At 45.2% G+C, this 461,373-nt stretch carries 410 protein-coding genes, 1 other RNA gene and 2 pseudogenes (1 of these 413 running past the window's edge); 227 read left to right on the plus strand and 186 right to left on the minus strand.

The genetic code is table 11. The annotated features are described in order from the left end of the window. Nucleotides 1–581, minus strand: the 5' portion of a protein-coding gene (locus tag ABWW54_RS05040; RefSeq protein WP_353410796.1) for a sulfite exporter TauE/SafE family protein. 160 nt of this gene lie to the left of the window's left edge; the window shows 581 of its 741 coding nt (coding positions 1–581); it begins with the start codon at nt 579–581; the stop codon falls past the left edge of the window. 68 nt (nt 582–649) lie between these two features. Here ABWW54_RS05040 and ABWW54_RS05045 point away from each other — a divergent pair, with 68 nt between their 5' ends. The 3 genes from ABWW54_RS05045 to ABWW54_RS05055 are packed head-to-tail and all read left to right on the plus strand — an operon-like array spanning nt 650 to nt 2,813. Continuing rightward, nucleotides 650–1,447 (plus strand): alpha/beta fold hydrolase, encoded by a 798-nt coding sequence (locus ABWW54_RS05045; protein ID WP_353410798.1) that lies wholly within the window; start codon nt 650–652, stop codon nt 1,445–1,447. Between the two features lie 4 nt (nt 1,448–1,451). Beyond that, a complete protein-coding gene (locus tag ABWW54_RS05050; protein ID WP_353410800.1) occupies nt 1,452–2,018 on the plus strand; it encodes a sigma-70 family RNA polymerase sigma factor in 567 nt (188 codons plus the stop codon). A 57-nt stretch (nt 2,019–2,075) separates the two neighbouring features. Next, complete coding sequence (locus ABWW54_RS05055) at nt 2,076–2,813, plus strand: DUF3379 family protein (protein ID WP_353410802.1); 738 nt, start codon at nt 2,076–2,078, stop codon at nt 2,811–2,813. A gap of 181 nt (nt 2,814–2,994) precedes the next feature. Here ABWW54_RS05055 and ABWW54_RS05060 read toward each other — a convergent pair whose 3' ends face one another. Beyond that, complete coding sequence (locus ABWW54_RS05060; RefSeq protein WP_353410804.1) at nt 2,995–3,210, minus strand: PA3496 family putative envelope integrity protein; 216 nt, start codon at nt 3,208–3,210, stop codon at nt 2,995–2,997. A gap of 184 nt (nt 3,211–3,394) precedes the next feature. Between ABWW54_RS05060 and ABWW54_RS05065 the strand changes: the two genes are divergently transcribed. The 4 genes from ABWW54_RS05065 (at nt 3,395) to dnaJ (ending at nt 8,597) form a co-directional block, all read left to right on the plus strand. Next, entirely contained in the window at nt 3,395–4,225 is an 831-nt protein-coding gene (locus ABWW54_RS05065) for a LysR family transcriptional regulator (RefSeq protein WP_353410806.1), read from the plus strand. A gap of 443 nt (nt 4,226–4,668) precedes the next feature. Continuing rightward, nucleotides 4,669–5,259, plus strand: coding sequence for a nucleotide exchange factor GrpE (gene grpE / locus ABWW54_RS05070; protein WP_353410808.1), 591 nt, complete (start codon nt 4,669–4,671; stop codon nt 5,257–5,259). Nucleotides 5,260–5,425: 166 nt separating this feature from the next. Further along, on the plus strand, nt 5,426–7,357 hold the full coding sequence (gene dnaK / locus ABWW54_RS05075) for a molecular chaperone DnaK (RefSeq protein WP_353410810.1): 1,932 nt from the start codon (nt 5,426–5,428) through the stop codon (nt 7,355–7,357). 79 nt (nt 7,358–7,436) lie between these two features. Next, entirely contained in the window at nt 7,437–8,597 is a 1,161-nt protein-coding gene (dnaJ, locus tag ABWW54_RS05080) for a molecular chaperone DnaJ (protein ID WP_353410812.1), read from the plus strand. A 139-nt stretch (nt 8,598–8,736) separates the two neighbouring features. Here dnaJ and ABWW54_RS05085 read toward each other — a convergent pair whose 3' ends face one another. The 4 genes from ABWW54_RS05085 to xseA form a co-directional block, all read right to left on the minus strand. Further along, the gene (locus ABWW54_RS05085) at nt 8,737–9,681 is read right to left on the minus strand and encodes a LysR family transcriptional regulator (protein WP_353410814.1); all 945 of its coding nucleotides are present in this window, start codon (nt 9,679–9,681) and stop codon (nt 8,737–8,739) included. 95 nt (nt 9,682–9,776) lie between these two features. Next, nucleotides 9,777–10,664: an alpha/beta fold hydrolase gene (locus tag ABWW54_RS05090; protein WP_353410816.1), complete on the minus strand. Its 888-nt coding sequence runs from the start codon at nt 10,662–10,664 to the stop codon at nt 9,777–9,779. Continuing rightward, entirely contained in the window at nt 10,661–11,494 is an 834-nt protein-coding gene (locus tag ABWW54_RS05095; RefSeq protein WP_353410818.1) for a peptidoglycan DD-metalloendopeptidase family protein, read from the minus strand. The genes ABWW54_RS05090 and ABWW54_RS05095 overlap by 4 nt, the downstream gene beginning before the upstream one ends. Before the next feature lie 2 nt (nt 11,495–11,496). Then, the gene (xseA, locus tag ABWW54_RS05100) at nt 11,497–12,849 is read right to left on the minus strand and encodes an exodeoxyribonuclease VII large subunit (protein WP_353410820.1); all 1,353 of its coding nucleotides are present in this window, start codon (nt 12,847–12,849) and stop codon (nt 11,497–11,499) included. Nucleotides 12,850–13,007: 158 nt separating this feature from the next. Between xseA and ffs the strand changes: the two genes are divergently transcribed. From ffs to recR, 4 genes are all read left to right on the plus strand, one after another. Then, nucleotides 13,008–13,103, plus strand: an RNA gene (gene ffs, locus ABWW54_RS05105) — signal recognition particle sRNA small type. Between the two features lie 159 nt (nt 13,104–13,262). Further along, nucleotides 13,263–15,338 carry a DNA polymerase III subunit gamma/tau gene (gene dnaX / locus ABWW54_RS05110; RefSeq protein ID WP_353410822.1) on the plus strand — a complete coding sequence of 692 codons (2,076 nt, stop codon included), beginning with the start codon at nt 13,263–13,265 and terminating at the stop codon, nt 15,336–15,338. 49 nt (nt 15,339–15,387) lie between these two features. After that, complete coding sequence (locus tag ABWW54_RS05115; protein WP_353410824.1) at nt 15,388–15,717, plus strand: YbaB/EbfC family nucleoid-associated protein; 330 nt, start codon at nt 15,388–15,390, stop codon at nt 15,715–15,717. Between the two features lie 18 nt (nt 15,718–15,735). After that, nucleotides 15,736–16,335 carry a recombination mediator RecR gene (gene recR / locus ABWW54_RS05120; protein WP_353410826.1) on the plus strand — a complete coding sequence of 200 codons (600 nt, stop codon included), beginning with the start codon at nt 15,736–15,738 and terminating at the stop codon, nt 16,333–16,335. A gap of 252 nt (nt 16,336–16,587) precedes the next feature. On the opposite strand, the gene folE is transcribed toward recR, so the two are convergent. Continuing rightward, nucleotides 16,588–17,130, minus strand: coding sequence for a GTP cyclohydrolase I FolE (folE, locus tag ABWW54_RS05125; RefSeq protein WP_353410828.1), 543 nt, complete (start codon nt 17,128–17,130; stop codon nt 16,588–16,590). Nucleotides 17,131–17,324: 194 nt separating this feature from the next. Here folE and ABWW54_RS05130 point away from each other — a divergent pair, with 194 nt between their 5' ends. The 3 genes from ABWW54_RS05130 (at nt 17,325) to ABWW54_RS05140 (ending at nt 20,908) form a co-directional block, all read left to right on the plus strand. Next, the gene (locus ABWW54_RS05130) at nt 17,325–19,655 is read left to right on the plus strand and encodes an efflux RND transporter permease subunit (protein ID WP_353410830.1); all 2,331 of its coding nucleotides are present in this window, start codon (nt 17,325–17,327) and stop codon (nt 19,653–19,655) included. A gap of 34 nt (nt 19,656–19,689) precedes the next feature. Then, nucleotides 19,690–20,514: a crotonase/enoyl-CoA hydratase family protein gene (locus tag ABWW54_RS05135; protein WP_353410832.1), complete on the plus strand. Its 825-nt coding sequence runs from the start codon at nt 19,690–19,692 to the stop codon at nt 20,512–20,514. Nucleotides 20,515–20,593: 79 nt separating this feature from the next. Further along, complete coding sequence (locus tag ABWW54_RS05140) at nt 20,594–20,908, plus strand: hypothetical protein (protein ID WP_353410834.1); 315 nt, start codon at nt 20,594–20,596, stop codon at nt 20,906–20,908. A gap of 145 nt (nt 20,909–21,053) precedes the next feature. Here the strand turns inward: ABWW54_RS05140 and ABWW54_RS05145 are convergent, their stop codons facing one another. Then, nucleotides 21,054–22,124, minus strand: coding sequence for an alpha/beta hydrolase (locus ABWW54_RS05145; protein WP_353410836.1), 1,071 nt, complete (start codon nt 22,122–22,124; stop codon nt 21,054–21,056). 81 nt (nt 22,125–22,205) lie between these two features. After that, nucleotides 22,206–23,225, minus strand: a complete 1,020-nt coding sequence (locus tag ABWW54_RS05150; protein ID WP_353410838.1) for an AraC family transcriptional regulator — start codon at nt 23,223–23,225, stop codon at nt 22,206–22,208. Between the two features lie 133 nt (nt 23,226–23,358). On the opposite strand from ABWW54_RS05150, the gene ABWW54_RS05155 reads away from it, so the two are divergent. The 3 genes from ABWW54_RS05155 (at nt 23,359) to ABWW54_RS05165 (ending at nt 27,777) form a co-directional block, all read left to right on the plus strand. Then, on the plus strand, nt 23,359–24,567 hold the full coding sequence (locus tag ABWW54_RS05155; RefSeq protein ID WP_353410840.1) for an acetyl-CoA C-acetyltransferase: 1,209 nt from the start codon (nt 23,359–23,361) through the stop codon (nt 24,565–24,567). Between the two features lie 11 nt (nt 24,568–24,578). After that, nucleotides 24,579–26,726 (plus strand): 3-hydroxyacyl-CoA dehydrogenase NAD-binding domain-containing protein, encoded by a 2,148-nt coding sequence (locus ABWW54_RS05160; protein ID WP_353410842.1) that lies wholly within the window; start codon nt 24,579–24,581, stop codon nt 26,724–26,726. Nucleotides 26,727–26,898: 172 nt separating this feature from the next. Next, nucleotides 26,899–27,777: an alpha/beta hydrolase gene (locus tag ABWW54_RS05165; RefSeq protein ID WP_353410844.1), complete on the plus strand. Its 879-nt coding sequence runs from the start codon at nt 26,899–26,901 to the stop codon at nt 27,775–27,777. On the opposite strand, the gene ABWW54_RS05170 is transcribed toward ABWW54_RS05165, so the two are convergent. Further along, entirely contained in the window at nt 27,774–28,439 is a 666-nt protein-coding gene (locus ABWW54_RS05170) for a nitroreductase (RefSeq protein ID WP_353410846.1), read from the minus strand. The genes ABWW54_RS05165 and ABWW54_RS05170 overlap by 4 nt on opposite strands. A 369-nt stretch (nt 28,440–28,808) precedes the next feature. On the opposite strand from ABWW54_RS05170, the gene ABWW54_RS05175 reads away from it, so the two are divergent. Next, entirely contained in the window at nt 28,809–29,969 is a 1,161-nt protein-coding gene (locus ABWW54_RS05175; RefSeq protein ID WP_353410848.1) for an acyl-CoA dehydrogenase family protein, read from the plus strand. Between the two features lie 107 nt (nt 29,970–30,076). Here the strand turns inward: ABWW54_RS05175 and ABWW54_RS05180 are convergent, their stop codons facing one another. Further along, nucleotides 30,077–30,289, minus strand: coding sequence for a hypothetical protein (locus tag ABWW54_RS05180; RefSeq protein WP_353410850.1), 213 nt, complete (start codon nt 30,287–30,289; stop codon nt 30,077–30,079). A 325-nt stretch (nt 30,290–30,614) separates the two neighbouring features. Here ABWW54_RS05180 and ABWW54_RS05185 point away from each other — a divergent pair, with 325 nt between their 5' ends. The 7 genes from ABWW54_RS05185 to ABWW54_RS05215 all read left to right on the plus strand — a co-directional run bounded on the left by ABWW54_RS05185 (nt 30,615) and on the right by ABWW54_RS05215 (nt 44,320). Then, on the plus strand, nt 30,615–31,601 hold the full coding sequence (locus ABWW54_RS05185) for a DMT family transporter (protein WP_353410852.1): 987 nt from the start codon (nt 30,615–30,617) through the stop codon (nt 31,599–31,601). Nucleotides 31,602–31,960: 359 nt separating this feature from the next. Further along, on the plus strand, nt 31,961–33,658 hold the full coding sequence (locus ABWW54_RS05190; RefSeq protein WP_353410854.1) for a ShlB/FhaC/HecB family hemolysin secretion/activation protein: 1,698 nt from the start codon (nt 31,961–31,963) through the stop codon (nt 33,656–33,658). After that, entirely contained in the window at nt 33,658–34,518 is an 861-nt protein-coding gene (locus ABWW54_RS05195) for a FecR family protein (RefSeq protein WP_353410856.1), read from the plus strand. Before ABWW54_RS05190 ends, ABWW54_RS05195 begins: the two co-directional genes overlap by 1 nt. Next, nucleotides 34,503–40,685: a two-partner secretion domain-containing protein gene (locus tag ABWW54_RS05200; protein WP_353410858.1), complete on the plus strand. Its 6,183-nt coding sequence runs from the start codon at nt 34,503–34,505 to the stop codon at nt 40,683–40,685. Before ABWW54_RS05195 ends, ABWW54_RS05200 begins: the two co-directional genes overlap by 16 nt. Before the next feature lie 86 nt (nt 40,686–40,771). After that, entirely contained in the window at nt 40,772–42,796 is a 2,025-nt protein-coding gene (locus ABWW54_RS05205) for a CHASE2 domain-containing protein (RefSeq protein WP_353410861.1), read from the plus strand. Nucleotides 42,797–42,842: 46 nt separating this feature from the next. After that, nucleotides 42,843–43,751, plus strand: coding sequence for an XdhC family protein (locus tag ABWW54_RS05210; protein WP_353410864.1), 909 nt, complete (start codon nt 42,843–42,845; stop codon nt 43,749–43,751). Further along, nucleotides 43,748–44,320, plus strand: coding sequence for a nucleotidyltransferase family protein (locus tag ABWW54_RS05215; protein WP_353410866.1), 573 nt, complete (start codon nt 43,748–43,750; stop codon nt 44,318–44,320). The genes ABWW54_RS05210 and ABWW54_RS05215 overlap by 4 nt, the downstream gene beginning before the upstream one ends. Nucleotides 44,321–44,326: 6 nt before the next feature. Here the strand turns inward: ABWW54_RS05215 and ABWW54_RS05220 are convergent, their stop codons facing one another. The 5 genes from ABWW54_RS05220 to leuC all read right to left on the minus strand — a co-directional run bounded on the left by ABWW54_RS05220 (nt 44,327) and on the right by leuC (nt 49,014). Continuing rightward, nucleotides 44,327–44,809, minus strand: coding sequence for a GNAT family N-acetyltransferase (locus tag ABWW54_RS05220; RefSeq protein ID WP_353410868.1), 483 nt, complete (start codon nt 44,807–44,809; stop codon nt 44,327–44,329). A 19-nt stretch (nt 44,810–44,828) separates the two neighbouring features. Then, nucleotides 44,829–45,302, minus strand: coding sequence for a Cys-tRNA(Pro) deacylase (gene ybaK / locus ABWW54_RS05225; protein ID WP_353410870.1), 474 nt, complete (start codon nt 45,300–45,302; stop codon nt 44,829–44,831). A gap of 5 nt (nt 45,303–45,307) precedes the next feature. Next, nucleotides 45,308–46,825, minus strand: a complete 1,518-nt coding sequence (locus tag ABWW54_RS05230) for a hydroxymethylglutaryl-CoA lyase-like TIM-barrel protein (RefSeq protein WP_353410872.1) — start codon at nt 46,823–46,825, stop codon at nt 45,308–45,310. Between the two features lie 150 nt (nt 46,826–46,975). Continuing rightward, complete coding sequence (leuD, locus tag ABWW54_RS05235; protein WP_353410874.1) at nt 46,976–47,590, minus strand: 3-isopropylmalate dehydratase small subunit; 615 nt, start codon at nt 47,588–47,590, stop codon at nt 46,976–46,978. 14 nt (nt 47,591–47,604) lie between these two features. Continuing rightward, complete coding sequence (leuC, locus tag ABWW54_RS05240; RefSeq protein WP_353410876.1) at nt 47,605–49,014, minus strand: 3-isopropylmalate dehydratase large subunit; 1,410 nt, start codon at nt 49,012–49,014, stop codon at nt 47,605–47,607. A 206-nt stretch (nt 49,015–49,220) separates the two neighbouring features. Between leuC and ABWW54_RS05245 the strand changes: the two genes are divergently transcribed. Together ABWW54_RS05245 and ABWW54_RS05250 are read left to right on the plus strand one after the other, a co-directional pair. Continuing rightward, the gene (locus ABWW54_RS05245) at nt 49,221–50,108 is read left to right on the plus strand and encodes a LysR family transcriptional regulator (RefSeq protein ID WP_353410878.1); all 888 of its coding nucleotides are present in this window, start codon (nt 49,221–49,223) and stop codon (nt 50,106–50,108) included. Nucleotides 50,109–50,168: 60 nt separating this feature from the next. After that, nucleotides 50,169–50,717 (plus strand): glutathione peroxidase, encoded by a 549-nt coding sequence (locus tag ABWW54_RS05250; protein WP_353410880.1) that lies wholly within the window; start codon nt 50,169–50,171, stop codon nt 50,715–50,717. Between the two features lie 18 nt (nt 50,718–50,735). Here the strand turns inward: ABWW54_RS05250 and lepB are convergent, their stop codons facing one another. Together lepB and ABWW54_RS05260 are read right to left on the minus strand one after the other, a co-directional pair. Then, the gene (lepB, locus tag ABWW54_RS05255; protein WP_353410882.1) at nt 50,736–51,395 is read right to left on the minus strand and encodes a signal peptidase I; all 660 of its coding nucleotides are present in this window, start codon (nt 51,393–51,395) and stop codon (nt 50,736–50,738) included. Nucleotides 51,396–51,525: 130 nt separating this feature from the next. Further along, on the minus strand, nt 51,526–51,834 hold the full coding sequence (locus ABWW54_RS05260) for a DUF1272 domain-containing protein (protein ID WP_353410884.1): 309 nt from the start codon (nt 51,832–51,834) through the stop codon (nt 51,526–51,528). 255 nt (nt 51,835–52,089) lie between these two features. Here ABWW54_RS05260 and ABWW54_RS05265 point away from each other — a divergent pair, with 255 nt between their 5' ends. The 7 genes from ABWW54_RS05265 (at nt 52,090) to ABWW54_RS05295 (ending at nt 56,771) form a co-directional block, all read left to right on the plus strand. Further along, complete coding sequence (locus tag ABWW54_RS05265) at nt 52,090–52,542, plus strand: GNAT family N-acetyltransferase (protein WP_353410886.1); 453 nt, start codon at nt 52,090–52,092, stop codon at nt 52,540–52,542. After that, nucleotides 52,523–53,077, plus strand: coding sequence for a protein tyrosine phosphatase family protein (locus ABWW54_RS05270; RefSeq protein ID WP_353410888.1), 555 nt, complete (start codon nt 52,523–52,525; stop codon nt 53,075–53,077). Before ABWW54_RS05265 ends, ABWW54_RS05270 begins: the two co-directional genes overlap by 20 nt. 303 nt (nt 53,078–53,380) lie before the next feature. Then, a complete protein-coding gene (locus tag ABWW54_RS05275) occupies nt 53,381–53,653 on the plus strand; it encodes a hypothetical protein (protein WP_353410890.1) in 273 nt (90 codons plus the stop codon). 118 nt (nt 53,654–53,771) lie between these two features. Further along, complete coding sequence (locus tag ABWW54_RS05280) at nt 53,772–54,818, plus strand: type IV toxin-antitoxin system AbiEi family antitoxin (RefSeq protein WP_353410892.1); 1,047 nt, start codon at nt 53,772–53,774, stop codon at nt 54,816–54,818. 195 nt (nt 54,819–55,013) lie between these two features. Next, nucleotides 55,014–55,613 carry an HNH endonuclease gene (locus tag ABWW54_RS05285; protein WP_353410894.1) on the plus strand — a complete coding sequence of 200 codons (600 nt, stop codon included), beginning with the start codon at nt 55,014–55,016 and terminating at the stop codon, nt 55,611–55,613. A gap of 124 nt (nt 55,614–55,737) precedes the next feature. Then, nucleotides 55,738–56,448: an AzlC family ABC transporter permease gene (locus ABWW54_RS05290; RefSeq protein ID WP_353410896.1), complete on the plus strand. Its 711-nt coding sequence runs from the start codon at nt 55,738–55,740 to the stop codon at nt 56,446–56,448. Then, entirely contained in the window at nt 56,445–56,771 is a 327-nt protein-coding gene (locus ABWW54_RS05295) for an AzlD domain-containing protein (protein ID WP_353410898.1), read from the plus strand. Before ABWW54_RS05290 ends, ABWW54_RS05295 begins: the two co-directional genes overlap by 4 nt. A gap of 52 nt (nt 56,772–56,823) precedes the next feature. On the opposite strand, the gene ABWW54_RS05300 is transcribed toward ABWW54_RS05295, so the two are convergent. Continuing rightward, the gene (locus ABWW54_RS05300) at nt 56,824–57,108 is read right to left on the minus strand and encodes a peptidylprolyl isomerase (RefSeq protein ID WP_353410900.1); all 285 of its coding nucleotides are present in this window, start codon (nt 57,106–57,108) and stop codon (nt 56,824–56,826) included. Between the two features lie 142 nt (nt 57,109–57,250). Between ABWW54_RS05300 and ABWW54_RS05305 the strand changes: the two genes are divergently transcribed. From ABWW54_RS05305 to ABWW54_RS05335, 7 genes are all read left to right on the plus strand, one after another. Beyond that, complete coding sequence (locus ABWW54_RS05305; RefSeq protein WP_353410902.1) at nt 57,251–58,222, plus strand: lysylphosphatidylglycerol synthase transmembrane domain-containing protein; 972 nt, start codon at nt 57,251–57,253, stop codon at nt 58,220–58,222. A 74-nt stretch (nt 58,223–58,296) separates the two neighbouring features. Then, nucleotides 58,297–59,625, plus strand: coding sequence for a UDP-glucose dehydrogenase family protein (locus tag ABWW54_RS05310; protein ID WP_353410904.1), 1,329 nt, complete (start codon nt 58,297–58,299; stop codon nt 59,623–59,625). An 18-nt stretch (nt 59,626–59,643) separates the two neighbouring features. Beyond that, nucleotides 59,644–60,588: a D-glycero-beta-D-manno-heptose-7-phosphate kinase gene (gene rfaE1, locus ABWW54_RS05315; RefSeq protein WP_353410906.1), complete on the plus strand. Its 945-nt coding sequence runs from the start codon at nt 59,644–59,646 to the stop codon at nt 60,586–60,588. A 47-nt stretch (nt 60,589–60,635) separates the two neighbouring features. Continuing rightward, the gene (rfaD, locus tag ABWW54_RS05320; RefSeq protein WP_353410908.1) at nt 60,636–61,619 is read left to right on the plus strand and encodes an ADP-glyceromanno-heptose 6-epimerase; all 984 of its coding nucleotides are present in this window, start codon (nt 60,636–60,638) and stop codon (nt 61,617–61,619) included. Nucleotides 61,620–61,645: 26 nt separating this feature from the next. Further along, nucleotides 61,646–62,434: a glutamate racemase gene (gene murI / locus ABWW54_RS05325; RefSeq protein ID WP_353410910.1), complete on the plus strand. Its 789-nt coding sequence runs from the start codon at nt 61,646–61,648 to the stop codon at nt 62,432–62,434. Between the two features lie 24 nt (nt 62,435–62,458). Then, nucleotides 62,459–62,914, plus strand: a complete 456-nt coding sequence (gene msrC / locus ABWW54_RS05330; RefSeq protein ID WP_353410912.1) for a free L-methionine (R)-S-oxide reductase MsrC — start codon at nt 62,459–62,461, stop codon at nt 62,912–62,914. 174 nt (nt 62,915–63,088) lie between these two features. After that, nucleotides 63,089–63,379: a DUF6916 family protein gene (locus ABWW54_RS05335; protein WP_353410914.1), complete on the plus strand. Its 291-nt coding sequence runs from the start codon at nt 63,089–63,091 to the stop codon at nt 63,377–63,379. A gap of 151 nt (nt 63,380–63,530) precedes the next feature. On the opposite strand, the gene ABWW54_RS05340 is transcribed toward ABWW54_RS05335, so the two are convergent. The 22 genes from ABWW54_RS05340 to ABWW54_RS05445 all read right to left on the minus strand — a co-directional run bounded on the left by ABWW54_RS05340 (nt 63,531) and on the right by ABWW54_RS05445 (nt 80,728). Beyond that, nucleotides 63,531–64,064, minus strand: coding sequence for a phage tail protein (locus ABWW54_RS05340; RefSeq protein WP_353410916.1), 534 nt, complete (start codon nt 64,062–64,064; stop codon nt 63,531–63,533). A gap of 10 nt (nt 64,065–64,074) precedes the next feature. Further along, nucleotides 64,075–64,593, minus strand: a complete 519-nt coding sequence (locus ABWW54_RS05345; RefSeq protein WP_353410918.1) for a phage tail protein — start codon at nt 64,591–64,593, stop codon at nt 64,075–64,077. 18 nt (nt 64,594–64,611) lie between these two features. Beyond that, on the minus strand, nt 64,612–65,112 hold the full coding sequence (locus tag ABWW54_RS05350) for a phage tail protein (protein ID WP_353410920.1): 501 nt from the start codon (nt 65,110–65,112) through the stop codon (nt 64,612–64,614). 201 nt (nt 65,113–65,313) lie between these two features. Then, nucleotides 65,314–65,832, minus strand: coding sequence for a GNAT family N-acetyltransferase (locus tag ABWW54_RS05355; protein ID WP_353410922.1), 519 nt, complete (start codon nt 65,830–65,832; stop codon nt 65,314–65,316). A 5-nt stretch (nt 65,833–65,837) separates the two neighbouring features. Next, nucleotides 65,838–66,170 carry a hypothetical protein gene (locus tag ABWW54_RS05360; protein WP_353410924.1) on the minus strand — a complete coding sequence of 111 codons (333 nt, stop codon included), beginning with the start codon at nt 66,168–66,170 and terminating at the stop codon, nt 65,838–65,840. A gap of 238 nt (nt 66,171–66,408) precedes the next feature. After that, a complete protein-coding gene (locus ABWW54_RS05365) occupies nt 66,409–67,113 on the minus strand; it encodes a 2OG-Fe(II) oxygenase family protein (protein ID WP_353410926.1) in 705 nt (234 codons plus the stop codon). A 9-nt stretch (nt 67,114–67,122) separates the two neighbouring features. Next, nucleotides 67,123–68,496 carry a sulfatase gene (locus tag ABWW54_RS05370; protein ID WP_353410928.1) on the minus strand — a complete coding sequence of 458 codons (1,374 nt, stop codon included), beginning with the start codon at nt 68,494–68,496 and terminating at the stop codon, nt 67,123–67,125. Between the two features lie 9 nt (nt 68,497–68,505). Then, nucleotides 68,506–69,486 carry a hypothetical protein gene (locus ABWW54_RS05375; RefSeq protein WP_353410930.1) on the minus strand — a complete coding sequence of 327 codons (981 nt, stop codon included), beginning with the start codon at nt 69,484–69,486 and terminating at the stop codon, nt 68,506–68,508. 16 nt (nt 69,487–69,502) lie between these two features. Next, nucleotides 69,503–69,664 carry a hypothetical protein gene (locus ABWW54_RS05380; protein ID WP_353410932.1) on the minus strand — a complete coding sequence of 54 codons (162 nt, stop codon included), beginning with the start codon at nt 69,662–69,664 and terminating at the stop codon, nt 69,503–69,505. Further along, the gene (locus ABWW54_RS05385) at nt 69,645–71,519 is read right to left on the minus strand and encodes an asparagine synthetase B family protein (protein ID WP_353410934.1); all 1,875 of its coding nucleotides are present in this window, start codon (nt 71,517–71,519) and stop codon (nt 69,645–69,647) included. Before ABWW54_RS05385 ends, ABWW54_RS05380 begins: the two co-directional genes overlap by 20 nt. After that, nucleotides 71,516–71,956, minus strand: a complete 441-nt coding sequence (locus ABWW54_RS05390; RefSeq protein WP_353410936.1) for a lasso peptide biosynthesis B2 protein — start codon at nt 71,954–71,956, stop codon at nt 71,516–71,518. Before ABWW54_RS05390 ends, ABWW54_RS05385 begins: the two co-directional genes overlap by 4 nt. A gap of 16 nt (nt 71,957–71,972) precedes the next feature. Further along, on the minus strand, nt 71,973–72,563 hold the full coding sequence (locus ABWW54_RS05395; protein WP_353410938.1) for a 2OG-Fe(II) oxygenase: 591 nt from the start codon (nt 72,561–72,563) through the stop codon (nt 71,973–71,975). After that, nucleotides 72,563–72,847, minus strand: a complete 285-nt coding sequence (locus tag ABWW54_RS05400) for a PqqD family protein (RefSeq protein ID WP_353410940.1) — start codon at nt 72,845–72,847, stop codon at nt 72,563–72,565. Before ABWW54_RS05400 ends, ABWW54_RS05395 begins: the two co-directional genes overlap by 1 nt. A gap of 37 nt (nt 72,848–72,884) precedes the next feature. Next, complete coding sequence (locus ABWW54_RS05405) at nt 72,885–73,499, minus strand: sulfotransferase domain-containing protein (protein WP_353410942.1); 615 nt, start codon at nt 73,497–73,499, stop codon at nt 72,885–72,887. Between the two features lie 46 nt (nt 73,500–73,545). After that, nucleotides 73,546–74,949 (minus strand): undecaprenyl-phosphate glucose phosphotransferase, encoded by a 1,404-nt coding sequence (locus ABWW54_RS05410; RefSeq protein WP_353410944.1) that lies wholly within the window; start codon nt 74,947–74,949, stop codon nt 73,546–73,548. Nucleotides 74,950–75,102: 153 nt separating this feature from the next. Then, nucleotides 75,103–75,555: a UDP-N-acetylglucosamine--LPS N-acetylglucosamine transferase gene (locus ABWW54_RS05415; RefSeq protein ID WP_353410946.1), complete on the minus strand. Its 453-nt coding sequence runs from the start codon at nt 75,553–75,555 to the stop codon at nt 75,103–75,105. Beyond that, entirely contained in the window at nt 75,552–76,460 is a 909-nt protein-coding gene (locus ABWW54_RS05420; RefSeq protein WP_353410948.1) for an endonuclease/exonuclease/phosphatase family protein, read from the minus strand. Before ABWW54_RS05420 ends, ABWW54_RS05415 begins: the two co-directional genes overlap by 4 nt. Continuing rightward, the gene (locus tag ABWW54_RS05425) at nt 76,460–77,302 is read right to left on the minus strand and encodes a glycosyltransferase family 2 protein (protein WP_353410950.1); all 843 of its coding nucleotides are present in this window, start codon (nt 77,300–77,302) and stop codon (nt 76,460–76,462) included. Before ABWW54_RS05425 ends, ABWW54_RS05420 begins: the two co-directional genes overlap by 1 nt. Nucleotide 77,303: 1 nt before the next feature. Beyond that, nucleotides 77,304–78,230 carry a glycosyltransferase gene (locus ABWW54_RS05430; protein ID WP_353410952.1) on the minus strand — a complete coding sequence of 309 codons (927 nt, stop codon included), beginning with the start codon at nt 78,228–78,230 and terminating at the stop codon, nt 77,304–77,306. Nucleotides 78,231–78,233: 3 nt separating this feature from the next. Next, on the minus strand, nt 78,234–78,701 hold the full coding sequence (locus ABWW54_RS05435; protein ID WP_353410954.1) for a glycosyltransferase: 468 nt from the start codon (nt 78,699–78,701) through the stop codon (nt 78,234–78,236). A 38-nt stretch (nt 78,702–78,739) separates the two neighbouring features. Next, nucleotides 78,740–80,092: an O-antigen ligase family protein gene (locus ABWW54_RS05440; protein WP_353410956.1), complete on the minus strand. Its 1,353-nt coding sequence runs from the start codon at nt 80,090–80,092 to the stop codon at nt 78,740–78,742. A gap of 207 nt (nt 80,093–80,299) precedes the next feature. Further along, nucleotides 80,300–80,728 (minus strand): FecR family protein, encoded by a 429-nt coding sequence (locus ABWW54_RS05445; protein WP_353410958.1) that lies wholly within the window; start codon nt 80,726–80,728, stop codon nt 80,300–80,302. Nucleotides 80,729–81,092: 364 nt separating this feature from the next. Between ABWW54_RS05445 and ABWW54_RS05450 the strand changes: the two genes are divergently transcribed. The 4 genes from ABWW54_RS05450 to ABWW54_RS05465 all read left to right on the plus strand — a co-directional run bounded on the left by ABWW54_RS05450 (nt 81,093) and on the right by ABWW54_RS05465 (nt 85,903). Next, nucleotides 81,093–82,313: an outer membrane beta-barrel protein gene (locus tag ABWW54_RS05450; RefSeq protein ID WP_353410960.1), complete on the plus strand. Its 1,221-nt coding sequence runs from the start codon at nt 81,093–81,095 to the stop codon at nt 82,311–82,313. Nucleotides 82,314–82,323: 10 nt separating this feature from the next. Then, nucleotides 82,324–82,869, plus strand: coding sequence for a polysaccharide biosynthesis/export family protein (locus ABWW54_RS05455; RefSeq protein WP_353410962.1), 546 nt, complete (start codon nt 82,324–82,326; stop codon nt 82,867–82,869). A gap of 124 nt (nt 82,870–82,993) precedes the next feature. Then, a complete protein-coding gene (locus ABWW54_RS05460) occupies nt 82,994–85,204 on the plus strand; it encodes a GumC family protein (protein WP_353410964.1) in 2,211 nt (736 codons plus the stop codon). A gap of 21 nt (nt 85,205–85,225) precedes the next feature. Beyond that, nucleotides 85,226–85,903, plus strand: a complete 678-nt coding sequence (locus ABWW54_RS05465; protein ID WP_353410966.1) for a hypothetical protein — start codon at nt 85,226–85,228, stop codon at nt 85,901–85,903. Between the two features lies 1 nt (nt 85,904). Here the strand turns inward: ABWW54_RS05465 and ABWW54_RS05470 are convergent, their stop codons facing one another. The 12 genes from ABWW54_RS05470 to ABWW54_RS05525 form a co-directional block, all read right to left on the minus strand. Beyond that, a complete protein-coding gene (locus tag ABWW54_RS05470; protein ID WP_353410968.1) occupies nt 85,905–87,347 on the minus strand; it encodes an oligosaccharide flippase family protein in 1,443 nt (480 codons plus the stop codon). Nucleotides 87,348–87,357: 10 nt separating this feature from the next. After that, nucleotides 87,358–88,647, minus strand: a complete 1,290-nt coding sequence (locus ABWW54_RS05475) for an O-antigen ligase family protein (protein WP_353410970.1) — start codon at nt 88,645–88,647, stop codon at nt 87,358–87,360. Nucleotides 88,648–88,661: 14 nt separating this feature from the next. After that, a complete protein-coding gene (locus tag ABWW54_RS05480; RefSeq protein WP_353410972.1) occupies nt 88,662–89,441 on the minus strand; it encodes a glycosyltransferase in 780 nt (259 codons plus the stop codon). Next, nucleotides 89,434–90,093: a class I SAM-dependent methyltransferase gene (locus ABWW54_RS05485; RefSeq protein ID WP_353410974.1), complete on the minus strand. Its 660-nt coding sequence runs from the start codon at nt 90,091–90,093 to the stop codon at nt 89,434–89,436. Before ABWW54_RS05485 ends, ABWW54_RS05480 begins: the two co-directional genes overlap by 8 nt. 87 nt (nt 90,094–90,180) lie before the next feature. Continuing rightward, nucleotides 90,181–91,023 carry a glycosyltransferase gene (locus ABWW54_RS05490; protein WP_353410976.1) on the minus strand — a complete coding sequence of 281 codons (843 nt, stop codon included), beginning with the start codon at nt 91,021–91,023 and terminating at the stop codon, nt 90,181–90,183. 16 nt (nt 91,024–91,039) lie between these two features. After that, complete coding sequence (locus tag ABWW54_RS05495; protein ID WP_353410978.1) at nt 91,040–91,753, minus strand: class I SAM-dependent methyltransferase; 714 nt, start codon at nt 91,751–91,753, stop codon at nt 91,040–91,042. Nucleotides 91,754–91,984: 231 nt separating this feature from the next. Beyond that, nucleotides 91,985–93,682, minus strand: coding sequence for a BatD family protein (locus ABWW54_RS05500; protein WP_353410980.1), 1,698 nt, complete (start codon nt 93,680–93,682; stop codon nt 91,985–91,987). Continuing rightward, entirely contained in the window at nt 93,682–95,613 is a 1,932-nt protein-coding gene (locus ABWW54_RS05505) for a VWA domain-containing protein (RefSeq protein ID WP_353410982.1), read from the minus strand. The genes ABWW54_RS05500 and ABWW54_RS05505 overlap by 1 nt, the downstream gene beginning before the upstream one ends. A 6-nt stretch (nt 95,614–95,619) precedes the next feature. Beyond that, nucleotides 95,620–96,606 carry a VWA domain-containing protein gene (locus ABWW54_RS05510; RefSeq protein ID WP_353410984.1) on the minus strand — a complete coding sequence of 329 codons (987 nt, stop codon included), beginning with the start codon at nt 96,604–96,606 and terminating at the stop codon, nt 95,620–95,622. Beyond that, nucleotides 96,599–97,144 carry a DUF4381 domain-containing protein gene (locus ABWW54_RS05515; protein WP_353410986.1) on the minus strand — a complete coding sequence of 182 codons (546 nt, stop codon included), beginning with the start codon at nt 97,142–97,144 and terminating at the stop codon, nt 96,599–96,601. Before ABWW54_RS05515 ends, ABWW54_RS05510 begins: the two co-directional genes overlap by 8 nt. Nucleotides 97,145–97,151: 7 nt before the next feature. Beyond that, nucleotides 97,152–98,093, minus strand: a complete 942-nt coding sequence (locus ABWW54_RS05520) for a DUF58 domain-containing protein (RefSeq protein WP_353410988.1) — start codon at nt 98,091–98,093, stop codon at nt 97,152–97,154. A 33-nt stretch (nt 98,094–98,126) separates the two neighbouring features. Further along, complete coding sequence (locus ABWW54_RS05525; RefSeq protein ID WP_353410990.1) at nt 98,127–99,083, minus strand: AAA family ATPase; 957 nt, start codon at nt 99,081–99,083, stop codon at nt 98,127–98,129. 287 nt (nt 99,084–99,370) lie between these two features. Here ABWW54_RS05525 and ABWW54_RS05530 point away from each other — a divergent pair, with 287 nt between their 5' ends. Both ABWW54_RS05530 and ABWW54_RS05535 read left to right on the plus strand, forming a co-directional pair. Beyond that, nucleotides 99,371–100,795, plus strand: a complete 1,425-nt coding sequence (locus ABWW54_RS05530; RefSeq protein ID WP_353410992.1) for a linalool dehydratase/isomerase domain-containing protein — start codon at nt 99,371–99,373, stop codon at nt 100,793–100,795. 411 nt (nt 100,796–101,206) lie between these two features. Beyond that, complete coding sequence (locus ABWW54_RS05535) at nt 101,207–102,121, plus strand: LysR family transcriptional regulator (RefSeq protein ID WP_353410994.1); 915 nt, start codon at nt 101,207–101,209, stop codon at nt 102,119–102,121. An 89-nt stretch (nt 102,122–102,210) separates the two neighbouring features. On the opposite strand, the gene ABWW54_RS05540 is transcribed toward ABWW54_RS05535, so the two are convergent. From ABWW54_RS05540 to nhaA (ABWW54_RS05550), 3 genes are all read right to left on the minus strand, one after another. Continuing rightward, on the minus strand, nt 102,211–103,053 hold the full coding sequence (locus ABWW54_RS05540; protein ID WP_353410996.1) for a delta-class carbonic anhydrase: 843 nt from the start codon (nt 103,051–103,053) through the stop codon (nt 102,211–102,213). Between the two features lie 112 nt (nt 103,054–103,165). Next, a complete protein-coding gene (locus ABWW54_RS05545; protein ID WP_353410998.1) occupies nt 103,166–103,636 on the minus strand; it encodes a Rap1a/Tai family immunity protein in 471 nt (156 codons plus the stop codon). Further along, entirely contained in the window at nt 103,626–104,843 is a 1,218-nt protein-coding gene (gene nhaA, locus ABWW54_RS05550) for a Na+/H+ antiporter NhaA (protein ID WP_353411000.1), read from the minus strand. The genes ABWW54_RS05545 and nhaA (ABWW54_RS05550) overlap by 11 nt, the downstream gene beginning before the upstream one ends. Nucleotides 104,844–104,954: 111 nt before the next feature. Here nhaA (ABWW54_RS05550) and nhaR point away from each other — a divergent pair, with 111 nt between their 5' ends. After that, nucleotides 104,955–105,857, plus strand: coding sequence for a transcriptional activator NhaR (nhaR, locus tag ABWW54_RS05555; protein ID WP_353411002.1), 903 nt, complete (start codon nt 104,955–104,957; stop codon nt 105,855–105,857). Between the two features lie 535 nt (nt 105,858–106,392). On the opposite strand, the gene ABWW54_RS05560 is transcribed toward nhaR, so the two are convergent. Next, nucleotides 106,393–108,948 carry a glycoside hydrolase family 3 protein gene (locus ABWW54_RS05560; protein WP_502907775.1) on the minus strand — a complete coding sequence of 852 codons (2,556 nt, stop codon included), beginning with the start codon at nt 108,946–108,948 and terminating at the stop codon, nt 106,393–106,395. 199 nt (nt 108,949–109,147) lie between these two features. Beyond that, nucleotides 109,148–110,320 (minus strand): helix-turn-helix transcriptional regulator, encoded by a 1,173-nt coding sequence (locus tag ABWW54_RS05565; protein ID WP_353411004.1) that lies wholly within the window; start codon nt 110,318–110,320, stop codon nt 109,148–109,150. Between the two features lie 311 nt (nt 110,321–110,631). On the opposite strand from ABWW54_RS05565, the gene ABWW54_RS05570 reads away from it, so the two are divergent. The 7 genes from ABWW54_RS05570 (at nt 110,632) to ABWW54_RS05600 (ending at nt 123,012) form a co-directional block, all read left to right on the plus strand. Further along, nucleotides 110,632–113,517, plus strand: a complete 2,886-nt coding sequence (locus tag ABWW54_RS05570) for a TonB-dependent receptor (RefSeq protein WP_353411006.1) — start codon at nt 110,632–110,634, stop codon at nt 113,515–113,517. A 172-nt stretch (nt 113,518–113,689) separates the two neighbouring features. Continuing rightward, nucleotides 113,690–114,415: a SapC family protein gene (locus ABWW54_RS05575; RefSeq protein WP_353411007.1), complete on the plus strand. Its 726-nt coding sequence runs from the start codon at nt 113,690–113,692 to the stop codon at nt 114,413–114,415. A 35-nt stretch (nt 114,416–114,450) separates the two neighbouring features. Next, nucleotides 114,451–115,452 carry a cupin-like domain-containing protein gene (locus tag ABWW54_RS05580; RefSeq protein ID WP_353411009.1) on the plus strand — a complete coding sequence of 334 codons (1,002 nt, stop codon included), beginning with the start codon at nt 114,451–114,453 and terminating at the stop codon, nt 115,450–115,452. A gap of 52 nt (nt 115,453–115,504) precedes the next feature. Then, nucleotides 115,505–116,989 (plus strand): tryptophan halogenase family protein, encoded by a 1,485-nt coding sequence (locus tag ABWW54_RS05585; protein WP_353411011.1) that lies wholly within the window; start codon nt 115,505–115,507, stop codon nt 116,987–116,989. Between the two features lie 229 nt (nt 116,990–117,218). Then, nucleotides 117,219–118,637, plus strand: a complete 1,419-nt coding sequence (locus ABWW54_RS05590; RefSeq protein WP_353411013.1) for a family 16 glycosylhydrolase — start codon at nt 117,219–117,221, stop codon at nt 118,635–118,637. Nucleotides 118,638–118,700: 63 nt separating this feature from the next. Further along, entirely contained in the window at nt 118,701–120,110 is a 1,410-nt protein-coding gene (locus ABWW54_RS05595; protein ID WP_353411015.1) for a sugar porter family MFS transporter, read from the plus strand. A 226-nt stretch (nt 120,111–120,336) separates the two neighbouring features. Continuing rightward, nucleotides 120,337–123,012 carry a glycoside hydrolase family 16 protein gene (locus ABWW54_RS05600; RefSeq protein ID WP_353411017.1) on the plus strand — a complete coding sequence of 892 codons (2,676 nt, stop codon included), beginning with the start codon at nt 120,337–120,339 and terminating at the stop codon, nt 123,010–123,012. 88 nt (nt 123,013–123,100) lie between these two features. On the opposite strand, the gene ABWW54_RS05605 is transcribed toward ABWW54_RS05600, so the two are convergent. Further along, entirely contained in the window at nt 123,101–124,000 is a 900-nt protein-coding gene (locus ABWW54_RS05605) for a LysR family transcriptional regulator (protein WP_353411019.1), read from the minus strand. 106 nt (nt 124,001–124,106) lie between these two features. Here ABWW54_RS05605 and ABWW54_RS05610 point away from each other — a divergent pair, with 106 nt between their 5' ends. After that, nucleotides 124,107–124,724 carry a LysE family translocator gene (locus ABWW54_RS05610; protein WP_353411021.1) on the plus strand — a complete coding sequence of 206 codons (618 nt, stop codon included), beginning with the start codon at nt 124,107–124,109 and terminating at the stop codon, nt 124,722–124,724. A 49-nt stretch (nt 124,725–124,773) separates the two neighbouring features. Here ABWW54_RS05610 and ABWW54_RS05615 read toward each other — a convergent pair whose 3' ends face one another. Continuing rightward, nucleotides 124,774–126,591: a hypothetical protein gene (locus tag ABWW54_RS05615; protein WP_353411023.1), complete on the minus strand. Its 1,818-nt coding sequence runs from the start codon at nt 126,589–126,591 to the stop codon at nt 124,774–124,776. Nucleotides 126,592–126,742: 151 nt separating this feature from the next. Between ABWW54_RS05615 and ABWW54_RS05620 the strand changes: the two genes are divergently transcribed. Together ABWW54_RS05620 and ABWW54_RS05625 are read left to right on the plus strand one after the other, a co-directional pair. Then, entirely contained in the window at nt 126,743–127,297 is a 555-nt protein-coding gene (locus ABWW54_RS05620) for an ECF-type sigma factor (RefSeq protein ID WP_353411025.1), read from the plus strand. A 2-nt stretch (nt 127,298–127,299) separates the two neighbouring features. Next, nucleotides 127,300–130,041 carry a tetratricopeptide repeat protein gene (locus ABWW54_RS05625; protein WP_353411027.1) on the plus strand — a complete coding sequence of 914 codons (2,742 nt, stop codon included), beginning with the start codon at nt 127,300–127,302 and terminating at the stop codon, nt 130,039–130,041. Nucleotides 130,042–130,052: 11 nt separating this feature from the next. On the opposite strand, the gene ABWW54_RS05630 is transcribed toward ABWW54_RS05625, so the two are convergent. Next, on the minus strand, nt 130,053–130,907 hold the full coding sequence (locus ABWW54_RS05630; RefSeq protein WP_353411029.1) for a hypothetical protein: 855 nt from the start codon (nt 130,905–130,907) through the stop codon (nt 130,053–130,055). A 29-nt stretch (nt 130,908–130,936) separates the two neighbouring features. Then, nucleotides 130,937–131,278 carry a hypothetical protein gene (locus tag ABWW54_RS05635; RefSeq protein ID WP_353411031.1) on the minus strand — a complete coding sequence of 114 codons (342 nt, stop codon included), beginning with the start codon at nt 131,276–131,278 and terminating at the stop codon, nt 130,937–130,939. Between the two features lie 967 nt (nt 131,279–132,245). On the opposite strand from ABWW54_RS05635, the gene ABWW54_RS05640 reads away from it, so the two are divergent. The 7 genes from ABWW54_RS05640 (at nt 132,246) to ABWW54_RS05670 (ending at nt 139,312) form a co-directional block, all read left to right on the plus strand. Continuing rightward, on the plus strand, nt 132,246–133,325 hold the full coding sequence (locus ABWW54_RS05640; RefSeq protein WP_502907764.1) for an ABC transporter ATP-binding protein: 1,080 nt from the start codon (nt 132,246–132,248) through the stop codon (nt 133,323–133,325). Continuing rightward, the gene (locus tag ABWW54_RS05645) at nt 133,318–134,418 is read left to right on the plus strand and encodes an ABC transporter ATP-binding protein (RefSeq protein WP_353411033.1); all 1,101 of its coding nucleotides are present in this window, start codon (nt 133,318–133,320) and stop codon (nt 134,416–134,418) included. The genes ABWW54_RS05640 and ABWW54_RS05645 overlap by 8 nt, the downstream gene beginning before the upstream one ends. After that, nucleotides 134,415–135,290 carry a carbohydrate ABC transporter permease gene (locus tag ABWW54_RS05650; RefSeq protein ID WP_353411035.1) on the plus strand — a complete coding sequence of 292 codons (876 nt, stop codon included), beginning with the start codon at nt 134,415–134,417 and terminating at the stop codon, nt 135,288–135,290. Before ABWW54_RS05645 ends, ABWW54_RS05650 begins: the two co-directional genes overlap by 4 nt. Continuing rightward, nucleotides 135,290–136,090 carry a carbohydrate ABC transporter permease gene (locus ABWW54_RS05655; RefSeq protein ID WP_353411600.1) on the plus strand — a complete coding sequence of 267 codons (801 nt, stop codon included), beginning with the start codon at nt 135,290–135,292 and terminating at the stop codon, nt 136,088–136,090. The genes ABWW54_RS05650 and ABWW54_RS05655 overlap by 1 nt, the downstream gene beginning before the upstream one ends. A gap of 2 nt (nt 136,091–136,092) precedes the next feature. Next, a complete protein-coding gene (locus ABWW54_RS05660; RefSeq protein ID WP_353411037.1) occupies nt 136,093–136,365 on the plus strand; it encodes a DUF2160 domain-containing protein in 273 nt (90 codons plus the stop codon). A 66-nt stretch (nt 136,366–136,431) separates the two neighbouring features. Then, on the plus strand, nt 136,432–138,162 hold the full coding sequence (locus tag ABWW54_RS05665; RefSeq protein WP_502907765.1) for an ABC transporter substrate-binding protein: 1,731 nt from the start codon (nt 136,432–136,434) through the stop codon (nt 138,160–138,162). A gap of 136 nt (nt 138,163–138,298) precedes the next feature. Next, entirely contained in the window at nt 138,299–139,312 is a 1,014-nt protein-coding gene (locus ABWW54_RS05670) for a GlxA family transcriptional regulator (RefSeq protein WP_353411039.1), read from the plus strand. Nucleotides 139,313–139,334: 22 nt separating this feature from the next. Here ABWW54_RS05670 and ABWW54_RS05675 read toward each other — a convergent pair whose 3' ends face one another. The 4 genes from ABWW54_RS05675 to ABWW54_RS05690 all read right to left on the minus strand — a co-directional run bounded on the left by ABWW54_RS05675 (nt 139,335) and on the right by ABWW54_RS05690 (nt 143,358). Next, nucleotides 139,335–139,721, minus strand: coding sequence for a hypothetical protein (locus ABWW54_RS05675; protein WP_353411041.1), 387 nt, complete (start codon nt 139,719–139,721; stop codon nt 139,335–139,337). Nucleotides 139,722–140,012: 291 nt separating this feature from the next. Then, nucleotides 140,013–141,605: an ABC-F family ATPase gene (locus ABWW54_RS05680; protein ID WP_353411043.1), complete on the minus strand. Its 1,593-nt coding sequence runs from the start codon at nt 141,603–141,605 to the stop codon at nt 140,013–140,015. A 497-nt stretch (nt 141,606–142,102) separates the two neighbouring features. Further along, nucleotides 142,103–142,492 (minus strand): VOC family protein, encoded by a 390-nt coding sequence (locus ABWW54_RS05685; protein ID WP_353411045.1) that lies wholly within the window; start codon nt 142,490–142,492, stop codon nt 142,103–142,105. Between the two features lie 179 nt (nt 142,493–142,671). Next, on the minus strand, nt 142,672–143,358 hold the full coding sequence (locus tag ABWW54_RS05690) for a DJ-1/PfpI family protein (protein WP_353411047.1): 687 nt from the start codon (nt 143,356–143,358) through the stop codon (nt 142,672–142,674). 67 nt (nt 143,359–143,425) lie between these two features. Between ABWW54_RS05690 and ABWW54_RS05695 the strand changes: the two genes are divergently transcribed. Next, nucleotides 143,426–144,394 carry a GlxA family transcriptional regulator gene (locus ABWW54_RS05695; protein ID WP_353411049.1) on the plus strand — a complete coding sequence of 323 codons (969 nt, stop codon included), beginning with the start codon at nt 143,426–143,428 and terminating at the stop codon, nt 144,392–144,394. Nucleotides 144,395–144,494: 100 nt separating this feature from the next. Here the strand turns inward: ABWW54_RS05695 and ABWW54_RS05700 are convergent, their stop codons facing one another. Continuing rightward, nucleotides 144,495–145,391, minus strand: a complete 897-nt coding sequence (locus tag ABWW54_RS05700; RefSeq protein WP_353411051.1) for a LysR family transcriptional regulator — start codon at nt 145,389–145,391, stop codon at nt 144,495–144,497. Nucleotides 145,392–145,518: 127 nt separating this feature from the next. Here ABWW54_RS05700 and ABWW54_RS05705 point away from each other — a divergent pair, with 127 nt between their 5' ends. After that, a complete protein-coding gene (locus ABWW54_RS05705) occupies nt 145,519–146,439 on the plus strand; it encodes a nuclear transport factor 2 family protein (RefSeq protein WP_353411053.1) in 921 nt (306 codons plus the stop codon). 87 nt (nt 146,440–146,526) lie between these two features. After that, nucleotides 146,527–147,321: a siderophore-interacting protein gene (locus ABWW54_RS05710; RefSeq protein WP_353411055.1), complete on the plus strand. Its 795-nt coding sequence runs from the start codon at nt 146,527–146,529 to the stop codon at nt 147,319–147,321. Between the two features lie 35 nt (nt 147,322–147,356). Here ABWW54_RS05710 and ABWW54_RS05715 read toward each other — a convergent pair whose 3' ends face one another. After that, nucleotides 147,357–147,815: a hypothetical protein gene (locus ABWW54_RS05715; protein ID WP_353411057.1), complete on the minus strand. Its 459-nt coding sequence runs from the start codon at nt 147,813–147,815 to the stop codon at nt 147,357–147,359. 156 nt (nt 147,816–147,971) lie between these two features. Here ABWW54_RS05715 and ABWW54_RS05720 point away from each other — a divergent pair, with 156 nt between their 5' ends. The 6 genes from ABWW54_RS05720 (at nt 147,972) to ABWW54_RS05745 (ending at nt 154,280) form a co-directional block, all read left to right on the plus strand. Then, a complete protein-coding gene (locus tag ABWW54_RS05720) occupies nt 147,972–148,469 on the plus strand; it encodes a SixA phosphatase family protein (protein WP_353411059.1) in 498 nt (165 codons plus the stop codon). 21 nt (nt 148,470–148,490) lie between these two features. Next, the gene (locus ABWW54_RS05725) at nt 148,491–149,177 is read left to right on the plus strand and encodes a response regulator transcription factor (protein ID WP_353411061.1); all 687 of its coding nucleotides are present in this window, start codon (nt 148,491–148,493) and stop codon (nt 149,175–149,177) included. Continuing rightward, nucleotides 149,174–150,538, plus strand: coding sequence for a HAMP domain-containing sensor histidine kinase (locus tag ABWW54_RS05730; RefSeq protein ID WP_353411063.1), 1,365 nt, complete (start codon nt 149,174–149,176; stop codon nt 150,536–150,538). Before ABWW54_RS05725 ends, ABWW54_RS05730 begins: the two co-directional genes overlap by 4 nt. A gap of 121 nt (nt 150,539–150,659) precedes the next feature. Beyond that, nucleotides 150,660–152,756, plus strand: a complete 2,097-nt coding sequence (locus ABWW54_RS05735; protein WP_353411065.1) for a TonB-dependent receptor domain-containing protein — start codon at nt 150,660–150,662, stop codon at nt 152,754–152,756. A 71-nt stretch (nt 152,757–152,827) separates the two neighbouring features. Then, complete coding sequence (locus tag ABWW54_RS05740) at nt 152,828–153,385, plus strand: hypothetical protein (protein ID WP_353411067.1); 558 nt, start codon at nt 152,828–152,830, stop codon at nt 153,383–153,385. 46 nt (nt 153,386–153,431) lie between these two features. Next, entirely contained in the window at nt 153,432–154,280 is an 849-nt protein-coding gene (locus ABWW54_RS05745) for a class I SAM-dependent methyltransferase (protein WP_353411069.1), read from the plus strand. Between the two features lie 170 nt (nt 154,281–154,450). Here ABWW54_RS05745 and ABWW54_RS05750 read toward each other — a convergent pair whose 3' ends face one another. Beyond that, nucleotides 154,451–154,885: a DUF1772 domain-containing protein gene (locus ABWW54_RS05750; RefSeq protein ID WP_353411071.1), complete on the minus strand. Its 435-nt coding sequence runs from the start codon at nt 154,883–154,885 to the stop codon at nt 154,451–154,453. Between the two features lie 133 nt (nt 154,886–155,018). Here ABWW54_RS05750 and ABWW54_RS05755 point away from each other — a divergent pair, with 133 nt between their 5' ends. The 4 genes from ABWW54_RS05755 to ABWW54_RS05770 all read left to right on the plus strand — a co-directional run bounded on the left by ABWW54_RS05755 (nt 155,019) and on the right by ABWW54_RS05770 (nt 159,244). Further along, the gene (locus ABWW54_RS05755) at nt 155,019–155,672 is read left to right on the plus strand and encodes a TetR/AcrR family transcriptional regulator (protein ID WP_353411073.1); all 654 of its coding nucleotides are present in this window, start codon (nt 155,019–155,021) and stop codon (nt 155,670–155,672) included. 158 nt (nt 155,673–155,830) lie between these two features. Continuing rightward, nucleotides 155,831–156,307, plus strand: a complete 477-nt coding sequence (locus ABWW54_RS05760; protein WP_353411075.1) for a hypothetical protein — start codon at nt 155,831–155,833, stop codon at nt 156,305–156,307. 253 nt (nt 156,308–156,560) lie between these two features. Then, nucleotides 156,561–157,259, plus strand: coding sequence for a 2OG-Fe(II) oxygenase (locus ABWW54_RS05765; RefSeq protein WP_353411077.1), 699 nt, complete (start codon nt 156,561–156,563; stop codon nt 157,257–157,259). A gap of 218 nt (nt 157,260–157,477) precedes the next feature. Then, nucleotides 157,478–159,244, plus strand: coding sequence for a S8 family serine peptidase (locus ABWW54_RS05770; protein ID WP_353411079.1), 1,767 nt, complete (start codon nt 157,478–157,480; stop codon nt 159,242–159,244). 238 nt (nt 159,245–159,482) lie between these two features. Here ABWW54_RS05770 and ABWW54_RS05775 read toward each other — a convergent pair whose 3' ends face one another. After that, nucleotides 159,483–159,674, minus strand: coding sequence for a hypothetical protein (locus ABWW54_RS05775; RefSeq protein ID WP_353411081.1), 192 nt, complete (start codon nt 159,672–159,674; stop codon nt 159,483–159,485). Nucleotides 159,675–159,724: 50 nt separating this feature from the next. Here ABWW54_RS05775 and ABWW54_RS05780 point away from each other — a divergent pair, with 50 nt between their 5' ends. After that, nucleotides 159,725–160,438, plus strand: coding sequence for a helix-turn-helix domain-containing protein (locus ABWW54_RS05780; protein ID WP_353411082.1), 714 nt, complete (start codon nt 159,725–159,727; stop codon nt 160,436–160,438). Nucleotides 160,439–160,504: 66 nt separating this feature from the next. Here the strand turns inward: ABWW54_RS05780 and hemN are convergent, their stop codons facing one another. Next, entirely contained in the window at nt 160,505–161,917 is a 1,413-nt protein-coding gene (gene hemN / locus ABWW54_RS05785; protein ID WP_353411084.1) for an oxygen-independent coproporphyrinogen III oxidase, read from the minus strand. A 128-nt stretch (nt 161,918–162,045) separates the two neighbouring features. Here hemN and ccoN point away from each other — a divergent pair, with 128 nt between their 5' ends. From ccoN to ABWW54_RS05835, 10 genes are read left to right on the plus strand one after another with little or no spacing between them, the layout of a single operon-like run. After that, nucleotides 162,046–163,479 carry a cytochrome-c oxidase, cbb3-type subunit I gene (gene ccoN / locus ABWW54_RS05790; protein WP_353411086.1) on the plus strand — a complete coding sequence of 478 codons (1,434 nt, stop codon included), beginning with the start codon at nt 162,046–162,048 and terminating at the stop codon, nt 163,477–163,479. Beyond that, nucleotides 163,476–164,090, plus strand: a complete 615-nt coding sequence (gene ccoO, locus ABWW54_RS05795; protein ID WP_353411088.1) for a cytochrome-c oxidase, cbb3-type subunit II — start codon at nt 163,476–163,478, stop codon at nt 164,088–164,090. The genes ccoN and ccoO overlap by 4 nt, the downstream gene beginning before the upstream one ends. After that, nucleotides 164,087–164,251: a cbb3-type cytochrome oxidase subunit 3 gene (locus ABWW54_RS05800; protein ID WP_353411090.1), complete on the plus strand. Its 165-nt coding sequence runs from the start codon at nt 164,087–164,089 to the stop codon at nt 164,249–164,251. The genes ccoO and ABWW54_RS05800 overlap by 4 nt, the downstream gene beginning before the upstream one ends. Continuing rightward, nucleotides 164,244–165,137, plus strand: coding sequence for a cytochrome-c oxidase, cbb3-type subunit III (gene ccoP, locus ABWW54_RS05805; RefSeq protein WP_353411092.1), 894 nt, complete (start codon nt 164,244–164,246; stop codon nt 165,135–165,137). The genes ABWW54_RS05800 and ccoP overlap by 8 nt, the downstream gene beginning before the upstream one ends. Continuing rightward, nucleotides 165,130–165,429 carry a hypothetical protein gene (locus ABWW54_RS05810; RefSeq protein ID WP_353411094.1) on the plus strand — a complete coding sequence of 100 codons (300 nt, stop codon included), beginning with the start codon at nt 165,130–165,132 and terminating at the stop codon, nt 165,427–165,429. The genes ccoP and ABWW54_RS05810 overlap by 8 nt, the downstream gene beginning before the upstream one ends. Nucleotides 165,430–165,441: 12 nt before the next feature. After that, entirely contained in the window at nt 165,442–166,866 is a 1,425-nt protein-coding gene (ccoG, locus tag ABWW54_RS05815; RefSeq protein WP_353411096.1) for a cytochrome c oxidase accessory protein CcoG, read from the plus strand. 33 nt (nt 166,867–166,899) lie between these two features. After that, complete coding sequence (locus tag ABWW54_RS05820) at nt 166,900–167,067, plus strand: hypothetical protein (protein ID WP_353411098.1); 168 nt, start codon at nt 166,900–166,902, stop codon at nt 167,065–167,067. Nucleotides 167,068–167,071: 4 nt separating this feature from the next. Then, nucleotides 167,072–169,660 carry a heavy metal translocating P-type ATPase gene (locus ABWW54_RS05825; protein WP_353411100.1) on the plus strand — a complete coding sequence of 863 codons (2,589 nt, stop codon included), beginning with the start codon at nt 167,072–167,074 and terminating at the stop codon, nt 169,658–169,660. A 13-nt stretch (nt 169,661–169,673) separates the two neighbouring features. Continuing rightward, a complete protein-coding gene (ccoS, locus tag ABWW54_RS05830) occupies nt 169,674–169,826 on the plus strand; it encodes a cbb3-type cytochrome oxidase assembly protein CcoS (RefSeq protein ID WP_353411102.1) in 153 nt (50 codons plus the stop codon). Nucleotides 169,827–169,829: 3 nt separating this feature from the next. Continuing rightward, entirely contained in the window at nt 169,830–170,561 is a 732-nt protein-coding gene (locus ABWW54_RS05835; protein WP_353411104.1) for a sulfite exporter TauE/SafE family protein, read from the plus strand. A 186-nt stretch (nt 170,562–170,747) separates the two neighbouring features. Here the strand turns inward: ABWW54_RS05835 and ABWW54_RS05840 are convergent, their stop codons facing one another. Further along, a complete protein-coding gene (locus ABWW54_RS05840; protein ID WP_353411106.1) occupies nt 170,748–171,623 on the minus strand; it encodes an alpha/beta hydrolase in 876 nt (291 codons plus the stop codon). Nucleotides 171,624–171,901: 278 nt separating this feature from the next. Here ABWW54_RS05840 and ABWW54_RS05845 point away from each other — a divergent pair, with 278 nt between their 5' ends. From ABWW54_RS05845 to ABWW54_RS05875, 7 genes are all read left to right on the plus strand, one after another. Then, nucleotides 171,902–174,097, plus strand: a complete 2,196-nt coding sequence (locus ABWW54_RS05845) for a winged helix-turn-helix domain-containing protein (protein ID WP_353411108.1) — start codon at nt 171,902–171,904, stop codon at nt 174,095–174,097. A 129-nt stretch (nt 174,098–174,226) separates the two neighbouring features. Next, nucleotides 174,227–176,680 (plus strand): ATP-dependent helicase HrpB, encoded by a 2,454-nt coding sequence (hrpB, locus tag ABWW54_RS05850; RefSeq protein WP_353411110.1) that lies wholly within the window; start codon nt 174,227–174,229, stop codon nt 176,678–176,680. Nucleotides 176,681–176,697: 17 nt separating this feature from the next. After that, nucleotides 176,698–178,731 carry a sialidase family protein gene (locus ABWW54_RS05855; protein WP_353411112.1) on the plus strand — a complete coding sequence of 678 codons (2,034 nt, stop codon included), beginning with the start codon at nt 176,698–176,700 and terminating at the stop codon, nt 178,729–178,731. A 128-nt stretch (nt 178,732–178,859) separates the two neighbouring features. Then, nucleotides 178,860–179,951, plus strand: a complete 1,092-nt coding sequence (locus ABWW54_RS05860) for an RHS repeat-associated core domain-containing protein (RefSeq protein WP_353411114.1) — start codon at nt 178,860–178,862, stop codon at nt 179,949–179,951. A gap of 1,001 nt (nt 179,952–180,952) precedes the next feature. Beyond that, entirely contained in the window at nt 180,953–181,177 is a 225-nt protein-coding gene (locus ABWW54_RS05865) for a hypothetical protein (RefSeq protein ID WP_353411116.1), read from the plus strand. A 281-nt stretch (nt 181,178–181,458) separates the two neighbouring features. Then, nucleotides 181,459–182,493 carry an oxidoreductase family protein gene (locus ABWW54_RS05870; protein ID WP_353411118.1) on the plus strand — a complete coding sequence of 345 codons (1,035 nt, stop codon included), beginning with the start codon at nt 181,459–181,461 and terminating at the stop codon, nt 182,491–182,493. Beyond that, nucleotides 182,490–183,386: a 3'(2'),5'-bisphosphate nucleotidase CysQ family protein gene (locus ABWW54_RS05875; RefSeq protein WP_353411120.1), complete on the plus strand. Its 897-nt coding sequence runs from the start codon at nt 182,490–182,492 to the stop codon at nt 183,384–183,386. The genes ABWW54_RS05870 and ABWW54_RS05875 overlap by 4 nt, the downstream gene beginning before the upstream one ends. A 150-nt stretch (nt 183,387–183,536) precedes the next feature. Here the strand turns inward: ABWW54_RS05875 and ABWW54_RS05880 are convergent. The 10 genes and pseudogenes from ABWW54_RS05880 to ABWW54_RS05925 all read right to left on the minus strand — a co-directional run bounded on the left by ABWW54_RS05880 (nt 183,537) and on the right by ABWW54_RS05925 (nt 191,930). Continuing rightward, nucleotides 183,537–184,277, minus strand: a pseudogene (locus tag ABWW54_RS05880) (copper resistance protein B). Beyond that, nucleotides 184,274–184,384, minus strand: coding sequence for a multicopper oxidase domain-containing protein (locus ABWW54_RS05885; protein ID WP_353411602.1), 111 nt, complete (start codon nt 184,382–184,384; stop codon nt 184,274–184,276). Before ABWW54_RS05885 ends, ABWW54_RS05880 begins: the two are co-directional and overlap by 4 nt. Before the next feature lie 223 nt (nt 184,385–184,607). Next, on the minus strand, nt 184,608–185,702 hold the full coding sequence (locus ABWW54_RS05890) for an alpha/beta hydrolase family protein (RefSeq protein WP_353411122.1): 1,095 nt from the start codon (nt 185,700–185,702) through the stop codon (nt 184,608–184,610). 34 nt (nt 185,703–185,736) lie between these two features. After that, a complete protein-coding gene (locus ABWW54_RS05895) occupies nt 185,737–186,987 on the minus strand; it encodes a DUF3526 domain-containing protein (protein ID WP_353411124.1) in 1,251 nt (416 codons plus the stop codon). Beyond that, entirely contained in the window at nt 186,980–188,419 is a 1,440-nt protein-coding gene (locus ABWW54_RS05900; protein ID WP_353411126.1) for an ABC transporter permease, read from the minus strand. Before ABWW54_RS05900 ends, ABWW54_RS05895 begins: the two co-directional genes overlap by 8 nt. A 2-nt stretch (nt 188,420–188,421) precedes the next feature. Then, on the minus strand, nt 188,422–189,132 hold the full coding sequence (locus ABWW54_RS05905) for an ABC transporter ATP-binding protein (RefSeq protein ID WP_353411128.1): 711 nt from the start codon (nt 189,130–189,132) through the stop codon (nt 188,422–188,424). A gap of 18 nt (nt 189,133–189,150) precedes the next feature. Beyond that, the gene (locus ABWW54_RS05910; RefSeq protein ID WP_353411130.1) at nt 189,151–189,573 is read right to left on the minus strand and encodes a MerC domain-containing protein; all 423 of its coding nucleotides are present in this window, start codon (nt 189,571–189,573) and stop codon (nt 189,151–189,153) included. 13 nt (nt 189,574–189,586) lie between these two features. Next, nucleotides 189,587–189,751, minus strand: coding sequence for a hypothetical protein (locus ABWW54_RS05915; RefSeq protein WP_353411132.1), 165 nt, complete (start codon nt 189,749–189,751; stop codon nt 189,587–189,589). Between the two features lie 281 nt (nt 189,752–190,032). Then, on the minus strand, nt 190,033–191,232 hold the full coding sequence (locus tag ABWW54_RS05920) for an ABC transporter permease (protein WP_353411134.1): 1,200 nt from the start codon (nt 191,230–191,232) through the stop codon (nt 190,033–190,035). A 2-nt stretch (nt 191,233–191,234) separates the two neighbouring features. Next, the gene (locus tag ABWW54_RS05925; protein WP_353411136.1) at nt 191,235–191,930 is read right to left on the minus strand and encodes an ABC transporter ATP-binding protein; all 696 of its coding nucleotides are present in this window, start codon (nt 191,928–191,930) and stop codon (nt 191,235–191,237) included. Nucleotides 191,931–192,035: 105 nt separating this feature from the next. Here ABWW54_RS05925 and ABWW54_RS05930 point away from each other — a divergent pair, with 105 nt between their 5' ends. The 6 genes from ABWW54_RS05930 to ABWW54_RS05955 all read left to right on the plus strand — a co-directional run bounded on the left by ABWW54_RS05930 (nt 192,036) and on the right by ABWW54_RS05955 (nt 196,079). Then, nucleotides 192,036–192,623, plus strand: coding sequence for a DUF3299 domain-containing protein (locus tag ABWW54_RS05930; protein WP_353411138.1), 588 nt, complete (start codon nt 192,036–192,038; stop codon nt 192,621–192,623). 9 nt (nt 192,624–192,632) lie between these two features. After that, a complete protein-coding gene (locus ABWW54_RS05935) occupies nt 192,633–193,232 on the plus strand; it encodes a ZrgA family zinc uptake protein (protein WP_353411140.1) in 600 nt (199 codons plus the stop codon). A 4-nt stretch (nt 193,233–193,236) separates the two neighbouring features. After that, nucleotides 193,237–193,698 carry a transcriptional repressor gene (locus ABWW54_RS05940; RefSeq protein ID WP_353411142.1) on the plus strand — a complete coding sequence of 154 codons (462 nt, stop codon included), beginning with the start codon at nt 193,237–193,239 and terminating at the stop codon, nt 193,696–193,698. A 190-nt stretch (nt 193,699–193,888) separates the two neighbouring features. Then, a complete protein-coding gene (hisI, locus tag ABWW54_RS05945) occupies nt 193,889–194,314 on the plus strand; it encodes a phosphoribosyl-AMP cyclohydrolase (RefSeq protein WP_353411144.1) in 426 nt (141 codons plus the stop codon). A gap of 12 nt (nt 194,315–194,326) precedes the next feature. Further along, complete coding sequence (locus ABWW54_RS05950) at nt 194,327–195,406, plus strand: CobW family GTP-binding protein (protein ID WP_353411146.1); 1,080 nt, start codon at nt 194,327–194,329, stop codon at nt 195,404–195,406. A gap of 1 nt (nt 195,407) precedes the next feature. After that, nucleotides 195,408–196,079, plus strand: a complete 672-nt coding sequence (locus ABWW54_RS05955) for a DUF1826 domain-containing protein (RefSeq protein ID WP_353411148.1) — start codon at nt 195,408–195,410, stop codon at nt 196,077–196,079. A gap of 85 nt (nt 196,080–196,164) precedes the next feature. Here ABWW54_RS05955 and ABWW54_RS05960 read toward each other — a convergent pair whose 3' ends face one another. Next, the gene (locus ABWW54_RS05960) at nt 196,165–197,358 is read right to left on the minus strand and encodes an endonuclease/exonuclease/phosphatase family protein (protein WP_353411149.1); all 1,194 of its coding nucleotides are present in this window, start codon (nt 197,356–197,358) and stop codon (nt 196,165–196,167) included. A gap of 322 nt (nt 197,359–197,680) precedes the next feature. Here ABWW54_RS05960 and ABWW54_RS05965 point away from each other — a divergent pair, with 322 nt between their 5' ends. From ABWW54_RS05965 to ABWW54_RS05975, 3 genes are all read left to right on the plus strand, one after another. Next, nucleotides 197,681–197,983 carry a hypothetical protein gene (locus tag ABWW54_RS05965; protein ID WP_353411151.1) on the plus strand — a complete coding sequence of 101 codons (303 nt, stop codon included), beginning with the start codon at nt 197,681–197,683 and terminating at the stop codon, nt 197,981–197,983. A gap of 131 nt (nt 197,984–198,114) precedes the next feature. Further along, nucleotides 198,115–200,265 carry a TonB-dependent receptor gene (locus tag ABWW54_RS05970; RefSeq protein WP_353411153.1) on the plus strand — a complete coding sequence of 717 codons (2,151 nt, stop codon included), beginning with the start codon at nt 198,115–198,117 and terminating at the stop codon, nt 200,263–200,265. 1,041 nt (nt 200,266–201,306) lie between these two features. Then, nucleotides 201,307–205,662 (plus strand): polysaccharide lyase family 7 protein, encoded by a 4,356-nt coding sequence (locus ABWW54_RS05975; protein WP_353411155.1) that lies wholly within the window; start codon nt 201,307–201,309, stop codon nt 205,660–205,662. 86 nt (nt 205,663–205,748) lie between these two features. Here the strand turns inward: ABWW54_RS05975 and ABWW54_RS05980 are convergent, their stop codons facing one another. After that, nucleotides 205,749–207,056 carry a sigma-54 interaction domain-containing protein gene (locus tag ABWW54_RS05980; protein ID WP_353411157.1) on the minus strand — a complete coding sequence of 436 codons (1,308 nt, stop codon included), beginning with the start codon at nt 207,054–207,056 and terminating at the stop codon, nt 205,749–205,751. A gap of 156 nt (nt 207,057–207,212) precedes the next feature. Here ABWW54_RS05980 and ABWW54_RS05985 point away from each other — a divergent pair, with 156 nt between their 5' ends. From ABWW54_RS05985 to ABWW54_RS05995, 3 genes are all read left to right on the plus strand, one after another. After that, nucleotides 207,213–208,109 carry an MBL fold metallo-hydrolase gene (locus ABWW54_RS05985; RefSeq protein ID WP_353411603.1) on the plus strand — a complete coding sequence of 299 codons (897 nt, stop codon included), beginning with the start codon at nt 207,213–207,215 and terminating at the stop codon, nt 208,107–208,109. Nucleotides 208,110–208,275: 166 nt separating this feature from the next. Then, nucleotides 208,276–208,680 (plus strand): YeeE/YedE family protein, encoded by a 405-nt coding sequence (locus ABWW54_RS05990; RefSeq protein WP_353411159.1) that lies wholly within the window; start codon nt 208,276–208,278, stop codon nt 208,678–208,680. Between the two features lie 27 nt (nt 208,681–208,707). Further along, nucleotides 208,708–209,130, plus strand: a complete 423-nt coding sequence (locus ABWW54_RS05995) for a DUF6691 family protein (protein ID WP_353411161.1) — start codon at nt 208,708–208,710, stop codon at nt 209,128–209,130. A gap of 133 nt (nt 209,131–209,263) precedes the next feature. On the opposite strand, the gene ABWW54_RS06000 is transcribed toward ABWW54_RS05995, so the two are convergent. Then, on the minus strand, nt 209,264–210,130 hold the full coding sequence (locus ABWW54_RS06000) for a LysR family transcriptional regulator (protein ID WP_353411163.1): 867 nt from the start codon (nt 210,128–210,130) through the stop codon (nt 209,264–209,266). 69 nt (nt 210,131–210,199) lie between these two features. On the opposite strand from ABWW54_RS06000, the gene ABWW54_RS06005 reads away from it, so the two are divergent. The 3 genes from ABWW54_RS06005 (at nt 210,200) to ABWW54_RS06015 (ending at nt 212,567) form a co-directional block, all read left to right on the plus strand. Beyond that, nucleotides 210,200–210,850 carry a glutathione S-transferase family protein gene (locus ABWW54_RS06005; RefSeq protein WP_353411165.1) on the plus strand — a complete coding sequence of 217 codons (651 nt, stop codon included), beginning with the start codon at nt 210,200–210,202 and terminating at the stop codon, nt 210,848–210,850. Between the two features lie 11 nt (nt 210,851–210,861). Next, nucleotides 210,862–211,149, plus strand: coding sequence for a DUF1330 domain-containing protein (locus ABWW54_RS06010; protein WP_353411167.1), 288 nt, complete (start codon nt 210,862–210,864; stop codon nt 211,147–211,149). Between the two features lie 209 nt (nt 211,150–211,358). Continuing rightward, nucleotides 211,359–212,567, plus strand: a complete 1,209-nt coding sequence (locus tag ABWW54_RS06015; RefSeq protein ID WP_353411169.1) for a serine hydrolase domain-containing protein — start codon at nt 211,359–211,361, stop codon at nt 212,565–212,567. A gap of 103 nt (nt 212,568–212,670) precedes the next feature. Here ABWW54_RS06015 and ABWW54_RS06020 read toward each other — a convergent pair whose 3' ends face one another. Both ABWW54_RS06020 and ABWW54_RS06025 read right to left on the minus strand, forming a co-directional pair. Further along, nucleotides 212,671–213,621 carry a DegV family protein gene (locus tag ABWW54_RS06020; RefSeq protein ID WP_353411170.1) on the minus strand — a complete coding sequence of 317 codons (951 nt, stop codon included), beginning with the start codon at nt 213,619–213,621 and terminating at the stop codon, nt 212,671–212,673. A 227-nt stretch (nt 213,622–213,848) separates the two neighbouring features. Beyond that, the gene (locus ABWW54_RS06025; protein ID WP_353411172.1) at nt 213,849–214,913 is read right to left on the minus strand and encodes an AraC family transcriptional regulator; all 1,065 of its coding nucleotides are present in this window, start codon (nt 214,911–214,913) and stop codon (nt 213,849–213,851) included. Between the two features lie 187 nt (nt 214,914–215,100). On the opposite strand from ABWW54_RS06025, the gene ABWW54_RS06030 reads away from it, so the two are divergent. Next, nucleotides 215,101–216,600: an amidohydrolase family protein gene (locus ABWW54_RS06030; RefSeq protein ID WP_353411174.1), complete on the plus strand. Its 1,500-nt coding sequence runs from the start codon at nt 215,101–215,103 to the stop codon at nt 216,598–216,600. An 83-nt stretch (nt 216,601–216,683) separates the two neighbouring features. Here the strand turns inward: ABWW54_RS06030 and ABWW54_RS06035 are convergent, their stop codons facing one another. Beyond that, nucleotides 216,684–217,427 carry a helix-turn-helix domain-containing protein gene (locus ABWW54_RS06035; RefSeq protein ID WP_353411176.1) on the minus strand — a complete coding sequence of 248 codons (744 nt, stop codon included), beginning with the start codon at nt 217,425–217,427 and terminating at the stop codon, nt 216,684–216,686. 248 nt (nt 217,428–217,675) lie between these two features. Between ABWW54_RS06035 and ABWW54_RS06040 the strand changes: the two genes are divergently transcribed. Next, entirely contained in the window at nt 217,676–219,535 is a 1,860-nt protein-coding gene (locus tag ABWW54_RS06040; protein WP_353411178.1) for a TolB family protein, read from the plus strand. Nucleotides 219,536–219,786: 251 nt separating this feature from the next. Here ABWW54_RS06040 and ABWW54_RS06045 read toward each other — a convergent pair whose 3' ends face one another. Beyond that, nucleotides 219,787–221,313: an amidohydrolase family protein gene (locus ABWW54_RS06045; protein WP_353411180.1), complete on the minus strand. Its 1,527-nt coding sequence runs from the start codon at nt 221,311–221,313 to the stop codon at nt 219,787–219,789. Nucleotides 221,314–221,439: 126 nt separating this feature from the next. After that, on the minus strand, nt 221,440–222,546 hold the full coding sequence (locus ABWW54_RS06050; RefSeq protein WP_353411182.1) for a helix-turn-helix domain-containing protein: 1,107 nt from the start codon (nt 222,544–222,546) through the stop codon (nt 221,440–221,442). A gap of 531 nt (nt 222,547–223,077) precedes the next feature. On the opposite strand from ABWW54_RS06050, the gene ABWW54_RS06055 reads away from it, so the two are divergent. The 9 genes from ABWW54_RS06055 (at nt 223,078) to ABWW54_RS06095 (ending at nt 230,943) form a co-directional block, all read left to right on the plus strand. Then, a complete protein-coding gene (locus tag ABWW54_RS06055; RefSeq protein ID WP_353411184.1) occupies nt 223,078–223,878 on the plus strand; it encodes a MipA/OmpV family protein in 801 nt (266 codons plus the stop codon). A 31-nt stretch (nt 223,879–223,909) separates the two neighbouring features. Then, nucleotides 223,910–224,260, plus strand: a complete 351-nt coding sequence (locus tag ABWW54_RS06060) for a DUF4156 domain-containing protein (RefSeq protein WP_353411186.1) — start codon at nt 223,910–223,912, stop codon at nt 224,258–224,260. Between the two features lie 185 nt (nt 224,261–224,445). Beyond that, nucleotides 224,446–225,021 (plus strand): PepSY domain-containing protein, encoded by a 576-nt coding sequence (locus tag ABWW54_RS06065; protein WP_353411188.1) that lies wholly within the window; start codon nt 224,446–224,448, stop codon nt 225,019–225,021. Beyond that, nucleotides 225,021–225,698 carry a response regulator gene (locus ABWW54_RS06070; protein ID WP_353411190.1) on the plus strand — a complete coding sequence of 226 codons (678 nt, stop codon included), beginning with the start codon at nt 225,021–225,023 and terminating at the stop codon, nt 225,696–225,698. Before ABWW54_RS06065 ends, ABWW54_RS06070 begins: the two co-directional genes overlap by 1 nt. Nucleotides 225,699–225,711: 13 nt before the next feature. After that, nucleotides 225,712–227,187, plus strand: coding sequence for an ATP-binding protein (locus ABWW54_RS06075; protein ID WP_353411192.1), 1,476 nt, complete (start codon nt 225,712–225,714; stop codon nt 227,185–227,187). Nucleotides 227,188–227,203: 16 nt separating this feature from the next. Further along, nucleotides 227,204–227,527 (plus strand): Bor family protein, encoded by a 324-nt coding sequence (locus ABWW54_RS06080; RefSeq protein WP_353411194.1) that lies wholly within the window; start codon nt 227,204–227,206, stop codon nt 227,525–227,527. Further along, a complete protein-coding gene (locus tag ABWW54_RS06085; RefSeq protein ID WP_353411195.1) occupies nt 227,524–227,919 on the plus strand; it encodes a Bor/Iss family lipoprotein in 396 nt (131 codons plus the stop codon). Before ABWW54_RS06080 ends, ABWW54_RS06085 begins: the two co-directional genes overlap by 4 nt. A gap of 281 nt (nt 227,920–228,200) precedes the next feature. Further along, nucleotides 228,201–229,319, plus strand: coding sequence for an FIST signal transduction protein (locus tag ABWW54_RS06090; RefSeq protein WP_353411197.1), 1,119 nt, complete (start codon nt 228,201–228,203; stop codon nt 229,317–229,319). A gap of 55 nt (nt 229,320–229,374) precedes the next feature. Further along, the gene (locus ABWW54_RS06095) at nt 229,375–230,943 is read left to right on the plus strand and encodes an ATP-binding protein (RefSeq protein ID WP_353411199.1); all 1,569 of its coding nucleotides are present in this window, start codon (nt 229,375–229,377) and stop codon (nt 230,941–230,943) included. A gap of 182 nt (nt 230,944–231,125) precedes the next feature. Here the strand turns inward: ABWW54_RS06095 and ABWW54_RS06100 are convergent, their stop codons facing one another. The 4 genes from ABWW54_RS06100 to ABWW54_RS06115 form a co-directional block, all read right to left on the minus strand. Then, entirely contained in the window at nt 231,126–231,557 is a 432-nt protein-coding gene (locus ABWW54_RS06100) for a nuclear transport factor 2 family protein (RefSeq protein ID WP_353411201.1), read from the minus strand. Beyond that, a complete protein-coding gene (locus ABWW54_RS06105; protein ID WP_353411203.1) occupies nt 231,557–232,720 on the minus strand; it encodes a PQQ-dependent sugar dehydrogenase in 1,164 nt (387 codons plus the stop codon). The genes ABWW54_RS06100 and ABWW54_RS06105 overlap by 1 nt, the downstream gene beginning before the upstream one ends. A gap of 98 nt (nt 232,721–232,818) precedes the next feature. Next, the gene (locus tag ABWW54_RS06110) at nt 232,819–233,817 is read right to left on the minus strand and encodes a helix-turn-helix domain-containing protein (RefSeq protein WP_353411205.1); all 999 of its coding nucleotides are present in this window, start codon (nt 233,815–233,817) and stop codon (nt 232,819–232,821) included. A gap of 218 nt (nt 233,818–234,035) precedes the next feature. Continuing rightward, nucleotides 234,036–234,920: a pirin family protein gene (locus ABWW54_RS06115; protein ID WP_353411207.1), complete on the minus strand. Its 885-nt coding sequence runs from the start codon at nt 234,918–234,920 to the stop codon at nt 234,036–234,038. A gap of 130 nt (nt 234,921–235,050) precedes the next feature. On the opposite strand from ABWW54_RS06115, the gene ABWW54_RS06120 reads away from it, so the two are divergent. Both ABWW54_RS06120 and ABWW54_RS06125 read left to right on the plus strand, forming a co-directional pair. After that, nucleotides 235,051–235,944 carry a LysR substrate-binding domain-containing protein gene (locus ABWW54_RS06120; RefSeq protein ID WP_353411209.1) on the plus strand — a complete coding sequence of 298 codons (894 nt, stop codon included), beginning with the start codon at nt 235,051–235,053 and terminating at the stop codon, nt 235,942–235,944. A gap of 55 nt (nt 235,945–235,999) precedes the next feature. Beyond that, nucleotides 236,000–236,212 carry a hypothetical protein gene (locus tag ABWW54_RS06125; RefSeq protein ID WP_353411211.1) on the plus strand — a complete coding sequence of 71 codons (213 nt, stop codon included), beginning with the start codon at nt 236,000–236,002 and terminating at the stop codon, nt 236,210–236,212. Nucleotides 236,213–236,314: 102 nt separating this feature from the next. Here ABWW54_RS06125 and ABWW54_RS06130 read toward each other — a convergent pair whose 3' ends face one another. Continuing rightward, nucleotides 236,315–236,830, minus strand: coding sequence for a helix-turn-helix transcriptional regulator (locus ABWW54_RS06130; RefSeq protein WP_353411213.1), 516 nt, complete (start codon nt 236,828–236,830; stop codon nt 236,315–236,317). Nucleotides 236,831–237,048: 218 nt separating this feature from the next. Here ABWW54_RS06130 and ABWW54_RS06135 point away from each other — a divergent pair, with 218 nt between their 5' ends. From ABWW54_RS06135 to ABWW54_RS06145, 3 genes are all read left to right on the plus strand, one after another. After that, nucleotides 237,049–237,876, plus strand: coding sequence for a MipA/OmpV family protein (locus ABWW54_RS06135; RefSeq protein WP_353411215.1), 828 nt, complete (start codon nt 237,049–237,051; stop codon nt 237,874–237,876). A gap of 217 nt (nt 237,877–238,093) precedes the next feature. Next, on the plus strand, nt 238,094–239,158 hold the full coding sequence (locus ABWW54_RS06140; RefSeq protein ID WP_353411217.1) for a glycosyltransferase family 9 protein: 1,065 nt from the start codon (nt 238,094–238,096) through the stop codon (nt 239,156–239,158). Between the two features lie 172 nt (nt 239,159–239,330). Then, nucleotides 239,331–240,686, plus strand: coding sequence for a hypothetical protein (locus ABWW54_RS06145; protein ID WP_353411219.1), 1,356 nt, complete (start codon nt 239,331–239,333; stop codon nt 240,684–240,686). A 103-nt stretch (nt 240,687–240,789) separates the two neighbouring features. Here ABWW54_RS06145 and ABWW54_RS06150 read toward each other — a convergent pair whose 3' ends face one another. Together ABWW54_RS06150 and ABWW54_RS06155 are read right to left on the minus strand one after the other, a co-directional pair. Further along, on the minus strand, nt 240,790–242,985 hold the full coding sequence (locus tag ABWW54_RS06150; protein ID WP_353411221.1) for a TonB-dependent siderophore receptor: 2,196 nt from the start codon (nt 242,983–242,985) through the stop codon (nt 240,790–240,792). A gap of 838 nt (nt 242,986–243,823) precedes the next feature. After that, nucleotides 243,824–244,315 (minus strand): MarR family transcriptional regulator, encoded by a 492-nt coding sequence (locus ABWW54_RS06155; RefSeq protein WP_353411223.1) that lies wholly within the window; start codon nt 244,313–244,315, stop codon nt 243,824–243,826. Between the two features lie 187 nt (nt 244,316–244,502). Here ABWW54_RS06155 and ABWW54_RS06160 point away from each other — a divergent pair, with 187 nt between their 5' ends. The 4 genes from ABWW54_RS06160 to ABWW54_RS06175 all read left to right on the plus strand — a co-directional run bounded on the left by ABWW54_RS06160 (nt 244,503) and on the right by ABWW54_RS06175 (nt 248,860). Next, nucleotides 244,503–245,504, plus strand: a complete 1,002-nt coding sequence (locus ABWW54_RS06160; protein ID WP_353411225.1) for a dipeptidase — start codon at nt 244,503–244,505, stop codon at nt 245,502–245,504. Nucleotides 245,505–246,318: 814 nt separating this feature from the next. Further along, complete coding sequence (gene speD / locus ABWW54_RS06165) at nt 246,319–246,852, plus strand: adenosylmethionine decarboxylase (protein WP_353411227.1); 534 nt, start codon at nt 246,319–246,321, stop codon at nt 246,850–246,852. After that, nucleotides 246,839–247,693, plus strand: coding sequence for a polyamine aminopropyltransferase (gene speE / locus ABWW54_RS06170; RefSeq protein ID WP_353411229.1), 855 nt, complete (start codon nt 246,839–246,841; stop codon nt 247,691–247,693). Before speD ends, speE begins: the two co-directional genes overlap by 14 nt. Before the next feature lie 9 nt (nt 247,694–247,702). Next, entirely contained in the window at nt 247,703–248,860 is a 1,158-nt protein-coding gene (locus ABWW54_RS06175) for a type III PLP-dependent enzyme (RefSeq protein WP_353411231.1), read from the plus strand. A gap of 264 nt (nt 248,861–249,124) precedes the next feature. Here ABWW54_RS06175 and ABWW54_RS06180 read toward each other — a convergent pair whose 3' ends face one another. From ABWW54_RS06180 to rimK, 3 genes are read right to left on the minus strand one after another with little or no spacing between them, the layout of a single operon-like run. Then, the gene (locus tag ABWW54_RS06180; RefSeq protein WP_353411233.1) at nt 249,125–249,562 is read right to left on the minus strand and encodes an ATP-dependent zinc protease family protein; all 438 of its coding nucleotides are present in this window, start codon (nt 249,560–249,562) and stop codon (nt 249,125–249,127) included. Next, complete coding sequence (locus ABWW54_RS06185; protein WP_353411234.1) at nt 249,559–250,608, minus strand: succinylglutamate desuccinylase/aspartoacylase family protein; 1,050 nt, start codon at nt 250,606–250,608, stop codon at nt 249,559–249,561. Before ABWW54_RS06185 ends, ABWW54_RS06180 begins: the two co-directional genes overlap by 4 nt. 3 nt (nt 250,609–250,611) lie before the next feature. Continuing rightward, on the minus strand, nt 250,612–251,517 hold the full coding sequence (gene rimK, locus ABWW54_RS06190; protein WP_353411236.1) for a 30S ribosomal protein S6--L-glutamate ligase: 906 nt from the start codon (nt 251,515–251,517) through the stop codon (nt 250,612–250,614). Nucleotides 251,518–251,775: 258 nt separating this feature from the next. Between rimK and ABWW54_RS06195 the strand changes: the two genes are divergently transcribed. The 4 genes from ABWW54_RS06195 to ABWW54_RS06210 all read left to right on the plus strand — a co-directional run bounded on the left by ABWW54_RS06195 (nt 251,776) and on the right by ABWW54_RS06210 (nt 255,650). After that, nucleotides 251,776–252,495 (plus strand): sulfotransferase-like domain-containing protein, encoded by a 720-nt coding sequence (locus tag ABWW54_RS06195; RefSeq protein ID WP_353411238.1) that lies wholly within the window; start codon nt 251,776–251,778, stop codon nt 252,493–252,495. 201 nt (nt 252,496–252,696) lie between these two features. After that, complete coding sequence (locus ABWW54_RS06200; RefSeq protein ID WP_353411240.1) at nt 252,697–253,407, plus strand: FHA domain-containing protein; 711 nt, start codon at nt 252,697–252,699, stop codon at nt 253,405–253,407. Between the two features lie 5 nt (nt 253,408–253,412). Then, nucleotides 253,413–254,189 carry a PP2C family protein-serine/threonine phosphatase gene (locus ABWW54_RS06205; protein WP_353411242.1) on the plus strand — a complete coding sequence of 259 codons (777 nt, stop codon included), beginning with the start codon at nt 253,413–253,415 and terminating at the stop codon, nt 254,187–254,189. A gap of 102 nt (nt 254,190–254,291) precedes the next feature. Continuing rightward, the gene (locus tag ABWW54_RS06210; RefSeq protein ID WP_353411244.1) at nt 254,292–255,650 is read left to right on the plus strand and encodes a hypothetical protein; all 1,359 of its coding nucleotides are present in this window, start codon (nt 254,292–254,294) and stop codon (nt 255,648–255,650) included. 97 nt (nt 255,651–255,747) lie between these two features. Here ABWW54_RS06210 and ABWW54_RS06215 read toward each other — a convergent pair whose 3' ends face one another. The 4 genes from ABWW54_RS06215 to ABWW54_RS06230 form a co-directional block, all read right to left on the minus strand. After that, entirely contained in the window at nt 255,748–257,877 is a 2,130-nt protein-coding gene (locus ABWW54_RS06215; protein WP_353411246.1) for a protein kinase domain-containing protein, read from the minus strand. 10 nt (nt 257,878–257,887) lie between these two features. Further along, entirely contained in the window at nt 257,888–258,955 is a 1,068-nt protein-coding gene (locus tag ABWW54_RS06220) for a plastocyanin/azurin family copper-binding protein (protein WP_353411248.1), read from the minus strand. A gap of 310 nt (nt 258,956–259,265) precedes the next feature. Beyond that, a complete protein-coding gene (locus ABWW54_RS06225) occupies nt 259,266–260,018 on the minus strand; it encodes a hypothetical protein (protein WP_353411250.1) in 753 nt (250 codons plus the stop codon). 350 nt (nt 260,019–260,368) lie between these two features. Continuing rightward, nucleotides 260,369–261,187 (minus strand): hypothetical protein, encoded by an 819-nt coding sequence (locus ABWW54_RS06230; protein WP_353411252.1) that lies wholly within the window; start codon nt 261,185–261,187, stop codon nt 260,369–260,371. Between the two features lie 617 nt (nt 261,188–261,804). Between ABWW54_RS06230 and phnF the strand changes: the two genes are divergently transcribed. From phnF to ABWW54_RS06300, 14 genes are all read left to right on the plus strand, one after another. Further along, nucleotides 261,805–262,533: a phosphonate metabolism transcriptional regulator PhnF gene (gene phnF / locus ABWW54_RS06235; RefSeq protein ID WP_353411254.1), complete on the plus strand. Its 729-nt coding sequence runs from the start codon at nt 261,805–261,807 to the stop codon at nt 262,531–262,533. Between the two features lie 29 nt (nt 262,534–262,562). Further along, nucleotides 262,563–263,504, plus strand: a complete 942-nt coding sequence (locus ABWW54_RS06240) for a phosphate/phosphite/phosphonate ABC transporter substrate-binding protein (RefSeq protein ID WP_353411256.1) — start codon at nt 262,563–262,565, stop codon at nt 263,502–263,504. Nucleotides 263,505–263,588: 84 nt separating this feature from the next. Further along, entirely contained in the window at nt 263,589–264,383 is a 795-nt protein-coding gene (phnC, locus tag ABWW54_RS06245; RefSeq protein ID WP_353411258.1) for a phosphonate ABC transporter ATP-binding protein, read from the plus strand. After that, entirely contained in the window at nt 264,380–265,405 is a 1,026-nt protein-coding gene (gene phnE / locus ABWW54_RS06250; protein WP_353411260.1) for a phosphonate ABC transporter, permease protein PhnE, read from the plus strand. Before phnC ends, phnE begins: the two co-directional genes overlap by 4 nt. 43 nt (nt 265,406–265,448) lie before the next feature. Continuing rightward, nucleotides 265,449–265,955: a phosphonate C-P lyase system protein PhnG gene (phnG, locus tag ABWW54_RS06255; RefSeq protein ID WP_353411262.1), complete on the plus strand. Its 507-nt coding sequence runs from the start codon at nt 265,449–265,451 to the stop codon at nt 265,953–265,955. Beyond that, the gene (phnH, locus tag ABWW54_RS06260) at nt 265,942–266,565 is read left to right on the plus strand and encodes a phosphonate C-P lyase system protein PhnH (RefSeq protein WP_353411264.1); all 624 of its coding nucleotides are present in this window, start codon (nt 265,942–265,944) and stop codon (nt 266,563–266,565) included. Before phnG ends, phnH begins: the two co-directional genes overlap by 14 nt. Then, the gene (locus ABWW54_RS06265; protein WP_353411266.1) at nt 266,562–267,686 is read left to right on the plus strand and encodes a carbon-phosphorus lyase complex subunit PhnI; all 1,125 of its coding nucleotides are present in this window, start codon (nt 266,562–266,564) and stop codon (nt 267,684–267,686) included. The genes phnH and ABWW54_RS06265 overlap by 4 nt, the downstream gene beginning before the upstream one ends. Next, entirely contained in the window at nt 267,683–268,612 is a 930-nt protein-coding gene (locus tag ABWW54_RS06270; RefSeq protein ID WP_353411268.1) for an alpha-D-ribose 1-methylphosphonate 5-phosphate C-P-lyase PhnJ, read from the plus strand. Before ABWW54_RS06265 ends, ABWW54_RS06270 begins: the two co-directional genes overlap by 4 nt. Next, nucleotides 268,605–269,435 (plus strand): ATP-binding cassette domain-containing protein, encoded by an 831-nt coding sequence (locus ABWW54_RS06275; RefSeq protein ID WP_353411270.1) that lies wholly within the window; start codon nt 268,605–268,607, stop codon nt 269,433–269,435. Before ABWW54_RS06270 ends, ABWW54_RS06275 begins: the two co-directional genes overlap by 8 nt. A gap of 13 nt (nt 269,436–269,448) precedes the next feature. Next, on the plus strand, nt 269,449–270,171 hold the full coding sequence (gene phnL, locus ABWW54_RS06280) for a phosphonate C-P lyase system protein PhnL (protein WP_353411272.1): 723 nt from the start codon (nt 269,449–269,451) through the stop codon (nt 270,169–270,171). Between the two features lies 1 nt (nt 270,172). Beyond that, nucleotides 270,173–271,330 carry an alpha-D-ribose 1-methylphosphonate 5-triphosphate diphosphatase gene (locus ABWW54_RS06285; RefSeq protein WP_353411274.1) on the plus strand — a complete coding sequence of 386 codons (1,158 nt, stop codon included), beginning with the start codon at nt 270,173–270,175 and terminating at the stop codon, nt 271,328–271,330. Continuing rightward, nucleotides 271,323–271,889, plus strand: a complete 567-nt coding sequence (gene phnN / locus ABWW54_RS06290) for a phosphonate metabolism protein/1,5-bisphosphokinase (PRPP-forming) PhnN (RefSeq protein ID WP_353411276.1) — start codon at nt 271,323–271,325, stop codon at nt 271,887–271,889. The genes ABWW54_RS06285 and phnN overlap by 8 nt, the downstream gene beginning before the upstream one ends. A gap of 7 nt (nt 271,890–271,896) precedes the next feature. Continuing rightward, nucleotides 271,897–272,694, plus strand: coding sequence for a phosphonate metabolism protein PhnP (phnP, locus tag ABWW54_RS06295; RefSeq protein ID WP_353411278.1), 798 nt, complete (start codon nt 271,897–271,899; stop codon nt 272,692–272,694). Nucleotides 272,695–272,799: 105 nt separating this feature from the next. Then, nucleotides 272,800–273,828, plus strand: a complete 1,029-nt coding sequence (locus tag ABWW54_RS06300) for an OprO/OprP family phosphate-selective porin (RefSeq protein WP_353411280.1) — start codon at nt 272,800–272,802, stop codon at nt 273,826–273,828. Between the two features lie 482 nt (nt 273,829–274,310). Here ABWW54_RS06300 and ABWW54_RS06305 read toward each other — a convergent pair whose 3' ends face one another. Further along, a complete protein-coding gene (locus ABWW54_RS06305) occupies nt 274,311–278,813 on the minus strand; it encodes a beta strand repeat-containing protein (protein WP_353411282.1) in 4,503 nt (1,500 codons plus the stop codon). An 848-nt stretch (nt 278,814–279,661) separates the two neighbouring features. Between ABWW54_RS06305 and ABWW54_RS06310 the strand changes: the two genes are divergently transcribed. Then, on the plus strand, nt 279,662–280,912 hold the full coding sequence (locus tag ABWW54_RS06310; RefSeq protein WP_353411284.1) for an alpha/beta hydrolase: 1,251 nt from the start codon (nt 279,662–279,664) through the stop codon (nt 280,910–280,912). An 8-nt stretch (nt 280,913–280,920) separates the two neighbouring features. Continuing rightward, entirely contained in the window at nt 280,921–281,496 is a 576-nt protein-coding gene (locus ABWW54_RS06315) for a DUF4136 domain-containing protein (protein ID WP_353411286.1), read from the plus strand. Here ABWW54_RS06315 and ABWW54_RS06320 read toward each other — a convergent pair. Next, nucleotides 281,486–281,929 (minus strand): ion channel, encoded by a 444-nt coding sequence (locus ABWW54_RS06320; protein WP_353411288.1) that lies wholly within the window; start codon nt 281,927–281,929, stop codon nt 281,486–281,488. The genes ABWW54_RS06315 and ABWW54_RS06320 overlap by 11 nt on opposite strands. 101 nt (nt 281,930–282,030) lie before the next feature. Here ABWW54_RS06320 and ABWW54_RS06325 point away from each other — a divergent pair, with 101 nt between their 5' ends. From ABWW54_RS06325 to ABWW54_RS06390, 14 genes are all read left to right on the plus strand, one after another. Next, nucleotides 282,031–283,107 (plus strand): efflux RND transporter periplasmic adaptor subunit, encoded by a 1,077-nt coding sequence (locus tag ABWW54_RS06325; RefSeq protein WP_353411289.1) that lies wholly within the window; start codon nt 282,031–282,033, stop codon nt 283,105–283,107. A gap of 31 nt (nt 283,108–283,138) precedes the next feature. Then, nucleotides 283,139–286,195, plus strand: a complete 3,057-nt coding sequence (locus ABWW54_RS06330; protein WP_353411604.1) for an efflux RND transporter permease subunit — start codon at nt 283,139–283,141, stop codon at nt 286,193–286,195. Beyond that, nucleotides 286,196–287,611 carry an efflux transporter outer membrane subunit gene (locus ABWW54_RS06335; RefSeq protein WP_353411291.1) on the plus strand — a complete coding sequence of 472 codons (1,416 nt, stop codon included), beginning with the start codon at nt 286,196–286,198 and terminating at the stop codon, nt 287,609–287,611. Beyond that, entirely contained in the window at nt 287,611–288,819 is a 1,209-nt protein-coding gene (gltS, locus tag ABWW54_RS06340; protein ID WP_353411605.1) for a sodium/glutamate symporter, read from the plus strand. Before ABWW54_RS06335 ends, gltS begins: the two co-directional genes overlap by 1 nt. 116 nt (nt 288,820–288,935) lie before the next feature. Then, nucleotides 288,936–289,541, plus strand: coding sequence for a DUF4136 domain-containing protein (locus tag ABWW54_RS06345; RefSeq protein WP_353411293.1), 606 nt, complete (start codon nt 288,936–288,938; stop codon nt 289,539–289,541). A 77-nt stretch (nt 289,542–289,618) separates the two neighbouring features. Continuing rightward, on the plus strand, nt 289,619–290,299 hold the full coding sequence (locus ABWW54_RS06350) for a DUF3313 family protein (protein ID WP_353411295.1): 681 nt from the start codon (nt 289,619–289,621) through the stop codon (nt 290,297–290,299). A gap of 7 nt (nt 290,300–290,306) precedes the next feature. Beyond that, nucleotides 290,307–290,858 (plus strand): Pycsar system effector family protein, encoded by a 552-nt coding sequence (locus tag ABWW54_RS06355; RefSeq protein WP_353411297.1) that lies wholly within the window; start codon nt 290,307–290,309, stop codon nt 290,856–290,858. A gap of 255 nt (nt 290,859–291,113) precedes the next feature. Then, the gene (locus ABWW54_RS06360) at nt 291,114–291,680 is read left to right on the plus strand and encodes a hypothetical protein (protein ID WP_353411299.1); all 567 of its coding nucleotides are present in this window, start codon (nt 291,114–291,116) and stop codon (nt 291,678–291,680) included. Nucleotides 291,681–291,751: 71 nt separating this feature from the next. After that, entirely contained in the window at nt 291,752–292,105 is a 354-nt protein-coding gene (locus ABWW54_RS06365) for an HdeA/HdeB family chaperone (protein ID WP_353411301.1), read from the plus strand. A gap of 224 nt (nt 292,106–292,329) precedes the next feature. Continuing rightward, entirely contained in the window at nt 292,330–293,001 is a 672-nt protein-coding gene (locus ABWW54_RS06370) for a DUF3313 domain-containing protein (protein ID WP_353411303.1), read from the plus strand. 153 nt (nt 293,002–293,154) lie between these two features. After that, nucleotides 293,155–295,515 carry a fatty acid cis/trans isomerase gene (locus ABWW54_RS06375; RefSeq protein ID WP_353411305.1) on the plus strand — a complete coding sequence of 787 codons (2,361 nt, stop codon included), beginning with the start codon at nt 293,155–293,157 and terminating at the stop codon, nt 295,513–295,515. 10 nt (nt 295,516–295,525) lie between these two features. Then, complete coding sequence (locus tag ABWW54_RS06380; protein WP_353411307.1) at nt 295,526–295,816, plus strand: hypothetical protein; 291 nt, start codon at nt 295,526–295,528, stop codon at nt 295,814–295,816. Nucleotides 295,817–295,855: 39 nt separating this feature from the next. Then, nucleotides 295,856–296,920 (plus strand): alpha/beta hydrolase, encoded by a 1,065-nt coding sequence (locus ABWW54_RS06385; protein WP_353411309.1) that lies wholly within the window; start codon nt 295,856–295,858, stop codon nt 296,918–296,920. Nucleotides 296,921–297,429: 509 nt separating this feature from the next. Further along, nucleotides 297,430–301,041 carry a YobI family P-loop NTPase gene (locus ABWW54_RS06390; protein WP_353411311.1) on the plus strand — a complete coding sequence of 1,204 codons (3,612 nt, stop codon included), beginning with the start codon at nt 297,430–297,432 and terminating at the stop codon, nt 301,039–301,041. 170 nt (nt 301,042–301,211) lie between these two features. On the opposite strand, the gene ABWW54_RS06395 is transcribed toward ABWW54_RS06390, so the two are convergent. Continuing rightward, nucleotides 301,212–302,234, minus strand: coding sequence for an AraC family transcriptional regulator (locus tag ABWW54_RS06395; protein WP_353411313.1), 1,023 nt, complete (start codon nt 302,232–302,234; stop codon nt 301,212–301,214). Between the two features lie 354 nt (nt 302,235–302,588). Further along, complete coding sequence (locus ABWW54_RS06400) at nt 302,589–303,617, minus strand: AraC family transcriptional regulator (RefSeq protein ID WP_353411315.1); 1,029 nt, start codon at nt 303,615–303,617, stop codon at nt 302,589–302,591. Between the two features lie 197 nt (nt 303,618–303,814). On the opposite strand from ABWW54_RS06400, the gene napE reads away from it, so the two are divergent. The 11 genes and pseudogenes from napE (at nt 303,815) to ABWW54_RS06455 (ending at nt 311,212) form a co-directional block, all read left to right on the plus strand. Continuing rightward, nucleotides 303,815–303,961 (plus strand): periplasmic nitrate reductase, NapE protein, encoded by a 147-nt coding sequence (gene napE, locus ABWW54_RS06405; protein ID WP_353411317.1) that lies wholly within the window; start codon nt 303,815–303,817, stop codon nt 303,959–303,961. A 6-nt stretch (nt 303,962–303,967) separates the two neighbouring features. Continuing rightward, nucleotides 303,968–304,528 (plus strand): ferredoxin-type protein NapF, encoded by a 561-nt coding sequence (gene napF, locus ABWW54_RS06410; protein WP_353411319.1) that lies wholly within the window; start codon nt 303,968–303,970, stop codon nt 304,526–304,528. 5 nt (nt 304,529–304,533) lie between these two features. Continuing rightward, on the plus strand, nt 304,534–304,791 hold the full coding sequence (locus ABWW54_RS06415; RefSeq protein WP_353411606.1) for a chaperone NapD: 258 nt from the start codon (nt 304,534–304,536) through the stop codon (nt 304,789–304,791). Nucleotides 304,792–304,884: 93 nt separating this feature from the next. Then, the gene (gene napA, locus ABWW54_RS06420) at nt 304,885–307,380 is read left to right on the plus strand and encodes a nitrate reductase catalytic subunit NapA (protein WP_353411321.1); all 2,496 of its coding nucleotides are present in this window, start codon (nt 304,885–304,887) and stop codon (nt 307,378–307,380) included. 11 nt (nt 307,381–307,391) lie between these two features. Further along, nucleotides 307,392–307,856 (plus strand): nitrate reductase cytochrome c-type subunit, encoded by a 465-nt coding sequence (locus ABWW54_RS06425; RefSeq protein WP_353411323.1) that lies wholly within the window; start codon nt 307,392–307,394, stop codon nt 307,854–307,856. A 9-nt stretch (nt 307,857–307,865) separates the two neighbouring features. Beyond that, nucleotides 307,866–308,468 (plus strand): cytochrome c3 family protein, encoded by a 603-nt coding sequence (locus tag ABWW54_RS06430; protein ID WP_353411325.1) that lies wholly within the window; start codon nt 307,866–307,868, stop codon nt 308,466–308,468. A 132-nt stretch (nt 308,469–308,600) separates the two neighbouring features. Continuing rightward, entirely contained in the window at nt 308,601–309,350 is a 750-nt protein-coding gene (locus ABWW54_RS06435; protein WP_353411327.1) for a hypothetical protein, read from the plus strand. A gap of 148 nt (nt 309,351–309,498) precedes the next feature. Continuing rightward, on the plus strand, nt 309,499–309,726 hold the full coding sequence (locus ABWW54_RS06440; protein ID WP_353411329.1) for an AAA family ATPase: 228 nt from the start codon (nt 309,499–309,501) through the stop codon (nt 309,724–309,726). After that, on the plus strand, nt 309,675–310,022 hold the full coding sequence (locus ABWW54_RS06445; protein ID WP_353411607.1) for a tyrosine-type recombinase/integrase: 348 nt from the start codon (nt 309,675–309,677) through the stop codon (nt 310,020–310,022). Before ABWW54_RS06440 ends, ABWW54_RS06445 begins: the two co-directional genes overlap by 52 nt. Before the next feature lie 11 nt (nt 310,023–310,033). Beyond that, nucleotides 310,034–310,270: pseudogene (locus tag ABWW54_RS06450) on the plus strand (site-specific integrase); the annotation flags it as partial. Between the two features lie 522 nt (nt 310,271–310,792). Further along, complete coding sequence (locus ABWW54_RS06455) at nt 310,793–311,212, plus strand: hypothetical protein (protein ID WP_353411331.1); 420 nt, start codon at nt 310,793–310,795, stop codon at nt 311,210–311,212. 280 nt (nt 311,213–311,492) lie between these two features. Here the strand turns inward: ABWW54_RS06455 and ABWW54_RS06460 are convergent, their stop codons facing one another. The 6 genes from ABWW54_RS06460 to ABWW54_RS06485 form a co-directional block, all read right to left on the minus strand. Beyond that, the gene (locus ABWW54_RS06460) at nt 311,493–312,524 is read right to left on the minus strand and encodes a tyrosine-type recombinase/integrase (protein WP_353411333.1); all 1,032 of its coding nucleotides are present in this window, start codon (nt 312,522–312,524) and stop codon (nt 311,493–311,495) included. Nucleotides 312,525–312,970: 446 nt separating this feature from the next. After that, nucleotides 312,971–314,332, minus strand: a complete 1,362-nt coding sequence (locus ABWW54_RS06465; RefSeq protein ID WP_353411335.1) for a hypothetical protein — start codon at nt 314,330–314,332, stop codon at nt 312,971–312,973. A 30-nt stretch (nt 314,333–314,362) separates the two neighbouring features. Next, the gene (locus ABWW54_RS06470) at nt 314,363–315,703 is read right to left on the minus strand and encodes a hypothetical protein (protein WP_353411337.1); all 1,341 of its coding nucleotides are present in this window, start codon (nt 315,701–315,703) and stop codon (nt 314,363–314,365) included. After that, nucleotides 315,700–316,650, minus strand: a complete 951-nt coding sequence (locus ABWW54_RS06475) for an ATP-binding protein (protein ID WP_353411339.1) — start codon at nt 316,648–316,650, stop codon at nt 315,700–315,702. The genes ABWW54_RS06470 and ABWW54_RS06475 overlap by 4 nt, the downstream gene beginning before the upstream one ends. Next, the gene (locus tag ABWW54_RS06480; RefSeq protein WP_353411341.1) at nt 316,640–318,619 is read right to left on the minus strand and encodes a hypothetical protein; all 1,980 of its coding nucleotides are present in this window, start codon (nt 318,617–318,619) and stop codon (nt 316,640–316,642) included. Before ABWW54_RS06480 ends, ABWW54_RS06475 begins: the two co-directional genes overlap by 11 nt. Nucleotides 318,620–318,963: 344 nt before the next feature. Then, nucleotides 318,964–319,623, minus strand: coding sequence for a hypothetical protein (locus ABWW54_RS06485; RefSeq protein ID WP_353411343.1), 660 nt, complete (start codon nt 319,621–319,623; stop codon nt 318,964–318,966). Between the two features lie 429 nt (nt 319,624–320,052). Between ABWW54_RS06485 and ABWW54_RS06490 the strand changes: the two genes are divergently transcribed. From ABWW54_RS06490 to ABWW54_RS06510, 5 genes are all read left to right on the plus strand, one after another. Next, nucleotides 320,053–320,676, plus strand: coding sequence for a hypothetical protein (locus ABWW54_RS06490; RefSeq protein ID WP_353411345.1), 624 nt, complete (start codon nt 320,053–320,055; stop codon nt 320,674–320,676). A 504-nt stretch (nt 320,677–321,180) separates the two neighbouring features. Further along, on the plus strand, nt 321,181–321,579 hold the full coding sequence (locus ABWW54_RS06495) for a hypothetical protein (RefSeq protein ID WP_353411347.1): 399 nt from the start codon (nt 321,181–321,183) through the stop codon (nt 321,577–321,579). A gap of 48 nt (nt 321,580–321,627) precedes the next feature. After that, the gene (locus ABWW54_RS06500) at nt 321,628–322,965 is read left to right on the plus strand and encodes a TolC family protein (protein WP_353411349.1); all 1,338 of its coding nucleotides are present in this window, start codon (nt 321,628–321,630) and stop codon (nt 322,963–322,965) included. Further along, nucleotides 322,962–324,764, plus strand: a complete 1,803-nt coding sequence (locus ABWW54_RS06505) for an efflux RND transporter periplasmic adaptor subunit (protein WP_353411351.1) — start codon at nt 322,962–322,964, stop codon at nt 324,762–324,764. The genes ABWW54_RS06500 and ABWW54_RS06505 overlap by 4 nt, the downstream gene beginning before the upstream one ends. Nucleotides 324,765–324,773: 9 nt before the next feature. After that, entirely contained in the window at nt 324,774–327,932 is a 3,159-nt protein-coding gene (locus ABWW54_RS06510; protein WP_353411353.1) for an efflux RND transporter permease subunit, read from the plus strand. Nucleotides 327,933–328,026: 94 nt separating this feature from the next. On the opposite strand, the gene ABWW54_RS06515 is transcribed toward ABWW54_RS06510, so the two are convergent. The 3 genes from ABWW54_RS06515 to ABWW54_RS06525 form a co-directional block, all read right to left on the minus strand. After that, nucleotides 328,027–328,434, minus strand: a complete 408-nt coding sequence (locus ABWW54_RS06515; RefSeq protein WP_353411355.1) for a methyltransferase family protein — start codon at nt 328,432–328,434, stop codon at nt 328,027–328,029. Nucleotides 328,435–328,618: 184 nt separating this feature from the next. Further along, a complete protein-coding gene (locus ABWW54_RS06520; RefSeq protein WP_353411357.1) occupies nt 328,619–328,957 on the minus strand; it encodes a DUF3703 domain-containing protein in 339 nt (112 codons plus the stop codon). A gap of 116 nt (nt 328,958–329,073) precedes the next feature. After that, the gene (locus tag ABWW54_RS06525) at nt 329,074–329,652 is read right to left on the minus strand and encodes a methyltransferase family protein (protein ID WP_353411359.1); all 579 of its coding nucleotides are present in this window, start codon (nt 329,650–329,652) and stop codon (nt 329,074–329,076) included. A gap of 83 nt (nt 329,653–329,735) precedes the next feature. Between ABWW54_RS06525 and ABWW54_RS06530 the strand changes: the two genes are divergently transcribed. The 3 genes from ABWW54_RS06530 to ABWW54_RS06540 are packed head-to-tail and all read left to right on the plus strand — an operon-like array spanning nt 329,736 to nt 331,088. Next, nucleotides 329,736–330,074 carry an ArsR/SmtB family transcription factor gene (locus ABWW54_RS06530; protein ID WP_353411361.1) on the plus strand — a complete coding sequence of 113 codons (339 nt, stop codon included), beginning with the start codon at nt 329,736–329,738 and terminating at the stop codon, nt 330,072–330,074. After that, entirely contained in the window at nt 330,074–330,742 is a 669-nt protein-coding gene (locus ABWW54_RS06535) for a cation efflux transmembrane domain-containing protein (RefSeq protein ID WP_353411363.1), read from the plus strand. The genes ABWW54_RS06530 and ABWW54_RS06535 overlap by 1 nt, the downstream gene beginning before the upstream one ends. Before the next feature lie 28 nt (nt 330,743–330,770). Further along, complete coding sequence (locus tag ABWW54_RS06540) at nt 330,771–331,088, plus strand: hypothetical protein (protein WP_353411365.1); 318 nt, start codon at nt 330,771–330,773, stop codon at nt 331,086–331,088. 174 nt (nt 331,089–331,262) lie between these two features. On the opposite strand, the gene ABWW54_RS06545 is transcribed toward ABWW54_RS06540, so the two are convergent. Continuing rightward, nucleotides 331,263–331,409: a hypothetical protein gene (locus ABWW54_RS06545; RefSeq protein WP_353411367.1), complete on the minus strand. Its 147-nt coding sequence runs from the start codon at nt 331,407–331,409 to the stop codon at nt 331,263–331,265. Here ABWW54_RS06545 and ABWW54_RS06550 point away from each other — a divergent pair. The 7 genes from ABWW54_RS06550 (at nt 331,408) to ABWW54_RS06580 (ending at nt 340,934) form a co-directional block, all read left to right on the plus strand. Then, nucleotides 331,408–332,679 carry a TolC family protein gene (locus tag ABWW54_RS06550; RefSeq protein ID WP_353411369.1) on the plus strand — a complete coding sequence of 424 codons (1,272 nt, stop codon included), beginning with the start codon at nt 331,408–331,410 and terminating at the stop codon, nt 332,677–332,679. The two genes, ABWW54_RS06545 and ABWW54_RS06550, sit on opposite strands and share 2 nt — an antisense overlap. 48 nt (nt 332,680–332,727) lie before the next feature. Beyond that, complete coding sequence (locus ABWW54_RS06555; RefSeq protein ID WP_353411371.1) at nt 332,728–333,633, plus strand: efflux RND transporter periplasmic adaptor subunit; 906 nt, start codon at nt 332,728–332,730, stop codon at nt 333,631–333,633. 9 nt (nt 333,634–333,642) lie between these two features. Next, a complete protein-coding gene (locus ABWW54_RS06560; RefSeq protein WP_353411373.1) occupies nt 333,643–336,756 on the plus strand; it encodes an efflux RND transporter permease subunit in 3,114 nt (1,037 codons plus the stop codon). A 316-nt stretch (nt 336,757–337,072) separates the two neighbouring features. Continuing rightward, nucleotides 337,073–339,409 carry an ATPase gene (locus ABWW54_RS06565; RefSeq protein WP_353411375.1) on the plus strand — a complete coding sequence of 779 codons (2,337 nt, stop codon included), beginning with the start codon at nt 337,073–337,075 and terminating at the stop codon, nt 339,407–339,409. Then, nucleotides 339,399–339,641 carry a hypothetical protein gene (locus ABWW54_RS06570; RefSeq protein ID WP_353411377.1) on the plus strand — a complete coding sequence of 81 codons (243 nt, stop codon included), beginning with the start codon at nt 339,399–339,401 and terminating at the stop codon, nt 339,639–339,641. The genes ABWW54_RS06565 and ABWW54_RS06570 overlap by 11 nt, the downstream gene beginning before the upstream one ends. Before the next feature lie 135 nt (nt 339,642–339,776). Beyond that, the gene (locus ABWW54_RS06575; protein ID WP_353411378.1) at nt 339,777–340,754 is read left to right on the plus strand and encodes a tyrosine-type recombinase/integrase; all 978 of its coding nucleotides are present in this window, start codon (nt 339,777–339,779) and stop codon (nt 340,752–340,754) included. A gap of 9 nt (nt 340,755–340,763) precedes the next feature. Next, nucleotides 340,764–340,934, plus strand: coding sequence for a histone H3 family protein (locus ABWW54_RS06580; protein ID WP_353411380.1), 171 nt, complete (start codon nt 340,764–340,766; stop codon nt 340,932–340,934). A 171-nt stretch (nt 340,935–341,105) separates the two neighbouring features. On the opposite strand, the gene ABWW54_RS06585 is transcribed toward ABWW54_RS06580, so the two are convergent. The 17 genes from ABWW54_RS06585 to ABWW54_RS06665 all read right to left on the minus strand — a co-directional run bounded on the left by ABWW54_RS06585 (nt 341,106) and on the right by ABWW54_RS06665 (nt 357,070). Beyond that, nucleotides 341,106–341,516: a hypothetical protein gene (locus ABWW54_RS06585; protein ID WP_353411382.1), complete on the minus strand. Its 411-nt coding sequence runs from the start codon at nt 341,514–341,516 to the stop codon at nt 341,106–341,108. 481 nt (nt 341,517–341,997) lie between these two features. After that, nucleotides 341,998–343,020: a HupE/UreJ family protein gene (locus ABWW54_RS06590; protein WP_353411384.1), complete on the minus strand. Its 1,023-nt coding sequence runs from the start codon at nt 343,018–343,020 to the stop codon at nt 341,998–342,000. Next, on the minus strand, nt 343,017–343,910 hold the full coding sequence (locus tag ABWW54_RS06595; RefSeq protein WP_353411386.1) for a peptidylprolyl isomerase: 894 nt from the start codon (nt 343,908–343,910) through the stop codon (nt 343,017–343,019). Before ABWW54_RS06595 ends, ABWW54_RS06590 begins: the two co-directional genes overlap by 4 nt. 12 nt (nt 343,911–343,922) lie before the next feature. Next, the gene (locus ABWW54_RS06600; protein WP_353411389.1) at nt 343,923–345,842 is read right to left on the minus strand and encodes a DUF3604 domain-containing protein; all 1,920 of its coding nucleotides are present in this window, start codon (nt 345,840–345,842) and stop codon (nt 343,923–343,925) included. A gap of 257 nt (nt 345,843–346,099) precedes the next feature. Continuing rightward, nucleotides 346,100–346,879 (minus strand): TatD family hydrolase, encoded by a 780-nt coding sequence (locus ABWW54_RS06605; protein WP_353411391.1) that lies wholly within the window; start codon nt 346,877–346,879, stop codon nt 346,100–346,102. A gap of 88 nt (nt 346,880–346,967) precedes the next feature. Further along, entirely contained in the window at nt 346,968–347,336 is a 369-nt protein-coding gene (locus ABWW54_RS06610) for a PilZ domain-containing protein (protein ID WP_353411393.1), read from the minus strand. A gap of 57 nt (nt 347,337–347,393) precedes the next feature. Then, nucleotides 347,394–348,440, minus strand: coding sequence for a DNA polymerase III delta subunit-related protein (locus ABWW54_RS06615; protein WP_353411395.1), 1,047 nt, complete (start codon nt 348,438–348,440; stop codon nt 347,394–347,396). A gap of 4 nt (nt 348,441–348,444) precedes the next feature. Further along, nucleotides 348,445–349,071: a dTMP kinase gene (gene tmk / locus ABWW54_RS06620; RefSeq protein WP_353411397.1), complete on the minus strand. Its 627-nt coding sequence runs from the start codon at nt 349,069–349,071 to the stop codon at nt 348,445–348,447. Nucleotides 349,072–349,089: 18 nt separating this feature from the next. Then, entirely contained in the window at nt 349,090–350,121 is a 1,032-nt protein-coding gene (gene mltG / locus ABWW54_RS06625) for an endolytic transglycosylase MltG (RefSeq protein WP_353411398.1), read from the minus strand. Beyond that, the gene (gene pabC, locus ABWW54_RS06630; protein ID WP_353411400.1) at nt 350,099–350,929 is read right to left on the minus strand and encodes an aminodeoxychorismate lyase; all 831 of its coding nucleotides are present in this window, start codon (nt 350,927–350,929) and stop codon (nt 350,099–350,101) included. Before pabC ends, mltG begins: the two co-directional genes overlap by 23 nt. A gap of 13 nt (nt 350,930–350,942) precedes the next feature. Next, nucleotides 350,943–352,184 (minus strand): beta-ketoacyl-ACP synthase II, encoded by a 1,242-nt coding sequence (gene fabF, locus ABWW54_RS06635; RefSeq protein WP_353411402.1) that lies wholly within the window; start codon nt 352,182–352,184, stop codon nt 350,943–350,945. 197 nt (nt 352,185–352,381) lie between these two features. Then, nucleotides 352,382–352,615 (minus strand): acyl carrier protein, encoded by a 234-nt coding sequence (gene acpP, locus ABWW54_RS06640; RefSeq protein ID WP_353411404.1) that lies wholly within the window; start codon nt 352,613–352,615, stop codon nt 352,382–352,384. Between the two features lie 326 nt (nt 352,616–352,941). Then, nucleotides 352,942–353,688 (minus strand): 3-oxoacyl-ACP reductase FabG, encoded by a 747-nt coding sequence (fabG, locus tag ABWW54_RS06645; protein ID WP_353411406.1) that lies wholly within the window; start codon nt 353,686–353,688, stop codon nt 352,942–352,944. 20 nt (nt 353,689–353,708) lie between these two features. Beyond that, nucleotides 353,709–354,638 carry an ACP S-malonyltransferase gene (gene fabD / locus ABWW54_RS06650; protein WP_353411408.1) on the minus strand — a complete coding sequence of 310 codons (930 nt, stop codon included), beginning with the start codon at nt 354,636–354,638 and terminating at the stop codon, nt 353,709–353,711. Nucleotides 354,639–354,672: 34 nt separating this feature from the next. Then, nucleotides 354,673–355,728 carry a phosphate acyltransferase PlsX gene (plsX, locus tag ABWW54_RS06655; RefSeq protein ID WP_353411410.1) on the minus strand — a complete coding sequence of 352 codons (1,056 nt, stop codon included), beginning with the start codon at nt 355,726–355,728 and terminating at the stop codon, nt 354,673–354,675. A 266-nt stretch (nt 355,729–355,994) separates the two neighbouring features. Then, on the minus strand, nt 355,995–356,177 hold the full coding sequence (gene rpmF, locus ABWW54_RS06660; protein WP_353411412.1) for a 50S ribosomal protein L32: 183 nt from the start codon (nt 356,175–356,177) through the stop codon (nt 355,995–355,997). A 293-nt stretch (nt 356,178–356,470) separates the two neighbouring features. Beyond that, complete coding sequence (locus ABWW54_RS06665; RefSeq protein ID WP_502907770.1) at nt 356,471–357,070, minus strand: acyl carrier protein phosphodiesterase; 600 nt, start codon at nt 357,068–357,070, stop codon at nt 356,471–356,473. 42 nt (nt 357,071–357,112) lie between these two features. Here ABWW54_RS06665 and ABWW54_RS06670 point away from each other — a divergent pair, with 42 nt between their 5' ends. The 3 genes from ABWW54_RS06670 (at nt 357,113) to ABWW54_RS06680 (ending at nt 358,687) form a co-directional block, all read left to right on the plus strand. After that, nucleotides 357,113–357,577, plus strand: a complete 465-nt coding sequence (locus tag ABWW54_RS06670) for a hypothetical protein (RefSeq protein WP_353411416.1) — start codon at nt 357,113–357,115, stop codon at nt 357,575–357,577. Between the two features lie 127 nt (nt 357,578–357,704). Beyond that, on the plus strand, nt 357,705–358,160 hold the full coding sequence (locus ABWW54_RS06675) for an Xre family toxin-antitoxin system antitoxin (RefSeq protein WP_353411418.1): 456 nt from the start codon (nt 357,705–357,707) through the stop codon (nt 358,158–358,160). Continuing rightward, the gene (locus ABWW54_RS06680) at nt 358,157–358,687 is read left to right on the plus strand and encodes an RES family NAD+ phosphorylase (RefSeq protein WP_353411420.1); all 531 of its coding nucleotides are present in this window, start codon (nt 358,157–358,159) and stop codon (nt 358,685–358,687) included. The genes ABWW54_RS06675 and ABWW54_RS06680 overlap by 4 nt, the downstream gene beginning before the upstream one ends. 141 nt (nt 358,688–358,828) lie before the next feature. On the opposite strand, the gene ABWW54_RS06685 is transcribed toward ABWW54_RS06680, so the two are convergent. Next, the gene (locus tag ABWW54_RS06685) at nt 358,829–360,493 is read right to left on the minus strand and encodes an AMP-binding protein (protein WP_353411422.1); all 1,665 of its coding nucleotides are present in this window, start codon (nt 360,491–360,493) and stop codon (nt 358,829–358,831) included. A 179-nt stretch (nt 360,494–360,672) separates the two neighbouring features. On the opposite strand from ABWW54_RS06685, the gene trhO reads away from it, so the two are divergent. The 3 genes from trhO to ABWW54_RS06700 are packed head-to-tail and all read left to right on the plus strand — an operon-like array spanning nt 360,673 to nt 362,906. Further along, nucleotides 360,673–361,773: an oxygen-dependent tRNA uridine(34) hydroxylase TrhO gene (trhO, locus tag ABWW54_RS06690; RefSeq protein WP_502907771.1), complete on the plus strand. Its 1,101-nt coding sequence runs from the start codon at nt 360,673–360,675 to the stop codon at nt 361,771–361,773. After that, complete coding sequence (locus ABWW54_RS06695; protein ID WP_353411424.1) at nt 361,770–362,339, plus strand: hypothetical protein; 570 nt, start codon at nt 361,770–361,772, stop codon at nt 362,337–362,339. Before trhO ends, ABWW54_RS06695 begins: the two co-directional genes overlap by 4 nt. A gap of 21 nt (nt 362,340–362,360) precedes the next feature. Beyond that, nucleotides 362,361–362,906 (plus strand): hypothetical protein, encoded by a 546-nt coding sequence (locus ABWW54_RS06700; protein WP_353411426.1) that lies wholly within the window; start codon nt 362,361–362,363, stop codon nt 362,904–362,906. A 91-nt stretch (nt 362,907–362,997) separates the two neighbouring features. Here ABWW54_RS06700 and ABWW54_RS06705 read toward each other — a convergent pair whose 3' ends face one another. Continuing rightward, nucleotides 362,998–363,633 (minus strand): GNAT family N-acetyltransferase, encoded by a 636-nt coding sequence (locus tag ABWW54_RS06705; protein WP_353411428.1) that lies wholly within the window; start codon nt 363,631–363,633, stop codon nt 362,998–363,000. Between the two features lie 6 nt (nt 363,634–363,639). After that, nucleotides 363,640–365,529, minus strand: coding sequence for a beta-ketoacyl synthase (locus tag ABWW54_RS06710; RefSeq protein WP_353411430.1), 1,890 nt, complete (start codon nt 365,527–365,529; stop codon nt 363,640–363,642). A 107-nt stretch (nt 365,530–365,636) separates the two neighbouring features. On the opposite strand from ABWW54_RS06710, the gene ABWW54_RS06715 reads away from it, so the two are divergent. The 3 genes from ABWW54_RS06715 (at nt 365,637) to ABWW54_RS06725 (ending at nt 368,759) form a co-directional block, all read left to right on the plus strand. After that, entirely contained in the window at nt 365,637–366,617 is a 981-nt protein-coding gene (locus tag ABWW54_RS06715) for a GlxA family transcriptional regulator (RefSeq protein ID WP_353411432.1), read from the plus strand. A gap of 97 nt (nt 366,618–366,714) precedes the next feature. Next, a complete protein-coding gene (locus ABWW54_RS06720; protein WP_353411434.1) occupies nt 366,715–367,524 on the plus strand; it encodes an outer membrane lipoprotein-sorting protein in 810 nt (269 codons plus the stop codon). Nucleotides 367,525–367,550: 26 nt separating this feature from the next. Next, nucleotides 367,551–368,759 carry a hypothetical protein gene (locus tag ABWW54_RS06725; protein ID WP_353411436.1) on the plus strand — a complete coding sequence of 403 codons (1,209 nt, stop codon included), beginning with the start codon at nt 367,551–367,553 and terminating at the stop codon, nt 368,757–368,759. A gap of 81 nt (nt 368,760–368,840) precedes the next feature. On the opposite strand, the gene nhaA (ABWW54_RS06730) is transcribed toward ABWW54_RS06725, so the two are convergent. Beyond that, nucleotides 368,841–370,034, minus strand: coding sequence for a Na+/H+ antiporter NhaA (gene nhaA / locus ABWW54_RS06730; protein ID WP_353411438.1), 1,194 nt, complete (start codon nt 370,032–370,034; stop codon nt 368,841–368,843). A gap of 168 nt (nt 370,035–370,202) precedes the next feature. Here nhaA (ABWW54_RS06730) and yaaA point away from each other — a divergent pair, with 168 nt between their 5' ends. Beyond that, complete coding sequence (gene yaaA / locus ABWW54_RS06735; protein ID WP_353411440.1) at nt 370,203–370,976, plus strand: peroxide stress protein YaaA; 774 nt, start codon at nt 370,203–370,205, stop codon at nt 370,974–370,976. 15 nt (nt 370,977–370,991) lie between these two features. Here yaaA and ABWW54_RS06740 read toward each other — a convergent pair whose 3' ends face one another. After that, nucleotides 370,992–371,402 carry a group III truncated hemoglobin gene (locus tag ABWW54_RS06740; RefSeq protein WP_353411442.1) on the minus strand — a complete coding sequence of 137 codons (411 nt, stop codon included), beginning with the start codon at nt 371,400–371,402 and terminating at the stop codon, nt 370,992–370,994. Nucleotides 371,403–371,461: 59 nt separating this feature from the next. On the opposite strand from ABWW54_RS06740, the gene lipA reads away from it, so the two are divergent. The 6 genes from lipA (at nt 371,462) to ABWW54_RS06770 (ending at nt 382,315) form a co-directional block, all read left to right on the plus strand. Further along, a complete protein-coding gene (gene lipA / locus ABWW54_RS06745; protein WP_353411444.1) occupies nt 371,462–372,454 on the plus strand; it encodes a lipoyl synthase in 993 nt (330 codons plus the stop codon). A 70-nt stretch (nt 372,455–372,524) separates the two neighbouring features. Continuing rightward, nucleotides 372,525–374,699, plus strand: a complete 2,175-nt coding sequence (locus tag ABWW54_RS06750) for an NADP-dependent malic enzyme (protein ID WP_353411446.1) — start codon at nt 372,525–372,527, stop codon at nt 374,697–374,699. A 196-nt stretch (nt 374,700–374,895) separates the two neighbouring features. Further along, nucleotides 374,896–377,571: a pyruvate dehydrogenase (acetyl-transferring), homodimeric type gene (aceE, locus tag ABWW54_RS06755; protein WP_353411447.1), complete on the plus strand. Its 2,676-nt coding sequence runs from the start codon at nt 374,896–374,898 to the stop codon at nt 377,569–377,571. Nucleotides 377,572–377,614: 43 nt separating this feature from the next. Next, nucleotides 377,615–379,873 (plus strand): dihydrolipoyllysine-residue acetyltransferase, encoded by a 2,259-nt coding sequence (gene aceF, locus ABWW54_RS06760; RefSeq protein ID WP_353411448.1) that lies wholly within the window; start codon nt 377,615–377,617, stop codon nt 379,871–379,873. A 20-nt stretch (nt 379,874–379,893) separates the two neighbouring features. Next, on the plus strand, nt 379,894–381,645 hold the full coding sequence (gene lpdA, locus ABWW54_RS06765) for a dihydrolipoyl dehydrogenase (RefSeq protein WP_353411449.1): 1,752 nt from the start codon (nt 379,894–379,896) through the stop codon (nt 381,643–381,645). A gap of 310 nt (nt 381,646–381,955) precedes the next feature. Next, nucleotides 381,956–382,315: a hypothetical protein gene (locus tag ABWW54_RS06770; RefSeq protein WP_353411450.1), complete on the plus strand. Its 360-nt coding sequence runs from the start codon at nt 381,956–381,958 to the stop codon at nt 382,313–382,315. A gap of 88 nt (nt 382,316–382,403) precedes the next feature. On the opposite strand, the gene ABWW54_RS06775 is transcribed toward ABWW54_RS06770, so the two are convergent. The 3 genes from ABWW54_RS06775 to ABWW54_RS06785 all read right to left on the minus strand — a co-directional run bounded on the left by ABWW54_RS06775 (nt 382,404) and on the right by ABWW54_RS06785 (nt 384,908). Then, nucleotides 382,404–382,727 carry a hypothetical protein gene (locus ABWW54_RS06775; protein WP_353411451.1) on the minus strand — a complete coding sequence of 108 codons (324 nt, stop codon included), beginning with the start codon at nt 382,725–382,727 and terminating at the stop codon, nt 382,404–382,406. Between the two features lie 672 nt (nt 382,728–383,399). After that, on the minus strand, nt 383,400–383,729 hold the full coding sequence (locus ABWW54_RS06780) for a hypothetical protein (RefSeq protein ID WP_353411452.1): 330 nt from the start codon (nt 383,727–383,729) through the stop codon (nt 383,400–383,402). 219 nt (nt 383,730–383,948) lie between these two features. Next, the gene (locus ABWW54_RS06785) at nt 383,949–384,908 is read right to left on the minus strand and encodes an alpha/beta fold hydrolase (RefSeq protein WP_353411453.1); all 960 of its coding nucleotides are present in this window, start codon (nt 384,906–384,908) and stop codon (nt 383,949–383,951) included. A gap of 284 nt (nt 384,909–385,192) precedes the next feature. On the opposite strand from ABWW54_RS06785, the gene ABWW54_RS06790 reads away from it, so the two are divergent. From ABWW54_RS06790 to ABWW54_RS06805, 4 genes are read left to right on the plus strand one after another with little or no spacing between them, the layout of a single operon-like run. Next, nucleotides 385,193–389,350 carry a glycosyltransferase gene (locus tag ABWW54_RS06790; protein ID WP_353411454.1) on the plus strand — a complete coding sequence of 1,386 codons (4,158 nt, stop codon included), beginning with the start codon at nt 385,193–385,195 and terminating at the stop codon, nt 389,348–389,350. A 33-nt stretch (nt 389,351–389,383) separates the two neighbouring features. Continuing rightward, a complete protein-coding gene (locus ABWW54_RS06795; protein ID WP_353411455.1) occupies nt 389,384–390,235 on the plus strand; it encodes a phytanoyl-CoA dioxygenase family protein in 852 nt (283 codons plus the stop codon). A 42-nt stretch (nt 390,236–390,277) separates the two neighbouring features. Further along, nucleotides 390,278–391,534 (plus strand): hypothetical protein, encoded by a 1,257-nt coding sequence (locus ABWW54_RS06800; protein ID WP_353411456.1) that lies wholly within the window; start codon nt 390,278–390,280, stop codon nt 391,532–391,534. Continuing rightward, entirely contained in the window at nt 391,527–392,723 is a 1,197-nt protein-coding gene (locus tag ABWW54_RS06805) for a hypothetical protein (RefSeq protein WP_353411457.1), read from the plus strand. Before ABWW54_RS06800 ends, ABWW54_RS06805 begins: the two co-directional genes overlap by 8 nt. A gap of 93 nt (nt 392,724–392,816) precedes the next feature. Here the strand turns inward: ABWW54_RS06805 and ABWW54_RS06810 are convergent, their stop codons facing one another. From ABWW54_RS06810 to ABWW54_RS06820, 3 genes are all read right to left on the minus strand, one after another. Continuing rightward, the gene (locus ABWW54_RS06810; protein ID WP_353411458.1) at nt 392,817–393,077 is read right to left on the minus strand and encodes a hypothetical protein; all 261 of its coding nucleotides are present in this window, start codon (nt 393,075–393,077) and stop codon (nt 392,817–392,819) included. A gap of 105 nt (nt 393,078–393,182) precedes the next feature. Then, nucleotides 393,183–394,229: a tRNA preQ1(34) S-adenosylmethionine ribosyltransferase-isomerase QueA gene (gene queA, locus ABWW54_RS06815; protein ID WP_353411459.1), complete on the minus strand. Its 1,047-nt coding sequence runs from the start codon at nt 394,227–394,229 to the stop codon at nt 393,183–393,185. Nucleotides 394,230–394,254: 25 nt separating this feature from the next. Then, nucleotides 394,255–395,484 (minus strand): sterol desaturase family protein, encoded by a 1,230-nt coding sequence (locus ABWW54_RS06820; RefSeq protein ID WP_353411460.1) that lies wholly within the window; start codon nt 395,482–395,484, stop codon nt 394,255–394,257. Nucleotides 395,485–395,765: 281 nt separating this feature from the next. Here ABWW54_RS06820 and ABWW54_RS06825 point away from each other — a divergent pair, with 281 nt between their 5' ends. Then, a complete protein-coding gene (locus ABWW54_RS06825) occupies nt 395,766–396,464 on the plus strand; it encodes a hypothetical protein (RefSeq protein WP_353411461.1) in 699 nt (232 codons plus the stop codon). 107 nt (nt 396,465–396,571) lie between these two features. On the opposite strand, the gene fadJ is transcribed toward ABWW54_RS06825, so the two are convergent. The 21 genes from fadJ to ABWW54_RS06930 form a co-directional block, all read right to left on the minus strand. Further along, entirely contained in the window at nt 396,572–398,686 is a 2,115-nt protein-coding gene (gene fadJ / locus ABWW54_RS06830; RefSeq protein WP_353411462.1) for a fatty acid oxidation complex subunit alpha FadJ, read from the minus strand. A 22-nt stretch (nt 398,687–398,708) separates the two neighbouring features. Next, nucleotides 398,709–399,992 (minus strand): acetyl-CoA C-acyltransferase FadI, encoded by a 1,284-nt coding sequence (gene fadI / locus ABWW54_RS06835; RefSeq protein ID WP_353411463.1) that lies wholly within the window; start codon nt 399,990–399,992, stop codon nt 398,709–398,711. A 93-nt stretch (nt 399,993–400,085) separates the two neighbouring features. Next, entirely contained in the window at nt 400,086–400,652 is a 567-nt protein-coding gene (ampD, locus tag ABWW54_RS06840; protein WP_353411464.1) for a 1,6-anhydro-N-acetylmuramyl-L-alanine amidase AmpD, read from the minus strand. Beyond that, nucleotides 400,652–401,140, minus strand: coding sequence for a phosphatidylglycerophosphatase A family protein (locus ABWW54_RS06845; protein ID WP_353411465.1), 489 nt, complete (start codon nt 401,138–401,140; stop codon nt 400,652–400,654). The genes ampD and ABWW54_RS06845 overlap by 1 nt, the downstream gene beginning before the upstream one ends. A gap of 21 nt (nt 401,141–401,161) precedes the next feature. Next, nucleotides 401,162–402,127, minus strand: coding sequence for a thiamine-phosphate kinase (gene thiL / locus ABWW54_RS06850; RefSeq protein WP_353411466.1), 966 nt, complete (start codon nt 402,125–402,127; stop codon nt 401,162–401,164). A gap of 22 nt (nt 402,128–402,149) precedes the next feature. Further along, nucleotides 402,150–402,557, minus strand: a complete 408-nt coding sequence (gene nusB, locus ABWW54_RS06855; protein WP_353411467.1) for a transcription antitermination factor NusB — start codon at nt 402,555–402,557, stop codon at nt 402,150–402,152. Nucleotides 402,558–402,561: 4 nt separating this feature from the next. After that, a complete protein-coding gene (gene ribH / locus ABWW54_RS06860) occupies nt 402,562–403,029 on the minus strand; it encodes a 6,7-dimethyl-8-ribityllumazine synthase (RefSeq protein ID WP_353411468.1) in 468 nt (155 codons plus the stop codon). Between the two features lie 40 nt (nt 403,030–403,069). Beyond that, the gene (gene ribB, locus ABWW54_RS06865; RefSeq protein ID WP_353411469.1) at nt 403,070–404,164 is read right to left on the minus strand and encodes a 3,4-dihydroxy-2-butanone-4-phosphate synthase; all 1,095 of its coding nucleotides are present in this window, start codon (nt 404,162–404,164) and stop codon (nt 403,070–403,072) included. A 99-nt stretch (nt 404,165–404,263) separates the two neighbouring features. Beyond that, nucleotides 404,264–404,656: an MAPEG family protein gene (locus ABWW54_RS06870; RefSeq protein ID WP_353411470.1), complete on the minus strand. Its 393-nt coding sequence runs from the start codon at nt 404,654–404,656 to the stop codon at nt 404,264–404,266. 30 nt (nt 404,657–404,686) lie between these two features. Further along, nucleotides 404,687–405,334, minus strand: coding sequence for a riboflavin synthase (locus tag ABWW54_RS06875; protein ID WP_353411471.1), 648 nt, complete (start codon nt 405,332–405,334; stop codon nt 404,687–404,689). Nucleotides 405,335–405,346: 12 nt separating this feature from the next. Further along, nucleotides 405,347–406,471, minus strand: a complete 1,125-nt coding sequence (gene ribD / locus ABWW54_RS06880; protein ID WP_353411472.1) for a bifunctional diaminohydroxyphosphoribosylaminopyrimidine deaminase/5-amino-6-(5-phosphoribosylamino)uracil reductase RibD — start codon at nt 406,469–406,471, stop codon at nt 405,347–405,349. Nucleotides 406,472–406,605: 134 nt separating this feature from the next. Continuing rightward, on the minus strand, nt 406,606–407,127 hold the full coding sequence (gene nrdR / locus ABWW54_RS06885) for a transcriptional regulator NrdR (protein WP_353411473.1): 522 nt from the start codon (nt 407,125–407,127) through the stop codon (nt 406,606–406,608). A 21-nt stretch (nt 407,128–407,148) separates the two neighbouring features. Then, nucleotides 407,149–408,426, minus strand: a complete 1,278-nt coding sequence (gene glyA, locus ABWW54_RS06890; RefSeq protein WP_353411474.1) for a serine hydroxymethyltransferase — start codon at nt 408,424–408,426, stop codon at nt 407,149–407,151. A gap of 50 nt (nt 408,427–408,476) precedes the next feature. Next, nucleotides 408,477–409,427, minus strand: coding sequence for a protein translocase subunit SecF (gene secF, locus ABWW54_RS06895; RefSeq protein ID WP_353411475.1), 951 nt, complete (start codon nt 409,425–409,427; stop codon nt 408,477–408,479). 23 nt (nt 409,428–409,450) lie between these two features. After that, a complete protein-coding gene (gene secD, locus ABWW54_RS06900; protein WP_353411476.1) occupies nt 409,451–411,340 on the minus strand; it encodes a protein translocase subunit SecD in 1,890 nt (629 codons plus the stop codon). A gap of 44 nt (nt 411,341–411,384) precedes the next feature. After that, the gene (yajC, locus tag ABWW54_RS06905) at nt 411,385–411,729 is read right to left on the minus strand and encodes a preprotein translocase subunit YajC (RefSeq protein WP_353411477.1); all 345 of its coding nucleotides are present in this window, start codon (nt 411,727–411,729) and stop codon (nt 411,385–411,387) included. Between the two features lie 161 nt (nt 411,730–411,890). Further along, on the minus strand, nt 411,891–413,006 hold the full coding sequence (gene tgt, locus ABWW54_RS06910) for a tRNA guanosine(34) transglycosylase Tgt (protein ID WP_353411478.1): 1,116 nt from the start codon (nt 413,004–413,006) through the stop codon (nt 411,891–411,893). 52 nt (nt 413,007–413,058) lie between these two features. Next, nucleotides 413,059–413,487, minus strand: a complete 429-nt coding sequence (gene aroQ / locus ABWW54_RS06915) for a type II 3-dehydroquinate dehydratase (protein ID WP_353411479.1) — start codon at nt 413,485–413,487, stop codon at nt 413,059–413,061. Between the two features lie 11 nt (nt 413,488–413,498). Next, nucleotides 413,499–414,629: a 3-dehydroquinate synthase gene (gene aroB, locus ABWW54_RS06920; RefSeq protein ID WP_353411480.1), complete on the minus strand. Its 1,131-nt coding sequence runs from the start codon at nt 414,627–414,629 to the stop codon at nt 413,499–413,501. A gap of 44 nt (nt 414,630–414,673) precedes the next feature. Next, the gene (gene aroE, locus ABWW54_RS06925; RefSeq protein WP_353411481.1) at nt 414,674–415,519 is read right to left on the minus strand and encodes a shikimate dehydrogenase; all 846 of its coding nucleotides are present in this window, start codon (nt 415,517–415,519) and stop codon (nt 414,674–414,676) included. 181 nt (nt 415,520–415,700) lie between these two features. Beyond that, nucleotides 415,701–416,759 carry a 3-deoxy-7-phosphoheptulonate synthase gene (locus ABWW54_RS06930; protein WP_353411609.1) on the minus strand — a complete coding sequence of 353 codons (1,059 nt, stop codon included), beginning with the start codon at nt 416,757–416,759 and terminating at the stop codon, nt 415,701–415,703. A 338-nt stretch (nt 416,760–417,097) separates the two neighbouring features. Here ABWW54_RS06930 and ppk1 point away from each other — a divergent pair, with 338 nt between their 5' ends. After that, nucleotides 417,098–419,149, plus strand: a complete 2,052-nt coding sequence (gene ppk1, locus ABWW54_RS06935; protein ID WP_353411482.1) for a polyphosphate kinase 1 — start codon at nt 417,098–417,100, stop codon at nt 419,147–419,149. Between the two features lie 53 nt (nt 419,150–419,202). Here ppk1 and ABWW54_RS06940 read toward each other — a convergent pair whose 3' ends face one another. Continuing rightward, entirely contained in the window at nt 419,203–420,738 is a 1,536-nt protein-coding gene (locus tag ABWW54_RS06940) for a Ppx/GppA phosphatase family protein (protein WP_353411483.1), read from the minus strand. Nucleotides 420,739–421,256: 518 nt separating this feature from the next. Between ABWW54_RS06940 and ABWW54_RS06945 the strand changes: the two genes are divergently transcribed. Both ABWW54_RS06945 and ABWW54_RS06950 read left to right on the plus strand, forming a co-directional pair. After that, the gene (locus ABWW54_RS06945) at nt 421,257–421,925 is read left to right on the plus strand and encodes a c-type cytochrome (RefSeq protein ID WP_353411484.1); all 669 of its coding nucleotides are present in this window, start codon (nt 421,257–421,259) and stop codon (nt 421,923–421,925) included. A gap of 199 nt (nt 421,926–422,124) precedes the next feature. Further along, complete coding sequence (locus ABWW54_RS06950) at nt 422,125–422,529, plus strand: hypothetical protein (RefSeq protein ID WP_353411485.1); 405 nt, start codon at nt 422,125–422,127, stop codon at nt 422,527–422,529. A gap of 106 nt (nt 422,530–422,635) precedes the next feature. Here the strand turns inward: ABWW54_RS06950 and ABWW54_RS06955 are convergent, their stop codons facing one another. Then, nucleotides 422,636–424,378 (minus strand): phosphoenolpyruvate carboxykinase (GTP), encoded by a 1,743-nt coding sequence (locus ABWW54_RS06955; RefSeq protein ID WP_353411486.1) that lies wholly within the window; start codon nt 424,376–424,378, stop codon nt 422,636–422,638. A gap of 280 nt (nt 424,379–424,658) precedes the next feature. Further along, the gene (locus ABWW54_RS06960; RefSeq protein WP_353411488.1) at nt 424,659–426,455 is read right to left on the minus strand and encodes a LysM peptidoglycan-binding domain-containing protein; all 1,797 of its coding nucleotides are present in this window, start codon (nt 426,453–426,455) and stop codon (nt 424,659–424,661) included. 400 nt (nt 426,456–426,855) lie between these two features. Here ABWW54_RS06960 and ABWW54_RS06965 point away from each other — a divergent pair, with 400 nt between their 5' ends. The 5 genes from ABWW54_RS06965 to ABWW54_RS06985 all read left to right on the plus strand — a co-directional run bounded on the left by ABWW54_RS06965 (nt 426,856) and on the right by ABWW54_RS06985 (nt 432,127). Next, on the plus strand, nt 426,856–428,196 hold the full coding sequence (locus ABWW54_RS06965) for an NAD(P)/FAD-dependent oxidoreductase (protein WP_353411489.1): 1,341 nt from the start codon (nt 426,856–426,858) through the stop codon (nt 428,194–428,196). Beyond that, nucleotides 428,186–428,980: a DUF1365 domain-containing protein gene (locus ABWW54_RS06970; RefSeq protein ID WP_353411490.1), complete on the plus strand. Its 795-nt coding sequence runs from the start codon at nt 428,186–428,188 to the stop codon at nt 428,978–428,980. Before ABWW54_RS06965 ends, ABWW54_RS06970 begins: the two co-directional genes overlap by 11 nt. A gap of 18 nt (nt 428,981–428,998) precedes the next feature. Continuing rightward, a complete protein-coding gene (locus ABWW54_RS06975) occupies nt 428,999–430,366 on the plus strand; it encodes a class I SAM-dependent methyltransferase (RefSeq protein WP_353411491.1) in 1,368 nt (455 codons plus the stop codon). A gap of 3 nt (nt 430,367–430,369) precedes the next feature. Beyond that, a complete protein-coding gene (locus ABWW54_RS06980) occupies nt 430,370–430,912 on the plus strand; it encodes a DUF2878 domain-containing protein (protein ID WP_353411492.1) in 543 nt (180 codons plus the stop codon). Between the two features lie 141 nt (nt 430,913–431,053). Then, nucleotides 431,054–432,127 carry a 3-deoxy-7-phosphoheptulonate synthase gene (locus tag ABWW54_RS06985; RefSeq protein ID WP_353411493.1) on the plus strand — a complete coding sequence of 358 codons (1,074 nt, stop codon included), beginning with the start codon at nt 431,054–431,056 and terminating at the stop codon, nt 432,125–432,127. Here the strand turns inward: ABWW54_RS06985 and ABWW54_RS06990 are convergent. The 5 genes from ABWW54_RS06990 to ABWW54_RS07010 form a co-directional block, all read right to left on the minus strand. Then, nucleotides 432,096–433,451 (minus strand): sodium-dependent transporter, encoded by a 1,356-nt coding sequence (locus tag ABWW54_RS06990; RefSeq protein WP_353411494.1) that lies wholly within the window; start codon nt 433,449–433,451, stop codon nt 432,096–432,098. The two genes, ABWW54_RS06985 and ABWW54_RS06990, sit on opposite strands and share 32 nt — an antisense overlap. A 53-nt stretch (nt 433,452–433,504) precedes the next feature. Further along, on the minus strand, nt 433,505–434,701 hold the full coding sequence (locus tag ABWW54_RS06995; protein ID WP_353411495.1) for an amino acid aminotransferase: 1,197 nt from the start codon (nt 434,699–434,701) through the stop codon (nt 433,505–433,507). An 88-nt stretch (nt 434,702–434,789) separates the two neighbouring features. Then, nucleotides 434,790–435,311, minus strand: a complete 522-nt coding sequence (yjgA, locus tag ABWW54_RS07000; RefSeq protein ID WP_353411496.1) for a ribosome biogenesis factor YjgA — start codon at nt 435,309–435,311, stop codon at nt 434,790–434,792. 111 nt (nt 435,312–435,422) lie between these two features. Then, nucleotides 435,423–436,745, minus strand: coding sequence for a sensor histidine kinase (locus tag ABWW54_RS07005; protein ID WP_353411497.1), 1,323 nt, complete (start codon nt 436,743–436,745; stop codon nt 435,423–435,425). Between the two features lie 84 nt (nt 436,746–436,829). Continuing rightward, nucleotides 436,830–437,519: a response regulator transcription factor gene (locus ABWW54_RS07010; RefSeq protein ID WP_353411498.1), complete on the minus strand. Its 690-nt coding sequence runs from the start codon at nt 437,517–437,519 to the stop codon at nt 436,830–436,832. Between the two features lie 58 nt (nt 437,520–437,577). Between ABWW54_RS07010 and ABWW54_RS07015 the strand changes: the two genes are divergently transcribed. Further along, the gene (locus ABWW54_RS07015; protein ID WP_353411499.1) at nt 437,578–438,072 is read left to right on the plus strand and encodes a BPSL0067 family protein; all 495 of its coding nucleotides are present in this window, start codon (nt 437,578–437,580) and stop codon (nt 438,070–438,072) included. Between the two features lie 91 nt (nt 438,073–438,163). Here ABWW54_RS07015 and ABWW54_RS07020 read toward each other — a convergent pair whose 3' ends face one another. The 5 genes from ABWW54_RS07020 to hrcA form a co-directional block, all read right to left on the minus strand. Further along, the gene (locus ABWW54_RS07020; protein WP_353411500.1) at nt 438,164–439,573 is read right to left on the minus strand and encodes a sensor histidine kinase; all 1,410 of its coding nucleotides are present in this window, start codon (nt 439,571–439,573) and stop codon (nt 438,164–438,166) included. Further along, nucleotides 439,560–440,237 carry a winged helix-turn-helix domain-containing protein gene (locus ABWW54_RS07025; RefSeq protein ID WP_353411610.1) on the minus strand — a complete coding sequence of 226 codons (678 nt, stop codon included), beginning with the start codon at nt 440,235–440,237 and terminating at the stop codon, nt 439,560–439,562. The genes ABWW54_RS07020 and ABWW54_RS07025 overlap by 14 nt, the downstream gene beginning before the upstream one ends. Nucleotides 440,238–440,336: 99 nt before the next feature. Then, nucleotides 440,337–441,935, minus strand: a complete 1,599-nt coding sequence (locus ABWW54_RS07030) for a DegQ family serine endoprotease (protein ID WP_353411501.1) — start codon at nt 441,933–441,935, stop codon at nt 440,337–440,339. A 318-nt stretch (nt 441,936–442,253) separates the two neighbouring features. After that, nucleotides 442,254–443,429, minus strand: a complete 1,176-nt coding sequence (locus ABWW54_RS07035; protein WP_353411502.1) for a saccharopine dehydrogenase family protein — start codon at nt 443,427–443,429, stop codon at nt 442,254–442,256. Nucleotides 443,430–443,598: 169 nt separating this feature from the next. After that, entirely contained in the window at nt 443,599–444,642 is a 1,044-nt protein-coding gene (hrcA, locus tag ABWW54_RS07040; protein ID WP_353411503.1) for a heat-inducible transcriptional repressor HrcA, read from the minus strand. Nucleotides 444,643–444,793: 151 nt separating this feature from the next. Here hrcA and ABWW54_RS07045 point away from each other — a divergent pair, with 151 nt between their 5' ends. The 5 genes from ABWW54_RS07045 to ABWW54_RS07065 all read left to right on the plus strand — a co-directional run bounded on the left by ABWW54_RS07045 (nt 444,794) and on the right by ABWW54_RS07065 (nt 450,016). Next, complete coding sequence (locus ABWW54_RS07045; RefSeq protein WP_353411504.1) at nt 444,794–445,663, plus strand: NAD(+) kinase; 870 nt, start codon at nt 444,794–444,796, stop codon at nt 445,661–445,663. A 43-nt stretch (nt 445,664–445,706) separates the two neighbouring features. Further along, nucleotides 445,707–447,398 carry a DNA repair protein RecN gene (gene recN / locus ABWW54_RS07050; protein ID WP_353411505.1) on the plus strand — a complete coding sequence of 564 codons (1,692 nt, stop codon included), beginning with the start codon at nt 445,707–445,709 and terminating at the stop codon, nt 447,396–447,398. A gap of 21 nt (nt 447,399–447,419) precedes the next feature. Further along, nucleotides 447,420–447,914 (plus strand): N-acetyltransferase, encoded by a 495-nt coding sequence (locus tag ABWW54_RS07055; protein ID WP_353411506.1) that lies wholly within the window; start codon nt 447,420–447,422, stop codon nt 447,912–447,914. Nucleotides 447,915–447,972: 58 nt separating this feature from the next. Further along, on the plus strand, nt 447,973–448,410 hold the full coding sequence (locus tag ABWW54_RS07060; RefSeq protein ID WP_353411611.1) for an outer membrane protein assembly factor BamE: 438 nt from the start codon (nt 447,973–447,975) through the stop codon (nt 448,408–448,410). A gap of 100 nt (nt 448,411–448,510) precedes the next feature. Continuing rightward, nucleotides 448,511–450,016 (plus strand): Y-family DNA polymerase, encoded by a 1,506-nt coding sequence (locus ABWW54_RS07065; protein ID WP_353411507.1) that lies wholly within the window; start codon nt 448,511–448,513, stop codon nt 450,014–450,016. An 80-nt stretch (nt 450,017–450,096) separates the two neighbouring features. On the opposite strand, the gene ABWW54_RS07070 is transcribed toward ABWW54_RS07065, so the two are convergent. From ABWW54_RS07070 to ABWW54_RS07080, 3 genes are all read right to left on the minus strand, one after another. Next, entirely contained in the window at nt 450,097–450,882 is a 786-nt protein-coding gene (locus ABWW54_RS07070) for an enoyl-CoA hydratase/isomerase family protein (RefSeq protein WP_353411508.1), read from the minus strand. A gap of 81 nt (nt 450,883–450,963) precedes the next feature. Further along, nucleotides 450,964–451,479 (minus strand): single-stranded DNA-binding protein, encoded by a 516-nt coding sequence (ssb, locus tag ABWW54_RS07075; RefSeq protein WP_353411509.1) that lies wholly within the window; start codon nt 451,477–451,479, stop codon nt 450,964–450,966. 165 nt (nt 451,480–451,644) lie between these two features. Continuing rightward, nucleotides 451,645–453,003 carry an MFS transporter gene (locus ABWW54_RS07080; protein ID WP_353411510.1) on the minus strand — a complete coding sequence of 453 codons (1,359 nt, stop codon included), beginning with the start codon at nt 453,001–453,003 and terminating at the stop codon, nt 451,645–451,647. A gap of 246 nt (nt 453,004–453,249) precedes the next feature. On the opposite strand from ABWW54_RS07080, the gene uvrA reads away from it, so the two are divergent. Continuing rightward, the gene (gene uvrA / locus ABWW54_RS07085; RefSeq protein WP_353411511.1) at nt 453,250–456,093 is read left to right on the plus strand and encodes an excinuclease ABC subunit UvrA; all 2,844 of its coding nucleotides are present in this window, start codon (nt 453,250–453,252) and stop codon (nt 456,091–456,093) included. Nucleotides 456,094–456,155: 62 nt separating this feature from the next. On the opposite strand, the gene aroC is transcribed toward uvrA, so the two are convergent. From aroC to ABWW54_RS07100, 3 genes are all read right to left on the minus strand, one after another. Further along, nucleotides 456,156–457,265, minus strand: coding sequence for a chorismate synthase (aroC, locus tag ABWW54_RS07090; RefSeq protein ID WP_353411512.1), 1,110 nt, complete (start codon nt 457,263–457,265; stop codon nt 456,156–456,158). Between the two features lie 25 nt (nt 457,266–457,290). Then, nucleotides 457,291–458,397 (minus strand): iron-sulfur cluster carrier protein ApbC, encoded by a 1,107-nt coding sequence (gene apbC, locus ABWW54_RS07095; protein ID WP_502907778.1) that lies wholly within the window; start codon nt 458,395–458,397, stop codon nt 457,291–457,293. Between the two features lie 360 nt (nt 458,398–458,757). After that, nucleotides 458,758–460,929 (minus strand): malate synthase G, encoded by a 2,172-nt coding sequence (locus ABWW54_RS07100; RefSeq protein ID WP_353411514.1) that lies wholly within the window; start codon nt 460,927–460,929, stop codon nt 458,758–458,760. Between the last annotated feature and the right edge of the window lie 444 nt (nt 460,930–461,373).

The following is a 461,373-nucleotide window of genomic DNA, read 5'->3' on the forward strand; positions in this document are numbered from 1 at the left end:
TCGGATGCAAAAACGCACAGTGCTACAACTGTGTAGCACATGACGATGAAAACCTTGTGCGCGTTAGTAGTGATTAGGTCAAACTGCATTACCCGATTCAACGCAGGCATTAGTAAAAAGCCGACTCCTATGTGAATGAAGCCTCCCCAAAAACCGATTAGTAGCATTAACGCATGGCCAGCGATCAAGCGGTTCTTACTTGGTGGCTGATTTTGCTCAATTGCCTTGGGCTGAGGAAGCGCCATAATGATCAAAACAATGACCATTATGATGGCAAGTAATGAGTTGAATTGATCGCTTGGAACATGGGATGCAAGAGAGGCGCCAATTAATGTTCCGGGAATAGTGCAGGCACCCAGTGAGAGACTTAATTTAAAGTTCGATATTCCTTTTCGGTAAAACGCCCAAACAGCCGATATATTTTGTGGAAGGATGGCTATTCTGTTAGTTCCATTTGCAACTGTGCCGGGAACACCTAAAAATATCATGATGGGGACCGACAGCATAGACCCGCCACCCGCCATGACATTTAGGAACCCGGTCGCAATGCCGGTCACTGTTAATAGTATCAATTCAAGCATCGCGGCATTGTAACGAATCGGTTAGATTGCTGCGCGTCTTTGTTTTCAAAATTCGTTATAATTTGGGAATGAAACTTAACTATCAAACCTATTTCGATAATGTGTCAGAGTCGGATGCTGCTTTATCGCCCGTCATTATTATCCCGGGCCTGTTTGGTTCAATTGCTAATTGGCGCGGTTTCGCTGACAAGTTATCAAAACACGTAAAAGTGGTTGTGGTCGATCAGAGAAATCACGGCAAGTCACCTCATGCTCCTGAAAACTCCTATTTTGATCTGGCGAGTGATATTGTGGAGTTACTTGATGATCTGAATATTGAAAAAGCAAGCATTTGTGGTCACAGCATGGGTGGTAAGACTGCCATGGTGTTGGCGCTTGTTGCCCCACAGAGAGTGGACCGCTTATTGGTATTAGATATAGCTCCGGTTTCCTATACTCACAGTCATGCTCCGATTTTAGAAGGCCTGTCCAATGTGGATCTAAAAAATAGCAAGTCTCGCTCTGACGTTGAACGACAACTCAGTTCTGCAGTGCCAGATAAAAGTACCCGGATGTTTATCATGCTGAGTCTAGGGGGCAAAATTGGAAGTTATTTTTGGCGACTTAATGTTCCTGCACTGCAAAAAAACTTGCCATTGATAGGTGGTTTCCCAATTAATTTGCTCGCTGATCGAAAGTACCTATCAAAGTGTGTTTTTATTAAAGGTGACCTCTCAAACTACGTAGATTCAGAGTATTATGATGCTATTAGAGGGTTCTTTCCTAGTGCCGAAATCCAGAAAGTGTCTGGTGCAGGCCATTGGTTGCACGTGGACGAACCTGCCGCGGTTCTTGACCTATGTTTGGGTTTTTTACAAAAAGAGTAAATAGATGACAGATTCCAGCAATGAGATTGATCAAGATCAGGTCAACTACACCATGATGGATAAAAAAAGAAAATACGCGTTGTTGATCGAAGCGCATTCGCAAGACCTATACAAGTACGCGTTATGGCTTTGTAAAGATAAAGTGATGGCAGAAGACGTCATGCAAGAAGCATTTTTGCGCGCATGGAAATCGTTAGACAGTCTGCGCGAGGCCAAAGCGGCTAAAGGGTGGCTATTTACAATTTTTCGGCGGGAACACGCTCGCCAGTTTGAGCGTAAGCAATTTGACTATAAAGACGTAGAACAAATGGACACCATTGCCGATGCGCATATGGGGTACGACGATCGGCCTGAGGCGTTTGCATTGCGTAACGCGTTGGTCAAGTTGCCACAGGAATATCGAGAGCCTTTGGAAATGCAAGTATTAGGTGGATTTTCATGCAACGAAATAGCCTCCATCCTCGATATCAGCTCAAGCGCGGTTATGACGAGATTATTTAGAGCACGCAAGAAAATGCGTCAAATTTTAGGGCACGAATCGATGCCTCAACTGGGAGTGGTTGGCGACTAAATTTTATGGTTTGGCCGCTAGATTTTGAATTGATTAACATTAGAAGATGTACGTAAAATGAATTGCCTAGATTTTAAAAGATTGGCGTTGTCTGACCCTGACAGTGTTGAGCCGAGCTTTGTATTGCACAGCAAGGACTGTCCAGATTGCCTCAAATACGTAAGTGGGGTCCGTAAAATGGACTCCGACTTGTCTAGCAGTGTCGATGTGAAGATGCCAGAAAGCCTCATGGCTCGTCTTGAGCTAAACCAAATATTACAAGAAGAGGCTGATCAGAACAGCTCAGATAGTTCCCTTCGTCGCTATGCTATTGCAGCGAGTTTCGCAGCAGTGTTGTTTATTTCGGGTTTCATGGTTAGCAATTATTATGGTCCTAGCAACACAATAGGGCAGGACTATGAAGCCCTATTGTCTGGCGTTTTGGAGCATATGAACGAACAGCCGCTCACACCTGTATGGGACTCAGCGCGAGCGAATGAATCGGTAAACGCTCATCTTGCTAATTACGATGGTGAGATGAAGATGAAATTTTTAGAGAATTTGCAATTCGCCAGAATTTGCCCCATGGGTAAATATCGTGGTTTGCATGCCAGCTTAGAAACCCCTAATGGGCAAGTCACTTTTGCCTACATTAAAGGTGATAATGTCGACGATTTAGTTGATGCATCCTACGAAGGTTATGTAACTCGAATCAAGCCATTGCGAGGGGGTAATTTGGTGATTGTTAGTCGCACTAATAGTGCTCTACAGGTAGCAGACAGCCAGCTAGAGAAGGCAATCTATTGGGATATTTAGTAGCAGATCATCAATAGCTACTAATAACGCTTTTGTCGGCCGCTGAATTAGTGTCGACAGCCACAAAAAGCATTTTTTGTTTTTATGCGTAAAACCCTCGTGTAAGTAGTATCGCGTTACACGAGGGCCATTTATGACGCGCATCACAGTCAGTTGCGTCATGCCATGATAGTTAACTAAATTATGACTCTAAATGTGAGTCATCTAGCCAACCAGCTAACTCTTTGTCTTCCTTATAACGCTCAAGCTTTCGCCGTGCTAAAAGTCTGCGTTTATCGCTTTTTTTGCTCGAACTCCGTTTATACGACGCAAAAAAGTCGTCATCGGACATCTCTTTAATATTCCCGCTTATGTCATGTTTGTTAGGGTGAGAGGATTTAGAGCTGTTCTTACGCATTTGTTTCACGACTCCATTAATATGTTGGTCACAGTAGGTTAATAATTTAGTAGACAAGTGTTAACTTGGTCTTCATTATTGTCCTGTAGCCTTGTTCTGTAAAAAGAAATATTTTGATCGTGACGATTAATATCTTTGCTGGAACCAGTTAGCCGTCGTCATTCCCAGTAGAAATCTGAGTTAAATGGATATCACTACTTTAAAGACATTTTTAGAAGTAGCCAGAATGAAGCACTTTGGTCGTGCTGCCGATAACTTGTGTGTTACACAATCTGCGGTGAGTGCGCGAGTTAAAGCACTCGAAGAAAGCTTGGGAACCACGCTTTTAGTTCGTGAACGAAGTAATATTCATCTCAGTGCAGATGGGCAGGCACTTTTGTCTTACGCTGAGACTATCGTGACCAGCTGGGAAGCTGCAAATCAACATTTAAAAATGTCTCAGGGAATAGAAACTCAGATATCCGTAGCAGGGCTGCCTGGAATCTGGGACATGGTTTTACAGCGATGGCTATCGTCTATTATGCGGAAATTCCCGGAAGTAGCGATTTCTGCTGAGGTGATGTCCGAATCCACGTCTTTAGACCGGCTTACAAATCGGAGTTTGGATTTGGCTTTTGTCTACGATGCACCTAGAGGAAAATACTTAAGCAGCGTTGAATTTGCTGAGTTGCCCTTGGTGTTGGTCAGCTCAAGACATGATCAAAGCGTTGAGCAAGCGATGAGTGAGCGTTATGTGTTTGTAGATTGGGGTTCTAATTTTGCCGTGCAGCATGCTAAATTTTTTCCCGAAGTTCCATTTGCCAGATTGCAGACAACCCAAGGTCGCGTTGCGTATGAGCAAATAAAATCTGATGGCGGGGCGGCCTATTTAGCCAAGCCTATGGTTAATAAGTCAATCAAGAACAAAGAGTTGTATCTCGTTAAGAATGCACCGACTTTTATCCGAGCAGCGTATGCGGTGTATCATCAACGGACAGATAAAACAAAGCTAATACAAGAGCTTGTAGGGTTATAATTAACCTTGTTTGTAATTCTCGCCTTTCACTTGAAAGTCACTATTGGCGGTTTTTCTATCTCATTGCTTTGGCGTTAATCCTCACCGAGGATACGATCAATAGTTTGGGTTTCATAAGAGTGGTAAATCCCTTCTATTAAATGACGCTTCTGACGTGCCATCAAGCCCCTATCTCTCAGTCATGATTACCTGTAGATGTAATATTGCGTGTGTGCGTTGCGTCAGACTCTAAATCCTTGAGTCTTGTTTTATCAGCATCCTCTTGATCGAAAAGTCGAGATATATTGCGATAGAACCGCAAAAATAATAAATGATGTAGTTTGCAGATGAAATTTCTTGGTAATTCTTATCCTAATCCCTTGAACTCATTGATTGTATCCCCATAATCCACGCATCCACATTTGCCACTATTTAACGACATTTAGATTCGAATAAACACAGTGATGAACGACGCAGAAAATAAAGATGAAATAATCGATTCAGCTCAAGCAGAAGCTGAAACTTCCACAGAGTCGAACTCTGAGAGCTCAATCGATGTTGAGAACGAAAATATCGACGTAGAGGTCGATGAGCTAACTGAGCTTGAATTGGCTCAACATGAGATAGCCAAACTAAAAGACGCATTTCTTCGAGCGAAGGCTGAAGAGGATAATGTTCGACGTCGTGCAGAAAAGGAAGTTGCAAACTCTAGAAAGTTTGCAGTTGAGGGTTTTGCCAAAGAGATGCTAAACGTCTATGACAGTCTTAAGCTGGCAACTAACAATGAACCAGCTGAAGACGCTGATGAAACGGTTAAAAGTATTTATGAGGGCTCTAAGATTACGCTGAGTCAACTAAATTCTGCGTTCGCTAAATACTCACTTAAAGAAATTGCTCCTGAAGTTGGCTCTAAATTAGATCCAAACATACACCAAGCGATGAGCATGGTTGAGTCTGAAGACATAGATCCAGGTTGCATTATCACGGCTATTCAGTCTGGGTTTGAGCTGCACGATCGTCTTTTGCGTCCCGCGATGGTGATTGTTGCAAAGTAGTTAAGTGGTCGTACTAAAAATGCAGAAGCGAGCGTTTTTCGCTCACTTCTATCGAATTGAGTCACAAATGTAAATTTATACGAAAATGTGGCTTTGAAAAGTTGAAATACAAACATATAGCCCTAGTTAAAGGGCAGTTAAGTTTTTTATTTGAGGTAAAACAACAATGAGCAAAATTATTGGAATTGACTTGGGTACAACCAACTCCTGTGTCGCTGTAATGGACGGCGACAAACCTCGCGTCATTGAAAACAGTGAAGGCGATCGCACAACACCGTCTTACGTTGCTTTTGTAGAAGATGGCGAAGTTTTGGTTGGTCAACCTGCTAAGCGTCAATCTGTTACTAATCCAACAAACACGCTTTACGCAGTTAAACGTTTGATAGGACGTAAGTTTGATGAAGAGGTGGTGCAACGTGACGTTGATTTAATGCCATATCAAATCGTCAAAGCCAAAAACGGAGACGCATGGGTCGAAGTTAACGGCAAGCAAATGGCGGCGCCGGAAGTGTCTGCCCGCGTTTTGCAAAAAATGAAAACCACCGCTGAAGAATTTCTTGGAGAAGAGGTGACGGAAGCGGTTGTTACTGTTCCAGCCTATTTTAACGATGCTCAACGTCAAGCGACTAAAGACGCAGGTAAGATTGCTGGTCTTGAAGTGAAGCGTATTATCAACGAGCCAACTGCCGCTGCTCTCGCTTATGGCATGGATCAGAAGTTGGGCGATCGTAAAATTGCGGTATACGACTTAGGTGGTGGAACATTCGATGTTTCCATTATTGAAATCGCTGAAATAGAAGGTGATCACACATTTGAGGTTCTATCCACTAATGGCGATACATTCCTAGGCGGGGAAGATTTTGATAACCGAATCATTGACTATTTGGCGGACCAGTTTCAACAAGATCAGAATATAGACCTTAAGGGCGACCCGCTGGCTATGCAGCGTCTAAAAGAAGCTGCTGAGAAGGCAAAAATCGAGTTGTCTTCCAGTTCACAAACTGAAATTAACTTGCCTTATATTACGGCGGACGCAACTGGACCGAAACACTTAGTGTTGAAGCTCTCTAGGGCGAAGTTGGAATCACTGGTGGAAGACTTGGTTAAGCGTACGATTGAGCCTTGCCGAGTAGCTCTTAAAGACGCTGGCTTGTCAGGCAGTGAAATCGATGACGTGATTTTAGTGGGCGGCCAAACTCGGATGCCGAAGGTTCAAGAAGAAGTTGAAAGCTTTTTTGGAAAAGAGGCACGTCGTGATGTAAATCCTGATGAAGCTGTGGCGATGGGTGCTGCAATTCAAGGTGGTGTTTTAGGCGGCGATGTCAAAGATGTATTGTTATTAGACGTTACACCATTAACGTTGGGCATCGAGACAATGGGGGGCGTACGCACTCCATTGATTGATAAAAATACGACCATCCCAACTAAGGAAAGCCAAACTTTCTCAACGGCAGAAGACAACCAAAACGCAGTAACCATTCATGTTCTACAAGGTGAGCGTGAAATGGCGGCTGGTAATAAATCGTTAGGTCGATTTGATTTGACGGATATTCCGCCGGCAGCTCGAGGTGTTCCTCAAATTGAGGTTACCTTTGACATCGATGCCAACGGAATCATGCACGTCTCTGCTAAAGATAAAGCTACCGGAAAGGAAAATAAAATTGTTATTAAGTCCAGTTCTGGCTTAAGTGATGAAGAGATCGAAGCGATGGTCGCTGATGCGGAAGCTCATGCAGAAGAAGATGCTAAGGCTAAGGCTTTAGTAGAAGCTAAGAATCAAGCTGAAGCAATGGTTATTGGTGTGAAAAAGAGTATGGAAGAGGCCGGAGACAACCTCGATGCTACTGAGAAAACCAACATTGAAGCCGCTATCGCCGAAGTTGAGGAAGTTGCCAAGGGTGATGATGCCGAAGCAATTTCAGCTAAAGTTGAGACGTTAATGCAAGCTAGTCATAAACTCGCAGAGCAAATGTACGGACAGGCAGGTGGTGCTGAAGGCGCAGCCGATATGGGTGGTGCTGAGCAAGCTGCTCAAGACGATAACGTAGTCGATGCTGAATTCGAAGAAGTTAAAGACGACGACAACGCAAAATCGTAAACGTTTCATTTAACTAGCAAGCCACATAAAAAGCCTGCGCTTGTAAGAGTGCAGGCTTTTTAGCGAAAGAGGTACTAAAATGGCAAAACGTGATTATTATGAAGTCCTGGGCGTTGATAGGTCTGTAAGTGAAGCGGATTTAAAGAAATCATATCGACGGTTGGCGATGAAATACCATCCAGATAGAAATCCAGACAGCGCCGACGCCGAAGTAAAGTTTAAAGAGGCTAAAGAAGCCTACGAAGTTCTTGCTGACGCTGAAAAGCGAGCTACGTATGATCAGTTTGGACACGCGGCCTTTGAAGGCGGTAGTGCCGGTCGTGGTGGAGCAGGAGGATTTGGTGGTGGAGCCGGAGCTGGAGGCTTTGGCGATATTTTTGGAGATATGTTTGGCGACATTTTTGGTGGTGGTGCTGCCTCCGGCGGTGGCCGTCAACGTCAACGTAGAGGCGCTGACCTTAGGTATAATCTTGAACTGACTCTCGAGGAAGCGGTGCAAGGCACAGAAGTAAACATTACTGTGCCGAGAATGTCGACCTGTTCGACCTGTTCTGGTTCTGGGTCTAAGCCTGGTAGTTCTCCTTCACAATGTGGGACGTGTCATGGGCAGGGCCAAGTTCGTATTCAGCAAGGTTTCTTTTCCGTTCAGCAAGCGTGCCCACAGTGTCATGGCAGCGGCACAATTGTTACAGACCCTTGTGGTGATTGTAATGGCCAAGGTCGTATAAAGGAAAACAAAAAGTTATCCGTTAAGATTCCGGCGGGAGTTGACGAAGGTGATCAGATTCGTCTATCTGGCGAAGGCGAGAGCGCGGGTAGCGGCGGAGTGAATGGCGATCTGTATGTTTCTGTTTCTCTTCGCGAGCACCCTATCTTTACACGTGAGGGGGTCGATTTGCATTGCAATGTACCTATCAGTTATTCGACCCTCGCGTTGGGTGGAGAGTTGGAAGTACCAACTCTAGAAGGGCGAGCAAAATTGAAGATCCCGGCCGGCACACAATCAGGCAAAATGTTTCGTTTGCGTGGAAAGGGGGTTAAGAATGTCCGCAATGCAGGCTTTGTTGGCGACTTGTACTGCGAAGTGAACGTTGAGACGCCAATAAACTTAACTAAACGACAGAAAGAATTGCTTCAGGAACTCGATGAGACCATCAAAGAGGGTGGCAGTAAGCACAACCCTGAAAACAGTTCTTGGTCTGATAAAATCAAGTCATTTTTTGATGACTTGGTGACCTGATGTAACGTCTTAGTCCAATATTGGAAAGTTCAAGGTTAGAAAACGCATTGACGAGTTCAATGCGTTTTTTTTATGTGGTGTGCTAGCCGAATACAGAAAGTTCGGCTGGCATGCAAGAAACGGCTGACGGTGGTAACAATTAGGTGACGGTGCTGATTGAATCAGCCTCATTGAAACTTTCAACTATTAATGACGTAAGGTATTTGTGTAAAGGCGAGTTTTTGGTTCTCACATGCTGTACCAGCGACAGAGCGTCGATTTTTAAATTAATAATGTCTTCCAATGGCTTATAAGTGAAATTTTCAGCCACGATCGAAGAGTCCATGAGCCTATCTGAAGCAATCATGAGCATGTCGGTCTTGCGTAATGTTTCCAAACACACCATCAAATTCGTAGTGAGAAAGGGGACATTAGACAGGATTCCAAATGACGCAAATAGCTTTTGCACTTCTTCGCGCGTGGTTTCGAAATTTGGAAAGTAAACGGCCATATGCTGATACTTGCGTCGCTGTTCAAGTGTTATGTGTTCCACGCTGGCTAACGGGTGGTCTTTACGCATGTACAGAACGGGCTTGATGTTCATTAACTTGTGAGTAACAAAGTCTGGGCTGAATTTGTTTTTGGCGACGATAGCAAAGTCTAGATTTCCACTTCTGAGTCTGTCTTCCCATTTATCATCAATATTTTGGCTTATTAGCATGACTTTAGGTGCCTGCTGTCGCACTTTATCAATAAATATTGGCATGCCTACGCTCGCCGAGGTTCCTAACGTAGCAAGTGAAATCGTTGCGGCAGTGTTCGCTGGGTCAAACTCTTGACTGGTGACCATTAACTCAGTCAATTGGTTCAAAATATGATTGACGGGTTTCTCTAACTCGAGGGTTTTTGGCGTGGGGGTTAGGCCATGAGAGGATCGCACGAATAGCTCATCTTCAAGTAATATTCTGAGTCGATTCAGTGTTTTACTCATTGCTGGTTGAGTCACAAATAATCGTTCAGCGGCTCTTGTTACATTTTTTTCTTGCATCAAAACTTGATACGCGACAAGTAAATTAAGGTCTACACGAGATAAGGGGTCCTGCATGGCGGTTCAAATCCTACGAAATTAAACATCTCATAATTGTAAGTTATGGCGAAGCTAAAATAAATTAAATTTGATTATAAGGGCCGCAGATCCGTCTATTTATTCGAATCCCTTAGGCGAGAAAGAGCGTAAATTGATTGAATAACCAATGAAGATTGGCGCCATGGTAGGAAGTGTCCCTCATTCTCAAGTTCGATCAGTTTTATGCTGGCGAAGTGAGGGGACCATTCAGCTAACGCGTAGGCCGGGTTTTTAGGAGACACTAACCTGTCCTTTTGGCCCTGCATAATGATTACATTGGACGTGCTTTTGCTCTTTTTAATACGTGTGTCCAATTGTTTCAATTGCTTTTTTAGGGCCATTATTTCTCTATTGGAATATTTCATGCTTTTGCCAATTAAGTTGGCTATGACCCAAGTACTAGCGGCGTAGTTGTACCACCGAGGAGAGCCTAGAGACGGTTTTAATGACCCAGCCAACAGCAACATTGATTGCACTCTGGATGAATAATCTAGCGCCACCTGTGGGGCCAGGGAGGCACCTAGTGAGTGCCCCACCAAGGTCCATTTTTTAGTGGGGTATTGTTCTAATACTGCGCCAATCGCGCGTGATTGTTTCGAGAAATCTCCGTTAATCTCCTTGCCGGCTAATGTTGATTTTCCCCAACCCAAACGATCAACAGACACCAAAAAAAAGTCCTGTTGCAGTTGGGTGCTTTCCAGATAAGACCTAAAGGCTCCCCAACCACCTGGCGTTCCGTGAATAAAAAGTATTCCAGGTTTTGCACTATCTCCGGATTTCGCATAGTGGATTGTATGTTCGCCTGAGCGCACGGAGCTAAAGCTCAGTGAGGTGTTATTGTCATGGTTGCGCTGGGGTGTTTGTGATAAACCATTTCCGAAGGTGGCTAGCGAGCCCATTGAAGCCATGAACAGTATCAGCTTCACATAAATAGGACGGCAGGTAAAAACGGAGATTGTCATCTTGATATCTCAGTCATTAATAGAGGATTGATAAACACATCATTAAGTTTGACCTGCCAATAGACTCTCGACTTGTCTGAAGACGCGCTCTGGGATTGTCTTCCTTTGATGGTTATTTTTTCGGGAACCTTTCCTATGACCGCGCCAGCAGTCACTCCATTGCCTAACTCTACCGCCAAATCCGATAATCCATGCACTAGGCTGTAGATTCCTCTGCCGTGATCGATTACGACTACGGCGATGCCGTTTTCTGATACATGGAGTTTGCATACAATGCCTGATTGAGGTGCCTTTATCAGTGATCTCGGTGCGCTATCAATGTAAGTGTGGTTTTGGGTGGCGGTTTCAGCATTGCCTGCGTTCGGGTACAGGCTACCAAACTCATCGCTCCAATCCCCTTCAATAGGCAGTGTCAGCGGCAGTATTGGAGGTTGAGAGTTTGAAAAACCTAAATCTGATAATTCATCGAACTCTTTAAGCTGCATCGGTTTATCAGAGCTCGTGCTTTTGAATAAGTAACTTTTGTGGTTAACCTGAAACTTTTCGAATCGAGCTGTTTTATCTTCACCATTGGGTCGTATGTAAACCAAGTAATCACCAGGCAGTCTTTGAAGATCAATTCCAATTAATATTTTCCACTTCGTGCCTGAATCGAGGATGGCGGGTTCTATCAAGCCATATCTGACGGTTGGAAGATCACTAGACTCTTTAAGAATGGATATTTCGGCGATCCCTCCAGGGTGATTGTATCTATCTTCTTTAGCGTGAACATTGATGTGGACTAATTGAACAATTAGCCAAACAGAAGCAACAACGGCCTTTGGGTTCACGCTTAACGGACCTTTTGGACGGTTGAGTCATCAATGTTCGTCACGCTGCAACTTAAGGTGGCATCTACTGTCTGCACAGTAACCTGATCTCCAGCTTTGACCTGATCTTGTGATCTAATAATGTTGTGTTGTTTGTCTCGCGTAATGCTAAAGCCCCGCTCTAAGGTGGCAAGAGGGCTGACTAAATTAAGTTGTCCGCCAATCGCATTTAGCTTGTCAGCGGTCGATATTCGTAGGTGTTGGTTTGCGCGAAGTAGCCTACTGCTGCTTTGGTTAAGCTCACGTTGTTTTTGTTCAATTAAACGTTGTGGTTGGTTTGCCGCCAGTGTTCTAGCCATGGTTTCAATTGACGTGTGCTGCCACTTTAACCCTTGTTGGGCTGCTCGGTGTAGGCGTTTCCCTGTCACCTCAAGCGCGTCCATTTTTTGTCTGAGCGTCGTTTTGGGATGCTTTAGCTGTTTGCTTAGCATGTCCACGTTCTGCGCTAGTTGCTCAAGTCCGCGTTTTTGAGCGTTTGGTAGACGAAACTGTAAACTCTTGAGTTGGGAGAAAAGCTGATCGGTGTCGGGACTGATTAGCTCGGCGGCCGCGGTCGGCGTAGGAGCGCGCATATCCGCAACTAAATCGGCAATTGTTACGTCAACCTCATGGCCGACACCACTCACTAGCGGAATTGAGCAATCAAAGATCATTCTGGCTAGCCCTTCGTGATTAAAGCACCATAGATCTTCTAGTGATCCTCCTCCACGAGTTAGAATCAGAACGTCACATTGTTTATGTTGGCTCGCGTCTCTTAACGCACTCATTATGGATTCAGCGGCTGTCTCACCTTGTACTACCGCAGGGTAGACGGTCACAGGAATGCCTGGGCAACGTCTAGCCAGTGCGCTCAACACGTCTCTGACTGCAGCCCCTGAGGGGGAGGTAATAACGCCGATGTGTTTTGGAAACTTAGGGATCGGCCTTTTGTATTTTTGTTCGAATAAGCCTTGTCGATGTAATTCGGCCTTGAGCTCTTCGAACCTCTTTTGAAGAAGCCCGACTCCAGCTTCTTCAATGTGTTGCACAATACATTGAAGGTCACCTCGCGCGGTGTAAACAGATATCTTTGCTCTTACGCGAACTAGGTCTCCAGCTTTGGGCTTGTAGCGGTTGATCGACGCGCGGCCTTTGAACATAGCGCACCTCAACTGAGATCGCGCATCCTTTAGGCTGAAGTATAAGTGTCCAGATGCTGGTGTGCTCAGAGACGAGAGTTCACCTTCGATCCATATTTCTGGGTAGCTTGTTTCCATCAGTCGGCGCATTTCATCCGTCAGTTCGCTTACTTGATAGACCGTGCTGTTTTGACTCATTGAGACTTAAGACTTGATGGCTGAATTTGTTTCTTAATTTTATAGTAACTTAACGGATAACTGTGAAGAGGATCCAAAAAAAACACTCTTTTTTGACGAAAGCTGAAATCAATTGTGGGCATCTAACTACAGGTTCGTTATAATCGCCCGCGGTGACGGCTAGTCTCCACAGTGGCGATAGGTTATGAACTCGGTCAGGCCCGGAAGGGAGCAGCCGTAGTAGCTGATTCGGGTGCTGTGATCAGGTTAGCCGTCATCATCTATATATTGTTAAGTGCTCACATTGTGCTTACACTTTTTTCGCAGTCTTCCAGCCTATTATTTGTCAAATATAGCTATATAGAACATGCTCATATCTTTTAAAGATCGTTTATACTCCTTTTCCTAAGCGATCGAAAACACACTAAAGTTACATGGCATATCTTGCACTGGCCCGAAAGTGGCGACCTAAAGCGTTCTCCGAAGTTGTCGGACAACAGCATGTGGTGCAAGCCTTATCGAATGCTCTCGACTCTGGTCGAGTTCATCATGCTTTTTTGTTTACAGGGACTCGTGGTGTCGGAAAAACCACGCTGGCTAGAATTTTTGCTAAGTCATTAAATTGTGAACAAGGAACCAGCGCAGAACCATGTCAGCAGTGTGGAACTTGTCAATCGATTGATGAGGGACGTTTTGTTGACCTTATCGAAGTAGACGCCGCATCTCGAACAAAGGTCGACGACACTCGGGAACTGCTAGAAAATGTACAGTACGCACCAACGTCGGGGAAATTTAAGGTCTATTTGATCGATGAAGTTCATATGTTGTCAGGACACAGTTTTAACGCATTGTTAAAAACTCTCGAAGAGCCTCCTGAGCACGTGAAATTCTTGTTTGCAACAACCGATCCTCAAAAGTTGCCTGTTACCGTGTTATCACGCTGTTTACAGTTTAATCTGCGCGCAATGCGGCCAGAGCAAGTTGAAAACCAGATGGTTAAGATTTTGGGGTATGAAAAGGTAGAATTTGATTCCTCTGCAATTCAGGCGCTAGCCAAAGCCTCAGATGGCAGTATGAGAGATGGGTTGAGTCTTCTCGATCAAGCGATAGCGCAAGGTGGTGGTGAGGTAAGAGCGAATGATGTGCACGGAATGCTGGGTACCATCAAAGCTGAGCATACTCAGGATATTATTGCCGCGTTGTTGTCCAATGACGTGGATAAAGCGCTAAATGTCGTCGGTGATATGGCAGACAGCGCGGTTGATTTTACCGTGGCGCTCGATGAAGTAATGATGCAGTTGTACTATCTGTCATTGGCTCAAGTGTCGCCCAGCTCCTTGTCAGCGAACGAGTTAGACAGTAATAAGATTCTTGAGTTGGCGAAGGGTGTCAATCCAGAAACACTGCAGTTATTCTATCAAATAGGGTTGATTAGCAAACGGGACATAGCGCTAGCACCAAGTTTGAGAGTCGGGTTCGAAATGGCATTGTTAAGAATGTTTGCCTTTGAGCCGGCCGATAGCCAGCCTTCAAATGTGCCCTTGCCAGAAACTCTTTCGAGTTTGAATGAAGGAAATCATGGCAACGTTAACAGCGATGTGGCTGAAAAAAAAACAGTAGAGAACACTGAAAAGGCGAAAAGTAGCCGAGATGACGCGGATATGAACTCAGGCCGCATGGCTGATTATAGCGAGTTATCCCAACCGAAAAATAACACAGAATCCGTGTTGTTAAGCTCTTCAAATGTGGCCCAAGAGACACACGCGGCATCGCAAGCAGAGCAAAAAGCGGTTCAAGTGGAAAGTCTAAGAGACCCCGCCCCTGGTTTCGTTGCGCCGCAGCAGAAACCACGCAACGACGAACAGCCAGCGGTTTCAGCTGAGAGTCGACGTCCTCCGCCATGGCAAGAACAAAATAGTGATTTAAGTACGTCGGGAATACAGCCACCTGAACAATCGCATTCTCTTTCTATAACAGAGAATATGAACGAGACCGAATCCAGCGCCGTGGTGCCAACTCCAACGCCCGACGTAGAGGTTGGCGATAGAGTGAGTGATACTGTCGATCGGTTTTCGAATGCAGGCGCCTCGGATCATGCACACAGTTTGATTGCGGTGACGTTGGCCGGCAACAACGAATGGGGAGAGTTGGTAGAGCAAACCTCGTTAGTTGGCATGGCCAAAGAGCTTGCAATGAACTGTGCGGCAGATCGAATGAGTGACGAGCGAATTGACTTGTGTTTAGATCCTAAGCTTCAGCATTTGTATTCAGATACTCGATTTCAAGAAATTCAAAATGCCATAAAAAGCGCAGTTAACGAGCAAATTTCGGTTCAGCTCGATGTGGACAACAGTAATCGAGAAACTCCCGCTGAGTGTCTTACTCGTTTAGGGTATGAACACGAAGAGCAGGTGCGCGATGCAATGCATAATGATCCCGGTGTTCAAAGCATTATGACTGAGTTCAAAGCCACGATAAAAGAAAATTCAATAAAGCCTTTGAGTTCATAATGGTGAACTTTAGGGTAAATGTTAAGAACGTTTTAATAGGTATAGAATCATGATGAAAGGCGGTTTAGGCAATTTAATGAAGCAGGCTCAGGCCATGCAAGAGAATATGCAACAAGCTCAAGAGGAGCTTGCCAATATAGAGGTCACGGGAGAAGCTGGTGGTGGAATGGTGTCCTTAGTAATGACCTGCCGGCACGATGTCAAAAGCGTTAAAATTGATCCAGAACTGCTTGGAGACGTTGACGATAAGGAAATATTGGAAGATTTGGTTGCTGCTGCGATGAACGATGCGGTTAGAAAAGTTGAGAAAACATCTCAGGAAAAAATGTCAGGCCTGACAGGCGGCTTGAACATTCCTGGCATGAAGATGCCATTTTAGTTGTTTTAGCCTTATTGCATGTCAACTTCCGCCGCGATAGAGAGTTTAAAGCAAGCGCTTAGGGCGCTTCCTGGTGTGGGCCCCAAAAATGCACAGCGCATGGCCTTTCACTTGATGGAACGAAATCGAGAAGCGGCTAGAGACATTGCCGATGCGCTTAATCATGCCCTCGTGACTGTTCGAAGTTGCAATCGTTGCAATACTTTTTGTGAGGGTGAATTGTGCGACATTTGCGCATCGCCCAAACGGAATCAGTCACTATTGTGCGTGGTAGAAACTCCGGCAGACTTAGAGGCTATTGAGCAGGTTGGTGCCTATCAAGGGCTCTATTTCGTGTTAATGGGCAGGCTCTCGCCGTTGGAGGGAGTTGGGCCGGAAAAATTGGGGTTTAAGAAGTTAAATAAACTCGTTGCAGACAATGACATAGTCGAAGTGGTTATTGCGACCAATATAACAGCAGAGGGTGATGCTACCGCCGACTACGCGCAACAGATGCTGTCGCCTTATAATATTACCGTGACGCGTTTGGCTAGAGGCGTTCCGGTTGGTGGCGAACTCGAATACATGGACCAACGAACCTTGGCTGCTGCATTTAAAGATCGACGGAGTGCAGAATAATAGTGATGGAATAAAAAGCCGCTACTCGTAGGTCTGACGAATAGCGGCAGGGTCCGGATAAGCTTCCATGCAAATCCTAACAAAGCCGACTCCTTGTTATCTGGCCTAACGAGGTGGTAGCTCGTTAGGTGTACGGGTATTTTCACATCCAGGTGAGGCCTTGTTATGAGTATCTTATGAAACTCTTCGTCGTCGCGCTTCACCCGTTCGGGTGAATTGGTGGATTATTACGGCAATTACCCACCTAGATTCTTAATTACTTACCAAGGATAAGAACTCGGTTCTGGTTGATTGATTGCTTCTGAATATTCCCAACATTGACGAAGTCTTCATCACTGAGTTTTGTTTTTGAACGCCTCTCATCATCATGCACATGTGTTTTGCTTCAATAATGACGCCAACACCCTCTGCACCGGTGACTTCGCGCACAGTTTCGGCAATTTCGGTGGTTAACTGCTCTTGAATTTGCATGCGTCTGGCGTACATATCCACGATACGTGCAATCTTTGAAAGTCCCAGAACTTTACCATTAGGGATATAGGCAACATGCGCCTTTCCAATAAACGGCAGTAAATGATGTTCGCACATGGAATAGAGTTCAATGTCTTTGACAATGACCATTTCCCTAGAGTCAGAGGGGAACAGTGCGTTATTAATCACGTCATCTAAACTTTGGCCGTAGCCTTGAGTTAAAAAAGACATCGCTTTAGCAGCACGTTTTGGTGTGTCAACTAAGCCTGGGCGTTCTAAATCTTCCCCACAGGCTTGGATAATTTTTTTGTATGCTTCTTCCATTTTAAAACTCGTATTCATAAAAAGTGGATATCCGGATTATGCAGGAAAATGTTTGTGAGTTGTGCGATTTGTCTTTCCCTTAAGGTAAATTTATTGATGCTTCGTGTTATTGTTGGTATCCAGATTTACGAAGTCTGCAGAGCACGAAAACATGTGTGATCTCGGCCGGAACAAGATGTAGTACTGATATGGAAATGAAATTAATAAGCATCCTAATACGATTTAGGTATGCCTTGGCTTTAACCAGCCTGGTGTTGACCGCTCTTATCGCATTCGGCATTAAAAACCTCTATTTAGAAACCGACTACAAAATTTATTTTGAAGAGGGCGAACCTCAACTGGTCGCCCACGAGTTCATGGAGGATACCTACACAAAGACGGATAATTTGGCCATCATGATCCGAGCTCAGGATGGTGAATTATTTACTGAAAGAATGATGGGTTTGGTGTTTGATATCACCGATAAAGGTTGGCAAACACCCTACGTTATTCGAGTGGATTCCGTCACTAATTTCCAACACACATCGGCTGATAACGATGACTTATTGGTACGTGATTTAGTGCTCGAATTAGACGAATTGACTCCCTCAAGACTCAGTGAACTTAAGAGCATTGCTCTTTCTGAGCGACAAATCCATAAGCGCCTGGTTTCATCTGACGGTTCGACGGCCTTGGTTAACATTGCGCTGGAGTTACCACCCGAAGTCGACCCTAATGCATCCGCCGAAGAGCAGTCCATTCAGCGCGCGGCTAGAGATAAATCTCATTCGGAAGTTGTGGCCTATGGAAACCAGGTGATAGACGAGATCCGGGCAGTCAATCCCGATGTTGAAATGCATCTAACTGGAGTGTCCGTAATCACAAACAGTTTTGCATCGTCGTCAGAAAAGGATGGAACTGAATTGGTTCCTTTGATGTATTTGATAATTTTAATCGCGCTCGCTGTGTTTTTGAGATCAGCTGGAGCGGTGGTTGGAAGTCTTCTGGTCATTGCTTGTGCCAGTGCCGCGTCCTTGGGGCTAGGGGGATGGGTGGGTTATGCGTTGAACGCTGTCAATGTGACCACGCCGACCATTGTATTGACCATCGCTGTGTGTGACGCTGTTCACCTATTGGCAGTCTATCTACGAAACCTTGGTATGCAGATGGAGCCTGAGGAGGCGATGAGCGAAAGTCTGCGTTTGAATATTCAACCAATTACACTGACCAGCGTCACCACTGCCATTGGTTTTTTAACGCTTAATTTTTCCACGTCACCGCCTTTTGTTGAAATGGGTAATATGACGGCCATGGGAGTTATTTGGGCATTAGTCCTTACGTTCACACTTTTGCCCGCAGTGACTCTATTGTTGGTAAGAAAGCGTAAGCCTTCTGAAACAAACGACCGTTTCCTCACAGGGTTTGCGGAGTTTGTGATAATCCATCGACATAAAGTGCTCACTTTAACGTTGATAGCGGCTGTTTCACTGATAGCGCTAATACCTCTTAATGTTATCGATGACGATCCCATTACGTATTTTAAACCCGGGGTCCCTTACCGAGACGCTTCTGAGTTTTCCTTGAAATATATGCCCACTGTTAAGGACATGAATTTTAATATCGATTGTGGCGCTCCAGCTTGTGTAAATTCACCCAAATTTCTAGAAAATTTGGATAGATTTCGACTCTATCTAGAAAGCCAAACTGGTGTGGAGCATGTCGGGACATACGTTGATGTCATCAAGCGTTTGAACAAGAGCATGAATGGGGATCAAGACTCGTTCTACGTTATTCCTGAACGTGCCGATATGGCAGCTCAATATAGCTTGATGTATGAAATGTCACTGCCGTATGGGCTCGACTTAAATAATATGCTCAATTTGGATAAATCATCCACTAAGGTGATGGTGTTTACCGATAACATCACGAATGGAGAGCTTATCGCGCTTTCAAACCGAGCGAAGACCTGGCTTGAATCGAATTTCGAAAGTGAGGTTTCTCCTCCAGGGAGTATCAGTCTGATGTTTGCTCACGTCGGGGAAAACAACATCCGATCGATGCTCTGGGGAGGCGTGCTGGCGGTTATTGCAATCACGATTACCATCCTGATTGCTCTACGATCTTTGGGGTACGCTTTAATAAGTATGATACCGAATAGCTTGCCAGCATTCATGGCATTCGGCATTTGGGGGGTATTGGTAGGGCAAGTAAATATGGCCGTTGCGGCGGTGTTCAGTATTGCCTTGGGGATTCTTGTCGATGACACGGTTCACTTTATCAGCAAATATCGGCGCGGTCGTCTTGTAAAAGGGTTTAGCCCGGAAGAGTCGATCCATTATGCATTCAACAACGTAGGTTCTGCACTTATTATCACCACGTTTGTTCTTTCAATTGGATTTGGGTTACTTGCTACCTCGGATTTTAACTTGAATGCGATGGCGGGCATGCTAACGACCATTACGATTGTCATCGCCCTGGTATTTGACTTTTTGATCCTGCCGCCAATCTTGATGCTGTTCGATCGAGATACTAAACTTAATGCCTAATAAAAAATCAACCAAGAAACAGTACTAGATAGCTATGCCATTAGTTCACGAAAGAATAGACGTTACGATCGAAGATCATATTGCTCAGATTAAGTTTGCTCGACCAGAGAAAATGAACGCACTTGATGCCAAGATGTTTGAGGCCATTGCCATGGTTGGCGAATTGCTAGAAGCAGATTCGTCCATCAGAGCCGTTGTTGTGTCAGGCTCGGGCGGAAATTTTTGCTCTGGTTTGGATAAATCAAACTTCGAAGGGTTGTTGCAACAAAAAGGTGTGTCCGTTGATGGAGGTGAAAAGCCAACCCGCTTAGCGGAGAGAACTCATGGTATAGCAAATCTGGTTCAACACGTCGTTTGGATGTGGAGAGAGTTACCTGTTCCGGTAATTGCAGCGATCGACGGTGTGGCTCTCGGAGGTGGTCTGCAAATTTGCCTAGGTGCGGACATTCGGGTAGCCGCGCCAGACAGCCGTTTTTCCATACTGGAAATGAAGTGGGGGATTATCCCTGACATGAGTAGCTCCCAGATCATGCGCCACCTAATCAGAGATGATGTAATTCGTGAGTTAACCTACACGGCTAGGCTTTTTTCCGCAGAGGAAGCTAAACAGTGGGGGTTTATCACACATATCAGTGATGACCCGCTGAAACACGCTTTGACGCTGGCCGAAAATATTGTTGATAAGAACCCAGACGCCATTCGTGCGGCCAAACGTGTCATTGAGCAGAGTTACCATCAGACTCCCGCTCAAGGGCTGCTGGCGGAGTCGGTTGAACAAGATAAAATCATGGGAACCGCAAACCAAATTGAAGCCGTGATGGCCGCGTTACAAAAACGGAAACCGCAATTTAGCAATTAGCGATATAAGTAGTTAGAATAGATCGAATGGGAACCGTTACCTGAGATGGTAGGCGGTGGCTTTTAATAATGAGGAAAGAATGAAAAAATTAATAACCGCTGCAACCATGGCAGCAATATCACTGGTAAGTATTAGCACGAGTCCGATTGTATATGCTGGGCCTACTATGACAACGACCGTTGATAAAGTGCGTGTTAGACCGTTTTTAGCATACGTTAAACTGGCCAATTGCCCTAAGTATAGCCAGATTGCATTGGACACTGAATACGATTTGGCAATGTTCACCGTGGCCTTGACCGCGGCGGCTTCCGGGCAGACTGTGAACGTAGAGTTCGTTGACCCTCTGGGTTGTCAGGCAGAGTCAAAGTTTGTCTATTTTGAAGTGGATTTTTAGGCTAATTGCGTTTCTTGGATAGGCGAATTTGTTATCAAATCGTCATTATGCCGGTATGACTTAGTACAAGTCAGGAAGGCGAGCATTTGAGGGTAGGTAGGTTGGTGAGAGTAAACGCTTGTCTACTCTCACACAGTAGTGTTTTCTAGGTGGTAGCTTGGAGGGTATCTTTTAGAAATATATTAACTTCAGACCAAGCTTCCTCAGCAGAACCCTGCCCCATATTGAACAAGTGCCAGTCATGAATTTGATTTTTCCAAATCTGAAATTTGATGTTCGATCCAGAAACGCGCGCTTTATTCACATAACGGTTTGCTTCTCCTAGCAACATTTCATTTGTGCTCGCGTGAATGAGTGTGGGGGCTAGATTAGAAAGGTCTTGAAACAAAGGAGAAGCCAATGGGTTAGCTGGGTTGATGCGCATACTGGCCAGTCCAATCCAGGCTCGTATTGGTGATGGTATTTTGCTAAGTAATCCTAACCCTTCGCCCAAAATTTTGTCTGAGCGGCGATGTTTTACTATTGTTGGAGACGACAAAGTCATGTCGGTAGAGGGGGAGAACGCGACTACGGCATCAGGCTTTTTGTCCGCTCCTTGTTTGCTCCAAGCGGAGAGCATAAGAGCCAGATTGCCTCCAGCAGAATCGCCAGCCACGACGAGTTTTTCCACTTCAGATGGTCCTTCAGGTCCATTCTTTAGAATCCATCTATAGGCTTGTTGTGAGTCTTCTATACTAGCGCCGCGTTTATGTTCAGGCAGCATTCTATAATCCACGGAAAGAACCACTCCGTTGGTTAGTTTTGCGAGCTTGTCACAAAACTTTCTGTGCCCCTTAGGGCTTCCGAAAAGGAAAGCGCCGCCATGCAAAAAAAGAATACGTTTTTGGTGATTGCTTCCTTCTCGAACGGCCCATTCACAGCGGACGCCGTTGGCGTTAACCTCATGAAACAAAGTGTCGGTTTCTAGGTCATCAGAGAGCTCATCGGCGAACTTTCGAATTGTTCGCATGCCCTTTTTTAAGGATTTCCCATCTTTTACAGATTGGCGTACCTCACGAATGGTGCTTAAAAAGCCCTTGGTTGCCTCTTCATCAGCGTCATGAGACTCAAACACCTCCGCGGCAGGGGTGTCGTACATGCTTAGATCTGGTCCGCTTAAGTACAACGTTGCAATAAAATACAGAACAGCAAGGACTACAATAATAGTTAACAGCATGAATTTTGTTCTAAGTTAGTGTCAGATAAGGTGAATTGTAATGATTAATACCGCCAAATAGTGGATTTTCAAGTAGCGGGCTCAAACGCTTTTGTGGGTTTGGCGGTAATTGCGAGGTGTTTTTCCAGTCCAGGCCTTAAATGCTCTGATAAATGCACTGGGTTCGGAAAACCCCACCATGATTGCTATATCTTCCACCTTGTGTTCACCATCAAACAGTAATTTTATGGCAATGTCTCTTCGGGTTTGCATTTTAATTTCTTTGAAGGACAAGTTTTCTGCCATTAGTCGTCGGTGCATGACCTGTTGACTGAGCTTAAAGTGTTCGGATGCTTCGCGAAGTGTTGCTCTGTAATTACCCTGTTTTATATTTCGTTCTAGCCACTGTCTAACCTGATCGCTAATAACACGATAGTTTTTGGGTTGATATAGCAGTGAAAGGTTTGTGCCTCTTAGGTATTCATCGAGTGTTTCAGGCGTCTGGGTTATTGCTGTTTCAAGGTGTCGGGCTTTAAATTGTATGGCAGCCGTGTCTTGATCGAACAGAATGGGGGCTCCATAGTAAAGCTGTTCATATTCCTTATGAATGGTGGGTTGTTCATGATCTAGCAGCACCCGTTCAAGACTTAGAAACTGGCCGCCTACCCAACAATGAAAGCGATGTATCGAGGATAGTATGGCCGAGACAAGGTAGTTATTGACTGGTTTGAACGAGGGATTGCGGGTCAGCGTGTATTCACATATCTCGCCGCTGACGACAACCGAATGTTGATAGCCATTGTTGAATAGGTTCCAAAAATTCGCACTGCGTTTAAGTGATCTCCCGATAGTCCGAGCGCTGATTGAAGCGCGGCTCATCATTGCAAAGCTGCCTAGGGCTTGTTGTCTCTCTCCCAGGCCTAGATATTCGTCATCCAGCGTCATCATGGATTCTCTAGCAAATGCCGCAAATGCATCCAGTGGAACTCGACTGTTCTGTTGCTTAACAGACAGTCCTGAGATTCCTTGCTCCAAGAGCATGGACGTGCATTCCAAGCCGCGAGTTTCGGCTCCTTCCAGAACCATAGCAAGCCATTTGATGTCGATTGAAAATTCTCTCATCCGACAATTAAAGCACATTTGGGCTCTTCATTTAATAATATTTGAACATTTTGACAATACATTTTGCCATTGAGTGGTAACGCCTTCCAAGTAGAATGGAGCCAGTTATTAAACAGCAACCTGTGAGACTTTTATGACCAATAGCGCTTATATATATGACGCCGTACGTACCCCGCGCAGTAAGGGCAAATCTGATGGTACTTTACATGAAGTAAAACCGATTGATTTAGGCGCAGGCTTATTGAACGCATTAAAAGAGCGTAACGACTTAGATACATCGTATGTGGATGATGTTGTTATGGGGTGCGTTTCTCCCGTTGCAGAGCAGGGCAGCGATATTGCTAAAATGATTGTCCAGAATGCTGGGTGGGATGAATCTGTCGCGGGAGTTCAGCTTAACCGCTTCTGTGCGTCAGGTCTTGAAGCAATTAATACGGCTGCCGCTAAGGTTGTGGCCGGCTGGGATCAGCTCGTGGTCGCCGGCGGTATTGAATGCATGTCTCGCGTACCCATGGGCTCCGATGGTGGCGCGATGGCGGCCGATGCGGCCTTTGCTATTAAAGAAAATTTTGTGCCTCAAGGGATTGGAGCAGATGCCATTGCTACTATTGATGGTTACTCAAGAGAAGACGTTGATGCCTATGCGCTGGAGTCTCAAAAAAGAGCGGCTAGCGCGCGCGATAACGGATGGTTTGATGGATCAGTGGTGCCTGTCAAAGATTTGAATGGCGTGACCATTCTTGAGCGTGATGACTTTATAAAGCCAAACTCAACAATGGATGGACTTGGGGCGTTGAGAGCGTCTTTTGCGGAAATGGGTAAGTACGGTTTCGATGACATACTATTAAAGAAATACAATACGCTAGATCGCATTAATCACGTCCATACGCCAGGCAACTCATCCGGCATCGTAGATGGTGCTAGCGCAGTATTGATAGGCACCGCGTCAGCCGGTAAAGATCTTGGTCTCAAACCACGAGCTCGAGTGGTCTCTACAGCGATAACGTCCACTGATCCGATCATTATGCTGACAGGCCCAGGCCCGGCGGCCAAGAAGGCTTTGAGGTCCGCTGGTATGTCAACGTCTGATATTGACCTTTGGGAGATTAATGAAGCCTTTGCATCAGTTGCTTTAAGGTATATGAGCGATCTTGATATCAGTCATGACGTAACCAACGTAGTTGGGGGTTCCATTGCGATGGGGCACCCATTAGGTGCGACTGGTGGCTGCATATTGAGTTCAATGCTTGACGAGCTAGAACGACGTAATTTACGCACCGGCATGTTGTCGCTTTGCGTTGGCGGTGGCATGGGTATTTCAACGATTATCGAGCGTGTGTAGAGGCAATAAAAATGAGTGTATTTAATTACGAAAAAGACCAAAACGGCATTGTGCTGGTTACCATGGATATGACTGGCCCAGTGAATGCAATGAACGCCGAATACCACGAGGCAATGACTGAGACCTTAGCCAAATTGGAGTCTGAGAGTAACCTGTCTGGTGTGGTAATTGCATCAGCGAAGAAAGTGTTCTTTGCTGGCGGCGACTTGAATGACTTAGTGGCTGCAAACCCTGATACAGTCGAAGATTTCTTTAATGCAACTGAGGCCATGAAAGCGGGATTGCGGAAACTGGAGCGTTTGCCAGTTCCTGTCGTAGCAGCCATTAACGGTGCCGCTCTAGGGGGTGGGTATGAGATATGTTTGTCCTGTAACTATCGACTTGCCTTTAATCATAAATCTGTTCAAATAGGGCTCCCAGAATGTTCATTGGGGCTCTATCCAGGCGGCGGCGGTGTGGTGCGGTTGACTAAGTTGTTGGGTGTTGAGAAGGCACTGCCATACATACTTGAAAGTAAGCGCATTAACCCAGAAAAAGCTCTGTCTGCTGGGATGATTGATCAGACTGTTGATAGCCTAGATGAGTTGGTGCCAGCGGCAAAGCAGTGGATACTAGATAATGTTGAAGACTCAAATGCCGCTGTACAACCATGGGACAGAAAGGGATACAGAATTCCTGGCGGAGCGGTAAATAGCCCTCGTAACGCTCAGCTCGCGGTGATGGGGCCAACAATGTTGCACCAAAAGACCCGAGGGCTTATGCCTCAGATGACGGCTGCTATGGATGTCGCATTTCAAGCATCGATGTTGGACATAGATACGGCTTTGAGAATCGAAGGAAGAAATTTCGCGAAAGTTGCTACGGGCCCAGTGGCTAAAAATATGATTTCTGCCTTTTTCTTTCAGCTCAACAAGATTAATGGGGGTGCCAGTCGCCCGAAGGGGGTAGAACAACGTTTGACTAAAAAGGTTGGGATTCTTGGTGCGGGGATGATGGGTCAAGGAATCGCCTATGTTTCGGCCATGGCGGGCATTGAAGTTGTTCTTAAAGATATATCATTGGAAAGTGCTCAAAAAGGTAAAGCGTATACAGAGAAGTTGCTGGCTAAGCGAATTACGCGCAGTAAGATGAATGAGGCCAAAGCAAAGTCAGTATTGGATTTGATTCATCCAACCGATCGAGATCAGGATTTACAAGGTTGTGATTTAATCATTGAGGCTGTTTTTGAAAATATCGGTTTGAAGCATACGATTACCAAGGCTAGTGAAAAGTTCCTGTCTGAAGACGGTGTTTGGGGTTCAAATACTTCGACATTGCCAATAACTGAATTGGCTGAAGCGAGCCAAAAGCCTGAGAATTTCATTGGTATACACTTCTTTTCTCCGGTTGATAAAATGCCACTAGTGGAAATAATCTGCGGCGAAAAAACCAGTGATGAAGCTCTTGCTAAAGCGTTTGATTACACGATGCAAATTCGAAAGACGCCCATCGTTGTAAATGATTCTCTAGGATTCTTTACCTCCAGAACATTTGGAACCTACCTCGATGAAGCGGCCCATATTCTTACTGAAGGGGCTGATCCAGTTCGTATCGATAACTTAGGTCGCGCGATTGGTATGCCTGTCGGCCCCCTTCAAATTCAAGATGAGACAAGCTTGGAGCTAAGTCGCAAAGCTCAGGAAACCTGGGCCGAGATGGGAGTAACGGATAAATGGGGCAACGGTGATGTCATTCGCCGAGTTATAAAAGACATGATTACTGATAATGGTCGAGGAGGAAGGTATCATGGAGGAGGCTATTACGAATATCATGATGACGGAAGTAAAAATATATGGCCTGGACTCTATGATCTGTATTTCGATGATTCTTACGATATCTCGGATCAAGACATCAAAGACAGGCTCATGTTTAGGCAGGTAATTGAGGCTCTAAAATGCTTGGAAAGTGGTGTTTTACGTTCAGTGGCTGATGGAAACATTGGATCGATATTTGGAATTGGTGCTCCGGCCCATACGGGTGGGTTTATCCAATTCGTCAACACCTACGGGCTAGAGTCATTCATCGCTCGATGTGATGAGCTAGCGCTAAAGTATGGAGATCGTTTCACGTGCCCAGAGGTCGTAAAAATGAAAGCCGAAAGTGGAGAAAGTTTCTCTTAGGTTGGCCAGAGTAATGCCCGGAAATAGGCGTGGAGAGTCCTCGACAATTCACGCCTAAACTTGAATCTCATTGTAATGGAAACTGTTTATGATTCTTAGACTGCCCCAAGCTGTTTTATCCACACTATCCTCCAAGAAAAGGTTGCCAGATAGGACGTTTTTGGAGGAGGTTATGTGTCGAGTTTTACGGGATATGGTGACGTCAAGCGAGGGTAAAGGGGTAGCGTATCTTCGTCAGCAAATGGACAGTCTTCGGACGTTTAGCCCCAATATAAGTAAGGTGGTGTGTTCGGAAACTTTAGTAGAAGGAACGCGGTGTCTCGTGGTGACACCTAAGAACGGCCATGACAACACAACGGCTGTTATTTACCTTCACGGCGGCGGGTACGTAATGGGCTCGCCCGAAACCTATAAAGCGCTTGTTGCCGATATCTGCTTGGCGGCTAATTGTGAGGTTTTGGTTCCAGACTACCGATTGGCCCCCGAGGTCACATTTCCAATCCCTCAAGACGATTGTCTGCAGGTTGCGGAAAGCTACTTTTCAACACGCGGCGATAAGAAAAGGGTATTAGTGGGCGATTCAGCAGGAGGGGCTTTGGTGATATCAACGGCCTTAGCGCTAGCCGAAGTCGGTCAAAAGCTCGATGGAGCTGTGTTGATTTCGCCCTGGGTGGACCCAACTGCCGAGGGTGGCTCGATCGACGGTAATGCGGAACACGACTATCTCGCTGGACCGTTTTTACATGCGAGCATTGGCGCGCTTATGCGGAATCAAAATTTAAAGGATCCGCGCATCAACTTTAAAGATGCGGACCTCTCTGGTTTGCCCAGAACCTTAGTGCAGTTTGGGTCTGGGGAATTGTTTAATGATCAAATAAGCTGTTTTGTAGATCGAGCTAAATTGCAGGGAGTCGATATCGAAAGCCAGGTGTATTCAGATCAATGCCATGTGTTTCAATTTTTTACTGCAGTATCGAAAACGTCTAGGCAGGCCGTGGAGCAAATTGGACATTTCATTCGCTCCACCGCGCAGGCGGCTGGCTCCAGCTAGCCGTAAAATTCGACCGCATTGGGCAAGTCTTCGCGACCTACTTCAAATTGGTTTATTGATTCATTAGATTCGGCATAACCGAAAGATAAACCGAACATAATTGCGTTTTCTTCTGGAATGTTCGCCAGTTCGTGAACCGAAGCGGGGTACATTGCCAAGGCACCTTGAGGGCAGCTAGATAAGCCATTTTCGGTCATGAGTAGCATGATAGTTTGCAGGTAAATACCCATGTCTACCGCGTTAATTTCTTTCATCGTTTTTGGCATGGAGAAGAACGCGGCGTGGGGTGCACCGAAAAACTGCCAGTTGCGAAGCATTAATTCTTGGCGCTTCTGTTTTTCCTCGTATTTAATGTCCATAGAATCGTACAGAGAAATCGCGCATGCAATTTGGCGCTTTCGATACTGATCCTTCAGATCCTGGTCGCCTGGTTTGAAGTGAGGTGTTGGCGGTTTGCCCGCCATAATTTCACTTACCATGGCTTTTTCAATCCCATTTCGAGCCTCTCCCGAAACAACAACCACATGCCAAGGTTGAGTATTGCAATTTGATGGCGAGTCTTGGGCTTGCAAAAATATTTTTTCGATTAAGGCGCTATCGACAGCTTTGTCTTTGTAGGCTCTTACCGAACGGCGCTGTTTGATGGCGTCGCTTACATTCATTTGGTTTCTCCTTTAATGAGTTTCCCACTTAGTGGGTTTCGCGATCGATTGTACTAAGCTTAAAAAAAAGGGCAATGACAATACACTGTGATTTATTGATGAAAAATGCCTATAGATGGTAATTTGTTGCCTCGTCATGATATGTTTTGTCAATTAATGGCCCCCTCTAGTCATTTCATAATTATTGAGGGATTTGTAAAATGTTTACCAGATAATTACTGTCATAGAGTCACATAGTTCGACGTCATACGTTGGGCCTCTAAATCGCCAAGTCTTTCAGAGTAACTGTTGGCGACTCTATAAGCTTGACTTCACTCAAAAAGAGGCACTGGAAGTCATTTTAATAACTAATTAAGCGGAATTTTAGTCATGCGAAGTTTTACCGAAGAACAAAACATGTTTCGTGAAGCGTACAGAAAGTTTCTCGAAACAGAAATAACTCCTAATATGCCTAAATGGCGCGAGGCTGGCATTGTTGATCGTGTTGCATTTAGCAAGGCGGGGTCACAAGGGTTCTTAATGGTATGGCCCGAGGAAAAATATGGAGGGATGGGTGACGACGATTTTCGTTACGAGCAAATAGTCATCGAAGAAACGGTTCGTCAGCAGTGCGGAGAGTGGTTTAATACACTGCATAGTCGATTAGTAGGGCCTTACTTATACAAGTACGCAAACGAAGAGCAACGCGAACGTTTTTTACCACCCTGTGTCAGTGGCGAGAAAATTTTAGCCGTCGCCATGACGGAACCAGATGCCGGTAGTGACCTATCTGGAATGAGAAGTACGGCGCGAGACGCTGGAGATCATTTTGTATTGAATGGTTCTAAGACCTACATATCAAACGGGATTTTGGCCGATTTAGTCGTTGTCGCTGCAAAACTTGAGGGAGCAGAAAGTTCTCATGCCATGATTCTTATGGTGGTTGAGCGTGGAATGGAAGGTTTCGAACGTGGCCGCAATTTGGATAAGATGGGCCTAAAAGCACAGGATACGGCTGAGCTTTTCTTTAACAATGTAAAGGTACCCAAAGAAAATATTCTTGGAGAGCCAGGCAAAGGATTTTTCTATTTGATGGAAGGGCTTGCTGAAGAACGCTTGATCAATGCTGTTGGAACAATTGCTAATGCTAGAAAAGCGTTTGATGTAACGCGAGAATTTGTCATGCAGCGTAAAGCGTTTGGCAAAAAAGTGTCTGATTTCCAGAATACGCAATTTAAAATGGCGGAAATGGACACTGAGATTGAGGTGGCCCAGGTCTACCTTGATTATTGCGTTGAGATGCATAATGCCGGCAAGCTCACCGCCAACATGGGTGCGAAACTCAAGCTCTTAGGTGCTGAAATTGAGTGGAAAATGATGGACTTAGGTGTGCAACTTCATGGAGGTGCTGGTTACATGCAGGAATACGAAATTTGTCGTATGTTTACCGATGCTCGGATAAGTCGAATTTACGCAGGGACTTCTGAAATAATGAAGTTAATTTTGGGTAGAGAGATATTTTCAGAGGACTATAAAAGCATCCTCTCTTGATGCGGATTGGATAACACAGCGAGAGTTAAAATCCACCTTTTTTGGAATTTTAACTCTCACTTTTATTTGGCTGTTTTATAAGCGTTTTCTTGGTCGTTTTCTCTGTATTACAGAATATGCGGATATATTAAAGTTGACCTAGAATCTTCGCTGCTGTGCAGTTCAGAAGCGTTTCGTCCTAACGGAGTGGACTGACTGCTTTCATTTCGAACTTCACTGGCCCGTTGTAGTGCGGCCATCTGATGTTGCCACATCTGTAAGGTGCTCATTGTTTTTTTAGACCTCACTGCACTGTTAATAACTTCTCTACGATTCGGCATGATTATCGTTTCCCTCTTTAAACCTCATTTCGATCCGAATACAAGTGTCATCTGTTTTTGTTTGTGCATCAATTACACCCAATTACACTAAAAAGACAGAAAGTTGCCCCTAACACTTGCTTCCCAATGATTACAGTATGGGCAGATAAAAAAAGAAATTCTTCACCCATTTGGATGAAATTTTTGCTTTTCTATTTTCTCCATCTTAAGAATTACTCTAAAAACCCTGTTTAAATTGATGTTTTATTTGTATATTCAGTGATGTTGGAATATTGGTTATAGTGTGTTGAATGCTTAAATTCATCGAATTGGTTAGGTATCACGGATGTTAGAGAAAATAATAAAAGAAAAATCATCTGCTCAAATAGGATTCATCATCGCTTTGCTGGCGACGTTTTGCTATTCCTTGAAGCCTATTATCATAAAACTAATTTACCAGTACGAAGAGGTGACCAGCGAAGATGTTCTGGCATGGAGGGTTATAATATCTCTTCCGATTTACATCGTTGTTGGTGTTTGGGTGCTCAAAAGAAAGTTTGGTGGCGAGGAATCTGCTGATTCTGAGCAGGGCGGCTCAATTGCTTCTAAACCTTGGTTTTGGAAAACCGTCTTGCTCGGTGCGCTAGGGTTCTATGTGGCGGCGCTGCTTGATCTTATAGGATTGCATTACATATCGTCTCAATTGGCAAGACTAATATTGTTTACTTATCCTACTCTTGTCGCGATTCTAGGGTGGCTTATCTATCGTCAGAGTATCAGTCGGACGGTCATGATCGCTTTAGTATTATCTTACATTGGAGTAGGGCTTATTTTTGCTTATGACTTCAATAGTTTGGGCGACAAGGTGATCTTCGGGTCTGTCATGATGTTTTTATCGGTATTAGCATTTTCTCTATATGTGCTTCTCAGTAAAAAAATTATTGATCAGGTTGGTGGCGCAGCATTTACGGTTGTTGCGATGCTTTCAAGCGGGGTCTGTATCCTTATTCATTTTCTCATCAGTGCACAGACGTTTAACTGGTTGTCCATGAGCTCTCCTGCGTTTTGGCTAATCACACTAATGACCATTGTCACGACGGTAATTCCTAGTTTTTTGATCGCAGAAGCTATTTCATTGGTAGGACCTCAAAAAACCTCGATTGCGGGCACGGTGGGTCCCGCTATAACATCAGTTTTTGCCGTACTGCTACTCGGTGAAGCTTTTGGGGTTATGCAATTCGCAGGAATTGTGCTGGTGGTTGTGGCAATTACCTACATGCAACGTGAGTCCGCTAAGCCTGTGGAACCCAAAGAGATAACGTCCACCTCATAAATTTACCTCAAATGGGTGATTGTCGAAGTCGTGAACTGGATTTATAGTCTATCTATGCTATGTTAAAATCTGTGAATTAACGACACCATCAGCGGTCTGGTGGGATAGCGAATACAGTTTGTTGCTATTTAGCCGTTATTAAATGAAATTTCACTGACATTTGGCTAGATTCTTGTTTGTTAAGTGGTTTTATCATCACGATTGTTATTGGGTTCAATCGTCTTAGGTCGATTGCGTGTACTTAAAGTTGGGTCAAATACGAGGGGTTTATCGTGCATGTCATGATAAAAACATTGATATCCGTGTGTGTCGAATTCGCACACAGGATCTTAAAATATTCTTGCTTAGAAGGATGGATTATGAAACACGGAGTAAATGGCTTTTATGGTGTTACTAATGTGCAACGAAAATTGCATAAGCATTGTAAAGTTTTGGTTGTCGTTTTCTCCTTTACGACGTTGGCGGTGATTAATTCACACGAAGTTTATGCAGAAGATGACGCAGCGCCGACATTTGCGGTAACGGACTTCTTAATTGAAGGTGACAATCCTTTATCAACGTCGCGATCTAACAGAATTCTCCAGCCGTTCCTAAATCGAAACATTGATATTGCCGAGCTGCGCCTTGCCGCAAACGAATTAGAAAAAGAGATGGCTCGCAAGGGTTATAACTTTTACCGCACCACGCTTCCTCCACAGGTTTTAGATTCTGGAACCGTAAAGTTGGGCGTCAAGAAAGTGGATATAGGCAACGTTTCTGTATTGGGAAATCAATTTTTCTCTAATTCAAATATAAAGCGCAGTTTACCGTTGATTTCAGAAGGTGCTAGTCCCAATACTCAAAACATTGCGACCGCATTATTATTAGCAGAAGAAAATCCTGCAAAAGACATCAGGGTTGTTTTCGTGAAAGGTAAACAACCACAAACAGTTGATGCGAATATCACCGTTAAGGATAAAAATCCAAATGAATTTTTCGTCTGGGCGAATAATGCCGGGAGTCAAAATACATCGCGGTCTAGGTTAGGTCTTCAATATCATAATCGAAATTTGTTTGGCATAGACCACCAGCTGTCCTTGAGTTACTCGTTATCGCCAGAAGAGCCGAGTGAGCTAAGGCAATATGGTATCAATTATCGAGTCCCCTTTTACGGAACCCGCGGCTCTGGTAACTTTTTCTATTCTAAGTCTAACGCAGACACTGGCCGTGTGGCTGATGTGTTTGACGTCAGTGGTGCTGGTGAAACAATTGGGGCCAGTTACACGCAGTTTTTGAATAAAGTAGGCCGTTATCAACACAGGTTAGCGGCGAACATAACTGATAAGTTATTTGATAGCGATATTCTCTTCAATACACAAAATATTGGCAACGATGTTCGAGCTCGCCCGTTGAGCATTGAGTACACCAGCCGCTATGACCAGTCTAATTGGGCTTTCAATTCTGTTTTAACAGCAACAACAAATATGTCCGGTGGGAAGTTTAACGACGATGCCAGCTATGCGGCATCTAGAGCCGGTGCAAGCCAGGATTGGGATAAGTTAAATGTGACATTAAATTATGATCATCGATGGAATCGTGAGTGGAGAGGGCGAGTTGTGTTTTTCGCTCAAACGTCATCTGACCCTCTAATATCCGGAGAGAAATTCGGCTTAGGCGGCAGCTTAGGGAGTGTTGGTCCTCGAGGATTTTTAGAACGCGAAGTCACGGTAGATAAAGGATATAAGTTTTCGTTAGAAGCGAATCGGAGTTTTAAAAATGGCAAGTTTCAGCTTGGCGCGTTTTTTGATTACGGTACAGGAAAACTAAATAACGTACAGGTTGGTGAACGTGAAGAGGAAACCTTATCTAGCGTTGGGCTTTCGTTTGGCTGGAATTTACGTAGAGATGTAGCATTGAGTTTAGATTACGGGTACGTCCTTGATGGCGTCGAGATAGACAGTGGCGCATCGGCATCGGCATCGGCATCGGCTTCAGTGGATGGTGATGATCGAGTGCATCTCTCGATTCGTTATTACCCTAAATGGCCGTTTAGCGGAGCTTCCAGTGGAGGCCTATAATGTTAGAAATAAAGGTGAATGCTGTGCTTAAAAGAAGAGCTGTTATAGCGTCTGTGTTCTGTATTTTGATTAGCACTGTTTCCTTCGCTTGGGCTGACTTAGGCGCACCTATTGGCGAAATTGCTCTTGCTAAAGGTGTTGCTACGGCCCGGTCTGATTTGCGTGACCTCACCTCGTTAGCAAAAGGTTCCCCAGTCTATTCGGGAGACATTCTAGAAACCGCATCAAGAAGCTTCTTAGTAATCAAGTTTTCAGATGGCGGCAAGATCACTCTGCGGCCTGAATCACGGTTTGATATTGAAGAATACGACGCCACCCCTGGCCAGGAGAAGGAGTCTTTTAAACTGCTCAAAGGAGGCTTAAGAGCTGTGACTGGGGCCATTGGAAAAAACAAGCCACAGCAAGTAAGTTTTAAGGCAAAGAACACCACAATCGGCATTCGAGGTACTACTTTTGTAATCAAAATATGTGAGCCTGGAACCGACGGTTGCAGAGCCTCAGATGGAGGCCCGTTGAGCGATGATGAAGCCAAGGAGAAAGTCGATATTTTTGTTGTCGATAAAAACGGGGGAAGTAAGCAAAAAATCACGCGCCAACAATTACAGCAAATATTGGAAGGCGTCTACATCGCCGTTTTCGATGGTGGTGTGAGGGTGGGTTTTGGACAAAAATTTGTTGATATGAACACTGGAGATAAGTGCATGATGGGTGGTGGTGGCGCCGTCGAGTGTTTTACCAATGGCATAGATCTGAACACCGCTGATGTGTATTTGACTGAGTTAATAGAAGACATTACCGAGTTTAATTTGTTTGATGATGCAGAGATAAGTGTGGGGAATACAATATGCGAAATCAACTAATTCGGGATGTAAGAGGTGGAGGGGTAAACAAGATGGGTAGCACAATGAACAAGCAACTTAGAAAGAGCAAGGTTGCGCTTTGCGTAGCGTCACTTTGTTTTGGTACTGCGGTTACTGCAGGTCCAACCGGAGAAGAAGTCGTTCATGGCACGGCGGAAATTTCACGCCAAGGAAATCAAACAAGTATACGAAATAGTGATGGCGCAATAATAAATTGGCAAGACTTTTCTATTTCTCAAAACGAATTGGTTCAGTTCCTTCAAAGCGGTGCTGATTCTTCGGTGTTAAATAGAGTCATTAGTGGCATCCCATCTGAGATATTGGGCGGTTTAAATTCTAATGGCAGAGTCTTTTTGATAAACCCGAATGGGCTTGTCATTGGCGATGGCGCTAGGATAGACACCGCCGCATTCATTGGGTCAACATTGAATATCACTGATGACAACTTCAAGGCTGGTAATTTGAGGTTTGAAGGTGATTCTGGAAAGATCGAGAATCACGGATACATCGCTTCAGGCCCTGGCGGTGAAGTTGTATTAATCGCACCATCGATTGAAAACCATGGGCTTATTCAAGCTGATGATGGCAGAATTTTACTTGCGGCTGGGCGTGAGGTCACGCTTCATTCATTGAATGAGGGGGGAGTTTCCTATCGTGTTTCTGCGCCAGAGGACTCGGTTTTGAATGTCGGAGAACTTGTGGCGTCTAATGGCTCTGTCAAAGTGTTTGCCGACCAAATTTTTCAGACAGGGACTATTTCGGCGAATAGAGCCTACCGTAATGCGGAAGGCCAGATTGTTCTTGAAGCAGATGATAGCTTACACGTTAGCGGCAATATTACCGTCACGGGTGAAGGAGTAAGTGGAGGAAGTTTGCATTTGCTTGGTGATCAAGTCGATCTTGAAGGAGCAAATATTAGTGCCAATGGAACCAGTGGTGGCGAAATTTTAATTGGTGGCGACTATCAAGGTAATGGCGACGTTAAGAATGCTCAAAATACAAACGTAGACGAAGAAACTGTAATCTCCGCTGATGCTGCTCAGGTAGGCGACGGCGGTACAGTGATTATATGGTCTGATGACACGACTAATTCATTTGGTCAGATCACGGCTAGAGGTGGATCGGAGCGGGGCGATGGCGGCTTCGTTGAGACGTCGGGCAAGAAAGTACTTAATTTTGGTCAACCGGTGGATGTCAGTGCCACAGAGGGTATTGCCGGAACATGGTTGTTGGACCCTGAAGACATCACGATTGGAGACAGCGAGGCGGAATCGATTTCAACGTCGCTTAATGGTGGCTCCAACGTTGAAGTTCGTACCAGTGATGAAGGTGAGGGCGAAGGTAATATTTATGTAAATTCGGCTATTACCAAAACTGAAGGCGACGAGGGAGTCACATTAACGCTGGATGCACATAATAGAGTTGAGGTTAACGCTCCAATTACCACAACCGCTGGCCCGTTAAATGTGACGATAAAAACTGGTCGTCAGGTTGCAGCCGTTGATACTCAAACGGACCAAGAAGAGCCTAGCTCTCAAGAGGAGCCGGATGATGAATCGGATGTAAATTCTGGCAATGAAGAGGCGGTTGAGCAAGAGAGCGCCACTGAGGTAGAGACAGGAGAGACAACAGGTTCAGATTCATCGGATGAGCAAGATGAACCATCTAATCCTGACGATGCCAAAGAGAATGATGAGGCGGTTGTAAACGAAGAAGAGGACGAAACTCAACCATCTTCAAGTTCTGATGAAACAGAGGGTAACGAGACTTCTGAAGCAGAAACACCTGACGCAGAAACGCCTGACGCAGAAACACCTGACGCAGAAGCACCTGACGCAGAAACACCTGACGCAGAAGCACCTGACGCAGAAGCACCTGACGCAGAAACACCTGACGCAGAAGCACCTGACGCAGAAACACCTGACGCAGAAACACCTGACGCAGAAGCACCTGACGCAGAAGCACCTGACGCAGAAGCACCTGACGCAGAAGCACCTGAAGCAGAAGTACCTGACGCAGAAGTACCTGACGCAGAAGTACCTGACGCAGAAGTGCCTGAATCAGAAGTGCCTGAAGCAGAAGTACCTGAAGCAGAAATGCCTGAAGCAGAAGCACCTGACGCAGAAGTACCTGAAGCAGAAGCACCTGACGCAGAAGCACCTGACGCAGAAGCACCTGAAGCAGAAGCACCTGAAGCAGAAGTACCTGATCAAAACTCTGGTGAATTTAATTCCTTCAATGAGGAAGGCGGCCAGCAAGTCGTTATTTCGGCTGAAATTTCCACCGGCGGCGGCGTTCTTACAATTGACGCAGGCGAAGAAGGTGACGTGATAGTGGCGTCCGACATCAGAACCTCAGACGAAGGGGAGCAAGAGGCCGGCGACGTTACGATTCAAGGTGAACGCATTGCGTTGATTGATGACGCAGAAATAGATGCGTCTGCTGAAAGCGCTGGAGATATAAAAATTGGTGGTGGGCTTCAAGGGCAAGATGAATCCGTTAGAAATGCCCATACTTCGATTGTTACCGAAGGTAGTTCCATTACCGCTGATGGCGGCGAAAACGGGAATGGCGGATCGATCATAGTTTTTTCCGAAAACACGTCAGTCATTAGTGGTAATTTGAGCGCAAGAGGTGGTACTGAGTCTGGTGATGGTGGGTTTATTGAAACATCAGGGTTGGAAAATTTGACCATTAGCGGAACGCCTAATGTCGGCGCGAATAATGGTGATGGCGGAGAATGGTTGATTGACCCTCATAATATTTTAATCAGCGACGTTCCGGATGATAGTACACTCGACGTAGACGCATCGATGGGAACCGGTTATACGGGCTTTACACCCTCGATTGCAGCCACAAGTCCCACCATAAATTTATCTGACATTCTTGCGGGCTTAAACAATGGTGACGTAACAATATCCACTACTAATTCTGGCAACACTGGTTCAGATGCTGGGAATATCACGATCACGTCCTCGATGAATGGCTGGTTATTGAATGGGCCTAATCCTGATGGTTTCGGAACTGGGGCTGATCTTAATGGGACGCTCACGTTAAACGCAGACAATGACATAAACTTCCAAGCAACGGTGAACATTGCGAGCTATTCCGGTCTGTATGCGGCAAGTCGAAACGTAAATTTCGACTTTAACGCCAACCGCGACATTAATATCGATAATTCAATTAATCTGGAAGGTAATATAGATTTTGACGCAGGACGTTCGATTAATGTTAATGCAGATCTGAATGCCTCGAACGCATTGTTCAATACAGGTACCGGTGACATCACGTTTAATGGTGAACTAAGTAGCGCCGGTGATTTGACGATCACGAGTTCAGGCGGTGGACTTAATGCCAATCTGATTGGAATGAGTGGCCCACAAAATGACGTTAACGTTGGCGGAGACATCAATATAAACGTCGCTGATGATGTGAATTTAAGTCGAAATTTATATGCAAATAGTGGTTCGATTAGCATTGCAACCAATAGTGGAGATATCACTACTGGGCTTGACGGTAACGGAGCTTCCTTTGAACTCTATAGTCAAGGTACGATGAACATCTCGACAGCGACGGGCGATATTAATTTAACCTCCTCACAGAACGTGTTCGACGGAGACATTAATATAGAGGCCACCGCTGGCAGCATTACCGGAACTGGCAGTGTTCAAGCTAGCGGCGATGTCAATCTCACAGCGGGGCAAAATATCGTTGTAGACTCCTATGTTGCATCCAATGGATTTCCATCTGGAGACATTACTGTGTCTGCTGGTAACGATCTCACCGTACTAGATTCGGTCTCAACGTATGGTGACATATTGTTGCGTGCAGATGCTAACAACTCGGGTAGCGGGGATGTGACCATTACCAACGCTCAAGGTGCGGAACAAGTTGATATTGCGATCGGTCGATACGGTTCTTCCTACTCTGCAGAACAGGTTGTCGTTCAAGGAAATAATATCAAGATTGAGAGCGTAGGGTGTTCGAATTATGAGTGCTCAGGTGGTATTCGATTCGACGCGAATAACCTAACGTTAGATACGGCATCCAGTGTTGCCGGTGGCGATATAACCATTATTGCTAATTCAGACGTTAGAGCCGTAGGTGATTCATCGGCTAGCGTTACAGTAAATACAACGCAAACTTTGAATGTTCTAGCTGGTCGAAACTTTGATCTGACGTCTGGCGACACTGTGTACGCTGATGCGGCAATGGATGTGGTTAATTTTCATGACGGTGGCGGCGGCATGATTAATCCAAACTTCAGCAATCAAGTAATTGTGTCTGGATTAGGCACTCAGAATTTCGAGGCGCAAAGCCTGAACATTAAGACCGGTGTCGGTGCGAATTCGAATGTGTTGTTATTGTTGAATGACCCCAATGCCAGTTTTAACCCCATTCCTGCGGGCTCGTCGGTACAGACATTTGATGTTGATAATTTGAGCATTGATTCAAGAGGCACACTCACGTTTGCCAGTGGAGCTACTCAGGATTTAGGTGGCAGTGCTAATATTCACAGTTGGGAAACACAATCGATCGACGTTTCCAATGACCTTACGATGAACGGAATTAACTTCCCTGCCATCGGTGGCCCACGAACTAGAGTAAACTTCTTTGACGTGCAAGGTGAATCGGCAAACGCGGCTATCACGTCATTTGGCAGTCAAAATATTAATGTCGGAGGGACGTTGACGCTGGACTCAGCAGAGATAGCATCGACCACTCGCATCACTGAGTTCAGCCCAGGGCTGTTTGATGTCGCGCCACCAGTTAATTCAGCCAGTTCCATTACCACTGCAAACTTGGTCGTAAATAATGGCCGCATAGCTTTGGAGAGAGACCCAAGTGTCGATAGCAGTACATTTACTCTCACTACAACCGGTCTTAATAGCAGCATTAATGGCAGAGTGAATTCTGTTGCAAATCCGCAGGATGTTGCTTTTCATTTAGATGGCGTTACATGGAGCAATTCTGGAAACGTGCGTTGGGAGTCGGGGTCAGTCGTCGTTACGGACCAGACTTTTGTTAATCCAGATTCAAATAGCCAAATACCTCCAGACTTGATGATTAAAGTCCCGACTTCTGGCGTCGCAAATGCTGTTTCTACCAGTGGCGTTGTTTCGATACAAAACTCAGGTAGATTCGAAATGAATTCTGAGGAAGGCGTTTTTGAAATAACGCATTTGGATGCATCAGGAAACCCGGTGGCTGGAGTGTTTGAAAACACAGGTGAATTCGTTCGAACTCAAGGAGCAGGAACTTCAGTGCTCGGGTTTAATCTCAATAATAATGATGGCTTGGTTGCGGTCGATACGGGCACACTGGAGTTTGGTCCTCACACCGTCACGCAAACGGGCAGTAACGCTCAAATTCTAGTTGCAGGTGGCAACATTAGTGCCACTGGTGGGCTGTTTGACTTGAAGGGAGGCTTCTTGAGCGGTGGCACATCGACAGTTGCAGGTATTGCTTCTGGAGGAGCCGTGAATGGTGATGTAAATATTCAAGACACCACCATCGATCCAGGGTTTTCACCTGGAACGCTAACCATTAACGGGGACTTAGATGCATCCGCCGGAGGAAACACGTTTGTCATTCAAATTGACAACGAAACCGGCGAATTCGACCAAGTAATTGTCAATGGCAATGTCAATATTCCTGCGACAGCCGGAAACACTATTGACGTCAGTCAATTGGGTGAATTCGACCCGGATTTAGCCAATTCAGTAAGTGAGGATTTCACGATTATCACGGGCAATACCGGGAACATTGATGGTTCCATTGTTGGCTTTGCAAATGACGATGGCACGGTCACTAATGGTGTGTTGACATCCACTGGTCCCAGTGTGACTACCACATTTACGCGGGCCGCTGTGGTACCACCACCTGAGCCGGAACCGGTCCCTGAACCAGAACCTACGCCTGACCCGGAGCCTACGCCTGATCCTGAGCCTACGCCTGACCCAATTCCGGAACCAGAGCCTACACCTGATCCTGAGCCTACGCCTGAGCCAGAAGTAGTTATCATTGATGACGAGCCGATGGTCTTACCCACGGATGTAATAGCGATTATCGTGAATTTGAGTGAGGATGAACAGGAGGCCTACCTAGAATCAGAACGAGTCAAACGCTTTATTAAAACGGTTAACATGTGTTTGGCGACAAGTTAGTTTTTTAGGATTGCCAGAGAGGAAAGGCCTTGCAGAGTTAATTTTGTAAGGCCTTTTGCGTTTAATTATTTACAGGGTGTAGTTCAATGCAGCGTGGTTTATTAATACTATTTGGCTTGCTTTCGACAATGTTGCTGGTTTTTGACCAAATAGATCAAGAGTTTGATGTGTTTGGTTCGAAGTTTTCTTTGGATTTGGGATTCGTTGATGCGCTAGAGCGTAAGGCCTATGATTTACGCATAAATCTGTCAGCGAGAGAGGCTTCTCATAATACCGTTATCATCATCGACATAGATGAAGAGAGTTTGTTAGCTGAAGGACAATGGCCTTGGCGCAGAGCAAAGGTTGCTGATCTGGTTGATAAACTGTTCGACGATTATGAAATTGAGACCTTGGGTTTTGATGCGGTTTTCGCCGAGCCAGAGAATAGTTTTTCCCGTGATCAAATAGTACGTGCTTTGGAAAGCGATACCTTAACTCTGGAAGACATGGAGGCGGAGTCGGGAGATGCGAAATTCGCAAAGGCGCTGGAAGATCGATCTATTGTGATGGGTATTGTCTTCGAGCCCGGAGCTGAGGATAACGACCAGCCTGAGAGCATCGGTCAGCTACCACCGCCCATGTTTTCTGACGATGATGTTGAGAATGAAAATTTGTTGCAGGAGACGGGCGCACTCACGGCGGCAAGGTATACTGCAAACTTGCCCATGTTTCAAGAAGCCGCGGGCGAGGCCGGCTTTTTTTCGATCTTGTTGCAGGATCCTGATGGAATTATCAGACGAGTAGGCCTGTTAAATAAGTACGAAGGCCGTCTTTACGCCAGTTTGTCCTTGAAATTGGTTCAGGCCTATTTTCTAGATGAACCGCAACCTGTGTTCGCCGATAAAAATTACACCACGGATGATTATAATTCATTCGAGGCTATTGAATTTTTGATGCTTGAAGAGCCTTTGAGATTAGATGAAAATGCCGGCGTTTTCGTGCCCTATGCGAAGCCCGGAGAAGGCTTTGAGTACGTGTCTGCTACCGAGATTTTACGTGGAACTTATCAAGGTGATATCAAGGGAGCGATAGCCATATTAGGAACGTCGGCTGCGGGTCTGGTCGATAGAAGGTCGACCCCCGTTGCTCCAGCGCTATCCGGTGTTGAAGTTCACGCCAACGTTGTAGCGGGTATTTTGGATGGTGAATTTAGAGTTCGACCTGCTTGGGCAATAGCCGCTAATGTGGTGGGGATTATTATCCTCGGTATCGTATTAAGCGTACTGTTTCCTTATCTATCAGCATTTTGGAGCGCGAGTGTCTTTGCAATCAGTAGTGCCGCCGCCATTTGGTTAAATTGGTATATGTGGACTGATAAAAATCTAATCTTAGCGATCGCTCCCGCGCTATTTTTGATCAGCTTTTTGTACGTCATGACGACGGTGGTCGGTTTTTTTATGGAGTCGGCAGCCAGAAGAGTTACTCAAAAAATGTTTGGCATGTATGTGCCTCCAGAAGTTGTTGCCGAAATGCACGACACGGAAGACATATTTTCTCAGAAACCTGAGCGTAAATTGATGACGGTGTTGTTTACCGATATTCGAAATTTCACTACTCATTCTGAGAGCATGAGCCCAGAAGATTTGGCTGAGTGGTTAAATGACTTTTTAACGCCCATGACAACAATTATTCATAAACACAAAGGCGCCATCGATAAATACATGGGTGACGCTATCATGGCGTTTTGGGGCGCACCTCTTGACGATGATGATCATGCGGAGCATGCAGTTGATGCAGCAAAGGAAATGATCGACTATCTGGATACTTTGAATGCGCATTATCGCCGAAAAGGGTGGCCGGAAATTGCGATTGGAATAGGGCTAAATACCGGAGATATGAGCGTTGGAAACATGGGGTCTGAGTTTAGAATGGCCTACACCGTTGTTGGAGATGCGGTTAATCTAGGTTCACGACTTGAAGGCTTAACTAAACAATATGGCGTTCCTATTATTGTGAGTGAATACACGATGAATGCAGTCTCCAATTATGAGTTTGAACGGTTAGATCATGTTAAAGTCAAAGGAAAGACCGAAGGCGTGACCATTTTTAGCATTGGAGAAAAGCAGTGATAATTATTTGTCGTGTTCTTAGAATGTAAACACTTAAATATCTTGCATGTCGTTGAATTTTATTCGTACTGATGTACGTCAAGAGCTTCATTCGAAGGCTCTTTATTACCTTGATCAAGGCTTTTCCGTTGCTCTTGTCACATTAGTTAATGTTGAGGGCAGCGCTCCTTATCCCCTTGGATCTCAAATGCTCGTATCCTCTGAGGGCGAATACGTCGGCCAAATTACCGGTGGTTGCGCAGAACAGGCCATAGCTGACCAAGCCTGTATGGCCATCAAAGACAGGGAAAACAGGACGCAACGCTATGGAATGGGGTCTACATTCTTTGATATTCAGTTGCCGTGTGGATCGGGTATCGATGTGCATATTGATGTAACCAAGCGGTACTTGGACTTTAAAAATGTTGCGTCGGCGTTAGAAAACCGGCGTCCTGTCACTGAGAAAATTGTCTCCTCCATCGGGTCTTTTGATAAGACCTATCATCCAAATCAACGGTTAGTTTTGCTAGGGCAAGGGCCGATTTTGATTGCGTGTGCAAAGATTGGGTTGCAAGCTGGGTTTGATTTATTGTGCATAGCGCAAAATGAACTCACGAGTGCACTATTGGCACAACACGGTCTAGTGTCGACATCGCTAAGTAATTGTCCAGACCTCTCAAATATATGCGATGAATATACTGGCGTGGTGTCACTCTTTCATGAGCACGAGCATGAAACAACCCTGCTCGCGCAGGCCCTTGAAAGCAATGCTTATTACATTGGAGCGCTAGGTAGTCGGCGAACTCATTGTCAACGCCTTGACGCCTTGTTGAATCACGGAATTGATCGGGGCGGCCTGGAAAGAATTTACGGTCCTGTGGGCGTAAACATTTCGGCTAAGACTCCAAGCCAGATAGCGGTGGCGGTGGTTGCTCAGGCAATTGACGAGTTGAATATTAAGCATTTTTCGTCATGAGCGAGCACACCAGATGTTTAATTCTGGCGGCGGGGTTCAGTCGTAGATTTGGCAGCGATAAGCTCCTACATCGGTTGCCGAACGGTCAAAGGGTGATTGAATCTACGATTCACCGTTATAAAACGGTGTGCGAACACGTTTCAGTCGTGGTGCGCGATGGAAATGTTGATTTGCGTTTGTTGTTGAATGATTTAGGTGTGGCGTGCGTGATCAATAACGAGGCCGAGCAGGGCATGAGCCGGAGTATAGTGTCTGGCGTAAAATCTACTCATCCTGAGCTGGGGTGGCTTATAGGGCTAGCAGACATGCCTTACGTGAAGAGCGAGACACTGCGCGCAATCTTGAGTTGTGCGCAAAAGAAAACGATTGTTCAACCCTCCTTTAATGGCCAGCGTGGTAACCCTGTATTCTTCGGGGAGCGCTTTAGGTCTAAATTAACGCAATTATCCGGTGACGTAGGCGCAAGGCATTTGATTCAACGTGTCAAACCCTCGGTTGTCGAACTTCCTTGCGATGATGCTGGAATCCTGCAGGACATCGATACTAAGCAGGATTTGATAGACGACTAATTCTTGCTAAGCGTTTGCGAAATCGATTAGCGCTTGATCATCCAGTCGATAGACGGTCCAGCCATCCTTAGGCTTTGCTCCCATGGCTTCGTAAAACTTTATCGAAGGTTCGTTCCAATCAAGTACGCTCCATTCAACGCGGCCGCAATCATTTCGTACGGCAATCTTAGACAGTTCTTTGAGTAGCGCTTTGCCTGCCCCTGAGCCTCGAGATTCTGGAGCAACGAACAAATCTTCTAAATAGATACCGTGTTTACCTAGCCAAGTGGAATAACTGAAGAAATAGACCGCGAACCCTACAGCCCGACCGTCTAGTTCAGCTATAAGGCCGTGCACGTTAGGTTTTTTGCAAAATAGGGTTTTGTCTATATGGTTCCGCGTCGTTACGACTTCTTCTTCGGCCTCTTCATAGATTGCCAACTCGACGATGAATTTTAGGATGAGCTCAGTATCACCGTGTTGGGCCTTTCGAATGGTTAGGTTGGTCATGGTGCCTTTTTTGATTAGATTAGTTAGATGCTGCAATAAGAGCTGTTTTTGCGGAACAAACAATTTGAAGGTCAGATGGTCGTAATTCTAAGTCTAAGCCTCTCTTGCCTGCGCTGATGAATATGGTGTCGTGTTTAAAGGCTGACTCATCTAATATTGTTTTTAGCAGTCTTTTTTGCCCCACAGGGCTGACTCCACCAATGACGTAACCGGTTGCACTTTGTACCTTTAGTTTATCTGCCATGGCTATTTTCTTGGTCCCCACAGCGGCTGAGAGTTTTTTTAGACTCAAACTGCCAGAAACCGGCACTATGGCAACCACAAGATGGCCTTCAACTGATTGGGTGACTAGGGTCTTAAACACCCTGTCTGCAGACGTATTGAGCTCTTGCACCGCTTCCAAGCCGTAAGACGGCGCAGACTCGTCGTGATGATAACTATGCAAAACAAACTGAATGTTTTGCTTCTCTAGAACTTTTATTGCTGGTGTCACTTGGGTTATTTCTTAGCTAATGAGTTAATAACCCGAAGGGTGGCTTGAATTGCGGCAAACACTTGATTGGAATTCACCCCTCGTGTTGTCATCTTACGACCATTATTTAATTCCCAGGTGATGGCGGCTTCCGTTAATGCGTTTGTATGGCCACCCTTCGGTATGTGAACTTGGTAGTCCACGAGGTGAGGGCGACTAATATCATTAAAGGGTTCCAAGGTTAGGTCTAAGGCGTTCGTGAAAGCGTCATAGCCGCCGTTGCCCTCAGCCACCGCAGTGCATTGTTCTCCATCAATACTCACGGTTAATTCAACCGAAGAGCTGCCCTTAAAATTACTCGTCATCTTACAATCCATTAACGATACTCTTTCTTCACCGGTCGACTCCAATACATCTGAGATGATAAAAGGAAGGTCGTCAGTCGTGATGATTTGCTTTTTGTCGCCAAGCTCAATGACCTTGTCTAATACTTTCCTTTGGTCTTCAGCAGACAATTTGATTCCAAGAGCGTCAAGGTTTTGTTCTAATGATGCCTTGCCCGCGAGCTTTCCCAGTGCATAAGTACGTTTTCTAGCGAATCGTTCAGGGGAAAGCTTGGTGACGTACAAGCCTCCTTTTTTATCGCCATCAGCATGAATGCCCGCTGTTTGAGTAAAAACGTCAGTGCCTAGGATCGGCGCGTTGCATGCAACAAATTTTCCTGAGAAGCTTTCAACCATTTGGCTTATGTCAACTATGTGCTTCTCATCAATGCTTAAGTCAATGCCGAGTTTATCGCGTAGCACAACGCTAACCTCCGCAAGCGAGGCGTTGCCTGCTCGTTCACCTAGGCAATTGACCGTGCAATGTATAGAGCTAATTCCTGCTTCAACGGCTGCAATCACGTTGGCTGTTGCAAGGCCGTAGTCATTGTGGGGATGAAAGTCAAACTGTAACTCAGGAAACCGAGACACCATGTCGCTAATAGCGACACTGACTTCATTCGGGGACATGACTCCCAATGTGTCGGGCAGCATAAAATGATTGATTCCCAAGCCTTGTAACGCCTCAGTCAAATGGTAGACGTATTCAGGGCTGTCTTGATAGCCGTTAGACCAGTCTTCAAAATAGACGTTTACATCCACTCCATTTGCGTGAGCATACTCAATTGTTTGTTCTATTCGCTCAATATGTTGTTCTGGGGTCTGTCTCAGCTGCGTCAGACAGTGCTTTTCGCTGCCTTTGCACAGGAGGTTGATGACTTTGCCGCCGGTTTCCAGAATCCAATCAACACTGCGATTGACGTCGACAAAGCCCAGCACTTCAACCTGTGCTAGGTACCCATTGTCCAGAGCCCAATCATTAATTTGCTTTACGGCGAGTTGCTCTCCCTGCGAGACACCAGCAGACGCAACTTCGATTCTGTCAACTTTTAGCTTTCCGAGTAAAGCTTGAGCCAAGCTAACCTTTTCGGAAGGGGCGAATGATACCCCTTGTGTCTGTTCACCGTCGCGCAGTGTGGTGTCCATTAGAGTGATTTGCATGTAAGTAAGACTGTTCTAGTTTGCGTTAATATTGGAATAATGCGCCGAGGAAGCACACTTGATAGTAACAAATTATACGTTCTATCCGGACACTAAACGCAAAAACGGTCGACATTTAGTCGACCGTTTTTGAGCATATTAAAAAACTAGTTAACTTGCCCAAAGCCACGGAAATCGTTGTTTGTGTTTGACTTCATAAGCGTCAATTTTCTCAGTTTGCTTTAGCGTGAGGCCAATATCATCTAAACCGTTAAGTAAGTTGTGCTTTCGAAAGCCATCGATGTCAAATGAAACCGAGATTCCCCCAGGACTACTGACGGTTTGATCTTCAAGGTTTACGGTGAATTCGACGCCTTCATTCGATTCAATTTCTGACATCAACTTTTTTAAAGTATCAGCATCAACAACAATTGGTAAGATCCCGTTTTTAAAGCAGTTGTTATAAAAAATATCAGCGAAACTTGTGGAGATGATTGTGTTGAACCCGTAGTCATCGATGGCCCAAGGGGCGTGTTCTCTTGATGATCCGCAGCCGAAATTATCTCCAGCCACTAAAATCTTAGCACCCTCAAAGGCCGGGTTGTTGAGTTCAAAGTCAGGGTTGGCACTGCCATCTTCTAAGAAGCGCCAATCATGAAACAAGTGAATGCCAAACCCGGTTCGTTCCACTTTTTTCAAAAACTGTTTTGCGATGATTTGGTCTGTGTCGACATTGCTGCGGTTCATTAATGCCGCAACACTGGTATGGTTCTTGTACTTTTCCATGGGTGAACTCCAGGTTAATTCTGTTCTAATTCGCGTATGTCGACGAAACGACCTGCAGCCGCGGCCGCGGCCGCCATCGCAGGAGAGACAAGGTGGGTTCGTCCTCCCTTACCTTGACGGCCCTCGAAGTTACGATTTGAGGTGGAGGCGCATCGCTCACCAGGCTTCAATTGGTCGCCATTCATTGCCAGACACATGGAGCAACCTGGCTCACGCCATTCCCAGCCGGCGTCAGTAAATACTTTATCCAAGCCTTCTTTTTCAGCCTGTTCTTTGACCATGTACGATCCAGGAACTGCGATTGCCGTGACACGACTTGGTACCTGAGTGCCCTTAGCTACTTCAGCCGCGGCTCGGAAATCTTCAATACGAGAGTTGGTACATGATCCGAGAAAGACAAAGTCAATTTCCACATCGGTCATGGGTGTGCCAGAGTCGAGCCCCATGTAATCCAGTGCGCTTTTGCATGCTATACCCTTGCCTTCATTTTCAAAATCGTTAGGAGAGGGGACACTCGAATTAACGGGTACAACTTGTTCAGGGGATGTACCCCAAGTTACTTGAGGGGCTATGTCAGCCGCATCTAATTCGATGGTTAAGTCGAATGCCGCGTCCGAGTCACTGGGTAATGTTTTCCAGTACGACAACGCTTGTTCCCAAGCATCGCCATGAGGAGAGAATTCTTTTCCTTCAAGAAAATCATAGGTTTTTTGATCAGGAGCGACAAGGCCAGCTCGAGCTCCACTTTCAATGGCCATATTACACAAAGTCATTCTGCCTTCCATCGACAGTGCTTGTATTGCGTCACCGGCGTATTCAATAACATACCCATTTCCACCGGCGGTGCCGATTTTTCCAATGATGGCGAGCGCAATGTCTTTAGCGGTGCTGAACTTAGACAGTTTGCCGTCTACCTTAACCAGCATCGTTTTGGATTTCGATTGAGGTAAGGTTTGGGTTGCCATCACGTGCTCGACCTCAGAGGTGCCAATACCAAACGCGAGCGCACCGAATGCTCCGTGAGTAGCGGTATGACTATCACCACAAACAGTGGTCATCCCTGGGTGCACAAAGCCATGTTCGGGCACTACGACATGTATAACGCCATTATTTTTGCTTTGCATGTCGTACAACGTTAAGCCATGTTCTTCACAATTGTCCATCATGGTTTGAACTTGCTTAGCGCCAATTGGATCAGGCAAATTTAGCCGGTCTGCAATCTTAGTGGGCACGCAGTGGTCCAAGGTTGCCAAGATACTGTGAGGGTTACGAATTCCTCGTTGAGCAATTTTTAGACCCTCAAACGCCTGCGGGGAGGTGACCTCGTGCATCAGATGTCGATCGACATACAGCAATGCCGCTTGGCCTGGTTCTTGATGAACAAAGTGTGCATCCCAGATTTTTTCATACATGGTTTTAGCCATGGTGATCCTCTCAGTAAAATGTGTTTGGTCTGCGAAACCACTCTCAATTTAAATATTGCTAGATGGTGTTCGCCTGATGGGCTGATCTTTTGAACTATCAACTCAGTGATTAAGATGGATATTAACAAAATTCATTGATAATATAAATTCATTGTTTTTATAATATCCATTCTAAAATGGAATACTAAAATAGGGTAGATTTTACGGTGGATATTTCTTCGTTAAATGCGTTTATTACCGTTGCGCGTTACAAATCCTTTTCAAAAGCATCCAACCACTTATTCATCACTCAGCCTGCTGTTAGTAAGCGGGTAGCAGCCTTAGAGGCCGAATTGGGGGTTGTTCTATTTAACCGTATCGCCAGAACCGTGAGTTTAACAGAGGCCGGTAAACAACTGCTTAGTAAGGCCCATGAATTGGTTGATCAGGCTGAGGAGTTGCAACGTTATGCCTCGAATCTAAATCAAGACATCAGTGGTAATCTCGCAGTATCGATATCGCACCATATTGGGCTATATCGAATGCCGCCGATATTAAAAACCTTTAACGAGCGTCATTCCGAAGTTGATTTAGATATTCGTTTTGAAGATTCTGATCAAGCATTTAGTTCGGTGGAAAAAGGCGATATAGAATTTGCCGTAATCACATTACCAAAAGTGTTGCCGGAAAAGATAAGTGCCGAGGTAGTGTGGGTTGATGATCTATTCATCGTGGCGTCGAAAGAGCACGATCTGAGCAAAATCGCCAAAGTAACACTTCCGGATTTGGCTAAACATTCGTGCGTTTTGCCCAGTAAAGAGACTGAAACTCACCAAATTATGCAAAGACTGTTTGAATCCAATGGAATAGATATGAAGCTGCAAATGCAAACTAACAGCTTGCAAACTTTGAAAATGTTGGTTCAAGCCGGCATCGGTTGGAGCTTGTTGCCAAAAAGCATGTTGGAGGATGGGGAGCTCAGAGTGCTCGACGTAGGTCTGAATTTGCGAAGAAGTTTAGGCTTAGTATTTCATACGAAAAGAAGTCTTTCTAACGCTGCGGTCGCGTTATCCACTTTGATAAAGTCCGATGGAGCGTTATCGGTGCAGGTCTGATTTACATTACTTGTGTACGAAGAGTAATATAGTTTGCAAAAGTTTGAGGATTATCAATTCATGTTAAAAAGATTCAGATCGTTACTTTGTCTATTGCTGTTATTGAGCCAGTGGTCTTTCTCGGCAAATGCCGATTGCCACGATTTCCTGGACTTTTCTGCCCAAAAGTTGAGAAGTAAGGAGGTCGTTGATTTCTGTGAAGCGTTTAAGGGGAAAGCTCTTTTGGTGGTCAATACGGCCAGCCAATGCGGGTTTACATCTCAGTTTAGCCAACTGCAAGAATTGCATGATAATTTTGCCGAAAAAGTAGCCATAATTGGCTTCCCATCAAATGATTTTAAGCAAGAATACGATGATTCAGAGCGTGTGGCTGAGATTTGCTATAAAAATTTCGGTGTCACTTTTACGATGCTGGAGCCCTCGTCAGTTAAGGGTGAGTCAGCGAACAAAATGTTTCAGCGGCTTTCGCGAGCGACTGGATATTCACCGAGTTGGAACTTTAATAAATATCTGGTTTCTGCTGATGGTAACCACGTAACTCATTTCCCCAGTAATATCATTGGCGAGCCGCTGATAGCCGCGATTGACGAGGTTTTAGGCTTGGATTGACGGGTCGTTTCGTCAAACTCACAGAGTTTTGATGAAACGCGAAGGTCTGGGTAAATAGAATCTTTCCGGGTTCAAAGAAACAAGAACGTGACGACTCCGCCCGATGATTTCATTTCTCGGGACTAAACCTATCACGCGAGAATCCGCGCTATTGTCTCTGTTATCACCCAGTGCTAAGTAATACCCATTGGGAACTTTGAGAGACTCAAACGACGACAGGTAAGATTGGTGGTTTTGAATTCTAATTTGGTGCAGTGTGCCAAGTAAATCTTCTTGTAGGTCTTTATATTGCTCTGACGTTGAGCTCAAAGAATCCTTATAACTTAGCCGTTGGTCATTAATGGTAATGTGGTTGTTTTGCATTGAAATGACATCGCCTGGAACGCCGATAACACGTTTAACTAACCGTTGTTTCGAAATGGATGATTCGAAAATCACAATATCCCCTCGTTCAGGATCTGCAAGTTTGAATAGTTTGGTATTGGTCAATGGAAATTGAAGATCGTATGCTAACTTATTGATAACAATGCGATCACCCTCAACTATGGTGGGCTTCATTGAGCCGGTTGGAACCCTGTTTATATCGGCGAAACTGCTCCGAAAAATTATCATGAGTAACAAAAAGAGAACAATGTCCTTATTTTGTTTTATCAACGTTGCGATATCAATACGTTTCATCTGTCTGACCTTTATCATGGGGTAGACAGACAGTGTAGATTAAAGTCTTACAAAGAGGCTCTAGCTAAACAAGCTTTAACTCTTTTGAAGTATCAAGAAGGCAATGGTTTTTACTTCCACGTTAGTCTGATCATCTTTGGTTGGGAGGAACCTTCTTTAAGGTGTTTATGAAGTCAGCCAATTGGTCTTTAGAATAAGGTGTGTTAACTCTTTCGGTAGCGGCTGGCTGATCGATTAAACTGAGTGCTTTCCGGTGTGGTTTTTGAGGGCGAATAGGTCTTTCACACAGTCCACCTCCGCAGTTAGGGCACACGTTGTTTAAAATTTGTTCAACACACTCTCGACAGAAAGTGCATTCGTAACTGCAAATCATCGCATCAGTAGCATTGGCGAGAAGGTCTTTATCGCACCATTCGCAATTTGGTTTCAATACAAGCATTGTTTCTTCACAATTTGAGGCAGTCGGTAGCTCGTTCTATCAATAAGTCGATACTAAGTAAAGGTACTTAGGTGGGGTCGGTACGCGGATCTGGCTGTCGTGACGAATTTGCTGGTTTAAAGAGTCTGGTTTTCGATGATTTAAGGGTTAAATAGCAAAATTAGAGTGCAGAGAGGGATTACGTGGTTATTGTTTTATATTAAAAAATAGCATTAGATAAAGAGAGTTTTAGATAAATTTAGATGGGCTTTAAAGATGGTGTTAAGGTTTAGTAGTGACGCTACTGAAATGAGTGCAGAGCTTGTACATTCGTATTTGGTTCGAAGCTATTGGTCGGAAGGCATTACGCTGGAGGTTGTGGATGCAGCAATGCGTAATTCGGTGTGTTTTGCGATGTTCGATGGTTCAGATCAAGTTGGCTTTGGCAGATTTATCACAGATAAAAGTACGTTTGCCTATTTGGCCGATGTTTTTATCTTAGAGGAGTATCAAGGTCGAGGGGTTGGCAAAGATATGATGGAGCATGCATTCCGAATGCCCGAGGTTCAGGGCTTACGTAGAATGTTGCTGGCGACAGCAGGGGCACACGGCTTGTACAAAAAGTTTGGATTTGATGAGTTAGAGAGGCCGGAGACTATGATGGAAAAGAGCGATCTGGATATCTACCTAAAGAGACAAGGAGGCGTAAATGAAAAATCTATCGATTAATCATTCTTGGAATACCGTTTTGTCGGCGCTAGGATATGTTGTCTCTCTTTTTGAAAAGTACTTGGGTTTTTCATTCAGAAACGGCGCGCCGGAACGAGCTTACAATTTTCTACAGTTGGAGCCGAAACTCTATACGTCGGGACAGCCCACGCAAAAGCAATTTCAGAATATGAAGGGTCTAGGCGTCGAGTCGGTTGTGAATCTAGCACCAAGTTCAGCTGAAAACGCGCTTATCGGGGAAGCGCAAATAGTAGAGTCGTTAGGCATGGACTACATTCACCTGCCTGTAGATTTCAAAGCGCCGACAGAACAAAATTATCAAAATTTTGTTGAAATAATGGCCAAGCTGGAGTCTCAAACGGCCTGGGTTCATTGCGCAGCTAATATGCGTGTTTCGGCATTTCTTTATCGTTTTCGGATTGAATATCAGGGGTTTACACCAAAGCAAGCGTCGATAGATCTTCACAAAATATGGGAGCCATTTGGTGTGTGGAAGACTTTTTTGGAAAACGAAGCCGATACAAACGATAGCTGACTGAGAATAATATTAATAAAAAGTAACTGGATAGATGGTCTTTGATAATACGTAAAGTTGAAGATTATCCTGTACGTGTGATTGGTGGTAGCTTTCACCGGCCAGCCTATCATTGACCGTCTTAAAAACTCGTAATACTCTGATCTTCAGTTATTAAAGCCATTTTAGAAAACGCATGTCCATCTTCTCCGATGTCTAAACTTCCTCTCGCTGCTACTAAACAGCGAACCCTACCATTCGGCTTTTCGATCGTTAGTGATTGCCGAAATCATCTTAACCAAATTAGTAAATGAGGAAGTACCTATGACTACCCAACCATTAAGAAAAATATTATTAAGTTCAAGTTTAATCATGATGATGGCCGTTTCCGGTGCCTATGCTTTGGAAGCGACAGCGGATAAAACTAAGCGTACTTACATTGATCCTGTGACTGGCGAGACGAAACAGGCAGTGAAGCTTCTGTCTGAAATGACGGATACGGAAAAAGCGCTTCTCAGTAATGAGGAATATCGTGCATTAAAGGAGCTTGAGGCAAAACTTAAGACCGCAGAAGAGCAGAAGGGGAATGGAGAATAGCGCATTTTCCTTGCGATGTTTCGTTAGCGTTTACAGTCAATAAACTCTAGAAATAGAAACTATATTGCGCCAGGGCACGGATCGTGTTCTGGCGCTTTACTGTGCTTGATAATAAAAAATGAATGAGAGATCAATAGTCAACCGTGCCCTAGAGCAATTGAAGTTTCAGACTGGGTTGGTTGGACGAGTGAGTCGGTCTGACTTATCCGATCTGGCTGAAAATGACCTAGGCAAACCCAGCAAAGCTAGGGTTAAATTCGACAGTATAAAGAAATACTTAGTTACCCACTTACAGGAGGGAGGAATTAGCGGCAAGGCTATGCAAGAACTTTTGGACGCCGCTAATGGTGCGGACAACCTTGTAATATCTGATTATGTTAATGATGAAGAGGCCGAAAAGTTCAGGGAATCCAACATCAACTATTTAGATAATGTTGGCAATGCGTACCTAAACATACCTCCGATATACGTTTTGATTCAGGGAAAGAAGCCGCGTGATAGCTATGCGCTAGATCGGGCTTCAAAGCTATTCACTGAAACGGGGTTGAGGGTAATACTTGCGCTGTTGATTAATGAGAGCTTATTAAATTCCAGTTACCGCCGCATTGCTGATCATGCCGGTGTTTCTATGGGTACCATAGGCTGGGTATTGCGAGAGCTAAAAAGTCAGGGGTTCACTACCTACAAAAAAGGGCGATATGCTTGGGCCCTCCGCGTTAAGCTCGTGAAAATGTGGGTTGATGAGTACCCGGCTCTGAGAGAGAAGTACTCGTTTGGGCGTTATTTTACTCAGGACTCAAACTGGTGGAAGACGGCTGACTTATCCCGTTACGAAGGTGTGTTAGGGGGCGATGTCACTGCCTCTAAAACAGTTAGGGAATTCACACCATCTAATGCCGAGGTATTTGTGGGTAAGCATAAGCAGACTCAATTTATACGAGACTTAGGGCTGATTCCTGCATCGGAAATCGAGCGGTTAGGCGCAAAAATTGCTGAGCAAGGGTTAATTCAAGTCGAGGTGCTGAGTAAGTTTTGGGGGCATGAGTCGAGTAAAGATTTGTTTACAAATAGGGTTCACCCAATTTTGACCTACGCTAGTTTGATGGATTCGTGGAACCCTAAGAGTCGAGAGTTGGCTGCAAAAGTTGCTCGAGAATTTTTGTGAAGGTTTCTTTTCTGATTTTCATGTTAATTTCTACCATTAGGTTTACACTTGTTCCGGAACTTTCTTTCGAAAGGCTAACGAAGGCCGTGAGACTCTTTCTGGCATAACTGTCTTGTCTTTGATGCTCTGCGACGCTGCACACATCTTAGATGGCCTGATTATATTTAGCGGTATCTAAATTCAGGGGTAGAGCACATGCCATATGACTTTAACCAGCAGGTATTACGAACGGATGCGTCTGGAATGCCGATTGACTGGATCAGTTTTAAAGATGCGGTTCATTGCTACCATCTTGGCCAAGTGCTCTATTGTTGTGGTGAGACACTATACAAGGTTCGAGGTGGCAGAAATTCCGTGACAGGCAAGCAAAGTGGTGTTGCTGTCAATTCAATTATCGCCACCCAAGGAGAGACTCAAGCCAAGTTCCGACACCATAGTAATTACACTCCTCCGCTGTCTAACAAAACGCTGTTTGCAAGAGATGGGTATTGCTGTTTGTATTGCGGGAATGAGTTTTCGCGGTATGAGTTGTCCAGAGATCACATTAGGCCCATATCTCAAAATGGCGCTGATACTTGGAGTAATGTAGTTACATCATGCAAAAGGTGCAATAACTTCAAAGCGGGGCGTACACCAGAGCAAGCAAGGATGCAGTTGCTTGCTGTGCCTTTTAAGCCGACACACGCTGAATATATTTATCTTCGCGGGCGTAGAATTTTAGCGGATCAAATGGAGTTTTTACGTGCGCATTTTCCTAGGAAAAGTCCACTTAGAGTGCGTTCTAAAGTCAATTAAGGGTTCAAAAGCCCCGTCCAATTTGATTCATCTCGGCTCTCGCTGAGGCTTTTTTGCTTAGGTCTCAAATCGCTGGATGATTTTGTTATTATAGCCACTTATAGTAACCCAACCCCTGCCACTAATGAATCACCGAAACCTACCCACGGTATGCGAAGGGGCGTTAGCAATATTGCCACTTTCTCTAGCCGTAATACCCTGGGGAATTCTAACTGGCGCATTGGCGATTCAAGCCGGATTAAGTAACGTACAAGCCCAATGTTTATCGTTATTGGTATTTGCCGGTGCGGCTCAACTATCTGGTATTGGTATGATCGCTGGCGGTATTTCAGTGCATTCAATATTCGGGTCGACCATGGTGATCAGCGCCAGGCATTTACTCTATTCCATGGTGTTTAGGAGTCACGTAGAGTCGCTTAAATTACCAATGAGAGCGGGCATCGCTTTCGTATTGACTGATGAGATGTTTGTTGTGTCAGAGGCTCATACAAAAGCTAAGGGGGCATTTTCAAGCACGTTTGCGCTGAGTTCTGGCATTACATTCTATTTGATTTGGAACATCGCTACATTCGCTGGCATTATTGCTGGCAGCTATTTTTCTGATCTCGAAAGCCTGGGATTAGATTTCGCGATTGTGGCAACGTTTATCGCAATGTCGTTTGACCAAATTAAATCCAAACCTGAAGTTGTAACGGTACTAGTTGCTGGTGTGTCATCCGTTGTATTGAAACCACTGTTTTCCGAAAGCTATATATTAATTGCGACGATTATTGGAATGGTGACCGGCTACAGTTTGTTAATGTTCATTGATTCTAAGTCAAAGGTGTCGACATGATTTGGTTTACGATCTTGGGGATGTCTATTATCACTTTTTTCAATCGCTTCATCTTCTTAGCTAAAGGAGTGAAGTACAAAGTGGGTGAGAGGCAGAAACGGTTTTTGGGGTTTTCAGGGTTGGCGGTGTTAACAGCCATTTGGACGCCTATCGTCTTCCAGGTTAGCTATGCGGAGCACGTGCAGATCTCAGCGGGCACAGATTACTTACTAGCGGCCTGTGTAGCGGGAGCATTGAGTCTGAGTAACGTTTCCAGCTTATATGTGGTTGTGTTGAGTACAAGCTTGTTTTTCGTTTTACGATCCTTCGTACTGCCTATTTGACTGGAGTAACGCCCTAGATCCGTACAAGGTCTAGGGCGAGTAGTGCCTGTTTCTAACCTTCGCGGCTTGTGATTTCCACTAAGTGATAACCAAACTGCGTTTGTACTGGGCCATGAACTTTACCAACTTCTTCATTGAACACAACGCGGTCGAACTCAGGAACCATCATGCCGGGTCCGAAACTTCCTAGATCCCCGCCTTGCTTGCTAGAAGGGCACTGAGAGTGTTCGGCTGCTGCGGCTTCAAATGTTAATTCGCCAGCGTTAATTTTGGCTTGCAAATCTATGCAAGATTGTTCAGTCGACACTAATATGTGTCGTGCAGATGCTTGTGTCATGAAACGTTACAATTGGGTGGTTTTCGAAAGAGCGCGATAATACTTACTTTGAGGGTTAAATCCCAGTTACAATCCACAAAAAAGTGGGAAATTTCTCATTTAAAATTGAATTCTTTACGTCTTTCACTAGTTAATCCAAATTTTGAATAAATCAGTTCTAAAATTTCTCCAGATTTTCATCGCCTTTGTCTTGTTAGGTGTATTGGTTAATCAAGCCGGTTTGTTCTCTCAGGAAGGGCGACAACTACTTTGGAGTACGCTTTCAGGTGCCAATCTGAACTGGCTAGTAGTGTCTGTATTGGTCGGCGTGGTGATTAATATGGTGTCGGCTTTTAAGTGGTGGGCCTTAATTAGGTCGCAAAAAATAGTCGCAGGGTATTGGCGAATATTTTCCTATTACCTTGTCGGGCAATTTTACAATCAAGTATTGCCCACTAGTGTGGGGGGCGATGTAGTTCGATCTTATGAACTGGGTAAGTACAGTGGACGGCAAGCAGATTCATTAGCATCCGTATTCGTCGAGCGGTACACCGGAGTGTTAGTGCTTCTGGTGCTTGCTGGAATGGCCGTTTTGGCTCAGTTATCTAGGTTTGATTCAGCGTACATAATAGTGAGTTTGGTCGCTTTCTCTTTTGGTCTAGGATTGATTGCTTGGTTGGTGCTAGATCTCAGAGCCTACCATAAAGTTAGATCATGGTTTGTTGTGCTTATTCCTAAACTGGAGCCAATTTTCCTGAAGATCGATAGTCTATTGGATTCTATTCTAGCCTACCGTAAGTCGCGTTCAGCCATCGTGTTTGCGTTTGCTAACTCTTTTTTATTTTATGTGGTTGCCGTCATCAATGTTTACGTAACCGCAAAAGTATTCCAAAGTGATGTTCAGTTGATTGATGTGATTTTGGCCACGCCGGTCATCATGTTGTTGATGAATTTACCAATTTCCTTCGGCAATCTATTTTTGATGGAGGCTTCCTATACAGGAATTCTTGCTTTAATGGGGTACTCACCGGCGTTGGGGCTGTCAATCGCTTTTACCATGCGTATTAAATCACTGATAGACGGCTTAATGGGGGGCGTTTTACACCCATTTTTTGTGACGCAAAAGCACGAATAGTCTATTATTGCGCTATCTTTTTTGGCGTTGCTGACGTGAGGTTGGCTGCGAACTAATTTATTAAAGAATACTCTATGAGAATTTCAATCGTTGGAACCGGTTACGTCGGTTTAGTCACGGGAACCTGCTTCGCAGACGTTGGTAATCAAGTTTTATGCGTTGATAAAGATCAAGCTAAAATTGATATGCTGTTAAGTGGCAATATTCCGATATATGAACCTGGATTGGAACGATTGGTGAAACAAAGTGTTTCTCAAGAGAGGTTAAGTTTTACAACTGATATCAAAAAGGCTGTTGATCACGCTGAAATTATTTTTATCGCCGTAGGCACACCGCCGGATGAGGATGGGTCAGCTGATTTGTCACATGTTTTAGCGGTGGCAAAGTCAATAGGGCAAAACTTGCAAGAACACAGAGTGATTGTGACTAAGTCCACTGTGCCGGTTGGGACAGCTGAAAGAGTTAGAGCTGCCATTGCTAAGGAGTTGGAAATAAGGGGGGTCGACGTTGAATTCAGTGTCGCCTCTAATCCCGAATTTCTTAAAGAAGGTGCTGCCATTGAGGATTTCATGAAGCCAGACCGTGTTGTGGTAGGCGCTGATGATGAGCGGGCTGTTGAGTTGATGCGTCAGCTTTATGCGCCGTTTAATCGAAATCACGAGAGGCTAATCGTGATGGATATCCCGTCGGCTGAGCTGACTAAGTACGCAGCAAATGCAATGCTTGCGACTAAGATTTCGTTTATGAACGAGCTTTCAAATTTGGCGGAACGCTTGGACGCTGACATTGAGCTCGTTCGGCAAGGAATAGGCTCCGACCCAAGAATTGGATATCATTTTATTTACCCTGGATGTGGGTATGGCGGATCATGCTTTCCAAAGGATGTGCAGGCTTTGCACCGCACGGCCAAGCAGCAAGGCTATGATGCCAAGATACTCGATGCGGTTGAAGCCGTTAATCAGGAGCAAAAGTACGTAATTTTGCAGAAAATCGATACTCAACTGGGCCAAGACTTGACTGGAAAGACGTTCGCGATATGGGGGTTGTCGTTTAAACCAAATACAGATGATATGAGAGAGGCTCCTAGCCTGGTTATTATTAATGGTTTGGTTGAGCGAGGTGCGAAAATTAAGGCATTTGACCCTGTTGCAATGAACGAAGCGGCTCATATGTTGGAATCAGTTAAGAGCTCCGTTGAATTCGTCGATGATATGTACGCGGCCACTGAAGATGCAGATGCTTTAGTGATTGTGACTGAGTGGAAAACGTTTCGAAGCCCGGATTTCGAGCGTCTTAAAAGGCAGTTAAAGAAGCCCTTAATTTTCGATGGTCGTAATATTTACGATCCAGCGGCATTGTCGCGTGATGGCTTCAAATATCATGGCATTGGAAGATCGAATTAGCGATCAATAATAGAACTTATGCAAATAACTAGCGATCATTTCTCTAACATCAGAGCCCTTGTTGTGGGTGATGTGATGTTAGATCGATATTGGTTTGGCAGCGTCGACCGAGTTTCACCCGAAGCGCCGGTTCCTGTATTAGCCGTACATACTGAGGAAGCGCGTGCCGGCGGCGCAGCAAACGTGGCGCATAATATACTGTCATTGGGCGCACAGTGTGAGCTGCTATCAGTGGTTGGTGATGATGAAGCAGGCAGAGAGATCGAGAAGATAATTGAGCGCTATGGGGCTCGCACATCGCTGGTTATAGATCCATCTATTAAAACTATCGTGAAGTTAAGAATGGTTGCTCAAAATCAGCAACTCCTGCGCGCCGATTTCGATGAAAAGCCAAGCGATGAAGTGTTAGCGCAATGTCTGACTGGTTTTTCAAGAGCCATAGCCGATTGCGATGTTGTGGTTCTTTCAGATTATGGAAAGGGGGGATTGACACACGTAGCCAGAATGATTGATTTGGCTAAGCAAGCCAATGTTCCTGTCATTATTGACCCAAAGGGTAGCGATTACTCTCGATATCGTGGGGCCACGTTAATCACACCCAATATGAAAGAATTTGAGGCCGTTGCTGGTGTCAGCGCTGATGAATCGGAGTTCTCCGCGAAAGCTCACAAGTTGAGAAGTGATTTAGAGTTGGAATACCTGCTGGTTACTCGAAGCGAAAAAGGCATGAGCTTGTTCTGCGCTAACGGAGATCAGGTTAACTCTCCGGCCACAGCATTGGAAGTATACGATGTCAGCGGTGCTGGGGATACGGTAATTTCCTTGATGGCGCTTGCTTCAGTCAGTGATTTTAGTGATCAAGAAAAGTTGAGCTTAGCGAATACGGTCGCCGGCATTGTTGTTGGCAAGCTGGGGACGGCAGTGGCTAGCGTGGATGAAGTTATTTCTAAGCTGGCAAAGTGAATTTAAGCCATTACTATGGAATTGGCTATTAAGATTAGGTACGAAATATGATTATTGTCACGGGTGGAGCTGGGTTCATTGGCTCGAATTTAATTAAGGGTCTAAATAGGCGTGGTCTCAATAATATTTTGGTCGTAGATGATCTAAGTGATGGCAATAAAGTCAGAAATATCGAAAGTTGTGATATTGAAGACTACATGGATAAAGATGAGTTTATAGGTAGAATTGCTCAAGGAATGGAATTCGGCGGCCCCACGGCTATTTATCACCAAGGCGCTTGCTCGGACACCATGGAGAGTGATGGCCGGTATATCATGGAGACAAACTATGTATACTCTAAGTCTTTGTTTCATTATTGCGCGGAGCACAGTATTCCGTATATCTATGCCTCCTCGGCATCGTGCTACGGTGGCGGTGAAACTTTTGTCGAAGAGCCTCAGTATGAACAAGCATTGAACGCTTATGCCTATTCAAAGCTACTGTTCGATAGATACGTGCGAAAACACGGTCATCTTTCTGATTCACAAGTCGTTGGTCTAAGATATTTTAATGTTTACGGTCAGGGTGAAGAGCATAAGGGGCGCATGGCATCGGTGGCCTACCACTTTTTCAATCAATATCATGATCAAGGTTTTGTGAACCTGTTTGGAGGTAGTGGTGGCTACGCCGATGGCGAACAATTACGAGATTTTGTGTGGGTAGAAGACGTGGTTGATGTTAACTTACATTTTTTAGAACACCCTGAAGGTAATGGCGTGTTTAATGTAGGAACTGGTCGTGCACAAAGCTTCAATGACGTAGCGACGGCCGTGCTAAACACGTTGGAAAAAGCGTCTAAATCGACCTCTGAGTGGGTGGCTGAAGGTAAGATTAAATACGTGGAGTTTCCGCAGGCGTTGGTTGGAAAATACCAGAGCTATACCAAAGCTGACCTCAATAATTTGACGATCTCTGGCGCCTACAACAAGACTTTTGCTAAAGTTGAAGAGGGCGTAGAATCCTACGTTAATCAATTGAGTGATGCTCGATAAAGGCCGTAAACGTCTCACGTTTTCTCATGTCTAAGGTGGCGGTATATGACTCTGGCGTGGGTGGCTTAACGGTATTTTCAAAAATACGTGCGGCATCGCCAAATGCTGAGCTAATTTTCATTAGCGATAACGAAGCCTATCCTTATGGCACAAAGTCCGAACAGGCGTTGTTAGAGAGAGTTTCCGAAGTAGGATCAGCGATCCTTCGGCAGTGTCAGCCTGACGTGCTTGTTTTGGCGTGTAATACCGCTAGTACTGTTTGTTTGCCGCATTTAAGACGACAATTAGATATACCTATTGTTGGCGTTGTGCCTGCGATTAAGCCGGCTGCTAAAGAGACGCAAAGCAAGGTTGTCGGACTGCTGGCCACCCCGGCGACCGTAAATCGAAGTTACACAGATCAACTTATTAAAGACTTTGCATCCGATTGCGCAATCACGAAGTTGGGCAGTAAAGCTTTGGTGGACATGGCTGAACGGAAACTGGCTGGAGTAAGTGTTGACCTGGATTTGTTGAGTTCGATTTTGATGCCGCTGATTGAGATAACGGAACTTGATACATTGATATTGGCTTGTACGCACTTTCCATTGTTGGCGGACGAAATTGGCGCTGTTTTTACACAATATAATCGATCTGTTCGCCTGATCGACTCTGGCGACGCGGTAGCCAGAAGAGTGAAACACTTATTGAGTTCAAGTGTTAACACCGACAATATCGATCATACGGCATTATTTACTCGTCACCCTGAGCTCCCTAGTTTAATGCATCACTTGAAATCGCTGGGTATTACCCGTATTGATCATCTGCAACTATAAGACCTTAAAACATACTCAAAATCCATGTTAAATTCTGCCTATAGCCTACTCCTGAAACAAGCTGAAGCTTTAATCAGTTCTGAGTCGGATCCAATTGCCAATGCGGCTAATCTGTCATCGCTTATTTACCACCATGTCGATGACGTCAATTGGGTTGGCTTTTACTTTTATCGTGAAGGAGAGCTTGTGTTAGGGCCATTTTCAGGTCAGCCAGCGTGTACTCGAATACCTGTGGGCAAGGGGGTGTGCGGCACGGCTTATGAGAAAAATGAGACGCAGCTGATTGCTGATGTACATTCGTTTGCAGGCCACATTGCCTGCGATGCGGCAAGTGAATCGGAGGTGGTTGTACCGTTTAAAACCGATACTTTAAGCGGCGTGTTTGATATAGACAGCCCTCGATTGGCTCGTTTTACCGCTGCAGAAAAAGCGCTCTTTGAAGGCGTGCGTGATCTATTTGTCAAGTCCATGGCGCGCTAGTGGTTTTGTCAGTTTAATTCCCATTTCGAAGGCTCCTGGTTTTATTACTCGCTATTACAGTCTTTCGCCTCGGTTCAATTAATTCAGTAAACTGCAGTCTCGAGGCTTTCTTTTGTAGTTATTTGTATGTTGAGAAAGTGCAGAGAAGTTTATTAATATTTGAAGGAGTGAAAAATGGATGTATGGCGATTAGATAAATTTAAGACTCTGGTTGGCGAAAAAGTGAAAATTTCGGACTTGGAGGAAAAGAACGCTTGTGAAGTAATTGTAAGTGACGTTGTTCAATCCCATAATTTAGGCACTGAATGGGAGTCTTTTTCGGTAATCATGAATACTGAGGCAGAGGTGGAGCAAGGTTCCTTTATTCTTAGTCATGAGGACGCAGGCACAACCACGTTGTTTATCACTGCCAATTCGAGCATGGAGCTTGAGTCCGTGTTTAACCTGCATGTGGGCGCACATTGAGTTTTATTAGCCTGTAGCTTAGACGGATAAGGTTTTCAAATTTGTGGGTTTAGCTGTCTGATCTGTTCAACATTTTTGATTATATAAAAAAGGCCACCTATGATAATAGGTGGCCTTTTTATTCTATTGATAGAAAAGTTATTACGTTATTCTAACTACGTGAAGGGTAAAGCCCTTGTAGTGCGATGATAAAGTTCATCGTTAAATACGGTTGAATATTGTAATGTGCCTGGCTGCCACCCGCTGTGGAAATACTTTGGCTGGCGGTGTCGACTAAGTTCGCGGAAGTGTTGTCTTGATAGGCAACAAGCCCATTTCGCGATGTGTCAATTGATGTTGAAACGCTCGGCGGAACTTCTGCAGTTACACCTCCGGTGCCTCCTCGTAGTGTGTGGCTGTGAGACGGCAGCTGAGTCTCGTTAAGTGTGACGCTCTCTACACCCACTTTTTGACCTAATCGCCTGCTAGTCAGCCCTGGCCCTCGGCCTGGATGCATCGGGGAGCGACCTTGTAAGTTCGGCAATGCCGTTGTGGTTCTCCCATCTCCTCCGTAGGTTGTGCCGATTAGTGAAAAAAGCGCTGTGTTGTTGGAAATAGGCAACAATTGCCCATCACAAAAAGCCCAGCTTCTTGGTGCGAAATTGCCAGCGAAAATTCTAATTTCTGCAATAAATGGTTCTGACATGGTGCCTCCTTTAGTTCCTTGATGGATAAATTCCAAACAACGCAATGATGAAATTTATGCAGAGTGTGGGCATTAAGTTTGTGTGCGATCTGGTCCCGCCGGTATTGGTAATACTGGTTGACGCGGCGGAAGCAGCCTGATTTTCGGGATCGAACAGGGTGCCAGGTAATGGGTTAGCAAGAACTTTACCTGAAGGGGCGCTTCCAGTAAATTCGGCGGTATTCGCATTCAGATTATGAGAGTGACTCGGCATTTGGTTAGTTGTGATTGTTTCATTTTCAGCTCCCCCTTTGCCTCCAAGTCTACGATTTGATAGACCAGGCCCACTCCCTTGATGAAGCGGAATTCGACCTCTCATGTCCGGAAGTCCAAAAGTGGTTCGGCCATCTCCTCCGTAAATTGTTCCCAGAAGACTAAACAAGGCATCGTTTTGAGATACAGCCAATAACTGGCCATCGCAAAACGCCCAACCTCTAGGGGCAAAGTTACCCGAAAACATGCGGATCTCTCCTACGTATGGTTCAGACATTTGTATTTCTCCTTTTAATTAGTTTCTACTTGGGAATAGGCCTTGTAACGCGATTACAAAACTCAGGGTTTGATACGGTTGCATATTGTTGTGCGCTTGTCCGCCTCCAGCGTTTGTAATTGACCCAGATCTGAGCGCCGTATTCGTGGCTGCTTCATAATTCCTGTACATTTCGGCACTGGCGAGTACTCGTCCCATTACACCACGTTTATCGCCCGGAGAGTTCGACGCTCTAAGCGTATGGCTGTGATTGGGCATTTCAGCGGCTGTAAGAGTCACGGTTTCGGCGCCGCTTTTTTGGCCTAATTGATAGCCATCGCCTTTATGCAGCGGAGTACGGCCTCTTAGGTCAGGTAACCCAAAACTTGTCCGCCCGTCGCCACCATAGGTCGTGCCCAGCAATGAATAGAGCGACTGGTTCTGGTTAATTGGAAGAATTTGGCCATCGCAAAATGCCCATCCTCTTGGATTGAAATTGAAGCCGACCATGCGTACTTCGGCTAAAAATGGTTCAGACATTAGTTGTTCCTCATCAATAAAGTTGTTTTTAGTTGGTCAGCATTTCTGCACCGTACTCATAACGAGCACTTTTCGGCAATTGGTGCTTTATGAGATGCGTTTATCTCTAGTGTGTGCTGACTCACTCTCAAAATACTGTAGACAAATACCTCCTTGTGCATTGGCTAGTTGTTGTGGTTAAGTCAGAAGGCTTATTGAACATTAAGCACTGACTCTCGTTATTGTGCTGCGAGGGTAGTAAGCCAAGTAGTCTCGAAGGCCAATTTTTTGTTCAAACTCAAATCCCAGACGTTCGTACAAGGCTCTGGCATTAAAATTTTGTTGTAGAACACTTAATCTCATTGGGATTGAGGCTTGTTCCGAGCAATGCATAAATGAACGAATTACAGCTGACCCCAAGCCTTTGCCTTGCGCCTCCGGAACCAAAGATAGATCGACCAGTAGAACTTCGTTGTGCCCAAAATCGACAACAGCTCTCCCAATTGCCTGACCGTAGTATTCGATGGTAAAAAACATCGCGTTTGGAAATTGCTCTTGATAGCTGTTGGTTTGGGCTTTGTATTGAGAGGTCTTAAGCTCTAATATGAAGTCCTGACTTGTTTCAAGTAGATCTAGGTCGGTTCTTGTGGACTGATAGAGCTCTAGAAGAAACGTTTGATCGGACTCAGCGGAGGGCCTAACATGAAGTCCTGCTGGTAGTTCTAGTCCTTTAGTAATCATGGCTATTACTCTCCTTCGGTTTCTGCTTCAGATAATTCCTGCTGAATCAATTTTAGAGATTCACTTTTTTGAGCTTCGAGTTCTTCCGCTGAGGGTTGTGAGATGGAGCTCGCTATTGTTGGGTCTTCTTCGAGCAGAGGTACACAAGATTTATCGTCGATGGCTGGATCTTCTTTCATGAGTTGCGCCGCTTCGACTCTCGCTTGTTCTGGTGACAGAATTGGTTGAGGTGCGGCCGACTCGATGCTTTTCTTAAGGTCTTGGTGAAACTCTTCTGGCAGGTTCTCTAAAATGACATCTAGGTTTTCTTCTAAGCTTTGTTTAACTTCGTTACTCATGTTGTTCCCTCATTTGAATTGATAACTTGTTTAGTCATCATACAAATGGGGATGGTAGGAACCATTACAGCGTATTACAGAAGCGGTTTTGGTAACAAAGTTAGGCAACAGCCGGCGCCAAAAAAAGTGGGGCTAGAGTTGAAGAGCTCTTGTTTATTGAGCTCTAACCTAGTTTAAGAGTGATTGGATGAGGTGGGTTTTAAGTTGTTTTTAATGAAACGAGTCATTATTGCAAGGCTTATAAAAACCAGCCATTGATGCTAATGCGGCTCGGGTTTACGTCGCTTGGACTTTGATGGGGTAAGTTTATAGGTGCGACATAATGATATTCATGTTTTCTGACATCAAATAACACGAGCGAGTTGTAGGTAGGTTCTAGAACGAGTTTATTTTTTTCTAGCCCGTGAACATGGAGCTGTCCGCCTAAGCTGGTGGACCAATGTTGCGAAAGATAAAGTATGAATGCAATTTTACGACCCTTGGATCGATCATTGTGCTTCTTTAAATAGTCGCCGCCCCGCATTCTGTGTACGAGCAGTGAGCTGGATGACGCTAATTCTTTATTAGTGATCTTTTCAATGTATTCTCTAAACACTAAGGACTTGAGAGTTCGACGAAGTTTCAGATACGAAAGGGCGCTGGGGCTCATACAGCTTGAGCCGCTGATCATTTGGTATCGAAAGAATTTCGACCTTTCAGATGCATTTGACCACTCGCGTTGTTCTACGATGTGGTTTTTTTTACCAAATAAACCATAGACGTTTTCGTATTGAGCGTCTTTGTGTAGGAAATGACTGATGCTGTTTGCGACATCTTTAGAGAGGAAATTCTGCACTTGAATAACATTCAGGCTATTTTCTAAGTATCTTTGTTGTAGATTGGCGATAGAGGAGGGCGCTAGGTATTCTTTACTTAGAAAATCATTCAGTTGATCATTGCTCATAAAATACCACTATTCAATGTACCCCAAAGCTCTTAGGCGATCTGCGACTAAAGGGTCGTTTTCAAGGTTATGAGAAAATTCATCTTCGCCAATAATGATGCTTCGTTTTAGCATTTCTATTGCGCCTTTAGAAACGTGCGCCAAGCGTAATTTATCGAATTTTATGGATGTTTCGCAATCATGTTGATACAAATTATTTTCAGAATTGCCGGAAGGTGTTGTTGAAAATAGGTAGCAACTATCATTATCTGCGTCGTAGATATAGTGATAGTCACTGTCTCGTATCGCTAACCGATAGGCGTATGAATTGCTGTGGCCTAACATTTCTATATAAATGGGTGTTGACGGCGTGTCAAAGAGGTTGTTACCCAACATTTTTTCTGGTACGTCGATACTGGCTAAGCTCAATAATGTCGGGCTGAGATCGAGGTGAGATACTAAATAGTCGTGAGTTTTTGCATCCACTGAATGAGGTAACTTGAAAATTATAGGCGTTCGTGTACCTTCATCAAAAAGCTGATTCCAAGAGTGAGCCCAAGTGCCATGTTCGTATAACTCCTCACCGTGATCATTTGTAATGCACAGGGCAGTATTGTCCCAAAGCGGCAATGTTTCCAGGTAGTGAAAGAGTTCGCCTAAGCTGCTATCTAACGCTTCCACCTCTTCAGCGTAAAGCTGTTTCCATCTGGTTGCGGTTTTCGTTCCTGGATCGTGCGTTCCTCGGCTTTGCTTAACGAGTTGCCATTTTCGTCGATCGCTCCTCATTTTGTTGAGTTCTAAAAAGCTTAATTCTCTTAGTGAGGATGCGTATGGCCAATGCAAGTCCATGAAATGTAGCCATAGAAAGAAGGGGCGTTTATGCTCTTGAGCGATCCACTCTTTTCCTTTGCTGATGAGTTCGTCGGCCGACGTTGATGGGTAGTATGGCTTACTGGGGAAGAGCCAACTGGTTAGACGGTGGTTTTCTAACTTTTGCGCGATTTTACTGAACAGATTATCGCTGCGACCACTGCTTGCAGGCGGATCGGGTTTTAGGTCTTCAAATACATCGAAACCTCTATCGAATCCACCAGATCGGCCACAAACCAAATTCGTTGTGTAACCCGCAGTAGCGTACCCATTTTCAGAGAATAGCTCGGCTAAGTTTGGTCTGTCAGTACTCATTTTCCCGTATGTGAACCCATACATAGACGCATGTGTTGAGCTGAACAGTGAAGTCATTGCTACTTTTGTCCAGCCTCCACAGCTGTAAGCATTGCTAAAGTAGTGACCCTGCGCCGCAATAGAGTCAAGGTTTGGGGTTTTAACCGGTGAGCCCTTTGACAAGCCTAAATGATCACCTCGCCAGCAATCAATAGTGATAAGAATAATGTTAGGCTTCAAGTTTACTCTCTAAATTTCTGTATGAGTGAAGTCAGCAATTATGCTCGACGCAATGTTTGGCAGCATTTTAAGATCATCATCACAGCTTATGCTTTTGACGGAAACACACCTGATAGTCTTTGCGAGACCTTTGAACTCCGCAATCTTTTGAGCTTCGTTGAGCATATAGGGAGTGTAGCTATGAGGGGTCAGAGACATCATAGCTTTAGCGTTAGACAGTGGTTCGAAAGAGACGCCGTTGGAGTTTTTTGTTCTAGAACTCAAAATGTAGATGGCTTCCAGGGGAAGACGATTTTCGTTGAACTGCCAATTCAGTTCAGGTGAAGACACTGGCACATACTTTTTATCACTAAATGACAGTACCGATTTGAATTTAGAGGGGGTATCAGAGTATTCAGCCAATGAGCTAGGTAACAGCCTTATGGCGGGATACCCAGGTTCTACGATTACTTCATTTTTTTCGAAATTTAAGACGGCAATGTCATCCGAAATTAGTTTCGCTCCTGAGTTTAACAAAGCTGCTGAGGTCGTTGATTTGCCAGCGCCCTTGTATCCAACTAGAGCAAAGGCTCGGTCATTAATTGATAAGACGCTCGCATGTAAGCAAATTTGATTTCGCTGCCGCAATAAGCACCCAAAGGTGCTGCCTAGTACAAATGATCGCATGTCATCGATGAGCATCGACTTTGGTTTATCGGCTACTAATTTCGTTCCGTCGTTAGATAGATAAAACCGTAGCGTGCTGTCTGGAGTGATAGGGTAATGTAACCTATTCCAATCTCCGTTTACCCAAACCTCAATACCGTTTGATGCCGAAGACTGAAGCGGGTGCCTTCTCGCCCACTTCGATGATTTAAATTGACTAAAATCCTCGGGTTTGAGGGTGAAAGACGTTTGCACTTCCGGTCTTTCTTCAGGCGTGGATAGAAAAAAGGGAAGCTCTATATCACTGTCAAATACTAGGCCATACGCCTTATAGATAAAACGCATTGGCTCAAAAAAACGCTCAACTTATGTAGCTACTCGGTGTGTCTCCGCCGTCGAAGCCAGTGCCTGATGGGTCCGTTTTGGTTAGCTCACTCATCTTTCCATAATCAGTAAGTTGCGGTTGAGCGTAAGGCTTTTTGGAAACGTTAGTATCGCCATTCTCAATAGATTCGTGTGACATTGTTAAATCCCTCAGTTGATTGGATGTTTTTGGGCGTATTTTCATACTCTAATAGCCAGTGAGCGAGCCCCAATGAATTCATTATACCTCTAAGATCATAATGATTGCATTCTTGTATATCGATTAGTTTTCTTTCCAACAGCGACACATCTACAAAATTTGACAGTTGAGGCGTTTTTAGAAGATCGTAGAAATGATTTGGAACGCCATTTTTCTTTATTGTTTCAAGAGCTCTGAAACTTGGTACCGCCGTTTTGGGTCTCTTAATAATTGACTTAGGCAGCTTCCCGTCTAATGAACTTCTAAGAATGTGTTTCCTGTGTAGCCAAGGGAAACGAGGTAAATTTTGTGTGTACTGAAAAAGGCGTAGATCGAAAAACGGGTGACAAACCTTGACTGGAATATTGGTAAACCCTGGGTCATTCCAACAGAAAATTCGTCTCCATGTACCTTCCTGGTACATGCCTTTCTGCGAGTTTAGAGACGTGGTTCTATACATGGCTCGAGAATAGAGTCGTTCAGATAATTCTAATTCTTTAGAGAGGTCTTTATTGATCCAGCTAGGTGCTTGAGTATTGCTGCGGCTAATTGCTTTGACACGTTTGCGATTTGAGCCAATCAATGGCCTTTCAGAGAAAAGATTAAAATGTATCCAGGCTTGCTTTGCAATAAAACAGAGTTTATGCGGTGAATTCACATCGTTGATAGCTAGTGGGCCTCCCCTGAGTAAGGGATCGCCGCCAAAGCCGGTGAGCAACACACTGCCAAAGCCTTGAATATCGTTAAGGATTTTGTGTGGTTTCGGAGCAAAAGCAAGGTTGTAGGGCTCCGGAAAAATATTGCGTGAATTAGGTGGTTCGTACTCGAATGATTCTTCCGTTTTTTTGAATATTTTGTGGTCTATATTTAGTGCATTTGCTACTTCGATCGCCAAGGGAGTTTCTAAGTCTAGATGGCTACCGGACGCGGCCGAAGTATAGGCTCTGAGGTTTCCGTTTTCTGAAGATCCTCGCATTACTTCCTTTGCGATTGCTGTCACGCTCGTCGAATCCATTCCTCCGCTCAGGTGAGTGCCTATACCTAGGGCGCCTTTAACTCTGTCGTTGACCGCGTTATTAAGTAATTCACCAAATTCCTCTATGTATTGTGTTGCACTAGTGCGATGGTAGCTTTTCCGTTGCTTTGGTGACCAGTATCCTTGATAAGAGACATTTTGGGCATCGATAAGCAGAAAGTGACCAGCCGCTAGTTTATTTATATCAGTAAAAATTGTACCGTGAGGGTCTTCGTTTGTTCGTGCAATTAGGTAGTCTGCGACGGCGAGAGTATTTAGCTCGTTTGAGACATCAGGGTGAGTACGGAGGGTGTTTAATGTATTACTAATGCAGTAACCATTTTTCGTTTTACTGTAGTAAAGAGGCGTTACCCCAAAATGGTCAGTGGCGCAAAACAAACTCTTTTTGTTTGAATCCCACAGGATGAACGCAAAGTCCCCAATTAGATGATCTAAACAATCCACTCCCCATTTAATATATGAATGCAGAATAAGTTGATCATCCGTACAGTCATTCTCTAAATTAAGATTTTCCGCATTCAATTTGCTTATTAATTCTTGTCTGGCGTCTAGACGAGCGTCAGCCGTAATCCAGTGCTTACCGCCAACTGTGGATGGTTGAACCTCTGACATTGAATTGGCTTTGGTGCATAGCAAGCAGTGCGCAAATGCGACATTATCATCGTACCAATAATGTTGCTTATGCGGCCCTCGCTCTTGCATCACATTGGTCATTTTCACGATTAGTCTCTCATTGACACTTTCGTGGGTTTGATTATAAATTGCAGCGATTCCACTCATGCGAATTCTAAAGACTCAGTCATTTCGTATGCTTCGATCGTTTTATATCGTTGCCGCACCTTGGCTCCTGAATTTAGCGGTATTCCTTTGTGTTCCACCCAAGCGTGCGCTTTTAGTATCGGGCCTTTTTTTGCAACACCAACCTTGATTTCAGAACTGATCCCATAGCCTTGCAGCACTCTTTTAAAGACTATTGAACGTGATAGGCAATTTCCGTTGAATTTTGTGCTCGAAACCGCGCTTTTTAAAGAGTTGAGAACCCGTCGAGCATTTCTAATATTGTCATTCTTGTTGTTGCTGCTAAACCTTGAGTCCGGGCAAAATAGGTTGCATGTAAATCTCACCCCTTTGTATTTTAGGGAAACCATTGCTAAAGGAATTAGAATTCGAAACTTGTGTCTATCGAGTCGACGTTGTGCGGTGCTTTTTTTAAACATTGCCTAAACGTCAATTCTACGCGTCTATTGATAGGTATCGGCTTACGACAGCATATCGATATCCAGAAAAAATCGGAGTGACTTCGTGTTCAATCTCGGTAGGGTAGGCTATTAACATCCCGGTTTTGCTTGGGATAGAGAGGCCGCGGCCCTCCCAACCTTTGGATTTGATTAAATCGTACAACGTTAGCGAGCCGCCAGAATAACCGTTCGCTGATTGACTAGCATTCAAATAGATTGTCATATTTATTTCTCTATTTAGTTGATCGTCGGTATGAGGTGCGAAAAAATCCCCAGTAGAGTAACGGACAAACTTAGGGCGCTCTAATTTTCTAGAATACGTGTTACCAAAAAATGATTCGATGGCTTTCTTTGATCTAATGAGTTTTGCTTCTATGGGGCCTCGCGTCAAATCTGAAACATGGCATGTATTTGATTTTCGCGTGTTGGCGTCGTAGTATTTATTTTCGTTTTGATTGGACCAAATGCCATCTTTGGATTGTTGAGCTTGCTCCATTTCTTGGCAAATTCTAAAGCATTCTTTATCGCTTAAGAAATTCTCATCTATGTAGAGACCCAGTTTTTTTAAAAAGCTGATTGAAGCCACTAGGTATTATCAGTGGTTACTAAATTTGCCTGCTCGAGTTGTTGAATAAAATCAACAAGGTCTTGAGATGCGGAATTATGATCTACATCGTACTCAGCAACAATGGCCTTTAAAACAAGCGCTGACTCCTTGTGCTCATTAAGAAGTTTCCAGAACGTTAACCCCATTTCGTCCAGTCCGAAATAGTGCTCGCTTTTCGTACTCAGCAAGACAGCTTCATTATCAAGCTCTTCAAGTAGTACATCAGGATTGATTGTCACTTTGATCGTCGACGATTCTTTCATAGTCTTTATGCGTGGATATCTCGGCTGTTTAAAAGTCTTATACTTTTTGATGGTGATTTAATCTTTTGTCAATCGACATAAGCATTGCTTCTCTGTTTATTTCTATCGGAGCTAGAAATTTTTCTAGAGCAAAAAAACAAGACTCAGGTGCGTTAATTGCATCGTCGTAGTCAATTTCGACTACTTCTATATTTTTTTGAACCCTAAACCAAGATTGAATATCGTCTAAATGCTTCTTAAAAAGTAATTTTAGTTCCGAGTCTTGATGAGCGTCATACTTTTGACCCGAATTTACAAGCATTTTTCCTTGTGAGGAAAGTATAGACTCGAGATCTCTTCGCATAAACACGATCTTGTAGTTTTGGTCCGGTGGAAGGTACTGAAGTAGACTTGATACGACCTTGATGACCTTTCCACGTGAATTTTCTATACAACTATGGTTTCCGGCGGCTAATTTTTTCACGCTTTCAAGTTCATAGTATCCCTTTTTATTGTTTTCATCAGCTACTCGAACCTCATCAGTTAGGACAGGAATTCCCGCGGCATCTAGCAGTTGCATCATCATTGATGTTCCTGATCTAGGTATTCCAGAAACTATAATGGTACTGTCCAATTGATTTGACAAGGTATTTTTAAACCATGGAAAGTTCATTGTCTTTGTAAAACCTTTTTGTATTAATGTCGAGGTGCTTTGCAAGCTAATAGGCATTTTCATCACGTAGAATTGTAAAAAATGTCTTTATCAGTATTCGAATATCTAAGGCAATAGACCAATTCTGAATATATTCAAGATCATAACGCAGTCTGCGTTGCATCTTCTCTATCACTTCTGTTTCGCCGCGACATCCGTTTACCTGGGCCCAGCCGGTGATGCCCGGGAGCATTTTGTGTCTCGCCATGTAGCCATGAACTTTATCTCGATAATATTCATTATGCGCAACCGCGTGAGGCCGAGGGCCAACCAATGACATCGAACCGTTAAATACATTGAGCAGTTGAGGTAACTCGTCGATCGAGTATCTGCGGATAAATCTTCCGACCGACGTGACACGTGCGTCTTTTGCGACGGCTTGGGGGACATTGTCATCGTCTTGGGTAACGTGCATTGACCGGAACTTCCAAACCAGAATTTCCTTTCCATCGAGACCGTATCGACGTTGCTTAAAAAAGATTGGTCCAGGAGAATCCAGTTTGATAAAAAGAGCAGTTAGTAATAGTAATGGGCTTAACACTAACCCCATTGTTAGAGTAATGATGATATCTTCAATTCGCTTGAGTTTTTCGAGGCCGTTCACCTGGCTTCCGGACAAGTTGATCATCATCATTCCGGCTGACTCCACTAGAGAGTACCGAGAAAGACTGGCCCCAAAAAGGTCGGGAACCAGGTAGACATTAGTCGCGGTATTTTCGAGTGAGCTTTGCAGTTGTTGAATCTTTTCCGCCGCTTTTAAGGGTAGAGCGATCCACACTTCTTTAACTGGCACTAGATTCGCTTTGCGGCGTTGCTCTATGAAATCAATTGCGTCGTTGATGGATCCCTTTACTTCGACCCCGCGATAGTTTGTGCCGAGTTTGTTGGGGGTATCGTCAAAAATCGCGGTTACCTTCAAACCTGCCCAACGCTCTTCAATAATAGCGTCAATGGCTCGTTGTCCAAGCTGTCCCGCACCGATAACTACGATGTTACGAAGATTATCCTCATTACTTCTTCGATCACGGAAAAAGTTCCAAAGTGCGACCCTGGTAACCAACATGATGGCATAGGAGCTTGTGAATGTTGCAGCGAACCAGAATCTGGAAAAGTTTTCTCCGGATTTCGTAAAGAAAGTGATTAACCCTAAGCAAAGAGCAACAACGAACCAAGCGATGGTCAGGTTTGTGAGAGTTTTATATAGCCAGCGCCCTTCCTGTTGCCGATAAACATCCCACCAAGAAAACATATTCATGGTTAAAAAAAGGATGACGAGCGTGAGTAAAAGGTAATTTCCTTGAGGAACCCAAAAATCATTTCGAATTCGATGCATCACAATTGAACACACCACTATTGTGACAATATCAACGAGTTGATACGCCTTGATGGACGTCGCTTGGTTTCTAGGCATACTTTACAAGATCAGTCTTGGTCTCTATCTATTCAATTTTCTTTCACGCTGCACATTTTCCGGAAATAGGTTATACAGTTCAATACTATTTTTGTGCTATGTCATGATCATATCAGGGCTAAGCTTAGGTACTTTGTAGCACACGCAGATGACTTATAACAAGCTGCCTTTGTATTGGATACTATTGCCATCGGAGAGATCTTCCCATTGAGTTAGAAAAACATCGCAAAATCGCTTTGCTTGTTGCCCTGAAAGTGACAGTTTCGAGGCGTTGGCCAAACTGTCTATCCAAATGGTCCTTGAGCGTATTAGTTTGCCAAATAGAATCGCGAAGAAACCCGGTGCCGCTCCAGTGGAGATAACCACATCCGGTCGGTACTTAAGGACTAAGAACGCAGATTGTGTGGCTAGCACTATTAATCTAAGCTTTTGAGATATGTCCGCGTCTAAAACAATACTGATGTTTTGCTGAGAATCTTTAGCGTGATTTAGATTTGTGGTCACAAATTGGATGTCGTGATGCTCAAATGATTGTTTCAGCAAAGTTAGCTGCGTCCAGTGCCCTCCAGCCGAGGCGACGGCGAGTATTTTTTTCCTACTCCTCATTGGCTATTTGTTTCCTCGATATGAAAGTAGCTAAGCACAGCGCGATGATCGCTCTTTTCTGAAATATTCATCGTTATCGTTTCAAGAGCCTGGAGATCGCGAGAAAAAATAAAATCAATACGAAACCAGGCTCCCAAAAGTGCGATTTTGCGTTGAGAGTTCGGGAATGTAAAGCCGTAACCTTGAGTCAACGAATCATCGAAATTAAATTGATAAGTGAGTACTTCATAGAGGCTGTTGTTTGGTGTGATGTTGAAGTCACCGCACATGATTGCCATGCTGCCATCATCTAATTTTGAGAGTAGGCTTTGCCACACAACGGGAACGCCTGATTCATTGTATGGGCGGGGTAGGTGTACGTTTACCAGTTTTACTTTGCCAAGGTTAGGGTGTGTTAGTAGGTTTATTTGATACGCTCCCGCATCTTCAATCTCGGTGAGAGGGTATTTACTTAGTGTTATTTGATTGTTCTCATTTTGATTAAAAAAAGGGTATTCAGAGCCTGAAGAATCGATAAGGCTTATTCTGTCTGATTTGGTTAGCTCTTGCAGACAGACGATATCAGGTTGGTGTTTTTCTAAAAAAGCGAGAATATCGGATGTATTGCGAGTTCGAGTCATTGCGCTGAACGTTGCCACACTCAGTGTGTTTTTTCGCTCATATTGTTGAGATTTGTTAGCTAACGGGAGTATAAATGGCACGTTGGCTATGATTAGCAATGAGACAGCTACGGTTGTAATCCATTGTTTCTTCCGTATTGCGTAGATACCACATAACAGTATGGTGATTAGCGTAATGGGAATCAGTGAGGCTTTGATTAAAAAGAGAGATGGGGAATGCAAGTCTGAAACAAAGTGGGCGCTACTCAATAGTAAACCAATAGTCAGTATTAAAACGAAACTCATCAGCGGTTGCTTTCGTCTCGAAGCCATTTTTCATTGCCAATTGTTGATTTAAACTTCGCTAGAGTATAAGCAATTGAATTGACGGTGAAGTAGATAAATTTATCTGACATGTTCAGCCGCTTTTTATCGGGCGTGACTGTTGATTTAATTTTGGGTGAATTGAACCCATGCTTTTGGTTAAATTTACGAAGTTGGAAATTCCCCAGTTTAGATCGTGTTTTTACTTTAATCAGTGACCACAATGTTTTTGGAGCCTTCACCTGAACCTGGTGGAGATGATCAATTTGGGTATAACTAACATCAATTCGGCTCCTGACAAAGGCATCATCGGCTATCAGATCAGGCCATTGCTCAAAATGTGATCTTGCGCTTTGGTTCAATATGTATGCTCCAGCACCGTACCCTTGTCCTTTGACATAAGGACTGTGATACCAAGCGCGGTAGAACTTTTTGACCCACATTGAACAATTTTCAAAGTTCACTTGGGAGCTAGGTATGAGTAGTGACGGGGAGTGGCAGCGCTTGGAAACACCTAATAGATACGTGGCGTCTTTACCGCGTAACAGAATGTCTGCGTCCAAGTAAAGCCTAGGAAAGCCTGGTTGCAACGATTCCGCATGCCTGATTGCCAGCGCTTTGGAAGCGGTGTCAATGGAGTAGCAAAGCACGGATTTAAAATTCTCCTTTATCTTTGATTCGGTGTTATCGGTACACCCGTTGCAGACCACCAGAATTTGAAACCCATTGGACTCATTTACCAGCGTTCTTAGGGTTTCATCGATTACGCTAGCTTCGTTGTAGGCTGCGATTATTACCGTGGGCAGATCCGCTTTAACTGTCATTCTAATTCTTTGATTTAAGAACCGCGAAGCAGGTACTCAACCAAGCCTTTGAGCTTACGGTGTCTGTGCGAATCAAATAAAGTATGCTCCTCAAAAGAGAGCCGCTTGCCAATAGTGCTCTGTAGGCCCAAGTGTAGAGAGCGCGGTGGTGCTTTTTTATCATTAATACTTTTGCTCTAAAAACGAGATTACGCCGTTCTCGGCTTATTTCCTCTGAATGCACGTGGTGTTTAAGTTTGGCCGTCGGAACAACATGAGGTTGAAAGCCTAGATCTCGTGCTCTGGTGCATAAATCTACCTCTTCAGAATATAGAAAAAAATCCTCGTCAAAGCCTTTTAGTTGGTGCCAAGCTTCTTGGCTTATGAGCATGCAACTTCCTGAGACCACGTCAACCGGGTAGGGGGACTTAGGGTTGCTAAGCTGAATCTTATAGTTGTCTTGAAAGCCAGAGGCATTAACGGCTCGCGTGACTGCAAAAGCCCAGCTAAAGGTATTCAATAAGGATGGTTGCCGCCAAGCATGCCGTAAGTCTGGCCTATTGTTTTCGTTAAGTGTTACGGCTCCCCAAATTCCTTGAGGTGGATTGGCGTTAGCAACATCAATAAGGCGTTTAAGGGTGTCGCGATAAAGAGAAACGTCTGGGTTAACTAGCCAAAGATAGTCGAACTCTGCTTCAAATGTGGCGATGTTAATAGCGGCCCCAAATCCTATATTAGTTGGACTAAAAATAAGGCGAATCGACACATTAGCTATTTTCACCAAACTCGTAAGTTTGTTTCTCTCAGATGCATCGACGCTGTTGTCAATACAGGTTATGGTCATTGACAGTGATTCCGAGTTACCTTGTAGCGATAACTGGGGTATCAATTTAATTAAGTCATCGCTTGAGAAGTACCCGACGATAACCACTGCTACCTTTGTACTCATGGCTTAACCAATCTTCCCTTCATCGATGAACAGTCTTACTGCCGAGATTAATTGTTGACGATGAGGAGTCATGTCTGCATTGTTTGCGTTTTCTTGAATTGTTTCACTGGTTATTGAAAGGATCGCTGTTTCCAATTCTTCAAAATCGCTAACAACGTAGCTAAATGGACCTTGTTTAATTTGATTGGCTGTGTCAATTTGGTGATCGTTGATGTGTTCTTCCAACGCCGATTGTCGAGGCATGAGAATGATTGGTTTCTCCTTGGTGGCTGCGAGTAAAATATTCCCCATTCCCGCATGGCTGATAAAGATGTCGCTCTCGCTGAGTTTGTCCTGAAATACCGACTCATCAAGCCACGCTTGCGTCGTGAGGTGTTGTGTAGAGGCTTGGCTGAGACCAACTTGTGCGAAAGCAGTAAAGTTAGGGTGTTTGGCTAGAAAGAGGTCGACAGCATTGATGAGTCTATCCATGGGGAATCGAGATCCGACAGAAATAAATAGATGCTTACTCATCGCCTCGTATCAGGCTGTGCTTTAGTCGCTATTGGGTGTAACGAGTTTAGTATCGGATTGGCCGAAATGATTACTAGATACAACACCGCAAACCCAGGAAGGTGTAGTGGGAAGTCTACCGTCGAATGAATGATCACTGCCACCGTTCCGTAAATACTGACATAGGAGAATGTTATCCGCATTTTAGACTGTTTTGCAGTCAATGTTTTTACGTTCTCCCTCACACTAAAAAAGACGAAAAGGAAAAGAAGGGTTGCCCCGATGATGCCGTACTCGATGAAAAATTGCAGTAAGTCATTATGAGCATAGTTGTAATAAGAGTTGCCGATTTCTAAGCTTCGATAAGACGAAAAATGTGAGTAAAATGACCCACCTCCGACCCCCAGAAGCCAATGCTCAGAGAGCATTTCCCATGCGGCCTTCGTCAATTCGAAGCGACGACTAATCGTGTGGGACAATTCAGCTATTTGGTTAGTCAAGGTGTCATAGTCTGTGCCTAATAGTATCAAAAATAATACAAGAGCACCGATAGAGTAAGCTATGAACAACCGCGTTAGTCGTTTCCTCGCCAATGCGAAATGAAATGACATCAAACAAAGGACAACAATCAATGATGCTATCGCGCCTGCCGAGCGAGTGAGAGCGAGTGTGAAAATCAGTAAGCCCAGTGCAAGGTATTGTGGCGAGTAAAATTGGTCAAAAAGCTTAAAGATTGGGTTGATTTTAGCTGGTTGAGTATTTGTTTTGATTAGATTGGCTAACACATTGGAAAGAATCAGACAGATGGACAGAACCAAGTAAGCTGCGAAATGGTTGGCGTTAACGAAAAATCCGGTTGGGCGATCGAGGTAGTGCTGTTTTTGCATCCACAGCAGCAGGTTGATGTCGCCGAGATAAATCCATAAACCGTATAAAGATTGGATAGTCGCGAACGCAATAATTGATATGAATAGTTGACTTAAACGTTCCGAGTCTACCAGTGCGAAAAACCATAAAGCCAACAAGCCCATCATGCCCAATCCTATGAGTAGGTGGTCGAAGCTTGAGGCTAGATCAAAGCTAATCCCGCTCAGGTATTGAAATAAACACCAAATATTAAATGCCGCGAGAATTTGTACCGATCTTGAATGAAAATAGTGATTGATTAGGTTGCGTAAGCGAGCTGGCGTTTCAAAGAAAAAGGACGAAAGGAGGATCGAGATCCCGGTTAAGCCAACCCATAAAAGCGAGGCCCATTGCGTGGCACCGCCTTTTATAAGCGCAATTGAGAAAGTTAATGTTATTGCTAATACAAACGGATTGATGAATATTTGAAATCGGGAGGGGGACTTGGTTTTATTAACAAGCACGGATTTTCCTTTGTCTACTCTTGCAACCCTTGTAAAGATTAGCGTTTGATTTTACAAGCTGGGCTTAATTTTGGTTTTGTCGGGGGTGGGTAAGATAAGGAAAGACCTCCAACGAAGGAGGCCTAAAACACTAATTTTTAGCAATGGTTAGAATCAAGCTTGTGACTAAGTCGTCACAAGCTTGATTCTAATATTCTCGATAAAGATTTAATTACTGGGAGAGCCGCCATCTGACGGCGTCGTGCCTACTGTTCCGCCAGCACTCGTGGCCGTGGATAAACTGGATTTCTTTGAGTTCAAGGAGCCCGAAGTTACCATGCTGCCATCATCCGTGCTGTTATCACCAGCTTGATAACTATAGCTTTCCAATGATCGCAAACTTACCAACGTTCCATCAGCAAGAGTAAATGAAACGGATGATTCATTGCCCGTGTTAATCACGTCTCCATCATTTAGCTTATCTCCCTCATTTAGCCTTTTTACTTCACCTTCAGAGGTGGTGACGGTAACGTAGCCTGCAACTGAGTCAATGGTAACGGCGATGGCATTAGCCGAAAGGCCAATCAGAAATATTAAAATCACGCTAAAAAGCGTTCCTTTGCCTCTGTGGAAGGCGTTTGATGTTTTCAGTTTCACGTTTTTGCCTCTTGCTGGTCTAGTTAAAGTGCAACTTTGTCAATATTCAAAAGAATGACGACAACGGTATCTGATAGAATATTGCAAACACTATACCACTACACTACATTACATTACATTACAACAAAAGAGCTAAAGAGGGGCAGGGCAGCTATGCTTGCCGTGATTCCAATATTAAAAGATTCTTCTTGGTGTCGTAATGAGCGAAAAAAATGTATTCTTGGGTGGTCGGGTCAATGGATGGTAATGATTGTTTATTTCGGTAGGTGCATGCTAATGCAGTTGGCTGTGATGGATATTATAGAATTAAGAAAAAAGGGAGAATATGGGTTTCTCCTAAGCCTTAAAACTAACAGAGTGGATTATGAATAGTATTAATTTCGATAACAAACTAGCTCGCAAAGGGTTATTACGTTCGGCCGTGTTAACGGCGATATTGATGACTCCGTTAAGTTCTTATGCGGTCGATTTAAAACCCCATAAGGCAGGTAATTTCGACGTAACAGCTTTGGTGACCTCGACATTGGGATACGGCGATAATGTGTTTCGCGGGTCGATAAACGAACAAAGCAGCTCTTTTTTTACTTTTTCTCCAGTTGTTAGAGCAACGAAAGATGACTCTAAACAATCGCTCACCTTTGAGTATGAAGGTGAAGGCGCTGCCTTTTTTGATAGCAGTGGGGATAATTTTTTGTCTACTCGTTTAGGGAGCGAATATCTAAGAAAGCTTACTCCAACCAGCGATTTTGGCGTCGGATTGGCTTACGAGGATGGAAATAATATTCGCGGAACGGACATAACCGAAGGGTCTGAGTCAGAATTTGAAGGCGCGACAGAATTTACGCGAACTGATTTTAATCTGGATTATCGGATTGGAAGTCAGAAAATTGGACCAAGTTTAACACTGGGTTATTTGGCTACGGACTTAGAGTTTGATAATTTCGAGCAGATTAATCGAGGCCGCGACTATTCTCTTGATAAGCTGTCAGCTCGGCTTGCTTATCAGTATTCAGTGGCAACGAGTTTTTTTATTGATCTCAGTACATCCGATTTTGACTACGATACAAGTGTGACTTCATTAAATGGCGATTTGGATGGGTCTGAGAAAACGGTGATGGTGGGTGTTAAGTGGCGCGTAAGCCGCCGGACTTCAGGAGAAGTCAGTGTTGGATCAACCGACAAAGAGTTCGACAATTTTAATGATCCTAGCTCCTTAACTACTTGGAATGCGGAAATAGAGTGGACTCCATCTGCAAGAGATACTATTTTGCTGACTAGCTTTTCAAGGCCTTATGAGCAGGCTGGAACTGGTTTATTTCAAGATGTAGAGCAAACGTCTTTGTCATGGGAACGTGATCTAAATCGATCATTGAGTTTCCGAAGTGGCTTTAAAGTGGGATCGGTGAGCTTTGACACAACGGCACGCGAAGATGACATCGAGTCGCTAGAGCTTGGTCTTATTTACAAACCATCTAAATATTCTGAAGTCTCTCTTAATTACGAGTACGAAGATAAGGAATCTAACTTCACGCGTTTCGACTACAATAGTAGTACGGTTTTTGTCTCTTATTCAATCAGCCTTTAGTGTTCGCAGAATGATTTTCTTTCTCTCTTCAGGGCGGATCTGTGCGTCTTTAGCCGTCATATTCTTTGGTTTTTTAAGCACGACTTTGATGGCTCAAACTGACTCAAATTATGAGTTAGGCGTGGGTGACACAATTAAGATCAATGTTTTTGAAGAGCCCGATATGTCGTTTGAGGTCTCTGTTGATAATGAAGGGGTGCTCACGTTTCCCTACTTAGATGAAATAGTGATTAAAGGCAAAACGACTGCTGAACTTGAGCAGATTTTGGTTGATGGACTAAAGGGTAGAGTGTTGGTAAACCCAAGCATCACCGTTTCGGTTGTGCAATATCGACCATTTTCGATCGGCGGAGAAGTAAGAAATCCTGGGAACTACCCCTATGAGCCAAATCTAACCATTCAAAAAGCGATAAACCTCGCTGGCGGCGTGACTGAATGGGCAAACGGAAAACGATTTAGCATCGAACGAAGCGAGTCAGTTAACACCAAAGAGTCTGGTTTGGATACCGCCGTCAACCCAGGTGACGTGGTTACAATTCTCCCGCGTCGATTTTAATTTCCACCTTAACTCGTAAGCAATTTAATTTTGAGGCTTCTTTATGGCTTCAGGGTTTGTCTCCTTGGCAGTGATTTGGATTCAACCAGCATTATTGCGCTCTTAGACTCTATACTTTAACGTTATGCAAAACTATTACTATAATGCTGCTATTGACCTTTCTTACTACTGGCAGACACTGATCTCGGTATTTAGAAAAAGCATAAAACAGTCACTGGTAATGGCAATACTGGTGGGTGCTATGACTTTCTTGTTTAATTCTGTGCAAGAAGCCCAGTATAAGGCAACGACTGTTATGCACGTTGCGCCAAAAAGCACGGCGGTCTTTAACTTACGCGAACTATTTGTAAACCGAAGGGATCCCGCGTTCCGCGAAACTCAGGCTGGGATAATACGATCCCGAGTATTGGCGGAAAAAGTTGTGGCTAAGCTTGGTTTGGCTAAGCGGCCCGAATTCATGACTGGCAGCGTTACCGTGTTGGACAAGGTGAAGCAAAAGCTTGGGATTAATAGCAATGCAGAGAAAGTACAGGGAAATACGGATCGTTTGATTGCCTCTTGGTTGGTTGACGAAATGGAGGTGTCGTCGAAACGAGATTCCTACCTTATGGATATCTCTTTGGTGTTGCCGAATGCTCAGCTGGCGGCTGACATAACCAACGCGGTCGCTGAAGAATATATTTCTTCAATAGAGGTTAATTTGCGAAGCTCTACCGAGGCGTCTGAACAATGGTTGCTCGACCGTTTAGATGTTGTTAATAAGGATCTAAAGATAGCTGAACTGGCACTTCAGGAGTTTAAAGAAAAAGAGGAAATCATTGGAAGTAGTCAGCAAAACGGTGGAATAGCGTCTCAGGAAGTCGATATGATTTCTAGCCGTTTACTGGAAGCTCGACAGAAGAGGCTGGGTTCAGAGGCGCTATATCAGCAAGTATTAGCCACTGAGAGAGGCAACGGCGATATGCAAGGCATCGCAGTTATCAGAAGTGATGTCATTGTGCAAAATATTCGTAATGAGCTCGTGGAGCTAGAAAGTCGTAAGAGTGAGCTTTCTCAACGCTACGGCCCAGAGCATCGTCGCATGGTGGAGCTTGAGTCTCAACTTTCGGTTACTGAACAAAACCTTAAACAACAGATTCAGCGCGTTGTAGCGGCGATTAAGTCAGAGTATGAGTTGGCAAAAGAAAGTGAATCTTTTTTAAAAACGTCGTTAGGAAATTCCACAAATAAAGTACAGTCTTTGGGGCGAAAGCAATTTGAACTGTTAGCCTTAGAGCAGAATGTTCGGACTCAGAGGGATGTGTATCAGGCATTTTTGAAAAGACTAAACCAAAATCGCGCAACGGGCGTCAGTGTTAATGAGAATGTGAGAATCACTGATCCCGCCATTGCACCGCTTCGGCCATTACCCAGTAAGGGGCCTTTATTGGTCATCATGTTCTCATTATTGGCGCTCATCGTTGGGCTTGGGATTGGGTTGTTACGTGAACTTTTTGACAACACGCTAAGTGGTGATCGTGATGTTGATAAAAAGTTAATGACCGTTAGCCTAGGATCCGTTCCAATGATTGAAGGCGACGAAGGTGCTGACCCAATTCAAAACGTCGCTTACAGTTATTTTAGTAATCACAAACTCTCTCAGTTTTCGGAGTCAGTTCGTACCGTACGCTCTAGTTTAATGCTCTCATCCATAGATGAAAAGAAACGCCGTATTCTAGTGACTTCGACTGTTCCAGGTGAAGGGAAGACGTCCATGGCTATCAGCTTGGCATTGGCTTTTGGTCATGTCCAAAAGACGCTGTTAATCGATTGTGATTTGAGGCGTCCTTCTTTAGATGAGCTTATGGATGCGTCGTCGTTTAATCGTCGTGGCTTGGGAATAAATGATTTGTGCTTAGGCTCAGCGTCTCCCTCTGAATGTATACAGTCATTACCAGTGAATGGTGTGGACTTAATTACAGCCGGAACGATCAACCCAAACCCTCAAGAACTTTTTTGTTCGACAAAATTTAGTGAAGTATTGAACAAGCTTGGCGAAGTCTATGACGTGATAATTATCGACTCGCCTCCGAGTGGCGGGCTAAGTGACTCAATGCTTTTAGCGACGCAGGTGGATCAAGTAGCGTACGTTGTCAAAGCAAATAGCACGCCGGTGGCAAAGGTGAGAGCATCCATTCAATCGTTAATCAAATCTGATGCGCCTCTGTCTGGTGTGATTATTAATCAGGTGCCGTTAACTGATTCATCGTTCTCCTACTATTATGGGCGAGGTTATTATTCAGATTCAGTTCAAGACCAAACGCAAGAAGGCCTGAATGAGGACCATCGCAGTTAGTTGTCATTCAGTATTTTTATAATGGTGCGCTTACTTTCATTGAGTTTTTTGGCGTTGCTAATCTTTATCTTGAGTGGTGTTGCTATTCGCTTCGCAGCGGCTGATTTCTACTATGAACGCGCTAAAACGGCGTATTCCGCGACTCAATTGAACGAACTTCAACGGTCAGAGATGTTTTTGCCGTTTCTTAGAGATTTGGAAAGCGCGTTGACTTGGCGAAGCTCACACGTTGATGCAATAGATTTAAAAGCAGACATTTTTTATCAAATTTGGTGGTTGTTTCCCGATGCTCAATATTATGAGGAGTCTTCACTACTTCAATCCTCGATAAAGCTTCACGAAAGCGGATTATTAATCCGCAAAAATTGGTCTTATTCGCAGGCAAGAATGGCGCTTATTTTTTCTCACGGTCGAGAACTAGGACCTGAATTTGACCTTTGGTTTAAATCGACGCATAAAATTGCTCTTTATGAGGCTGGACTGGCTCGTTCAATGATGACCGTTGGCTTGGCAAACTGGCCGCGGCTCAGCCGCTTACAACAGCAGATAACAGTGGAGTTTATTGTTGCTTCGATCGAGCAAAAGTCCAACAGCCTATCTGATCTTAAAGCCGAGCTGACTGTTCACAAGAAGTTGGGGCTGGTCTGTGAAAACACTGGGCATACGGAGCGTTCGAGTCAACTTTGCGCGCCAGACTAATCTAAAATTTTCGATTAATATGTTGTCCTTTTCGCGTAACCCAATTAATGAAGTTATGGGTTTGCTCCCGACAAGTTATCGACTTTAGATAAAAAAGTAGCAATGAGATAGACACAGTAGGCACATAGAGTAACGCTTTCGATAGCAATGTCATTTCAGTGGTGAATTCGTACAGTGCCCAGAATGAAGCTAAGTAGCAAAAGACGATTGCCGATAGTTTAGCCGTGAGGTGTTTGATTCCTTTAATGTGTTTAGCTAGTTTGATGCTCATGAAGAGTACGAAAGACCATTCGCAAGCAACGAAACCAAGAACGAAAAGTATGATGTGCTCTTGCATGACAATCCATGGGAGTAAAGCCAGTAACAAAGCAATTCTGGCCATTTCCGCATAAAGCACCAGTTTGGTCTCGAATCGACCAACAACCAGTTGATTTAGCCATAGGCTGAGTTGACGAACCGCGACTAGGCAGACAACAACTGGAATCAATCGTTGAATTGGAGTGTATTGGCTGCCAAAGACGAGGTGGATTATTGATTCTCCAAAGAAAATTATGGATAGCAGTAATGGTAGCGATAGGTACAAAATAATAACGCCATTGCTCGCGGCGACATAACTTAGCTCCGACTGTTTTGCTTCGCTAATCCGACGTACAAATATTTTGTTTAAACCCAGTGTGATTATGTTGGCGGCGTTTGCGGTTATCATTAAACTCATGAAATAGAGGGTAAACGCTGCTAAGCCTGAAAATCTAGCTATTAAGACTTTGTCTAATTCGGTACCCAGATACTTCATGGCAGCAAAGATCATTAATGGCAATGAATAGGCCAAAAGACGAAATGCTAATGGTTTGTCGAATCCTAACTGAAAGGGACGGGTAGCCCACCAATGAGAAAGGGTCGTGCTCATCGTATGTCGAAATAGAAATGAAACGAAAAATGCCCAATGAGATTGCCATATCAGCGCACAAAGCAGCGCCACTAATATTGAGCTTAAGTCCGCGGTTATTCCTATTCTTGCACTTTTGCTAAAGTCGTTTTGGCGATGTAATCGTTGTGGGTCTAGGTGGCGTAGACCGTTAATAAGTGGAATGACTGCTAAAAAACGGTAGTCAAACAGATCACTTGGAATTCTGAAAAAATCATTTAGAAGTGGTGCAAAGGTAAGCAAGGTAAGCGACAGAATCAGCCCTCGAACGAGGTTGATGGTTTGTAACGTTGCCTGAAAGCTCAGCTCATCGCCATCCTTTGCTCGCTGCATATAGAGCTCATGACTTATTACTCCGAATTGTTCGGTTAGAGTAATCACTAATCCGAACGTCAATGCCACTGAAAAACTGTCGGGGCTTAGAATGCGCGCAAAAATCACGTTTCTAAGTAGCATTGAAACAACCGAGCTTAAATAGGTACTGGTTGCTAGTAGTGCCGCTGACGAATAATTTAGCACCGGTATTGTCCTACAAGGCTCTGGTTGCGCTTCGGCGTTCTAGCTTTTCGTATTGCTTAACCTTTTTTGAAGATTGTCTTTTTGTGGATGCGCCTACGCAGGTGGCTAACACAATGAAGTAGACACAGACCATTTGTCCCCAAAAATGCACTGTTGATGCCACCAAGGTCATTCCGAGAGCGCAGATGAACCAAGCTTGTATCAATCTTCTGTCTCGCCGGCTTTCTGAAATTCGACTGCTTCGCACTGCTTTTCTAAGAACCAATATCACGAAGACAGCGAATAGTATGAGCATTGTGATGCCGTGTCGAAGCATTACCACCAACCAGAAGCTGTCTACGGTATTTTGCATGAGAATGCGCCAATAATCATTTTCGAGTACGTTGAAGATTTCGATGTCGTATCCGTAGCCAAATACCATTCCCCAGGTTGACTGAGCAACCACATCGAAACTGAGTATCCACATATAATACCTAGCGTATCCAGTGGTAGGGTTCAGCAATAAATAGCTGAACATGACTCTGATAGGATCTCTGTTTGAAAGAACATCGATAAATAGGTAAGCAAGGGCGAGAATTGCAACGAGAATCAGCCATTTGTTTCGGTAACGCTGCATCGTGGTGGCCCAAGCATACAGACTGAGTTGGACCATCGCCGAAAGAATTGGAGCCGATGAAGCTGATAATATCGCACCACCTATCGAAAAAGCCAAAATCCATAGGTATCTGCGTTTTAGACTCATCATATTGAGACTGAGTGCTACTGAGGTGGTGCAAAGGGTGCCGAACAAAATAGCATGATCCAATGGGCCTAACGCGCGCCAGATACCAAACCTTTGCTCGGCCATTCCTGTATAGCTTTCACCAACCAGAGCATGAGCCAGTTGATGGGTGAAGTGTTGCCCGAGTAAAGCTTCAGGAAGTCCCAAAAAAAATAGGACCGCAGTCATCTGAAATACATATTTCGCAAGCTCAACGCGGCGGCTCCTGCTATTTACCAAAAGCCTGACTAGGAAATAGGGCACCGCCATTTCAAGCGCAAAGATCCCCCCGGATTCAATCGATGCGGCGAACCCCGTGTTCATCCCGAATGAGATAAATGGCCAGATGATCAGTAAGACAGCGAGCAAATCACAGGAATTCCAGTTGACTCTGTGAGCTTTTGAGATCATCTGCTTCAAGATATATGGCGTAAGTGCAATCAATACAATACGGTAAACACTAAGCGCGAGATCCCCTACCTGAACACCGATTTCATCGGGAATTAAAAATGATAGGATAAGGATGCGTAATGCTAACAAGGTAATCGTCCTAACTATTCGTAGCCCATAGATTTAGCTATGGTTTTAGGGTTTTTGGAACTGTTTTTTCGGATTGGTAATAGCCCTAAAACTCGTCGATAGGCTAAGCCAAAACGGATTCGATGATACTCGACACTTAGAAAGGTGATTTTGCTGCAAACTGCGTATAGAGGAAGTTGGGATCGCCACTTCTTTCTCATATAGCCATATGCTTTTGCGTAACTGCCTCCTAGAGAGTTGACTCGTTTGCTGTTGTGGACAACCGGGGCATAAATCGCATAATTCTCCAGGCCAGAACTACGGGAAATCGCGCAAATGTCAGTTCCGTATAAGTGAAATCCGGGTAATTCTGGGTCAAATTTTAGTTCCTTTTCATTGTTTACAACAAGTAGCAATTCATCGAGTGTTTCGACGGGGGTCGGAGTACTGAATTTTTTTCCTAGTTCTCGGTTTAAGCCAGAGTCCCACACTTGGCCTATTTCCATTCCTTGTTTATTTTTACCGAACACCCCTAAAACGCCCCAAGCACTGGGTTTCAGAGTTTGTATTTGTAGAAGTAGATTGTTAATCCAAGCCTCGGGTAAGTAGACATCTTGATGTACAAAGATGATGGCTTTTTTATTTGCAAAAAACGTCAAGCCTTCATTGTACGCGAGACTCGCCGATAGAGCGCCTCGCACTTCGAATATAGGCACTAATGAGCGTTGGTGTGTTTTAGAGCGTAGGAGGTTGTTGTTTAGCACCGAGTCGTCTGAAACGGCCACAACGATTCCCAAGTCTGAAAGTTCAATCATCAGCGGAGAGAGTTTGGTTTACGGTGATTTGTGCAGCAAATTGCCAATAGGCTGAGTCCGGGCCATAGACCAATTGGGCGAGGTACGATAATAATAAACGAGGACCTCCGTCGCGCGCTCCGTAGCGATTAATTCCTTTCAACTTGTTGATCTTCCAATTGCAATCATTAAGTACGTTTTCTAGACTTTTCTTGGTAAAAAAGCGCAGGTGCGTATGATCTAATATACCCGACTCTCGATATTGCCAGTCGCGACCAAACAGGAAGTGGTTTATGTTACTCAAAAGGCGAGCATTAGGAATTGATAGAATCAAATGTCCCTTCTTTGCGAGTTTGGTTTTTATGTGCTCTAAAAACCAAACGTGATCTACCATGTGTTCGATCACGTCATTGCAAATAATCAGATCGAAGTAGTGATTGGGAATTTCTTCGCTCACAGTGTCATACGGCCCCACGACAACCGTGTCTAAGATGGACTTAGCTTTGTCGGCGATTGAGGGTTCAGCCTCTACTCCCCAATACTCATGTTTTTGCATCAGATTGCGCCTAAAATAGCCTTCGCCACACCCTATCTCAAGTACCTTAGAGTACTGTTGGGGAATAAATTCCGTTAGTTCTGGTCTTTGAGCTTGATAGTAGACTGGGTTTGGCATGTTGCAAAAGGGAGTGTGTTGGATGAAAAAATCTAAGCCATCTCAGACTCGAGTGCGTCACGCAACACGAAATAAGACTGGTAAGACTTAATAACTTCTGAATAACTGATAGGCTAGTTTTAGTTTGCCACGACCCCACTCCTTGAAACATCTGAGTGGGTATAATATGACGTTTTCTATTTTTATGGGCAAATTTTTCTCTTCAGGTAGCGGCGTCAAGTCGGTCGAGAAATTTTGCGCGACCACTTGATTATTAACACGGTAGCCTCGGACTCGGTTAGATATGTTTCGATTGTGTATGACTTGAAGCCACATGGCTGGTTGCTCAATATTGATTATATCGGCCAATTCGCTCAGGCGAGTATGTTGCTTTTTCCAAATTGTATTGTTATTGCTTGAAAAAGGCTCGACCAACGTCGTAAAGGCATTGCTTGTGTCTCTATGCTCGTATGCTCTTCCATTGGAAAATACGATGCCATTGTCGAAGTTTACGATGCGACTTTCGTTTATTGGAATTGTGCTTTGAATTCGGTGGATGTGATGGATGAAATTCTTGTTTAGGGCATCGTCATTATCTAATCTCGTCGTGATCAATGTCTTAGTCTGCTTTTCAGCAACTTCGTCTATGATTGAGTTGATTGCTGAATGCAAAGAACCTCGTAGCCATATTAGCCTGATGTTCTTGTGAGCTTTGACCATGTTCTTGGCCCGCGCTTGATGTGCGTCTGAAGTTTGGCTGTCAAAGAATACTAGCCATAGGAAGTCCTGAGATGTTTGCGCCGCCATGGAAGGTAGGCATACCGATTCAAATAGTGTAAATCGTTCATCCAACCAAGCGCTGCTTTGGCGTAACTTGCGCTCTCTACCCTTACTTGGCAGATTAAACCGAGTAAGAACAATATGGAGAATGTCAGCGGTAGCCTTAGTCATAAGGTTAACGAGGCCCTTAGGGTGAAACTATGCCAATGCCCATATTGCCTTGGTTTCGATCAAATACGATCTCCGTGGTGTCATAACTCCGCTTCAACTCATTCCAAAATCTGTCGACTTGTATTGATGGGTCGAACCGGTTTTTAATCACGTCATGAAACACGATGATGCCATTTTCAGACAGCAATGAGCGATAAAGAGCAAAGTCTTTTTTGACGCCTTCATAGCTGTGGTCTCCGTCGATCATAATCACGTCAAACTTGCCATTCGGAGACAACGAACTAGCCTGATCTCGGCTCGATTCATGGTGAGAATCGCACCTGAGAAAGTGGAGTGATTGGCTTTCTCTTTTGAATTCTTGGTAGAGAGCGGATTTCCACGTTGGGTAACCTCCGCCATTAATACCGCCCGGCAAATCAATGCTAACGACGGTGGCACTGGGGGCGGCGGCTTGGCAAAATAAAAATAGTGTGCCACCTTTTGCCGTACCGATTTCCAGAATGCTCTGGGGTTTAAGAGTATTAATCCTTTCAATAAGGCTCAGCATTTCTTGGCGTTGCTGAATTGGGCGAAAGTAACCGTCGGCTGCGTTCCAGATAAACTGAACCCAAGCTTCAGGGGTGTCCTCTATGTTACGCTCCACCAGAGCATTAAGCGCAGCCTGTTTGTGAAACCTTTCTCTGATGGACTTAATCGCATGATGAAGTTTGATCAGCAGATTAATTCCCAATGTGAATTTTCCTCGTGAGCGAAGAAGTCGTAGCCTATGTTTTAAGTTACTTAACATGTGGAGATTGTGTAAGAAGAAGCCTCTGTCCTGTGCAACGCATCGGTGTTAGTAACCTATGAATGTCAATGGTCCAAACACCAGCTGCGCTTTACACAAGCATAGCGCAGCAAGTGGTTGGTTGCGATTGTTTTTCAATTCCTTTTTAATGAACGCATCTCCCAATGTTAGGTGTTAAGGGTATAAAGGCGCCAAAGCGGTTTTTCTTGCATTGGTCTTATTATTTTTAATCCAATCTCTTCCTTCGTCGAGAGCGGATTCTAGATCGCCAATATCTGGTGCTTTCCCATTATTAAACAAATGGCTGTCAAGGTGCTCTAAGGCCTGTTTGAACGAAGAAGAGTCGACATACCTGGATAGGTCGGACAGTGAACATGGTTGGTTCGTTTCCAGAGCAAGTTGTCCCCAAAGTCTGATTGATTCGCGAATTTTATGCGAATCACCTGTTTTTAAATCGGACAATAGAGTTTTCCACGCTTGTTTTTCAGAGGTGTTGGGCTCGTGAAAATCGGCTTTGGCGCGTCGATTTCTGAGTATGAAAAACTGAGCCGCGCACAACATCGCCAGAAGCAACGAAACTGATTGCCATAATATTAGGTTTAGATTGCCGCTCTGGTTTGATTGGTTTGAGCCACCGGAAGTCTTTGCAGAATCGGCATCTTGTTTGTTATTCGATGGGGGTAGTGTGGTTTGATTTGCTGAAGCGTTTCCGGCCGCAACTTTAATTGTTTCAGCTGGCAGGGTGGCTTCCTGCCACTTATTAGCACCAACATCCCACCAATTTAGTGTGATCTCAGGTAATTCTAGGACACCCGCTTGGGACGGAACTATTGCGCTGGATTCGACTCGAGTTGCGACTAAGCCTGTCGCCGTATTCTGAGTGTGCAATCGTGGTTTTTCATCGTAACTTTTGTAGGGCTGATCTGTCTGATTGGGCGATTTTAGCGGAGCAATGGCCGTAGCCCGTTGAGAGTTTGCGGTTACCACAATGGTTCTTGTTATCGGATCCCCAACCGTGGCGCTGCTCTTGTTTTCGGACCATTCTGAGCGAATTGAGACTGAGCTCGCTGGGAACCATTCGTGTAAATCGCTAGGTATTGTCTTTACGTCAATAGTCACTTCGTCTGTTCTGGCCAAGACTTGATTGCCGCTCGAACCAAAAAAACTGCGACGTCCCCCTTCGACTCCAGTGTAAGTGAGGGAAGGGATTCTCAATACGCCAGGTGTTTTAGCAAAAACCGAAAACTTCAATTCAACGATTTGCCTGGCAATACCATTGTCTACGCGCCTAAAGCTGTTTTGAGAGAGTGTCTCAACTTCGGCGTTATCCAGCTCGAAGGGTGCCCCGTTTAGGTCTCCAACGCCGTTTTTTGCCGATAGTTCAATACTCACTATCATCTCTTGACCTGGATAGACTGAATCAAGGTTTGTCGAAATCGTCGCAATTAATGGTGACGTCGATCGTGAGTTCAAGTCCGGGTTATCACTTACTTGAATTTGAATTGGTCTACTCTTATCCCCGTTTAGGTTCAGCACTGGAATTTCTAAAACGCCAGCGCGCTTCGGGGTTAGAGCTAGGACCCATTTAGTTTGTGCCACTTGTTTTGTTTCGCCATTAACAATCGTGATTGAACTGTTGCTTTGAGGGCGCAGGCTTAGAATTTCGAAATCGCTTTGCAATGAAGAAACGTCTAACTCTGAGGCATCGCTTTTTTGATCATATTCAACCACCAAAGAAATGATGTCGTTGAGGCCCACCACGTTCTTATCTACGGTGCTTAATAGAGTTGCCGCTATCGACACATTAACTAATGTCGACAAAGTCAACATACTAATCCACAGTAAAACTTTTTGTTTGCTGTCTTTTTTCATCAATATCGTTCCTCATTACTGCCACTTTTGGTATCAGTAGAGCTGCGCCTTTCCCGTTCGATTTGTTGGGCTTGAAATTGGAACTTTCGCCTGAGTAAACCGGCCGGGTCATCCTCAATGGATCTGAGCCATTGTTCACTGTTTGTGGATAAAGTTGCAGTTTTTGGTTCAGTATCGGTATCTTCATTACTCTCAGCTTTTGACTCAGAATTTGGAGACTCATTTAGCTCCTTCTGATCTGCCGAGGCGCGTTCGTTATCTGGCTTGTTTTGAGACACATCCTGTTCTTGTGTCTCGGTTTCGCTCGACTGCTGAGATGCGTCATCTGAGCTTGTCGGATCATTCATTTTGTCGTTCTGCGAAGGTTTTTCGTTTGACTGTGTGGATGAATTAGAACCGTTTTGTTGGCCTGATGAGTCGTCTTTAGACTTCTGCTCTTCGGCTTCTTGTTGCTGGTTGGAGTCAGAGCTTTGAGACTTCTTGTCTTGAGTGTTTTCTGTCTGGTTATTGTCGTCACTCGATTCAGACTGTTGATCGTCGTTAGGCGCGGATTCTGGCTCAGACTCACGCTGCTTGAGCAACTCTTCTACCACGCGTCTATTGTGAATGGCATCTTCGTTGTCAGGGGAGAGGTTGATCACTCTATTGTAGGTTTGTAAGGCGTCTTCAAGGTCACCGTTAAGTGCTTGAGCGTTTGCTTTATTGTATAAGGATTGAACATCCTCGTAGGGAGCCAACGTGGAAACCACCTGTTGGTAGTCGCCATTTCGAAAGTGCGCAATCGCTGCCCACTTATCATCTGAAAATAGCGCTGCGGCGGAAGCGCTATCACCATTATCTAGTAATTTAGTCGCGCGTTGATCTTTGTTATAGAGGTAATTTGACCATTTTTGGGCGTCGTCGCTTGCCTCAGTCGGTAACGGTATGATGGTGAAAAAAAGAATGCCGTATATGATTCCTTTTCGAAACAAAAGCAACATTAATGGCAAAGACAGCAGCACTAGCAAATAGGCCATGTCTTGCCATGCATCGTATTCAACGCTATTTTGTTTATCATTTTTACGGCCTTGATTAAGGTTGGTAAGCCTGAGAATTCGCTGAGAGTCTACATTGTCGGGTCGTTGTACGACAAAGTTTCCTCGAGTTTTAGACGAAAACGCTTGCAAGGATTGCGTATCCAAAGACGTGGTAATGATGTTGCCGCGTTGATCACGTAAAAAGCCACCATTTTTGGTTGGTATAGGTGCTTGATCATTAGCACCGATACCAAGAATAGATAATGAGCGAGATGATGTTAGTCTCTGAGCCACCGTATTGGCCGCCGCATCTGACACCCCATCAGTGATCAGAATGATTTGCCCCGCAGGAAAACCAGCATCATCAAAAAGTTTTTCAGCCTGTTGTATAGCATCCTCTAGGTTGCTTCCGGCTTCAGGCATATATTCTGGCGAAAGAGCTGGCACCAGAGCAGCGATCGTTCTAGGGTCATCTGTGAGAGGGCTTACTGTATGGGCTGTACCTGCGTAAACAATCAAGCCAACTTGTCCATCTTTTACCGTGTCTAGGAGATCGAGGAGCTCGAACCTAGCGATGGTAATTCTATTGGGTTTTATGTCCTCTGAGAGCATCGAGGGAGAAAGATCCAAAACTAAAACGGTTGCGTTTTCGTTGCTTAAACTTGGGATCGTTTCCTTTATCCAAGAGGGGCCGGCAGCGCCGACAATAAGCAACAACCAAATTAGTAGAAGCCACCAACGAAGCTGACTACGCCTTGAGTCATGATTTACCCTAAGTGCCTTTAAGGCGGCTTGGGGAAGGTGGTCGGCCCAAAGAGTATGGCTGATTCTATGAATGCCAAAAAACCAGACTAGAAGCACGACCGGTAGTAACAAGAACCACTCAGGGCGAAGGAAGTGAAAGTTTGCGAGCATTTTCGATTACCTCCCTAGCGCCTGACGTCGAATTAGAGCGACCAGAATTAATAGTAAGATTGCGATAGCGATGGGCCAATGAATTAGGCTTTTCTGTTGGCGAAACGTTTGCTCTTGAGGCTTAGGTTCAAGCTCATCAAGTTTTTTATAAATCTCTATGAGAGATCTAGGGTCGACCGCTCTGAAGAACTGACCGCCGGTGGTGGACGCTATATTTTGAAGGCTGGTCTCATCAATTTGGTTACGCACATTAACGTCTCTGATTCGGCCAAAACGATCGCGGACCTTTTTACTTTTAGCGCCAACGCCGACCGTGTGGATTCGAATGCCAGCTTCCGCCGCAATGGTAGCTGCTTGATTGGGGTCACTGCCCGCGGAGTTAGCCCCATCGGTTAGCAATATCAGGACCCGACTTTCCGTTGGGCGGTCGCGTAAACGCTTTATTGCTAAGCCTATCGCATCGCCAATGGCCGTTGCGCGCCCCGCGAACCCTGGTTGAGCCTCTTGAAGCTGTTGTTTCACCGTCTCTCGATCATGCGTGAGTGGTGTTTGCAGATAGGCTTGCTCCCCGAACAAAATCAGCCCTAGTCGATCTCCGGTTCGATTTTGAACAAAGTCTCCAACCACGGCTTTAACCGCGGTAACTCGTTCCACGTATTGATTATTTATCAACATGTCTGCTTCTCGCATCGAATTGGAGATATCGACGGCTAACAGTAAATCACGCCGATCCTGCGGCAACGTGATGGGATCGCCAATCCAGCTTGGTCTAGCGGATGCAATAACAAGACATGTCCAAGCCAGCCAAAGCAACGAAATACTGACAATTTTAAACGAAACGTGAGAGTTAACATTGCTATCAAGCGCTGTCAAAATTTGATAAAACGGAACTTTAATAGCACCGGAGGTAGAATTCTTTTCCTGTAACATCATCCTCACTAAAAACGGCAGAGGAATGAGCACAAGAAGCGCTGGCCAGTGCAAATTAATCATGCTTATGCTCCTTGCTAAAAAGTCGGAGTATGTTTGAAAATTTACGTCTACTTTGTTCAGGTTTGGCTTTTTTAATCCAACTTGACACTTCCTGATGGAGTTCCTCAACATTGATGTTCGGTTCAGGCTTGTGACGTTCTTTTAGCAACGCTGCTATCGCATTGTCGCTTAGTGTGAACGTCGACCCTGAATCAAGCGCGTTGAGAAAAGGCGTCTCAAGCTGGCTCATTTGGGTGTTTTCAGAATGAACCTGTGCGCAACATCTACGAAGAATTTGATTTGCGTTTGTTGCGTAAGTCTCTGAATTTTCTGTTTTCTTCCAGGTCGAGAAATGGTTTTTTAATTGAGTTAACGCGCTCTTCTTGTAACGGTGTCGCCGGCGATATTCTAATGTAAAAAGTAGAATGTAAAAGAGTGATGCTGTCAGTACGGCCAATAAAACCCACCAAATTGGAGCCCATGGCCACCAACTAATTTCAGGCGGTAAATGCACGTCTCGTAGATTGGCTTTCAGCGCTTCCAGTGTCTCTTGATTCATTAGCTGATTAACCGCGATAGGCCTGAATAAGACTGTCTTTGGCACTGACTGTGGTACTGGCCTTCATCAAGTGGGCTTTAGCAAGTGCGGCCGCGCGGCTGATTAACTCCGCGTGAGTATTGAAAGAATCTTTATACGTTTGATGGACCTTACCGCTGATGGAGACGTTTTTGGACTCCAGCCCGTTACTAACGGGCAGGGTGCTGCGTTGCGGCAGAGCTTGTTCAATGGGGTCAAAAACATGAACTAGCGTCAAATCGTTGTGTTGTGAAATGGTAGTCAGAATCTTCAATGAATCCGAATTGAGGTCATTAAAATCGCTGATCACGAAAACCGCTGAACCCGGGCGTACAACGCGAGAGCATTCGTTTAGGCAGTGAGTCAAAGACAGTTTTGAGTTGGCAACAGAAGTAGGTTGTTCAAGCAGTTGGGTATTAAGCGTATGGATGTTGTGAATTAACTTCATGACAGCATGTCGATTATTCTTTGCTCGAACATCCAATTCAACGGTGTCACCAATCACTTGGCCGCCAATTCGGTCTCCTGAGGCTAAGCTCGCCCATGCCAAGGCCGTTGCTAATTCGGCCGCCAAAACCGATTTGAATTGCTGAGTTGAACCAAAAAACATGGCACTGCGTTGATCGACGATGATGTGGCATGGTCGCTCGCGTTCTTCTCGGAACAGTTTTGTGTACGTTCCACTGGCTCGAGCCGTGACTTTCCAGTCAATAGTGCGGATGTCGTCGCCAGGCTGATAGCGCCTGACTTCTTCAAACTCCATACCCCGACCTCGAAAACGAGAACGAGTGTTACCCAGCAAAGCACTGGTAGCAGCCTTACTTGAAAAAAGCGCTAATTTGCGTGCCCAATGCCTTGAGACTAGCAATTTTTGTTGGTCCGTAATTATCCCGTGGACCGAAGCGTCTTTATGCGAGAGTGGTGTGTTCACATTGCTATTCCAGAAAATCCGCAGTGCTTGCGATTACGCGATGGGCACGCGTGAGAGCAATGTGTCAATCAAATCGTCACTGGTGATGCCTTCTGCTTCCGCTTCGTAACTTAGAATGAGTCTGTGGCGTAAACAATCATGAGCAATAGCTTGGACGTCATCAGGTGAGACATAGTCTCGTTCATTAAGCCATGCGTGTGCTCTAGAGCACCGATCTAACGCAAGGGTTGCTCGGGGACTGGCTCCAAACTCCAGCCACTTACCCAATTCGCTGCCATACTTCTCTGGTTTACGAGTTGCAAGAATAAGCTGCACGATATATTCCTCGACGGCCTCCGACATATGAAGTTTTAGTACTTGTTTGCGAGCCTCCAAAATAGAGCTTTGTTTTATTTCTTCCGCTAAATTGGGCAACGCGGATTCTAATGCTTCTCCGCGAGCGAGCGCTAAAATGTCACGTTCCGCGCTCTCGTCAGGGTAGCCAACTTGTACATGCATAAGAAATCTGTCTAACTGAGCTTCAGGGAGAGGGTATGTTCCTTCTTGCTCAATCGGGTTTTGTGTGGCCATGACCAAAAACAGGTTTGGCAAGTCCATGGTTTCGCGGCCAACCGTGATTTGTCTCTCGGCCATGGCTTCAAGCAATGCAGATTGAACTTTTGCGGGGGCACGGTTGATTTCATCTGCTAGGACCAAATTATGAAATATCGGCCCGGCTTGAAATTTGAATGAGCCCGTTTCAGGTCGATATATCTCCGTTCCGGTAATATCGGATGGGAGTAGGTCTGGAGTGAACTGGATGCGTTGAAAGCTTCCTTCAATCCCTTCAGAAAGTGTTTTTATGGCTTTTGTTTTCGCTAAACCTGGGGCGCCCTCAACCAGTAGGTGTCCGTCTGCCAGAAGTGTTATTAGTAAGCGTTCAACTAACAAAGGTTGGCCGACGATTAAGCTAGATAGCCATTCGCGCAGTGAGTTAAAAGAGGAATACATTCAGTGAACCGTGTGTTTGTAAAATCATCAGTAACGTTGGAGCGTGCTTGCAGAGCTCTCGATTGATAAGTAATAAATCCTAAATTTTATTTTTCAACAAAATCCATAGAAAAATATCTAAAAGCATTGAGCTTTCAATCACGGCATTCTATTCAATTTTTATGGCTTGGAAAGCTAATTTGGATACACGTCCGCAAATAACATAGATAAGACCGTAAATAACATTGAGTTGCCTCACCCATTAGGCGTAGCCTGATCGGTGTATAAGCCAAAATAGGTGCGCAACAATGACAGTGACTCGATCATCAAAATTTCTTGTCTTTCTAATGATTTTATTGGCGCTCGGTTTTGCTACGATTTACCTATTGCCGCTTGGAATGCCAGATTCTTCATCGTATTTCGAACCGGTTGGTAGTCGACAGTTGCAGGACGATGAACTTGGACAATTAATATCCGTTGAAGAAACTTTTTTTAGTCTGTCACTTCATGGCGATGAGTTTAACGGCTGGAACACCGACCACCAGGATTTCTGGAAGTACTCAATTGCGTTTGCTGCTTACGGAATACCATCCCTGATCATGATCGATCCCGATAATAGAACGCGTTATCAAGCATTGATGGATACGATGATTTGGAAGATGAAGTCAAAGCGTGTTTGGTCGGATTTTACCGAACGGGGGTTTGGCTCAGACCCTATCACGGTACAAAATATAATGTACAAAGGGCATCTCAATCTAATGTACGGGCTTTATCAGCTGGCCACCAATGATACTCGTTATGAATTGGAGTATACCTGGCTAACAAAGCAGCTCGTGGAGGAAATGAGAATTCATCATCGTGGTGAGTATGAAGGCGTGACCTGTGAACCGGGCGCTTGGTTTGTGGAGTGTAATGCGATAGGGATGATGAGCCTGCTTGTGTACGATCATTTGTATGGGACGCGCTATACGGAAAATGAAGTTCAGTGGTCGATTGAATTTATAGAACGGCGAATGAGCGATCCGGAAACAGGGTTGTTTTACAGAGCCTATCTACCGAACCATGATTTAGTGAAGAAGCAACTGAGTGGTTATGCCAACGCTTGGATACTTTCGTTTCTCAACCCCTTTTTAGGAGACGAATTTAAGAGTGTCTATCCTTCATTCAAAGATACGTTTGTTGAGCAATTTGGTCCCTACGCGGCTGTTAAGGAGAGAGAGTCCGGGGACCCAGACCAAGTTGCGCAAATTTTTGCAATGTGGGCAGCGAAGGAACATAAGGATGTTGAGCTTTTTAATAAATTGCGAAACTCAATTGATAAATTTGGAGGCTTGGGAGCGGACCCCCAAAATGACGGATTGGCGTACGACGACCCTAATAGTGTGTTGATTAATGGTGTAATCTTAGCCAGTAAGGTTCACTTGGGCTGGGAGGCAATATTTGAATATGCTTGGCCTTCATTGGATAAAACACGCGATATTCCAAATGTAGATGGGATCACTTGGTCACAGATTTTGCCACAGCATGTCTTTAGCAGTAAAGACGGCGCTTTGGACGTGGTGCCAAGTGCTCCTTTGTCCAGGGCATGCCCCGCGTGTTATTGGGGCCGTTATCAATCCATCAGAATGGAGCACGATCAGAATACGAACCGTTGTAGTACTTCTGATCTAGGTCGATCAAATAGTCGTTGCGATGTCGGTTTGGTTCGGCCGAAAGACGTTGAGAACGAGTAGGGGATTAGGCCAATGCTTCTAATTGGGTTGAATCTAGGTGAAAAGTATTGAGTTGCAAGAAGCTCGTAGGATTGATTGAGAAATGGTCGCATAGGAAAAAATCAGTAGCGCGACTTCGAATTTTATTTGAAAAATACAGTAAGCCGCACTACTCAATTGCAGTTGAATTCGGGGTTATTATCGCCAGGGTTGGAAAAGCGATAAGTAATAAATTCAACTCTAATATAGGAATAAACGGGGGTTGCCGTTCTGACCACTGACTACAAAACAGTTTGTCTGCCTTCAAAACATACCTAAACCTGCTTTTAGCATTTTGTGGCTGTTTCTTTCCTATACAGACAGAATACGATTGACTTGGCATTCAGACAAGATAGATTATAGTGAAATCATTATTCAGAAATTCTAAATAGTATGGATAAATTAGGGGATATCGAACTATTTGTAACGGTGGTGAAGCTTAAGGGAATGGCGATTGCCGGCCGTAAGCTTGGAATGTCGCCTGCCAGCGTGACCGCCAGATTAAACCGCTTAGAATCCGCTTACGGCGTTCGGTTGTTAACTCGCACGACCAGGCAAATATCCTTAACTGACGAAGGGGCCCTATATTACAAGCATTGCTTGAAAATAATAGAAGAAGTACATCTGGCAGACGAGAGTCTAACCAGTATCGACGGTGAACTAAAAGGTCATCTAAAGATAACGGCAACGGTTGATATTGGGAAACAGTACGTGTCCCCGGTATTGAGTGAGTTTGTTCGAAGACACCCTAAAGTCAGCGCTCACTTACAACTCATGGATCACGTTGCAAATTTGGTTGAGGGAGACTATGACCTTGCTATCAGGTTTGGTGGGTTGGCCGACAACAGGATGGTGGCTCGCCGACTCTGTGCCAATCGAAGGGTGTTGTTTGCATCGCCAGATTATTTAGCAAAGAACGGAACTCCTCTTTCACCTGAAGATTTGGTGAACCATCAATGTTTAGGGCTTGCAAGGGAGGACCAAAGCTTGAACACATGGCATTTCGTTAAAAATGGGAATAATACTTCAATGATTATCCATCCTACCTTGACGTCAAATGATGGGGCTATGATTCGGCAGTGGGCATTGGATGGTAATGGTATTGCTCTTAAATCTTACCTTGATATCAAGTCAGACGTGGACAATGGGCTGTTGGAAATTTTCATGGAGGAGCATCGGCCAGACTACTTTTCCGATCGAGATCAAAATAGTGCGGACCTATTTGCGGTTTATCCGAGTAAAAGCTATCTTCCTAACCGCGTGAGTCATTTCATAGCGTTGCTTCTTGATACTTTTGATGATCAATGACGCTGCCTGACTAAGGTTGCTCTAAGCTTCTAATGTAAACATCTGTATAGAGCGCTAGTTTTAGCACCCTATACAGACTGTCGTTGAGCCTATTTTATCGGGGCTAGAAGCCGTGCATCGGTGACAAGTTTGCGCACTCCATGCGCTTTGTTTTCTTTGAATACATTGCTTTCGCACCACTTTCCAATCGTGTTTATGTTTAGTTTTGCGCATTGTGGGCGCACACTCCACGTCACTTGAAGTGGCGAGCAGGCCTGTTCACTGTATTTCGGGCCGGTCGTTGAGCCCATGAACTCAACGGGTATTCCTGTGGTGTCGGGTAGCCCCTTTGCTTGATGAAATCCATTTTGCTGATTTCCTTGATATGAGAGATCATTAAAATTTAAAGCGCCGTCGTCGTTAACCAACGTAAATACCTGAGTCTCTACACGTAGGTCTGGATTTGCGCAGGCTTCGGACAAGCAAGATCCGAGTCCCGGTCCTGGTGACACATCGCAACTAGTATGTACCCAATGTACTTCTATTGTGTCACCCGGTTTTAAACCCTTGCAGACTTCATTAGAGGGCGCCTTTAATTCAGCTTCAGTTAAACTCTTTGAAATACCACATTGATACCCACTTCCGTATCCATCTTGGCCGTCGCCCGCGTAAATAGCGAAGTCTTTGGCTTTATGTTCGGCGTTGGCATGAAAATGAATGTTACACAAATTCATTTCACTCGACGGTGGCGCCAAATCGAAAACAACGGAGTTGCTGCCTGCCTTAGAATCAATGTCTCTGGGCGTTTGGCCAGCGTAGCCCTGACAAACTGAGCCTGGGTTAGATTCACTGTGTTTACCATGCCCATCAGCGATCGCTTGGCTGGTCATACTAAGTAGGGAAAGAATGGCCGTGGCGACCATGGCGTTTCTAAAAAGACGGTTTGGTTTCATAGTACCCTCTGATTGGACGTTTGGATTAGTCTCGATTTATGTAGGGGGAGAGTTTACCTCTACGATGGTGAAAATCCAGTTATTGCAGTGTATTTAGTTCGGTGGGGCAGAATCACCTGTCACACGGGTAGTCTATTTTCAGGGATTGATAAACTTTTTTTGCCAATTGTTCTGAGTTTCGTTCGGCATTTTTGACGTGCTCGAGCGTTTCTTCGGCGAGTTCAAGGATTGTTTGATGTGCAGGTAAGCAAAAGCCAGCTAACTCGGTTGCTGAACGACCGCCACGATTGCCTAGACGAGTTCGTAGTGCGCGTTCAGCGTAGGTGGTTTCGGCCAGTGTAATTGACTCAATGATCGCCGTATCGGTCAAAAGCGCTCCTTGTATGAAGCCTTTGATAAAGGATCGGCATGCGGACATTGATTGTGAGTCATCTTTACACTTCAGTACTTGTGTCGTCGAAGGATCATCTGTGTCTAATCCAGTGATTTTAGATGTTAGTGGTCGACCCTCGTTGGCTTCAACGGCACCAAGGATCGCCAGCGCGAATACTACGAATGCAAGAGCAGCTAGTCTATGTTTCATTGTGATTCTCCAATAGTTTGTGATGGTGAGTGGTGTTGTTCTCTAGGTGTTGTTCTTTAGATGAATTTAGTACAAAAATTGCTAGGGCCGCCGAGGCAAGTGAGCCAATGATGACACCAAGTTTCACCGTGGTTTGGTACGCCATTGCTTGATCTTCAAACGCCAAAGTTCCAATAAAAAGGCTCATAGTGAAGCCAATACCACAAAGCAGGGTGACTCCGTAAAACTGAGACCATGTGGCGTCTTTAGGCAACGACGTCAGTTTTAGCTTTATCACGGCCCAACACACGCCAAATATTCCTATTTGCTTGCCGACGAATAATCCCAGCGCTATACCAAGGGTGATCGGATTGAGTAATGTGGTTAGATCAATGTCGCCCAAATGAACTCCCGCGTTGGCGAAGGCAAAGAGTGGCAGTACAAAAAATGCTATCCAAGGGTGTAACCCGTGTTCCAGATGAGGCAGCATTTCGTGTCCGTCGTCGTTCTTTAGCTTTAACGGGATAAACCACGCTATGGCAAATCCAGCCAGTGTGGCGTGAACTCCTGATTTAAGTACAGCTGCCCAGACAACTAATCCAATCAGGGTATAGGGCACGAGATTGTTCACCCTAAAGCGATTGAGTAAAAACAGCATTGTTAAGCCAACCAAACTAATTCCTAGAGACAAGGTAGAGAGGTCTGCAGAATAGAATAGGGCGATAATAACAATGGCGCCGATATCGTCGAAAATTGCAACACTAAGCAAAAACAGTTTCAGGGAAACGGGCAGTCGAGTTCCAAAAAGGCTGAACACGCCTAGCGCAAAGGCAATGTCGGTTGCTGACGGGATTGCCCATCCGCGAATTCCAATTGGGTCTTCCGAGTTGAAAAACAAGTAAATCAGTGCGGGGAATGCGATACCGGCGATTGCAGCCACGGCCGGTAATAATACTTGCTGTGGCGTTGATAGGTCTCCAATCAAAACCTCGCGTTTCACCTCAAGACCGATCAATAGGAAAAAAAGTGCCATCAGTCCGTCATTCACCCAAAGTAGGAGCGGTTTGGAGATTTCAAAGTTCCCAAAGACAACTTCCACGGGAATGGAAAGAAAGCCTCGGTATGCGTCATAAGCCGGAGAGTTCGCTAACATCATTGCGACGAGCGCGGCGAAAACGAGTAGTGCGCCGCCGAATGAAGGGTGCTGAATAATCTTTTTTGCGTTCATTGTTTCCTCAAAATATTGAGGCATAAGTATGAAGGCAAAATAACTTCTTTATATTCGAACTAAATTTAAATATTATCAGGTTCTGTCGAATATTGGGCGAGGCTAGTGTCGGTGAAACAACTTAATTTTAATCATTTGCAATATTTCTACGCCGTTGCGCGCGAAGGAAGCGTGACTCGGGCTGCGCAGGTATTGAATGTTACACCTCAAACCGTGAGTGGTCAGCTTGCGACGTTTGAGGAATACATTGGAGCCCCATTGTTTACGAGGCAAGGCAAGAGGCTTGAACCCAATAGTCTAGGGCAAATTACGTTGAGGTATGCGGATGATATATTTAATTTAGGAAGTGAGCTATCTCGAACTTTGGCTTCACACGATACCGCTCAAGTAGCAAATTTTAATGTGGGAGTGGTTGATGCTATTCCAAAAGTAATGGCTTTTGAGATGCTCAATGATTGCTTTGATCTAGAAAATAGTTTTGTTATTGAGTGCCATGAAGGAGATTTATCGAGCCTGTTAGCGGATTTATCTGTAAACAAATTGGATCTCATTATTTCTGATCAACCTTTGCCTGTCGGGGTTAGTGTTCGAGCGATAAACAATTATTTGGGCCAGACAGGCGTTACTTTTTTTGCACGTAAAGAGGAATGCTCGAAATATCTACCTGATTTTCCTGAATCTTTGAATCGAGCGCCTTTTTTGATGCCGGGAAAGAACTCAGCCTTGCATCAAAACCTCGAATCTTGGTTTGTGCAGTCTAAAATTTCACCCAAGATTGTGGCTGAATTTGAAGACAGCGCATTGTTGAAGTTTTTTGGACAAACAGGGAGAGGGATATTTTGCGTTGCAACGGCCGTTGAACGAGATGTGTTAGACCAGTTTGATGTTGGTATTATAGGCCGAATCACCGAGGTTTCGGATCGTATTTACGGCATCTCACCCGAACGCAAGATTAAACACCCAGCGGTCGATATTGTGTTAAAGGCAGCGCAAAGGATACTTGCCAATGACTAGAAGAGTAAGTCCCTCGCGAAGAGGCGAGGGATACGGTAAGTCTAGTCGACCCAAGATCATTGTCTATCACTTAGTGACTTCTATATAAGCATTTAGTCCAAGAAGAATCAGCGTTACGTAAATCATGATTGCCATAGTGGTTACCTGGTTAGAGTTGGTTTGTGTATCACTTAATCTGTGTATAGGTATGTATATGGCGATGATTGTAGGTATATAAAACAGATATAAACGTAATTATTGTTCGATAAAACCTTATGATCTTTGTTGCTGAAACATAAGAAAAGACTAAGAACGGTCGAAAAGTAGGATGTTTCGGGGTCTCCAGTCGCAGGCATAAGCGTTGGGTTGTCCTTAGGGCGTTGTTTAATAGAAGGGCTCTTAAAAGCAACGAAAACTGATTGATGGAGTGTAAGACACTGTAATCAAGCCTTAAAGACTGTGGCCAATGAGTTAGATGCTGCAGGGTTCCACGACGAAATGCAGAGCAAAAAAAAGGCCACCGTATATCGGCAGCCCCAAGAAGGAATCTCTCTTGCTAAGGCGAAATAGACGAATGGCATTCGTCTACGTTGGGCGTGTTTCTGAAGGATATTTCTGAGATCGATAGTTGCATGGCGTTGTTTGATCGAAGTACAAACGGCGACGTCACACGATCCAGTTGAACGCCATGTTTTTCGAAGCATGCTAGGCTAATATTGAGTTCTTGCCATTCATGCTTAGCCAGCTTTTGTAGATCATTGGATAGGTCTATTGCTCCGGAGCAGTCAACGCCACACTCCATGCCGACTGTGACAGGTGCCACAATATCGCTGTCTAAACGAATGTTTAAAAATAGCGATTGCTTAGCTTTCCGTTGGTTTGTCAGATCTAATATTGAGCCGCTGTTAAATGCAAAGGCCGCATCTTGTTTGGATTCGAAGGTTATCTGTCGTGCATCTTCTTGCACTGTTTTATCGATGGTTCTGACAGTCATTCCATCGATTGCCAATACATTACTGGTCATCTCAGTAGAATTATTTTTGTCTTTTGCGATTGCCGAAAAGTTTGGCCCAACGAGTTTCTTAAATATCACGATATTGGACTCTTCACTCTCTTTTAATTGTTCGACATTCAGAGGCTGATTTAGCGTTGGCCAGTCTTCATGGGGCTTAGATGAATAGCTAAGTCCATAACCGTAAGGCAATAGTGGGGCGTAGTCTTCGTCGTATCTGTTTACCTGCGATTGAGTCGCAGATGCTGGCCAAGAGTAAGATAGTCGGCCGGTGAAATCGTGCTTTATCGCGCTTGCCGGATTGCTTAAAATCACATCACTTACTCCTATGCCTTCACTCCCCGGAAGCCATGCCGCGACAAATGCGTCTGAGGCGTTGATCTCGGCATTTACATAAAGCGGACGACCTGATATGAATACGGAAACCACGGGAATTCCAGCTGATTTAAGTTTCTTGAGAATTGCTAAGTCTGTCTTATTGCTGTGTTGATACGCTAAGTTATTAACGTCGCCCACTCCCTCAGCGTAAGGTTCTTCTCCAAAGACAACGATTGCCACGTCAGGTCTCGTTTTGTAACTTCCATCTTCAGACAGTTCAATTTTTCCGCCAGCGGAGTTTATCGCCTGTTTCAGTCCATCGAAAATAGATGTGCCACCGGGAAAATCATCATTCGTGTTATTGGTTCCTTGCCAAGTTATAGTCCAGCCACCGGACTGTTTGCCAATGTTATCAGCGGCATCTCCAGCGACCAAAATACGTTTGCTAGGATCAATTGGGAGCACGTCCCCCTTATTTTTTAACAAGACTAATGACTCACGCACGGCTTGACGGGCTATATCTCTATGTTCCTTAGAGCCAATTATGTCGAGTTTGCCTGATAAGGGTCTGTTGGCGGGGCTCGGTTTTTCAAACACGCCTGCTCGAAGTTTGACTCTTAATATTCGGCTGACGGCGTCATTGATTCTGCTTTCTGGTATTTCACCATTTTTAACCTGAGCAATGGTGTTCTTCATGAGAGGTTTCCAGGAATCACCCGAGGCCATAAATACGTCCAACCCAGCATTGATGGTTTTGCTGCAGTTTTCGTTTGTACAGCCTGGAATTTGACCATGGCCAAGCCAGTCCCCAACGACGAAGCCGTCAAACCCCATTTTTCCTTTTAAGATTTCAGTTAGAAGGTAGTGGTGCCCATGCATTTTTTGACCATTCCAGCTATTGAATGATGCCATCACCGTTTGTGCGCCTGCCGACAATCCCCCGACGTATCCTTGAGCATGAACGTTAAATAAGGCTTGCTCATCGTCAATATTATTGCCTTGATCAACGCCGTTTTGCGTACCTCCATCTCCTAGAAAATGTTTTACCGTTGAAATAACGCGTCGATCGCTTAGAAAGTCGCCATCAACTGGCCCTTGTAGACCTTTGACGATCGCTTCTGAATAGCTTTTAACGATGTCTGGGTCTTCTGAATAACCTTCATAGGTTCTTCCCCAGCGATCGTTTCGCACCACGGCTACCGTTGGCGCAAATACCCAGTCGATGCCTGTGGCCATAACTTCACGTGCCGTGGCTTCGGCAATTTTTTCGATTAGTGACGGGTTATTGGCAGCGCCAAGTCCGATGTTATGAGGAAACAATGTGGCTCCGATAACGTTATTGTGCCCGTGCACAGCATCTGTACCCCAGATTGCAGGTATCGTCGAACCGTCCAGAGAATCATCTACAGAGGCTTGATACATGTTTTCCGCTAAGGTGATCCAGTCTTGAGGGGTTGCGTGTTTATTGTTGTTAGGAAATGCGCCACCTCCGTTGAGAAATGATCCAAATCCATATTTGCGCATGTCTTCTACGGTGAAATCACGGATTTCCGGTTGTATCATTTGAGCAATCTTTTGCTCAAGAGTCATGGAGGACAGAATTTCAGTTATTTTGTGCTCGATCTTAGTATCTTGAATGCGTGAATAGTCCAATGCGGGCCAGATATCAGAGTTCGTCGACCTCTGTGAGGTGGCTACTTTCTTACTGGCATCGATGCCATCATCAGAATTCGAGGTCGGTAAGGAGTTTGGATGTGAACAGGCACTAAGGAGAAGGCCCATGCCCGCCCAAATAGCCATTGTAGCGGCAAGCTGTTTAACTGGTTTGCCTTTGTGTCGTTTGTATCTGTTTGAATATCCCATGAAATAGCACGATCTTTTTAAAAACTAATGAAGACCTAGATGTTCGCATAACTGATGATCGGGTCGACCAAATTACCGAATATTCAGTAATTTGGTCGATCAAATAGCGGTGAGATAATTAACTCTTAGAGGTCTCAGTCAGATTTTCAGCACGGAACTGCGTGGGAGTGGATCCCACCAATTTTTTGAAGAACGAATTGTAGGTAGCCTTGCTGTTGAATCCACACTCACCTGAAATTTCTATCATGGTTTTATGTTTGAGCGCTGGATTGGAAAGTATGACCTTTGCTTCGTTAATTCGATATGAATTAACAAATTCATAAAAATTAGTCTTAAAGTGCCTCTTGATTGCGACAGAGAGGGCTCTGGGGTGCATTGATAGTTGCGATGCAAGTTGTTCAAGGTTGAGCAATGGTAATAGGTAGGGCTTTTCGATTCGCATATGCTCTTCGATCTTTCTAGCCAGCTCAGGATCTATATCTTCATCTTCATTTTCAGAGCTTTTATCTTGCTCAGTCATGTGACCGTCGAAAATTGTTGAACGTTGAAGGCTCAAGAACATCAATGTGGTGATGAGGGCAAAGGTAAGGTAATTACCACCTAACCCCAAATAATTGAAAATTGATTCTCCTAAGTTAGGAACAAAGAATGCGGCGACCACGACGAACAGGAACCAAGCTCGCACGGCCGTAAACGCGATGACCAAAATACTCAACCAACCAATATCAATCTTTTCAATGTTTGAGAAACGGTCTCTGAGCTCATTGCGGGCCCGGCGTATGTCAATCAGACAGAGCACCCCAAAAAAGACTCGAAGCCCTTCGCGTATTGCCTCGATTGAATGGATAAGAGAGGGCGCGGTTACGTCTTGTTCCAGTGCTACGTAGCTTAACTTCGTCGTTGTGTCTGCTGCGTAAAAACTGATCGAAATATACAGAAAGTAAACGACAGTAGGGACCAGATAAAGAAGGTCTCGCCTTGAGAGGGAGAAATTCTTATACAAAATCGATCGGGTATACCAAAGTAAGAGCGGGCCCTCAATCCAATAGGCAATATCAAAAATATGCAGGAGATTTGGTGAAATCTGCAGTCCAATTGCACGTATTTCAGCGCTGTAGTTGACTAAAACGTGTACAGGTATTGCGATCTGCGCAAGAAAGAAACCAATTAAAAAGTAGTCACTAATATGTCTCTCGTGCTTTACCAGTAAAATTAAAAAGATAAAAAGCAGGCTTTGAAACCCGGTGGCGAGTAGCACTGTGTCGTGAAAATTGAAGATATAGTCCGACATTTTTGGTGTGAAGTTGACTCATTATTTTTATTTTTGATTCTAGAGCTTATCTTATTTCGAAAGCGAGTATAAGTAATGAATTTCGATAATTTGGGCGACCAAATTACGTAATTTGCACTCAGTTGGTCGAGCTTGCTCAATGAATTTCTTAAATTAGCGTCACACAAAGAGTTTTGTAGAAAGACGATTTTCTATGTGTTGCGTATCTGACGAGTCGATGGTGGGGGTAAGTCACAGGTCGTTTTTTCAGGTGCGGGAGGAGCTCTAGAATGAGGAGCAAAAAAATATAATCACACTTAAGAGAGGAATTCATGAGGTCAACTATTAGCTTTGGCGAGCGGACCAGGCTGTCACGAGCAGTTACGTCAGCCATTTACAAGCCATCAACAACGCGTTCAACCATGTTGGGGTTCGCGCTAAGCGCGAGTTTGATTGCGCCAACAAGTCTACTGGCACAACAGCAGGATGGGGATGATCAGTCAGCCATTACGCTAGAGGAAGTAGTAGTAACTGGGTATCGAAGCAGTCTTAAGCGAGCCAGAGATATTAAACAAGACTCAGATGGGATTGTGGATGCAATCTCGGCAGAAGACATCGGTGTTTTCCCCGACACAAACCTAGCCGAATCTTTACAGCGGATCACGGGTGTATCTATTGATCGTTCCAGAGGCGAGGGTAGCAAGGTTACCGTTCGCGGTTTTGGCCCTGAATTCAATCTGGTGACATTGAATGGCCGGCAAATGCCAACTCATGATGGAGATAGCCGTTCGTTCGATTTTGCTGACTTGGCGTCTGAAGGAATAGCTGGAGTACAGGTCTATAAAACGGGTAATGCCGACGTTCCTACTGGTGGTATTGGGTCAACTATAAATATACAAACGGCTAAACCGCTGGACGCACCTGGTCGAAAATCAGTGTTATCACTTAAGGCCGTTCATGACACTTCAACGAACGAAGGCGATGATATTACTCCTGAATTGTCAGGAATCTACACCAACACCTTTGCCGATGACACGTTTGGTATTGCTATTAGCGGTAGCTATCAACAGAGAGACAGCGGGGTTAACACTGGTACGGTCGGTGACTACAATAATTTTGCCGGTACGGTAGACCAAGACTGGGCGTCGGGCACGGCGCAATGGGGTGGCTTACCACGTGATGCGAATCAGATTAATCGCCCTGGAGATTCTGATATTTACGCGGTACCCCAAAGTCTAGGCTATGAAATCGCAGAATTCAGCCGCGAACGCATTAATGGTCAATTGACGATGCAGTGGCAACCTACGGATAATCTCCGAGCCACGGTTGATTACACTTATTCAGAAGTTGACTATGAACGAACGTTTAATAACTACTCTGGCTGGTTTAACTATGGCGGGCAACAGACTGAGTATTCGTCGGGACCAATCGCTTCTCCGGTTGTATACACGGAAGTCGGTTCGGCGCCTGATTTTGCAATGGCTGCAGGTCGTGACGGAGTCAGAACAGAAAATAACTCAATTGGTGTTAATGTGCAGTGGCAGGTTAACGACCGACTTAGTTTGGCGCTAGATCATCATAACTCAGATGCTAAAAGCGGAGCTAGCGGAAACAATGGCACGGCTTCGCAGTTAGCGATCGCGAGCTTTACGCGAGATCGCACGACGGCCATATTCGATGGTGATCTACCAATCTTAAATCTTGGACTTAGTCGATCCCTTGATCCTAACGATCTTATTGTGACGGGCAGTGTTTTTGACAATAAAGCAACGGAAATGGAGATTGAGCAATCTAAAGTAAGTGGACGCTTTGATTTTACTGACACGAGCAGTATTGATTTTGGAATTCAATTAACAGATGTTGAAAACACCTCTCAATTCTCTAACGTGCAACGAAACACTTGGGGTGGGACGACCCAACCTGGTGATATAGCCGATTTGCTTACCCCAGCGTCGTCAGCCGGAGCCTTTGATCAAATTTCAAACGGCGATGACCCACGTCTGCAAACAGACTTTTTTGTCTTTGACATAGATGCAGTAGCCGCAAGAACCGTAGCATTAGGCTCTACAGAATCTACGGGCGGTGATTGTGGAAATGGACTGTGTCCTAGTTCTAACTTTACAACTGATCGCCGAACCAAAGAAGAGTCGACATCGGCGTACGTGCAGGTTAACCATGAATTCGCTTTAGGCGACTATCCTGTTAGCGTCAAAGCGGGTCTTCGCTATGAAGAAACTGATGTGGAATCGAGAGCCTTGGTGCCAGCGTACAGTTCGATCGTTCAAACGGGCGACAATGAGTTTGATGCAATTCAGGCGGTGGATGCCAGCGGTCAACCAATTCAAGCGTTTACAAGGTTGACAGGTAACTATGATTTTGTACTCCCTAATTTGGATTTGAAAATCTCGTTTACCGATAATTTCGTCGCCAGAGCATCGTACAGTGAGACGATTACTCGTCCTTCGTATACCGATATCCAAGGCGGAGTCACCATTGACTCTTTGCTTAGAGTAAGTGGTGGTAACGGTAACCGAGGAAATCCGGAACTATTGCCTTTCGAGTCTAAAAACATAGATTTGTCCGTGGAATACTATTTTGGGGAAGCGGACTACGCCTCCGTTGGATATTTCACCAAGGACGTCAAGAACTTCATTGGCATCAGTACATTGCAGGACGAAGTATTGTTTCCTGGCTTGATTCACCCGTTGACAGGTCAAGCGGCGACGTTTGATGTCACAGCACCGGTAAATCAAGAAGAAGGGACCATTGATGGCTTTGAAGTTGCTGTGCAAAAAACATTTGGTGACAGCGGCTTCGGTGTTATCGCTAATGCGACGATTGTAGAGGGCGATGTTGAATTTGATAGTTTCAGCCTTGATACTCAATTTGTTTTAACGGGGCTAAGTGATTCTGCCAACCTGATTGGTTTTTATGAAAACGATAAGCTTCAGGTGAGAGTTGCCTATAATTGGCGAGATGATTTCTTCAATGGGACCGCGGGTGCTTCTTCAGGAACTCCAGGCCCAGTGAACGTTGAATCCTTTGGTCAATGGGATCTTAGTGCGAGCTACAACATCAGTGACAGTTTGACCGTATTTATCGAAGGGCTAAACATTACCGAAGAAACCACTCGATCGTACGGAAGAAGTACGTTGCAAGTTATTCAAGCGGCTCAGACCGGTGCTCGGTTTAATTTTGGACTCCGCTATGGGTTCTAAATCAAGAGGTTGAACCGCCTATCAGTGAGCAATTGATTTTGTGTGGTAGTTTTAGGGCCAGGTGGAGTATCCATCTGGCCCTTTAAGTTCTCTAATTAATTACGTGAACTGAGGTTGATTGAGAAACGTTGAGTCGTCTCATGACTGACGAATAAATTGAAATGGGATAATTATGACCGATTATGTAATGCTCAATCCTGAAGAGCACAAAGATTTGCGAATAGATGTTTCTCACTCAGCAGACATGGGTGATGGCGTGAACTTTGCGATGACATTTCCATTCGAGTTTCGAAACGTACAGGGCCATTACCCTATCTTTTTCCAGAAAAGTGGAGATTCTGGAGAGTTTTACCCTGTGGCTCTGTTTGGGTTTGAACCAGGCGAAAACCTGTTCTTAGATGAGGATGGTTGGACCGCTCCGTTCCAGCCTGCGATGATTCGTAGACAGCCTTTTTTAATTGGTTTTCAAGACCAAGGCCCTGATATTAAAGAAAAGAAAGCGGTGGTCACGATCGATATGGCTAGCCCTAGGGTAGGGACTGTAGATGGAGAACCATTGTTTCTAGAACATGGCGGAACCAGTAATTACCTTCAACAGGTTACCCAAACTTTAGAGCTCATCCATCAAGCTCATGAACACAGCGAAAAATTTGTAAAGGCTTTGTTGGATCATGACTTGTTGGAGCCGTTTAGTTTAAATGTGGACTTGGAAGATGGCTCATCTCACCAACTTCTTGGGTTTTACACAATAAACGAACAAAAGTTGCAAGCCCTGTCCGGCTCCACGATGCAGTCGTTTAATGAACACGGCTTTTTGGTACCTGCGTACATGATTCTTGCTTCTCATTCGTGCATTCGTCAGTTGATTAGTTTAAAAAACAAGACTCGGTCGGTGTAACATACAGACAAATTGTTGTTGCTTAGGGCGTTAAATTGCAAGAGTTACGAGAAATAGAGTGTGAGCACCTGTCTACTGTGCCTGAAATGGTTTTGGAGTCCAGTGTGCCTCTGGTTTTACGGGGGCTGGTTGCAGACTGGCCTGCAACTCAAGTTGCGTCGAAGGGCGCTAACAACTTGTGTGATTACATTACCTCGTTTGACCGCAATTTACCGTTAACGGTATATCGAGGTGACCCTAAAATCGAAGGTCGAATTTTCTATAATGACGACTTTACCGGGTTTAATTTTGATCGCCTTAAAATGCCATTGTGCGATGTGTTAGAGGCACTCGCTGTGGCAAACAGCTCACCTGAACCATCTCCTTCATTCTATGTTGGGTCAACCATGATTGATCATTGGTTGCCAGGGTTTCGAGAAGATAATGATTTGGCACTAGACAGTCTAGAGCCTCTCGTTAGCTTGTGGTTTGGCAATCAAAGTAAAGTCGCGGCGCACTATGATTTTCCGAACAATGTTGCGTGCAACGTGGCGGGTCGGAGACGTTTCACTTTGTTTCCACCAGAGCAAGCGGATAACTTGTATGTGGGGCCAATAGATCTGACCCCATCGGGTCAGGCCATCAGTTTGGTTGACACCACCAACCCTGATCTATCTAAATACCCGAACTATGAGCTGGCATTGGAATCGGGCTTCCACGCCGAATTGACCGCCGGTGACGCAATCTACATTCCAAGTATGTGGTGGCACCATGTTCAGGCATTGGACGATTTCAATGTTTTGGTGAACTATTGGTGGCGGTCTACACCCGCGTACTTAGGAGCACCTGCGAATGCATTAATGCATTCAGTTATGACGATGAGTGGCTTACCCTCAGAGCAGAAGAAGGTTTGGAAAGAGATATTCGCGAGATACGTCTTTAACGACGATCTTGACAATTTTGACCACATCCCTGAGCACGCTCGAGGTGCTTTGGGTGGTGTTGATGAAAAAGCCGCAAAGGCAATCAAAGCTCGATTAGTTCATTTTTTAAAGTAGTAACCTGCCATAGAGCAATACATGAGCGTTGCGGCGTTCACGGGAGAGGAAAATGGAACACAATAAAATAAATAAAGTCGTTGTTGCCGGTGGTGGAACAGCGGGTTGGATGGCTGCGGCATCATTGGCGAAGCTTCTTGGAAGAACCATTGAGGTGGTTTTGGTAGAGTCCGATGACATCCCTACCGTCGGAGTGGGAGAAGCCACCATTCCAACTTTAATCCAACTTCATGAACTTTTGGGAATCAATGAACAAGAGTTTGTTTCGAAGGTTAATGGAACCTTTAAATTGGGAATTTCATTTGAAAATTGGCGTGATGTAAATGAAGATTACATACACTCGTTTGGGTTTACTGGAAAAGATTGTTGGGCTGCTGGCTTTCAGCACTTTTGGTTAAAAGGTCAAAAGTTGGGCTTGGCCAAGGAATTTGGCCAATATTGTGGAGAATTGGTCGCGGCGCAACAGAATAAGTTTGCTGTCACGCCGAAACAAGGCCTAAATTACGCCTATCACATTGATGCCGGCTTGTACGCTCAATTTCTTAGAGAGTTGGCAGAAGAGCATGGTGCGAAACGAGTAGAAGGGAAGATTGTTGACGTAAACCTGAATCCAGACACTGGCTTCATTGAGTCAGTTGGCTTGGAATCGGCGCAAATTGTCGATGGCGACTTTTTTATTGATTGCAGTGGGTTTCGAGCCTTGTTGATCGAACAGGCATTACACACCGGTTATGAAGATTGGTCGCACTGGTTACCGATGGACAGTGCCGTTGCAGTGCAGACCGAATCTCTCACGGAGCCAATACCTTACACCAGATCAATAGCGCGTGATTCAGGATGGCAATGGCGTATACCGCTGCAGAGCCGAGTTGGTAATGGACTGGTTTTTTGTAGCCGTTATTTGTCTGATGAAGATGGCAAAAAGTTGTTGATGGATAATATTGAAGGGGCCCCGATTAATGAACCTAGAGTGCTTAAATTTCAAACTGGAACTCGCCGTAAGCATTGGAATAAAAACTGTGTTGCGATGGGCTTATCAAGTGGCTTCATTGAACCGTTGGAATCCACCAGTATTCATTTGATTCAACGTAGCATAACTCGGTTAATGCAAATGTTTCCCTACGATGGTATTAGGGAGCCAGATGTACATGAATTTAACTCGCAAATGGCGTCCGAAATTGAGAACATTCGAGACTTTATCATTTTGCATTACAACGTAACGAACCGATCAGACACCCCGTTTTGGCGTTTCTGTAAGTCTATGGATATCCCAGAATCGCTAAAGCATCGTATCGAACTATTCAAGCAAACGGGGCGTGTATTCAAGGTGCCAACCGAACTGTTTGGCGAAAACTCTTGGACTCAAGTGATGTTAGGGCAGGGGCTTATGCCCGAACAATACCACCCGATTGTAAATATGATGGACGAACAGGAGTTGACGTCTTTTCTGGCGGGCATTGATCAGTACGTGACGCATTTAGTCGCCCAATTACCAAGCCATCAAGATTTTATTAACCACTACTGTAAGGCGCCGTAGTTTCTATGCGGCGTGTTTTCGTTTGATGTTCCATTGATTGATGAGTCGTTTTTTACTCAACGAATTTGCTCGTGGATAACTAACGGAAAATTCCATTACTTAGTCGATAGGCAATCTTGCTGGCTCTACAGTGCGCTATTCATTGAGGTCAATATAGGTGGGATTTGTCTCGCTTGGGTTTGCCTCTCAAATTTTGGCTACTGAGTAAGATGCTGCTGGGTTTTTTGCTATGTTATTAAGAATATTGATAATCGTACTGTTATTGCTTGGGCATACGTCGGCCGTATCGGTAGAGAAAGTGGCGCCAAACAAACAGGTGTTTGACAGCAAGCGAGATTTGAGAAACGCAGAAAGACATCAACAACCCATTCACGAAGCAGGGGGGATGGATGATAAATCATTCAATTCTGTCGTGTGGGCTCTTAACGTAGGCGGACACGCCTATCTGGGTGCCGATGGAATTGAGTATCAGGCAGACAATTCAGTAGGTCACACGTTATTGGGTTTCGCAATTAAGGGATCGCAAGATGATTCCGTGTTAAAAACCTATCGGGCTGGGCCTTTAGAGATTGGAAAATCGATTGAAAATGGCCGATATGATTTGATGTTCAAGTTTGTGGAACCCGAGGATAGTAAACCTGGTGGTCGCGTCTTTAATGTTCTGGTTGAAGGTGAGAGAGTGATCGCTAACCTCGATATTTTACTCGCACGAGATGGTAACCCACGTTCATCTCTCACTCGTATGATACCGAACGTGGATGTAAATGATGGCAGATTAGACATCCTGCTTGAGCCCGTGGTTGGTGAACCGATTCTCAGTGCGATCATTGTGCAAACGAAGACCAAGCGCGGTGAGGTTTGGCGTCAGGTTTGGGGTGATGAATTTGATTACACGGGACCACCTGATCCTAAAAAGTGGAGTTTTAATGTCTGGCCAGCCGGGAAAGTGAACGGTGAGGAGCAGGCCTACACTGCACGGCAAAAGAACGTGCGAGTCGAGCAAGGAAGGTTGGTTATCGAGGCTCATAAAGAAGAATACGCTAAAGCATCCTATACTTCCGGAAGAATTCACTCAGCTAGAAAGGGCGATCTTTTGTATGGCAGAATTGAAGTGCGTGCGAAATTACCGGCTGGCCAAGGCACGTGGCCGGCCCTGTGGATGCTCCCAACCGCACCATTCACTTATGCAACAACATGTACCGAGGGAGCCGATTGGCAAGGCAGCAGTGTCTGTGACGCGTGGCCTAACTCCGGCGAAATCGACATAATGGAACACGTCGGTTACGACATGAACCGAGTCCACGGAACAGTCCACACTAAGTCATATTACTGGGTTAATGGCGAACAACGTAAAGCAAGCGTTGAGGCAGAAATGGTGGATCAGAGATTTCACGTATACGCGATGGAATGGAGTCCAGACAGGATCGATGTCTTCTACGATGATGCTATTTACTTTACTTACATAAATGATGGTGGAGATTGGCGCTCATGGCCTTTTGATCATCCATTTCATCTTGTTATGAATGTCGCTGTGGGTGGCGGATGGGGCGGTGCAGGCGGCCCTACGGATGCCAGCGCATTTCCAACGGCAATGCTCGTCGATTATGTTCGGTTGTACCAAAAAACAGAGAACAAAGCGGCGAATTGAGCCACACATGCATAGGCTGCCATCCAGCTTTTTCTTCATCAATATTCATTCAGAGACTAAAACATGAACACTCCCGTTAACTTCGCTGTGGTGCGAATTGCACTTATCGCCGCACTGGGCGGTTTTCTTTTCGGTTTTGATACCGGTGTGATAGGGGGGACTCAGCTATTTTTTACTGACTATTTTGAGCTTTCGCCTGCCGAACAAGGGTGGGCGGTTGGCAGCGCACTCTATGGTTGTTTCGTCGGCGCTTTAATTGCTGGTTACTTAACCAATGCAATCAGTAGAAAATACACACTGATTCTATCGGCCATACTCTTTTGCGTTTCCGCTTGGGGGTCTGGTGCTGCGAGTTCGCTGACTTCACTGGTAATTTACCGAATTGTAGGTGGCCTTGGTATCGGTTTTGCATCCATGGCCGCACCAATGTACATCGCCGAGATTTCACCAGCTCATCAAAGAGGGAGAATGGTGTCACTTTATCAATTAGCCATCGTTGTCGGTTTCTTCGCCGTATTTTTAGCGACCTATTACATTGGTGGCGGTGACAGTGCCTCATTGACTGATCTCGAAACTCAGACGGCTTATCAACACAATCTAGAGCGTGGCTGGCGGGTTATGTTTTGGTCTGAGTTGCCGGTGGCTTTGGTGTTTCTTGCGGCACTGTTATTTGTTCCACATAGCCCACGATGGTTAGCCCTAAAAGGGAGGAAGCAAGAGGCTATAAACGTTCTATGCAGGTTGTCAGAGTCTAAACAACAGGCCGAAGAGGACTATACTTCTATACAGCGGTCCTTAAGAGCGTCGCAGATATCCAGTATTAAAAGCCTTATGGCCGGTGGTTTGGCTTTGGCCACGTTCATTGGTGTAATGCTTTCCATACTTCAACAAACCTCCGGCATTAACGCCATTTTGTATTATGGCGCTGAAATATTCAGCAATGCGTTAGGCTATGGGCCTCAAGATGCGCTTAAGCAGCAACTATGGTTGGGGGCGGTAAACCTTCTATTCACATTTGTTGCCATTTTTACCGTGGACCGATGGGGAAGAAAACCTCTGTATCTGTGTGGAACCGTCGGAATGATTATCAGTCTATCAATCCTCGGGTATTCCATTCAAAACGAGGTGCTGGGTATAACTGCGTTAGTGGCGATTCTCATTTTTGTCGGCTCTTTCGCGCTTTCGATGGGGCCAATTGTGTGGGTCGTATTGTCTGAGATGTTTCCTAACAATGCTCGAAGCTTGGCAATGTCCGTTGCCGTAGGTGCTCAATGGCTCTTTAATGGTGTCGTCGCAAGCAGCTTTCCGATTATCAATCGCAGTGAATTCAATCAAGATGGGTTTAACGGTGCGTTGCCATACTACATTTTTGCTGGATTTTGTGTAATCGCCTTTATTTTTGTGTGGCGCTTAATGCCGGAAACCAAAGGGCGAACGCTTGAAGAAATTGAAGACATGTGGGTAAAAAGGTAAAAGCCCCGGTAACTCATATGAAGTATGTCACTGACGTATTCCGTTAGTTGTACGACCAAGTTATAGGGAATTCATTCATTTAGTCGACGACTTGATGCCGTTGGCCATATCGTTCTCCAGACCCAAAAACGAACCGCGTTAGGCAAGGGGGGTCCATCTTGCTTTCGTTATATAGAGTTCGTGCGTGATTGCGTGGGTCATTTGTTCAAAACCACAGGAGAATACTATGAGGAAATCCAACGTAATTTGGTTGGTGAGTGGAGTGATACCGCTATTATTTGCAACCAGTCTTGCGAGCGCTGGATCGAAGAATGTCAGTGATCATAAAGCGGATCGAAAGCATCAACAAACGCTTTTTAAAAATGGCTGGAGACCGGTATGGCGCGATGAGTTTAACGGCGATCAGATCCGAGACAAAAAGTGGTCCCATGAGGTAAATTGTGCTGGAGGCGGTAATAATGAACAGCAATGTTATACAAACCGACCTGAAAATTCGTACGTTGAAGGCGGACATCTGCATATAGTGGCCAAAGAAGAGAGCTTCAGTGGACCTGGGGTGTTTGATGATGATCCTAACTACGACCCGAGCGACGTATCAAGGACGCTACCATTTACATCTGCGCGTTTACGAACCAAAAATAAGTTCGATTTCAAGTACGGTAGGGTAGAGGTAAAAGCGAAGGTGGCGGGAGGTCAAGGCATGTGGCCCGCAATTTGGATGTTGCCCACCGACAACGTCTACGGTGGTTGGCCTCAAAGTGGCGAAATTGACATCATGGAAGCCGTTAATTTAGGCGTATGGCCCAACGCAGTTCACGGTACCTTGCATTATGGATTGAAATGGCCTCAGTGGGAGAATCATGGCCAGACGTTCGAAACTGATTTCAACCCTGCGGACGATTTTCACGTTTATGCCATTGAATGGGAGGAAGACGAAATTCGTTGGTATGTGGACGGTGAGCACTACCAAACTCAAACTTCCGATGGCTGGTACAACTACATTTGGAAAGGTCAAAAGAAGGGATTCAAAGTCGCAAATAAAAGAGCGCCATTTGATCAGAAGTTTCATCTTATTTTAAACCTAGCGGCCGGAGGTGATTGGCCAGGAATGCCCGACAGTGGCTGGTCAGATGATCGAGAGATGTTGGTGGACTATGTGCGTGTTTATCAATGTAAAAAATCTAAACGAGATCGTCATTACGGGTCACGCAAGCATTCTAGTGATCGCGAAGCTGAGCGCTGTAAAACCGAGGATCAATCAGTTGAAGTAAATGATGATCTTGGGAAACCAGGAGTTAACACATTTGCTTTGTTTTCAGACGTCGTAGAACCGTTGCTATTGACCTCAAATGGGAGCGACCTAACCCAGACTCCGGCGCCCGGATTTTGGGAGGATAAGACAGGTTCACTCATTCAAAGTTTCGTTGAATTAGGCGGGCGCAGAGGAGCTGTGTGGGACATTACGTTTAATGGACTTTCAAACGTTTTTCTCAGTTCAGAAAATATGTCCGAAACTCCCGGCTTCTCAACAGGCGTAGAGCTTCAAGGCGGCTCTGGCTGGGCAAATTATGGTGAAATTGAATTTAGAATGCGCGTCTTGGAAGCGTCTGATGACAGTGTGTTTAAGGTCAAACTTGACAGTGGTTGGCCAAACCTGGGCGAAGTGGTGATCAACGCGCCTGCCCTAGGTAAATGGAAACGAGTAAAGGTCAGTGTGGCCGATTTGCTAGCGAACCCAAACCCCGCTGGTGGCGGTGTTGATCTCTCTAACATACAAAATTTATTTGTATTAGAGTATTCAGGAACTCATGCCAACGTTCAAATCGATGACATACGCCTGCAGTGTGCTGTCAATACTGAGCCTGAGGAATGGCAGCAAGATCAGCTTTGCTTCCTAGCTCCTAAACAAGAGCCTATTGCACCGATTGGGGATCAGCTGGACGTGTATGTGGACTCGATTACAAACTGGAATATTATGGACTGCTGTTCTGGTGTGAGTATCTCCGAAGTTGTTCAAGGTGATAACAGAGTATTACGACTCGCTTACGACTCAGATCCAAATACCAACACAGTTACTTTCTTTCAGTCGGCGTCCCCAATGGATCTCTCTGCGTTCGCTGGTGGAACTCTTGAATTTGATATGTACGTGGTGTCGCCGCCATCACCCGTGAGCGAAAACCCTTGGATGATCAAAGTTGACTGCGGCTACCCTTGCGGAACAGGCGATATACCGATCACGCAGAGTATTGAGGGTAACTTGCCCACCACCGGCGTGTGGCAACATTTTTCCTTTAAGATCAGTGATTTGGTCCAACGTGGGCTCGATCTAACGACCGTCGATACGCCCTTGGTAATATTTCCTTCATGGGGTAATCAAGATGGTGCTGAATTCCTAATTGATAATGTGCAATGGTTTACCGGGACAAATGATACTACGGGTGACGCATTGCCCGTGGACTTCGAAAATAGTGCCAGTACCTACTTGTTTACAGACTTCGAAGGAGGGGTTGCGCGCGCGGTAGGTAATCCAGCAGCTGACAGTGTAAACAACAGCACCAATGCGGGGTTGATGTTGAAGTACTCAGGCGCAGTTTACGGGGGTAGCACCCTCGCGCTGAATAATGAGATCGATTTTTCAGATGGTAGTGTTATCAGCATGAAGGTATGGTCAGCGCGCGCGGTGCCGGTATTGCTAAAACTTGAAGGGATTAATGAAGAAGTAACAGCAACGCATTTGGGCGGAGGGTTTTGGCAGGAGCTCGAATTCGATTTTACCGGTGTTGAAGGTCCCGGCGCGCGTGCGATTACGTTGATCTTTGATCTGGGAGTCATGGGTGATGCGCAAGCTAATCCAGAGGATTGGACCTTTTACTTTGACGATATTTCCATCAAGTCCCAATAGGGTTGTAACGCAGGCTCTTTTCTCAGAGCCTAAGGCAACCAGATAGACGAAGCAGCCTGTTCACACAGTTGTGTAAACAGGCTGCAACCTATTGATTCATTGCATGATCGAGTTCAAGAAAAGCGATGAACCTTAAGGTAAGTCTATTGGGTGTAGGTGTGTTGGGCCAAATTGCGTAATAAGGTATCGGATCAACTACCCAATCCTTTAGAGGTTCAACCAGCACTCCTTGAGCTATCGCTGACCTAACCATTGATTCAGGAGGGGTGGCCAGACCTGCTCCGGCTTTGCACAACTGTGTCATCCCAACCACACTATTTACCGTGATTTTTCCATGAATGATCACTTGTTGCGTGTCCCCTGATGCCTGTGAGAAGCGTCTCTCTTTATTCATCATCGTTAGCGGTATCCAATCCCAGTTTTGGAGTTGCTTTGGATTCTGCGGTGCTGTATTGGTGCGCTTTAATGCTAAGTAACTGGGGGAACAAACCAACACTCTCTCGATGTCACCTAATCTCTTGCAAACAAGAGTGCTGTCTTCGAGCTTGCCAGCTCTAATCGCTAGGTCAACCTGACGGTCGACGAGGTTCTCTTGTTCGTCAGTGTAATTAATATCCAGAGCAACGTCGGGATGACGCCTTTGAAAATCGCACAGTTTGTTGTTGAAATCGGATTCGATCAGTGCGGATGTGATCGATAAGGTCAGCTTGCCCTTTAGCTTCCCTTCTGCGGGTAGAATTTTATTCAGGCCCTTCTCACAAGACGCCAACATTTCAGAACCATGAATGTATAGACTTTCTCCGGCGTCGGTTAATGACAAGCTTCGCGTTGTTCTATAGATCAGTGGGGTCTCAAGTTTTTTTTCGAGTTGAGCTATGTTGTAACTTATGGACGGCGGAGATAAGCCGAGTGTTCTTGAAGCACCGCGGAAAGAGCCTTGGCGAATTGCCTCAACAAAGATGGCGATGCTCTTGAGATCATCAATCATTATGTGGACCTATATTGTTCAATTTAATTAAACAGTGAAGTTAAATTATAGCCTCTAATTAAACTATTTGCTTCTTCCTATAATGGAGAAAAACGTCGGAGGACCTATGATTATCGCCTTTATCAACATGTTTGTTTTTTCATTAGTAATGTCTGCGTCACCAGGCCCGGTCAATATGATTTCGCTTTCAATAGGGGTGAATTGTGGTTTAAAGAGAGCCGTTCCTTTTGTTTTGGGTGCAACATTGGGTTTTACACTTCTTTTGCTCATCATTGGTTTGACCATGGAATTTGGGGCAGGGGAGCTTGGTCACCAATCGTCGCGTTTTCGATCGGTCTTGAGTGTCGGTGGTGCTGTGTTTATGATCTACCTAGGTTGTCGGATGTTTACTTCAGGTTCGGTAACCAGAGCTTCCCTAAAGGACGTCCCCAGTTTTTATGACGGTATGGTTGTTCAGTGGTTAAACCCTAAAGCTTGGGCTGCGTCTATGGCGGGAGTAGGGGCGTTTAATGTAGGGCATTCAACGGCAAAATTGTTACAGTTCGTCTCAATTTATTTTGTGGTTTGTTTTGTGGCGATAGGCTGTTGGGCCGCCTGTGGTGAAAAATTGCAAAGCATGCTGCGGCGGAATTCTAGGCTTGAAGTGTTCAACAGGGTTATGGGAAGTGGCTTGATTGTACTAAGTTTGATACTTCTCGCTCAGTACAATCAAGGCGTTTCTTAGGTCAACGCGCTCAATGTCTTGGTGACAAATGGTTTGACGCTCATTCGAATCACCGCTTGTTATTCTTCTTATTGTTGATTTTGCGTTTCTTTTGTTTTTTACCGTTTTCTTTCAAACAATCAATGTATTTGAAAGTCCGGCAGCTGTTTTTCGAAAAACTATTTTTGTCGTTTGAACAACGTTTTCCTTTACCATACTCGGTGAAGAAGGGAGACTGATGGATTGAGTTTTTTGGGTTCCAGTCCCAAATTTTGAATCGCTCTACGTCGTTGAATCCCTTGCGTTTACAGAGTTGTCTGGCTTTCACTTGTCCGCATCCAGCCCCTTTACTCTTGCACCAGTCGGGGTAGCTCAGTTTTTGAGAAAATACGCCTGCCTCACCCTTCGTCTTATCTTTTTTCAGAATTAGGTCGTGCGCCCATAACCGTTTTCCATTGCCTCGCGCTTTGACATCCACGATGTACCCACACTGGCCATTACGTTGGTTGAGAAATATGGGTTCTTTTGCGACAGTACATTTACGACAAATTCGTTTTCCGGATGGTGTGGTGATGCTGTGACCTGTTTTACACACTCCTTTACTCAGATAGGCGGTTTTCATGAATTGCTTAAACCTGTTGGGGGCAATGGGTTTGAATGCACTAAAACGCTCATAAAGGTTTTGACATTCTTGTGGCCATTTTTTTGCTTTTGTAACTCGACGAAGGCATCCCTTATTGGCTCGTAGAATTGCCTTGACGTAGGTAAGTTCACGCCGAAAATGATCCAAGGTCGCCGTTGATGTTTTGGCCCCGCCAATCTTGATGCTGCTTGATCCGATGCCATACTTTACGCTAATAACCTTAGACGCATTTTTCTGTCTAAGAATTCGAGTATCAATTTTAGCGGTGTTTACCGCGCGCTCCAACGTAGATAGACCATTAAGGATTGTTTTAACTTTTCTAAGTTGGGACCCTTTGAGTCCAAAATCGAACTCAGATTCGGCAATCAAATCTTTATAATCAATCACGAAAACATTAATCAAGTCACGAGTGTCTTTCTTTGCTTGTTTAGGGAAGTCTCGAAAAGCGTTTCTAAAGCTTTTGAGGTTCACGCCGTTGGCCACTTTCGAATCACCGGATGTGCGCATTTCGATGCGCAGATTACTCATTTCCTTGCGTGAGAACTTTCGACCATTAACATTTACTTTAGCGCTACCGCTGCTCCCCATGTAGCTTGCGGCCGCTTCGACTCTGACTTGCTTTTCACTTTCCGACATCGACTTCATCGAGCTGCTGGACAGAAAGCCTTCAATATAACGGCCATTTTTGAAGCCAATCACCGCTTCATCACCACAATAGTCTGCAAACAGGCTGGGTCTGCCTCGCTTTATCGCCTTTTTATATAGAGCTTTAGCGTCTTCCGTGAGTTCATACTTAGCGGAAGGGTTAGAAAATTCAGGCGCTTCGTTATCGCTATAGTAGGCCCACATGGCGCCAGAAGATGCCTCTGAGTTTCTTTTTTCGTAGAATGACAGATCGGTGCTGGCTTGAGCCTTTCCAAGTCCAAACCGGACTTTTACATCCACGCTAACATCCACTTTTTTCTCTTTCATCACCTCTTCAAACGACGTTATGTATTCCAGCCTGGAGTTACCAGCCTCGTTATCCACCGATGACTTTACTCGACTTTTTTTGACCGGTTTTAAGCATACGTTGGCGAGCGCTCCATCTGTTGAGTTGTAGCCTCTTAACATCATCACTTTTCCAGCTGGCGGAGCGATTTCACGCACGTCGTTTTGCTTATACGCGTGAGCGGTTGTTAAATAGGCGCTGGATATTAATAAAAGTGCGGCATGAGATAGCCTCGAAATCCTTGGTGTTTTCATTGTTAGTTCCTATGATGGTTAGCTGCATTAGAGTTAACCGAAAAGGGAATTGAATCCGGACATGCCAATTGACTAAACTCTCACGCATGGCTAGTCTGTTGATTGATTCCATCACGTTACTTCTTGGTCTATTTAACCTTTATAGGATGTTATGAACGACGATATTACTCAGCTTCTAGTCGCTTACCAAGAGGGCGAGAAAGACGTTCTTGATGAGCTTTACCCTATTATTTACAATGACTTGAGATTGATAGCTAAGAAGCAACTTCATCGAAGTTGGGGCGTCGGAACCCTGTCCTCAACGGCGTTGGTTAATGAATCGTACCTAAAGCTGCTTGGTGCAACTTCCATCTCCTTTACTGATAGAGCGCATTTTTTTTCATTGGCGTCAAAAGCCATTAGACAAATAGTTTTAAACTACGCAGAGTCGAAAAACGCACTCAAACGCGGGTCGGATTGGCAGCGTGTGACACTCGATCAGACATTGGCAGATGACCAAAAAAGAGTGGATCAGGTTATTGAAGTAGGCTATGCGCTTGAAGAGATCGAGAGGTTAGACCCGAAGCTGGCTCAATTGGTTGAAATGAAGTTTTTTGCAGGCATGACCGAGTTGGAAATTGCGGAAGTCTGGGGCGTAACCGATCGGACGGTCCGACGAAGTTGGCATAAGGCCAAGGCTTTGCTTGCTCAAGCACTGGCTGTCTAGAAATGGCTCTAGACGTTACACCAGAACGTTGGGAAAAAATCCAAGCGGTGGTGGATGCTTTATTTGATCTGGCGCCGGCAGAGCAGGAGGAGTATGCACGTAAAGCCAGCGGCGATGATGTGCTTTTGTATGATGAGGTCATGCAGGTCTTGGCGTTTGAAGATCGCAGTATGACTTTTTTAGATAGTCCCGCAATGGCTTCTCTTTCTAACACATCTTCGGAGCAGGATCTTCCGGATATCGAAGGGTACCGTCTTCGCGAGCGAATTGGTGTTGGTGGCATGGGCGTTGTGTATCGCGCTGAACGAGATCAGGGTGATTTTACTCAACAGGTTGCGATTAAGCTGTTACCTCAATGGCAAGCCAGAACCAAGTCTAGACAACGCTTTCGTCAAGAACAGCAATTGCTTGCCAATCTTGAGCATCCGAATATCGCAACCCTTTATGGCGGTGGAATGAGTGCCGCCGGGCTACCTTACCTGATCATGGAATACGTTGACGGTATGCCCATAGACAACTATTGCAATGAGAATCAGCTAGGTCTTGCTATTAGACTTCGACTTGTTAGGCAGGTGGCTACGGCTCTGCAGCACGCCCACAGTCAGCTAATTGTGCATAGAGACATCAAGCCATCAAATATTTTGGTGACGCCTGAAGGCGAGGTGAAACTGTTGGATTTTGGTATTGCTAAGTTGGTCGGTGAAGTAGATTTAAATCTGACGCGCACAGAGGAACAGCTAATGACGCCGGGGTACGCTGCACCCGAACAAGTACTGAATTTACCAATTACTGTGTCTACTGACGTATACCAGTTAGGATTGGTGGCCTACCTGCTGTTTACGGGACGGCAAGTGCATTTTGATGCATCAGAATCGGTAGGGGAGTTGGTGAGTGCGATTTGTGAGAAGGAGCCTGTCAAACCCAGCCAAGCGGTTGATGCCAATGCAGGCTTATTGTCCAGCGGAGTTGGTGCCGCGTCCTGGTCAAAATCGTTGCGAGGTGAGTTAGACGCGATTTTACTTACCATGTTGCGCACCCACCAGAATGAGCGTTATGCCTCCATGGCTGAGGTCGTGGCTGACTTCGATGCTTACGTTGATCATCGTCCCATTTCCAGCTTATCTCAAAGTTCCACTTATCACGCTAAGAAGTGGTTGCGTCGTTATCGATCCGCCGTTTCCGTTACAGGCCTTTTCGTTGTAATGCTGGCGGCTTACGCGATAACAACATCGATTCAATCGAAAAAGATTGCAGCCGCGCTAACTCAAAGCGACTTCGAACGGCAGAAGGCACAATCGGTGGCTGATTTCATGGTCGATATGTTCAAAGCGGCTGATCCTAATGTCTCAGGGATCAATACAATCACCGCCAACCAATTGTTAGAGCAAGGCATGGAAAAAATGGAGGGGGATTCTGGCATCAGCCCGTCAATCCAGGCCAGAATGCTAACGTCCATAGGCGAAATCTATTATAGCCAAGGGCAGATCGAAGAGAGCAGGACTACGCTAGAACTTGCCTTGGTAAAGCAAAAGTTGGAAAGCGGGGGCAATGAATTAGACCTCGCCAAGACGCTGACTAATCTCGCGGTTATTTACAATCAAACAGCGGCTCACAGTGAGGCTGAACAGCTCTATATAGAAAGTCTTAATTTACAGAACAGTCGTTTTGCTGATAACAAAACGGAAGAACGTTTTATAGCGAATCTCGCTGAAACGTACAATGGTTATGGCGTGCTTCTACTAGATCGAGGCCAGCTTCTTGAGGCCGAGCGTAGAATTAGCCAGTCCGTTGAGTTGTTAAAAGGGGGCAAGCTTACACATCATGAACAATACGCAAATGCTCTGAGCAATTTGGCCACAATTCGAATTACTCAAGGTCGATTACAAGAGGCCAGTGATCACATGAAAGCAGTGATTGAGTTACAAGAGCGTACCACGGGTGATACCCATCCCTTCTTTTCCCTATATTTAGTCAGTTTGGCAAACGTATTAGTAAAGCTAGAACATTTTGATGAGGCGAGACCCTATATTGATAGGGCTATTTTATTGCAAGTCCAAATATTGGGCGAAAATCACCCTGACCTTGCCAACAGCAAACGTAACTTAGGTGTTTTGATCCAGCATCAGGGTGATATTGAGCAGGCTGAAAAAGAGCTCAGAGAGGCTCTCATTATTCGAGAGGCGAATTTTTTGAAACCCAGTTTAATGACAGGCAACGCATATCGACAATTAGGGAGTGTGCTGATCGATAAGGGTGAATACGATGAGGCGAAGACGGCATTAGAACAAATGAGTCACCACTATAGTTCAGTGAACGCTGGGAATATTACGCTGGGCTTGGGTAGTTGCAGTCAAGCACGTTGGGCGTATCGCCAAGGTTTTTATGAAAAAGCCCTAATTAATTATGAACGGGCGATGGAGCAACTTGCCGGAAATGATTTGCGGTTAGCCGTAGCAGAGACTGGCTATGCACAAACGCTATTGCGCCTCAATAAAACGAACCGATCAATCGAGTATGCGAGAAAAGCGTTTACTACCCGTAGTAAGAGGCTGCCGGTGGGCCACAGTTTAATCGGGCAATCTCAGGCAGTTCTTGGGCTGGCCCACGCGCAGAACGAACAGCTTAGCCAAGCGAGGTCTCATTTACGTAATTCAATTGTCGTCTTAGAGAGTAGCTCTTCCTCTCGCGCCGTTGCTGTCACTGATGTATTGACGATGGCGCGAGCTCGGTTAGCGTCTCTGTAGGAGATTGGTTGTTACTTGGGTGGACGCGGCCTTACCATACAGAACATGACCGGTTGAATGTTTGAAGTTAGGTTTAAGTCCGAAGAGGCCGGAGGTTGATTTTCGTCCTCCGTAGCTGGGCTCAATACAAGACTTGTTATCTGAATCTCAGCACCGTCTTCGCAAACGGATAAGGTATCTTCATTGGGGCGAAGTTCGAAACCTCCCGTTGAGTTTTGTTCCAGACTTAAGATCATTTTTGGTACGCAAATCCCTGAATTATCGAGCTTTTTCCAATGTTTTGGGTTTTTGCACTTTTTGTTGCTGAGGCGTTTGGTGCTGTTCAAGACTGAGTGGTAGTCGACGCATAACCCAATTTCTGGTGATCGAAAGAAGCCCGGTGCGCACTTGATTTTGCATGAGTCTGATTCTGGGTTTTTTGAATTACACTCGAGCTTGCGTGTTTGTTGAAAACTGACCTGCGAGTCAACTAAGGTTAAGCCGACTCGTTTGTGAACGCAGGCTTTGTGATTTGGTAGGCGAATGAAATTCTTACCACAAGCTTTCTTTTTAGCTTTCGTCACCATAAGGCGATCATTGTGGTATTTGATTCTTGTTAGCTTGGTATCCAGAACGCATAGTTGACTATGACCTAGCTGTAGATAGGTGTTACCGCAGTCAGTATTTGCGCGCTTTCGCTTGAAGGATGGCTTGTCAAATCCCTTGGTGCCACAGACTTTTAAGCCAGCGTCTGATTTAAATTCGCTTGGACAACCATCCGACGGTCCAGAAGTGAATGAGTCCGTTTGAGCCATCAAATTAAAAGGCAAAAATAGGAAGATAATGATAGCTGAAAGTGAGTAGGTTTTGCTTTTAGTGTTAATCATAAGGTATTGTTTTAATGAATATTAATTGCTTAGCAAGGGGCTAGTGAACCGACAATGTTGCCACGTTGAGTTAATCTGAAACAGCTCGTACCATAGCGGTCAGAGTAGCATGAGGTGTGTTCGCCTTGCGCCTGACAAGATAGAGTCACTCCGTTCGCGCATGTCGTCGATGCTTTGCAATTGGCTGTAATTTTAATCAATGCTGCAGGGAATTGGCGTTCTAGTTCTTTGCTGTACGCTATTTGAAATTTTCGATCCATGATTTCCTTAGCGTCGTTTTGGCTTTTGCTTAGATTCTGTTTTGCCATTAATGGCGTGAAAACGCTAACCAGAAGCGTTGCTAATACGGCGAATCGAAAATACGCGAACATGTCAGGACCTCCTTATGACGGATTCATCCACATGGATGGCCTGATTATCAAAAGCAACTCGTATGACGGAAGTTGAGTAGGGTGACGTAGAATGCATGTTTTCTCCAATTTGATGGCTCAGATGATGGCGCGGACTCAATTGAGACCGAGATTCACCGCTTGTAATATAAGGGTTTCTTAGTTACCTAAACCGGTTATGGCAATAAATACGGACATCAGAGGTCACGTTACTTTTTCGAGTGGATAATAAAGCCACTAACAATAAGTGTCAGTGGCTGTTATGGCTCCACATTGACCTTGTCAAATTATGACAATTGCTTTTCAAAAGAGTATGAGTGTAGGCTTAGTGGGTAGGGTCAAACAAGTTATCGCTTTCAAGTGTTGTTCTCATTGATTTCCGTTTGATGGGTAATTCTTATTTTTTGGATTTTCTGGTCACATTCTTGGCTATCTAATGCTGTCTTTTCCGACAGGTCTATGTCAGAAACAGATGGATTGTTTGAATCGTCGATCGCCATTCACCGGGTTGTCGTCGGCTAGTCTATTCACTACTTTCTTCCTCCTTGCATTAGAGATGTAACGGTAATCATCTTTATCGATATCCTGTGGAAAAAGAGAAATTTTTGACTCTGCTGTAACTTGGGTGAGTTTCATTTCACGTGAGTGTGGTTGTTGTTCGCGTAGTTGATTGAGTTAGGTTTCAAATGACGCCGGTGCTCATTATTGGTTCTCTTTATTGGTTCTCTGATTTCTCTTTCTATGGCATCCTAGCTGGACTAGGATTGTTGGACACTAATCTTCGAGAAAAGATCCATCGCAAATAAAGGGGTTGAGTAAAGATCATTGACTAATCGAAATCTTTCAGCTTTTCGCTGTTGTAGAAAACTAACGCCATGCTTGGCAAGTCTTACTAGCATGAATCAACGTGTTGCTTGGGCTCGGCCATGCTATCTGGCCGAGTAGTCCTGTGAAATTAGAACTGGTTGATGTGTGCAGGACGGTTAATGCGCAGACGCACCTTGATATGGTTAGCTTATCCATTGAATCGGGCGCGCTAAATGTCCTCTTAGGAAGAACACTCTCGGGCAAAACATCACTAATGAGGGTTTTGGCTGGGTTAGATAAGCCAAGTTCAGGCCGGCTGATATTAGATGGTGACGATATTACAGGCGTTCCGGTGCAAAAAAGGAATGTGTCAATGGTTTATCAACAGTTTATAAATTACCCTCATCTGACTGTTTTCGAAAATATCGCATCTCCACTTAAGGTGGCAGGGCAATCTGAGTCAACCATTAAAGCGAAAGTCGGCGAGGTTGCTGAGCTGCTACATATCAGTGAATTTTTGGATAAATACCCGTTGGCTTTATCTGGCGGTCAACAACAAAGAACATCAATGGCTCGGGCTTTGGTTAAAGACGCAAGTCTTATTTTGTTCGATGAGCCATTGGTGAATTTGGATTACAAGTTAAGAGAAGAGTTGCGCACTGAGTTGCGTACACTGTTTCTCGAAAGAGAGACAATTGTGGTCTACTCAACTACAGAACCATATGAAGCGTTGGCGCTTGGTGGGCATACCGTATTGTTACATGAGGGGCGGCTTATTCAAACGGGAGCTATCATGGATGTGTATAAACAACCTGTGGATTTAATTGCAGCAGACCTTTTGACTGAACCGGCTATTAATGTGCTGCAACGCAGTGAACATGATTTTGAAGGAGTCGATCAATTAGGAATACGACCGGAACACATTAGATTAGAACAGGGCGACGCGAGTGATCTTCGCTTACGCGTTATCGTTGACGTGGCTGAAATCAGTGGTTCTGAAACCTTCCTACACACAAAGAAGCAACGAGTGGATAGTAAAAAGGAACGTATTGAGCACGATGACGTTATCGTGCGATTGCCGGGAATTCACCAATATCAAACTGGTGATTCGATAGACCTGTTTATGCCCCAAGTAAAACTTTTTCAATTTGATTTGGAAGGCAGAACGATCCATCAAGACAATGATCCATCATTAACACGCACGAGGAGCATTGATGTCTGAAATAAGGTTAACTTCGTTGGCGCACAGTTATGATAGCTCTCCCGCAAGTGCTAAGGATTTTGCCTTAAAGGAAATGAATCACGTATGGGAACAAGGCGGAGCGTACGCGCTTCTTGGTCCATCTGGTTGCGGTAAAAGCACGTTACTCAACATAATTTCAGGATTGTTGCGCCCGTCGCATGGCAAGGTTTATTTCGATGGGGAAGATGTGAGTAATGTTGGCCCGGAACAGCGCAATGTTGCGCAGGTGTTTCAGTTTCCTGTGGTGTACGACACGATGACGGTTTATCAAAACCTTGCTTTTCCATTGAAAAATTTAGGGCAGACGAAAGACTCTATTGATAGGCGAGTTAGAGAGGTGTCCGGAGCTCTGGAGCTTGATGGCGTTTTATCGCAAAAAGCGACGAATCTGACGGCGGATGAAAAGCAAAAAGTGTCGATGGGGCGTGGGCTGGTTCGCGAAGATGTCTCAGCAATATTACTTGATGAGCCTCTCACGGTCATTGACCCAAACTTAAAGTGGAAATTACGTCGACAGCTCAAAATATTACATAAGCAGTTTAATATTACTATGGTGTTGGTTACGCATGATCAACTAGAAGCATCAACGTTCGCTGACAAAATTGCTTTGATGTATGACGGTAAAATTGTTCAGTTTGGGACACCTCAAGAGCTGTTTGAGGAGCCGGCGCATTCATTCGTGGGGTACTTTATAGGCAGCCCCGGGATGAACTTTGTGGACGTTAGTTTGCGCGAAGGCCACGCTGAATTTGATCAGGTCTTAGTTCCAATAGAGGCGAATCTATATCAAGCCGCTTTAAATACGCGAACGACAAATATTAAGTTGGGCATCAGGCCTGAATTCGTTAAATTGCACTCGCAAAGGTGCCAAGGGGGACTACCTGTCAGAGTAGTTGATGTGGTAGATCTGGGGGCACATAAAATCGTGGATGTGGCTTTGGGTCGGCAGCGCATTAAAGTTAAAGTCGAGGAAGAGCTCCGCGTTTCGGATGAGGAAGTCTTTATTACGTTTCCTGAGCAAAGGTTAAAGTTGTATGCCGATGATTTATTGATTAGGGTGGAGCACTCGTGATTGAAAAAACGGTAAACCAAAGGGCACTTTGGCTGATATTGCCGGTGTTCATTCTGGTGGCATTTTCATCACTGATCCCGTTGATGACGATCGTTAACTATTCGATTCAGGATATCTTTGATTCGAATAATGCTTACTATGTGGGGGCTGATTGGTACAAGGAGACCCTCAGCGATCCTAGGTTGCGAGAATCACTTGTTCGTCAGTTTGGTTTTTCAGCATCGGTTTTACTGATCGAGATTCCGTTAGGAATTTGCGTGGCATTGATGATGCCTAAGTCAGGTAAGTGGGCATCATGGAGCTTGGTTTTGTTGGCCATTCCATTGTTGATACCTTGGAATGTGGTTGGCACGATATGGCAGATATATGGCCGCGCAGACATTGGCCTGTTAGGGGCGTTTTTATCATATTTAGGATTTGATTATAATTATGCATCTGACCCTATCGATGCTTGGTTAACCGTACTTGCGATGGATGTATGGCATTGGACATCACTGGTTGCCTTGCTCTGTTACTCTGGGTTACGCGCCATCCCGGAGGCTTATTATCAAGCCGCTAAGATAGATCGTGCCACCCCATGGTCAGTATTTAGGTTTATACAATTACCTAAGCTTAAAAACGTCTTAGTAATCGCTGTTTTGTTGCGTTTCATGGACAGTTTTATGATTTACGCTGAACCCTTTGTGTTGACGGGTGGAGGGCCCGGAAATTCCACCACATTTCTCAGTCAAACATTGACTAAAATGGCTATAGGTCAGTTTGATCTTGGCCCAGCTGCCGCGTTCTCATTAATATATTTTCTGATTGTCTTGGCGGTTTCCTATGTCTTTTTTACTACCATCACTCAGATGGATAAAAGAGGAGAGCCATGATGACTAAGAGAAAGTGGCTGGGATTGTGTCTCTACTTGATATTTTTGATGTTGCCGATCTATTGGTTAGTAATCATGTCATTTAAGAGTAACGAAGAAATTTTGGGTCAGCTCACATTTTGGCCTCAGACATTGTCGTTTGATAACTACGTTAAAATTTTTTCTGATCCTACGTGGTACATGGGGTATGTAAATTCCATCCTGTATGTATTGATGAACGTTATTATTACGCTGATCACGGCGTTGCCAGCTGCTTACGCGTTCAGCCGATACCGCTTTCTTGGTGATAAGCATCTGTTTTTTTGGTTACTCACCAATAAAATGTCGCCACCTGCAATTGCACTGTTGCCGTTCTTTCAGCTGTATTCTGCGGTGGGTATATTTGATACGCATATCGCTGTTGCATTGGCGCATTGCCTATTCACAATTCCCTTGGCTGTGTGGATATTAGAAGGGTTTATGTCTGGTGTACCTCGAGAAATAGATGAGACGGCCTACATCGACGGATACAGTTTTCCTCGATTTTTCGTGACAATTTTTCTGCCCATGATCCGCTCAGGAGTAGGTGTCACGGCGTTCTTTTCATTTATGTTCTCTTGGGTCGAGTTATTAATGGCACGAACATTGACCTCTGTCGACGCTAAGCCCATTGGTGCGATCATGACCAGAACAGTAGGCGCTGCCGGTGTGGACTGGGGCTTATTGGCCGCAGCTGGAGTCCTTACTATTATACCGGGATGTTTGGTTGTTTGGTTTGTTAGAAATCACATTGCGCGTGGTTTTGCATTGGGAAGGGTATAGCGATGAAATGGATGGCGTGGACGCAAACGACGGCCATATTTTTTGGGTGTATCGCATTACTTTTGGTAGTGATGACGATTTGGGAAATTACATCTCCGTCGATTGAACGCAAAGGTTTGTTACCAATGGCCACCACACGGGGGGATCGCCTGTTTATCGGGTTGCTCAGTTCGGCGTACATTCATTTGAGTTTTTTGGCGTTAACGGAGTGGTCATTGTGGATTGCCTTAGCCGCATCTGTCGTGTGGGTAGCCGGGCTGATCCGTTGGGGATAAATAATATCGGTAGTTTAGTCTGTGACCGCTAACGTCACGAAAAAGAATATTGAAATTGAGGTAGATATGTCTGGATTTAAAATGAATGTGTTGGTTTTCGCGTTAGGCTTAGCAGCGCTGCTGGGGAGTGTCGCCATTCCTACTCATGCCGACCAGTATTCTGATGCGGCCAATAAATGGGTTGCTCAGGAGTTCACTGATTCAACCCTGAGTAAGGAACAACAGTTGCAGGAGATGGCGTGGTTTACTCAGGCGGCTGAAGCATTTCGAGGCATGTCAATAAACGTCGTCTCAGAGACCATTACAACCCACGAATATGAATCGAAGGTATTAGCAAAAGCGTTCAGTGAGATTACCGGGATAAAATTGACACACGATTTGATTCAAGAGGGTGATGTGGTTGAAAAATTGCAGACTCAAATGCAGTCTGATCGAAATATCTATGATGGCTGGATTAATGACTCGGATCTTATCGGAACCCACGTGCGCTACGGTAAAGTAGTCGCGGTGTCTGACATGATGGCAGGCGAAGCTAAGGAGCTGACCCTTCCTACCTTAGATTTGGATGATTTTATTGGGCTTAGTTTTACCACAGGGCCTGACAAAAAGTTGTATCAGCTACCTGATCAACAGTTTGCTAATCTTTATTGGTTTAGGGCTGATTGGTTTGATCGCGAAGACTTGAAGACGCAGTTTAAAGCTAAATATGGGTATGATCTCGGTGTGCCGATAAACTGGTCTGCGTATGAAGATATCGCGGCATTTTTCTCAAATGATGTTAAGGAAATAGATGGAGCCAGAATCTACGGGCACATGGATTATGGCAAAAAGGATCCGTCGCTTGGCTGGCGATTTACCGATGCTTGGTTTTCAATGGCCGGTGCTGGTGATGTTGGTATTCCGAATGGTCTTCCTGTAGACGAATGGGGTATTCGAGTGGACGGGTGCCGACCCGTTGGTTCAAGTGTGAGTCGAGGTGGAGCCACTAATGGTCCAGCCGCGGTGTACGCGACCAGTAAATACGTCGATTGGTTAAAAAAATACGCTCCACCTGAGGCTCAAGGCATGACTTTCGGCGAAGCCGGGCCGGTTCCTGGTCAGGGCAATGTTGCGCAACAGATATTTTGGTATACCGCGTTCACTGCGGCGTTGACCACGCCTGGCTTACCAGTAGTGAACGACGATGGTACGCCTAAATGGCGAATGGCCCCATCTCCCAAAGGGCCTTATTGGCAAGAAGGTATGAAATTGGGGTATCAAGATGCGGGGTCATGGACCTTCCTGAAATCGACTCCGCAAAAGCGTCGCTTAGCGGCTTGGTTGTACGCCCAATTTACGGTTTCGAAGACAGTGTCACTTAAAAAGACGTTGGTGGGTTTGACACCGATTCGCGAGTCAGACATAAATTCTGCCGCGATGACAAAGGCCGCGCCTAAGTTAGGCGGACTGGTTGAATTTTATCGAAGCCCAGCGCGGTTACAATGGTCACCTACCGGTACGAATGTTCCAGACTACCCAAAATTGGCGCAGTTATGGTGGCAATATATCGCAGAAGCGGCCAGCGGTGAATCGACGGCGCAGGAGGCTTTAGATGGGCTCGCTCGCGCGCAGGACAAAGTGATGTCTCGACTTGAAAGAGCGAAAATTCAAGGAGAGTGCGGCCCCAAATTGAATAAGCCTCAGAGTGCGGAATACTGGCTTAACGCTCCAGGTGCGCCTAAACGTAAACTGGCAAATGAGAAGCCGCAAGGTCGGACCATCGCTTATGACGAGTTGTTAAAACAATGGCAGCAGTAGTCACCCATTGAGTTGATGTTACAGCTCTTTGGCAGAGTGGTGTGCCGGTAGCGACGCTAGGCCGTGTGGTTTTTGATCAACGGCTGAACTATTAAAGGGCTTGGGTTAGTTTTGTTTCTGATCTAGAAGGGGAATTATGAAGAAAGTGGCCATACTACCAAGACCGGGAGTGTTTGATACCTCGCTTGCTGTCACTCTGGATATACTGAGCAGCGCCCAACGCATCCATGACGAATTTTGCGGAGGCATTGTCGAGGTGCAGGTCTCGCTTGTTGGGCATGGTTCTGACTATGTTGAAACGGGGGCAGGTCTTCAAACTCCCCGTCTCTCTGCTGTCGGCGATGTGGTAGCCCCCGACTTCGTTATCCTGCCTGGGCTTGGTATCAATGATTCTGAACTCCTTCTTAAGACACTCGAAGATTCTAATACTCTGAGTGTGATTGATGCACTCAAACGTTTTTATTATCTTGGAGCGACGTTAGCGACTTCTTGCTCCGGAACATTTTTATTCGCCGAAGCGGGTTTATTTGGCGATTCAGAGGCAACCACAAGTTGGTGGTTAGCTGACGCGTTTAGTAAAAGGTACCCCGATGTCACGTTGCGAGCAGATCAAATTTTACTTGTTCAAGACCGTTTGATTTGCGCCGGCGCGGCGTTTGCTCAAGCAGATCTAATGATGGTGATTATCGGTCGTCTTTATGGTGAGGAAACCGCTAGAATGACGGCTCACTATTTGCTGATTGATCGACGAGAGCTGCAATCTCGATACGTACATTCCGCCATGTTGACACGACGCCATCCGGAAATGGAAAAGGTTGAGCGATGGATCAGGCGTCATTTAGCTGAAAATTTTACCATTGTTGATTTAGCCAATGGCGTAGGACTGAGCCCTCGGACTCTAGCCAGGCGAACTAATTCCGCCGTTGGTAAGGCCCCCTTGCAGTTCGTACGACAATTGCGTTTAGAGCACACTATTCATATGTTAGAGACAACAAATCGTTCTTTTGAGGCAATAGCAGATGACGTAGGGTATCAAAATTCCTCTTCACTCAGAAGGTTGGTATTTAAGAGCACAGGAAAACGCCCGAGTGACTTTAGAAGAAGTTTCAGTCACACGGTGTATCCAGCACAAGTTTTAGGGGCTAATTAGTTTCTTACCTTCGCCGCCTGAGTTATATCATGCGCATCATAGCCAGTTGCGGGAACATCGCGCTAAACAACAACAACGCTGCGATTACTCCAAAAAATAACGTAAGTGGTAAGTTTTGTGTCCATGTCTTCGACAGTATCAGTGTGAGCGTAGATCCAAAGTTTGACATCAGCCCCATGAAGATCACCACCCATGGAAACACGCCGTTTTCTACTAAGTAGATGCCGCCTGCGTAGGCAACTAATAGAGCTAGGTTAGACACACCAAAAAGGCGGTACAGAGACGCGGATGACGAGGTCATGCTCGTCGCCAAATCGAGTTTCTGACGTTTATGAAATAGAAATGGAAACACTACGAAGAGTAATGTGACGATAATTTTGAATGATAATACTAGTGTCAATGAGGTCATGATATTCACGATATGAGTCGTTCGTTATTAGAAACTGTATTGTCGATGGTTTCGCGCAATAGGGTCAGTGTCTAATTGGACTGATATCGTGCAATTCTCGCCAAAAGTGTTCTCACATGCGTCAGCTGAGAGTTTGGGCGCGTATCGCGTTAGATCCTTATCTAGTGGTGAAGTAAAGCCTCCGATCATCAATGAGCAACCACCGACTTGTAGCGTAATTCGTGCACAGCACGGTTTTAACTGACGAACAGTATTTAGGGTTGAAAGGCGTCATTCTTCGTCAGTCTATTTCTATTTGAGCTGCTTGTTCGTTAGAAATTCATTGTAGCTGCCTTCAAAATCAGACACCTTATTGTCCTTTATTTCAAGGATGCGGTTAGCCAATGTCGAGACAAATTCACGGTCATGGCTAACAAAAATGAGTGTACCTTCGTATACTTTTAACGCGTTGTTTAATGCTTCTATTGCTTCCATATCCATATGATTGGTTGGTTCATCTAAAATCAATACGTTAGTGTCTTGCATCATTAACTTGCCAAACAGAAGTCTATTCTTCTCTCCACCGGAACAAACTCGTACCTTTTTATTAAAGTCATCTTCGGTGAAAAGCAAATTTCCCAGTAATCCTCTTACCTTCAAATCATCGTGCTTAGGCGTACGCCATTGAGACATCCAATCGAAGAGGCTCAGATTGTTATCAAAGTCTGAGGTGTTGTCCTGGGGGCAATAGCCTACAGAAGCGTTTTCGGCCCATTTGTAGGCACCGCTCGAGGGTGTTAACAGTTGCATTATGCAGCGCAATAACGTGGTTTTGCCCACGCCGTTTTCCCCCAGAATGGCCAGGCGTGAGCCAGCAGGAAGTATTACGTCGTTGGTGGTAAAGAGTGACTCTCCGTTGAATCCATGAGAAAGCCCCTCTAATACCAAGGCGTGGCGGTGCAATTTTCTATGTTGCGTAAACTTCAGCTTAGGCGTCATTCTGCTCGATGCTTTAACTTCATCAAGGCTTATTTTTTCCAGTTTTTTCGCTCTGGAACTCGCTTGTTTGGCCTTAGACGCGTTTGCGCCAAAACGGTTGACGAAGTCTTGCAGTTCGTCTATTTCAGCGCTCTTTTTGCTGTTGCCAGCAAGAAGCTGTTCGCGGATTAAGCTTGATGCCGCTTGAAAATATTCGTAGTTACCGGGATAGATTCGTAATTCACCATAGTCTATGTCGGCCATGTGCGTGCAGACTGAATTTAGAAAGTGACGATCATGAGAGATAATGATCATCGTACATGTTCGTTTGTTTAGCTCTGATGACAACCAATTGATCGTATCAATATCCAGGTTGTTCGTTGGTTCGTCTAACAACAAAATATCGGGGTTGGCGAACAAAGCTTGCGCGAGTAGAACGCGCAGCTTTTTACCTGGAGAGACATCGCTCATTAGTCCAAAATGAAGCTCCTCATCAACACCTGCGTTCAATAATATTTCGCCGGCGCGGCTCTCGGCCGTGTAACCGTCTCTGTCTGCGAATTCAGACTCTAATTCTCCTACCTTCATACCGTCGGCTTCCGACATTTCTGGTAATGAATAAATGCGTTCGCGCTCGCGTTTAATATCCCATAACTCTCTGTCACCCATGATGACAGCATCGATCACTGAGTATTGTTCAAACGCGAATTGATCTTGGCTTAATGTACCGAGTCTTTTTCCGGGTGTGATTGACACATTGCCTGAGGTGGGTTCTAGCTCTCCGCTCATTATTTTCATTAGAGTCGATTTGCCGCATCCATTTGCGCCAATAAGCCCATAACGATTTCCCTTCGTGAACTTGGCCGAAATGTTTTCGAAAAGCGGCTCTGAGCCGAACTGCATGGTGACGTTTGCGGTAGAGATCAAAATTGATTCCTGAGCGTATTAAATTTGGCCGCGCAGTCTACAACCTTATCGGTTTTGAGTATAGTTCAGGGGCGGCGAAATAGTTGTCATCGGTTGAATAGCACCAATTCCAACTCGGAGACAGGGAACTTAGTAGGCCGGTTGGTGGACGCTAATAAATAGCCGAGATAGAGAAGGTGCATCGCGTTGTCATTTGCTGATAACGAATTGTCTGTTTGCCGTGAGCGATTGGTCACTCACTTTGTAAGTCGGAAACGAATTAGATCGTTTGGAGGTAGGAAGGTAGGTTTAAAACATAACCAAAACCAAGCTGATGTAGTAACTAATGTTCCAATGACGGTCAATCACTGGAACATCAGACAAGGAAGGCACTTTCTGAAGGTGTGACCATGCATCCTTTTAACGCCGCCTATCTAGCACTCGCATTTTCGGCGCAGGCTACTCACTCATCTGAGGGTTCTGGACGGTGTTTCGCCCAGAACCCCACATAATCGTGTTTAGGCCTCGACCATACAAAACGCATTAAGTTTATTGCCGTCAAGATCTCTAAAATAGCCAGCGTAAAACCCGCTGGTTGCGTCTTCGGGTCTAAATCCTGGCTTTCCTTCACAAGTTGCGCCTAATTCCAACGCCTTCGCGTAGAAGTTGTCTACCTGTTCTGTTGACTCCATAACCAGCGCGACCATGGTTCCGTTACCAACATTGGCAGGTTCTTTATCAAAAGGCACTGAAACGGCAACCGAAGGTTGTTCTGGCGCAGTAGCCCATGCCACGAAGTAGTTTTCTTCTTCCATAAAGCGACCAGCTCCTAATGTTCCGAGTAGGGCATCATAGAATGCCGTGGCGCGAGGTAAATCGTTTGTTCCTAAGGTAATGTATCCAATCATAATAGCTCCGTAGATTGTGGTTAAATAGATGCTGTATGTTTATACAGTTATGAGTGAATGTCAACCAATTAGTGAATAATTCAACGTGAGTAATCAGACGGCGAATAGGGGAGCGAGCACATTAGAAAATTTGAATCATTCAGACCGTTTCCATGTCTAAAGCGAGACTGGCTCCTGGCTCATAATTCCGCTCGACCAAGCATTCTCTGTTTGGCTTTATCCACCACGATCTCGCTGGCCTTAGTGGGGTGACCTGAATTTAAATGAGGTTGAGGATCATACTCTACTTGCAGTTGCACTAGTTCAGCATAGTCACGCCCACAGAGGTCATCGATAACGGTAAGCGCTAAGTCAATTCCGGCAGAGACGCCGGCTGCGGTGACGGTTTTACCTGTTTTGACCACTCGATCGTTCCTTCGGGCAATTGCTCCAAATTGTTCTAGGTAGTCTTGGGCTAACCAATGTGTAGTGGCGGGTTTATCTTTCAGCAGCCCGGCTGCAGCCAGAATGACGGAGCCTGTGCACACAGATAAGGTGCGTTTTGTGGTCAAATGAACCTTGTTTAGCCACGCTCGAAGCACTTCATCTTGGGCGGCAATCAGTGTGTGTGTGCCCGAACCAGGGACTAATATTATATCAGGGGTTGGTGTTTCTTCGAGCGAATGGGTAGTCATTATCGTGAGCACGTTACTGTCGGCGGTAACCGGCCCGACGTCATGGTGAACGAAGCGCACTTCTGATTCTGGTAAGGATCGAAGTAGTTCGTAGGGGCCGATGGCATCCAGGGCCGTAAATCCAGGGCCGTAAATCCAGGGTAGAGTACGATTGCTATTTGCATTTTTTTGATTTCCTAATTGAGTAAACATTGTCTGAAGTACCAGTATGTGCAAATACAGTTGGGCATTTACGTCATAAATAGACTAAATTCTGCCAATGAATAAAAAAAGAGTGTTGTTTCTCATTTACCAAGGGTTTGAACTTTTAGATCTTTCCGGACCGACTGGAGTATTTAGTAATGCTCAGGTAAAAGCGGGAGAGACTTCCCCTTACAGTTTGCTGCTGGTCTCTGAGTTTGGAGGGCAGATAACCTCAAGTGCTGGTTTTGAGATGACCAGCGTGCCTATGCGTGAGATAGAGGTAGATGATCATGATACCGTTTTGATCGTAGGTGCTCGGGCTGACGCCTTGTCTAGGGTACTTAAGCGAAGAGCCATTGTAGATTGGTTGCGTCATATTGAAGGCCGTTGTGAGCGAATCGGGTCGGTTTGTAGTGGTGCTTTTGTTCTTGCTCAGGCGGGCTTACTGAATCATAAAGAGGCCACAACTCACTGGCTTTCAATCGAAGACCTACAACGAGAGTTTCCTCTCGTGAAAGTCGATACAAAAGCACTCTACGTTAATGATGGAAAGGTGTGGACATCCGCTGGTGTAACCTCAGGAATCGATATGGCTCTTGCCATGCTAAGAAAAGATTTTGGATCTCAATTAATGGCCAGGGTCGCTAAAGGCTTAGTGCTGTACACGCATCGGCCCGGGCACCAATCACAGTTTAGTGAGCTATTGAAAACGCAAACTGGCGTTGATAACGGTTTCTCAGATCTTGTACTTTGGGTAAGCGATAATATTGATAAAGAGTTACGAGTGGCTGATATGAGTAGCTACATGAATATGTCTGAACGGACCTTTTATCGAAAATTTTCCGATTCTATGGGCTTATCGCCAGCCAAATATCTCGAGAAAACTCGCCTTTGTCGCGCCAAAGAATTAATCGAAAATAACGTAAGTCAGAAACAAGTTATGCGGCTCACAGGATTTAAATCAGCCGCCACCTTTAGGAAGGCGTTCACATCGTATTTCGGATTGACTCCAGGTGTATACCACCGTATTCATAAGCGGCGTTAATGTTTTGCATGGTGGGTTTACCCTACAGGGTTTGATTTCTTGGGTGCTTTGCGGGAGCTAGGCAGGTCCTGAATTGATCTGCTCTTGTCGTTTAAGGGAGCTAACTCACTTCTAACTTGTAGTTGAAAGCGCTCAGTTCGTTGACCAGCAATTTTATCAAGCCGGTTCTAGGGGCATTGATTGGCCATTCTGCAAAGATCTTCAAGGTGTCTAATCGCCAGTCTGGCAAAACCGCCGTTAATGCCTTGTTTGCTATATCCTCAGCGACTAAAAACTCAGGCAGTGCGGCAACCCCTAAACCAGATAAAACCAGTCTGTGGAGAGACTGTGCGTCATTCGAAGATACTCGGGACTTGGGCTTAAATCGAAACTGCTGCGTATCATTATTCAGCGTAATGCCCTTAGTGTGCACAGGAGAAAGGCTAACCCAGTTGCATGATTGAAGCCGATGCGGGTCATCAATGGTCGGTTGTGTATTCAGGAAGCTAGGGGATGCGACCAACTGCCTCCGCAACGAGAACAACACGCGTGAGTTAGGTGACCGCTTCGCTTTTGTCCACATTCTTATTGCCAGGTCGAAACCGTCATCAATGAGGTCTTTACTGGTGTCGGAATAGTCTAGTGTTAGATTTACTCTTGGGTATTTAGTCAAAAACTGAGCGATTGCATCGGAAAAAGCGGATCGTGATAGTACTGAAGGGACCGTAATGTGCAGTTGTCCGCTGGGGCTATCGGAACTTCCTGAGATATCTCGAAGTTCTCCTTCGACTGCACCCAGCATATTGCGGGTAGCGATCAGAAGTCGTTCGCCGACTTCGGTGAGAGTCAGTTTTCTTGTGGATCGATAAATGAGCGCAACGCCCAAGTGCGCCTCTAATTCTGATACGTGATGGCTTACCACCGAAGGTGAGAGGTTTAGTTCTGCTGCGGCGCCTCGAAAAGAACCGTGGTCAATCGTTTTCGCAAATATTGCCATTTGCCGGAGGCGATCAATCATTATGTAATATTTCCAAACAGTCAGTTAGATTTATCGCATATTATCATTTAATGGGCCTTTGGATATACTTTTGCAGCCGGAACGCAGTTCGTGTTCAACAATCATTTTTCCAAAGAGGTCAGTTCATATGGCAATGTCTATCAAGTCTTTCATTTCACTGTTGGTGGTATCGATGTTGATTATCGGAAACCACGCCGTCGCGAGTTCAAGCGAACAAAAGAGCGTTCAGAAATTCTATGACTTTCTGAGTAATCCAGGGTCCGAGACTCACGCTCAAGCGTTTGCTGGGGTCACGTCTGAAAGTTGGGTAAGTATTGGTAATTACTCTGGTAAGAATAAAAGCCGAGATGCGTTTACTGCTCAGGTAAACGGATTTTCGAAGCTAATTCCGAATTTGAATTGGGCTGTGCAGTCCATGCATCAGGATGGCGATACAGTCGTGGTAAGAAGCCGAGCTTCTGGTACGCCGACAGGGCCTTTATTTGGGGTCGATGGCGCGGGTCGAAGTTTTGATATTCTGACGATCGACATTCATAAAATTGAAGAAAATAAAATAGTCAGTACTTACCATATTGAAGATTGGGCGGGTGCACTTCAACAGTTGACAACTCCAGAAGCAGCAAAGGCTAAGGCCGCTCAAGCTCAAGGGCAGGCAACACTAGAGACGGTTATGGCGTTCATGGGCGCAATGGGAAAAGGCGACATGGAGTCCATGAAGGAACTTATGGCCGATGACATGGTTTGGCAGAATGAAGGTGATAAAAGCATTCCTTGGATTGGGCCGTGGAAGGGTAAGGAACAAATCTTCGCATTTTTGGGAGAATTTTCTAAGGGTGCTAAAACAACCCTTTGGGAAAATCAAGACATAATTGCGTCGGGCGATACCGTCGCGATTTTTGGCAACATGAAGTTTATTACGACGGCTTCAGGCAGTGAGACTGACGAGTTTACATTTGCATTGAGAGCTAAAGTTAAAGATGGCAAAGTGGTTTTGTGGAACTGGTTTGAGGATTCATATGATGTGAGTCGAACCTTTCATGGTAAATAGTCATGCGACTTGGCGTTCGGTGGTCCGGACGCCAAAAGCTCTGAATTTAAAGTGGACAACTTTGCTTAAGCATAAAGAGGTGTTGATATGTCGTTCTTAAGAAGAAAAGGGCCGAGGATATTAACGGTAAAAGAGGCGTATTATCTAACACCGAGCGTGATTAGGGTTACCTTTAGTGGGCCTCAATTAGCTGGGTTACCGGCTGGGCGAGATGGCGGTAACTGTAAATTGACACTTCCATCCGCCGGCCAAACCTTGGACAGCTTTGTGCAGGAAATCAAGGATGGGGTTAAGCACCCAGTACGAACATACACCGTAAGGGCATTTAGAGAAGATGAGTTGGAAATGGACATTGACTTCGTCGCTCATGGTACGTCTGGTCCAGCCTCGAGTTGGGCCTTATCTGCGACGACTGGAAGCTTTTGTGGGTTTATGGGGCCTAGCCCATCAAAGGTGAGCGCATTTAATGCCGATTGGTATTTTGTGGCGGCGGATCTCTCTGCTTTGCCGATGGCCGCAGCGACGCTGGAATCCATGCCTCGAGATGCTAAGGGGGTGGCCGTTTTCGAAGTAACGTCACCAAAGGATCGGCAGTCCATAGATGCGCCGGTAGGAGTTGAAATTCATTGGTTGACTCATGATAACCCTATGATGCCTTCTGTTAGGCAGGAACAGTTTGTCAGGGAATTAGATTGGCCGGCTAACCGTGTTCAGGTATGTGTAGCAGGTGAAACCAGTATTGTAAAACGGCTGCGGAAGTATCTTTTGACCGAGAAAAACGTCAGCAAAGGCGACGCCTACATCTCTGGCTATTGGAAAATTGGCTTAGTTGAAGAAGAGCATCAAAGGCTCAAAAAGAAAGAAGCAATAATGCCGTTTTAGGACACTCATTAGTCTCGTTTAACCCTGAAAAATAGTCAGTCCGTCTTGGTACGCCAAGCTATTATCAGTCCCGTCAGTAGAGTGACTGTGCCGTAGCTATTAATAAGTACGGCAGCTGCCCAAGAGTAGGTTGATGAATACCCCGTAAACTCAGCGTTTTGAGCTATGACTGAAAGATGTAGCCATAGCCCTGAATACAATAGCAAAGTGATGAGAATTGGTAGTGACAGTTTATAGGCGCTTAGCTCACCCAGGTAGCCCCAAACAATGATTGAGCCGCACACAATCATAAACAGCGCGCCATGAAGTGGGGCGGTCGGTGACAGTGCTGGCTCACCAACGTTGATGAGCCAAAAGCTATAGCTGTTGTAGCCGATACCTAGGCCTACCCAGACTAATTGCAGCAACTGGATGTGTCTCAGAGTTGTGTGTCTATTCTTCACGTTGATATCATTCCAATATATATTTTTGAGTCGAAAAGCAAAACTGCTCATAGCCGAATTCCGTTGCACCACATACCCCGGTTGTTCTAATTAATGAGCGTTCACGCCAGTTTGACTGTCATAACGTTCATCTTAAGTGTTAAATCATCCAACTTGATTTCCGATTAGGCTAGTATTAGCCTCCTATTTTTTGAAACAAGATTCAATATGCGCCGACTTTTATTAATCCGCCACGCCAAGTCTGGTAACAAGCATGGCGTTTATGATGATCACGAGAGACCACTTAGTAATCGTGGTGAGAGAGATGCGATGACTATGGCTCGATATTTAGCGGATCGAGATGAACAACTTGATGTAATATATTCCAGCACCGCTGTGCGGGCCTTGGACTATGCGCAAATCATCAGCGACTTTTCTTATACTACGTTAGTTCCTGACCTTTCATTTTATACATTCAGTCCTGATGAGTTGCTTGAGATCCTTACTAATCTATCTGATGATGCCCGTCGAGTGGCCGTGGTCGCCCACAATCCGGCCATTCTCGAGTTAGCGAATCGGCTTTTACAAGAAGAGCCTGGCGCTCAATTGAGTAAAGTACCCACTTCTGGGGTCGTGGCGTTGGACTGTCCGATTGATTGCTGGACCGATCTGGGGCAAATGGCCTGTGAATTGGATTACTTTATCAGCCCTAAACTTTGTCGATAGTATGAGTGTGTTTTTCTAAACATGAAACCGGTTAAATTGTTGGTCGTTGAAGATGACCCCGCCTTGAACGAACAACTCGCGCTATTGCTCACTAATAAAGGCTATGAAGTAGATCGCAGTTATGATGGCGACGAAGGGTTAACATCCGCGTTGACGCAATCTTATCATTTGATCATTCTTGACGTTATGATGCCCAAACGAGACGGGTATGCGGTTTTAAAAAATATCAGAAAAACACGCTCTACGCCCGTATTAATGCTGACAGCAAAGGGGGCAGAAGAGGAGCGCATTAATGGATTTCATCACGGAGCTGATGACTACCTTACTAAGCCCTTTAACTCAACGGAACTCTTGCTCCGAATTGAAGCGCTGTTAAGGCGCAGCGGTGGCGATCCTGAGGTTGCCCATGTTGCTGAGTTGCACTTCCATGATATTTCTTTGAATAAGGCGCAACGGAGGGCGACGGTCTGTGGGGAAAATTTAGATCTAACTCCAATTCAGTTTCGACTTCTTTGGACTCTCATGCTCTATCGAGGTGATGTCCTTAGCAAAGCGTTTCTTTATCAAACCGTTCTTCATCGAACCTTGGGCCCTCATGATAGAAGTCTGGATATGCATTTGAGTCGCGTGCGTCGTAAAATCATTTCCGCTGGCGGGCGAGGCGAGGCCTTGCAAACCGTGCACGGCGAAGGATATTGCCTCTCATGACCCGTCGACTGTTGTGGAAACTTTGCTGGATTATTGGTCTTGGTACCATTTCGTTGTTTTACGTTATTAATATCATTACGTCGCACACCGAAGATGGCATGAGCTACATCGAAATTGCCGATCGCCAACAGATTAATGATTGGAGCACGGAGGCCGAAAAGCTATATTTGTCGGGCGACAAACAGGCGTTAAAGTCTTGGTTAGATGCACTCAAGTTTAGTGAGAAGACTTGGGCTGGGGTGCTGGAAGTGGATCTGAATCAGGTCGCCGGAAGCGACATGCCCGGCAGTATCACCGACGGCGTTCTCTTGGGCAGAGACGTCTCTTGGAAGATTCATCTCTATTTTTCAGATAACCCAATAATGGAAGTCACGTTTTCTGATGGACGGGCTCGGTTTTTAATCCAACTTCCAGATCGAATGCGGCCCGGGAGTCATTTAGGGTACGTCAGCTTAGCTCTGCAAATCATATTACCAATGATGTTGCTTATTCCACTGACCTTTGTTTTGTATAACCACATCATGTCTCCTCTACGACGGTTAGAGAGAGCGACGAGATCATTCAGCGAGGGGCAGTTTGATGTTCGAGTGAGTCGGGCTATGGGGCGCCGGAATGATGAGCTCACTCAGCTCGCTAACGCGTTTGATTCAATGGCTTCTCGTATTAGTGAATTGATCATTAGCCAACGCCAATTGATTGCGGATTTGTCACATGAGCTGCGTACACCCCTAACAAGGTTGGAAATTTCCATTAACAATTTGCTTGAAGGAGGGCAAAACAGTGAAGAAATTCAACGTGTGGATCGCGAGTCGAAGAATTTACGAAAACTAGTTGAAGATACGCTGACGTTGGCGTGGCTCGAAAATGAAGAACGTTCGCATAAAGGTCGACAATTAGAGACGGTAGATTTAGTGGATTTGATGGATGTACTACTAGAAGATGCAACGTACGAATTTTCCGATAGGCGGTTGGCCGTCGAATTACCAGAGAGCGCGCCAGTCAAGCGAAGTAACCATAGAGCGGTTGGTCAGGCCTTGGAAAATATTTTACGGAATGCGTTTCGGTTTACTCCTGCCCGAAAAACCGTTTCGGTTACACTCGCTGAGCAAAACGCGAGTTACCTGATTTTCATTTCAGATCAAGGCCCAGGGGTGCCTAAGCCCTTTTTGGAGAAAATATTCAGGCCGTTTTTTCGCGTTGAAGGTTCCAGAGAAGCAAGAGGAGGGTTTGGCTTAGGGCTTGCGCTAGCCAAACGCCAATTGGAATCCGTTAACGCTACAGTGTACGCAGAGAATGGCGAAAAAGAAGGCTTGAGAGTCGTAATCGAGTTGCCTAAAGATGATTTTAGCCAACAGCCTTAGCTAAGGCTGTTGGCCTCGAATTTGCAGAGATCTTTATGTAACAATTGTAAATGCGCTGTATTTTAGTTGAATTTAAACGATAATGATTCTCATTATTATTTAAATTAAGTTGTATATTTAGATGTCATACACAAAATGGGTTGCGGGTAGCGGCTTACTCTTACAAGGTCTACTTCCCGTCTCGATTGCGCTTGCTGAGAATCAGGAAAATGTTGAAGCCAACCTCGTCCAAGTCGACAATATTGAAATCGACGCTGTCGAAACAATTACCGTTGTCGGTAGAACGACTAACGCGCTGATCACCGAGAAAGAACTGCAACGCTATCAAGCCAATGACCTAGCAGATGTCTTTCGTGTAAATCCCTCAATCTCAGTCGGTGGCTCGGTCGGTATAGCCCAGAAGGTTTACGTGCGTGGTATCGAAGACTCGCTCATTAATGTCACTGTGGATGGGGCTCCGCAAACGTCCACGTTGTTTCATCACATCGGCCGTGTGACCATTGATCCGGATCTACTTCAGGAAGTTGATGTTCAAGCTGGAGCAGGTGAGGCCACCAGTGGAGCAGGGGCAATCGGTGGTGCCATCCGTTTTAAAACTAAAGACGCCAGCGACTTACTGGGCGCTAAAGATCGCTTCGGTGGCCAGGTGAAAGTCAGTAACTTCAGTAACAAAGGACAGCAACACAGTGCGAGCCTTGTCGGCAAGATTGGCGAAGACTGGGGCGCGTTGGCTTACTGGAATAACATTGATCGCGAGAATATGAAAAATGGAAGGGGAGATGAAATCCTAGGAACTTCCGCGGATCAGACACTCGGCTTTTTTAAAATCAGTGGAGAGTTAAGTGAACATCAGTATCTCTCATTAAGCTATGAACGTCGCGAAGAAGAAGGAGAGTTTAGTGCAAGACCAAATTGGATCGTGCTCCAAGGTGAACGGCTTTATGGCAGTGAGTCTGAACGTGATACCGCTGTTTTGAATTACACGCTTAGCAAAAGTGACGCCGTTAATTTAGAGACAACCGTGTATCAAACCGAGTCATCGTTTCGCGGCGGGCGCTTTGATTTTTTAGCGCAGATCAGCACATTTGGCTTCGACATCCGAAATACCAGCTTGATTGGAGATCATAAGTTCACCTACGGGGTTGATTATCGTGATGATGATGTTGAGAGTGGATACGCCATCCCTCAGCCAGAGGAGGATCACGCTGAAGAAGGAAGTGTTTTGGGACTTTACGCTCAGGGCTATTCTCAAGTGTCTGACGCTTTGTTGCTAAGTTACGGCCTGAGATACGATGATTACAGCTATCAACAAAAAATCTTATTGGACGATTATTATGGGACGCCAATCACCGACGTTCCTGTTGAACAAGACAGTTCAACTGTCAGTATCAATGCTGGCCTAGCGTACGACTTTACTGAGGGGTTGACGTTAGCCTTGGGTATCGCTCAGGCAGCAAGGGGTAAGGAAATTGGTGATGGTTTTACTATTGACGCGTATCTGTATGATCGGACAGATGCGCCGTTAGTTGATCCAAATTTGGAAGTTGAGCGTGTTACTAACGTCGAAGCCTCTCTCGAATATGCAAAGGACAACTTTAGTGCGAAGTTAGCGGTTTTCGATTCGAAAATAGAAGATGTGATATTTGAGCGTTTATACGGAAACTCGCTTTATCAAAACATTGGAGCCATCAAAACCAGTGGAGTGGAGCTGGATCTGAATTATCGCTGGAACGAGTTTGAGGTGTTTTTGGGGTTCTCTGCAAACGACACCGAACTTGACCCTGATGCCGATCTTTACTCAGCAAATTTCGGTTCTGTTCCGCTCGGTGGCTATGAATTCATCGGCCTTGGTAATTCTCGCGGTGATACGCTTAATTTAGGAGTTAATTACACGCCGACCAGTCACCTTTCGTTGGGCGTTAATGTGAGTCATGTATCAGGATTGACCATCGATACACTGCACCAGGATGTGGATTTGGGGTTTGTATCGGATATCTATTCATTGGATAAACCGTCTTACACCACGGTTGATGTATTTACTCAGTGGCAGATCAGAGATGGTCTAGTGGTGAACCTGGCGGCGACCAATTTGTTTGATGAGCTATATCGCGACCACTCAAGCGTGGGAGACTACAGCGCGGTTGAAGGGTACGAACTGGTTGTTGGCCCTTGGGAAGCTGGTAGAGACATTCGACTTTCTGTTGAACTTTCATTCTAGTAATCAATTGGATTAGATTTGGGTCGTGCGTCAAAGCACGGCCCTTTGTCGTAATTGGAGTTAACATGGCAATGAAACCCAAAACTCGCATTCTATGGATGCAACTACACGCTTATATCGCTTGTTTTTTTCTGCCTGCGGCCATTCTGTACGCTATCACTGGCGGTCTTTACATGTTGGGCTACGAGGGTGGGGTTAAGGCGGAACATGAATACCATCTTGAATTGAAAGGCGGTTGGCCTGAAGACAAGAGCGAGGCAAAAAAGATCGTTGTTGAGCAGATGGCTCAACGAAACCATCATGAAAGCGTACCCGATGACTATTACCTTTGGGAAGGCAAACACGATTGGTTTGGTTTTAAACGCGAAGTGCTGTTAATTCCGGAAGAAGATGGCCAGGTAGAGTTAAAGATTATTGAACATGATTTTTGGAAGCAGCTTTTACTGATACATAAAGGTTTTGCGGGTAAGGTTCTTAAAGTCTTCAGTATTTTGTGGGGTCTGAGCCTTATTTTCAGTCAGGTGAGTGGTGTCATACTTGCTCTGGCCGTGAAGAAAATCAGAGTTAATTCAGTAGTGAGTATCATGCTTGGCTTGAGCTTTCTAGTGACCAGTTACTTCGTTGGCTGACGTGTGAGTATCACCGGATCTTGATATTTAAACTTTAGAGGCAAGCATGACCGAATTCGATTGGGCTCAAGACAGAGGAAATAAATGGGTATTGCAAGCTTCACGGTTGGAGCAAATGATGCATGATATTGATCAGCCTGTTGTTTCCTTACTTTTGGACTGCACTGCTAAGGATGAAAATAGTCAATATCGAATAGCTGATCTGGCGTGTGGAAATGGAGGAACGTCATTCGAACTGGAAAAATCAGTGCCAGCGAGTTGGGTTCTTCATGGTTATGATATCTCGCAAGCGCTTGTGGATTCAGCGGTATCGAGGGCTTCGAAATTACGGAGCCGAGTTCAATTCAAAGTTGCTGATCTTCAGGAAGAGCCGGAGATAGAAGCAACCTACGATCTTTTGGTTTCTCGCTTTGGAGTTATGTTTTTCAACGATCCTTCACGCGCGTTCTCCAATATGAGAAAGTGGTTAAGCTCAGAGGGCCGTTTCGTATTTGCTGTCTGGGGCTGCCCGTCGTATAACCCTTGGATGTCAGTCGTAAAAAATGTGGTTTCGAACTCCGTTCAATTACCAATTACGCCGGAGGGCGCGCCAGGTCCATTTCGTTACGCTGACACACGGATTCTGGCAAATGAGCTTATAACGGCGGGCTTTGAGGAGATATTGGTTACAGACTGGAGAGGAAAGCTTCCCATAGGCGGTGGCATGAACCCGCGGGCCGCGGCCGAATTCGCGCTCAGCACTTTTTCAGTTGGCGATGTGTTGGCGGTAACGGAACCTGGCGTCCAACAGCAAGCCTTAGATGAATTAACGAGTGTTTACGCACGGTACGAAGAGAATGGCATCGTAATGATGAATGCCCTGGTACATTTAGTTTCCGGAACAGTCCGAGGGTAAACTACATCGAGAACTTAGCAGGCCTAACGGACGTTTTTGTTCTTCTTATAAAAGTAGAAGCAAATTTAAAGGCGGCGTAAGTCGATGTCCTTACGCAAATTGATAGACTGGCGGAATAGGGTTCTAGATAAAGAAGACTTGACCGACCATTGCTGTTTGAAATTCCGGCACTATTGAAGACCTAGGATCGACAAGCCGAACGCAAACAACATAACGCTTGTTCGTATCCAATGCCATTTTGACCATAGTGCAAGGACAGATGGGAGTGCCTGTTCATCGATAACACCATTTTTAAAACTTGCATTTGTCTTTCGAAAGTATAGGAAAAATATAAGGAGGGTGAGCACGCATAATGCGGCAGCGGCGGTTAACTCAGGCCGTTGTCCATGATCTAAAATGGCCGTTGTTACCGCCAACACAACAGCAATGGTTGTCAGAGGTGCAAAGTAGCGAAAAAGCTGTGGACCTAATGTGCCATGCAGCTTAATAAATTCTGAGGCTGGCATGCGTTTCCAGTATGGAACTAAAATCATGCCTTCGGTTAGTAGGCTGCCGGTAAACAGTCCTAGGGCCATCGTCGATAAAAGCGGGATTGTTTCAAGCATGTAAGTCTCCGAAGTAACTTTTTAAACGGTTATAATATTCGTCTAAAAGATGGGTGTTTTTATTTAAATATACGCGTATATTAATATCGAGTAAGCATTATGTCAATGGCAATGATTTTTCATGGAATTACCTATGAGTATTGATAAAGATCTGACTGGACGTGGACACGGTCGCGGACGAGCAAGGGGGCGTCCGGTAGTTTCGGATGAACAAAGAGCTCAAATGCGGTTACGCATTGAGCAGGTGGCTAGAGCATTGTTCAAAGAAGAGGGTTACGGACAAGTTTCAATAAGAAAAATAGCCAAGGGAGTAGGGTGTTCACCCATGACTCTATATAAGTACTATGATTCAAAGATAGACATCTTACGCACTCTCTGGACTGATATCTTCAATGAGGTTTTTGATCGAATGGCACAAGTTAATCGTCTGGAACGTTCAGCCACAGATGTCTTGAATGAGACAGCCTTGATCTACGTAAATTATTGGCTTGAGAACACCGATCATTATCGCCTTGTTTTTATGGCTGAGGGAGTCACTCAGACAGATGTTGGTTTGTTTGTCGATAATCCAGATCTGTCTGAAAAATATACGGTGTTTTCAGAACTCCTTTTATTGATAGGCAAAGGTAAATTGAGTCAGCAGCAACTAAAACTGAAATCGGATGTGCTGATGTGTGGGCTGCATGGGATAGCCCACAACATGATTACCATCAGTAGTTATCCTTGGGAGAACTCTCACGAGTTGATATCTGAGCTTTTAGCTTGGCTCGTTGACGATGCTCTTTAGGAAAAATCAAATCGGTGCGCTATTGCCAAAACATGCTAGACAGTTCGCTTATCTTTCTTTGAGACAGTTAGGTCGAAAACCAGACTAAAGTCCGTTGATTTTGTCCAAGAATAGAATACTGTATAGATACAGTATTTATCGGTCAACAGGGTCACAACATGAATTTTCTAAAAATCGCACGCAGCGCGTTTGCGCCGCTTGCTGTATTCGTCTTTCTATTCTCCTCCGTTTCTAATGCGCAACTGGGTAACCCGTTAGAGCCTAATTGCGCGGCATGTGATGGTAAAATAGACAATATTATTTTTAAAAAGGAAGGGTTCGGGTTTCCATCGTTTATTGAAATTCAAAGTCGTAAGGGCAAGCGTTTTGCTTCACTTTACGCAGGCTATGTTTCAAGTGGTCAGCAGTTTTCGATCAGTGGAGCCAGTAATTTTCTAGATAATAAAGGGACACTCGGAGCAACAATCTACATTAGCTTCGACGGAGGCGCTCCTATCGCCTTACACACCAGCTGTTCTGAACCATTTGGACCTGGAACACGAGTTGAAAGCTTAGTTGTTATTTCAGCAACCAGTCGCAACGGGGGACTTACCTGTCCTGTCGACGATGTGCCAACTCCTCCTGGTGATGCGTAAAGAAACAACCCCAAGTTAAACTAAACACTAGCCCTCGGTAAGCTAATTGGTCTACCGAGGGTTTTTTATGCTTACAATACCTTAAGAAAGGAACATTTATTGGAAGTAGCTAGGTTGGTGTTTTTTTACGAGTTGGGAGACCTTGGGACGCGTTACTTGGCTAGAGAGCGCCGGCTTATATATTTTTTTGGATGTTCAGCAATTTATACGTAAAGTAAGTAACTAGTACGAACAATGTAATAAAGGCCCGATAATGGATTTTATTGAAGTTTACCCCAACGCGATTCCTACTGATTTGTGTGGTCGACTGCTAACGTTGCTTGATACCCACAGTGGGGTGTATCAAGGCAAGACTGGTGGAGGAGTGGACGTATCGAAGAAAAACAGTACGGATTTAATGCTTGATGCGCACCCTGAGCTGGATGGAATTAGGAACGAACTACTGAACCATACTTTTGAGTGGGTTTCAAATTATTTCGATAAGTACAGTTTAGCCTTAATGGGGGCTGTATCAGTAAATGTTGTCAGTAATAGTGGTGAGCAAACCACCCTTAATCCCAACAATTACGACGTACTTGGTAAACCCAAGCTTGCCGACATTATCCGATATTTGTTTCGAAGTGGGTCGGTTAATTTGCAGCGATACCGAAAGGGAAGTGGTGGGTATCCGCATTGGCATTCAGAGCAGTTCCCTCAGATTGACAGCTCTGATGCACTTCATAGAGTAGTATTCTTTATGTATTATTTGAATGACGTTGAAGACGGTGGAGAGACGGAATTTTTCTATCAAGAAAGGAAAATTAGACCTAAACAGGGTACCTTGGTAGTCGCTCCTGCGAGTTTTACACATTCACACAGAGGCAATATCCCGTTAAGTGAAGACAAGAATATTGCCACTTCTTGGATTTTATTCAATCCGGCCAATAAGCTCTACAGGCAGTCAAATAAGTAAGATATATCCCATTTAATTTCTGGCCACTTGTCATTTTGTTGCAGTTGCAACGGTTGCATCCGCAATTAATTGCGTGAATTTAATGTGAAGGGCTTGATTTTTGAATTGGACCTCTGTTTTACTCAACCGAGCTTTTTCCTCTCAGTCATGGATGTTTGATTTCTGAAGGGAATTAAGGCCATTTAACTATAAATAAAACAATAAACTTGGGGAAGTAAATGTCTTTAAAACTAAAAGTAGTAAGCGCAGCAACCCTTCTGGCATTGAGTTCAGCTGCTAGCGCCGAGCGAATGATCGTGTCGTTTGATTCTAATGGACAGGGCTTGAAGAAAGGCCACCAGATAAAGGTGGAAGGAAAAAACTGGTTCGCGGTAGATCTAGACGAATCCAAGAAAAGCGCTATGCGTGGAAAGTCAGGATTTAGGTCAATGGAAGTTGACCACAAACGAGTTCAGTTTGCAGCGTTTGCCGACGATACTGGTAACCCTATGACTCAGCAGATAACGCCGTATGCAATCTATCAGTCACAAGGTGACCAGTTAACATTGCAGCCAGGCCAGAAAGTGTGTGTGATTGATTCTGGTTTGGATGTTAGTAACACTGATTTTGAGTGGGGCGTAATCACGGGAGATAATGATTCAGGTACTGGGAATTGGTTTGAAGCTGGTGGTCCACATGGAACTCATGTAGCGGGTACCGTGGGCGCTGCTGATAACGGTTTCGGTGTTGTGGGCATGGCTCCTGGTGTGCCAATGCATATCATCAAAGTATTCAACGCAGATGGCTGGGGCTACTCGTCAGATTTAGCGTTTGCCGCCGAAAAATGTTCGGATGCGGGCGCTAACATAATCACCATGAGTTTAGGTGGTGGTGGTGCGAATTCTACCGAAGAAAATGCTTTCCAAGAGTTCACTGACAATGGTGGTTTAGTATTAGCGGCTGCAGGAAACGATGGAAACAATGTCAGATCTTATCCCGCCGGTTATGAAGCTGTAATGATGATTGGGGCAAATGATGCAGACAACAATATTGCGGACTTTTCTCAATACCCCACGAACACTATTACGACAGGCAGAGGCAAAAAGGCTAAGACCGTAACGGCAGATGGTTTCGGTGTTGAGGTTACGGCGGGTGGTGTTGATACGTTATCAACTTTTCCAGCAGGTACAGGAGTATCTTCGGGCTTATCTGTTGGCGGAACCGACTTAGCATCTCTTGCCATGGAGAACACTGGAACCGCATCGGGCGACACTTATTTTATGGGAACCGCTGAATCTATTGATGCCGCCGCAAGTGGCAAGGTGTGCGTCATCGATAGAGGTAATGTGTCATTTTTTGATAAAGTACAGAACTGCGAAAACTCGGGCGGTATTGCTGTCATTATTGTAAATAATGAGTCGGGAGTTTTGGCTGGGACTTTAGGCGACACAAATACAACAACGATTCCTGCAGTGGGTGCTGCATTAGAAGATAGAGCAACTATCTTAGCTGCTACAAGTGCAACCGTGAGTGTGACTGGCAGTGATTATTCTTTGTTGAGTGGAACGTCTATGGCTACTCCGGCGGCCGCTGGCGCGGCGGCGCTGATATGGTCTAATCACCCAAGCTGTACGGGCGCTCAAATAAGAGCGGCCATGAAAGCCACGGCTGAAGACCAAGGCGCGACCGGTCGAGATGATTTCTTCGGTTACGGTATCGTTAAGGCTAAAGATGCGAGTGATTATCTAACTGTTAATGGGTGTACGGTCGTAGAGCCTCCAGTTGAGGCGTCACTAACCGGTAACCGCTCGAAAGGAAATCGTCAAGCCAATATTAACTGGTCCGGATTAGCTGGCTCAAATGTTGATGTTTATATCAATGCTGGTTTAAACGGAACTCAAGCTAATGATGGAGCGGCTTCGTTTTCTGTTAACAAGAACGGCTCCTACACATTCAAAGTGTGTGAAACTGGCTCGACAGTTTGTACCAACGAAATCACGTTATAGTTGGTAGCGATCTAAGTTAAATGTCTGACTCTCGCATACATGCTCGCGACACAATGGGCTTGTGTGCGAGAGTTTCGACTACTCGCCATCCGTGAAAACGCTAAGGATTAGGGTTTCATACAGCCAATACTCCGTATTAGAAGCGAAAACATGCGGTGCGTTTGATCAAATGGTTTCGCGCACCTTTCTTATCTTTAGCTGACGTCGCTTAGGTTTGGAAATGAGAAATCTCCATCGCTTAAGAGGCTCTCTCTAGCATCACAAACCTGAACATCAAACCGTCAGCCAATCGATAGAATTTGTTTCGAGATAGATCAGAGTCAATTTGAGGGATTAGATCATTGATGCAGTCGGCACTACTGACTCCTTGGTTCGCATCGATACTGTGGCTTTCTACAGAAAGTTCCAGTGTATACTTGTGATTATTCACCCATAAGATTCGTATAAGATATGCACGATCATTCCTGCTCAAATTGCGCAATGAGTGACATATGTTTGCCGTTAGGTCTAGATAAATCGGACATATGCCAGCTCGAAAAAATTGTCACGACGTCATCGGTAAAACATTCGGGCGACAAGGTACTGTTGCAAGGAGATTTTTTTAACAGTGTCTTTGCCGTCAAGTCGGGAATGGCTAAGTCTTATCGCGTTGATGAATCCGGTACAGAATACATTCACTCGTTTCACCTTCCTGGTGAGCTGTTCGGCTTAGACGCTATTTACGCCAAGCGTTATGGCTTTACCGTGGAAGCATTGGACACATTGGTAGTGTGTGAGATGAATTACGAAGAATTGCAAACATTGTGTACAAATGTGCCTTCTTTACAAAAGCAATTGTTTAATTTGCTAAGCAGAGACATTTACACGTCGCACGTAAACCCTATTGAACATTTTGATCAAACGGCCGAACAGAAATTGTCGGGTTTTTTGCATAATTTGCTTTCGCGTTTACAAGCGAGAGGGCATGGCAGTTTGGAATTGCATCTTCCTATGTCACGACGAGATATTGCCAATCATCTCGGCTTGGCTCCAGAGACAATCAGTCGCCTTTTGAAACGATTTCAGCAACAAGAAGTGATAACGATAAATAATCGAATGGTAACCATTGTGGACCTGAGTAAGCTAGAGAGCATGGTTCACTGCCATGCATTAGAGGCGGCGATTTCGCCTGGCGAAATTACTCGATCAGCGTAGCGCCAATTGGTAGCCAAGTCAGAACTCTCAGTTTAACTTCAGACCAAACGGCTCGTGTGTCAATCCTCATAGGTTTCTCGAAAACGGTAAAACTCCATCCTTTGACGATGCGCCTAAGTATCGGTCGAATACACTGGCTATAGGTCGCATAAAGTATCTTCCCGCTTCCGTTATGCGGAATCCTCCGGGGTGGAGTTTAATTAGACCATCGACTTCATATTTCTTTAGGTCTATTAATTCATTCGAAAAGTAGTCGGATAGACTCACACCGTGATTAGTTTGCGTAAATTGGCTGGTTGTTGCGCTAAGATCAACGGATTCCCGACACATGATTTGTTGAATAACCTCAGATCTTATTTGGTCATCAAAGTCGAGTTCCACCCCCCTGCTAACTGGAATTCGACCGGAGTCTACCATTTCGTTATACAAAGAAAGAGTAGATTCATTTTGACAAAACGCGGTATCGAGCTTACTGATCGCGCTTACGCCGACGCCAATCAAATCGGTTTCTCTGTGGGTTGTGTACCCTTGGAAGTTTCGTTGCAGCGTATTTTCTTTGCGAGCAATCGCGAGAGGATCGTTCGGTAGCGCATAATGATCCATGCCAATATGTACGTAGCCTGCCGAAATTAATCGGTTACGAACCAGTGACGACAGAGCCAGTCGCGTTTCAGTGCTTGGAAGGCTTGATGCCTTTATCATTCTTTGCGCTTTAATGCGCTCAGGTAGGTAAGCGAAGTTATAGGCCGCAACCCGAGTGACGCCGCTGTCGATGATTTTGGATAACGTGGTCTCAAAGGAATCTACATCCTGAAGAGGTAATCCGGTAATCAGGTCAACATTAACTGATTGGCCGTACTTTAAAGCCGCATCGATAATATCGAGTGTCGCCGTTTCATCTTGCTCTCTATTGATTGCCTTCTGAACGTTTTTGGAAAAATCTTGCACGCCAATGCTAAACCGATTGATCCCAATCAGCGATAAGAGGTTTAGCTCATCAGGTGAGGTACTTCTTGGGTCTAATTCAATACTGATTTCTAAATTACTTGGTAAGTCCAAGTGGAATTGCCATGCAATTTGATCTAACACTGTTCGTATCTGATCTACAGTTAAAAAATTAGGAGTGCCTCCGCCAAAGTGGATCTGTGTGACCAGTCGATCATCACTATAGAGTTGTGATCTTAATGCGATCTCGTGCAGTAGGCGTTCAAGGTAGGCGTCGACTTTTTTATTATTGGGCTGCGTAATGACCTTGTTGCATCCGCAAAAGTAGCATAACGACTCGCAGAACGGCACGTGTACGTAAATGGAAAGGTCTTTAGGCAATAAACTGGAGTTTGAGGTCAGAGAGTGGCGCTCATACTCTTGAGAATCAAATTGGTTGGTAAATTGGATTGCTGTTGGGTAAGAGGTGTAGCGCGGGACTTGAATGTCGTATTTTTCGATTAAGTTTTTCGGTAGCTCTGCAATGGTATTCATTTTCTAGTCCAAATTTGATTTAGTCCTCACAATAACGACTCAAGTGAACCCAAACTTGATCTGGATCAATTCTCGTTCGATTTGTTCAGCAATAATCCTCTGTGTCTTATATCCATAGAGGTTTTCTCATGAGTGACGTGGTTTATCACGACAAGGTTATTCGCCAGTTCTCACTAGCCACCATTCTTTGGGGTGTTGTTGGTATGGCGGTAGGTGTGTTGCTAGCGGCTCAGCTCGCGTGGCCAATACTCAACTTCGATGTGCCTTGGTTAACGTTCAGTCGATTACGGCCATTGCACACCAATGCGGTTATATTTGCCTTTGGTGGATGTGCTTTATTTGCTACGTCGTATTACATCGTTCAACGGACTTGTCATGTCGAGTTGTTTGCGCCCAAATTAGCCAGTTTTACTTTCTGGGGCTGGCAAACGGTCATTGTGTTGGCCGCGATTACGTTGCCTCTGGGATTTACCCAATCAAAGGAATACGCCGAGCTCATTTGGCCAATCGACATTCTTATCACCGTCGTTTGGGTCGCGTATGGAATCGTGTTCTTTGGAACCATTGCCAAGCGAAAGATGCCTCATATCTACGTGGCAAATTGGTTTTTCGCTGCTTACATTATTACGATTGCGGTCCTGCATATCGTCAATAATTTATCAATCCCGGTAAGTCTGACTGAGTCCTATCCGGTGTTTTCTGGGTCGGTCGACGCAATGGCGCAATGGTGGTATGGCCACAATGCCGTCGGCTTCTTCTTAACCGCTGCGTTTCTCGGAATGATGTACTACTTCATACCAAAACAGGCCGATCGCCCTGTGTATTCGTATCGACTTTCAGTGGTTCATTTTTGGGCGTTGATCTCAATCTACATGTGGGCAGGCCCTCACCATCTTCACTACACTGCGCTGCCAGATTGGGCGCAATCCTTAGGCATGGTTTTCTCGCTTATTCTCTTGGCGCCGTCTTGGGGGGGCATGATCAACGGGATGATGACCTTATCCGGAGCGTGGCATAAGTTGCGCGACGACCCAATTCTTAAGTTTATGATTGTGTCTCTGTCGTTTTATGGCATGTCTACGTTTGAAGGACCAATGATGTCGATCAAAACGGTGAACGCGTTATCACATTACACCGATTGGGGAATAGGGCATGTCCATTCAGGAGCCCTCGGTTGGGTCGCCTTCATAGTGTACGGCTCTCTTTACGCACTCATACCTAAGGTGTTTGGCCGATCGAAAATGTATTCAACAAGTTTGATAAACGTGCATTTTTGGGTGAGCACCATTGGCGTGGTTGTGTACATTTCCTCCATGTGGATAGCGGGCGTCATGCAAGGTCTTATGTGGAGAGCGGTGAACGATGATGGAACGCTTACCTACAGTTTCATCGAAAGTATTAAGGCAACCTATCCTTACTACGTAATGCGCCTTGGTGGTGGTCTCTTGTTTTTGGCTGGCATGCTGATCATGGCGTACAACGTTTATAAGACAGTATCAGGAGCATCAGAAAAAACGTCACATCACATCGATGCAAGTGGATTAGCAGGGGGTGTTAAATGAAACATGAAATCATAGAAAAAAACGTAGGGTTGATGGGCGTATTGATCGCGTTAGTCATCAGTGTGGCCGGTATGGCCGAAATTGTACCGTTAATGTTTCAGGCGCAAACCACTCAGCCATCAAAAGGGGTGGTGCCGTATCCCGCGGTTGAACTTGCGGGTCGAGATGTCTACGTCAAGGAGGGTTGTTACAACTGTCACTCGCAGATGATCAGGCCTTTCGCCGACGAAAGCCTTCGCTATGGCCCTCCGTCATTAGCCGGTGAATCCGTTTACGATCGGCCGCATCAATGGGGGTCTAAGCGCACTGGGCCTGATCTTGCCAGAGTGGGAGGTAGATACACAGATGAGTGGCATCTACTGCATTTGATTAACCCACGGGACTTGGTTCCAGAGTCAAATATGCCGGGTTTTCCTTGGTTGCAAGACAAATTGGTTGATGGAGACCTAATAACGACGAAAATGAAAACGTTACGATGGTTGGGGCATCCATATAGCGACGATCAAATTAATCAGGCGGCAAAACAGGTTTCCGGAGTGACCGAGATGGAGGCGCTGATTGCGTATCTTCAGTTTTTGGGCGTTGCAAATAATGGGAGGGCACAGAAATGATAGGTTTAATTAGTGGTGTATTGACCGCCGTTCTTATCGCGTTGTTTTTGGGAATATGGGTGTGGGCTTGGAGTTCGAAGAACGTGGAAAAGTTCAACGAAATGGCCAATTTGCCATTGGAAAAAGAAGCTGATGAATCAGGAGCGCATGATCATGAGTAATTCCTGGAGCGCGTACATTATTCTTTTAGCCGTGGGAAACATTGTTGCAATGGTCTGGCTGCTGGTGATCACCAACCGAGATAATGACCTTGATGATTCTGATACCACGGGTCATCAATGGGATGGTATTGAAGAATTAAACAATCCATTGCCGCGTTGGTGGCTTGGTTTGTTTATCTTAACGATCGCTTTTTCGGCCGTGTATTTATACCTATACCCCGGTCTAGGGTCGTATAAGGGGAGCTTGGGTTGGTCGCAAATTTCGGCTTATCAGCAAGCCAAAGAAATTAATGAACAAGACCAAGCGCGGTTCTTTGCTGAGTTTGCGGATTATGATATTAAAGCGTTGTCTCAAAGCGACAGAGCCATGGCAACAGGCGAACGCCTGTTTGCTAATAATTGCTCAACTTGCCATGGTTCCGATGGCCGAGGTGCAAAAGGATTTCCTGATCTGACCGACGACGATTGGTTATATGGCAGTAACCCTGAAGTAATATTGGACTCCATTCAAATGGGTCGCTCTGGTTTAATGCCTGATTTGAAGCTTGACAGCGCGACGGTTTCCGTCCTCGCGCTTTACGTTCAATACTTGGCTGGTCGAGAGGACGTAACGGATCACGTTAAGGAAAGTGGTCCCAAGCGGTTCGCTGTATGTGGTGCATGTCATGGCGCGGATGGAAAAGGAAATCAAGCACTCGGCGCGCCTAATTTAACGGATTCCGTGTGGCTTCACGGATCGAGTACGCTTGAGATCGAAGATGTTCTACGTCATGGCAAACAAGGAAATATGCCGAGCTTTTCAAACGCACTTAATAGCAACGAGCTGAAGATACTAGCGGCTTACGTGATCTCCATATCGAGCAGAGAGAGTGAACAAAATGACTAGTACGCAAATCGAGAAAGACAACAAAATTGGGTTGGTCAATCTCGGCGTTACTCTCTGGGTATCGTTTCTTTTTGCCGCAATAGCAACGATGCTCTTCTTTGCGACTTTTGACCCAATTGATATTGCTCAAGTCGCAACCTTTCCGTTTGAGCTTGATCGTATCAGTGGCTACAGTATCGGGTTCATTCTATTTTGGGCTCTTTTGATCATCAATAGCTGCATTATCAATTGGTTATCCGCACAAAATACCTCTTCCATGACGGGGTCTGGTTGCCCTCAGGATAAGGAGTGAGGCGAATTTTCTATGAGTAACTCAATTGATAAAGCCTCCTCAGAAAGTTCTTTATACGCCAAAAGTGAGAAGATTTACCCTCGAGAAGTCGCTGGGCAATTTCAGTCTCTGCGATGGATATCAATGTATGCATTGCTCGGGCTCTATTATATTCTGCCGTGGGTCAGTTGGAATGGTCGCCAAGCCGTCTTGTTTGACTTACCCGCGCGAAAGTTCCATATTTTTTTCTTAACGTTTTGGCCACAGGACTTTTTCTTTCTCTCGTTATTGCTCATATTGGCCGGACTGTCCTTATTTTTCTTTACCGCGATTGCCGGTCGAGTATGGTGTGGTTTTGCCTGTCCGCAAACGGTATGGACTGAAGCGTTTGTGATGATGGAGCGGTGGGTTGAAGGAAGCCGAGCGCAGCAAATCAAGCTAGCGCGGGCGCCTTGGTCGCTGCTAAAGGTGAGAAAACGAGCCTTGAAACACACGCTCTGGATCAGCTTTTCCTTGTTTACGGGCCTGACTTTTGTTGGGTACTTTCAACCTGTGAGCGAGCTTTTTGCAGAATTTTTTAAGCTTGAATTGAGCGGCTGGGCCTTATTCTGGGTGGTCTTTTATGGGTTTGCGACCTACGGGAATGCCGGTTTTATGCGAGAGCAAGTTTGCAAATACATGTGTCCATACGCTCGTTTTCAGAGTGCCATGTTCGATAAAGATACGTTAATCGTTGCCTACGACGAGCAACGAGGGGAGCCGCGCGGGAGGGGCACAAAGCGTATTGAGAGCAGGTCGTCCAAAGGGGATTGCGTTGATTGTGGTATTTGCGTTCAAGTCTGCCCAACGGGAATAGACATTCGGGAGGGCCTTCAGTACGAGTGCATCGCTTGCGCTGCTTGCATTGATGGCTGCGATGACGTTATGCAAAAAATAGGGCTGCCAACGGGGTTGATTCGATACAGCACTCAATCACAAGATCAAGGTGAATCTAAGCCCTTGGGGAAGGCTCTGTGGCGCCCTCGAATAATAATTTACGGCCTTTTATTAGTCACCGTGTTTTCTGGTTTCATCGTTGCGTTGAGTCTGAGGTCGAGCGTTCAGGTCGACATCCTCCGTGATCGAAATGCGTTGTTTCGCTGGTCGCAAAACAACGACATAGAAAACAGTTATCAGGTGCGTGTAATGAATAAAAGTCAGGCACGGCAGCATTACTCAGTGAGTGTGTCTGGATTGGATGGCGCTACCGCACGATGGAGTAAAACATCAGGAGAAAGTTTATCGAGGGTGGTGGAAGCTGGCGCCATCGGAGAGTTTAATGTTTTAGTCAATTTGCCAGCTTCAGCCGACTATCAGCGCTCTCAGAAAATCAGTTTGCATGTCACAGAGTCCGTCGGACGAACTCCGCAAACGTCCGTTGAAGAAACCCGATTTTGGGGCCCGCCGAGACGCAACTAACGCAATCACTTGAACAGCTTAAGAGGTTAAACAATGAAGAAAACAATGCCAGCGAGCATACTAGTGCCATGGTACAAAGTAGGAATGGTCTGGGTCATGATAGGACTGCCATTCGCTGTGGTAATCGCGTCAACGGTAACCTTTGTTATTGCTCACGAGAACGCGCCGCTAATCGTGACCGATTCTACGGAAACAGACTAGTTCAATGGCGATTTTGACGCGCCCAGCGGAACGTTACAGTCCATCCATAGGCGAAACAGGTTCGCACGCGGATGAAAGCAAGCTTTCTAACCGTTCGATTTGTTTTCATTGTCTTGAACCGATGCCTAAGTACGGTAACTTGACGGCAAATATTGGAGGGCACGTGCACCCGATGTGTTGCATTGGCTGCAAGTCAGCAGCGCAATACATTGATCAACAGGGGCTTACGAAGTTTTATGATCATCGAGACCGCCTAAATCACCGAGACTTCTTTTCCAGCGTCGCGAAGAGTGTGTCTGTGTCCGCAGCCGAGGCTGGCTCGGCGATCGAGGATCAATGGTTATTTTTGGATCGTAAAGATACGTCATCGGCGTACGTATCTTACGGTGATCCGCAATATCGATGCATTTCTGTGTTGGTCGAAGGCCTGTATTGCAGCAGTTGTTCTTGGTTGATACAGAGAGCATTGAACACCGTTTCTTCGAACATAGAGTGCCATATAGACGTTGACAGTAAGTGTGTGCATATCAAAGTCTCTGACCCACGTGTCGTGTTTTCTAACGTGATGATCACGATTGCGCAATTGGGATACAAACCCACTGCGCTAAAGATAGGTAGCCATTCTGATACGTTCGCGCTGGCAAAGACTCAGCGCAACGAGGCTTTAAAACGAATTTTGGTGGCCGGACTGGGCATGATGCAGGTAATGACCTACGCAACTGCAGGTTACTTCGCGGGTAACGAAAGTGATCCTAATATAGATTCACAGCAGGCGCGTTTTCTTCTGTTAGTGAGCATGCTCGTGGCGACGGTAATCGTCTTTTATTCAGGAAAGCCGTTCTTTCAAAACGCTTGGAGCGATTTAAAAAATCGACACTTGGGGATGGATGTGCCAATTTCCTTGGCTATCGCCGGCGCGTATTTCCCCAGTGTCTATCACGTTCTGTTTCGAATTGATTCTCACGTGTATTTTGATTCGGCTGTGATGTTCGTATTCTTTCTATCGGTGGGCCGTTATGTAGAAATGCGAGCAAGGCATAGGCTGTCTGGCTCCAGTGTAGGCATTGCAGGCTTGCTGCCCGAAAAAGTACGCGTGCGTAGGACTAAAGCCAGTAAATCACCCATGGTCGACATCGCACCCAATGGCGTTAAGCTTGGCGATCAATGCGAATTGAAGGCATCTGAAGTCGCTCCGTTTGACGCCAAGATCGTGGAGGGAGGAGGGCAGTTTGATGAGTCCTTATTTTGCGGTGAGTCTTTGCCGGTGGAGCGTGCTGCTGGAGATTCAGTGCTAGCGGGTAGCGCCTTGTTAAGTGGTGCCGTTACGGTTGAGGCGATCCAAACGTGGGGGAATTCATCGATTGCAAAAGTGCAAAAATGCATACAATCGGCAGAGCGAGTTAATGCAGATGAACAACAACGTAATTCGCTTTTGAGTCGTTATTTCATCTTGTTTACCTTAATACTGACAACGGTAACGGCGGGTGCTTGGTTAACGATTGACCCAGACAGAGTGTTTGAAGTGTGTTTGGCGATGTTAATCGCAACCTGCCCATGCGCATTTGCGTTAGCCGCGCCAGTGGGCCGCAGTGCCGCGATTCACGCCTTACGACGATGTGGGGTGCTATTAACGAACAATACCGCTCTGGCTTCAATGCAACGGGTATCGCACTGGTGTTTTGACAAAACGGGAACCCTCACTGAGGGTCGTCCTTCAGTGTACGACGTATTTCCCCAAGGTACATTGTCCAGAGAAAGGTGTTTGGAATTAGTTGCTTGTATCGAGCGCGAGGCGGATCACGTTTTATCAACGGCGTTTAACACAATAGAGACTAGCCTAGTCGCACACAATATTAAGGAAGTCGTGGGGTCTGGCATCAGTGCTGAGATAGGTCAGGAGACGTACCGAGTTGGCAAACGAGACTGGGTGTTGCGTAACCAAGTTAATCGGCACACGATACCCGACCCTAAGTCGGACAGAACCGAGTTGATACTGAGTAATAATAGTAACGTATTAGCGGTTATCGAACTCACCGATGAAATCAGACCTTCTGCACCAGATTTTGTGAGGAACCTTAGAAGCACTTGCACGACTGTTAAAACAACCATACTCAGTGGTGACCGCAAGGAGGTGGTGAGTAAGATTGCCGATCGACTGCAAATTGCTGACCATTTCGCAAACTTAAGTCCGTCGGAAAAACTGGCTAAGATAGATCTTTATCAAGAACAGGGCGAGGTCGTTGCCATGGTGGGTGACGGAGTGAATGACGCCCCCGTACTGGCCGGCGCGGACGTCAGTATTGCCATGGCGTCGGGAAGCCACTTAGCGATGAATAACGCTGATGTGATTTTGCTTAACGGCAATCTCAGAAACCTGTTGCATTTGCTGAAAGTGGCGACACGAACCGCTTGGATAACACGACAAAACTTAGTCTGGGCGTTACTTTACAACTTAACGGCACTTCCGTTGGCGGCGTGCGGTTTACTAACGCCCTGGATTGCCGCCCTAGGCATGTCGTTGAGCTCTTTGTTGGTTGTGTTGAATGCCTTGCGTATTCACCAATTGAGCCACTCTGAACTTGAGACAAACTAACGTTGAGGAATTTATGGAGATAATTTATCTAATGATCCCTTTGAGTTTATTGCTATTGGTCGTGGCGATTTGGGCTTTCTTTTGGGCAACCAGAAGCGGGCAGTTCGATGATCTGGACTCACCGGCGTTGTCTATTTTAGATGATCAGTCAGAGCACAAGGAGTAAGGCATGACGTTTTTATCTGCCCTCATATTAGGTTTGTTGGCAGGAGCACATTGTGCCGGGATGTGTGGTGGATTACAGATGGCCATGCAGGGCGGGGTTACTCGTGATATCGCTGTTCGATCTAAGCGCGAGGCGTTCGGGCATTTGATCTTGATGAACCTAGGTCGTATTACTACGTACGTTGCAGGCGGTGTGGTGTTTACGTTCTTAGGCTACGAGCTTTTAAACGGACTGAACATTTCCACAGTCAGTAAATGGTTTAGAGTGCTGACTGGGATTGTAATTGTGGCGATTGGCTTACAGCTGATTATTGGCAAATGGCGGCCTTTCCAGTTTATCGAGCCGCTGGGTGCTCTTCTATGGCGGCGCGTCAGTCGGCTTATAGATCATTCAACGGATAAAAGGGCTCAATCATTAATCACTGGCCTAGCGTGGGGCTTTTTGCCCTGTGGTTTAGTGTACAGCGTGTTATTTGTCTCGGTTTTATCAAACAATGTATTGAGTGCTGGTTTAATCATGTTGGGCTTTGGGCTCGGAACATTACCGGCATTGGCTTTTTCTGGGTTGCTCTATAAACAGTTTAAAGACACGGTGAGTTCCAGTCTGACTCAGTTCGCGGGGGGCGTCTTCTTCCTGATTGGCGGTTCTCTAATATTGGTAGCGCCTTATTGGGTAAAAACTGGGTTTTTGCTTGAATATCCTGAACTCTTGAACCTGGCTTTCTGTGTTGCTTGAATACGCGGTTCAGCCCAGTTGTTCTCGTTTACAATTGAGCTAAACGCTCAATTGCACCGTCGAGTGAATGGTAGATTAAAGCTAATTATGCGCCTAACGGAACAGACGTAAAAACGTGGTCTACGGTTCTACGTCCACAGTCTACCATTAGGTTGGTTTTTTAAGGATCTGCCTTGCTCGGGCAGATTAATCGAGTTTTTTGCTAAGGTCAGAGAGCCAAGTAATACTTCCAACGGCCGTCATTGGAAACGCGGTTCCGTGGTCACCCTGTATTTCCCTAAGGGTGACGGCAGCGTTTTTTGCATCATCTTCCTTTAGCAAGGCAGAGAAGGTTTCAATGAGCGTGCTTAACTCTTTTTCTTCTGTGCCGTAAGACAGAAAAACGTTAATCTTTGGGCCTTTCCGCGTTGCGTCTTTTGTTGATTCAAGCTTGGATAACACGGACAGGTTACGCTTTAACGATGGACTACCAAGGATGTAGTTTTTAAAGGTAGCAGGGTGCGTTTGCAAGACGTAGGCGCCGAAGAGCCCACCGGCTGAATATCCAAAATAGGTCCGCTCAGAGGGTGAAACAGAATAGTGATTTTCTACGTATTTAAAAACGTCCTCGCGGATAAAGCGCAGATGATCAGCGGCCTGACCTGGATTGTATTTTGCTTGAATCTTTGGGTCGTCTGACTGACGAATGGAATAATCTCTGTGCCTACTGGCCCACTCGCCCGCGTCGGCTTTGAGTTGCTCTGCAATGTCTTTTTGCCAGGAAATACCAACCAGTATGGTATCGGTCAGTAAAAATTCGGTCGCTGAAGAGAGAATTTCAACGTGCCAGACAGCGTCCGTAAAATAGATAACCGGGTGTTTTTTATCACTGTTGGCGTCGTAATTGTCGGGCAATTTGACGTAGAGTTCGTACTGGCGGTTATGCTGTGAGTCTTGGATTGAGAGAACTTCGACTTTGCGCAACTCAAAAAACTTTCTTTCTGGAAGTTCAGTGGCGGTCAAGGAAAGTGGCGACACAAATGAGAGTATTAGAAATACAATTAGAATCAGTGCGTGTTTCATTAGATTTTTCAGTCAACTTTTGATGCTTCAAGCCTTACCGTTTTGGCGTGGCAGAAACTATTAGTGGGTAATTTGAATCTATAGTCATTGCAAGCAAAACACCTGACGTAAGACTGATTTCTGTATGACGTCGAGCTGATCTAGACACCGTTTGAGACTGTTAACGATCAAAAATGTTTGTTTTTCTGAAGATAATAGGCGACGTGTTTATCGTGATAAGATCGCTTCACAGGCCAATCTTGTTTTAGACAACAACAACCCCTCTTGGTAAAAGTTTTATGGCGGTACAATATTGGGTCGGTGATCATTTTGTCGATTTATCCAGAAATCAAATTACTACTGAACAGCATTCACAGACCGTTCCGCCTAAAGCCCTCGCTGTTCTGACTTATCTGGCCGAGAATCATGGGCAAGTAGTAACGTATGATCAACTACTTAACCGTGTTTGGCCGAACACCGTAGTCACCCCGAATACCTTACAAAGAAGCATTGCCCAGTTAAGAAAAGTGTTGGGAGATAAGCATCAGTCCATCATTAAAACTCACGCCAAGCAAGGGTACAGCCTCGACAGTGGGGTAGTATGGCAAACCGAAGTTCAGCCGACGTCTAAGTCGTTTGCAGATCGGGATCTAGACCAAGTAAACGAGGGATATGATGCTGCTTCGACTTCCAATACGTCGTCCAGTACGGGCGCTCTAAAATTAGGGATTTCTGGAATACGCCCAGTATTAGTTGCATTAACCTTCATTGGTTTAGCCGTGGCATTGGCCTGGACGAAATTGACTGAAGATGATGATTTGCCTGGTTCTTCGGAACCACAATTGTCGTTTAATTCCTTACGATCGCTAACCGCCAGCGATGACAAAGAATTTTCAGCCGTGTATTCGCCAGACGGCCAACACATTGCGTTTCATCGCTACGTGAATCAGTTGTGCATGAATAACCTTTGGGCAAAGAACACAGCAACCCAGGAAGAAACTCGATTGACAGAGGATCTGGGCACCTACAGTGGTGTAAGTTTCTCACCGAGTGGAGACAAGTTGGCCTTCATTTCGACCTACGATTGCGACAAACCGAGCCCTCAAGAACGTTGTTATAATTTGATGGGACTGGACTTTCGTAAAGCACTGGAGCAGCCGGCGCCTTCTGTACTGATGGCGGAATGTAAGAATACCGCATTGCGTGACCCAATCTGGCTAGACGACGACAACATCGTCGTTATGCAACTGTTCGAGAGTCGCTGGAAGTTGATCCACTACTCAATCAGTGAGAATAAAAGCACCGTATTGCATGAAGTTGACGACGGAAACCTCCTGTCCTTTGACTTTTCTAAAAGCGAAAGCCTGTTTGCTGTGTCGACTCGGGGTAATGATGGCAAACACTATATTGATATGTTGGCGCTCAATGGTGAAGTCCTATCAAGCAATCAGATTCAATACCCTGATGAACTATCAAAATTCAGGTTGGTCTTTCCCAAATTTGATTCTGCTCGTAATCGATTGATTTTCAGCTCAGGAAAATTATTGTTTGCGTTATCCTACGACGGAGAGGTGCAACGCATCAATGTGCCATTAGACTTTAAGGTCGAAGCGCCCAGTTTTCACCCCAATGGAAAAAGTCTTCTTTTGATAAAGAAGTGGTACGACAGTGACGTTGCGATAGCGCCGATACGCGTACCGACCGCTGCTCCTGGCGCGGCCCCGAGCCTGATATCCAGTGGCGCTGAAGTGACGGATGTCGCGGTAGTCGATCGATCAACGCTGGAAGATGATAACGGCATTTTTCAACCCAACGGTGACCTTATTGCGTTCGTTTCCGATCGCTCTGGAGAGGACCAAGTGTGGTTGGCAGACGAAAGCGATTCGCGCAAAGCCAGCCATTTTCCATTGAATACGTACATAAACGGCGTTGATTGGTCTGAAGATGGGGACAGTATGTTGGTGAATGCTAACGGTTCCCTTACTCAACTATTTTTAGATGGTTCACAACGTCGTGTCGCGTTTGAGTATCCCGTCATTTTTCTGTTTCAATGGGACAGCACTAACAATTCGGCTTTACTGGTGTCCACTATAGACGGTGTCACGCAATTTATCGAACTGAACCTAGCCACGCTCGAGTACCAAACGATATCCACTCGTAAGATAATTTGGGCACAGAAGAGTCATCAAGCGGGGTTGGTATTCATGGATGCCTTAAATCGTTTCTGGCAGCCAGGTGCGTTGGAAAACCAAATGATAGATGCGTTAACAGAGCAGGGCAGCAATAAGCGTTTTGTTATCAGAGATCAGGTGATCTATGGCATTAACCAAGTAAACGAATTGTGGTCCTACGACGTCTCAACGTCCGCTTTTACTGTACTGAGAACCATCAGCGATAATGTGGATACGTTAACGGACGTTGGCGCTGACCGTATTCTGTTTGATCTGCTTGTTGCGGAAAAGAAGGAAGTTGTGGAACTTAGCCTCAGCGAGTAGGTGCTCGTTTGGCGCGTTTTGCTTCTTAGCGGTTTGATTATCCACAATTCACAAAGCGGTGTTTATCGAGAGGAATACCATGATTAAGCCTGCCGAATCGAAATCAATTTATGACTTGGGTCTACTGTAGTGTTGCCAGTAATAGAAATTTATCCAGACTTGGTTGCATCGCTTAAGGCGAACAGCATGACCTTGCTGCAAGCGCCGCCAGGCGCTGGAAAATCCACTTGGTTACCCTTGCAGTTGATCCGAGATGGCCATTTTCAACGCATCGTAATGTTAGAGCCACGTCGGCTTGCTGCGCGTAATATTGCTGGCTATTTAGCCAAATGCCAGAACGAAACATTGGGAGAGAGCATCGGTCTTAGAATTCGGCAAGAGAAACACGTGAGTGTTAAGACCAAGTTGGAAATCGTAACCGAGGGGATGCTCACGCGCATGCTTCAGAGCGACCCAGAACTGAACGGCGTAGATTGCCTTATTTTTGATGAATTTCATGAGCGCTCCATTGCCGCCGATACAGCGCTCGCCTTTGCGATCGAGACTCAACAAGCATTAAGAGACGACTTAACTCTGCTTTTGATGTCAGCCACCTTAGATACGGACCGAATTGTCTCCAAGTTCGGCTGTCCAGTCATCACGTCCGATGGGCGAAGTTTCCCAATTGATGAGTTTTATCACCCCGTAAAGAATGAAAAACGCTGGTTAGATGAAATTCCAATACTCATAAAACAAGCTCTAAGGGAGCAGAGCGGAAGTTGCCTGGTGTTTTTGCCTGGAAAACGCGAAATTAACTACGTCGCTAGGGCTTTGTCAGACGTGCAGAGTTCTTCTGTTGTGGTGTGCCCATTGTATGGTGACCAAACAAAGTCCGCGCAGCAAAGCGCCATAGCACCGGCCAAGCGAGGGCAAAGAAAAATCGTTCTAGCCACCAATGTCGCCGAAACCAGTTTAACGATTGAGGGTATTCGTATTGTGGTAGACAGCGGCAAGAGGCGGGCCGCGCAATTTAATCTTAACACCGGAGTCACTGAACTTAAAACGGTCACCATATCGAAGTCTTCATCAGTTCAACGAGCCGGCCGAGCAGGCCGAATCGAGCCTGGTGTTGTTTATCGTCTTGGTTCTAAAGAGGTGTTTAATCGAAAAGAGTCGCATGACCTTCCCGAGATACTGTGTTCAGACATCAGTGCCCTGCTCTTGGAGTCGCGGTTGTGGGGAACTGAGATAAGCGATTTAACGTTGCTGGATTCGCCCAGCTTGGCGCAACGCGAGCAGGGGTATGAATTACTTCAAATGTTGGAGGCGGTTGATCAACAAAAGCGAATAACTCGATTGGGAAAAAAATTGCTAACCTTGGGTACGGATGTGCGCTGGGCGCGAATGCTGCTTAAGGCGCAAGAGCTTGATTCGTCGATTCCGGGCTTAGAACTACTCAGTATTTACCTCGTTGCCTTACTCGACAGCCGGGTTAGTCAACAGGCTGAACTGAGGACTGAACTGCAAGCGCAATGGAATTCCCCTCATCCTGTATTCACCAAACAGCTTCGTTATTGGCTAAAACGGTTTAATCATCGGCCAAATGCATCGTTGAAAATCTCGGCGTTACCTCTCTTGGTGTCGATTGCGTACCCGGATCGAATAGCCAAACGGCGAGGCGAGGGGTATGTGCTAGCGAATGGCGCGGGAGTTGATAGCCGTTCTGGATGCTGGCTCAATGATGAATTCATCGCCATTGCCGAACTGGGTGGAGCAAAGGGCAAGCGCATTTTTTCAGCCACGTCGGTGGATATGTCTGAGTTAGAAGCAGTGTTACCGCATCTATTTCAACAACGAAGTGTGTGTGAGTTTGACGAACGAAACGGCCGCTTTGTGTATGAAGACCGCTCTATGCTGGGCGCTTTGGTGGTTAGACAAAAACCAATCAACGCACCAATAGACGTTGATGTTCGAACAACAGCGTGGACCTCGTTTATTAAAAAGAGGGGGTTCGCTGTCTTTTCCATGGTGACCAACAATGCCTCAGTTAAGTCCAAAAACGCGTTTAGCCAGTTGTTAATACGAATGACGCTAGCGCACCGGCATTACCCTAACGATTACCCTGAAATCAGTGAGCAGTCGTTGTTGGCGAGGGTGGATTCTTGGTTAGCCCCGTACTTGAGCGCGGTAAACAATTTGGAGCAACTTAAGCGCATTGATCTGATCGAGCCATTAAAAAACTGCTTTGATTGGAATTTACAGGAATCATTGAACACACTGCTTCCCAGCTCGTTGAAGGTGCCCAGTGGCTCAACCGTTGCGGTTAGCTACCAACTAGATGGTCCGGCTACGTTGTCTGTGCGCATGCAAGAAGTGTTTGGTATGTCCGCCACGCCTGAGCTTTGTAACGGCAAAATAGACTTGTTGATGGATCTGCTTTCTCCCGCCCGTCGATCATTGCAGCTAACGCAAGACCTTAATCGCTTTTGGAGCGGCAGTTACAAGGAGATCCAAAAAGAAATGAAAGGTCGTTACCCTAAGCATTATTGGCCTGACAACCCAGCACAAGCGAAGGCGACGTCTAAAACGAAAGCTAGGATGTAGCTGCGATTGACTGATTAATGATTGAACCTGCACGTCGTTCTGGCATTCTCACGTATGAATTTCAATTTAGTAAACTAATGATCCGCATTGTGGCCAAACTATTTTCTTGCGTCATCTCTATTCTGGCATTTGGGGTGTTGGTGGGCTGTGCTCAAGATGATTCAGAGCCCTCAGAGGCTTGGAATGTTAAGGTGGTCGGTCCACAATGGCCAATACTGGTCGATGAGACGGCAGGACCGGACGGACACGTTCTAGAATACCCGAAGTCGGTGACGGCATCGGCCGTTGCCGGAAAACACCTCTGGGTGCAGGGCGAGTCTCGCCTGTATCACAGCACGGATTCGGGGCATTATTGGCAAACGCTGAGAGTGCCAGACAACTCGAAAGTGATTGAAATAGAGGAGTATGAGGGCCGCTTGATGGCCATAACCAGTGATGGTTTACTCATTGAATCGGCTGACCTTGGAAAGAGCTGGCAAAAACGAGACCTCGTCAATGACTTTACGGCGTTGACACAAAGTCCCGACGAAGGGCTTGTCGACATTACGATTTCTCACGGGGTCATCAGTAACAACCATCAAACGATCACCGTGGTAAGGAATTGCCACGTCATTCAATCGACTGATCGCGGGCTGACATGGCGCAAGATAGAGTACTTGGCAAAGACTCCCGGCGCTGGCAGTCAATCTTACTGCATTGACTCAGTTCAGCTTAACCAACAGTCTGACCTCGAATTCGCAAAGATGACGCTGCACGCGAGCGTGTATCACGGTGATTACGCCATGAGGTTAATCGAAGGCAAATGGCGGTCATTGTGCACCTACGATTACTCCTTGGCCGCGATTGAAGAATCAATACGACACTGTGATAACCTTAAAATTGATGGCGCTAACCACCTCATTAAACCGAATCCAGAGCTATGGCGTTGGCTTAGGCAGGGCCAAGAAGAAGATCTGATTTTTGCGCATTCGTCGCACGTGATTCCATATTCGTCGGTCAATGCCTCCAAAGAACGTAAGGGCTTTGCAGATTTCATTGGGCTAATTCAAGGTGAGCTTGAGGGTGAATATTGGTATACAGACCATCAGGGAGTATCCCATACTAAAGACGCAGGCGAAACCTGGTCAACGCTGATCGGCGGTGCAGGTGAGCTTACGGACGTCACCCAAGTTGTCGGTGGTTTTTGGATCGCCGCATCGCGCGAAGGCTTGGCCAGGAGCCAAGACGGCGGTCGCACCTGGGTAGAATGGGAGCGCATGAACTGGGTGAGAGGTATCGTGAGAACACCAGACTCGGTATTCGTTAAATCTGACATGCTGTATCGCATCAGTTTATCAAACCTTGAAACCCCCGATTTCTGGAAACTCTCACTCGGGTCGTATTTCGAGTTTCCGGGGAACTTTTATTACACACCAAACGCGCTGTGGGTCATCGGTGATGAACTGGCAAAGGCGTCCGCCGACGGAGGCGCCACCTGGCGCACGCATTCCGTGCCGGAAGGGGCAATTGCTTGGCGTTGCATGGACACATGCCTCGCGGTGAAACGCACTGGTGAAGTGATTGAGATGACGCTAGAAAACGGTCGAGTTAGCACAAATGAGGTTTCCAAAGTAGGGCGGTCTGTCGCCGCCGAGGTTAACGCGGTTTGGAGCAGCGGTGATGGAGCCGTATGGGTGGTTGAAACCATACGAAAAAAACAAGGGAGTGATTATTGGGTGTCGATAAATCGCGCCAAGAGTTGGAGCTTACTGCCCATAAGTGATAGAAACATCAGGTCAGTTGTTTTTCACAATCAAGGCCTGGTCACCTTGGTGGCCCAAGAAGACCTATTCACCGTGACGGGGCCAACCAGTCTAACGCATCGACGATTGCCGAGCGATTCGTACGCAAATAAGGCCTGCCGTCTAAGTTCAGGCAACGTCATCGTTCCGTCAATCGAACGCACTCACCCGAGTATCCAAGATCCGCTGCAATTTGCCGCTTTAGAATTCGATGTTCCTTCAGAAGATTGGGTAGCTAAGCGCACAGAGCACATTTTTTGCCATCGCTAGTGCAACTACGAATGCGGACGTTGTTTGAACGTAAACGCACGCCCATTTCATTCTAAGGGTGAACTTTTTCTAGCGGGTGAGCGTACGTAACAATACTGTACATTACAGTTCTAAGTATTAAATCTAAGATGGGCAGCGCTTCTGGCGGAAACGATCTCTATTACAGCCCCAGCTTAGGTCAAGCGACCAGCGTTACGGTGACCAATCTGCCCGTTGATGGCCGCACCCTATACGTATTGTTGTGGTATCGAATTAACGGCGGGAGCTGGCAATCAAAACCCTACGTGTATCACGCTGATACGCAAGGCCAGGTGCCTGAAATGGTCGCGCCACTGCCAACAGACACTTTGACTAGCAGTAGCCAAACGTTCAGTTGGAGCGGTGGGCAAGACGTGACCGAATGGTCGTTGTACGTGGGCGATAAGCTGGGCACCAAGAACTATTTCTACAGCCCCAGCTTAGGCCAAGACACCAGTGTCGTGGTGACCGGGTTACCCATTGATGGGCGTGCAATCTACACCACGTTGTGGTTTCGATTGAACGGTGGTAGTTGGCAATCAAAAAGTTACCTTTACACGTCGCACTTTGATTGGCTTGAAGACGCGGTGTACTATGTACACAACGATCATCTGGGCACCCCCAAACAAGTTACCAACGGGGATCAGATCGTGGTGTGGCAAGGCCCTAACGACCCATTTGGTTACGCGGTGCCCAGTGTTGAGCTAATTGAGTTTAATGTTCGTTTTCCGGGGCAGTACTATGATAGCGAAACCGGGCTGCACGATAACTGGAATCGGTACTATGATCCGAAAACGGGACGGTATGTTACCAGTGATCCGATTGGGTTAGGTGGGGGACTTAATACTTTTGGATATGTAAATGGGAATCCGTTGAGGTATTTCGATAAAAAGGGTTTAATTCTCGAGTTTATTTATGGCTTTGGTAATCCGAGTGGGAATTTGCCAAGAGACTCTTCTGCTTCACAAAAAAGAAAGCAGCGAGGATCAAGGCTTGATGATATGACAGGTAATTTGATTCCAAAATCGCCAGGAGGAGGATGCAGAACGCGATGCAATGTTGACTATCAACTTGTATGTACTGCTTTTGGAGCAGGCGGAACCGTATTTGCACCACCATACGTTGGTTATATTGCAGGAGGCGGTTGTGTCTTTGTAAAAATGCTTGTTTGTGATTTGGTGTGTGATTATCAATGCAAGTAGTTTATTAATAAGCTAAAGGATGATTTAAATGAACTGCCCCAATTGCAATGTCAGATTAAAGGCGATGTCTGTCATGAGTGAGAAAAAGCCTAAGTGCCCTGATTGCCATCAAATTTTAAAGGTGGAGGGGTTGTATGTTTCTATATTTTTTACATCATTTTTGGCAATAGTTTTCACAGCGATGACCTCATTTTCCGAAAATATTTTTTTAGTGTATTTGAGTTTAAATCTCTTTGGTTATATCTTGAGTTCGTATCTAAGTTTTAAATTGTTTGTACGATTGAAGGCGGAAGAAAAGGAGTCAGATCCGAATTAAAAAATAAGGGGCCAGGTCTTGTGTTTTGCCTTTACAAATTTAATGGGGACTTGTCTTTTGCCCTTTAAGAAATTAGGCGGTGTCCCATCCTAAAGGTAGCAACTACGGACTGATGTTACCTTTAACGATCTTGCACAAAAGCCCGCTTAGCGTTGGGCTTGAGAATTAGACTCTCAAGCACCACTTTGGCAACTTTCCGATCTTCCTCATCAAACTCACTGAGCGCTTCAAACTGAAGTTTAAGCTCATCAATGGGGCGCGTTCGTCCTCACCAAACACCAAGTTATTTAGGCCTACGTGCAGGCTCTTAGTGATCTTTACCAATGCCTCTAAGGTAGGCTGCAATAAATAAGGGGGCAGGTTGAATTAGGCTGTTTACCTACTTAACTCCCAACGCCGAGAATGATACTTGATAAATCGCGGGCCGCGAACAACCGTTTGTTCGTCATAACAAATCTGCTTCAGCGCCTGCGTAAACATGGATAGGAAAGACGCACGATAGGTTTTGAGTACGTTGGTTTACTGAGTGAATTAGTTTTCAAATCGTCTACGGGTGATTGGCATTCAGTGCAAATTGGATTTAAACCTTGTCACTTATGTGATAAGTATTAATAAGTGTATGAGAATAATCAACAAATTCATCAACATACGCTGACGTTAATTTCAATTTACAAAGGACCCTACAATGAAAATTTTAAACTTAGCTACCGGCGCTATTGCGGCTGGTTTTAGTGTTAACGCGCTAGCATCTGAGCAAACTAACGACCCGCTTCTTGATATACATTCATTCGAGAGCGATGCGAATCACTTGTCCATACCATCGAACGGTACCGGGTTTGTATCGGAAGGGGGCTTATTGGGGACCGGTTTGTGCTGCGCTGATTGTCGAGAACAGGACCCACCTAAATAGTTTTATGCGTTATAGGGGGCACGTGCTCCCTTTAACAAGAAGATCTCCCAAATATCTTAGCCTTCAATGGCTTTCTGACTATTCTAATTGAGAGCTCAGGTTTACTTGGCAAGGACGACACAACGGTTTTGGTTCTTATGGCTTAGCAAAGATCTGTCAGTAAAGAGAATTGTAAAGTGTGTTTTGATGTGACTTTTGAACGGTGCCACCTGACTTTCACCAAGAATTCAGGAGGAAATTGTATTAACCTACTACTGTTTTTCATTACGTAAATCAATGCCATGTTGCCAGCCATTGCCAGTATTGTCCTAGAGGCAACCGGAGCCCAGTCAATTGAAAATTCGTCAGTAATCCAGTCTTTATGGAGTGGCTACGGACACATTGTTCGTCTTAGCCTGAGTGGTGGTGCGTATCCATCCGTCATCCTCAAGCATATAAAACTGCCAGAAGCAGGCAGTCACCCGCGTGGATGGAATACTGGGCTGTCTCATCAGAGAAAAATACGCTCTTATCAGGTTGAGGCGTATTGGTATCAACACTACGCGGTAGATTGCGCACAAGATTGCGTTGTTCCAGAATGCTTGAGCGTTAAGGTGTTAGAAAATGAGACTTTTCTGGTGTTGACAGACCTTAATGCAGCGGGGTATGACGCCAGAAAAAGTAGCGTTGAAGCGAGAGACATACAAGCTTGCTTAGCATGGTTGGCAAGTTTTCACGCCACTTTTATGGACACTAATATGGGCACTAATATGGGCACTAAAGCGGATGGCTTATGGGAGTGCGGAACCTATTGGCATCTGGATACTCGGCCGGATGAATTGGCGGCATTGAGTGATGTCTCTTTGCGTGAGGCGGCGCCGCTAATTGATCAGAAACTGCGACAATGTCGCTACCAAACGTTGGTGCACGGCGATGCTAAGCTGGCTAACTTTTGCTTCAATCTAAATCACCTGACATTAGAATTTTCACTCGCGGACACAACACTCGGCGTCGCTGCAGTGGACTTTCAATACATTGGGCGAGGATGTGGCATGAAAGACGTGGCTTATTTCATCGGCAGTTGCTTGAACGAACAAGATTGCGAAGCGATGGAAAGCCAACTTCTCGATTTTTACTTTTCAGTTCTACGCCATCGACTTGCGGAAAAGGGTCTCGGCGTAAACGTGCTCGAATTAGAACGGGAATGGCGCGACCTCTATCCTGTCGCCTGGGCTGATTTTCATCGGTTTATTAAAGGTTGGAGTCCTGATCATTGGAAAATCAACAGTTACAGCGAAAAACTCACCAAACGAGTTATTGAAGACTTACAGCCATGAGTACCAGATTTACTGCAGCGCAATTGCAGAACTTGTGTCGCGCAGCCATTGATGCCGGGCAAGAAGCTGCCCGATGCATTGAAAGCGTTGATCGCCATGAGCTTAAGCGATGTTTTAAAGACGCAGGGAGCACCGCGGCTTCACAGCTGGTCACCGACGTAGACATGCGCAGTGAAGACATTATTCGTCAACGACTCTTAACTATCTCAGAATCATTGGACATTGCCTTCGTTGGCGAAGAATCCTGCTTGACTGCATCTGTCGATGCACGCGCGCGCTTTGAGAAAGACTACTTTTGGTGCGTGGACCCGCTTGACGGTACGTTACCGTTCGTAGAAGGCCGGCCAGGCTACGCCGTCTCGATCGCGTTGGTTGAACAATCCGGTCAGCCTGTGATCGGCGTTGTTGTTGACCCAACTCATCAGACTGTCTATCACGCAATAGCAGGGCACGGCTGCTATCGGGATAAGCTGCCTTTAACACAACTCAAAACAGAAGAGGCTTCAAATTCGTTACTTGTTTACTCTGATGCCAGTTTTAAAACACATGCAGACTATGAATTGGCTGTGAGCGCTTTAGAGCAGTGTGCCCGCCATCTAGGACTGGATGGTGTGGTGTTCAACTATGGCAACGGAGCGGTGAAAAACGCATGTAAGGTGCTGGAGGCGCGCCATGCTTGCTACGTAAAACTGCCTAAAAAGGAAGAGGGCGGTGGCAGTACTTGGGACTTCGCTGCCACGGCTTGTCTTGCCATAGAATCTGGAGGCTGGGCCAGCAATGTGCACGGTCAACCTTTGGCGCTTAATCGTCGTGGATCGACGTTCATGAATCACGATGGCGTCGTTTTTGCGTCAAATAAGGAAATTGCGCATTTTTTGATCAATGCACTCTAAGCAGTCAATAGACTGTTAGGTTACGAGGTGGAGTTCTTGAAATGAACCTGAAATCACCAGAACGAATCAGTCGGGTGGCGATTCGGCTGATTGATTTTTGGCTGCTCCTAGTCGAGGGCAAGCCTGCGGACGCTCAGTCAACCGGCTGGCTTAAAACCAGGAATGAACGCCTAATATTGCGGTTATCTCACCGCTTGAGTCGCCTCCTGATTTTACCGGGCGCCTCGTCTCTCCTAAGGTCTGGTGAGCGGAGACGCCGATGAATGGTTGGAATTTTCGATTGCCATCTGCCTCATGGCCAAGCCGAAGGCTAAATTTAACTTCCGACAACCCAGATTCTTTGCCATACGCAGGGTTATTGTGGCTATTTGCGACGATGTCTTACTCCGGTGTTAAGACCCATTCTTGTGTGAGCATAACTTTTTTCTCTAGTTAAATCAGCAGCTTAGAGCTAGAACGTTCACCTAAAAATAGCTTAGCGCCCACGTCAACTAAATAAGGCGCGGTACCAATGTAACCGAATGACACCCAAGTTCGAGCGCTTTCTTTTGGGTTGGGCTTAAGGTCCTGCCTGACACCACACTGTTGATCTCAGGTCGTATAGACTGCGCGGCTGTAGACCAGTTCAATATTGGCTTGCTCCACGTCGATTCCGTCCCCGTTGTGCTTGTTGGCTTCGCCGGAACTCTTCACCCAAGTTTTGCTTAAATCGCAGCCAATCCAGGCGACCATATCCGATTCTAGGATGTCTTCTTCGTCGGCTGAAAGGTATTCAAATTCAGACATTACTTTGACCAACAACGGGTCATCGCCCATGCCAGCATTTGCTGAGCCGGTAAATACAGGTCCAATACTCAGTAACAACAATGCGGAGATTCTATCTATTCTCATGATATGCGTACCTCGCGAAACATGCCGAGCCAGTGAATAGAGCTGTCCACTTCCATATTGTTTTTTACATTAACAGTGATCGTGTCTCCTTCCTTCCATCTGATGATGGGGCGGGGTCAGTTCTATTTAACTGCGGTAGCTTGATGGCTCTTGCCAGTAAAGTTTACAGGCAAATAGCCAATGTTCAGGTTTAGCAAATTAGCCGTGAGGGTGTTTTGAGCTCTAGAAGCGCGCAGTGCACGTTCGGCAGCTAGGTTATGCCTACTGTGACCAAGCAAGGCTTGCGGCTGTGGTGGAGCCTGCCCGGTGACGAACTACAGCCTCTATGGTCTATCTTGGTTTAGATAAGTGTTTATTCAATGACTCGATGACCTCATTTAAATATTGATTATAGCTGCCGCTCAATACATGCCCTGATTCAGGGTAAAGATGAAATTCTACCGAGTGATTTTCATCAAGTAAGGTCCGAGCATAGTGCAAGGCGTCTTGCGCAGAGGTACGAGAATCCTTAGCTCCGTGAAGTATGAGAAAGTGTGGCCTGCCTTTAATTTTCGTTACCAATTCAATTGGGCTAATGCCCGACAACAAGGCATTTTGCTCTGAAAGTGGTAAGGATGCCCACCCATCCACTAATAATGGGTAGACGTGTTCATCAAATTCTTCGCGACGCTTATCTTCAACAAGGTTCGCCACCATGCCTTGCATTATTACAACTCGAACGGAGTCTGATCGAGTGGTCATGAGTGCCGCGAGCGTGGTTCCTCGGCTAAAGCCCCAGACAGCGATGTTGTTCGCATCGAGGTTGGCGTTGGCGCGTGTTACGGCATCGATTAGATAGAAGCTGTCGTTCACATCTCCATAGCCGAGGTCCGTTTTGTCACGTTTTCCAGCTTCTATTTCTGAGGCGTTCTTCGAGTCGTCTTTAGGGCTTCGGAAGTCGCTGGCTAACACCATAAAGCCTTGTTGCGCAACCCGGCACAATGAGAGCAGCTCAAACGGAACGATTCTGCCCCATTTAGCAAAGCCACCTCGATTAAACACCACTATTGGCAACTTATTTTTACTTCCCTTGGTCTTAATGGTCCAGCCTTTGGTGAGTCCATTCGGGCTTTGGTAAATCACTTCCGAGAACAAGGTTTGATTAGGGTCGAAACATGAGTCGTACAACTCTTTCGGAAAAGACGATCTAAGTTCGTGGTCGCTCCACGGTGGCGTCGCAAACTTGCTGCCTTTCATGAACTCAATAAACGCCTCGTGATCGTCAAAGGGTGACTTGTACGCGGTGCTCTTGACTATTTTGGATGTATTCAACGTCAGACCGTCTGGCTTTTCAGAAGCCGTTGCAGGATTGAACGTTGTTTCTCCCGAACATACAGTGAGATACAAGAGCTGTGAGATTGCCACAATTAAAGTCTTTATCTTCATTTGCTATTTCTATCTATTCGTTGTTTGGCTATTTTTAACGACTGCATTCACGAAATATTGGGAGTTCTTTCATGCGCTCATCTGAGAACACTGCATCTCCGAATAACATTGGGTAATGAAATTCACGTAAGCTTCGGTGGAACTGGCGAACACAATCGTCGTAACGCAGAAAGGCTTGAGTGTCGGTGTTTGCGGCCGATGCGAGAAGGCGTTGAGTTAATAGTGTTGGTGACGCCAATGAAATCATGCTCATGACAGCATCGCGTTTAGCAATACCCGCGCGCAAAGCCTTTGACATCGACTCCACTGATTGATCGCCTACTTGTTGAAAAGCGTAGTACCATCTCCATTCGAAAGGTTGAGTCACGTCTGGTGTGTTATTCCATTCAGGGTGCCGCTCTAAGAAAGGCGTCATGGTATTCGTTTTTGGTAGGTCCCAGGCATCATTCACTGTTTCTCGTTGAGTCAGTAAAATCTCTCCGCCATTTGGCACCAAATTATGCTTCTCGGTTAGGTGCTTTCCTCCAACGGGAATGGCTACAGCGATCGCAAACCAAAGCCCTAGTAGTACCGCCGCTGTGGTAGGTCCTGACGCAATACGGGTAAAGGTAAAGTAAGCCATGACACACCAAAATAGGCTGTTTAGCGCAATGGCAGCTATGACAAGCAGTGTGTCTTTAGCGGCGACACCGCCAATAACTACCGCAATCAGGAAAGGCAGGAGCACAGCGAGGTAAAGTAAAACCGTTCTCAGTGCGGCTCGTACCATCAATAGACGGTTACCGCTTCCTGACGTCGCTGATAGAAATGCCCAGCGATTATTGCGTAACTCGACGGCACGCAGGTCATACAAAAATAGTATTGATAACAAGGGCAACAATAACGCAGCCACAAAAGAAAAATCCAGCTTGCCTACCTTTGACAGTTCCGGGTTTGCCGTGTCAGTTTCGTATATTTGTCCTTCAAGGGCCAACATACGGATTCGGTGCTTCCAAGGCAGATCATCTCGAACGCCACGTGATATAAACGCCAACGCAGAGGGCGAGCTGTATGTGAAGTGGAAGGCATAATAGGCTGCGCCTCCTGCGTCACTTTGTTTTGCTAGGTTGTATTCTCGGTCTTGTGCTACCAATTTTTGAGTGCGCTCAATTAATGCACGCTCAGAATCAGACTCATTCAGTCCCATGATTAAACTGTAGGAGGACAAGAGTGCGATGCCGATCAGTCCAATGAAGACCACGCGGTCTCTTAAGGCAAATTTCAATTCACGAATTAAACTATCCATAATTCACCTCGGGCAGGCGTCGCGCGCCAAGTATGCCGACAACGGAAAACAGTATCAACCAAGTGAATAGCAGGATAGCGCTATAGATCATGCGACTAAGTCTTATCTCGCTGGGGTCGGCGGTAAAATTGAAGTCTTTCAAGACTCGCCAATTCTCAGCATTTACGCGGGTGCGGCGTTCTGAATCTGCGTCACGGCTACGATTGATGTCGTCTGCATAAGACATTTGTTGTTCATGCATCTTATTTAGGTCTTGAACGAACTGGAATCGAGTAGCCTCCGCTTCTCGTAAAAAACGATGGTGAGTTTTGCCGTCTGTGCCGGCGGCGATCATCGATGCTGATTGCAATGCGATAAATGGCGAGACGAACTCGAACGCGCGTACAAATTGTATTTGGGCTGATTGATTTGCCATACGTTTGGCTGCGTATTGATTGAGAATGTCTGTGAGGTCTGCTTCGGCTGCCTGAGCAACTACGCCGCGAAAATTAATGGGTAGGTCTTCCACCTTGTCAACGCCGTATTCTTCTAGCAAGTTTGCTCTGAGTCTATTAAATGCTGGATCATTAGCATTATGACCATCGCCCACAGCTCGGAGCGCTACGATTACGTCCATGTCCGTTTCGATCTGGCTATTGGTCGGAATGACGGTGTTTGCCGCACTGACCACGACTCGTGGTAGTAGGGTGCACAAGACAATCCAGATCACCAGAAGAGTTAACAAAGATAGGGAAGTGCGCGGTACCCAAGTAGAAATGGCGGTGATAATTAATACCCAGACTAACGAATATATTAGATACAGAATAAAGAAAGCACTGGCGATGCTCGAGTTTGCTCCGAACATGACTGTGCCGACCAATAGCGGGGCTAGCAACAATAAGGCGACGCCGATCAATGCCAGTGTTTTACCAGCCCAAATAGAAACAGGTGAGATACCAGAGGTCACCAACTGCCTGTCCGTGGCCGACTCTCGTTCACGAGAAACAACACCAAACCCCATCACAATCAACACCAATGGTACCAATAGTTGATAGACCAGAGCTGGGCTTAAGCGAGAGAATGGTCCAGCTTGAGCACCGTCGTAACTCGGCGAAAATGTCGCGGTGTTTTGGCGGTGACCTTCCAAGAAAATGACGGTGCCCGTATACGGGTCTACGCCAGGATCAAGGGTGGCCAGCGGCGTAGGTGCTCTAAACACATAATGCCCGTAATGAACCATTCTATGTGGATGTCTAGCGGGTTGATCGCGAAAAGTTTCCTGCGCTTTTACTTGCAGGCCTTCACGCAGCTGCTTTTCTTTCGCGACTTGGCTTGAGGTGGCAAACACCGAAATACAGATTAGAACCAGTGCTAGTAGGGCGACCACAGCCGCTAATTTGGTTCGAAACCAGTAGCGCCACTCCTGGGCTGCTATCGTAATTACAGATTTCATGGTTATGCCTCAGACGCAAATGCATGATGAACTTCATCCACCGAAATACGTTTACCCGCAGGGGCGATGAAGTTGCCGACTAAGTGACCGTCTTTGAGCAGCCCTATGCGGTCAGCTACCTGGCAAGCACCGTAAACATCATGCGTTACCATCAACACTGTTGCACCGTTTGCTGCCAAGTTTGAGATTAATTTATTAAATTCATCTATTGCTACTGGATCGAGCCCTGAAGTAGGTTCGTCAAGAAATAGAATTGGAGCTTGCCTTAAAATCGCGACCGCAATAGCCACTTTTTGGCGCATTCCCTTTGAGTAAGAAGACAAGTATTGGTCGCGAGCCTTACTAGCCAAACTAACTTGATCCAAGGCGGCATCAATATCGGCGGCTGAACGCTGAATTTTCGCTAGAGATAGGAAATAGTTGATGTTCTCTCGCGCACTTAAATGTGGGTAAAGGTTAGCGGATTCAGGCAAATAGGCGATTGCTTTGCGCGCTGAGGCGGTATCAAAATCAACTTCTATTCCATTAATCCTAGCGGCCCCTTCTGACGCCTTTAATAGACCAAGGAATGCCAGGAGGGTAGTTGATTTTCCTGCACCATTTCCACCCAACAAGCCAAACACTTCTCCCTGTTTTACTTGGAAAGATAAGTTATTGACCACGTTGTTGTTGGCGCGGCTAATGGATAAATTTTCAGCTTCAATTATAATCATTGTCATTGACCTTGTTTGTTAACAGCTGCAATCAGTTGTATCGCGGCAGAGTTTGAAATTTCGTACGTGGGCTAACCCTATGAGTATCCCTCCAGCTACGGTAAAAACCCTTTCCCAGAGGTGCTCCAGCCCCAATACTTCGGATGCTATCCCGAGCAGCAGAAAGCTCAATCCTATAAAACCTAGGAAAAGAAATTGAGTTCTCTTATGTTGCTTGCAACCCATGCCCAGAGCGAAGATGCTCGATGGTATTACGGCGAGAACCAGCCAAAAATGCAGTGTTTCTCCTCCTAGAAAAGTCGGCATCAATACGGGCAGAGCCAAGAGTAATAGCGGTGAGAATAAGCAATGTATAATACACAGCATTGATATACTGATTGCGAGTCGATCAACCCAAGGGATGGAACGGATAATTGCGCCGTTTAGTAATTCTGATGTCATTGTGAGTCCTAGACTAAAGCATGTCTTTAGCAGTCAAACGAAAGCTTTGTTCGGTTTTTGCTGAACCTAAGTCGATACAAACGAACAGAGCCAGCATTCTTCGTCTAATAGAGTGTTCTGCAGCCGCGTTGTGGACGGCTAAGTTAGTAGCGGCTAGCGCCAAATATTTAGTTTTCATTTTTTGGATTTTATTTTTTTGGGGTAATCGCTTTTGAATCAACCATCACAAACTAAAGACGTTTGGTGACCAAATAGCAGAGAACCTTAAAAGGCGTCATACACTTTGCTGCGTTGCTGCGATGGGAGTGCTCTGATCATTTATAAGCGCAAAGCGATCATGTGCAGGCTTGGTGTGATAACGTTTAATTTAATTGGGTTGGAAAGTTGTCTGTGTAAGTTCATGCAATGATTATCACATGTTATAGTATAACATTGCAATAATGGTTTTGAACCATTGACTCAATATGCGGTCTTGGCTTCTTTGTACGCCTGAAAAGCGGGCAGTGAAGCCGCTAGCGCCGTAATAAACATCATTGAAAGTAGAATCGATAGACTGTTCATTGAAAAGGGAGTGGTGCTAAGGTGCAACCCAAACTGTTTTGATATTTGGGATTGCGATATGGAGAGCGAAACACAGAGTAGTGCACTGCCAGTGAACATGCTTACTAGACTTACTAGTAGCGCTTCAAGCTGAAATAGAAGAAAAAGAAAAGAGGGTGGTGCGCCGATGGTCCGCAATAGTGAAATTTCTTTGCGACGCTCTCTAATCGACGACGCTAATACCGCGGTTAAACCCAGTACGGCCGCAACAAAAACCATGGATGAAATTAACAGTAGGGTGTTCTCTAACATTGACATCATGCGCCAGAGTTCAGATAGCGCGACGCCCGGTAAAATAGCCATCAGTGGTTCTTCTTGCATTTCGTTAATGTGGCGCTGAAGCTTGAACGTGGAAATGCGAGATTTGAGCCCAATGATAAACGCCGTGATGCTCGAGGGTTTTAATTTGGCGTGAGTTGATCCGATACCTTGATGGATTGCTTCTATGCCCTCTAGTCCAACATGCACTGTTTGATCAACCGGGGTGCCCGTCGAGGTGAGAATACCCGTGATCGTGAAAGGATTTTCGTCGTGAATGGTAAAGCTCGTGTCACCAATTCCATGTGATAAGACAACTTTGTCGCCTAACTTGTATTTTAGACTTGCGGCAACCTCGGCACCCAATACGACATCAAAATTGCTCCGAAACTGATTGCCTAGTTCGAAGGACAATGATTGTTTTCTACCGTATTTAAAGTATTCAAAATAGTCGTTGTTTGTGCCTAGGACTCGGAATCCATTATGAGAATCTCCTAAGGAGATGGGAATGGTCCAGTCGACATCCGGCGCTGCGGCGATATTTTGGTATGAGCGCCAGCTGATGTTGTTTATTGGCGATCCCATTCTGAATACCGAGTACAACAAGAGGTTGAGGCGGCCGCTCTTGGCTCCAACGATCAAGTCCGCACCAGAAATGGTGCTCGAAAAGCTTTCCTTAGATTCTTTGCGAATGTGTTCTACCCCTAACAACACGAAAATACTGATGGTCAGTGCGAAACAGGTTAACAACACTGAACTTTTTCTATCGAGTAAGCTCTTAATGGCAAGTCTTAAAAGCATGTCTAACTCTCTGTCTTGTTGATGTCTGACATGGAGTCAATGCGGTCAAAATAGCGACTGAGTGACAGGTCATGGCTAACGAAGATCAGTGTCGTATCATGAGTCTTCGTCGCTTCCATTAAAATTGACATGAAATTATCTCTATTGCTTTGATCCAGTGATGAGGTTGGCTCATCGGCAATGATGATTTTCGGTTTGTTTATAATTGCTCGGGCAATAGCAATTCGTTGTTGTTGGCCAATACTTAACTGACTGATAGGCTTATTCCAATGTGATTGACTAATATTGAGCTGTGCAAGAAGCTCGACGATTTCAACTTTGAAACGTTTATTGCTCGTATTTGAGCCAAAATGTAATGCCAGCTTTATGTTATCTACGGCAGAAAGGTAAGGTATCAAATTGAAGTTTTGCGCCACATATCCTATGTGTGTAGATCGAAATTTGTCTCGTTCTCGACCATTCATCTTTTCCAGGGTATGGCCAGCCACCGTCATCGCACCCTTGCTTGGGATAAGCAGTCCACTTAATAGGTTTAACAGTGTTGACTTCCCGCTGCCTGAGCTACCAACAAGCAATACATGTTCTTGATCAGATACACTCCAGGACGGTATGTTTAGAACACATCGACTTGAGTCGGTTGTATATGAAAAAACAACTTGGTTTAGCTCAATGAGTGGTCTTTGATCTTTAAAACTCATAAAGAGTCCTGCTAGTATTCTTCACAATAGTGTTATAGTATAACATTGCAGTTGACTTTATCACAACGCATCAACTTTAATTTGCTGGAAACTCATCTACGTGACATGAAATCTAAATGGCTGGGAATTAAGTTCTTCTGGATGGCGGCAGGTTTTTTGCTGGTCAGTGCCTGTAGTCAACAGGCTGAAGTGGGGGCCCTCGAATACAGAGAGCTTGGATGGGAAGACTTGAAACCCGTTGAAGCAAATCCTGCGAGCAGCGGGGCCGATTCAAACATTGGTTCTTTGGAAATAATCGATAATAGATACACAGACGATTACTACTCAGATGCGTCTGGTTTAGGGGGAGGGTACTATGGTGCTCCGCCGCAAGCCTATTCTTCAGAAGTCATCGCTGAAATGGACGGTCAAAGCGTCAGGTTGCCTGGTTTTATTGTGCCGGTTGAGTTTGATTCTGGAAACTCTGTGACTGAGTTTTTTCTGGTGCCGTATTTTGGTGCTTGTTACCATAAGCCACCGCCACCTCCCAACCAAACAGTATACGTAATCAGCACCGAGCCAATTAAGTTCGATAGTATTTATGACCCGGTTTGGGTTCAGGGAGTGATAGAAACTAAACAAAATGGCAACAGTATTGCAATGGCGGCCTACAGCTTGAATTTTCATAAACTTGAATCTTTCTATGGTTCTTAAGGAGAGCATGTGAAAAAAAATCTGTTAGCGTTTACCGTTTTTTCTCTGATTTACAATGGTGGTGTCTGTGCAAGGTCTACCTCGCATGAAATCCATAACCACGGTGCGGGGCGAATGACCGTGGCAATTGAGGAGGGGGCAGTCCAAGTGCATTTAACATCCCCTGCGGTAAACTTCTTAGGGTTTGAATATAGTCCAACATCTCAATCTGAAGTGGATAGCGTAGTCGCTTCCAAAGCGGTTTTGAGTTCGCCGGAGAATGTGTTGTCAATTCAAGGTTCAAATTGTTCTATAAGTCGTGTTCAAGTCTCTGTGCTGGGGCCCGCAGGGAGACCTAGGGTGACCCAAGAACATCACGACCAAGAACATCACGACCAAGAACATCACGACCAAGAACATCATGGTGATGGTCGTGAGCCAAACGAGCACAGCGAGATTGCCGCTGAATATTTGTTTTCCTGTACTGACAATCAGGTTCCTGACTCTGTAAATGTACATTTATTTGCCAGATTCCCCGGGCTTCAAAAAATTGAAGTTAATTGGGTATCGGAGTCCGGTCAAGGAGCAGGCATTTTGCTTCCAAAATCTTCATCCATTGAGTTTAGGTAAAGACATGAACGCGGCAAAGGCGATGGTGGATATAGCTGAAAAGGAATGTAAGGCGCATGGCGTGCCGATCACTGAGAAGCGAGTCAATTTATTTTCGATATTGCTGCAAACCCAAAAGGCGGTATCAGCCTATGAGCTCGCCGACGAGTATGAACGGATGTTTCATGAACCAGTCCCTGTTGTGACGGTTTATCGAGTAATGGAGTTTTTGCAGCGTGAGCATTTGGTGCATAAGTTAGAAACTGCGAATAAATTTATCGTTTGCTCGCATATAGATTGTAAGAAGAAACACAGTGCCTCTCAGTTTTTAATTTGCAGAGAGTGCTTTACAGTCAAGGAATTGAGTGTCAATTCTGGTAAGTATGAAGAACTCAAGTTAATGATCCAGCAGGCTGGGTTTCTTCTGGATAGTCCACAGTTTGAGCTAAATTGTATCTGCCAGAGCTGTCACGCAAAAGAAGATTAGATCAATCGAAAGTGCGGTTTCTATTGCCCTGTTTATTTTTGGCTTCTTGTTTGATTTCTGAAAGTCATTTGAAAGTGAGTACGAATGAGTAAGACAATTGAGACGGTGGAGATTGCAAAAGGTTCGAAGGTAGAGCTTTGCGGTAGGCTAGAAATATCAAAATCGAGAAGTATTAAAATGAGTAGTCGAAATGGAACGTAAATATTTCCAACACCTCGAAAATGCGTCAGCGTCGACTGAGATGGAACTCATGGACGTCATTAGTCAGTTAGGGTTTGACCAGAGGGGTCTGTTGCCTGTCGTGACTCAGGATGCTACTAGCAAAGAAGTGTTGATGTTGGCTTGGATGAATGAACTTGCGTTAACAGAGACGCTGGCCTCAGGGTGCGTGACGTATTGGTCACGCAGTCGAAATCAATTGTGGGTCAAAGGGAAAACCAGTGGGCATGTTCAGGAGTTGGTGTCGCTTTCGATTGACTGTGATGGTGACGCTATTTTGTGTTTGGTAAATCAAACAGGGGCTGCTTGCCATACTGGTCGTAGGCACTGTTTTTATCTCCACGCAGACTCTTTGAATCAAAAGGTCGCGGTGGTCGACGCATCGTTAACCGAGTAGTTTTACGATCTTATGAAGCAAAACACAGAAAAGATATTGGGTGTACCGACCAATATAGTCACTGGTTTTTTAGGCGCTGGGAAAACCTCTACCATACTGCATCTTCTTAAACATAAACCCAAACACGAGCGCTGGGCAGTGTTGGTAAATGAGTTTGGTGAGATTGGCGTCGATGGCGCGATAATTGAAGGTGAGTGTGCCCAAGATGGAAAGGTGTTTGTGAGGGAAGTGCCAGGTGGATGTATGTGTTGTACTGCCGGGCTGCCTATGCGTGTAGCGCTGTCTCAGCTCTTGAGGCAAGCGAAGCCCGATCGTTTACTGATCGAGCCTACTGGGTTAGGTCATCCTAAAGAGGTGCTGGACACCCTTAATGAAAAGAGTTTTCAGAGTGTGTTGACAGTTCAGAAAATCATCACGTTGCTTGATGCAAGGCAACTATCAGACCACCGTTATGCCGAACATGATACTTTTCGTCAGCAAATCGCCATTGCTGATGTCGTTGTCGGTAACAAGCAAGATTTATACAGCGAGCAGGATAGGGCTAAGATAACGGATTACTTGGGTGAGCACGGAGGCGGTGATGTCACGCTTGTGTTTTCCGAACACGGTGTGATTGATAGTTCGTTGCTTGATGGGCCTCAATCGGTTCGGCCCCCTGACTCGTTTTTAGAGTCTTTGAATGAACTCGAGTCGGCAGGTCAGTTAGAACCCTCCTTTCCTGAAAGTGGCTTCATCAGGGCTCAAAATAAGGGGGAGGGTTATTTGAGTGTGGGGTGGCGTTTTGCACCAAGGTTTGTGTTTGATCACACCAAATTGTATTTATTCTTGAGTGGTATTAATGCTGAGAGACTGAAAGCGACGTTTATTACCGATAAAGGTGAGTTCGTGTACAACTATTCGCAAGGCGCCCTGACTGAGGTGGCGTTGGAGCAGTTGGGTGAAAGCAAAATTGAGATTATTGCCCATGAACTAAGTCAGGACTGGGAGGCAAGTCTATTTCGATGTGCAAACCACGAGGGTTTGGTGTCACGCGTGCACCCTGATGAGTCGTCCGAAAAAACTAACTTCCGAGATAACTTAATTGATAAATAATATGACCATTCCTGCCAGACATGATCGACAATTGAATACTAAGTTCGAGCGTGAGCCAACAAGCTCTACACAGGCTGATGTGCTTGCCGATATATATAGAGACGACGTTAATATTGCTACTTGGCAACGTTCTGTGCCGCCTGATTTATCGGCCGCAGCTCAGCGAATCATTGACTCGAAGCCCTTTTTTAAAGTGTCGACCTCAGTCAGTCAATATGATGCCTATGATAGTCTCTACGACGTTTTAGGAGCTAATAGTGACGCGCAGCTTGTGAGCGATGACGTGGCGGAAATTGTCGTCATGTTTTGTTGTTTGTTTGATCTTGAGCAAGTCGGCTTAAGACTTGCTACATTGGATCGGGCAATGTGTCCGAAATTCCACGTGGATCGAGTGCCTTGGCGCTTGGTAACTACTTACAGTGGCGTAGCCACGGAATGGCTTAGGCACGAGGTGGTGGATCGATCTAAGCTGGGTGTTGGCAGCAAGGGTAAAAGCGACGAAGAGTCTGGCTTGTATTTAGAAAGCAGTGATATACATCAACTAGAAGAAGGTGACGTCGCACTACTAAAAGGTGAATCTTGGTTGGGTAACGAGGGGGGTGGTTTAGTGCATCGCTCGCCTCAGCTTTGCGATACACAGAAACGCTTACTATTGACATTAGATTTCGTTTAAAGTCAGTGAAAATGTCTCTAAAACCTGATCAACGAATTACTGCTCGCTGATACTCAACTGGATTCAATGTGCGTTTACCTGACCATCAATCGAGTGCTATGTCTACCCATACGAGTCGATGGTCAGACGATGCTTTTCGTGTTTCGATGAGAGTGTACTGAGGGTGATTTTTGTCAGGCCAAAAGATGCCACAATTCGTTGTTTTCAATCCCAGTCTCGAGGGCAGAACATAGTCTACCCTCAATCCCCATGCGGCAGTATGTTCTGAGGCAAACTGGTTGTCGGGGCGAGCCAGCTGGCCAGCGCTCGAGCGGGGCACGCAACTTGAATCAACCAAGGGATGGTCGGTCAGTTGGCGTATAGCGGTTTTAATTGAGTCCCCTTCATCGGGGGAAGAATTGAGGTCACCCATGACCACAAATCTGGAATCTTTGTTTAACCCTCCGACTGTCCCTTTGTCATCTTTTAGATAAGGTTTATCGGAAATATAGTCGTTGATTAATCGAATTTCATCATGGTTGCGCTTTCCATTCCTGTCTTCATCTCCGTCAAAAGTCGGTGGGGTGGGGTGCGCAGCAATAATGTGCAACTTGCCTTTTTTGAGTTCTATCGGAATATCCCAATGTGATTTTGACGACAATCTTAGTTTGTTCCATTCTTCATTTGAATACCAGGGCGAGCCGTCTCGATTATATGGTTTGAGCGCGTCAGGCATGTCTTTCCATAAAAACGATTTGAGTGTCCTAATTTCTTTATGTTTAATTGGGTGTTGCGATAACAAGGCCATAGCGTACTGCCCAGGATAATACCCAAAGCCATAAGCATCGCCGGCAACGCCGGTTTTGGTCCCGTTGTTATCCAGATCAAAAGGACTGGGCACGCCGGTATTGACTGGTGCAATGTAGTAGTACGGGTAGTCTATTTTCGGTTGCGAGTTTTGTGAGACATTCAGATAGTTCTTGATAAATAACTCAATACCTTGCTCTGGGTCTTTGATGTAATCAAACTCGTTAAGAAGAAGCACGTCAGGTCGTGTACGCTGAATGATCTCAGCTATGTTTCTGATTTGCGGATGATCCCCGTTCGTGAGTAGTCTTCCTACAATCGCCGACCGAGTTGGATCTTCAGCAATGTCATTGCGGGAAAGGTAATTAGTTGCTTCTATGCTGACATTGAACGTAGCAAGTCTCAGAGTTTCCTGGTTTTTACTGGAAGAGTAAGCAGAAAGCCAAGATATGACGCAAATTAAAATATAGATTTTTAGGGAAGAATTACTCATTTAGTTACCGTATTACGGTTATTCCACTCTCAACCGAGGATATTTTGTTGTATGAATTATAGATGCAATTTGATGGGTTGTAAGGGTTGTAAGGGTTAAAGAGGGCTTCGCTCTGAACTGGAAGTTAAGGTGAAATGCAATTTTTCTATCTATGTATGTTATGTTATGTTATAGTGTAACATAAATAGAGAGTGCTGATGTGCGTTTACACTCGGTGCGTTGTGCTTGTTGTTCGAAACTAAGTGGCGTCGAATAGGTAGGTATGCGATTTGGTGAAACAAAATTGGTCAAGCGTCATGGCAAGTAATCCGCCTTCAATTAAATGAATCCTTTGGTAAGCAAATTATTGTTGGCATTGGCATTGGCATTGGCATTGGCATTGGCATTGCTCGTGACGCAAAGCGCTGTGTCGTTGCATGACATTGAATGCATAGATGGCGAGCACGAACATTTGTGTGAAGTTTACGCCACTCAAGACCACAGTGCCAAGCATAGTGAGGCATCAGGCCAGTCGTATGCCTTGCTGAGTGATACCAAGCCGGATTGTTACTTTGCTCTTAACTCAAACCTTCTCTTTAACCAGCCTTATGATTCTCGAGCACCTCCGTTGCACTGTCAGGATTAACTCGGATACCCCAATTGAGATTGAAAAAATGATCTCAGTATTTAGAATTATGGCTCACCATATCGACGCTAATGCTGAGCCCTCCATTACGCGCGATCTGTAAATCATCAGTCCGCTTTAGGTAGAGAATCATGTTAAAAAGAACCCATATCGCTATGTTTGTCCTCGGACTGACTCAGCCGCTAGTCAGTCTGGCTCAAACTGATACTGGCTCAGAATCGCCCCTAGAAGAAATCCATGTCGTTGCACATCCCTTGGCAAACAATGGAACAGCCCAGTCTTTGAGCGTTTTAGCCGGAGATGAACTAGCGCGAGAAGTACAGTTTTCGCTAGGTGCGACATTATCTGGGGAGGCCGGCATTCAATCGGCCAGCTTTGGCTCTGCGGTCGGCAGGCCAATAATTCACGGTCTTGCCGGGCCCCGTGTCAAAACAACGGAAGATCGAATCGATACGCTTGACGTGTCGGTTACCTCTGGTGACCATGCCGTGGGCATAGAGCCCTTGATTGCCAACCAAATTACGGTACTTCGAGGGGCAAGTACGTTGCTGTTTGGTAGTGGTGCAATAGGGGGAGTCGTGGACGTGTCAACCTCTCGAATTCACGATGAAATGATAGATGAAGCGACTGGTCGTGTTCAATTTCGGGCAACTGATAATGCCAATGCCACGAATGCGGCTTTTACGATAGATGTGCCATTGAGCGACAATGTGCTAGTCCATTTAGACGCTTTTTCAAGCGATGCCGATGATTACGATATTCCGGGTTTTGCTGAATCTGCTCTTCTGATGGCCGCAGAAGAAGCCGAAGAGCATCACGAAGACGACGATCATGACGAGCACGATGGCCAGCACGATGGCGAGCACGATGGCGAGCACGAAGATGAGGAGATCTTTGGTGTGCTAGAAGGCAGTCGATCCGAACGTCGAGGAGGGGCCATTGGGTTCAGTTTGATCGGAGAGAGTGGTTTTGCCGGCATTTCAATCAGTTCGTTAAACGCGGACTATGGACTTGTGGGCGGTCATTCTCATGGCCATGAGGAAGACGGTCATGAAGATCATGATGAAGAAGAACACGGAGAGGAGGAAGGTTCTGAAGAGCCTGGAATGATTGACCTTTCGCAGACTCGTTTCGATATTCAAGGCCAAATGAACAACCCAATCAACGGAATCGAAAGTATGAACTTTCGACTCGGTATTAATGACTATGAACACAATGAGTTTGAATCTAACGGTGAAATCGGAACGCGATTTAAAAATAAAGCGTGGGAAGGTCGAGCGGAGTTACGGCATGAATCTTGGTTTGGTTTCGATGGAGCACTGGGTTTGCAGCTCGGTAAGCGCGAGTTCAGCGCGGTCGGTGAGGAAGCGTTTGTGCCTCCCGTTGATAGCGAAACTGTGGGGCTCTTTTGGGTGGGGCAACACACGTTGGATTGGGGTGAAATTGAAGCAGGAGTTCGGTTTGAGCAGGTTGAGCACTCGCCTTCCTTAGAGCAATTGCCGGACCTCAGCTTTGACTTGTTCAGTGCATCACTGGGTTTGGTCCATTCAATAAATGACAGGTTTAGTCTGTCTGGCATGGTTGATCTTTCAAGTCGCGCCCCCACAGCTGAGGAGCTCTACAGTAATGGAGCACACTTGGCGACGAATGCGTTTGAGGTTGGTGATCCTAATTTAAGGGAGGAAGATGTAGTCGGCTTCACACTATCTTCAGGTTACACCGGTGACTGGCTTAAACTCAATGCTAGCGTTTATACCATGCAATTTGATAACTACATCTATGAAATCGGTACTGGTGAAGAAATAAATGAGCTGGCCGTATTCCTATGGCGACAAGACGACGCTTCCTTTACCGGTGTAAATCTAAAAGGGCAGCTTCATCTCGCTTCGATTGGTAACGGTGATCTAGACCTTAATTTTATGTTTGATGTCGTGCGTGGTCAGTTGGATCAAGATGGCGACAACTCTAATTTGCCTCGAATACCTGCTGCGAGGAGCGCTCTCGGGCTTTCTTGGAAGAGCGATTTTTGGGAAGTCGGCTTGGACTATTTACGAGTGAGCAATCAGCGTCGTGTCGCTGGCTTCGAGCTGCCCACGGATAGTTATGAAGATGTTAGCCTCTTTATCCAGCGAACAATGGAGTTGGCGGGTAACGACCTACACCTGTTTTTGCATGGTCGCAATTTAACGGACGATGAGCAAAGACATCATGGCTCAATTGTTAAAGATTTCGCTCCGGCAGCAGGGCGTCGTTGGGAGGTAGGAGTTCGTATGGACTTTTAGATGTAAATTCGAATCGCCCGTTTATGCCGCTGGATAAATTCTTACGCCGATGCAACCAGAGAATTCTGTCTCGGCGTATTTACAGTTAGGCACGCACGTTTTGCTTCTTAGTATCAAGAAGTAAAACGTGCGTCCTTCGTTCGGCGATCATTTTTTTCTTCTCCAGATGCTGACTTGTGACAAACAATGAGAATCTGATTGGTGAAATCACAGCTGACATTGAATTTTGATGATGCTTATATTTTGCAATAATTCTAATTAGCAGATTCAATCATTTTTTTAGCAGGGAAGTGTCGTTGCATAAACCTAGATCCCTCAATAACCATCAGTAATGTCGCTACTTATTGTGACTGGGTTTCCATCGAAATGGACCTAGGGCTCAATTTACAACGCCGAGGTTCACCCTTACGACCTTAGCTTCCAACCCAAATTGCCTGAATTAACTCGCCCTCATCTAGCACTTACCGAATCCACTTTTCGTTGTTTACGCGTAATTGCTTTCTACATAGCTTATATTGGTCTTACCAATATAAATCAATTTGTTTTACCTATTTCATTGACAGATATCAGGGTTTGATATTAAATCACTGCACGTCAAAGTTTCTCATTATCTTTCACAAAGAAAGCCGAAGCAGATAACAATACCTATTTTTCAAGCTAAGTATGAAGTTTAATTGGTAAGTATCTATAATATAACAATAAATTTGTTTCCGGTTGTCTTTAGGTGATGAACGTTCTGGCTAATCACAATGTTGTACAGTTAATTCCCTACAAATATTGGTATGACCAATACATTATAATTAGTAAAATATAAGATTATTTTTTGTCTTACATTATTTATTGATAGCGTTTGATGCAGATGAATAGGGAAGTGCGTTCTTTTTGAATGTATGACGTTGTGTCAAAGGAGGAATTTGGGTAGTTGAAAATTCCTAAAGATAGTAATGCTAATACCTGGCCTTTTAAGAGTATCAGCATGATATGGATGGCTTCGCAATGTGTTCCATATGTCTATAAATTCAAAATAATGAAACATTACTAATGAATATCAAATACTTAACTAGGATTTTTGTTTTTCTTTGGGTGGTCTTCTCCGCCTCTGTTTACGCCACGAATGTGGTCGATGATGATTTTGCGATAAGCGGCACCGCCTCGACGGATGCTGCCTATTTTGGGTCAAGCACTGGTGACGCGATCGAATTTAACGCAAATTCGATTGGTTTAGTTAGCGGGTCCTCTGGGCGACAGATTCACGGCCTTTTTGAGACTCAAACGTTGGCCAACGCTGGAGACTCATTGTCGACCTCGGTCACGTTCAGTACACCTGCTACGGTTGCGATAGGCAATGAAGACATTCGTATTGGTCTGTTCGATCACTTAGAGCGTAACACGGCAGACCAACTGGGTCAGAACACCTCTTACAGCAGTTCTAGCCCAAACCCTAGTTTTTCTGGATTACCTGGGTTTTACGTAGAATTAGACATAGAAGCCGCTGATCCAGCGACTGATTTGGATATTCGTCGTTCGGATCCATCCGCCACAGGACGCCTACTGAGCACTACATCAGGATTTACGGCTTTCGGAAGCGGCCCCGATCTGGGTTACGTTATTGAGGCTAGCACCGAATATACGGTTGTGTTAACAGCCACGAGAACGGTGTCCGGAACGTTAGATATTCGCGTGGATTTCAATGGGGCATCACATACATCAACTGATTTGGCCCCAGCGTCTTACAGTTTTGGTATGTTGGCAATGGGTGTTTCCAGTGGTGCTCTGGGTTCATCAAATACGGCGGGTGTAGACCCCAATATTATTAATGATAACGGTCTTGATATTACCCGAGTTAGTGCTGAGTTTACTCCCGGAGATCCAGACGTCATCGATAACCCTGATGATGGGTCGGACGGTGGCACTGGCACCGTGGTGTTTGCAGAAGTTGTTGACGACGTTTTTCTAATTGATGGGACGGATCCAGCCAACACTGACGCATCCTATTTTGCGTCAAGCACCACAAGCGCTATCGAATTTAATGCTGATACAATCGGATTGGTAAGTGGGTCGTCGAGTCGTCAAATTCACGCTCTATTTGAAACCCAGACTTTGGCAGCAGCGGGGGACTTTTTAGAAGCCACGATCACATTTTCCACGCCTGCTACCGTTGCGGTCAGCGGCGAAGATATCAGAATTGGGCTTTTTGATCATTTGGAACGCACGTCTGCGACTGAGTTGGGGCAAAACACCAGCTACAGTAGCAGCGCGCCCAATCCGGTCTTTGAAGGCTTGCCTGGGTTCTATTTAGAACTGGATGTTGAAAGTACTGACCCAACGAGCGACTTGGATATCCGTCGGTCCGACCCCAGTGTGACAGGCCGATCCATTTCAACGTCATCAGGCTTTTCCAGCATTGGCAACGGACCTGATATCGGGTATGTGTTTGCATCAAACACCGAGTATACGGTGGTCTTGAGGGTTACTCGAACCGCCGCCAGTACATTGGATATTCAGGCCGAGTTTGCTGGCGAGACGTTTACGGCGACTGACTTGGTGCCAGCCTCCTTTAATATTGGCATGCTGGCTGTTAATGCGTCTTCAGATGCGTTCGGCACCTCTAATACGCCCAGCGACCCAGATAACGGAATTGATCTTGTCAGTGTTTACGTGGAATCCACTACCACTGAGGGTGCTGACACGGGTGGTGGTGATGGAAATGGCGACGGTGACGGCGATAGTAATGGCAGTGACGTTTCCTTGGTCGTTGTCTCAGATGATTTTGCAGCGAGCGGGACAGTTGGAGCTGATGCCAACTATTTTGCCTCAAATAATGGTGATGCGATTGAATTCAATGCGGATTCCATCGGTATTGTCAGTGGCCCATCTGGGCGACATATCCATACTTTGTTTCCAACGCAGTCCTTAGAGAGAGAAGGGGACCTACTCAGAGCGACGTTAAGCTTTACTACGCCACAGACGGTCTCGATTGGCGGTGATGACATTCGAATAGGGTTGTTCGATCATCTGGGTCGAGATTCGGCCTCGGAGCTTGGTGCAAACACGAACTTTAGCTCGGCCAGTCCCAACCCTCTGTTTGCTGGTCTGCCTGGTTATTACGTCGAAATTGATGTGGAAAGGTACAGCCCATTGACCGATTTAGAGATTGGACGTTCCACTCCGACCGTAACAGGCCGTTTATTGAATACAAACGGCGGCTTCGCGCGCGAAAACGGTGAAGATATTGGGTATACCATTGTTCCGGATACGGATTACACCGTTTACTTGACCATTGAACGTACGGCGGATGGTCTCGATGTCTCTGCGAACTTTTTAGGCAGATCATTCTCTATTAGCGACTCGGCTCCACTGTCAACTGAGTTTGGAATGATGGCAATTAATGTCTCCTCCGATGCAATGGGCACGTCCAATGTTCCGGGCGAGCCCGACAACGGCTTGGATATCACTAACCTTAATATTGAGTTCATTCGATCATCGGTTGTTGATGACAATCTAGGCGATGATGGCACCGTCGATGTTGATATGGATTACTTCGCGTCAAGCACGTCTGACGCGATCGAGTTTAATAGCAATTCTATAGGCTTGGTTAGCGGCTCATCTGGTCGCCAAATCCACGGGCTCTTTGATTCACAAATTCTGGCAAACGCGGGTGATGTGCTTGAAACATCAATTTCATTTGTTACCCCAGCAACCGTAGCAACAACAGGGGAAGATATTCGCATTGGTTTGTTTGATGCTTTAGGGCGAACTGCGGTTGATCAACTTGGCCAAAATACCAGTTTTAGTTCCTCAGCTCCGAACGCTGATTTTGCAGGGTTGCCTGGCTTTTATCTAGAATTGGATATTGAGAGCGAGGACTCAGGAACCGATTTGGATATTCGCCGATCTAACCCTTCAGCAACAGGACGCTTATTAACAACGTCAAGTGGGTTTACTTCGCTCGGAAACAGCGACGACATTGGTTACGTGATAAGTCCAAATACTCAGTACACCGTTGACTTTACGTTGCGCCGAACCGACGCTGACGAACTGGAGATTGTGGCCAGCTTCTTAGGTGACTCATTTACTGTTGTTGATGCGGCCCCAGCATCGTTTAGTTTCGGAATGTTGGCTCTGTATGCGAATTCGAATGCGGTTGGTTCCTCTAACAGTCCTGGAGGCGATCCGACGTTAGTAAATGATAATGGCATCGATATTACCGACGTTGCTGTCAAATACACTCGTTTTTTCAGCCCTGAAGTTGTAGACCTTCCGCCGGTTGAGCTGCCTATCGGTGATCATCCTGATATCGAGTTGATTCCAACTCTTCCTGAAGGCGTGTTTGTTCCACCGGTGACGACTGAGTTAGTGATTGTTTGGAAGCGCGTTACTAAGGTTATTCGGTTCTTCGGTCGCACTTATAGAATAAGGTTTTGGGTTCCAGTTCTGGTTAGACGTCCCGTTGACGTTGAATACACAGAGGCTGAGAAAAACGCATTGCATTTTGACGTTAATCCAGAGGTTCAACCATGGGAAAACTTTGACCTAACTGGCTGGGCCTTAGATGCTCCTAATGCAGATAACGGCCCCATAACAACGCCGGCGGGTAATGTGTTTGGAAACGGAGATGGGTTTTCAGCGCGTACTCAGGATTTCAATTTTGTGGCGGGTGAATTATTTCCAGGGTCAGAGCCATTCTTCTTTAGTGGCTCAGATGGGGCGATGGTATTTAAGTCGACTGTTGCTGGTTCGCGAACCTCTCAAAACACCAGTTATGTACGCTCGGAGTTGCGCGAGATGTTGAGAGCTGGTGATGTTAGTTTTAGTACACAAGGCGTTGGGCCCAACAACTGGGCTTTAGATCATCAACCCGTAAACCCAGATATTGGTGCACGGGGCGGCAGCCTTAAGGCAACGTTGAGCATAGATCAGGTTACGAGCACGGGCTCATCAGGGCAGGTGGGTCGAGTAATAATCGGTCAAATTCATGCGGAAGATGATGAGCCGCTACGACTCTATTACCGGAAATTACCTGGCAATACCAAAGGCAGTATCTACGCCGTTCACGAAGTTCGTGGTGGTGACGATATTAATATTGATATTATCGGAAGTCGCGCTAGTGATGCAGCTGATCCTGTCGATAATGGAATTGCTGCTGGCGAGTTGTTTTCATATGAAATCAACAATGTTGGAGCCATCATCGAAGTGGTGATCCGCAGGGGAGATAAAGATGGAGAAATTATCGGTCAGCTTGATATTGATATGGACAACATCGTTCCAGGCGGTACTGGATATGACGTGATTGATGAGTGGATGTACTTCAAAGCGGGTGCGTACTCTCAAAACAACACCGGAAATGCTAACGACTTTGATCAAGTGCGCTTTTATCGCCTAGAGAACACTCATTAGAGTTCAGCAATATAGGCGCTAGTCTAGCGTTAGGTTTTGGTTGGGGCGGTTTCAAGTTTGAATCCGCCCCTCAGCAAACCTACTTGTTAGCTTTTGAGCTTTCTGTAGAGAGTTCGTAAGCTGATTCCCAGTTCTTCAGCTACCGCGGGTTTGTTTCCATTATTTTCTTTGAGAAGCCATGCGATGTAAGCTGATTCATTTTCTCTTAATACGTCTGGATTTGATGTTCTTTCTTCCACCTCCTGTGTGGTTGATGTTTTCATATCAAGCGTGATGGATTCACGCACACTATCTTCACCAATTAGGTTTGACTCGCTTAGGATAGCGGCTCTTGTTAGTAGGTTTTTTAATTGACGTATATTCCCTGGAAATCTGTGCGCCATTAACAGCCTTAAGGCTGATGGTGTCAGGCGAAGTTTGTCGTTTTCTTGACGCAGTAGATGCTCAACCAGGTCTGGCAAATCCTCTCGGCGGTTAGACAGTGAGGGGATATTGATTGGAAATACATTGATTCGATAGTACAGGTCCAAGCGAAATGTGCCTCCTTTGACCATGGCTTCGAGGTTTCGATGTGTGGCGCAGATTAGCCTGAAATCAGATGTTTTGACCTCAGTGCCGCCCACTGGCCTGAATGTTTTGGTTTCGATGAGTCGCAGCAATTTTACTTGCGTCGATGGTGAAATATCGCCGATTTCGTCTAGGAATAATGTCCCACCATCGGCCATTTCAACTAGTCCTTTTCGGTCGTTGTACGCGCCTGTGAAGGCGCCTTTTCGATGTCCGAATAATTCGCTCTCTATTAGAGTTTCGCTGAGACCGGAGCACTCGAGTGTTACCATCGGGTGTTCTTTGCGTTTGCTGGCAAAATGAGTGAGTCGGCTTATTAATTCCTTGCCGGTGCCAGACTCACCCAGCAATAGAACTGAGGCGTCTGTTGTCGCCACCTTGGTGACTTTAGCCAGCATTTCATTGAATGCTTTACTGCGACCAACAATTTGTTTGTCGCTGGGCCGTCCGCTTGCCAGAGGCACTGGTTTTAAAAGCTCAATGAAAAACTTCAAGGTATTTTTTTCATCGAAGATAGGGATCATTTCTACATCAACATGCTCTTTGCCGTTTGGTGTCTGATGTATGTGAAGCACTTTTTCTTTGCGTTTTGACTCTCGGGCCGCTTTTAAAGGGCAATCTTCCCCAGCTTGATCGCAAGGACGATCATAGCCGTGCGAGACCGCAAAGCACTTAGGTGAATCTTCAAGTATTATTTTGCCGAATTTGCGTCGATAGGCGCTGTTTGTCGCTAAAATTTGGTAGTCCGCACTTACTAATATAGCGGGATCATCATACCCTTCAAGCATTTGGCTTAAGTTGTCTTGTGACATTACATAGATACTCATGACTTTGTTTGTCAAAAGAATGTCATATTTGTCAATCGATGTCACTTCTGGCTGAGCGTTGATTTACAAAGTCGTCATGAATCAATGACTTGCATCGTAATGACACATTGGCATGCTGTTTGCTACGTCATTGAAAATAAATCAGCTAAGTTGATCATGAAACAGATTGCTCATCCAGAAGTTCTGACCTTTTTTGAGGACAATTCAAGCACCTTCTCTTACATTGTCATTGATCCAAATTCTAGAGATTGTGCGGTTGTGGACTCGGTGCTAAATTTCGACTACGCGTCTGGAAACATTCATTATGAAAGTGCCGACCAAATATTGAACTGCATTCAACGGCGAAACTTGAATGTGGTGTACTTGATAGAGACCCACGTTCACGCCGACCACTTATCGGCAGCACCCTACATTCAAAGCGTGACAGGTGGAAAGATCGGCATCAGTAAGCACATTGACTCCGTGCAGCGAACGTTTGGTGAGGTATTTAACGAGCCAGCAGAATTCAAGCGCGATGGAACTCAATTCGACGTGCTCTTTGAGGACGGGCAAACCTATCATATTGGTTCTATCGAGGCTGTTGCAATTCATACGCCAGGCCATACGCCGGCTTGCATGGTCCACCTAATGGGAGACGCATGCTTCGTTGGAGATACGATTTTCATGCCGGACAGTGGGTCAGCGAGGGCTGACTTTCCTGGTGGGGATGCTCGGTCATTGTATCAATCAATCCAAAAAATTTTGAAGCTACCGGATGAGACTCGTCTATTCATGTGTCACGATTACCAGCCGAACGGTCGCGCTAGAGCCTTTCTCACCACCGTGTTAGAGCAAAAGAGAAGTAATATTCACGTTCGGCATGGAATTTCCGAAGAAGAATTCGTTGCAATGCGTGAGGCGCGTGATGGCACCCTAGGCATGCCGAGTTTGATCTACCCGTCGCTTCAAACCAATATGAGAGCTGGGCACTTTCCGAAACCAGATACCAACGATATTACTTACTTGAAGGTTCCAATATCGGGCCTGAAGCAATCCTTGATCGCGACTGATTAAGAATAGGCGACGTAAGAGAGCTGGTTGTTACCGAAGTCGACACTGATTGCGCTTTCTATCACAGTGGTGACGCGCCCTGGGAATTTTGTGCGAGATTCAAAATAAGTTCTCTTTTTCTCATGATAACAACAGTTTATAAATTAAATTTAGCGTAGGTATCTTTTTTATGGAAACGACCATTTGGCCAATATTCGGAGGGGCATTAATCGGCGCCTCAGCTGTAATTCTAATGCTGTCGATCGGCAAAATTGCCGGTATCAGTGGTATCGCTTGGGGGGCGCTCTCAAGAGGGGTGGCGCCAACCGATCGATTTTGGAGATGGTGGTTTCTGTTGGGCGTGGTTGGTGGAGCCTATCTTCTGCATTTTCTAACGGCTAAGCCAATTCCATTGGTCATCCATGCGCCTTCTGAAGCGTTGTTGGCGGGTTTGTTGGTCGGCATAGGCGTAAAATTGGGTAATGGCTGCACTAGTGGTCATGGGGTATGCGGTGTTAGCCGTTTTTCCGGTCGATCCATAGTAGCAACCATTGTTTTTATGGGTGCCGCGATACTGACCGTTGGCATAAGGTAAAGGTGAAGCGTGAAAAAATTACTTAGTGTGTTGCTGTCTGGCATTCTCTTCGGCGCAGGACTTGCTTCGTCGGGTATGACTGACACGAGCAAGGTTATTGGGTTTCTTGATGTCTTCGGTGAGTGGGACCCAGACTTGCTTTTTGTAATGGGTGCTGCGGTGCTCACGACCTATATCGGATTTAAGTTCGTTCTAACCGCAAGGGAAGAACCACTCTTCGGCGAGGTGTTCTCCGTACCGACACGATCCGATGTCGATGTGAAACTCGTTTCCGGAGCGTCTTTATTTGGAGTAGGTTGGGGGCTGTATGGATACTGTCCTGGACCAGCCTTCGCATCAATTATCTATCTTTCTCCAATGACCGTTGCGTTTCTGCTGTCCATGTTCGTCGGTATGGCCATTGGTGAGTACCTGGAAAACAGGTTGGCGAACGTGGCTACACCGGGCTGACCCGTGCTGAAAAATAGCACTTAGTGGCACGATTTTTTCTCAGGTTTCCCTATTCAACTATTTCACATTTTTGTTATAAAACAATATCTTGAAGATCATAGTTTAAGTAAATAATTGTTTAAATTTGGTTGTTTTAGGTTTTCTCAAATAATTCAATCGAGCTTTCTAGTTTTTCAAAAATGTATTCTCTGCAAGTTTGCACACGCAAAGTGTTTCGTAAGTCGACATGGCTGAGCAACCAAACTCCCCATGGGGACTTAGGCAAATTTACGGGCAGCACGTTGATGTGGTTGCTCTTATACATATTGTGCATATAGGCGGGCATACGTGCCACGCCCAGACCTTGTTCAACCGCTTTATACATCGCCAGCAGGTCATTTACTTTTAGGGCTATGAATGGCTTATGGACGTGGGCTATTGCCCAATCGGGAATACCTAGTTGGTCAGTCCACGCAATGACAGGTGTCCTCGTATGATCGGATAGAGCTAGGTCGTTTGAGTGGTAAATACCGTGCGCCAAGTTGCAGATTTTTCGCCCAACCAAATAGTCTGGTGGATTACTTGACAGTCTCACAGCGATGTCAGCTTCTCTAGCGGCTAAATCTTTCAGTCCCTTCGCGACCAACATGTTGATTGAGATGTTCGGGTAACGTTGCTGAAATTCAGCAAGATGCTGGACGAAAAAAAACTCGAAAATATCGTGTGGCATTGTAATGTTAACGGGCCCCTGTAATCGCGAGTCTAATCCCAGAAGTTTGCGCGAAAATGATTGACTAAGGGCTTCAATTTCAAGTGCGAGTTCAAAAACGTCTGCGGCTTGATCAGTGATCTTATAGCCGCTCCTAAGTTGGTCGAATAGGCGCACGCCATGACGCTTTTCGAGCGCTTTGATTCTCCTCGATACCGTTGAATGGTTGACCCCCAACTCGCGGGATGCAGCCGTAACGCTGCCTGTCTTGGCCACCGAAAGAAAATATCGAATATCGTCCCAATCGTTCATTGGTGCATTTTCGCACAATTAGAGTGCATTAATCGATAATTTATTATCAGGTATCGAGGTTGTACTCTCTTGGCAGCAATTAAAAATGAACCCGGAGAATCCGATATGTATACCTTGTACCACGCCAATGGCGCGTGTTCACTAGCCGTTAAAGCCGCACTCACTCTAGCAAACGTCGAGTTTAGAACAGTGACGCTGGACTTTAGTAAGAAAGAGCATCTGAGCCCCGACTACAGGGCAATAAACCCGTTTGGAAAAGTGCCTGCGCTCGATACAGGGGAATTTGTTTTAACCGAGGGCGTAGCCATCCATTTGTACCTGGCTGAACAGTATTCGGAAGCTCATTTACTTCCAGATCGCGTGCCTGACCGTTATCAAGCGTTGAAATGGTTGTCTGTTATTTACTGTAATCTTCATCCGCATTTCGTGAGGATGTTTTACCCCGAACGATTTGGTACCTCAACACAAGACATAAAACAAAAAGCAACAAACGATATTTTGAGTACTTTCTCCCTGATAGACAGGCAATTAGAGAGCTCGGCTTTCCTTAGTGGCGATTCTCTTGGGCCAGCAGATCTCTACCTGGCCGTACAGCTTCATTGGGCAAAGAGTCTAAAAATCGATATTGAGCCCTTTAATAGTTTTACCTCCTTTTTGGATTCTATCCACCGTCACGAAGTGATTGGCGAGATATACAAAAGCGAATATTCAGTGACATAGGAGATATCTTTATGAAGGCATTTTTTGTAGCGCAACTCAGAATAAAGTCAGATGAGAAGTTCAAAGAATATTCGATCAAAGCAGCGAAAACGATTTCGGACCATGGCGGAGAAGTTTTAATACGCGGGAGCATACTTGAGCACTTGAACGGTGAATTCCCATTCAATCTCATTGCCATCGTCACTTTTCCTGACGCAACGAAGTTACAACGTTGGTTTAAGTCTGAAGAATATCAGTCGTTGATACCTTTGCGAGACGAAGCATCCGACATGTTGTTGACTGGATTTAAGGCACTTTAGTCTTTGAATTATCTCTCAGAATGAGCTGATTGATCTTAGGTTAATGGATTGGGTGTAAGCACTCTTTATTGGCTTAAGTGGCTTTAAACGTCTTTTAGTCTTTGAATCAATCAGCAAGAAGTCAGCGAAAAATCAGGTGGACTTCACGTAATTGTTTTTAAATCCATTACTTTGGTTTTCATTATTCACAATAAAACAATAGGTTTCCGATGAAAATGAACGTTTGGATTAAAGTTTTAGCAGCAGCTGCTTTATCCTGTGGGACGACTCTCGTCATTGCCCAGGATAGAGAGGAGCGATCAGCAAAGGCAACGCTTGCAGAAGTAGGGCTAGCGTTTAAGGATATCCCTGACCTTGCCAAGGCGATTGTTATTGAAGACCCAACAGGTATAGGAGGCGGAAGTAACGTGTTCGCTGGCACACTAGATCTAGACGATCGCAGTAGAGATAGACTTGCCGACCTGGCGCGCGAAATTGGCGATGCAAAGCACGGCAAATTTGATAGTCTACTTGTAGTTCATAAGAATAAACTTGTGTTTGAATCGTATTATTTACGTGGGCGAATCGACCTTCCTCATCCACAAGCGTCAGCGACCAAAGCCTATACTGGCTTAGCGATTGGACGTGCAATTGAGCTCGGGTATTTAACGATGTCTGATCTAGATAAGCCATTGATAGGGTTCCTCAACGACCTTGATCCTTCTAAATTTGTGCCTGGTGCCGATAAAATTACGCTACACAAAGCGATGACAATGCGTTCTGGTATTCGAATAAGTAAAGACAAGAAAGAAGAGCTCAACGGAAATCATACTCTGGTCAAAGGACAGAAGCATGTTCAGGCTTATCTAGAGCACAGTGAGCCGATCACCAAGCAGTCTCAGAGCTTTTTGTATCAGGACGACCCCAGACTAGTGATGCAAGTTCTCGAGGCTGTTGTACCCGGAACGGCGAAGGAGTTTATAGAACGAGAGCTTCTCGATAAGTTAGGCATAACGAATTTCGAGTGGAAGACGGATATTAACGGCCTCCCACAATCCGGAAGTCGTACCAGCATGACATCGAGAGACATGGTTAAGTGGGGAACCTTGGTTAGAAACAAGGGGAGATGGGGCGGCAAACAGCTTGTTTCTGAAGCCTTTATTACAAAGGCAATCGATAGAATAGTCTACACGGGAGATGAGGATGTCCACTTTGGAGGCCCAGATGTCACTAAGCAAGGTTATGGATATTTTTGGTGGGGTACCGACCTAAACTTCAACAACACTGATTACAGCAGTGTTTCTGCTCAGGGTGGTTGGGGGCAGTTGATCACGTTAGTTGATGAGCTAGACTTGATGGTGGTCATTACTGGTCATGATAATGACACCCCGTATCTACAAATAGTGGCAGAGCGAGTTCTTCCTGTCTTTATCCAATAGTAAGGCTGGTCATCAGTCAAAGTTGGGTGAATGTGGTTTTTTTGGGGGGGGGCGACGCCACTCCGGAAATATCGCGTGGTAGTTATTTAGGATATAAAACAGGCTATTTAGGATCTAATGTTTGATCTTTAGGAGCGATTCCAACGGAAACCGATCCTGATGAGTAGTTGATGCACGCGCTGACGGACATCATCCCAGAAATGACCATGGCACCGTGCAGTTTGGCTTTATTCTGTAAGGACTGAAACTCTTTCATTCCATGCAAGTTGCTAATTTCTCCCGCATAGGAAACGTGAATTATGGGCAGGTGTAGTCCACTTTCAATGCATTGCTCGGCATGTTCAAATAAGCTCTTTATGGCTTGTTTGTAGCCAATTTTCAAGTGCACAATTCTGAAGACATCGTTGGATACGCTAACTAAGGGCGCATTCCTTTGAAGCTGACCAGAAACCGCCGAGGTCATTGAGATCGTTTTGTGCCCGATCATTTTCATTCTAGATCGGGCTTGCATGATGTCGCTGATGACCGAGTAAGTCCTCAAGTTTGTTTTAAAACCATCCGCTTTCTCAACGACGGTTTCTAGGGCTACGCCTTTGTTCAACAAAGCGTCGGTGTAAAGAGCCAGTAGCGTTTGGCCTGAGCTAGAGTTGCCGCTATTGCTGAATATCAACCTAAATGGTTCAGTGATGCCAGCCATTTTCCGTACTATTCGCGCGTCATTTTCTATCGTTTTAGCACACTCTTTTACGTTTTTAAAAACATCACTTAGCAGAGCAGACGTGCTTTGAAAAATCGCACAATCGTAATGAGGGGCGATTTCGTTAAGCAGAAATACCGTCATTTGTTCAGGCGTCGGGCTCGTCGCGTTTGCCTTAGCATTATCCTTAAGCAGGTTCTGCTTATAGAAATGCTTTAACTTTTCAGCGTCTAGAATATCTATTCCAACTTTACCGCCTATTTCGGTATTCAGCGGAATCGCCTTAATATGGTCCCGGGTTTTCAGGACATGGGCTGGAATGTTTGACATTGAGTCTACAATAACGACGTATTTCATATCTCTTTTTGGTTGATCAATGTCCTTTTGGTTAGGCAGATTTCATTGACGACTGCCCCGTTTACTTCTGATTTTTTCAGTAGAGTAAACCTACCATGATTTTAAAATTCACATTGTTAAGATTGTTAAAACTTATTGGCCAGCACGTTTTGCAATCTGCCTAGCAAATTGCCTAGCAAGCCCACTATAGAAATGAAGTGTTTTTATCGAGTCGCGCGAAGCGCGCACTATTGGCCATTGAATTGCAGGTGACGGTAGGCACTAGGAGACATGCCTTCGAGGCGTTTGAATTCCTTGTTAAAACTTGATTTAGTATTGAAGCCTGCCTCAAACATGACGTCAGTGATCGAAATGTCGCCTGGCTGCGAAAGCAAGCTCTTAGCTTTTTCCACTCGATAGCCGTTTAGGTATTGAGGAAAGCTGACTCCCCTTTGTAGATTTATTACTTCGGATAAGTACCTAGTTGGGATGTTTAAGAGCTTCGCGATATCCATGATTTTGACATTGCCCTGGGTGTAGGGCTGTTCGCTCTCCATCAAGCGCTCAAGCTTTTGAAAATAGCTTTCGCAAAGTTCGGGAGTCAGTTTTGAGCTACTGTATTTTTTGTGTTGTTCTCCGAATGAATACATCCATTCAAGCAATGGCGAACGACGTAGAAAAAACCACAGAGCTAATGCCGTAAATAAGAAAGAAACCCAGGAGCTAAACAGCAGCCCAATCGAATTGTTCAATTCGGAGCCTTGAGAGAGCTCTCTGTAAATATAGACATCACCAAAAAAGAAGAACGCTAACATTCCGGCAACTATCCATAACCACGATTGCGCGTTTTCTAAGTCGTTTTCTACGTGTTTGAGACCTTCGCGTTTTTTAAGCAGTAGATTAAGCACAATGACTGAGGAGTAAGCGCCCAGGCTAATAAGAATCTGGTAGTCAATTGTACGACGTAAGTACGAAATATTACCGAGAAGGGCGGTTGCTACTACCAAGGCTGGAATAAAATGGATGAGGTGAGATAACCTAAACCGGAACGCTGGGTTATGGACAACGACGTAGTAAAAATACAGAGCTGGACCCAGTAAAGTTGCGGTGGAGGGACGTACAATTTTTGCCACCGGCCAGTTCCACAACAATATTGAAACGAGCAAGAGGCTCTGAGTAGCCCAAATTAAACAATTAACCCCCAGTAGGTGTGCTGGGAAATGATTAGCCGGCTTACTGGATAGTAAATGTAGACCTATTAAGGCCCAAATAAAGCTATTCATGCTGGCGATAAAAGGAATAGTTTCAAACATCAAAGCATCTTATCAAGTTTGACCTGGATCCACAGAGTCAAGACTAACCCTGTGGCGATTTAGTAGGTGGTGGCCGGCAAGTTTACGCGAAGCCATCAAAAACAGGTACTCATTCGCGTTTTAGGTCTCTTTCAGAACGCCGAACCTTGAAAATCGAGAGCCTACTATCTTTGCAAAATGAATCTCTATGAAAAAAATCAACGTAATCGCGCTAATCTTATTGCTCTTGCTCAGTAGCGCGCACGCAAACGCGAGTCGCTTGCTTATTAAAAATGTGTCGATTATTTCTCCCGAACGAGGAGCGATACTTGAACATCAAAATGTACTTATTGAGGATGGGCGCATAACAAGTATTGGGAGTAACGCCGACGGTGCGGATGTTGCGAGCAGGGATATCGTTTTAGACGCCACTGGCAAGTATTTGATACCGGGCCTAATTGACAGCCATGTGCACTTGTCTGGCGTTCCAGGAATGCTGCCTTTCCATGAAGCAAAGTACCCAAACGTGGCTAACCAGGCAACGTTGCAGATCCCTAGATCGTACTTGTATTTTGGCTTTACCACGGTTAACGACCTGTTTTCTAGTCAGGAAACCATTGATCAGTGGAACCAACAAGAGCTGAGTCCAGATGCCTATTTTTGCAGTGGCGTACCGCTGGCGAATGGTTACCCGATGGCGTTTATCCCCAAAAAGGATCGGTTCAATTCCGGAGCCGCGGAGTACTTTCTATACGATGAACGACAAAAAGATGACATTCCTCCGACTGTTGATCCAGCAGATCACGCGCCTGAAACGATTGTCAGAAAAATTGGTGCCGCCGGCGCTTCCTGTATTAAAGCGTACTATGAGCGCGGGTTTGGGCATTTACGTAACTTGCCCAACCCAACAGTAAATATGGTTAGAGAGCTAGTCAACAGGGCTCACCAAGTCGGATTGCCTGTATTTATGCATGGAAATACGCAAGAGTCACACGCGTTCGCCGTCGATGCAGGTGTGGACGTGATTGCGCATGGGATGTGGCACTGGAATGATAAAGATGGTTCGGAAATTTCAAAAGAAATAGAGTCACTAATTGATTCCATTGTGAGTAAAGGCATCGGTTACCAGCCTACAATTCAAGTCATTTATGGTGAGCAAGAAATGTTCAATACGTCATTTTTTAATGATCCAATGTTTTTGCATTCTGCTCCGAAGGCGCTAATTGACTGGTACGGTTCAGAAGAGGGTGGCTGGATGCGGGAAAAAATAGCCGCTAATCTTATCGTTGGCAAACGGGAGTTGGGCTATGAAGAGGTCAAAGAAAGCTACGCGTTACCGATTCGTCGTGCAATGCGAGTGTTAAAGCAGCTTGCGGATAAAGACGCAACGTTGCTATTTGGTAGTGATACGCCAAGTGGCCCCATTTTTACGCAGTATCACGGCATGAATGGGCGGCTGGAGATGCAAAGGTGGGTTGAAGCCGGTGTCAGTCTTAAAAAGCTATTTCTCGCACTCACGATTGATAACGCAGACACACTTGGACTTGCAGACGAAATAGGGACAATTGAACAGGGCAAGACAGCGAATCTATTGTTGCTCAATTCGAACCCGCTGAAGTCTATCAAAGCCTACGATGATATAGATTTTGTGATCTTGAATGGAAAACTGATCAAGCGAAAGACGTTATCGGCAACCTATGCTAACTAGGTGCGTGCATTGTTATTTCATTCTTGCCTGAACGTCACATCAAGCAAAGAGCTAGAAACGTGAATACGATCGTCTAGGCCGCATTAGCCTTTTCGTATGCCGGTCCAAGGGCCAATCGTCCAGGTGCGATACGCAACAACCATTGTGGTACTTTTTCGCTCTCGATCACCGGGGCGAAAATGCCGGTCCTGATAAGTGAGTGTGTCGTAGAGATCGACCAGCTCCATGCATTTTCGATCGAGTTTCACTTTTGACTGGTCAGTCAGGTCGCCGTAGCGGATCACTCTGAGTGATCCGGGCTCCTTGAAGTCGTGATCAAAAAAAGCCGGTATAAAGTGTTCTCGGAAAAATGCCGAAAGTGGCCCATCGGGAAGCCACTGAAAATTATTGGAAATCAGTGGCCGAATTCGTTGGTTTGACCGCACCTCTAAAATACCAAAGCCTTCCAAGATTTTGAGTCGCGCTATGACGTCATTTCGCTCTAGCTTATAGCGATAAAGAATATCTTCTAATGACCAAAAATTAATCGCCGCGTAGGCAACCAGCAGTAATGTAAAGTCACTGAGTAGGGCGTTTTCTTGTTGCACTGTCAGTTTTGAAATTCGGGTAACTTCATCGTTAACGTTTTCGACCATATCGAGCAATTCGACCCCTAGTGCGTCGCAAATTTGGTCCAATCGATCGAGTGAAAAGTTGCCCTTAGCAAACATTTTTTTGACGGTAGATTCCGCGATATTAAGCTGATAAGCGAGGTCTTGGTAGTTGATCCCTTGTCGCTTTAGTTCTCGCTTAATATTAATGATCAATGTTTTGGTGTTTGTGCTCATTTGGTTTAGAAGATGGCGATCATTTGACTAATAGCATTGAATGTTTCGTATATCCTAAATATACTAAATAGAGAATATTTCTCTATGGTATCAAAAAATGATACTAATTAGTCGGTCTTAGTATAAGTTAAATCAACTAAGGGTGGTTTTCGGTCGAATGAGAAGGTCAGGGCGCGATGAAATACGGGCTCTTTAGTGTTGTTGTGTTCATTCAATTGGAAGTTGCCTGACACGTATTCAGAAAGCCCATGGAATCAAAAGCCAATTTATTTGCGGTTCTCATCATCACTGCCTTATTTTCGTTCCCTTCGCTGCCTTCGCACGCTCAAAAGGGCGCTGCAATCGTGCCGGTCCTGCAGCTATTGTTGGAGACAGACACGTTTTGCTCTGGTTCGTCGTCTTCGTCTATCTCAGAATTCGTGACGGCTCCCTATGCGTTCAGCAATGGCACTCTGACTTCGGCGAACCCCAAATCGGTGCCCAGTGGAAGCTGTGTCGTTTGGGTGGATCAACAAAATCTTGATAACAGCCCGACCGATTTCACTCCGAATGGCAACGAGAGCTTTGCGACAAGAGATATTTTTATGTTGAAGCTGGACACAGGAGAGCTCTTGAGAGTCAGCGATCCGATGGCTAACAATGTGGCAAGTGGCGGTAACAGAGAGGCGGCAAGCCCAGCCATCTCCGACGATGGTGGCAAAGTGGCTTACGTGCAAGAAGGTGTTCAAACCACATTCGTTGGCGCCGGTGACTTTACCTTAGGTGATGTCTATGTACGCAATATGGAAGACTTAGACAGCGCGCCAATACAAGTGAATATCGCTGAAAATGGAGCAGTTGGCGCGGCTGGCACGCCAATTAGCAACGATTCTCTGGGCAACAGCAGCGGTGCACGAGCCAATGAGAGCCTACAAGTTATTGATATTTCCGGTGACGGCAACAAGGTTGTTTTCATTAGCAATCAAGCACTCTCGACTGATGATAATAATGGCAGCAATGATGTATACCTGCGTGATCTAAGCAGCAATACCACAGAATTAGTCAGTGTTTTGAATGGCACCGCAGGTGGCGGGGTGGCTACTCATGTAAGAACCTCGAGCAATGGTCGTTACGTCGCTTTTTCAAGCACCACCGACTATACCGTGGGCGAGACTTCACAGTCCTCACCGGCCGATTCTCCAGACATATATCTGGTAGATACGAGTAATGGTAATATTGCACTGGTGAGCGGGCGGGCCACTGGCCAAACAGGCGGCTTTGATATGTCGGCGGATGCCAGTCGCATGGTAATCGCAAGCAACGAAGGCTTGTTACCTAGCGACACAAACGAGTCCTTTGACGTCTACTTGGTGGAAATGGATTTAACCAATTTTGTTGTGTCTTCTCGTGAACGGATTAGTCTCCCCGATGGTGGATTTGAAGTCTTTGGCGGCGACAGCTTTACGCCGAGTATAAGCCCCAACGGTAATCAGGTGGCCTTTGTTAGTACCGCCAAAGATCTAGCCGACTATCGAGAAGACTACGTTAACAGTGTCGAGCAAGCCTTTCTTATTAACCTTGATGATGGCGTGCTTTTGCAACCGGCACCAACTCGCGCCACGGCTGATGAACCTGGCTTGAGCTCACACATTGAGCTGGCGAATAACGGATTCTTTTATCGCAAGACACTGAGCGCGGGTTCCGGCTCACCGACTACCAGCGATTCAATTACCGCCGGTGTCGCTATAAGCGCATCAGGAGTGGATGATATAGGAACCATTGAAATCAAGGCCTTTGAACCGGTTCGAAGCAGAGTGGACAGTGCAAGCGATGTGGATATTTTTGAGCTTAAAGGTACCGGCCAAGCACTCACTCTGGAGGTAGCCATAGAAGCCGTAGATTCAAACGGCGGTACATTACCAGATCCCTTTATTAGGATCTTGCGTCGCTCAAGCAATGGGGCATTTAATGTAGTGGCCGTAGATAATGACAGTGCTGCAGGTCGTGATTCACTTGTTGATATAGACCTGCCAGCGTCTGGCTCATTATTCATTGAGGTTTCATCAGCTGATGGGTCGACGGGTAGTTACCGGCTTAGGGTCGCTGGGCCAGACGAGCTTTTTCTGTGATTTTTGGGGCCAGTTCTCGTAAAGGATTGTCATTAGCCTAAATCTAAGCCGTGTGGCAATTGATGTGAGCACAAGCCCAAGGAACCAATGAGCTAAACCGAATGATAAAGTGTGTTCGTAATACTTTGTACTTCTATGCATTACAAGGCCTAAAGGTTGTTCGCTTTAACGAACAACCTTCGATTTTGATGTGTAAATACGGTTAATCAAAACCACTCGCTGTGAGTTAGGCTTAACTGATCAGCAGTAGATTACCGGTACTTGTCAATATTTACCTTTCGACTGTTCTCATTGGCCTTCTTAACAGCGGACAACATGGCGTCCAGCTGATCTCGTTTGAACACACGACCGTTGAGTATTACCGTATCAATCGTACGAGTGTTACTAATATCAATAAGCGGGTTTTTATCAAGGATGAGTAAGTCTGCTCTTCGTCCGGCTTCGATAACGCCTGCGTTGCTGTCCATTAACTCAGCAGGATTCTTTGTGGCTGTAGCCAGCGTTTGGGCTGGACTCATGCCGCCAAGGTTAAGAGATTTTAGTTCTTTGTGTAAAGAGAAACCTGGAACGATGACGAACCCTCCAGAATCAGTACCCGCAACGATCTTCACACCTCGCTTTACCATCGCCTTCAATAAAATGTGGTGAGCGGCTTCTCGGGCCCTCCAATACGTATCATCTATCTTGTACCCCTCTTCAGATGGGGCGTTCACGGCTTCAAATTGATTAAAACCGGGTAACCATCCAATTTTGTAACCCGGTACCACAGTGGAACCTTCAACAAGTGCTGGGTTGGCGTATTCAATGGGAACTGTTTTCAACTTTGATTCAAGGTCACTAAACTGGTCATGTATATTTTCCATATAAAGCAATACTGAATTGATGACCATATTCTTTGCCAACAAGTCATCAATAATTTCTTCACTGCGCGCCTCAACATGAGCGTAGAACGCATCACTGCCTTGTTGATTGATCGAACCAAACTCACGAATCAATACGCTAACAATTTCCTCAAGATGAGCTACTTCGCGCTGTTGAGTCACTTTGAGCTCGGATAACTCCATGGTTAAAGGGAAATGGCCCACCGTTGGCGTCCCTAACTCGGCCGCCAACTTATTCACGGCTCGGTAGCTAGGCATATCTAGGTGGTAGGTCTTGATTGCATCGTAACCCTGTTCGACAAACTTTTTCACCATGCTTTCCGCCTGATCGATGCGGCGCACGGCTTTATGAAAGGTAAAGAACTCAAAGAGAATGCCTTCGAGCAAACCCTTGGTGTTAATCGGAGGCGAGGTAACGTACATTTTAGGCCCAACCCGACCGTTTTCGATCTCCTCGCGTAACGTCAGTCTTTCGGCGAAGCCTCCTAAATCTCTGATATGTGTTACCCCGTTTGCAACATAGAGCAGCAGGTCATTAGGGCTCCTATGCAGGTGTACGTGAGAGTCTATCAACCCAGGAATGAGGAACTTGCCATGTCCATCAAGGACCGTGGCATTAGCGGGAATGGTGGTCTCAGAGCTCACCGAGACGATTTTGCCATTATCGACAATGACCGTATGGTTAGGGAGCATGGATTGGCCATCGGCTGACAGTACATTCGTATTGGTGATCGCTGTCAGCGTCATTGGCGTTGCGAACGCCGTATGATCAACCAGTTCAGTATAAGCACCATACATTGATTTGATCTCTTTTTTGTACCAAAAAAAGGATCCTAGCGCGAAAATTAGCACGAATATTAGAAGGCCTATAAGCCATTTCGAAAGTGTTTTTGACATGGTGTGACTCCATCTGTTTATTTGATGGGTCAATTTCAGCATTCGAGCAGGGCTGATGCGCCTAAACTTATAAAATTAGACGTCCAAAGTTATAATTCTGGCTCTCTGTAGTTATAAATCAGCAACTTAAGTCTGATTTGTTAGCGACTGTCGATGTTGACTTGGCGTCTTTCCTGTTAGTTTTTTGAAGATGGCGTTGAAGCTACTCTTCGATGAAAAGCCAGCATCCAAGGCCAGGTCAATCAATTTGCTCTTGTTTTCCTGTTTAAGCTGCTCACACACTTCAGCAACCCGATATTCGTTGATAAATTGATTAAAGTTTTTGCCACTGTGTTGATTTAGAGTCTCAGACAAGTAATGTGGACTCACTCCAACTTCCTCGGCCAGTGAAGCAAGGGTAAGCTCACTATTTCGATACAAATTTTGTTCTTCCACCTTTTCTTGCACGATTTGCAAAATACTTGACCGCGTTTCTTTATCGATTAAGCCATCCGACGGTTTTCTATTTGTTGTTGCTTCTGGTTCCGCCGCGAGTTGCTCAATATGAAACAGGCTCGGGTTTCGCCACTGCGCCAAAGCAATAAAGTACACCATAAGTACTAATAACAAATACGCTAGTGTATTGACGCCGTGAACTCGGCTAACAAAGTTAAAAAATATGCTTAAAGACCAAAATGAAACGGTAAATATAATAAGCCCCCATAGCCACTTAAAAATATCGGGGTTATACGAAGATAAGGTTTGTTTGGCTTTAGTGTGGTAGTACTTAACCATTCTGATGGTGAGCGCTGTATAGACGATGATCTGGCCAAAAATCACAGTTTTGGTGATCATCTTTATCAACAGGGCTTCATCGGGCAGTCTAACAAAGTGTAAGGCGTCTGATGGCGAAAACAAGACATTGTAATTGATCAGATAACACAGCGATAGCGGGATTAAATGGAGAAAATCCAACGGCTTTAGTGGTAACCCTGTCAAAGCTGTTCGGCAATATAGGTAAGTAAGGCCACCATAACAAGCGGGCAGGAACACCAAGGGCGCAATTAACCAAGTAAAGTAACTATTTTCAGCCTCAACAATGAGTGGCAGGGAGAATGTGGTTGCTATAAACAGACATTGTACGCCTAGTATTTTGCTTGCGTAGTTAACTCGCTTGTCACTCACGAGAAGTACAAACAAGAGAAAGCCCTGTAACGCGCCAATCGCAAGAATTAAGGTCTGAGTTTGAGGCATGTTAAGGGTTGGTGCTATGACGTGAAATTGGATTGGGTAGTCTAGCAATTGTGAGTGCGAAAATCGATTATCTCTACGCCCAAGATACCGCTTCGGAGGACAACGTTTAATGCAAGCCCGTTCGCGAGCTCAATAGCATTCTCAATAAAGTGAGGTCTCGTAACGTCTAACGTTTCATCCTAGGTTTTCTTAGCAAGAACTAGTGCTAAAGCGGGACTTCTGCCTGTATTGAAGTAGCGATATTCAAGCGCTCTATTTTAGTGTCTTAGTGCTCCGTAGAAGGGGGTAGGTTTTACTCCGTCTGTAGCTCCCAGACTCTTGATCTAGTGACTCTATATCCGTTGACAGGAAATTAACTTTAATGAGCTCAGGAATCGTGGAATTACCACGATATTTTAACTGGAGCTGGCAACCAAATGGTCAGGTCTTACGTTGTTAAGGTTGAGTTAATGTACGGTTAAGCTTTCGTTAAGAGCTCTGATTTAAAGTGCTGACTATTCAATAACTCAACACCGATCAGAGAATCATATTATGAATACTTTACACAGTAATAAAGCGAATTTACTCAAGACCCTTTTGGTTTTGGGAGCCACCAGTGCTGTAACAATCTCAGCCAATGCGAGTGATGCTATAGGGCCTGGTGACAGCGACAGTAAATGGGTTTTGGGTGTCGCCGTTGGTGGCTTCAATAACCCGTTCATTGGTGAGGGCAATGACGGTTGGATTAGCCCGACGGTGCGCTACAACGGTAAACGCATTTTTATTAATGATGACAGTTTAAACATTCATATCACAAAGAGTAATAACTTCAGCGCTGGCTTGAAGGTGGCGCTAGACGGCGGTTTTTTAAGTGATAAAGACAATTATAGAGATAACGTAAAGCTTGCCGGATTAACCGAACGTAAAGGAACCGTTCTTGCTGGTATTTACGTCAATCACGACACGGACCTTGGTCGGTTAAGTTTTAGCACGCTCACCGATGCCGCCGACAAGCATGATGGGCGAATGGCCTCGCTTAAATACACGTTTGATCTGAACGCAGGGAATTGGAACATTAATCCGGAGCTTGGCGCGCAGTGGTTGAGTGCCGACTACGTTAACCACTACGTGGGAGTAAGTGATGGCGAAGCAACGATTTCACGCCCTCAGTATGACGCGGACGATACGTTTATTGCGTTTGCTGGAATTCGTGCTCGTTATGAAATGACAGAAAACTGGGACATTAATATAAAAACGGGTATCAGCAAGCTTGGTTCCGAATATAAAGATAGCCCGATAATAGACGATGATGTTGTGTATCAAGCTTCGTTTGGCGTTAACTACAATTTTTAATTTACACGATTTAGAGACTTTGGAACTTAAGATGAAAAATATAGCTACCATACTGATTTTACTGGCCTTAACCGCATGTGCATCAATAGATTTACAACCTGAAGCCGCCATGGTCAGACTGACTCATACCGAGCCCAGTGCGGACAAATGCCAGTTTCTCGGGGATATAACTGGCGCTCAAGACAATATATTTGCCTCAAGCGAGAACCTTGAAACTGGTGCTCGCCATGACCTTAAGAATAAAGCACATACGATGGGAGGAAACGTCGTTTATCTACTCACTCAACGAGCAGTGGAATCAGGAGTACTATACGATGGCAGTGGCGGTCAGGATCAATCAGCCGTTGTTCTTACCGGAAATGTCTACAAATGTTCAAAGTAATTGATGTAAACGCGCCAAAGTGCTAGGGCTTACAGTTTTAAATCAGTACTAGGGTTTGTGTGGCTGTTGATTAAACTTGAAATCCAAATTGATAGTTTAAACGGTGGCAGTATCAATGATACGATGCATCTCGATACTGCCACCAAGACAGCCACTCCAACATATTTATTAATTAGGGTTTATCGTTGAAATTCTGCCTCCTTTTCATTCTGTTTTTTTGTGGCGGAGTCGCGAACTCTCAAGATGCTGAAGAGCAGGATAGGGCGAGCGATACCCCTAAAAAAGGCGAAGAAATATGGTTGGAGGAAAAGATATCACCGACCACTACCTGGATTGAAGATCTGGTCAAGCCATTGACAACCTGGATGGAACAAAAAATAAATGCGCCTGAGCGAGAAGCCGCTAGACAAGGACCAAGCGAGCGCCGTGAAGGGACAGCCTCCGCAGCCAGCAATGAGTCCAACATAGAACCTGATGATTTAGTTGGTTCGTTTATAACCGCAGAGCAAGCGAGCAAGTTAGCTAGAGAACACATCGCCGGAAACGTTCTACATATAAAACTCATACCCAAATCCAATCGCTACCGCGTTAAACTCATCTCGGAGCTTGGTGAGATCTTTATTGTTTATGTCCATGCCGTCTCAGGTGACATCGTTTTTCGAGATAACAGATCAGAAGATCAGTCACTCAGTCAGGATAGAAAGGGTGTACAAGTACGCCCACATACTGACTCTGAGCGTGATACTAAGGAAAGACCATAATGCGAATTTTAGTAGTAGAAGACGATCTTGAGATACAGGGGCAATTGCAGCGAAAACTAGGCCAACTCGGTTACCAAGTCAGTGTGGCTGAAGATGGTGTTGAAGCTTTATTCTATATTTCCGAGTATGAAATTGCCTTGGCAATTGTGGATTTAGGGTTACCTCGCTTGGATGGAATGCAATTGATCCAACAGCTTCGATCTAATAATCATGACCTACCAATTCTTATTTTGACTGCACGAACGGGGTGGAAATCTAAGGTTCAAGGGCTCAACTCAGGTGCTGATGATTATTTAGAAAAGCCCTTTCAATTTGAGGAGTTGGTCGCTCGAGTTAATGCATTATTGCGCCGCTCATCAGGCCGCACGCAGACCAAGTTACACATTGGCCCTATTTGCTTGGACATGAGTAGCCAACTGGTTTGTGTTAATGATAAGGAAGTGAACCTCACTGCATTTGAATACACAGTATTGGAGTACTTTATGATGAACCCTCAAAAGGTCACCAGTAAGTTTACGCTCATCGATCAGCTGTACGATATGAATGAAGAAACCGAAAGTAATGTGATTGAAGTCATTATCGCTCGGCTACGCAAAAAGATAGACCCCTCGGGTGAATTGCGACCGATTGAGACACTGCGCGGCCGAGGATATCGATTTAGGAAGCTTGCGGGTTGAATTAATCGTCATAATGAATTTGAGCCATTCAGAACTTAGTCATCATGGTCAACAAGTGACTGAAAAAAATGTAAACGTGTTTGCGAGAATAAACAAAATACTCCAGCGTATGTCGCTTGCTAAGCGTATGTTTATATTATCAACATTAATACTATTTGCCTTTCTAAGTGGCGCGGCATTGATGTTGCGCACGGTATTTTCGATTAGTCTTGAGAGTATCGTGCAAGAAAAATTGTCATTACATACGTATCAAATGCTGTCCACGGCCGACAGTAATGCTGGAATGATGCGCCTACCAACTCGTCTCAACGAACCGCGTTTTAATCAACCTCAAGGTGCATTGATTGCCTTTGTGAAAGAGCTCACGCAGGATAACCAACAACGTGAAGTGTGGCGAAGTATGTCGGCGAATGATAAGCAGTTTTCATTTCCTGCACCCAGCAGCGGTCAGTGGTTTTTTGGGCGTGCGCGAGGAAGTGACGGCGCTCAATATTATGTGTCCAGTTACACTACGACTTGGACAAGTGATTCTGGGGTAAAAGCAAAGTATGTTTTTACCGTAATGGAAGATTTTAGTTATTATCAGACTGAGCTATCTAAGTATCGTACCGTCATTGCCGCCGGTTTATTTATTTTTGCTCTGGTCTTTTTGTCGCTGCAGACTCTGATATTACACGTAGGCCTTCGACCTGTACGAAAAATTACGTCTGACGTAGACGACATGAACAAAGGTGAATCTCGATCGCTTGTCGGTCAATACCCCAGAGAGTTAATGCCACTGACGACAAACTTAAATCGGCTGATTGATAATGAGAGACTCCAACGGGAACGTTATCGAGAGCGCATGGCTGACCTGTCACATGGCTTGAAGACCCCGCTTTCTGTCCTCCAGGGACTTGGTACTGATATTGATGAGCAAGGATTGCCTATATCGCGCAGTCATTTACTTCAAATACTTTCAAATCAAGTAAGCAGAATGACTAAACTTGTGGATTACCAATTACAACGTGCCATCCCTAACGGCTCGCCTACCGTATTTGCTAAAATAGAGGTTGCTAGCAAAGCGATTGAGGTTATTTCTGCCCTCGATAAAGTTTATGCCAGTAAGGCAATTACCAGTAAACTAGACATAGAGGAAGGGTTGTTTTTCTACGGTGATGAAAGTGACTTGATTGAAATGATCGGTAATGTTTTGGATAACGCTTTTAAGCATGCCCAGAGCTCCGTGAGTTTTACTGCCTGTAGAGTATTTATAGACACTGAAGACCCTAAGATATCATTCACAGTTGAAGATGATGGTAAAGGGGTCCCTGTATCGAAAAGAGAGGCCATATTGCGACGAGGGGTCCAGCTAGACACTCATGGCGAGGGGCAAGGGTTTGGGTTATCAATCGTGGCTGATATAGTCAGTAGCTATGAAGGTCAGCTTACGATAAGAGATTCCAGCTTGGGTGGTGCCTTGTTTCAAATAACAGTACCCACCCGTTGAGTAGAAGAGATTTTGTATGTTTAAATTATGTAACGTGGTGTATAGAAAGGTGGGTTTGATATTACTGTTGACTATGTTTGTTAGCGCGTGTTCGACGGTAACCATTCGGCCATACGGCGGCTCTAAGGACAATTCGAAACCGAATTACGTCGACAGTAAACCCTTTTACTTTGGTGGGCCTTTTGGTAAACATAAAGTTGATGTGAATGACGTTTGCGATGGAAATGATGTAACGCAAATGCAAACCGTCATGACCTCATCCGATTGGTTTTTTTCGATAATCACCATCGGTATTTACACACCCCGAACGGCTAAAGTTTGGTGCGAGGCTGATCAATGAAATTAGTAACACGTTGCGTTATGAATACCAACGCTATGGGCGTTATTGCGTTCGGGGTAGTGCTTTGCTTGTTAGCGGGTTGCAGTACCATCCAATTTGTTCAGCTTGAACAGAGTGTGGATGCGCCGACGGTTGATCGTTGGCACCATTCAACCCTCAACGGTATGGTGGAAATTAGTAAGCCACTGGATGTTCGATCTATCTGTGGTGATAAGGCATGGACAACCATCACCACTGAATTTACTTTTTTGAATGCGTTACCCGTCATTCTAGTGCCCAGTACTCCTTTGATCTCTTTTTACAGTGCTTGGACCAATAGAGTTAATTGTTACACCGTTATCAACACTAATGATGCGCCGTTGGGCAACCCTTCGGACGCGGGAAAACACTAACCCGTATGCTGAACACTGATTATTTACGTGTTCAGCAATAAGGATATACTCGTTAAGCGGGGTTAGGCATAGACTCCATTCGGGGTTACCAAAGCTGTCTGGATAGTAAATCAATAGACGACAAATCACTGGTATTCGGTACATTGGTTTTTACGTGCTTAGTGTTTACTGATCGAAAATCTAACCAAAGACGAAAGGGGTAGCCTCCTTAAGGCAGGTTTAATATTCAGCGTTTGGGTGTTAATCTCTGTGGACAAACTATTTTTTTGGGGTGGGAAGAGATGAAGACTAGTTTCAATGAACAAAACGACTTTCTAAGCTTTAAACAGGATTTGGCAAAGCTTGCAGATTCCTCTGAAAGTGGATGTCTAATGGTATTTATTTGTGACGATAATGATTGGGACCCTGATCAAATGTCGGCCGTGTTTACATCAATTGAAGTACCATTAATTGGTGGAATCTTTCCACAAATTGTATTTGGAGTTAAACACTCTTCTACTGGGTATCTTATTGTCCAATCGGATCTAGAGATACAGCCAGTTGTGATTAAAGGTCTTGATGATGATTCAGTCAATTTTGAGTCCTTAGTCGACGAAGCAATTGATCCGGAGTTGCAGGTAGCGTCTATGATGGTTCTTGTTGATGGTCTCTCAACTAGGATAAGTAGTTTCGTGGATTCTCTGTTCGCGCTGTTTGGGGCTGATGTGCGATACATCGGCGGTGGTGCGGGTTCCTTAAGCTTTGAACAGTCACCATGCGTTTTCTCTAATGAGGGGCTTTTTCAAGGTGCGGCGGTAATCGGGCTGACTTCAAGTTCACTCCCTGTTGAAGTGGGCCATGGATGGGAACCCATCGACAAAGGGCACTTCGTTACTCGGGTTGAAAAGAACGTTGTAAAGGAGATTGATTACAAAAATGCTTTTGAGGTCTATCAAGCCATCCTCGCACCGTATTTAAACGGTAAATCATTTGCTCCTGAAAATTTCTTTGAAATAGCTCAGTCGTTTCCCTTAGGTATCAAAAAGATCGACGGCGATTACGTTGTTCGGGACCCAATTTCAGTGAATGAAGAGGGCCACTTGATTTGCGTTGGTGAAATGCAAGAAGGTGATCATATTGATATTTTGCAGGGTAAAGCCGACAAATTAATCAGCTCGTCTAGCTCGATAGCTGAAAAGCTATTTAGGGCTCCTCAGCCCAGTGCAGGGGTATTTGTGATGGACTGCATCTCTCGTGCATTATTTTTAGAAGACCAGTTTGAAGCCGAACTCAGTGCAATAGCCGATCAAGCAAACCAAGAACACTGTATTTTTGGTGCGCTTGTATTGGGAGAAATAGCTAATTCTGGAAGTGGATATCTCGAGTTTTACAATAAAACCACGGTTATTTCGTTACTATGACCCGATGAACATGATTCGGTTGGAAAAACAAACCAGTTTGTTGTACGAGATTGCCATGAGCATTGGCAATTCAACCAATCTCGATATCTCCATGAAGGAGTCTTTAACGACATTGCTGCGCAAGCTTGATGGCATTGGAATCGGCGTGTTCGATGAAATAAATACGGATACCCCAATTGCTCAAATTCCGAAACGCGGCCAGAAAATTTCCAACGAATTCCTTCTCCAAGCCCTGCAAAATAAAGATCGTAGTCAACTACGGGAGCATCTTTTGTTGGAACAGAAGATGACGGATGAGTATCTCTATTTCTTTAACTTGCCAAAAACCGGGGTTCTTTTCTTTAGGCGACGACGCTCGTTTGACGATGTTACGTTAAAAGTGCTGGACCGCCTTTGCGATAAGTTGGATCAGAGCATTCAAGCCTGTTTTGCGACCGAAAAACTGTATAAGAAAGAGCGAGATTTGCAAAATTCGCTTTTTGAACTAAAAAAAGCGCAAGAGGTCAAAGACAAGTTTCTTGCGACCGTCGCTCACGAGTTAAGAACCCCATTGAATGGCGTTGTTGGTTTTATAGAACAATTGGCGGATACAGACCTTGATGAGACGCAAAAACACTATTTAGAGGTAATCAATCATAGCTCAGACAGCCTGATGGGGATTATCAATGACACCTTGGATTTTTCTAAAATTGACTCTGGAAAACTTGAGCTAGATCTTCATTCAATGAACTTGCGAGAGGTGTTAGAACCGGCAATCGAAATTTTCAAATGCAAGGCCAGTGAAAAGGACATTTTGTTGATTACCGAAATTGATGATCGACTTCATCAAGGTGTGTTGTGCGATTCTCTTCGGCTGAAACAAGTGGTGAGTAATTTGGTGAGTAATGCCATCAAGTTTACTGAGACCGGCAAGGTCGAGGTCGCGATCAAACTTGTCGAAGAAAGCGACAGCGAGCTTAGGGTTTCTTTTGAAGTTAGCGATACTGGAATAGGTATTCCCTCGAGCAGTATCGATAATATTTTCGATCCGTTTTCACAAGCCGAGCGCGCAACCGCCAGGCGTTTCGGTGGGACGGGCTTAGGATTGGCTATTTCATATCAATTGGTTCAAAAACTCGGTAGTGAGCTGACCGTTCAAAGTGCGTTGAATGAAGGCAGCGTTTTTCGGTTTGAAATTCAACTAGCGAAAACCAAGATTTCATCGCCAAATGGGGAAAATCATTTCGAAGTCGCCGACTTTTCAGGGAAAAGCATTTTGGTGGCGGAAGATAACTTGGTTAACCAAATGCTGGTCAAAGCAATATTAAAAAGCATACAAGTGGATTTCACCATCGCTGATAACGGCGCTGAAGCGTGTGTGGAGTTTGAGAAAAGTGAGTTCGATCTCGTGCTTATGGACATCAACATGCCGGTGATGGATGGACTTGAGGCGCTCGCGAAGATGAGAGAATTTGAGGCACACTCTACGCGTTCTAAAACCCCCATTGTCGCATTAACCGCGAACGCGCTGGTAGGTGATAGAGAGCGCTACATTGCTAATGGGATGGACGACTGTTTGTCTAAACCATTAAAGAAATTAGAGCTCTTTCGAATATTAGAACAACAGATAAAACTGGCTAAATGACCATGAGTTGAATCAAGTTTCGCATGCGTGGCCTGAGTGTAAATACTCTGGAAGTCGATCCTGTATCTCCATCGAAGAATCGACTTGGACTAAGTTGCGTTCAGCCTGCGTTAAAATGCGCCCTTAATTTATCTTGTACTCGTAACATACCGCAGAAAAAATGGCGCTAAAGATAAAATCATCTATTCGTCAGAAAGTCGAGTGGCCGTTTTGCTGATGATTTGCCATTGTTCATCTGTCTTTTTTAATAAAAACAGGTCAATGTAGACAAGGTTGCTTTCTTGAATACTAATAGACGCTTTGGCTGTTGCGATATCCTTGGTGACCTCAATCGATAGAATTTTGCCGATTCGGCCATTGAACTTTCCGGGCTCTCTATGGGCAAAAAAGTCGGCGTATTGCGTTGGATTGTAGCGATCGAAGCCTTCTTTCCCAGTTAAGTAGAGTGTAGCATCAGGGTGAAAGGCCTCAATAAGCTTTTCTCTTTGAGTGTAAGACGAACCGTCAATATATTGTTGAATCACCTCCCGCGCCGCATCGGTATTCGGGTCAGCGTTTGTCACATTTGAACAGATCAAAAGTAGCGTTAAAGTCAGAGTTTTAAAATGTGTCATCAGTGATTATCCTCGGTTGTAGGTTGTAATTTCATCAGGCGCCCGTTAGCTTCGTCCGTCAGCAGGTAGATAGCGCCTTTGGGTGATTGCTTTACATTACGCAGTCTAATAGGGGCATTAATGAACAGCTGCTCCATATTGGCTATGTCACCGTCGGCAGTTCGAATTCGCCATAAGCTGCCTCGACTGAGCCCTGCCACGAAAAGATCGCCGTGCCATTCAGGAAACTCTGAACCAGTGTAGAACGTTAATCCAGTTGGGGCGACGGTCTGCTTCCAAGACCAAGCAGGCGAGGTAAATCTGCGGTCTTTAAGCGACGGTGGCTGGTATTGAGCGTGGCGATATTTTCCCGAAGTGTGAATGGGCCAACCATAGTTGGCACCGCTAATGAGGCGATTGATTTCATCGCCCTGATGAGTGCCGTGTTCCGAGAACCAAATTTCATTCGTCATGGGGTTTACCGTCAATCCTTGGGCTGCTCGGATCCCGACTGCGTAAATGCCTGGAACAGCATTCTTGCTGATTTTAGGGTTGTCCTCAGGGATAGAACCGTCACGGTTAATTCGATATATTTTTCCGCGCCGCTCAAGATAGTCCTGCGCGATTGGCATCGCAGGTTGATCGGCTTCGGTAAACAGTCGCTCACCTACGGTAAAATAGAGTTTGTCATCGGAACCGAATACCATGCCACCGCCATAATGGTAACGGTCCTTGCTGTAGGGGAGCGCTGTGAACAGAGGTTCGATCGACTGTAATCTGTGTTGATTTAGCCTTGCACGAATCACCTTAGTGGTGGTGCCCAAGCCATTTGGATCGCGCGCTGCATAAGACAAATAGATCCAGCGATTTTGAGAAAAATCAGGATCTAACTTAACCGCGAAGAGCCCAGAATTATCACCAATGCTCGACCGATTTCGATTGTCCACGTCAGTTGGTAGGCCTTGAATCTCTATTTTCTGGCCATTGTGAAGGTTTACCAGCTGTAGTCCTCCTTCTTTTTCTGTGATCAGTGCCGAGTTTTCATCTATAAAAGCCATATCCCATGGCCGCAGGAGTCGATCAGCAATCGTGATGCGTTCGTAGTTAATCGACGGCGTTTTGGCGATCGAGGGTAGGGTGCTCAAGTAAAGGGCAGCCACAAAATACAGTGATAGTGTTTTCAATGGAGCTAAAGCGTTCGTTAATGTGCCTCTAGAATGCTGCTTTTAAACATGAATATCAGAAAAATCGTTTATGAATTCACGATTTCAGAAGGTTTTAGTCACTCTATGCTCTCAATTCTTCTCTTGCGATATTCCGAAGGAGTGATGTTTTCTTCGCTTGCAAACGCACTGTTAAATGAGGCGACGTTACCAAAACCAGAGTCCGTCGCTATGGCGGCAATTTTCGATCTTCGATAGTTTGGGTCGGAGAGTAAGCGCTTTGCGTGGTCAAGCCGATGTTGTTTTACAAATGCCGCAAATCCAAACCCGCCGTTTTCGTTAATGGCGCGCGATACTTGCCTAGCCGACACGTTGAGATGGGCCGCTACCTTAGCAACGGTTAATCCAGAATCCAGATACAGCTGGTTCTCGATCATAGCGAGCTCAATTCGAGTCATTGTATCTTTGCTTTGTTGGCTGGAAAGCTTGGTTTGCAGGTATTTATTTGTACTAAAGTGCTGACGATTTAAAAACAGAACCGTCAGTCCGCAGATCATCATCGAATAGATGACGGCCCCACCGAGGTAATAGGGCACTACACCAATGAAAACTAAGAAGTAGTATGACCAAACGACACACAGCCCGATGAAAATTTTGCGATACCAGGCGCCGGCGTCTAACGTTAACACTCGATTGATCTGAGACGTTAACTTCATTGATAGGTATAGGTAAATAGCCCACTGACTCATCACCAAAGTGTAACTGAGGTGAGCCGTAACGCCTCTGTCATTTGGAATTAACCAGCAAAACAAAGCGTAGACGACTGCGGGGGCGAAACTGAAAAGCTCTCTCTTACTTAACGTTGATAGCTTTTGGCTTATGGTTTTGCCATACAGCCAAAAGCTAGGCCCCACGAGTAGTAAGCCAGCCAGTCCTATGTTTCGCTGCCATGGTTCGATAACCAGGTAATAGTTGAAAACCGACTTACCTATTCTAATGCTCAAACCAATTAGCATTAAGGCAAACAGCTGATTAGCCAGGCGGTTGCCGCGGTCTATGCTTAATAAATGGGCAGCCAACAGCATAGCCTGGAACACTCCCAGACTTGCGGCGATCATGGCGATGGCGTGAATGATAGAAATACTAAGTTACCTAAGCAGTCAAAAAATGCAGGATAATGGGTATGAAATTGAAATACCAGAATTATAGTCTTGTCTAATTGAGGTGATTGTCTGTTGGGACTCTAAACGTCGATTTCTTCAAAACATCTAAAATTACAGTGATACTGCATGTACCAGAAGTCGGTTATTTGTGGTGATAAAATCATCTTTATTTTTTAGTTGAAATCGCTAGAAATAGATCCAAATAAGCCTGCCTCATAGGCTGCCGATACCCGCTCAAGTTCCTGTAAATCCGACATAACAAATGGCCCTTTCTGCGCAAAGGGTTCTTGGATTGGCGCCCCCTGTAGAACGACAAAGTGAGCTTCATTCGTGCTTTCAAAATGCAATTGGTGTTTATCCGATTGGGTTTGAATCGTCATAGACTGCCCATTGGCTATGTTTACGTTTTGATTGCCTGCATGGACATTGATTGACCCCGAAATTACGTAAATCAATGCCGATTGTTCGCCTTTCAGTTCATGTGTGTAGCTTGCGTCGTTTTCCAGATAAGCATCCAAGGCCGTGAAGGTCTGCGCTGGTGACGGTGCTCCAGTTATGCCATTGCTGTTGCCGAAGATCACGCGAACTCTGAAGCCGTTTCCTTTGATGATTGGCATGTTGTTAGCTGGAACATGCAGAGAGTCAGGAGTGTCGTGTTTGCAAGCTTTAGGCAAGTTGACGAAAATCTGAAGGCCATGGGTTCTTGAACCTAGAGTTGGCTTTTCATCGTGAATTGCACCTGCGCCCGCTTTAAGCCAGTAGGCGTCACCTGGTAAAAGATCTATGTTGTTTCCAAGCGAGTCTTGGTTGTTGAAAATACCTTCGCTGTCTTCAAAGAGAATGGAGACAGCAGACATTCCTGCGTGCGGGTGTTCACCAAAAGTTGGCTGTGTCATTGTGTAATGGTCAACCATGACAAGAGGGTCCATTAACCCATTGAACTGATCGTGTTTAAAACTGAGTGCTTGAAATCCCGTACCAACATTTAGAGGTTTGCCAATAACTTGAGCGCTCATGTTCAACTGCGTGGTAGTACTTTTTGTGTTCGTTTGTTTCATATTTTTATCCATTGAAATTACGTTGTGATTACAATGTAATTTGAAACGATAAAGCTTAAAAGTGGCAATATTTGAACTTATGGTTCTATAATTGAAACGATATTTTGGCAAAGGGTGATACAGAATGGATATGAACGACTACTTTTATTTCGTCCACGTTGTCGAAAAGGAAGGTTTTGCGCCGGCCGGCCGGGCTTTGGGCGTTCCCAAGTCGCGCTTAAGTCGGCACATAAGCCAGTTAGAGGCGAAGCTTGGTGTTCGCCTTATTCAGCGAACATCGCGTCAATTTTACGTTACTGATATCGGTAAAACCTTCTATCAGCACGCACGTAGGGCGGTTGATGAAATTGAGGCGGCTAATGCAGCGATTAAGCAATTGTCGAATGTACTTTCAGGGAAAGTTCGCTTGTCGTGCTCGGTTGGGATGGCTCAGTTTGCTCTAAGCGACATCGTTACAAGGTTTATTCGCAAGTATCCGCAGGTAGAAATTATCCAACAGGTTACAAATCAGTCCATCGATCTTGTTGAACAGGGTGTGGATATTGCAATTCGTGCGCACAGCAGTCCGTTACCAGACTCCACCCTGATTCAGCGACGATTGGCCATCGCTGATTGGGGTTTGTTCGCTTCTCCGAGTTACCTAGAGCGAGCTGGCAGACCCGTTATCCCAGAAGAGTTAGAACAACACGCTGGTTTAAAATTGGGTTGGAAGCCTGAAAAGGGGTGCTGGAAATTACAAAGTCAAGAAGGTCGGAGCGTATCCATTGCGTATCAACCTCGCCTATGCAGCGATGATATGGTAACGCTCAAAAAAGCAGCGTCTCTTGGCTTGGGTGTCGTTGGGCTACCTCTTTACATATGTCGAGAGGAGGAGAGAGCCGGAACCCTGGTTCGCGTGTTACGCGATTGGTCAGCGGGAACCGCAGAGATAAGTTTACTCATGCCGTCGAGACAAGGGGTTAAACCTGCAGTATCTACTTTTGCCCGATACCTTAAAGAGAACTTACCTAAAAGCGTTAATTAACAGGATACTTTGTCCCAGCGATGAAATCATCGCGAAGGCGATTCAATGCGTTTCTATGTTCGAAGCACCTGCCGGTCTAACGCTTAAGCAATACGTCGATATCTTGAAGCAGAGCAAGGCGCTAGACGGTCTATCTTGTGATGCTGCTACGAGCGCCTTAGGTAACGCGCATAGCGATGGATTATCACGTATTGCTTTTGATATTAATGACTGCATGAGTGGGCACACCTTATTGTTAGACAAATCTGAAGAGTGTCTTGATCTATGATGGGTCGGTTACTGTCTCTAAGGTTGAGCAGTATTAGATCCCATCTTTAGTGCTTCCGAGATGAGCAGGAGTTCTAACAATAAAACACCCTTTATATCAAGATTAGGGCAACAATAAGTCTTCCAGAAAAAACGCAGACAATTCTGCTCGGCTCTCTAGATTTGCTTTCGAGTATATGCTGCTGGCTTGTTGACGTACGGTTTTCTCATTTGTTGATCTAAGGTAAGCCAGTTCTTTTAAACTGATTCCCTTGATGAGCAGAAGTGCGACTTCTTTTTCGGCCTTAGTTAAAACCCAAGAATCAAACTGCTGATCGATCTCCAACCCTAAACCAAGCAGCAATTTTGACGCTCTGGACTTCCATACAATAAGGTCTTGATTGGACATCCGGATCTTACGCTCTAGATACTTATTGCGTGTCTTTGTGGCGGCGGGTTTCTTCTTCCATATATACAATAGAGTTCCGCCAACGAAGACGCTTACGATGAAGTCCAAGGACAGCTCGAAAGCAGTAGCGCCTTCCGCTCGGTCTTCAATTAGATCGAAAATGCCCGCGCACACAAGTACTAACAATGCTATTCCCACCAATATTTGTTCAATGTCTTTTTTTTGGTTCATTTTGCTATAGAAGGGCCCAAGGAAATTTGTAGTTAGTTTGGTCCGGAATATTAGAACAAACTCAGGCACCGTCTACCATAGGACATTTGCCCGATGAATGCCGAAAACACAAAACCCAAGTCTTTTTAAGACAAATGCCCGATGCCGATAACTGCTTGATCAAAATACACTTCTAGGCCAATTAACATGAACTACTTTGGAATTAGGAATACATTCACATGCGTTATCGATCAGCACTGTTCACACTTTCTATCATTACTTTGCCCATTACATCCGACGCCTCGGACCCATTACAGCTAAACCCAGAGAGCCCATGGTATGCATTGGATTCAGAGCCTGGGTGGCAGTTCGAACTAGGGCTTGGCGTAGAAATTGAGCCAACCTATGCCGGTTCAGATAGTTCCGAATCGGCGGCCGGCGTGTCGGCACGAGCACTTTTCCGAACTCAATCAGGGCACCGTATCTACTTCGGCTTAGGTGAAATCGGGACGATCTATTCGATATCAGAAAACACGCAATTTCAGGGATTTATAGAGTATGAAGAAGGTCGTGATCGTGGTGATGACCCCATTCTTGACACTCTTGATTCAGTCGAGTCTACCATTGAGGGTCAATTCACCCTCGCGCGTCGTTTTGGCGACAGCTCGATTTTCGCGACACTACAGCCTGATCTTACGGGTGATGCGAATAAGGGCCTGGTGTGGTTTGTCGGTGCAAGTCATGACTGGCTTATGGACAATGATAAGTGGCGTTTTGGAACTCGACTGGACATAAGTGGCGCTGACTCGGAGTACATGCAGACGGAATTTGGCATCACGTCGGATGAGTCATTGCGCTCTGGCTTCAGAACGTTTCAGCCGAACAGTGGCCTCAAGTCGCTCACACTAGGCTTATCGACGGAATACTATCTGAGTAATCGCATGAGCATATTGGGCTCTATGGAAGTTGAAAGTTACCTTGGTGATGCCGCTGATAGTCCACTCATTCTTGATCTAGGAAGCAAAACGGGGATTGAAGCCAACCTGCTTTTTCGATGGAGACTCTGACTCTTGGTGTTTGAGTTCTTCATCCTCACACTTTGCTTTAGGTGATTAATGGATGAAGTAACGCGATTGTTAAAAACGTAAGGTAAGTTCTCAGAGATAGGAACAGGTTTGGCGGGTAAACGCTAAGCCTGTCCTTTATACGAGGCATCAAAGCAGCCAAAAGCTTAATGCCATTCTTTCATTGATGTAAACCTAAGGACCACAGAATCACTTAAACATGAAAATTCTGGTAATTCGCTTTAATGCGATCGGCGACGTAGTGCTGAGCTCAACTATTTGCGATTCTCTCAGGAAGACCTTTCCTAATGCCCGTATCGACTATCTTGTGCATGAACCAAGTCAGGGGCTGTATAAACATCATCTTTCTATTAATCAGGTTATTGGGCTTTCTTGGGAAGAACGAAAGAACCCAATCAAGTATGTGAAGAAGATTTGGTCCATAACTCGAACTGAATACGACATCACTATTGACGCTAGCTCAACCGCCAAAAGTGAACTCATTTCTTTGCTATCCAGAAAGAGCAAGTATCGAATTGGTCGTTACAAAAAAAGACGGGGCATTGCGTATACGCATCGCATAAAGCAGGCTGCAGAGCGGCCGCACAAAGTATTACAGCGACTGGAATTGCTGCGACCTCTTACCGAGGTGGGTTATCAAATCAGTTATAACGAACCGATAAATTTAATGGTGACCGAGCCTGAGCGAGCAAAGATGCGCGGCATTATTGAGTCTCACGGTATAGACTTGAATAAATCAATATTTGTTTTTTGTGTAAGTTCAAAAGAGCCGCAAAAGAAGTGGAACCGACACTATATTGTTGAAACTATTAAACATTGCCTCGATAGGTACCAGGCGCAAATAGTATTGTTTGGTGGCCTACCTCACGAACTAAAAGAGGTGGAGTTGGTGCATCAGGATCTGGCTTGTGTCAGCGGTGTTGTTAGGAAGGTGCCGATTAACGAGTTACGCGATCTGGCTATTCTGTTTAGCCTGTGTGACGTATTTATCGGCAATGAAGGTGGGCCAAGGCATATAGCGCAAGCGGTCGGCACACCTACTGCCTCGGTGTTTTCGCCATCAGCCAAAAAAAATGAATGGTTGCCTATAACGTGCGCTAAACATCAGGCGATAGAATGGCAAGAGCTTTCTAAAAACGAAGCCTACAAGGATGTCGAGTTCGGTTATGGGGATAGTTTGTATTTTAAGTTGTATAACAGCATCCAGCCCACCGACTTTATACCGATTGTCGACTCAGTGATTCAACGGCATGTATCGGAATAAATACACCCAGTCTGGAGGCTGCTGTTGCCATCTGTTCAAGCCATCGCCTGGGTTAGATTGGAATTCGCCTCTAGCAACAATAAATTCTTTGCTTCAAATTCCGTAAACCTGAGATATTATCTAGAAATCAACGTTACGTTTACATAACCCCGATTTTTAGGAGTAGGGTGGTTTGACACAAGAAAAAAAAGCAGCAGCACAGGACCAAGATAATGCCGAAGCCATCGGTCGCTTACGTGATCGTACGGATGAGCTTGAGTTAATAATTTCAAGTTTGACCATATTCGCTTTATTGTCTATGCCCAGCTGGTTATTCGATAAAATCGCAGACGTTTACACGCACCTCTCGACCAGTATGTACATCGCCTCGCTGGTGGGTTCAAATATATTGGCTGGCGTGAGTTATGGTTTGGCCGCTTGTTTTATAGTGCATTTAATGGCGCGTGCTTACTGGGTTGGGATGATTGGTCTGCGCGCCGCTTTTCCTAATGGTATTAATTGGAGCAAGACTCCGGGTTTAGGCCCGATCAGCCGCAAACACTATCGTGAAACGTTGCCAGACCTAGGTACGGTAATTGAAAAAACGGACCGTTTAGCATCATCACTGTTCGCGGTTATCAGCATGCTGACCTTGAATGTACTGTGGTTTGGCGTTATTTTAGTAGGCACACTGGTTGTATCTGGCTCAATAGGTAGCCAATTTGGCGGCACGAACAATGCCTTGGGTATCAGTACCACCATTTTGCTCACCATATTTATTGGTGCGCCGATTCTTTCCTATTTACTGGATGCGCAGCTCGCTGCCCGAGTACCCCGTCTGCGTGGGAATCGGTTCCTCGTCTGGCTGTTGAATTTTCTGCGGCGCGTCGTAGAGCTTGCTTATCCACAACGTCTTGTTTTGCCTGTGCAGCTTACATTGCAAAGCAACACGCGCCCCCTGGTTGTGATTGTTGCATTGGCGTTCAGTATCGGAGCAATTGTGATGATCGGAAATACAAGCGGCGCTGCTTGGCGCTCGTTCACAATTTCGAATGAATTCTCTTATATGGGGCCCCCAGACATTAATGGTGGATTTCGCAGTACCTATTATGAGGATATGCCGAGCGCCTTAGACAAACTGAGGGGGTGGCCGCGAGTTGATAGCTTCAATCAAAGTGCTAGCTTTGTGCGCTTATTTTTACCCTATCAACCTCTTAGAGACAATTTATTGCTCGATCAATTTTGTAGTGACTCGACCGAAACATCAGAACGGCTTGACTGTGTACGTTCGCTTTGGTCCGTGAGCATCGAAGGTACGCCGGTTCCGATGTCTACCTTCTATGCGGCTGAGCGCGCGGACATCAAGATGAGAGGGCTTATTGGCTTGGTGCCGACGGAGGGGCTAAAACCAGGTTTAGTCAAGATAGAAGTCGTGTGGAACCCGAATGTAGAAGAGGATTCTACGCCCGTAGATGATCGGTATTCGGACGCGAACTTAACGTTTGTTATTCCAATTGCTTTCGCACCTAACTATGAATTGTCGCTTTAGATTGGTTGAGTAGTAGCTGTTAATACACAGCGGAGACAGTCTGGTCTTTGCGTATTTGCTTAAGGCACACTCAACGAGTGTGCCTCAAAATACAGATTGCCAGTTAGAAAGAATACGTCGCGGTAAACCTCCAGCGACGTGGTGTTCCTGGTCCTACCCAAACGTTAGCAAAAGAATTGGTGTAGAAGGTTTCGTCGAATAGGTTATCTACGTCCAGCCTCAAAGACAGTTTATCGATTGGCTTGATTTCGCTGAATAGCCGCACTGTTGTGTAGTCAGGTAAGATGAAATCAGAACCGACAAAGCCATTACGCTCATCCGTGTAGAAAATGCCGCCACCGATACTGGCTGGCATGCCACCTAAGCTGAGGCCTTTACTTGCTTGTATGTTGAATTGATGTTCTGGCGAGTTAATAACCGGGTCTCCCGAGTCAATGGTAAACCCGAAGCCGTCTACGTCAGCAAAGCTGTTACTAAACTCAGCATCTGTATAGGCGTAGGAAATCCAAAAGCTGAGGTTGTTTTCAAATTCTAAATTTGCATCAAACTCCAGCCCTGTACTTTCCGCTTCACCTGCTGGGATCGAGAAAAATCCAACCGCCGTTGCTGCCGGGCGGTCATCGTTGACGAGAAAATTGCTTTGTTCAACTTGAAACAGCGTCAGGCCGATTGAACCTTCTACCGTCTTGTAGATCTCACCAAGGTCCATTTTCAACCCAATTTCTTTTGATTCCGTTATGTTTGGATCAAACTGATTTTGTTGGAAGTCTTGGCCTGTTTGTTGGCGATAACCCTCGCCGTAAGAGGCATAAAGGCTGACACCATCATTAACCTGGTAGACGGCACCAAACTGGGGCGAAAATCGGTCATCTGAGGAGGTGATCGTCGTGGCTGGTGATGCCAGAAAGTTGGTAAGGTCTTGCTCAAAATCGTCAAAGCGTGCGCCAATGCGGACTTGTAGCTGATCAGTGAGATCAATTTGATCCTGGATGTATATGCCGTAGCCCTTAAGTACTTCGTTTCGGTTGGTGTTGGCTCCCGCGATCGGGTTAAGGTTCGCGCCATAAACAGGGTTGTCGATTTCAAGTATCAAATCACTGGCTAAGTCTGAGGGGGTTAGGGCATTGATATCGCCACCAAATCTCGAGCGAAAACGATCAATAACCAATGTGTTGTCAAACTTATCGTAATCCATTCCCAGAGTCACGCGGTGACGCAATTGTCCGGTTTGGAATTCTCCCGCCAATTCGCCTCGTAACACAAAATACTCAGAGTCAAAGTCACGCGAACGGAAGAAGCGTGAGACGGTTTCGCCATTGAGAAAATAGGTTTGACGCGAGCCAAATTGTGATTCAAACGCATCGCCTTCAAGGCTGGTCTCGCGAAAGCCTACGCCGCCTAAAAAACTCCAGTTGTCATCGAAGTTATTTTGAAGCTCGAGTTGATGACCGATGACTTGGGTTTCGATTGGAACGTTTTCGCCAACAAAAACGTCTCGCGGAGAAAAACCAAAATCCTCCGAGTAAACCACACCGCGGTCAAACGGTAATTCCTGAGAGGTGTATTCTAAATCGTACGATAGGCTGGTTTGATCCGAAACTTTCCAATTCAGTGATGGATAAAACCCTACTTTCTCAGACTCAGCGGGTTCGCGAAAGCTGTCGCTATCTTCATAAAAACCAACCAAACGAAGACCAACATTCTCATTCGCTCCAAGTACGGTTTGATAGTCGCCTTCCAAACGAGCTTGTTTCCACTTACCTATCGTGCCTCGAATGTATCCCCCCGTTTCAAATTTGGGGCGTTTGGTCACCAGGTTCACTGTGCCACCCGGTTCACCGCGACCAAACAGAGCTGAGCGAGGGCCTTTCAACACCTCCATCGATTCAATGCCAACCAAGTCACGAGGTCCACCAAAACCACGTCCCGCATTGAACCCGTTTACCAGAAAACCACTGGGTAAATTTATGTCGCCAGAGAATCCTCGAATGGAAAAGCTATTCCATAGCCCACCGAAATTGTTTTGCCGCGCGACCGAAGCCGATAAATCTAATGCATCATCTAAGTTTATAGCGCCCACTTGAAGAAGCAGTTCCTCGCTCATAGTTTGATCTGCCGTGGGGTTTTCCAGATCATCGAAGTTTCCTTGATAAGCGCGCCGTTCACCAAGCACGAATATCTCTTCAATTTTAGCTTCATCGGCGCTATTTTGTGTTTGTGCTGCTACCGGTACTGCAATGGTTAGTCCCAAAGCAACGCCAAGACCCAGGCCTGCTGGGGTATTTTTGAGGTTTTTCATAATTTCAATTATCTAATTTTATATTTGCCGCCGTTATTAGCACCCAATAGATTTATTGGCGGGTGTTCACGACGGTGATTCGTTGTAATAGTTATAGTTAGGATGGACCATCAGAGGCCGGTTTTGCGGTTTGGTTCGTTAAGAATGGAACCTCATTGGCACAAGGAGGTAATTTGGTTTGGAGGGTTACTCGATCCAGAGCTTTGAGCTGACGCAGAAGCGGTGGATACGCGTGTTCATCGTTCAGAATAGATGGATATATAACGGTATTGTGCCGACGATGGACTGAGCCTTGCTCAACCATACAAGGAGTAAACAACACATGCCCAAACGAAAAAGTGGGTCGAGCTAATACAGTTTTTGGGTCGCAAGACTCTAACATTCGGTTCTGCTTTAACAATTCTGCCAGTATTTCAATAAATGTTATGATATAACATAGTAGTTTGGGCTGCAAAACAAAATGAATTCAGAAATATATTGTCACAGTGCTAACATTTAATATCATCCATACGTAAAACCTAATTGATGCAGATGTATTGGAAATACGCTATCGCGTCATAGAAAAATTAGCCAAGCAAACGCCTGCGAGGAACCTATGTTCCAAAAAAAGAGTTCGTTGCATAGCTCGCTCGTCAGTTATCTAGCGGCTAATTGCAAGCAGGGAAGGTTGGTGGCTCGATATTTTCCTTTAATCCTTGAGCGAAATATGACCTATCTAAGCATCCTTAAACTTATTTGACTTTATTCAATCTACTTTGATCGAGGGAAGTAACGAGACTTGCTAGCGTCGTGGATTTTCTTATAGGCGAGGTGCAATGGTCGACTTCGATATCTTTGTTTATCGTTGTTTGTTACTAAATTGAGCTCGTTCGAAAAGTGGTGTGGAAACAAGCTCGGATCTGAATAACTCAAGTTTTTCGATCAGCCTAAACTCCAACGACGTATACAGGGCCTCATAAACAGCTTCGAACTTCGGTAAAAGTTCAAGCAGTTTCGTGTGTTGTGTTTTTCCTTTAGCGGTTTGCTTCAAAAGACGTCTGCGTTTGTCTATTGGGTCTGCATCCACGGAAATTAAATCTAGTTTCAATAGATGGGTAAGCTTTTGCTTGACTAGCTGGTGGGAGATCCCTAGTTCACGTGCTATGTCTGCGCTGGATATTTCATCATGCCGTCCAATACACATAAACGTCGAGCACGATTTAACCGGAACTTGAATGTTTTCATAGTCAAAAACATTCTTACTCTGCTGTTCAATCAGTTGACTTAGGTTCTCTAAATGCCTGCCTAAAAAGGCATCCTTGATTTCAGGCGTCTTAGTCTGTTTATTCATTTTATTAATATTTGGATAATTTATTAAACATATTGCGCAATATGTTTAATACTTTTGTGTTCTCAATACTAAATTACTAGAGAACATGAAGAAAAGCTATTCGAAACTCAGTAGAAGGAAGTTTATTCAATGCTCCGCCATGACGCCTTTTATTCCCTGTGCGAATGGGTCAACAGAAAGACCCATCATGAGAAAGTACAAGATTAATGGAAATATGGTCGTACCCTCATTCGTGGGAGACCCTTTAAGCAAAACCAGAAAACAACAGTTTAAATCCACTGGATTATCGTCGTTTAAGCTTTCTTTAGGCGGAAGTGCGGGAACATATCAACAGTGCTTGGAGATTCTTGATTCTCTGCCGCAAATCTATCTAGCAAACCCCGAAATATTCAAGCACGTTAATTCGGCGGAAGACCTGGCCGAAGCGCACGATCAAGGAAAGATTGGTATCATTTATTCGTTCGAAGCGGCCACCATGATTGATGAAAAGTTGGAACATATAAAGGAATTCGCCGATTTAGGTGTTCGAATTATGCAACCAGGCTACAACAACTCTAATGCGTTCGGGGCAGGGGTAATGTCTATGCATGAACCCTTAGGGTTAACGAATTTAGGTCGTCAAGCGATACAACAAATGCAGATGAATAAGGTGTTAGTAGATTTAAGCCACGCACACGAACGTACTGCCGATGACATTGTTAAAATAGCCGAGCGCCCAGTCGCCATGACGCATACAGGTTGCAACGCAATAAACGATCATCCGCGTAACAAATCCGACAGCATATTAAAAAAAGTGGCGGATTCTGGTGGAGTAACCGGCATCTATGAGATGAGTTACTTAACTGCCGACCTTAATCAACAATCATTAGAAGCGTTTATGGCGCATGTAATGCACGCAATCAAGGTGTGCGGCGAAGATCACGTTGGTATCGGAAGCGATACCCCAATCTTGGGCTTTGACACCAGTAAGGAAAGCCTGGCTGAATGGAATGAAATTAACCGAATCAGAAAAGAAACAGGCGTAGCCGCGCCAGGTGAGGGGCCACCGCCGTACGTGATTGGAATGAACGGCCCACATAAAATGCAAGTATTTGAACAAGAGCTTCGTAAACGTGGTGTCACTTCGGCCGGCGTAGACAAGATTCTAGGGCAAAACTTTGCACGAGTATTTGGTGAAGCTTGGGCCTAAGACAATTGTACCGTTGCGTTGTCTAATGAGTATTTTGAGATGGAGGAGAGACGTGTTTGAGAGACCAACTCATAGGCAAAAATGGGGCTCCAAAACCTCGTTAAATTCGCTAGTGTTCGAAGAGATAGGTGTAAGGACGTAAAACTAGAATACGCACGTAACATAGAGATTCAGAATTCTTCTCCGTGTGCATTGAATTGTGAGCCGCGTTCCGTCTATCAGTAAGCCCGAATTCGACGGACACTAAATGATTTGTCCTTCGCCCTATGGCACCTGGAGACCAGTGTCGAATGACGTACTCCATGCAACATTATCGTCAACATCAGATGAGCTTCAAGAGAAACCAACAACAGCAAAGCCACCAACTGCTATCGCATTTACATAAAGTTGAGTGAGCTGGTTTTTAGAAGGCAAAAATCAGTCGTTCTTATCATTGCAACCATGGTCGCTCGCGACCTTTGTCGTGATTGCCAACGTTGCTCAGCCAGTCAAAATATCGAGTGTGTGTTGGTATCGACTGGTTCATCCCCGTGCCTGCAAATACTCATGATTTTATTGACTAATTATAGGCTAGGGCAGAGTTCTGGAATTGAGAGATAAATTAATTAATATTTTTTAAAAAGAGGCTTGTTTTTATTAAAAAAAAACTTAAAATCCGCGCTTAATTTATTGCCCCTGGGGTTTTTATGCTTATTCGCTAACCGCGCGTTATTGCATACTTACGGTAACCACCAAAATTGACTTTGATTTTTGTGGTCGCTAAGTTCTCAAGAAACGTGTTAGCTCAATACAATTCGTTTTTAGAGGGTTTTCGATGAAATTCGAAATTAATTTAGCACCTGAACACGCCACTAATGCTGGCGCTGATTGGCCGACTCATGATCAATCAAGTACTGCCAACCAAGAATACGCCGACCACTTTATTGTTCGCAACGGTGAAGAGTTTGCTGGTACTCATATCATTATTGACTTTTGGGGTGCGCAAGATCTTGACGACCTTAAATTGATGGAACAAACCATGCGTGAAGCTGTGGAGGTTTCTCGCGCTACGCTGCTGCACATCCATTTGCATCATTTTACACCCAATGCGGGCATCTCAGGAGTGGCGGTGTTGGCCGAATCACACATCAGTGTGCACACTTGGCCCGAACGAAACTTTGCGGCCTTTGACGTGTTTATGTGCGGAGATGCACAGCCAGAAAAAGCCATAGCCGTGCTGCAAGCCGCGTTTAAACCTGATTTTGTCAACGTCCATGAACACTTACGTGGCGCTCAAAGTTTCAACGGACAAACCATGTCCAATGTAGGTATCCCTGTGATGGCGGAGGCTAACGATGAAGCACTTTAAGGAAACGTTGTACGATGCCGTTTGTCAAGAATATCGTATTGATAAACTGTATTTTGAACACAAAACTGATCACCAACATTTAATGATTTTTCATAACGCTATGCTCGGGCGGGTGATGACATTAGACGGTATCGTGCAAACCACTGAGGCGGATGAGTTTATTTACCATGAAATGCTAGCGCATGTGCCCATGATTGCCCACACAGAGGCTAAGCACGTTTTGATCATAGGGGGAGGCGATGGCGGTATGCTACGTGAAATCTGTAAACACCCAATCGATAGTGTGACTCAAGTTGAAATTGACCAAGCTGTTGTTGATATGTCAATTGAGTATTTGCCCAATCATTCGGCCGGTGCTTATGATGATCCGCGCTTAGAATTAGTGATAGATGATGGCATAAATTTTCTAAAGAACACAGACAAAAAGTTCGATGTGATTATTTCAGATAGTACTGACCCAATTGGTCCTGGAGAAGTGTTATTCAGCGACAGTTTCTACGCACACGCCAAGCGTTGTCTTAACCTTAATGGCATATTGGTAACCCAAAATGGAGTTCCGTTCTTTCAAAAAGACGAAGTACAAACCACGTATCAACGCATGGGCGAAAATTTTAGCGACATGACGTTCTATTGCGCGCCGGTTCCTACCTATTATGGGGGATTCATGACGTTTGCCTGGGGCACTGATAACCCTTTGGCGCGCAGTACTGACGTAAGTGTTATTGAGAGCCGCTGGAATCATTTAGACATACCCACGCGATATTACAACCCAGCTATTCACCAATCGAGTTTTGCGTTACCACAATATATTGTGAACGCGCTAAACGACGCCGAAGGTTGACGGTCTAAAATGAATACAGAGCAGCGAACTATTTTATTGAGTGGGGATGATCCGAATAAGCGCGACTATCAGTCTGTCGTTGAAAAACATGGTTCTCCTTGTTTGGTGTATCGGCCATCGGTGCTTGAAAAGCAGTTTAAGTCCTTGCAAAGTGCCTTACCAAACGTGGATTTATATTACGCGGTAAAGGCCCACCCAAACTCGAATATTGTTAAAACCATCGATGCGCTGGGTGGCGGCTTTGACGTGGCCTCAGCCGGCGAGATGGACCTGTTATTAAAACATCGGATTTCAGGCAGACGAACAATACACACGCACCCAATCAAAAAGGACAGTGAAATTCGTGACGCTCTACGATTCGGAGCCACCACATTTGTGGTGGATAACGTTTACGAATTGAAGAAACTCACGGCCTACAGAAGTCGTGTTGGTGTTCTGTTACGGGTTAGCTTTAGAAGCGAATCGGCCGTCGTTGATCTGTCGCGCAAATTCGGTTGCGAGCCCAATGAAGTCCAGCAATTGGTCAGTGAAGCAGAATCCTTAGGTATTCATGTCAAAGGTTTGTCGTTTCATGTTGGCTCACAATGCGCTAATGCGCATAAGCACGCACAAGCCATACGCGATTGCGCGGCATTAATGCACAGCATTAATGCAACGGCTAAAACGCCAATGAGTTCTTTGGATATTGGCGGCGGGTTTCCTGCAGACTATCTTTTACAAGGGCTAGATATTGATGCCTTCTGTGCGCCAATTAGACAAGAGTTAAACAAACTCCCCGCGGACTGGCATTTACTGGCAGAACCGGGTCGATACTTGATTGCACCTGCGGTCGATAGCATTACCACCATAACGGGTAAATCAAAACGCGGTGGTTTGTTCTGGTATTACCTAGACGACGGGGTTTATGGGTCGTATTCAGGGCAAATTTATGACCACACGATTTATCCCTTGCAGGTCTTTAAAACAGGTCTTACTCACGCGTGCATCTTAGCGGGTCCAACCTGCGACAGTATTGATGTTATCGCCGAAAACATTCAGCTGCCAGAATTGGAAATAGGGGACTTAGTGATCGGTTTACAAATGGGAGCGTACACCGCGGCCACCAAAACACGATTTAACTCACTACCTGACGCTAAATTTGTTGTGTTGGATGAGCACGCAGAATAATATTTGTCAGCATTCTAGTATAGTTCGTTTCATACCCGATTAATTTATAACGTTAAATAAATGGGATTTTTATCAACGGTGAACATGATCGGTGGATTATCGTCTCTTCAATTTCTCCCCAGTCGATAGTGACCCTGGGCATTTTCGTATCGTCAGCACTTTTTAGTGCCGACTTTAGAATCAAAAAGAACAATCGGATGATTGTGAGTGATGAGGCCATAAATAACAGGCGTTCGATTTAAACTTTGCTCAATCTGCATTAGATTAATTGCTTAATAGAAATGTCGTAGACGGATCAACTAATAAGCGATCTCCCATACCTTCGCGGCCTAATAACATCAAATAACTCATGTCTGAGCGGTCGGTCAGTGTAATTTGAATTGGCCATTGGTCTGACCCAAGCTTCAACGTTGTTTGTATAACATAGCGCTGTTCTGATTCACCATTGGATGATTTAACCCTACGCAAATCATGCAAAATAGTTTCACAAGTAATTACTTTTTTAGTTTGATAGGCATCTGGGTGAATATCAAACTTCAACCAAGGGCGACCATCTTTCTGAAATTTACTTAGATTATCTACGTGTAGAGAAGAGGTCTTAGCACCTGTGTCCACGCGAATCTCTAGGCCGAATATACCTAGCTCGGGGAGATCACAGGTTTCTAGACTGCCTACAATAAGCTTTTGTGTTTCGATACTCATAGTGTTTTAGCGATGTGCTCTGAAGAGTGATCTTGGATAGAATCGGGAAGTAGAGACTCTGACATCGTCTGGATGTTATCGACTATATCGGTTTCCTCTTCGCTGAAAAACGCAACATGAAACATAGCATCACCTTCTTGTACTAAGGGTATATTTTGTTTGCCGATAATTATACCTGCGCGGCTGGCAGCCAAGGTTTCGAATACTTCACCAAATGGGCTGCCGATCTTTGCCAATGCATCACCTTTCTCAACATGGTCTCCAAGATTCTTCAAATTGGTAACAATGCCACTGGTACTTGCTCTGACCCATGAACTAGCGTTAGCGATAAACGGCTGTGACTTAGGCTTAGTGCCTTTACGCTTGGCCATACCTAGGTGACACAACACTTGCAATATACCGCGCAAGCCTGCGCGAATAGAAAGCTCGTCAAAGCGAAGGGCTTGACCTGCTTCATAAAGTAAGATTTTTGTTTCAGATTCAACAGCTGACTGACGTAATGAACCATCCCTTAAGTTCGCATTCAATAACACTGGCACACCAAATACTTCGGCAAGTTCTTTAGTTTCACTACAATTAAGATCGGCTCTTATTTGCGGCAGATTAGACCGGTGAATGGCTCCTGTATGTAAGTCGATGCCATATTCACAGTGCTGGACTATTTCGCTCAAGAACTTATCGGCTACACGACCAGCAAGAGAGCCTTTTGAAGAGCCCGGAAATGATCTATTTAAATCACGCCTATCAGGCATATACCGACTTTGATTTAGTACACCGTAGATATTGACAATAGGCACTAATATCAAGGTGCCTGATGTCAAGCGAAATGATTTGAGTTGAATAAGTCTTCGAATGATTTCAATGCCATTAATTTCGTCGCCATGCACGGCTGCTGAAACAAATACGGTAGGGCCTTCTTTTTTTGCACGAATAACATGAATAGGCATACTGATATCGGTATCGGTATATAAGCGCACCATTGGCATGTCTATTTGCTGAGCGGTGCCAGGCTTTATTTCATGCCCGCCAATAACAATACTCTTCATGGCTTAACCTTTACCTCGAGTCTTTGTTCTAAAAGGTTTTGCATTTTTTTCGATGTGCGCAAATACCAACCCAGCTACGTCTTTTCCTGTGGCGTTTTCAATGCCTTCTAAGCCGGGTGTAGAATTCACTTCCATCACAACTGGGCCACTGTTTGATTGTAAAAGGTCGACTCCACACATGCCTAACCCCATAACTTTAGCCGCCGTGACAGCGGTAGCGCGTTCTTCCTTCGATAACTTGACTAACGTTGCCGAGCCACCTCGATGTAAGTTTGATCGAAATTCACCTTCGGCCCCTTGACGTTTCATTGCCGCGACAACTTTATCGCCAACGACGAAGCAACGAATGTCTGCGCCCCCAGCTTCTTCAATGAATTCCTGTACTAAAATGTTCGCTTTTAGCCCCATAAAAGCTTGGATAATACTTTCTGCCGATTTATCGTTTTCCGCAAGCACTACGCCGATTCCTTGGGTCCCTTCAAGAAGCTTGATCACGAGCGGAGCGCCACCGACTGTCTTAATTAAATCTTTCGTATTCGTTGATTTACTCGCAAAGCCAGTTCGAGGCAAGCCTACACCTTTTCTGGCTAGTAGCTGCAAGGAGCGAAGCTTGTCTCGTGAACGACTAATAGCGACAGACTCGTTAACTGAAAACGTACCCATCATCTCGAATTGACGTACTACAGACGTGCCGTAAAACGTTACAGACGCGCCAATTCTTGGAATTACGGCGTCGTAGTATGGAAGCTCTGCACCTTCATATCGAACAACCGGTCGACTCTTGGTGATATCCATGTAACACAGCATCGTGTCAATAATATCAACTTGATGTCCGCGAGCTTGGCCTGCTTCAACCAAGCGTTTAGTAGAATAGAGATTGGGGTTTCTGGATAAGACGGCTATACGCATTTCAATGTCCGAATTTGGCTGTGTCACTCGTTTTCGCAATAATACATCGAATACTGGCAAATTCGGTCATATAAATGTGTCTGATCAATACTCATACAAGGGTATTTTGGAGCAGAGCAAAGCAGAATAGACAAAGACCCTGGATCTCTTTGAATCTCGGTGAATTTAAAAGCATCAAAAGCTTCTCAAGATCTGTGTATCCAGACTCCGAATTACAAGTATTATTATAGATAATTATTCAATTCATCGATTAGCCCAATGTTGACATTTTTGTGGTGCGTGCCTAGATCCGTCTCGACAGCTTTTGAAAAAATGATGCTGCACGCGGGCGGGTTCGACGTGATTAGCGAGCCATTTTTAAACCTATACAAACAAAGCCTAATTTCACAAGAAAAGCACATTCAAGTAGGTCAAAGAGTACGAAAGTACTGTGAAAAGCTTATTCAGCGTAGATTGAGTCGCCATGTGTTCGTAAAAGAAATGGCATATCATGCTAATGACTTCATCACCGACGAGTTCATAGATCAAACTCGACATGTATTTCTAATTCGCGACCCTAAGTACTCGATTCCGTCTCTCTATAAAATGAGAGCCGAGTACACTGAAGACCAGACTGGCTTCCACGGGCAGCTTGCTCTATTAAACCGCATAAAGAAGAATACCGGCGAAACTCCATTCATCATCGATGCAGAGACTCTTTTGAGACAGCAATCAAGTGTAATTAGCACTTACTTTGACTATCTTGGACTGGAAATGCCAAACGAAGTGCTTACTTGGCCAAGAGGAAGTAGTAGCGCATGGCAAGGCAGGGAAAGTTGGCATGTTGATGCAATTGAGAGCGAAGGCTTCGAACAAAAGTCTAAAGAGATAGATTTGGATAAACAGTGTACGAAAGTGAAGAATTCAATATCATTAGCGAGCTCAATATATTTCGAGATGCATCGTCAATCTCTAGTACAGTCTAAATTGATGAAGTAAATCGATTTGCGTCATGTATATAAGAGGGTGTTATGTAGGGTAAAAGGCTAGGACAGACGTCCTTGTTATCTTTTTTGATCACTCCGATACGTTTTTCCCATCTCAGAGAGAAATTTAAAAAAAGAATAGTGAACCAATCCTGCTTTAAAGTAGACTAACTAGACGACTAACTAGTACAGAAAGCATGCGGGGCTAATTTCTATGGGTTACATCAGAGTGTACCTTGGCAGTGAATTGAAAAAACAATTTGAGCTGGGTGAGGACCGAGTCACGATTGGCAGAACAGAGGACAATGTTCTTGTACTTGCTGAAGAAGGAATTTCCAGGCAACACGCTGCAATCGAATACCAAAATGGAGAGTATTTCATTGTCGATCTGGGGAGCCAAAACGGCGTTTTCCTGAACAATGAAAAGGTGGATAAGGCGGCGCTAAAGTATTGGGATGAAATTCAGATTCATAACTTTGTAATCAAGTTTATGGCAAAGCCGGGCCTTGGGGTGACAAACGAACAAGAGGACAAAGCCGCATCAGATCTTGACGAAGATAAAACCAAGTTTTTTAATATCACGGACGAAAAACAGTTAGATGATCTGCGAAAAAAAACCAAGGAGTGTTTTCTGACTTACCATGACCAGTCGGACACCGCGCGAAAGTCGTTGATTAAAAAACCTCGAGTCATAATTGGCAAATCCAAAGACGCTGACATTAAGATCACTGGCTGGTTTGCTCCTGCAATAGCCGCCACGATTGAACAACAAAGCGGCACCTACGAATTGATGCCTGGCAAGAGAGGCAATGTCTTTTATCAGAATCAGCAAATCTCGGACCCTACGGTACTTACTGATGGGTCCGAATTCATTGTTCGTGGTATGAAATTCAAGTTCTTTAATAGACTCATCAAAACGAGTTAATCGTTGTGCCTTGGACCACCGCAGCCGATTCCGAGATCGGCGGCCGCGACGAACAACAAGATCGGTATTTGATTGTAAGCAGTGATGATGGCAACAGTCATTTATTGGCCGTTGCAGATGGCGCTGGCGGTCATAAAATGGGGGCGCTTGCAGCAACAACCGCCATCAATTGTATTTGTGAAAATTTGGCTTTATTGTGGCCCAACAAGGATCCCGCGAGCTTTCTAGACAAGCTGATCATCGAGTGTAACGAGCGCGTGTTAGCGGTTGGCGGTGATGACATGGCATGCACCACACTGGTGATGGTTTTTATAAAAGAGGATGAATTGTTTTGGGGGCATATTGGCGATAGTCGTTTTTATTTAATCAGAGATCGCCAGGTGGTCTTTCAAACAACCGACCATTCAGTCGGAGAGCTTCGAAAGCAGCAAGCGCATCAGGGGGCCGAAATCGCTTCCAATGCTTCACCGAATGAACTCTATATGTGTCTGGGCGCATTACCTGATGTTGCTCCGGAAGTATCGAGTAGCGTGGCCAGAGAGGGCGACACACTGCTATTGTGCAGTGACGGTCTTTGGGGACAAATAGATATGGATCAAGTTGTCGCCGAGCTGAATGAGACTACATTCGCCAAGGAAACGTTGAAAAAGTGGACCGAAAAAGCAAGAGATTCGAAAGCAGATAGAAGTGACAATGTCACTGCAGTTACGGCGAGTTACGTGGCCAAGCAAAGCTTTCTTTCACGTTGTTTCAAGGCATGTGTTAACCTATTTAAAAAATGATGAAAAATTGAACTTATCAGTTTTAGCTTGCTTCTAATCCATGCGACTAACTGATTTTTCAATACAGAGACTCGAAGCACTTATCTTCTGGGGCCAGCATTGATGCCAATATACACAAACACAATCGTCAGGGCGATTCAGCCTTACACACAACTCGCATTAAAAACCTCATTGTTGCTGCTTGCGGGCCCCCTTACTATGCCAGCCTTGGGTCAGGTGCTGGATATGCGCTTCGAAGTAAAAGCCAACTATCGAGACAGCGAACAAGTTAGATTTCGAGCCCAATCTCCAATTTCATTTCTGTCTTCTATTGGGGGAGATTCAAGCTCTTTCATCGAAACCGTTGAAGAAGGTGAACATGCCGAAGTGTCCCTCATCAGCGTGGCGGGTAAATGGCAATTTTCTGAGTCATTGCAGCTAAATTTCAAAGTTGATGCGATTGATTTATACGATCGCAACCCAACCTCCACCGATAACAAAATTGACATAGACGCCTTTTTCTTGCGCTATGGTGACCGCTTCAGCGCCACCAAAATTCCTTCTAAAAATAGTGTTTATGCGCAGCTTGGAAAGTTTAAGAAATTTGAACAACAACGGGAACGTCGAACAGAGAGTTACGGCGTGGTCTCAACCGTATTTAATCGCTTTGAAGACAGCGGGGTGGAAACGGGTTTTGATTTATCTTCTGGGTTTTATGGCAGGCTGAGCTATACAACGGGTAACCCTGTTTTCACACGTGATGTGAATGCCTTGGCTGGCAACAATGGTAGTCAAGACTTTCAAGCATTGACAGGTCCAAATACATATTCAACGTTAAACAGCGGCATTGCGACGTTATACGATGCCGAAATTGAGGATTTCGATCTGTCCAGTGACCCAGAGCTTGGCGTGGGCCTCGGTTATCGCTGGAACTCGATCAATCAGAACCAAAAAATTGACGTGCTCGCTTTCCACTATCAACGAGATCTTTCTAAGACACGAGAATTGAAGGGAACCTTTTTGGGCGGTGACCTTGATCTGTTTGATTTAAGCGAAGTGCCCGGCGCTGAAGGCGTTAGGCTACCCTTTTCGGGTAATGAAAAAACTGAAAGCGGCCTTAACGTTTGGTATAACTCGGGCGATTTTTCACTTTTTTCTCAGTATGTTAAACAGGACCTCGCAGGTCTAGACCGTGACGGCTTTGAAATTGAACTCAGTTATGTGCTCGATTTGCCGATTACCATTACCCCCGTAGTGCGTTATTCACGACTAAATAATGATTTTTCAAGCCCCCAAAGATTTCCAACGCCGAGTTTTCAATGGGATTGGCGTAAAGTTGACTACGCCGTTAATATTGACCTATCTGATAATTTTCGTGTGATAGTTGAATACGCAGATAATGAAGTACTGACAGCCGGTGGCTGGAAAGACCAAAGGGAGTTTTTAGTCACTCTACGTTGGCAACAAAGCTACAAACGGTAGACGCTTTACCTCTGTTTGATTTACTTGTTTTCAAAAACGCACCGGCTTATCGAGCCTGACGCTAACGTTAAAGTTCGATAAACCAGCGCTCTCCGGGTTATACCTTGCCCAATTGCTCTAGCATTTCCCTCACGCTTTGATATCGATCGGCAGGGTCTTTTTTTGTGGCTCTTCGAATGATCTGCTCCAACGGCCCGGTAACAACACCATCCACGCCAACTATTTTGGGCAGATCTTCGTGCACGTGCATCTCAGCTAGCTTCATATAATCTTTGTGGCTGAATGGCGGTGAGCCAGTCAATAGAGTGTACAAAATTATACCGATAGAATAGATGTCAGTACGGTGATCAATCTCTTCGTTAAGAAACTGTTCCGGCGCCATATAACGAGGAGTGCCCATTAATTGCGTGCTGTTTTTTGAAACACGTTGACTGTCTTGATTGGCGACACTACGCGCAAGTCCAAAATCCATTATTTTTAAAATACCTTGCTGGTTGATCATCATATTTCCAGGTTTGAGATCCAAATGAATCACACCTTCTTCATGCGCTGCGTTCATCGCTGAACAAATCTGTCTACCCATTAATAACGCGATATAGCGGTCTTGGACGCCTCTCTTTTTGAGCAGAATATCTAGGTCGTATCCGGCCACGTATTCCATGCTGATATAGGTGTAGATGTCCCAGTTACCCATGTCATAGGTTCTGAGTATATTTCGATGCGTGATGCGTCGCGCCAGACGAATCTCTTCTTTGATACTGACCGAATCGTTATTGTTAAAAAGATCACGGGGTAGCAATTTCAGTGCTGCTTTCTCATCTAGATCTCGATCCTGGACTAAAAACACCAGCCCCATAGCCCCTTGTCCAATAAGCTCGAGCACTTCATAACGGTCACCGATTAACGTGCCTGCAGCAATCGGTGACTCGGTAGCGGTCTGAACACGGCTGCTGTCTGTGTTTTTTGTTACCAGAGTTGCATCAGCATGTTGTGCGTGGCCTTGATCAGAATTATTAATCAAGCTGGGGTCTGCACTTAGAGCTCCATTTGAGAGGGCGCTATCAAGGCTCAATTCGTTAGACATTTGTGCCAAATAATTTTCCAGTTCAGCCTTTTCTTTTAAGGTATTGCCCATCTCCACGACGGCTCGATACAGCATTCCGATCTCGTCGCGAGTTGTTGGCGCTGTGCTTTTTTCAGGAAATTTTCCATCTTGAATATCACCAGTGACTGCGACTAATTCGACAATCGGACGGCTGATTCGAAACGACACAAATCCGGCGAGAATAAAGGCGACGATAAGGCAAAGCCCGCCAATGACCAACACTGTGTTCTGAATGCGCGTAAAAGGCGCCAATAGATCGGCACTTGAACGTAAGACCATCACAAAGCCTAATGGATCGCTGCCTTCATTACCAACACGCCTGGCAACGGCAAAATACTCCTGATTATTGAGTGTCGTCTGGAAGTTTTGCACCGTCGATTTAGCATCAAACATCGGCTGCCAGCTTGCCTCAGACTGTTGAAAATAATCGTTTAACGAGCCCTTAAGCTGATCATCGGTGACGTAGATGCTGTTGACGCCATTTACCTTTCGGCTCTCATCACGACTAAAACTGAAAAAACCAATGTCACTAAAGGTCAGAGATACAATTTCATTGGCCATATCGCCACTGAATTCATAGGCGAGCGCTACTGTGCCTCGGACAACATCGGTGGCCACGTTGTCGAAAATGGGCTCGGTAACGATTTGCATAAGTCTGCCTTGGCTTAAAAAATACCCCCGCCCAGACTTACCTGCGAGCGCATCATCGAAAAAGGGCGTTTTGCCAGCCATGTTTTGGCCAATGGCCTGAGGCCGGTCTGAGCGGGCTAAAACATTCCCCGCTCCGTCTGTAAAAAAGAGAATGTCAAAGTCGAGTTGGTTTTGAAACTCCTGACTTTGATCTTGCAGTGTTAATACTTCACTTTCATACACTAGCGGCAATATTCGGCTGTCTTTTGCAACACTTCTGGCAACCTCACTGATCGAATTGAATCGACTTTCGATTTTGGTATCCAAAACCGTGCTCGATTGTTGTAACGATTGGCCTATGGTTTCAGCCGACACTTGTCGCGCTTGAACACCAATCTGCCAAAAGGTAGTGAGAATCAGCGCACCAAACGCAACCAGAATAAGAAAGAACAGCTTTTCGCGAATACCGAAGCGAATTTTGGATTTCGACATTAGGGTCTCCCTAGTAAAACTCGTCCTCAAACAAGGTCGCATTCTTCGAATAGTTACCGCCAAACTTATTTTTGTGCGTCTCGATTTTGAACGCATTTGTGTCGATTTGATCGACTAACTTAAGGGTTTCATTGGCTCGCATTTCAACCGTTCGCTTGGTTTCGCCGCGAATATTCCAAATGCTCATGTCGTAGGTACCTGGTGGTATTTGGCTGATCTGATAGCGACCTTGATCATCGGTTTCAGCACTCAGCCCTTGATTACCAACCGCCACAAATGTCGCCATGTCCGCGTGGATATTGCAGTAGATTTTCACAACTCCCGATTCCTTTAAGGTAACAGCCCGCTTTAAACCAGCACCATAGGTGCCCAGATCAAAGGCGTTGTTGCCAGACGATGAAAAAACGTTGTGCCGGATATTATCCTTATTCACGAACACTATTTGATCGCCCGCGTTGATTGTCGAGTACCGTGGTTTATATTCCTTATCTTCCATGTCGATGACATGCGTCTTAGATGAGCCACTCTGGCTGTCACCGTTGGAGCTTGTCGGCGTCAGTGTGATCAGCGTCCCCCCTGCGGCAAGCGCTTTCCCACCCTCAGCAATCAGAACAACTTGACCAGATACCGCACCGCCGTAGATCTTTGTTTCCATCGGCTCTGTCTCTTTCGGCATCGCGGTTGGAGCTTGCTGTTGAGATTTGCGTTCGAGAAGCTTTTGAGGTTCTCCGTTTTCGATCGGCGCATTAATATCATCGCCATCTAACATAGGCGTGGGAGCTACTTCTGGAACGGCAACTTGAGTTACGGATTCTGGCTTTGCTTTCGAGCGTGATGCTTGCACAGAGTCATCATTCTTCAACGCCTCTGGAGAGTCACTTATTGGCTCAACGAGCAATTCATCGTCTGGGACGGGGGTGGTTGTTTCATCGCTTACGGGATATTGTTCATCAGCAGTTACTAACGGCCCGACCTTTGCTGAACTGTTGGGGAACAGAATTTGGTCAAGCCCTGGGATGTGTGTTGTAGTGCAGGAGGTTAGCAACATCAAAAGAGGCAGTGCTCTACATAAACGCATAGAAATTTTTGGCTGCGTATGCGTGTAATTTCTACTTTTTTCAAACAACATTTTTATTGTTACTCCACGGTCGATAACGAAATTCAAACTCAGCGGTTAGCAAATTGAGAAACGTAAACTGAGAATATCCACAGCCCAATACGCACAGTGTAAACTGAATTGGACGTACAGCTAAAGTACTAAAATACCCTTATCCATAAGTTTTTGATTTTACCCAGTAGTGTGATTTCCAGTTCCAACAAAAGCACTAATTCATTCCGCAACATAGAGAACACCTTGGATTGCTTACTGAATAACGACAACTTCTGTTTCAGGGTGAGTTTTTATAAGTGAGCGTTAATTCTCTAACCCTTTCAGGGTTCCCAAAAGAACCAATTAATGGATCTTTGTTCAATCTCTCAAGAGCCTCCATACTCACTTTTAGCGTTGCGTCACAATCAGGTATAACAGGCCGTTTTCTAAACTCTAGATCTGAATAAGTTTGTTCTCGTAGCTTAGCTATGGCCAGTGAAATCGAATCATTTACTTTGGCTCTAAATTCACGGTAGCTGAGTTGGTTATTTCTTAGTCCAACAGCCACATAATCAGCATTTATGCAGATTCTTACCATCTTCGTGGGGTCTGAATCTAATGCCTCCTTTAAAAAATCGAAGTAGCCCTCTTTCTTGAATTCTGCAGTTACTTTGTCCTTAATATCCCTTTTATTCCGTTCGGCACTCAGTTCAGCAGCGCTTTTAGGGGCGTACTTTGCATTGTGAACGTACTCCTCATTTTTTCGATCCATTAAGGCCCTATATTTAGACAATGATTGCGGATTAGAAAAGTCCAATTGCGCCTCAATAAGATACGGGTCTGACGTATTCAAATTTGGAAGATTGAGGTGTAGCATAACAGTATAAAAGTCGTCAAAATTTTTATATTCCGTCAACTCACTTTCTAGGTAGCTTTTCATTAACAAGTAACCATCATCTGGCTGAACATTCGTTGTTCCATCTTCGCCACCGGCATGAACTACGCAAGAAAAGAGAATGACTAGGGTGATAATAAGGTGCTTAATATTCACAGTGATTTCCATATATAAAAAGAACGGCTCGATGATACCGTTTTAGTAGGTCTTCGTCGTAACTTCAAACGTCATGGAAGGGCGCTTTCCTAAGCATGAAATCAGGTCTGCAAAAATTCCAGTTGTCACCGTTTATTGAAGTAGAAGCCTGAAAATTAAAGATTCAATGAATCTGTTTCTACACCTTTTTTCTCAGGGTAAACTAGAATTCCTCGATTAACGTGGTTTTTCTTTTACAGCATAACGCGCTCATTTAAAGAGCCACCTACTTAGTATAAAATCACCTTCAAACACAGAGTGTTCTTAGTAGGCATGGAAAGAGAACTACACGAAAAAAATGGTTTGTATCTTCAATAATCATCAACCCAACCAACAATAAATGCGTTCTCAAAACCAATGTTAATGAAGCCTTTTTTAACAACTTGCCCAGTAAAACGTAGACTAGTATTGTCTACCACTAAATCTCCAAGAGCTTGAATGCCATCCGACTGCATTTTCACGGGCACCACACCTAGCGAAGAGCCTACACTAAACTGGTTGAACGTGTCTCCAAGAGTGAACAAAACCGTGGCACCGCCAAATCCTGGCGCGGGATAGCCTTCCAGAAAGGCGTTGGTATTTATGTTAAAGGTTAGCGATGAGGGAGGACTCCAATTTTCGACTCTGCCTTCAAAAGAACAGAGTGCCTTGTCACTGGAGTTCGAATTGTTGCAACACCCAATCGGTTTCACAAAACTCACGTGCATTTTTTCAGCCAACTGAGAAATTTCGGCATTGAACATGACTAGCCCACTTGGTTTTGTGGTCAAATTGCCATTGGCGGAAACACCTTTACCCTCCAGCGACACAGTAGAGAGAGCGCCTTGTTGCAAGCTTACCTGCGTTTTTTGTACAACGTTGGTCGCTCCAACAGGTCCATTGTACAAAGCCATTTCAAAAGTTGCTTCTCCATTAACCATTGATAGCTGTGCAATCGTAAGTGCCACTTGTATCGTGGGTCCGTTGGTGGCGTAAATGGTTGAAATTGTATTGAGTAGCGGCATTTGAATGTATTTTTTGGTTTCTTGAAAATAAAGAAAACCTGATTTTGGTGGGTTGATAATGTGCTTTGGGACCGAAAAACTAGGTATCCAAAGAATCATCAGTATAGCGATGGTTAAATTTCTCATCAATTGAGCCGTTGAGTTTGCGAATTGCCAGACCTCTACACATAAGAGCAGGCTATGTAATAGCGACGGTGGTCTTTGCTAATCATTAAATCCGGTTGATCGTCATGGACGAGGCATTATTAACGTGCGCGTCCTAGCGCTAGCAAGCTATATCGACCGGCGCGGAGGTCTGTATGGTCAATCTCTAGTACAGTCTAAGTTGATGAAGTAAATCGATTTGCGTCAATGTATATAAGAGGGCGTTATGTAAAATTCGATTGGCTGTACGTACAACCAAAGTACTAAGTTTTCATCCTAGATAAGGTCAACAATCCAGTTTTGATTTTTTGCAACTAAAGTACTAATTATTTTGTCCGCAATTGAGATTAAGACCATTTGGCATTCGCGTTATTTGTAACGTCGACACTCTATACAGTATTAGCTCAAACAGTAACTATCTAATGCTGCCTTTTGTTAGCTCGCCACAGGATGTTCGAGCCCCCGAAATAACCTAGTTCACTACTACTGACTGTCATCGAACTGTCGTAATAATGTAACCAAGCCGTCACTGAGTTGTATCTAGCTTGTCATTAAGGAGGACTATATTTATTTCATTCTTAATTGGTAGAGACGTCTAGATGACTTTCCACGCAGTAAATCGAAATAGCGCTGAGGCCTTATTCCAGCAAATCGCTAATGTTCTAAAAGACGAGATTGATGCAATCTATCAGCCTGGGGACTATTTGCCCTCAGAGCAACAGCTTGCAGAGCGCTTCTCAGTCAATCGACATACGTTGCGACGCGCCATTGATGAATTAGTTCACGAAGGCTATGTAGAGAGGCGACACGGAAAGGGAACACTGATCATGGAGCGCGCATTGGATTACTCGATGCACAGCAATTCACGTTTTACCGAGTCGTTGGAAGCTAAGGGCAAACGCGCTGACAACCAAGTGGTGCGTAAATTAGTCATGCCTGCACGGGGAGGGGTCAGAAAGAAATTGACGCTCAATGAAGGCGACCCAATTATTTTTCTAGAAACTCTGCGAAAAGTTGACGATGCGCCGTTTTGCATTATTTCTCACTTCCTGCCGTTGAAAAATTTTGAGTGTGTTGAAGCGCGTTACGACCGCGGTTCATTGCATAAGTTTATTAAAGATAACTTGGAACTCGATCTACGTAGAACTGAAAGTCTCATAACTTCTATCCAACCGCGCGGTGACGACGCTGTGTTACTCAACATGCCTCAGCAGATGCCTGTCTTACGGGTTAAAAGTCTCAATATAGATACGAATTCTGGCACGCCAGTTGAATACGCAGTGACCCGATTTCGCTCAGACCGGATACAACTTTCTGTAAATTTTTAAACAACTAACTTCCTTCGTTGGAGCCCCCTATGTATCTCAATAAAGTAATCAAACGTTCGCTTGTGGCTGTGTGTGCATCTCTCGGTTCGCTGGCCATAACAAACCCCGCACTAGCTGGTGATCTGCCAATTGGCTCAAAAGACGACCCTCTACGTGTCATGATGATTCCGGCTGATACGGGTGGCGCAGATGTTACCGAAGACTATAAGCCGGTGTTCGATGCGATAGCTGACGAGTTTGGTATCCATTTCGAATTAAAAGCAGGCAGTAGTTATGCGGCCGTCGTTAAAGGGCTGTGTGCAGAGCAAACCGATCTGGCTTGGTACGGTGCCGTAACGTTTGGCCAAGCGAACGATTTGTGTGGTGCGGAATTGCTTGCAGTCGATGTTAAAAAGGGAGAATCGGTTTACTTCTCAGGTATTTACGTGGCACGTGATAGCAAGCTAAACACACTTGCTGATCTCAAAGGCAAGAGCCTCGCCGTCGGTTCGGTTTCGTCAACGTCATCGTTCAATTTTCCAATGGCAATGATCATAAATGCCAACATTGACCCAGTTAAAGATCTTTCTAAAATTGTGATTGCGGGAAGCCATACTAACTCGATCGCCGCGTTGAAAGAAGGGCGTGTTGACGCCGCTGCAGCTTCCTTTAATTCATGGGAAAAAGCGGTTAATAACGGAATTATCGACCCATCAAAATTCAAGGTCCTAGCTAAGTCAGAGCCTATTCCCAATCCTCCGATGGCGATGAATAAAAATCTATCACCTGAGCTGAAAGCGAAGCTTCGCAAGGCATTTAACAATATCCATAAACATGTCTCCGCCGAAAAAATTCGTGGCTATGGTGGCAAAAAAGTAGATAGATATGACGCAGATTATCCGCAAGAAAAGATGTTGGCTGTGTTGAAGAAGCTGTCACAAGTGACTGATGACTTGAAACGCGAAATTGTCGATAAAGCGGGCGAACGATAGCTTATTAATCGTGTAATCAGGGTAGGGCGCGAATTATAACTTTGCGCCGTACCAATTAATCAATCATCCTAAACAGGCCAAATAATGCTACAGCTTAAATCGGTTACAAAGGTATACCCAGGCAATACCAAAGCGGTTAACGATATTACCGTATCCATACCTAACGGTGAGTTTTGTGTATTGCTAGGCCCCTCAGGAGCAGGGAAGTCCACCTTGATGGGCTTAATCAACGGTTTGGTTCTACCCACGTCTGGCTCTGTCGTATTGAACGATGAGCAAGTCGATGCGCGCAACCAAAAGAAGATTCAACAGCGGATTAGCATGATCCACCAACAGCTGCATTTGATTCCTCGGTTATCGATGCTGCATAACGTATTGTCAGGGAAACTATACGCCTTGCCGCTTTGGCGAGTTTTGGCAAAACACTTTCCTGAAAACGATCAGCGAAGAGCATGTCGGCTGCTGGCTGAAGTTGACCTAACTGAGAGCCAATTGCATCGTCGTGTTTCAGCGCTTTCCGGAGGGCAACAACAACGTGTAGCGATTGCTCGCGCTTTTATGGCACGACCTGAAATTGTATTAGCCGACGAGCCAGTAGCGAGCTTAGATCCGACGGTAAGTCGAAGTGTTCTGGCGAGTCTAAGGCATACATCAAAGCAAAATAACACAACCGTGGTTTGTAGCCTTCATCAAGTCGATTACGCACTGGAATTCGCCGATCGCATCATAGCCATGCGAGAGGGAAAAATCGTGTTTGATGGTCCCCCTCAACGTGTTTCCGAATCAGAACTCACTAATATCTATGGTTCAAGTGATGACCATAAGCCAGCGGCTATAAAAGCCGTCCCACAAATCGAGCGAGAGGTTGCCTTAGCATGAGTAACCCATCGTCTATCAGTTCCAGCAAGTCGCCTAATGAGGCTAGGCATCACTCTCAATGGGCACTGCATCGGGCTATCACTCCAAAGCTCGTTGGTATTCTATTACTCGTTTTTATTGCGCTTGCTTGGTCTGCAAAGAACACCGAACTCGACAGAGCCGCCATTGAAACCGGACAAGCTATCGTTGCACTTACGGGCGCAACGGATTCAAAAGTACTCGATAGCGCGGGTCGGTTTCTTGATGACGCTTTCCCATTTACCTTTGAATCCTCCATTGAAGTTTCTCGAATCGATAATTTTGACCGCGACTCTCTGCCACTTTTTAGCCGAATCGAAAGTAGAGAAACACGTGAATACGATGCCTTTACGGAAACGTATTTAACAGAAACTAAGGAGTATTTAGTAAACCCCATTGGCTATCTACTTAAAGTGTTGGCGAAAATGTGGGAAAGCATTGAAATGGGTTTCTGGGGCACGGTTCTATCGGTCGCCATATCCATACCATTAGGCGTGCTAGGCGCAAAAAATTACACCCCTAACAAATTGGTTTATACCGGTGCACGCACAATTTTAGGGTTTCACCGAGCTATGCCTGAGTTGATCATCGCGCTTTTCTTCGTGTTGATGTACGGCTTTGGCCCGATTGCCGGAATTTTTGCATTAGCAATGCATACCAGCGGAGTACTGGGCAAGTTTTTCTCAGACGAAATCGAGAACGCGCCTGAAGGGCCACAAGCCGCGCTCAAAGCGTCCGGCGCAGGGTCGCTTAAGGTGCTTCGCTTTGCCGTATTTCCTCAAGTCTTTCCCGCCTATGTGGCTTATGTCCAATACATTTTTGAACGTAATATTCGCACCGCCACCATCTTAGGCATGGTTGGGGCCGGTGGCATCGGCATGGAGCTAAAAGGGCGTTGGGATCTATTTGATTACTCGCATGTTTCCACAATCCTGTTGGTGATTTTTATCACGGTTATGACTCTCGAAGTCGTCAGTCAAAGAATTCGGGGTCGCTCATTATGAAGTTTTTTATACACCTAACTCAAACCTTGTATGGGATCTATCTATGAGCGGCCTTGATCATAACTCAACAAGCACTAACGGAGACATAGGCGGTCGAGTAAGTTGGACTTCGGCATTGATGGCTTTGCCCCGTGAACAACTTGTTTCAACTGTTGATGAGATAGCTAAAGAATTCAATGTGCGCCCAATCGCTCTTCCAGCATCTGGCCTCGGAATGTTGAAATTAAAAGATTCAGCTCTTGAGCAGTCTTTCTTTCTTGGTGAGTTCCCATTGGCTACGGCAAGTATAGAGTTAACACTCGCAGATGGTCGTCAAATTCAAGGCGCCGCACAAATCTTGGATGACGATTCAAGCTATGCGACATCTCTAGCCATCGCTGATGCCGTCCTTGCACACAAGGTAAGCGGCTTTGAAAGCTTGATCGAGTTGGTTCTATTAGGCAAGAAAAACGTCCTTCGCGAGCAAGCCATTCGTAATTCAATGCTAATGCGTACCAAAGTTGACTTTTCACTACTGAGCATGGCGGACGGAGACGATGATGAGTTATGAATCACTAAGTAACGCTGATCAAGAGAAGCAACACTACTATCTGGATTCTATTTGGTATGCCGATACCCAGAATGAAATTTTCCAGTCGTTAATGCAAGCCATGTCACGCCCGGGCTCTATTCATAATTTAGAGTCTAGATTAGGTAAGTCGAATGCGGTTACGGCAGTGCTTGCTACATTGTTTGACGCTCAGGTAACAGCTTGTAACCATGACTCACTGATAACCGATGAGGATTGGTCCTTGTCGCAGTGTCAGACGGTAAGTTCTGATGCAGCCAACTACATCATTTGTGATGGTTCTTTGCCGTGTTCTATAAATCCGAATCTAGGGAGTTTGGTCTCGCCAGAGCTTTCTGGGACAGTCATTGTCTCCGTCAATAACTTGAGCAATGAGATAACAGACACGTCAAAAGAGGAGCGCCTCTGGCGGCTAAGTGGTCCAGGAGTTGATGGTGAAATCGACGTGGTTGTGTCAGATCTTCATAGCAGCTGGTTACAGCAACGTGAAAATTGGAACAGTGAATTTCCTCTAGGCGCTGACCTGATTGTTGTTAGTGAAACATCAGTTTTAGCATTGCCCCGCACAACCAAAGTGGAGTGTTTGACATGAGTTACGTTGCGATCAAGGGCGGTGGCATTGCCATTGGCGGTGCGGAAGCGGTATTGGAGTTTTTGCGTTGCCGAGAAGGTGACGAAGGAGAGTCTGTTTCAGTAAACGCAATAGAACATCAACTGCGTTTTTTGCAAAGTCGGGTAATTTCAGAGGGAGGCGTGTACCACCCCAAACTTGCGTCGCTCGCAATTAAACAAAGTCTTGGCGATACCTTAGAAGCGGCATTCGCTTTACGTGCCTACCGTTCTACCAAACCGAGACTACTAGAAAGCCCAACGCATAGTGGCGGAGAGCTTCGTCTAATTCGTCGGATTTCGGCGTCTTTTAAAGACATTGTAGGTGGTCAGATGTTAGGCCCGTCTACCGATTACTCATTACGTATGATGCGGATGGAACTGCTGAATGAATCGCCGGAGCAGTTTAAGCAAGTCACCAAAGATTGGTTACAGTCAATGCCTGAATCAGACCTGCCAGACACCTTTCCGAAGGTGCTGGATGCACTTCGCGCAGAAGGTTTACTGCCAGATATTGCTAGTGAACGCGATGGCGTGCCCTTTGATATCACCCGAGAGCCGTTGGTTTTTCCGGTACCTCGTTCAGCGGCGTTATCGACCATGGCACGTGCTGAAACCGGATCGATGCTTGGCATCGCTTATTCCAATATGCGTGGATACGGTGATATTCACCCGACAGTAGCCGAATTAAGAGTAGGGTACTTACCCGTTATGTTGCCGCACCCCATCACTGGTGAGTTAACGGAAGTGGGCGAAATACTCATGACGGAATGCGAAATAGTTGCGATGTTTGAAGCCAGCGAAGAAGGGCAAAAACCAACGTTTAAACTGGGCTATGGCGCTTGTTTTGGTCATAACGAAGTCAAGGCCATTTCAATGGCGATCTTGGATCGATCCTTGCAGACAGGCATGGAGCATGGGCCTAGCAACCCTTCGGAAGACCCTGAATTCGTGTTGCTTCATATTGATGGTGTTGACTCCATGGGCTTCTGCTCGCACTACAAAATGCCGCACTACGTCACATTTCAGTCCGATATGGATCGACTTCGAAGTACACGTAACCCAACTAAAATAACCACTTCGAACGCAGAGGCGAGCAAATGAACACAGCAGAGGCTACTCAATTTGGTTTTCTAGATGAGTTCGCAAAAAAAGAAATTCGTCGTACTGTGCTCAAGGCTATTGCGATACCCGGCTACCAAGTACCGTATTCAAGTCGAGAAATGCCGATGGGTCGTGGCTTTGGAACAGGTGGTTTGCAATTGACTCTGTCGATAATAGGGCGGGGGCAAACTCTCAAGGTTATTGATCAAGGCTCTGACGATTCGGTGAACGCCGTAAACTTGAGAGGGTTTATTGAATCCGTCTGCCCCAGTGTTAACACCACAACCAAAACGGCTGATGCAGACATAATACAGTCGCGACACCGAATTCCAGAGTTAGCCCTAACAGAAAAGCAAGTGTTGGTTCTTCAGGTGCCTTACCCAGATCCGTTGGTGATTGTGGAGCCCTCTGAAGAAAAGCGAAAAGTCATGCACGGGGAAGCAGATTATTCGCGACTACTCGTGAAATTGTATGAAGACATCGTACATTTTGATGAAGTGACGATTTCGCATCGCTACCCCACATGTATAAACGGTCATTACGTAATTGACCCATCGCCAATCCCTCGCTATGACGTGCCCAAATTAGACCAATCAAAAGCACTGGTTTTACTTGGCGCGGGTAGAGAGAAGAAAATCTATGCCGTACCACCGTTTACCGACGCGGCGCCCTTGGTGTTTGACGACCAACCATTTCATATTGAAAATTTTGTCAACCAAGACGGACAACGTCGAGCCTGCCAACGATGTGGGTCGACCGAAAGCTTTCTTGATGAATATCTGGACGCTGAAACTCAAACGCTCGTCTTCCAGTGTTCTGACAGTGACTATTGCTCGCGCTTTCTAAGTTTGAGAAAAAATAGCGCATCACATTCAAACACTGAAATAGACAATAGCGCTGATGCCGAGGAGCTTGCCAATGACTAAGGTATTAGAAGTCAGGAACCTAAGCAAAGTTTATGGCCCAAGTTGTATGGAATGTTACGAGAGTACTGGCCCCGAATTTAGTACGAATATTTGCCCTGCCTGCGGGTCAATTGTTGCTGCTCACAATATATCGTTCGATCTATGTAAAGGCGAAATACTTGGCATCATGGGGGAGTCCGGTTCTGGTAAGTCAACGGCCGTAAAAACACTCTTCTTCGATCAAGAACCAACTCACGGATCAGCACGTTTTTACGACTCAAACCAGCAGTACGACCTGTTTAGTCTAAACCCAGCACAAAAACGAAATTTGCGTAATCACCGCTTTGGCATGGTGTATCAAAACCCCGGCTTGGGCTTGAATTTTAACGTGTCTGCCGGAGGCAATATCGCCGAGCGCCTGTTAATGAACGACCTTCGTCATTACCAACAGATACGTGATCGAGCATGCGAACTTCTTTCGCGTACCGAAGTTGCTATAGCGCGAGTAGACGAACAGCCAGGCAATTTTTCTGGAGGCATGCAGCAGCGCGTGCAAATAGCTAAAGCACTAGCCATCAACCCTCCGCTGTTGTTTTTAGATGAGGTCACAACCGGTCTTGATCTATCAGTTCAAGCAGCGATTCTTGATCTGATTTTAGAAATCCAACAAGAGTTTGAAACGGCCATGATTGTAGTAACTCACGACCTAGGAGTAATTCGCTTACTTGCAGGTAGAACCTTGGTGATGAAGAACGGCCGTGTTGTGGAAGCTGGTTTAACCGATCAAGTTATCGAAGATCCTCAGCACGCTTACACACAACAACTCGTTGCATCAGCGTTATAGGCGGAGATGGCAAATGAAAGAAACTGTTTTGAAAATCGAGAATTTTTCTAAGTCATTTGAAATGCATGACCAAAGTAAATTGATACCGTCCTCGAGTAATGTCAATTTATCGGTTGTGGCCGGTAAGCTTACGGCATTGGTCGGCCCAACTGGTGCTGGCAAATCAACGGTGCTAAAAAGTATCTATCGCACGTATCTTCCGAGTTCTGGGCGACTTCTTTACACCACACGAACATCAAACACGATTGATCTTGCCCTAGCTGATGACCATCAAATATTGGGCTTACGTGAGAATGAAATTGGGTTTGTAACTCAGTTTCTCCGCGCCTTACCACGACAGTCTAGTGAAAACATTGTGGCCGCCCCGCTAATACGAAAAGGCGTAGACAAGTCGTTAGCGATAGAAGCTGCGCGAAAAATGCTGCAAAACTTAGATTTACCCGAAAGGCTCTGGCAACTATCGCCAGCTACGTTTTCTGGCGGCGAAAAACAGCGCGTTAACCTCGCTAGGGGCTTCGTCTGCGAACCCCGTCTTTTGCTGTTAGATGAACCAACTGCGAGTCTTGATGAAGAAACTGCAGAGCGTGTAATAACACAAATCAATGCGTTAAAGAATCGCGGTACGGCCATTCTTGCGATATTCCATTCTCCTCAACTAATTAAACGGCTTGGTGACATTACTGTCGAACTAAGATCGCCCGTCGACCCAGACACTCTTGTTCAAAGAAGGCATTAAGATGACAAACCAATATTACCTAACGGGTGCGCAAATTGTACTCAGTAATGAAGTAGTTAGCGACGCATCGCTATTAATTGATCAAGGTTTTATTCAAAGCATTAATTCTAGTCACGTTAACGGGGCAATAGAAATTGACCTGTCCGGTAAAACACTGCTGCCTGGGATGATTGATTTGCATTGCGATGCGTTAGAAAAAGAGGTGGAACCTCGCCCTAACGTACATTTTCCTCTGGATTTCGCGATCGCTCAGGCCGATAAACGTAATGCGGCCGCGGGTGTGACCACTATTTTCCATGCCTTATCGTTCGCCAACGAGGAGTTAGGCGTTCGCAATAATGAGTTTGCCGCCGAGATTGTGCGATCGGTAAACCAATGGCAACGCAATGCACTAGTGGACAATAGAGTGCATTGCCGCTACGAGGTAACCGACGAGTCTGGACTAGAGCAGCTCATGAGCTTGCTCAATGATAAGTCGATGCACCTTCTTTCCTTGATGGATCACACGCCAGGGCAGGGACAGTTTAAGGACCTCGCCGCCTATCGCGATTATCTCAGTCGCACGTATAAAACCAGCGACGAAAAACTCGATGAAATAGTTGACCGCAAACAACTGGCCGCTAGTGGCGCTATGTCGCGCGTAGAAAAGCTTATAAAGTGCGCACAAAAAAATAAAATCTCAGTGGCGAGTCATGATGATGATAATCAGCAGCGAGTAGATACGATGCATGGTTTGGGGGTCACCATTTCCGAATTCCCAATTGATCTCGATACTGCGAAATACGCTCAAGACAAGGGACTCAAGACTATCGTTGGCGCACCTAATATTTTGCGAGGTAAAAGTCAATCAGGGTCGATGCGTGCGGTCGACGCTATTAATGCAGGCGTTGCCGACTGTCTTTGTGCCGACTATTCACCGGCCGCATTATTGGCGGCCGTCTTCAAGCTGCCCAGTATTACGGACTTGTCGTTGCCCGACGCAATAAACCTAGTGTCACTTAACCCTGCAAACGCTGTTGGTCTATTAGACCGAGGCGAAATTTCGGTTGGCAAACGTGCAGATTTAGTGGCTGTTGCGCACTTTGGTGACCTTGCTCAAGCATCACACACCTGGTCGGCGGGAAAATTAGTTTATCAAACGAGTTACGGAAATGAGTAAAGCAGCTCACAATAGTAAGAACCTCATTTACATTATGGGCGCGTCAGGGGTCGGCAAAGACAGCCTATTGCATTACGCAAGAAATGAATTGGTTTCACAATCAAGGTTGGTTTTCGCACATCGATACATCACTAGACCGGTAGATCTAAATGGTGAAAACCATATCGCTCTATCAAAAGATGAATTCGAGCATCGCGATCAAGCAGGGTGTTTTGCGATGACTTGGGGTGCGCACAGCAATCAATACGGCATCGGCATCGAAATTGATCGATGGCTGACTAATGGTCTGACCGTCATTGTTAACGGCTCGCGCGACTACTTTGGGCAGGCGATAGAGAAATACCCAGAGTTAAAACCAATTTTAATTGTAGCTTCAAAAGACACAGTTAGAGAGCGACTCGTTAAGCGTGCCCGAGAGACGGATGATCAGATTGAGCAACGATTAAAGAGAGTACGTAGCGTTGACTACGGGATCAAAAATATAGTTCACACAATCGACAATAATGGTTCACTTGCCGCTGCTGGTAAGCAGTTATGCAACCATATACGGTGTAGATAGGCCCATTATGCGACTTACTGTTTTAGGAAGCGGCAGTGTTCACGGAGCGCCAGTGTTAGGCTGCGAATGTGCTGCATGTTATCGCGCTCGAAATCACATAGAGTATGCGCGTGCGGAAACATCTGCGTTACTCGAAGAAGATGGATTTCGAATTGTTATCGATGCTGGTCTACCTAACTTGCAAGATTACTTTTCTAAGTTCTCTCTCGATAACATCCTCTTAACTCATTATCATATGGACCATGTGATGGGCTTATTTAAGTTGCGTTGGGGGTGCAATAGAACAATTTCTGTCATTGGTCCAGACGACACGGAAGGTTGCGGTGACTTATTTAAACATCCTGGGATTCTTGATTTTAAGCAAAAAGCCGTTGCATTTAAACGCTTTGAATTAGGCCCATTTCAGATAACGCCACTACCATTGGAGCATTCAAAGCTCACGTATGGGTATTTCATTGAGTCAATCTATGACAACTCTCAAAATTTAGCTTATCTCACCGATACAGTTGGCCTATCAGACGAGGTCACCAGATTTCTGCAAAAAAAAGAAATAGGGCTTGCCATTATCGACGCTAGCGAGCCACCCAGAGACGAGCCACCCAGAAATCATAATGACCTGACCATGGCGCTGAATATTCACGATCAGATACAACCGGTTAACAGCGTGCTAACTCATATAGGGCACGAACTAGACGTTTGGTTCGAGGAAAACCCAATCAGCTTACCGAACAATGTCACGGTTGCTAGAGATGGTCAATCCTATCACCTTGGTATCGAAGAGAAACTTTGCCATGTTTCTAGTTGAACACATTTCCAATTTTCATCTTGTCGACAACCGTCGATAAGCCTTTTAACTATTTTTCCATTATTACGTTTTTTAATTTACACATTAGAGGTTAGAAAGAGTTCCATGAAAACTAAATTAGCATTAGCAGTATTTTCCACATTGGCCATGATGTCGAGTACGGCCAATGCCGAGGTCAAAGTCTCCACCAAGGGTGGGTTAAAGGTAAGCAGCGGCGATTTCAATTTTTCGGTCGGCGGTCGTATTATGTACGATTACAACAAGGCGGAAGAAAACGGCGTAACTGACGAAGACGGCTTTAATTTACGTCGTGGCCGTATCGCTATCAAGGGTAACATCGCTAAAGACTGGAAGTTTAAAAGTCAGTTCAATACCAACGGTAGCGGCGTTGAAGATTTATATTTAACGTATACGGGCTGGGGTAGCGGCGCAAACGTTACTGTGGGTAATTTTATTCAACCGTTTGGCCTAGAGCAGATTACAAGTTCAAAGGACATCAGTGTGCTTGAGCGCTCGGCCGCCACGGAACAATACGCACTCGGTCGGCAAGAAGGTATTAAGTTTCATGGTAAATCTGGCAATTCTACCTACGCGGCCTCTATATTTTATGATGATGTAAATGATAATGAAGAAGGCGAAGAAACAGGCTTTGCTGCTCGTTATACGATTGCGCCAATAAAGTCAGACTCGAGTGTTGTCCATCTTGGCTTAGCTTATAGGGATATCGACGATGAAAGTGCGTTGGGTTTTGAGGCAGCAGCCACTTCAGGCCCGTTTCATATTCAAGCAGAGTATATGGATGGCGAACAAGGTACTGATGATATCAGTGGCTATTATGTTCAAGCTGGTTATATTCTAACCGGCGAATCAAGACCGTACAAAGGCGGGATATTCAAGCGTGTTAAACCAAAGGGCAATTCTGGCGCCTGGGAAGTTGTTGCGCGTTATGAAGATGGAGATGCCAACTACAGCGACATTGAATTGGGTCGTACCGACGCCACTTCCTACACACTAGGCGTGAACTGGTACGCACACAAAAATATTCGGTTCGGCGTCAATTATACTGACGGTGAAGATAACTTGAGCAACGATGACGGCAGTGAGTTCCGGGTTAGATTCCAACTAACATTCTAGTTATTAGAAGCTCACACAAAAGAAGCCAAGCTACAGTGGATGTAGCTTGGCTTAGCGGTGGGTAAAAGAGGGCGTTATGTAATAGATATAGCGCGTAATCCGGCTCTCCCTAGAAAATTATTTCGATTAACGTCTAGCGCGAATATTTTCCAAAAAGGCGACTCATATAAGCTATTGCCAATTCCTGTGAATATCCTGAAGATGCTAGAGGAATAGAAAAAAACGCTTCGACGTGAAATCCATTTATGTTTTCAGCTCGGTGAAAAATAACACAACAGGTGTGAATACAACGGGGCACGACTAGGCCAAGTTCTTGCATTCTTTTCAGCGGCGCAAAGTTGAGCATTCTGGCCACTCAATAGCGCCTGCGATACGATTCAATGCGCCTACTTCGGTTTGAATGATACTGCGCTCACGAATTAGCGCAGTATCCTATTTGCTAATAGCTGCCTTACACTGACTTTCCTATGGCCAACTCACCATTACAGACAAATAACCGCGACTCCTCTATTTTTAGTTTTAATAGGAAAACACATTTCATCTTCGCATAGCGATAGGTTTTGATCTTGATTCTCAACAAGCGGGCAGTTATCAATGTTGTCAGGTATCTCGTCATTGTCATCATCTAAATCCCCAGTATCACACATGCCGTCACCGTCAGTGTCTAAGCCGTCATCGTTAGGCGCGAAGGTAGACGAGCTGCAATCGTCACAAGAATCCAAATCAGTGTCTTGGCAGACCAGTGGGTCTAAATCGTTGGTGTCGGTACCTGAGGTAACTTGATCGTTATCGGCGTCACTGTCACAGACATCGCCTGCGCCGTCGCTATCGAGATCGGCTTGATCGGCATTAGCTCGGTATGGGCAATTATCGGATGCATTTATAATCGTGTCATTGTCGAGATCTGGCCTGTCGACGATTTTAATCGTTTGGCTCAGAAAGCCGTCATAGCCAATACCTCGAGAAACGACAATGACTAACACAGTCGCTGACTCATTGCCTTCTATAACTGCGTCTGATAAAACCGTGAAGGTCTCACTGCCAGATGTGCCGCCATCTGGAATGGTGATGGTGCGGTTGCTGAGTATGTAGTCAACACCATCGATCGCGGTACCTAAGGTGATTAAAGATAAAGTTTGGTCGCCGCCCACTGGCCGTGCTGAAGTGCCAGTTAGGGTAATCACCGTGCCATCGTCCTCAGCCCCAATAAGAGCGGAAGCATTAAGACTGACTAAGTTAGGGTCATCAAAATCCACACCCAAATTACTGCTTGCTGGTCCGCTGGCATTAACTATGTTATTGGCCGAGACGGCACTAAACACATTGTCGGTAAAATCGAACGTTATATCGCTAATGTCGTTTGCATCGATGTGAACGTCGGCGTTGCCAGACAACGTTAGGGTTAAGACTGTATCGGCCGATGCCGTCATTACCCTGTTAGCACCCAAGAATGCAACAGCCACAAACTGATCATTGCCATAGACCACAGAGATCCATTCACTTATATCGGCGGCCGCTCTTGACACCCATGTAATGCCATCTTCGGAGGTCATCACCCGATTAATACCCGTTTGCGCTACAGACACAAACTGGCCATTGCCATAGCTCACCGAGTTCCAAGCGTTGCCTTCGGCGGCGGTTCGTGCAGTCCAAGTAATACCATCGGGAGACGTCATCACTCGATTCGTACCATTAGACGCGACAGCCACAAACTGCCCATTGCCATAAGTGACCGAGTTCCAAGCGTTGCCTTCGGCGGCGGCTTGTGGTGTCCAGATAATACCATTAGGCGAGGTCATCACACGATCTGCGCCACTGCTCGCCACGGCCACAAACAGCCCATTGCCGTAGGTCACCGAGCTCCAAAAATTGGCTTGTGCGCCAGTTCTTGAAGTCCACGTAATACCGTCTGGGGAGGTCATTACTCGATTGACACCGAGTTGCGCTATGGCCACAAATTGACCATTACCATAGGTCACCGCGACCCACTCACTGGCCTCGGCAGCCACTCTGGGCGTCCAGTTGATGCCGTCGGGCGACGTCATTACTCGATTGACACCGTTCTGCGCCACAGCGACAAACATGCCATTGCCAAAACTTACCGAGGTCCAAAAATTATCCTCCGCAGCGGCTCTGGGTGTCCAAGTAACGCCATCGGGCGACGTCATCACGCGATTTGCGCCACTTATCGCCACAGCCACAAACAGCCCATTACCATAGGCGACTGATTGCCATTGGTTTGCCTCGGCCGCGGATTGAGCCGACCAATTAGCGGTTTCGGGTACTACGCTCAAGGTTGGTATCAGGCCTGGGGGGATATTTCCCAGAACGATATCGGGATCCTCAAGGAGTGGAAAAAGATAACCAACATCGGCATCCATAATGAGTTGGGAGACGTAACTGTCGCCTGACAAAGTTGCGGTGATCGAACCGCTGACGGAGCCATCATCGGCCGCACTCTCATCGAACCCGCTGCCTCCAAAGGTAATGTTGGGGGGATTGTTAAAATCAATCCCTAAATTTGAACTCACTGGCCCGATTGCATTAACAATGTTAGTAGCCAATACGGACTTAAAGGCACTGTCGGTAAAACCAAAGGTAATATCAGCAACGTCGTTAGCATCAAGATGAACATCGGCATTCCCAGACAGCGTTAATACTCCGACAATATCCGCGGATGCACTCATCACGCGGTTGACACCCGATTCCGCAACGGCAACAAAAAGGTCACTACCATAGATCACAGATGTCCACTCATTAGACTCGGCGGCGGCGATTGCCGTCCAGGATATGCCATCGAGTGAGGTCATTACTCGATTCATTCCATCATTCGCCACGGCCACAAACTGGCTATTGCCATAGGTAACTGAGCTCCAAGCATTCGCCTCGGCAGCTGTTCGTGTCGTCCACGTGATGCCATCGGGCGAAGTCATCACGCGATTTGTACCAATTGTCCCCACGACCACAAACTGGCCATTGCCGTAGGTCACCGAAGTCCAAATATTCGTCTCTGCGGCAGTTTGTGCACTCCAAATGATGCCATCAGGTGACGTCATTACCCGATTAAGGCCACTGGACGCGACGGCCACAAATAGACCGTTACCATACGTCACCGCTCTCCAAGGGTTATCTTCAGCAGCGACTCTTGCGGTCCAAGTGATGCCATCAGGAGACGTCATTACCCGATTCGTGCCAGTTATTGCCACGGCGACAAACTGGCCATTGCCATAGGTCACCGAAGTCCAAAAATTTTCGGCGGCGGCGATTCTTGCGGTCCAAGTGATGCCATCAGGTGACGTCATTACTCGGTTCGAACCAAGAACCCCCACGGCCACAAACTGGCCATTACCATAGGTTACCGAGGTCCAAAAATTTTGTTCGGCGGCCGTTCTTGCGGTCCAAGTGATGCCGTCGAGCGAGGTCATCACATTATTTGTACCAAGCGCGGACACCGCCACAAACACCCCATTACCATAGGCTACCGATTTCCAAGTGTTGGTTTCCGCGGCTAGCTGAGTTTCCCAACTAGCCGTTCCTTGCACAACCCCGATGGATGGTATGAGACCGTCGGGAATATTGCCCAAGGTGAGGTCGGTGGTGATGTTCAGAGAGGGAAGGTAACTATCACCTGATAAGGTAGCCGTTAGAGAGCCCGTGACTGAACCATCATTGGCTGAGGTTTCATTAAAACCACCGCCGTATGTGATGTTTGGAGGCGCATTAAAGTCCACGCCAAAGTTTGAACTCGCTGGGCCAGTCGCATCGCTAACATTGGCAGCCAATAGGGTACTAAACGCGCTGTCGGCAAAGTCAAAAGTAATATTACTAACGTCATTTGCATCTGTGTGAGTGCTGGCATTGCCAGAAAGGGTTAAGGTTGCAACGGCATCAGCGGCGGCTCTCATCACTCTATTTGTGCCACTGCTGGCTACGGCCACAAATTGGCCTTTGCCGAGTGCTACGCCATTCCAACTATTTGCCTCAGTGGCGACTTTGGGAGTCCAAATGATGCCATCAGCGGAAGTCATTACGCGGTTTGTGCCATTTCTTGCTAACGCCACAAATTGGCCGTTGCCATACGTCACCGAACTCCAAAAGTTGGCTTCGGCAGCGGCCCTGGGTGTCCAGGTAATGCCGTCGGGCGAAGTCATCACCCGATTCGTTCCATTTCCGCCTACGGCCACAAACAGTCCATCGCCGTAGGTCACTGATTGCCAGAAATTGGCCTCGGCAGCGACTCTTGAGGTCCAAGTAATGCCATCAGGCGAGGTCATTACGCGATTCGTACCATTTATTGCTACCGCCACAAACAATCCATTGCCGTAGGTCACTGTTTGCCAGACATTAGCCTCAGAAGCAGCTCTTGAGGTCCAAGTAATGCCATCAGGCGAGGTTATAACACGATTCGTACCATTTCCTGCCACGGCCACAAACAGTCCATTACCATAGGTCACTGAGTTCCAAAAGTGACCTTCGACGGCGGCGGACCTAACAGGGGTCCATGTAATACCATCCGGCGAAGTCATTGCTAGACGAGTACCTACACTAGCCACAGCCACAAATTTACCGTTGCCATAGGTCACTGAGGTCCAAGAGTTCGCATCTGTCGCGGCTCTTGCGGTCCAATTAACGCCATCGGGGGAGGTCATTACGCGATTCGTGCCACTTCCTGCCACGGCCACAAACAGTCCATCGCCATAGGTCACCGAATTCCAGGAACTCGCCTCGGTGGCAGCTTGTGCCGCCCAATTAGTTGCGCTCGGAACAACACTGATAGACGGCATTAAACCCGCAGGGATATTGCCCAGAGTGACATCGGTATTAATGTCGAGTGGAGTGAGGTAGTTGTCACCGGATAGGGTGGCTTTTATAGAACCCGTGACTGAGCCATCATTCGCTGAGGTTTCGGTAAAATCGCCTCCAGAATAGGTGATGGACTGCGCCTGCGATTTTAGGGGTAGTATCAATATAATGATACTCAGCATAACCGCCATAAAAGACAGTTTTATGAATGTTAAACCGCCGCCGACAGGCGCTGATGCTCGAATTTCTGAGCGGAATTTGCGGCCAGTAAACACTAATCCGAAAAAAACTTCATTTGACCGCACACTAAATTTACTCGCCCCACAATGCATATTGCCCTGCCTCTTAGTCAGTCTAATTATCGTTTTGCTTGATCACACCATAGAGAGATATGAGTCAAAACCGACGGTAAGGGCGACTGGCTAATTCTGATTGCTAAATATGGGCAGTCTCAAGATAGATTCTTTTGGCAATAATAGATAGCGACTTTAGTCCAATTACTCTGGACAAACAGCTAAAGTACTTATTATCAAAGGAAAAGACACGGTGGATTCAAAATAGCGTGACCGCGTAAGAATTGTTCCACAAACGGAATTTGATAGAAAAATAAAGTGGCGCACTAGGCCGCAGACGTCCTTTATCTTTCTTCGCTCAATAATCATTGTTTTGATGATTTTTTGTGCGATTCATTATTCTAAGAATCCGTGAGTTACTATAGTAAACGGCGCTTAAATTTACTGACATTTCCGGTGCTCGCAACACTCTCTCAGTCCGGGCAAGCAAGCTATCGCTTTTATCGTGAAGGAATTAGAAAAGGGTGTTTCAAAAAACAATCTTAGTAATGACCCAAATTGATCAGCAGTTGTACCTTCTTGATCGATCGCTTTTTTATCTCCCTGATAGAATGCTTTAAAGTGTTTTATTGAAGCTAGGGCTATTAGTTTCGGGTGATTTAAAGGAGACTCGATTGACCGCGCTTTGTTTAACTTTTATCTTATAAACTTAAGTAATTAAACCTAGCAATCAATCTGTGAAGAAACGCATTCAAAGTGTATTAAAGCTGTTTACCTTACTAACAATGGCCTTGCACCTTATGGCTTGTGTTCAAACGAGTGCTCAGCGTTTGAAGCTAATGCCTACACCGCTAATCTACACCAATGCTGTTACACAAAGCCTAGCGTCTGCAGAGCTATCCGCTGATGCTCCCTATGAGGGCGTTCTTTACATTACAGATCGTGCTCCTGTTTCGATAGAAAAACGTATTGATAAACTCAAAGAATATTCCAAGGAACGAAATCCGTTTTTTAGCGCAGGCCTGAATTCTGTGGTTTTGAACCAGTATGGTAAGCATCAGCTGTCTATTTCTAAGGTCGAAACCTTTGGCGTTTTGAAATCGGCGTTACCGTTTGGTCGATTGACTGATTTGGATGAACTCGAGCAAGCTAAGGGCGGCGATAAGCGTTTAATTAGCTTAATCGATCAAAAACTTGAAGTGTCTCAGCAAAAAGATATTTTCATTTATGTTCACGGCGCACACGATAGTTTTGATAGCCCGCCGTTAGTCGCTGGAGAGCTTTGGCACTACCTTGGCTATGAAGGTGTAATGATCAATTTCCTTTGGCCTGCTACAACAGCACGATTCGGCTATTTCAAAGATACTGAAAATGCTCAAGTTAGCGGCCATAACTTGGGCAAGCTTATTGGGTATTTGGCGGATAATACAACAGCCAGAAAAATTCACCTCGTGAGCCATAGCGCTGGTGGTCGCTTAGTTGTCACGGCATTGCGAGAACTAGCAATCGCCAAAGATAATGTTGGAGGGAAAATAGGCAATGCGATGTTGATTGCCAGTGACCTGAACCCAACGGTTTTTGCAATTGCGATCTCTGATGGAATCGCTGAGCTACCAAGCCGCTTAACAGTATATGGTTCTACTAAAGACACCGCCTTGGGCGTTTCTAGTTTTCTATTTAAGGAGCTTAGGCTAGGGCAATTGAAAGAGGATGAAACATTACCTGCCCACCTCATTGAACTGTTCGATAACAGTAATATCGATGTCATAGATGTTTCGGGTGCCCCTAAGATATTAGCGTCTCATGGTCACTCGTATTTTCGATCCAGCCCGTGGGTTAGTAGTGATGTTATTTCAGTACTTAGGTTTGGTTTGGTTCCTAGCCAACGAGGTTTGAGCCGTGAACAAGGGCGTGTTGCCTGGAAGTTCCCAATGTCATATGTTGACGATATTGAGAACCTAACATTGAACGAAATCTTTAAGAATTAGAGATATACATGATGAAAAAGAGTTATTTACTAATAAGCCTATTGTTAGGTGCTTGCGTGAGTACACCGTCGGTTTATCAAGATTACAACCGGTCGCTTTCATTCAGCTCATATAAAACATTTTCTTGGGCGCATAATCCACCCTTAGTTGTCTCGGGAGATTTGCCTGTTTCTAAAGGAACAGAAGTTAAAGCCACGCAAGCGATAAAAGATGAGTTGCAAGCTAAAGGCTTTAAATTTGTCGACAGCTCTGAGGGCGCTACCTTTTTAGTTGCCTACACGCTAGGCGCTCGAAGCAATGCCAAAATTTACCAAACAGGGTCTAGTGTTTATGACAACAAAGAAAATTGGTTGTGGGGTAAGCAATACCACTCTTATTATTTTGACATGGTTGTAGATGAAGATTTTCGAGGTGCCTATACCAAAGGAGTTATCGCGATAGATATCTTTGATACCGAATTAAAGGCACCTGTTTGGCATGGCAAAGCGTCAAAGTCGCTAGATGAATCAGAAATCTCGCCGGATGGTGGTTCTGTTGTCGAAGCCGTAAAGGCCGTGTTGTCTAACTTTCCGCCTAAGCATTAGGCTTTGTTTTAGATGACATCGCTAATAGTACTTGTCGCAATGTTTCCACTAGCACGGCTGTATTCAGCCCGAAGAGTAGAAGGCCGTTTGCGGCTATCATGCCCGAAAGAAGCCGCCAATTTTCTCCTAAGATCAAATCACCAAAACCGAGAGACGTAAAAGCTACCATAGAAAAATAGAGGGCTTCCTCTAACGAACTAAATGACCCAAGGCCAAAAAGGGTGAACGCCCAAAGCCAGGTAACAATGCTAAATGCCAACAGTAACCAGAGAGTGATACCGATTAAGTAAAACATCATAGCCAGCAAGTTGGACGAAAATACTTTAGTTTCACCCAGCTTGTTCATTCTCTGCACTGCAATAAATATGAAAATAACTTCAATGATGATGCTCAACGTAACGACAATCGAACCAATGAAAAGTTGTAGTAGCATGACTGTATTCCAAAATTTAAGATAAATGGCACGCTATTAAAGGCTGCGCCACTTAATTAACTGATCTATTAAACGATCTTATTAAACCGAGAGTAACAAAAATGACCGTCCACAGCAGATTGATTCTAGATACAAGCAAGTTAATAGGTGCGTTTGCCCTAATACTCACTTTATCAGCGTGCGAGCAGGCCGCCGAACCTGAGCAAGTTGATGTAGTTCGTCCTGCGAAGTTAATCACGGTGAGCTCCTCTAGTAACGTGAAGAACTATAATTTTCCTGCGGTTATTGAAGCGGCCTCGTCACGAGATTTAGCGTTTCAGGTTTCTGGGCAGTTGATCGAGCTACGCGTTAACCCTAGTGATCAAGTTAAGAAAGGCGACGTAATCGCCAAACTCGATCAGCGCCAGTTTCGAAATGAACTTCAATCAGCACAAACTCAGCTTGATAATGCTAAGTCTGAGTTTGAGCGCGCGGAACGCCTTATAGCTCAAGACGCTATTGCTAAAAATGTCTTCGAGCAGCGTAAATCACAATTTGAGATTGCATCGGCGCAGCTGGATAATGCTAAAAAAGCGCTTGAGGACACGGTTCTTTATTCACCATTTGATGGTGGTGTGGCAGCGAAACTCGCTAGTGAACTCGAGACCGTTGGGCCGTCAACGCCGATCATAACCTTACAGACAATTGGCGCTGCAGAAGCGGTGGTTAAAATTCCTGCGAACCTCGTAGCTAAGTCAAAGCAAATTAACCCCATTGAAACAGTGGTATTACTTGATGCCGCACCAGAAACTCCAATGAAGGCTGAGATTCTTGAAGCCTCAGGTTTAGCAGATGAGAAGTCACAGACCTTTGAGGCTAAGTTTGGCTTCACGCCACCTGAGTCTCTAAGAATACTGCCTGGCATGACCGGTGTCGTTAGATCAAAACTGTCGTTCGCCAACGGTGCAGAACCACAGATAACTATCCCCCTTAATGCGGTTCTCAGCGATGGCGCAGGCCAATATGTTTGGCTTGCCAGTGGTGAGCCTATGACCGTCGCTAGACGCGATGTAACGGTCGGCGCAAGCGTTGGTGAGTCATTAGCTATCGAGAGCGGCTTGGTCGACGGAGATGTGATTGTTGGTGCGGGTGCGTCGTATTTATTTGAAGGCATGAAAATTCGCCGACTCGAAGACTAACATTAAGGTTTAAGGCTAGGGCATAGATATGATGAATCCAGGCATCTTCGCGATGAAAAATCGCCTAATTACGATGATCGTAATTTTGGCATCACTGCTAGGCGGTTGGTACGCCTATGAAAACATGGCTCGGTTTGAAGACCCCGAGTTTACAATCCGTACTGCGGTAATTATTACTCAATACCCAGGTGCTACGCCGACCGAAGTGGCGAATGAAATTACCGAGCCTCTAGAGACGGCAATTCAGCAACTACAAGAAGTCGAAGAGATTACCTCAACGTCGTCGGCAGGCTTATCTCGTATTAATGTTGACATTAAATACGAGTTTTCTCCCTCAAAAGCTGCGCTTCAAGGCATATGGACCAAGCTGCGTAACAAAGTTAACGACGCTCAATCAGCCTTGCCACCGGGCACGCCTGCGTCAATCGTCAATGATGACTTTGGTGATGTATACGGCATCTATTATTTAATCACCGGCGAGGGCTACTCATACAAAGAGATAGAAAACTACGCGAAAAAGCTACGTACCGATGTTTTGTCTGTTGAAGGCGTCGCTAAAGTGTCTCTCTCCGGTCTGCAAAGTGAAGCTATCTATGTGGAGATATCTCGTGAGCGCGCAAGCTCACTTGGCCTTTCAACCAATCAGGTTTATCAACAGCTCGAGCAGCAAAATGCCGTTAGCTCTGCAGGTAATGTAAAGGCAGGAAACCGTCGACTGATTATTCAGCCCACAGGCTCGATCGACTCAGTAGAAGAAATAGAAAGCCTTGTTATCTCAACTGACAACGCGGGCACAATTGTCTACTTAAGAGATATCGCCAATGTTAGTCGTGAATACCAAACACCATTGCAAAGCGAGCTACGTTACGACGGCAAGCCAGCCATTGGTTTTGGTATCTCAAACGTTACAGGTGCTAACGTCGTAAAGATGGGTAACGCCATTGATGCAAAGCTGGCTGAGGTAGAGTCTCAACGCCCAATCGGCATTGACCTTCATGAGTACTATCATCAAGGCAAAATCACCGATGACGCGGTTCTTAACTTCGCTGTCAACGTGCTTGCTGCGCTGGCGATTGTATTGGTAACACTATTGATCTTCATGGGCCTTAGATCCGCCGTTATTATCGGCGCGGTGTTGTTGTTAACCATCGCGGCGACACTGGCAACAATGTATTTAGCGGATATTCCAATGCATCGAATATCCTTAGGGGCATTGATCATTGCCTTAGGCATGCTAGTCGATAATGCCATTGTGGTGACCGAAGGAATATTGGTCGGCACTCAGCGGGGCAGAAGCAAAATCGACATTACCAAGGAAGTTATTGATCGTTCTATTTGGCCGCTTTTAGGTGGAACACTTGTTGGCATAATTGCTTTCGCGCCAATCGGTTTAGCGCCAGGCTCAACCGCTGAGTACACGGGGCATTTGTTTTGGGTGGTAATGATATCTTTGTTGTTCAGTTGGGTATTCGCGATCACCGCTGTACCTTTTTTGGCAGATCTACTTTTTAAAGAAGTTGATGCACCTGAAGGCGAACAAGTCGAAGGCAAATTCATGTCGGCATATAAGTCCTTCATGAGAAACGTTCTCAAAGTTAAATGGTTGGCTATTGGGGCGGCCGTTGGCTTATTTACTGTGTCGGTATGGGGTTTTCAGTTTGTTAAGTCTGGCTTCTTCCCAGCGTCTACGTCACCACAGATAGTGGTAGACTATTGGTTACCTGAGGGCACTGATATCAGTCAAACGCAGGCCGATATGTTAGCCATCGAAAGAGACTTTGCTGAGTATCCTGAATTCTCCAATGTTCAAACTCTGATTGGCGCAGGGGCATTGCGCTATATGTTGGTCTATAGCAGTGAAAGTGGCAATTCGTCTTATGGACAGTTTCTATTAAAAGTAAAAAAATATGACGATATTAAGGGCTTAGTGCCACGCATCCAATCTTACTTAGATAGTAATTATCCTGATGCACAAGCCAAGGTTTGGCAGTTCCAATTAGGCCCAGGCGGCGGTTCTAAAATTGAAGCGGAATTCAGTGGCCCAGACCCCGTTGTGCTAAGAACCCTTGCCAATGAGGCTAAAGCAATTATGGCCGCTGATGGGCGGGCTATATCCGTTAAAGATGACTGGCGTCAGCCTGTGAGCATTATCCAGCCTGAGTACTCAGCCAATAGGGGGCGCAGACTAGGCATTTCTCGCCAAGACTTATCCAGCGCCTTGTCTACTAATTTTTCTGGTTCCTCAGTGGGCGTATATCGCGAGAAAGACACACTTATTCCCATTGTTGCACGTGCGCCTAAAGACGAACGCGTTGATGCCAATAGTATTGATCAAATTCAAATAATCAGCCCGGCAACTGGCGCCAGCGTGCCACTAGGGCAAGTCGTTGATGGTATTAACACCGTTTGGCGAGACTCATTGCTTAAACGTGAGAATCGAGTTTGGAAAATTAAAGCCCAGTCAGACCCAATTTCAGGTGATCTGGCATCAGATCTTCAAGCGCGCATCAGGCCTGCGATTGATGCAATTGACCTACCACCTGGCTATAAGCTGAAATGGGGTGGGGAATTCGGTAATAGTAGTGAGGCCAACGGCGACCTTGCAAGCACGTTGCCACTTGGTTTTCTAGCCATGGTGTTGGTGGTGGTTATTTTGTTTAATGCCTTAAGGCAACCTTTAGTCATCTGGTTAACGGTTCCATTGGCATTGATCGGTGTGGTCACAGGCTTGCTTGTCACTGGCACAGCGCTCGAGTTTATGGCCATTCTTGGTTTGCTCAGTCTCTCAGGATTGATGATTAAGAACGCGATTGTGCTGGTCGATCAAATGGACATTGAAATTGGCGAAGGTAAAGCGCGCTTCGACGCAGTAGTCGATTCTGCTGCGAGTAGGGTGCGGCCAGTGATGATGGGTGCATTAACCACGGTACTAGGCGTTATACCACTATTCAGTGATGCGTTTTTCAAGTCTATGGCGGTGGTATTGGTCTTTGGCTTAAGTTTTGCAACGCTGCTCACGCTAGTCGTTGTTCCGGCGTTGTATGCCGCACTTTTTAAAATCAATTCAACTGAAAGCGAGGTTGGTTAAATGAACGCCACTCCGATGATAAATGTTCGAATGTTACTCAAATCTTCAATCGCAGTGAGCGTAGCATTCGCATTAGGTGCTTGCGTTAGTACTGAAAGTGTAGACCGAACGGATGAAGCCAGAGCGGCGGCGAAAAGTAGCTTGCCAAATACACCATCAGCTTGGGCGACGGTTCAACAGAACCCTGGCGAGGTCAAAGTTGGCTGGTTAGACGGTTTTAAAGACGATGTTCTAACGGCCTTAGTTGAAGAAGCGCAAGCAAATAATCTAAACCTCAAGTTAGCGGCGAGCAACATCGATAGCGCGAGAGCATTGTCTCGACAAGCGGCTTCAGCGCTTTCACCTCAAGTTAATTTGACCGCAGGATCAAACCGCTCAGGCACACGAGAAGCGACTGGCAGCAGTAGTCAGGATATCGGCTTACAAGCTGGTTGGGAGCTAGACCTTTGGGGGCGCATTCGTTCTGGCAACCAAGCAGCCGCTCAAAGTGTTATTGCCGCTGAGGCTGATTACAAGTTCGCTCAATACTCTATTGCAGCAAACGTAGCTCAAGCCTACTTTGCCGCGATTGAAGCTAGCCAGCAATTAGACATCGCACAGAAGTCTATCGATACCTTGCTAGAGACAAATCGTATTGTAAAAGTTCAGTACGAAAACGGAGTAGGCGATAAACAAAATCTCGCCCTAGCCGAAGCCGATTTGGCCAGTGCGCAAGATGGCTTAGCGTCTAGCAAGGGTGCTCGTCGTGACGCGATTAGGTCATTAGAATTACTTTTGGGTCGATACCCCGAAGCCGAGTTAAAGGTGAGTCAAAATTTACCCGCGTTGCCAGCAGCAGCGCCAGCTGGCTTGCCATCGGACTTACTTGAACGACGCCCAGATCTCATTGCCGCCGAGCGACGCATAGCTGCGGCCTACAATAAAGTAGACCAAGCTAAAGCCGCAAGGTTACCTAGCGTATCCTTGAGCGGTTCGATTGGAGGTGCATCAAACTCTTTAGGTTCACTACTAGACCCTGGTAACGTTGCATGGCGAGCAGCTTCAAGCTTGTTAGCACCGTTATTCGATGGCGGCCTAACCAAGGCCCAAATCGATGCGAGTACGGCTGATCAACAAGCGGCCATCACCAGCTACACACAAGCTGCCTTGTCGGCATTTGGAGAGGTCGAAACATCGCTTGATCAAAACGTTGTACTACGCCAACGAGTAAGAGCACTGACTGACACACTTAACTCAGCGGAAGAAGCCCTAAGAATTGCCAACATTCAATTTAAAGAAGGCGAGATAGCGTTAATCGATGTTCTATCAATTCAACAACGCGTATTCAGCGCACGCCGCAATTTGATTTCGATTAAACGTGCCATGTTAAGTCAACATGTGAACCTTAATTTGGCATTAGGTGGCAGTTGGAAGTGATGAATTCGTCGCCGGTAATATTAGATAATTTCACGACGTTTACGATTGGCATTCTGGTTTACTTCACCGGAACGTTGCTCAATCGTCGAGTAGCACTTTTACGCGAATTCAATATCCCAGAGCCTGTCACAGGCGGCATTATCGCCTCGCTAGTAGCGCTGGCATTCTTTAGTATTGCCAATATCGAAATCACTTACACACTTGAAATAAGAGATGTTCTATTAATTTATTTCTTCACTGCGGTGGGCCTGAATGCGAGATTAAGTGATTTGATTTCGGGTGGTAAACCGCTGATTATATTGCTGTGTGTCACCTTGCTTTACATCGTTTTCCAAGATGTGGTCGGCGTGGTTACGGCGCACTTTTTAGGTCTACCAAAAGCCATGGGTGTGCTTACGGGCTCGGCATCTTTGATTGGAGGCCACGGCACAGCTATCGCCTGGGCGCCTGAAATTGCACAAAACCATGGTGTGCCAAATGCCCTAGAAGTTGGTGTTGCCGCCGCGACGCTAGGCTTAGTAATGGCCAGTTTGTTAGGTGGGCCAATTGCCAAGCACCTTATGTCTCGCTATAAGCTGAGTGGTCAACAAGATGAAGACTTAAGTGTTGGCACGGCCTACGCCCAAGAGGGCGACGCCACCATTACCCACGTTAACCTAATGGGTGTTCTTCTGGTAATGCACCTCTGCATCATACTGGGCTTTATCTTGAATTTAGGTTTCGCTGGTGTAGGCCTTAAGCTGCCTTTGTTTGTGGCCTGTTTGCTAGTTGCCATTCTTCTATCAAACACAGTTCCTAGTCTATTGCCGAAGTTAGCGTGGCCATCTCATACTCGAGCATTATCCGTGGTATCAGATTTTTCATTGGGCTTATTCATCGCCATGTCGTTAATGTCAATGCAGTTATGGTCTATCGCTGATCTAGCGGGCCCGTTGATGGTCTTACTTGGCTTGCAGGCAATCGCGGCAGTCGTATTTATTCTCTTCGTCTTCTTCAAGTTGATGGGCGGCAATTATCAAGCCGCTGTGTTAAGCGCTGGTTTTGCAGGTTTCTCGCTGGGCGCTACGCCAACGGCAATTGCCAATATGACGGCGGTAACAAAATCACATGGCGCTGCGCCACTGGCGTTTATCATTCTTCCGTTAGTTGGCGCGTTCTTTGTTGATATAAGCAATGCATTCATCATTCAGTTTTTCTTAAACCTCTAATATGTCTTTAATTGATTGTAAGTTGTACAGCACGGATCAGACCTTTTCTCGTTGTGTTGATACTATCTTGAATGAAAATTCTTCAAACACGGGGTTCTCTAACTAGGGCTAATATTATGAAAAACACGACATTTACTAAGTTAACCTTCGTCTTACTTTTTGCATTGCTGGGCAGTGCTTGTTCTTCAACACCCAAAGTATTTTCAGACTTTGACGCAAGCAATGACTTCTCTAACTATAAAACCTTCTCTTGGGCCGACAAGAATTCACCCATGATTTCTGAAGGTTCTTATGCCGTATCAGGCTTAGTAGAGCAACGTATGACTAACTCAATTGTGGCCGAGCTAGAAAGCAAAGGTTTTGTGTTTCTAAGTGGCGGTGGCGAACCTGACTTTACCGTGATGTACACCATGGGCGCTCGAGACAAAATAAGAACACGTATTGAAACCCAAACTAGAACGTATTATTCCGACCCATTTGCATGGACATGGGGCCGGCACTATTACCCGCACTATTATCCGAGCAGAGAACTAATCACTACACGTGTACCTGTAAGCTACACAAAAGGCAGCATTGCTATTGATATTTTCGATGGCAGATCACGTCGCCCAGTTTGGCATACCAATGCGTCTAAAACCTTGAGCAATAGAGAGCTAAATTCGACCGGCTCCGATTCTGCCGAGACCGCGAGAGCGTTACTAGTGAGCTTTCCGCCGCGATAGCTACTTGCACTAGTTCCAAAGGCTGCGTTAAGTAGCGAGTAAATTTCTATCCACCATTTTTCTATGCGGAGTAACTGATGAATAAGTCATTTTTAAAAGCATCAACTTTACTGATTTCTCTGGGTTTGATTTCAGCGTGTGCATCTATTACGAGCAATGAGTTGCCGCCTAGCGAGGGTTTAGTGCAAGTGAAGGATTGGAATATCGACCGAGTTTGGGTAAAACCAGGTTTTGCCCCTGCTGATTACTCAAACATAATGATTAACGGCCGTGGCGTTGAGTTTCGCACTGTCGAAGATCGCTATACGCCATATAACCGATCAAGCACAGCTTACCCAGTAAGCGAGTCGCAGCAAGAAAAGCTTAAGCAAATTATTATTGACGAGTTTTCTAAGGAGCTACAAAGCGTCGAGGGCTATGGTTTTTCAACTACCCCAAGTGACGACACAATAGCGCTCGACATCAAGCTTGTCGATGTTGTTTCAAATGTACCATCCATTAAGGCAGGCAGAAACGAAGTGTATCTATCTGAAGTTGGCCGAGCTACGCTAGTGTTGAATTTCACCGATTCAGTTACTGGCGAAGCGCTTGTATCGGTAATTGATCGACGCTCTGCTGAAAGTTTTGATGGCCTTGGTTTCAAAGAATCGACACCCGCTAATAATTGGGCCGCGGTTAAACAGCTCGCTAAACATTGGGCCAAAAAATTACGCACAGGGCTTGATGAAATGAAGCAATCACCCTCTAATACCAAGTAATCCGCTAATGGCTTCTGGAGAAACTCAAGTAACGGAGAAGCAAGATAGGGATAAAGCCGAAGGGTTGCTGAAAATCGCGCTTAGCGAAACCCAGCAGTCCATTCGCTCATACGATACCAAAGCGCAGATATGCGCTATTGGTTATCTGTTTTCGTTAAATTTGGTTCTGGGTATTAATCAAGCAATCTTTCCAGACAAAGGCGCTGACTTATGGGTAGTGGTGTTTGGTTGGGGAGTCTTGATCTTTCCAATGTTGTTATTTGGTTTTGTATTGTACCCAACCCGGAAATCGATCAAACCAAGTAAACGCCAAGATCAAAGCTCAATCTATAAAATTCTCTATATTCGCCACGAGCGACACGCGTCGGTAGATGAGATTGCTAGAGATGCACTCAAGGCCGACACATTGGATGAAGTCGCGTTTGAGCTGTACCAATCTTCGAATTTACGAGACCGCAAGCGTGTGCGGTTTGTGCGAGCTCTCGTCGCCGCTGGCATCGCATTATTAGTAATGTTCTCAGTACATCTTACTACTGTAATTAGCCGCTTAGGCGGCTAATTTAGAGCAAGCTGGTTCTCTCGTTTCCCGCAACAGAATTGTGGATTTCTGCGTAACAGGTCAAACATATTCATAAATTAACTATGAGTAACTGTCCTGGTAGGACTGTGCTTTGTCCGCTGTCGATTAACCTAGTCGCGAGTATCTCTATATTGTGATTCTTGCAATGAGCGAGTGAAGACGGTTCGCGTTGCACAAAGACTGTATTGTTTGTGTCGGTCTTAATCTTAATTCACATCCAACGAGGTGGTCACGATGAAAAGTGTAATGGAACGGAAAACCGAGCATAACGGAAAGCGGTTTGTGGGAATGCTTGGCGTAGGCGTGCTCATGCTGTTTACGGCAACGGCTAGCGCTCAAACAGATTATGATGAATACCGAAATAGTCGCTATGAGCAAAGTCGAAGCGACGATCGCTACGACGACAGGGGGCAACGTAGTGATCGTTATGACGACCGGCGTGAAAGTGCTCGCTATGATGATAGACGCGACGACCGTAGAGATGAACGTCGTCGTCCAAGCTATCGCGACTGCAAAGATAGAGCCTACGACGTAACAGGTTATAGGGGCCCAAGCCCAAGCCGTTATCGAGAAGGTCGAGCGCTTGAAGGGGCAATTAAAGGAGGCCTTAACGCTGGAGCTGCAAGTTGGGTAACTGGGGGCGATAAGAAGGAGATACGCAAAGCTCAAAAACGCGGCGCCAAACTTGGTTTTATTATTGGCGCGATTAAGCAAGGCGCTGAGCGGGAGAAACAGAGAAAAAATGATGAGTTACGTCGAGACTTTGAATACGAAGTTAGAGCCTGCATGCGCGATTACTAATTGCCGTTGCAAACAAATAGACGTCACCGTAAGAAAATATTATCAGGCTAAGCGCCTTATGAGGAATTACCATGAAAACTAATCTTAAAAAGCTCACCATATTTAGCACACTTCTTTTTTCTGCAGCATTAATCTCAATCTTTACAGCCAGTACTGCATTGGCTGATGGTCATGGCAGTAAGGATCACGAAGGCAAAACAAGCACTGAACAGTCTTTTGATTTATCAGAGCTTACTTGTTGGGACGTTATGACTCTCGAAGAAGCCGAGCGAGGCACAGTTCTGTTTCTCTATTATGGTTATGTATCTGGAGTAAAAAATGAACTTATTCATGATGGCGGGACCATCACTAAAGTACTTACTCAGCTTGGCGAACACTGCAACGAGAATCCAGATGACAATCTTCTAAAGCTAATGACCAAGTAGCCTTGAGCTTTAGAATGTTTAAGCTACAAAGGGCAGATAAGCTAGAAGAGCCATGGTTCTTCTAGCTTTTGCTACGCACGATAGGGTGCCAAAGGCCTTATGTCTTTAAAAGAATATCGTCAGTCCGCTACTGATTAACCCAAAAAGCATTTAGACCTTATTGTTACTCACGCTAGGAAAGCGGCTTAATTCAGGACGAAATGACATTTTAATTGGAGTTGATTATGAAACGTATCACATTGAAAAACACACTTCTTACCGCTCTATTGATCGTAGCTTTTACCGGCAACGCATTTGCAGCTAAGCAAAATGTTACGGCTCCTGATGGTTTTGAAACGGTAAAAACTCGCCAATTAGATAACGCCTGGGTTAACCCAGAGTTTAATCCCAAGGACTATGAAACGGTTGTTGTGAAATGGGGCAATTTTGACTACAAACCAGCTAAGAAGTTCTACGGGCATCAACGAATATTGAATGATAATTTTGAACTGGCGGCGTGGGCTAAAGTTAAGATGCAGGATGACGCTCACACCGAGTTTGCAAAAACCCTAGCCAAGGTTGACGACTTTAAACTGATCGACATCGAGGAAGCAGATCAACGCACCATGAGTGTCAACTTAACACTGACAGACATTGTGAACCATGTGCCCAACACAATGGGAGTAGGTGGCCGATACGATGTTTATGTAAGAGACTTTGGCGCGATGACCTTAAACGTAGAATTCACTGATCTCACTACAGGCGAGCTACTTTTTAAAGGAAACGTCAGGGAAACAGTTGAAGCTCGAGGCGTGGACTTTGAACGAGCAACGCCATTTTTAGCGGCTCACCAAACCAAATGGCGGCTTAAACGTTGGGCTACTGGTTTAGAAAAAGGCCTAGATAAGATGAAGTGATCGCTTTTAATCATTAACCTAAAAGACGGCCTAGTGCTTACTAGGCCGTTACCACGTTCTAATGTAACTAAAAAAACTAACCACTCTTTCAGGCATCGATAATTCCATCGGTTATCATTAAGATTCTAGACAAATTGGTTCATTGATAAAACTATGCTTAAACTAAAACGGCTTTTCTCAATACTCTTTTTACTCGCTCTTGTTACAGGTTGTGCCACTCTGGCTGTCAATAAATACGATCAACTATATGGAAGTGCTCAAGTAATAGATCGTCAAGTTGAATCCTTGCCAGAAGGGCATGTTGATTATTGGTCTGATGTACAACCAATTTTAGAGAGCCGTTGCGCCAGTTGTCATGCTTGTTATGACGCGCCATGTCAGTTAAAGACTACCGCCATTGAAGGCCTTGATCGTGGTGCCAAGAATCTAAAAGTGTATGACGTGCGCCGCTTAGTTCAAGCCAAACCATCACGCCTTTTCGAAGACAACTTCACAACGCAAGGGTGGCGTGATGATGGATTTTTCCCTGTGTTAAACGAGTACCCGCAGCAGTCTCCAGCCGTGAACTTGCAAGCGAGTTTGTTATATCGTTTCCTGGATCTTAAAAAACAACACCCAAACCCGACCACTAAGACACTACCGAAAGACGTTACCCTAGACATACAACGCAAAGAACAATGCACTGATATCAACGGTTTTGATGACTTTGCTGAGAAGAAACCTCTATGGGGAATGCCCTACGGTTTGCCGCAGATTAGCGATGAAGAACACAACACGCTCAAACAATGGGTAGCTCAAGGCGCAACCTTTACTCCAAGACCTGAGCTAGTAGCCGAATTTGATCAACGCATTGATCAATGGGAAGCCTATCTCAATCAGGACTCGTTAAAGGGGCAATTAGTCAGCCGTTATATTTATGAGCATTTGTATTTAGCCAATCTATATTTCGATGATCTGTCGAATAGGCAGTTCTTTAATATCGTGCGTTCTGCGACCCCTCCAGGGCAGCCGGTTAAGCATATTGCAACACACCGCCCGTATAGCGACCCTAAAGTAGAGCGTGTGTACTACCGAATTGTGCGGCACCTCGAAACTATTATGGCTAAAACCCATAAACCATACGTTTTAAATCAGCAACGCAAAGCTACTTGGGACGCGCTTTTCTTTAACGACGATTATCAAGTAACCAGCTTGCCGAGTTATAAGCCTAAGGTAGCAGGCAACCCGTTTGTTAGCTTTGAACAATTACCCGTGCAATCGCGCTATCGATTCTTACTAGACGAAGCACAGTTCACTATTATGAATTTTGTTAAAGGTTCGGTTTGCCGAGGGCAAGTCGCCATTAACGTGATTCGAGATCGTTTTTGGGTATTCTTCCTTGACCCTGATGCACCCATCAGCGAAAAAATAGAAGACGCCATTATCTTAAGCCAAGATGACTTAGAACTTGCCAGCACGCAAGAAGACATCTTTTTGCCGCTGACTAACTGGGTTAAGTACGCCGACAAAGAACGCAAAGGCCGTAAAAAGCGCGACCAGTTTCTGGCTAAGAATTTCACTGGTGATAATTCGATTAACTTAGACATGATTTGGGATGGCGACGGCACTAACCCTAATGCGGCGCTTACTGTGATGCGACATTTCGACTACGGCACAGTTGAAAAAGGCTTATTAGGTGAAACCCCTCAAACAGCGTGGGTTATTAGCTACCCATTGCTAGAGCGCATTCACTACCTGCTAGTAGCCGGTTACGATGTCTACGGCAATGTAGGTCACCAGTTATTGTCGCGAGTTCACATGGACTTCTTACGCATGGACGGCGAAGCCGCATTCTTAACCATGTTACCTCAAGAGTCGCGAGTAAAAGAGCGTAACGATTGGCACCGCAACGCGCCTAAAGAAGCAAATGAATTCTTGGCTAACCCAGAGTTCGAGAAAAACGGCTCAGTATCGATTCCGTACAAAACGAAAGAACATAAAAACGAACTTCTGGGTATGTTGAAAGAGCGTTTAAAACCGGTGCTTACTACTAATTTTACTATCGACTTTCACGGTAATACCGGCCTAGAGAGAACAGTAAAACGTTTAAACGGTTATGTAGGTGAGGGCGCAAGTTTGCTACCCGACACCGCCGTCGTGCGTTTCTACGATGAGCAGGGTCAAAACCAATACGCCACCATTGTTAAAGACGTATTTCATAAGAACATGAGTTCAATGTTTGGTGAAGACAACAGAATCATTCCCGAAGAAACCAGAGTGACAGTCTTGAATGGCATTGTCGGGAGTTACCCCAAGGTTATGTACCGAGTTCCGACCGCTAAAGCGAGTGTGTTTGTAGACCAGTTAATGGCCATTCAAACTGAATCAGACTACGAAGCGTTGGTTGATAACTATGGCGTACGAAGAACCGATCAAAGCTTTTGGCAAGAGAGCGACTATATGCATGCGGCCGCCAAACGCCAAAACCCACTGTGGTACGGTGTTTACGACCTAAATCGATACGAGAATAGGTAAAGGCAAGGCTATGAAATATGGCTTAACAGACAAAGAGCTTGGTGTAATTCAAGTTGTGCTTGAACGCTTTGAGAAGCAACGATTACCAGACCTGCTTAAACTCAGAGACAAAATAGATGCCGGTGAGCGAATGAGCGAGATTGATGTCTCGATACTCGAAACCGCGTTGAATGAAGCAAAAGGTAGCATTGAATTTGCTGATAAGCACCCCGAGTACCAAACGTTAATCGCTGAGGTGAATCACCTCTATAAACACATTGCCGACAAGGCGCTTGAAAATGAATCTCAAGCTAACACGTAGCTTGATTCTAAGTTTGTTTGAGTCGACGTTGGCATCCCAATGATTGTATTGAGCAAGCAGTTGGGACTAATCAGTTTGGTTTTTCTTCTATCGGGATACACCAATCTTTCAGCTGCATCTGGACCGACGGATAAACAAAGCCAACTACAGAGTCAGCTACGCTATACAAGCAGTGCGCTGGATTTAGCCGCACCAAGTGACTCCAAGTTTAAAAACGAAGCATACTTAGACTTCTACGGTCTTTTGGCCGGCGAATTAAAACAAGAAGTCGAGTATTTCAATGGGGTAACAACGATTGACGACCACAGCATCGCTAGTCATGTATTTGTTCCTAGAAATCCAGTTGGCACAATATTCATTCTGCACGGTTACTTTGATCATGTTGGTACTCTAAGTCATATGATTAATACCGCGGTAGAGAAAAATTACGCCGTTTTTGCTTACGATTTACCAGGGCATGGCAACTCATCCGGAAATAGGGGAGACATCAAAGGGATCAATAACAACGCACTACTACTGAACAAAATAGTCGCTAAATACAACAGCTCTTTACCAAAGCCATATCAGCTCATAGGCTTTAGCACGGGTGGATCTATTGCACTTGAGAATGCGATGCTTGAAGATAATTCGTTATTTGAAAAAACGGTGCTCGTATCGCCACTAATTCATCATAAACAATGGCGATGGGGTAAATTCGGTTACACAATAACCGCCCCATTTTTAAAGACGCTGAAAAGCCGCCATAAGAAAAATTCAAACAACACTCAATATCTAGAATTCGCTAAGACCGACCCCTTACGAAACACCGTTATATCATACGAATTTTTAAAAGCCTTGTATCAATGGAATCGACGTATTGATAAATCGTCAACCATCGAGGCCGATATGCTGGTTGTACAAGGTGAGTTAGATAACGTTGTAGACTGGGAATATAATTTGCCTTTGTTAAGGCAGAAAGCGAATAACCTCAAAATCCACAAAGTGCCCCACGGTAAGCACCAATTGTTTAATGAGGTTGAAAGTGTTCGAAGCGACGTGTTTGAGAGGATATTTGAATTTCTCGATACGGAGTTATTAAGCGAAGGAGCTTTAGAGGCCGGGTAGAGTCAAATTGAATATTGATTAAGGCTGTTGCATACTCGAAGCGGCCATTTCGAGACTTTAGTCCAGTTGAACTAGTGCCAAGGCAGGAATATGTTAGGAATAGAAATTTTGCAGTTTCAAAAACTAAATTTTGTGACCAAATATTATAAATATCCCTGCACGATACCAGATAATAAATGGTTATGCGTAATAAGGTATCGATGAACTTACAGCAAGGATGTGATCGAAAAGCCTTCTGTAAAGATGTCGTCTCGATTGGTCATTGGCGGAACCTGAGCTTCTTGAATGGACAGAAGAAATGCACCACAGTATGTCCATTTTAGCCAATGGAGTTAGAAAGCAATAAATAGACGCTATTGAGGTCTTTGATTTTCTCGAGTCTGTTTTAAATTGTAGAGATGCTGTATCAGAAATTGAAAATACAATTGCCATTTCATTCATTGAATTCAACGAACTACCAGAATCCTCATTTCCATTAGTTAAAGAAGCGCTAGAAAGTTAAGTATCGTATGAAAAAGAAAATCACCGCCCTAACACGCTGGCTTGCTAAAAGCCTCAATAGCATCGCGTCTTTGCTGGAAAGCGAAGGCGGCTCCGCCGACATGCGATCGAAGTTCGTGGATCTCGCGCCAACTGACGAAGCCGACAAAGCTGGCATATATTCCGAAGCAATTCTGTTTGCAACGAATAATGCAAAGGTTTCCAACATTGCCCTAACTGGCCCCTATGGGTCGGGAAAGAGCAGCGTCATTCAATCCTTCTTGAAGAAGTATCCGCGGACTGCGCTTCAAATCTCTCTTGCTGCGTTTATTCCCGAGGCCGATTCGAGTGGCGACAAGGTGAGCCGTCAAGAGATTGAGAGAAGTATCCTGCAACAGATGTTGTATGGCCCTGACGCAAACAAGCTTCCATTATCGCGGTTCAAAAGAATTCAGTCTCCTGGCTTTTTATCAATATTCAAATCTCTTTACATACTGCTTGGAATTCTCGCGCTTTGGTACACGTTTCATCACCGAGAAGAAATCATCAGCGGTACTTTTTTCATTCCGTTCGCGATCAGCAATGGAGTTAATCTAGGGATCTTCGCGCTTGCGGCAACATTCTTCTGGAGCACACTGCATCACTTTTATGTCGCGAGCTTCGGTCTGTCACTCAAGAGCATCTCAATGAAGGACGTTGAGATAAAACCTGCCAATGATGACCAGGCTTCCATACTGAACCGTCACCTTGACGAAATAATCTACTTTTTCCAATCTACCAATTACGATCTTGTAGTCATTGAGGATCTAGATCGATTTAACAATACCGAAATTTTCGTCACACTACGCGAAATTAATAGCCTTGTGAACGAGAATGCAGGCGTGAAACGCACCATCAGATTCCTCTATGCGCTGCGTGATGACATATTTATCAACACCGATCGAACCAAGTTCTTCGAGTTCATCATTCCCATCATACCGATCATCAATACATCAAATTCGATTGATATGGTATTGGAGCAGGGAAGGAGACTTGAGCTCGATGGGCGACTTAATCGGCAATTTTTGAGAGAAGTCTCACGGTACCTAAACGACCTAAGGTTAATTCAGAACATCTTTAACGAGTACACCATTTATGTAGCTAATTTGGAAACTGATGGAGAGAACCTGCTCGACGCCAACAAACTCCTCGCAATCTTGATATATAAAAACGTCTATCCAAGGGACTTTGAGCGATTGCACCGCGGCGATGGTACTCTCGCAGGAATATTGAATCGCCAAGATGAGCTCATTGTTACTGGTGAGGCTAAGCATAGGGCCAAAATCGCGAAACTCGAAAAGCGGCTTGAAGTCGCCGAACGACAGACGCCTTCAGACCTTAGAGAGTTACGGCAAATTTATGCTATGGCTATGATTGAGATGTTGCCAACGACCACCAAAACTGTCAGCCCTGACAATCAAACATGGATAACGCTTGCACAGTTGGTCAGCCACGATGCGTTCGAGCAATTTATTGGAGCCACATATATATTTCACCGTAACGTCCATAACCATCAATCTCAGGTTGATATTTCCAAATTACAAAGCAAGGTGGATTCTCAGAAATCCTACCAGCAACGTAAGGAGGAGATCGAAAACAAGGAGGCTGATAACAAGAACAAAATCTTGCGACAAATAAATGAGCTCAAATCAAGGATTGTAACTTTGCGAACGACTAAGCTGAATGAGCTATTACGTTTGAGTGTCGACCATGAGCAGGACTTTTTCGAAAGTTTTGAAGAAAATGGTGAGCTTGCACGTTTTCTGATTCTAGAGGGCCATCTCGACGATACTTTCTACCTGTACACGTCACTCTTTCATTCAGGTCGTTTGTCGCCTAAAGATAACAAGTTTCTAATTCAGATCCGGGCATTCGTCACACCTGAGCCGAGTTTTCCGATGGATAATCCTAAAGAGATCATTGCTGCTATGAGAGATGAGGACTTTCGGCAAAGCTATGTCTTGAACGTCAGGCTTGTCGATAGTCTTCTGAGTGAACCTGGACGTTATCGCGGCCAAACTCAGAAATTTTTCAAGTTTCTCTTGTCCGAATTCGAGAACTGTGAGGATTTTTTCGATGCCTACTACACCAGCGGCCGCCATATTGTAGAACTTCTTTCGGGATTAGCCAAGGTTTGGAAAGGCATCGTCCCAGCTGCCATTGCAAGCCCCAATAATGTCTCTCACGTTACCCAACTAGTCACGAATCTACCAGATACATCGCTCAAAGCACTCGCAGGAGATTTTGAAGAGTTATCCGAATTTGTTTCGGCAAATCTTTCAGAGATACTGGTGAATTCACCTGAATTAGAACCAAAACGCCTTGTATACCTCGACTTTGAGGTCAAAGATCTCGCTTCCATCAAAGAACATTCTGAAATTGTACGCATCATGTTCGAGGAGGGGCTTTTCGAACTCACGATCGCGAACCTGGAATACGTCTACCAAGTGATTTTAGGAGAGATGGATCTCGAGCCAATGCGCGAGAGAAACTTCAGCGCCATACGTTCGACAAGTAACGCAACCTTGATGAAGCGAGTCGAACGCGATTTCGACTGCTACCTACGTAATGTCCTTTTGGAACTTAAAAGGAATTCAAAGGAGGATGCATCCGCCATTCTAGCCGTTGTTCGCCACGAAACGATTAATCAAGATGATCTTAGGGAGTTTCTTGTACGGCAGGCAACCAAGCTGCCAGCTCTAGAAGATGTGCCTGAGAGATTGCACGCTATGCTATTCAAGCTAAATGTGATCGAACCAAGTTGGATGAATTGTCTTGCTTTTATGGAAGGTGAAGGGTTCGAAGCAGATAGCTTGGTTGACTATCTTGATCGGGATGATGTCCGTACTAATGTCCTGCAATATCCCATACCAAGTGACTCAGAGTCACTGCAGCTGCGTCAATTCCTCGTCGGGGCAGACTCACTGTCTGATACCGCCTATAGCGAATATGCTCATGCCCTGCCTAAACCGTTTGGAAAACCACCCGAAGGACTTCAGCCCGCTAAGCTTCGAATTCTGATAGATGCAGGAAAAATTACATTCTCTGAGGATAGTCTCGACGCGCTCGCTGAAAATAGGGACTTGCAGGTACTATTTGTCGCGACCAATATCGACACATATTTGGCGGATTCCGACAGCTTTGCACTGGATGACGACTTCTTTGAAGGTCTTCTGCGATCTAAAATTGATCATGCAGCCAAACTTCAGATAGTTGAGTCAATGGACCTTACAGCGCTCGTCAATTCACCTAGCAGAGCAGCACTTATTGGTCCAATCATTCAAAATACCGATGTCAAAATTTTCGACTTTGATGTCGATATAATAGGATCTTTAATAGAGCATTCTAGACCTATAAAGACGCAAATCTCACTTCTAAATAAATGTCATAAGCTTTTGAATGATGATGAAGTGCGTCAAATCTTGACCAATTTACCGCGACCATTTTCCGAAATAAAAACTGGTTATGCGGCGCCGAGACTTAAGAACAATTCGGAGAATATAGAACTGGTTAAGTGGCTTGACTTAAGAAGCATTATTTCATCATGGAGCGAAGGCTATTTACTAAATAATGATATAAAAGTGAATCTCTATAGGCGCTGATAAGAGAATACTAGATAGGCAGCACGAACTCTAAACGATTGATCCTAAAGGAGTTCTCGTACTGATATGGCATCGCATAACAAGCCACACCATTATCGTGGCTGCGTTTTTAGAACTCTATGTGCTGGGTGTTAACGAAATGGCTATTAAGGGCTATTTTTCTGCCGTTATTACCAGACTAAAGCCTCACGAAAACCTAGAGGCGTCACCCCAGTCATACCTCGAAACCATCGCGTAAAATTACTAGGTTCCGAATACCCTAGCAAATAGCAAATCTCTCCAATGCTACGCCATTCTTGCGCGAGGTATTTCTTAGCAAGATCAATTCGCACATCATCAAGCAAGTTTGAAAACGTTGTGTTCTCTGCGCTTAATCGCCGTTGTAGCGTTTTGCTACTCATGTGCAATTGGTCGGCCACCATTTGCTGCGTTGGGGTGCCGGAGGGCAGGGCGTCGATCATAAGCGCGGTTACTTTACCAACGAGTTGCTGCGCTTCGTGTTTACGCAGATAGTCGATTACCACTTGATCGTTAGCGCGTGCTAGGTCTGGGTTGGCAACTGATAATTCTTCGCGCATGTCTTGGGCATAAAATACTAACTTGTCTTCTTTGGCGCCATATTGGATGGGGCATTGAAAGAAGTCATCAAACGCGTGCGACGAATTGGGAGCAGGCCTTTGAAATTCTACTTTGACGGGTTTGAATTGATCGCTGTGGACCATTCGACATAAATGCATAAACAGGGCTAACGCACTATCGATTGCGCTGTCTTGGGCTATGCCGTAAGGCACAGGCAACACCAGAGCGACTTCGACGTGGTCTTGAACGTCCTTAACCTTTACTTTTCCAACGTTCGAAATGACTGCGAAATATCGTGATAAGCGATCAAAGGCATCCATTAATGTGCTGCTGGCGGCCCAGCTAAAACCAAGCCCGTGGAGTGAGCCTAAACGAAAGTGGCTGGCAAACTTAATACCGATTGCGTCGTCGTCGGTTGCCTTTAACGCCAAGCGCCAGATGTCATCGATCTTGCTTCCATCTATACGCGAGCTCGCTTGCTTTTGCATATCCATATCAACACCGGCTTGGGCGAGCAACGCTTTAGCGTCAATGCCATAGCTCTCTATGGTTCTGACGAGTGTCTGCGCTATTGCGGGGTGTATTTTTGCTGGGTCAGATGATTGTTTTGTCATTGCATGAAGTTCGCAGTTCTAAGTTAGTAATACTGGCGAGGAACAATCTTAACAACATATTCTAAGAAGACCTAAAATGATTGGCCTTTGACTTGATTTGACTGACTGTATTTAGTCACCGCACTTACAATTTGGCGCGTTCGAGGGTGTGGATTAGATGCCTGTATCAACCCCTAAATTAAGCCAACGCGAACCTATTTCTTACCCGATTAGTTGTAAAGATGACCCAGGACGCGTCCCGCTTTTCAAAACTCTCGCCTACACGCATGAGTTGTTCAGCCTTGGCTTAGGTGCTAGATCGGCATCCTCGAACATTCTTAACCAAGCGCATCAGAATGAGGTTTTATTAGTTCTCTACTTCTTGTTTAGCTTTATATCTCGATATGCCTGTGGCGATACTCCGTTAATTTTTTTAAACCAACGTGTAAAGTTACTTGGTTCGGTAAACCCTAGTAAGTAGCAAATCTCACTAATGCTGCGCCAGTCTTGGACTAAGTATCTTGCTGAATGTTGAACGCGGATATCATCAATTATTCGAGAGAGTGTTGTGCCTTCATTTTTAAGACGGCGCTGAAGTGTTTTGCGGCTGATATGAAGCTGGTCAGCAATCTCTTGCTGTGATGGCGCGCCTGATGGTAAGGCGTTCACGACCAGCATCGATATCTCGCTAATAATATTTTGCGGCCCTTGTTTTCGTAAATAATTTAGCAATACTCGGTCGTTAGCGAAGGTTAATTCTGAGTTAGCGCCAGGTAGTAGCTCGTGCATGTCGTTGGCACTAAGCACAATTTTATTTTCAGGTGCATCGAAGTTGATAGGGCAGTTAAAGAATGATCGAAAGGTTTTTACCGATTTCGGTTTGGGGCGCTGATATTCAACAAGCTTTGGTCTAAATTGTTTGCCTCGAACAAGTCGACAAAGATGGAGCAACAACGCGAGTGACGAATCAACCGCCGAATCATTCGCAATGCCATAAGGCACAGGCAATACTAACGCTGTATGAACCTCATCATCTTTATCTCGGATGTCAATTTCTCCAGCGGTAGAAATTACAGGGAAAAATCGAGCAAACCGTGCGAATGCATCATAGAGAGAGTCGCTGGCCGCCCAACTGAAACCTAGGCCATGAAACGAGCTTAATTGAATGTATTGCGTGTAAATCAAACCAATAGCATCGTCGCCCGTTGCCTGTGTCGCGAGCCTCCAAAGCTCGTCGCTTACGGCACCGTCGAGGCGTTTGTCAGGCCCTAAATCTTTGTTTACATCTACGCCAGCTTTAGCAAACAGTGTTTTTGAACACTTTCCGTAGCTTTCAACAGTTTGAGCTAATGTTGTCGGAATAGACGTGTGAACGTTCACCATTGAGGTTGGGTTGTCGGGCATTGAGTACGGAAGTAGTGTATTGATATGTTTATCAAGTTCGATTCTAACAAAGTTTTGACTCTCTTAGATAAGTCATTGTCCCTTGATGAATAAAGGTAATTTCCTATCTTGTCTATTTTTTGATAAGTTAGATTAGACGTGTAAGTAGCATCAATCTAGTCAGTTGCAATTAGCGAACAATTAACGGCAGAGGAAAGATGGACGAAAGTACGAAGAAAGATGAGAGAAAAATGTTTCTCTTTATAACCGTAGTGTTATTCCCAATATTAACCGTGATGTTGATTGGCGGTTATGGGTTCGCAGTATGGATACTGCAAATGATCTACGGCCCACCAGGAACTTAACTTATTGTGGACCATGCTAAACGAACATTCATCGGTTTAGATAGGCAGACCGCGAAGGCCGATAGTACACCACATGCACCACCAATCAGGCCACCTTGGGCTTTATCAGAAACTCTTTTTCTTGATGCATGCACTGGTTGCGGTAATTGCATCAAAGCTTGTCCAGAGAGCATACTCCTCAAAGGCAGTGCTGATTTCCCAATAGTTGATTTTACGGATGGCGACTGTACGTTTTGCGAAGCCTGTGTAGATAGCTGCAACGACGACGCTTTGAATAAGTTACAAGAGCAACCCGCATGGAACCATAAAGCGATTGCGATTGACAGCTGCTTACCAAAAAAGGGAATTGCCTGCCAGAGTTGCCAAGACTCCTGTGAGGTTAGGGCGATTACTTTCTCGCCGAGAATTGGCGGGCCTGCATCACCAGAGATTAATCATGAAATATGCAACGGCTGTGGCGCGTGTTTTAGTGTGTGCCCAAGCGATGCTATTGCGTTTACTCAAGCAGCAACTATCGAGCCTATTGTTGATGCTGTAAATATTGAAAGAAGGGGAGGCGCATTGTGAGAACCATGCCTAATGAAGCACAAGCACCGTTTGAAGTGCATATTTCCAGCATGGTGGTTTTATGCAGACCTGATGCCTTGGAGAACGCCGTTACCCAAATCAAGGCGAACCCATTAGCTGAGGTTCACGCAGTAGATGAAAACGGCAAGATCATCGTGGTTCTAGAAACCCCAAGCGAACAAAATATATTAGACGGCATTCAAGAGCTTGAAAATATTGACGGCGTAATTAGCGCCACCTTGGTTTATCACCAAGTAGATTAACCAAAATTGATTAAGTCAGTATTAATTAAAAAAGAGTTTAGTTAACAAAAAATTTAGCCAAAACAAACCCTACCTGTGACATCGGAGAAAGGCATGACCGTATCAAGAAGAAACTTCATCAAAGCGAATGCAGCGGCAACAGCGGCGGCGGCCGCAGGCTTAAGCACTCCTTCGTTGGCAAGCAACTTAGTTACCGATGCCACCCAAACTAAGCTCCAGTGGGAGAAAGCACCGTGTCGATTTTGTGGGACGGGTTGTAGCGTTAACGTAGCAACTCGTGACGGCAAAGTTGTTGCCACGCATGGCGATATTAAGTCGCCGGTTAATCGCGGTTTGAACTGCGTAAAAGGGTATTTTCTATCGAAGATCATGTACGGTAAAGATCGCCTAACTACGCCATTGCTAAGAAAGACCAATGGCAAATACGACAAGCAAGGCGAGTTTACACCTGTGTCGTGGGACGAAGCCTTTGACGTGATGGCAGAGAAGTTCAAAGACGCGCACAAAGAGCTCGGGCCAAAGGGCGTAGGCATGTTTGGCTCTGGGCAATGGACGGTTTGGGAGGGCTATGCCGCGTCTAAGTTAATGAAAGCAGGCTTTCTCTCTAATAACATCGACCCAAATGCCAGGCATTGTATGGCGTCAGCGGTTGGTGGTTTTATGCGCACCTTCGGCATCGATGAGCCAATGGGTTGTTATGACGACTTTGAAAACGCTGATGCGTTTGTTCTTTGGGGCAGTAATATGGCCGAGATGCACCCCATTCTTTGGACTCGAGTTACTGATCGCCGTTTAAGTAACCCTCATGTAAAGGTTGCTGTTCTCTCTACATTTGAACATCGCTCATTTGAATTGGCCGATCTACCAATCATTTTTACGCCGCAAACCGACTTGGCGATTCTTAACTACATTTGTCATTACATTATTGAAAACGACAAAGTGAATAAAGACTTTGTTGCCAAGCATGTGAACTTTCGCATGGGTAACCAAGATATCGGTTATGGCCTACGACCAGAGCACCCATTAGAGCAAGCCGCTGAGAATAGTGGCAAGGCTGGAGGCTCTAGTGCAAGCTCGTTCGAAGAATTCGCTAATTTTGTAAGCGACTACGATGTTAAGTCTGTGTCTAAACTATCAGGCATTTCTGAAGAGAAATTAGAAAAGTTGGCAGATCTCTACGCTGACCCGAAAACCAAGGTGATGTCGCTTTGGACAATGGGCGTGAATCAACATACTCGCGGTGTTTGGGTTAACAACATGCTCTACAACGTGCATTTACTCACAGGCAAGATCTCCACGCCAGGCAATAGCCCATTCTCGCTCACCGGGCAGCCCTCGGCCTGTGGTACGGCGCGTGAAGTGGGCACGTTCTCTCATCGGCTGCCAGCTGATTTGGTAGTGAGTAACCCTAAACATAGAAAGACCGCTGAGAAGATTTGGAAGCTCCCAGACGGCGCTATACCGAGCTGGAACGGTTCACATGCGGTCAAACAAAACCGTGATTTAAAAGACGGCAAAATTAAAGCCTATTGGGTGCAAGTGAATAACAACGTACAAGCTGCGCCGAACCTAAACGAAGAGACATTACCAGGTTATCGCAACCCTGATGTGTTCGTTGCAGTATCCGATGCTTACCCAACCGTGACATGTGAAGCAGCAGATTTAATCCTACCAACAGCGATGTGGGTTGAGAAAGAGGGCGCTTATGGTAATGCTGAACGCCGCACCCAATTTTGGCATCAAATGGTTAAAGCGCCAGGTGAGTCTAAGTCAGACCTATGGCAGCTTGTTGAGTTCTCTAAGCGTTTCACCACCGATGAAATGTGGCCAGCAGAGTTGCTAGATAAGAACCCAGAATACAAAGGTAAAACCCTGTACGAAGTTCTCTACAAGAACGGCAATGTTGATAAGTTTCCGCTAGAGCAAGCGAGCAAAGAGCACTCAAATGATGAAGCAGAAGCTTTCGGATTCTACATTCAAAAAGGGTTATTCGAAGAGTACGCCGAGTTTGGCCGAGGCCACGGCCATGATCTTGCCCCTTTTGATCGTTATCACCAAGAACGAGGCCTGCGTTGGCCTGTGGTCGATGGCAAAGAAACGCAGTGGCGCTTTAAAGAGGGTAGTGACCCGTATGTGAAACCGGGTAAAGATTTCGAGTTCTACGGTAAGCCTGATGGAAAAGCGGTAATTTTCGCTCTGCCGTATGAGCCGCCTGCCGAGTCTCCAGATGATGAGTACGACCTATGGCTTTCTACAGGCCGAGTTCTCGAGCATTGGCATTCAGGATCAATGACTGAGCGTGTACCAGAATTACATAAGGCGTTCCCAGATGCTGTTGTATTCATGCATTATGAAGATGCTAAGGAACGTGGCTTACGTCGTGGCGATAAGGTCAAAGTTCAATCGCGTAGAGGCGAGTGCGTTACTCGAGTAGAAACTCGCGGCCGCAATAAACCACCTCGAGGCTTAGTGTTTGTACCGTGGTTTGACGCAAGTAGGTTGATCAATAAGGTTACCTTAGACGCCACAGATCCGATCTCGAAGCAGACTGACTTCAAGAAGTGTGCAATCAAAATCGTAAAAGCGTAAAGGAGGCGACCATGAATAAACTAATTACTGCCGTTTTCGTGAGCCTTAGCGTATTAATTACCAGTGTTGTGTTTGCACAGAACACAGCGACCTTACGCCATGGCTTGTCAATTGATCAAGACGCCGAGCCTGATCGTATGCCGGTTGTGCAAAACGATGACATCAAACGTAAGCGAAGCTACCCAATGCAACCGCCAACGATTCCGCATAAGATTGATGGTTATCGAGTAGATACCAACAGCAACAAATGCTTGAGCTGTCATAGCCGTAATCTAAGCTCAGACTCGCAAGCACCAATGGTTAGCGTCACGCACTATATGGACCGTGACGGCAATTTTCTTGCGAGCGTTTCCCCTCGGCGGTATTTTTGTTCGCAATGCCATGTGGTTCAAACCAATGCGAAGCCGCACGTTGAGAGCGACTTCGTTGATCTAGACGATTTGCTCAAAGCAGCTCAGTCGAAACCAAAGGAGTAGGGTAGAACTATGTTTGCAAAGTTGAAGAACACCCTCTTGCATTATTGGGGCGTACTCCGTCGTCCAGCGGTTCACTACAGTTTAGGCTTTCTGGTAATGGGCGGTTTCATCGCTGGAATCATTTTTTGGGGCGGCTTTAACACCGCAATGGAAGCAACAAATAGTGAAGCGTTCTGTACCGGCTGCCATGAGATGGAAACCAACGTGTACGCAGAGCTAAAAGGCACAATACACTTCACCAATCGTTCAGGCGTTAGAGCCATTTGCTCTGACTGCCATGTACCACACGAATGGACAGCCAAGATGGCGCGGAAAATGCAGGCTTCTAAAGAAGTGTGGGGCAAGATATTCGGTACCATTGATACCCGTGAGAAGTTCCTAGATAAGCGCTTAGAGCTTGCTCAACATGAATGGGCAAGGCTAAAAGCAAACGACTCACTTGAGTGCAGAAACTGCCACAATTTTGACTATATGGATTTCACTCGCCAGAGTAAGCGGGCAGCCGAGCAGCACTCAACATCATTAGCATCAGGCGAGAAAACCTGTATTGATTGCCATAAGGGTATCGCTCATGAGTTGCCAGATATGGAAGGTGTTGAGGGCTGGCAGTAGCCTCTGGGGGCTCGCATGCGATAACTTTGATTATCGTATGTCAGTAGAAGATAAGTTGTTGCTTTATCAAGGTATAGTTTGATACGGTAGGTTAATTGGACACTTTGCTGATTTTGGGGGATCAACAAAAACATGGAACAATCTAAAGTTTGTACTGCCACGCCTAGGAAGTTTTCTGACGACTTAACTGCTGCCTACGAGCATATTAATACGTATCGTAATGCGGTTAATGTTGACGATGAGCAAGCAGGCAAAAGCAAATCCAAAAATATCGCTCTTATTGCAATCGTCGCATTTTTGATATTTGTCGGCATTACATATGCGGCATTGCGGTTTCTTCCGCCTGAAACTTGGGGGGAGAGCACAGAGGGCGTAAGACTCTTTCTACAGTTGGTTGTGCTATTAATTTATATTCTAGGTGGTGGTGTAGTCCTACTCCAATATTTTTCCGTAAAAGATATTTATAAGGATTTCACAGGGCAAATCATTGACGGTGCCGCTGACACAGCTAACGAAGAGGCCACTCTATTTGAAGCGTTTGATGGGCTTTCAACGCAATCAATCGAATACGTTGCAAATCGCCTTGAAGATGCCTCAACCCGGCTTGGTCAAATAAGGTCGTTTCTATTGGGAGCAATCGAAAAAATAGGAATTATTCCGGGCCTACTAGCAACAGTGTTAGCTATAAACAAGGTAGCAGACAGCACAGGCGTTTCTTGGATCGAACTACTTTCAGTTCTCATGCTCGGAATATACGTGAGTATGTTTCCTATTTTCGAAGCGTCTATTAAAACCAAAGCAATATCGATTTTACTGAATCAATATTTGGAGTTATTTCGATCTAGCGATGAGTCAAGAGAACTAGAAAATGAACTACAGTAGGCTTAAAAGAATTAATACTCTGCTCATGTTGAAACGCTGTGAAAGCGCAAGACATGTCTTTGTTTTTTCGTTTTTGTAAACGAAATTGCCTCATTTTATAGTGTATTAAATTTAAGGAAATACTAACCATATATAGGAAGTAAATGTCGTGTATTTAGAAAGTCTAACTATTAATAATTACCGAAAATTTCGCTCGGCTGATAACACTGTATGTTTTGTTAGGCCTGAGATTATCGACATACGTGAAGGGACAGGGCAGATAGCTCCCTCAACGACTTTAATCATAGGTAAGAATAACGCAGGTAAAACTACCGTTGTTAAAGCATTAGAAATGCAAAGAGTAAGACCAAAAGTCTTACGCGCGCTGAAGTATTAGATGTGACTAGTTTTATGGCTGAGAAACGCGATAAATCACAAACAGCATTTAGAGATTACCTAGCTATCTGTTTTGTATCAGTGCTAGCTCTAAGGAGAAATGAATTGGTTGGCCTGAAATGGACTGATATTGATTTTCAGGCATCCAGCGCGAATATCTTTCAGAAAGGAGGAAGTTATAAGCAGCTACCAGTACCAAATAATTTAATGGCCAGGCTCTGTGAGTACCGCGATACATTCGGAGCCAGCCGCCAGTATATTTTTAGCCCAGTAAGAATAACTCCGGTAAGTCATTAGATAAGCCTCTAAACACTAGCTACATTTACAGGCTAATCAAAAAGACCGTTTTCAAAGTTGCAAACGGAAAGCAAGCAACGCCGCATTCATTTAGGAAGTCATTTATAGAGATGGCTCTCAACAACCAGGAAGATTTCATTTCTATAATTAATGCGACAGGTCATGCCACAGTCGAGATGGTTAAGTATTACGACACGAGGGATACGTTAAAAAATAATGCCGTTCATGGCATGGATATGCTGATCTAAAGAATCTAATTTTGGCCCGAAAAACCTTGGAGACAAAAATAAGGGAGTTACTTGGAACGTAAGAAGGTTAGTTGTCGAATCGTAAGTGATTTAGTTGTGTGTCCAAAAGGTTGTGATTTTACGCATAGATTTGAATTTTAGAGCACCCTTAAATGAGGGATTGTGAGCGCCTCCGAGAATTATTTTACGCATTGAATTGAATTTTCTTTCCAACCATATTTGTAAGGCCAGAATTTCACATTGTATTGAATAAATATTGGTCGAGAACCGAACTTAGTTCTTTGGCCAATATGGATTCGCTATCATCTATTTTTATGAGCCGATTAAGGTGCCTCAATCGGCTCACATATATCCTGTTCAAATATAAATCAATGCCTTGTTTTGAACTGGATATCCCGCTAAATTATTGATGCGATGCTCGCTTTATTTGTTGTGTGGGATTAATGCTTATCAGACCAACGACGTAAACGTAAGGGGGCTTCGGAGCGTTTCGTTGAATCCAAAATTTAGAGAGTGAGAGAAATGACAGACCGGAAAAAAACTAGATATACCGTGCGTCAGCTACTCGCAGGTATTAACGAGTTACCAATAATTTTCAAAGATGAAATTGGTATGAGTGCTGATGAAACTAACGCGATCGTGCTGGGTGAATTGGACACCACTCTTGAGCGATTGCGGCAAAAGCTGGAAAAAGTACCTTCAGAACAGTTGGTCGACGAAGTAGAGGATTCGATAGCATTTCGATGCGGCGTCTTAATAAAGATATTACGCACTCTAGGCGAACTTTACTCGAAAGAGATGACACCAAAAATTTTCTTAACGAAGACGTATGAGTTTCTTGATAAAAAGACCTTCAAGAGCTATTTGATGGGCTGCTCTGAAGCTCAGTTAATTGAGGCTTGGTCAAAGCTCGAAAGTATAAAACAAACGGCGTATCTATAGCCGCATTCGTGATTAATTGCTGCCAATGAACACAAGTAATATATAGAACTGATTACTAATTTTTCCTAAGTTTCAGAAGACTATACTCGTTCGAGATAAACCACGGGCATACTAAATTCGTTACCTCTTATTTAACGCACGGTTTTTTTTAACGGCTACATCATTGGCAGCAGAAGCCCAAGCTTAGAGCGGCCTGCCTGCAAGGCGCCCCAAAACCCCACTCCCGTTGCGCCGATGATCTCAGATCCAGTCACACAACAATCTTTAGTTTTATCCTTTATCAAACAGACTGATATTTAGTTGATGTTGCTCGTGTTTTTTTATCTGATTTCACATAAAGTCTTTGAATAGAATCTAAGCTGCTATGCCCGAGGTTTTCTGAGATATGTGTTAGAGAGACACCTGCATCGACGGCCATAGAGGCTCCAGTGTGTCTTAGCATATGGGTAGTAGCTCGAGTAAAAACAGCGTTGTTCTGGGCATCATCTCGCTCCAGGCAATGCATAGCAGCAGCATCAAGTGCATGCTGGACTATACGAGATAATTGCCTTGCTGTAAGGCCCACGTGTTTGCTGTCTCGCTTGCTTCTGATCGGTCCGTTCTGAATCGTCATTATGATTGGCTCCTCATCCTCACTTTGGGGTAGGTCAGAAAGAGATCTATACTTGCGATATCTCTTTAGATAAGGCAAGTAGGCATCTGGAACAGGAATCAACCGTGATTTGTTACGCTTACCTCTAACGTAGAGCCACCAAAACTCGCCGTCGAATCGAAAGTCCTTAAAAGTGGGCTCGTATACGGGCCTTGATGATAACTCAGAGATCCGAAGTTGAAGCACTTTCATGCTAGCTATTAAAAACAGCGTCCTTTCATGCTTTGACTTGCTGTTTGCAAGCTCCTCAGTGGCCTTGAGCAGAATATTCCATTGTTCATCGGACAAGCGCTTACCTTCGAAATTCTTATCGGCAGAATCAGCCGTTAGGTGATCTGATAGCTCACGCGCTCGTTTTACAGGGTTCTTATAGCAAAGGCCATTATCAATAGCGAACGTGTAAAAAGAGCTCAGTGACGCAGCGGCAACCAGCAAGGATCGTTTGTGTGGCTTATAGTGCTTTATAAGCTCCCCCTTTTTCTTAACAATTCTACCTTTACGGCTTTTCGCTACATACGGACGCCATTCTGGGTTGACTTCGTTACTATTGAAATGAGGTTTTATACTATACCCAATCCACGTGGAATAAGGTTTGGCCATAAAGTCCACATATTCCGCAATATCCATCGAGGACAATTCGAATGGGTTTTTTTCTTTCACCAAAATACACCACAGCAGAAATCGTTCTAGCTCTGTTCGGTACCGATTCAAAGTTTGAAGTGAACACTGGTGATCTTTTAAGAAATTCATTCCTTCTAACCAAACGACTTTAGGCCAACTTAAAGGTAGACTACTTAATCGTTTTTCAACATCGGGTATCGAGTGGATATCTTTGATTAACTCACCGTCAACTCTGAGGCCCGCCGGATATAACGGGAAGAGGCATGGATGGATCGTATGGGAGGTCACGGTTTTGGCCTGTGAGACTTACACATAGACTTGAATTTTCTGCGGGCCATATTAAGAACTCATTTAATTGAATAAAAGTTGGTTGAGAGCAGAAACAAGCTCTGCGGCACCTATCTGTTTGCTAATTTCAATTTGCTTGATCCCGTACTCAATTTCTTCAGGTGTCAGTAAGCGTGATTTTCCTTTTGGCCTTGGCACTATATCGGCTCCCTGAACAGCGAAAGTAACTGTTCATGATCGTTCAGGTTAGCGTCTACATAAGATTTTGGAAAGATGAGGTTGATGCGCTCAGCCTGCTTAACAAAATAGAAATATGCAAAGTGGTGGTGTTCATGCGATAAATACACTCGATCCGACGGTATATAGCTCGCGTAGCTTCGCCTTAGATCAAAAGGGCGGCTCAAATAGAACTCTACTTGAGACATCATTTTCCGAAAGCACAACCACAGCTCAATTTGATAAATCAAACGTTGGGTTCGCTCCGGCACTTGATACTCCGTAGAAGATTTATAGTCATAAAGAGAGGTCACAAGACCTGGATCGCGCACGCTCACGCGCCTTGCGAATGGCGGGTGATAGCTGAACATGGATTGACTCGTATTAGTTTCTACATGGCGCTCGAACCCTTTATTCCATTGGCGCCAAGACTCACAGTACACACAGTTGAAATGTCGATGAGTTTCATTACGTGGGCATGTCCCCAACACGTGACCTGAATAGTGTTTTAATGCTTTATTGACCAATCGAAAAATTCGGTTGCGACATCGCTGAACCATCCTAAGCTCCGTATGATTAAGACAACGCAATAAAGGAGGGTTCGTTTTGACTTGTGCGTCCACTAACTTGGTGTGGCAGGCCTGAAGATCTAAGCCGAGACTATTGAGAGATCCGAGTTCTGACTTGTTGAGATCTATATGGCAAGCCAACACAGAAGGGAAGATGAGCATTCGTGCAAACTGGTTGTATTGCTCTACCTGAACATACATATTAAAGCTACGCTTTATATGCAAGCATTCAATTTTCGAGCTAAAGAACGCGGCTAGTGGATCGATCTTTAAACTAAATTTATCGATGTCAAAGCCGCCATTCTCAATGATTTTTTCTATCGGTTTACGTATGCCGCAGCAATCACACTTGCGAGCATGTACATCAATAGCGCTAGGCCAAGTTGAGCCGCAATCTGGGCATTTTTTTACGAGAGCGTCGTTATGTATCGGGCAACGTGGTAACCAAGGGTAATCAAAATAGACACAGTGATAACCTACTTGAGCACACTCTGGACAGTTACGGTGGGAATGTGAAAGACCGCCCAGCCCTATATGAGCACAGACTTCATCACCTTGCAGATAGGCCTGAAGGTATCGAACGGCTCTTAGGCCTCTTAAGTGTTGGGGCAACGGCAGCCGGTTAAGCTCAGGGTTGCTCGCGATACCTGCGGCGATGCGCTGTTCCCACCCTGAAGGGCTCAGCGACCAAGTAGCCCGATTTGCCAACCACAGCCGCATAGCGATACCAAGATCGCTTTCGGCAGGTTTAATTAATGTGAGCCCGAGATTCATTTTTTCAAAAAACTTCAAACTCTAACTTAGCTAGAACGAACGCATGATAGATAGCCAGTTTTCAAACTCGAAAAAGTAGATATCGTCGTATTCGTTTGGGTAATAGAGATGACAGTAGTCCCCCTCAATTACAAAATAGTAGTAATTAGTATAGGGAGATTGGCTGGCGCAAAGCACATCGTCTTCAATTTGTTGATCGATACCAAGACTGGAGCGCTTTGAGGGGTTTGAGTAATAAAGCTGAAGCGCAAGCCGTCTGATGCACGATTTTATATCGAGCTCATACAGTAGCCATTGAATTGAGTCGGGAACCCTAAAAAAGCGCTCTGAGCGTGTATCTCGAATCACCTGCACTAGACCCGGATCCAAGAATCGTTCTTTTCCAATTCCCGGAAGATAGTAGCTGGCAAGTGGATTGTGACGACTCGCATACTCGTAGAAAGCCGAGCTTATTTGCCAGTGACATTCGCAATCGATACATTTGAAACGTCCAGTACCCTCATCTCGCTCACAAGACCCTAACGGATGATCAACCAACTTCTGAAAGTTCTTTAAAACGGATCGAATAGCCTTTTGACGAATTTGTCCCATTTTTTTAATTTTTTCATCGCAGATGTATTCATTCCAATTTACCGCCGGTTTGAATTTAAAGCGCTTATGCTGGCAAAGTTGGATGCTGGGGTCGATAGCCTCTGGAATCCTCGGTCTACTACCTTTCTCTGAGAGGTGTGCAACCAAAACACTGGGGTACAGTAGTGTTTTAGCGAACATATCTATGCGAGGCGTCGACAAATGTCGCATGTGTATCCACTCAGGTTTTCCAATGTTGATTTCTTGTGAAAAGAACACATCAAGCTCCCTGATCACCTCGTACTCATCGGAGCCAAATAACTCGAGCCTAGTTGGGGAGCCAGACTTTCGACGAATTCCACAAGTCTCGCAAACCCTCTTATGCACATCATCGGCACTCGGCCACTGTTTATTACAGGTTGGGCAAACTATTAACAGTGGCCCCTCGTGGATAGGGCATTCTTCGATCCATGGCATATTGAAATAGATTGAATGATAGCGCGACTGGGCACAGACAAAACAATGCCTAACAGCTTTCGTCGTCTTGAGGTATCTCGGTAAGTTTGCTCGCGGCTGGTCTGGAAAGTGATGACGCTCAAATGCTTTTAAGGCATCCAGGCCTTTGGCGTCATCACCGATCCCTTTAAACTCTTTTCGATGGTTTTGTGCAATTTCCTGATCAATACGTTGATTGATGAAGACTGAATCGAAGCGCCAAGCGCCTAAATTAGCCTGCCATAACCTCCCAGCCAGCCCGAGACTACTCTCGCCGGGCTTGGCCAATGCTAAGCCGAAATTCATGCTGATACCCTCACACGCTCCGGGATAATGCGTGATCGTTTCATGCATTCAGAAATCATGATGCGCAATGCATCTTGTTCTTCCGTCCAGTAGGAACTTAAGTAGTACGTCAGTAGTGTGCGGACCGTCGAGATGAAATATTTCATCCCCCATGACCGGTGTTTATCGGCAATTTTGGAAGCGAAGTCTTTTCTATACACATCCCACATCAAATCGGTCAGAGATGCCAGCTTCCAGTCAGAGGGGGCATCTTTACTAATGAAATATTGCGTGTAAGTTGGTCCGTCTTCAGGGTATCTAAGACGATCAAATTCAGCTAAACACTTACGCAACTCAACTTTACTTCTAATACCAAAAATCTCTTTTTGATTTTCAAAGAAGCGACCGTAAATCAGTCTGTTATTCGCATCTTCCGTAACGTCGATTAGCTTTAGGGAGGGCGCGGTGTTACCAACGAAGATGATGCATAAGTTGATTTTTAACCGTCTGAAAATATCATGCAGCGACGCTAAGGCATCCAATTGCTGGGTATTGAGCCTTTGAAGCTCGTCTATTAGCAGTACAATTTGACTGCCACCAGAGATGATCAGCTTGTCGAGAAGTCGATGAATGATCAGCTCTCTGAGATCCAGCCCTTTGGCATTCACTTTAGTTTGAATATTTTCTTGGTAGCAAAAGATTTCATACATTTGCTTAATGGTGTTTTTTTCTAGCTTATCAGCCGAAAAGTAATGACAATAGGCAAGGCGGTTCTCTCTGTTATTTAAATATTCCACGATCATCAACATCGCCGTAGTTTTACCAATCCGATGTGTACCAAGTAGGCAAGTCCCACTGTCGTGGTCAAACAGCACTTCCTCGATGTGGTCGATGATCTTGTTCATCATTGGAGTTCTAATTGCCAATTCCAACGGGTTACGCATTGGGTGGACGTCTTCAATTTTCATAGTTTGCTCCGTAGCGTTGTTGTTTCATAAGTTGTTTAATTGGTGGGACAGGAATACTGGGACTTAGTAATTCGTCGTCAAATATGGTTAGATCGGGCGGTGACTCGCTGATTAAAACAACGTTGTCTTCTTTGATTTCTTCCGCCACACGTAGAAATTCGGTTTGGGCGCGGCTGGATTTCTTATTTAGAAACATGGCTCGTGCATAGGCATAAACGGGGCTGGGTCCTAAATCACCGTGTTTTCTTTGCCATCCCTGCATGTGACGCCATGTGCGCGCGGATAAGCGGCAATGTAAGTAGGCTCGTTGGGCGTATAATTTGCCAATGCGTTCTCCTTCATAGGTAAAGAGTTCAATAGACCGTATGTCCCGTTTATCTTTGCGAGCTCTAAGTTTTTTACCTGCTAATGCGCGGTCGGTCAGGTCCTTGCCGCTGTATGTAATACCCAGATGATGGATACAAGGACGCTCGTTGGTTTTCTTGTTCACGTAGACCGTAACTGGGACATCTTCAAAGAAGAAATCACGGGGCGTATAACGCAGATTGTGTGAGATTCTCAGAGGCTGATTGGTGGCGTAGCGCTCTAGGCGCTGCAGCGGCGTCTCACCTAAGTTGTGCCACTTTGGCGTGCAGTTGTATTGAGTGATCCATACGTCAATAAGCTCTTGTGCAACTTGAATACTGACCTCAGGCGCATCTTTATAATACTTAGCAGCCTCACGCACGGGGTCTTGTGAATGAGAACCAGTGGTGCTCGGTAGAAGGTGTGTTAAGCCGTTAATGAAATGAAATATGTGCTCAATGAAGTTACGATTAAGCGGTTGGTAGCCCTCGGCATAGCGAAGTAGCGCCCCCGCACCACATATTCGATCGCCGACAGCCTTGGCCATATTTGCTTTTGCGTTATCCATGGAAATAATATTCAGACCAATCATGTTCATGAACGGAATGACCGAGCTTGGATAATCACCGCCTGGGAAGTGTGCCAAATTTTTGGTGTGTTGAATCTCTCGTTTTTGCTGACAATAGATATTGTCGATCACTTGCAGAACATCCTCATGCGAGGGATCGCGCGTCAACGCTAGGTGCCACGACAATATGCAACGTGATTTAACGTCGTAAGCCACTAACAAACAAACTCGGCTCAATCGTGTGTCTGTGACATTGCCTTCGAATTCAGTTGTTAGTCGCGTGAACAGATCGGTGACTTGCCAGTCAATCTGAATTTCAGCCAAAGGCACCTGAGCAAAGTCCGGTGGCGCGATCCCTTCGACACTCTTACGTTTGTCTGAGTTTTCCTTGTTAACTTGGTCTTTTAACTTAATGAAATACCGTCGAAATGTTTGATACCCCTTGCTTGGCGAGCTAAACGGCCAAGTGTCCTGAGGCCAATTAAGTTCCCTGAGAATAGTAAGTGCTATCTCCCTAAACGACAATGGCGTTAGGTTTAGTGCATATCTTTTGCGTTCAACAAACGCTTTAACGAGTTCATAGAGTTCTTGTTTGAATTCTGGATGTTTCTTAAAGACAACCGCGAGTGAGTATTTGTCATTACGCCGTTTTGTTTTCGTGCTGAGTGCAATGTTTCTCTTGGGCTTCATCAATCGCTTGCCAGGCACGAGCGCTCGAGCCAAAAAAAAGTTACCAAACTCGTCCATGGTGAAAGCTCGCTGCATCAGATAAGACACAAAACTAGGCGCTACGTCATACTTCGCAGCAACCACTGATCCAACACCTCCATCTAGCATCTCAGAGGTGATATCAAGATTCCGGCGTGCCGCAGGCCGCACCTTTATCGGTAGAGACTCAACAACGAGCTGCCAATACCTTTTGTCTCTGTATTGAGGGTTCTCAGCAAGTACACGTTTCCAATTTACAGCCATCTTAACGCCGAGTAGGTGGATTTTCACGATGGGGCAAGAGATGCACACTCCAGTTTGAAATTCTCTGAGAATAAGTATCGACATCAACGGTCATCGAGATTCGTGCCAGGCCTATGCATCGAGTGCTTTTCTTCGTAGAAAGCATATTTGGAATACAAACTTCACTGGTGTAGTGAGAACGTTTAATATTTCTATTCAAAACACTGTTCTTCTGATTCATATTCTCTCTCTCGGGCAATGAGATATATTCAACGTCTGATTTTTATAAGACGTTTTAAGCGTTGAATGAAAGAACCTCAGTTGTTTTTGAGCCGGATACTTGCTCTTCGATGACCTGATCGGGTAAGTGTATGCAGAATCGTATTCCGCGCCGTCAACATACAAGGAGTGGTTACTAGAAAAGTTAGGGGAGGCAAGACAGTGCCAGGCTAGTCGCATAGCCGAACCTCCGTATCCGCGCTTAAAATAGAGTGATCAAGCGATAAATGTACTTTGCCTATGTTGGCGAGGCGAAAGAGTGCGATTTCCAGCTGACAATTTTCAACGCGGCTTTGCATGTCAATGATGTCACCAACAGCTACAGAGGAGGCCGCACTTAGGCGGTCCAGAACCTCCTCAGTCGCGGTCACTGTGTTGATGTCTGTTGAGGTGATTAGTGTTCGACTGATCGTTAGCCAATTACGAGCGAAGGTCTCTCGTTCGCGAATGCTCTCGTTAGTTATGTGTTTGAATTCGTAGAGTGTTGATTTCAGAAACTCTCGGATAAGAGACGATTTTTCTTCGAAATCAATGAAGTCTTTCTCGCTTTTGAGTTCAGCAATGATTCGGCGGCCCCGTTTTTTGTAGTATATGTCTGACGTGTACCTCTCAGTCCCTAGATAAAACCGGTGAGATTGAGGTACAAATGAACGCACTTCGGGATCGCCCTCTAAAACTCCCCAAAAAAGCATTTCTACTGGACAGTGGGACACTGCAATCTCATCGGGGAACTTGGAGCAACGGCTTAAATAGCAGTCGACTTTCACCTTAAATCCAAGTCGAGTAGGGTGCTGAAATGGGGAATCAAGGTTTGAGCAGCGGACTTTCATACGACTTTTTCTTCAAATTCACATCGTGTTGAATTCTGTCTGAGTGCTTCAAGTGCAGGGCATCGAACTTTCTTCTCAGTATGACTAGTGAAAGCTTCCTTCTTTAAAAACGATTGTAGGCAATGGTTGTGGTCATTTTTATCCACATATGTTGAGCCGATATTTTTACCAACAAGATGGAGTTCTAAACACTTATTCATCTCAGGCTCCTTTGCTATTAAACGTAGAAGTGGGCCGCCAAAGTCTAATATTTTGAAGCGTTGTGAATTGAGCCTGAATCTTGTGGTGACATTTAACAATCTTAAGGAGCATGCCAATAAGATACATTAACCCGCAATCATGCGTTACAATTACGCAATATTGCGTTTATATAACGCAATTATGATTAAAGACGATATTTTAGATGTATTTTTAGTGTAAAAAATTATAGTGTATGTAATTACACACACAGCAAACAGCAACGTTCCAGTGACCGAAGAAAGCGCGAACTACGCGAAATCGGTAACTCTTAGAAATAAAGCGATCCGCAAGCCGTCGGACATTCAGCAGTACTCAAAACTGAGTAAAAACGAATACGACAACTGCGTTCGTGTCCTTAATAAGAGTATTCCGAAACGAAAGAAAAGTAAGGAGTCGGGATATAACATATATACCGAGGGAGACCTGTTGGCTTTCATATGCCTCCGTTATCTTATTTTTGTAAAGCGACTGAGCCTTAGTCTTCTTAGTCAAATAGAGTCGTCTATTTCTGAGTTATTTGAAATCTGCCAACATGACTTTGAACAGCTTCGCAGCTGGAAGCTGATCTTCCACTCGCCGAACCCTAAAAGCTTGAAGTGGATGAAGCTCAGTCGATCAAGTCTCGTCGACCCAGAAATAGAGGAAATAGACCCCGATGAATTATTCGTGGTCGAGCTTGGGAAAATGGTTGATAAGTACGAGAGAGCGGTTGACAACACGCCGAAAACACCAAAAATCCATCAAAAAGTCGAAGATATAGAGTTGTCTCGATTGGCGAAGAAATTAGATGAAAGCAGGACTAGTAATGGTTAATACTCTGAGCTAGTACTAATAAGCGGGTTATTATTGCATATAGCAAAGAGCGGGATTAATTGAAAATAGTAATGGGCATCTTCTTTGCTGCACCCAAGTAAACACTTTGATGGACGAACATTAATAGATCGCATGCTCGATGGCGGCATAGAAGACTCAGCGACAGTTCGCAGCTACCTTGATGACCACGTACTTAGACACCAAAATCCTGGATTTTTCTAGGTTCGGTCCAAAGGCATTTCCGAGGATTTGTCTTAACCCATGCTGTCTTTGTGTAACAAGGCGTCAAGTTCTTCCATCACATCAATCTGCGTTATCCGATTTTGCAGCAAAAACAAAATCCGCCTGATGGCGTTTCCAAAAATCAGTCTTATCAATAGCGACGTTACGCACCACTGCTGACGAAAGTTGTCCTATTATTGAGGGTATCAAGCAAACGTAATAATGCTGCTTTTGAAAAAATGTTTGACCTAGAGTTGGGTCTAAGTAGTATGCTACATATATATGAGCGCTCTCTCCAAAATATTCGCAGTACTTTCGATTGTTTGCTATTTAGCAACGTCGTCAATTGCGTCTGCTCATGCTTTCCCTATGAAAAGCAATATGGGTGGCTCGGATCGAATCACCTCGATGATGAAAATGGACAGCGCTGAAGACGAGGGTGATGATTTTAAAGATCAACAGCCTACGACTATGATGACTTGCCATCAGAGCGCCAACACTTCCCCGGATACCGCCAATGCATCCGGACTTTGCAAAATTTTTTGTTCCGCCATTGGCCATGCTTTTCTTTCATCAGAAACAGCAGTCGTTGTTTCGATATATCATCCCACATCTCCTAATACTGAAATTAGCAGCCTAACCACCCGACAACTCACGGTCGAACACCAGCCTCCAAAATAGCTTCCTGACACCTATTCGTTTTTCATAACAATTTGTCAGGAGGGTCCGATGACCACCCCAATTAGTTTGTCGAGTGCGCACTGGGTATTGTGTTCAATATTCGGTGTTAGCTCAAAAGTCACTTCCCATATACTTATCCAGTGCAATTTGTGCAGGTTAACTCGTGTCTGCCAATTTAGTAAATCGTTGCTAAAAGTGTCCGTTTTATTTTCAATTTTAGTATTCAGTCCGCCGTCGCAAGCGCAAAGTTTTGAGGATCTAGAAGAATTGTTATTGACTCATCCTCAATTACAATCGAAGAGCTATCAAGCTGAGAGCCACAAGGAGCGCTCAGACGCTGCCATGGGATTACCAGATCCAACTGTGTCCTTGGGCGTTAATAATTTCCCAATTTTCGATCCGTCTTTTAGCGAGTTCTTACCAACCAATAAGGCGATTGGATTCACGCAACGATTTCCAAATCGTGCCAGTAGGAAAGCTCGATCAGAGAGTGAACTGGCTAAGGCGAACCAATCCGATGAGATGCGTGAGCAACTATATGCTGCCATGCGCGCAGAATTGATCGCCTTATTGCATGAAAGTAATCGTATCGACAAACAAACGATGCTGGCAATGCAGCGCGATGCCAAATATGACCAACTTATTGAGGTTGTAGAATCCGAAGTCGGCGGTGGCCGTTCGCCCGTTTTTCGTTTGGCAGAAATTGAAGCCGAGCGGGCTGAAGTAGCGCGAGTATTGCTTGATCTGGAGGCACAGAAGATACAAGTCAATTCTCGACTGATCTATTTGGTTGGTAGCGTTCCTGAAACGAGTCCTCCTGTTCAACGTGTTGAAATTTGGTCTGGTGATGCGATGGATTTTTATGCGAGCAGGGTTGCTGATGCAACACTCAAAATCAGTGATAGCGCTATTGATGAAGCCAAATCAGCATGGAAACCAGAATGGAGTACACAACTGGTTTACCAACAACGAGAAGCAGGCAGTAACTTTGCAGGAGATGACTGGGTATCAGCAATGGTAACGGTGACTGTGCCTTTCTGGGCAAAGCGGAAACAAGCTCCCAACCTTCGAGCTGCCGAGGCAAATAAAGCCGCAGCAAAAGAGGCACTCAGTAATGCGAGGCGTCAAGCATCGGCGCAGTATGCGTACTCCAATGCAACTCTTGCGGCGGCCAATAAGGCCAGGGCAGTTCTCGAGCAAAAAATAGACGCTATCAGCAATGAAATACTCGCTCAACGGGCAAATTATGAGTCCGGAGCAGGTGACTACGCGCCGATCATTGATGGCGAAATTGCCATATTGAAACTCAGAGCTGAAATCGCGGCTGAAGAAGCCCGTGGCGCGGTAGCCGCAGCACAAATGAACGCACTGTTGGTGACACCATGAATATTAAAAACTTAGTCAGCGCACTTATCATTGCGCTATTAGTTAGCGCCTGTAGTGATTCTTCGACGCCTAGCAACGCTGATATTGATCTGGAATCAAACGATCAAGTGGCGCAATACACATGCCCGATGCACCCGCACTATATTTCGACTGACCCAGATGGTTCTTGCCCTATCTGTGGGATGGACTTGGTGCCAGTGAAGAACAATGCTAACGCCGATACAGGTATAAAAACGAACAGTGACATTACCGTATCATCACCCATGCTTCAAACCATGGGAGTACGCACGTCCAAGGCCGAAGTCATTGAGTTTGGCCGCACCCTCCGAGCGTTTGGCACAGTTGAAGCCGATGAACGTCTGGAAAACGTCAGCGTGTCTCGCCTTGAAGGGTGGATAGAAGACCTCAACGTTCGTGCAGAGGGCGACACTGTGGTTGACGGAGACCTGTTATATCGTATTTACAGTCCAGATTTAATTGCTGCGCAGCGAGATTATGTAGGCGCATTAGGTTCAGGCAATGCGAGACGGATTGAATCAGTCAAACAGCGATTGCTCTCAACTGGTATGCAGGAGCAAGCGTTACAACAACTGACGCAACGCAAAACTGTGATTGATAAAGTGCCTGTATACGCTGAAACCAACGGAGTAGTCTCCGAGCTCAATGTCAGAGATGGTGACTATGTTAAGCCAGGAACCGCTATTTTGAGATTGCAGTCTTACAGCAAGGTTTGGGTAATCGCCAGCATTCCAGAGACAGACTTATCGCTGATAGATTTTGGTATTACCGCAAAACTGCGATTTCCTAGCGCGCCAGAAGCGACATTGAATGCCAAAGTAGATTATATCTACCCAACCGTAGATCCAAAGACGCGAACGGGTAGGGTGCGCATTGAAGTTAATAATGACAGTGGTGATTTGTTACCTGGTGCCTACGCCGATATTACCTTAGGTTTTTCCAAGCAGAAGCGGCTATCAATTGTCAGTGAGGCAATACTGCGGGACAGTCGCGGAGATCATGTCATTTTAGCGCTGGGTGACGGGCGATTTGATACGCGTATCGTGACCTCAGGGATCTCTGCTGAAGGGCGGACCGAAATTTTAGCGGGTTTACAAGAGGGTGATCTCGTTGTTTCTAGCGGCCAATTTATGCTCGACAGTGAGGTTAACCTCCGTGAAGGGCTCTCGAAGTTATCCTCTGCTTCGCCAAAGCCGGTTCAAGCACCATCTGCAGTAATGGACATGATAGCTAGTGCATCTAAAACACTTCTGTCGGAAATAAACCCGGATGCTAATTCGCTTGCTCAAATAAATCATCTTGTTGATATGGCGCTGTATTTTCATGCAAGTTTGATCGGCAACAAAGCGATAGACCCGAAGCAGGTTGATCCCGCCATTAAGGCCGCCGACGTTTTAGCGGAACGCTATGCTGGTACAGAACTTGTTCCAATTTTGCGTGATAGTAAAACTGCTTTGATCGCTGCACAGTCGAGTCCTAATAATGAGACGCTCGAGAATCACTTGAATAACTTGGTAACTGCTCTGAAGCCTTGGTTGCTCAACGGTGCACCGCAGCACTATTCAGAAGCGGGGTTACTTTTTTTTCGGGAATTGAATACTGGAAGGCTATGGCTGCAAATTAAAGAGCCGGTTAAAAATCCATACGGGAATGACGAGTCAGAAATTTTGGCTTGGCCAGCGCCTATAACTGGCTCTAATGCTGAAAAGCCGCACATGCACTCGACAGTGCCAAACGAATCGGGTGAGTTAGAGTCTGACCCTCACGCGGCTCATCGCTAGGTTCATGTTATGAATGATAACAACAGAGAACTACATTCTAACGCGAGCAAAGACCCATCGCGATCATCAATAGCTAGATTGATTGCGTGGTCAATGGCGAACCAGCTTATTGTGCTGATTCTAAGTGCGGCACTCGGTATTTCAGGTTGGATGGCTCTACAAAATACGCCACTCGACGCGGTTCCAGACTTGACCGATACACAAGTAATTATCCGCACCGACTTTCCCGGTCAGAGTCCACAGATTGTGGAAGACCTGGTGACGTATCCCTTATCCACCACCTTGCTTGGCTTGCCGAAGACCAAGGATGTGCGTGGCTCATCCATGTTCGGCACCAGCTTTGTCTACGTCATATTTGAAGACGATGTGGATCTCTACTGGGCACGATCACGAGTGCTTGAAGCGCTTTCTAGCCTAGGCTCCCAACTACCCGATGGCGCGGTGCCAAAGCTTGGCCCCGATGCCACCGGAGTCGGTTGGGTCTACCAGTACGCCTTAGTCGACAAAAGTGGCTCTACCGATCTCGCTCAACTACGCTCATTGCAGGATTGGTTTTTAAAGCTGGAGCTTGCGGGAGTTGATGGTGTATCTGAAGTGGCTTCGGTTGGCGGATTCGTCCGCGAGTATCAGGTATTAATAGACCCTAATTTATTGCGTTCTTTCGACATCCCATTGCGTCGCGTCACGGAAGCTGTGACCGCGGCATCAAGTGAAGTTGGTGGTCGAGTTTTGGAGCAAGGTGAAACTGAATACGTAATCCGATCATCTGGTTATGTTGATGACAAACTCGATCTTGAACAAGTTGTTCTTACGGCCAGTGATGGAACTCCAGTGTTGCTGTCGTCGGTTGCGCGCATAGTCGAAGGCCCTGCACTTAGACGAGGTATAGTTGAACTCAATGGTGAAGGCGAGACGGTGGCGGGTATTGTCATCATGCGAGACGGCGAGAATGCCCTTTATGTTATTGGCCGAGTTAAGGCAAAGCTTGCTGAGTTGCAAAAGGGGCTGCCGACAGGTGTCGAAATTGTCACGGTCTATGATCGCGCGCCGCTAATCGAAGGAGCGGTGCGTTATCTCAAAGAAAAGCTATTTGAAGAAAGCTTAGTCGTTGCACTGATTATTCTAATTTTTCTTCTGCATGCGCGTTCGTCTCTGGTGGCGCTGATCACTTTGCCGCTTGGTGTGCTAGGAGCGTTTCTTGTGATGTCGTATCAAGGCATTACGGCAAATATTATGAGCTTAGCCGGAATCGCGATCGCCATTGGAGCGATGGTTGATGCGTCCATCGTTCTGGTTGAAAACGCCACTCGGCGACTGGCTGACCTAGCACCAAATCCGAATAAGGAGGTTAGATACCAAGCCATTTTGGCATCCGCCCAAGAAGTTGGCCCTGGCATTTTCTTTTCACTGCTAATCATTACGGTGTCCTTTTTACCTGTATTTGCTTTAACCGGTGAGAGCTACCGCTTATTCAGTCCGTTGGCGTTTACCAAGACTTATGCAATGGCGTTCGCAGCCATTCTCTCGATCACCCTTGTACCAGTGTTAATGCTGAGTCTGATGCGAGGCAAGTTTCGTCGCGAAGATGCTAACCCTCTAAACCGATTCTTTGTGCGTCTTTATCGGCCGGCGCTTTCAATTTCATTGCGCTTTAAATGGCACACTATAGCCGCGGCGTTACTGCTGACAATCAGCGTCGCCATACCCGTTAAGTATCTAGGTTCTGAATTCATGCCAGCGCTGTATGAAGGTGAGCTACTGTACATGCCAACTACCTTGCCGGGCGTCTCTTCCACCAAGATGCGAGAAGTTCTGAGTCAGACTAACAAGGTGATAATGTCAGTGCCTGAAGTAGAAAGGGCCTTTGGTAAGGCAGGCAGGGCGGACACAGCAACTGACCCAGCGCCGCTGACAATGATTGAAACCTGGATCAAGTTAAAGCCCAAAGAAACATGGAATGCGGGTGTCACGGTAGATGACATCGTTGATCGGCTGAATCAAAAACTGCAAATTCCTGGCCTCGTAAATTCATGGGGATACCCGATAAAAATTCGTATGGACATGGTGTCTACGGGTGTCAGGACACCAATAGGCATCAAAGTAACGGGAGACAGTCTTCTTGAAATAGAACGGGTTTCACGACGGGTCGAAGAAGTGGTAACGGGGGTAGCGGGAACTCGCTCTGCGTTTGCTGATCGCGTGCTGGGTGGAAAATATTTGGAGATTAAACCAGATCGAGCCGAGCTTGCGAGACGCAACATCGATATGAGCGTGTTTCAAACTGTGATTCAAACCGCGCTGGGCGGAATGAAGTTATCTCAATCGGTGGAAGGGCGAGAACGCTACAATATTATTTTGCGCTACGACCGCCAATTTCGTGAAACACCCGAAGACCTGTACCGTATTTTGGTGCCTACGCCTTCGGGGGCACATATCCCTCTTGGTGAACTCGCCAGTATTGCGTTCAGTGAAGGACCGCCAATGATTCGTTCGGAGAACGCTCGACTGACGGGTTGGGTCTTTGTCGATATTGCCGAACGCGACCTCGGTGGCTATGTCAATGAAGCGCGACAGGTGGTAGCGAACTCAGTCGATTTGCCTCCGGGCTTTGCTATTGAATTTGCTGGACAATATCAACAAATGGAGCAAGCCGGTGAGAGACTAAAGATTGCCATTCCATCCGCGATAGCGCTGATTTTTCTATTGTTGATGCTGCATTTTGGGAGATTAGATCGGACCATTATTATCATGCTGTCATTGCCGTTTGGCTTGATTGGAGGGCTTTGGCTGGTTTGGCTGGCGGGGTACAACTTATCAGTAGCGGTCGCGGTTGGGTTTATCGCATTGGGCGGCATCGCGATAGAAACTGCCATCATCATGCTGCTGTACATTGATGCTCAGGTAAGAGAGGTTACTCCGCAAACCCGTGAGCAACTGCGAGACGCAATCAGTCACGGTGCCGTAATGCGTGTTCGCCCGAAGCTTATGACAGTCTTAACTATTTTGGTCGGGCTAGCGCCGGTCTTTCTAAGTGATGGCTTGGGTGCTGACATCATGCGTCGGATCGCGTTACCGATGATCGGCGGTATGGTATCAACTTTGATGTTGACACTCTTCGTGATTCCAACCGTCTACTATCTTTGGATTGGGCGGCAGTTTGATCGATGATTCTTGCATGCAGCTGTCCTTGCGTACTACTAAGGACTCCGTGAATCGATTAGCCGCGCAATCCCTAAGCCTATGTCGAAGCAGTGTACTCGTGTTATAGCAATCGATACCGATTCGTGCTTTCCAGATAGGTATCGAACTGATCACCGTGCAGTCTTCTCAAATAAGGTTCTTCGATTTTTCGCACGATAACTTCAATGCAACACCAACAAATCACCGCGCAAAGCCAGAGTAGGGGGTGCGGAAATAGGCCACATAACCCGATCCAAAAAAGCAGTATGCCAAAGTAAATAGGGTTTCTTGATCGTGCATAAAGACCACTTGTTTTAAACGCCGTAGTCTCAGTTTGGTCAACGCCTATCCGCCATGAATCCCCCATCTGATGCTGTGACACCACGGTGATCACCACGCCAGTTACGCCCAGTGTGAAAAACAACCACTCTAGGGTGTTAGAAAATCTGGTAATCGGTGTGACATGGCTCAGCTCTCCAAGTGTTATCAAGACCAAGGCACTGGCAAACGACAATATAAAGAGGGTACCAGAAAGAATTTCGACTAACGGTGCATCTAATGACGCTGCTCTGAGGCCGAAGTCGCCAGTTCAAAATCGTTGCATCGCAGCTCGCAGAAAGGGGGCGCTTACGGTACGAGGCGAAAAGTTGCTCTAAGGTAAACCTGTAAGTAGTTTATTCATCGAAATGTAATTTTAGATCGCTTGGTACAGTCATTGATTTGAAAGGACTAACATTGGCTCCACCAGTGTTCCCAATTGGAATCCAGCCGACTAATGAACCAGCTGATCCTAAAATACGTAATAGTTGTCCTACTATCTCCCTACTATTTCTTTGCCTTAGGCCTACCCTAAGCATCCAATAGTGACTCAATACGTGCGGTAAGTAATAGCTTTGACCAAGGACATGGGCTCTTTCAAGGTGTTTAAAGCATCGTGAATAATCTCTGCTCTCAAAGAGGCGCTTCGCTAATTGCATTTCTTGTTTGAAAGCAGATTCCAATTTAGGTGTCATAATTATGTTCTCTCATTTATCTAAAACAATTTAGAGGGGTTGCCTTACTGGTTAGATAGTTGCTTTAAACCCCTTTTGCCCTCTATCTATCTTCTAAAGCTAACCGTATAAATAGCTCAAATCAGCGAATATCGTTTCGTTCTTTTCGCGTACTGTGTAAATGCATCTCCATGAATCCTCACGAGATAAGGCTCCTCGATTTTACGGACGATCAATTCAATGCAAATCCAGCAAACTGCGGCTGAAGCGAGCAGAATTGGTTGAACAAAGGTTCCACACAGCCCCATCCAAAAAAGCAGTATTCCGAAGTAAATTGGGTTTCTCGATCGTGCGTATAGTCCATTGGTTTTCAAATCCGTGGTCTCTTGTTGGTCCACACCGATCCTCCAGGAATCACCCATCTGGTTCTGCGAAATAACGGCCGTTGTGATACCGATTAGTCCCACCGCAAAAAAGAGCCATCGAATCAGATTCGGTAAGACCACAATAGGCGAAAGCATTTCAAGGAAGGCAAGCGCAGAAATCACCAGAGCAACGCAAAAGGAAAGGACAAAGATCGTCCCAGGAAAGATTTCCATAAGTGGCGCATTGAGTGACGCCGCTCTAAGACCCAAATCATTGGTTCGATACCATTGCACAGCGATGCGCAGAAACACGGCAAAAACGAGAAATAACAAGATAAGAAGTAACGCCATTGTAAAAACCTCACACAACAATATTGACTGGACGAATCCATTATGCAAACATATGAATATGTATTCAAGTGTGTATTTGTAAAATGACCAATAAAACTAAAACCTCAACTAATAGCCTTATTTCCGAAGAGCTTGTTCCTCAGCTTGCTGACTTATTTAGCATGATGGGAGACACCAGCCGTCTTAGGATCATATTGAGTTGTCTTCATGAGCCGATCAGTGTGAGTCATATCGCAGATCAGCTCGAACTCTCTCAATCATTAGTGAGTCATCACTTACGACTCCTTAAAGCTGCCCGCATGGTTCGTGCTGAGCGGCGGGGAAAGCAAGTATTTTACGTAGCAGCTGATCAACATGTTCAGTGTGTAATAGAAGATATGGCTGCACACGTATCAGAGCCACATGGTGTGGAGGACGAATAATGGTCGCATGTAATGACTGCTCTGTAGCCACAAAGGATCAGAGTCAAAATCCTGTTTTTCGAAAAGTCCTTTGGATCGCCTTATTGGTTAATTTACTCATGTTCTTTGTCGAGATCATCGCGAGTCACGTTGGTGATTCGATGTCTCTACAGGCAGACGCACTTGATTTTTTTGGTGATGCGGCAAACTATGCTATCAGCCTATTTGTGCTGGGAATGGCACTCCACTTGCGAGCGCGAGCCTCCGTGGTTAAAGGTTTGACGATGGGATTATTCGGCCTTTGGGTAATCGGGGCCGCATTGTATCGAGTATTTATCGGGAGTGAGCCCGAGCCCATGATTATGGGGTCGATCGCACTCATGGCGTTGGTTGCCAATATGTCCGTGGCCGTAATGTTGTATCGATTCCGAGATGGCGATTCGAACATGCAATCCATCTGGCTTTGCAGTCGGAATGATGCGATCGGTAACGTGGCTGTACTGATCGCAGCCGTTGGTGTAACGGCGACTGCTTCACGTTGGCCAGACTTGGTTGTGGCCATGATAATCGCCTCGTTGAGCTTAAGTGCGGCTTACACAATTTTAAAGCTCGCGTTTCAAGAAATGCGGGTTACGTCTGAAGAGCCGGCTATTTCGCAGATTGACGATTCTTGTAAAACCACACCTTAATTTCATAAACTTGCGTTATACTAAAATCATGAGTCGAACTACCGTCACTTATTTAATTACCACTTTATTGCTGCTGATGAATATTCAAGCGGCCATGAGTGACGTGGGCGAGCTATTCCACCAAGATTCGGGCTTAGAAATTACTCTAAGCGCTGACACGGCTGCGCACACGGATGATGCGCATGACGATACGCACTGCCAACACTGTTGCCACACTCATGCTAGCAACCTCTCGGCAGATAACTCTCCCAATACTCAGTTTTGTTCGATTGAAACTCATTTCTATCACCAGATCGGTAAAAGTGGCCCAGCATCGGGGCCTCCAACACCCCCTCCCAACGCCTAGCGCATTTTCCTTTATGTCACGGCGCGTGCGCTTCTAAACCTCGTTAATGGTTCTGATCGCATTTGTCGTTCGCATAATTTATGGAAGATGACCCGTCGGCGAATTAGCTTTGCATAGCCTGCGTTTAAACGCGTCAATTTCACGTAATTAGAGCGTAGACGTGCACTGACTAAATCAGTCACTCCACGTTTCGGGTTGAACTGACACGCCGAGAAACATAAACGCGCTCATCCTCCATAAATTGAAAATATCCATAGGATCATTGGCCGAATCGACCATATACGTCGATCGGACTCGTTCCAATCTGTTAGGAAAATTCATGTTAGTCACTAATTTAAACGGAGTGAGACCGATTAGTTTGAGTCTCGTATTACTAATGGCCTGTGCCTCCGTGTTTAGCGGTGCGGCGCAGGCATCTGAGAATTTAAACCTCAATCAAGCACTGCGGCTCACTCTCGAGAACAACCCCGAGCTGTATCAATTTAAATTCACTGAGGTGATCTTAAAGGCTCAAAGACAAACCAGTTCGTTACGTCCAGGCTTAGAGCTCGGTGCCGAGATTGAAAATATCGCAGGATCAGGAGTGAACGAAGGACTCGATTCAGCAGAAACGACCGTGGCGCTATCATCCGTCATTGAGTTGGGCGGTAAACGCCAAGCACGACTCGCACTCGCCGACTCGCGCTTTGATCAGTACACATGGCAGCGTCAAGCGGCAACGTTGGATGTGCTCGGCGCGTTGACGACGTCGTTTATCGAGGGGCTATTGACGCAAGCGAATGTTGAGCTTGCTGAAGAGTCTCTCGTTTTATCTCAGTCTCTGCTCAAAACCGTTAAATCCAAGGCGGCGAAGGGCGCTACTTCTGAGGCCGAGGTGATGCGAGCTAGAGCGTCTCTGGTTCGTGCGGAGATTCGACTTGATTCACAGCGGAATCAACTTGAACGCCAAAAAATGATGTTAGCCCAGTTTTGGGGAGAGGCAGAGGCTTCGTTCGAACGGTTAGATGGGGATTTATTTGACTATGAACAAGCTGGAAGTTTTGACCAGCTGTACGATCGCGTCAAAACATCTCCAGCCATGGAAGTGTTTGCCAGCGAGACCCGAATGCAAGAGGCGAAGGTCGCCTTGGCGCGTTCGAAAGGGCGCAGTGATCTGAATTGGCAAGTCGGCGTAAGGCGCTTTGAGGAATCAAATGATACAGGGTTTGTCGTTGGTTTTTCATTGCCGCTTTTTGCGGGCAAACGCAATCAAGGTGATTTGGATGCAGCACTTGCAGCGCGCGATTCAGCGCAGTCGGCTAGAAAGTTCGCATTACTTCGTTTGCGCGGCGATTTGTTCCAGGCCTATTCGCTGAGAAATCAAAACATTGAGGCAGTGCGAAAAATTAAGGACACCGCCATCCCTGCACTTACAAGTGCACTTGAGTTGACCCGTCGTGCGTATGAAAACGGCCGTTATCGATACGTTGAGCTTGTAGCGGCTCAAGAAGAGCTTTTGGCAGCCAAGCAGTCGTTGATCGACACCGCGTCGACCGCGTTAATCAGTCAGGCACTCATCGAGAAATTAACAGGCCAAGCACTGAACCAATAACCTAATTTCCGAGATTGATGAATGTTATCAACTCGAGGACCAAACATCATGAAACAGATAGTCATTCTTATTACTACCATTGTTACGCTGGGTGCTATGCCTGCGTATTCCGCAGGTGATCATTCGACCAAGGAGCACAAAGAAAGTCAGGAAAATTTTAGCCGTATCGAAGCCGACATGGCGCAACAGCTATGGATTGTAACCTCAGCAGCAGCATCGCAAACACTTGAGCAATCAATTCCACTCTACGGGTCGCTTATCTCCGGTCCAGAACAAATCAGTCATGTTCGAGCTCGATTTGAAGGCTTGATTAAATCCGTAGCCGTGACCATTGGAGATCGCGTCAAAACAGGAGATTTACTCGCCGAGGTGGAATCGAATGACAGCCTCAAGGTCTATAGGATTCGTGCCCCCATATCAGGTCGAATTATGCAAAGGCACGCGAATACGGGCGAATTTACCCAAGATCAAGTGCTCTTTTCAATCGCAAATTTAGATACGCTTTGGGCTGAACTGCGAGTCTTCCCATCGCGTCAATCCTCCGTTCGCGAAGGACAAGCAGTGCGCATTTTGGATAGAGAGAACCGCATCGATGCCAAGATTGATCATGTTGTTCCGTCGCTGGATACCCCGTATCAGCTGGCACGTATCAAACTGAAGAATACCGACCAAACACTGGTTCCAGGTTTGATGGTGCAAGCACACATTGTTACTGGTCAACTTTCCGCTGACTTAGCGGTGAGTAGAAACGCGATTCAAGAAATTGAAGGTCGGCAAGGTGTCTTTGTTAAAGATGGAGAAACATACTCGTTTACACCCCTGGTACTGGGTAGGCAAGACGATGCGTTTGTTGAGGTCCTTGCGGGTCTTGCCGAGGGAAGTGAGTATGTCAGCGATAACAGTTATTTACTTAAAGCTGATTTGGAAAAATCCGAAGCTGAACACGATCACTAGGGGCGCACAATGATTAACGCAATCTTGCGCCTCGCGATCGAGCGACGCGCGCTGTTTTTATGCAGCATATTCCTCATCGTTGGTGTCGGTATCTGGAGCTATCAAAAGCTACCGATTGACGCCGTGCCAGATATCACCAACGTTCAAGTCCAAATCAACACCTCTGCGCCCGGCTATTCACCGCTTGAGGCAGAACAGCGGATCACATACCCCGTTGAGACAGCCCTTGCGGGATTACCCAAGCTTTCGTATACAAGATCGTTGTCGCGCTATGGATTGTCTCAAGTCACAGTCGTGTTTGAAGAGGGCACCGACATCTATTTTGCGCGTAATCTCATCAACGCTAAATTAGGATCAATTAAGAGCGCATTACCGCCAGGTCTAGAGCCGGAAATGGGACCAATCTCAACGGGTTTAGGCGAGATATTCATGTATACCGTGCAGGCCGAACCTGACGCACGAATGTCTAATGGTGAACCTTACACCGCTACCGCACTTCGAGAAATACAAGACTGGATCGTCAAACCTCAGCTCGCTCAGGTCAAAGGTGTTGTCGAGGTTAATAGCATCGGCGGATACAATAAGCAGTACCACGTCACTCCAGATCTAACAAAACTCCTCTACCACCAGGTGAGTCTTGAGGATGTGGTTCAAGCACTGCAAACCAATAACGACAATCGCGGGGCAGGGTATATCGAGCGAAATGGTCAACAGCTCTTAGTCCGATCACCGGGGCAACTCGCGACGCTTGATGATATTGCTAGCGTTATCATCACTGAGAAGAATTCCGTACCAGTTATGGTCAAGGACGTGGCGGACATTGCCATAGGCAAAGAGCTTCGCACGGGTGCTGCGACGCGAGATGGTGTCGAAACAGTGCTTGGCACGGCAATGATGCTGATCGGCGAGAATTCTCGCCAGGTGGCACAAGATGTAGCGGCGAAGCTCGACGACATTCAAGCGTCGATACCAAAAGGCGTCGTCCTGGAGGCTGTTTACGATCGCACTGCGCTGGTTGATAAGGCAATTGCGACTGTAACGAAAAATCTTTTAGAGGGCGCACTTTTAGTGGTCGTGGTGTTGTTTTTACTGCTCGGGAATCTTCGTGCAGCGTTAATCACCGCCGCGGTTATTCCACTGTCGATGCTGATGACCATCACAGGGATGGTCAGAACAGGAGTTTCCGCCAACCTAATGAGCCTCGGCGCGCTCGACTTCGGCTTGATCGTTGATGGCGCAGTGATCATCGTTGAAAACGCGGTGCGGCGGCTCAGCGAGGCGCAACATCAGCAGGGCAGACAAAACTTACGCGAGCGATTAGAGACCGTTTTTGAAGCAACGTCTGAGGTCATCAAACCCAGTTTATTCGGCGTCGCGATTATCACGATTGTCTATATTCCGATCTTCAGTTTGACAGGTGTTGAGGGCAAGATGTTTCATCCGATGGCCGCTACTGTCGTTATGGCATTGCTATCTGCCATGGTTTTATCCTTGACGGTGGTGCCTGCTGCGGTAGCAGTTTTTATGAATGGCGAAATCAGCGAAAAGGAAAGCGTCATCATCGTGAAGTCTAAGCAGATTTATGAGCCGGTGCTAAGACTAGCGATGAAGTTTCGACTAGCCGTTGTCGGTGGTGCGAGTGCGCTGGTTATTTTCAGTGTCTGGTTAGCGTCAACGCTGGGCTCTGAATTCGTTCCGCAACTGAACGAGGGCGATATCGCACTGCACGCGATGCGTATTCCGGGCACAGGCCTTGAGCAGGCAGTCGAAATGCAGGCCATCTTGGAGCAGAGAATCAAATCGTTTCCGGAGGTCGATAAGGTGTTTGCTCGCATCGGCACCGCTGAGGTCGCGACCGACCCTATGCCACCAAATGTGGCAGACAATTTTGTTATTTTGAAGCCTCGTAGCGAATGGCCGAATCCATCCAAAACGAAGGCTGAACTTGTAGAAGAAATGGAGGGCTCACTAGAAGAGCTTCCTGGAAACAACTACGAGTTCACGCAGCCGATTCAAATGCGGTTTAACGAACTCATTTCAGGCGTGCGTGCTGATCTTGGAATCAAGGTTTTCGGCGATGACCTTGATCAATTAGTCGTGACAGCGAACGATGTACTTTCGATCGTCAACTCTATTAAAGGTGCAGCTGACGCGAGAGTCGAGCAGGTAACGGGGCTTCCAACCCTGTCAATCATACCTAAGCGAACGGCCTTAGGCCGTTACGGTCTGAATGTGTCTGAGTTGCAAGACTGGGTGGCGGCTGCGATTGGAGGTGAGTCTGCGGGCATTCTTTATGAGGGTGATCGGCGCTTTGAACTTGTCATCCGTTTACCTGAAACGGTAAGACGAGATGTCGAGGGTTTGAAATACTTACCGGTACCTTTACCGAATGGCGATTATGTACCGCTTGAAGAAGTAGCCACACTCGACATTGCGCCAGCACCCGCACAAATCAGTCGCGAAAATGGCAAACGTCGCGTAGTGGTGACTGCCAATGTACGCGGTCGCGATCTGGGCAGTTTCGTAGACGAAGTAAAAATAGCGGTACGAGAGCAGGGCAATATACCGCCGGGGTACTGGTTGGACTATGGCGGAACCTTCGAACAATTGGAATCGGCCAGCCAACGCCTAACAGTTGTAGTGCCTCTTACGTTGCTCGTTATTCTTGGAATCCTGGTAATCGCATTCTCTTCTGTCAAAGACGCATTGATCATTTTTAGCGGCGTGCCATTAGCACTGACCGGCGGCATTTTGTTTCTCTACCTGCGCGGGATGCCATTGTCGATCTCAGCAGGAGTCGGATTTATTGCGTTGTCCGGTGTGGCGGTGTTAAATGGACTAGTCATGCTCTCTTTTATTCGCCAGCTCTGGCAAGAAACGGGCGAGTTGACTAAATCAATCATCGATGGCGCCATGGTTCGATTGAGACCGGTTCTGATGACAGCGCTCGTGGCCAGTCTTGGTTTTATACCAATGGCGCTCAACACTGGAACTGGTGCCGAAGTTCAGCGTCCGCTCGCTACCGTGGTGATAGGCGGTATTATTTCGTCGACGATATTGACTCTATTGGTATTGCCCGTTCTCTATGAGTGGGTTCACCGTCATGAGAGCCAGGTGCAATAATACTGGTTTGTGATTCTTGTGCACTGGGAATCTGAAATTCTAGTGCGCAAAAATCGCGTGGACTTTTAGAGATTTAGTGACGTTATAGTAACTTTGACTATTGTTTGTCAGAGTAGGGTAGTGCTATTGCTTTATAAGAGGGTTGTTTGGTACTTTAGGGTAAATAAATATTTGGTGATTTTGGGGAATCAACAAAATATGATGGAAACTGAAGTACTTAAGGAAACGTCAAAAATTTTTTCTGACGACGTAACATCTGCCTACGAGCTTATTAACGAATATCTAAATCAGATAATTCGAGATAAGTAGAAACGATATGAACCCCGTTTTCATTGATTTTCACATACATACGTCAAATAACCCTAATAGTCCCAATCAAGATTATGATGTAGCCACGCTTAAAAGGAAAATAGAAGAAATCGCAGATGGAAGCGAGTTTTTGATTTCGCTCACTGACCATAATTTCGTTAACAAAACGGCCTACTTAAAAGCGATAAATATCATTGATCATCTGCTCTTAGGAGTCGAACTGCACGTCAGAAATTTTGATGAGGCCAGACCTTATCATTGCCACATTATTTTTAAACTCGAGGAAATTACTGAAGATGTAATCGACGACGTTAATGAAAAGCTCGATGATCTTTTTCCAAAGAAAATTGTTGGAAACAATGATGATATACCGAAGCTTGAAGACATCATTAATTGCTTTGACGGCTACGATTTCATTTTGATGCCTCACGGTGGTCAAAATCACTCGACTTTCAACAAATCTGTCCCAAAAGATAAGAAGGTTGATAGATCTTTAATGCGCAGTGTTTACTACAATCATTTTGATGGTTTCACTGCTCGCAGCAACGAGTTACTTGAACAAACACTGAATTACTTTAAGCGACTTGGTTTGGAAGGTGTCATCAACCTGGTAACTGCTACGGATAACTATTTCCCTGAGCACTACCCAAATGGTAAAGCAGGAAGGCAAGCAAACGCGTTTGTTCCAACATGGATGCTAGCAGAGCCAACTTATGATGGACTACGTGTTAGTTTGTCAGAATCGTCGAGGCTGGTTTACGGTGAAAAACCAAATAGGTGGGCGGAGTGCATTCATGGCGTACAGTTAAAAAATGACCACATCGATATCGACATCAAATTAACAGCAGGGCTAAATGTCGTAATCGGTGGGTCATCGAGCGGAAAATCTTTGTTAGTGGATTCAATTTGTCGCCAAATCAAAGGAGACTTTAGAGATAGCCCGTATTTATCTACCCCATTTGATGTCGAGAATATTCAGGTCGATAACCCCGCAGGTCAGCACCCTCACTATCTGGATCAAAACTATATTGTTAGAGTTTGTGACCCCAGAGATAAAGAAAGCACAATCGACAGTATTGAGATTCTAAAAAACGTTTTTCCATCGGACAAAAATGAGACTGAACTTATACAAAATGGGCTAAATAAATTACATAGACAACTTGATTTGTTGATTGAGGCCGTTGAAAAAATTGAAGGCCTTCAATCCTCATTGGCAGCGATACCGGCTCTTTCGCATTTAATAGTAGAAGAGCAAATTCGAGCCAACCCTATTAAGGAATTGCTGCCAGACCATAGGACTGTCAGCGCTATTGAATATTCGCAAGCAACTTATGAGAGGCATTGGAACACACTAGAAGAGATCGACGATTTTCTATCTAGAAACCCTATCGTCAATCATGACAGGGCTCTAATCGAAAAGTTAAAAGAAGAGTTAAATGCGGCGCTTTTTCGTTCTGAGTTGGAAGGAACCGTCAGAAGTGTTTTAGAGGAAAAAGAGAGCGAGCTAAATGAGACAATGGCTGAAAAAAATAGGGAGGTCGTTCTTAAACGTAAAAATTTTGAAAGACTAATCGAGCAGTTAAGAGAGTATGTCCGATTAAGTCGGCAGTTTTCAGACTCTCTCGAGGGAATAGCAGGATCCAAAATCGAAATAGATACTAGTAAAGTGCGCGCAAGCGGTCACACGCTTTACATAGATAACGAATTCAAATTGACAAAAGAGTCTGTGCTGGATGTAATTAATCAGACGCGTCGGCAAGCAGACTTACTAACTGATTTTGATTCGATTCAACCTGAAACATTGTTTAAAGAAAACTTCAGGCGGCAAAACCCTAAAATCACCAGTTACGATGAACTTAAGAATCACATCAAGGATGCATTCAACCGGATGAATAGCAAGTCATATCGTATTGAAACGAGTGACGGTAAACACTTTGATCAATTAAGTGCCGGCTGGAAAACATCGATTATTTTAGATCTTATACTAGGTTGGAAGAATGATTCAGCGCCTCTAATAATTGACCAACCTGAGGACAATCTAGCAACGTCTTATATTAATCACGGACTGATAAAAGCGATCATGAAAGCGAAAACTAACAAACAAATTATTTTAGTTTCGCACAATGCAACAATACCGATGCTGGGAGACGCTCAGAATGTGGTCTTTTGTAAAAATGAAGACAATGTAATTACAATTCGAGCAAACGTACTAGAGGGTTATATCGATGACAAAAGTATGATCGACTTGATAGCACGAGAGACGGATGGCGGTAAGTCTTCGATACGAAAGCGTGTAAAAAAATACAACTTAAAGGATTTCAGAGATGAGCACGATGAAGCTTAAATTTAAAAAAGATGAATTCCAGAATATTTCAGTTGTCCACCAGTTAGACAATGGCGAGTGCTCTTTCTCTTATGTCGAAATGATTAAGCATCTGATTTCTTTTGGAAATATAGTCGAACCAGAATTTGATGGGGATTTTACAGATGCTGAGAAAGAGAGCGTTGCATCAATGTCCAAATACATTAACGAGGCGATGACTGAGCTTCGAGAAGAGTGGGACGACGAGGACTAGTTTATTAAAAGGCTGGTTTGAGTGGTGATTAATATTCAAATCCTAAATAAGCTCATCGTAATTGATGTAAAACTTATGCATAAACTAATACTGATAACTTGAATTATCAGTATTAAATTATGCTATATTTTCAGCATGAAAAAAGACCTCATTTTAAGCTCTGAGACAGCTATTGTTGGAAATAGCGAAACAATTGACATAGACAATGCAATTGATGAGTTCGTTGCTACTAAACGCTCAAAAAATACGCGGCGCGCGTATTCTCGAGATATTGCTGACTTGTTTGAGTCGATTAATGTAAAAACGCTGAATGAATTAGGCCAGATACCGTTCTTTGAACTCGTCTCTCAAATTCAAGACTTCCTAGAAAACGCGACCGATTATGATGATGAAACGAGGAGGCCGATTAATCCAAAAACGGTTAACCGCAAAGCGTATTCATTATCGAGCTTTTTCAAATATCTAATGCACGCGTATAACTATCCTAAAAATCCGCTTGATCAGTACCAAGCACATAAATTTGATAGAAGAAGCACGACGCCGAGTTTGACGCGATCAGAAGTCATAGATGTCTTAAATCATATGTCTAAAGGTCGCAAAAAGTCACAAACAGCATTTCGAGATTACTTAGCGTTCTGCTGCTTATCAGTATTAGCATTGCGCAGAAATGAATTGGTGTGGCTTAAGTGGAGTGATATCGACCAAGGCGCCTCCAGCGTAAACGTTTTTCAAAAAGGCGGCTCTTACAAGCTCCTACCACTGCCTAAAAGCTTACTAGACCAATTAAATCTTTATAAAGATGAATACCACCATATTTCAGAATACGTCTTTTCACCAGTAAGAAATAATGCGACAAAACGGCTAAATAAACCTTTGAATTCTTCTTACGTTTACACCTTGGTTAAACGAGTCGTAGCTAAGGTCGCAAATGGTAAGAATGCGACACCACATTCATTTCGTAAATCATTTATTGAAATGGCGCTGAATAACCAAGAAGACTTCATTTCTATTATTAACGCCACGGGCCACTCAACGGTCGAAATGGTCAAATATTACGACACAAGAGATTCGCTAAAAAACAACGCTGTTCACGGGATGGCTAAACTAATCTAAAGGGTAAATATGAGCGACGATAAAAGCAATCCAAAGCTGAGTTTAGAGAAAATGTTGAAAGACTTAAAACCTGGCGACTATAAAACGGAAAATGAGGATCGAGAATGGCTTGACTCTAGTGTTGGCAAAGAAATACTGGGCCCAGATAAAAAAGAAAGTGTAATCAAAGGTCACGAGTAAAATAGCACGCTGAGAAAATTAAGATAAATACGAGCTAATTCGGAGTATCGTCAGCTAAATATTTTGGCTGCTTGTGACTCTACAGCAGAAAGAAGTCAAGGACTATAACACCCGAAATACGCTGAAAAACAACGTTGTGCATGGAATGGGCTAGCTAATATAGTATAAGCTTTACCAATAGGTTTCTTCGGATAACGCTTTAACCGCCGAAGCCAAATCATCCTTGAGATCAAAAGAATCTTTGGGAGCTCGCCTGTCCTCGATATAGCCGTTTTCGAACGAAAACCAATATGCTATTTGCCAATTGCTCATGTCATCAGGCATTTGAGCCAATAAATGCTCAATGATCTCTAACGGTTTTCCATCATGAAACTGAAAGCTTGGAAAAACATCAACGCCATCATTATTAACGGAGAAAATCTTGTTTTGGTTTTCCCATAATGAGACACAATCCTGGGTATCGTTCGAGTCAGCGGGCGCTAAGCCTTGTATCTCATCGGCGGAGTAACATCGAAATTCTGCTAAATATTTTTTACGTAGCTCTATGTTGTCCTGCTCAATCATCTCATCAACGGTGCTCATAAAACCAATCCAAATTAGTTGTGACTTTGTATTTACTGTATGCCCAAGATACCGGTTTGTCTAATGTGGTTTTTTGAAGCGATCAGAGCGAGAGGTTTAATTTTGTTTCTAAGGAGAGCAAATACCTAAGCGAGGGTAGTAGACCAATTACCGTTTTTCTCCATAAAGAGAGCTGTATTTATAAACTGATATTTATTCAAGGCAATGTGTAAAATTCAATGCGATGTGTCACGAATATTCAAATCTAAGCGTCATATTTCAAAGGTGTAATCAGGCTGTACCTTCATTTTGATTCTATTTAACATAATATATATTATGCGCACAATAATATTATGTAGAATTTTTGATATATCGTCAGCTGAATAAGAATTCACTTGAGCTTTTTAATTCTTTTAATTCAATGATTTAGTTTATCTTTCTAGAATCTATCTTAGATAATTTTTAGTTATAATCGCGGCTTAATTTGCGATGATTGTTCTTTCTAGAAAAAGATTCGCTCTATCAACCAAAATGTAGAAATTGAACCAACGCTGTACGCAACGAAGTTGATTAAGGCTGTCGAACCGTTGTTGTTGAACAATTTAAATATGTTGAAAGTCAGGAGCGTCGCAATAACAATCATTAGCTGACCAAGTTCAACCCCGATGTTAAAACCGATCAATGCCGTAGCTACGTCTTGATCAGGTAGTCCAATTTGTTCTAAAGCGCCAGCGAACCCTAGACCATGAACCAGTCCAAATAGAAACACGACGAGCCAAGGCTGGTTTTGAGTGATCGATGTGGCTCTTTTTCGATTAGAGCTTTGTAATTCTTTGGCTAAAAAAATGATAGAGAGTGCAATGATTGCTTCAACTGGTTTTGGGTTTAACGTCACCCAGCCTAGGGTGTTTGCAGCTAGCGTGATGCTGTGAGCGATCGTAAATGCGGTGATGGTTATCGTTAACTTTTTCCATCCTGGAATCAGTAGCGTCAGACAGATGATAAATAGTACGTGATCCGTGCCTTCGAGTATGTGGGTAAATCCGAGTGTCAAATAGCTTGAAAATGAGTTTTTAGTAGCTTGATCACTTAAACCCGGTGTAGTGAACGAAGGTTTTTTTCGGGTCAAATGGGCTGTAATTGGCGATTTATCGGTAGATTTTAGGCGCAAAAGGGCATCAATTTGGGTGTTTTGCAGCCCTTCCAGTTCAAATGTTTTGTTCCAAACACCGTCTGTACAACGTATTCTGACGGTTTTGACTCTAAGCTCGCTGTGTGTGGTTCGCTTCCAGCTGCCCTTTTCGTGGCACCCGTCGGGGTAACGTAATCTAAGCTTGCCGGCATTGGTAGACCATTTTGACTGCTTCCATATTACAATCCAGTCCGTCTGAGAGTGCTGCTCAACTTGTATCAGGATGGGTTTTATTTCATCGGCATACAGTGATTTTCCAGTAAAAATTAGGATGTAAGTAATGGCTATAAAGGCCCATTTTAGAAAGCTCTGTGGCCTGCCCTTTCTGCTCATTCGAAATCAACAATAATGATGTCGTAGTTCTTCTTGAGGGCTTGAATAGCCATTTGGTGTGCTTCTTGTTTTTTGTGACTTATCCAGTCGTTCTGTGCGGCCTTCCGTGTTTTAGGGTCAATCAGCGCCCTCTCCTGACTGCTCTTTAGGGAACTTTGAGGGTCTCTATTAGATTGGTCGATTTTGATGAGATGATAGCCAAATGCGGTTTGCAGAGGGCTTGACCAAGCCCCGCTTGAGCCATTATTTGCTTGCGCTATAAGCTCTTTTACAAAAGTGTCTCCATATATTCGTCGTATGTCGCTGGTCGATTTACTGTTTACATTTTTCGGGATGCTTAACGGTTTTTGCCAGACGGATCGAAACACATCCTCCGTTATTATTCCGGCGTTTAGCTCGATTAGGGCTGCATCCATGCTTTGTTTGCTAAATGTGGTGCCGATGTATATTTGTTCAAAACTAAAATTGGCATCTTGCTGGTACTTTGTGGGCGTATCTTCTATCCACTTCTTTAATTGCGCGTCACTTGGCTCGGTAATGCTTTGATCGGTTAGGAACTTCATTTTTTGAATCATTCGGTTACGGACAACAGAATCCTCTTGATCAAGTCCTAATTTCAGTGCTTCTCTGTAATAAATCTCATCGCTAATTTGGGTCTCAATTAAGCCTCGAAGCTGTGTTGATGTGGGATTGGAGTGTCTTTGTTTGATCCAACTCTGTTTTAGGTTTTCTATATCCGATTTCGATACTGTAATTTTTGAGTCTGACGGGTGATCAGGCGATGCCGTTGAAAAGTGGCTCAGATAACCGTAGATCAGCAACGCACCAAAGATAAAGTGCGTTAATGGTTCATTTTTTACGAATGTAACTAATAGCGAAAAGTAGTGCATCGTGGTCGATTTTTATTGGGTATTGGGTCGGTACCAAATTGGCGAGGTATAAGCTCGTTCTTGACTGACTTTTACCACGTCTTTCGGCAGTTCAAAGTTGTGTTTAATGGCGTCATAGAGTGGCCATGTAGGGGTTGGTATCTCAAGAATTCGAGCGTAGTAGAACGCGCTTTGTCTGGGGTTAAAATTGGGGTCTACCCAGAGAGTTTCGAGTTCGGGTGCGCCGATGGCGTTATCCCACTGTCCAGTTTTTAGGTCCACGGAGTTTCCAACGGGCGGCAATGCACCATCGCTCTGAGGCTTTCTTGATTGTGGATTGGACCAAGCAATATCATAAATTTTTTCTTTAGTGTTGCCATCTTCGTTGATCCAGCCTTTGATTATTTGAATTCGATCCAGTGTCGCGCCTTCTGGGTCCATGGTGGCTCTGACCAGAAACTGCGGAGCAGCATCTCCTTTGGGGTGGAGCTCTCCTCCCATCGGGACCCCATTTCTATAGCCCGACGCTACCATGTTGTCACCTAAGTCGGCAGGGGTGAATTGATGTCCTGCGAACATTCTGACGGTCACTCTTGGGCCCGTAGTGGCGTAGACTTCTCTTCGTTTAAAAGCGTCAAAGATGGCTTCTCTGGTGTTTTCTCTTGCCCACGCCGCTGCGTACCCGCTGGATAGGTAGTGCCATCCAAACCGCCCTATTCTGGAACCAAGGTTTTGCGCACTCAGGGCTCTGTTTTGGACGTTTATTTCGTTTCCGGTGTGTTTTCCGTAAAAGTTGTTTTCGTCGGCCGTTGCCAGCGATGTGTGGCTGTCTGTTGATCCTATTAGGCCAAAGGCGTACGGGTTGACGCCAGTATCTTGCTCTAACTTTAAGCCTCTTTTTAGGGCTTCTCGGACGTAGCTGCCGGCCCTACTTTCGTTGTCCGAATCCTCCGTGCAGCTTAAATTGCACTGTTCCCAGCCGTTGTTACCATAGTCTGCAAACTCGTCGTTGGGTGATAGAAAGGGGTGGGTTTCACTGTCCCCTTTTATCTGAGTTACTTCCACGACGGGCTCAAACCGTGCTCGAGTCTCCGCATAAGCTTTATCGATGGGCGACCCATCCATGCGAGTCATGGCGAACATCAAACCGTTTGACACGTTGCTGTTATGAGGCATCGCTAGAATGCTTCCGCCCGTCGTGTCCTCATAGTTTTTCATCCAGGCCCAAAGCTGTTCCGGATCGGGGTTTTGTATGCTGGACAATGGCATCACTTTATTGGCCTGCTTAGCTGAATCCCTGAACATGACCACTCGATGCAAGTTATTGCCACGCGGCATTGGGGTGTACTCGAAACCAATGAACGCGCTGAACTTTCCCGCTTCATTGTATCGGTCAACGGTTTTGTTGTGGGCACGCCATAGTTTGTTTATGCGCTTGCTCTGGCTTCCTTCATCCAACAAGGCTTCTGGGAGTGTTTTCTTCGCGGCGCCATCAATCAATTCAGCTGTGACTTTGAGGCTGCCCTCTTCGCTCTCGTGCATCATGTCCCACCAGCGCCTCAAGGTGGGGTCTCTAACAAATAGTCTTGGGGCTTCATAAAGGGCTTTGGTCGCCCCCAATCCATCGCTGTGATCTGATATAACAAGAAAATCCAGCGGGCGGCTTAGTTTCGCTTGTATGCCCTTGGTAGATGTAACCTCTTCCCCACGTGCAAATCTAAGTGCCTGTTCCGCATCGAGCCTGTTGCCAAACCCAAAGGCATCGACTGAATTGGATGTGTGTAGATGTGTGTCTCCCCAAAACACTTGCTCAGGGTAAGCGTTGCTTTGTTTTGGGTTTTCATTACTAAGCTTTTGGTCGTTCGTCTGGTTGCTTTGAGCTTGGTGCTCTCTGTCGCAAGAAGTGATCATTAATGTGATGATGAAAATCATCGCACAGTTAGCAGATTTCATTAGTGCGCCTTTTGGTTCGTTTTATATAATTTCTTTAAATACAATACCTTATGGGTTTTATTGAAAGTCAATTATAAGTGAGCTTTGGTTTTAGTTAATTGATTAAGATAGCACCGTCAGCGCGGCCTAAATGATAAGAATTTATCAATTTGCGAGTGTTTCAAAAAAACAGCTTACACTAAGATACGGGAGGAATACTTAGATTAGCCTCCCGTTTTATTACCCAATCCTTTGTGGGGGGTTGGAGTGATATTGGCTTATTGCTCGCGCTGGGCTGGAAAAAGCCGAAAGAAGTTATCAGTGGTTTGGTTTGCCAGCGCTTCGAGCGAAACCCCTTTCAGGTCAGCCACAAATTGTGCTGTGTGCCTGACGTATGCGGGTTCATTGGTTTTACCGCGAAGCGGCACAGGAGCAAGGTATGGTGCGTCAGTTTCAACCAAGACGCGATCCAGTGGACATTTTCTGGCCACTTCTTGCACATTTGTTGCGCTTTTGAAGGTCACTATTCCTGAAAAGGATATGTAGAACCCTAGGTCGAGCGCTTTTTGTGCCGTGTCCCAGTCCTCCGCAAAACAATGCATTACTCCTTTGCATTGATCAGCGCCTTGTTCTTTAAGTATCCGCATTGTGTCGTCAGCCGCGTTTCTGGTATGTATTATCAAGGGCTTATTGACTATTTTTGCCGCCTCTATGTGGCGGACAAACCGGTCACGTTGCCAATTCATGTCTTGATCTTCAACTCGAAAGTAATCCAGGCCAGTCTCTCCTATGGCGACGATATTGTTTTCTTTCCCTATTTCGACAAGCTCATCCACTGTGGGGTCTTTTACGTCTTTATAGCAAGGATGAACCCCAACGGAGGCAAAAATATGTGGGTATTGATCGGCTAAAGACTTTACTTCCGGAAAGTCTTCCAAATTGACGGATACGCACAGCATGTGCGCTACGTCATTTGCTTTGGCATTTTCTAATAGTTCAGGTAAGCGCTTATGCAACTCGTCAAAGTTGATATGGCAATGAGAGTCGACTAATTGCATTGTATGGGTACTGAATAAGGGTGTTGATGTATCAGCTTACGTTCTAAGCCAATACCTTGGAAATAAGTTGCAGTTGATTACAGTGGTCTTACATGGTGTGCGTTGAACGAGTAAGCGATATAGAGGCCCCTAGCTTGCCTTCAATAAGACGAGTGGTGTGATGTGCGTCGTCTCCCATGAACTGAATACCAACCCCCGGAGGTCTGTTTCCTAGCGCGCCTGGAGGCGAAACCCAAACAACCTTTCCTGAAATTTGAGTTGGTTCCGGCTCATCCATGATTGTTACCAGCAAAAACATCTCATCACCCAAGTTATAGTCTTTCTTGGTGGGTACAAACAGCCCTCCGCCTTTTATGAAAGGCATATAAGACATATATAGGGCTTGCTTATCTCGAATTGCTATCGAGATTACCGAATTGCGCGGCTTCGCATCAGAGTTTTCTTCTATCGCTGTCATAGTTAAGTTTTATACCGCTATTTCTAAGATTAAACAAATGGTCTTTGTATTAATTGGTTAAATCGGCAGAGAATGAGCACGTTCAGCCATGGTTTCTAACACCAGAAGCTCGTCGACGGTAGTGGCTAACAAGGATTTCGAGTGATTGAGTTCATCTATCAGTCTAATTAGGCATTCTCGTTTAACCTTTTTACTGCTGGAGCTGACCCAGGAACGCTGCACTGGGAAATAGATATCCGGGGGTGAGTCAGACAGCTGAAAGCGTAGTAGGTCGACGGCCAGCTTATATAGAATATCTAAACTGGTGGATGCTCCCAAGGTCTGCCACTTTTTCGCGGCGTTGGTGACATCAATACGACGCATCCAAAGATGATTTATGTCGGTTAAAACCGCTTTTAAGCTGACTAAATAGTCCGATTTAAAGAGTTCTATCGCTCTCAGGGGGTGATTGTTGGCAATGCTTAAATAGGTGTCTAATTCAGTGTCAGGAATGATGTTCTGCAGCGCTAACCACGCTGACGCAGAGTTTCTGTCAGGTGCCTTAAGGCCAACCAGACTGCATCGGCTGCGAATGGTTTTGGGTAGTACTGATATTTCGTCGGACACAATTAAGAATAACGTGTTGGCCGGCGGTTCCTCTAGGCTTTTAAGTAGTGCGTTGGCTGCATTGCGGTTCATGGTATTGGCTGCAAAGATTAGAATTATTCTAAACTTACTTATATGGGGGTGTGTCACCAACGCGGATGATAGTTTTCTTATTTGGTCAATGGTTATGGTTTTGCGAGGCTTCCCAGAATGAGGCTCTAAATACCTGTTCGAATAGCTGGAAATCAGGTCAAGCCTTGGATCATTCGAAGACTTGTACTCCTCGCTAAGAGCTTCGGGCATTATTACGTGCAAATCGGGATGGGACCCAGCGTTGAACAAACTGGCCGATTGTGTGTGATTGTCAGTTAAGACAAAATGAGCAAGCGATGTTGCGATATCTTGTTTGCCTAGGCCTTTGTCACCATGTATTAGTAGCGCGTGGTTAGAGCGTTCAGGTTCAAGCGTAAGCTGTTGCCAAACTTCTTGATTCCATGGATGAATTAGCGGTTCAAACATAGTGCTAGGTTGTTTTAAGGTAGGCTTTCAGAGCAATTTCAATGCTCTGTTTGACGATGTCCAGCTCTTCAGATGCATCAATGATTTTAAAGCGACTTGGTTCCGCTTTAGAGCGGTTTAAGTAACAATTTCTAACGCCGTTCTTAAACTCATTTTCTTGCATTTCGAACCTGTCTGGGTCGCTTCTCTGCCCTGCTCTTTGGTTTCCTACTTCTACAGGCACATCCAAGAGAAACGTTAGGTCTGGGTGTAACCCATTTTGAACGAAGTTCTCTAAGGTCTTGATTCTGCTCTGATCTATGCCTCTACCGCCTCCTTGATAGGCATAGGTTGCGTCGGTAAATCGATCGCATAGTACCCAAGTGCCATTTTTAAGTGCTGGCTCTATCACTGACTCTATATGCTCTGCTCTGGCGGCAAAAATCAAAAGTAACTCGGCTGTATCGCCAAATTGGCTGTCATCAGAGTTAAGCACCAGCTCACGTATCTTCTCGCCTAACTGCGTTCCACCAGGCTCTCTGGTAACCAACACCGGTTTGCCTGCTTTAAGTAATGTTTGCTCAATGACGGACAGATTGGTGCTCTTGCCTGCACCGTCTTGGCCTTCTAGGGTGATGAATTTTCCTCTCATTTTTTGAACGCGCTCACGCTAGTTATTTTTGTTTGAGGAGAACGCGCGAGGCTTTCCTCCAAGTTGATACTTGATGACCGCATTGTTGTGTTCTTTAAGGGTTTTTGAGAAGTAATGAGTTCCATCGCCTTTTCCCACAAAGTATAAGGCGTCGGTTGTTTTTGGGTTTGCCGCAGCAAAAATGGCTGCCTCGCCAGGCATGGCGATGGGGCTAGGGGGTAAGCCGTAGCGCGTGTAGGTGTTGTATTCCGTGTCCGTGGTCAAATCTCGACGGCGTATGTTGCCTTTGTATTTGTCGCCCATTCCGTAGATGACGGTGGGGTCGGTTTGTAGTTTCATTCCAATAGTGAGCCTATTATTAAAGACGCCAGAAATCTCAGGGCGTTCATGAGCGGCACCCGTTTCCTTTTCAATTATGGATGCCATAATCAACAATTCGTATGGCGTATTTAGCTTTATGGATTCATTTCGATTTGCCCAAGCATCTTCCAATACAGTTTGCATGCGATTATATGCTTGTTTAAGCACATCAAAGTCAGAATCGCCAGCTTGGTATAAATAGGTTTGAGGCGCAAATAAGCCTTCAGGATGCTGGCCAGCTGCGCCTAGCTTTCGCATTATTTGCGCCGTACTCATGCCTTCGAGCTCATCAGAAAGTTGCGTTTGGGCCTTAAGTTGGTCGAGGTAATTTTTGAATGTGTGGCCTTCGACAAGGGTGATGGCGTATTGGATCACATTCCCCCGCTCCACCTTTTCAACTAATTCAGGAATGTCTATGACATCCACAAGTGTGTATTCACCAGCTTTGATTTTGATGTCTGGTTTGTTGAGCCAAGTGTAGGCTCTAAAGATATATCGACTGTCAATCACACCTTTTTTTTGTAGGTGATTTCCCAGCCAAGAAACCCCTACCCCATTTGGTATTTCGAGTTTCATCGTGCGATTTTGCAGAGGTTTCGAAATGGATTCAGAGTATACGTAGTACGCAAAGGCGATACCGGTAATAAAGAAGGCGTAAAAAGTGAGTCTAATTATGCGGAATAATTTCATGCTCGTGTATCAACTGGATAAGCTGTCGGGCTGTTGTAGAGTCACTAAAAACGCGATTCTTAAAGTGTTTGACTGGCCAGACTCCAATCACAGAGTTGGTCATCAGCACTTCGTCAGCCTCAATTATGTCTTGCAAGGATAATCTCACAGAGTGACTGGAAACCCCAAGCTCTTTTAGTCGTAATAAAACCCAATTTTTCATCACCCCGTCTACGCCACAATGGTCTAAAATGGGCGTGTTGGCTTTGCCATTTTTAATAACAATGATGTTACTTTGCGTGCCTTCAATGACATTGCCCGACACATCACACAGAATCGCTTCTTGCCAATCTGTTTGCCAGCGTGACCTCGCTAAAACCTGTTCTAATCGATTGCCATGCTTTACGCCTGCTAACAATGGCTGTGCCCCCAGCGTCACGTCTGATACGCCTAGGTTAATGCCTTTGGACCAGTGCTCTTGAGGGTGCTGCGGCGCGCTATGGCTCGAGATAACTCGAGTTGCCGTGGCTTGGTCTGGAGATAAATAACCCCTTCCGCCTTCATCCATAAAGACGGTAATCCTAATGATGTAGTCTTTGTCTGCCTCTGACTGATCAATTAGGCACTCTACTTCTTTAGTTATTAGTTCGCTGGTAAACGGTAAGCCCAGTTTTTCACAGCCATCAGCGAGCCTTATTAGGTGGTTGTTCAATAACGCCGGTGTTCCGCTTACTACCGGGATTGTTTCGAAAACACTATGGCCATAAAGCATGCCTCGGTTTAATGCCGAGACATGGTCTTTTTTAACGCCGTTGACTAAAACAGTCAAAATCGTGGATGAATTATGAGAAACGCTTCATAGCAAGGGTGCCGTTAGTACCGCCGAAGCCAAAAGAGTTGCTCAGTGCATACTCGAAAGGCATCTCTCTGGCCGTATTCGGAACGTAATCTAAGTCACAATCTGGTGAAGGGTTGTGTAGATTGATAGTAGGTGGGACTGTTTGAGTATGCAGCGCCATCGCTGTATAGACCGCTTCGACGCCTCCCGCAGCGCCTAACAGGTGCCCTACCATGGATTTGGTAGAAGAAATGGCCACTTTTCCAGCGTGATCGCCTAACGCTAACTTGGTGGCGTTGGTTTCCGCTGCGTCGCCCAATGGCGTGGACGTACCATGGGCATTTAAGTGCCCTACTTGATCTGGGTTGATGCCAGCGTGTCTCATCGCGTTTACCATGCATCGAGCTGCACCTTCACCGCCAGGGCTTGGTGATGTCATATGGTGTGCGTCTCCGCTCATTCCGAAACCTGACAGCTCGGCATAAATGCGAGCGCCTCTGGCCTTGGCGTGTTCATATTCCTCAAGCACAAGTATTCCTGCGCCTTCTCCCATCACAAACCCGTCTCTGGCTTCGTCCCACGGACAAGAGGCCGCCGCTGGGTCAACATCGCGGCCAGATAATGCCCTTGCATTTCCAAACCCGGCGATTGATGTCGGTCTGATAGCCGCCTCGGCGCCGCCGGCGACCATAACATCTGCATCACCATATTCAATTAGCCGTCCTGCATCTCCGATGGCGTGTGTTCCAGTTGTGCACGCGGTTACCATTGATAGGTTTGGCCCTTTCAAGCCAAGGTTTATCGATAAATGACCTGAGATCATATTGATAATTGCGCTTGGCACGAAAAACGGAGATACACGCCGAACGCCTTTGTTTTCAAGCGTCATCGTAGCATTTTCGATGACTTCGATTCCGCCGATACCCGATCCAATATAAACACCTATTCTTTCGGCGTTTTCTTCGGTTACTTCAAGCCCTGCGTCTTTGAACGCGTCTAAGCTAGCGGCTAAGCCAAATTGAATGAAACGATCCATTTTTCGCGCTTCTTTCGGCTGCATGTAATTAGCGGGGTCAAAGCCTTTGACTTCACCTGCAATCTTGCATGGATACTTTTCGGGATCGAAATGAGTGATTTGGCCGATGCCGCTCACGCCATTTACAATGTTATTCCAGTTTTCTTCGAGGGTAAGGCCTACGGGTGAGACGATACCAATACCGGTTACTACAACTCGACGCTTGCTCATATTTATTCTGCTGGCGATTATTGTGGAGAAAGTATAATTTATTCCTTGGAACTTAGCTCTTTTAACAGATGAGCTAACGTGAATAGACCTGAGTTCTTAAGAGAAACTGACCACAATGACCAGTTTTAAAAACATCAAACAAAAAAGCCGCCCTGGATTTAACCAGGGCGGCTTTCCTATTATCTATACTAAAACGCTTAAGACGCTTTATTTACGTAGTCGATAGCTTGCTGAACAGTTGTGATGTTCTCTGCTTCTTCGTCAGGAATTTCAGTTTCAAATTCCTCTTCCAAAGCCATTACTAATTCAACTGTGTCTAGTGAATCAGCGCCAAGGTCGTCTACGAAAGACGCAGTGTTTACAACTTGGTCTTCGTTAACACCTAGTTGCTCAACTACGATTTTTTTTACGCGTTCTTCAATACTGCTCATGAGTGTACCTCTGTAAAGGGAGCTTATTGGCCTTTGCGACAAAGGGTTTTCTTTGTCGCCAGACCTGAAAAAAAACTGATGGAAAGTTTATATAAAAACTCTGCTTGCCATCAGCGGTTGTTCTTGCGGCGGATTATATAAAAAAGCTGGGATATTGCAAAACATTAAATTAGGAAACTTTACAATTATCCGGTATGTTTCATTAAGCTCTTTTAAGAAATGGGTGAATTGCCAAATAGTACGATAAATGCACGGGCGTTATTTTAGCAAAACCCCGTCCACCTTGGTAAGTTTATGGGTATGACGAATATTTATTGCGTCTAGTCTTAGGTCATATACATGCCGCCATTTACGTGCATTGTGGTTCCTGTAATGTAAGCGCTCTCATCTGAGGCAAGAAAAACCGCACTTGCTGCAATATCCTCTGGTTGACCGAGCTTTGCGGCTGGTATGGTCGCGGTCATTTTAGATATCTGGTCTTCATTCAGGGCGCTGGTCATGTCTGTTTGAATAAACCCTGGTGCGATGGCATTAACAGTAACGCCGCGTGAGGCTATTTCCTGTGCAAGCGACTTGGTGAACCCTATGACGCCAGCCTTAGCTGCAGCATAGTTTGCTTGGCCTGCGTTGCCTGACACGCCCACTACGGATGTAATATTGATGACTCTTCCGTTTCGAGCTTTCATCATGCCTCGCATTACGGCTTTGGATAAGCGAAAAACAGACTTGAGGTTGGTGTTCATTATGTCATCCCACTCGTCTTCTTTCATTCGCATCATTAGGTTGTCGCGAGTGATGCCAGCGTTGTTAACTAGCACGCCGATTGGTCCAAACTCTTCAGTTATCGTCTTAATGGTACTGTCAATTGAGTCAGCTTCTGACACGTTTAAAACCAACCCTTTTCCGTTGATGTTTGATTCATTGAAATGTTGTGTGATTGAATCAGCCCCATTTTCCGAAGTCGCAGTACCTATCACCGTAGCGCCTTGAGCTCCGAGTTGAGTTGCTATCGCTTTACCAATGCCACGTGTGGCGCCCGTAACCAAGCAAATTTTACCGGTCAAATTAAACATAGCTATACCTCTATCTTCATTTAAGAAGTTTTTGTAAGTTCTTGAATTGTATCTAAGTTATCCATAGTCGAAACGGTTGCCCCGCGCGCGATTCGTTTGATCATGCCGCCTAAGACCCTGCCTGGTCCACTCTCAACAAAGTGCTCCACGCCCTCGTTTTTCATCTTTTCGACTGACTCAACCCATCGAACCGGTGAGTCAAGTTGGGTCACTAAATTGGTTTTTACTTGATCTGCAGATTCCGCGAACGAAACATTGCAATTGTGCAGGACTGGAATGTTAGGGAGTGCAACTTCGATGCCATTTAATCTTTCTGCAAGCTGTTCTGACGCGGGACTCATAAGGCTGCTATGAGCGGGAATGGAGACGGGTAAAGCTAGGGCTCTTTTTGCGCCAGCCTCTTTCATGGCTGGTGCAGCGCGTTCGATTGCAGCAGCAGAGCCGGCAATGACTACTTGCCCTGGCGCGTTAAAATTAACGGCTTGGAGTACATCGTTTTCAGCTATTTCGGCGCAAACGCGTATGACTTCATCGTCTGTTAGACCAATAATAGCGGCCATTGCGCCCTCGCCTTCAGCCACGGCCCCTTGCATGTATCGCCCCCTGTCTCTGACAAGAGTGACGCCATCAGTAAAGCTTATGGCGTCGGAGCATACTAACGCGGTGTATTCGCCTAGACTGTGGCCTGCCATTAAATCTGGAAGCGCGCCGCCTTCTGACTTCCAGATATTCCAGGCAGCGACACCTGCAATAAGGAGGGCTGGCTGGGTGTTTTCAGTCTTAGAGAGCTCTTCAATTGGGCCTGCTTGCGTGAGTTGCCACATGTCGATTCCGAGCACATCTGAGGCTTCAGTGTAGAGATCTTTCACTATTGGGTAGTTCTGGGCGAGCTGACTCATCATCCCAATTGTTTGAGAGCCTTGACCGGGAAATACAATGGCTAGGGACATAACTATACTCCTATAAATCGTTGTTCAATACGCATTAAGATTCGATGGTGCTGATATTTTCAAATTGCTCGCTGAGATGTCCAATAAGATCTAGATCAGCTTGGGCAAATGCTTCGTGGATGGCATGGAGAAACCCCAGTTCATCGGTTCCTCCGTGGCTCTTAACCACTACTCCGTTGAGGCCAAGTAGGGTTGCTCCATTGTGGGTACGAGGATCAAGACGTCGTTTCATGGCCTTAAGTATTGGGAGGCTTAGCAATCCTGCGAATTTGGTTAGAGCGTTGCGCTTAAATTCTTCTTGCATGACATCAACAATCATTTTAGCCGTGCCTTCGCTGGCTTTGAGGGCGACGTTGCCCTCAAAGCCATCCGTGACTATTACATCTACTTTCGAGTCGTATATCTCGTCAGCCTCGATGTAGCCTGTGTAGTTAATCAATGGTGATGCTTCGAGCAATGAGGATGCTTTTTTTACTTTTTCACTGCCTTTAATTTCCTCGGCTCCGACATTAAGTAAGGCAACTCTAGGGTTCTCCTTTTTGTCAACAAAGCGAGTCAATACCGAGCCCATGACCGCAAACTGGAGAAGCATGTCTGGCGTGGAGTCGACATTTGCGCCCAAATCCAGCATGTGGATCGTTTTGCTGGTGTCTCTACAGGGCATGGATGAGATGATCGCAGGTCTATCTATGCCTCGAATAGTCTTTAGTACAAATCGAGCTGTGGCCATTAACGCCCCTGTATTGCCGGCGCTGACAGAAGCCTGAGCGACTCCTTCTTTGACCAAGTTGATTGCAACTCGCATCGATGAGTCTTTTTTGCGCTTCAATGCTAATGCGGGTGACTCGTCCATCTCAACAACTTCACTGGCATGGGTGATCTCGATCAACCCTTGGGTGATTAAGTCGTCGGCTTTTAAGTCTTTGAGCTTTTCTGTGATTTCTTCCTGATTGCCGACCAGTATGATTTTATGCTGATCGGTTTTATCATTGCGCAGAAACTGTACGGACGCAGGCACGGTGACATCTATGCCAAAATCGCCGCCCATCGCGTCTACCGCTAGTGTGGCCTTCGTGGGAACTGAATTCATTTGTTAGTGTGGGAGCCTTTTTGAGCGATTGTAGCAATCAAACATTAACGTCTTGCTTCAACTTAGGATGATTTTTCCAAAAGCTAAGTTTAAGACTTAAGAAGTCCAGAGTGAAAGAGTTGTTATGAGATTGCTCTTTTAACGCTGGTTCTGATTATTGTAATGCTGGCGTGGTTTATATATGGACATTTTGTGAAGCTTGTAATGCCATAAAACCAAAAAAGGCCCCGAAAGTCGAGGCCTTTATTTATGGAGTTAAGTTAGACTTAATTTGCTGACTTAACATTCACCACTTTCTTACCGCGATAGTATCCAGTGGCGGTAACTTGGTGACGACGGTGAAGTTCACCAGTCATTGAATCCGAAGATAGCGTTGGTTCACCCATCGCATCGTGAGAGCGGCGCATGCCACGTCGAGAATTTGATTTCTTACTTTTTTGTACAGCCATGATCTGCCTCGCTGAAATATGGTTTTTTGGTTAAACTCAAAAAGTTTCAGTGCTTCAATTGTGTTTGAAAAACACTTGGTTGCGCAAATTTAAACATCAGCGCCTTCTTGTTTATTTAACCGGTTAATTTTTCACAAACTAAAATTATTAACTGACGTTAGTTTGTTTCGTGCTGGCTTACTTCCAGCGCGTTGAAATTTGGGCGAATCATATAGATAGAGATCGCAACTGTCAAAGATAAATAGGTGTTTTTTGGGTTTATTTGATGCCGTATTTGTTTTGATGCTCAATAATCAGTCTTCGTCTGGAAATTCCACTCTTTGAGTGTTTACAACGTCTTGTAAATGCTTAAATAATTTTAGAAAGCATAACTCAATTTGTTCATAGTGTTTCTTTACTTCGTCTATTGATCCAGCCATTGAGTTTTCGAACCGAATACGTTTACTGACTTGGTCGATCGTGATCGAGATTCCGTCTAATGTACTGTAGGTCCGAAGCCAGTCGTGTTCGATCATGTTTGCGATGACGTACCGCATTCTTGGCGGCATCAATTCCATGCTTTGCTGCAACCCTGAATGGGCTTGATTGATAAAGAGGTCGAAATCCACAGCAGCGAACCGCCCCCAATGCTTGATTAAAAAGTAATCAAATACGATGTCTGTCACTACACCACTGTAGCGGCGGCGCTCTTGGCTAAACAGGGGTCTAAGCTGTTTAACATCTTCAAATCTATCTGTTTCTTTATCTACCAAACGATGATTTTCGATACCCAAAAGCACCGCTTTCGGTTGGATTGCTAGCAATTCTTTGGATGGCTTAAAGTCTCCCATAAGGTTGCCGGTGAAAGAGTGTGGCGTGCGCTGGGAGAAAAAAAGATGACTTAGGTAGTTCATAGCCTTTAGTATAAAGTTTATTAATTCATTGAGGGCGATTTGGTGAAAAAAAGTCTAGTCATTAAGCTGGTTATTGGGTGTGCGCTAGCATTGTGTTTGAGCGCTTGCGGCGAAGATGATGATTCTAGCCCTGAAGAACAAGTTTCGACGATTGTGACGGAGATCGAGCAAGCTATCGAACGCAGGAGCACGTCCGATATTTTTGACCACGTCAGTGATCAATATTCTGATCATCGTGGTCAAGATCAAGAAGCGTTACGGAAGTTGGCGCGAGTTTTTTTGTTGAGACATCAAAATATTAACTTGATTACCAATATTCAGAAATTGGAAGTGCTTGATGACACAACAGTGACCATCGAAGCAAGCGTCTTAATGGGCGGCACTGGACCTACTGGCAGCGTGGTGGGCGCCCGGGCGGATTCACAAAACGTGTCCGCTGTTTTTCAGTTAGAGGGGAATGATTACCGGCTGGTGAGTCTGAGTTGGGATGGTGAGCAGGCGCTTTAAGCGACAGGATGTATCGATGTTGAGGCCGGTCTGCTTGCTTTTATTTGTGTGAATTGCAGGCATTAGTCTTGAATTCTGTCTTTTCAAAAAGTATCATTTGATAAATATTATTATATCAGGTGATAAGATGACTGCTAAGGAAATATTGCATCAAATGTCGAATGCTTCCACTCAAAGTAATCCGATATGGAAGCAGGTCGGAGTACCAAGCCGAGGTGAGAGCCTATTCGAAATGTTGGCTAATGGGTTTTCTTACGACACTGTTCAGGCGCTTTTAGCTGAGGGGTTATTTCAAAAAAGTGAGTTTATCAATATCACTGGCATTGCTCCTGCAACGTTAGATCGTCGTAAACGTGACGGTCATTTGAATACGGTAGAAAGTGATAAGGTTTATCGCTTATTGAGAATTATTGATTCTGCCACAGAGCTTTTTTCTGGCGATCAGCAAAAAGCGGTGATCTGGTGTCGGAGTCAAGCTCGTGGTCTTGGTGATAGAGCCCCTATTGACATGGTTAGAACGTCGGCTGGCACTGAGGCAGTCATAGATTATATAGGGCGCATTGAGCACGGCGTAATTTCTTGAATAAGAACGCGAGGGTCGCCGCCAAAGGTGAGCGAAAAACAATTAAGAAGAAAGCGTCTACCCTTCGCGCTTATCGTATCGTCAAAGATAAGTATTGTGATAATGCGTTTGATGGTGAGGGCGCAAGATTGCATGGCGGGAGATGGAATAGCAAAGGAACGTCCGCAGTGTACTTGTCGGACTCTGTATCGCTTGCGATCTTGGAAGTATTAATCCATACAAATGACCAAAGATCGTTGGCGAACTGGTGCTTATTTGAGATGGAGCTGCCCTTAGACGAAGTTGTTGAACTACCAATAGATATGTTGCCTGAAGACTGGAACTCAAGCCCTGCACCGAGTTCTACCATGATTATGGGGGATGTGTGGCTACGAAGTGATGGCCCCATTGCATTGCGTGTTCCTAGTACGGCTGTTCCTTTTGGGGGTAACAACTTCGTTATTAATCCTCAGCATCCTCGATTTGCTAAACTGATTCAGGGAGTCGCTCCATTTGGAGTAGATATCGACCCAAGGCTTCTGTCTTAAAATAAGGACCTGGAGCGGCCCTCTTCTTGCCCCTGAGCTCACATAAAAAGTGCTGATTTACTGAGACCTGAATTTAGGTAATCAGTTTGGCGGCCAAACACAAACGTGTTGGTCGCCAAATCTTGCTCACGACCGTGGTTGTTAGCGAAGTTCCTTACGAAGAATCTTGCCTACGTTGCTTTTGGGTAGTTCGTCCATGAATTCAATGACTTTGGGCCGTTTATAGCCGGTTAGGTGTTCTTTGCAATGCTTAGCTATTTCATCTTTTGTGGTGGACTCGTCGTTCGTGACGACAAACAGTTTAACAACCTGTCCTGCGTTGCGGTCTTCTATACCAATCGCGGCGGACTCGACAATGTTGTCATGTTGATTAACAACATCTTCGATTTCATTTGGGAAGACATTGAATCCAGACACCAAGATCATGTCTTTTTTTCTGTCGAGAACTCTTATGTAGCCCTGTTCATCAACACTGACGTAATCCCCGGTTCTAAGGAAACCATCTTCGGTCATCACCTCTGCTGTGGCGTCGGGGCGATTCCAATAACCACGCATTACTTGTGGGCCTGCCACACATAACTCACCTGACTCGTTGAATCCGACTTCATTTCCATCATCATCTAATAGCTTGATCTTTGTACTTGGTAGCGGGAGTCCTATTGAACCCATAAATTTCGTGCTTGTTATGGGGACCGATGAGACGCCTGGCGAGCACTCAGATAATCCATACGCTTCAACCACCGCACACCCAGTCTTTTCATGCCACTCATTGGCGACATCTCGTGTGACGGCCATCCCGCCAGCAAACGTGAAATCTAACTCAGAAAAGTCGACGCTCTCAAATCCTGGTGTATCTAATAGCTTCCGAAGTAAAGTGTTGACGGCGGTAATGCCGGTAAAACGATTTTTTCTGAGAATCTTCACAAACCCATCGAAATCTCTTGGGTTGACGATCAAGATATTCTCAGCACCAAGGCTCATCATGACCATCAAGTTAACGGACATGCAGAAAATATGATACATGGGTAGCGGCGCGATGATCCGGTGATGCACTCCTGGTGCCAAAGAGGGTTTAATCCACTCTTTTGACATCTGAATGTTTGCCACCATATTGCCGTGTGTGATTTCAACACCCTTGGGTACGCCTGTCGTGCCGCCTGTGTATTGCAGAAACAAAAGATCTTCGTGCGTCAGTGTTGCGTCCTTGAGAGAGCCTGTGTCTCCTTGATACTTCGTTAACGCCGACTTAAAGCTGTGCGCCTGAGGAAGTGAGTAGCTTGGGACAGCTTTTTTCAAGTGCTTAGCTGCTAGATTAACAGAAAGAGCTTTTAAGCTTGGTAGGCAGTCACCAATTTTACTGACGATTACATTATCTATTTGAACATCCGCCAGTGCTTTTTCAACTTCCTTGGCAAAACTTTCAAGTACAATAACGGATTTGGCGCCAGAATCATTGAATTGAATCTTTAGCTCTCGTTGAGTGTACATTGGGTCGATATTAACGATTATCAAACCAAGCCGCATTGCACTCAATACGGCAATTGGGTATTGAATGATATTGGGCAACATTATGGCGATTCTGTCGCCTTTTTTTAGTCCGAGGTCATGCTGTAGATAACATGCAAACTGTTGAGTTAAAAGTTCGAGTTTCCCAAACGTAATTGTGTGATCAAAGCTGGTGTACGCTGGCATTGAGGCATGCTCTTTGCACGATTGAAGGAAGACGTCAGCGACCGAGCTGAACTCGCTCATATCGACATCATGTGGCACACCCTTAGGGTAAGAATTTAACCAAACTGGTTCCATTAACGGTAACTCCGTGCAAAACATTGTAAATACTGCGGGAATCGCACGATAACTGACAATGTGTCTTGTTGTCAATTGCGCCAAGGTGTTAGATAATACCCAGTACTTAGTGATTAACTTAAATCGCTTAATAAAACTAAAACTGACGCTCCAGATTTACGTTCTGGTTGGCTGGAAATATGAATAAAAACATGACACCTACAGGTGCGGTGATTGATAAAGACACTGTGTCTGGATATTCGATAGACCAAGAGTTGGTCGCAGTGTGTGCTCTTTACAAATTTGTTACCTTGGATGATTTTGAGCAACTTCGCCAAGGGTTTCAGACTAAGTTAAATACTCTTGAAATTAGAGGCACACTTTTACTGGCCCGTGAGGGGCTCAATGGAACAATATCGGGTACGGAAGAAGCGATTCGATTGTTTGTTGGTTGGTTGCAAGAGGACGATCGCTTTAAAGGGATTGACTACAAGCTTTCATACCATCAGGAACAACCATTTCATCGAACTAAGGTTAAGCTAAAAAAAGAAATTGTTACGATGGGCGTCGATGGCATCGACCCCAATAAGGTGGTCGGAACCTATGTAGACCCGAAGGATTGGAATGATATTATTTCGGATCCTGATACTATATTGATCGATACTCGAAATGAATATGAATATAATATTGGAACGTTCGAAAACGCGATCAACCCGCACACCGAGACATTTCGTGAGTTTCCCGAATACGTTGAAAGTACCTTAGATTCGACGACACAGAAAAAAGTGGCGATGTTTTGCACTGGTGGTATTCGATGTGAAAAAGCGTCAGCTTATATGAAGGAGAAGGGTTTTGAGGAAGTCTTCCACCTTAAAGGGGGTATTCTAAAGTACCTCGAAGAAGTTGATCAATCTGATTCTATGTGGAGTGGAGAGTGTTTTGTTTTTGATGACAGAGTTGCGGTCAATCACGATTTAGAAAAAGGTAAATATGATCAGTGTCACGCCTGTAGGCACCCTATCACTGAAGGTGATAAACAAGGCTCAGATTATGTCGCTGGTGTAAGCTGTCCGAGATGTATTGGTTCATTGAGTGAGCAGCAACGCATACGCTTTTTGGAGCGCGAGAAGCAAGTGCAACTGGCCAAATCGCGTGGAGAAGTGCATATAGGCTCGGATAGTCGTGCTATTGCTGAAGAGAATAAGTTACGTAAACAGCAAGAAAAAGATCAGCAACGTCTAAAAAAAACGAAAAGATCAGCAGATATATTGGAAGATAGCAACACAGGGGAACTCTTATGAATAAACTGATAATATTGTCGTTAATGGTTTTTAGTATTTACCCTTCGGTCGTTAGAGCTGAGGTAAAGTCGATGTCATTGGAAAGCTTTAAAGAAGAAGGCGGTGCTCGCTTTTGGGAAGTCGCGGTAAAATGCGACGACGACACAGAGCAAAAGATGAGACGTGTTGTTGGTCAGGGCAACTCATGGTGTTCCGTTTCTGATGGTTCAACATGCGACGAAAGTAAGTTCACACTGTCTCGTGCTCTGTGCGGAGCCGGTAGACCAGTTGAGGTTGCGATAGCACCAAGTGAGTCAAAAGCTGATCAAGCACCGACATCGCAAGCCTCTGTTGATGAAGTCGCGTCAAATATAAATAAGAGTTTAAATGCGGCGCCTGAGGTTGAGGTAAGCGCTAGAACTCCGGCTACAAACACTGATCTATTGGACCCGATTAAAGAGTCTAGGAGAACGGAGTTAATGCGTGAGCAGGTTCAGATTGAAGAGCAGCGAATTCTTATCGAGCAGAAGCGCCTAGAATTAAGAAAAGCTGAGCTTGAGTTGAATAAATTGAAAGCCAATCAATAAAGTTAAAGTTGGAAAGTTAAAATGCAAAAGTTATTTAATAAACGTTTACTGGTGATCGCAGGCATGGCATCTATGTCATTCCAGGTCAATGCAATCACTATGTCTGGGGAAGAATTTAAAGAATATGCTGCTGAAGAGGCATATTGGGTCGTTTCTGTGGATTGCGAAAATGGCAGTGACCCGAGGGTAATACAACGTAAAACAGACGGCAATCAATGGTGTGCAAAAGAGTTGGACGGCTATTGCTTTGATAGCAAAGATGATGCGTCAAAAGAAGTTTGTGGTGAAAAATACAGCTCGGCGGCTGAAGAGCTAAACGCACAAGCAAAAGATAAGGCCAAGCGAGAGCAAGAAGCTCGAGACAATGAACGTAAGCGACGTGAAGACGCTGAAAGAGCTGCTGCGGAGCGTAAGCGTGCCGCTGATGAAAAACGACAAAACCAAATAAGTATTGATGAGCAGTTGTTAAAGATAGAGCAAGAGAAGTTAAGCCTACGCAGACAAGAGTTGGAACTACAACGTAGAGCGGTAGAAATACGTGATGCTCTTAAAGGCTTAGATAATTAATTATCATCGTTCCCTCGGTAGTGCGATAAAACGCTGATAAAAAACCCGCTGAAAAGCGGGTTTTTTTTATTGCTTGCCTTTAGGCTTGCTTTTAGCTTTTTCTATAGTGACTCAACCGAGATTTAAGCGCTGTTTTAGATTCTGACCATTCTGTATCGAGCATCGAAAAACAGTGGGTATGTCTAATAGCGCCATCAGGCATAATTTTTGCATTTCTCAGCACGCCTTCAAATTTCGCGCCTAAGCGCTTAATTGCATTTTGTGAGCGAACGTTCCGATGATCTGTATGCCACTGCACGCTGATGCATTTCATTCGTTCAAATGCGTGTTCTAGCAACAGGTATTTACACTCACTGTTAACGCTAGTTCGTTGAACAGATTTTGAGTACCAGGTATAGCCGATTGAAAGGTTTCTGTTTTTATCATCAATGGCATAGTAGCGCGTGGATCCAACAATGAGCTTACTTTGCTTTAGCCTCACGACAAACGGGAATTCGCTACCAAGCTCTTTCTGAGCTAGAGCCTGCTCAATGGCGGCTGGCATACTCAGTCGATCAGGAACCCCGGTGTATTCAAGCTTCCATAACTCTCCGTCTTCAGCCGCTGCGATCAATTCTCTCGTATGCGTTAACTGCATGGGTTCAAGAATTACGTCTTGCCCTTCCAAAATTAGGTTGGAAGGGAGTAACTCAGTTAAACCCCTTCCCCCATCGGCCATATTTGTCATATAGAACTAGACCATATCCGCATACGGGTTGGTAAACTTGAGTGAAATGTTATTCTCAAATCGGTCTATCTGAACACTTTCTTTGTCAATCAAAATCTCGTGATCTTCAATAATGCCCGTTCCGAAGTTGTAGAGAATATTTAAGTCGCCTTGATTGGCTTTTCGGTCGTAGTCAGCGGCCTTAACTCTAACTTTTTCCAATTTGGCTGAGTAGTCCGCTAACTCATCTTTACTGTATCTTTTGGCCAGCATTTTGTTAACTATATCCGGCGATAGAACTGTTGCAGTAGAATTATTGCCACCAAAACCCTTGGAGTTTAAGAAAGCGACGTCCATTTTTACTTCTTTATCTTTTAGTAAAATATCCAGTCGTTCATCTAGCACATCCTCAGCTACTTTGTAGGTGGTCTTAATGCCGGGAATAATGCCGTCGGCGAAAACGCCTAATGTATTAGCAAGTTGATCTCCGCTGGCAGGTCCTAGTGGATGAGCGACAAACGCTTTCACCGCAGTCACAGGCCAATCATTAATGTCAAACGCGGTTGCCACTTTGTCAAAAATCATCGACTCTGTAATGCGGTTTTGCGGCGTACTAGAGCCATGCGCTTGGATAAATGAGTTCTTTTGAACCGTTTCCGCCCCGACAATGGAAATTGCCGAAGCAACCGCTTTGGCTACGGTGACGTAGTTTCCTGCACCAGGAGAGGAAATAGACTTTTTGTATCCATCGGCATTAACAAAAACATCAGTGACTGCGCCGTAAATATCGGCGCCTAATTCAACGGCCAGTGCGTCATCCATGAGAATAAAATACTGACTTGATTCCCCCATCGTAAACCCCGCATTCTCGCCGAAGGGACGAGAGGCGCGCCGATGATCTGTTGAACTAGTCCCATCCAGTTTAGCCAGACGATCATCGGTCCCTAGAGCACTCATCGCCGCAAAACCTTCCATAACTTCAGGCGTAACGGGTGCTTCGCTGCATCCGCAAATAGCGACTCGATGGCGGCCAGATTTTATATCGTCCACGCCGAGGCGTAGATTGTATAAGAACGACGCGCACGCGCCCGTTGTTGCACCAGTTGTTCCAACACTGCCACAGACATAGGCGTTGATGAAATCGGCTGGCATTGAATTGAGACCTAGAGCCATTTGCTTAGAGGTTGGGCGTGAAGACTTCAGTCTTGCCTGCATGTAGCCTCCAACTCCATAGTCATCAGTTTGTCCAAGACCGCTCGATGCAAAAACGGCAACTTCATCCGGGTTAACCTTGCTCATCATGTCCTCCCAGGAAATTCCCATGGAGTTTATTGCGTCAGAGGCACCGATAATTGCAAGTTGAAGCCCTTTTGGATGAAAGCGAGAATTGTATTCATCTGCGGGGTTGAAACCGGTGGGCAGTATGCCGGCAGATTGGACGTCGAATTCGCGGAACGATTCCATTTTTAGAGATACTCCGCCACCGATAACCACCTTGACTGATTTATCATCTAGGGTTTCTACTTGCCAGTTTGCCGGTATGGGGTTGGGTAATTCACGACGAGCGATGGTGAACTCAGATAAATGATCTGACTCAAGACGCATGTCCTGTGTGGAGGGAACTTTGTCAACATCAAAGTGCGCTTTATGAATCCGGCGAATGAGCGTGTTCTGTTCGATCGTGGATTGAAACTTCTCGACTACTTGATCCGCGCTTAACGTATTCTCATCTCGGTCAATGTATACGCCATTTTCGAATCGAACCAGCTTCATTAGAGAGGCAAGGCTGATGACAGTAGATTGCTGTTTATCATTATTTAAGGATTCAAGAACTGTGCGCCGGTACGCGTGATGAAAAGAGCTGCGTCCAGCGGCGTTGTACCCACCAAAGCCAACGATTACAGGTAAGTTTGTCATTTTATATAGCCTATATATTTCATTTGATTGCGCAATTATAGGGCTTGAGTTATGCATGCCATATGGCATTATGGCCAAACTGTGGTTCATTTGAGACAGAAAAACACATGCGTATTGCGTTCCTCGTTCTTCCGAACATGTTGGTTACCAGCTTTACCAATGCATTCGAACTTATGTTTGCGGCTAGGGTTAAGGCTGTGACTGAGCATCACCCTCTTGCTAAATCAATCTCTTTGGATAAAGTTGCCATTAAGACAGAGAGAATTTCGCTCAGTTCGGGGTTAAGTGTGCAACCGGAACACGTCATCGGAACATCTACTTACGATATGGTGTTTATTCCAGCGTTGTGGCGAAACCCTAGACCGTTAGTAAAAGCGAACCCTGACGTTGTTGAGTGGATAAGAACTCAATGGGAGTCTGGCGCTGTGATTAATGCGACTGGAACCGGAGTATGCCTCGTGGCCGAGGCTGGGTTGCTGGATAATCAGGCTGCGACCACTCATTGGCATCACTTTGATCAATTTGAAAAAGATTACCCGGCTGTAAATCTAAAGAGGCAACATTTTATAACAAGCGCAGGGAAACTTTTCTGTGCCGCGAGTATCAACGCTCAAACCGACTTGGTTTTGCATCATGTCCATAGATTCATAAGTAGGGATGTATCCGAGCATCTGTCGCAGCATTTTTCACACGAAGTCAGGCAGCCTTACGACAGGCTAAGCTTTGATCAAGAGAAGGATAATGCACACCCTGATGAGCTTATTTTACAGGCTCAGTTGTGGTTGCAAAATAACTTGAGCAAATCGTCAATAAAGATCTCTGACGTAGCGCTTATGTTGGGGACGAGTCATAGAAATTTCAGTCGCCGTTTTCGAATGGCCACAGGTGTTTCGCCACTCCAATATTTGCAAGAACAGCGTGTTCAGGAAGCGAAAGATCTATTGAAACAAAGCAATCTTAGTATCTCTGAGGTTGCGTTTCGAGTTGGATACTTGGACGTGAGTTACTTCACCAAACAATTTGGGTCGCGTTCAGGCATGTCACCTTCAAATTGGCGCAACACAGTTAGAGCAAAACTGTTTGATTAGGGATATGTCTAATCAAACAGTTCGTTAAGATTAGTGCCACTCATACACCGTATCTTGGGTATAATTTACATTACTCACATATGTTTTAAGGATTTTTATGAAAAAGCTCTCCCAGCGCCCAGTGGTAATTCTACAATCATTGGTGACGATCACCGCCCTTCTATTTTTCTCCTTAGCTTCCGCGCAAACAGCAGAAGAAACAGGCTTAAGCATAGCTAAAGAAATGAAAGCTCGAGACGAAGGCTGGGGTAATTCTCAGAGTAATTTAGTGATGACGCTCCGGACTCGTAAAGGAGATGAAGTGGTGCGTGAGATGCGAAGTAAGTCGTTTGAAGTTGCTGGTGATGGTGATATGGGGTTGACCATATTTGATACTCCTTTGGACGTCAAAGGGACCGCATTTCTGAACCATTCACACACGACGAAAAACGACGATCAATGGATATTTCTTCCTGCGCTCAAGCGAGTGAAACGAATCGCCTCTCGAAACAAGTCTGGCCCATTTCTTGGAAGCGAGTTTGCATTCGAAGATCTATCTTCATTTGAAATTGAAAAATTTTCTTTCAAGTATCTTCGCGATGAGTCGTTGGAAGAGCAAGAGACCTTCGTCATTGAAATGGTTCCGACGGATAAGTATTCAGGCTACACAAAGGTTCATGGCTGGGTAGATAAAGAGCATTATCGGCCACAGAAATTGGTGTTTTTTGATCGCAGAGATACCTTGCTAAAGACGCTTACTTTCACCGACTACAAACTGTACAAGGACAAGTATTGGCGAGCTGATATACAAAAAATGATAAATCATAAGTCAGGAAAATCAACCGACATTCAAGTTCGAAATCTCGAGTTTGACGTCGGCCTGGATGAGAACGACTTTAAAGAGAATAGATTGCGTCGAGCTCGGTAGCTTGAATCGATCAAACAAGAATAATTATGATTAGATTGCCAATACTTTTATCTTCTTTTTTTGGGATTGCGGTTTCTAGTTTGCCGGTCTTGGGATCGCAAAGCTTTGATGGAAGTCTGGAGTTTCAGCACCGGCAATTTTTTGAGTCAGGTGATTACGATCAAAGCAAAGGTCAATCCTCCGTCGCGTTAAGCCTTAATTACCTAAAAGATTGGAATAACGGTGACGATCGGTTGGAGGTTGAGACATTTTGGCGTGTTGATGACGTTGATAATGAGCGAACTCATGCCGATTTAAGACAATTAATCTGGACCCATTATGGCGATAATTACGAGTTTTCAGCGGGTCTTGGACGCGTTTTTTGGGGGGTTACCGAAACCCAGCATCTTGTAGATGTTGTGAATCAAACCGACCTTGTGGAGAACATTGATGGAGAGGACAAACTTGGGCAGCCTTTACTGCGATATCAGCGTTTTACTGAGGTTGGAACGTTTGAATTATTTCTTTTACCCTATTTTCGTACCCGAACATTTGAGGGATCTGAGGGTCGGCTTAATGGCGGTTTGCGGGTGTTGTCAGACGACCCCGTTTATGAGTCTAATTCGGGATCCAGTAGCTTAGATACAGCCTTTAGGTATACCAATACATTGGGCGCATTTGACTTCGGCTTGTCTTGGTTTTCTGGAACCTCACGTGAACCCGAATTGTTTTCTAATATAGACTTCTTAAATGGCTCTACACGCCCTTTTTACCCTCAAGTTGACCAATACGGTCTGGATGTGCAGTTTACCGAGGGTGGTTGGTTGTTGAAATTAGAGGCAATACAACGAAACTTCGACGTTCAGTCTATTGAGGATCACGCCGCGGCTACGTTAGGCTTTGAGTACACCTTAGTTGGAGTTTTTGGTTCGACCTATGATCTTGGGTTGCTTGGTGAGTATTCTTGGGACGATCGAGGCACGCGCGCTACCACAACGTTTCAAGATGACCTTTTTCTTGGTGCTAGGCTGGCGTTGAATGACGTGTCGAGTTCAGAGGTGTTGTTTGGTGTTTCAGAAGATTTAGAGTTCTCCGGAAGCAAAGCTGTGTTTTTAGAGGGCGCGACGCGGATTAATAATGCCGTGTCGTTAAACGTGGAGGCGCGCTATTTCGACGCGGATTCTGACCGCGATCCTCTGTTTTCATTTAAAGACAGTAGTTTTATTCAGGTTGGAATTGAGTACTTTTTCGATTGAGTTAGAGTTTTCGTTGAGCAGAGTTGCATCGTCACTCTGCTCATGATATTCGGACAGGATTTTGCAGGTTACCCAGTCATTTTAGCCGCCCTTCTCATTATTTTTCAGCGCGTAATTGAGGGTCACAAAGCCAATTACGCCAGAAATTAGAGAACCGACTATAATTCCAAGCCGCTCATCAAACAGCAGGTTTACTTCAGTTTCTTCGAAGGCCAGGCTCCCTACAAAAAGGCTCATGGTAAACCCTATTCCGCACAGTGCACTTACGCCATACAAGGTACCCCAATTTATGCCCTTCGGAAATGCAGTCAGTCCTAATTTGATCGCTAATCCGCAGAGGCCGAAAATTCCGACTTGCTTGCCAATAATCAGCCCAAGGGCTACGCCTACTGGCACATCATGAAAAAGAACGTCGCTTGACACCCCACGCAGATCAATGCCTGCGTTTGCAAACGCGAATACGGGAAGCACAATAAAAGCGACTAGAAAGTGCAAGTCATGCTCCCATGTCTTTAACAAGGATGGTTGATTTTCGCCTTTAGGGTGGATTGGAATGAATAGTGCTAAAAGAACACCGGCAAGTGTTGCGTGTACGCCAGATTTGAGCATGCTTACCCACATTAGAAGGCCGATAAACATATATGGACTGCGTGAATCGACGCCCTTTCGGTTTAGTACGTACAATATTGGAAGGCAAGCAGCTGCAAACATCAAGGAAGTCAGCGACAGTTTAGATGTGTAAAAAATAGCAATGATTACGATTGCTCCAATGTCGTCGAAGATCGCCAATGAAGTCAAAAACACCTTCAGCGATACCGGAACCCTAGACCCTAGAAGGCTCAAAACTCCTAACGCAAATGCGATGTCGGTTGCAGCTGGAATGGCCCATCCCGCAGCGCTAACTGGGTCAGAGTGATTAAAGTAAAGGTAGATCATCGCCGGAAATGCCATGCCGCCAATTGCACCAATCGCGGGAAGAACTATATTTTTAGGGTTTGACAGTTCACCCTCGACTAATTCGCGCTTTAGTTCCAAGCCAACGAGAAAGAAGAATAAGGCCATTAGACCATCATTAATCCAAAGTAACAGCGGTTTAGCGATCTCGAGGTTACCGATTTTGACTTCGACCGGAGTATCCAGCAGTAAGTTGTAGTAACTGCTTCCAGAGCTATTAGCGATGATCATGGCAAGTACAGCCATTGCCATTAAGATAATCCCGCTCGCAGACTCGAGTTTGAGAAATTTGGAGATTGCTGAATCGTTTATTGCGTTCATTTAGGTGATTTGTTTTTGGATCTAGATTCAATTATATCTAAGCTTGGATGACGAGGGTTTGAATAGTACAAAAAATACTTTGAGGTAATGTTCAAAGCATTGGTTTATCCAACGCATAGCGTTATAGTTCTCGTCTACTTATTAACGGTTTAACTTTCGACACACTCAATGCTTATTGTTATCTCACCCGCCAAAACACTAGATTTTGAAACAGAACACAGCACCGAAAAACACTCGCAGCCAGCGTTGGTAAGCCAGAGTGAGCGATTGATTGATGTGTTGACAACTTTGTCGCCTGCGGACATCGAAAAATTAATGAAAATCAGCCCAAAACTCTCTGAGTTAAATGTGGCTCGATACCATGAGTGGGAGCTTCCTTTTTCGCTAAAGAATGCAAAACAGGCTGTGCACGCTTTCAAAGGTGATGTTTATACTGGTTTGGATGCTGAAAGTCTCAATGAGAGTGATCTTCAATATTCTCAGGACCATCTTCGGATATTATCTGGGCTTTATGGCGTTTTGAGACCTTTAGACTTAATGCAACCGTATCGTTTGGAAATGGGAATTCGGCTTGAAAACCCGAATGGGAAGAATTTGTATGAATTTTGGGGTGATTTAATAACCCAAACCTTGAACGAACAACTAAATGCTATTGATTCGAATGTGCTGATCAATTTAGCGTCAAATGAGTATTTTAAATCGGTCAAGTATAAGAAGTTGGAAGCCGACGTTGTGACTCCCGTTTTCAAAGATTGGAAGAATGGGCAGTATAAAATGATTAGCTTTTTTGCAAAAAAGGCGCGCGGCCTCATGACGGCTTGGGTTATTAAAAATCGTATTGAATCAGTCGATGAGCTGGCCAACTTCAACGTTGATGGGTATCAATTTAGTGAAAATGATTCCGATCTGTTGAACCCTGTCTTTCTAAGAAAGCAGGACTGAATGTAGGGCGCAAGGTTAGTGTCCTAGGGTTAGTTTCATGTCCTTACGACGCCGATCGGAAAGTGATGCGGAGAAGCTTTTTGCAATCGCTTCTGCTTTTTGTTTCATTAACGACGCATTGTTTCCGCAGTGCATATCATCGACGGCTTGATTAAATAAAAACAACCAACGAGTGAAATGACCCGCTCTCAAGGGCATAACTTCATGGATTTGTTGGTGTTTAAGTAGAGGATTACCATGATAACTATTCTCTTTAAAAATGTTATCGGTCCAAAAATCAACGATTATCGGCAAATGGTGTTTAAGGTCTATCTTCGCAATATCGGTAAAAATAAACCCTACTATTGGGTCTTTAAGCATGGTTTCGTAAAACCTAGTTACAATATCTTCAATATCTGCCCGATTGAGCACGTCACTCTTTGACATTAGTTGTTATAATCGCCGCGGTTAGTCACTTACCTCCTGAGTTTAACTTAGTTTAACGCATGAAAGATCAAAGTCGCCCAGCAATTAAACCTGTCGTAGCCGGAGAAAAACTTCGGGGAGCCGAAAAAATGGCTCGCATACCGGTAAAAATCGAGAAAACGACAGAGCCACTTCGAAAGCCTGATTGGATTCGAATTCGATTGCCGCATGGCAATAAGGTGGCTGAGTTAAAAGAAACCTTAAGAGAAAAAAAGCTTCATACTGTCTGTGAGGAAGCGTCCTGCCCGAATCTGTCTGAGTGTTTCAGCCGAGGCACGGCCACCTTTATGATCATGGGCGACATTTGTACGCGTCGTTGTCCATTTTGTGATGTGGCTCATGGGCGACCTTTAGCTTTGGATGAGGATGAACCTAAACACCTTGCCGAAACAATTGAAGCCATGGGGCTAAGTTATGTGGTAATTACATCGGTTGATCGCGACGACCTACGTGACGGTGGTGCTGGCCACTTTGTCCGATGCATAGAAGAAACGCGTGCTTTGAACCCTGATACTCAAATTGAAATTTTAGTTCCAGATTTCCGTGGACGAATGGATATTGCCATCGAGCTTATGGGAACCAGCCCACCTGATGTGTTTAACCATAATCTTGAAACGATCCCGGACCTTTATCGAAAGGTCCGACCAGGTTCAGATTATCAATGGTCGCTTGATTTGATTAAACGCTTTAAAGCAGCTCACCCTCAAGTTAATACAAAGTCTGGCCTAATGCTTGGTATTGGTGAGACGATCGAACAAGTGAAAGATGTTTTACGCGACCTTAAGAAGCACGATTGCGACATGATCACGCTCGGCCAATATCTGCAGCCTAGTTTGAATCATTTACCGGTCGAGCGTTACGTTCACCCTGACGAGTTTGATGAACTTAGGGTCTTTGGAGAGAAGTTAGGGTTTAAGCATGTGGCTTCTGGTCCTATGGTTCGTTCCTCCTATCACGCCGACGTTCAAGCGCATTCGGCAGAACAGTCTGGCAATCAGCTGAACCCTCAATAGCAACGAAGCCGCACTCTTAACGTGCGGCTTTTTATTATATACAACACGAAATCACCACGAAGACGATTTTATGAGTAACGATCTAAGAGACGCCGCCCTTCACTATCACCGTACGCCTAAAGCCGGTAAAATACGCGTTCAAGCAACTAAACCGTTGTCGAATCAACGCGATTTAGCACTTGCCTATTCACCCGGCGTGGCCGAGCCCTGCAAAGAAATAGAAAAAGATCCCTTAACCGCCGCTTACTACACATCGAGAAGCAACTTGGTTGGCGTTGTTACAAACGGAACTGCTGTATTGGGCCTGGGCAATATCGGTGCACTGGCCTCGAAGCCAGTCATGGAAGGAAAGGCAATTCTGTTCAAAAACTTTGCTGATGTAGATGCTTACGATATTGAAGTTGATGAAACGGATGTCGACGCATTTTGCGATGTGGTGGCAAAACTTGAGCCCACCTTTGGCGGTATTAACCTTGAAGATATTAAGGCTCCGCAATGTTTTGAAATAGAAAGGAAGCTCCGCGAGCGCATGAACATACCTGTTTTTCATGATGATCAGCACGGTACCGCAATTGTGTCCGCCGCAGCCGTCATCAATGGCTTAAAGGTTGTGGGTAAAAAGATAGAGGAAGTAACATTGACCGTCTCTGGTGCTGGAGCTGCAGCAATGGCGTGTACCAACTTGCTTATCGATTTGGGGATCGATATTGAGAAAGTTACGATGTTGGACAGCAGAGGCGTAATCCATTCTGGAAGAGAAAATTTAGATCCAACAAAGCAGCGTTTTGCTCGTGCCACGGACGCCAGAACCTTGGATGATGCGATGGAGAAGTGCGACGTTTTCCTGGGTGTTTCTCAACCTAACCTTGTGAGTGTGGCCATGCTAAAGAGTATGGCTGACAAGCCAATTATTTTAGCGATGTCAAACCCAGATCCAGAGGTCAGGCCAGAGTTGGTGTTTGAGCACCGGCCGGACGCGGTCATGGCTACAGGGCGATCGGATTACCCGAATCAAGTGAATAACGTATTGTGTTTTCCATTTTTGTTTCGTGGAACGCTTGATGTTGGCGCCACGACCATTACGCGTGAAATGGAAAAAGCTTGTGTGTACGCGCTTGCTGAACTAGCTCATTCAGAAAGCAATGAAATGGTTGCCAGCTATTATCAAAATGAGTCCATGTTGTTTGGTGCTGGATATATTTTACCTAAACCGTTTGATCCTCGCCTAATTACAACCATCGCGCCTGCCGTCGCGCAAGCGGCGATTGATAGTGGGGTTGCGACTCGCCCTTTTTCCGACATCGAGGACTATCGTCAAAGCCTTGAGCCGTTAGTTTACCGAACAGGTAATGTTATGCGCCCGATCTTTGAGCGTGCTCAAAACACCACTCATAAAGTGGTCTACACCGATGGCGAAAATGAGCGAGTACTAAGAGCTATTCAGGATGTCGTTGATCAGAGCTATGCGCGCCCTGTTTTAATTGGCGATGCCAATGAAATTGCTGACACGATAGACCGACTCGGACTGAGAATGCACGAACGCACACATTACGAGGTTGTGTCCCCTTCTGGAGAAACCGTTCAGGATCGCATCGCACAGGCCACTGAACTGGTTAAAAGTGGCATTGCACATGCAGCTCTTACTGGGCCGGGAGCGAAGTTGCACGAGCAGATAAGTGCATTGGAGGAGTGTGTTGGGCTCAAGAAAAGCGCTCACCTTGCGGTTATGCAGTTGCTGCTTTTGGATACCGGCACTCTCTTTATCGCAGACACCAGTGTTCACGAAAATCCTTCGGCTGAAGAATTAGCCGATATCGCCATCATGGCGGCAAAAGAAGTAGAGAGGTTCGGAATGAAGCCCCGCGTTGCATTGATGTCTCACTCCAGCTTTGGCAGCCATGTTACAGAATCTTCAACCAAGATGGCGCGCACTAAAGAGCTGCTAAAAGACCTTGCTCCGAATCTAGAGGTAGATGGAGAAATGAAAGGGGGTGGTGCTTTAAATGCCGTTACTCGAGAAAAGTCTGGTAAAAGTATTCTTACTGGTAACGCTAATCTCTTGGTCATGCCAAATCTGGATGCGGCTAACATTACCTATACCGTGTTAAAGGCGATGGCAAACGGTATTTCAGTGGGGCCAATTGTGCTGGGCACGGAGCTGCCGATTCACGCGATTACTAAAACGACAACACCAAGGGGAATCGTCAACTTAACGAGTTTGGTGACAGCGAGTGTCGAAGATTAATAGTATTCACCCTGATTTAAAGAGCGCATTTAGCGCTCTTTTTTTTGGCCAACCATTGAGTGCACTTTATTAACTAAGTTAATTTACGCATTCCCGTTTACATTTACCAAACTTATGGATATCATTCACGCGACTAATAGAAGGCATTAGCCAATTGAATCTAAACGAATTTGACTCCCCAGTTAGGCCGCTAAATATGAGCACAGAACAAGCAAATCAACTCGTCGACATTGATGCTATTGAAACCAAGGAATGGATTGAGGCTTTAAAAAGCGTCATCGAAGCCGATGGGTCTGATCGAGCGAAGTTTCTCTTAAAGCAATTAGCGGACGAAGCCAGAGAAGCCGGTGCGCAGTTGCCGTATGGCTTAAACACAGCGTATATAAATACCATTCCAGTTGAGCATCAACCCGCCCTTCCTGCTGACCGCCAACTTGAGTTTAAAATCCGTTCGATGATTCGCTGGAATGCAGCGGCGATGGTGTTGCGTGCAAACAAAATCAGTACAGAGTACGGCGGCCATATCGCCAGCTACGCCTCTGCCGCTGTATTGTACGAAATTGGTTTTAATCATTTTTGGCGAGCGCGTTCAGAAGAGCATGGCGGAGACATGATTTACTATCAGGGGCACTCTGCTCCAGGTATGTATGCCAGAGCGTTTCTTGAGGGACGCTTGACTGAGCAGCAGTTAGATAATTTTAGGCAAGAAGTCGGAGGAAACGGACTGTCGTCCTACCCACACCCTTGGTTGATGCCAAATTTCTGGCAGTTTCCAACCGTATCCATGGGGTTGGGTCCGATTATGGCGATTTACCAAGCTCGCTTTCAAAAGTATCTAGAGAATCGTGAGCTTATTAAAGCCGAGAATCGAAAAGTTTGGGCGTTTCTAGGTGATGGTGAAATGGATGAGCCTGAGTCCCGAGGCGCACTTGGCCTTGCTGGACGAGAAAACTTAGATAACCTCGTTTTCGTTATTAACTGTAATCTTCAGAGGCTTGATGGCCCTGTTCGTGGGAACGGGAAGATTATCCAAGAACTTGAGTCAGAGTTTCGTGGCGCAGGCTGGAACGTTATTAAAGTTATTTGGGGTTCTCAATGGGATATCTTGTTGGAAAAAGACCATGACGGAATTCTTCAGAAGAGAATGCAAGAATGCGTTGATGGCGAATATCAGGCGTTTAAAGCCAAGGGAGGAGCTTATATTCGAGAGAATTTTTGGAATTCTCCAGAATTGAAGGCGATGGTTGCTCACATGAGCGATCAAGACTTAGAGCTCATGTCGCGAGGTGGTCATGATACTGATAAGGTTTACGCCGCTTATCGTGCCGCGGTAAAGCATTCTGGACAACCAACCGTGATTTTAGCTAAAACGGTTAAAGGATTAGGCATGGGCGAAGCCGGCCAGGGGCAAAACACCTCGCATCAGCAGAAGAAAATGGACTTGGAGTCACTCAATGTTTTTAGGAGTCGCTTTAAGATCCCAGTATCTGATGAGCAGCTGGAAAAGCTTGAATACATCAAGCCGGACCCGGATTCTCCAGAGATAAAGTATTTACATGCAAGACGTCAAGCTTTGGGTGGTTACCTGCCTGCTCGTCCTGTACCGAATACAGCGCTCGAAATTCCAGAGTTAGATAAATTTTCTAAGATGCTGGAAGCTTCAGGAGACCGAGAGTTCTCTACTACAATGGCTTTTGTTCGAATCCTGTCCACATTGATTCGAGACAAGAATTTGAAAGATAGAGTGGTCCCTATTGTTCCGGATGAGGCCAGAACTTTCGGAATGGAAGGTTTGTTTCGCCAGATAGGGATCTACGCCAGCGAAGGTCAAAAGTACGAACCAGAAGATTCCGATCAATTAATGTATTACCGAGAAGACAAAAAGGGACAAGTCTTAGAGGAAGGCATTAATGAAGCTGGAGCGATGTCTTCCTGGATCGCAGCGGCAACTTCGTATTCAACTAACGAGTTGCCTATGATCCCCTTTTACATCTATTACTCTATGTTTGGTTTTCAGCGTATTGGCGATTTGGCATGGGCGGCCGGAGATATGCAAGCGAGGGGTTTTATGGTTGGCGGAACGGCAGGCAGAACAACGCTTGCAGGCGAAGGTCTCCAGCATCAAGATGGGCACTCACACTTGCAGGCTAGCACGATACCCAATTGTGTTTCTTATGACCCAACGTACAGTTATGAACTTGCGGTGATAGTTCAAGACGGCTTAAGAAGAATGTACGCCGATCAGGAGAACGTATTTTATTATCTCACGGTCATGAATGAAAACTACGCGCACCCTGAAATGCCTAAAGGTGCCGAAAAAGGCATTTTGAAGGGGCTCTATCAGCTTTCTAAGAGTAAGAAAGACAATGGTAAGAACCCAACAATACAATTGATGGGTTCGGGCACCATTTTGAATGAATGCGTTGCGGCCGCTCAAGTATTAGAAAGTGAGTTTGGAGTTGCTTCTAATGTGTGGAGTGCCACTAGTTTTAATGAACTTCGCAGAGAAGGTTTGGAAGTGCAGCGTTGGAATATGCTGCACCCTTCTGAAAAACCACGTATCAGCTACGTTGAACAATGTTTACAAGATCAAAATGGTCCGGTCGTTGCAGCTACTGATTACATGAAGGTTCATGCTGATCAAATTCGAGAGTTTGTACCAACACGTTACGTTGTTTTGGGAACGGATGGTTTTGGCCGAAGTGATGATCGGCAACAGCTACGGAGTCATTTCGAAGTCAACCAAAACTACATTATTGTTGCAGCTCTTTCAGCGCTTTTTGAAGATGGCAGTATTGATGCAGAAGTAGTGAACAAAGCAATCAAACAGTTTAATATCGACCCCGACAAACCATCGCCAGATACACTTTAATCTGGCGGCTAATATAGTAGTACCAGTTAGGGGAAGCCAGACAATGATCAAGTATGTGGAACTGACAGCACCAGAAGCCAGTGCATACCGCCAAGCCAAAATAATTTCTTTTGAATGCAATGAGGGCGACTCGGTAAAAGCTGGCGATACCTTATTCATCGTGCAGAGTGGAAATACCAAGCTTGAATTGCCTTCTACAAAAGACGGGAAAATAGTCGAATTTATCGTCACCGAGCAAGAAAACATCACATTATCAACCCCGTTATTGTTGTTGGAGACTGTCGTAAGTGAAAGCACGGCGTCGCCACATATCGATGCTGGTAGTAACGAAGGTCTTTCGCAACCAACTAAGCCGAGCCGATTGATACCAGGGGCTGAGTCAGATGATACGCGGCCAAGCCCCTCTCAAGGTACATCAGTTGGTTCGAAAACCGAAGCTGACAGTGCAAAACATCAGTTACCCAAGGCGGATAGAACGAGCAACATGCCCAATCCAAAGCAGTCTAAATCTGTCAAACGCCATGAGCAACAATCGTTGGATTTACTTGCTGGCCTAGACACATCGCAGAGCAAGCCCCCTGCCCCCGCTATCAGTGAGCGGGTTAAGTCGAAATCGCCCCAAATTACCCTCGAACAAATCACCGAGAGAAAACCTATGTCAAAGAGCAATGTATTAACCGTGAGCGTCCCAGACATCGGCGCTGATTCAGCAAAAGTTATAGAAATTTTGGTCCAAGTAGGCGATCAGGTAAGTGCTGAAGACCCGTTGGTCACCCTTGAAAGCGACAAAGCCAGCATGGACGTGCCCAGTCCGAGTGCCGGTGTGGTTAACTCTATTTCAGTATTGATGGATCAAGACGTTAGTGAGGGCGTTGCTTTGATTGAGCTGGGTATTTCTAATGAAAATTCGAATGACACTACCACATCAAAGCCCGACGCTGAGCCAGTGAGTCAAGTATCCGAACAAGCAAATTCTTCCGCAGCTAATGACAACACAACCATTGTTCCGATAGCTATTCCAGATATTGGCGGTGATTCAGCCAAGGTGGTGGAAATACTGGTTTCAGTTGGAGATCACGTAGCTGTTGAGGACCCTCTAATTACGCTTGAGAGCGATAAAGCGAGCATGGAAGTTCCGAGTTCAGCTGAAGGCGTTATTCAGAGTATCGAGGTTAACGTTGATGAGGATGTGCAGGAAGGGACTGTGGTTGTAATATTAGAAGCTATCGCGGTTGGTGGTGCTGATACCACGCCAGCTGTCACTACTGCCTCTCACCCTTCTGCGAGTAATGTCACGTCGACTTCATCAGTAGCCAGTCCGGCAGTTGCGGCAATTCAGGGTGATGATACAAAAGGTAGCGTCGACGGAACATCCGATGGAAGCGCTTCTCATGCATCACCCTCTATCAGGCGATTTGCACGAGAACTGGGTGTCGATCTGTCTAGAGTGAGCGGGACTGGACGAAAGAGTCGTGTGACAAAAGATGACGTAAAAGCGTTTGTTAAAGGGGTTATTTCACAACCATCTCAACCAGAGAAGCCGACTGCTTCCGGAGGAGCTGGTATTCCACCAGTGCCGGCGCAAGATTTCAGCAAGTTTGGCGATATAGAAGTTCAGCCTTTAAACAAAATTAAGCGTCTAACCGCCGAAAACCTTCATCGTTCTTGGCTGAATGTTCCTCATGTTACCCATAATGATGAGTCAAATATTAATGACTTAGAATCATTCCGAAAGCAGCTCAATGCTGAATACAAAGCGCAAAAGAAAGATATAAAGCTCTCTCCTCTAGCGTTCATTGTGAAAGCGGTGGTTAATGCATTACAACTGTACCCTCAGTTCAACAGCTCGTTGGAGCCTGGCGGCGAAAACCTAATCCTTAAGAAGTATTTCCACATCGGAATAGCGGTAGAAACGCCGAATGGTCTTGTTGTTCCAGTGGTGCGAAATGCTGATACAAAGTCCGTTGCCCAGATTGCAAAGGAAATGGGCGAGTTGGCTAAAAAGGCTCGTGATAAAAAACTCACGATGAACGATATGAGCGGTGCCTGCTTTACCATCTCAAGCTTGGGTGGGATCGGTGGAACCGGATTTACCCCGATCGTCAATGCTCCTGAAGTTGCTATTCTCGGTGTATCAAGAAGTAAAGTTGAACCGGTTTGGGATGGCGCTGAGTTCAAGCCGGGCATGATTTTACCGCTGAGCTTGTCTTATGATCACCGAGTAATTGATGGTGCCGAAGCCGCACGATTTACGCGACATATCGCAGCTGTACTTGAAGATGTCCGAAGATTAACTGTTTAAATAACAATAAGTTGCTTAATATGTCTAATGTAAATATTGAAGTTCCAGATTTGGGTGGTGCCAGCGATGTCGAGGTCATAGAGATACTCGTTTCGGTCGGTGACAAGATTGAAAAAGAAGGTTCGCTTGTTACGGTTGAGAGTGATAAAGCATCGATGGACATACCTTCATCCGTTGACGGGACCGTTGTTGAGATTAAGATTTCAACCGGTGACCTAGTGAATGAAGGTGAGCTGATCATGGTTGTTGCTTCAGAAGAGCCAAAGCAAGCTACGAATAATGAGGCCTCACTGCCTCCCAAGTCTGAGACGCCAAAGGCTCCTCCGGTAGCGCAACCCACTAATGCTGTGGCTCAGGGTGAGCACGCGGACTTAATTGTGATTGGATCAGGACCCGGTGGTTACACAGCCGCATTTAGGGCCGCAGACCTGGGTCTTAATGTCACTTTGATTGAGCGTTATTCTTCATTGGGTGGTGTCTGTTTAAACGTGGGTTGCATTCCTTCAAAGGCCTTATTGCATTCTGCGGCGGTGATTTCCGAAGCTAGAGCTATGGAAAAGCACGGAATTTCATTTGGAGAGCCTAGTATTGATGTTGATAAACTGCGCCATTTTAAAGAATCTGTTATCAGTAAATTAACTGGCGGATTGGCTGGCATGGCAAAAGCCCGCAAAGTCAATGTGATTCAAGGGTATGCAAAATTCACTTCAGCAAACTCGGTATCCATCACCAATGAAGCCTCGACGACAAATCTGCATTTTGATCAAGCGATCGTCGCTGCGGGTTCTCGCGTCACTATTTTTCCGATGTTCGAAACCGATGACCCTCGTGTGATTGATTCTACCGGAGCACTTGAGCTCAAAGAGGTTCCCGAATCAATGCTAATCGTCGGCGGGGGGATTATTGGGTTGGAAATGGCGACAGTCTACAGCGAGCTGGGAACCGATGTGTCTATCGTGGAGTTCATGCCTCAAATAATACCTGGTGCTGATAAAGACTTGGTGGCGCCACTTAATAAGCGTATCAAGAAATTGGTTAAGAAATTGATGACCAAGACTAAAGTAGAGAGCATTGAGCCGCAAGAAAAAGGAATTAAGGTTAATTTCGCGGACGCCGACGGCGGCCCAGGCCCTGCTTCGGAGATCTATGATTATGTTTTGGTTGCTACGGGGCGCAGGCCCAATGGTGATCTTATCGATGCCTCGAATGCGGGCATTGAGGTTGATGATCGAGGGTTTATTAGTGTGGATCAGCATATGAGGACTAATGTCGACCATATTTTCGCTATTGGTGACATTGTTGGGCAGCCAATGCTGGCGCACAAAGCCACCCATGAAGCAAAGGTCGCTGCCGAGATTTGTGCTGGCTTGAAGAGCGGTTTTGAAGCAAGCGTTATCCCCTCTGTTGCTTATACTGACCCTGAAATTGCTTGGGTGGGTCTAACCGAGATTGACGCTAAAACCAATGGCGTTGACTATGAAGTAGGAAGTTTTCCATGGGCCGCTTCTGGTAGAGCTATTGGGAATGACAGAACAGAAGGGAAAACCAAGTTGCTGTTTGATCCCAAAACCCACAAAGTGCTCGGAGGTGGAATCGTAGGCCAAAATGCAGGTGACTTGATAGCCGAGGTTGCGCTGGCCATCGAAATGGGGGCCGATGCCACTGATATTGGATTGACAATTCATCCGCACCCTACTCTGTCAGAGAGCGTGGCAATGGCGGCCGAAGTGTATGAAGGAACCATTACTGACCTGTATATTCCGAAAAAATAGTCTATAACTACTATTTATTTTGAAAAATGTCACAAAAGTTAACTTTTTCCTTCTAAAAAGCTGGAACGAGCGTTCAAGTACTGATAACGTTCGGCCATGTTAAAAAATGCGAATGAGAACGGTTCTTTTTAATATTCAGGTTTTTCACTGTGTTGATTGCATGAATTCTTTCTATAGAACGTCTCTCTTAAGCAAAGGGTCAATATAAAAGTCTCAAACATATAAGATATTTATCAAGTTCGTACAAACTACCTTAACCATTAATTTGTAGTTTAAAACGGATTCAAATTTTTAAAGTTGGGAAAATGGAATGAAGAAGATTAGAAATTTGTACAGTGCGAAGGCTACGGTGCTTCCAGCGAGGGTGATGGTGTTGTTGTCTAAATACTCGCAAGCGGTCAAAGAGCACGAAGGGGTCGTAATTCAATTAAGTTCACTCAATGTTTTTAAGCACGTGCACGCGAGTTACGCTCGAAGCAGGCACCCTGCTGTTCATAAGTCGTATAAAATGTTGTTGAACGAAGTCAATCTTCATTTGTCTGAGGGTAATATGGTGTCTGAATCGCATGACAATGACGTGTCTGCTGATTCCAGACCTGCAGCAACTGAGTTTGATGATCGCTACCGAAATCCGGAGTTTTGGAAGAGTCAATCTAGAAGTAGCGTATAGACCGTATTTCGGTTAATAATTAAACAAAAGGCCCGTTTCGATTCGTCGAAACGGGCCTTTTTAATTCTGTGTATCTATTTTGAACAGTCTAGTGAAGCTGCCCATTTGCCGGTAGTAAACTCATGAAGTCGTCGTCACTCATGATCCGAGGAGTCTCTACAGTGCTTTCCATTGAGTTTTGCTTAGCTAAGTCCCGTTTGGGCTTTGCTAACTTGTTAAACCAAGGGTAGCCGGCTTCACTCATTATATCGATGATGATTTCTTGTGATTCTGGGTTGTCCGTTACTTCAAATAGTTTCAATAGGTTGTTTCGAAGTATGGAACCTTCGCCATGTAGAAAACCAGAATGTTTTTCACCTTCAAGGTTGCTTAGCTCAAACATTAGTTCAATGACTGTTTCTGATAGCTTCATTTATGGCCTCTAGGTGATCTGTGGTTGCTCTCTATATCTTATTTATACTGAATAGTTTGCTATTCGCCTATGCCGGCATAGCAATCATGTGTGAATTTGTATTAAAAAATGTCTGAGTTTTTATCGCTGAAATTATTATTCTGTTTTTTTCGTTGATTCTGAAAATTATCTTGCTAATTATCTTATAATATATAAGACCTGCATTCAATGCCTTGGCGTATTGTTCTGTTCAATTCCCATTATATTTAACATATGTTAACTTAATTGGAGCATCAGTCAGTGAAGTGGCTTAAATAGGCATGATAATGGATGTTAGCAAAGCCTTATGGCCGCTACCCTTCTATTGAAGCCACAATCAATATTAAGCTGGGTCACGCTTGCATTATCAATAAAGCTTACGTTATCGACATTCAGGCTAAGCTCTTCACTATCTTGGGGTTGGCCTTATCAACTAATCAGGATAGCCATCTTATTGGGCGATTGTAAGGTTTGTGTGTGAGGTTGGCGTCAAACGCTGTTTGACAAGTCGCTTGTTTGAAAAGCGTCCTGTGAGGAAGGAGTCTCTGCTTAAAGAGTTCATCAATAGTCATGACTCTTAAGGTTTCCTGTTAGTTATTTAGATCATTGCCCTTACTTTTAAGTGACAGACTCCTACTGGCCAGCGTAAAGCGACTAATGGAGGTGTCCGTTTGCAGGTAAAAGATCCATGAACTCATCGTCAGTCATGATTTTAGTCAGATCATCATTTTGAGCTTCCATTGCAGCGACCGCTCGAACTTCTTCCCTATTGGATCGCGCTAGTTTACCAAACCACGGGTAGCCAGCCTCGCTCATTATGTCAATGATGATGTCGTGAGACGCAGGGTTTTCGGTCACTTTGAACAACTTTAGTAAATTGTTGCGTAAGACTTTGCCCTCTCCGTATAGAAGTTGTGAATACTCTTCACCCTCAATGCTACTTAGCTCAAACATTAGTTCAATTACAGTTTCAGTAAGTTTCATTTGTAATTCCTCGTTAATATTTGGGTGCTGGACATTGTGTGCGCCATTTATACTCAAAAGTAAGGTGTTGGCCAACGCAAAAGTAACAATATTTTGTTAAATTTTGACAACAGGTATGTTTATTTATACGCAAAAATATAAAATTCGGTTCAAATTGAGTCTTAGGAAATATATTGCTTCCTCCCGCAGAGTTTATCCAGAACAATGTCAGTCCCATGGTTAACATTGGTTATGCTGGCAGAAGGTCAATATAAGTTCAGCCACGGTATCAACAGCCTCCTCCTGAGGCAAGTGGCCAATATTTGGCAAAATGTGACTTTGATTGTCAATCAACACTTTTTCGAACTGACGAATCATGTCAACGGGCAGCAGTTCATCATTTTGCCCCCAAATGATCAGTGCAGGCGTAGAGAGGGGCTCCGACAATGCAAGGTTCCCACTATCTTGTTTGCTTTTTACTAAATCGATCATCGCTTGACGGTTGCCTTTCATCTTTAGCAGCTCCCAATAACGGGTTACCATTTTGTCCGTTACTAAGTTTTTATCTTTGACCGTTTGTATTAGAGAACGCTCAATAATGAATCTTGGTGTGATCTTTTTTAGTAGTCGTTGCCCTAGCCCGTTCGCTAAAATCTTAAAGCCTATGTTTGACTTCGAAGGTTGATTGCGTTTTGCACCTGCGGGAGCCAAAAGAATAAGAGAGTCAACCCTGTCGCTGGCTTCGAGTGCAGCTTGCCAAGAAACCGCGCCTCCTAGCGAATTTCCGACCAAGGTCGCTGAGGCGATGTTCAAGTGATCGAGAACAGAGAGTATACTCTCTACAAAAGCCCTCCTTGAGTAGTCTCGGTCGGTGCTGGCGCCCGTCAGGCCGTGTCCAGGGAGATCCAGCATAACCAGTCTGAAATTTTCCTTAAGTTTATCGGCAATAGGTTCCCATGTGTGAAGAGATGAGCTTGTTCCGTGGATCAATACCAATGTTGGTGCCGATTTATTGCCTATATCTCGGTAATGTATCTGGTTATCAGCATTGAGCGCTAAAAAAAGTGAGTCTTTATAGGAATATTTCTCTGTTATCGCGCTCTTTTCGAGGTCAGGAGACCAAAAAAGAACCAGCACTAATGCTGACATCAGTAGTAGGCTGGCAAAAAAAATAGTAAAAGTTTTTATAACTTTTCTCATTATTATCAAGTCTTTATTCTTATATCTTCAGTAATACTATTAAGTTAAATCTAAATCAATAGAAAATTCAAACAGATCGCGTTTTCACTTCGTCCACGTGCTATATTTGCGGCCTTTATATGATTGGGCCGTTGGGCGCGCTGTCTTCGTGAAAATACGCATACCAACCACGTAAATTTGTATGTGCATTGAGGCCCACAATCGCGTTGGTGCAACTGATGCACTCTGTCTATTGGTCTCGATCTATTGGACTTCGCTCTACTATTTGTAAACGTATTATGTTGATGAAATCACCCCTAGTTGAAGCAAACTCGGAACTCGTATTGAAAGATGGAATATTTCAAAATGGCAGCGAACTGTTTCGCGACTCGGTACTCTCAAACTACATTCAAGTTGCTGTTGAGCACGTGTTTAGTCAGGTTTCAAATAAAGGTCTATTTTCATTGGATGTGGAAGCGGCCCTTGACACGCGTGAGTTAAAGACGGCTCTATCGACAACCCAGTTTAGATTTCTTTCTTCTTTGAGGCTCTCAGGAGTCAATCATGTTCTCGACTTATCAGAGGACTTTGGTGGAGTGGCGCATTACCTGGCGGACCAAGTAGGGTCTGTCGACGCCGTTAAAATAGATTCCGATCGGACTCGTCTTGCGAAACTAAGATGCGCCAACAAACCTAATGTCTGTCACGTTTCTGAAGATCCAGTGAAGTTAACCTACCCAGACAACCACTATGATTTAATCATTTTGGGGCAATTTGAAAGCTTAGAGTTAGATCAAGAAGCATTTGAGACCTTACTTTCAAAGCTCAACGCAGCTTTGAGTGAAAAGGGCGTTTTGTTGATTAATGCAAAAAATGCAAACAGTATTGGAAAATTGCTCAACAAAGGTAGTGGTGGAATCCCCTATTCTGATTGTTATGCCGTGGACTCCGATGAATCGGCATTAACGGAGTTTGGTCGGCGTGATTTGCGTAATCAGCTATTGAACGCACGCTTTTCATCGGTTGATTTTCATGTGTCTTTTTCGCCTGACAAAGATATTAAGCATTTGTTTTCTGAAGACTATTTAACGTCGAACGTCGATGCGTTAAATCATTTCTATCGACTAGGTTCCACCGACAACTCCATTTTAAACGAATATCTTTTATACGATAAGCTAGTCAAAGAGAAACAGGACCTTGTGGATCTGGGGTCTCGCTTTATCGTGCTCGCCGGGGCAGCGACATCCGCGAATCGGTCTCTGTACGATAATGACTTTTGTTACTTCCCTGGTCTTGGTCGCAAACCTCAATGGCGCACCTGCACTTTCAGGCCTCGTGCTGCTAACAATGTTTCTAAGGTGAGCGTTTATCCAGAAATTAGTCAGCCAAATGAGTTAATAGAGCAGGATTTATCGGACAAACCATTTCATAAAGGGCCGGTATTGGTTGGTCAATGGCTCCACGCTATTCTTGATCAAGATCACCAAGAGTTTGAGCGCCTGGTGACAAAGTATTATCAATGGTTGTGCGATTACGAACAACGCGGCTCATTTACCGACACGGCTTATGATCTATTGCCATTTAATGTGGTAATAAACTCTAGAAGTGATGCGTATGAAACAATCGACACCGAATGGAGAGTAAAATCGGCTATTACTCCGAAATTTGTGTTGTTTAGAGCCCTCCTCTGGTTTGCATTTGAAAACAAGGCGCTTTTACGGGAGTTCGCGAGTAGTAACAATATTTACTCTATCGGTACGTTTATCGTTCGATATGTCGCAGAAATCGACGATCTGAGTGATTTGAATGAACTCGTCTCTTTAGAAGAATCAATCCAATCTGAGATAGATAACGATTTCAGAGCCAATGCGGTTTCATTGGCTCTCTTACAGACCTTTGACGATGAGGTGTCCTTTGAGGAGCCTCTCGTCTTTCAAGCGGTATGGGCAAATGAGTCTGAGCATGCGCGTTTAGAGGGGGCTAAGACTAAGTTGTGGGACCGGTCTCAAGTTAAACAGAAAATTGAATTAGAATTATCGGAATATCAGTCAAGCTTTCCTATTTTGCGACTTGACCCTATGTCTGAAACCGGCGCTCTTAAGATCCATGATGTGTCTATAGTTGACTCTTCTAAGCGTGAAGTATGGAACTCAGCTGATCGTGAACCCTTTGGAAGCAGTGGCTTACTAAAAGACGGTGAGTTGTGGCTATCGCTAAATGATGATCCTCACTGGACATATGATCTTTCTCAATTTTTAGATAACTCCGCTCTATACACTCTAATGGTAAGTATCGAGTGGCTTTGGGGTGCGCAACACAGTCAAGCTCTTACGGCCTTGAACAATGCCGTTTCATCATTGAACGGTGCCGTGCAATCTCAAGCACGGCGGTTAAATGAATATCACGCTGACCTTGATTTTAAGGAGCAGAGAATTGCAGACTTATTAGGTCATCGTAAAGATCTGACGGATATGGTGAAGCAAGTAGAATTACGTGTTGTTAGAGAGCGTCAGCAACAGAGTTTACTGAATAATCAAATCACTCATTTAGAGGCGCGTTTACATGCTCAGCATGTTCGTAATGATGAACTGCATGGGTACTTACTAATGCGTCCGACGACACGTGCAAAACGCGTTGCACGCCGTTGGTTTAATAGATTGACAGGTAAAGCACCGATTGAGCTAGAGGCACCTCAAGATAATGCGGTTAAGCCCGTTGAGGAACAAAGCAATCCGCTGCCAACCGGTGAGTTAATCGGTCAGAATACAGAAGATTATGGCTTGTGGGTTTCAGAGAATTCGATGTCTGAAGTGGATGTAGAGAGGGCGAAGGCGGTAATAGATGAGATGCCATATAAGCCTGTTTTCTCTATATTGGTGCCGATCTACAACACCGATCCAGAGTACTTATTACCTATGATCGAGTCTGTCAGAGCTCAGATCTACCCCTACTGGCAACTCTGCTTAGTGGATGACTCATCTCCTAAAACCTATTTGAAACGTATATTGGAGCATGAAGCCCTGCAGGATGATCGAATTTGCATCCAGTTGAACGACGTCAACCAAGGCATTTCCGTCACCACTAATGATGCCCTTGCCATGGCGACGGGTGATTACATTGCATTACTCGATCACGACGATGAAATCAGTATTGATGCACTTTATGAGAACGCAAAAGTCATTAATGAAATCCCTGAAGCTGGGTTGATCTACAGTGATGAAGATAAAATGGATATGCAAGGCGGCCGATTGGAGCCTTACTTCAAGCCTGATTACTCCCCTGATCTTTTGGATACCAATAACTATGTGTGCCACTTTACTGTAATCAAAAAGTCCATCGCTGATGACATAGGCGGCTTTCGTGAAGGGCTCGATGGCTCTCAAGATCACGACGTTATTTTACGAGCGGCAGATAAGGCTAAGCGAGTTATTCACATACCTAAAATTCTCTATCATTGGCGGAAAATCCCAGGCTCAACGGCCGTGGTTTATGATGCCAAATCTTATGCATGGGAAGCTGGAAGAAAAGCGGTCGAGGACATGCGCCGCAAACATGAGGATAACGTTAGGGTCGATTTCGGTTCGTTGAAAGGCACTTATCGAGTCTACCGTCAGATCATTGGACAACCGCTGATTAGTATCATTATTCCGTTTAAGGACAAACCTGAGTTGCTGGATTCCTGCCTGACCTCAATTCTTAATCGTACTAGCTACAATCATTTTGAAGTGATTGGGGTAAGCAATAACAGCGATGACCCACTCACTTTCGAGCGCATGAAGCATTTTGAAAGCTTGGATGAGAGAATTCGGTTTGTCGAGCATAATGTGCCGTTTAATTTTTCGTCTATTTGCAACTTTGGTGTTAGTGAGAGCCAAGGCGAGTACGTTGTGCTTCTAAATAACGATATAGAAATTATCACGCCGGATTGGATCGAGAGAATGTTAGAGCATGCTCAACGAGATAATATCGGTGCTGTGGGTTGCAAGTTGTTGTACCCGGATGGGCGGATCCAGCATGCGGGTGTGGTTGCTGGTATGGTCGGTGCAGCTGGGCATCCTCATAAGTTCTTCCCAGATAACCATATTGGCTACCATGGTCGATTACATATGGTGTATAACGTTAGCGCCGTCACTGGCGCTATGATGATGATGTCAAAGGAGAAGTTTCTTGAGGTTGGAGGGTTGGATGAGGAAAACCTAGCGGTTGCTTACAACGATATTGATTTATGTTTAAAATTGCTGGATAAAGGGTATTTCAATTTGTTCACGCCGCACGCTAAAGCGACGCATCACGAGTCTATTAGTCGAGGTTATGAAGATACAGATGAAAAGATGCAACGACTTCTGCGAGAGCAAAAGCACTTTTTGTCCACGTGGTCTGACTTTTTGGCGAAAGGAGACCCTTTTTACAATCCAAACCTTAGCTTAAAGAATGAGAGATTCTCTCTAAAATTCAAAGACTAATAACTCGAAACGAGCATTTGTAATACTAAGAAAATGGCTTTAAATTTAGAACAAAAGAAGGCGTGGGAAGAAAACGGTTACCTGCTTCTCGAGGGCTTCTATAGCGCTGAAAAAATAGATCAAATAAATAGGTTGGTCGATGACTTATGGTGTAACCGAAAGAAGCTGGATGCACAGTATGTCATCGACATTTTTGTTGAAACGGAGGAAGAGCGTAGAGTCTACTTTTCTGATGCTCCCTTGAAAGCACGAAAACTGCCTTATAAACTCAATGACCTTTATCTAAGTCGTGAAGAGATAAGAGAGCTGGTGGTGGGAAAGGAATTGGCTCCAATTTTGGCCGAACTGTTGGACGGTTTTCCTATGGTTTGCAACAGTTTGAGCTTCGAGTTTGGATCACAGCAAGATTATCATTTCGATACATTTTATATGCCTTCCCCTACTCCTAATAAAATGGTCGCATCTTGGATCGCATTGGAAGATGCCACCGAAGACAACGGTCCGTTAAGTTACTATCCAGGAAGCCACAAAATAGCGCCATTTCATTTTTCCAGTGGTTCCACCATCATTGTCAATGATGAAATGCCAACCTTTAAGGAGTATATTTTTGAAGAAATTGAAAAGCGTGAACTTCAACCAGAGACTCTCTTCGCTAATAAAGGTGACGTGTTAATTTGGCACTCGCAACTATTTCATGGTGGCAGTCCTATTAAGGATAAATCCAAAACGCGAAAATCTTTGGTAACGCACTATTTTACTACTGAGGATTTCCCTGATGCGCATGCCCCCCTTGTTTGTGATCAGGGATGCTACATGGCTCGGCCGGCTCAACCTGTTGGTTACGAGTATCGGCCCAAGAACTGGTTTGAGAGAATCTTTAGTTGATCACTTTATTGAGAATTAGGTTTATATAAATTGCTTAATAGATTGAATAATAAAGACTATTTGATTCTTATTTTGGGTTGTGCAGTCGTCTTACGGCTACTGTTAATGCCCTTTTTTTCGCACGTTGATTTGTATTCCGAGTATCGGCGTGTATTCTACGTGCTTGAGAATGAGCTGTTTTTCGAAAATAGTTATCGATTCGTCACATTTTGGTTAGAACTAATAGGCGCTGCGTTTTCAACTCTATTCATTGACGTGAGTGATGGACTCTTTCATTTGGAAGACCACACCAAATCTACCGCCAACCTGACAGACTATGGTTTCTTTTTAAACGACCCTAATATTTTCAGGCACTTGTTTTTTTTCAAGCTGCCCTATTTAATCTTTGATATCGCCACCGCAGTTGTCATATGGAAGTTTATTGACAACCCAGTGTATAAGCGGCTTGCGATCCTGATTTGGCTATTTAACCCAGTCACTATATTTGCCACATACATTTTTGGTCGATTCGAAGTTTTCGGACTGTTTTTCCTGGCGCTCACGGCGCTTCAGCTAAAGAACCATCGCTTGCTATTGGCGTGTCTTTGTTTCGCTCTTTCTCTTCATTGTAGGGAGATCAATCTCTTGTTCTTTCCTTACTTACTGATAGCTCTCATTGATTTTAAAGATCACTGGCTGCGAACAGCCTGCGTGCTGCTGCTGAGCACCCTGATCGTCCTTGGCGTGTATTTTTTGCCGGATTGGGTTTTGAGCAAATTGAATTCTGGCCCTCCGTTACTGTTTGTAGACCCAACAGCTCAACACGATAGTGAAATAGTCAACAAATTGTTCTCTTTGGGTTACTACTGGTTTTATCCGATCATAATTTGCTTTGCCGGTTTGGCGTACTATTGTTGGGAACAAAAAGCAGTGTCTCACGCTGAACGTTTTGTTGTCACATGCGCTTGTGTTCTCTTCGTATTCTTTGCATTTAACTCACATAGCGTCCATTATTCATCTTGGCTGGTGATATTTCCAATCTTGAGTATGGCCTATGGACGTAAAGTGTTGTTCCCTTTTGTGGCCTTTTCTTTTGTCTGGGTTTGTTTATGGCTTCTAAAAACAGACGCTGGTGTATTCACACTTTTTCTTGCGGCTCCATTGAACCCCGATTTTATTGGACTGGGGCATTTCCCTACTCTATTTGCCCAATACATTGCAAGTGAACATCTTACCTTGAACCGAGCGATAGAAGTCGTTCGCTCTTTATTCTTTGTAACAATGGCCTTTTTCGCATTCAGGGTATTGAAGCGTGGTTAAACTACTCGTTAGAATTTTCTGCCTGTTTATCAGTTTTACGGCTTCAGCGGCGAGCGCTTTTCAATACAACGATGTGGCGGAAATTGAGTCGAACCGTTTCGTTTTAGGTAAGGCCGATGCCTTCTTTACCGGGAAAATGAAGACACCTGATTTAGCAAGCTCAGCCTTGTTGAAGATAGCTATCTCTAACGTCGGTGCCCCGTTATCTGATCAAACGATATCAGGCACTTCGGCGCAAGACCAATCTAAGTCCGACGCTAAGGCTATTGATGAAAACGATGAAATTTCTTTTGAGTTGTTTTTCAGATCAGCAAGCGATCACTCAGGCCAATTTGACGCTGGTTTTCGTTTAAAGTTTAGAGAAAGAGTGGCTCTGATCAACCGTCAAGAGGCCATATATATCAGGTTGCCTTCTGAATTAAGGTTTAGTGATAGCCAAAGCTTAAGATTAGACATCGATGGCTGCGCGGAGTGCCGTGTGGTCTTAGATAAGAGCGCTCTGTTCTCGTCGATACCTAACACGAGCGCAATAAACGTACAATTTACCCCTATCACCAGGCATTATTTGGGCGCTTCTCGAGTCGAGCCTCTGGGTGTAGATGTGGCTTTAGATGACTGGAATACAAATCATTTGCTCGGCAATGCGCGCCGATTTAGCCTATCCGGCAATGATGCCTTTTTTGCTTCACCAGCATTGGATATTGATTCAACAAATTTAGCTGGTTTGTATTTTAAACTCAAGACGCCATTGAAAAAGTCATCTTATCAAGTTTTCTATGCGACCGAGTCGCACCAGTTCATAGAACGATCAAGCTCGATTGTAGAAGTATCAGCAGGCCCTGAAGGAATAAGTGAGTTCTTTGTGCCATTAGGGTATCTTTCCAAGGAGCATCCAGTTCAGACAAAGCTCGCGAGAATCAGATTGGATATTGACCCTCCGGCCAATTCTCCAAACCACGGACATTGGAGTCTCGAACGAGTCTTTGTGGTCCCAGAAAGCGATAGAGGGAGCTATACGCAGTATCTGCCCGCTCGTATCTTGCAGAGAAAAGCTCAAAGACCAAATGCTTCACAGTTACTTAGCGGCACCTTGCATCGGATCTTTTCAGATCACTGGTTTGTTATTTTTTATCTGATGCTTCTCGCATTAGTCATCGGAGTGTTGGTGCGGAGACTTCGACGCCTTTAGTGGTAGGCACTTTATTTAGGAGCATCAAGAAAACGCGTTCTCTATTTTTAGGATAGCGAATTGGTCTTGAGTGTGCCCATTTCGATTGCCGAGTTAGGCTTTACCGTCTTTTCTGGCCTGAGTCACGCAGCTAACCATTTTCACTTTGAGGTCCTGATAAATACCATTTAACGTTTCATCGTCTATCCGTCTCACGTGTTTCGATAGCTGAATCAAAACATCTTTATCTTGGAGCTTAAGGCTAATCTCATGCTCTTGTTTGATATAACGCACACAGCGGTTCACCGCCAATAGGCATTCGGCGTTGAGCGATTCAAGCTTGATGGACCTAAGTTGTATTTTTTCTACTATCACTACTAATCGTAACCTACCCTTAATAACCTACACTAAGAATAGCTAACAACGTGATGATATTCTGTGTTCTAGGAGTCAGAACATTAAGAAAAATGGATTATTTTCCTATATTTTCGCTTTTTCCAACAACATTGCGTCTCCGTAGCTAAAAAAGCGATATCTATTTTCGATAGCGTGATTATAGGCGGCCATGATTCGATCATACCCAGAAAATGCGCTGACTAGCATCAACAAGGTTGATTCAGGTAGGTGGAAATTTGTTTGTAACATGTCGACGATTCTAAATTCATAACCTGGGTAGATGAATATATCCGTATCTCCGACGTAAGGTTCGATTAGTGTGGAACTCGATTTGAGTGCCGCACTCTCAAGGGAGCGAACGACCGTGGTTCCAACTGCGATGATCTTACCTCCAGACTCCTTAGTCTTAATGACGGCATCACAAACCTCTTGGCTGACTTCTATGGCTTCAGAATGCATCTGATGCTCATTGATGCTCTCAACCCGCACAGGTTGGTAAGTGCCAGCTCCTACATGAAGGGTGACGGTTTTGATGATTGCACCTTTATTCCGAATTTTGTCTAATAGGTCTTCATCATAGTGAAGGCCTGCTGTTGGGGCTGCCACTGCGCCTGGTTCTTTAGCAAATACGGTTTGGTAGCGATTCTGGTCACTTAATTCATCACCACGCTCGATATAGGGTGGTAGTGGCATGTGACCGACATGCTCTAGCCACTCAAATAGTGTGCTTGGAATTGACGCTTGAATTCGAAAGAAGCTCCCTTCTCTTCCAATTACGGTAAGCTCGGCTGAATCATCGCCATCAATGACGATAGATTGCCCTATCTTAGGTGCCCTACTTGCCCTTATTTGGCATAGAAATTCGAACGGGCCGGTTATGCGTTCGAGCAAAATTTCCAACTTGCCGCCAGTGTCTTTCTTACCGAAAAGTCGCGCTGGTAGAACTTTGGTATCGTTAAGAATTACCAAATCACCTTTTCTAATATCATCTAAAATGGACGAAAATGACGTGTCTTCGAAAGCGTTAGGTTCACGAAAAACCTTCAGTAATCGGCTGTCGGTACGATTCTCTGGAGGGAATTGAGCAATCAGTTCTTCAGGTAGATCGAAATTGAAATCAGAAACTTTCATGTAATAACAGTGGAAGAAATAGCGTTTAGTTTGTATTTAGAGATTCGGTTATAGCTTGATTACGTTCAAGCTCAAGTCGACCTAAGAATAAAAAAGGCAGGCTTACTAGAGTAATTAGCGCTAAAAATAGCCCAAGTAGAAAAGGGAGCTTGAACAAAGATACTAACAAAATTGAGTTTCGAATCCATTCAAGAATACCGGCGAATGGGCGTGTTTCTAAGGTCGCACCGATCCCGAAGAGCCCAACAATCACGTACGTAATGATTTGAAAACGATCGCTGACGTTTATACTTGATGCGGCCACTGAAAACAGTAGAGCCAAGGCGGCTAATTGCACATACTGCAATACCGCGTATAGCTTAATTTTGTTTGGAATTTGTATGTCAAATTTGTGGAACTTTGTCAGGTCAACTTTCTCTAAGGGGAATTTTTCCTCGACGTCCGCTGGTCTCCAACCGGTCCGTCGAAACCAAATTGTTAACTTATCCTGCCAGCGTTTGGTGTGCCATGCATCATGCAATAATGATGCGTACACCTGCGCATTTATCCATAATGGGTTCCAGCTTTTAACGGCGCCGGTAATCCCAAAAATCACCGGGTGTGAGTCCAATTCCTCTTGAAAACTCCCAAATAGCCGGTCCCATAAAATGAAAACGCCACCATAATTTCGGTCTATGTACACTGAATTTTGCGCGTGATGGGCTCTATGGTTTGACGGAGTTACAAAGATTTTTTCTAAAAAACCTAACTTACCGATATGTCTGGTGTGAACCCAAAACTGATAAACCAGGTTAAGCGCCCCGACGGACAGAATTATTACTGGGTCGAACCCTAATATCGCTAAAGGAAGATAGAATATGACTCCAAAAAAACCAGTGCCAGTCTGACGGAGGGCTGTTGTTAGATTGTATTCTTCACTTGAATGATGAACCACATGCGAGGCCCACAAGAAATTTATTTCATGCCCCATTCTGTGATTCCAGTAGTAACAAAAGTCATACAAGACAAAGGCGATTACCCAGATAATCCATGAATCTCCAAGTTGAAAAATCGAAAATTGTTGTTCAACAAGCACGTATAACGTGAATGGTATCAATCTCTTACTAACGTTGACTATTTGATTAATTACGCCGGTTGCCAAACTCGTCAATGAGTCGTTCACGCGGTAATAGTCAGTTCCTTTAACTCGCTCAGCGATAAGCTCCATTGCAATAAGCAGAAAGAAAAAAGGAATTGCGTAAAGAATGATATTCATGAGTACCCTATCAGCAAGCTGTATGTTTTACGTGTTTTATATCAGAGAAAGACTCTGTAAACAGGACAATTTGACTAAAATACAGTGCTGTGCCGGGTTGAGTGACTCCGGATTTTAGAGCAAATTTTCTTTGTTGTCTGGAGATTTCGATCTGAATAAGGTTTAATTTGAGGTGGAGAGACGACATTGTCTTAGTCTTGTTACTAACCCTGAGCCGGTGAACAAGATTGATATCATGGTCGTGAGGAGACAGAGTGAATCAACCTAATTAGAGAAATACTATGTCACCTAAAATATTAACTAAAGATGTGAGTTTTTTCCTTAGAGGCCGAATTGCTTCCTATTTGGCTGTATCAATTACTTTTATGCTGACTACGCATTCGGTCGTGACTGCAAAGGATTTACCAGATGAAAAGCAACAGGTAGAAATTGCTTCGCTGTATTTGGACCTCATGAAAGACATGCCGAAGGAAGCGACGCTTATCAATTCGCCCTACCCTCAGGCTATTTCTGTCTATGGCGGCGCTAAAGCAAAAATTGATAATAAGTCGATCATCAAGGGAGGTCGAGCATTGCGAGTTAAATCTGGAAAGCCTAAACGCCATGCTTACTCGAAGGGGGCAAAGTCGGCTACGATTAATACATTCTTACCCAATGACACCCTTTGCCTCGTGTATTGGGCAAGAAGCATAAATCCACCTGAGGAAAATTTAACCGCTGGTTTTGCGCGAGTTGGGGTCCAACAATCAAAGGATCCTTATGAGGAAGTATTCTCTAATTCGCATGACTTAAGCTATGAATGGGCCGCTTATACACAAAAAGGTAAGGCAAAAAAAGAGTTCGATGCAGGTGAAGCAGAAGTGTTCTTTCACTTTGGGCATCTGAAGCAGAGATTTGAGATAGGCCCTATTTACTTATTCAATCTTGGCGCGAATGTCGACGAAGGTTTTGAATCCAATGCCTGCGGTAAAACACCTTAGCAGATGGTTGAGGTTTGACCGCCTTTTTATTTTCAAATCGCGAAACACCTTTGATTGGTCTATACGGAGGCGCCGTTGTCGCCTCCGCATAACTTGAACGCCTCTAGTTAGTAGAACTTTGTTCCTTTTTTCGCCATTTCTATTAAGCTAGGTGCTGGTCGGAATCTTTCACCGTGTTCCTCTGATAACGATTGAAGCTTTGTAACCACGCTGTCAGCGCCTAATGAATCCATATATCTAAACGGTCCTCCGAGAAAAGGCGGAAATCCAAGGCCAAAGATCGCTCCAATGTCGCCATCCCGAGCGCGTCTTAAAACACCTTCTTCTAAACAATAGGCTGCCTCATTGAGCATGGTTAAGATCACTCGTTGAGCAATACCATCTTTGTGGCTGATCTCCGCTCTACCAGGGTGTTGAACACCCATAGACTGGTAGATCGAACTATCTACTTTCTTGCCTTTGGATTCATCGCTGTAATCGTAAAATCCCCGCTTGTTTTTCTTCCCCTTACGATCATCAGCTAGAACACGCTCCACGCCTTCAATTAATGGGATGCGATCACCAAACGCTGTATTCAGTGTTTCGACGATATGCGCACCGACATCGATACCCACCTCATCCATTAACTTCAGTGGGCCCACTGGCATACCAAACGCTTCAAGCGCTGAATCGACTTCCTCAATGGCCACTCCCTCAAGCACCAAGCGCACGGCTTCCATACTATAGGGCACTAGCACTCTCGTGGTATAGAATCCCGGACCATCATTAACGACGATAACGGTTTTTCCCTGCTGTTTGCCTAATTCTACCGCCGAAGCGGTGACCCAATCGGCCGTCTTCGTGCCCTTGACGACCTCCAATAAAGGCATCTTCTCTACTGGCGAAAAATAGTGCATGCCAATCACCCGTTCGGGATAGATAGCCGTTGCAGCTACTTCATCAATCGGAATGGCTGAAGTATTGGTAGCGAAAATAATGTCCTTTGAAGTCTCGAGTGATTCGATGTCGGCAACCATTTTCTGTTTTAACTCGACACTCTCAAACACGGCTTCAATAACCACATCGCAGTTATTGAAACCGTCATAGGTTGTTCCACCGGTAATTCTCGAAACGCTTGCTAAATATTCGTGTTGTTTTAATCTTCTTCTAGCAAGTTTTTTATCGATCAATTTACCTGAGTATCGTATGCCTTTGGCGACTCCTTCTATATTGACATCCTTAATTCTTACGTTTTTCTTGGCGCGATCTGCCGTCACATAGGCGATTCCGGCTCCCATAAGTCCGCCACCTAAAATTCCAACTTTATCCATCGCCTTAGTTGACACCTCTGTGTCGACACCAGAGTCCTTCTTAATATCTGTGACTGCAAAAAACAGATTAACTAACGCTTTCGATTCCGCCGTCATTAACAGGTCGGCGAATCCCTCTGCTTCAAAGTGGAGCCCTGAGTTTAAATCGGTGGCAAGGCCCTTATCAACTACCTCTAGTATCTTTAGCGGCGCGGGATACTTGCCTTTGGTTTGTTTTAGAGTTTGTTTGCGCGCTTGCGCTATCACTTTTTTCCGAATGGGACCGAATTTCAATAGTTTGGACTTTAAGGATGTTTTGCGCTTGCTCTTGCCTCTCAATATCAATTTGTTTGCAATGCTTACTAAGGCACCAGCTGGAACAACCTTATCAATAAGGCCTGCCTTTAAAGCTCGTTGTGCGTTCAATTGTTTACCCGTTAACATTAGATCGAGTGCCGTGGGTAGATCAATTAGACGTGGCAAGCGCTGAGTACCGCCTCCGCCCGGAAGCAGTCCCAGTTGAACTTCAGGGACTCCAATTTTAGTCGCTTTTGCATCGCTGGCGATACGATAATCAAATCCAAGAGAGAGCTCTAGGCCGCCGCCTAAGCAGGCTCCGTCGATGGCGGCAACCGTCGTCAATTTTAAATCAGCTATCCGTTGAATGAATGCGTGAAGTAGTTTTGAAGATTCAATTGATTGTTGTTTAGTATCAATCGTTTGCAACATCGAAATATCCGCACCGGCAACGAAACATTTGGGTTTACTCGATCTGAAGATCATGCCGATCAAATCGCTCGAGTTTTCTATCTCGCCAATCACTTGCTCAAACTCGGTTTGAATCTCTTTATTTAGGACGTTTTGTGGTTGGGCCGGGTCGTTCATCGTAATTATCGCGACCTTATTGCTTTTTTCTACTGTAAACACTGTCATGGCTTATTCCTGGTTTGTCCCGTTAAGCTGCTTCAAGAATCATGGCGGCACCAAGTCCACCAGCGGCGCAAGCAGTAATAAGCCCATGTTGCTTACCTAACCGCTTTAGATCATAGAGCATCTGGGTAAGTTGTCGGGTGCCTGTGGCTGCAAAGGGGTGCCCTAATGAAATTGAGCTTCCACTGACGTTCAGCTTGTCGAAGTCTACTTCTCCAATTGCGTCTTGTTGATTCAATCGTTCTTGCGCAAAACTTTTGGAAGCGAATGCTTGCGTATTTGACAGTACTTGTGCGGCGAATGCCTCGTGTATATCAATTAAATCGATATCACTGAGCTTCATGCCTGCTTGCGCTAACGCCTTAGGTGTTGCGAAAGACGGTCCCATAAGCATTTGCCAATTTGGGTCAATGGCAGCAAAAGCCACACTCGTAATGTACCCTAATGGTGTTAGGCCCAATGCTTTTACCTTGGATTCTTGCATAAGAAGTACTGCAGAAGCACCGTCGGTAAGTGGGGAGCTGGTCGCGGCCGTTACACTGCCGTTTTCTCTATCAAAAACTGGTTTAAGTTTTGCGTATTTTTCCAGTACGGAGTCAGATCGAAAAATATTATCTTTCGATATTGGCTGATAGTCAGGCTGCATGATCACGCTCATAATTTGATCAGCAAACCAACCTTGTTCCCATGCCAAGGAAGCGTTGGTATGAGAACGGTGAGCTAATGCATCCTGATCTTCGCGAGAGATTCCATTCTCTTTTGCCATTTTCTCAGCCGCTTGCCCCATGGTTAAATCCGATGACGGTTCTTTAATTGCGGGTTGCGCTGGCATCAAATCTTTTAACTTAATTCCTTTAAATGCGGCCAGCTTAGAGCCTTTGTGATAACTCATTTTGACCATGGCTTCAGTCATCTTTTTGTTGAAACTTATTGGTGGTTGAGACATCACGTCGCAACCACCAGCAATTCCAGTGGAGATTACTCCACCTTGAATATTCATCGCTATATCAGCCGCTGATTGATAGCTGCTAGCGCACGCCCTGGAGACGCTGTAGGCATCAGTGCTTACTGGTAAGCCGGCTCCCATTACTACCTCTCGTGCCAAGTTTGGTGCATCTGGTGACATAACAACCTGCCCAAAAACAAGTTTCTCTATATCAGTCGCGTCAACACCTGAGCGAGCAACTAATTCCGAAACAAGGTAAGAAGAAAGGGTTCGCGATGGAACCGTTCTGTACCCCGTTGCGATCTTCAAGAATGGCGTTCTGAGTCCCGCGACGACGGCAACCCTTTCTTTAGTTGTTGGCATGAGAATAGTCTCTAAGTTAACTCTGCGTTAAAGGACTCGAAAAGTATAGTTTCAAGCGTTTTTGCTATTCTAGCAATAAAGTAATCGATATAGCTAGGTGGACATGCTGTCAATTAAATTTAAGTATCGATTCCAGTCAAAATACGGGCCAGGGTCTGGCTTACGGCCGGGAGCTATGTCGCTGTGAGCAAAGATTTTATTATGGTTTAATGATGGGTAGGCTTCGATCAGGGTCTTGGTTAAGCTGGCAAGACAGGAGTATTGGGCGCAAGTAAAGCCCATTTCGTCCGTATCCAGGCCCTCTAGTTCAATTCCAAGAGAAAAGTCATTTACCTTGGGTTTATTAAATAACATTGACTCTCCAGCATGCCACGCGCGCTTGTTGGTGGAGACGAATTGTTGAAGATGGCCTGACCGTGTAATTAGAAAATGAGATGACACGGTCAGGTGTGCCATTGATAAAAAATATGGATCTTCTGTGCTTGAAAGCTGATTTTGAAAAAAACGCTGAATATGATTACCGCCATACACACCAGGAGGGAGGCTTATGCAATGTATAATGACGGCTTCTGGTGAATTAACATTTTCTCGATCGTCGAAGTTTGGTGATGCTATCCATTCAGCAATATCGACTAGTCCTGATGTCTTATCCAGCTGCACTATAAACGGGTTAAGACTTGGGTGGTTAGAAGATAAAGACCCGCCCAGGCAAATACACCAGCGAGAACATCATCGATCATGATCCCGAAACCGCCGTGAACTCGCTTATCAAGTACTTTTATTGGCCAGGGTTTAACGATATCAAAAAACCTAAAAAGACAAAAACCGAGAATAATATTTATTAGAGACGGTTCGAAAAAAGTCATTGTAATGAGGAAACCGACAATTTCATCCCACACTATAGCGCCGTGATCATGAACACCAACATCGTCTGCTGCCTTTCCACATAGATAGATTCCCATTAGAAACGTGATGATGAGAATGCCAATGTAGTAGACGCTCGAGGTATCAGTGAAGTTGATGATCAATAAAAAAAGAGGCACCGCTGACAGCGTACCCCAAGTGCCAGGAGCGGGCGTGAGTAAACCTGTACCGAAACCCAGTGCCAGAAAATGGGCAGGATTGGAGAGTTTGAATTTGGCGTTCATCTATGCGTGGCAGACAATTTATTATCTGAAATGTTGGAATGCTTTTAACTTGGTTAATGATGGCTTTCCATCATCTAATAACTGAACCAACGTATCTCCTTGTTTGGTAACCCGCCCTATTTTGGTTATTTTAACGTCTAACTCTTTTGCCATTTTTTCAAATGTGCTTTCTTTACCTTGCGGCGCTGTGAAAAGAAGCTGATAGTCATCCCCTCCAGCGATCGCGTACTTAATGAACCCACCTTCCTTTAGGTATTGGCGATAGGCATCTGAAATCGGCAATGACCTAATTTCAATCTCTAAGGACACGCCACTTTGTTGGGCGATATGTTCGCCATCGCCTATCAGTCCATCAGACAAGTCGATACAACAGCTGACTTGCCCCAAGAGACGCTGGCCAAGCGTTACCTGGGGTTGAGGCATGTGTAGAGCCGGAAGTACGTCAGAAAATACGTCGTCAGTTAGGTTTTGCTCGCCCAACAGCTTAGTTAACGCCAGAGCAGCATCACCAATGTAACCCGAACAATATATATCATCGCCAACGGCAGCTTTAGACCTTTGCATTGACATACCTTTCGGTAGCAAACCCATAATGGTTAGACTTAAAACTAACGGGCCTTCAGTTGTGTCTCCACCAATCAATTGAACGCCGTGAGCTTTTGCTACTTTATCAAACGTTTCAGAGAACCGTTTAAGCCATTGCTCATCGTGCGAACTCAAGCCCATCGCCAATGTTACCCATTTGGGCCTGGCTCCCATTGCTGCCATGTCACTTAAATTGACTGCTAGGAGCTTGTGAGCAAGCAATTCTGGAGATAGACCCTCAAAGAAGTGAATCCCTTCAGTCATGGTGTCAACACTGACAACCATCTCAAAGCCATCAGGAACTGAGATGATTGCGGCGTCGTCTCCGACACTTAGGCTGGTGTCGCTGTGCTCTCGCCCTAATGACGTAAAGTACTTTTCAATGATAGAGAATTCGGCCATAACCCACTCAAAATATAGATTGTTATTTACGTACCGAAGCCGCCATTTTGTCCATCACACCATTGATGAATTTATAACTGTGATCGGCACCGAATATTTTCGCCAACTCTATCATTTCGTTAATGACAACTTTTGTGGGAATATCAGCCTTAAATTTTAACTCATAGGCCCCTAAACGCAAAATCGCTCGCTCAACAGGGTCTAATGCGGTCAGATCCCGATCCAAAAAGGGTGAAATGGTGCCTTCGAGTTCTTCGCTGGCAGTCGGCACCTCTAACATGATTTCGCGTAAGTACTTTCTATCCACATTTTGAAGATCATGGATTTGTTCAAATTTGCCTTCAATTTCCTCTATTCGTTGCTGAGTTAAATCCCATTGATATAGAGCTTGAACGGCCGCTTTACGTGCATTATGACGAGTCGAAGCCATGTTCTTAAATCTTTTTCATCAAGTTAACCATTTCCAAAACGGTCATGGCTGCTTCAGCACCCTTGTTGCCAGCTTTGGTTCCTGCACGTTCAATTGCCTGCTCAATGGAATCAACCGTTAGCACTCCAAAGCCAATAGGAACTCCGCTTCCTAACTGAACTGAATTGAGGCCTTTTGCGCATTCTCCAGCGACAAAATCAAAATGCGGAGTGGATCCACGTATCACAGCGCCTAACGCGATGACACCGTCATAATCTCCACTGTTGGCCATTTTCTGAACGGCTAATGGGATTTCAAAAGCGCCTGGTACGTATGCAACAGAAATATCATCAGTGTTAACACCGTGTCGTTCTAATACGTCAATTGCGCCGCCCAATAGAGCGTCGCCAATAAAGCTATTAAATCGCCCAAGAACGATACCGAGTTTTTGATTGTTTCCGGTTAACTCACCGGAAATAGTTTTGTAAGTCATGTTGTTAATTCTCTGATTGTTACGCACTAAGCCGATGGACTTAGGTTTCTATATATTCAACGATTTCAATGTCAAAGCCCGACAGGCCATGAGTTTTACGAGCTCGGCCCATAACTTGAATTTTCCCGGCGCCCAAGCTAGACAAAATTTGGCTTCCAGCACCCAGTAGTCGCAAATGCCCTTGGCTACCGGGCCGTTTATTATCTTGAATCTGTTCAATATCAAATACAAGTTCTTCAGCATTTTGAGCGTACCTCAAAATAACCACAATACCGGAACCTTTCTTAAGAATATAGTCCACGGCATCTTGTACCGGGAAGACTGGTTTGTCGTTGAGGCTTTTAAGAACGTTAAGGAAATCTGACTCAACGTGGATTCTAACGGGAACCGGAGTATCTTTGTCGATGTCACCACAGACAATAGCCACGTGCGTTTCTTCCCTTTCGTTATCTTTAAATACGACCGTACGCAGGGCCCCTTGTGACGTTTCCACAACTGTGTCTTTTACTGGTACTACAGTCGGTTCTTTCTCAAGGCGATAACGGATCAGCTCAGCGATGGAGCAAATTTTTAAATCGTGCTCTTTCGCAAACTCTACCAAGTCAGGCATTCGGGCCATCGTGCCATCTTCGTTAAGTATCTCACAAATAACACTGGAGGGGTCTCTGCCCGCCAATCGTGCAAAGTCTATTCCAGCTTCAGTATGTCCAGCTCTGCTTAGCACGCCTCCTGGTTGTGCCATAATTGGAAAAATGTGGCCCGGCATAACAATGTCTGAAGGTTTAGCGTCTTTAGCAACAGCCGCTTGTACGGTTTGAGCTCTATCGGCAGCCGAAATACCCGTTGTCACCCCTTCAGCGGCCTCGATTGACATGGTAAAGTTAGTCGAAAATCGCGCGCCATTATTATCCCCTACCATGAGAGGCAACCCAATTTGGGAGCATCTTTCTTCAGTAAGAGTAAGGCAAATAAGACCTCGACCGTACCGAGCCATGAAGTTGATATCTTCGGGGCGCACTCGATCAGCAGCCATCATTAGGTCGCCTTCATTCTCACGGTCTTCGTCGTCGGTAATAATGACCATTTTACCGTTACGATAATCTTCTAAAATTTCTTCTATGCTGCTTAAAGCCATAATGTTCTAGTTAGGATTAATTGTTTGCCCAGACCAAATTAAAGTTTAAGGCAAACTATTACAATAATTTAAAAGGAGCCCAAAACTTGAGATGCCGTATTAGACACTGATTGGGATATAACGTAAAGCCAATGAGGCACTTGCGACGATAAGAACAAGCAAAGTTATCAAGACGCCTGCCTGTCGTAGAATCATGTACTGTTTTGGGTTCGCCATTCCGCAACAATGCATGACGCGAGCCACTAGTAACGCGCTGGCGAGATAAAAAACCAGCCCACCAGAAAGACTAGTAACTTCCAGAAAATAAAACAAAATAAGTGCCATCGGTACGTATTCGATAAAATTAGAATGCATACGAATTGCGTATTCAGTTGGCTTGTCGCCACCAGACCCTACGGAGATTTTTTTAGTCAATCGGTGACGAATCACGTTCAACGAAAGCATGACATAAAGTAGACAAAATATTGCTGCAAATAAGGGGGTTACTAGCATATGTACTCCTTTCTAATTAGCCGAGTGTGCTTACGCAAAACCATTTTCTGACAAAAAAGACTCGGTTATTCCGCTTGAAGCCTTAGTGTCGCCGCTTAGCAACCTTTCTAAGTAGCGAGCGATTAAGTCCACTTCTATATGAACGCGGTCTCCCTCATTAAGCGTGCCTAGTGTAGTGACATCAAAGGTATGTGGTATCACATTTACATCAAATTGATTGCCGTTAACCGAGTTTACCGTGAGGCTGGTGCCATTTATGGTTATTGAGCCTTTCTTAGCCACGTATTTGGCTAAGTCCGTAGGTAGTTCGAAAACCATGCGCCAAGATCGCGCATCCTTACTTAGTTTTATCAGCTTCGCTAACCCATCCACGTGACCAGAGACCAGATGGCCGCCCAGGCGTGTCGTTGGAAGTAAGGCCATCTCAAGGTTTACCTTTTTGCCGGTGACCCAGTCACCTATCAATGTATGGTTAATCGACTCGATGGAGACATCAAAGACGAATTCATCTCCACCATATTCAATTACCGTGAGACATACACCATTGATAGCTATGCTGTCTCCTAGGGCCACATCTCGACTGGCAAAATCTGGTGCCGATATCGTGATTCTTACATCACCACCAAGTTGTTGAGCTGAGACCACTTGACCAATCGTTTCTATAATTCCAGTAAACATTGTACGTGTACCTTAGTTGATGCTCTTTGGGTGAGTCAGTGAGTCGACGCTATCAGTGTTAACTGCCGTGACTTTAACGTCTTCGCCTACCATAGATACTGAACTGATTTTGAAATTTGCTCGTTGCTCAAACTCCAATGGTTGATCGAATTGAAACATACTCTTGCCTTGATCACCTAGCAGGCTCCCGGCGTAAAACAAAACCAGTTCGTCTACTAACCCCTGTTGTAAAAATGCGCCACTGAGTGTTTGCCCTGCTTCAATAAGCACTTCGTTACACTGCCATTTTGCTAGTTCATCTAACACACTTGACAGTTCTAGGCGGCCATCATTCGTATTCTTCAGTTGGACAACTTCGGCTCCGAGTTCAATAAGCGCAGACATTTTCTCCAAATCATCGGATAGCGTAAAAATCACTAGCTTTTGATCGACACCAATAATTTTGGCGTCAATCGGGGTTTGTAAGTTGCTGTCTAGGATCACGCGAAGAGGTTGTCTGGCAGTATCGCCCCCGATTCTCACATTCAAACTTGGATCGTCGGCGAGTACCGTGCCTATTCCGGTTAAAATGGCCGAACATCCGGCGCGAACGGTTTGTACCTCAGTTCTGGCCTGTTCGCCGGTAATCCATTTACTCTTACCATCAAATGCCGCAGTTCTTCCATCCAATGTTGCCGCCGATTTCAGGATAACCCAGGGTTTTTCATTAGCCATGCGGCTAACAAAGCCTCTATTTAGCCAGATGGCTTGTTCATTGAGTACGCCGTTGACCACTTCGATACCAGCGCCTTTCAATAGCTCAAACCCCGAACCACTGACACGTGGATTGGGGTCCCGCATTGACGCAACAACTTTAGTAACGCCAGCGTCGATAAGCCCGTCGGTACATGGAGGGGTTCGCCCTTGATGGCAACATGGCTCTAGATTGACGTAGGCGGTAGCGCCTCTGGCTCGATCGCCAGCCTCGGCTAACGCGAGGCGTTCAGCATGAAGCTCTCCCGCCTGGTGGTGATAACCTTGCCCAACTATCTCGCCGTCATTAACGATAATACACCCGACTCTCGGATTAGGTTGCGTGGTGTGGGCCCCTTGTGCCGCAAGTTCAAGGACAGTATGCATCATTGCCTTATCGTTCATGATTGATCAATATTGTTCCTATCAAGTAACTAATTATCAAAATTTTTTGACGTTATAGTGGATTCTTAGAGAGTGTAACACTTGCCTTATAACAAGGAAGCGAAGGTGAGGAAAATTATAACGAGATTTGAGCCTTAGTCTTTTTTAGTGGATTCTCGTGCTGCGAATTGAGCTTTGACTCTTCTCTCGGCACGTCCACGTACCGTCTCGGCCTGAAGGCGCTTAATTTCATTGCTGAATGCGTCAACATCTTGAAAAGAACGGTACACAGAGGCAAAGCGTACGTAGGCTACTTGGTCTATTTCGCGAAGTTCATCCATTACCATTTCGCCTAAGGTCAGGGACGGAACTTCACGCTCACCACAGGTTAGTAAGTTTCGCTTAATCCGATGAAGGATGTTTTCGATTTCTTGGGAATCGACGGGTCGCTTTTCCAGAGCGCGATCCAATCCGCGAGAAAGCTTGCTCTCATCGTAGTTCTCACGATCGCCGTTTGACTTGACTATATAAGGGAGCTTTAGGCTTGCTTCTTCGATCGTGCTAAATCGTTCACCACAAGCCTCGCAAGCGCGCCGACGTCTAACCGCGTCTCTATCCTCAGTCAGACGAGAATCGATAACGCGAGTATCTTCATTTTGACAAAATGGGCAGCGCACTCGGTACTCCAGCGTTAGGGGTTAGTCACGATAGTCGTAGACTGGGTAAGACTCACACAGAGTCAATACTTCAGATTTTACTCTGTCCGCAATCGCTTGATCGAAGCCGCCATCGCTGGTCACACTGTCCATTACATCAGCCATCCAGTTTCCTAACGTTGCCATTTCAGCAACCCCAAAACCACGAGTAGTAATTGCCGGAGTACCGATGCGTATACCGCTGGTTACAAACGGACTCTGTGGATCACCGGGAACACTGTTTTTGTTTACGGTGATATTGGCGGCGCCCAGTGCGGCTTCTGCCGCTTTACCGGTAATGCCTTTTTCGACCAAACTAATCAAACAAAGGTGATTGTCGGTTCCACCGGAGACCGTACCGTAGCCGCGACTTTCTAATGACGACTGCAATGCACGAGAATTATCCAACACCTTTTGTTGGTAATCGGTAAATTCAGGTGAGAGCGCTTCCTTAAATGCCACCGCCTTTGCGGCGATAACGTGCATTAACGGCCCGCCCTGTGAACCTGGAAATACACGCGAATTAAGCGCTTTTTCAAGATCAGGGTTACTTTTAGCCATGATTATGCCGCCCCGAGGACCGCGTAATGTCTTGTGAGTAGTCGAAGTACAAACATCGGCAATATTCACAGGGCTTGGATATAACCCAGCGGCGATAAGGCCAGCAACGTGAGCGATATCGCACATCATAGTGGCACCTACTTTATCTGAAATTTCTCTAAATCGCTGCCAATCCACCACTCTAGAGTAAGCGCTAAACCCAGCGACAATCATTTTCGGTTTATGTTCTAGTGCCAAGGCTTCGACTTGGTCGTAATCGATCTCACCGGTAGCCTCGACCAATCCGTACTGTACAGAGTTATAGATACGGCCTGAAAAATTGATTTTTGCGCCATGTGTCAGATGACCGCCGTGATCTAAGCTCATGCCTAAGACAGTGTCACCTGGATTTAGGACGGCTTGATAAACCGCAATATTTGCCGATGACCCAGAGTGCGGCTGTACATTCGCGTAGTCCGCGCCGAACAGTTCTTTCAGTCTTGCGATGGCTAAGTCTTCGGCCACATCAACGTAAGCACAGCCACCGTAATAGCGCTTACCAGGGTAACCTTCAGCGTACTTGTTAGTAAGTTTGGTGCCTTGAGCTTGCATGACGGCGGCGCTGGCATAGTTCTCCGACGCGATGAGCTCAATGTGCTCTTCTTGACGGGTGTTTTCATCTTCGATAGCAGCCCATAACTCTGGATCTGCTTTCGCAATAGTGTTGCTTTTGTTAAACATCAGATTTCTCCGCAAAAAATTTAGAACTTTTCTCGTAACACGATGGTCTGCTACGGCATATACATGTCAGGGTGTTCAGCGCCTTCTTTTTCAACTACCTCTTGAATCAGGTCGTCCGGTTTAGCGCCTAGTGCAAGAACCGTAGGGCTCGCAACAAAAATGGATGAATAAGTACCGATGAGTACGCCGATAATTAGTGTGGCAGCAAAGCCATTCAGCGCATCACCTCCATAAAAATACAAGGCTATGAGAACCAATAAGGTAGTTAGGGAGGTTAGAATTGTTCTGGGCAACGTCTGGTTGATTGAATAATTCATGATCTCTTTGGTATCCGTCTCACGAAGCTTTCTGAAATTTTCACGAATTCGGTCGAACACAACAATTGTATCGTTTAGTGAATAGCCAATGACCGCCAGTAATGCAGCCAGTACGGGGAGCGTAAACTCTAAGCCTATCAGTGAAAAAATGCCTAAGGTTATAGCCACGTCGTGTATCAGCGCAGTGACAGAGCCGAGAGAAAACTTCCATTCGAATCGAAATGCGACATAGATCATGACTCCGATTAGCGAATAAACAAGCGCAAGAATACCCTTCTCAAAAAGCTCTTTACCAAATGTTGGACCGACGAATTCGACACTCCGTAGCGTCGACGTTCCCAGTGCGGAGCCATCTAAATATTCGACGACTCTTGAGCTTGAATTAACGTCACTGTTTTTCTCCGACAACGGAACACGGATCAATATGTCTTGATTAGAACCAAAATATTGAACGACTGCATCGTCGTACCCTCCTTTAACTAGCTCATCTCTGAGGTCTTGAATAGCAATATCTTGATCGAAAACTAATTCAATTTTGGTGCCACCGGAGAAATCAATACCGTAATTTAACCCCTTGGTGGTGAGTGAATAAATTCCTGCTGCGATTAGCAAAAACGACAATATTAACGCGATGCTTCTTAAGCCAATAAAATCTATCTTGGTCTCTTTAGCGAGTATTTGCATGATTTTTTACCTTTAAATTAATGCTAAATAGCCAATGTGTCCAAACGGCGTTTACCGTAACAAAAATTGACCAAGATTCTGGAAACGAAAATTGCGGTCAGCATTGACGTTGCAATACCTATGCTTAAAGTAATAGCAAACCCCTGAATCGGGCCTGTGCCAAAGTTAAACAATACTAAGGCCGCTATTAACGTGGTTAAGTTGGCGTCAATGATGGTTGAAAAAGCATTGTCATAGCCGCGATGAATAGCAAGCTGCGGAGTGGATCCGGCTTTGAGCTCCTCTCTGATCCTCTCAAATATCAACACATTAGCGTCCACAGCCATTCCCACTGTAAGAACCATTCCAGCAACGCCTGGTAGCGTTAATGTCGCTTGTAACAATGAAAGTACCGCCACAATAATCACTAAGTTTAGGCAAAGCGCAAAACTAGCAACGGTACCAAATAAGCGGTAGTAAACCACCATAAAGAAAAGGACGGCTAAGAACCCGTATAGAACAGACTTGAAACCTTTTTCTATGTTTTCGGCTCCTAAGCTGGGACCCACAGTTCGTTCTTCCACAATGTAAACGGGAGCGGCCAGCGATCCTGCCCTCAATAACAAAGCTAAGCTCTGCGACTCTCCGGGTTCGTTGACACCGGTAATTTGAAATTTCTTACCCAGTTGGTCACGAATAACGGGGGCCGTGATGACCTCTTCAATTCTCTTTTTGACGACTATTTCATTGCCCTGTGAATCGAGTACAGGCTTACCTTGAGAATCGACTTTCGGTTCATTTTTAATTTCAACGTAAACCACGGCCATGCGTTTGCCAATGTTCTTCCCAGTGACGTCGGAGTTGATAGCAGATCCTTTGGAGTCGAGTGTAATGTGGACGACCTGCCCTCCGCCTTGTTGGTCGATGCCCGCGCTTGCGTCAATAATATTATCGCCGGAATACAATAGCCTTTTCTTAAGTAAGATGGATCGACCATCTCTAAACTTATATCGCTGTGACCCGGCCGGAACGCGCCCGCGAACGCTTGACTCGATAGCATTGTCTTCGTCGACTAATTTGACCTCTAATGTCGCTGTTTTCCCTAATATCTCTTTTGCAATTTGAGGGTCTTTCACACCAGGTAGTTGCACTACAATCCGATCAAGCCCTTGTTGTTGAATCACGGGCTCAGAAACACCCAATTGGTCAACACGATTTCTTAGCGCTTCTATGTTCTTTTTTAACGCGGCTTTGCGTATTTCTGCGGTAGACTTCTCAGTTAATGATAAGGTGAGCAAAAATTTTCCGTCGCGCTCTGAATCGGTCGCTTGCAGTTCTCTAAATTGAGTCAGGGACTCAACCAGTGCTTTGTCTCGAAGCTCGGATTCTTTGAAGCGAATGACGTAATTGGTCGGGCTCTCTTTAGCGACACCTTCGTTATAAAGCTTGTTTTTACGAAGCATCGATTTGATGTCTTGAAGGTAGTTTTCTGATGCCTTTTTCTCGGCTTCCGCCATATCCACTTGGAGTAAAAAGTGTACGCCACCTCTAAGATCTAGACCAAGGTACATTGGCGCACCACCAAGACTTTGTAGCCAGCTCGGTGTGGTTTGATGGTCTGTGATGGCAACGGGGTAAGATCTACCAAGTGCATCGCGCAACACTTCACGAGCTTTCGTTTGGTCAGATTCAGATTTTAGCCTAGCCTTAATCTTTCCATTACTCAGACTGATCGTTTCTACAGCAATATCATTGCTTGAAAGCGTGCGATTTACTCGGCCTAGTACGTCTTCATCAACGACGATGTTTCGAGTTTTATCCCCAATCACTTGAATGCCTGGTGCGGCTTGATAAAGATTAGGGATTGCGTAAATGGCTCCAAAAGCTACTATTAATAATAGCGCGAGGTATTTCCATATAGGGTTTCTGTTCATAAAGCTAGGCCTTGTAGGTGCCCTTTAGAGGCTTTTAATTGTTATTAAACTGTGCCTTTTGGCATCATCGCTTGAACCGATTGACGCTGAACACGTATTTCCACACCTTTGCTGATTTCGAGCGTGATGAAGTTATCGTCAATGGCCGAAATTTTGCCTAGAACGCCGCCCATAGTGACTACCTCATCGCCTTTTGCTAACCCAGCCACCATATTTTTGTGTTCTTTTTGTCGTTTTTGCTGTGGGCGGATCAATAGAAAATAGAAAACGACAAACAGCGCCACCATAGGAAGCAAGCTTGTCAATGTGTTTGGACTGGATGCGCCTGCAGCTTGCGCGGCTGCGTCGGAAATAAAAAAACCGATCATATCTTCGATAAGTTGAGTCATTTTGAGTACCTTGTTTTATTGACTACTGCTGTTAAATTGTCGTTATGTTTAGTCGTGCCACAATTTTGGGCTATTTACTAAGTCATTTTTAAGGCCACCTAGGCCAATTAAAAGCCTTGGGCCACTAAAATTTTTTTAAATACTGTTTTTTCGAGCGCGGATTATGCCACAGTTGGATCTTCAGCGCCGCGTGTCTCAAAGAAATGCCCCTTGAATTCATCGAAATCATTTTGTTCTATCGACATTCGCATCTGTTTCATTAGATTCAGAAAAAAGTGTAAGTTGTGAACCGTTGCAAGTCTCGCCCCTAGAATCTCATTGCTCTTTAACAAATGCTTTAAATACGAACGTGAAAACTGAGCACAAGTGCTACATTCACAAGCTTCATCGATAGGTCGAGTATCCATCTCATACTTGGCATTACGGATCTTTACCACACCGGTACTGGTGTAAAGCCAGCCGTTTCGGGCGTTCCTTGTGGGTAAAACGCAATCAAACATGTCGACTCCATAGTGGACCGCCGTGACTAAGTTTTCCGGTGTCCCTACACCCATCAAATAGCGCGGTGATTCCGCGGGCATTTTATGGGCTAAATGTTTCAGTACTCGGTACATGTCTTCCTTGGGCTCTCCGACGGAAAGGCCACCAATGGCGTATCCATCGAACCCTATGTCTGTAAGGCCGGCTAGTGATTCATCTCGAAGATGTTCAAACATTCCGCCTTGTATGATGCCGAATAAAGCAGACTCACTTGCACCATGCGCCGTTTTAGAGCGGTCCGCCCATCTTAGTGACAACTCCATAGAGTCGCGAGCCTCTCGTTCAGTTGCCGGATATGGTGTGCACTCGTCAAAGATCATGACGATATCTGACCCCAACTTTCGCTGAATATCGATTGCTTCCTCGGGACCAAGAAATTTTTTGCTGCCATCAATTGGCGACCGAAAGGTCACACCTTTTTCTGTGATCTTCCGAAGTTTAGCTAGCGACCATACCTGAAAGCCGCCAGAATCCGTTAGGATCGGTTTTTCCCATTGCATGAAGTCGTGAAGGTCTCCATGGGCTTGAATGACATCTGTGCCAGGTCGCAACATAAGGTGAAAGGTGTTTCCCAGTACAATCTGTGCGCCGACCTCTTCCAGTTCTTTTGGCGTGACAGCTTTGACTGTCGCCGCCGTACCTACGGGCATAAAGATCGGAGTTTGTATTTCGCCTCTGGCAAACGAGAGCTTGGCGCGGCGCGCTTTGCCGTCGGTATTGATTAAGTCAAATTTCATGGCGCGAATTATAGGCTGTTAATCATCAAGCACCAAGCAAAGACCATCTTGATTAGGCCATTTTTTTTAAGAATTCTATCGCTTGAATATACCCTTCTTTGCCCTGCCCACTGATTTGTTGCACGCACACATCTTGAACCATGGAAATTTGTCTGAATTTTTCTCTGGCGTGTATATCCGAAAGGTGCACCTCAACTGTTGGCAATTGGCAGCCGGCTATGGCATCTCTGAGAGCAATTGAATAGTGCGTTAGTCCGCCAGGGTTAATAACCACCCCGTCAACAGACTTTCTGTGGGACTGCAAATAGTCAATGATGGCGCCTTCATGATTAGACTGAAAAAACTTTAGATCTAACCCATTAGCTACCTTGTGAGAGGCAATAAAGGCATTGACGTCGTTCAATGTGTCGTGCCCATAAATTTCTGGTTCTCGTTCACCAAGTAGGTTTAAATTCGGGCCGTTTACGATGAGCAATTTCATAAAGCAATCTCCTATTTTACGACACTGAGGCTTTCAACAATGTCTGAAGATGTCACGTCTGTACTGATTACGCCGTTACCGATTCCATCTACAAGAATAAAACTGAGCGTACCATTAATGTTTTTCTTATCATGTGACACGATATCCAACACGCGGTCGGCGGAGACGTCGCCAAGCGGAGGAAGTGGGAATTGGTTCAACACACTCATTGCTGTCGCGTAGCTTTCGTCGTCCAGCAACCCTTTCTTATGCGAAATGTAACTCGCGCACTTCATTCCATACAGCACCGCTTCTCCGTGATACAGGCCTCCGTATTCATGAATGGTTTCGAAAGCGTGCCCGATCGTGTGTCCAAAGTTAAGCAGCTTTCTTTCACCACCTTCGAATTGATCGTTTGAAACGATTTGAGCTTTTATATTGCAGCTGCGTGCAATAATTTCCGCCAGCAACGCTTTATCTTCTAAGCTAGCGAGCTTGTCAAATTCATTAATGAAAAGGTCATAAATCACAGTATCCCGAATAAAACCGTACTTTACCGCTTCGGCTAAGGAGGAAATAACGTTTCTTCTTGGAAGGGTCTTTAAAAAACTAGGGTCTACCAATACCGCCTTAGGTTGGTAGATTGCACCAACCAAGTTTTTGCCGGCAGGTAAATTAACGGCTGTTTTGCCTCCGATCGCAGAATCGACCATGGCAAGTAACGTTGTTGGCAGTTGTATTACCGGGATTCCGCGCATATACGTAGAGGCCACGAACCCACCTAAGTCGCCGACTACTCCGCCGCCCATTGCCAGAACAATTGAGGATCGATCGCACCCTAACTCAACCATTTGAGTCCACACTTTTTCCGCGTGAGCGATGTTTTTAGCGGACTCGTCTCCTGGAACAATGATTGGGTGAATGCGATAACCAGAAACTTGGAGTTTTTCAATGACCGGCGCGTAGAGGTCAAATATGGCTTGCTGAGTGAGCACCACCCATTGCTGGCCCTTATTCCAAGGTGCAAGCACATCGGCTAGAGACTCCTTGAGATCGTAGGAAACCGTGATGTTGTAGGAATGCTCGCCAAGATCGAGCGGTATGATTTGTGTGTCCGCGTGCGTGTCCGCTGATGTGCTCACGTGCGTGGTAGGTACGTTCATGTCGTTGTGCGCAAACGCGCAAATAGAGTGTCGCTAGGTGCGGACTATTTTATCAACTTCTCTATGTCTCTTACCAGCGCATTCATGTCGACATGGGCAACTATATTGCCCCCCATCCAAATTTCCACTGAATACACGGCTTGTGCAACAAGCATTTGCATCCCGTTGAGCGTACGACATCCCGCTTTTTCGGCGTCGGCCAGAAACTTTGTTTGTTTGGGGTTGTAAATAAGGTCAAATGCGAGCGTGTTGGTTGAAAACAAATTTGATGTGACTGGCGAGTCATCGGTGTTGGGGCTCATGCCAACGGTAGTGGTATTCACCACGCAATCATAGGCGTCTGAGCTCGCAAGCGCCTCTAAACCATCTATTGAAACTTGAACCTCAGAATTGAGTTCAGCAATTGTGCTTTTTAAACTCTCAGCGTTCTCAATGGACCGATTAAAGATGGAGATTTGGTTTGCGCCTTCTTCGGCCAACACGGCTGCGACCGCTTGAGCGCTGCCACCAGCACCAATAATAGCGAATTTATTTCCTTCTATGGAAAGCTCGCTTTGGCGAAGAGAATACGCGAAACCTAGGATGTCTGTATTGAACCCCGTAAGCTTATTGTTGACTCTATTAATGCAGTTTACAGCATTTATTAACTTAGCCTTAGCATCCACTTCATCCAATAAAGGGATGACGGCTGCTTTGTGCGGCGTGGTTACATTAACGCCATCAAAACCACCAACTCGAAAACCAGAAAAGAAACTCTTCAGTCTCTCATCAGGCAATTCTACCGTTCGATAGGAAGCATCATCAATTTCCAATTGACGATAAATAGCTTTATGTAGTGCTGGACTCAATGTGTGGCCCAGCGGCTCCCCCAATAACGCAAATCGTTTCAAATCATCATCCGTCGTTGTACAAAAGCAAGAGAGACAATACTGCTCTACTCTTTTTGACCCTGCTTTCGCCTGTTTATTGTTAACTCAAATTCGAAGCTGATTTGATTGACTCAAAGCAGCTTCGTTTTGCGATATTCACCAACAGATTGAAGTGTTATTAACCCCTATTAACTCAGGCTGTTTATAGTGAACGTCTTGATCGTACCGCATTTGCTAGATTTCGGCAAAGATCTTCTGTTTGCTCCCAGCCAATACAGCCATCAGTTATGCTTTGGCCGTAGACCAAATCTTGCCCTTCAACCACCTTTTGGGTTCCCTCAATCAAGTGAGACTCTATCATCACGCCAAAAACTCGATCTTCTCCAGTTTCCAATTGAGCACAAACATCATTGCAAACTTCTTTTTGTCTGGATGGTGTCTTGTATGAGTTAGCGTGGCTAAAATCAATCATGATATTTGCGCGTAAGTTGGCTTTTTCTAGCATAGCACTCGCCTGCTGGACGTGCTCTCTAGAGTAATTGGGTTCGCCTGCACCGCCGCGCAAAATAATATGGGTATAGCGGTTTCCAGTACTCTCAACGATGGCCGTGCGCCCTTCTTTAGTGACAGAAAGAAAGTGATGTGGATTGCTGGCTGCACCAATAGCATCGACCGCTATCTTTAAATCGCCACTCGTCCCATTTTTAAAGCCAACCGGACAAGACAGACCCGAAGCTAGCTCGCGATGGCATTGACTTTCCGTAGTTCTGGCCCCAATTGCTCCCCAAGAAACTATGTCTCCTGTGTATTGAGGCGTAATTAAGTCCAAGTATTCACAGCCAGCGGGGACACCTAGGTTATTGATTGATAGCAACAAATTTCTAGCAATTCCAAGTCCTTTATTGACACTAAAACTGCTATTTAAGTCGGGATCATTGATTAATCCTTTCCAGCCAACCGTGGTTCTTGGCTTTTCAAAATACACCCTCATTACGATAACAAGATCTTGAGCCAACTCTTGCTTTAATTTAGCCAGTCGTTCGGCGTATTCCATCGCTGATTTAGGGTCATGTATAGAACATGGCCCCACGACAACCACGAGCCTATCGTCTTGCCCACTCATTACCTGCTGAATTTCATCACGAGCCTTGGCGGTGGTCTCTGAAGCTTGTTCGGTTATAGGGAATTGCTCATGAATGATTACGGGTGAAACCAATTCCTTGGTCTGTGCAATTCTGGTATCGTCGGTCTGTCTCATTATTGATTACTGAAGTTAAATCTGACTTTTCAATTGCGCACATTTAAAGCCTAACATTCACTAAGTGGACGCACTTAGCCTGTTCTGTTTATGCTAGCAAAAAAAAATGAATGTCGGGGTCAATGCCGGGGTCAAAGTGGAGGTCAACGGCGATCATCAAAAATCGAGAGCTGAACCTGCTTGGCGACCAAAGAAAAGCCAATAGGTGACTTGATCATAATATAAAGCTTGATCAAACATCAATGACCAGTTCTGTATAATCAATATCAAATTGCCATGCTGATGTAACAATTAAGCTTCAACATTATCGGTTTTTACTATCCACACCAATATATCCAACTATGCACAACACCTACCTTCATGTTGAATTAAGCCTTCTATCGTTTAATGAGCGAGTGCTTAACATGGCTATGGACCCGCTAACCCCTTTACTAGAGCGGCTAAAGTTTTTGTGTATTTTTAGCTCTAATATGGACGAGTTTTTTGAAATAAGGGTGTCTGGGTTGAAGGCGATCGCCAATAGCGCGGTCTCTGCCGAAGGAGTGGACGGCTTAACGCCTCATACGGCACTTGAGAAAATAAGCGAGCGAACGCACCGACTGGTTGATCAACAGTATCAGCTGCTTAACGATAAAATAATGCCCGAGCTAATGGAGCATGGAATTGAGTTTTTACCTCGTAGTAAATGGACGGATGAGCAACGCAAGTGGCTAAAGAGTTATTTCAAGAGAGAGGTGTTGCCGATACTTACGCCGATACGCTTAGATCCTACTCACCCCTTCCCTCTCACCATCAATAAAGGTTTGAGTATCGTCGTTGATTTGCATGATCCAGATCGCGAAGATGCCCATAACATCGCCATAGTGCCAGCTCCTAGGGCGCTTCCTAGGTTCGTGCGCTTGCCTGAAGAGCTTTGCAATAACGAGTATGAGTACGTTTACCTGTCATCGATTATCCATGCGAACATTAAAAAGTTATTTTCCAGTGTTGAGGTACTTGGTTGTTATCAATTTCGAATCACAAGAAACAGTGATCTGTATGTGGATTTAGAAGAAGTCGAGGACCTAGCTAGAACGCTTGAGGGCGAATTGCCTTCACGCCTTTATGGCGAGGCAATACGACTGGAGGTGTCGCAAAACTGTCCGAAAAGAATCGTTAGCTTTTTGCAAGAGCGCTTCCAGATATCCGACGATTATCTATACAAAGTAAACGGTCCCGTAAACCTTAATAGGCTGTTGGCTCTGCCTGATTTGGTGAATAGACCTCACATTAAGTACCGAGGCTTCACGCCGTCGGTTCCTGATTATTTGGGACCACAGAATAATGTGTTTGAAGCGATCAATAACGGCGACATTTTGCTTTATCATCCATTTGAGTCGTTCGCACCGGTGGTTGAATTGATACGGCAGGCAGCGGCGGACCCTGATGTTTTGGTAATCAAGCAAACCTTGTATCGAACGGGGGCAGACTCTGTATTGGTAGAGCTTCTTTGTGAAGCGGCCAGAGCTGGAAAGGAAGTCACTGTTATCGTTGAGCTTTTGGCGAGGTTTGATGAGCAGAATAATATAGCGACGGCCGAAAAACTCCAAGCCGCTGGGGCGCACGTTGTTTACGGGATGGTGGGTAAGAAGACACACGCAAAAATGTTAATGATCGTACGACGTGAACGACAAAAACTAAAGCGTTACGTTCACCTAGGGACGGGTAATTACCATCAAGGAAACACCCGTGTTTACACTGATTATGGGTTGCTAACGTGCAATAAAGACATTACTCAAGATGTGCATGAACTGTTCATGCAACTAACCACGCAAGGTCCAAACCCTGACCTAACCTTGTTGCACCAGTCTCCACACGGTATTTCTCAAATGTTCATTGAGCGAGTGGAGCGCGAAATATTGAATGCCGAGCAAGGCTTACCCGCCAGCATCATTGCCAAGGTTAATGGTTTGTCGAGCCAGAGTATTGTTGATGCGCTTTATAGAGCGTCGCAGGCCGGGGTCTCGGTAAAGCTTATTGTCCGTGGTATCTGTACGTTAAGACCAGGCATTGAAGGTTTTTCAGACAATATTGAAGTGCGTTCTGTTGTGGGTAGGTTTCTTGAGCATGCGAGAGTGTTTTACTTTGAGAATGGGGACAACGAGAGTGAGCTGTATTTATCAAGTGCTGACTTAATGCCCAGAAACCTTAGAAACCGAATAGAGCAATGCACACCCATCTTAGACGCCTCATTAAAGTCGGTAGTCAAGTCAGATTTAGATAATTATTTGAAAGACACTAAAAACGCGTGGTTGCTGCAGGCCGATGGCCAATATATCAAGGTGATTGCTGGCGCGGATGGTCCCTTTGAAGTACAGCAAGTGTTACTGCAAGAGCATGCTGAAATAGATTAAATTTAAGGTGTGTTTGAATGAAAAAGCTCAATAATAATCGCAGTGATAGGAGTTTAAGAGTATTGCAGTTTTACCCCTAAATTTTTCAGCCACAGTTGCTCCTGACGTAAATCCGCTTCCGTTAGCGGGTGCGTTTCGAGCCATTTGTCGGGGAAAGCAAGGTGGATTTCTTGGCTTTTTACTTTGACTTCAAGGTGATCCATTTCAGTTTTGATTCTGCCCCGGTTTAATAGCACCGACAGCCTTAAAATAATGGCGATTCGCTTTGCTGGAGTAACCAGCCTTGAAGGAAGCTCTTCAAATAGCGCGATTGGAAATTTACGCCGATGCCCTGTTATCAATGCTGATAATATTAATTGATCACGCCTCGCGAACCCGGCCATGTCCCCATTGGCAACAATATAAGCTCCGTGCTTATGGTATCCGTCGTGACTGATCCTAAGGCCAATTTCGTGCAGCTGGCTGGCCCAGCCCAGTAAGTTTTCATACCATTTACCCTGAATATCCCAAGCTGAATGGAGTTGTTTATATAAGATTGATGCGGTGGCTTTAACGGCGTCTCCATGCGACGTGTCTACGGCCCATTGAGAGCACATGGCGGATACCGTAATATCTCTAATATCTTCGGCTGAAGAACGACCCACTAAATCGAATAACACGCCTTCTCGTAGCGCGATGTCTGATACAGACATTTCTTGGATATCAAATAATTCAAATAAGGCGAGTATGATAGATAAGCCGCCTGCAAAAACCGGGCCACGATCTCGGGACAATCCTGAAAGACTTAAATTGTCTATGTGCTTTGCATCAATGGCCAATTGCAATAGTCGGTTTAAGCCTTCTTTATGCATTCCGTCTTTGGACATCCCTGTTCCGAGCATTGATGACGCGATAGACTTCATCGTGCCTGAGCAACCAATTACTTGATTCCAGCCTTGGAGCCGGAATTGCTCAACAACAGGTTGTATAGCCAGCTCAGCGGCTAAAACCGCCTTTCTAAACCGTTTGGCGCTCAGCTTACCGTCGGCAAAGTACTGTTGCGACAGAGTCACACACCCAACCTCCAAACTTTCGCGTATGGTGGCTTGATCTCCCTTTCCAGCGATTATTTCAGTGCTTCCACCGCCAATGTCAATGACCAGTCGCGACTCATCTGCGCCAGCGGACCACTTTGACACGCCCAAATAAATTAATCTTGCTTCTTCTCGACCAGCGATGATTTCAATGCTTTGACCTAGTGCAGATTCAGCCTGATCCAAAAATGAGCTGGACTTTTGGAGGCGGCGCAGAGCATTGGTCCCCACGGCTCGGATGTTTTCCGGCGGGAGAGTTCGAAGTAGTTGACCAAATTCCGTTAAGCATCTTAGCGCCCTGTTTGCGGTTTCGTCACTGAGATCATTGTTCTGATCTAATCCTGCGGCTAAACGTACTACCTCGCGTTGGCGGTCGATCACGTTGAATTGCCCGTTATTATAGTGAGAAACAACCATGTGAAAGCTATTTGAACCTAAATCCACGGCTGCGTAACACTCCTCCGGCAGGACACCGTTGGATGTAACGCCTGATGTGACGACTAAGGTATCACTCATGGCTCTAGCCTCATTGTTAATAAAACCATTATTGGAGCATTAGCAGGGGCATCTGAATTTGTGGGAAATTCATGGTTCATCGAGCCGTTTAACTTTAATTTCAAACTAGTTGTGAGCATACATCGTTATTGTTTTGCGGAGTTCCTGCTAAAACAGAATGATCGGATACGTGTTGACTATTGTAGCTAAGTTTTTAAGTGATCGCACACCTACGCAGCTATAGACTGAAAGATGAGTCAATCTAATACGCAAGAATATAGAAAATATCAGTGAAAGGTCTTGTGTTTAAGTACAACCTTCCTTAAAGTCGCGCTAGCATTTTTATTAGCTGTATTAGTCTTTTAATTTTATTGATAAGATGTTGCGTGCTGATTTCTTGTTTTGCATTGCCGAGCAACTGGAATTAAATGCAGTTTGCATAGATCAAGGACATTGCTCCTTTGGTCTTACTAGGTGCCTCAGACGGTCAGACGTCCTCAGCACTAGGGAAAAATTAACCGAATAAGAATAGACCAGATATGTTGAAGAAAAACAGTCAGACTAAGTGCCGAACGTCTAGCATTAAGAATATTGTTAACATCATTGCGTTTGCTAGCGCGTCAATGCTGGGGCTAGCCAATGTTCACGCAGCCGATGCTGAAAAAGGTAGCCAATTAGGTCAAACATGTATGGGTTGCCATGCAGCGCCTGGACTCAGAAATCCTGGTCCTGTTTACAATATTCCGATGATTGGTGGCCAGCATGCTGAGTACATTGTTTCTGCGCTAAAAGCCTATAAAAATGGTGAACGTAAGCATGGCACAATGGTTGCTCAAGCTGCCAGTCTTTCAGATTCTGATATGGCAGATATTGCCGCATTTTTTGCAGAGATGGATGGTAATTCTCGTCCAGGACTATCGAGTGATGCCTTGATTGCAAAAGGAAAAGAAAAAGCGGCATCTTGTGCTGCCTGTCATGGTGCTACTGGAGATGCTCCGACAAGCGCTTTTCCAAAGTTGGCAGGGCAATACAATAGCTATTTGGTGCAAGCACTGAAAGATTATCGGTCAGGCGATCGAAATAATTTGATCATGAGCGGCCAAGCAAAAACATTGACCATAAGAGATATCGAAGCGCTCTCAGCGTACTTTTCGTCACAGCAAGGTGGGTTATCAGCACCGCAGGCGAAAATATTCAAAAAGTTTTAGAATATCGTTTCATTTGGTTAAAAAGCCCGTCTTCAAGACGGGCTTTTTTATGCATTAAATATCTAAGAAGCAATTCTTATCAATAGTTAACTTAGCAAACGCATTGTCGGTTTGACAAGCTTGCCGTGAAAGAATAACAATAGAGTGGAATTAAGTTTCTTGATGACCATAAATCTATCTTTTCACGAAAATGAGTAATATGAACAAATCAGTGTCACTGTCGATCGCGTTTAGCTTTCTAGCTCTCGTGCAGGCTTCTTCTTTTGCCCAAACTGGCGCGGCAACAGTCCCAGTCAATGAATCAGCCTCAGGGGTTCCGGGTGCCAATTGTGTGCACACAAACCGAACGCCGATCATCCCCGATGGAAACATTGCGAGCAAAGATGAATTGGTATCGGCTAAGGCCCGAATTAAAGCCTATCAGGACAATTTACTGGATTTCAGAGAGTGTTTGTTAACGGCTGAAAAAGCACTGGATGCTGAGTCTGCAGGGTATGCCGACGCTATCAAACAACTGGGAATTCGAAGCGACGCATCTATCGACCTTGAAACCAGAGTTGCTGAAGAATTTAATGAAGCAATAAAGATATACAAATCAAGATGAAGGCACTTAGTATCACCTACCCGTCATTAGCTGGATGGTGAAGTGAAAAGCCCAAATTAACGGCCGTTAATTTGGGCTTCTTTGCTACGCTTTTTCGATAAAGGTATTAGCCCAACGCAGCGGAGACGGCTTTGTGTTGCTCCCTTAATTTTTCCGGAAGCCTGTCGCCAAAACTGTCTAGGTAGTCCCCGAAATCACTCATCTCTTGACGCCATTGATCGTCATTGATTGAGATAAGTGACTGCCATACATCGGGATCTATATTTAAGTCAGCGACATCAATACCCTGTTCTGATGGAAGATAGCCTATCGCCGTTTCAACCGCATCGGCGTCGCCTTTACAACGCTGGATCATCCATTGAAGCACACGAAGATTTTCACCGAAGCCCGGCCACAAAAAGTCACCGTCATCATTCTGACGAAACCAGTTCACATGGAATATTTTAGGTAGATTGTCTGTGCGTTCCGAGAAACTTAACCAATGTGACCAATAATCCGCAAAGTTGTATCCGCAGAATGGCTTCATGGCCATCGGATCTCGCCTCACAACGCCGACTTGGCCCGTGGCTGCAGCCGTTGTTTCTGATGCGACGCCTGCACCAATTAACACACCATGATCCCAGGACTTGGCCTCATAGACTAGTGGAGCCAATTCCTTTCTACGTCCACCGAAAACAATCGCCGAGATTGGCACGCCTTCAGGGGCTTCAGCCAAAGAAGAGTACGCCGTATTTTCAGTTGCCGAGACCGTAAAGCGAGAATTTGGATGTGCGGCTGGACCCGACTCGGATGAGTAAGGGTTACCTTTCCAATCAGAGGCTGGTTCTCCTTGTTTTTTATCTTCCCACCAAGGTTGATTGTCAGCGGTTGTTCCAACATTGGTGAATATTGTATTTTGTTGGATCATCTCATACGCATTTCGATTTGTTTTTGCGTTTGTTCCTGGCACTACACCAAAATAGCCTGCTTCAGGGTTGATTGCCCGAAGTTGACCTTGGTCGTCCATATGTAGCCATGCAATGTCATCACCTAAAGTCCAAATCTTCCAGTCTTTGTACTTTTCTGGCGGTATTAGCATCGCCAAGTTAGTCTTACCACAGGCTGATGGAAACGCCGCAGCGATGTAATGCGTCTCTCCTTCGGGGCTTTCGAGACCCAAAATTAGCATATGCTCTGCGAGCCACCCTTCCTTACGGGCTTGCCAGCTGGCGATTCTCAAAGCGTGGCATTTCTTGCCTAATAGCGCGTTGCCGCCATAACCGGAACCATAGCTCATAATGCTCAGCTCCTCAGGGAAGTGCATGATGAATCGTCGATTAGGGTCCAACTCACCGGTAGAATGAAGCCCTTTGACGAAGGATCCTTCTTGCTCAATTCGCTTAAGCGCCAGAGTGCCCATACGAGTCATGAGTTTCATATTGATCACTACGTATGGACTATCCGTGATCTCCACTCCGCAACGTGAATACGGTGATTTTACCGGCCCCATGCAGTATGGCACTACGTACATGGTTCTGCCGTCCATGCAGCCATCATAAAGGCCTTCCATTTTTGCCTTGGCTTCTTCCGGTGCAAGCCAGTTGTTATTTGCGCCAGCATCTTCTTCCTCAGAAGTGCATATATACGTGAGGTGTTCTACCCGAGCAACATCTTGAGGGTCGGACAGGTGTAGATAACAGTTTGGGTGTGTTTCGGAATTCAACGGCGAAAGTGTGCCCTGCTCTTGCATTAGGCTCACCATGCGATCGTATTCCTCATCGCTTCCGTCACACCACACAATACTTTGTGGGCGCGTTAGAGTCGCGACGTCCTGTACCCAAGCCGCTAATGCTTGATTTTTCGTGGTCATATTAGCGATTTTATTGAGTTAAAGAAGTTGTATTGACACGTGTCTTTTTTCTCTGTCGCTTGATCACTCTGGTGTTGGCAAAGTGGGCTTTGATTTTAATCTGAAAGGTTCGTGGAAACCAATCATCAAACTTTCGTTTAAAAAGCCGAAGGCGACAGTGTGTCTTTATTGTGGGCAGGAGTCTAACAATTAGATAGCTCCAAGCCTATAGGCTAAGGCAACTTATTAACATTCAGCGATGTTATTAAGTGTATTCTCCTTTAAGTAATCTACTAATTGGCTAGTATCTCTGCGTAGGAACTCTTAACCGTTGCCCAACCTGAATGGTATCCGATCGTCTGAGTCGATTTGCATCCAGTAGCAAACTGCATTTCACACGGTATGACTCTGCTATCTGGCACGCACTTTGACCTCTTCTTACGGTATGCCAACTATTACTAGCGGATACGGAAAGTCGTTGGCCTACTCTGATCACACTTTGTCGTGTTAATCCATTTATTGCGAGTAGCTCATTGCATTTCATGTCAAAATTTCTAGCGATGGAACAGGCCGAGTCGCCGGGTTTAACCCTATATCGTGTCATCGATACCGTTTTTGGGGGGGCGGATGAAGTAGACTGCAAATTTGGAATAATAGCCGGGGCACGGTCAGTCGCCTTGCTTTTTGCGACGCTTATGCCAGCGGTGCGAGTGGGGACTTTTATTCGTTTACCTACGTAAATGGTGGCTTTTCGATTTAGCCCATTCAACCTCCGCAGCGCGCGGCAAGATGCTCTGTACTTTTCTGCTATTCCGCACGCTGTTTGTCCGCGTCTTACCTTATGCCAGACAAACCCAGGCTCCTCCTTTTCGGCCGGTAGAGAATAGACACTTGCCATTTTCGTGGTCCAGCCCTCTTCGGTGAATGGCAGTTTTAGTTTGAATCCTTTGGGCACCAACGCTTTATGTTTCCAAACCACCTTGTTGAGCGCAGGGTTAAAGATTTTGAGCCGTTCAATTGAAACGTTTGTTTGCTTCGATAGACGTTTTATTGATGTTGCTCTCTTTAGTGCAATGGTGTTGTAAGAGTGCAAACTGACTGAATTATCGGGTTTTATCTCCCCAAAAAATCGATTGGAATTTTTGGCGACATGGCGAGCAGCTAAAAAACTGGCGTAGAAGTTTTTTACGGCAGTTTGAAAGCTTGGAGATCGATACTCTTTCAATAGCTTTTCATAATCCAGCCCCACTTGTTTTATGGCTCTCTCCATCCCTCTCACACCGTAGTTATAAGAGGTGATTACAAACGGATTTAGATCCTTATTGACGACAGTGAATCCATTTTCAAATGCGGTTTCAGAGAGGTTGTCTACGCTGTTTCTAAAATACTTAGCGGCAGCGTAAGTCGCCGCTCTAGGATCGTATCGCTCATCGACCCGGCTGTTTACAGTCAAGCCCAAAGTGCGACCAGTGCTTGGCATGATTTGCCAAAGTCCAGCAGCACCGACGTGTGACAGTGCCTTAGGATCAAACGCCGATTCAACAAAGGGAAGGTACTGAAGTTCTGGCGTTAAGCTTTGACCGTGTAACGCGTCAAGAATGACGGGTTGATAAGTCATAAACTGAGATAAAGCCGTCCTCATTCTATTTCTATTGCCAGACTGACAACGTATGTTTTCCGAAGCTTGAGAGATCGACGATATAGGCGCATCTTGAAACAAACTTCTCAATGATTCTTCGGTACGTGTGAGATTTCGTTTGCCTTTCAACTTAGTTGCAAGCGAAGACAAGGTTTTTTTCAATCGTTTTCGCTCACGATCTATGGAGTCTCCTTTGCGGCTGCGGCGACAGCCTTCTTTTCGCTTAACGGTTGAAAACACACGATGTGGGTTGTTCTTGTCATGGAAAATGGCTGTATTGGTGTCCCACCTACTGAACACTTCAATCCAGAATGCCACTCTTGGCATCAGAGATGCTGGGCAACTAAAGGTTTCATTGCAATCGAGCTTATAGTCACCAACGGCGTTTGGTACTTTGGCCGTCACGACGGGTACCCAACAAAGCGCTGACAGTGAGAACAATAGTGTGATGAGCTTCATAAACCTGCTTTTTCGAGATCGTGTAGTGGGGTTCAATTCGGTTTCCGTTTCTGGATAGAAGAACTAGTTAAAGTAAAAAGTATAGATAATAGATAGAAACCTATCGATTGCTTGTTGCTAGCTTTCACAAAATCAATTTTCCATTCCAAACTTCATGTCATTGTTGTATTCAACGTACCGTTGCCTAGAAGGCTTGCTGAAGCGTCTGTAGTTATGATACTGGTGAACCATGCTTAGTGAAATAAATATTGCCAACTATTTAAGTGATTGAAACCCTACTTCACAAGATTAACCATCTAAGCGAATAAACTATAAACCAGAGAAAAATTACGCAACCCCACTAAGCACTCAATTGCCCGTTCAATCCCCGCACTGAGAGATTGAATTTAACAATAATTTTATGATGAACCGAGTACACACTAATAAAGATGTATCAACCACACGCAGGGTTGCGATTATCGGAGCTGGAGTCTCTGGATTAAGCTCAGCCTATCACTTGCACGAAGACCATGACGTTACCGTCTTTGAAAAAGCCGACTACGTTGGCGGCCATACTGACACGCATCATTTTGAAATCGATGGTAACGAAGTTCGAGTAGACAGTGGGTTCATTATTTTTTGCCCGCAGTACTACCCCCATTTTTCAACCATGTTAGAAAATTTGGGCGTAGAGTCACAACCTACTGACATGAGCTTTTCAGCCAGAAATGACGACACGGGTTTATTGTATAATTCGACTAACCCCAATAAACTATTTTGCGACCGCCGAAACTTATTCCGTCCGCGATTTTGGAGAATGATCTACGATATTCTGCGCTTTTATCGTCAGTCTACTGAGGTTTTGGAAGATAACTACAGTCGCTCAGAAAGCGTTAGCGAGTACTTAAACGCCAATAACTACAGCCGTTCATTTAAGCACGATCATTTGCTCCCAATGATTAGCGCTCTATGGTCTACTAACACGACACAAGTAGAGAAATTCCCCATCCGACACCTAGTCGATTTTTTTTCGCGGCACGGACTAATGAAGATCATTGGACGTCCTCAATGGAAGGTGATTAAAAATGGCTCCTCAAGTTATGTTGAAGCATTACTTAGCCACTTAAAGTGCAATTTCCTAATTGGCGACGCTGTCACGAGAGTAGAGAGAACCGATAATGACGTGAAAATTCACACTGATTCTGGCGGAATGTATGAATTTGATGCGGTCATTTTGGCCACACACGCCGATGTCTCATTAGCACTTTTGGACAACCCAACTGAAGCCGAAGCGGATATTTTGGGTTCAATTCTCTTTGAAAGAAATCACGTGGTAGTTCACACCGATGAATCGATCATGAGCACAAATAGGCAATCATGGGCTAGTTGGAATACCGAGGTTCCCACCGTTGGCAATGAAAATTCTTTGAATTGCTGTACAGCGAATTACTGGATGAATTCATTGCAGCGGTTACCGATAAGCACTAATGTATTTACAACACTGAACGGTTATAAGAAGATTTCTCGTGCTAGTATTTTGACTGAACGGCATTACAGCCATCCAATTTTTACGGCAAAAAGCGTGAGTGCACAATCGAGACTCCCAGAAATAAATGGTGGTCAAAATACGTATTACGTTGGCGCGTATTGGGGCTGGGGCTTTCATGAAGATGGCGCCAAGAGCGCCTTTGAGAGCTGTAAGCGACTAAGAAAGGACTTTGAAAAGCGAACGTTTGAGCAGAGAGGATTAAGTGACGATTAGCGACGTTAGGTTGTACGAAGGCCATTTGAGTCACCATCGAGCGACTCCCGTACCGCATAAATTTGACTATAAGGTGTTTCAACTTTGGATGAACGTACGCAGGCCGGAACTTATTGATGACATCAGTCGCTTTTGGTCTTCTCGCAGATTTAACCTAGTTCGCTATGATCGAAACAATTACTTACCCAGTGGTGTGTCTTTGTACGACGAGGTTTGTAACGTTATTAACAAACAAACTAATAAAGAATTTTCTGGCGAAGTCTATTTGCTAGCAAACTTAGCCTACTGGGGGCATTGCTATAACCCTGTCAGCTTCTTTGCTTGTTACGAGGACGAAAAACTCGTGTTTTTTATCAGCGAAATTCATAACACACCTTGGGGAGAACGTTTTTGTTACGTTCATCAGCTTGACGAATTCAGCGAGGGTCACCCGGAGGCAAGCTATACTGCCACCTTTGATAAAGAATTTCATGTGTCTCCGTTTATGCCTATGGAAATTGAGTATCTATGGCGTTACACACTCTCTGAGAATCAAATTGTGATAAGCATGAATTTGCTTGAAAAGAACCGCAAAATATTCAATGCAACGCTCAACTTAAAGGGCAGAAATTTAGACAGGCGCGCGGCCAATCTGCTTCCATTTCGATTTCCCTTGATGTGTGTAAAAGTCGTCTTGGGCATCTATTGGCAAGCGCTTAAGCTTTGGGTAAAGCGTGTTCCATTTTATAAGCACCCTCTTTCCACTAAACAATCAACAGCATCCCACCAAAGTAAAATAAAATAAATAGACCACACTTCGATCATGACCACCACTGTTCAGACCCCAGAAAGCAGCACTAAAGATGAGTTGAAAGAGATGCTGCTTGATAACCTTCCCCCTCACTTTAACGCGAGTCAATTTGAGAAGATTGAATCCCTGCCGTCAATGTTTGCTCACAGTTTTGTTAACGCGCAATCGAGCGCGACCAACACGGCATCAGCGGCAATAGCAAGGTTCTTCAGAGCTCGGTTCACGTCACTATTAGGTTCCTTAAAAGGCGGTAAAATCACACTTGTAGATCCTCAAGGCACGCTCGTTTTGGGAGATGAAACTGCAGAACTTCAATGTCATATTCATGTTGGGGATATCAGCACGTATACTCAAATAGCACTGGGAGGCGCCAATGGTTGCGGGCAAGCCTTTATCGATGGATTGTGGACAACGAATCGCTTAACTGAGTTGATTCGCATTTTTGTTCGCAATCGATTGGTACTACAAAAAATGGATTCGGGTTTTGCTAAATTTGCTCAGTTTGCATATCGCTGCTGGCATGCCCAAAATAGAAATACACGCAGTGGCTCGAAAAGGAATATCGCGGCCCATTACGACCTTGGAAATGATTTCTTCAGGCTCTTTTTGGATGATAGAATGATGTACTCATCTGCACTTTATAGCGCAGGCGATAATTTACAGAAAGCGTCGGATAGAAAGTTACAAAGAATATGCGATGCCTTGGACCTAGATGAAGCCGATCACCTGATCGAAATTGGGTCCGGTTGGGGGGGCTTTGCCTGTTATGCAGCTAAGACAACTGGCTGCAGAATTACCACCGTTACCATATCTCAGGAGCAATATTCAGAAGCCATCAAAGCGGTTAAGAAGGAGAATTTAGAGCATCTTGTCAGCGTAAAATTGCAAGACTACCGAGACATAGAAGGCCAATTTGACAAGCTGGTTTCTATTGAAATGATTGAAGCAATAGGGCATCAATATTTGGATGTGTATTTTAGGAAGATCAATTCACTTCTTAAGAAAGATGGGAAGGCTCTTATTCAAGCGATCGTTATCGATGATTCAGAGTACGAAGCCGCTTTAACTCGCGTTGATTTTATCAAAAGGTACATATTCCCAGGTGGCTTTATGCCTTGTTATCGAGTGATCACGGAAAATGCCGCACGAAACCGTCTAATGATAGAAGATTTACACGACATGGGTTTGAGCTACGCGCAGACATTACGGGATTGGAGAAAACTATTCTATCAACATATAGAGACCATTAAGCAGCGTGGGTACGACGAACAATTTCAACGAATGTGGGAATTTTATCTGTGTTATTGCGAGGGCGCATTTGATGAGAGAGCGACCAGCGTCGGACAGATCCTATTTAGAAAGCAAGCTGGTGCGGAGTAATCGATGATTGAGGTGATAAAAAGCATGTTCCGAGTGAACGTGTTCGTCAACGCCATGCTGTTCAATGGCGTTTGGTTAGCGTGTGTGGTTGGCAGCTCCAAACAACTAGTATGGCCCGCACTACTGAGTTGTTTGGTTTTAGCTGTCTATCAACTGGCGCCCAAAAATCGACACCCTACCGATCTAAAACTCGTGTTTTTAAGTGTTTTCTTAGGCGTTCTGGTAGACACCATGTGGGTTCAATTCGGTCTAATGGATTTCACTGAAAAACGCCCTTTTTCCGCTTTGGCGCCGGGATGGATAATTGTTCTTTGGGTTGGTTTTGCGCTGACCGTGAATCATTCATTAAAGTGGCTCAAGGCCCACCCAGCTCTGCCCGCCGTTACAGGCGCTATTGCTGCTCCGTTAACTTATTTTGCAGGCATCAAGTTAGGTGCGGTGGAATATACGGCAAGCGTGCCTTTGGTATCAGGCGCTTTGGCAGTCGCTTGGGGGATTTCGTTAACCATACTCGTCAAAGTGGCCATTCACCCCTCTGACGACTAGCTTTAGTGAGTTCAAGCCCGACTTTATAAACGGGTTTATGGAAATTAAGTGCTTTCGAGCAATTTGTTCGTACTCTAAGTCATTGTTATGTGTTTAAATCGGTCTATTGATTTAACAGTAATTACTACCCAAAGCACTCGAATGTCCCTCGAAAATACCAATATAACCAGCCTCGATAGACTGGTAACCCCTAACGAGTTTAAAGCGCAGTTTCCCATAACTCCAGAAATTGAAGCGCATGTCGAGCGCTCTAGATCTATCATTCGCAACATACTTGATCGCAAAGACAAACGGCTGATGGTCGTCGTTGGTCCCTGCTCTGTGCACGATACTACTGCCGCGATTGAATACGCTAAAAGGTTGGCCAAGTTTTCCAAAACTGTAGAGGACCAGCTTTTTATTGTGATGAGAGTTTACTTTGAAAAGCCTCGTACCACTGTGGGTTGGAAAGGCTTGATTAATGATCCCTACTTAGACGGAACTTTTCAAGTAGAAAAAGGAATGGCGATAGGTCGTCAATTGATGCTAAAAATCAACCAATTGGGATTACCCATTGCTAACGAAGCATTGGACCCTATCTCGCCACAGTATATGCAAGATTTAATAGCTTGGTCTGCTATTGGTGCGCGTACTACAGAGTCTCAAACTCACAGGGAAATGGCCAGTGGATTGTCGGTTCCAATTGGATTTAAAAATGGGACAGATGGCTCTCTTGGTGTCGCCATTAATGCGCTGGAAAGCGTTAGTAGTGGTCATCGGTTTTTGGGCATTGATGGGGATGGAAAGGTGTCGATCGTGCGTTCCTCAGGCAATAAATACGCGCATATTGTACTGAGAGGTGGTGGCGGCAAGCCAAACTACGACTCGGTCAATGTTCGTCTCTCTGAGCGAGAGCTACGAACCAAAGGGCTGGCTGAAAACATTATGGTTGATTGCAGTCATGCGAATTCCAATAAAGACCCTGAATTACAACCATTAGTGCTAGACAATATTGGCCAACAAATTCTCGAAGGCAACCAAAGTATTATGGGGGTCATGCTCGAGAGCCATTTAAAAGCCGGTAGCCAAAAGCTGACCGACGATAAGTCTCTACTCGAGTACGGCAAGTCTATTACCGATGGCTGTATCGATTGGGAAACAACCGACACAGCCCTTACGCGATTAGCTGAAAAGCTAAAAGTGTTTAGAAGTTCAGTAGCCCAAAACTATGCATAAACACGGCTAGTACGATCACCGGACAAACCACTTTCACGTAGGTAGGCCAGATTTTCCAAAACAACGTGTTTTGCATATCTGGGCTACCCTGTTCAAGCTCCTTCAGCATTGAGTCGCGTTGCCATACCCAGCCAGCAAATATACAGAATAGGATTCCAATTAAAGGCTCACTGTATTTTGTTGTAAGGTCTATCACCAATCCGAACAGTGTTCCGAAGTTAAATACAATAATGATACTGGTTGCTAAAATGGCTGTTCCGACAGCCCACGATGCGGACTTTCTAGACATGCCATGAGATTCTTGCGCGTGTGACACTGGAACTTCTAGCATTGAGATCGAAGACGTTACGGCGGCGATGGTCATTAAGGTGAAAAACAACAGTGAGACAATGATGCCAGCAAACCCCATGGTTTTGAATAGCGCCGGTAATACAGTGAAGATCAAACCATCACTATCGATCAATGCACCGGCCTCGTTGTAAATAGTTACGCCATTGGCTTGTGCTACGTACATTGCAGGAATGACCAGAAGCCCTGCCATAAATGCAATGCCAATATCCATCAACGCAACGGTAGCACCAAGTTTAGGAAGGTTTTCAGACTTACTGATGTAACTTCCATAAACCATCATGGTGCCAACACCAAGCGAGAGAGAGAAAAACGCTTGACCTAAGGCACTGATCAACAAATCAGGATTTAAGATTCGACTAAAATCGGGTTGTAAATACACTCTCCAGCCTTCAGCAGCACCATTTTGAGTCGAAATATACGCGATAAGTGCCAGTATTAACACTATTAGCATTGGCATTAGGCGCGTAGACCACTTCTCAATACCCGAAGCCACGCCATTAGCTACGATGCCAATGGTTAGAATATAGAAAAGTGAAACGAAAATGAGATTTCTATAAAGAGAGAAGCTCGTTAGCCACTCCTTAAATTCATTCATCCCAAGCAATTCAGCCGCTGAACCCAGTCCAAACGCAATCATCCAACCCGCGACGATCGCGTAGAAGCTTAGAATTAAACTGGCAGTCAGTATTCCCCAATACCCAGTCAAAAACGCCAATGGTTTGGTGCTTGAACCACTAATTTTAACCAAAGAGGTCACGGTGTCTGATTTTGCATGCCTCCCGATAATGAGCTCGGCCATTAAAATAGGGTAAGCGAGTAAAAACGTAAGAACAACGTAAGTGAAGACGAAAGCGCCTCCGCCATTTGATGCAACTTTGATCGGAAATCCCCAAATATTGCCCAATCCAATTGCAGAACCTGATGCAGCTAGCACAAACGCCATGCGCGAGCTGAACTCTCCTCTTGCGGCCATAAAAGTGCCTCTTATTATTATATGTTTGGTTTCAAAATAAGAGGCACCAATTACTACCTGGTTAGTACCTCAGTTACGCGCTCGACAATAACAGGGAGGTTATCTTCAGACAAGCCCGCGACATTAATGCGCGTGCTCTCCAACAGGTATATGCCGTATTCTGAACGCAAAGTCAGCACATCTGCTTGTGGAATTCCAAGGTAGCAAAACATTCCATTACTACGAGAAACAAAATCAAAATTAATTCTTGATTGAGCGGCATTTAGTCCTTCAGCTAACCCAACTCGCAAGCGGTTCATTCTTTCTCTAACCTTATTTAGTTCGCTTTTCCATTCTGCCGTTAGCTGTGGGCTATTGAGTAGGTGGCCAACCACGCCAGCTCCATGATAAGGAGACATGCTATAACAGCGTCTTGCAGCACTCATAATATGTGACTTCGCAGCTTGAGTTTGCCTACCATTCTCCGTAACAACCATTATTACGCCGGTACGTTCACGGTACATTCCAAAATTTTTAGAACAAGAGTTCGCCACCAGCACTTCAGGTAATTTAGAGACCGCGGTGCGGACGCCGTAAGCATCTTCATCTAAGCCTTCACCAAAACCTTGATATGCAACGTCTATGAATGGCACCAAATTTCGTTCTTGCAGTACGCTGATGACTTGATCCCATTGCTCACTGCTTATGTCTGCACCGGTTGGGTTATGGCAACATCCGTGAAGCAATACTATGTCCCCTTCTGGGATGTTTGAAATATCCTCCATCATCGCCTCAAAGTTAACCCCATTGGTGGCTTCATCGTAGTAGCGATAGGTGGTTAAAGAGAGACCCGCACTTTGCAATAATGGGAAATGATTAGCCCAGGTTGGATCACTAACCCATACTTTCCCTTTAAAACCGGTGGATACCAACAGTTCTGCACCCATGCGCAGAGCGCCACAGCCACCAGGTGTCATTACGGCCTCAAGTCGGTCTCCGAGCTCATCGACCAGAGTGTCGCCAATTAAAAGTCGCGATACCTGGTTTAAAAACGTTGGATCACCTGCCTGAGGAGCGTATGTCTTTGTCAATTGAGCGTCAATCAGCTCTTGCTCGGCTTTTTTTACCGCCGTAAATATTGGCGTCTGCCCTTGCGCATTCTGATAAACCCCAACGGATAAATTAATCTTGTCCGGATTATCGTCTTTTAGAAAAGTTTGGTTTAGTCCTAAAATAGGGTCGGCTGGAAGGGTCTCTAAGTGTTGAAACATAGTGTTGAATTTTGGTTAACTAGGTTTTAATAAGGGGGATGAGTCGAGCTTATACTTAAAATGAGGTTGGAACCGATATATTCCTCAACTAGGTTGAGTCACTTTCTTCATCGGTCGTGGTCTTTTTCAGCTCAGACAGATACTTAAAAAGTGCGCGTGCCGATTTTGGCGGTTTTTCCCTTTTTCGTTCCAGCGCCGCGTTTCTAACCAATTGCCGAATTTTTTGCCGATCTGTGGATGGAAATTGATCAATTAAGTCAGTCAATAGCTTTTCATCTCCTTCTATTAGGCGATCACGCCATTGTTCAAGTTGGTGAAATTCCGCAGTTTGTTGCTTGCTGGGCTGTTTCTGGCGAGCGAGCTCTTGCTGTATGGCCTCGACATCCTCATGCTGCATTAATGACGCAATTCGGCGTAGCTGACGTTGTAGCGCGCCACGAGAAAATCTCTTACCATCCTTGATAGCGACCAACATCGTGTCACTAAGGGGCACTTTTTTCAACGAGGCTGGAGCTAACTCGATTAGCTCTTTACCAAGGTCGTTAAGGACCTTAACTTCGCGTTTTATCTGAGTCTTATTTGGACGTATTGCGTATTTGGAATCACTCATGACTAAGCCTAATAATAAAGCTAGATGCTAGGTTAACAGCGCGGATTATGCGCTTGACGCACACCCATTACCAGCCATTTCAGCGCTTTGTTATGTAATTATTACGTTAGCTTACACAGTTTCCAGAAAAATAACTTCTATCGAAGTCCCTATGTCGATTTCACTCTCGACATTGACCACCCAGTTAGATCGGTTAGACAATCTTTTGACTATGGTTAAGCCAACACCATAGCCCTTACGCTTAGTTTTACTATCGTGTTCAGCTCGATAATATGGTTGAAATATTTTTTTGATCTGCTCTTCACTCATTCCAATGCCTGTGTCGCGAATGACGACGGAGTATTCAGTGATGATGATCTCAACCTTACCTTTATTGGTGTACAAAATTGCATTTCTAATTAGATTGCCAAGCACAATCGACATGACCTTTCTGGCAGTATAAAGCTCCAAGGGAAATTGCTCGTTTACTTCTATGACGACAGGCTTATCCTCAAGGTAAATCTGTCCGCTTTTGATTTCTCGTTCAACGATCTCAGCAACCACAATGTGTTCATCAATAAACTCTTTGTCGGTTTCTCTAGCCAATATTAGAAATGCATCGATTAGCTCCTCCATATCTCGCGCGGAGCCTTTAATTCTCTTAACAAACTTTTTTGAATAAGAATCTAGATCTTGTTCGGAAAGCAACAAATCTGACGCCATCTTGATTACTGTAAGGGGCGTACGAAATTCATGACTGGCATCCCGCGTAAAGGCCCTCTCACGTTCGACAAAACGTTGAATCCTTCTTGAGTAAGACGAAAAGGAAGTGACTAACTTCTCTACTTCCCAGTCTGAATCTCCTGGTATATCAGTAAGATCGTCCAAACTAGCATCCGGATGCGCCGGATCAAAATTATCAAACTTGTTAGCCAGCCAGACAATCGGGCTTAATAAGCTACTTGATTCCCGATATACCCACCACGCGGTAATATAGATTAGTAGCAGGACCAGCGTGAGAGGAAAAACTCCAAAGAAGACAGCGAGTCGTAACACGCTCTTGCCGTCAAATAATAGAATCAGTCGCTGGCCTTCTTGCTCACTGATATACAGAAGAGAATGCGCAGTTTGGCCGTGCATTTTATGAAATCCTGGATTCAGTGACGCACTGTTTTCAGGTAAGCCTTGAAATTCTAATTTGCTGCCAACCTCTTTAAGATACCCTTTGAGGTTTGATGTGTTAGGCACTTGGAAGGTTGGGTCAACGGCGAGGTTTCCCCAGAAGTGCTTTGCTTCCGCCTTGAGAGCCTCTCGAACCAAAAATTGTTCCAAAACAACACTTGCAAAGCCGATACTTAAAATTGCGACCAACCCAATTAAGCAGACCTGTAGAGTCGTTTTTTGACCCAGTTTGGTTTTTATTGTGGATTGGTCCTTGGATCGGTTTTTATTCATCCCGAATATCCTCTATTTAGCTTGAGCCGCCGATGTAAGCATAATGCCGCTTAGGCAAAGGCGTCTTTATTATTGCCGCTTAAACTAAGGAGCGTCTCCGATTCGATAGCCTCTTGATTGGATGGTTTGGAGCAATGGCTGATCAAACGGTTTATCGATTTGCTTTCGCAAGTTATACATGTGACTTCGTAATGTGTCACTGTCGGGCAGAATATCGCCCCATATCTCGTGCTCCAGCTGGTTGCGACTCACTACTTTAGGGGATTCCTTCATTAAAATGGTGAGGATTTTCAATCCGATAGGAGAAAGATAAATTGGCATGTCGCCGCGCACAACATCCAAGGTTCCAGTATCCAATTTTAGATCGCCCACCTCTAACAACTCTTGCTTCATTACTTGACCTTTGCGCCTCATTAACGCCTTGATCCTCGCTTCTAGCTCAAGTATTTCAAACGGCTTAACTAAATAATCATCGGCTCCCATTTCCAGGCCTTTGACTTTGTCATCTAAGGTATCTCTGGCGGTAAGCATTAGAATGGGTGTGTAGTTGCTACATTCTTCACGTAGTTTACGACAAACATCTAAGCCGTCCATCTGTGGCAACATCAAATCCAACAGTATGACGTCATAGTCATTTTGGCTGGCCAAGTTAAATCCGACTCGTCCATCACTGGCGTAATCGAGTTCGTAATCTCGTCTTTCAAAATAGTCATAGAGCATCTCTGCAATGTCTTTATGGTCTTCAACTATTAAAACGCGGGTGTTATTTGTCATCGTCAGGGTTGCTTGATCTATAATAGAGATAGTTTAGGGAATAAACAGTGAGCACAACGTGAATAAATTGTTTCGTTTAAAGCGGTTATCACACACTAAGGTTAGTGTGCTTGTTCTTTATATTATGGTTGTGGGAGGCTGCGGTACTAATCCTATCTCAGGTCCACATTACCACGAAAAAACGACGTTGATTTGCGACAGGCCGAGCAAGTATAAGGGAAAAGTGATCGGGGATGGGCATTGTGTCTCGCTGATAAAGCAGTGCTCAGGCGCGCCATCAACACGTCATTGGCGCCCAGGCTCACAAGTATTGTCACTCGAAAAGTTGGCAGCAGGCACCGTGATCGCCACCTTTAAAGGAAATACCTACCCCAATGTGTCAGGTTGGCACGCGGCCATCTACATCAGCCACGATAAGGATGGTATTTTAGTCTGGGATCAATGGAAAGGAAAACGCGTACATAAGCGATTGATAAGAACTCGCAACGATAACGCATCAGCAGGAAACACCGCGCAAGCCTATCGAGTCGTTAGGTTGATAGATAGTAAATAGCTCAAACTAGTATTGGGAGAGATTTGTGCTTGCTGGACATGACTCCATCCGAGCGAGTTGTTCCTTTACAGCTCAAAATAATAGCGCGGCATCACGCGTGCGGAAGTTGAGGACCATTGGCAATCGGAGTACTCACTGAAACCAAGAGTCCTGGCTTATTGTCATCAAATTTTAGCTCCATTCCATGAACTTTCAACACAGCGAAAACGAGGGCCAAACCAAGACCACTTCCAGGAGTTGTTCGACTCTGGTCTAGCCTGTAAAAGCGCTGAACAACTTTTTCATGCTCAATTTCAGGTATGCCGGGCCCATTATCTGCAATGGTTAGATACCAAATTCCGTCTTTAGAGTGACTTCGTATTGAAATTAGACCCTTCTCAGGTGTGTATTTGATCGCATTGTCGATCAGATTTGCAAACGCTTGAAATAGCATGTCTCTGTCGGCCCAAAGCTCGATACTTGTGCCAAGCTGAACATTGAGATGCTGCCCTTTTTCCTCAATTAGAGGGTCATAAAGTTCTTCAATGTCATACAATATAGAATTTATATCTACGTTTTTGAAGCCCCTACGCTGTTCACTATATTCGATTCTCGCTATTCGTAACAATGCATTAAACGTAGCCAGTAAGCCGTCGGCCTCATGCAAAATTTGATCCACTGAGGTTTCTTGCTCAATGTTACCGGCAACCTTAAATCTGAGTTCTTCCACCCTGTTTTTTAATCTTGCGAGCGGAGTTTTTAAATCATGAGCTATGTTGTCCGAAACTCGGCGTACACCCTCCATGCCGCCTTCAATTTGATCTAACATGCTATTGAGATTACTAGCAAGCTCATCAAATTCATCGCCACTTCCTTTAGTTGCAATACGCTTTCGCAGGTCGCCCTGCATGATCTTCCTCGCAGTCTGATTTATGGCGCTTAATCGACTTCCCAATGTTTGGCGCATCATTAGTCCGCCAATCGCTCCTAGAGCCAATGTAAGCCCTAATCCCCAGAACAAGGCTCTTCCAACTAACTCTTTCAAATTAGCAAGGTCACGCATCCCTTGGCCGACTAACAAGTTGTAGCGATTTTCTATAACAAACGTACGTGCCCTTGCGGTAAATTCGTTTGTCGAACCATCCCTAGAGTCATCGAGCTTAAAATCCAACCAGCCATCGCTGCGATCTTGGGCGATCTTAGGCCAGCTGGATATGTTACCCACCAGTCGATGAAATTGCTCATCCACAAGTAGATAAACCGATGAGTCTCCGGGGCGTTGCTGCTGTATACGGACACGATCACTGAGTAATGTGACAAGACCGGGATAGCCTCTTCTTTCGTACACAGTTGATAAAACTTTGAGTTCAGCTTCTATTGCTTCTTCTGTTTGATTTGTCGTGTATACGATAGTAGACCAATAAACAAAGCCCAAAATAATCGAAACACTCAAACCAAACAAAAGCATGTAAATCAGCGTTATACGAAACGCTGAACTCTTGAAAGGACTAATCTGGTTCACTCAGCATATACCCAGCACCACGAACTGTATGCAGCAACGTGACATCGAACTCTTTGTCAATCTTGCCCCGTAAACGACTGATATGAACATCAATCACGTTCGTTTGTGGGTCAAAATGATAATCCCAAACCTTTTCGAGAAGCATCGTTCGAGTTACGACCTGTCCACTGTGGCGCATCAAGTACTCTAATAGCCTAAATTCTCGTGGTTGTAGGTCGATTTTTTGTTCGTTTCGTCTGACCTCGCGCTTCAATAGATCCATTTCAAGGTCTGCCACTGTGAGCACTGTGTCTGGCGATTCCGGTTCAGCTCGACGAACCAGCGCTTCAATTCGCGCCTGTAGCTCCGAAAATGCGAATGGTTTTACCAGATAATCATCCGCACCGGCTTTAAGCCCAACAACGCGGTCGTCAACGTCGCCTAAAGCGCTTAACATTAATATAGGGGTTCTGTTGCCGCTTCCGCGCAACGTTCGAGTCATGGTAACCCCATCGACCTTAGGCAGCATACGATCAGCAACAATCACTTGATATTCAGTTGAGTCGGCCATTAGCAAACCTTCTCGACCGTCTTCGGCTTTATCGGCTATATGTCCACATTCGGTTAACCCCTTAACAATATAGGCAGCGGTTTCTTTGTCATCCTCGACAACTAGTACACGAATCATGTTTTTTTTAGTCATTCTTTGTTTCCTACAGTTTACGCTATTTTGAGCAATCCCCCCAGTAACATTTGTCATGCACTGGGGGCTTTGCGTCTGAGCCTATTTATACTTAAAGGCAATAAATGTGACGCCTCGACTGCTCCTGATGAGCATTGGAACAAAAGGCAACTTTGAGCTTTTAGCTTCTTTCAACGCGGCGCTCACGTCCGAGGGTTTACGAACGTCAATACCGTGGAATTTCTCAATTACCACACCGCGTCGAATTCCGTTTTTGGCAGCAAGACCGTTTCGCTCCACCGACAGAACTAGCACGCCTTTCGCTTCAGCTGGTAAGCGATACTGAGCACGTAACTCATCATTGAGTGGCGTGAGTTCGGCACCCATTTGTTCGTCTGAACTAGGCGTTACCTTTTCTTGCTTTTTGGGAGTACCAGCCAACTCATCGTCACTTGGAAAAGCTTCTGTTTTGATCTTTAACTTTTTAAGTTTTCCGTTGCGCCAAACTTCCAGTGGGTACGTTTTTCCAACTTGAGACTGCGCAACTTCCTTAGGTAAGTTTCTAACTTCGGAAATTTTCTTACCATTGAAACTTAAGATAATATCGCCTTGCTCAAGGCCTGCTCGTTGCGCGGGTGAATCTTTGCGTACCAACGAAACCAGTGCTCCCTCTTGATTCTCTCTTTCGAAAGCTTTGGCCAGGTCTTCTGTAATCTCACCTATCTCGACACCAATCCAGCTACGCTGAACTTCGCCTGAATCTCTGAGTTGAGACACGACACCTTGCGCTAAGGAAGCAGGAATAGCAAAACCAATACCGACACTGCCACCGCTGGGCGAATAGATCATTGAATTAATACCGATGACTTCACCGTTCATATTAAAGAGTGGGCCGCCAGAATTACCGCGATTTATCGCAGCATCAACTTGAATGAAATCGTCGTAAGGACCTGAGCGAATGTCACGACCCAACGCCGAAATGATCCCTGTGCTTGCTGAGCCGCCTAGACCAAAGGGGTTACCAATAGCTAATACCCAATCACCAACTCGTGATGATTTATCATCTCCCCACGGCACATAGGGTAAATCATTGGCATTTGCCAGCTTCAATAAGGCCAAATCAGTCTTTGGGTCACTTCCTTTAATTTCGGCATCGTATTCTTCTCCATTGGGTAAGGTCACGACTATCTCGTCCGCCCTGTCAATCACATGATGATTCGTAACGACATACCCATCTTGACTAATAATAAATCCGGAGCCAATTCCCAGTGGGCGAGTTTCTCGTTCTCCATCATTTTCATTTGGCTCTTCGGGTTGATCTTGGTCAAACCGCTCATTGGGGTAAGGATTGCCTTCAAAAAACCTTCTGAAGAAATCCCTTGGATCGTTAAAATCAAATTGTTCACCTTGTCTTGAGCGTGCGCGAGAGCGTTGTTGAACAAAACCTGATGTTGACACGTGCACAACAGCGGGGTTAACGCTTTCGATTAAATCAGCGAACCCTGACGCTGGAGACCAAGGTTTGGACGGTGTCAACAATGCCGCCTTCTCAGGAATGGCATTGTACTGAGAGACTTTAAGCCCATTTTGATCTTGATCGTCTGCGCTGACCTGAATTGAAACCACCACAGCAGCGGTTGCTGCTGCTACCGACAACCATTTGACAGCGGGTATTAACGGTTTTGCAATTTCTTTTATCATTTACTTCTCCGTAACTTAAAAGGATACAATTTGATTTGTGATTCCTCCCCTACCTCTGTGCCTAAGCAAACATTACTTTTAAGACAACTGCTAAGGAAAAATCCTGTTACGGAGATAGTAAGGGCTCTATGATTACACTCAAGTGAACGCCGGATTACGTTTTAGTAATAGCGAAAAAAGAAAGATTTTTAACGAGCATGCGTCCAACAAACCCGTTAACAAATGTCTAACAAAGAGGTCCATCTCCTTGTTTTATAGTGGGACTCTCAATTAATTAACTTTGCGTAATTAATTAGATTAACTGTAGACGGTTCAGCGTTAAGCTTCGTGTGTGAACTCTAGCCCAGCATTTTTTTCGAGTCTGGCGATCAATTTATCACCCATAGCAGGCGCGGTTGTCCATAGGCCGCCAGGCGTATCGGTAGCATCCTTGACCAAGCAAACCGCACTTTCTGATATCATCTTTGACGTCGATCCGTAACCGGGGTCACGATCTCCTTTAACGCCTACGATCATCTTGTTGCCATCTGATAGCTCACCGATATACATGATGTCGTAGAATCCAGATTCTCGCTCCTCTTTACTCGGGCCTTCACCCGGTTTAGGGGCGTCTGGCCCAGCCATGCTTGTGTCATTCTTTACATGGTTTGCAATCGCTTCGCCTTGCTCGCCAGGTCCGGTCAACATCATTTCATCGTAGGTGAAGTCTTTACCGTATTGAAATCCCAGCAATGCATTACTTCGGTGTACATTTCTGGTGTTAATCGCCGCCATGATGAAGGGCGCAACCCAACTACCAAGTTCCTCTGAATAATGGACGGACTCCCCGTCAGGTTGCGCAACCCCGGCAAAATCTGGAACCAAAGCAAACGGGTCTATTGCCAATTTGAATACCTCTGGGTCAGTCTTAGCCGCTTTGACGGAAGCTTGTAGGCTTGCCGCCGTGCCGCCTGAAAACGTCCCTTTCATTTTACGGACTCGCCCACTAACGTGGGTTGCGGGTTTCCCTGTCTTTTCAATTGCTAACGATTGCAATTTAAAGATCCCTAGATCGCTGGGTATGGAATCAAAGCCACATGAAAACACGATTCTTGAGCCTGATTTTTTAGCGTCTTGTTCGTAGGCATCGATCATGTGCCTCATCCAAACTGACTCGCCACATAGATCCACGTAATCGGTTCCTGATTTGGCGCACAATCCGACCAACTCAGATCCATACATTTGATAAGGCCCGACCGTTGTCAGCACAACTCTTGCGCTGTCAACCATGGCTTGCATTGACTGTGTGTCGTCCGAATTTGCCACCACAAACGGGGTGTCTTTTGGCAGCCCGATTTCATCTCGAACCGCTCGAAGTTTTTCTTCGTTTCTACCGGCCATCGCCCAGACTAAATCGCCATGATTTTGATACTGAGACTGTAGGTATTGAGCGACCAATCTTCCTGTGAAACCGGTGGCCCCATAAACGACTATATCGTATTTTCTATCCGCCATATCCTAGGCTCCCTTGCGTTAATTAATGGATCTAAAGGCACCCAGTGTACGAGTTTTAAAACAATCATTCCATAGACAATAAAACACCGTTATATGACATTTATTGTTACTCTCTTTTCCCTTGAGAGTTCACAGCAGCCTGGTGCCACATGGGCAAGCTTATTTGAAATCAGCTCTGGCTAGAGCCCGATAGAGCCTGTGATAGAAGCTTTGAAGTGATATCTACAACGGAAATGACTGAATCATAAGACATTCGAGTAGGGCCCACTACGCCCAAAGTGCCTATCACCTTGCCATCGACGTGGTATGGACTCGCTATGACGCTGCACTCCCCAAGCGAGCTGAAGCCAGACTCCTCACCAATAAAAACACTCACTCCTTCCGCTTTTAAGCTGCGGTCGAGCAAATCCAGAAGATCACGTTTGGTCTTAAATGCGTCGAATAATTTTTGAAGAGTCTCAATCTGACATAAATCAGGCACTCCCAACAGTTTTTGTTCACCACTCACAACAACGTCATTTTGATTGCTCTGCTCTTCTTCAGCAATGACTTGACTGGCGGCTTGGATTGCTGACTGATTGATATTGTGCATTTCATCATTATCGGTTTGCATATCTTCAACCAGCAAACGCCGAACATCTTGTAATGTATTACCTTTGTAGCGATGGTTAAAAAAGTTGGCGGCCTGCACCAACTCGGATTCGCTAAAGCCTTCGGCGGATGACAGCACTCTATTTTGAACTCGTCCATCTTCGGTGACTAGAATGGCTAACACCCTAGATTTAGACAGGCGCATGAATTCAAGTTGATGAAAGCGCGTTAGTGATTGACTAGGCAGGACAACCATCCCTGCAAATTGAGTTAAGTCCGAGAGAACATCTGACGCATGAGCGATGAGTTTTTCCGGATCAGACTCACCCTCAAACCGGTCGGTTAGCTGTGATATGGCCTCTTGTGTGGGCAAATTAGCCCTCACCATGCTATCAACAAAGAGTCGATAACCTTGTACCGTGGGTATTCGCCCTGCCGATGTGTGAGGAGACGTTATTAATCCTAATTCTTCCAAATCGGCCATAACGTTGCGTACTGTCGCAGAGCTGACTCCAAGTTGCGGTAACTTAGACAAGGTCCGAGACCCGACAGGCTGTCCATCGTGGATGTAAGTCTCAACGAGGTTCTTCAACACATTTTCAGCGCGTAGGTCTAAGCTCATTATTCTCTATTTACGGTTTCAATATTGCAGTGACTTGGGCTACGTCTTGGTTTTGAGCGATTTATGGGCGCTAAAGAACCATAGATGTTGCTGGACAAACCAATGTGGCAAAGCCACAATGCATCTCAAACAATCATAAATGAATTCGCACATGTTTAAAACTATTGGTGTGTTTGGTAAGTACCAAGACACTAGCGTAGAGAAACCCGTTAAATTGTTGACAGCTCATCTTGAAGCAAAAGGGATAAATGTAAAACTCGGGCATACCACGGCAGAAGAGATCACTCGCGATTTACCGCAAGAAATTATGCATGAGAGCCTCACGTCTGACATCGATTTAGCGATCGTAATTGGAGGCGATGGCACATTACTCCATGTTGCACGACGTATGGCTGAGAAAAACGTTCCTGTCGCCGGTATAAACTTGGGGACATTGGGTTTTCTCACAGACATTCCTCAATCTGACATGTTGAGCGAAATTGATCAAATAATTGAAGGGAATTATCAGCTTGAAAACAGGATCATGCTGCAGGTTAAAGTGGTACGCAATGGTCAGGTAATGTACGAGGACAATGCTTTAAATGACATTGTTATCGGCCGATACGCATTAGAAAAACTCATTAAGTGGCAGGTTCAAGTCAATGGTCAATTTGTCACTTCGGCCAGATCTGATGGTGTAATATTGGCGACTCCCACGGGGTCTACAGCCTACGCGCTGTCCGCAGGCGGAGCGATTGTGCATCCAGGCACGGACGTTATCTCCATGGTGCCCGTGTCGCCTCATACCCTGTCAAACAGACCGATAACTCTGCCGGCCAACAGTAAAGTCGAGCTATCGATCCACAATAAAACCCCTAACTGTGCGCACGTATCGACTGATGGTTTGATCGGCTATAACTTAATTGGGGACGAATTAGTTGAAATTACTCGTTCGCCCTACTCTGTTAAGTTAGTTCACACTGAGAATTATAACTATTTCGCCATGCTGCGCGCCAAACTCGGCTGGGGAAGTGAGCGTTAAATAATAGTACTGCTGTGCGAATACCTATTGCTATAATGTACCTATGGCTCTAAGAGAACTGAATATAAGAAACTTCGCGATCATCAAACAACTTGAGTTGGAAGTTGATGATGGCCTTACCGTTGTGACCGGTGAAACCGGCGCGGGTAAGTCGATCGTGCTTGGTGCATTGAATTTATTACTTGGCTCTCGCGCTGAGTCCGATATGATCCGATTCGGAGAAGATCAGTGTGAAATTACCGCCTTATTCTCCATCGAAAAGCAAAAAAATGTGCGCGACTGGCTAAGTCAGAAGGATTTAGCCGACGAAAACGAGCTCGGGTATTGCCTGGTTCGTCGAATCGTTAGAAATAATAAACCCACGAAATGCTACATTAATGACCAGCCCACAACCTTAGCTAGTTTGAAGGAATTGGGGCTTATGCTGGTTGATCTGCACGGCCAACATGAGCACCAATCGTTGTTAAGGCTAACTCACCAGAGACACATTATCGATCAGTTCGCTGGCCATGAAGACGGCTTGAAAGCGATGGCAGCAATCGCTTCCCACATCGCCCGAGTGAAAAAAGAGCTCAACCAAATCTCTCAAACAAAAACCGACAACCAAGATCGTATGGAGTTAATGTCGTTCCAACTAAACGAGTTGGATGAAACGGCTGTGTACGACGGCGAATTCCAAGAGCTAGAGCAAGAACATCTGAGGCTAAGTCATTCTCAAGCTTTGGAAGATGGGATTGTATTGGCCTTGGACGACCTGTTTCATAACGACACATCAAACGTCAGTTCGAACCTAGGCAGGACGATTAATCAGATTTCAGATCTGGTTGCCGTTGATCAATCCCTTGCGCCCGCTGAGGAGTTGTTAAACAGCGCTCTCGCGCAAGTGGAGGAAGTTCAAACCATTTTAGATAGCTCTCTAAGGCAAATCGACCAAGACCCCGCAAGGCTGGCTGAGGTGGAACATCGCAGAGATACATTGATTAACTTGGCGCGCAAACATCGATGCAGCGAGGAACAGCTTCCTTCAAAGCATCAAGAGCTTCAAGCTGAATACGAGCGCCTTGAAAATCAACGAATGCAACCTGAGAAGTTGCAAAAGCAACTTGATGAACTTTTGGTTAAGTATCATAAAATCGCTAACTTAATTTCTGATCGACGACAAACTGTCGCCGCGCAACTATCCAAAGAGATCACCTTGCAAATGCAAGATCTTGGGATGCGCGGTGGTGAGCTTTCTATTTCTGTGGAACCTCAAATTAGTGATGAGTTAGTGGTTGCAGAGCACGGTATCGACCAAGTTGAATTTTTGGTGAGTACGAATCATGGGATGCCATTGAAGCCTCTTAACAAAACAGCGTCAGGCGGTGAGTTATCCCGCATTAGCTTGGCCATTCAAGTGATTACTAGCCAGAAGTCTGACACTCCCACGTTAGTGTTTGACGAAGTAGATGTTGGCGTCGGCGGGAAGATTGCTCAAATCGTCGGAATGAGGTTACGTAATTTGGGCGAAAACGCTCAAGTATTATGCATTACTCATCAGCCACAAGTGGCCGCTCAAGGCCATCAACACCTTCTCATAGACAAAGTAAGTAAAGACAGCGACACGTACTCAACGCTGATAAAACTTGATCAAGATATGCGCACATCAGAAATTGCCAGAATGCTCGGGGGCAGCGAAATAACTGATCGAACCCGTGCTCATGCTCAAGAAATGTTGCAATCCGTGGCGTTGTAAATTTGATATTAGCTTAGATTCATGAAGGTTACTCAAGAGAAAACAGTTGTCGTGCCCATAGACGATAGAGTTGAGGTCGCTCGAGAATGTGATGTGGCTGGCATTCAAGCATTACTGAATCATTACGCTGCATTAGGCAACCTGTTGCCCAGGACAAAAAAAGATATTATTCGACAGCTATCCCATTTTAGAGTCATTAAGCAGAACAATAAGGTGATAGCATGTGGCTCACTAGAGAATTTCACACCCGACTTAGCCGAAATCAGAAGCCTGATGGTGGATGAATCGATAAAGGGGCGCGGTCTGGGTCGGAAAATAGTTATTGAACTAATCAGCATGGCGAAAATTCGCAATGTTGAACGACTAATGGCATTAACTTATGTACCAGAATTCTTTCATAAATTAGGCTTTGAAACTGTAGATAAGAACATATTCCCCGAAAAAGTATGGGGTATTTGTGTAAACTGCTACAAATTCGAAAATTGCGATGAGATCGCAGTGCTTAAAAAACTATAAACACAGTATCGATCAAATGAAATTCCGCACTAAATTTTTAAGTAAATCTTTAATATTAATGACTTGCAGTCTACTTTTAGGTGCGTGTCTAAAGCCATATCAACCAGATATTCAACAAGGCAACATCATTAACAATAGCGATCTAAGAGAGATTCGCGCAGGAATGAGTAAACAAGAGGTACTCTTTATTCTTGGTACTCCTATGGTTATCGACCCATTCAATGAACAAAGGTGGGATTATTTTTATTCCCGCCGAGACCAACAACGCAGGGAAACCGACCAAAGGATCATCACGGTCATTTTTGACGGGGATTCACTCAAAGAGTTGCGTGGAGACGTGACACTGGCAAACGTGCCTACCTTAGAGCAGAGTGTCGAAGACAGGCAACACGGCGGAACTGTAATTACCGAACCGACGCAGAAAGAGAAAGGCCTGTTAAATAGACTTGGAATCATTAAGCCTAAAAACGTGATATCTAAGAAAAAGTCAAAATAGAATTGTGCTCTTCAGCCAAACCTTAAAGCCCCTACGGACAGACCGAAGGGGCTTTTTTATTGTTTACAAAAGGTAATCAAGTAATCAGCGTAACGAATTGATGAACACTGAATCTACGCTCCGTACAAGTACACCATTGAAAAATGACGAGCAATGGTTGTGCATTCATTTTGATCAATTCGCACTAGATTTAACTGGTCTGCAATCGAGTTCAACTGAACTCCCTCACTTCATTTACCATGAGAACTGCGTTTGGCAGGTTAATCAAGCCGCATCCGCACGAGGGATTGTGGCTGGCATGAGTGTTGACCAAGCTTTATCGCTAATTGATACGAGCGAGGCAGTAACAAGAGTTGAACGAAATATTCTTTTAGAACAACGCCGTCTATTGGAACTCGCATTTTGGGCGTATAAGTTTTCATCACAAGTTTGTGTGTTTAGCGAGTGCTCACTATTGCTTGAGGTTGGCAAGAGTGAGCGTCTGTTTGGCGGTGTTAGCTCCATTATAGACAAGTGTAATAAAGACCTTAAAATGTTTGGCTTTGAATGCTCTCTTAGCATCGCGTCGACTCCACTGGCCGCCTACGTATTGAGATCAAGCCCGAATCCTAGCCGCCAAGGACAAAGTGCTCTGGGCCGCGCATCTCTCGAATTATTACCGGTCTCTAGCAAAACTCTTTTTGAGCTAAAAAGCTGCGGATTCAAGGTGTTAAACGATATAGTTGACATTCCAATTACAGAGCTTGGCACACGTTTTGGGTCTCCCTTTAAAGATAGTTTAGAACGAGTCTATGGGCTAGTTTTTGATCCCCAAATTCCAGTAAGCCCACCTGAGCATTTCAATAAATCAGTCAGTTTTGCTGAGCCAATCAGCACGATTTCTTGGATTGAAGAACAGATCTACAAGATGCTCTATGAGCTCGCCCAATTTACACAACAACGCCAGCTGCTCTGCGGTTCTATTGTCTGGTCATTTAGAATGGACCAGCCACGGATGCATCATGAACTAAAGATAGACTTGGGGGTCTCGTTAGGCGCCACTCCTACGCTTGACGGTCGAGTCGATAGTTTATTTGAGCTAACGCAAATTAAGTTAGAAAGGCAGGACTTCAAATTTGAGTTCAGTCATATAGAATTGCTCTGCGATGACTTAACTCCGTTAGCACTCTTTACGGGTGATCTGTTTAATGACACACAAAACGACGCAAGTTTTGAATCGTTAAAAGAAAAACTTGCCGCTCGACTCGGTGACAAAGCCGTGTACAAGTTAATGCAAAAGTCTGAGGTCCTGCCGGAACGCCGTCATGCGAAAGTAAACACGAGTATCAGCGACGTACGAGCATTGGATAACGCTGACGAACTAACGCAAAACGAGCCGTTATGGCTCTTTCAGGCCCCTACTCCCTTATCGGCACATCACAACAAACCACTTTATGAAAGCAGTCCTTTGGACTTTGTGCATGGCCCTCAACGCCTGGTAAGTGAGTGGTGGCTAACGCTTCAAAGTCGCGACTATTATATTGCGAGAACCACCGACGGCCAGCTGCTATGGGTATTCTACGATCGAGTAGATAAGACGTGGTATTTACACGGCCTATACGGTTAGTACAAAGAAAATATGTAGTTAGCCTCATTCTCGAAGTTAAAAACACACACCTAGAATGAAGCTCTTACTAATGCAATGAGTTACTTAAATACAGGGCGTCGTTTTTCAATAAAAGAGTTAACCCCTTCTCTACCGTCAGCAGCATTGGCACACAACTCAATCGTTCGGGCCTCCAAAGCCATCTGCTCTTCTAATGAATTCTTATCGCCGCTGGTCAACAGGTGTTTAATGGCTGCATTTGAAGATCTGGATCCGTTAATAAACGTTGTGGTGAGTGACTCTATAGCACTGGCAAACTCTTCACCACTAACAACTTGGTTTACGAGCCCCCACTCTTTAGCTTGCTGAGCACTAAGCACAGTATTAGTGAACATAAGTTCCTGGGTCTTTCTTAATCCTATTAGCCTGGGTAGATAATAACTTGCACTACCATCTGGGCTGAGACCGATATTGCTGTACGCCATTGTGAATTTAGCCGACTCAGAGGCAATCACCATATCGGCGGAAACCGCCATGCTAAATCCCGCGCCGGCGGCAGTCCCGTTTACAGCGCAAATCAGGGGGATTTCCATATTAGAAAAAATTGCTAATGCTGCGTGCAGTTGATCGGCAATTAAGCGTACTGCTGCACCTGGATTTTCATGTGCATCATACATTGATTTAACATCACCTCCTGCACAGAAAAATTTTCCAGCGCCCGTTAACACCGCCACCTTCAAACTAGAATCCTTTTCAATCAATCTGGCTGCGTCAGCAAGCTCAGAAGCCATTTGCAGATTCAGTCCGTTGGCTGCGTCAGGTCGGTTTAGCGTGATTGTTGCTATATGATTGTTTAGATCTAAATCGATTGCTTCAAATTTTTTCATTGTTAATCCGATTAATAAAAACCCCGTCAAACAAATAGCTCCACGGGGTTTAAACAGTATTAGTGTTGATGGTGTTAAAGGCTAGAACGGAATGTCGTCGTCAAAGTCGTTAGCTGGTTGAGGTGCACTTGGTTGTTGTTGACTGCCACCTTGTTGCTTCTGCCCACCACCATATTGCTGCTGACTCGCACCACCACCAAATTGATTTTGTTGCGCAGGTTGTTGTTGAAAACCACCGCCACCACCTTGCCCCATGCCGCCTCCACGAGAGTCCAGCATTTGCATTTGGTCAGCCACAATTTCCGTGCTGTAGCGGTCTTGCCCTTGTTGGTCTTGCCATTTACGAGTCTGAAGCTTGCCCTCAATGTAAACCTTAGATCCTTTCTTTAGATACTCTCCAGCGATTTCGCCCAGACGATTAAACATGACTATTCTATGCCACTCCGTCCTTTCTTGGCGTTCACCGGTATTTTTATCCTTCCATGAATCAGATGTGGCCACGCTGATATTGGCAATCGCAGCACCGTTATTAGAATAACGTACTTCTGGATCGTTCCCCAGATTACCTACGATGATTACTTTATTGACACCTGCCATTATTTACTCCAAAAATTTCTTTATTAAATATTTACCCTTTCAATCGCGGTTTGTAATTGAGCGCACAATGCACTCACTCGACCCATTTCTTTAAACAGGTAAGGCTAGATTAGCCAATGAGTAGAACTGCGATGATTGAGTTGATTTATGTTCAGCAGTTTGATTTTAGCCTGCTACGATGATTTGGTCGAGAGCGACTTGATCAAGTTTCTCTTTATCGACCTTAAGGTAAGCCACGGACTCACCCTCAAGAATAATCACTTCCTCAACGCCTTCTACTGCTTCCAAGGCACTCTTACAATCTTGGTTGGATCTGGGCATTATCTTCACCACCACACTATCGAGTAACCTAAACTTAGGCGCCGTATAGAGAAGTAGCATCCAAATCAGAAGCATAAAACTACAGAGTGCAAATACAGCATCGACACCAAACTTGCCATAAAGAATACCCCCCAGAAAGCCACCGAAGAATATACCCAAAAATTGAAATGTATTGTAAACACCCATGGCGGACCCTTTGCAGGCCGCTGGTGCCACTCGGGAAACCAATGAAGGGAGCATTGCTTCAAGTAAATTAAAGCCCCAAAAAAAGATGAATAGACAAACGGTCAATGCGACAACACCATCAGGGCGTGCCATAAACATGACTTGAGCTACCACCAAGATACCCACCGCAATAAAAAATATTCGCGAGACCAAATGTTTACGAGCACTGAGTATCACCAACGGGATCATGAACACAATGGATCCAAGTAACGCTGGTAAATACACAGACCAATGTTGATTAGTGTCCAGTTTCAATTCTTGCAACAGAATGATTGGAACGGCTACGAACATCGCTGTAAGAACAAAGTGCAGGATAAAGATTCCGGCATCAAGTCGAATCAATTGCGGGTTACGCAACAGCTGCAACATTCTATAAGGTATTGGTCGTACGTCTAAATTTCGAGTCTGTACGGGTGTCGGAACCACCTTCAATACCACTACCATAGAAAGTCCAGCAAGGATGGCGGTCATGATAAAAAGACCTTCAACACCGATAAAAAATTCAAGTAACGGAGCCGCAATCAAAGCCATCATGAACGCAAAGCCGATCGTCATACCAATTAAAGCCATGGCTTTAGTGCGTTGACTTTCTCTGGTTAGATCACTTGTTAATGCCAAAACAACCGCCGCAATGGCCCCTGCCCCTTGAAGCGCACGACCGACGATGACGCCGTTGATTGTGTCTGAGAAGGCGGCAACCAGGCTACCGAAGATGAATATTGATAAGCCCATCACTATGATCGGCTTTCGGCCAAATCGGTCAGACATGATGCCAAATGGAATTTGAAACAATGCTTGTGAAATGCCATATATCCCTAGCGCAATTCCCATCAACATGGGTGAGGCGCCATCGAGTTGTTCGGCGTAGATCGCTAGTACTGGAAGGATTAGGAAAAGCCCGAACATTCTAAGGCCATATACGGAAGCGAGAGCGAAAATAGAACGCTTTTCTAGCGGATTTAACTTGTCGGAACTCACTGTCTAGTTAACTCTTTTTGATTGGTTGGCACACTGTATTTAGCTGAAATCGAGTGTCTACTAGCGATACCCAAAAAAAACTTCATTATTATTGATTAGCGAGCTAAAAATCGATACCGATTTGACGGCCGGCAACGTATATTAACAGGTTGTTCAATCTGCTCAATAAAGATTTAGCGCTAAAGTTGAATTGGCACTAAAACAGGCGATTTCCCTTAACCTAAAATACACGACTGTCCAAATACTGTGTTAGAAAAAATCACCATCCGTGGCGCGCGCACGCACAACCTCAAAAGTATCGACCTAGAGTTACCCAGAGATAAACTCATTGTGATTACTGGTCTTTCAGGGTCTGGGAAGTCCTCCTTGGCGTTCGATACAATCTACGCTGAAGGCCAACGCCGTTATGTTGAGTCGCTATCCGCCTACGCTCGTCAGTTCCTTAGCTTGATGGAAAAACCCGATGTGGACGTGATAGAAGGTTTGAGTCCAGCTATTTCAATTGAACAAAAAGCGACCTCACACAACCCACGCTCAACGGTTGGAACGATTACCGAGATCTATGATTATCTTCGATTGCTGTTTGCCCGAGTCGGAGACCCCCGCTGCCCTGACCATAATGTAACGCTGGAGGCACAAACGGTAAGTCAAATGGTCGACCAAACAATGGCCTTGCCAGATGGGACCAAGGTAATGCTGATGGCACCGGTGGTGCGCAATCGCAAGGGCGAGTTTCTAAACCTTTTAGAAGGAATGCACGCTCAGGGGTTTGTTCGCGCTAGAGTGGATGGTCAAGTCATTGATTTATCAGAACCACCGACGTTAAAGAAGAATTTTAAGCATGATATTGACATCATTATTGACCGCCTTGTAATTAAGGAAGGTAATGAACAAAGGATGGCCGAATCTTTTGAAACAGCGCTTGAGTTAGCCGAAGGCGTCGCCGAGGTTTTGGTGATGGCCGATGATGATGCAGACGAGCACACCTTAGTGTTTTCGAGCCGCTACGCTTGCCCGCATTGTGGTTATAGCTTGAGCGAACTCGAGCCCAGGTTATTCTCATTTAACAACCCAGTCGGCGCATGCACTTCATGCGATGGGCTTGGAACAAAACAATATTTCGATCCAGCGCAGATTATTTTTGATGAGGGAATTAGTCTTTCACAGGGAGCGATCAAAGGATGGGATCGGCGCAGCCTATTCTATTTTAGAATGTTACAAAATATCGCGGATCATTATGGCTTTAGTGTTGATGAGCCGCTTTCCTCTCTTACTCAAGATCAGAAGGAAAAATTACTGTTCGGAAGTGGCGACGAAACCATTGAATTCAGCTACTTACGACATAAAGGTCAAGGTGTTACTCGCCACCATTCTTGGGAAGGAATCATTCCAAATATGGAGCGGCGATACCATGAAACAGAATCCAACAGCGTAAGAGAGGAATTAGCGAAATACATTAATTCTCAAACGTGTCCGGATTGCACAGGCAGCCGCTTACGATTAGAAGCCAGAAATGTCTTTATCCAAGATACGAGTATTAACCAAATAGTGACAAGATCCATTGGTGATGCTTTGGCATTCTTTGAGGGGCTTAGCTTATCTGGCAATCGAGCCGAGATAGCTGAAAAAATTGTCAAGGAAATTCACGATCGATTAGGCTTCTTGGTCAACGTTGGTTTGAATTATTTGAGCATGGATCGTTCGGCTGAAACCCTGTCAGGCGGTGAAGCGCAACGAATACGATTAGCATCTCAAATAGGCTCCGGACTTGTTGGGGTAATGTACGTATTGGATGAGCCGTCTATAGGCTTACATCAACGAGATAATGACCGATTAATTTCAACGTTAACCCACCTAAGAGACTTGGGCAACACCGTCATTGTCGTTGAGCATGACGAAGACGCCATGCATCATGCCGACTACATCGTTGATATTGGCCCGGGTGCAGGAGTGCATGGGGGCCAAATTGTGGCTGAAGGCACATTAGAACAAATCAAATCTAACCCAAAATCTTTGACCGGAAAGTACTTATCGGGCGCAGAGAGAATTGACTTGCCGAATAAGCGTTTGCAGGGCAAGAAAGGCAATGTAATCAGCATTAAGGGCGCTTCAGGAAACAACCTACAAAACGTTTCAGTTAATATCCCTATGGGGGTCTTGACCTGTATTACCGGCGTATCAGGATCAGGAAAATCAACGTTAATCAATAACACCCTCTACCCAGCTGCAGCTCAGTTAATTAATCGCAGCAGAATTGAAAGCGCTCCGCATGACAGTATCTTAGGTTTAGAGAAAGTTGATAAAATCGTCGACATAAATCAAAGCCCAATTGGGCGCACGCCACGGTCAAACCCAGCGACCTACACGCAATTGTTTACACCTATTCGAGAGCTTTTTGCGGGCACTCCAGAAGCTCGTGCTCGAGGTTACAAACCTGGTCGTTTTTCTTTCAATGTGAAAGGTGGCCGCTGTGAGGCGTGTCAGGGTGACGGCCTCATTAAAGTTGAAATGCACTTTCTGCCGGACATTTACGTTGCATGCGATGTATGTAAAGGCCAAAGGTATAATCGAGAGACTTTGGATATTAGATACAAAGGGCAAAATATACACGACGTTCTCGATATGACAATCGAAGATGCGGTGGTATTTTTCAGCGCCGTGCCGAATATACACAAAAAGTTAGACACATTGATGTCGGTTGGATTGGGTTACATAAAGTTGGGGCAAAGCGCAATCACGCTCTCTGGCGGTGAGGCACAGAGAATCAAATTAGCACGAGAGTTGTCAAAGCGAGACACAGGCAACACATTATATATTCTAGACGAGCCAACCACGGGCCTGCACTTCCATGATATCAAACAGTTACTTTACGTACTTCATGCGCTTAGAGATCATGGAAACACCGTCGTTGTGATTGAACACAATTTAGATGTCATCAAGACAGCCGATTGGATAATTGATCTTGGCCCTGAAGGCGGCAACGGAGGGGGCACCGTCGTTGCCGAAGGCACGCCTGAAGACGTGGCTGAAGTTGCGGCGTCCTATACTGGTAAATACTTAAAGGAATTTTTAGTGGAGAAAGCAGTTTAAGGTATCGCTATGTATGAAATGCCTCAGTCGCTCTTAGGAGAGGCATTTCACACGCGAATAAGCTATTTATTTTTGCTTCGACTCGCAGCTATCGCTGGTGTATCCACCGACACATCAGAATTTTGTGCCCGATGCCGCAGATAATGATCCATGATTACGATAGCGAGCATGGCTTCAGCGATCGGAACCGCTCGAATACCAACGCAAGGGTCGTGACGACCTTTGGTGACAACTTCAGCAGGATTGCCTTGGCGATCAATACTCATCCCTGGTTTGGTGATACTGGATGTGGGCTTTAATGCTAAGCTTGCTATCACGTCCTGACCTGAAGAAATGCCACCTAAAATTCCGCCAGCGTTATTGCTGTCAAATCCATCTGGAAAAAGTTCATCACGATGTTCAGATCCACGTTGGGACACAGAATCAAAACCGGCCCCTATTTCCACGCCTTTCACTGCATTGATGCTCATCAAGGCTTTGGCAATGTCTGCATCTAATTCGTTAAAGACGGGTTCTCCGAGACCCACTGGCATATTATCGGCGACCACCGTGATTTTTGCGCCTACGGAATCGCCATCTCGTCTTAGTTGAGTAATCAACGCCTCCATTTCCGCCACTTTATCGACGTCAGGACAATTAAAGGGGTTATTAGAGACTTCATCAATGTCCACCTTAGAAACACTTATATCACCCATTTGAGCCAGATAGCCACGTATCTGTATACCTTCTTTTTCGTACAAATACTTCTTTGCTACTCCACCAGCCGCCACTATCATTGCTGTGGTTCTAGCAGAAGACCTTCCGCCACCACGATAATCTCTATTCCCATATTTATGATGATAGGTATAGTCAGCGTGACCTGGTCGAAAGGTATCCATGATATTAGAGTAATCCTTAGACTTCTGATCGGTGTTATGGATAATCATTCCGATCGAAGTCCCTGTGGTCTTCCCTTCAAATACCCCAGAGAATATCTGTACCTCGTCCGGTTCGCGGCGTTGAGTTGTAAACTTTGACTGCCCTGGCTTACGCCTATCTAAATCAGGCTGCAGATCCTCTTCACTCAATTCTAGTCCAGGTGGGCATCCATCAAGAACGCACCCGATGCCTTTGCCATGGCTTTCACCAAAGGTGGTCACTCTAAATAATTTACCAATGCTGCTGTCACTCATTTCCTAATCTCTTTAAAATGCCAAATTATGAATTTTCAACGACGATATTGGGGAATTTCCCACTAAAGTCTTTCTTTTTGGCGGACAATTTGCCACAAATTTTCATGGCAATGTTCTTATACTTTTCAGCTGTGGCGCTATCCGATTGAGCCACTACTGTCGGTGTTCCTGAATCAGCAAGTTCTCGAATCGACATCTCCAATGGAATTTCACCCAGTACTTCTAAATTATATTCAGCGGCCATTTTCGCCGCACCGTCAGCACCAAAAATAGACTCCTCGTGTCCGCACTTCGTACAGACATGAGTGCTCATATTTTCAATTATTCCGTAAACAGGAACTTCAACCTTCTCAAACATTTTGTAAGCTTTTTTCGCATCAAGCAGAGCGATGTCCTGCGGAGTCGTGACTATGACCGCTCCTGAAACCGGTATTTTTTGACTCATGGTCAATTGAATGTCACCCGTACCAGGCGGTAAATCTATAACCAAGTAGTCTATGTCTTCACCATCATGATTCCAAACGGTACCTCTGAGCATTTGTTCTAGCGCTTGCGTCACCATTGGGCCGCGCCAAATCATGGGAGTGTCTTCCTCAACTAAAAATCCGATAGACATGATCTTGATTCCATGCCCGAGCATTGGCAGCAACATCTTGTTCTCTAGAGCTTCAGGCTTGCCGGAGACTCCTAGCATTCTAGGTTGGCTTGGCCCATATATATCTGCATCCAGTACCCCCACTTTTGCCCCTGCAGACGAGAGTGCCAACGCTAGATTGGCAGAGCATGTGGACTTCCCAACACCCCCTTTACCCGATGCAACTGCAATAATATTCTTTATGCCCTTTACGGCCTGAGCTCCCTGTTGAGTGCTGTGAGAACCGATTTCTTGACTGATCTGTACTTCAAGAACACGGGATCCAACATCGAGCTTGCCAAGACTATCTCTGATCAACTGAGCTAACTGAGCTACAACCAACCCAATAGGATACCCTCTTCTCAAGCTAACGGTCAGCTTAGACTCATCTGCTTGAACTGAAACAAGCCCCTTATTAGCGGTAATTTTGTTATCAGTATATGGGTCTATGACTGTGTGAAGTTGGTTTGTGACCGCCGAAACGAGTTGATCAGACATGCGCAGGTAATATGGGTGAATGTTGGTGCGTAATGCTAACATTCTTCACAGAAAGACACTATCAGAAGCCTGATCAGAGCGCCCAATAATTCCGCTTTTCCGCTCTACTTAAGTAAATCCTCTTTCTTCAGAGCTATCTAGCGGCTTTTATCCGAATTTGGCCCAAGAACTGACCACAATACGCCTAGTAATCGAGCGCCAAGAAACTCACCACACTCGACCCAACTCGACCCAACTCGACCCAACTCGACCCAACTCGACAAGCGAATTTTAACAGAAAAGCCCCCTGCATCTTGATTACAATGGTGCTTTTCTAACGCGCCGACATTCCGTGTTTTAAACGTGCATGGGTCTTGAATATTAGCCGGTGGCCTTAAGCTTCAATCTATAAGAATGTAATAATGGCTCGGTGTACCCACTTGGCTGATCTTTGCCCTTAAGCACCAATTCAAGTGCGGCTTGATACGCCAGACTGCCGTCAAAATTATTGAACATGGGCTTATACTTCGGATCATCTAAATTTTGATTATCAACAACTTGCGCCATTCTTTGAAACGTTTCGTTTACTTGCTCTACGTTGGTTACCTTGTGTTCAAGCCAATTGGCAATATGCTGGCTAGATATTCGCAAGGTTGCTCGGTCTTCCATTAACCCGACATTATTAATATCAGGAACCTTTGAGCAACCAACGCCTTGATCAATCCAGCGTACAACATACCCTAATATACCTTGAACGTTATTATCGAGTTCAGCTTGAATCTGTTCGGCGGTCAAAGACTCAACATCATCACATAAAGGAATGGTTAGAATCGAGTCTAAGGATGCGCGCGAGCGTTTCGAAAGCGTTTTTTGTACCGCAAAAACGTCAACCTCATGATAATGCGTTGCATGCAGGGTGGCGCCAATCGGAGATGGAACCCAAGCCGTGTTTGCGCCTGATTTTGGGTGACCTATTTTTTGATCAAGCATTTTGGCCATTTCGTCTGGCATAGCCCACATACCTTTGCCTATTTGCGCTTTACCAGCGAGCCCGCATTCAAGTCCGATGTCCACATTCCAATCTTCGTAGGCCGAAATCCAAGGTTGGGCTTTAATTTCAGACTTTTGCGACATTGCGCCCAGCAACATGCTTGTGTGTATTTCATCGCCCGTGCGATCAAGAAAGCCGGTATTAATGAATACCACTCGATCTTTAACCTGACGAATACATTCCTTAAGGTTTACTGTGGTTCTTCGTTCTTCATCCATCACCCCTATTTTAACGGTGTGGCGGGTTAGTCCAAGCTCATCTTCAACTCTATTGAACAATGTATTAGCAAACGCAACCTCTTCGGGGCCATGCATTTTAGGCTTAACAATGTAAATACTGCCCTTCCGAGAGTTTTTACGATCGTTTTCGCCTTCAATGTCATGCTTAGCGATAAGTATGCTCAGCATGGCATCTAGAATGCCTTCCTGTATCTCTCTTCCACTTGAATCAATTATTGCTGGATTGCTCATCAGATGACCGACGTTTCGACAAAACAACAAGCTTCGACCATGCACCGTGAGTTTTTTACCGTCAACCGAGTTAAATACTCGGTCGTAAGCTAACTCCCGAGTCATTTGCTGGCCGCTTTTAATAAACGTGTCAGTCAAATCACCCTTCATCAATCCAAGCCAATTTCGATACACGCCAACCTTGTCCTCGGCGTCAACCGCTGCGACCGAATCTTCAAAATCTTGAATAGCCGTCAACGCAGCTTCCATTGTTATGTCTTTAATTCCAGCTTTGTCAGTTGAGCCAACAGGAGACGTGGAATCGATCTCAATAACGATATGTAAGCCATTGTTTTTAAGTAATATTGAGTTCGAATTGCTGGAGTCACCATCAAATCCAATCAACTGCGAACTCGATGCCAATTCAGTTGAAGTATCATTCACTAATAATACTTTTAATGCCCCGTTTTCTATTGCGTAATTAGTCGCATCAAAATGGCTCCCGGCTTTCAAAGGAAAGTTCTTGTCTAAGAACTGCCTGCCAAATTCAATGACCTTATCGCCGCGCACCTTGTTGTACGACGCTGTCTTTTGCGCTCCTCCCTCATCACTTATCACATCCGTTCCATAGAGCGCGTCATAAAGACTGCCCCAACGCGCATTTGTCGCATTTAAAGCGAAACGGGCATTAGAGGTAGGAACAACCAGTTGCGCTCCGGCCTGATGCGCAATTTCATCATCCACATTGGACGTGGTCACACTAAAGGGCTCTCCTTCATCGACTAAATAGCCAATATCTTGAAGAAAACTCTTATACGCCTTGGCATCGAAACGGCCTTGATGATCGCTATTCCATCGGTCAATCTTTTGCTGGATGATTTCGCGCTTTTCTAGTAAATCTATATTAATAGGTGTCAAATCTGAGACAACGTTTGCCATCGAATTCCAAAATGCATCCGCTGAAATAGCTAGGCCCGGCAAAGCTTCATTTTCAACAAACTCGACTAATTCGATGTCCACTTTTAGACCTGCGCGGTCGGTGTAGTTGCTCATGGTTGTTCTCCAAATATCTATAATTGAGTGTACAAAAGCCACTCATTAGGCATGTTGCAGCGGCTAAAAACAGGATTTATCAAAATCTTACATTTACCACGCAAGCCCCCGTAATTGCTTGACTAAGGCGATTTTACAGCCTCTACAGAACACTGACTTCAATTTGCATTATTCACAGCACTTATAATGCAGCAAAAAGGTAGAAAAATTGTGAATAATGACCCATTATTCAAATTGGGAATGGCAATCATATAATTCAGAATGTTGGTGAATGGTAAATCTGAGTCTATTGTACAGCCATCGGAAACGAGCGATGACATCTGAACTTTAGCTGGCACGCGTTCAATATCCACGAAAAGCTGTTTTACTAAATCAACACATTAGTATTTGACAGTCATGTTATCTGAGGTTGTTTAGCGTTAATTGAACAACCAGAAGTTTTAA

The organism is Arenicella sp. 4NH20-0111 (genome assembly GCF_040366405.1).
In the GTDB taxonomy this organism is placed as follows: Bacteria; Pseudomonadota; Gammaproteobacteria; order Arenicellales; family Arenicellaceae; genus Arenicella.

Coding starts and splice junctions, on each gene's coding strand:
- ABWW54_RS05045 (WP_353410798.1), top strand. CDS start 650: ATGAAACTTAACTATCAAACCTATTTCGATAATGTGTCAGAGTCGGAT.
- ABWW54_RS05050 (WP_353410800.1), top strand. CDS start 1,452: ATGACAGATTCCAGCAATGAGATTGATCAAGATCAGGTCAACTACACC.
- ABWW54_RS05055 (WP_353410802.1), top strand. CDS start 2,076: ATGAATTGCCTAGATTTTAAAAGATTGGCGTTGTCTGACCCTGACAGT.
- ABWW54_RS05060 (WP_353410804.1), bottom strand. CDS start 3,210: ATGCGTAAGAACAGCTCTAAATCCTCTCACCCTAACAAACATGACATA.
- ABWW54_RS05065 (WP_353410806.1), top strand. CDS start 3,395: ATGGATATCACTACTTTAAAGACATTTTTAGAAGTAGCCAGAATGAAG.
- grpE (WP_353410808.1), top strand. CDS start 4,669: ATGAACGACGCAGAAAATAAAGATGAAATAATCGATTCAGCTCAAGCA.
- dnaK (WP_353410810.1), top strand. CDS start 5,426: ATGAGCAAAATTATTGGAATTGACTTGGGTACAACCAACTCCTGTGTC.
- dnaJ (WP_353410812.1), top strand. CDS start 7,437: ATGGCAAAACGTGATTATTATGAAGTCCTGGGCGTTGATAGGTCTGTA.
- ABWW54_RS05085 (WP_353410814.1), bottom strand. CDS start 9,681: ATGCAGGACCCCTTATCTCGTGTAGACCTTAATTTACTTGTCGCGTAT.
- ABWW54_RS05090 (WP_353410816.1), bottom strand. CDS start 10,664: ATGACAATCTCCGTTTTTACCTGCCGTCCTATTTATGTGAAGCTGATA.
- xseA (WP_353410820.1), bottom strand. CDS start 12,849: ATGAGTCAAAACAGCACGGTCTATCAAGTAAGCGAACTGACGGATGAA.
- dnaX (WP_353410822.1), top strand. CDS start 13,263: ATGGCATATCTTGCACTGGCCCGAAAGTGGCGACCTAAAGCGTTCTCC.
- ABWW54_RS05115 (WP_353410824.1), top strand. CDS start 15,388: ATGATGAAAGGCGGTTTAGGCAATTTAATGAAGCAGGCTCAGGCCATG.
- recR (WP_353410826.1), top strand. CDS start 15,736: ATGTCAACTTCCGCCGCGATAGAGAGTTTAAAGCAAGCGCTTAGGGCG.
- folE (WP_353410828.1), bottom strand. CDS start 17,130: ATGGAAGAAGCATACAAAAAAATTATCCAAGCCTGTGGGGAAGATTTA.
- ABWW54_RS05130 (WP_353410830.1), top strand. CDS start 17,325: ATGAAATTAATAAGCATCCTAATACGATTTAGGTATGCCTTGGCTTTA.
- ABWW54_RS05135 (WP_353410832.1), top strand. CDS start 19,690: ATGCCATTAGTTCACGAAAGAATAGACGTTACGATCGAAGATCATATT.
- ABWW54_RS05140 (WP_353410834.1), top strand. CDS start 20,594: ATGAAAAAATTAATAACCGCTGCAACCATGGCAGCAATATCACTGGTA.
- ABWW54_RS05145 (WP_353410836.1), bottom strand. CDS start 22,124: ATGCTGTTAACTATTATTGTAGTCCTTGCTGTTCTGTATTTTATTGCA.
- ABWW54_RS05150 (WP_353410838.1), bottom strand. CDS start 23,225: ATGAGAGAATTTTCAATCGACATCAAATGGCTTGCTATGGTTCTGGAA.
- ABWW54_RS05155 (WP_353410840.1), top strand. CDS start 23,359: ATGACCAATAGCGCTTATATATATGACGCCGTACGTACCCCGCGCAGT.
- ABWW54_RS05160 (WP_353410842.1), top strand. CDS start 24,579: ATGAGTGTATTTAATTACGAAAAAGACCAAAACGGCATTGTGCTGGTT.
- ABWW54_RS05165 (WP_353410844.1), top strand. CDS start 26,899: ATGTGTCGAGTTTTACGGGATATGGTGACGTCAAGCGAGGGTAAAGGG.
- ABWW54_RS05170 (WP_353410846.1), bottom strand. CDS start 28,439: ATGAATGTAAGCGACGCCATCAAACAGCGCCGTTCGGTAAGAGCCTAC.
- ABWW54_RS05175 (WP_353410848.1), top strand. CDS start 28,809: ATGCGAAGTTTTACCGAAGAACAAAACATGTTTCGTGAAGCGTACAGA.
- ABWW54_RS05180 (WP_353410850.1), bottom strand. CDS start 30,289: ATGCCGAATCGTAGAGAAGTTATTAACAGTGCAGTGAGGTCTAAAAAA.
- ABWW54_RS05185 (WP_353410852.1), top strand. CDS start 30,615: ATGTTAGAGAAAATAATAAAAGAAAAATCATCTGCTCAAATAGGATTC.
- ABWW54_RS05190 (WP_353410854.1), top strand. CDS start 31,961: ATGAAACACGGAGTAAATGGCTTTTATGGTGTTACTAATGTGCAACGA.
- ABWW54_RS05195 (WP_353410856.1), top strand. CDS start 33,658: ATGTTAGAAATAAAGGTGAATGCTGTGCTTAAAAGAAGAGCTGTTATA.
- ABWW54_RS05200 (WP_353410858.1), top strand. CDS start 34,503: ATGCGAAATCAACTAATTCGGGATGTAAGAGGTGGAGGGGTAAACAAG.
- ABWW54_RS05205 (WP_353410861.1), top strand. CDS start 40,772: ATGCAGCGTGGTTTATTAATACTATTTGGCTTGCTTTCGACAATGTTG.
- ABWW54_RS05210 (WP_353410864.1), top strand. CDS start 42,843: ATGTCGTTGAATTTTATTCGTACTGATGTACGTCAAGAGCTTCATTCG.
- ABWW54_RS05215 (WP_353410866.1), top strand. CDS start 43,748: ATGAGCGAGCACACCAGATGTTTAATTCTGGCGGCGGGGTTCAGTCGT.
- ABWW54_RS05220 (WP_353410868.1), bottom strand. CDS start 44,809: ATGACCAACCTAACCATTCGAAAGGCCCAACACGGTGATACTGAGCTC.
- ABWW54_RS05230 (WP_353410872.1), bottom strand. CDS start 46,825: ATGCAAATCACTCTAATGGACACCACACTGCGCGACGGTGAACAGACA.
- leuD (WP_353410874.1), bottom strand. CDS start 47,590: ATGGAAAAGTACAAGAACCATACCAGTGTTGCGGCATTAATGAACCGC.
- leuC (WP_353410876.1), bottom strand. CDS start 49,014: ATGGCTAAAACCATGTATGAAAAAATCTGGGATGCACACTTTGTTCAT.
- ABWW54_RS05250 (WP_353410880.1), top strand. CDS start 50,169: ATGTTAAAAAGATTCAGATCGTTACTTTGTCTATTGCTGTTATTGAGC.
- lepB (WP_353410882.1), bottom strand. CDS start 51,395: ATGAAACGTATTGATATCGCAACGTTGATAAAACAAAATAAGGACATT.
- ABWW54_RS05260 (WP_353410884.1), bottom strand. CDS start 51,834: ATGCTTGTATTGAAACCAAATTGCGAATGGTGCGATAAAGACCTTCTC.
- ABWW54_RS05265 (WP_353410886.1), top strand. CDS start 52,090: ATGGTGTTAAGGTTTAGTAGTGACGCTACTGAAATGAGTGCAGAGCTT.
- ABWW54_RS05270 (WP_353410888.1), top strand. CDS start 52,523: ATGAAAAATCTATCGATTAATCATTCTTGGAATACCGTTTTGTCGGCG.
- ABWW54_RS05275 (WP_353410890.1), top strand. CDS start 53,381: ATGACTACCCAACCATTAAGAAAAATATTATTAAGTTCAAGTTTAATC.
- ABWW54_RS05280 (WP_353410892.1), top strand. CDS start 53,772: ATGAATGAGAGATCAATAGTCAACCGTGCCCTAGAGCAATTGAAGTTT.
- ABWW54_RS05285 (WP_353410894.1), top strand. CDS start 55,014: ATGCCATATGACTTTAACCAGCAGGTATTACGAACGGATGCGTCTGGA.
- ABWW54_RS05290 (WP_353410896.1), top strand. CDS start 55,738: ATGAATCACCGAAACCTACCCACGGTATGCGAAGGGGCGTTAGCAATA.
- ABWW54_RS05295 (WP_353410898.1), top strand. CDS start 56,445: ATGATTTGGTTTACGATCTTGGGGATGTCTATTATCACTTTTTTCAAT.
- ABWW54_RS05300 (WP_353410900.1), bottom strand. CDS start 57,108: ATGACACAAGCATCTGCACGACACATATTAGTGTCGACTGAACAATCT.
- ABWW54_RS05310 (WP_353410904.1), top strand. CDS start 58,297: ATGAGAATTTCAATCGTTGGAACCGGTTACGTCGGTTTAGTCACGGGA.
- rfaE1 (WP_353410906.1), top strand. CDS start 59,644: ATGCAAATAACTAGCGATCATTTCTCTAACATCAGAGCCCTTGTTGTG.
- rfaD (WP_353410908.1), top strand. CDS start 60,636: ATGATTATTGTCACGGGTGGAGCTGGGTTCATTGGCTCGAATTTAATT.
- murI (WP_353410910.1), top strand. CDS start 61,646: ATGTCTAAGGTGGCGGTATATGACTCTGGCGTGGGTGGCTTAACGGTA.
- msrC (WP_353410912.1), top strand. CDS start 62,459: ATGTTAAATTCTGCCTATAGCCTACTCCTGAAACAAGCTGAAGCTTTA.
- ABWW54_RS05335 (WP_353410914.1), top strand. CDS start 63,089: ATGGATGTATGGCGATTAGATAAATTTAAGACTCTGGTTGGCGAAAAA.
- ABWW54_RS05340 (WP_353410916.1), bottom strand. CDS start 64,064: ATGTCAGAACCATTTATTGCAGAAATTAGAATTTTCGCTGGCAATTTC.
- ABWW54_RS05345 (WP_353410918.1), bottom strand. CDS start 64,593: ATGTCTGAACCATACGTAGGAGAGATCCGCATGTTTTCGGGTAACTTT.
- ABWW54_RS05350 (WP_353410920.1), bottom strand. CDS start 65,112: ATGTCTGAACCATTTTTAGCCGAAGTACGCATGGTCGGCTTCAATTTC.
- ABWW54_RS05355 (WP_353410922.1), bottom strand. CDS start 65,832: ATGATTACTAAAGGACTAGAACTACCAGCAGGACTTCATGTTAGGCCC.
- ABWW54_RS05360 (WP_353410924.1), bottom strand. CDS start 66,170: ATGAGTAACGAAGTTAAACAAAGCTTAGAAGAAAACCTAGATGTCATT.
- ABWW54_RS05365 (WP_353410926.1), bottom strand. CDS start 67,113: ATGAGCAATGATCAACTGAATGATTTTCTAAGTAAAGAATACCTAGCG.
- ABWW54_RS05375 (WP_353410930.1), bottom strand. CDS start 69,486: ATGCGTTTTATCTATAAGGCGTATGGCCTAGTATTTGACAGTGATATA.
- ABWW54_RS05380 (WP_353410932.1), bottom strand. CDS start 69,664: ATGTCACACGAATCTATTGAGAATGGCGATACTAACGTTTCCAAAAAG.
- ABWW54_RS05385 (WP_353410934.1), bottom strand. CDS start 71,519: ATGAGTGGAATCGCTGCAATTTATAATCAAACCCACGAAAGTGTCAAT.
- ABWW54_RS05390 (WP_353410936.1), bottom strand. CDS start 71,956: ATGTTTAAAAAAAGCACCGCACAACGTCGACTCGATAGACACAAGTTT.
- ABWW54_RS05400 (WP_353410940.1), bottom strand. CDS start 72,847: ATGAAAGAATCGTCGACGATCAAAGTGACAATCAATCCTGATGTACTA.
- ABWW54_RS05405 (WP_353410942.1), bottom strand. CDS start 73,499: ATGAACTTTCCATGGTTTAAAAATACCTTGTCAAATCAATTGGACAGT.
- ABWW54_RS05410 (WP_353410944.1), bottom strand. CDS start 74,949: ATGCCTAGAAACCAAGCGACGTCCATCAAGGCGTATCAACTCGTTGAT.
- ABWW54_RS05415 (WP_353410946.1), bottom strand. CDS start 75,555: ATGAGGAGTAGGAAAAAAATACTCGCCGTCGCCTCGGCTGGAGGGCAC.
- ABWW54_RS05420 (WP_353410948.1), bottom strand. CDS start 76,460: ATGAGTTTCGTTTTAATACTGACTATTGGTTTACTATTGAGTAGCGCC.
- ABWW54_RS05425 (WP_353410950.1), bottom strand. CDS start 77,302: ATGACAGTTAAAGCGGATCTGCCCACGGTAATAATCGCAGCCTACAAC.
- ABWW54_RS05430 (WP_353410952.1), bottom strand. CDS start 78,230: ATGAGTACAAAGGTAGCAGTGGTTATCGTCGGGTACTTCTCAAGCGAT.
- ABWW54_RS05435 (WP_353410954.1), bottom strand. CDS start 78,701: ATGGATAGACTCATCAATGCTGTCGACCTCTTTCTAGCCAAACACCCT.
- ABWW54_RS05450 (WP_353410960.1), top strand. CDS start 81,093: ATGAATAGTATTAATTTCGATAACAAACTAGCTCGCAAAGGGTTATTA.
- ABWW54_RS05455 (WP_353410962.1), top strand. CDS start 82,324: ATGATTTTCTTTCTCTCTTCAGGGCGGATCTGTGCGTCTTTAGCCGTC.
- ABWW54_RS05460 (WP_353410964.1), top strand. CDS start 82,994: ATGCAAAACTATTACTATAATGCTGCTATTGACCTTTCTTACTACTGG.
- ABWW54_RS05465 (WP_353410966.1), top strand. CDS start 85,226: ATGGTGCGCTTACTTTCATTGAGTTTTTTGGCGTTGCTAATCTTTATC.
- ABWW54_RS05480 (WP_353410972.1), bottom strand. CDS start 89,441: ATGATTGAACTTTCAGACTTGGGAATCGTTGTGGCCGTTTCAGACGAC.
- ABWW54_RS05485 (WP_353410974.1), bottom strand. CDS start 90,093: ATGCCAAACCCAGTCTACTATCAAGCTCAAAGACCAGAACTAACGGAA.
- ABWW54_RS05490 (WP_353410976.1), bottom strand. CDS start 91,023: ATGACTAAGGCTACCGCTGACATTCTCCATATTGTTCTTACTCGGTTT.
- ABWW54_RS05500 (WP_353410980.1), bottom strand. CDS start 93,682: ATGAAAAAAGACAGCAAACAAAAAGTTTTACTGTGGATTAGTATGTTG.
- ABWW54_RS05505 (WP_353410982.1), bottom strand. CDS start 95,613: ATGCTCGCAAACTTTCACTTCCTTCGCCCTGAGTGGTTCTTGTTACTA.
- ABWW54_RS05510 (WP_353410984.1), bottom strand. CDS start 96,606: ATGATTAATTTGCACTGGCCAGCGCTTCTTGTGCTCATTCCTCTGCCG.
- ABWW54_RS05515 (WP_353410986.1), bottom strand. CDS start 97,144: ATGAATCAAGAGACACTGGAAGCGCTGAAAGCCAATCTACGAGACGTG.
- ABWW54_RS05525 (WP_353410990.1), bottom strand. CDS start 99,083: ATGTATTCCTCTTTTAACTCACTGCGCGAATGGCTATCTAGCTTAATC.
- ABWW54_RS05530 (WP_353410992.1), top strand. CDS start 99,371: ATGACAGTGACTCGATCATCAAAATTTCTTGTCTTTCTAATGATTTTA.
- ABWW54_RS05535 (WP_353410994.1), top strand. CDS start 101,207: ATGGATAAATTAGGGGATATCGAACTATTTGTAACGGTGGTGAAGCTT.
- ABWW54_RS05540 (WP_353410996.1), bottom strand. CDS start 103,053: ATGAAACCAAACCGTCTTTTTAGAAACGCCATGGTCGCCACGGCCATT.
- ABWW54_RS05545 (WP_353410998.1), bottom strand. CDS start 103,636: ATGAAACATAGACTAGCTGCTCTTGCATTCGTAGTATTCGCGCTGGCG.
- nhaA (WP_353411000.1), bottom strand. CDS start 104,843: ATGAACGCAAAAAAGATTATTCAGCACCCTTCATTCGGCGGCGCACTA.
- ABWW54_RS05560 (WP_502907775.1), bottom strand. CDS start 108,948: ATGGGCCTTCTCCTTAGTGCCTGTTCACATCCAAACTCCTTACCGACC.
- ABWW54_RS05565 (WP_353411004.1), bottom strand. CDS start 110,320: ATGTCGGACTATATCTTCAATTTTCACGACACAGTGCTACTCGCCACC.
- ABWW54_RS05570 (WP_353411006.1), top strand. CDS start 110,632: ATGAGGTCAACTATTAGCTTTGGCGAGCGGACCAGGCTGTCACGAGCA.
- ABWW54_RS05575 (WP_353411007.1), top strand. CDS start 113,690: ATGACCGATTATGTAATGCTCAATCCTGAAGAGCACAAAGATTTGCGA.
- ABWW54_RS05585 (WP_353411011.1), top strand. CDS start 115,505: ATGGAACACAATAAAATAAATAAAGTCGTTGTTGCCGGTGGTGGAACA.
- ABWW54_RS05590 (WP_353411013.1), top strand. CDS start 117,219: ATGTTATTAAGAATATTGATAATCGTACTGTTATTGCTTGGGCATACG.
- ABWW54_RS05595 (WP_353411015.1), top strand. CDS start 118,701: ATGAACACTCCCGTTAACTTCGCTGTGGTGCGAATTGCACTTATCGCC.
- ABWW54_RS05600 (WP_353411017.1), top strand. CDS start 120,337: ATGAGGAAATCCAACGTAATTTGGTTGGTGAGTGGAGTGATACCGCTA.
- ABWW54_RS05605 (WP_353411019.1), bottom strand. CDS start 124,000: ATGATTGATGATCTCAAGAGCATCGCCATCTTTGTTGAGGCAATTCGC.
- ABWW54_RS05610 (WP_353411021.1), top strand. CDS start 124,107: ATGATTATCGCCTTTATCAACATGTTTGTTTTTTCATTAGTAATGTCT.
- ABWW54_RS05615 (WP_353411023.1), bottom strand. CDS start 126,591: ATGAAAACACCAAGGATTTCGAGGCTATCTCATGCCGCACTTTTATTA.
- ABWW54_RS05620 (WP_353411025.1), top strand. CDS start 126,743: ATGAACGACGATATTACTCAGCTTCTAGTCGCTTACCAAGAGGGCGAG.
- ABWW54_RS05625 (WP_353411027.1), top strand. CDS start 127,300: ATGGCTCTAGACGTTACACCAGAACGTTGGGAAAAAATCCAAGCGGTG.
- ABWW54_RS05630 (WP_353411029.1), bottom strand. CDS start 130,907: ATGATTAACACTAAAAGCAAAACCTACTCACTTTCAGCTATCATTATC.
- ABWW54_RS05635 (WP_353411031.1), bottom strand. CDS start 131,278: ATGTTCGCGTATTTTCGATTCGCCGTATTAGCAACGCTTCTGGTTAGC.
- ABWW54_RS05645 (WP_353411033.1), top strand. CDS start 133,318: ATGTCTGAAATAAGGTTAACTTCGTTGGCGCACAGTTATGATAGCTCT.
- ABWW54_RS05655 (WP_353411600.1), top strand. CDS start 135,290: ATGACTAAGAGAAAGTGGCTGGGATTGTGTCTCTACTTGATATTTTTG.
- ABWW54_RS05660 (WP_353411037.1), top strand. CDS start 136,093: ATGAAATGGATGGCGTGGACGCAAACGACGGCCATATTTTTTGGGTGT.
- ABWW54_RS05665 (WP_502907765.1), top strand. CDS start 136,432: ATGTCTGGATTTAAAATGAATGTGTTGGTTTTCGCGTTAGGCTTAGCA.
- ABWW54_RS05670 (WP_353411039.1), top strand. CDS start 138,299: ATGAAGAAAGTGGCCATACTACCAAGACCGGGAGTGTTTGATACCTCG.
- ABWW54_RS05675 (WP_353411041.1), bottom strand. CDS start 139,721: ATGACCTCATTGACACTAGTATTATCATTCAAAATTATCGTCACATTA.
- ABWW54_RS05685 (WP_353411045.1), bottom strand. CDS start 142,492: ATGATTGGATACATTACCTTAGGAACAAACGATTTACCTCGCGCCACG.
- ABWW54_RS05690 (WP_353411047.1), bottom strand. CDS start 143,358: ATGTTTACTCAATTAGGAAATCAAAAAAATGCAAATAGCAATCGTACT.
- ABWW54_RS05695 (WP_353411049.1), top strand. CDS start 143,426: ATGAATAAAAAAAGAGTGTTGTTTCTCATTTACCAAGGGTTTGAACTT.
- ABWW54_RS05700 (WP_353411051.1), bottom strand. CDS start 145,391: ATGATTGATCGCCTCCGGCAAATGGCAATATTTGCGAAAACGATTGAC.
- ABWW54_RS05705 (WP_353411053.1), top strand. CDS start 145,519: ATGGCAATGTCTATCAAGTCTTTCATTTCACTGTTGGTGGTATCGATG.
- ABWW54_RS05710 (WP_353411055.1), top strand. CDS start 146,527: ATGTCGTTCTTAAGAAGAAAAGGGCCGAGGATATTAACGGTAAAAGAG.
- ABWW54_RS05715 (WP_353411057.1), bottom strand. CDS start 147,815: ATGAGCAGTTTTGCTTTTCGACTCAAAAATATATATTGGAATGATATC.
- ABWW54_RS05720 (WP_353411059.1), top strand. CDS start 147,972: ATGCGCCGACTTTTATTAATCCGCCACGCCAAGTCTGGTAACAAGCAT.
- ABWW54_RS05725 (WP_353411061.1), top strand. CDS start 148,491: ATGAAACCGGTTAAATTGTTGGTCGTTGAAGATGACCCCGCCTTGAAC.
- ABWW54_RS05730 (WP_353411063.1), top strand. CDS start 149,174: ATGACCCGTCGACTGTTGTGGAAACTTTGCTGGATTATTGGTCTTGGT.
- ABWW54_RS05735 (WP_353411065.1), top strand. CDS start 150,660: ATGTCATACACAAAATGGGTTGCGGGTAGCGGCTTACTCTTACAAGGT.
- ABWW54_RS05740 (WP_353411067.1), top strand. CDS start 152,828: ATGAAACCCAAAACTCGCATTCTATGGATGCAACTACACGCTTATATC.
- ABWW54_RS05745 (WP_353411069.1), top strand. CDS start 153,432: ATGACCGAATTCGATTGGGCTCAAGACAGAGGAAATAAATGGGTATTG.
- ABWW54_RS05750 (WP_353411071.1), bottom strand. CDS start 154,885: ATGCTTGAAACAATCCCGCTTTTATCGACGATGGCCCTAGGACTGTTT.
- ABWW54_RS05755 (WP_353411073.1), top strand. CDS start 155,019: ATGAGTATTGATAAAGATCTGACTGGACGTGGACACGGTCGCGGACGA.
- ABWW54_RS05760 (WP_353411075.1), top strand. CDS start 155,831: ATGAATTTTCTAAAAATCGCACGCAGCGCGTTTGCGCCGCTTGCTGTA.
- ABWW54_RS05765 (WP_353411077.1), top strand. CDS start 156,561: ATGGATTTTATTGAAGTTTACCCCAACGCGATTCCTACTGATTTGTGT.
- ABWW54_RS05770 (WP_353411079.1), top strand. CDS start 157,478: ATGTCTTTAAAACTAAAAGTAGTAAGCGCAGCAACCCTTCTGGCATTG.
- ABWW54_RS05780 (WP_353411082.1), top strand. CDS start 159,725: ATGAGTGACATATGTTTGCCGTTAGGTCTAGATAAATCGGACATATGC.
- hemN (WP_353411084.1), bottom strand. CDS start 161,917: ATGAATACCATTGCAGAGCTACCGAAAAACTTAATCGAAAAATACGAC.
- ccoN (WP_353411086.1), top strand. CDS start 162,046: ATGAGTGACGTGGTTTATCACGACAAGGTTATTCGCCAGTTCTCACTA.
- ccoO (WP_353411088.1), top strand. CDS start 163,476: ATGAAACATGAAATCATAGAAAAAAACGTAGGGTTGATGGGCGTATTG.
- ABWW54_RS05800 (WP_353411090.1), top strand. CDS start 164,087: ATGATAGGTTTAATTAGTGGTGTATTGACCGCCGTTCTTATCGCGTTG.
- ccoP (WP_353411092.1), top strand. CDS start 164,244: ATGAGTAATTCCTGGAGCGCGTACATTATTCTTTTAGCCGTGGGAAAC.
- ABWW54_RS05810 (WP_353411094.1), top strand. CDS start 165,130: ATGACTAGTACGCAAATCGAGAAAGACAACAAAATTGGGTTGGTCAAT.
- ccoG (WP_353411096.1), top strand. CDS start 165,442: ATGAGTAACTCAATTGATAAAGCCTCCTCAGAAAGTTCTTTATACGCC.
- ABWW54_RS05820 (WP_353411098.1), top strand. CDS start 166,900: ATGAAGAAAACAATGCCAGCGAGCATACTAGTGCCATGGTACAAAGTA.
- ABWW54_RS05825 (WP_353411100.1), top strand. CDS start 167,072: ATGGCGATTTTGACGCGCCCAGCGGAACGTTACAGTCCATCCATAGGC.
- ccoS (WP_353411102.1), top strand. CDS start 169,674: ATGGAGATAATTTATCTAATGATCCCTTTGAGTTTATTGCTATTGGTC.
- ABWW54_RS05835 (WP_353411104.1), top strand. CDS start 169,830: ATGACGTTTTTATCTGCCCTCATATTAGGTTTGTTGGCAGGAGCACAT.
- ABWW54_RS05840 (WP_353411106.1), bottom strand. CDS start 171,623: ATGAAACACGCACTGATTCTAATTGTATTTCTAATACTCTCATTTGTG.
- ABWW54_RS05845 (WP_353411108.1), top strand. CDS start 171,902: ATGGCGGTACAATATTGGGTCGGTGATCATTTTGTCGATTTATCCAGA.
- ABWW54_RS05855 (WP_353411112.1), top strand. CDS start 176,698: ATGATTGAACCTGCACGTCGTTCTGGCATTCTCACGTATGAATTTCAA.
- ABWW54_RS05860 (WP_353411114.1), top strand. CDS start 178,860: ATGGGCAGCGCTTCTGGCGGAAACGATCTCTATTACAGCCCCAGCTTA.
- ABWW54_RS05865 (WP_353411116.1), top strand. CDS start 180,953: ATGAAAATTTTAAACTTAGCTACCGGCGCTATTGCGGCTGGTTTTAGT.
- ABWW54_RS05870 (WP_353411118.1), top strand. CDS start 181,459: ATGTTGCCAGCCATTGCCAGTATTGTCCTAGAGGCAACCGGAGCCCAG.
- ABWW54_RS05875 (WP_353411120.1), top strand. CDS start 182,490: ATGAGTACCAGATTTACTGCAGCGCAATTGCAGAACTTGTGTCGCGCA.
- ABWW54_RS05890 (WP_353411122.1), bottom strand. CDS start 185,702: ATGAAGATAAAGACTTTAATTGTGGCAATCTCACAGCTCTTGTATCTC.
- ABWW54_RS05895 (WP_353411124.1), bottom strand. CDS start 186,987: ATGGATAGTTTAATTCGTGAATTGAAATTTGCCTTAAGAGACCGCGTG.
- ABWW54_RS05900 (WP_353411126.1), bottom strand. CDS start 188,419: ATGAAATCTGTAATTACGATAGCAGCCCAGGAGTGGCGCTACTGGTTT.
- ABWW54_RS05905 (WP_353411128.1), bottom strand. CDS start 189,132: ATGATTATAATTGAAGCTGAAAATTTATCCATTAGCCGCGCCAACAAC.
- ABWW54_RS05910 (WP_353411130.1), bottom strand. CDS start 189,573: ATGACATCAGAATTACTAAACGGCGCAATTATCCGTTCCATCCCTTGG.
- ABWW54_RS05915 (WP_353411132.1), bottom strand. CDS start 189,751: ATGAAAACTAAATATTTGGCGCTAGCCGCTACTAACTTAGCCGTCCAC.
- ABWW54_RS05920 (WP_353411134.1), bottom strand. CDS start 191,232: ATGCTTTTAAGACTTGCCATTAAGAGCTTACTCGATAGAAAAAGTTCA.
- ABWW54_RS05925 (WP_353411136.1), bottom strand. CDS start 191,930: ATGAGTTTTAAAGATCAAAGACCACTCATTGAGCTAAACCAAGTTGTT.
- ABWW54_RS05930 (WP_353411138.1), top strand. CDS start 192,036: ATGAAATCTAAATGGCTGGGAATTAAGTTCTTCTGGATGGCGGCAGGT.
- ABWW54_RS05940 (WP_353411142.1), top strand. CDS start 193,237: ATGAACGCGGCAAAGGCGATGGTGGATATAGCTGAAAAGGAATGTAAG.
- hisI (WP_353411144.1), top strand. CDS start 193,889: ATGGAACGTAAATATTTCCAACACCTCGAAAATGCGTCAGCGTCGACT.
- ABWW54_RS05950 (WP_353411146.1), top strand. CDS start 194,327: ATGAAGCAAAACACAGAAAAGATATTGGGTGTACCGACCAATATAGTC.
- ABWW54_RS05955 (WP_353411148.1), top strand. CDS start 195,408: ATGACCATTCCTGCCAGACATGATCGACAATTGAATACTAAGTTCGAG.
- ABWW54_RS05960 (WP_353411149.1), bottom strand. CDS start 197,358: ATGAGTAATTCTTCCCTAAAAATCTATATTTTAATTTGCGTCATATCT.
- ABWW54_RS05965 (WP_353411151.1), top strand. CDS start 197,681: ATGAATCCTTTGGTAAGCAAATTATTGTTGGCATTGGCATTGGCATTG.
- ABWW54_RS05970 (WP_353411153.1), top strand. CDS start 198,115: ATGTTAAAAAGAACCCATATCGCTATGTTTGTCCTCGGACTGACTCAG.
- ABWW54_RS05975 (WP_353411155.1), top strand. CDS start 201,307: ATGAATATCAAATACTTAACTAGGATTTTTGTTTTTCTTTGGGTGGTC.
- ABWW54_RS05980 (WP_353411157.1), bottom strand. CDS start 207,056: ATGAGTATCTATGTAATGTCACAAGACAACTTAAGCCAAATGCTTGAA.
- ABWW54_RS05985 (WP_353411603.1), top strand. CDS start 207,213: ATGAAACAGATTGCTCATCCAGAAGTTCTGACCTTTTTTGAGGACAAT.
- ABWW54_RS05990 (WP_353411159.1), top strand. CDS start 208,276: ATGGAAACGACCATTTGGCCAATATTCGGAGGGGCATTAATCGGCGCC.
- ABWW54_RS06000 (WP_353411163.1), bottom strand. CDS start 210,130: ATGAACGATTGGGACGATATTCGATATTTTCTTTCGGTGGCCAAGACA.
- ABWW54_RS06010 (WP_353411167.1), top strand. CDS start 210,862: ATGAAGGCATTTTTTGTAGCGCAACTCAGAATAAAGTCAGATGAGAAG.
- ABWW54_RS06015 (WP_353411169.1), top strand. CDS start 211,359: ATGAAAATGAACGTTTGGATTAAAGTTTTAGCAGCAGCTGCTTTATCC.
- ABWW54_RS06020 (WP_353411170.1), bottom strand. CDS start 213,621: ATGAAATACGTCGTTATTGTAGACTCAATGTCAAACATTCCAGCCCAT.
- ABWW54_RS06025 (WP_353411172.1), bottom strand. CDS start 214,913: ATGTTTGAAACTATTCCTTTTATCGCCAGCATGAATAGCTTTATTTGG.
- ABWW54_RS06030 (WP_353411174.1), top strand. CDS start 215,101: ATGAAAAAAATCAACGTAATCGCGCTAATCTTATTGCTCTTGCTCAGT.
- ABWW54_RS06035 (WP_353411176.1), bottom strand. CDS start 217,427: ATGAGCACAAACACCAAAACATTGATCATTAATATTAAGCGAGAACTA.
- ABWW54_RS06040 (WP_353411178.1), top strand. CDS start 217,676: ATGGAATCAAAAGCCAATTTATTTGCGGTTCTCATCATCACTGCCTTA.
- ABWW54_RS06045 (WP_353411180.1), bottom strand. CDS start 221,313: ATGTCAAAAACACTTTCGAAATGGCTTATAGGCCTTCTAATATTCGTG.
- ABWW54_RS06050 (WP_353411182.1), bottom strand. CDS start 222,546: ATGCCTCAAACTCAGACCTTAATTCTTGCGATTGGCGCGTTACAGGGC.
- ABWW54_RS06055 (WP_353411184.1), top strand. CDS start 223,078: ATGAATACTTTACACAGTAATAAAGCGAATTTACTCAAGACCCTTTTG.
- ABWW54_RS06060 (WP_353411186.1), top strand. CDS start 223,910: ATGAAAAATATAGCTACCATACTGATTTTACTGGCCTTAACCGCATGT.
- ABWW54_RS06070 (WP_353411190.1), top strand. CDS start 225,021: ATGCGAATTTTAGTAGTAGAAGACGATCTTGAGATACAGGGGCAATTG.
- ABWW54_RS06075 (WP_353411192.1), top strand. CDS start 225,712: ATGAATTTGAGCCATTCAGAACTTAGTCATCATGGTCAACAAGTGACT.
- ABWW54_RS06080 (WP_353411194.1), top strand. CDS start 227,204: ATGTTTAAATTATGTAACGTGGTGTATAGAAAGGTGGGTTTGATATTA.
- ABWW54_RS06085 (WP_353411195.1), top strand. CDS start 227,524: ATGAAATTAGTAACACGTTGCGTTATGAATACCAACGCTATGGGCGTT.
- ABWW54_RS06090 (WP_353411197.1), top strand. CDS start 228,201: ATGAAGACTAGTTTCAATGAACAAAACGACTTTCTAAGCTTTAAACAG.
- ABWW54_RS06095 (WP_353411199.1), top strand. CDS start 229,375: ATGAGCATTGGCAATTCAACCAATCTCGATATCTCCATGAAGGAGTCT.
- ABWW54_RS06100 (WP_353411201.1), bottom strand. CDS start 231,557: ATGACACATTTTAAAACTCTGACTTTAACGCTACTTTTGATCTGTTCA.
- ABWW54_RS06110 (WP_353411205.1), bottom strand. CDS start 233,817: ATGATCGCCGCAAGTCTGGGAGTGTTCCAGGCTATGCTGTTGGCTGCC.
- ABWW54_RS06115 (WP_353411207.1), bottom strand. CDS start 234,920: ATGAAACAAACGAACACAAAAAGTACTACCACGCAGTTGAACATGAGC.
- ABWW54_RS06120 (WP_353411209.1), top strand. CDS start 235,051: ATGAACGACTACTTTTATTTCGTCCACGTTGTCGAAAAGGAAGGTTTT.
- ABWW54_RS06125 (WP_353411211.1), top strand. CDS start 236,000: ATGTTCGAAGCACCTGCCGGTCTAACGCTTAAGCAATACGTCGATATC.
- ABWW54_RS06130 (WP_353411213.1), bottom strand. CDS start 236,830: ATGAACCAAAAAAAAGACATTGAACAAATATTGGTGGGAATAGCATTG.
- ABWW54_RS06135 (WP_353411215.1), top strand. CDS start 237,049: ATGCGTTATCGATCAGCACTGTTCACACTTTCTATCATTACTTTGCCC.
- ABWW54_RS06140 (WP_353411217.1), top strand. CDS start 238,094: ATGAAAATTCTGGTAATTCGCTTTAATGCGATCGGCGACGTAGTGCTG.
- ABWW54_RS06150 (WP_353411221.1), bottom strand. CDS start 242,985: ATGAAAAACCTCAAAAATACCCCAGCAGGCCTGGGTCTTGGCGTTGCT.
- ABWW54_RS06155 (WP_353411223.1), bottom strand. CDS start 244,315: ATGAATAAACAGACTAAGACGCCTGAAATCAAGGATGCCTTTTTAGGC.
- ABWW54_RS06160 (WP_353411225.1), top strand. CDS start 244,503: ATGAGAAAGTACAAGATTAATGGAAATATGGTCGTACCCTCATTCGTG.
- speD (WP_353411227.1), top strand. CDS start 246,319: ATGAAATTCGAAATTAATTTAGCACCTGAACACGCCACTAATGCTGGC.
- speE (WP_353411229.1), top strand. CDS start 246,839: ATGAAGCACTTTAAGGAAACGTTGTACGATGCCGTTTGTCAAGAATAT.
- ABWW54_RS06175 (WP_353411231.1), top strand. CDS start 247,703: ATGAATACAGAGCAGCGAACTATTTTATTGAGTGGGGATGATCCGAAT.
- ABWW54_RS06180 (WP_353411233.1), bottom strand. CDS start 249,562: ATGAGTATCGAAACACAAAAGCTTATTGTAGGCAGTCTAGAAACCTGT.
- ABWW54_RS06185 (WP_353411234.1), bottom strand. CDS start 250,608: ATGAAGAGTATTGTTATTGGCGGGCATGAAATAAAGCCTGGCACCGCT.
- rimK (WP_353411236.1), bottom strand. CDS start 251,517: ATGCGTATAGCCGTCTTATCCAGAAACCCCAATCTCTATTCTACTAAA.
- ABWW54_RS06195 (WP_353411238.1), top strand. CDS start 251,776: ATGTTGACATTTTTGTGGTGCGTGCCTAGATCCGTCTCGACAGCTTTT.
- ABWW54_RS06200 (WP_353411240.1), top strand. CDS start 252,697: ATGGGTTACATCAGAGTGTACCTTGGCAGTGAATTGAAAAAACAATTT.
- ABWW54_RS06210 (WP_353411244.1), top strand. CDS start 254,292: ATGCCAATATACACAAACACAATCGTCAGGGCGATTCAGCCTTACACA.
- ABWW54_RS06215 (WP_353411246.1), bottom strand. CDS start 257,877: ATGTCGAAATCCAAAATTCGCTTCGGTATTCGCGAAAAGCTGTTCTTT.
- ABWW54_RS06220 (WP_353411248.1), bottom strand. CDS start 258,955: ATGCGTTTATGTAGAGCACTGCCTCTTTTGATGTTGCTAACCTCCTGC.
- ABWW54_RS06230 (WP_353411252.1), bottom strand. CDS start 261,187: ATGAGAAATTTAACCATCGCTATACTGATGATTCTTTGGATACCTAGT.
- phnF (WP_353411254.1), top strand. CDS start 261,805: ATGACTTTCCACGCAGTAAATCGAAATAGCGCTGAGGCCTTATTCCAG.
- ABWW54_RS06240 (WP_353411256.1), top strand. CDS start 262,563: ATGTATCTCAATAAAGTAATCAAACGTTCGCTTGTGGCTGTGTGTGCA.
- phnC (WP_353411258.1), top strand. CDS start 263,589: ATGCTACAGCTTAAATCGGTTACAAAGGTATACCCAGGCAATACCAAA.
- phnE (WP_353411260.1), top strand. CDS start 264,380: ATGAGTAACCCATCGTCTATCAGTTCCAGCAAGTCGCCTAATGAGGCT.
- phnG (WP_353411262.1), top strand. CDS start 265,449: ATGAGCGGCCTTGATCATAACTCAACAAGCACTAACGGAGACATAGGC.
- phnH (WP_353411264.1), top strand. CDS start 265,942: ATGATGAGTTATGAATCACTAAGTAACGCTGATCAAGAGAAGCAACAC.
- ABWW54_RS06265 (WP_353411266.1), top strand. CDS start 266,562: ATGAGTTACGTTGCGATCAAGGGCGGTGGCATTGCCATTGGCGGTGCG.
- ABWW54_RS06270 (WP_353411268.1), top strand. CDS start 267,683: ATGAACACAGCAGAGGCTACTCAATTTGGTTTTCTAGATGAGTTCGCA.
- ABWW54_RS06275 (WP_353411270.1), top strand. CDS start 268,605: ATGACTAAGGTATTAGAAGTCAGGAACCTAAGCAAAGTTTATGGCCCA.
- phnL (WP_353411272.1), top strand. CDS start 269,449: ATGAAAGAAACTGTTTTGAAAATCGAGAATTTTTCTAAGTCATTTGAA.
- ABWW54_RS06285 (WP_353411274.1), top strand. CDS start 270,173: ATGACAAACCAATATTACCTAACGGGTGCGCAAATTGTACTCAGTAAT.
- phnN (WP_353411276.1), top strand. CDS start 271,323: ATGAGTAAAGCAGCTCACAATAGTAAGAACCTCATTTACATTATGGGC.
- phnP (WP_353411278.1), top strand. CDS start 271,897: ATGCGACTTACTGTTTTAGGAAGCGGCAGTGTTCACGGAGCGCCAGTG.
- ABWW54_RS06300 (WP_353411280.1), top strand. CDS start 272,800: ATGAAAACTAAATTAGCATTAGCAGTATTTTCCACATTGGCCATGATG.
- ABWW54_RS06305 (WP_353411282.1), bottom strand. CDS start 278,813: ATGCTGAGTATCATTATATTGATACTACCCCTAAAATCGCAGGCGCAG.
- ABWW54_RS06315 (WP_353411286.1), top strand. CDS start 280,921: ATGATGAAAAAGAGTTATTTACTAATAAGCCTATTGTTAGGTGCTTGC.
- ABWW54_RS06320 (WP_353411288.1), bottom strand. CDS start 281,929: ATGCTACTACAACTTTTCATTGGTTCGATTGTCGTTACGTTGAGCATC.
- ABWW54_RS06325 (WP_353411289.1), top strand. CDS start 282,031: ATGACCGTCCACAGCAGATTGATTCTAGATACAAGCAAGTTAATAGGT.
- ABWW54_RS06330 (WP_353411604.1), top strand. CDS start 283,139: ATGAATCCAGGCATCTTCGCGATGAAAAATCGCCTAATTACGATGATC.
- ABWW54_RS06335 (WP_353411291.1), top strand. CDS start 286,196: ATGAACGCCACTCCGATGATAAATGTTCGAATGTTACTCAAATCTTCA.
- gltS (WP_353411605.1), top strand. CDS start 287,611: ATGAATTCGTCGCCGGTAATATTAGATAATTTCACGACGTTTACGATT.
- ABWW54_RS06345 (WP_353411293.1), top strand. CDS start 288,936: ATGAAAAACACGACATTTACTAAGTTAACCTTCGTCTTACTTTTTGCA.
- ABWW54_RS06350 (WP_353411295.1), top strand. CDS start 289,619: ATGAATAAGTCATTTTTAAAAGCATCAACTTTACTGATTTCTCTGGGT.
- ABWW54_RS06355 (WP_353411297.1), top strand. CDS start 290,307: ATGGCTTCTGGAGAAACTCAAGTAACGGAGAAGCAAGATAGGGATAAA.
- ABWW54_RS06360 (WP_353411299.1), top strand. CDS start 291,114: ATGAAAAGTGTAATGGAACGGAAAACCGAGCATAACGGAAAGCGGTTT.
- ABWW54_RS06365 (WP_353411301.1), top strand. CDS start 291,752: ATGAAAACTAATCTTAAAAAGCTCACCATATTTAGCACACTTCTTTTT.
- ABWW54_RS06370 (WP_353411303.1), top strand. CDS start 292,330: ATGAAACGTATCACATTGAAAAACACACTTCTTACCGCTCTATTGATC.
- ABWW54_RS06375 (WP_353411305.1), top strand. CDS start 293,155: ATGCTTAAACTAAAACGGCTTTTCTCAATACTCTTTTTACTCGCTCTT.
- ABWW54_RS06380 (WP_353411307.1), top strand. CDS start 295,526: ATGAAATATGGCTTAACAGACAAAGAGCTTGGTGTAATTCAAGTTGTG.
- ABWW54_RS06385 (WP_353411309.1), top strand. CDS start 295,856: ATGATTGTATTGAGCAAGCAGTTGGGACTAATCAGTTTGGTTTTTCTT.
- ABWW54_RS06390 (WP_353411311.1), top strand. CDS start 297,430: ATGAAAAAGAAAATCACCGCCCTAACACGCTGGCTTGCTAAAAGCCTC.
- ABWW54_RS06395 (WP_353411313.1), bottom strand. CDS start 302,234: ATGACAAAACAATCATCTGACCCAGCAAAAATACACCCCGCAATAGCG.
- ABWW54_RS06400 (WP_353411315.1), bottom strand. CDS start 303,617: ATGCCCGACAACCCAACCTCAATGGTGAACGTTCACACGTCTATTCCG.
- napE (WP_353411317.1), top strand. CDS start 303,815: ATGGACGAAAGTACGAAGAAAGATGAGAGAAAAATGTTTCTCTTTATA.
- ABWW54_RS06415 (WP_353411606.1), top strand. CDS start 304,534: ATGCCTAATGAAGCACAAGCACCGTTTGAAGTGCATATTTCCAGCATG.
- napA (WP_353411321.1), top strand. CDS start 304,885: ATGACCGTATCAAGAAGAAACTTCATCAAAGCGAATGCAGCGGCAACA.
- ABWW54_RS06425 (WP_353411323.1), top strand. CDS start 307,392: ATGAATAAACTAATTACTGCCGTTTTCGTGAGCCTTAGCGTATTAATT.
- ABWW54_RS06430 (WP_353411325.1), top strand. CDS start 307,866: ATGTTTGCAAAGTTGAAGAACACCCTCTTGCATTATTGGGGCGTACTC.
- ABWW54_RS06435 (WP_353411327.1), top strand. CDS start 308,601: ATGGAACAATCTAAAGTTTGTACTGCCACGCCTAGGAAGTTTTCTGAC.
- ABWW54_RS06455 (WP_353411331.1), top strand. CDS start 310,793: ATGACAGACCGGAAAAAAACTAGATATACCGTGCGTCAGCTACTCGCA.
- ABWW54_RS06465 (WP_353411335.1), bottom strand. CDS start 314,332: ATGAATCTCGGGCTCACATTAATTAAACCTGCCGAAAGCGATCTTGGT.
- ABWW54_RS06470 (WP_353411337.1), bottom strand. CDS start 315,703: ATGAATTTCGGCTTAGCATTGGCCAAGCCCGGCGAGAGTAGTCTCGGG.
- ABWW54_RS06475 (WP_353411339.1), bottom strand. CDS start 316,650: ATGAAAATTGAAGACGTCCACCCAATGCGTAACCCGTTGGAATTGGCA.
- ABWW54_RS06480 (WP_353411341.1), bottom strand. CDS start 318,619: ATGTCGATACTTATTCTCAGAGAATTTCAAACTGGAGTGTGCATCTCT.
- ABWW54_RS06485 (WP_353411343.1), bottom strand. CDS start 319,623: ATGAAAGTCCGCTGCTCAAACCTTGATTCCCCATTTCAGCACCCTACT.
- ABWW54_RS06495 (WP_353411347.1), top strand. CDS start 321,181: ATGAGCGCTCTCTCCAAAATATTCGCAGTACTTTCGATTGTTTGCTAT.
- ABWW54_RS06500 (WP_353411349.1), top strand. CDS start 321,628: ATGACCACCCCAATTAGTTTGTCGAGTGCGCACTGGGTATTGTGTTCA.
- ABWW54_RS06505 (WP_353411351.1), top strand. CDS start 322,962: ATGAATATTAAAAACTTAGTCAGCGCACTTATCATTGCGCTATTAGTT.
- ABWW54_RS06510 (WP_353411353.1), top strand. CDS start 324,774: ATGAATGATAACAACAGAGAACTACATTCTAACGCGAGCAAAGACCCA.
- ABWW54_RS06520 (WP_353411357.1), bottom strand. CDS start 328,957: ATGACACCTAAATTGGAATCTGCTTTCAAACAAGAAATGCAATTAGCG.
- ABWW54_RS06525 (WP_353411359.1), bottom strand. CDS start 329,652: ATGGCGTTACTTCTTATCTTGTTATTTCTCGTTTTTGCCGTGTTTCTG.
- ABWW54_RS06530 (WP_353411361.1), top strand. CDS start 329,736: ATGACCAATAAAACTAAAACCTCAACTAATAGCCTTATTTCCGAAGAG.
- ABWW54_RS06535 (WP_353411363.1), top strand. CDS start 330,074: ATGGTCGCATGTAATGACTGCTCTGTAGCCACAAAGGATCAGAGTCAA.
- ABWW54_RS06540 (WP_353411365.1), top strand. CDS start 330,771: ATGAGTCGAACTACCGTCACTTATTTAATTACCACTTTATTGCTGCTG.
- ABWW54_RS06550 (WP_353411369.1), top strand. CDS start 331,408: ATGTTAGTCACTAATTTAAACGGAGTGAGACCGATTAGTTTGAGTCTC.
- ABWW54_RS06545 (WP_353411367.1), bottom strand. CDS start 331,409: ATGAATTTTCCTAACAGATTGGAACGAGTCCGATCGACGTATATGGTC.
- ABWW54_RS06555 (WP_353411371.1), top strand. CDS start 332,728: ATGAAACAGATAGTCATTCTTATTACTACCATTGTTACGCTGGGTGCT.
- ABWW54_RS06560 (WP_353411373.1), top strand. CDS start 333,643: ATGATTAACGCAATCTTGCGCCTCGCGATCGAGCGACGCGCGCTGTTT.
- ABWW54_RS06565 (WP_353411375.1), top strand. CDS start 337,073: ATGAACCCCGTTTTCATTGATTTTCACATACATACGTCAAATAACCCT.
- ABWW54_RS06570 (WP_353411377.1), top strand. CDS start 339,399: ATGAAGCTTAAATTTAAAAAAGATGAATTCCAGAATATTTCAGTTGTC.
- ABWW54_RS06575 (WP_353411378.1), top strand. CDS start 339,777: ATGAAAAAAGACCTCATTTTAAGCTCTGAGACAGCTATTGTTGGAAAT.
- ABWW54_RS06580 (WP_353411380.1), top strand. CDS start 340,764: ATGAGCGACGATAAAAGCAATCCAAAGCTGAGTTTAGAGAAAATGTTG.
- ABWW54_RS06585 (WP_353411382.1), bottom strand. CDS start 341,516: ATGAGCACCGTTGATGAGATGATTGAGCAGGACAACATAGAGCTACGT.
- ABWW54_RS06590 (WP_353411384.1), bottom strand. CDS start 343,020: ATGAGCAGAAAGGGCAGGCCACAGAGCTTTCTAAAATGGGCCTTTATA.
- ABWW54_RS06595 (WP_353411386.1), bottom strand. CDS start 343,910: ATGCACTACTTTTCGCTATTAGTTACATTCGTAAAAAATGAACCATTA.
- ABWW54_RS06600 (WP_353411389.1), bottom strand. CDS start 345,842: ATGAAATCTGCTAACTGTGCGATGATTTTCATCATCACATTAATGATC.
- ABWW54_RS06605 (WP_353411391.1), bottom strand. CDS start 346,879: ATGCAATTAGTCGACTCTCATTGCCATATCAACTTTGACGAGTTGCAT.
- ABWW54_RS06610 (WP_353411393.1), bottom strand. CDS start 347,336: ATGACAGCGATAGAAGAAAACTCTGATGCGAAGCCGCGCAATTCGGTA.
- ABWW54_RS06615 (WP_353411395.1), bottom strand. CDS start 348,440: ATGTTTGAACCGCTAATTCATCCATGGAATCAAGAAGTTTGGCAACAG.
- tmk (WP_353411397.1), bottom strand. CDS start 349,071: ATGAGAGGAAAATTCATCACCCTAGAAGGCCAAGACGGTGCAGGCAAG.
- mltG (WP_353411398.1), bottom strand. CDS start 350,121: ATGAAATTATTCCGCATAATTAGACTCACTTTTTACGCCTTCTTTATT.
- fabF (WP_353411402.1), bottom strand. CDS start 352,184: ATGAGCAAGCGTCGAGTTGTAGTAACCGGTATTGGTATCGTCTCACCC.
- acpP (WP_353411404.1), bottom strand. CDS start 352,615: ATGAGCAGTATTGAAGAACGCGTAAAAAAAATCGTAGTTGAGCAACTA.
- fabG (WP_353411406.1), bottom strand. CDS start 353,688: ATGTTTAATTTGACCGGTAAAATTTGCTTGGTTACGGGCGCCACACGT.
- fabD (WP_353411408.1), bottom strand. CDS start 354,638: ATGTCCCTAGCCATTGTATTTCCCGGTCAAGGCTCTCAAACAATTGGG.
- plsX (WP_353411410.1), bottom strand. CDS start 355,728: ATGAATTCAGTTCCCACGAAGGCCACACTAGCGGTAGACGCGATGGGC.
- rpmF (WP_353411412.1), bottom strand. CDS start 356,177: ATGGCTGTACAAAAAAGTAAGAAATCAAATTCTCGACGTGGCATGCGC.
- ABWW54_RS06665 (WP_502907770.1), bottom strand. CDS start 357,070: ATGAACTACCTAAGTCATCTTTTTTTCTCCCAGCGCACGCCACACTCT.
- ABWW54_RS06675 (WP_353411418.1), top strand. CDS start 357,705: ATGACTGCTAAGGAAATATTGCATCAAATGTCGAATGCTTCCACTCAA.
- ABWW54_RS06685 (WP_353411422.1), bottom strand. CDS start 360,493: ATGGAACCAGTTTGGTTAAATTCTTACCCTAAGGGTGTGCCACATGAT.
- trhO (WP_502907771.1), top strand. CDS start 360,673: ATGAATAAAAACATGACACCTACAGGTGCGGTGATTGATAAAGACACT.
- ABWW54_RS06695 (WP_353411424.1), top strand. CDS start 361,770: ATGAATAAACTGATAATATTGTCGTTAATGGTTTTTAGTATTTACCCT.
- ABWW54_RS06700 (WP_353411426.1), top strand. CDS start 362,361: ATGCAAAAGTTATTTAATAAACGTTTACTGGTGATCGCAGGCATGGCA.
- ABWW54_RS06705 (WP_353411428.1), bottom strand. CDS start 363,633: ATGACAAATATGGCCGATGGGGGAAGGGGTTTAACTGAGTTACTCCCT.
- ABWW54_RS06710 (WP_353411430.1), bottom strand. CDS start 365,529: ATGACAAACTTACCTGTAATCGTTGGCTTTGGTGGGTACAACGCCGCT.
- ABWW54_RS06715 (WP_353411432.1), top strand. CDS start 365,637: ATGCGTATTGCGTTCCTCGTTCTTCCGAACATGTTGGTTACCAGCTTT.
- ABWW54_RS06720 (WP_353411434.1), top strand. CDS start 366,715: ATGAAAAAGCTCTCCCAGCGCCCAGTGGTAATTCTACAATCATTGGTG.
- ABWW54_RS06725 (WP_353411436.1), top strand. CDS start 367,551: ATGATTAGATTGCCAATACTTTTATCTTCTTTTTTTGGGATTGCGGTT.
- nhaA (WP_353411438.1), bottom strand. CDS start 370,034: ATGAACGCAATAAACGATTCAGCAATCTCCAAATTTCTCAAACTCGAG.
- yaaA (WP_353411440.1), top strand. CDS start 370,203: ATGCTTATTGTTATCTCACCCGCCAAAACACTAGATTTTGAAACAGAA.
- ABWW54_RS06740 (WP_353411442.1), bottom strand. CDS start 371,402: ATGTCAAAGAGTGACGTGCTCAATCGGGCAGATATTGAAGATATTGTA.
- lipA (WP_353411444.1), top strand. CDS start 371,462: ATGAAAGATCAAAGTCGCCCAGCAATTAAACCTGTCGTAGCCGGAGAA.
- ABWW54_RS06750 (WP_353411446.1), top strand. CDS start 372,525: ATGAGTAACGATCTAAGAGACGCCGCCCTTCACTATCACCGTACGCCT.
- aceE (WP_353411447.1), top strand. CDS start 374,896: ATGAGCACAGAACAAGCAAATCAACTCGTCGACATTGATGCTATTGAA.
- aceF (WP_353411448.1), top strand. CDS start 377,615: ATGATCAAGTATGTGGAACTGACAGCACCAGAAGCCAGTGCATACCGC.
- lpdA (WP_353411449.1), top strand. CDS start 379,894: ATGTCTAATGTAAATATTGAAGTTCCAGATTTGGGTGGTGCCAGCGAT.
- ABWW54_RS06770 (WP_353411450.1), top strand. CDS start 381,956: ATGAAGAAGATTAGAAATTTGTACAGTGCGAAGGCTACGGTGCTTCCA.
- ABWW54_RS06775 (WP_353411451.1), bottom strand. CDS start 382,727: ATGAAGCTATCAGAAACAGTCATTGAACTAATGTTTGAGCTAAGCAAC.
- ABWW54_RS06780 (WP_353411452.1), bottom strand. CDS start 383,729: ATGAAACTTACTGAAACTGTAATTGAACTAATGTTTGAGCTAAGTAGC.
- ABWW54_RS06785 (WP_353411453.1), bottom strand. CDS start 384,908: ATGAGAAAAGTTATAAAAACTTTTACTATTTTTTTTGCCAGCCTACTA.
- ABWW54_RS06790 (WP_353411454.1), top strand. CDS start 385,193: ATGAAATCACCCCTAGTTGAAGCAAACTCGGAACTCGTATTGAAAGAT.
- ABWW54_RS06795 (WP_353411455.1), top strand. CDS start 389,384: ATGGCTTTAAATTTAGAACAAAAGAAGGCGTGGGAAGAAAACGGTTAC.
- queA (WP_353411459.1), bottom strand. CDS start 394,229: ATGAAAGTTTCTGATTTCAATTTCGATCTACCTGAAGAACTGATTGCT.
- ABWW54_RS06820 (WP_353411460.1), bottom strand. CDS start 395,484: ATGAATATCATTCTTTACGCAATTCCTTTTTTCTTTCTGCTTATTGCA.
- ABWW54_RS06825 (WP_353411461.1), top strand. CDS start 395,766: ATGTCACCTAAAATATTAACTAAAGATGTGAGTTTTTTCCTTAGAGGC.
- fadJ (WP_353411462.1), bottom strand. CDS start 398,686: ATGACAGTGTTTACAGTAGAAAAAAGCAATAAGGTCGCGATAATTACG.
- fadI (WP_353411463.1), bottom strand. CDS start 399,992: ATGCCAACAACTAAAGAAAGGGTTGCCGTCGTCGCGGGACTCAGAACG.
- ABWW54_RS06845 (WP_353411465.1), bottom strand. CDS start 401,140: ATGAACGCCAAATTCAAACTCTCCAATCCTGCCCATTTTCTGGCACTG.
- thiL (WP_353411466.1), bottom strand. CDS start 402,127: ATGGCCGAATTCTCTATCATTGAAAAGTACTTTACGTCATTAGGGCGA.
- nusB (WP_353411467.1), bottom strand. CDS start 402,557: ATGGCTTCGACTCGTCATAATGCACGTAAAGCGGCCGTTCAAGCTCTA.
- ribH (WP_353411468.1), bottom strand. CDS start 403,029: ATGACTTACAAAACTATTTCCGGTGAGTTAACCGGAAACAATCAAAAA.
- ribB (WP_353411469.1), bottom strand. CDS start 404,164: ATGGCTTTAAGCAGCATAGAAGAAATTTTAGAAGATTATCGTAACGGT.
- ABWW54_RS06870 (WP_353411470.1), bottom strand. CDS start 404,656: ATGCTAGTAACCCCCTTATTTGCAGCAATATTTTGTCTACTTTATGTC.
- ABWW54_RS06875 (WP_353411471.1), bottom strand. CDS start 405,334: ATGTTTACTGGAATTATAGAAACGATTGGTCAAGTGGTCTCAGCTCAA.
- ribD (WP_353411472.1), bottom strand. CDS start 406,471: ATGAACGATAAGGCAATGATGCATACTGTCCTTGAACTTGCGGCACAA.
- glyA (WP_353411474.1), bottom strand. CDS start 408,426: ATGTTTAACAAAAGCAACACTATTGCGAAAGCAGATCCAGAGTTATGG.
- secF (WP_353411475.1), bottom strand. CDS start 409,427: ATGCAAATACTCGCTAAAGAGACCAAGATAGATTTTATTGGCTTAAGA.
- secD (WP_353411476.1), bottom strand. CDS start 411,340: ATGAACAGAAACCCTATATGGAAATACCTCGCGCTATTATTAATAGTA.
- yajC (WP_353411477.1), bottom strand. CDS start 411,729: ATGACTCAACTTATCGAAGATATGATCGGTTTTTTTATTTCCGACGCA.
- tgt (WP_353411478.1), bottom strand. CDS start 413,006: ATGAAATTTGACTTAATCAATACCGACGGCAAAGCGCGCCGCGCCAAG.
- aroQ (WP_353411479.1), bottom strand. CDS start 413,487: ATGAAATTGCTCATCGTAAACGGCCCGAATTTAAACCTACTTGGTGAA.
- aroB (WP_353411480.1), bottom strand. CDS start 414,629: ATGAACGTACCTACCACGCACGTGAGCACATCAGCGGACACGCACGCG.
- ppk1 (WP_353411482.1), top strand. CDS start 417,098: ATGCACAACACCTACCTTCATGTTGAATTAAGCCTTCTATCGTTTAAT.
- ABWW54_RS06940 (WP_353411483.1), bottom strand. CDS start 420,738: ATGAGTGATACCTTAGTCGTCACATCAGGCGTTACATCCAACGGTGTC.
- ABWW54_RS06945 (WP_353411484.1), top strand. CDS start 421,257: ATGTTGAAGAAAAACAGTCAGACTAAGTGCCGAACGTCTAGCATTAAG.
- ABWW54_RS06950 (WP_353411485.1), top strand. CDS start 422,125: ATGAACAAATCAGTGTCACTGTCGATCGCGTTTAGCTTTCTAGCTCTC.
- ABWW54_RS06955 (WP_353411486.1), bottom strand. CDS start 424,378: ATGACCACGAAAAATCAAGCATTAGCGGCTTGGGTACAGGACGTCGCG.
- ABWW54_RS06960 (WP_353411488.1), bottom strand. CDS start 426,455: ATGAAGCTCATCACACTATTGTTCTCACTGTCAGCGCTTTGTTGGGTA.
- ABWW54_RS06965 (WP_353411489.1), top strand. CDS start 426,856: ATGATGAACCGAGTACACACTAATAAAGATGTATCAACCACACGCAGG.
- ABWW54_RS06975 (WP_353411491.1), top strand. CDS start 428,999: ATGACCACCACTGTTCAGACCCCAGAAAGCAGCACTAAAGATGAGTTG.
- ABWW54_RS06980 (WP_353411492.1), top strand. CDS start 430,370: ATGATTGAGGTGATAAAAAGCATGTTCCGAGTGAACGTGTTCGTCAAC.
- ABWW54_RS06985 (WP_353411493.1), top strand. CDS start 431,054: ATGTCCCTCGAAAATACCAATATAACCAGCCTCGATAGACTGGTAACC.
- ABWW54_RS06990 (WP_353411494.1), bottom strand. CDS start 433,451: ATGGCCGCAAGAGGAGAGTTCAGCTCGCGCATGGCGTTTGTGCTAGCT.
- ABWW54_RS06995 (WP_353411495.1), bottom strand. CDS start 434,701: ATGTTTCAACACTTAGAGACCCTTCCAGCCGACCCTATTTTAGGACTA.
- yjgA (WP_353411496.1), bottom strand. CDS start 435,311: ATGAGTGATTCCAAATACGCAATACGTCCAAATAAGACTCAGATAAAA.
- ABWW54_RS07005 (WP_353411497.1), bottom strand. CDS start 436,745: ATGAATAAAAACCGATCCAAGGACCAATCCACAATAAAAACCAAACTG.
- ABWW54_RS07010 (WP_353411498.1), bottom strand. CDS start 437,519: ATGACAAATAACACCCGCGTTTTAATAGTTGAAGACCATAAAGACATT.
- ABWW54_RS07030 (WP_353411501.1), bottom strand. CDS start 441,935: ATGATAAAAGAAATTGCAAAACCGTTAATACCCGCTGTCAAATGGTTG.
- ABWW54_RS07035 (WP_353411502.1), bottom strand. CDS start 443,429: ATGGCGGATAGAAAATACGATATAGTCGTTTATGGGGCCACCGGTTTC.
- hrcA (WP_353411503.1), bottom strand. CDS start 444,642: ATGAGCTTAGACCTACGCGCTGAAAATGTGTTGAAGAACCTCGTTGAG.
- ABWW54_RS07045 (WP_353411504.1), top strand. CDS start 444,794: ATGTTTAAAACTATTGGTGTGTTTGGTAAGTACCAAGACACTAGCGTA.
- recN (WP_353411505.1), top strand. CDS start 445,707: ATGGCTCTAAGAGAACTGAATATAAGAAACTTCGCGATCATCAAACAA.
- ABWW54_RS07055 (WP_353411506.1), top strand. CDS start 447,420: ATGAAGGTTACTCAAGAGAAAACAGTTGTCGTGCCCATAGACGATAGA.
- ABWW54_RS07060 (WP_353411611.1), top strand. CDS start 447,973: ATGACTTGCAGTCTACTTTTAGGTGCGTGTCTAAAGCCATATCAACCA.
- ABWW54_RS07065 (WP_353411507.1), top strand. CDS start 448,511: ATGAACACTGAATCTACGCTCCGTACAAGTACACCATTGAAAAATGAC.
- ABWW54_RS07070 (WP_353411508.1), bottom strand. CDS start 450,882: ATGAAAAAATTTGAAGCAATCGATTTAGATCTAAACAATCATATAGCA.
- ssb (WP_353411509.1), bottom strand. CDS start 451,479: ATGGCAGGTGTCAATAAAGTAATCATCGTAGGTAATCTGGGGAACGAT.
- aroC (WP_353411512.1), bottom strand. CDS start 457,265: ATGAGTGACAGCAGCATTGGTAAATTATTTAGAGTGACCACCTTTGGT.
- apbC (WP_502907778.1), bottom strand. CDS start 458,397: ATGTCTGATCAACTCGTTTCGGCGGTCACAAACCAACTTCACACAGTC.
- ABWW54_RS07100 (WP_353411514.1), bottom strand. CDS start 460,929: ATGAGCAACTACACCGACCGCGCAGGTCTAAAAGTGGACATCGAATTA.